This is a genomic window from Streptomyces collinus Tu 365 (assembly GCF_000444875.1).
Lineage (GTDB): Bacteria > Actinomycetota > Actinomycetes > Streptomycetales > Streptomycetaceae > Streptomyces > Streptomyces collinus_A.
Genome location: NC_021985.1, coordinates 1,264,226 through 1,719,054 on the forward strand (window position 1 = coordinate 1,264,226; position 454,829 = coordinate 1,719,054).

Here is a 454,829-nt window from a genome sequence, read left to right on the forward strand (position 1 = left end):
TGGCGAACCGAAGGGACACCATTCATGACGCGTATCGCCATCAACGGATTCGGCCGCATCGGACGCAATGTGCTGCGCGCCCTGCTCGAACGCGACAGCGACCTCGAGGTCGTGGCCGTGAACGACCTCACGGAGCCCGCCACCCTCGCGCGGCTCCTCGCCTACGACACGACGGCCGGCCGGCTCGGCCGCCCGGTGACCGTCGACGGGGACACCCTCGTCGTGGACGGCCGTCGCATCAAGGTGCTCGCCGAGCGTGAGCCGGGCAAGCTGCCCTGGGCCGAACTCGGCGTGGACATCGCGCTGGAGGCGACCGGCCGCTTCACCTCGGCCGAGGCCGCCCGCGCCCACCTCGACGCGGGCGCGAAGAAGGTGCTCGTCAGCGCGCCGTCCGACGGCGCCGACGTCACCCTCGCGTTCGGGGTCAACACCGACGCCTACGACGCGGACCTGCACACGGTCGTCTCGAACGCCTCGTGCACCACCAACGCGCTCGCGCCGCTGGCCGCCGTGCTCGACGAACTCGCCGGTATCGAGCACGGGTTCATGACGACGGTGCACGCCTACACCCAGGAGCAGAACCTCCAGGACGGCCCGCACCGCGACGCCCGCCGGGCCCGCGCCGCCGCGGTCAACATCGTGCCCACGAGCACGGGCGCCGCGAAGGCGATCGGCCTGGTGCTGCCGAACCTCGACGGCAAGCTGTCGGGCGACTCGATCCGGGTGCCGGTCCCCGTGGGCTCCATCGTCGAGCTGAACACGACCGTCGCGCGCGACGTGACCCGTGAGGACGTCCTGGCGGCGTACCGCGCGGCGGCCGAGGGGCCGCTCGCCGGGGTCCTGGAGTACTCGGAGGACCCGCTGGTGTCGGCGGACATCGTCGGCAACCCGGCCTCCTCGATCTTCGACTCGGCGCTCACCCGCGTCGAAGGCCGTCACGTCAAGGTGGTCGCCTGGTACGACAACGAGTGGGGCTTCTCCAACCGGGTGATCGACACCCTGCAGCTCCTCGCCGGCCGCTGACCGCCCGGGACGGCCCCCGCACGCCGGGGGCCGTCCCGCCGCGTCGCGGTCCCCTGGCCCCGCGCGCTCAGCTGCCGGTCGCGCCCCCGGCCAGGTGGTCGCCGCCGCCGTCCAGCGGCAGCGCGCGGGCGACGAGGAGGGCGACGTCGTCGTGCCCGGCGGGGTCGCGGAGCTGGCGCAGGAGCCGGTCGCAGGTCTCCTCCACGGAGGAGTACGGCGGCGCCAGCAGGCGCAGCAGGTCGGCCAGCCGTTCGTCGATGGGGTCGTGGCGGGTCTCGACCAGGCCGTCGGTGTACAGGACGAGGTGGTCGCCCGGCTGCAGGTCCAGCGTGGTCGTCTCGAAGGGCACGCCGCCGACGCCGAGCGGGGTGCCGGTGGGCAGGTCGAGCAGTTCGGGCGGCTTGCCCGCGCGCACCAGCACCGGGGGCAGGTGCCCGGCGGAGGCCACCTGGATGCGGCGGTGGTCCGGGTCGTACACGACGTAGACGCAGGTCGCGATGTAGGGATCGAGACCGTGCGTGATCTTGTCGAGGTGGGTGAGGATCCGGGCCGGGTCCAGGTCCAGGTCGGCGAGGGTGGAGGTGGCGGTGCGCAGCCGGCCCATGGTGGTCGCGGCCGGGATGCCGCTGCCCATGACGTCGCCCACCGTCAGAACGGTCCGGCCGCCGTCGAGCGGGATGACGTCGTACCAGTCGCCGCCGACCTCGCTGAAGGCCTGGGCGGGCAGATAGCGGGCGGCGACCTCCAGGCCGGGGTGGTGGGGCGTGAGCTGCGGCAGCAGGCTGCGCTGGAGGGTCTCGGCGGCGCTGCGGATGTGCTGGTGCAGGACCGCGTTGTCGATGCTCAGCGCGGCGGACGAGGCGAGCTCGCAGGCGAGGGTCAGGTCGTCCTCGTCGAACGGCAGCGGGTTGCGGGCGCGGGCCAGGCCCATGACGCCGATGACCTGGCCGCGGGCGATGAGCGGGACCGCCATGTCGGTGTGCACCCCGGCCTTGGCGAGCAGACGGGCGGCGTCGGGATCGGTGGCGATCCGGGGGATGTCGCGCCGCTCCAGATGGGTGATCAGCTGGGGGCGGCCGGTGCGGATGCAGTGGGCCGCCGGGTGGTCGGCGTGGTAGGTGGTGAGGCTGCCGGGCGGAACGATCGCCTCGGTGGCGTCGGTGGGGTAGGCGGTCTTCACGGCCAGGGCGCGGAACAGCGCCGGGCCCTCGCCGACGTCCCCGCGGCCCGTCTGCAGGACGGAGTCCAGGAGGTCCACGGCGACCATGTCGGCCAGGTCGGGCACCACGACGTCGGCGAGCTCCCGGGCGGTGCGCTCCACCTCCAGGGTGGTGCCGATCCGCGCCGAGCCCTTCGCGATCAGGCGCAGGCGCTGCTGGGCCTGGTCGGCCTTCACGGCCGCCCGGTAGCGGTCGGTGACGTCGACCACCACGGTGGCGAGGCCCAGGACGCTGCCGTGGTGGTCCTCCAGCCGGTAGAACGACGCCGCCCACGCGTGGTCGTGGTCGGGGTCGGCGGCGGTGCGCCCCACCACCTGCTGGTCGACCACCGGCAGGCCCGAGATCAGGACCTGCCGCATCACGGTCTCCGCGCCGAGGAACGGGGTGCCGGGCAGGATGTCGCGGAAGCCACGGCCGAGGTGCTCGTCCTCGGGGACGCCGTGCATGGCCGCGAGCGCCGGGTTGATGGCCAGGTACCTCAGGTCGGCGTCGAGGACCGCCAGCCCGATCGGTGCCTGGGTGACCAGCCGGGTGGACAGGGCCAGGTTGCGCTCCACCTGGCGCAGGGTGGTCCGGTCGGTGGCCAGGCCCAGGGCGTAGTGGTCGCCCTGGTTGTCCGTGAGCCGCATGTTGCGGAATTCGACCATCCGGGTGCTGCCGTCCTTGTGCCGGACGGGGAAAGCCCCCGCCCAGCCGCGCCCCGTCGCCATCACCTCGGCGAACAGCGTGATCGCCGCGTCCTGGTGTTCGGGGTGCAGGAGCAGCGGCGCCGCGTACTGCCCGACCGCCTCGCCGCGGGTGTAGCCGAACAGTTCCTCGGCCTGCGGGCTCCACATGTCGATCCGGCCGTCGGCCTCCAGCAGCACCGCGGCGACGCCCAGCAGGTCCAGCAGCCCGCTCGGCTCCACCGGGCCGGCCTGCGGAAAATCCGCCGGCTCCGGGCGCTGCTCCGTTCGCCTCATCGCACTCGCTCCTTCCACCTGCCGGCCCCCGCCGGTGTACCCACTCACCGCGCGGATCAGGTGAAACGCTTTTCCCGCAGGTCAGCACCCCCCATCCACCATGCGGCACGGGGGCGTCGGCGGCCACGGGAGACGCCGGCCCGGCACGCGCACGGCTGCGGCCTGCGGGGACGGGCGAGGGGTGCGGCGGGCGGTCAGGCGGGATGCGCGGCGTGCGAGGGCGTGGGCGGGGTGAGCGAGGTCGCGGGCGGGTGCGCGGCGGGCGCGCGGCGGGCGGTCAGGGACGGACACGCAGCGGCCCGCGGGCGCGCGCGACAGCCGGCCCAGACAGGGACACACGGCAGCCCCCGAGAGCGCGCGACAGCCCCTCAGACAGTGACACACGGCAGCCCGCCAAGGCCCGCGACAGCCGATCGGGCAGGGACACGCGCGGCGGCCCGCGAGGGGGCGCGACAGCCGATCGGGCAGGGGACACGCGCAGCAGCCCGCGAGGGGCGAGGACGCCCAGCAGCCCGCGAGGGCGGGCGACAGCCGATCGGGCAAGGGACGCGCGCAGCAGCCCGCGAGGGGCGCAGGCCCGCAGCAGCCCGCGAGGACGCGCGGCGGCCGATCGGGCAACGGACACGCGCGGCGGCCCGCGAGGGGCGAGGACGCGCAGCAGCCCGCGAGGGCGGGCGACAGCCGGTCGGGCAGCGGACTCGGGCGGCGCCGTCAGGCGGGGACGCGTACCGTCTCCACCCAGTCCGGCGGCTGTGGCGCGCCGGGGCCGATCAGGGCGGCGATGACGCGGCAGGGCGGGCGCTCGTCGGGCCAGGGGGTGAGTCCGTCGGTGAGGACGACGACGACACCCGGGCGCTCCCGGGCCGCGAGCGCCGCCGCGATGCCGACGCGCATGTCCGTGCCGCCACCGCCGCCCAGGGTGATCTGCTCGGCCGACGTCACCCGGGACACCGCCTGCACGTCGGCGTCACAGGCGAGCACGGTCACCCGGTTGCCCCGGATGCCCACCTCCCGCAGGACGCCGGTGACCTCGCCGAGCGCGGCGGCGAGTTCCGCGTCGCCCATGGAGCCGGAGGTGTCGACGACGACGGCGACCCGGGGCAGCGGGCGGCGCAGGCTCGGCAGGACGACGCCGCGCAGCGCCGGGGTGCGGCGCGAGGGGCGGCGGTAGGTGTAGTCGACGGCTCCGCCGGCCCAGGCGGCGGCTTCCCGGACCGCGCCGGTCAGTGCCCGCCGCCAGTCGACGGTGGGTTCCAGGACCTCGTCGGCCCAGCGCCGCCAGCCCGCGGGCAGCGAGCCGCGGGCGCGCCGGTGGGCGCGCATCGCCTCGGCGGTCTGCCGGCGCAGGGCCTGCGCCTCCGCGCCGCCCAGCCGTGCGGGCCCCGCGGACCCGGTCAGTTCCCAGGGCGCGGGGGTGCCATGGGCGCCCGATCCGCAGTCCGGCGTGCGGACGTGCGGCGGCAGCAGGTCGACGTACGCCTCGAACAGGCCGCCCTCGGGGAGGCCGAAGAGGCGGGGCTCCATCCGCCCCTCGGGCAGGCGCAGGCCGTCGGCGAGGAGGTCGTCGTTGATCTCGCAGTCCTGGGCGACGTTGACGCGGTGCGGGTCGCGCTGGGCGGCGGCCGGGAGCCGGTCGGCCCGGCCGTGGTGGTCGCGCAGCAGGTGTGCCGCCTCGTGCGTCCACACGCCCGCAAGCTCGGGCACCGGGGTCGCGTCGACGAAGGCGGGCGACACGTAGCAGCGCCAGTGCCGGTCCACGCCCATCGTCGGGACCTCCGCGCTCGCGACGACGGTCAGCGCGTACAGCGCCGAGGCCAGGTACGGCCGGTCGGTCGCGGCCCGGTAGCGGGCGGCGAGCAGTTTGGCCGTGTCCAGGGCGCGGCGGGCGTCCTCCGTCATCCCCGGCACCTCACCGGCCGGCGCCGGGCAGCGCCCCGGACATCTGGAGCAGGTCCAGGAACCCGTCGATGCCGGGCGGTACCGGCCAGTCGAGCCGGCGCATCGCCGCGAGGTCGGTGGCGGCCCGGGCGGCCACGTCCGGAACGCCCGCGTCCACGGCCTTGGCCAGGACCGCCCAGCCGGCCTCCCAGCGGGGCCGGGTGAGGTCGCTCTGGACGGCCGCGACCACCGCGATGAGGAACGCGAGCTGCCGGTCGCCGCGTTCGGGCAGCGCGAAGGCGTCCGGGTCGGCGAGGACCCGGTCGGGGTCGGGCAGGTCGAGGTGTTCGAGGTAGGACAGCAGCTCGATGCCCGCGCCGTCGCCGACGGCGCCGGTGAGCGCTGCGGCCAGCGCCTCGCGGCCCGCCCCGGCCGCGTACCCGGCCGCGAGCAGCGTGAGCGCCATCTCCCAGGTGCGCGGCGACGGCCAGGACCGGCCCCGGCTCTCGGCGTCGCCGGGGATGTGGTGGACCAGGCCGGGCCGGGCGGTGAGGAAGCCGGAGACCGCGCCCCGGGCGCGGGCGACCGCGCCGGGCACCTTGCCCGGGTCGACGACGGGCACGGCCGCCTCGGGCCAGGTGCCGGCCATGCCGCGGGCGACCGTCCGGGGGTCGTGGGTCCATTCGAGGTGCACGAACCGGTTGGCGAGCGGCGGGCTGAGGTGCCAGCCGTCCGCCGCGCTGGACGGCGGGTTGGCGGCGGCGACGATGCGCACCGGCTCCGGCAGCACCAGGCTGCCGACCCGGCGTTCGAGCACCACCCGCAGCAGCGCCGCCTGCACGGCCGGCGGCGCGGAGGAGAGTTCGTCGAAGAAGAGCAGACCCGTGCCGGCCCGGGCGAGGCGGACCGCCCAGTCCGGTGGGGCCATGGGTACGCCGGTGACGGCCGGGTCGTCGCCCACCACGGGCAGTCCGGCGAAGTCGGACGGTTCGTGCACGCTGGCGATGACGGTCTCCAGCGGCAGTCCGAGCCCGGCGGCGAGCTGTTCCAGGGCCGCCGACTTGCCGATGCCGGGCTCGCCCCAGAGCAGGACCGGCTGATTGGCCGTCACCGCGAGTGCCAGCGCCTCCAGTCGGGGGTTGGCGGCCGGTTCGGTGCGCCGGGTGCGCAGCCTGCGGTTGAGTTCGTCCGCGGCCGCCAGCGGCCCGGGGACGACGGTCGGGGCGGTGCGGTCGGTGCTCAGAACGGCAGCTCCTCCTCGTCGTCGCGGCCGTCGGCCGCGGCGTCCCTCCGGTACTCCTCCTGCTCCTCCATCCATTCGTCCCACCAGTCGGCGCCGACGTCCGGGTGCTCGCGCTGGACGCGTTCGCGGAGGAAGGCCAGGTCGGGCCGCTTGTAGCGGCGGACGAGCTGGGCGAGCGACAGTTCGGAGGCGTCGGCGACGTCGAGTCGCGCGCCGGCGGCGACGAGCGCCTTCACCAGCGCCGTCGAACCGAGGTCGTTGACCGCGACGAACAGCGGGGTGCGCTCCCGCTGGTCGCGGGCCTCCAGGTCGAGCCCCGCGGCCAGCAGCCGGGGCAGCAGCGCCTCGTGGTCGAGCTGGTTCAGCACGTGCAGCAGGGTGCGCCCGGCGGCGTCCCGCACGCGGGGGTCGACGCCGACGTCCAGGAGTTCCAGCACGCCGGGGGTGTCACCGTGCTGCGCGCGCAGGAACAGCTCCTGGCGCTGGGCCCGCAGCGCCCTCGGCAGGCGACCCGCTCCGGAGGTCCACGTCTGCTCCACGGCGAAGCATCCGGCGACGGCGCCGCCGAAGGCGCGCAGGGCGCGCTCGCGTCGCTGCTCCTCGTCGGTGTGCGGCATGCGCAGCAGGCCGCCGGGGCGGAAGGCCACCTCGTGCCATTCGCCACGGCACCGGACCCGTACGGGGGCCGGAGCCGTCGGCGCGGGCGGTCCGCTCGGGCCTTCCGGTGTCGGCAGGGCGGGGAACAGGGCCTCGCGGACGAGGGGATGCAGCTCCCCGGCGGTGACGCCGCCGACGCGCATCAGGTCGAGGTCGGGGAGCCTGCGCCACAGGGCCTCGGCGAGGAAGGGCTCGCTCTGGACCTCGTCCCGGTCGATGGCGCGTACCCGCAGGGTGCCGGAGTCCGTGAGCTCCAGCAGGACGTGGGTACGCCAGTGCGGCGTGGCGATCAGGAAGCGCCGGCCCGCGCCCTCGGACGTGAGCCGGCGGACCTCGGACTCCAGCCGGCTGTGGTCGAGCGCCATCCGGGACAGCAGATCGTCCGGCCCCGCCCGGTGCCGGCCCCTCTGCTTCGGAGGCGTCGGGTCCACTTCGACGCCGGCGGCGGCGAACGCGGCCGCCGTGTCCCCGTTCTCGTGCAGCAAGGTGGTCCACTCGGCGCGTGCCGCCGGGTCGCCGTCGCCGGGGTCGGCCGCCGGGAGTTCGTGCGCGGCCCGGGGAGTGGCGTCGGCGTGGAAGAACGGGGGCCGTCCGGCGCCACCGCCGCACCGCTCGGCCAGCTCCCCGGTGTGCCGCGCGTCCCACAGGTGCCGTGCGTGGCGCCAGTCCTCGGTGTTCCGCCCGAAGACGCCCGGGCCGCGCTCGCCCCGGAGGGTGCCGAACCGCAGGACGACGCGCTGCGGTCCCTCGGTCATCGGCGGGGTGGTGCAGTACAGGTAGGGCGTGGTGCCCGGGCGCTCGTCCGGCGCCGTGGGGCGGTAGCGGGCGAGGACGACCGTCGTGTCCGTGGCGAGCGTCGTGCGTCCGCCGAGCAGGCGCGGCAGGTGCCAGCGCAGCAGGTCGGGTGCGAGGTGGCGCAGGTCGTCCGTCAGCGCCTCGGCCACGTCGCCGCCGCAGTGCTCGGCCACCTCGTCGAGGTCGAGGGCGACATGCACGTGCGCCGCCGCGCAGGCGCCCCGCCAGTCACCGGCCAGCCGGAGTGCGGTGGCGCGCTCGATCATCCAGCGGGGCACCGCGTAGCGGCGGATCCGGCGCCGGCACGCCGCCTCCTCCGGGGACAGCGGGGGGAGGTGGGCACGGGTGCTCAACGGTAGACACTCCCTATCGCGCGCAGGTCGGGGTGCGCCCGGCCGACGGGCCGCAGCCGCTCGGTGAAGGACCGCTTCACCCTGCGGGGCAGACCCGGGCCGAGACCGACGTACTCCAGCGGGGAGCCGTCGGGCACCGCCGCCAGCAAGGTCTTGGCGCCCCGGCCGGTCAGGCCGGTGTGGCTCAGCTCGAGGCGGCGCAGGGGGCTGCCCGGCAGGGCGGCGGCCAGCGCGTGGGCTCCTTCGTCGCCGGTGGTGTTGGCGGGGGCGCCGAGGCTGCGCTCGGAGGGCGGCCGGCCCAGGTCGAGGGCCTCGATGCCGGCGAGCGAGCCGGCGAGGGCGTGGGCACCGGCGGGGCCGATGCCGTTGCCGCCGAGGCCGAGGCGGAGCGGGGCGGCGGTGTCGGCGGCCTCGGCCAGGACCGCCGCGCCCTCGTCGCCGAGGTGGTTCGCGGGCAGGTACAGCTCGCGTACTCCCGCGTCCCGGACCAGTGCCGCGAGCAGCGGGGCGGCCTCGGCGGTCAGGCCGTTGCCGCCGAGGAAGAGGCGTTCCACGGGTGCGGGCCGGCCGGCGAGGGCGTCGTACAGGGCGCGCAGACCCGCGGTGGTCAGACCCGTGTTGACGAGGTCGAGGGTGCGCAGGGTGGTGTTGCGGCGGAGCATCCCGGCGAGCGCGCGGGCGCCTTCGTCGCCGACCGGGTTGCGCTTGAGCCACAGCGCGCGGACGGTGCCGTCCGTCGCCAGGGCGTCGGCGAGGGCGGTGGCGCCCTCGGGGCCGATGCGGTTGCAGCCCAGGTAGAGCGTGCGCAGACGGTGGGCGCCGGCGGTGCCGGTGAGTGCGGCGGCGACCGTGCGGGCCCCGTCGTCGCCGATGGCGTTGGTGCCGAGCAGGACGTGCGCGGCGTGCGCCGAGACGGTGGCGACGGGCATCAGCCGGGCGGCGCCGGCCGCTCCGAGGCCCTGCTTGCACAGGTCGATCCGGCCGTCGGCGCGCACCGTGCCGAGCGGGAAGACCTCGTCGGCCTCGACCGGCCGCGCCGAACGCAGCCGGGTGAGCAGCGGTTCGAGCGCGGCGGGGTCGCTGATCGGGATGTCGGGGTGCTCGATCGCGGGGCAGCGTACGGGTGTCGGCTGCGTCATCACCACTCCACCGGTCCATTGCCGGTGCCCGGCCCGCCGAGGGCGGCACCGCCCTCCGCCCGCCCAGGACGAACCGACGCCAATCGACTTTCCTCCACGACAAGGGCGGCAAGACCGGTCGGATTCGAACCGACGTCCTCCAGCTTGATGCGTGGGCGCGACGACCTCTGCGCTACAGCCTTGCCGCGGAGATCATAGCGGCTCCCGGTCTGGTGTTCGGTCACGGATGGTCTCGCTTCAGCCGGGCGGTGCCGACGAGGCCCGCCCGGCCCAGGAGTCCGGCGATCCGGTCCGGTGGCAGCCGACAGGAGGTGGGGGACACGGGGTGGCCGCCGTAGGCGTGGGCCGGGTGGATGCGCTCGCCGTTTCCGGCGTGGCCGGCCACCATGAGCGGTCCGCCGGACGCCAGGGTTCGGTGGAACCCGGCGGCCAGGCGCGCCGTGTCCTTGCCGGGGCCGCAGCCCAGGTCCGCCGGCGGCCCGAGGCCCGCGGCCCGCACCGGCTCGGCGAACGCCGTCAGCAACGCCCGTGACAGGGGGTCGAGTTCCGGCGGGGACGTGACATGTGCGGCGTGGGCGGCGGCGAGGTGGGCGGACTCGGTCGTGCGGTGAATCCAGACGGCGTCACTGACAACGGCGTCACGGACAACGGCTTCGCCTGCGGCAGCGTTGGGGGACCCGGCCCGCTCAGGGCAGGGCTCGGGCGATGAGCAGGGCGACGTCGTCCTCGCCGCCGGGGGGCCTGAGCATCTCCAGGATGCGGTCGCAGGTGTGCTCGGGATCGTGGCCTCGGGTCGTGGTGAGGGCGTCGAGGAGCGTGTGCAGGCGGGCGTCGATCGGTTCGCTCCGGGTCTCGACCAGGCCGTCGGTGTAGAGAACCAGTTGGTCGCCGGGCCGGAAGGCGACGGTGGCCGCCTCGAAGGGGACCCCGCCGACGCCCAGCGGCGCCCCGGTGGGCAGGTCGAGGAGGTGCGCGGCGTGCCCCGCCCGCATCAGCACCGGGGGCAGATGGCCGGCGAGGCAGATCCGGCACTCGCCCCGGTGCGGGTCGTACACGCAGTAGATGCAGGTGGTGATGGACTGCTCGATGCCCTGGGTGAGGTGGTCGAGGTGACGCAGGGCCTCGTCCGGGGCGAGGTCGAGTTCCGCGAACGCCCGCGCGGCGGTGCGCAGTTGTCCCATGGTGGCGGCGGCGTTGATGCCGCTGCCCATGACGTCGCCGACCACCAGGGCGGTCTTGTCCCCGCGGAGCGGGATGGCGTCGAACCAGTCGCCGCCGACCTCGCTGGTGGCGCCCGCGGGCTGGTAGCGGCAGCCGACGCCGAGCCCCGGCAGGCGCGCGGGCGGCTCCGGGAGCAGGCTCCGCTGGAGGGTGAGGGCGGCGTGGCGCTGGGTCTGGTAGCCGCGGGCGTTGTCGATGCACACGGCGGCGCGGGCGGCCAGTTCGGCGGCGAGGAACGCGTCGTCGTCCCCGAAGGGCGCGGGGTTCGAGGTGCGTCTGAGGTCGAGCGCGCCGAGCACCTCGCCGCGGGCCACGAGCGGCACCGCCAGGTAGGAGTGCACACCCGCCGCCGAGAGAAGGGCGGCGGACTCGGCGTGCCCCGCGGCGGCGCCCGGCTCCCGGCGGGCGGTGTGGGGCACGAGCACCGGCCGGCGGGTGCCGACGCAGTGGGCGATCAGGCGGTCGTCGCCCGGGCCGTCGGGTCCTCCGGGCGGCCCGGCCGCGGGGGCCGCTCCGGCGCGCCGGGCCACCCGGACGGCGAGGGCCCGGAACACCGGAGGGCCGGCGAGCCGCACGCCGCGGCCGTGCGGGGCGCTGTCGAGGACGACGACGGCGGCCTCGTCGGCCAGGACCGGCACGACGACGTCGGCCAGTTCGCGTGCCGTGGTCTCCAGGTCGAGGGTGGTCCCGACCCGGGCCGAGGCGGCGGCGATCAGGTCGAGCCGCTGCCGGGCCCGCGCGGCCTCGGTCGCGGCCAGGTAGCGCTCCGTGACGTCGATGACGGAGTAGGCCATGCCCAGGACCCGCCCGCTGGAGTCGTCCAGCCGGTAGTACGAGACGGACCAGGCGTGCTCGTGGTCCGGGTCGGCGGGCGGACGGCAGACGATGTCCCGGTCCACGACCGACTCGCCCGTCTCCAGGACGCGGCGCAGCCGTGCCTCGGGGTCCGTGTCCAGGAAGGTCAGCACCTCGCCCGCGGACCGGCCGATGCGGTCGGCCGCCGACTGCCCGGTGATGCGTTCCAGGGCAGGGTTCATGGCCACGTAGCGCAGTTCGGGGTCGAGGATGGCCAGTCCGACCGGGGACTGGGACACCAGGCGCATGGCCAGCGCGGCGTCCCGTTCGACCCGTTCCACCGTGGCCTGGTCGGCGGCGAGCCCGAGGACGTAGGTGTCGCCCAGGTCGTCCAGCAGCCGCATGTTGCGGAACTCCACCAGCCGCGTGCTGCCGTCCTTGCGCCGCACCGGGAAGGCCCCGGCCCAGTCGGCGCCGGACTCCAGCACCTCGGCGAACAGCCGGACGACCTCGTGCTGGTGCTCCTCGTGGACGGTCAGCCGGGCCGCGTACTGCCCCAGCGCCTCCTGCGCGGTGTAGCCGAACAGCTCCTCGGCCTGGGGGCTCCAGAAGACGACGCGGCCCTCCGCGTCCAGCACCACGGCGGCGACGCTCAGCAGGTCCAGCAGGCCGCTGGGCGGCGCGGCCCCCGCCGCCGCCCGGCCGGTGCCGGCGGCCGCCGTACTGGTGCCCGTGCCTGTATCCGTACCCGTGTCCGTACCCGTCCGGGCGGAGTCCGTCGTGCCCATGCCTCGTCCTCCTCCCGGCCGTCCCCGGCCGTCCCTCCATGGTGGTCCCACGGTGGCGGCGGCGCACGCCTCGGACGCGTGCCGCGCCGGTTCCCTGAGCCGGTCGCACCGGGGCCGGCGCGGGGCACCGGTGCGGGTGATCGGGTGTGCGGTTGTCGTCCGTCGTGCGGCACGGGATGCTGAGGGGGCACGAAGGGAAGCGGTGTCATGGATCGTTTTCCGAATGCGGCCAACGTCGATTTCCACAGTCCCCTGGACCTCTCCAAGGCGGCCGCCGCGGTACTGGACGCGGACGGCCGGATCTCCGGGTGGAGTCCCTCCGCCCAGCGCCTGCTCGGGCACTCCCCCGACGACGTGCTCGGCCGGCCTGCCGAACACCTGGTGGAGGCGTCCTCCCGGCAGCGGCTGTCCGGACTCTGCAGGGCGCGCGGGCCCCGCGGCACCGTCCTCGACCTGTGCCGCCTGGACGGGCGCACCCTGCGCGCGGCCGTGACGTTCAGCCCGCTGGCGCACCGGGGCGCCGCGGCGACGGTGGTGGTCGCCGCCGAACTGGAGGCGCAGCGCTGCTGGGAGGCGCAGCTCGCGATGCTCCAGGGGCTGGCGACCGAGTCCTCGGTCGGCCTGACCATCTTCGACACCGAGGCGCGCGTGGTGTGGGGGAACGTCTCCACCGATCTGGAACTCGGCGGGATCGCCCAGTACGTCGGCCGCCCGGCCGGAGACCTCTTCCCCGAGGGGGAGTTCATCTCCCGCCACCACCCGCCGGACGAGGACCAGATCATCGAGCACGTGATGGCGACGGGCGAGCCGATCACCGGCATGCACTACCGCGGGCGCGCCCCCGCCGACCCGGTGCGCGAGCACGTCTGGTCCTGCTCGTACCACCGGCTGATGGACGCCAGGGGTGAGCCACTGGGCCTCTTCGAGGAGTCCCTGGACGTCACGGAGCGCTACCGGGCCCAGGAACGGCTGTCGTTGCTGGTCCGGGCGGGCAAGCGGATCGGTGCCTCGCTGGACGTGCGGCGCACGGCGGCGGAGCTGGCCGACGTTGCGGTGCCGCAGCTGGCCGACGAGGTGATGGTGGACCTGCCGCCGGCGGTCATCGAGGGGCGGCAGCCGCCGACGGGCTCCGCGCCGGGCAACAGCCTGCTGCGGATGCACGGCCGCACCCCGGAGGAGTTCCGGACCAGCCCGGTCTCCTATCCGCCGGCGTCACCGCAGGCCCAGAGCCTGGCCTCCAGCCGCCCGGTCCTCGACGCCCCGGCCCCCGGGACACCGGACGGGGCGGGGCCGGACACGTCGGGCCACTGCCTGTTCGTCCCGCTGCTCGCCCGGGACGCGATCCTGGGCCTCGCCACGTTCCGGCGCAGCAGCAATCCCGACCCCTTCGGCGCCGAGGAGCAGACGCTCGCCGTGGAACTGGCCGAGCGGGCGGCCGTGGGCATCGACAACGCCCGCCGCTACACCAGCCAGCACGCGGCGGCCCTGGTGCTCCAGCGCAGCCTGCTGCCGCAGCACCTGCCCGAGCTGAGCGCGCTGGACGTGGCGTACCGCTATCTGCCCGCCGACAGCCGGGTGGGGGTGGGGGGCGACTGGTTCGACGTGATCCCGCTGTCCGGGGCCAGGGTGGGCCTGACCGTCGGTGACGTGGTCGGCCACGGCGTCCACGCGGCCGCCACCATGGGCCGGCTGCGCGCCACCGTGCGGACGCTGGCGCTGCTGGACCTGGACCCGGCCGAGCTGCTCACCCGCCTCGACGACCTGGTCGCGCAGGACTCGGAGACCGAGCCGCACGACGGGCTGAGCGACGAGGCGCTCGGGGTGACCTGCCTCTACGCGATCTACGACCCGGTCAGCGGCCGGTGCGTGTGGGCGAGCGCGGGCCATCCGCCGCCCATCGTGGCCGACGCCAACGGCGCGGTGGCGCTGTCGGCGCTCGCGCCGGGGCCGCCGCTGGGGCTGGGCGGCCTGCCGTACGAGAACGTCGAGCTGAGTCTGTCCAGCGGCAGTCTGGTGGCGCTGTTCACCGACGGTGTGGTGGAGGACCGGCGCACCGACATCGACAGCGGGATCGACCGGCTGGCCCAGGTGCTGTCCTGGCAGCGGTGCCCGGTGGAGGAGCTGTGCGACCGGGCGCTGTCGGCGCTGCCGCCGGGGCCGCAGGCGGACGACGCCACGTTGCTGCTGGTACGCACCCGGCGGCTGGGCTCCGGCCGGGTGGCGGACCTGGAGCTGCCGCCGGACCCGGCCATGGTGGCGCGGGCGCGGACACTCACCGAGCGGCAACTGGAGAGCTGGGGGATGTCCGAGCTGGCGTTCACCGCCGAGCTCGTGGTGAGCGAACTGGTCACCAACGGCATCCGGTACGCCACCGGGCCCGTCACGCTGCGGCTGATCAGAGACCGCTGTCTGCTGTGCGAGGTCTCGGACAACGCGCACACCGCACCCCACCTGCGGCGCGCGCGCCGGGACGACGAGGGGGGCCGCGGCCTGTTCCTCGTGGCCCAGGTGTCCCAGCGCTGGGGCACCCGGTACACCGCGTCGGGGAAGACGATCTGGGCCGAGCTGGCCGTCCCCTGAGGGCAGGGCGGTCAGGGCAGGGTCCACCACCGGACGGTGACGAAGTAGAAGACGACGGCCCAGACGACGATCGCGGCGACGACGACGGCGAGGCCGCGGAGGTTCTCCCTGACCGGTTCGTCCGGTGGTGGCCGCAGCCAGCGCCCGAGCAGCGGGTTCACGTAGAACGGCATGGTCAGGAAGCTCATGAGGAAGCTCGACAGCAGGTTGCCCACGAGCAGCCCGATCCAGAGCTTCAGGTGCAGCGGGGACAGCGCCAGCGTCAGCAGGACGACCGTCGGGTACAGGCCGACCCAGACGGCGAGCGACGTCCTGGTCTCGGAGGGCGGCGGCGGGGCCTGCGTGCCGTTGCCCTCGAAGGCGAACCAGCTCCCGAACGAGTTGTCGATCGTGTGGAGCCGGAAGTCGCTGAACCGGGCGCCTTCGGCCAGGATCCGGTGCCGCTGCGGCGAGGTCAGCCAGGCGTCGAGGTGCTCGGCGCTGTCGTAGCGGTAGAGCGTGGTCCACTCCTCCTGGAGCCCCTCGATGGGGCGGAAGAGCTCGGTGCCGCGGAACCCCTCGAACTTGCCCTCCTCCTCGACCATGCGGTGCTGCCAGTCCAGGAAGTCGTCGACCTGGTCGGGGTGGACGCGGTGCGTGACCACCACGGTGACCAGCGGGTCCAGCATCTGGGTCCCGCTGCTGACCACCTGCTGGGTGGCGGGTCCGGCGAAGTACTTGGAGCCGACGTCGAGGTACGTCTGCCGGGTCGCGCTGTTGATCCACGCCTGGAGGTGGGCGACCGAGTCGAACCGGTACACGACGACCCAGTCGGTCTGCAGCGGGGTCGGCGGGGAGACCTCGGCGCCGAGGAAGCCGGGGTAGTAGGCGGCCGCGGCGTTGAGGTCCCGCTGCCACGACTCGAAGTCCCGCTCCGCCCCGGGCAGGACCGCCTGGCCGATGATCGCCGTTGCCGCGGCGGCGATGTTCTTCTGGGTCTTCTCGGCGTTCATGGTGCTCGACCCGCCGGCATCGACTGCTCCGCGGGGAGTCTGCCGTACACGCGTTCAGGAGTCAGCGGCAGCGCGCGGAAGCGGACGCCCGTGGCGTCGTGCACCGCGTTCGCCAGGGCGGGCGCCACCGGGTTGATGCAGCACTCCGCCATCCCCTTGGCCCGCATGGGTCCCACCGAGTCCGCCGAGCCGACCAGCAGGACGTCGGTCCGGGGGATGTCGGCGTAGGTGGGGATGCGGTAGTTCCTCAGGTTGGGGTTGACCATGGCGCCGTGGTCGTCGACGTGGTGGTTCTCGGTCAGCGCGAAGCCGATCCCCTGGGCGACACCGCCCTCGATCTGTCCCCTGACCTGTGCGGGGTTGATGATCACCCCGGCGTCCGCGGCCTGCACGCTGTACAGGACGCGGATCTCGCCCGTCACGCGGTGCACGGCGACGCGGAAGCCCTGGGTGTTGGAGGTGACGCTCCGGGGCGAGCCGTACGCCTTGCGTGCGGCGGTGAAGCGGATCCCGCGCCCGCGGGCCAGCGCGACGAGTTCGGCGAGCGGCACCCGCCGGTCCCCGCAGAGGACGCCGTCGTCGTCCATCGCGCACATCACGACGTGGACGCCCGTGTGCGCCGCGGCGAACTCCAGGATGCGGTCGCGCACGGCGCCGGCCGCCCGCAGCACCGCGTTGCCCGCGACGAAGAGGCCCGCGCTCGCGAAGGCCCCGGTGTCGAACCCGGTGCGGTCGGTGTCGGACTGCACCAGCCGGATCCGCGAGGGCACCGTGCCGAGCTGGGCGGCCGCCATCTGCACATGGGCGGTGGAGGTGCCCTCCCCGAACTCGACCGTTCCGACGGCCAGTTCGTAGATCAGGTCGTCGCCCAGCGTGACCCATGCCTCGGAGAGGTGCTCGGTCGGCGGCGCGGTCTCGTGCAGCGAGCTCGCCACACCGGTGCCGACGAACCACTCGGGTCCGGGAGCCGCCTGGCCTGCGGTACGGGCCAGCGCGTCCCCCACCAGGTCGATGCACTCGGCGAGCCCGTCCTCGGTGAAGACCACGTCGTCGGGACCGTCGTGCAGGGCGACCAGGGGGTCACCGGGCCGGACGATGTTGCGCCGGCGCAGTTCCAGCGGGTCGAGGTGGAGGGCGCGGGCCAGTTCGTCCATCGCCGACTCCACGGCGAACGCCGGCTGCGTCATGCCGTAGCCGCGCAGCGCCCCGCTGGGCACGGTGTTGGTGTAGACGGAGTACGCGTCGTACTTCTTGTTGGGGCAGCGGTAGATCATGACGGCGGCTCCGCCCGCGTACAGCGTCTCGCCGCCGTGATTGCCGTAGGCGCCCGTGTTCGACACGTTGCGCACCTGGAACGCGGTGAGCGTGCCGTCGGCCTTCGCACCGAGCCTGACCGTCAGGCTCATCGGGTGCCTCGGGGAGGCCGTGGTGAACTCCTCCTCGCGGGTGAACTCGAGGCAGGTGGGCCGCCCGGTGTCCAGGGTGGCGAGGGCGACGAGATCCTCCGTGATCACCTCCTGCTTGCCGCCGAATCCGCCGCCGACGCGCTTGCAGAACACCCGCAGCCGGTCGGGGCGCAGCGCGAACAGGTACTCCAGTTTGACCTTGGCGATCGAGGGCGACTGCGAGCTGGTGCGGACGTTCAGCCGGCCGTCCTCCATCCAGGCGATCGAGCCGTGGGTCTCCAGGTGCGCGTGCTGCACCCGCGGGGAGAAGTAGGTGCCCTCGTGGATCACGTCGGCGGCGGCGAACCCCGCGTCGACGTCCCCGATGTGCGTGTGCAGCTCGACGAGGACGTTGTGGACGGGGTCGCGGACGAACGGGTCGTCGGAGCCGTGCAGTTGGGGTGCGCCGTCGGCCATCGCCGCCTCGGGTTCGAACACCGCGGGCAGCACCTCGTACTCCACCGCGAGCCGCCGGCAGCCCTCCTCGGCCGCCCCGACGGTGTCGGCAAGGACCGCGGCGACGCGCTGGCCGGTGAAGCGGACCGTGTCGTCGAGGACGTAGGTGTCGTCCGGGTCGACCAGGTGGTCGGTGTGGATGGCCGTGGTGAAGCGCCGGCGGGGCACGTCCCGCCACGTGTAGACCCGGTGCACGCCGGGCACCGCGAGGGCGGCGCTCTCGTCGACCGAGCGGATCCGGGCGTGCGCGTGGGGCGAGTGGAGCACCTTGAGGTGCAGCATGCCGTCGATGTGCGTGTCCATGGTGAACTCGGCGTGCCCGGTGACCACGTCGCGGGCCGCCGGGGCGCCGACACTCGTGCCGACGGCCCGGCCCGGCGCCGCCGTCTCCACCGCGCCGACGCCCTTCACGGCGTCCTCGATCGCCCGGTAGCCGGTGCAGCGGCAGAGGTTGCCCTTCAGGGCCCGTGGCAGGTCGGCCTTCTGGTCGTCGGTGAAGGTCGCCGACGTCATGATCATCCCGGCGGTGCAGAAGCCGCACTGGAACCCGGGTGCGTCCTCGAACTGCCGCTGCACGGGGTGCGGGGCGCCGGGCCGTCCCAGGCCCTCGATCGTGGTCACCTCGCGGCCGTCCGCGCGGAACGCGGGGGTGATGCAGCTGTGCACCGGCGCGCCGTCGAGCCACACCGTGCAGGCGCCGCAGTCGCCGGCGTCGCAGCCCTTCTTCACGCCGAAGTGGCCGAGTTCGCGCAGGAAGGTGCGCAGGCACTGGCCGGGGGCCGGATCCCGGTCGAACTCCCTGCCGTTGACGAGGTAGCTCATGCCAGGTCCCCAGCCGTGAGTTCACGGCAGATCTCCTCGGCGAAGTGCCGTGTGAGGTGCCGGCGGTGGTCGGGGGTCCCGTTGGGATCGGCGAACCAGACGTCGGCCGGCACGGCGTCGAGGCGCTGCCGCAGGGTGCGGGCGTCGGGCAGGGAGTCGAAGGCGATGCGCAGCGGCCGGGTGGTCCCGGCGGTGATCGTCAGCAACAGGTCGTTGCCGCCCGGCCGTTGGGTGCCGACGAGGAACACCGTCGACCGGCCGAGCCGGGTCAGGGTGAACCGGCGGTGCGCGGTGCGCTTGCGCAGCGCGTGCTCCGGGACGGTGACCCGCCGCAGGATCTCCCCGGGGGCGAGCACGTTGCGGTGATCGCCGGTGACGAAGTCGAGGGCGTCGACGAAGCGCACGGAGCCGTCGGGCGCCCAGAGTTCGTAGCGTGCCTCCAGCGCGACCGTCAGCGTGATCATCGGCCCGGCGGGCAGGGACATGCAGATGTTGCCGCCGACGGTCGCCGCGTTCCAGACCTTGAACGAGGACAGGAACGCCTCGCAGCTCTCCCGGATGAGGATCCCGGCGGTCCAGCGCAGCGGCCATCGGAAGGCGTGGAGATCGTGAATGGTGCAGGTGGCGCCGATCTCCAGGCCGTCGCCGGTCGGGACGAGCGGTTCCCAGGGCAGCGCCGTCAGGTCGATCAGCCGTCGCAGGTCCGGTTGCTCCGTGGAGTAGAGCCACGTCCCCCCGGCGAGCCAGGCGTCGCCCTCGTGCCAGTCCGCGCCCGGCCGGTCGGACGGCCGCCGGACTACCTGGGTGATGGTGTTGAGGTCCATGAGAACCGGCCTGGAGGACGGAATCAGACGCTCTGGTCACTTCCGTCGTATTTTATCCCAGCCGATGGGCGGGGGCCCGGGGAAGCGCGACCGCCTCGGGCGGAGACGGACCGCCGAAAGCAGCCGGGACACCACCGACAGTCACCCCCTGCTGGTGGACCCGGGCGGCGACGGCGGGCTCCTCGTCGCCGCCCGGGTAGCTCTCCCGGTCCCCGCGGGGACCGGGGCGTGGTGGGGGGCCGCCCGGTGGGTCAGGAGACGCTGACCGCGCTCCAGGCGGCGGCCGTGGCGGCGTACTCGGGGCTCGAGGCGCCGTACAGGTCCTTCGCCGCGTTCAGGGTCGCGGTGCGGGCGCCCTTGTAGTCGGTGGTGGAGGTCATGTAGACGGTCAGCGCCCGGTACCAGATGGCGGAGGCCTTCTGGTTGCCGATGCCCGTGACGGTGGAGCCGTTGCAGGTGGGGCTGTTGTAGGCGACGCCGTTGACGGTCTTGGCGCCGCTGCCCTCGCTCGCGAGGTAGAACCAGTGGTTGGCGACGCCGGAGGAGTAGTGCACGTCGAGCCGGCCGACCGACTTCGACCAGCAGTCGGCGGAGCGGCCGTCCAGGGACGGCTTGTCGAAGCGGCGCAGCCACGGCGGGGTGGACTGGTCGCTGAAGAGGTAGTCGGGCCGGTCCACCGGATTGTCGGCGTACCACTCGACCATGGTGCCGAGGATGTCGCTGGTGGCCTCGTTCAGGCCGCCGGACTCACCGCTGTAGCGCAGGTTGGCGGTGGCCGAGGTGACGCCGTGGGTCATCTCGTGGCCCATGGTGTCCAGGTCGACCTGCTCGGGGTCGGTGACGCCGTCGCCGTCGCCGGTCATCATGCAGAAGCAGGAGTCGGACCACTGGGCGTTGTCCCAGTGGGTGCCGACGTGGACGAAGACGGTGGCGCCGCGGCCGTCGTTCTTGATGCCGTTGCGGCCGAAGGTCTTCTTGTAGTAGTCGTACGTCTCCGCGGTGTTGACGTGCGCGTCGACGGCGGCGGTGGCCCGGTCCGCGGAGAACTTCTTCCCGTCGCCCCAGATGTCGTCGGCGTCCGTGAAGAGGGTGCCGGAGGAACTCTTCACGGACGAGGACGAGAGGTTGTGCGCGTCCTTGGTGACGTGGCCGCGCACCGGGTCGATCAGGGCGAAGGAGCCGTCGGCCTGCTGGGTGGTGTCGATGGCGACGTCACCGGTGTACTCGGAGTGGCCGGTGCCGGTCGCCTCGCGCTCGGCGTCGTAGTTCTCGATCGCCTTGCCGGTGGTGGCGTCGGTGACGAAGACCTCGCCGTGCGGCTGGCCCTTGTCCCCCACGCCCTGCACGGTGGTGCGCCAGGCCAGGCGCGGGGTGCCGTCGGCGGCCCACACGATCAGCTCCGGGGTGGACCTGGCGTCGCGCACCAGCCCGTGCGCGCGCTTCAGCGCGCCGGCCGCGGTGTCCTCGGCGCCGACGGCGGGGGTGACGGAGGCGAGCTTCACCGCATGGGCCCTGGCGCGGGTGGATCCTCTGAGCGAGCCGTCGGCCTTCTGGTGGACGACGAAGTCGCCGCCGACGACGGGGAGTCCGTGGTAGGTCCGCTCGAAGCGGACGTGCTGGGTGCCGTCCGCGTCGATGACGACGTCCTTGACGTGCAGTCGCTGACCGGCGCCGAAGCCGAAGGTGCCGGCGTGCCGGGCCACGTTCGCCCTGGCGTGGGATATCGCCGTGTCGCGGACCGGGGCGTGGCGCACCGTGCCGGTCTGCGAGTGCGCCGGAAGGGCCGTCGCTCCCGTGGTGATGACGCCGGCGGCGACCATCGCGGAAAGGGCAAGAAAGGGACGGGACATGAGGGGGAGATTCCTTCGCTCGTCGTGGGGTGACGACGTCCTGGGACGTTGACGCGAAGTGTTCACCCGGTGACATGTTCCTGACGTGACTCCAGCTGGGATATAACCCCGGGGTTATAGGGGGCCCAGGCGTGTGCCGCGGGCGGTCACCGGTCCTCGCCGCGGGCGAACTCCTCGCCCCCGGCCTGCCACCAGGCCAGGTACGGCGGCCGCTGCCGCACCAGCGCCAGATAGGCGGCCAGCAACCGCTCGCCGGCCGCGTCGGCGAGTTCCGCGGAGACCGTCCGGGTGTTCCGGGCCAGCAGCAGCCTCCGGTGCAACGGGACACCGGTGAGGGGCCGTTGCACGGTTCCCGGGGCGGAGACGTCGGCGGTCGGCCACACCCCGCAGACCGCGCGCCGGCCGGCGACCAGCACCTGGGCCACGGACAGGTCCGGCGTCACATGGGCGATGCTCGGCGTGAACCCCGCCGCCCCGCAGGTGAGCCGCAGGTACGCGTGCACACCGCTCTCGTCGGCCTCCGGCATGACCCACTCCTCGTCCGCGAGTTCACGGAGGTCCACCGCGTCCTGACGCGCCAGCGGATGGTCCTCGGCGAGCAGGACGAAGACCGGCTCACGCAGCAGCGTGCGCGTCGCCACCGACTCGCCCACCGCGAGCGGGAATCCGGGGAACTCGCCGTACACCGCGATGTCGCACTTCGACAGGCTCAGCGACTTCACCAGGGCGTGTACGGAGCGGCGGGCGTCTATGGTGAGCCGGCGCTCCGGGACGAGTTCGAAGAGGGCGGAGACCAGCAGGGACACCAGCGGGCCCGCGGTTCCGCCCGCCCGCAGCGGCGCGGCGGCCTGCCGGTCCGCCTCGGCCGCCGCCCGCGCGTACTCCCGCAGCCGGTCGAAGCCGCCGACCAGGTCACGGGCGCAGCGCAGGACGTACTCGCCGTTCTCGTTCGGCGTCACCCCGTCCGCGCCGCGTACGAACAGCGGCCCGCCCAGTTCGTGTTCGATGCGTTTCAGCTGGGCGCTGGTGGCCGGCTGGGACAGCTGCAGCCGTGCGGCCGCCTTCCGGATGCTGCCGGCCTCGGCGACGGTGAGCAGGACACGGAGATGCCGGAACTCCAGGTGCATGACACTCCCCCGCTCCACGCGGAGGGTCCCCGTCGCACCCCCCGTGACCAGCAGAACCCGCTGCCCGAGGGCATGGTGACCAAGAATCCGACGGACCCGCGGGGGCGGCAAGCACGGGACGGTAAAACCTCCGTGCGCACCCGGGACCGCGCGACCGGCCCGCGTGACCGGCCCGCGCGGTCGTGCGGTTCCCCCGTGGTCCGGACGCTTTGCCCGCCCGCGTCTCCCGGCGCACCCTGGAAGGAGCCGGACACCCCCTCGACGCTCCCCCGGAGTCCCCATGTACGGCGCTCCCCACCTCGTCAGCGACGTGATGACCCGGACGGTCGCCACCGTCGGCCGCCGGGCACCCTTCACCGAGATCGTGCACCTGATGCGGGACTGGGAGATCAGCGCCCTGCCCGTGATCGAGGACGAGGGCCAGGTGGTCGGTGTGGTCTCCGAGGCGGACCTGCTGCCGCCCGCGGAGGAGCTCCCGGACGAGCCCGGCGCGGGTCGTCTCGTGCCGCGCGGGCCCGTCGCCGCGGCGAGGGCGGGTGCGCCGCTCGCGGGAGACCTCATGTCCGCCCCCGCCGTCACCGTCCGGGCCGACGCCACCCTCGCCGAGGCCGCGCGCCTCATGGCACGCGAGGGGATCAAGCGGCTGCCCGTGGTGGACGACGCCGATCTGCTGGCCGGTGTGCTCAGCCGGGCCGACCTGCTCAAGGTCTTCCTGCGCGACGACGAGGACATCGCCGAGGAGGTGCGGCGCGAGATCGCCCCGTTCCTCTTCCCGCCGCCGTCGTCGGCCGTGCGGGTGGAGGTGCGCGACGGTGTCGTGACGCTCACCGGCCGGGTCCGCGACACCGCCCTCGTCCCGGTGGCCGCGCGCCTGGTCAGGGCGGTCGAAGGGGTGGTGGACGTCGAGTTCGACCTCGCGCACGAAGGCGTGACGCCCTGACCGGCGGACCGACGGGCGGGCGGACCGGCCCACCGGCCATCGGCCCCCCGGCCTCGTTGTCGGAGGGCGGGGGCCGCCTGGAAACCACCCGGGAACCGCCGGTGCCCGGCGGGCCGTGCATGACGGTCACGGAATCGGCGGCGGCGTCCCGCGGCGCCGCCCCAGGAAGGAGACGAGGGCGATGCCCGCACCCGCACCCGCACCCGCACCCGCACCCGTGAGAAGGAACGACCCGGCCGGACCGGCCACCCGCACCGCGGCGAGGGGAGGCGACCGTGTCCGGGCCCGGTGACCGCGGCCCGATCGTGGTGGGCCTCGATCCCGACCCGGCCCACCGGACCGCGCTGGCCTGGGCCGCCGACGAGGCGGACCGCCGGCACCTGCCGTTGCGCGCCGTCCACGTCGAGGGCGTGCCGACCAGGGGCTGCCGGGGCCGGGAGGTCCCGCCGTCGTGGGAGGAGTGGAACGAGTCGCTGCACAAGACCGGGCGCCGGGTGCTGGAGGAGGCCACGGAGTTCGTCGCGCTCCGGCAGCCGGGGCTCGAGGTCGAGTCCCTGCTCGCGGAGGGCGATCCGGCCTGGGTGCTGCGCGAGCAGAGCCGCGACGCCACCGCCGTCGTGCTGGGGACGCGGCGGCCCGGCCGCAGGCAGGAGGTGTTCGGCTCGGCGTCGGTCGCCCTGCCGGTCATGGCCCACACCGAGTGTCCCCTGGTGGTCGTGCCCGAGCCGGAACACCCGGTCCAAGAGCCGGCGCACTTCGTCGTCGGCGTCGACGGCGGCGAACGTTCCGGGGCCGCGGTCGACGTGGCGTTCGAGGAGGCGGCGCTGCACGACGCCGCCTTGTGGGCGCTGCTCGTGTGGGAGCCCGGGCCGCTGCGCGTCTTCGACGAGCACGAGCCGCAGGAGGAGCACCGGCGGCTGCTCTCCGAGACCGTGGCCGGCCGCCACGCCCGCTACCCGGAGGTGGAACTGCGCCAGGAGGTCCGGGTGGGGCACCCCGTGCAGGTGCTTGCGGAGGCGTCGGCGCAGGCGCTGGGGCTCGTGGTCGGCACCCGCGGCCGCGGCGGCTTCACCGGGATGCTGCTGGGCTCGGTCAGCCAGGGTGTGCTGCACCACGCGGACTGCCCCGTCATCGCGGTCCCGACCCGCGGGTGAACACGGCCGGCGTGACGCCGTCGGCGTGGCCGCGGCCGGCGTCCGGCCAGGCGCGGCGAACCTCGGCGCTGGGCCGCAGCAGACCCCCGGACCGGTGGCCGGCCCGTACGGCCGTACGGGCCGTACGGGCCGTACGGGCCGGCCACCGGTGGTGCGGAGATCCGCCGCCTCCGGGGGCCCTGAGGGGCCTACGGGGCCATCTCGTAGGCGCCGGACAGCGCCTCGACCCGCCGCCAGACGCGCTCCGTGCGCTCCTCGTCGACGACCGGCCGCCGGACCGCGCCGAGCGCCCACGCCTGCTGCCGCTCGGTCGCCGAGTCCTTGCCGTGGAGTTCGACGGCGTACGCGGAGAAGTCGCGTACGAGGACCGCGAAGAGCTCGTCGAGCACGTCCTCGTCGAGTCCGGTCAGCGCGGCCTGCTCCAGGACGAGCTGCCCGTGCACCACGAGGGCGAAGAGCTGGCCGACCGCGAGGAGCAGGTCGAGGTCGCGGCTCTGCTCCGCGTCGGGGGCGGCCGTGGCGACGAACGCGCAGAGCTCGTCGGCCTGTTCGCGGAAGCGGGTCACGTTGGGCAGGTGCGCGTAGGCGTCGTAGGCGGGCCGCCAGTCGTGGAAGCGCACCGAGCCGAGGCCGCGGGCGGGCCCCTGCCGGAACAGGAAGTCGTCGTCGGCCGCGTCCAGCCGGGTCGGCACGGCGGGGTGGTCGGCCGGGTCGAGGAGGTGGCTGCGCAGGAACTTCAGGATCAGCGCCAGGTTGACGTGGACCGTGCCCTCCAGCTTCGGCAGGCCGCGGATCTCCACGGCCGCCTGGCCGAAGTAGTTGTCCCGCTCGAAGCCCTTGGCGGCGATGACGTCCCACATCAGGTCGATGACCTTCTCGCCCTCCGTGGTCACCTTCATCTTCGTCATCGGGTTGAAGAGGAGGTAACGGCGGTCGTCCGGGCCGGCGGAGCGGAAGTAGTCCACGGCACGGTCGCTGAAGTGCTTCATGCCGACGAGCCTGACGTAGGCGTCGGTCAACTCCCGGCGCACGTGCGGGAACGCGGTGACGGGACGGCCGTAGAGGACGCGGTTGTGGGCGTGCGTGACGGCCTCGTACATCGCGTGCTCGCAGATGCCGATCGACGCGGTGCACAGGTTGAACTTGCCGACGTTGACGGTGTTGAGGGCGGCGTCGAAGGCGGCGCGCCCGGTGTGCAGGACGTCCTCGGCGGCGACGGGGTAGTCCTCCAGCCGGAACTCGCTGACGAACTTGGAGGAGTCGACGACGTTCTTGACCAGGTGGTAGGCCGGATGACGGCTGTCGGCGGCGAAGAAGACGTAACCGTCGGGGCCCTCGACGTCGGTACGGCGGCCGAAGACGGAGACGAGCCCCGCGGCGTTGCCGTTGCCGATGTAGTACTTGGAGCCGGTGGCCCGGAAGCCGCCGTCGCCGTCGGGCTCGAGCAGCATGTCGGTGGAGTAGATGTCGGCGCCGTGGGCCTTCTCGGACAGACCGAACGCGAACACCTCACCCTGGTCGAGGAGTTCGGCGGCGCGGGCGCGGGCGGCGGCGTTGTCGCTCTGCCAGACCGGTCCGAGGCCGAGGATCGTCACCTGCCAGGCGTACCAGTAGTCCAGGCCGTAGAAGCCGAGGATCTCGTTGAGCGCGGCGATGCGGGCCGTGTCCCAGCGCTTGTCCGGCTCCCCCTCGCCCGCGGCGGACGACGGCGTCAGGAAGGTGGCGAACAGGTTCTCCTTCGCCGCGAAGGAGAGGAAGTCGGCGAGCCAGGCGCGGTTGCGGTAGTCCTCGAGCAGCCGCCCCTTGCCGCGCTCCTCGAACCAGTCGACGGTGGCACGCAGCAGCCGGCGCGTCTCGTGGTCGAAGTGCGCGGGGTCGTACGTACGCGGGTTGAACAGCAGCTGGTCAGCCATGCTGAGTCGCCTTTCGGCTGGTGGCGGGTGGGAGTCGGGAGGACCGGCGGAGGTGCGGCGGTCAGCGGTCCGGACCGAACCCGGCCAGCGTGGCGAGCACGTCGTCCAGCCAGTCGATCATCATCCGCTCGTACGCGATGCCGCCGCGCAGCACGACGTGCTGGAGCTCGCGCTCCGCGTCGGGGGGTGCCGGGTCCGGCGCCGAGGAGTCCGGTGCCGCGAAGTCCCGTGCCTCTCCGGCGAGATAGCGGGCCAGCCGGTCACGGTGCGCCTGCCGGTGCCGCTCCACCTCGCGGATCAGTGCGACCGGGTCGTCGAAGGCGGCGCCCCGGATCTTCACGGCCAGGTCGTGACGGACGCTCTCGGGCTCGATCGGGTCGTGCAGCCAGGAGGACAGCGCCGCCCGGCCGAGGTCGGCGACGCTGTACTCCTTCTTGTCCGGCCGGCCCTGTTGCGGGACGGTACGGGCGTCGACCCAGCCGTCGTCCTCCATGCGCTTGAGCACGCGGTAGATCTGCTGGTGCGTCGCGGTCCAGAAGTAGCCGATGGACCGCTCGAAGCGCCGGGCCAGCTCATAGCCGGAGCCCGGCTTCTCCAGGAGCGACACCAAGATCGCGTGTTCGAGCGCCACGGCACGGATCCTGCTATGCAACTCGTTGCACAGCAAGTCCCCGCCGCCCCGATGCGACGCGGCTCACCCTCCGCCCGCCCTCCGGCCCCGCCTCTCCCGGAACCTCTCAGACCGCGACCGGGGCGCCCGGGCCGGGGACGTTGCGGAAGCGGAAGGGTTCGGGCTCGCGGCCGGGCTGGATGAACCAGCACTCCCCCGTGCCGTCCCCGGTGAGGATCCGCAGCACGGTGTCGGCCACGGTCTCGGCCGGGATGACCGGCATGCCCTGCTCGGAGAGCATGCCGCGCAGCGGGTCGATGATCCGCGATTCCGCGAACCCAGGGCAGACCGCGTTGAAGCGCACGTTCTCCGGCGCGAGAGCCGGTCCCAGGGAGCGGGCGAGCCCCACGACCGCGTGCTTGTTGGCCGCGTACAGGGGATCGAGCGGTACGGCCGCCAGGCCCGCCAGGGACGCGGTCGCCACGATCGATCCGCCGCCGCGGGCCCGCAGCGCGGGCAGCACGGCGTGGGTGCCGAAGACCACGCCGTCCAGGTTGGCCCCCATCGCCCGGCGGTAGCGCGCGGGGTCGAAGTCCTCCCCGACGCCGCAGCCGGTCGCCACGCCGGCGTTGAGCAGCGCGATGTCGACACCGCCGTACGTCTCCTGGGTGAACTCCACCAAGGCGCGGTTGGCGTCGAGGTCGGAGACGTCGCAGGCGCGGAACCGGCCGCCGACCAGGTCGGCCACTTCCCGGCCGCCCCGCGCGTCGAGATCCGCGACGACCACGTGCGCGCCCGCCCTCGCCAGTCCCAGCGCCGTGGCCCGGCCGAGCCCGCTGGCGGCGCCGGTGACGATCGCCACCTTCCCCCGGAGCACGCCGTCGCCGTGCGGTTCCCGCCGCGGGGCGGCGGCCCCGCCCTCGGCGGCGGTCACACCAGCTCCAGCACGAGCTTGCCGACGTTCTCGCCGCGGAAGAGCATCTGGAAGGTCTCCGGGAAGTCGTCCACGGTGCCCCGCACCACGTGCTCCTTGACCTTGACGCGGCCCTCACCGATCCAGCCGGAGATCTCCCGCGCCGCCTCCGCGTAGCGCTTGGCGTAGTCGAAGACGACGAAGCCCTCCATCCGGGCGCGGCGCACCAGCAGGGAGAGGTAGTTCGAGGGGCCCTGGACCGGTGTCGCGTTGTTGTACTGGCTGATCGCGCCGCAGACCACGACGCGCGCGTGCATCGCGAGGCGGGTCAGCGCGGCGTCGAGGATGTCCCCTCCGACGTTGTCGAAGTAGACGTCGATACCGTCGGGGGCGTGCTCGCGCAGCGCCTTCCTGACGTCGTCGGCCCGGTAGTCGATCGCCGCGTCGAATCCGAGTTCGCCGGTGAGCATGGCGCACTTCTCCGGTCCTCCGGCGATGCCGACGACCCGGCATCCCTTGGCCTTCGCGATCTGCCCCGCGATGGTGCCGACCGCGCCGGCGGCCCCGGACACCACGACGGTCTCGCCGTCCTTCAGCGCCCCGACCTCCAGCAGGCCGAAGTAGGCGGTCATGCCGGGCATGCCCAGCGCTCCGAGGTACGTCGAGGGCGGCGCGAGGGAGGTGTCGACCTTCATCGCGCCCCGGCCGTCGGAGACCACGTACTCCTGGACGCCGAACGTGCCGACCACGTGGTCGCCCGGCTGGAAGTCGGGGTGACCGGAGGCGGTGACCTCGACGACCGAACCGGCGCGCATCACCTCTCCGAGACCCACCGGCGGCAGGTAGGAGGGGCGGTCGTCCAGCCAGCCGCGCATGGCCGGGTCCAGGGAGATGGCGCGGGTCCGGCCCACGAACCGGCCGGGGCCCGGCTCCTCGAGGGGCACTCCGCGGTGCTCCCAGTCCTCGGGCTTCACCTCGCCCACGGGGCGGGCTGCCAGACGGATCTGCCGGTTGGTCGCGGTCATCGCGCCTCCTGTCGTCAGCGGTTTCCCGGTGACCATACCGACCAGTAGGTACGACTGCGGGCGTGATGTTCCCCACATGCCGTCCCCTCGCTCCAGGGGCTACGGTCCCGGAGCCGGGAACGCCGATCGTCGGACGAACACCGCCCGGCAGCGACTGTCGAACCCTCACCTCTTCGACCTCGAAACGTGACACTCGGCGGCCTTACCAGGCATTCCAACCAGTCGGTATCGTGCGCCGTCGCGCTCAGCTGCACCGCCGACCTCCCACGCACCCTCGCCGCACCGGAAGGCCTTGCGATGACACATCCCGACGACGGCCCGTACCCGTACCCGCCTCCGGCACAGCCGGGATGGTCACGGCCGCCCGCCGACTCCCCCGCCCACGCTCCCTGGCGCGCGGCACCCGAGCGGCAGACGCCGTACGGGCACGGCGTCGCGCAGGGTCACCCGTACGGCTACGACGCCCCGTGGCCCGACCCGTACGGGCAGCCGACCCGGCACCGATCGCCCGAGCCCGAGCCCGACCCGTACGGCGGAGAGCTCGACGCCCTGCGCTCGGCCTACCGCGTGCTGCGCCGTGTCTCCACGCTCACCGCGCTCGGCTCCTTCGTGGTCTACGTCCTGCTGTCCTGCTGCGCGCCGGGCCTCATGGGGGCCGAGATCGCCGGTGACCTCAGCCTGGGCATGGCCGTGGGAGTCCTCCAGCTCGTCGTCGCCTTCGCGGCGGTCCTCTGGTACGGCCGCAGCGCGCGGCGCTCCGTGGACCCGCTGGCCCGGGCCGTGCGCGAGCGTTCGGTCACGCGGCCGGGACGGGAAGCCGGGGTGGCGAGATGAACGACTTCGGCACAGGGACGCAGACCGTCGTCCTGGTCCTGTTCACCACGCTGGTGACCCTCACCCTGCTGATGTGCGTGATGGCGGGCCCTGACCGCGACGACCTGACGAACTTCTACACCGGCTACCTCTCGCTCACGCCCCTCAAGAACGGCCTGGCGATCGCGGGCGACTACATCTCGGCGGCCACGGTGCTGAGCACCACCGGCATCATCGCGCTCGCCGGGTACGACGGCTACGTGCTCGCGGTCAGCACCGCCCTCTCCCTGGTGCTGCTGATGTTCCTGCTGGCCGAGCCGTTGCGCAACGCCGGCAGTTTCACCATGGGCGACGTGCTGGCGCGCACCCTGCCGGGGCGTGCGACCCGTATCGCCTCCTGCGCGGTGACGCTCTGTGCGACCCTGCCCTTCCTGGTCGTCCAGCTCTCCGGAGCCGGGTCGCTGCTCACCTTCATCCTGGGCATCCCGCACGTGGCCGGCGCCCGGACGATCTGCATCGTCCTCGTCGGCAGCCTGATGATCATCTATGCGGCACTCGGCGGCATCAAGGGCACCGCGCTCATCCAGATGATCAAGATCGTCCTCCTGCTCGGCACCAGCGCCGCCGTCGCCGTCCTCGTCCTGAACCGCTTCCACTGGAACCCGGACGCGGTGCTGCGGGCCGCCCGGCGCGGCAGCGGAGCGGGTCCCGCCTTCTTTCAGCAGGGCCTTCAGCTGGGCACATCGGCCGTGGACCGGCTGGACTTCGCCGGTCTCCAGATCACCGTGATCCTCGGCGCCGCCTGCCTGCCCCACATCACGATGCGCCTGTACTCCGCGCGGGACGTGCCGGCCGTACGTCGTTCCATGTCCTGGGCGGTCGGCACGGTCACCACGTTCTGCCTGCTCGTGATCGTCATGGGCACGGGCGCGGCGGCGCTGGTGGGCTCGCGGTACATCACCGCGGCCGACCCGCACGGAAGGACGTCCGTCCTCATGCTGTCCCGGGCGCTCGGCGACGGGGCCGGCACCGTGGGCACCACGGTCCTCTACGCGGCCATGGCGGGCACGGTGTTCATCACGCTGCTGTCCTCGGTGGCCGGGATGACGCTGGCCGCGGCCTCGTCGCTCGCCCACGACCTGTTCGCCCACACCGTGCGGCGGGGCCGGGCCGAACCGCGTACCGAGATGACGGTGGCGGCCTGGACGAGCGCGGCCGTGGGTGTCGCCGCCATCGCGCTCTCCGTCCTGGTCCAGGACTGGGACGTCGCCGTACTGACCACGCTGGCGATCTGCATAGGGGCGTCGGCCGTGGCCCCCGCGCTGACGTACTCCCTGTTCTGGCGGGGCTTCACGCGCACGGGCCTGCTCGCGAGCCTGTACGGCGGCACGGCCTGCGCGCTGGTGCTGATGGCCTTCTCCAAGGCCGTCTCGGGCACCCCGGCCGCGGTCTTCCCGCACGCGGACTTCCACTGGTTCCCCATGCAGTCCCCGGGACTGGTCTCCGTCCCGGTCGGCTACCTGGCGGGCTGGCTGGGCAGCCGTCTGGAGCAGCGGCACCGCGCCGCCGACGGCCTGGAGAGCCGGCGCCGGTACGAGGAGGGCGAGGCCCGGCTGCTCGCCGGAGCCGAATGACCCCACCGGCCCGGGCTGCCCGCGCGGGCGGCCCGGTGCCGCCCCCTCGGTCCACCGCCGAGGCCGCCCGCGACCCGCTGCCGGGCCGGGAGCCGGACGCTCAGCGCCACCGGGAGCCGGGCGCCGCCGCGGTCACACGTGGTGCGCGTCTCGTTCCTGCCCTGCTCGAAACGCTCCAGGCGGCCCGCGCCGGCGTTGGTCAGGGCGATCGTCCGGGCCTGGTCGGGACCGCCCTCGCGGCTGACGACGTGCGTGATCCTGTACTCGAAGGTCCCCGCACCCGTGCGGCCACGGCTCCCGCTCCTTTCCCCCGCCTCTCGCTCCGTCACCGCGGAAGGGTGTCGCCGCTCGGTGAGCCACTGCTGGTGGGGGAGGCGCTGACGCCGGCGGACGCGGAGGCGGAGGGACTGGCGGAGGGCCGCGGGGAAGGGACTGCCGTCCGCGGGGGCGGGCCGGGACGGCGGGTGCTGGTGGCGCGTGGGGTCGGCTTCGCCTTCGCCGAGGGAGGCGCACTGGTGGGGGAGGGCGAGCGGGGGGCCGGCGACGTACCGCGAGTCGCCGGCGGCGGCCGCCGGGTCCCGTCGCCGTCACGGTCCTGGACGCCCTTGCGAGCCGGGTGCGTGCTCGCTCGCTCCGGTGACGCCTGCGCGTCGGGAAGGCGGACCTCGGGCCCCTCCAGGGACGGCTGTTCCGGGGTCGACGCTGCCCGTGGGGCCGCCGCATGGGGGAGCACCGACGCGGTGGCCAGGCCCCCGAGGAGCGTGAAGGTGGCTGCGGCAAGAGACCTGACGGCGTACCTCTTCAGCCGCGCCGGACGGCCGTTCCGGTCGGCGGGCGGGTCCTGCGGAACAGCCGGCGGCCCGGGAAGGGACGGCCCTGAGGAGTTCGGCACGCCGTTCGAGTGGAGCCACGGCATCGGGGTCTCGACGGTCGCAGCAGCCTCCTTCCCCTCGCTCGACTGCGCCGCGCCGGGGTCGTACGCCCCGCACTCCGGGCAGGTCACGGCGCCGTTGAGCGTGCGGCTGCACGGGCTGCAGTAGTCCATGAAGCGACCCTTCTCGGTCCTTGAGTCGACGGGAGCGCGGGGGCACCCAGCCCGGAGAGCAGGTGGGCCACCGGTTACTGGGGCCAACGGGGCGCGCAGCGGGGACGCTCACCCACAGGCGGAAAAGTGGGGTATGTAACTTCGTCCGGGCGGACGTTGACGACCGGGGCGGGAGTGTCGGGCGGGGAGTACCCGCGGGCGGACCGCGTGACTGGTCTACACCCTTGACTGGTACAGACCAAAGCGGTTGAGTGTGCCTCCACACCCCCACCACGGCCGCGCCCGCGTCATGGCCGATCCACTCGGCACGTGCGCACCAGGCCCGGCTCCGCGCTGCCCTCGTCCGGGTACGGCCGTGCTCCGCCAAGGAGTTGATCCTGTGTCGAAACGCCGCCTCTCCGCCGTGCTGACCGCACTCGCGCTGGGAAGCACGGTGCCCGTCCTGCTGCCGGCCACGGACGCGTCCGCCGCTTCGTGTTCGAGCTATCCGACCTGGGTCGCCGGACGGTCGTACAAAACCGGCGACATCGTGCGTTACTCCGACGGCAAGGCGTACGTCGCCGAGCACGACAACCCGGGCTACGACCCGGTCGTCAGCACCTGGTACTGGGACCCGTACGCCTGCGACAGCGGCTCCGGGACCCCCGTCGGCACCTTCGTGGTGAGCGAGGCCCAGTTCAACCAGATGTTCCCGAACCGGAATTCCTTCTACACCTACAGCGGTCTCACCGCCGCTCTCAGCGCCTATCCCGCCTTCGCGAACACCGGCAGCGACACCGTCAGGAAGCAGGAGGCCGCCGCCTTCCTCGCCAACGTGAACCACGAGACCGGCGGTCTGGTGTACGTGGTCGAGCAGAACACCGCCAACTACCCGCACTACTGCGACTGGGGCCGGCCCTACGGCTGCCCGGCCGGCCAGGCGGCCTACTACGGGCGCGGCCCCATCCAGCTCAGCTGGAACTTCAACTACAAGGCCGCGGGCGACGCGCTCGGCATCGACCTCCTCGACAACCCGTGGCTGGTGCAGAACGACGCGGCCGTGGCCTGGAAGACGGCACTCTGGTATTGGAACACCCAGACCGGGCCCGGCTCGATGACCCCCCACAACGCCATGGTCAACGGCGCCGGCTTCGGCCAGACGATCCGCAGCATCAACGGCTCCCTCGAGTGCGACGGCAAGAACCCGGCGCAGGTCCAGAGCCGTGTGGACGCCTACCAGCGGTTCACGCAGATCCTCGGGACGTCACCCGGCGGCAACCTCTCCTGCTGATCGCGGGGGTGCGGGGGGCGGCGAGGTCATGGTGGCGGCACGCATAGCGAAGCCCTGAACTATGTAGTCCCGCCACATGTGCCCCTGACCTGCCTCTTTCTACGGTGTGCCGACACGTACCCGTCCCCACCGCACACGAGGAAGTGGCGCACATGGCCTCCGGAACCACCGCTCCCCCACCCCCCGCCAGCCTCCCCCGTATCGTCGCCGCCAGCCTCATCGGCACCACCATCGAGTGGTACGACTTCTTCCTGTACGGCTCCGCCGCCGCGCTGGTCTTCAACAAGCTGTTCTTCCCCGACTCCGACCCGCTCGTCGGGACGCTGCTGTCGTTCCTGACCTACGCCGTCGGGTTCGCGGCCCGCCCGCTGGGTGCGCTGGTGTTCGGGCACTACGGTGACCGGCTGGGGCGCAAGAAGCTGCTGGTGCTCAGCCTGGTGCTGATGGGCGGGGCGACCTTCGCCATCGGACTGCTGCCCACCCACGCGTCGGTGGGAACGGCGGCGCCGGTCCTCTTGACCGTGCTCCGCCTCGTCCAGGGCTTCGCGCTCGGCGGCGAATGGGGCGGCGCCGTGCTGCTGGTCTCCGAGCACGGGGACGCGCGGCGGCGCGGGTTCTGGGCGTCGTGGCCCCAGACCGGCGCCCCCGCCGGGCAGTTGCTCGCGACCGGTGTGCTCTCCCTGCTCACCGCCATCCTCTCGGACGACGCCTTCGGCACCTGGGGCTGGCGCATCCCCTTCCTGCTCTCCGGCCTGCTGGTGATGGTCGGTCTGTGGATTCGTCTCTCCGTCGACGAATCGCCCGTGTTCAAGGAGGCGCTGGAGCGCTCGGAGTCGCGGCGCAGGCAGGGCGAGGCGGAGAAGCTGCCGCTCGTGGCGGTGCTCCGGCACCACTGGCGGGACGTGCTCGTCGCCATGGGCGCCCGCATGGCCGAGAACATCAGCTACTACGTCATCACCGCCTTCATCCTCGTCTACGCCACCACCTCCGCCGGCGTCTCCAAGCAGACCGCTCTCAACGCCGTCCTCATCGCCTCCGCCGTGCACTTCGCCGTGATCCCCGCCTGGGGCGCGCTCTCCGACCGGGTCGGCCGGCGGCCGGTGTACCTGTTCGGCGCGGCCGGGATCGGCCTGTGGATGTTCCCGTTCTTCGCGCTCGTCGACACCGGGAGCTTCGGGTACCTGCTGCTCGCCGTGACCGTCGGGCTGGTCCTGCACGGGGCCATGTACGCGCCCCAGGCGGCCTTCTTCGCCGAGATGTTCGCGACCCGGATGCGGTACTCCGGCGCCTCCATCGGCGCCCAGTTCGCCTCGGTCGCGGCCGGTGCGCCCGCCCCGCTCATCGCGACCGCGCTGCTCGCCGACTACGACAGCTCCACGCCGATCGCCCTGTACGTGATCGCGGCCGCCGTGCTGACGCTCATCGCCGTCGGCGTGGCCCGCGAGACCCGGCACCGGGACCTCGCCGAGGTGACCGCCGAGGACGGCGAGCAGGCGGGGACGAGCCCGGCGGCCGAGGCCCGGACCGTCTGACCGGCCCGCGCGACGGCTCCCTGGCCGGCCGGCCCCCGCGCGGGGGCCGGTCAGTGCCGTTCCGGTGCCGCCAGCCGGTGCAGGCGCAGGGCCAGTTGTATCTCCAGGGCGCGGGACGGGCTCTGCCAGTCCTCGCCCAGGAGGCGGCCCACGCGTTCCAGCCGCTGGGCGACCGTGTTCACGTGCACGTGCAGCGCGTCCTTGGTGCGGGCCGGGCTCATCCCGCAGGCGAAGTAGGCCTCCAGGGTGCGCAGCAGCTCCGTCCCCCGGCGCTCGTCGTACGTCACCACCGGCCCGATGGTGCGGCCGACGAAGGCGCCGACGTCCCGCTCGCCGGCGAGGAGCAGGCCGAGGAAGCCGAAGTCCTCGGCGGCAGCGCCGTCACCGGCACGGCCGAGCAGGTGCAGGGCGTCCAGGCAGCGGCGGCCCTCGGCGTAGGCGGCGGTCACCGTGTCGGGATGGGCGGCGAGGCCGGTGACGGGGGCGGAGGCGCCGACGGTGACGGGCTGGTGGACGGCCGTCCCGAGGTCGCGTGCGGTGCGCCGGGCCAGGTCCGTGGCGGTGTCCGGGGCGGCGAGCGGGAGCAGCAGGACCGTGCCGCCGTCACGGGCGGCGGCCAGGCCCTGCCGGGTGGCGGCCAGGTGGGAGGCGGCGGACCACAGCCTGCGGCGGGCCGCGGCCTCCTCGTCGGCGTCGGAGGCCGGGCCGTCGATCCGGGCGGCCAGGACGACGTGGGTGGCGTCCAGGTCGGCACGCAGGCGGGCCGCGCGCTCGCGCAGCAGGCGGGGATCGCGGTCGCGGGCGTCCAGGAGGTCGTCCAGCAGTTCGCCCCGCACGCGTTGTTCCGCCTCGGCGGCGGAGCGGCGAGCCAGCAGGAGCAGCGAGGTGACCATGGCGGCGCGTTCCAGCGTGCGCTGGTCCACCGGGTCCAGGTCGCGGTGGCCGCGCAGGACCAGCGCGCCGAGCAGTTCACCGCCCGCGGCCACCGCGGCGGTCCAGTCGCTGCCGTGCCGTACGGCGTGCCCCTCGGCACGGGACGCCTCCAGCGCCGCGGCCGGTGCCGTGCCGGCCTCGGTGAACTCGACCGTACCGGCGAGGACTTCGGAGACGGCCGCGGCCACGTCGTGCACCCCGCCGCCGCGCAGTACGAGTTCGGCGAGCCGGTCGTGCACGTCGGAGGCGCGCTCGATGACGGCGCTGCGGTCGCGGATGATCTCGTTGGCCCGTTCGAGGCCGGCCAGCGCCCCGCGGGTCTCGGAGAGGAGGTTCGCGGTGTCGATGGCGGCCGCGGCGAGCGCGGCGAACGAGCCGAGCAGGGCGATCTGCCCGCGCTCGAAGTGACGGGCCCGCCGGTCCGAGGCGAACAGGACACCGATGACGTGCGGGCCGAGCATCAGCGGCACGCCGAGGATGGCGACCAGGCCCTCGTCCCGCACCCCGGCGTCGATGGTGTGGGTGTGCTGGAAGCGGGCGTCCTCGAAGTAGTCGTCGGTGACGTACGGCCGCGTGGTCTGGGCGACCAGTCCGCCGAGCCCCTCGCCCATGCCGAGGCGCAGTTGCTGGAAGTGGGCCGAGACGGACCCTTCCGTCACCCGCATGTAGGTGTCGCCGCGGGCGGGGTCGTTCAGGGTGAGGTAGGCGACGTCCGTGCCCAGCAGCGAGCGGGCCCGCTGCACGATCGCCTGGAGGACGGCGTCCAGGTCCCTGAGTCCGGCCAGGTCGTGCGCGGTCTCGAAGAGCGCCGACAGCTCCGCCTCGCGACGCCGCCGCCCCTCCAGTTCGGAGCGCACCCGCAGCGCGAGCAGCTTGGCCCGCTCCAGCGCGGCGATCCGGTCGTCCGGGCCGCCCTCCGCACGGGCGAGCAGCACCGGCTGCTCGTACGCCTCCACGGGGGCGCCGCGGGCCAGCAGTTCGAGGAACGGGGCCTCCGGGCCGCCGTCGGGCACGCCGGCGGCGCCCCCGGTGCGGGGGCGCTCGGCCGGCTGGACGTGATCGCGGGACATGGTCACAGGATTCCGTATCGGCCGCCCGGCACGTCAGGCCTGTGGAAAACTCCCGGGCCGGGCGTCGCGGCTCCGTTCAGTGGGCCGTCCAGCCGCCGTCGAGCACCAGCGACGTGCCGGTGACGAAGGACGCCTGCGGGCCGCAGAGGTAGGCCACGGCGTCCGCGACCTCCTCGGGTTCGATGAGCCGCTGGACGGCGCTGTCCTTGAGCAGGATCTCGCTCAGGACGCGTTCCTCGGGGATGCCGTGCGCCTGGGCCTGGTCGGCGATCTGCTTCTCCACCAGTGGGGTGCGCACATAGGCGGGGTTCACACAGTTCGAGGTCACACCGTGGGGGGCGCCCTCCAGGGCGGCTGTCTTGCTGAGCCCTTCCAGGCCGTGCTTGGCGGCCACGTAGGCGGCCTTGAAGGCCGAGGCGCGCAGTCCGTGGACGGAGGACACGTTCACGATCCGGCCCCAGCCCTGCGCGTACATGTGCGGGAGGGCGCCGCGGATCAGCCGGAACGGGGCCTCCAGCATGACGGTCAGCACGGTGTGGAAGACGTCCGGCGGGAACTCCTCCAGCGGGCGGACCAGCTGCAGGCCGGCGTTGTTGACCAGCACGTCGGTGCCGGCGGCGGCGCGTTCGGCCGCGTCGAGGTCGGTGAGGTCCAGGACGTGGGGCTCGACCGTGCCCGCGAGCTCGCCGCCCCGTTCGGCGAGCGCCGTCAGCTCGGCCAGGCCCGCCGCGTCCCGGTCGACGGCTCTCACCCGGGCCCCGGCGGCGGCGAGCCGCAGCGCGCAGGCGCGGCCGATGCCGCTGGCGGCGCCGGTGACGAGGGCGGTGCGGCCGCCCAGGTCGAGGGGGGTGGAGGCGGCGGGGTGGGACCCGGGCAGCGGGCTGGGCGCGGTCATGGCTCGACCCTAAGTCGGACCCACTCCTCACCACATGTGGCGGCCACCCATACTTCAGCCAAGACTCATAGGGTCGAACCATGTGGGTGCCTCGGACATGGCCTGCTTGATCCGGAACAGCGCGAACTCGTTCAGGTCGGGCAGCGCGTCGACCGCGAACCAGCCCACCTCCAGCGACTCGTCGTCGTTGACGCGGGCCTCGCCGCCAGTGGCCCGGCAGCGGAAGGTGATGTCCATGTACTGGCAGATGTCCCCGTTCTCGTAGGTGACCGGGGTCAGGGCCTGGACGAGGACCACGCGCTCGGGGACGCAGTGCACGGCCGCCTCCTCGAAGACCTCGCGCACCGCGCAGGCCGCGGGCTGCTCGCCCGGCTCCGGAATCCCGCCGAGCACCGACCACTTGCGCGTGTCGGAGCGCCGGTTCAGGAGCACCCTGCCCTCGTCGTCGAAGACGAGCGCGGTGACCCCGGGGAGCCAGAGCAGCTGATGGCCCGCGGAGGCCCGGAGCGTGCGGATGAAGTCGGGAGTAGCCATGAGCCGACCCTAACGGGTGGGCCCGTGACCACCCGCTTCCTCACCGGGGGCGTGCGGCGGTCGCGCGGCTAGGCGTCGGCGGCGCGCCGCGCGCGCAGGCCCGAGCCGATCGCCCAGCCCAGACCGCCCGCCGCGACCAGCACCAGGGCGATCTCGGGCAGGATGCCCAGCTCGGTGGCGGGCGTCTCGGAGGTGCGCAGCGGCACCTTCTGGACGAGGTAGGCGGGCACGAACATGCCCGTCTTCTGGGTGATCCGCCCGTCGGGCATGATGACGGCGCTGACGCCACTGGTGACCGGCACGGTCACGGTCCGGCTGTGCTCGACGGCGCGGACGCGCGACATGGCGAGCTGCTGGTAGGTCATCTCGCTGCGGTCGAAGGTGGCGTTGTTGCTGGGTACGGAGATCATCTCCGCGCCGTGGGTGACGGTGTCCCGCACGGCCCAGTCGAAGGCGGCCTCGTAGCAGGTGGCGAGGCCGACCTTGGCACCGCGGACGTCGAACACGCCCGGCTCGCTGCCGCGGCTGAAGTCCTGGCGGACCATGCTGGTCCAGTTCTTGTTGATGGCGCCGACCAGCCCGCGCAGCGGGAGGTACTCGCCGAACGGCTGCACCTGACGCTTGTCGTAGGTCTGGGTCGGTCCCTTGACCGGGTCCCACAGGATCTGCTCGTTGAGCAGCCTGCCGTCCTTCTCGACGACGCCGCCGACCGAGATGGGCACCCCGACGGCCCGGGCGGCACCGCTGATGACGGCGGCGGCGTCGGCGTTGGTGAAGGGGTCGATGTCGGAGGAGTTCTCCGGCCACAGCACGTAGTCGGGGCGGGCCACCTTGCCCGCCTTGATGTCGGCGGCCAGCTCGAGGGTCTCGCGGACGTGGTGGTCGAGGACGGCGCGGCGCTGGGCGCTGAACTCGAGCCCGGCGCGGGGCACGTTGCCCTGGATGAGCGCGACGGTCGCTGAGCCGGCCTCCGCCCTGTCGCTCACCAGCGGGCGGGCGGCGACCGCTCCCACCACCGGGACGGCCACGCTCAGCAGGGCGGCGGCCGCGGCTCCGCGCCGCAGGACCCGGGTGCGGCGCCGCTCGGCGAGCAGCCGCCCGGCCTCGTACAGACCGAACCCGCACAGCACCACGGCGAAGCCGAGCACCGGGGTGCCGCCCACCGCGGCGAGCGGCAGGAACACGCCGTCCGCCTGACCGAAGGCGATCTTGCCCCAGGGAAAGCCGCGGAACGGCACGCGCGCGCGTACCGCCTCTCCGGCGATCCACACCGCGGCCGCCCACACCGGCCAGGCCGGCAGCTTGGAGACGGCCGCGACGCCCACGCCGACCAGGGCCACGAAGATCGCCTCGATGGCGACCAGCGCCAGCCAGGGTCCGGGTCCGACCTCCACTCCGGTCCACACCAGCAGGGGCAGCAGGAAGCCGAGCCCGAACAGGTAGCCGAGGCCCAGCGCCGCCTTCCAGGTACGGTCGCGCAGCACCCAGGCGAAGCCGGCGAAGGCCGGCAGGGCCAGCCACCACAGGGTGCGCGGCGGGAAGCTGATGTAGAGGAGCACTCCGCAGAGCACGGAGGCGAGGGCCGGGACCAGACGCAGCAGCCGCCGGCCGCGCGCGGAGAACGCGGAGGACGGCTGGAGCCGGTCGGAGTGGTCCACGGAGGTTGCGGTGACGGTCACCCGGGGAGTGTACGGCGGTTGACGCCGCCGCCGACAGCACGGACCGTCCGGCCCCGGCCCGCACCGGCGGTGTGCGCTCGGTGGGCGGCAGGGCAGTGGGCGGTCGTTCAGTGGGCGGTGCCCGGGGTGATCGCTCGCAGCCGGTCGCGGATCACCCGGACCGCCGACTCGGCGTCGTCCACGGTGATCGTGAAGGTGTGGCCGTCCCACAGGCTCAGCACGACGCCCTCGCCGCGCCGGACGACGACCGCGGTGCCCTTCTCCGGGCGCCAGCGGTAGCCCCAGCCGCCCCACTGCCGGGGCGTGACCACCGGGGTGAAGTCGGCGCCGACCACCTCGGTCAGCGGGATGCGGCGGCGGGGCACGCCGATGTGGCCGCAGCGGACCTCGACGCACTCCTTGTCGAGCTTGAGGTCGACGTGCACGAAGGCGAGGGTGCCGAAGAGGACCAGCAGACCGGCCGCGATGCAGCCCACGACGGACATGGCCAGTGCGGCACTGCCCGAGGTCCATGCCGACTCGACGGCCAGTTCGATACCGAGCGCCAGGCAGGCCGCGCCGACCAGTGCGAGCAGCCACTGGACCCGGTTGGTGGCGCGTCCGGTCCAGACGTCGGGGTGCGAGGCGTCCTGGGCGTGGCGGTGCTCCCTCATGGTGACGAGGTTACTCAGGTTCGGCTGCGCCGGTACCCGCCCGCGGAGGGTGACTCCTCCGGGCGGCCCAGCGCGAAGCCGCCGTGTGCCCCGGTCAGCGACGGTCGGCGAGCGGACCGGCGGCGGGCAGCAGCCGGCCCTCGGCGTAGTGCAGCGCGGCGGCGGGCAGCGCGCCCTCGCGCCCGCTGAGCAGGACGGTCAGCGTGCCCTCGGCCGGGGCCTCGGGCGCGGGCGGCTCCCCCAGCCGGCGCAGCGCCTGGGCGGCGACGGCTCCGGCGGATCCGTGCAGGACGAGCGGGGCGGCGCCGGGCTGCTGGACGGCGGCGCGGATACGTTCCGCCACCAGCTCGTAGTGGGTGCAGCCCAGGACGACGGTGGTCACGTCCCGCGGGGTCAGCGCGGCCGCTGCGGCGACAGCTGCGGCGATGGCCGCCTCGTCCGCGTGCTCGACCGCCTCGGCCAGACCCCAGCAGGGCACCTCGGTGACGTGGACCCCGTCGGCGAAGTCCGCGATGAGACCGCGCTGGTAGGGGCTGCCGGTGGTGGCCGGTGTCGCCCAGATGGCGACGGGGCCGCCGCCCGCCGCGGCCGGCTTGATCGCCGGGACGGTGCCGATCACCGGGATGCCGGGCTCCAGGCGGGCGCGCAGGGCGGGCAGGGCGTGCACGGTGGCGGTGTTGCAGCCGATGATCAGGGCGTCGGGCCGGCGGGCCGCGGCCGCCTCGGCGACGGCGAGCGCGCGCCGGGTGAGGTCCTCGGAGGTCCGCGGCCCCCACGGCATGCCGTCGGGGTCCAGGGAGAGGACGAGATCGGCGTCGGGGCGCAGGCGCCGTACCGCTGCGGTGGCCGCCAGCAGACCGATTCCGGAGTCCATGAGCGCGATCTTCACCCGGCCACGATAGACGATGGGGCCTTGCGGGCCGCCCGGGTGGGGCAGACTGCGCCCGTGAGCGCGCTCGTGTGGATCACCGTCGTGTCCCTCGCCGCCTGGGGCTGGCTGCTGCTGTGCCAGGGCTTCTTCTGGCGCACGGACGTCCGGCTGCCGGGCCGCCGGGACCCGGATCCGTGGCCGTCCGTCTGCGTCGTGGTCCCGGCCCGCGACGAGGCGGCCGTGCTGCCCGCGAGTCTGCCGTCGCTGCTCGCGCAGGACTATCCGGGCCGGGCGGAGATCTTCCTGGTGGACGACGGCAGCACGGACGGCACCGGGGCACTGGCACGCGAGCTGTCCCGGCGGCACGGCGGGCTGCCACTCACGGTGGGCTCCCCCGGTGAGCCGCCCGCCGGCTGGACGGGCAAGTTGTGGGCGGTGCGGCACGGCATCGGTCTCGCGCGCGCGCGTGATCCCGAGTACCTGCTGCTGACGGACGCGGACATCGCGCACGCGCCGGACAGCCTGCGCGAGCTGGTGGCGGCGGCCCGCACGGGCGGCTTCGACGTGGTGTCGCAGATGGCACGGCTGCGGGTGCAGAGCCTGTGGGAACGGCTGGTGGTCCCGGCGTTCGTCTACTTCTTCGCGCAGCTGTATCCGTTCCGGTGGATCGGCCGGCGGGGTTCCCGGACGGCGGCAGCGGCGGGCGGCTGTGTCCTGCTGCGCGCGGAGACGGCCGGCAGGGCGCGGATCCCGGACGCGATCCGGCACGCCGTCATCGACGACGTCGCGCTCGCGCGCGCGGTGAAGGCCGTCGGCGGTCACGTCTGGCTGGGTCTGGCGGACCGGGTGGACAGCGTGCGTCCGTATCCACGGCTGGGCGACCTGTGGCGGATGGTGTCGCGCAGCGCGTACGCCCAGTTGCGGCACAACCCGCTGCTGCTGCTCGGCACGGTGGCCGGGCTGGCCCTGGTGTACCTGGTGCCGCCCGCCGCCGTGGTCGCGGGGGCGGCCTCGGGCAGCGCGGCGGTGGCGGTGACGGGCGCGGCTGCGTGGGCGGTGATGGCGGGGACGTACGCGCCGATGCTCCGCTACTACCGGCAGCCGCCGTGGCTCGCGCCGCTGCTGCCGTTCACCGCCTTCCTCTACCTCCTCATGACGGTCGACTCCGCCGTGCAGCACTACCGGGGCCGGGGGGCGGCCTGGAAGGGCCGTACCTACGCGCGCCCCGAGGCCGTGGCCGACGAGGGCTGAGCCGGCTACTTGCGCCCCGGCGTCCAGTTCATGCCCCATCCGTAGGCGCGGTCTATGGTCCGCTGCGGGCTCACCCCGCGCTCCGGCACCAGGTAGCGCGCCTCGCGCTGCACCACGAGGTCGCCGCCGGTGCGGGTGATCAGGGCGAGCGCGCACACCGTGGAGGGGACCGTGCACTCGTCCAGGGAGAAGTCGATCGGGGCGCCGTGCTGGGGCTGCAGGGTGACGGTGGCGTGCAGGTCGGCGAAGGAGGCGGCGCCCTCGTAGATCGTGACGAAGACCAGGATGCGGCTGAAGTCCTGTTTGTGGTCGAGGTTGACGGTGAGGTTCTCGCCGCTCGCGACGGCGCCCGTGCGGTCGTCTCCGTCGAGGTGGATGTACGGCGGCCGGTGCAGGGAGCCGAACGCGTTGCCGAGCGCCTGTACGACGCCCTTGCTGCCGTCGGCGAGTTCGTACAGGGCGCACAGGTCGAGGTCGACGTCCCCCTGCCCGGCGCCCCACCGGCCGCCCCAGCCGGGGAGTTGCTTGCGCACCTGCCAGTTGAGGTTGACGCGCATGGCGCCCGAGGTGCCGCCCTGCTTGGCGAGCGAGACGGAGGGCGCGGCCTTGGTGAGGGTGACCTTGGACAGGCGTACCGGTGCGGACGGCGGGCCGGCCGGGGGCGGCGGCAGGGGCACGGGAGCGGTGACCGGCGGCGGCATGGTGACCGGGGGCGGGACGGGCGGTGCGGCGGGCGGCCGGGGCGCGGCGACGGGGGGTGCGGCGGGCGGTGCGGCCGGCGTGGGCGCGGCGTGCTGCGGTTCGTCGACGGTGATGCCGAAGTCCGTTGCCAGTCCTTCGAGTCCGCTGCTGTAGCCCTGGCCGACGGCACGGAACTTCCAGCCGCCCTGGCGGCGGTAGAACTCGCCGAGCACGAAGGCGGTCTCCACGGTGGCGCCGGGGCTGTCGAAGCGGGCGACGACGGCGCCGCCGTCGTCTGTCACCTCGATGGAGAGGTCCGGGATCTGCCCGAAGGTCCCGCCGTCGGCGGAGGCCGCGAGCACGATCCGCTCGATCCCGCCCTCGACGCGCGCGAGGTCGACGAGGAGGGTGTCGGTGACCTGGGCGCCGGACGTCCGCTTGCCCTCGTGGCGGACCGCGCCGGAGGCGTGCGCGGGCTGGTTGTAGAAGACGAAGTCCGCGTCGGAGCGGACCTTTCCGGCCGCCAGCAGGAGCGCCGAGGCGTCCGCGTCGGGCACGCCGGGTCCGGAGCGCCGGCCCAATTCGACGCGCAGTGCCGTCGTCGGCACCGGCACATTCGAACCCTTCGACATTGTCATGTCCGCCCCCATCGTGTCGGCGTCCCGGGTGTTCCCGGGCTCCCGGATCATCCCTACCCGCCCAACCTATTCCCGGGCCCGGGGAAGAGCGGCCGTCGGCGCGGGAAGATCGCCGGTCAACCCCCGGTAACCCGGCGGGAGCTCGCCTTTTACACGATTGGAAGGTTGAACGACGTCCATTTTTGCCAAGTTCGCTCTGATTGAGGATGCCTGACCACGGCCGACACGGAAAACAACCCTCTTATCGGTCTCCCCAACCAGCACATCGTGGGCTTAACTTATGGCCATGACCTCCCCCCGCTCCACTTATGGTGGCGGCTACTACTCCGCCTCCTTCCCGGACACCCCGATCTACGACTCCCTCGTGGCCGAGCGGGGCACCCCGCAGATCGCCCCGATCCGGGTCCCCGCCGCGTACGACACGGGGAGCAGCCTGCCCGCGCTGCCCTCGGCGCTGCCCGCCCTCCCGGCGGCACCCTCCCCGCAGGTCCCCTCCTACGGCTCCTACGGCTACCCGCAGGCGCAGCAGCCCGCCCCGCTGCAGCAGGCGCCCACCGCGTACATCCCGCAGCAGGCGAGCGCTCCGCGCGGGTACCCCGGCCCGCAGGCCCCGCAGCCGCAGCGTCCGATGGCCGGCACGGGCTACGAGGCCATGCGCCCCGCCGCGCCGCGTCCGGCGCCGGCTCCCTATCAGGATCCGTACAACAACCAGCAGTACCGCGGCTACTGACCGACGCTCCCGGCGCCCGGTGCCGAGCCCGGTGTCACCTGGCACGATGGCGCCATGGGGAACGCGATTGTGCAGTCGATCCACGTCCATCCGGTCAAGGCGTTCCGGGGCGTCTCGCCCCGGGAGGCCGCGGTGGAGCCCTGGGGTCTGGCCGCGGACCGACGCTGGACGCTGATCGACGACGGGGGAAAGGTCGTCACGCAGCGCGAGCAGCCACGCCTCGCGCTGGCCGCCGCCGAGCCGATGCCCGGCGGCGGCATTCGTCTGTCCGCGCCCGGCCGGGAACCGCTGACGGTCGCGCCGCCGGAGCCCGGGGGGAGCGTTCCGGTGAACATCTTCGGTACGAAGGTGGAGGCGGTCCCGGCCGCCGGCGCCGCGCACGCGTGGTGCTCCGCGTATCTCGGCACCGGTGTCCGGCTGGTGCACATGGACGATCCGGCCGTGCGCCGTCCCGTCGACCCCGAGTACGCGCTGCCCGGCGAGACGGTGAGCTTCGCCGACGGCTATCCCCTGCTGGTGACCACCACCGCTTCGCTGGACGCCCTGAACTCGCTGATCGCCCAGGGCGATCACGCCGCCGAGGGCCCGCTGCCGATGAACCGTTTCCGGCCGAACGTGGTCGTCGCCGGCACCGAGGCGTGGGCCGAGGACCACTGGCGGCGCGTCTCCATCGGCGAGGTGACCTTCCGTGGCGTGAAGCCGTGCGGGCGCTGCGTCGTGACCACGACCGACCAGGACACCGCCGCACGCGGCCGGGAACCCCTGCGCACGCTGGCACGGCACCGCAGGGTCGGCACGGGCCTCCTCTTCGGCCAGTACCTCGTCCCCCTCGCCCCGGGCACGATCCGGACCGGCGACCCGGTGCGGGTGCGGTCCTAGCACCCCGGGCGGCACCGGTCGCGGCGGCCGCCCCGGTGTTCCGGCTCCGGAACCGCGCACGGAGCGGGAACCGGGCGGCGGGTGCCGGTCGTTGGGGAGGACGACATGAGAAATTCGTGGCAGGCCCCGGCCGGGAGTGACACCGGGCTCTCCCGGCCCCGGCCAGGGGACGAGCGGCTCCGCCGGGGGTAGGTCGGAGCGGAAGGGGGGGTGGGGCGTGCGAGCGATCAGTGGCCTGTGGCGCTGGCGGCGCAACCCGCTGCGCCGCGCGACCGACCTGGCCGAGGCATGGCTGGCCCTCGTGGCGCTGGTGCTGGTCGCCGTGGCCGCGCCGGCGATCGGTTCGCTGGCCGGCGCGGCCGCCGCGGACTCCCTGCAGCACACCGTGCGGGAGCAGCGGCACTCCCGTCATCTCGTCACCGCCACGGTGGTCCGCCGCCTGGGCGGCGCCCCGGCGGAGTCGGACCCGGACACCAGCGCGGCGCACGACTCCGGCAGACGGGTCCTCGCCGACTGGACGGCACCGGACGGCACGGCGCGCCACGGAGCGGTCCTGGCCCGGCTGAGGTCACCGCGCCCGGGTGACCACGTCAGTCTCTGGACGGATTCGCACGGCCGCATGACGACGCGGCCGCTGGACTCTCCGACGGCGACGACGCACGCCGTGCTCGCCGGCCTCGGCGCGGCCCTGCTGACCGCGGGCCTGGTGGAGGCCGGACGGCGGCTGGTCGTGTGGCGCATGGTCCGGCGCCGGTACGCGTGCTGGGACCGGGCCTGGGACCGGGCGGGTCCGGACTGGGGCAAGGCGGGCACCGGCAGTTGACGGCCTTGCGGCTCTGGTCAACCCATCAGCCGCGCGCACGCTACGGTGGACCGGCCGACTCGCTTTCGGCAACGACCCGCGTTCGACGAGGTGGGGGCACAGCAACGCCATGGCACAGGGCACGGTCCAGGTGACGCACACCGGTACATCGCGGTGGCGGCGCCGCACGGGTGAGTACGCTTCGCTCGCCGCCGCCCTGGAGGCCGCCGCCGACGGTGACGTCCTCACCGTCGCCCCCGGCACCTACCGGGAGAATCTCGTCCTCCAGCGGGCCGTGACGCTGCGCGGCCCCGAGGGCTCGCCGGGCTCGGTGCGGATCGCCCCGGCCGACGGGGTGCCGCTGACCGTGTGCGCCTCCGCGGTGGTCCAGGACCTGCACGTGGAGGGCCAGGACGCGGCGGCGCCCGCCCTGCTGGTGGAGGAGGGCACGCCCGAGCTGATGGACCTGCGGATCGTCACGCGGTCGGCCGCGGGCATCGAGGTGCGCGGCGGGGCCCGCCCGACCGTCCGGCGCTGCACCGTCGACAACCCGGCCGGCATCGGCATCGCCGTCCTCGACGGCGGTGGCGGGGTGTTCGAGGAGTGCGAGATCGTGGCGGCCGGGCAGGCGGGTGTCGCCGTCCGCGGCGGTGCCCATCCGCGGCTGGACCGCTGCCGGGTGCACCACGCCTCCGGCACCGGACTGACCGTGACCGGGGAGAACTCCGCCCTGGAGGCGTTCGGCTGCGAGGTCTACGAGGTCCGGGGCGCCGGGGTGCAGGTCACCCAGCGGGCCACCGCCCACCTGACCGACTGCGATGTGCACCGCACCACCGCCGACGGTGTCACGCTCGACACGGACGCGGTCCTCACGCTCGCCGACTGTCGGATCCACGACGTCCCCGAGAACGCGGTCGACCTGCGGTCCCGTTCGGTGCTGACGCTGACCCGGACGACGGTCCGTCAGTTCGGGCGCAACGGCCTGTCGGTGTGGGACCCGGGCACCCGGGTGGACGCCAACCAGTGCGAGATCTTCGACAGCACGGGCGACTACCCGGCGGTGTGGGTCAGCGACGGCGCCACGGCGGTCCTCGACTCCTGCCGGGTGCACGACGTGCCGGACGCGCTCTTCGTGCTGGACCGCGGTTCCCGCGCGGACGTCGTGGACAGCGACCTGTCCCAGGTGCGCAACACGGCGGTGTCGGTGAGCGACGGCGCGACCGCGCAGCTCGACGACTGCCGGATCCGGGAGGCGGCCACCGGTGCCTGGTTCCGCGACCACGGCAGCGGCGGCACGCTCGCCAACTGCACGATCGACGGCACCCAGACCGGTGTGATCGTCACCAAGGGCGCCGACCCGGCCATCGAGCGGTGCACCGTCGACTCCCCCGCCGAGGCCGGCTTCTACGTCTCCGCAGGCGGCCGCGGCACCTTCCTGAACTGCCGGGTCAGCGGCAGTGGGGGCTACGGCTTCCATGTCATAGACGGCTGCCGTACGACGCTGCGCAAGTGCCGTACGGAGCGGTGCGCGCGCGGCGGTTACGAGTTCGCCGACCCGGGCCCGGACACGGGGGCCGGGACGGGTCCGGTCGTGGAGGACTGCACCAGCGACGAGAGCGGCGGTCTGCGGCCGCCCGCGGCCCGGGAGACGGCCGTGCAGTCGGCGCCGTCGTCCGCCGGCCTGCTCGGTTCCATCCCCGGGCAGCGCGTCACCGAGCAGGAACCGCTGATCACCCCGGCCGAGCCGGAGCAGCAGGCGCGTACGTCCAAGGACGTGCTCGGCGAACTGGACGCCCTGGTGGGCCTGGAGAGCGTCAAGCGCGAGGTGCGGGCGCTGACCGACATGATCGAGGTGGGCCGGCGCCGGCAGCGGGCCGGGCTGAAGGCCGCCTCCGTCAAGCGGCATCTGGTCTTCACCGGCTCCCCCGGCACCGGCAAGACGACGGTCGCCCGCCTGTACGGCGAGATCCTCGCCTCGCTCGGGGTTCTCGACAAGGGCCACCTGGTCGAGGTGTCCCGGGTCGACCTGGTCGGCGAGCACATCGGCTCCACCGCGATCCGCACCCAGGAAGCGTTCGAGCGGGCGCGCGGCGGTGTGCTGTTCATCGACGAGGCCTACGCCCTGTCTCCCGAGGACGCCGGGCGCGACTTCGGCAAGGAGGCCATCGACACGCTGGTGAAGCTGATGGAGGACCAGCGCGACGCGGTCGTGGTGATCGTCGCCGGCTACACGGCCGAGATGGAGCGCTTCCTCTCGGTCAACCCCGGTGTGGCGTCCCGCTTCTCGCGGACCATCACCTTCGGCGACTACGGACCGGGCGAACTGCTCCGGATCGTCGAGCAGCAGGCCGACGAGCACGAGTACCGGTTGGCTCCGGGAGCCGCCGAGGCGCTGCTGACGTACTTCACGGCGATCCCGAAGGGCCCCGCGTTCGGCAACGGGCGCACGGCACGCCAGACGTTCGAGGCGATGGTGGAGCGGCATGCGAGCCGCGTCGCCCAGTTCGCGGACCCCAGCACCGACGACCTGACCCTGCTCTACGCGGAGGACCTGCCGGAAGTGCCCTGAGGCCGGCGACCGGGCGGCCGTCCGGCGCCGCCCGTCACCCGGCCACCCCCTCGTCCGGGCGCTGTCCCGGCAGGCCGGGCCGCAGACGGGCCGGCAGCGGGGCCCGCTCCCGTGCGAACGCGGGGTCGGCCCGGTGGTCGGAGTGGCCGAGGACGGGCGCGGGGAGCGGATGCTCGGGGTGCGGCCGTAGGCGAGCGGGTCCTTCAGGGGCCGTGGTCCACTTCCGGGCCGCAGTCGCCGGGCAGCCGGACGGCCCGTCGATGGGGTCGGTGCGGCGGTGCGGATGGCGCCGGCAGGCGACGTGGCGGTGGAGCGCGGCCAGGGCGCGCGAGGGCGAAGTACGCGGGGAAGCAGCGGCCGTACAGACGCTCCGGCGGTGAGCCGTAGGTGAGCTGGGCGACGCGTCCGCGGACGGCGGGGGTCGGTTGCCAGGTGGCGGCCGCGGCCAGGACGCTGCCCTGGGGGTGGCCGGACAGCACCAGCCGGCCGCCGGTGGCGAAGGGGTGGGTGGCGCGCGGCCAGGACGTGCCGACGTCCCACAGGACGCCGATGGTGCGGCGGGTGGAGGGGGCCTCGTTGGTGCGCCGGCCCGCCCCAGGTGACGAAGAGCGGGAAGCCGAGTCCGACGGGCCAGGAGCCGAGCGCCTGGCGAGGTCTCGGCCGCCGCGTGGACGGCGGAGTACGCCCGCCGGGCCGCCCCCTGCGGGGTGCGGCCGGTGGCCAGGGCGCCGGTCGGCGCGGCGACCCCCAGCGGCAGGGTGGTGGCGCAGAGCACGGCGAGCAGCAGCGACGCCCGGTCGGTGAGGGGGCCAAGGCCCGGACATGGGCGATGCGGCGGGCGCGCGGGGGTGCTCGGGCTTGCCGGGGCGCCGGAGGAGGCCGTCGACCGGGACCGGCTGCTGACGGGCGTCAGGTGCTCGTGACGTACGCGGTCGCGTGCGGCGCGGGCCGGCCGCGCGGTGCGAGCACGGCGGCGAGGGCGGGCAGGCAGCAGCGGGGGGATCAGGGACGCCTGCCAGGTCAGCAGCACCGGCGGCCCGTCGAGGAGGGCGCGGGTGCCGTCCAGCCGGTGGGCGACCCGCCCGGCGAGTGCGCCGGTCATCACCCCGCCGAGCGCGCAGCCGAGCAGCGCGACCGCCGGGCCGCCGAGGCCGCGCGTGCCGGCGCGCGGGTCCGGGCGGCGGCGCTGGAGGTCGGGGACGACGGCGGCCGCGCACCTCTCCGCGCGGAAAGTCCCCGATCCGTGTGACGCCGGCAGAGGGGCGCAGGGTTGCGGGATGGCATGCGCGCGTCGTGACCGGAGTGGCGCGACCGGTGCCCCGCCGTGAAAGGATGGACGCCCGTGCCCCAGGACCGCTGGACGTCCAGGTCGGGGCAGGTGCGGCGGACGACGGATCACGGCGAGAGGACCGGAGCTTACGTGAGCGAGAATCAGAACCTCCTCGCGGAGCAGCGCCGCGCCCTCATCCTGGACGAGGTCCGGCGCCGGGGCGGCGTCCGGGTGAACGAACTGACCCGCAAGCTCGGTGTGTCGGACATGACCGTGCGCCGTGATCTCGACGCGCTGGCCCGCCAGGGCATGCTGGAGAAGGTGCACGGCGGCGCGGTCCCGGTGGTCGAGGCGAGCACGCACGAGCCGGGCTTCGAGGCCAAGTCGGGTCTGGAGCTCACCGCCAAGGAGGACATCGCGCGGGCCGCGGCCCGGCTGGTCAGCCCGGGGTCGGCGATCGCCCTGTCGGGCGGCACCACGACCTACGCGCTGGCGCAGCACCTGCTGGAGGTGCCGGACCTGACCGTGGTGACGAACTCGGTGCGGGTCGCCGACGTCTTCCACGCGGCGCAGCGCACCTCGGGACAGCGCCAGGGCGGGGCCACGGTGGTGCTGACCGGCGGGGTGCGCACGCCGTCCGACTCGCTGGTGGGCCCGGTCGCCGACCAGGCGATCGCCGCGCTCCACTTCGACCTGCTGTTCCTGGGTGTGCACGGGATATCGGTGGAGGCGGGCCTGTCCACGCCGAACCTGGCGGAGGCCGAGACCAACCGCCGGCTGGTGCAGTCGGCACGCCGGGTCGTGGTGGTCGCCGACCACACCAAGTGGGGCACCGTCGGGCTCAGTTCGTTCGCCGCGCTGGAGCAGGTGGACACGCTGGTCACCGACGCGGGTCTGCCGGGCGAGGCCCGCTCGGAGATCTCCGAGCACCTGCGCCGTCTCGTGGTCGCGGGTGAGCCCGGGGACGACGAGGACCTCTGACGACATCTGACGGCCCGTCGATTAGCCTTGCGGCGCAACGCCCCGGTTCGTCCGAGGACTTCACGAGGGGGTTCGTCGCCATGGCTCACCGTCTGCGGCCGGAGGGACTCGGCTTCGTCGGGACCGCTCCCGTACGGCTCGTCTTCACCCGGGAGATCGCGGCCGCGCCGGAGGCGGTGTTCCGGGCGCTCGCGCAGGACGTGACGGGCTGGCCGGAGTGGTTCTCCGCCGTGTCGTCGGCCCGGCCGACCGAGGGCGGCCGCGAGGTGCGGCTGCGGGGCGGGACCCGTTTCCAGGAGTCGGTGCTGCTGGCCGAGGCTCCCGAGGTGTACGCCTACCGTGTCGACGTGACGAACACCCCCGGGGCCCGGGCGTGGATCGAGGAGTGGCGGCTCGCCCCGGCCGGGACCGGGACGCGGGTGCGGATGACCTTCGCCCTCGACGGTACGGCCGCGTTCCGGCTGGTGTGCCGTCTCGTCCGGCCGGGCGTGGGGCGGGCGTTCCGGGACGCCGTCACGGCGCTGGACCGGCGGCTCGCCGGATAGCGGCGGTGCGGCTCAGTCCGTCCACATGCCGGTGGCCAGCAGGGAGTCGATCGCGGCCGTGTACGGGGCGATGTCCAGTCCCTGCTCCCCCAGCCAGCCGTCGGAGTAGTACTTGTCGAGGTAGCGGTCGCCCGGATCGCACAGCAGGGTGACGACGCTGCCCGTGCGGCCCTCGGCGACCATCTCGGAGACGATCTTCAGCGCGCTCCACAGGCCGGTGCCCGTGGAACCGCCGGCCTTGCGGCCGATGGCCCGCTCCAGCGCGCGTACGGCGGCCACGCTGGCGGCGTCCGGGACCTTCATCATCCGGTCGATGGCGCCGGGCACGAAGCTCGGCTCCATGCGCGGTCTGCCGATGCCCTCGATGCGCGAGCCGCAGTCGCAGGTGACGTCCGGGTCGCCGGCGGTCCAGCCCTCGAAGAAGCAGGAGTTGTCCGGGTCGGCGACACAGATGCGGGTGTCGTACTGCATGTAGTGCACGTAGCGGGCGAGGGTCGCCGACGTGCCGCCGGTGCCGGCCGTGGCGACGATCCAGGCGGGCTCCGGGAACCGCTCGAGTTCCAGCTGGCGGAAGATCGACTCGGCGATGTTGTTGTTGCCGCGCCAGTCGGTGGCCCGCTCGGCGTAGGTGAACTGGTCCATGTAGTGGCCGCCGGTCTCCACCGCGAGGCGGGCGGACTCCTCGTACATCTTGCGGGAGTCGTCGACGAAGTGGCAGCGGCCGCCGTGGAACTCGATGAGACGGCACTTCTCGGCGCTCGTCGTGCGCGGCATGACGGCGATGAAGGGCACGCCGATCAATTTGGCGAAGTACGCCTCGGAGACGGCCGTCGAGCCGCTGGACGCCTCGATCACCGGGCGGTCCGGGCGGATCCAGCCATTGCACAGGCCGTAGAGGAACAGGGACCGGGCCAGGCGGTGCTTGAGGCTGCCCGTCGGGTGCGTCGACTCGTCCTTCAGGTACAGGTCGATGCCCCACCGCTCGGGCAGCGGGAAGCGCAGCAGGTGCGTGTCCGCCGATCGGTTGGCGTCGGCCTGGACCTTGCGCACGGCCTCTTTCAGCCACGTGCGGTAGGCGGCGTCGCTGCGGTCGACGTCGAGGGTGGCGCCGGTCCGGGTCTGTGGGGTGGTGCTCACGGCGGGGCTCCTTACAGTGGGCGCCGACGGCGGCTCACGCGCCCGGCACTTCGAGCATAGGCATCTTTCGCACCGCTTCCCACCTGCATAAACGCATCTTTGAGCCACTCAAAGCGGGGCTGGGGCACACAGGTGAGGCGCGCGCGGGGGCGCATTGGCGCGAGTGCTCCGGACGCCCGTCGCACGCGCCCCGCGCGTACTGGTGCTCCAGGCCGCATCGGGGCAGACTGCACCGCGCGGGACGATCGTCCCGAACGGGATCGCACCCACGCCGGGGCACGACGACCGGTACGACCCCGGGCGGCAGGACCAGACCCGGGCCGGAACCGGACCCACAGGGGCCGGCGGCCGGCCAGCGACGCGCAAGGGGGCGGCAAGGAATGGCGGAGCCGGAGTTCACGGCCACGGGCGTGCAGATAGACAAGCGGCTGCGCTCGCTCACCCGGGCCGGACAGGTCCGGATCAGCGACGGCAGGGTGGAGTTGCTCACCAGCTACGGCAGCGAGATCGACAGCGCGCCGGTGCAGGCCGTGCGGGCCTCCAGGCCGTGGTTCGGCCCGGAGGACCGGGCGACGGCGGACCTCAACGGCAACCGTTACCTGCTGCGGCTCGGCGAGCACGATCCGGCACCGGGCGAGCCGGGGCCGCCGGCGGCGCGGCGGTTCATCGAGGCGGTGCGCCGCGCGGCCGGACGTGGCGGCTGAGCGTGGTTCAGGGCGGGGCGAGTTGCGGGAGCGCATCCGCTACGTCACGCTGGTCTCACGTCACTCTGGGTTTACCGGCGATAACGCTGCGAACCAGCCCGCCGGCCACGACAGCAGGCGGACGTTTGGACGCAAGCACCCTGCTGGATCCGTTGTTCTCCGTGTTCCTCCGGTTCGACCGGACCTCACATCGGGGAGTCGCAGCCGTGATCAGTCACCCAAGCAGGCACTGCACGGTGGAGCTCCAAGCCCTGCCGTCGCGGATCGGCCAGGTCCGCAGAATCGTATCTGCGCAGTTGCGCTACTGGCATCTCGACCCGTTGATAGACCGGGCCGCGCTCGGTGTGACCGAGCTGCTCAGCAACGTCCACCGGCACGCCCGCCCGGACAAGTCGTGCGTCGTCGAGCTGGAACTGCTGGTCGACCGGCTCACGGTCTCGGTGCGCGACCACGATCCACGCCTTCCGGTGGTGGCGGACGCGGCGGAGGACGCCGCGCTGTCCACCTGCGGCCGGGGGCTGGCGATGGTGGCCGCGATGAGCGAGAGCTGGGGCGCGCGTCCGGAGGGCGAGGACGGCAAGGTCGTCTGGTTCACGCTGCCGGCGACCACCAGGGCCCGCCCGCAGCCGGCCCGCTCCCCCCGCCGCACCCCCGAGCAGCAGCCGGCCCCCCGCCGTCACCCCGAGACGCACCCGACCCCCACCCCGGTCACCGCGGCCCCGGTCGTCACCACACCGGTCGTCACCACACCGGTCGTCACCACACCGGTCGTCGCCGCCCCGGCGCCCGCCGTCGCCCACGCGGCGGCCGCCCCACCGACTCCCGCCCGGTCCGCCGTCCCCGGCTGACCGGGCGGTGACCACGCCGACACGACACGCGAGCGGCAAGCCACGACGACCTGCCGCCCGCGCGCCGTGCTGCGGCGCCGGAACCGGCGTATCCGGCGCGCGGCGCAAGCCGGTGCCCTCGCCACGCCCCGCGCCCGCGCTACGGCGCCCCGCCGCACCCGCGCCGGACGTTCCAGCACGCCCTGCCGGTGCGCCTACGCTTCGGCGCGCAGTACGAGCCGGGCCCTCGCCAGGGCGTTCCGCCACCGCCTCCGGACGCGCCGGCCCGCGCCCTCGGCACGACTTCGCGCGCGAGGGGCCACGGCGAACCACCGCCCACGCGCTGCGACGCTGACACCGGCGCGTCCGGCGCGAAGCGCAGACCCCGTGCCCGCGCGACGGCGTCGCCCCGCACGCACGCGGGGCGTCTCGGCTCGAGTCGCTGGATGCGCCCACGCCCCGTGCCCCGTGTCCGGCGCGAGCCCGCCGCCCGCCGAGAGCCCCCGGCCGGCCCCCGGCGTCGGTGCGGCGGCCCTCGCCTCGGTCAGCGTGCCGGCGCTCCCTCGGCGTACGGCGGCTGCCGCCGCGGGCGTGGCGCCGGCGCTCCCTCGGCGTACGGCGGCTGCCGCCGCGGGCGTGGCGCCGGCGCTGCGCCGCGTTGCGCCCGCCGTCGCGTTCACGCGCCGCGCTTGCCCGCGGGGCCGAACTGTTCCTCCAGTACGGAGAGACGGCGCCAGTACTCGTCCTCGTCGATCTCGCCGGAGGCGAAGCGGCGGCCGAGGACCGCGAGTGGTGAGTCGCCCGTCGGGCGGCCGCTCATCGGTCCCCGCCAGGAGGCACCCCGGCCCGTGCGGCGCAGGAAGGTGACGGCGGCCGCCATGACGAGCGCCCAGATCAGCGGGAAGAACAGGATCCACGGGCCGGGTCCGCCGCCGTGCCAGTTCGCGAGCGTCTGCATCTCGGGTCATCTCCGTAGGTCGTCGGGGATTTCGGGTGATGCCACGAGGCTCCCTCCGGCAAGGGGTCCGGGTCGTCGTGCGGCCGGCGGCCTTACGGGTACCTCAGCGGGAGTACGCCGGAAGGGCACGGCTGCTCCCGGCGGACGCGAGCCGCGCAGCACAGGGGACCGCAGCACACGGGGGGCCGGAACGCCGTCGGGGCCCGGCGGGCGTTGTCAGTGCCGCTGACTGGTCTGCGCGTATGACCACGACCGACGACACCGTCACCGCCGACGACCGCCGCTTTCCCGTGGCACCGGCCGCCGCGCTCGCCCTCCCGTTCGGCTACGCCGACGGTGACGCTTCACGGCCGGATGCCGGACGGACGGCGCTGGCGGAGCGGTGCGCCCCCGGGCGCGGCCGGCCGGCCGGGGAACTGGTGCGGCCGGCCCGGGAGGAGTTCGCCGACTTCGACGACGTGATCATGCCCCTCTGCGGATGAGGTGGCGAGACCCCCGACAGCGGGTCGTCACCGGAGCGCGCCCAGCGGGTCGTCCAGGACCGGCTGCCAGGCCAGCTCGGCCGCGCCGACCAGGCTGTTGTGGTCCAGCGTGCAGGCCAGGATGGGGACACCGCCGCTCTGCCCCCACAGGCTGCGGTCGGCGACGACCGCGCGCAACCGGTCCGGATCGGTCTCCAGCAGGGTGCGGTGCAGGCCGCCGAGGATGATCCGGTCGGGGTTGAGGAGGTTGACCAGACCGGCCAGGCCCAGGCCGAGACGGTCGATGAGGGTGTGGGCGGCGGCGCGGACCGCCGGTTCGGCGTAGCGCGTGCGCAGCAGGTCGTCGGCCTGCTGGAGCAGGGACACCTCGGGGCCGGGCGCGCGGCCCGCCTCGACGAGCAGGGCCAGCGGATCGGTCTCGACGTCGAGGCAGCCCCGGCTGCCGCAGTGGCAGGGCCGGCCCCCCGGGTTGACGGGGAGGTGACCGACCTCCAGGGCGAGACCCGAACTGCCCGTGTGCAGGCGGCCGTCGAGGACCAGGGCGCCGCCGACGCCCCGGTGCCCGGAGGCCACGCACAGCAGGTCACGGGCGCCCCGGCCGGCGCCGTGCCGGTGCTCGGCGAGGGCGGCGAGGTTCACGTCGTTGCCCGCGAACGCGGGGCCGGTGATGCCCGCCTCGCGCACGCGTTCGGCGAAGATGCGGCGCACCGGGGCGCCGGCCGGCCAGGCCACGTGGAGAGGATTGAGGGCCAGCCCGTCGGGTTCGGCCACGGCCGAGGGGACGGCGAGTCCGGCGCCCACGCAGCGGCGGCCGGTCGTGCGCAGGAGTTCGGCGCCCGCCTCCACCACGGAGCCGAGCACCTTCGCCGGATCGGCGTCCACGGTCTCGCGGCCCGGCGCGGTCGCCACGATCCGCCCGCCGAGGCCGACCAGCGCGGCCCGGAAGCCGTCGGCGTGCACCTGCGCGGCGAGCGCCACCGGTCCGTCCTCGGCGACCGCGAGCCGGTGCGAGGGGCGCCCCTGGGACCCGGCCGCCGCGCCCGGCCGTGCGTCGACGCGGATCAGTCCGAGCGCCTCCAGCTCGGCGGCGACCGCGCCGGCCGTCGCCCGGGTGACCCCGAGTTCGGCGGTGAGCACGGCCCGGGTCGGCGCCCGTCCGGTGTGCACGAGCTCCAGCGCGGGTCCGAGCGCGCCGCGCCCCCGGTCAAGCCGCGCTCTCGACGTGGTCCCTTCCCCCGCCGGCCGGGGGTCCGCCTTGCCGCTCATGACGGGAGTCTCCCATGATCCGCACCCACCGTGGCCTGCCACCTGATCTTCGGCGCCCGCCGCGGCCCGCCTCCTGATCTCCCGGACCCACCGCGGCCCAGGCCCTGGACCTAGAGCCCGCTCACCCGCAAGGTGATGTTCAGCCGCCCGGTGAGCCCCAGCTCCGGCGGCGCCGTGCCGGGGTGCACGCGCGGCACCCCGTGGTACGCGAACCGGGACGGCCCGCCGAAGACGAAGAGGTCCCCGCTGCGCAGCTCCACGTCGGTGTACGGCTTCGTGCGGGTGCGCGGGTTGCCGAAGCGGAAGACGCAGGTGTCGCCGAGGCTCAGCGACACGACCGGCGCCGGCACCCGCTCGTCGCTGTCGCGGTGCATGCCCATGCGGGCGTCGCCGTCGTAGAAGTTGATCAGCGCGATGTCGTACGGCCGCTCCGGTACCGCCCGCGGGCCGAGCGCGTCGGCCACCGCGTCCCGGCTCAGCTCGCCCAGCCAGTCCGGGAACGGCTTCACCGGGGCGCCGTCTCCGTCGACGACCGTAGGGGCGTAGGCGTACGGGTACCAGTGCCAGCCCAGGCAGACCTGCCGGGCGGACATCGTGCCGCCGCCCGGCGTGCGGACGGTGCGCAGCCCGGCCGGGGGGCGCGCCCACTCCCGGCAGGCGGCGAGCAGCGCACGCTGCCGCTCGGCACCGAGCCAGTGCGGGACGTGCACGGCGCTCGGCGCGACCTCGGCCCGCCCCCGTTCGAACAGTTCCACGTCCATGCGCTCCATCCTGCCCGAGCGCCGGGCGACCGGCCCTGAGCTGCGGCTCGGCTAGCCTGGAGCACGATGAACGACCGTATGACGACTCCGTGGGCCGAGTTCGAGCTGTCCCGCTTCCCCGAGGACCCCCGCGACCGGCTGCGCGCCTGGGACGCCTCCGACGCGTACCTGCTGCGGCACCTGGCCGAGGAGGGCGTGCCGCTCACCGGCACGGTCGTGGTGCTCGGCGACCGCTGGGGCGCACTGGCGACGGCCCTCGCGGAGCACCGGCCGACGCAGATCACCGACTCCTTCCTCAGCCAGGAGGCGACCCGGGCGAACCTGGCGCGGGCCGGTGTCGAACCCGGTGCCGTGCGCCTGCTGACCACCCAGGACCCGCCGCCGGAACGGGTGGACGTGCTGCTCGTGCGCGTGCCCAAGAGCCTGGCGCTGCTGGAGGACCAGTTGCTGCGGCTCGCTCCGGCGGTGCACGCGGACACGGTGGTCGTCGGCACCGGGATGGTCAAGGAGATCCACACCTCGACGCTGCGGCTGTTCGAGCGGATCCTCGGGCCGACCCGCACGTCGCTGGCGCGGCAGAAGGCGCGGCTCGTCTTCTGCGCCCCCGACCCGGAGCTGCGCCGGCCGGCCAACCCGTGGCCGTACAGCTACGCGCTCCCGGACGGGGTCGGCGCGGTCTCGGGGCACACGGTGGTGAACCACGCGGGTGTCTTCTGCGCCGACCGGCTCGACATCGGCACCCGGTTCTTCCTGCGGCACCTGCCGGCCGGCCCCGGCGCGGGGCGTGTGGTGGACCTGGGCTGCGGTAACGGGGTCGTCGGCACGGCGGTGGCGCTGGCCGATCCGGAGGCCGAGGTGCTGTTCGTCGACGAGTCGTTCCAGGCGGTCGCCTCGGCGGAGGCGACCTACAAGGCCAACGGGGTGCCCGGGCACGCCGAGTTCCGGGTCGGGGACGGCCTGGCCGGGGTCGCGCCGGACAGTGTGGACCTCGTCCTGAACAACCCGCCGTTCCACTCCCACCAGGCGACGACGGACGCGACGGCGTGGCGGATGTTCACCGGGGCGAAACGCGCGCTGCGTCCGGGTGGCGAGTTGTGGGTGATCGGCAACCGGCACCTGGGCTACCACGTCACGCTGAAGCGGCTGTTCGGCAACAGCCGGCTGGTGGCGAGCGACCCGAAGTTCGTGGTGCTGAAGGCCGTCAAGCGGGGCTAGCGCGTCTGAAGGGCGTCAAGCGCGGCCGGCACGCCCGCTCCGGGCCCCGCCGAGCACGCCGATGATGCGGGCCACCTCCCGGGCCATGGCGTCCCGGCCCACGCTGAGGTACTTGCGGGAGTCGACGGCCTCCGGATGGGTGGCGAGGAAGTCCCGGACGGCGCCGGTCATCGCCGCGTTGAGGGCGGTGCCGACGTTGACCTTGGCGATGCCGCCCGCGACCGCGGCGACCAGCCCGTCGTCCGGCACGCCGGAGGAGCCGTGCAGGACGAGCGGGACGGTCAGGGCGGCGGACAGCCGCTTGAGCAGCCCGTGGTCGAGGGTGGCGGTACGGGTGGTCATGGCGTGCGCGCTGCCGATGGCCACGGCGAGCGCGTCGACCTCGGTACCGGCGACGAAGTCGTGCGCCTGGTCGGGGTCGGTGCGCGCGCCGGGTGCGTGGGCGTCCAGCGCGGGCAGCCCTGCCTTGCCGCCGATCTGCCCCAACTCCGCCTCGATCCACAGACCTTGGGCATGCGCCCAGTCGGCCGCCGCCCGGGTGGCGGCGAGGTTGTCGGCGTAGGAGAGCCGGGCGGCGTCGTACATCACCGAGCTGAACCCGGCCTCGGGCGCCTGGCGCAGCAGGTCGGCGCTCTGGACGTGGTCGAGGTGCAGGGCGACGGGCACGTCCGCGTGTTCGGCCGCCGCGACGGCGGCGCGGGCGAGCGGCAGCAGCCGTCCGTAGCGGAACTTGACGGCGTTCTCGCTGACCTGGAGGACCACGGGGGCACCGGCGGACTCGGCTCCGGCGATGACGGCCTCGACGTGTTCCAGGGTGATGATGTTGAAGGCGGCGACCGCGGAGCGGGCTCCGGCGGCCCAGCCGACCAGTTCGCCGGTGGTCACGAGGGGCACGGCTTGTCTCCCTTCGGGGTGGGGGTCAAGGAGCGAGGATCACCGAGCGGGTGAGGTGGCGCGGCCGGTCCGGGTCGAGTCCTCGGTGGGCGGCGACGGCGACGGCGAGGCGCTGGACGCGGACGAGTTCGGCCAGCGGGTCGAGGGTGCCCTCGACCCAGTGGCCGCCGGTGGCGCGCACCTGTTCGGCGAGGCCGGCGGGTGCCTCGCCGAGCATCCAGGTCGCGGTGCCCTCGGTGGTGATGCTGATGGGCCCGTGCCGGTACTCCATCGCCGGGTACGCCTCGGTCCAGGACAGGGACGCCTCGCGCATCTTGAGGCCGGCCTCGTTGGCCAGCCCGACGGTCCAGCCCCGGCCGAGGAAGGTGAACTGGGCGCAGTCGACGAGTCCTTCGGGCAGCGGGGCCGTCAGGGCGGTGCGGGCGTCGGTGACGGCCGCGTCGGTGTGCAGGCCGAGGTGGGCGCGCAGGAGGGTGAGCGCGGTGGTGGCGAAGCGGGTCTGGACGACGGAGCGTTCGTCGGCGAAGTCGAGGACGACGAGGTCGTCGGCGGCCGTCGCCACGGGGGTGGCCGGGTCGGCGGTGACGGCCGTGGTCCGCGCGCCGCCGCGCACCTTGCCGAGGAGGTCGAGCACTTCGGTGGTGGTGCCGGAGCGGGTGAGGGCGACGATCCGGTCGTAGGACCGGCCGCGCGGGAACTCGGAGGCGGCGAAGGCGTCCGTCTCGCCCTGCCCGGTGGCCTCCCGCAGCGCGGCCACCGCCTGTGCCATGAAGTACGACGTCCCGCACCCGACGACGGCGACCCGCTCCCCGGCGTCGGGCAGGGCGTCGGCGTACCGCCCGGCCTCGTGGGCCGCGCGCGTCCAGCAGTCCGGCTGGCTGTTCAGCTCGTCCTCGACATGGCTCATGCCACACCCCTCCCTTGCTGATTGTTCTTGCAAGATATAGCGCACTTTCGAGCACAATCAAGCAGCCGCGCGCGAAGACGGGTGCGCTAGGGTCGCCGGGAGGACGGAGAACGGAGGCTGCGGATGTCCCGGGACGCCCGCTGGAAGGCGCTGCTCGAACTGCTCGTCGAGCGCGGGCGGCTGGAGGTCGAGGAGGCGGCGGCCGGGCTGGGTGTGTCGGCGGCGACGATCCGCCGCGACTTCGACCAGCTCGCCGAGCAGCAGATGCTGGTGCGCACCCGGGGCGGGGCCGTGGTGCACGGGGTGTCGTACGAGCTGCCCCTGCGCTACAAGACGGCCCGCCGCGCCTCGGAGAAGCAGCGGATCGCCAAGGCGGTGGCGGACCTCGTGACACCCGGCGAGGCGGTCGGGCTGACCGGCGGCACCACCACCACGGAGGTGGCCCGCGCGCTGGCCGTGCGCGGCGACCTCGGCTCCGGCTCGCCCGCGCTGACCGTGGTGACGAACGCGCTCAACATCGCCAACGAGCTGGCGGTGCGGCCCCAGTTCAAGATCGTGGTGACCGGCGGGGTCGCCCGTCCGCAGTCCTACGAGCTGATCGGTCCGCTCGCGGACGGCGTGCTCGGCCAGATCACCCTGGACGTCGCCGTCCTCGGCGTGGTCGCGTTCGACGTCACGCACGGCGCGGCGGCGCACGACGAGGCGGAGGCCGCGATCAACCGGCTGCTGTGCGAGCGCGCCGCGCGGGTGGTCGTGGCCGCCGACTCCAGCAAGCTGAGCCGGCGGGCGTTCGCCCGCATCTGCGCGACGGAAGCGGTGGACACGCTGGTCACCGACGCGGCGGCGGACGAGGACACCGTGCGCGACTTCGAGGAGGCGGGGGTCCGGGTCCTCGCCGTCTAGGGCCTGTCGCGGAAGTGGTCCCCGTGGTCCGCCTTCACGAACCCCGCCCCGCGCTGGTCGTTGCAGCCGGACACCGCCCGGCCGACCGGGTCGGGCCAGGACTGCCGTGCCTGGAGTGCCACGCTGACCAGGGTCAGCAGGAGATCGACGTCGCTCGCGGCGTCGAGGCGGAGGGTCACCCAGGGCGAGCCGGGGACGACCCTGATGGCACCCGAACCCTTGAAGTCCTTGGTGAACCGCCGGACGGCCCGGTCGGTCAGCAGGAGGTCGACGTCACGGTCCGAATGGAAGTGGGCGATCTCGCCCTGGGCCGAGCGCACGGCCTGCCCCAGGCCGCAGCTCGGGACGGACTGTCTCAGGTCCGGCCAGGTCGCCAGTTGCGCAAGTGCGCGCGAGGCCAACGTCATGGGCCCATCATGACCTGCTCACCCCTCCGCAACCAGCGCGTGCGCAAGCATTAACCGACCTGTTTCCGACGGCGGATCGTCCGGATCACGGCATGCCGGCCCCCGAACCGGCCCCTGCGCGAACCCCGTTGACCGACCGCGACCAGGCGCTCACCGCGAAGTGTCCGCTGGTCGGGAGTACTTCGGGGCGCTTCCCGCCTACGGGACTCCGCCCGAGGAACAGCCGTACGCGTGACAGAGGCGAACGATCGCTCACCGGCACCCGCGACCCGGCCGTCGGGGCCCCTCTTGCCGGAGCCCGGCGCCCACACCTAGCCTGATTTTGTGCCGCAAATAAACAAAACCCGAACGCACAGCGTCGTGCCGGGCCCCGACCTCACCGCGCTGCGCGTGGCGATCACCGCCTTCTTCGCCCTGGACGGCTTCGTCTTCGCGGGGTGGGTCGTCCGTATCCCCGACATCAAGCACCAGACCCACGCCTCCGTGGGCTCACTCGGCCTCGCGCTCCTCGGTGTCTCGGCCGGGGCGGTCGTGACGATGACGCTCACCGGACGGCTGTGCCGCCGCTTCGGCAGCCACCTGGTGACAGTCGTCTGCGCGGTGCTGCTCTCGCTCGGCGTCGCCCTGCCCCCGCTCACCCACTCCGCCCTGGCCCTCGGCACCGTCCTCCTGGTGTTCGGCGCGGCCTACGGGGGCATCAACGTGGCCTTCAACAGTGCCGCCGTCGATCTGGTCGCCGCGCTCGGCCGGCCGGTGATGCCCACCTTCCACGCGGCGTTCAGCCTGGGCGGGATGGTCGGCGCGGGCCTCGGCGGACTCCTCGCCGGCACCCTCTCCCCCACCCGCCACCTGCTCGGCCTGACCCTCACCGGCCTGCTGGTCACCCTGGTCGCGGGACGCGCCCTGCTCCGGCACGAGCCGCCGCCCCCACCCGGCCGCGCCCACCCCGAACCGGCCGGCGGCCGGCACCCCGGCGACCGGGTCCGCGGCCCGGTCCTCGTCCTCGGCCTGATCGCCCTGTGCACCGCCTACGGCGAGGGTGCGATGGCCGACTGGGGCGCCCTCCACCTCAAGCAGGACCTGGCGGCGTCGCCCGCGACGGCGGCGGCCGGCTACGCGTGCTTCGCGCTCGCCATGACCGTCGGCCGGCTGAGCGGGACGCGGCTGCTGGAACTCCTCGGGCGGACCCGGACCGTGATAGCCGGCGGCACCACCGCGGCGACCGGCATGCTGCTCGCCTCGCTCGCCCCCGCCCTGTGGGCGGCACTGCTCGGCTTCGCGGTCACCGGTCTGGGACTGGCGAACCTGTTCCCCGTGGCCGTGGAGCGCGCGGGCGCACTGGCCGGCCCGTCCGGCGTCGCCGTCGCCTCCACGCTCGGCTACGGCGGCATGCTCCTCGGACCACCCGCGATCGGCTTCATGGCCGACTGGTCCTCCCTCCCCACGGCCCTGCTCAGCGTCGCCGTACTGGCCGCGATCGCCGCGGCGGTCGGGGGGCTGATGACCCGCCGGGTGATGAGCATGAGCCCCTGAGGCGCCGCACCTCCGGGGTCACACCACCGGAACGCCGCGCCTCCGGGGCCACAGCATCGGGCGGCGCGTGACACCGCGAACAGCGGGGGAAGCGGCGGCGGTTCGACGGAAACCGGTCGGGCGGACCCGCACCGCCGGGCCCCGCCGTCCGGCACACTCACCTCCATGGAGACTGCCGAATTCCTCACGACCCTGGACCGGGAGGGTCGCCTGCTGGCCGCGGCCGCCGCCGAGGCCGGTACCGACGCCAAGGTGCCCACCTGCCCCGAGTGGCAGGTCGCGGACCTGTTGCGGCACACCGGTGCGGTGCACCGGTGGGCCGCCGCGCTGGTCGCCGACGGACACACCGCTCCCCGGCCGCTCGGTGACGGCCCGGACCTGGACGGCGCCGGGCTGGTGGCCTGGTACCGGGACAGTCACCGGCTGCTGGTCGACACCCTGGCCGGCGCGCCGGCCGACCTGGAGTGCTGGACCTTCCATCCGGCGCCCTGCCCCTCGCCGCTGGCGTTCTGGACGCGGCGGCAGGCGCACGAGACGGCCGTCCACCGTTACGACGCGGAGAGCGCCCGGGGCGGCACGGCGTCCCCGATCGACGCCGGCTTCGCGGCCGACGGGATCGACGAACTGCTGCGCGGCTTCCACGCCCGCCCCAGGAGCCGGGTGCGCACCGAGCGGCCGCGGGTGCTCCGGGTGCGGGCGGTGGACGCGGGCGCGGACGCCGTGTGGACCGTACGGCTCTCCACCGAACCGCCGGTGGCCTCGCGGGACGCGGCGGGCGACGCCAAGGCCGAACTCATCGGCCCCGCCGAGCGGTTGTACCTGGCGCTGTGGAACCGGGAGGCCGTGCCGAGCGTGACGGGCGACCGTTCGCTGGCGACGCTGTGGCGGGAGACCTCCGGGATCTGAGACCCGCCGCCCCCATCGGCTCAGCCGTCGGCAGGACCGGCCTCGGCGAGCATCCTGGTCAGCACCGCGCGCTGCACGGGCCGCACCTCACCGTGCAGCGCGCGCCCCTTGGCCGTGAGGGCGACGCGGACCCCGCGCCGGTCCTCGGGGCACATGGCACGCTCCACGAGGCCGTCCTTCTCCAGGCGGCCGATGAGGCGGGAGAGCGCGCTCTGGCTGAGGTGCACCCGTTCCGAGATCTCCTGCACGCGGTAGGCGCAGCCGCCGTCCGCCGCCGCCCCTTCGGAGAGCAGGTCCAGGACCTCGAAGTCGCTGGCGCACAGGCCGTGCCCGTGCAGCGCGCGGTCCAGCTCGCACTGGGTGCGGGCGTGCAGGGACAGGATGTCCCGCCACTGCTCCACGAGCGCCCGCTCGGGCGTGTTCGCCGCCATGCGCGCACCGTAGCAGAGAACAAGTTTCATTGCATCGACATTAAATGCATTTGCATTGAATGCATGCGCATGTAGTCTCTTTGCCATGACCTCTCCGCTCACCATCCCCGCGACCCCGTCCCCGGCGGTCCGCTGGACCCCCCGGCTGTGGGGCACGCTGCTGGTGCTGTGCGCCGCGATGTTCCTGGACGCGCTCGACGTCTCGATGGTCGGCGTCGCGCTGCCGTCCATCGGCACCGACCTCCACCTGTCCACCTCGACGCTGCAATGGATCGTCAGCGGCTACATCCTGGGATACGGCGGACTGCTCCTGCTCGGCGGCCGCACCGCCGACCTGCTGGGCCGGCGCCAGGTGTTCCTGGTGGCGCTCGGCGTCTTCGCGCTCGCCTCGCTGCTCGGCGGGCTCGTGGACTCCGGGCCGCTGCTGATCGCCAGCCGCTTCGTGAAGGGCCTGAGCGCCGCCTTCACCGCGCCCGCCGGCCTGTCCATCATCACCACGACGTTCCCGGAGGGCCCGCTGCGCAACCGCGCCCTCTCCATCTACACCACCTGCGCCGCCACCGGCTTCTCCATGGGCCTGGTCCTGTCCGGGCTGCTCACCGAGGCCAGCTGGCGCCTCACCATGCTGCTGCCCGCACCCATCGCGCTCGGCGCCCTCGCCGCGGGCCTCAGGCTGCTGCCGCGCAGCGCACGGGAGGAGAACCACGCCGGCTACGACGTGCCGGGTGCCGTCCTCGGCACCGCGTCGATGCTGCTGCTGGTCTTCACCGTCGTCCAGGCGCCCGGGGCCGGCTGGGCCTCGGCCCGGACACTGGGGTCGTTCCTCGCCGTCGCCGTCCTGCTCACCGCCTTCGTCCTGGTCGAGCGGCGCTCGCCGAGCCCGCTGATCCGGCTCGGCGTGCTGCGCTCGGGCAGCCAGGTTCGCGCCCAGCTCGGAGCGGTGGCCTTCTTCGGCTCCTACGTCGGCTTCCAGTTCCTGACGACCCTGTACATGCAGTCCCTGCTGGGCTGGTCGGCGCTGCACACGGCACTGGCCTTCCTGCCGGCGGGCGCGCTCGTCGCGGTGTCCTCGACGAAGGTCGGCGCGGTCGTCGACCGGTTCGGCACCCCGCGGCTGATCGCGGCCGGCTTCGCACTGATGGTCGCCGGGTACGCGCTGTTCCTGCGGATCGACCTGGACCCGGTGTACGCGGCCGTGATCCTGCCGTCGATGCTGCTGATCGGCGCGGCCTGCGCCCTGGTCTTCCCCTCGCTCAACATCCAGGCCACCAACGGGGTCGAGGACCACGAGCAGGGCATGGTCTCGGGTCTGCTCAACACCTCGGTGCAGGTGGGCGGGGCGGTCTTCCTGGCCGTCGTGACCGCCGTGGTGACCGCGGCCGCCCCGGCGCACCCCACCGCGCACGCCGTCCTCGACAGCTACCGGCCGGGCTTCATGGTCGTCACGGGCGTCGCGGTGGCCGGTCTGCTGATCACCCTCACCGGCCTGCGGGACCGGCGCCCCCGCCCGTCCGTCGTGGTCGCCCGGTCCACCGTGGAGGCGTCGGCGTCGGCGTCGACCGAGGCGGAGGCGGAGGCGGAGCGCGTGGCCGTTCGCGACTAGCTCCGCCGGCTTCCCGCCACCCCGGCCGGGGTCCTCCCGGCCGGGGTCCTCCGGGTCAGCCCAGCCAGCCCGGCCGCACCAGCCCGGACTCGTAGGCGAGGACGACGAGTTGGGCGCGGTCCCGGGCGCCCAGCTTGACCATGGTGCGGCTCACGTGGGTCTTGGCGGTGAGGGGGCTGACCACCAGGCGGCGGGCGATCTCCTCGTTGGACAGCCCGATGCCGACCAGGGCCATCACCTCGCGCTCGCGCTCGGTGAGCAGCGCGAGCGCGTCGGCGGCGGCCGGTTCCTTGGAACGGGCCGCGAACTCGGCGATGAGACGGCGGGTGACGCCCGGGGACAGCAGCGCGTCGCCCGCGACCACCGCCCGTACGGCACGCAGGAGTTCGTCGGGCTCGGTGTCCTTCACCAGGAACCCCGAGGCGCCCGCGCGGATCGCCTCGAAGACGTACTCGTCGAGTTCGAAGGTGGTCAGCATGACCACCCTCACGTCGCCCAGCCCGGCATCCCCGGTGATGCGCCGGGTCGCGGCCAGGCCGTCGAGGCGCGGCATGCGGATGTCCATCAGGACGACGTCGGGCCGCTGTTCGCGCACCAGGCGCACGGCCTCCTCGCCGTCCGCCGCCTCCCCCGCCACCTCGATGTCCGGCTGCGCGTCGAGCAGCGCCCCGAACCCGGCCCGCACGAGCGACTGGTCGTCGGCGAGCAGTACCCGGATCACTGGTCCTCCCCGGGGTGCGCGGGCAGTACGGCGAGCACCCGGAAGCCGCCGTCGGGGCGCGGGCCCGCCTCGATGGTGCCACCCAGCGCGGCCGCCCGCTCCCGCATGCCGGCCAGCCCGTTGCCGCTGCCGCCCGCGGCGGTGCCGGTCGCGGGTCCGTCGTCGTCGACCCGTAGCCGCAGCAGGGCGCCGTCGTCTGCGAACCGCACGCGCGCGTGCCGTGATCCCGAGTGCCGGACGACGTTGGTCAGGGCCTCCTGCACGATACGGAAGGCCGCCAGGTCGGCACCGGGCGACAGGTGCGGGGGTTCGCCCCGGACGTCGACGATGAGGCCGGCGGCAGCTGCCTGTTCGACCAGTTCCGGCAGCCGGTCGAGGCCGGGGGCGGGGGCGCGCGGCGCGGCACCGGGGGCGCGCAGGGTGTCGAGGACCTGGCGCACCTCGCCGAGCGCCTCCTTGCTGGCGGCCTTGATGGTGGTGAGCGCCGTGCGCGCCTGCTCGGGGTCGCTGTCGAGCAGGGCGAGACCCGCGCCCGCCTGGACGTTGATGACGGAGATGCTGTGCGCGAGTACGTCGTGCAGCTCGCGGGCGATCCGCAGCCGTTCCTCGTCCGCGCGGCGCCGGGCGGCCTCGGCCCGGTCGGCGCGCTCCCGGGCCCACTGCTCGCGGCGCACCCGGGCCAGTTCGCAGACCGCCACGACGGCCAGCACCCAGGTGGTGACCACGATCTCCTGGCCCACGGTCGCGGCCTTGTCGCCCGGCGGTGGCAGCACACGGTAGAGCCGGAGTGCCACGAGCGCGTGCCCCGCCCAGAGCAGGCCGAGCGCCGTCCAGGCGGCCCGCCGGTGGCCCGCGACGACCGCGCGGAAGCAGGCGACCACGACGGGCAGCAGGACCGGACCGTAGGGATAGCCGGCGGCCAGGTAGACCAGCGCGAGCGTCGCCGTGCCGAAGACGACGGCCACCGGGTGACGGTGGCGCCACAGCAGCAGGACCGCGCCGGCGAGCAGCAGCACGCGCGCGTACACGTCGAGCGGCTCGCGGTGCGGCTGCGCGTGCGCGGCGAAGGTGGCGCCGGCGAGCACGAACACGGTGATCAGCGCGGTGGACCGCCAGGGCGTGCGGGCCGTGGCCGGCTCCGGGTCGTCGGGGCGCGGCCACCACGGCGGCCCGTGCCGCCACCGGTCCGTGGTGCCGCGCTGCTCTTCCATGCCCGCCACGCTAGCCGCCGCCGACGCGCGCGGACGTCAGCCGGGCGAGGTGATCACGGGTACTCCCCGGGGAGTACGGCCGCCCGCCCGCGCGGGTCGGCACCTGTCCCCGTCCACACCGTCGGCCCGGGGCGTCCCTGGCGGTCAGCCCCTGCCCTTCAGCCCCTCGGCCTCGGCGGTGAACAGCACCTCGGGGTCGAAGCCCATGCCGGTGAAGTGACCGGCGAGTTCGAGGGAGAGGACGCCGTGCAGGCGGGTCCAGTAGGCCAGGGCGCGGCGCAGGACGTGCGGCGGGGCCGGGTGGTCGCCCGCCCAGTGGCGGTGGTCCGCGAGATGGGCCTCCAGCGCTTCCGCCTGCGCGGGCGCGCCCTCCTTGGTCGTGTCCGCCGCGTCCGTTCCCACGTCACCCGCCGCCCCCACCGGGTCCTCGGCCGCGCACACGTCGAGGAGGGTCGCCATGATCTCGCGGGCGGTCGCGGTGGTGTCGTCGGGGGCCCGGTAGCCGGGGACCGGGGTGCCGTAGACGAGGAAGTAGCGCTGGGGGTCCTCCAGGGCCCAGCGGCGCATGGCCCGGGCGAGGCCGGACAGCCCCGAGCCCGCGTCGGCCGCGGCGGCGAAGGTGTCGGCCAGGCTGCGGTAGGCGTCCCTGACCAGCTCGGTGATCAGGTCGTCCCGTCCGCCGAAGTACCGGTACAGGGCGGGACCGCTCATCCCCAGTTCCTTGGCGATGGCGTTCAGGGACAGCCCCGACGCCCCGGCCGTGGCGATCTGCTCCCAGGCCCGCGCCTTGATCTCGGCCCGCACCTGGCTGCGGTACCGCTCCCGGGGACTTGCCGCGCCTGCCGCCATGGCTCTCACGCTCCTGGTCTTCGGGGTCGCCTGGGGTTTCAACCTATCACTGGCGAGAGAGCCCATAACGAACGCCAGCCTGACACCTTGACACATTCGGAAAGGAGGGTCATTTTAGTTATAGCTTCTAACGCAAGCGACCGGCTCTTACTCACAACTCTCACCCCGACCTGGAGGTCGTGATGGACGGCAAGGAACTGCTGGAGGTCGTACTGCCGGGCACGGTCGAGCCGGAGGGCCTGGAACTGCGCCACCGGGCCGTTCCCACGCCGGGCCCCGGGCAGATCGTGGTCCGCGTCGAGGCCACCGGCGTGTCCTTCGCCGAGCAGCAGATGCGCCGCGGCCGGTACTACGACCAGCCGCCGTTCCCCTTCGTGCCCGGCTACGACCTGGTCGGCACGGTGCTCACGGCGGGCACCGGCGTCGCGCCCGGCCTCGTGGGCCGGCGGATCGCGGCCCTGGTCAAGGTCGGCGGCTGGGCCAGCCACGTGCTGCTCGACGCGGCCGACGCGGTCCCGGTGCCGGACGGCACCGACGCGGCGGAGGCGGAGACGCTGGTCGTCAACGGGATCACCGCCTGGCAGATGCTGCACCGCAAGGCCCGGGTACGCGACGGCGGGACGATCCTCGTCCACGGCGCGAACGGCGGGGTCGGTACGGTGCTGGTGCAGCTCGCCCGCGCGGCCGGCCTGAAGGTGATCGGCACGGCGTCCACGCGCCACCACGAGACGCTGCGCGCCATGGGCGTGCTCCCCGTCGACTACAGGCAGGACGTCCCGGCCCTGGTCCGGGAGCTGGCACCGGGTGGAGTGGACGCGGTCTTCGACCACCTCGGCGGGCGCAGCGTGACCGACTCGTGGCGGCTGCTCGCGCCCGGCGGGACCCTCGTCGCCTACGGCACCGCCCTCACCCGGGACGACACGGGCTCCAAGCAGTGGCCGGTACTGAAGATCCTCGGCCGGGTGTGGTGGTGGAACGCGCTGCCCAACGGCCGCCACGCGTACTTCTTCAACGTGTGGGCGGGGCGCGCGCTGAGCAAGGACCGCTTCCGTTCCCGGCTGCGCGCCGACCTGACCGAGGTGTTCCAGGCGCTGGGGCGCGGCGAGGTGACCGCGCGGATCGCGGCCCGGCTGCCGCTCACCGAGGTGGCGGAGGCGATGCGGCTGGCCGAGTCGGGCACGGTGGCCGGGAAGGTCGTCCTGGTCCCGGAGGCGTAGACGAGGCCGGCCGGCGGGCCCGGACGCCGGGCCTCAGGGCCTGGCCAGGCCCACGCTGCCGGCGAGCCGGACGGCCGCGTGCCGGAAGAAGGTCTCCCGGTCCTCGACCACCCGGTGGAACTGCCCGAACAGCTCGAATCCGACCAGCCCGAACAGCTCGGCCCAGGCCGCCACCAGGGCCACCGCCGCCTCCGGCGGCAGGTCGGGGGCCAGGTCGGCCGCCATGCGCTCACCCTCGGGGCGCAGTTCGGCGGGCAGCGGCAGGGCGGCGAGTCCCGGCCCCTGGTGGGCGTCGCGGACGATGCCGATGAGGAGCAGACCGACCCGGGCGGCGGCCGGCACGGTGGCCTGGGGGGCGGCGTACCCGGGCACCGGGGAGCCGTAGATCAGGGCGTACTCGTGCGGATGGCCGAGCCCCCAGCAGCGCACCGCCTCGCAGACGGCCGTCCAGCGCCGCACGGGGTCGGCCCCCTGCCCCGCCTTCGCGTGGGCCGCCTCCGCCGCCTCGCCGAGGGAGTCGTAGGCGTCGATGATCAGCGCGGTCAGCAGGTCGTCGCGGCTCGGGAAGTAGCGGTAGACCGCCGAGGAGACCATGCCCAGCTCACGGGCGACGGCCCGCAGCGAGAGCTTGGCGGCACCCTCCGCGGCGAGTTGGCGGCGCGCCGCGTCCTTGATGGCCGCCGTGACTTCGGTCCTGGCTCGCGCGCGGGCGCCCTGTGCGGTGCTCATGGCAGCAGTGTGCCACGCACGCAGAGCAGTGCACACAAATCGGAGCGCCGAACCAAAAAGAGAGCAGTGCTCTTGCCCTGGAGTGCCCACCTGCCCCACACTGAGGTCGAGCGAGAGCACCGCTCTCCCGAACTGTGGGGGTCACCATGTCGTCGTCCGCGCCGTTCTACGTCGAGAGCAGCCCGCTGACCGTCCGGATGAACGGCATGGTCGGCTGGCTCGCCCGGCACGGGCTCAGCCTCGCGGGGAACGCCGAGCTGTCCGTGCGCGGCCGCAAGAGCGGCAAGATGCAGCGCGTCCCGGTCAACCCGCACACCTACCAGGACGGTCAGTACCTCGTCTCCGCCCGCGGCTACTCGCAGTGGGTGCGCAACATGCGGGTCGCCCACGGCGGGGAGCTGCGCGTGGGCCGCAAGGTACGCGCCTTCACCGCGGTGGAGCTTCCCGACGAGGAGAAGCTCCCGGTCCTGCGGACCTACCTGGAGAAGTGGGGCTGGCAGGTCAAGCAGTACTTCGCGGGCGTCACGGCCGATTCCACGGACGAGGAGATCCTCGCGGTGGCCGCCGACCACCCGGTGTTCCGGATCACCGTCACGAAGTGACCGGCTCCTCCGCGGGGGCGGCCGGGGTGCGGTCGAAGGCGGTCAGGGCGCGCTGAGCGAGGGGGTGCGACCGGATCAGCTCGCCCAGGGAGGTCGAGCCGCGCGTGATGTCACGGAACGCCCGCCAGGCCGGGCGGAAGCCGGTGAGGGCCGCGTGGAAGAGGCCGGGGCGCCGTTCGAACGCGGCCAGCATGCGCTTGCCGACGCTCATCTCCACGCCGAGTCCCGCCTTGATGGCGAACGCGTAGTTCAGGGCCTGGCGCCGGGCGTCGACCGCGTCGTGCGCCTCGGAGATCCGCACGGCCCACTCCCCGGCCAGCCGGCCCGAGCGCAGCGCGAAGGAGATGCCCTCTCGGGTCCACGGCTCCAGCAGCCCGGCCGCGTCGCCGCAGACCAGCACCCGGCCGCGGGACAGCGGCGAGTCGTCGGCGCGGCAGCGGGTCAGATGCCCCGAGGAGATGCTCGGCTCGAAGCCCGAGAGGCCCAGCCGCGCGACGAAGTCCTCCAAGTACCGCTTGGTCGCGGCGCCTTCGCCACGGGCCGAGATCACGCCGACCGTGAGGGTGTCGCCCTTGGGGAACACCCAGCCGTAACTGCCGGGCATCGGGCCCCAGTCGATGAGCACCCGCCCCTTCCAGTCCTCGGCGACCGTCGCCGGGACCGGGATCTCCGCCTCGAGGCCGAGGTCGACCTGGTCCAGCTTCACGCCGACGTGCGCCCCTATCCGGCTGGCGCTGCCGTCGGCGCCGACGACCGCGCGGGCCAGCACCGTCTCGCCACCCTGGAGCACCACGGCGACCGTGCGCCGGTCCGGCACCGCGGCGCCGTGCTGCTCGACGCGCTGCACGGTGACGCCCGTGCGCAGTTCGGCGCCCGCCTTCTGGGCGTGCTCGACCAGTTGCTGGTCGAACTCGGGCCGGTTGATCAGTCCGAACAGCATCTGCCTGGAGCGCCGGGTGCGCGTGAAGCGCCCGTTGTGGGAGAAGGTGACCGCGTGCACGCGGTCCTGGAAGGGCAGCTCGAACCCGGGGGGCAGCGCGTCGCGCGAGGGGCCGATGATGCCGCCGCCGCACGTTTTGTAGCGGGGCAACTCGGCTTTCTCCAGCAACAGCACGCGTCGCCCCGCGACCGCCGCCGCGTAGGCCGCCGAGGCCCCCGCGGGTCCCGCGCCCACCACGACGACGTCCCACACCCGCTGCACGTCGTCCGCCGAAGAGTTCTCGCCGCTCACGATGGTCTACTGCTCCGATCAAGCCGCTGCCGCACCTGTCCCCCGCATCCTACGGCGACGATCGCCGCAGGCCACTGTGGGAGGATCGGTGTACTCAGCTGTACAACGTCGCACCTACGAGGAGCGTGCCCATGTCGTCGAATCCGGTCGCCGAGACCGTCGCCTCGCTGCTGCCCCGGGCGAAGACGGAGCTGACCGAACTGGTCGCCTTCAAGTCGGTGGCGGATTTCGCGCAGTTCCCGAAGAGCGAGAGCGAGGGCGCGGCGAACTGGATCGCCGGCGCCCTGCGCGCCGAGGGCTTCGTGGACGTGGCCCTCCTCGACACCCCCGACGGCACGCAGTCGGTGTACGGGTACCTGCCGGGCCCGGAGGGCGCCAAAACGGTTCTGCTCTACGCGCACTACGACGTCCAGCCGCCGCTCGACGAGGCCGGCTGGACCACTCCGCCGTTCGAGCTGACCGAGCGGAACGGCCGCTGGTACGGCCGCGGGACCGCCGACTGCAAGGGCGGCCTGATCATGCACCTGCTCGCGCTGCGCGCGCTGAAGGCCGACGGCGGCGTGCCCGTCCATGTGAAGGTGATCGTCGAGGGCTCGGAGGAGCAGGGCACCGGCGGTCTGGAGCGGTACGCCGAGCAGCACCCCGAGCTGCTGACGGCCGACACCATCGTGATCGGCGACGCGGGCAACTTCCGCGTGGGCCTGCCGACGGTGACCACGACCCTGCGCGGCATGACGCTTCTCCGGGTCCAGGTCGACACCCTCGGCGGCAACCTGCACTCGGGCCAGTTCGGCGGTGCCGCCCCGGACGCCCTGGCCGCGCTGGTCCGGATCCTGGACTCGCTGCGCGCCGAGGACGGCTCGACCACGGTCGACGGCCTGGACGCCGGCGCGCGGTGGGAGGGTCTGGAGTACACCGAGGAGCAGTTCCGCAAGGACGCCAAGGTGCTGGAGGGTGTGGGCCTGATCGGCGACGGCTCGGTGGCCGACCGCATCTGGGCCCGGCCGGCCGTCACCGTGCTCGGCATCGACTGCCCGCCGGTCGTGGGTGCCACCCCGTCCGTCCAGGCGGGCGCCCGCGCCCTGATCAGCCTGCGGGTCCCGCCGGGCGTGGACGCGGCCGAGGCCACCAAGCTGCTGCAGGCCCACATCGAGGCGCACACCCCGTGGGGCGCCCGGGTGAGCACCGAGCAGATCGGCCAGGGCCAGGCGTTCCGCGCCGACACCTCGAGCCCCGCCTACCAGGCCATGGCCGACGCGATGGCCGTCGCCTACCCCGGCGAGACCATGCAGTACGCCGGTCAGGGCGGCTCCATCCCGCTGTGCAACACCCTCGCCGGCCTCTACCCGCAGGCGGAGATCCTGCTGATCGGCCTCAGCGAGCCGGAGGCGCAGATCCACGCGGTCAACGAGAGCGTGTCCCCGCAGGAGCTGGAGCGGCTGTCGGTCGCCGAGGCGCTGTTCCTGCGCAACTACGCGGCGGGCTGACCCCTTCTGCCCTCGGCAGAGCGCCCTCGCCCCCGGGCGGGGGCGCCGCCTAGCGTCGGCGTATGGACGTCGTCGAACTGCTCCCCCGCCTCCACCTGCTGCGCTTCGCCGTCGGCCAGGCCTACCTCTGGCACGACGGCGGGGAGTCGACCCTGATCGACGCGGGCGCCGTCGGTGCGGGGCGGGCGATCGCCGACGCGCTCACGGCGCTGGGCCGCGCACCCCGTGACGTACGGCGGATCGTGCTGACCCACTTCCACGAGGACCACGCGGGCGGAGCGGGCGAGTTCGCCGCGCTCAGCGGCGCCGAGGTGCTGGCCCACCGGCTGGACGCGCCGTTCGTGCGGGGTGAACACCCGGGCCCGCCCCCGCGGTTCGAGGACTGGGAACTGCCCCTCCACGCGGCCGCCGCCGCACACCTTCCCGCCGGCGAGCCGGTCCGCCCGCCGGTTGTCACGGCGGTGTCCGACGGTGACCTGCTGGACTTCGGCGGCGGCGCCCGGGTGGTGCACGTCCCCGGGCACACGGACGGCAGCATCGCCCTGTTCCTGCCCGCCGAGGGCGTGCTGTTCACGGGTGACACGGTGGCCGCCTCACCGGTCGACGGGGCGGTGATCCCGGGCGTGTTCAACCTCGACCGGCCCCGGCTGCTGACCGGCTTCCACCGGCTGGCCGCCCTGGACCCGGACGTGGCGTGCTTCGGCCACGGGGAGCCGGTGCTCGGCGGAGCGTCGGCGGCACTGCGCCGGGCGGCGGCCCGCCACCCGGCCGCCGGGTGAGGACGCGGGTTCCGGCGGAACACGGGAGGCGGCGGGCCCGCCGCCCCTGCTCCCGTCCCTCGTCCCCCGCCCGGTCAGGCCGGCCGGCCCGTGACCGGTATGCCGGCCTCCAGGTAGAGCGCCGCGCCGCGCTCGCGGGCTCTGAGGGCCCAGCGCAGGCGTTCGTAGCGGACCGGCGGCAGCATGTCGGCCGCCTCCCGCTCGCTCGCGAACCGCCACTGCCGCAGCTCGGGACCCGGCAGCAGCACCCGGGCGGCCTCCGTCGAGTCCAGCCGGCCGCCGTCGAAGAGCAGGCGCAGTCCGCCGAAGCCGGGGGGCACCGGCCGCTCCCAGTCCACGACGAGCAGCCGGGGCACCTCGCTCAGGCGTATGCCGGTCTCCTCGGCGACCTCGCGCACACCGGCGCGGGCGGGTGCCTCGCCGCGCTCGACCACGCCGCCGGGGAACTCCCAGCCGGGCTTGTAGGTGGGGTCCACGAGCAGGACCCGGTCCTGCTCGTCGAAGAGGAGCACCCCGGCGGCCAGCGTCTCGGCGGTGGGCTCGGGCGTCTGCACGATGTCGCACGGCGGGACGGCGCCGCTGCCCACGGCCTCGGCGACCCTGGCGGCGGTCTCGTACGGGCTGAGCGCGCTGGTGTCGATCAGATGGGCGTCGGCGGTGAGCCAGGAGGCCAGGGCGGCCCGGTAGGGCTCGATCCGGTCGTACGCCCACTGCCGGACCCGCATGTCGCCGTCCGGCATGTCGGGCGGGATCTCCCGCCCGGCTATCCGTGCGCGCAGGATCGTTTCAGCCGGGGCGAGCAGCACATGTCGTACGGGGATGCGGCGGGCGGCGAGACCGCCGAAGATCTCGTCGCGGTACTCCTGGCGGAGCAGGGTCATGGGGACGACGAGGGTTCCGCCCAGCTCGGCGAGCATCGCGGCCGCCGTGTCGATCACCAGCCTGCGCCAGATCGGCAGGTCCTGGAAGTCGCCGGCCTCGGCGAGGCGCTTGGGCGGCAACAGGTGCGAGAGCGCTCCACCGATGACCTCGGGGTCGAAGAGCGTGCTGTTCGGGATCAGTTCGATCAGTTCCCGTGCGGTGGTTGTCTTCCCCGCACCGAACGCGCCGTTGATCCAGACGACGGTCACGGACTCCCCCTCTTCTGTTGGCCCCCTGTGGCTTGCCCGCTCCACCCTGCCACGGAAACCACGTCCAGTTGAGGGCGCCCACACGGCCGTGCCGGTGCCCCCGGGGCGGCGGGGACACCGGCACGGCCGGCCGGGGCTACTCCTGCCCGAGCGCGTTCTCGTCCACGGCGAAGCTGTCCTGGCTGACCAGGTGGTCGACGTTGTCGATGGTGCCGGAGACGTTGAGGTCCTGCAGGGGGCCCCTGTCCGCGGCGTGGGACGGGGTGACGGCCGCCACGACGAATCCGGTGGCGAGGGTGGCGAGGGCGAGCATGCTGCGCTTCTTCATGCCCGGTTCAACTGCGCAACCGCCCCGGAGTCACGCACGGCACCACGATTCGGCCCCACCGGCGCACACGCGAGCCCCCGGCCGGCCCCTCAGACTCCGGCCGTGGTCGCGTCGGCCGTGCGGGCCAGCGCGGCGGCGGCGGCGCCGACCAGCCCCGCGTCCGTGCCCATCTGTGCGGGCACCACCGTCAGCCGCTGCACGAAGGAAAGGGTCGCGTAGTCGGCGAGGGCCTTGCGCAGCGGGGTGAGGAGGATGTCGCCGGCCTTGCCCACCCCGCCGCCGATCACGGCGATGTCGATCTCCACCAGGGTCGCCGTGGCGGCGATCCCGGCGGCCAGGGCCTGTGCGGCCCGCTCGAAGGAGGCCACGGCGACCGGGTCGCCCGTGCGGGCGGCCGCCGCCACCGCCGCCGCGGACGTGTCCCCGTCCGGGCCCGGCCGCCAGCCGCGCTCCAGCGCGCGGCGGGCGATGTTGGGGCCACTGGCGATGCGCTCGACGCAGCCGCGCGCACCGCACGGGCACGGGTCGCCGTCGAGGTCGACGCTGATGTGACCGATGTGCCCGGCGTTGCCGGTCGGGCCGGGGTGCAGCCGGCCGCCGAGGACGAGACCGCCGCCGACACCCGTCGAGACCACCATGCACAGCGCGTTGTCGTGGCCGCGGGCGGCGCCCTGCCAGTGCTCGGCCGCGGTGATGGCGACGCCGTCGCCGATCAGTTCGACCGGCAGGCCGCCGGTGGCCGCGCGGACCCGCTCGACCAGCGGGAAGTCGCGCCAGCCCGGCACGTTGACGGGGCTGACGGTGCCCGCGGAGGCGTCCACCGGGCCCGCGCTGCCGATGCCGACCGAACCGGCGCGTCCCCACAGGGGCGATCCGACGAGGTCGCCGAGCACCCCTTCGACGGCCCGCATGACCGTTTCGCCGTCCTGGCGCGCGGGCGTCGCACGCTGCGCGCGGGCCTCGATCCGTCCGTGCGCGTCCACCAGCGCGCCGGCGATCTTGGTGCCGCCGATGTCCAGGGCCGCCACTAGGTCGGTGTGCATCAGAGTCAGTTCTCCCCGTCGAACCTTGAGAAACAGAAGATGAGCAGGCCGGTCGAGCGGTGGGGGCGCGGGCCGGAGACAGCGGTGGACAGTCTCTCGCGCATCTGACAACGTTGTCCAGGCTCTATGCTCGACGCCACATCCTCATACAACCTGATGGATCGCCGCACCCCCTAGTGGACTAAACGGACGACAGGACAGGACAGCGCATCGTGCCCGAGACCACCCGCCGCGCAGCACAGCTCACCGGGACCCGTTACGGCAACCGCCCGACCATGAAGGACGTGGCGGCCCGGGCGGGGGTGGGCCTGAAGACGGTGTCCCGCGTGGTCAACGGCGAGCCCGGGGTCACCCCGGACACCGAGCGCCGCGTCCAGGAGGCGATCGACGCGCTGGGCTTCCGCCGCAACGACAGCGCGCGGGTGCTGCGCAAGGGCCGTACGGCCAGCATCGGCCTGGTCCTCGAAGATCTGGCGGACCCCTTCTACGGGCCGCTGAGCCGCGCGGTCGAGGAGGTGGCCCGCGCCCACGGCGCCCTGCTGATCAACGGGTCGAGCGCCGAGGACCCGGACCGTGAGCAGGAGCTGGCGCTGGCCCTGTGCGCGCGGCGGGTCGACGGTCTGGTGGTGATCCCGGCCGGGGACGACCACCGTTACCTGGAGCCGGAGATCCGGGCGGGCGTGGCCACCGTGTTCGTGGACCGCCCCGCCGGGAAGATCGACGCCGACGTCGTCCTGTCCGACAACCACGGCGGCGCCCGCGACGGCGTGGCCCACCTGATCGCGCACGGGCACCGCCGGGTCGGTTTCATCGGCGACATGCCGCGCATCCACACCGCCGCCGAGCGGCTGCGCGGCTACCGGGCCGCGATGGAGGACGCCGGGATAGCGGTCGAGGAGCGGTGGATGTCCCTCGGCGCGACGGACCCCGAGCGGGTGCGCCGGGCGGCCGAGGAGATGCTGTCCGGCCCCGCTCCGGTCACGGCGATCTTCACGGGCAACAACCGGGTGACGGTCACCGTGATCCGGGTTCTCGCCGGGCACTCCCGTCCGGTCGCCCTGGTGGGCTTCGACGACATCGAGCTGGCCGATCTGCTCCAGCCGGGCGTGACGGTCGTCGCCCAGGACGCGGCGGCGCTGGGCCGGACCGCTGCCGAGCGGCTCTTCCGCCAGCTGGACGGCAGCCTCGTGGCGCCGGAGCGCATCGAGCTGCCGACCCGCCTGATCACCCGCGGTTCCGGCGAGCTGCCGCCGGCCTGCTGAGCCGTCCATGACCGGCCACACGCTGGAGGAGCTGGGCCTCGCCGAGGCGCCGCTCGAGCATCCGCTGCTCTATCCGGGCGCCTGGCCCGCCGAGTCCGGGCTGCTGCACGGCGACCGCATGCTCCCGCTGGAGCGCCTGGTGTACGACGACCGGGTGCCGGTGCTCACGGTCGGGTCCAACGCCAGTCCCGCCCAGCTCCGGCACAAGATGACGGAGTCCGGGATCGGCGCCCCGGTGCCGATGGTGCGGGCCCGCGTGCGCGGGATCGAGGTGGGCGTCTCGGCCCACGTCAGCCGCGCGGGTTACGTCTCGGCCTCGCCGGTCAAGGACCCCGGCGCGGCCCGCGAGTTGTTCGTCATCTGGCTGGACGCGCCGCAGCTGACGGTGATCGACGCGAGCGAGGGCGTGCCGCTACCCGACGGGAACTTCCGCCGTGCCTGGCTGCCCGCGCCGGACGTGCGCGTCGAGCTGCCGGACGGCCGGGTGCTGCCCGGCGCGCACGTGTACGTCAACCGGCACGGGGTGCTGCGCGACGGCACCCGCGCACGGCGCCGCCACCCCGGCGACCAGCACACGCTCCTCACCGAGCTCCTGGGGACGTCGGCCGCGTTGCGGGAGCTGCTCGGGGGCACACCGGAGGAGTTCAGCGCGCGGGCCCGCGGGGACGCGGCACTGCGCGCCCGGGCCGCCCGCCTGTTCGCCGAGCACCAGTGGGTGACGAGGTCCGGCCTCGAACCGTACGTCACCGGGTCGCCCCCGCAGTAGCCCGGCGTTCCGGTCCCCGCCGCAGGCAGGCAGCCCTGGAGTCCGTCGGACCCCGCCGGCCGTGCCGCCGGGAGGAACGGGCCGGCCGCGCATCCCGCACACCCGGCCCCCGGGCAGCCGGCACCGCGGAGCCGGCAGGGCCGTGGCCGCCACGGCGTTGCCGACAAGGCGCCCGGACAAGCCTCCCGCAGCTCGAGCCCCGACCCCGGCCCGGTAGTCCGTCGCCCGGGGATGACGCGCCTGGCGTGACCGCCCCCAGCCGGCGGCCCGAGGGAGCCTCCGGTCGGCCGCCGAGGACCATGGAAGGGGCGGGTGTCGGCCGCCCGGCGGCCGCACCGGCCCCCGCGCAGCCCGGCCCGCCGGAGCCGGCCCGCCCGGACACCCGGCCCGGGCAGGTGTCGGCGCCTTGAGGGGCAACTAGCCCGAGGACGGCCACCGGGCCATCACCGATCCGGGAGCACCCGGCCGAGCGCGACCTCCCCGTGAAGCCCCCGGGAGGGAGAACGCCCCTACTTGCCCGAGACCGTCAGGTCGCCGCGTCGGGGGGCCGCGTAGCCCTCCAGGTCGGTGCGGGTCAGGCCGGTGAGGCGGGCGACCTCGGCGATGTCGAGGGCGCCGCAGTCCAGGCCGCGCAGCAGGTAGCCGCTGAGGGCCTTGGCGGTGGCGGGCTCGTCCATGACGTCGCCGCCGGTGCGGTTGGCGTAGCGGGCGAGCCGGGCCGCGGCCTGCTCGAAGCCCTCGCGGTAGAAGGCGAAGACGGCGGCGTAGCGGGTGGGGAGGTGGCCGGGGTGCATGTCCCAGCCCTGGTAGTAGGCGCGGGCCAGGGCGCGGCGGGTGAGGCCGTGGTGCAGCCGCCAGGCGTCGTGGACCTTGGCGGTCGGGCCGACCGGCAGGACGTTGGTCGAGCCGTCCGAGACGCGGACGCCGGTGCCCGCCGCGGCGACCTGCATGACGGCCTTGGCGTGGTCCGCGGCAGGGTGGTCGCCTGCCTGGTAGGCGGCGGAGACGCCGAGGCAGGCGCTGTAGTCGAAGGTGCCGTAGTGGAGGCCGGTGGCACGCCCTTCGGCGGCCTGGATCATACGGGCGACGGTGGCGGTGCCGTCGGTGGCCAGGATGGACTGACTGGTCTCGATCTGGATCTCGAAGCCCAGCCGGCCCGGCTCCAGACCGTGGACCTTCTCGAACGCCTCCAGCAGCCGCGCGAACGCCGTGACCTGTTCGGCGTACGTCACCTTCGGCAGGGTCAGTACGAGGCCGTCGGGCAGGCCGCCCGCCTCGATCAGGCCGGTGAGGAAGACGTCGAGGGTGCGGATGCCCCGGTCGCGGACCGCCGCCTCCATGCACTTCATCCGGATGCCCATGTAGGGGGCGGCGGTCCCGACCCGGTACGCCTCGGCGATCAGCCGGGCCGCCCGTGCGGCCGCCTCGTCCTCCTCGGCGTCCGGGCGGGGGCCGTAGCCGTCCTCGAAGTCGACGCGCAGGTCCTCGATCGGCTCGCGCTCCAGCTTGGCGCGGACGCGGGAGTGGACGGGCTCGGCGAGTTCGTCGGAGAGGCCGAGGACGGCCGCGAACGCGGCAGCGTCCGGGGCGTGTTCGTCGAGGGCCGCGAGCGCCCGGTCGCCCCAGGTCCGGATGGTGTCGGCGGCGAAGGCGTCGCCGGGGACGTACACGGTGTGGACGGGCTGGCGGGAGCCGGGGTCTCCGGGGTAGCGGCGCTCCAGTTCCGCGTCGACCGGCGCGAGGGAGGCGCTGATCTCCTCGCTGACGGCGCCCGCGAGGCTCGTCGCCACCTTCTCCTGCTGACCCATTCCACACCCTCCACGTTTTCCGCTGTACGGAATCAACAATCCGTAGAATGAAGTTATCCGGGGTGGTTCCCGCCGGTCAACACCCTCAGGAGCGCCGGGGAGGACCGGCCGGGACGTCTCCAGGATGCACCGAGGCCCCTGTGACCGCGCCGGTCACAGGGGCCTCGTACCGCTCAGGAGGAGGATCAGCCCTTGCGGGACTTGATCTCCTCGGTCAGCTGCGGGACGACGTCGAAGAGGTCGCCGACCACGCCGTAGTCGACCAGGTCGAAGATCGGGGCCTCGGCGTCCTTGTTGACGGCCACGATCGTCTTCGAGGTCTGCATGCCGGCGCGGTGCTGGATCGCGCCGGAGATGCCGTTGGCGATGTACAGCTGCGGCGAGACCGACTTGCCGGTCTGGCCGACCTGGTTGGTGTGCGGGTACCAGCCGGCGTCGACGGCGGCACGCGAGGCGCCGACGGCCGCGCCGAGGGAGTCGGCGAGCGCCTCGATGATCGAGAAGTTCTCGGCACCGTTGACGCCACGGCCACCGGAGACGACGATCGCGGCCTCGGTCAGCTCCGGGCGGCCCGTCGACTCGCGCGGGGTGCGGCCGGTGACCTTGGTGCCGGTCGCCTTGTCCGAGAAGGACACGGACAGGGCCTCGACCGCGCCGGCGGCCGGGGCGGCCTCGACGGCGGCCGAGTTCGGCTTGACCGTGATGACCGGGGTGCCCTTGATGACACGGGACTTGGTGGTGAAGGACGCGGCGAACACCGACTGGGTGGCCACCGGACTCTCGTCACCGGCCTCCAGGTCGACGGCGTCGGTGATGATGCCGGAGCCGATGCGCAGCGCCAGACGGGCGGCGACCTCCTTGCCCTCGGCGGAGGACGGGACCAGCACGGCGGCCGGGGAGACGGCCTCGTAGGCGGCCTGCAGCGCGTCCACCTTCGGCACGACCAGGTAGTCGGCGTACTCGGACGCGTCGTGGGTGAGGACCTTGACCGCGCCGTGCTCGCCGAGCACGGCGGCGGTGTCGGCGGCGCCGTTGCCGAGGGCGACGGCGACGGGCTCGCCGATGCGGCGGGCCAGGGTCAGCAGCTCCAGGGTGGGCTTGCGGACGGCGCCGTCCACGTGGTCGACGTAGACGAGGACTTCAGCCATGGGATTTGCTCTCCTGCGTAACGAAGTTGAGGGGCGGTCAGCGGGAACGGGCCCTTAGATGAACTTCTGGCCCGCGAGGAACTCAGCGAGCTGCTTGCCGCCCTCGCCCTCGTCCTTGACGATGGTGCCGGCCGTGCGGGCCGGACGCTCGTTCGCGGCCTCGACCTTGGTGAACGCACCGTCGAGACCGACCTCCTCGGCCTCGATGTCCAGGTCGGACAGGTCCCAGGACTCCACCGGCTTCTTCTTGGCCGCCATGATGCCCTTGAAGGACGGGTAGCGGGCCTCGCCCGACTGGTCCGTCACGGAGACGAGGGCCGGGAGCTGCGCCTCGAGCTGCTCCGAGGCGGCGTCGCCGTCGCGGCGGCCCTTGACCGTGCCGTCCTCGACGGAGACCTCGGAGAGCAGGGTCACCTGCGGGACGCCCAGACGCTCGGCGACCAGCGCCGGGACGACGCCCATGGTGCCGTCGGTGGAGGCCATGCCGGAGACGACCAGGTCGAAGCCGGCCTTCTCGATGGCCTTGGCCAGCACCAGGGAGGTGCCGATGGCGTCGGTACCGTGCAGGTCGTCGTCCTCGACGTGGATGGCCTTGTGGGCACCCATGGACAGCGCCTTGCGCAGCGCGTCCTTGGCGTCCTCGGGGCCGATGGTCAGCACGGTGACCTCGGCGTCGTCCGCCTCCTCCGCGATCTGCAGCGCCTGCTCGACCGCGTACTCGTCCAGTTCGGAGAGCAGACCGTCCACGTCGTCGCGGTCGACGGTCAGGTCATCGGCGAAGTGCCGGTCGCCAGTGGCGTCGGGCACGTACTTCACAGTGACAACGATCCTCAAGCTCACGCCGGCTCTCCTACTGCATCGTCATTTCCGGGCTGCCTCTTGCAGGCAGCATAGGCGCCTGAAGCGGCCGATCCCGGTCGGGGCGTCCGCGCGCTCCGACCGAAATATTACTCGTCAGTACACCCAGTTCATGCCCGCTAAGCAAGCGCTTTGAACTGTGACCTTCGCAACGCAGCGTAACCGGAATCGGACGACTTCGCAGGTGGGAGGGGGCGTGATCAATCCCGCAGGCCGTTGAACCGGCCCTGGTGGTAGAGGAGGGGCCGCCCGGGGCCCGTGGAGTCGCCGAGCACCACCTGCGCGAGCACGATGCGGTGGTCACCGGCCGGGACGCGGCCGGTGATCCGGCAGACCAGCCAGGCCTGCACGTCGTCCAGGACGGGTACGCCGTTCGGGCCCTCGCGCCAGGCGGTGGGAGCGCCGAAGCGGTCGGCGCCGCTGCGGGCGAAGGTGGCGGCCAGGTCGCTCTGGTGCTCGCCGAGTATGTGGATGCCGACGTGTTCGGTCTCGGCCACGGTGGGCCAGCTGGACGCCCCGGCGCCGATGCCGAACGAGACGATCGGGGGCTCGGCCGACACGGAGGTCAGCGAGGTGGCGGTGAACCCGACCGGGCCCCGGACGCCGGCCGCGGTGATCACGGCGACGCCGGCGGCGTGCCGGCGGAAGGTGGCGCGCAGGAGGTCGGGGGAGGCGAGCTGGTAGGTGCCGAGATCGGGTGTGGCCGTCATGGAGTTGTCCTTCTGCGAGGGGCGGGGCACGGGTCCGTGACTGCTCAACAGCCCGGACAGCGCGCGCTCGCGGTGCGGGCCAGGTCGACGTGGACCCGCCCGAAGAGAAGGAGTTCGGTCGGCATACGGTCAGGCTGACGATAGCGGGCACGTACAGTCAAGTTCGTTCCGGTATCTGGGAGATGCCTCACCGTGCTTCCGTGCGTACTCACAACGCCTCGCCCAGGGCCGCGATGACGTCGGCCCTGCGGGGCTGACCGGTGGCGCGCCGGACCTCCGTGCCGTCCGCGTCCAGGACCAGCACGGTGGGCGTCCTGAGGATGCCCAGCGCGCGCACGAGGTCCAGCCGGGCCTCGGCGTCGATCTCGACGTGGACCACGCCCGGGACCATCGCGGCGACCTCGCCGAGGACACGCCGGGTGGCTCTGCAGGGCGCGCAGAAGGCACTGGAGAACTGCACGAGCGTGGCCCGCTCCCCCGGTTCACCGCCCAGCTCGGCCGCCCCGAGCCGTTTGCCGTCGTCCCGCCCGCGCACCCGCGCGCTCCTTCCGTCGCCCTCGTCCTGATCACAAGCATGCATCGGCGTGCGGGGATTCCCTTCCCCGGTGTCCGGCAGGGGGACGCCCGGCGTACGGCGACGCCGCCTGTGACGTGACGAGAATCTCGCCGCCGCGAGGCACGAGGACTGGCTCCTTGTCCGTTCTTCGGGCACGATCTGCGAGACGCCGTTTACCTACGGCTGCGTAACTTGGCCGCCGGGACCCCCTCTTTCCCGAGCAGAGCAGGAAGGGTCACCCCCACCCATGGCAGAGCTGGTCTACCGTCCCGTCATCGGTCTCGCCAGGACGATGTTCAAGGTCTGGGACCTGAAGATCGACTGCCAGGGCTCGGAGAACATCCCGCGCTCGGGCGGTGCGGTGCTGGTGAGCAATCACATCAGCTACCTGGACTTCATCTTCAGCGGCCTGGCGGCCCTGCCGCAGAAGCGCCTGGTGCGCTTCATGGCGAAGGAGTCCGTCTTCCGGCACAAGGTCTCCGGTCCGCTGATGCGGGGCATGAAGCACATCCCGGTGGACCGCACGCAGGGCGAGGCCGCCTACGCGCACGCCCTGGACTCGCTGCGCTCGGGTGAGATCATCGGTGTGTTCCCCGAGGCCACGATCTCGCAGTCCTTCACCCTCAAGAGCTTCAAGTCGGGCGCGGCCCGGCTCGCCCAGGAGGCGGGCGTGCCGCTCGTCCCGATGGCGGTCTGGGGCACCCAGCGGCTGTGGACCAAGGGCCGGCCCCGCAACTTCCGGCGCAGCCACACCCCCATCACGATCCGGGTCGGCGAGCCGGTCGAGGCCCCGCGCGACCAGTACGCGGGGGCCATCACCCGGCGTCTGCGCGAGCGGGTCCAGGAGATGCTGGAGGCCGCCCAGCGCGCCTACCCCTCCCGCCCGAAGGGGGCGGAGGAGACCTGGTGGCTCCCGGCCCACCTCGGCGGCACGGCCCCCACGGTGGAGCAGCTGCGCGCGGCCGAGGCGCACTGAGGCGACGGCCCACGCGCAGGCCGGCTCCGACGCACCCGGCACGCCCGGAGCCGGGCCCGTACGAGTCCGGCCCCGCACGCCCGATCCCGGACCGGAACCCGGCCGACGCACGCCAAGCCGGCCGCCGGCAGCGTCGCACTGAGGCGCCAGCCCGCACGGAGGCCGCCTTCCCCGCGTCCCGCACTCCGGAGCCAGGCAGGGCGGCGCCCGGTCGGCATGACGACACCCATGTCGGCGTCGCCGCGGCCGGGTCGCGGGACAGCAGCGCGCCCAGGCCGACTCGGCCAGGTCAGCCGGCCGCCCGACGCGCGAGCCGGGGCCCGGCCCCACCACCGAGCCGGACCCAGTCGGCCTGAGCGGCCGGTTCGGCGCCGGGGAAGGCCTCCGATGGGCGCCGCCAGGACTCGGGACGGCTGGCCGCACCCGCACCCGCACCCGCACCTCAGAGGGTGTCAGGGAGCGTCCGCCACAGATGCGGGCGGTCCGGGGCCGCCCGCAGGGCGGTGAGGACCGCGGGGTGCGCGGTTTCGTAGAGGACCGGGTGGTCCGTCTCGTCCGTCGCGGGGTTCGGGATCCAGGCCAGCCGCTCGCCGTCCAACGAGAACCGCGCGTCCACGCCCGGTTTGTTGCCGCGTGGGTCCTGCCGGTGCCATGCCCCGTGGAAGCGCACGGCGACCAGGCCGTGCAGGACGTGACCGCTGCCGTCGTCGTGCGTCAGCCGCTGGTAGCACAGCGCCGTGGGGATGTCCTCGGCCCGCAGCAGGGCGGCGAGGGCGTGCGCCTTGGCGTGACAGATACCGGTGCGCCGCTCCAGGACGTCCGAGGCGCGCCAGGTGACGCGCGGGTCGCCCGAGTCGGCGGAGTGCGGAATGGTGTCCCGCACGAACTCGTACGCGGCTCGCGCATAGGCATACGAGTCCGCGACCCCCTCCGCCAGCCGGGCGGCCGTCTCCCGCACGACGGGGTGATGGTGGTCGATCACGTCGTCGGCGGCCAGATAGGCGGACAGGTCGGCTGTGTTCTGGATCAGCTGCATGTCCGCAGAGCATAGGAACGCGGCCACCCGAGAGTCAATGATTTTTCAGGTGACCGCATACCTATGCATATCCGGGGACTACCGGGCCATCTCCTCCTTGAGCGCGGCCACGAACGTGTCGACGTCCTCCTCCGTGGTGTCGTAGGAGCACATCCAGCGCACCACGCCGGCGGCCTCGTCCCAGAAGTAGAACCGGAACCGCTTCTGCAGACGCTCGCTCACGTCGTGCGGAAGCTTCGCGAAGACCCCGTTGGCCTGCACCGGGTAGAGGACCTCCACCCCGTGCACCGCGCGCACGCCCTCGGACAGCCGCTGGGCCATCTCGTTGGCGTGCCGGGCGTTGCGCAGCCACAGGTCCTTGGCGAGCAGGGCCTCCAACTGCACCGACACGAAACGCATCTTCGAGGCGAGCTGCATCGACATCTTGCGCACGTGCTTCATCCGCCGGACGGCGTCCTGGTTGATGACCACGACGGCCTCGCCGAACAGGGCGCCGTTCTTCGTCCCGCCGAGCGAGAGGATGTCGACGCCGACCGCGTTGGTGAAGGTGCGCATGGGCACGTCCAGGGACGCGGCCGCGTTGGCTATGCGGGAGCCGTCCAGGTGCACCTTCATGCCGTGCGCGTGGGCGTGCTCGCAGATCGCGCGGATCTCCTCCGGCGTGTAGAGGGTACCCAGCTCCGTGCTCTGGGTGATCGAGACGACCTGGGGCATGGCCCGGTGCTCGTCGTCCCAGCCCCAGGCCTGCCGGTCGATCAGCTCGGGCGTGAGCTTGCCGTCGGGCGTGGGCACGGTGAGCAGCTTCAGGCCGGCCATCCGCTCGGGCGCGCCGCCCTCGTCCACGTTGATGTGCGCGCTCTCCGCGCAGATCACCGCGCCCCAGCGGTCGGTGACCGCCTGGAGCGCGACCACGTTCGCCCCCGTGCCGTTGAAGACCGGGAAGGCCTCGGCGGTGGAGCCGAAGTGGCTGCGGATGATCTGCTGCAGGTTGCCCGTGTAGTCGTCCTCGCCGTACGCCACCTGATGGCCGCCGTTCGCCAGGGCGATGGCGGCCAGGATCTCCGGGTGGACCCCGGCGTAGTTGTCACTGGCGAAACCGCGGATCCGCGGGTCGTGGTGACGACGCGCGTCGGTCCTGGCCGGGTTCACGGCTTCTCGGTCAGCCACAGACGGTTCCCGTTCACTTCCGCGGCGGGCTTGCTCCAGACGCCCTCGATGGCCTCGGCCAGGTCCTTGACGTCCGTGAAGCCCGCGAACTTCGCGTTGGGGCGTTCGGCGCGCATGGCGTCGTGCACCAGCGCCTTCACCACCAGGATCGTAGCCGCGGAGGTCAGCTCCTCGGCGCCTCCCGCCTTGCGGAAGAAGTCCGCCATGGCCAGCGTCCACGCCTCGGCGGCCGCCTTGGCCGCGGAGTACGCGGCGTTCCCGGCGGTGGGCCTGGAGGCACCGGACGCGCTGATGAGGACGTAGCGGCCCCGGTCGCTGCGCTGGAGCGCCTCGTGGAAGGCGAGCGAGGTGTGCTGCACGGTCTTCACCAGCAGCATCTCCAGGAAGTCCCAGTCGTCGAGGCTGGTCTTCGTGAAGGTCTCGCTGCCGCGCCAGCCGCCGACGAGGTGCACCAGGCCGTCGACGCGGCCGAAGTCCTTCTCGATGTGCGTGGCCCAGTCGCGGGTGGACTGCAGGTCGAGCAGGTCCACCGTGTCACCGGTGACGGTGGCGCCGCCGGCGGCGTACCGGGCGGCGTCCACCGCCTCCGAGAGCCGCTGCGGGTCGTTGTCCGCCCCGACCACGGTCGCGCCGGCCTCGGCCAGGCGCAGCAGTGCCGCGCGGCCGGCGGGTCCGCCCGCGCCGGCCACCGCGATCACCGCACCACTGAGAGCCCCGTTCGCCCCGTTCCCCATGGTCTTCCCCTCTGCAGCAGTGTTCTGTACGCGGTCGCTCACGCGGCGACCGGCTCGGCGCTGTCCGCCGTGATGCCCTTGGTGGAGGCGATCACGTTCTTGAGCTTCTTGGACAGTGCCTCAAAGAACATGCTCAGCGGAAACTCGTCCGGAAGCACGTCGTCCACGAGCTTGCGCGGCGGCAGCGTCAGGTCCAGCGCGTCGGGGCCCTTGGCCCACTTCGAGCCCGGGTGCGGGGCGAGGTAGGTGGAGACCAGCTCGTAGCCGGCGAACCAGTGCACCAGCTTGGGACGGTCGATGCCGTCGCGGTAGAGCTTCTCGATCTCGGCGCAGAGCTGGTTGGTGACCTGCGGGGCGCGCTCCCAGTCGATGGTGAGCTTGTTGTCGGTCCAGCGGACGACGTCGTGCTTGTGCAGGTAGGCGAAGAGCAGCTGGCCGCCGACGCCGTCGTAGTTGCGGTTGCGGTCGCCGCTGACCGGGAAGCGGAACATGCGGTCGAAGAGCACCGCGTACTGCACGTCGCGGGCCTGCGGGACACCGTCGGCGTCCAGCTTCACGGCCTCCTTGAAGGCCGTGAGGTCGCAGCGCAGCTCCTCCAGGCCGTACATCCAGAACGGCTGGCGCTGCTTGATCATGAACGGGTCGAACGGCAGGTCGCCGTGGCTGTGCGTGCGGTCGTGGACCATGTCCCACAGCACGAAGGCCTCTTCGCAGCGCTTCTGGTCGTGGATCATCGCGGCGATGTCCTCGGGCAGTTCGAGGCCCAGGATGTCCACGGCCGCGTCGGTGACCCGGCGGAAGCGGGCGGCCTCGCGGTCGCAGAAGATGCCGCCCCAGGTGAATCGTTCCGGCGCCTCGCGCACGGCGATGGTCTCCGGGAAGAGGACCGCGGAGTGGGTGTCGTACCCGGCCGTGAAGTCCTCGAACTTGATGCCGCAGAACAGCGGGTTGTCGTACCGGGTGCGCTCCAGCTCGGCCAGCCACTCAGGCCAGACCATGCGCAGCACGACCGCCTCCAGGTTGCGGTCCAGATTGCCGTTCTGCGTGTACATCGGGAACACGACCAGGTGCTGCAGGCCGTCGGCGCGGCCCGACGCGGGCTGGAAGGCCAGCAGGGAGTCGAGGAAGTCCGGCACCTCGAAGCCGCCCTCGGCCCACCGGCGCAGGTCCTTGACCAGGGCCTCGTGGTACACGGCGTCATGCGGCAGGAGCGGGGAGAGCTGCTCGACCGCCTCGGCGACACGGGACACGGCGGCCTCGGCCTCGGCGCGCGCGGGGGCGCCCTCGGCCGCGAAGTCAATCGAGCCGTCCTTGGACTGCCATGGCCGGATCTGCTCCACGGCATCCTTGAGCACAGGCCAGGCCGGGTGCTCAACCACCCTGGTCAGCGAAGGAACCTGTTCCTCCGAACCCACCTGCACAAGAATTTCCGTCATGTCCCATCCTCCACGGGAGAACCTCGCGTATGGACACCGTATGCATACCCGGTTTCTCTCAGCAAGTGTCTGCTCGGGAAATTCTTCTGTCGATCCACATGGTCACCGCTGTTTTTCCTGTGTCAAACCGTGACAGCCGTCACTTTCGTCACGCCCAGGAGCGTCGCCGGGGTGGGCGGCGGGGGGCCGTATCCGGCCGGTCAACTCCGGGGGAACTCGCCCACGTCCGGGTGACGGAGGGGCGGGTACGGGCCAGGTTTCGCGCGCGCCACGCCCCGATGCCTCGCGCAGGTGCGGGTCCATCGCGGGACCAGGCCATTAGGCTGCGAGCCTGCCGCGCGGACGGCGACGTACCGTCGCTTCCGCCGGCGCCGAGCCGCCGTCGACGGAAGCGAGTTGAACCTTGAACTTCCTTACCATCGGTCATCGCGGGGTCATGGGTGTCGAGCCCGAGAACACCCTCCGTTCCTTCGCCGCCGCACAGCAGGCCGGCCTCGACCTGATCGAACTCGATCTCCACCTGAGCAAGGACGGCGCCCTGGTCGTCATGCACGACGCGGACGTGGACCGGACGACCGACGGCACCGGCCCGATCGCCGAGAAGACCCTCGCGGAACTGCGCGCCCTGGACGCGGGCCGCGGCGAGCGGGTGCCCCTCTTCGAGGAGGTCCTGGACGCGGTCAAGTCGCCGCTGCAGGCGGAGATCAAGGACGTGGCGGCGGCCCGTGCGCTGGCCGACGTCATGCACCGGCGGGACCTGGTCTCCCGGGTGGAGGTGTCCTCGTTCCACGACGAGGCGGTCGCGGAGATCGCCCGGCTGGTGCCGGGCGTGCGCACCGCGCTGATCGCGAGCCGCTACGGCACCGACGTGGTGGAGCGCGCCAAGGCGGTGGGCGCCGCCACCGTCTGCCTCAACATCCGGCGGCTGACCCTGGAGGTCGTCGAGCACGCGCGCGCGGCCGATCTGAAGATCATCGGCTGGGTGGTCAACACCCAGGACCACCTGCGGCTGGTGCGCGCGCTCCAGCTCGACGGCGCGACCACCGACTACCCGGAGATCAAACGCACCGGCCGTTTCACGGCCTGAGCCCGCGCGCCCCGGTGCGCGATCTCGCGCGCCGGGGCGCGACCCCCCGCACGCACGTCACACCAGTGACTTGACCAGCAGCTCGAACTGAAGGTCGGCGCGCCGCGGGATGCCGAACCGCTCGTCGCCGTACGGGAAGGGCGTCATCTTTCCCGTACGGCGGTAGCCCCGGCGCTCGTACCAGGCGATCAGGTCCTCGCGCACCGAGATCACCGTCATGTGCATCTCGGTGACGCCCCAGGTCTCGCGAGCCTGCCGTTCCGCCTCCGCCATGACGACCTTGCCGAGGCCGGCGCCCTGCAGGTCGGGGCTGACCGCGAACATGCCGAAGTAGGCGTGCTCACCCCGGTGTTCTATCTGGCAGCAGGCGACGATCCGGCCGTCCTGCTCGACGGTCAGCAGCCTGCTCCCCGGCGACTTGACGACCTCCAGGACGCCTTCCGGGTCGGTCCGCTGCCCCTCCAGGATGTCCGCCTCGGTGGTCCACCCGGTCCGGCTCGCCTCGCCCCGGTATGCCGACTCGACCAGCGCGACCAGCGCGTCCACGTCGGCGTCGGTGGCGTCTCGGAAGGTCGGTCCGGTGGTGGTGTCCATGAGGTGGTTCTCCGATCTCGGGCGCGGCTGAGCCAGGGACGAGGGTAACTGTGCCACTAGGCTCCGGATGCATGGTGCACGTACTCAGCAGCCGGACACTTCTGCGTCCCACCGACCCCGAGCGCTCACGCGCCTTCTACGGAGAGCGGCTCGGCCTTCCCGTGTACCGGGAGTTCGGCACGGGCCCCGAGCGCGGGACCGTCTACTTCCTCGGCGGCGGCTTCCTGGAGGTCTCCGGCCGCTCGGACACCCCGGCGTCCCCCGCGGTCGGCCTGTGGCTCCAGGTGCCGGACATGGCCGCCGCCCACGAGGAACTGCTGGCCCGGGACGTCGACATCGTCAGGCCACCGGTCCGGGAGCCGTGGGGCCTGATCGAGATGTGGATCGCCGACCCGGACGGCACCCGGATCGTCCTGGTCGAGATCCCGTCGGACCATCCCCTGCGGTACCGGCCCGGGATCTAGGCACCCGGGGCGGCGGGCTCCGATGGCCGGTGGCAGCGGGCGGGGCTAGCGTGCCTGGAGGGGGCCGAGGGGCGCCGCCGCGGGGGCGGATGATGCGCCGCGGGCGCCCCGGTCGTGCCGGAAGGGATGCCTCATGAAGCTCGACAAGCCGGTGACCGGCGGACCCTGCTGGACCGAGCTGGGGACGGACGATCTGGAGGGGGCGAAGCGCTTCTACGCGGACCTGTTCGGCTGGCGGCCGGAGACGGACCGGCGGCCGGAGGCGGGTGGCTACACGGTGGCGCACCTGGGGGACGCGGCGGTCGCCGCGCTCAGCCCGCTGTACCAGGAGTCCCAGCCCGTCGCCTGGAACGTGTCGTTCGCCGTGCCGGACGCCGACGACGCGGCACGGCGCGTGACGGAGGCCGGCGGGACGGTCGTCGTCGGCCCGATGGACGTCTTCGACGCCGGCCGGTTCGTGGTCGCCTTCGACCCGACGGGCGCGGCGTTCCAGATGTGGCAGGCACGGGCGTTCCCGGGCGCCGGCCTGTTCAACGCGCCCGGCACGCTCGGCTGGGTGGAGTTGGCCACCCGCGCGACCGAGCGGGCCCGCGACTTCTACACCACGGTCTTCGGCTGGAGCGTCAACGCCTCGCGGTGGTACACGCAGTGGGGCATCGAGGGGTCCGACTTCGGCGGCATGGCCGACATGGGCGACCGGTTCCCGGCGCAGGTGCCGCCGCACTGGCTGCCGTACTTCGCGGCGGACGACGTGGACGCGGCGGCGGAGGTCGCCGCTCGGGCGGGCGGTTCCGTCGTGGTGCCGCCCGCGTCCGTGCCGGACGGCCCGCGCATCGCCGTGCTGGCAGACCCGCGGGGAGCGTCGTTCGGCGTGTACCGGGCCGGCGAGGAGGGCTGAGCGGGGCCGGCCGAGGGGCGGGGGCGGGGGGGTGTGGCCGGGGCGGCGTGCCGGGGCCGGCGGGCTCACCTGGGGGCGAGCGGGATGTGACCGTGGAAGTCGGACCGTGCGTGGCTGGACGGGGTAAGTGGGACCGTGCGTGGCGGGACGGGGTAGGTCGGCCCGTGCGTGGCGGGACGGGGGAAGGCCGGGCCGGGCCTCGTGAGCGGGCCCGCTCCCCCGTCGGCGCGGCCCTGTCCCCCGCGTCCGGCGCGTCACGCGCGCAGTGCGCCCATCCGGCCCTCCAGGCGGCTGAGCAGGTCGGCCAGCAGGGCGGCCAGGTCCCCCTGGCCCTCGGGGGCGAGGACGGACAGCACGGCGGTCTCGTAGGCGAGCTGCTCGGGCAGGATGCCGTCCACGAGTTCGCGGCCGGTGTCGGTGAGGCGGAGGTGCGCCACCCGGCGGTCGCGGGTGTCGCCACGCCGCTCGACCAGTCCGCGCTCGGTGAGCTGCTTGATCCGCTTGGTGACGGCGGCGCCGGAGGAGAACGTCTCCCTGGCCAGCTCCCCCGGCGTCAGCTCGTGCCCGGTCCGGCGCAGCGCGCCGAGCAGGTCGAACTCCGCACGGCTGAGTCCGGCCCGGCGCAGTGGGGCGTCCTCGGCCTGCTGGAGGAGGGCGGCGCAGCGGTTGATCCGGCCGATGACCTCCATGGGCCCGGTGTCCAGCTCGGGGTGCACGGCCCGCCACTGCCGGACCACGGACGCGACTGTGTCGTGCTGCGCCGCGTCGCTCCCGGGCCCGGACCCGGCCCGCTCGTCGCGCGCGGCTCCGCCGGTCCCGGTGTCCCTGGCCGTCGGTCGTGCGTTCGTCGCCGTCATGGCCGTGCGTCCTCCGTCGTCCTGCCCGCGTCCTGATCCCGGGGCGCGAGCCCCTGGCGTCGTACCGTCGCCGCGAGCGTACGGTGTCCGGACTGTTCGGCGAGCACGACCCGCTCCTCGGGCAGCGCTCGCTGCCACCACTCGCCGGACGCGGCGTCCGCCGTGGCGCGCAGGTCCACCAGGGCGGCCGCGAGGGAGCGGCGGGAGGTCTCCAGGGCGCGGGGTTCCGGGTGCGGCTCGGCGAGGAGGCGGGCGGCGCTCTCACGGGTGCTCTCCACCGCGGTCAGCGCGTGCTCGATCCGGTCGCCCGCCCGCCGGTTGGTGACGGCCACGGCCGCGACGAAGCCGACCAGCGCGCCGACGACCGTGTCGACGACCCGCTCGGTGATGAGCTGCCCGGGGTCCTGGCTGCGGGCGAACTCGGTGATGAGCAGGGCCATGGGCGTGACGCACACGGTGCCGAGCCAGTAGTTGCGGCCGATCAGCGCCTCGGCGCCGAAGTTGAAGGCGAGGCAGCTCAGCACCAGGGCCGCCGGGTGGAGGTGGGTGAGGGGCGCGATCGCGGCGAAGACCAGGACGCCCAGCAGGTTGCCGACGACGCGCTGGACGCCCCGCCGCCAGGTGAGGGTGACGTTGGCCTGGTACAGGGAGGCCGCGGTGACCAGGGCCCAGTAGGGGCGCCCGACACCGAGGAGCAGGGAGGCGTAGCCGGCGAGGGCGCAGCCGAGCGCGGTGCGCGCGGCGAGGGGTGCGAGCGGCGCGAGCAGCTGCCGGAGCGGGCGGCGCGGGGTGGCCAGTTCGGTGTCCACGCCGAGCAGTTCGTCGGCCGACTCGCGCGGGGAGCCGGCGCTCGGGACGGTACCGGTGCCGCGCAGGTCGCGCGCCCAGCCGCGCAGCCGGTCGGGGTCGGTGTCGGCGGGGGCGGCCAGGGCGACCTCGGCGCGCACCAGGAGCCGTTCGAGGGCGCGCCGGGTGACGTCGGGGCGGGCGCCGGCGGCCAGCAGGGACTGCCAGGCGGCGTGGATGGCGGCGGCGGTCGCGGCCCGGGCCTGTGCGTGGCCGTCGGCGGTGCCGCGGGTGGCGGCGTAGGCGGCGGCCGCGTTCAGCGCCTGAGCGGTGGCGCGGCGCTCGGGGCCGTGCGGGCGGAGCAGTCCGGGCGCCATGCCGACGAGCCAGGCCCAGGCGCCCGCCGCGAGGACGAGTCCGAGGTGGCCGGGTACCTGGCCGAGGGTCTGCGGGGCGAACAGCGCGGCGGAGCTGATGAAGGTGAGGACGACGTTGCCGGGCGGACCGATGCGGGTGGCGTCGACGGCCGCCTTCTGCGCGGCCGCCATCAGGGCGCCGACGGTGACCAGCACGACGGCGTCGCCGGTGAGCGAGGCCGCGACGAGGGAGACGGCGAGGCCGGCGACCATGCCGAGCACCACCCAGGCGAGCGCCCGGGCCCGTGCGGCGTAAGGCCGGTTGTGGCCGTAGAGCGCGCACAGCGAGCCCGCCATCGTGTACATGGCGAGGTCGAGCCGGCCGAGCGCCAGCAGGGCGAGGTTGGGGGGAGCGACCGCGGCCACCACGCTGCAGGCGGGCTTGAACCAGATGTCGGAGGGCCGGCCGAGGCGGAGCACACCGGAGAGGGGGAGTCGGAGACGGGTCGCACTGCTCATGCTCATCAATTTAACATATGTTTTATTCGTAAAACATCTCGTGGGATCTCACCTGGACGTCCCGCTCACCGCCTGTGCTCCCTCGAATGCTCCCCGTGTACTCCCTTGCGCTTGCGTATGCCCCGCTCGCCCTGGGCATCGCATCCTCGTCCGTCCGTCGGAAGGGGGTGGCACGCGTGCACGGTCCGGCCTGGCCGGCTTGGCTGCTGGTCGCGCTGTGCGCGGCGACCGGGGCCTACTGCCTGCTGCGCATGCGCAGCGGTGTGGAGGAACAGCGCCGCGCCGCGGGCGGCGAGGCGCTCATGGGCTTCGGGATGGCCGCGATGGCCGTGCCCGCCACGGTGTTCAGCCCACCGGGGTGGGCGTGGCCGCTGTACGCCGCCGTGTTCGGCGCGGCCGCGCTGCGCGCCGTATGGGCCGCGCGCGCCAGCCCGCACCATCTGCACCACCTGGTGGGGACGGGGGCCATGGTCTACATGTCCCTGACCATGGCGCTCTCCCCCACCGCCCATCACCACGCCCACGCGGGCACGGGCGTGCCGCTCGTGACCGGCGCTCTCCTGCTCTACTTCACCGGCTACGTGCTGCTCTCCGGCGCCCGCCTGGTACCTGTGGCGGCGGGCGGGACGGGAGCGGCGGCGAGCGGGACGGGTGCGGCGGCGGGTGGCACGGGCACGGCGACAGGTGGCGGAGATGCGACGGCGGTGCGCTGGGGTGACCGTCCGGAACTGGCTCGGGCGTGCCGGCTGTCGATGGGGATCGGCATGGTGGCCATGCTGCTGGCGATGTGAGCCGCCCGGTCCGCCGGGAGGTGGCGGAGCGGCTGCAGGCTGCCGACTGCCGACTGCCGACTGCCGACGGGACGGTGGCCGGCGGTCGGCAGTGGCGTTGCCTGCGTCACTTCGGCGCCGGTGACCGTACCCGTGGGCGGGCCGTCGCTCATAGGGTGCTGACCATGATGGTCCCCGTGGCACTGCTGCTGCTCGGCACCCTGACCGCCGTCGTCGGCCCGAGGCTGCTCGCCCGGGCCGACTGGCCGGACCGGGAACCCGTGGTCGCCCTGTGGGTGTGGCAGTGCGTGGTGGCGGCCGTACTGCTGTGCTGCGCGCTGTCGATGACACTCAGCGCGGCGGCGGCCTGGCAGGCGGTGCGCGGGCACGTCTTCGGGACGGCTCCGCGCCCGGTGGCCGAGGCCTACGCCCTCGGCGCGGCGGGCCCCTGGGCGGCGACGACCGCGGTGGCCCTCGCCTGCGGCGGTCTGTGGAGCCTGGCGATGCTGGTCCGCGAGGTCGTACGGGCCAGGGCGCGACGGCGACGGCGGCGCACCGAACTCCTGGTCCGGGCCCCGCTGCTGCCGGGCGAGGCGTCGGCCGGCCGACGCCTGACGGTGCTGGAGGGCGAGCGTTCCGACGCCTGGTGGCTGCCCGGTACGGCGCCCCGGCTCGTCATCACCACGGCGGCCCTGCGCCGCCTCAAAGGACGTCAGTTGGACGCGCTGCTCGCCCACGAGCAGGGACACGACCGCGCGCGCCACGACTGGCTGCTGCACTGCTCGGCCGCGCTGGCCGGCGGTTTCCCCCAGGTGCCGGTGTTCGCCGCGTTCCGCGACGAGATGCACCGGCTGGTCGAGTTGGCCGCCGACGACACGGCCTCCCGGCGCTTCGGCAGGCTGACCACGGCACTGGCGCTCGTCGAACTCAACGAGGACCGGGGCGTGTTCGGCCCCTGCCCCGCCCCCGAGGCACACGTCCCGCGGCGCGTGCACCGGTTGCTCACCCCTGCGGACCGCCTCCCGCCCCTGCACCGCCTGCGCCTGACCGCCGTGGCCGCGCTGGTGCCGGTGCTCCCGCTCCTGGTGGCCCTCGTACCGGGCCTGCGCGCCATGGGCTGGCTCCACTGACGCCCTGGCCGGCGGACCGCGTCCGGCTCGCGTCGCCCGGCTTGCCTCGCACGGCTCACGTCGTGCGGCTCGCCTCGCCCGGCTTCCACGACGCGTGGCCATGAGCGGATCTCCCGCACTAGAGTCCCCGCATGGCTGCCGTGCTCTTCGACTTCTCCGGAACGCTGTTCCGCATCGAGTCCACCGAGTCCTGGTTGCGCGCCGTGCTGGCGGCGGCCGGACTCGCCCTGCCCGAGGCCGAACTGGCCGAGAAGGCAAAAGCGTTGGAGGTGGCCGGGGCGCTGGCCGGCGGGGCGGAGCCGGTGGAGCTGCCGGAGCACCTCGTCGAGGCGTGGGCGGTGCGGGACGAGAGCGCGGCACTGCACCGGGCCGCCTACACCGCCCTGTCGCGGCGCGTGCCGTTGCCCGACGCGGCCCTGCACGACGCGCTGTACGAGCGGCACATGACCCCCGCGGCCTGGGCCCCGTACCCGGACACCGCCCACGTGCTGCGCACACTGCGCGAGCGCGGAACCCGCGTGGGGGTGGTCAGCAACATCGGCTGGGACCTGCGCCCGGTCTTCCGCGAGCACGGTCTCGACGCCTGTGTCGACGTCTACACACTGTCGTACGAGCACGGCGTGCAGAAGCCGGACCCACGGCTGTTCTCGACGGCCTGCGCCGAACTGGGCGCGGATCCGCGGGACGTGGTGATGGTCGGCGACAGCAGGTCCGCCGACGGCGGCGCCGCCGCGCTCGGCTGCCGCGTGCACTTCGTGGACCATCTCCCGGTGGCACAGCGGCCGGACGCGCTGCTGCCGGTGCTGGGCATGGTGGCCTGACCACCGCGGTGGCTCCCGGACGTGCGGAGGCCACGGCCGAGCGACGTTCCACCTGCCCGAGCTGCTGCTGTTCGGTGTCGCTGTCGATCTGCCCGGCGGAGACCGCCGCCCGGAGCCTGCGCCCGTCCTCGACGATCTCCGTGAACCTGTGCAGGAGCCGCTGGTCCTGTTCCATGTCGCACGCCTCCTCGGCCGGGCGTCCGTGCCCCACTCCAAGGAGGCGGGGACAGGTGTGCGACAGCTGCGGCGCAACCGCTTGCCAAGCCGTCCGTCCGAGACGATCCCCCGCGTCGCCCCAGACGGACGGCAGCTCTGAGCGGGCCCCGCGCAGGGCGGTGCCACCGCGTTGAGTATAGTTGGCTGGCAGCCAGTCAACGCAGGAGTTACAGGATGTCCCCGCGCAGCGCCTCGGTCAATGAAGAGTTGCGCCGACGTTCCCGGGAGCGGCTGCTGCAGGCCGCGGTGGAGCTCGTCGACGAGCACGGCTTCGAGGCCACCACGCTGACCGACATCGCCGACCGCGCGGGTTCCGCGCGCGGCCTGGTGTCGTACTACTTCCCCGGCAAGCGCCAGTTGGTCCAGTCCGCCGTGCACCGGCTGATGCACCGCACGCTGGAGGAGGCGCTGGAGCGGGAACCGCGCACCGACGACGGCCGGGAGCGGCTGGCCCGGGCCGTCGACTCGATCCTGGGCCTCGCCCGCGACCGGCCGGTCCTGATGCGGCAGCACATGGCGGGGCTGCTCCAGGCCGAGGGCTTCGTGCAGTGCCCGGAGCAGCGGCGGCTCTCGGAACTGCTGAGCGACACGGTCGCCCGGTACGGCTCCGCGGACGTGACGGCCGACTACCCCCTGCTGCGTGCCCTGCTCATGGGAGCGGTGTTCTCCGCGCTGGTGCCGGGAGTGCCGATGCCCGTCCCGGTGCTGCGCGCCGAACTCTTCAAGCGCTACGGCCTCGAATGGGAGCTGGGCGCCCCGCCGGGCAGCGACGCGGACGCCGAGGGCTGCCGTGAGCACGACCTCTCCCGCTTCTTCGCCACCGAGGAGCGGGGCGAGTAGCGGAGCCGGGCAAGCAGTCCCGCTCGGCCGCGGCCGGGGGGCGGGCAGCCCTCCGGCCCCGGAACGCGCAAGGGCCCCTGAGCAAGCGCGGAGCACCACTGCGGCCGGCTCGTCGCCCGGTCCCCCGGCCGGCCCCGACGCCCGGAGGCGTGCCCGCTTCACCCCGCCGGCCCCTGCCGCCCGCGTCCCCGCGGTGCCATGCTGGAGCCGTCCGCACACCCTCCTCCTTCGGGCAAGGAGTACCGCCGTGCTGCGTGTCGCCGTCGTCGGATCCGGGCCGAGCGGGTGTTACATCGCCCAGACCCTGGTACAGCTCGACCCCGAGGTGCGGGTGGACGTGCTCGACCGGCTGCCGTGCCCCTACGGTCTGGTGCGCTACGGCGTGGCCCCGGACCACGAGAAGATCAAGTCCCTCCAGGGGAGCCTGCGCACGGTGCTGGAGCACGAGCGCGTGCGCTTCCTCGGCGGGGTCAGGGTGGCCGGGCCCGGCGGGCTGTCCGTGGCGCGCCTGCGGAGCCTTTACCACGCGGTGGTGTACTGCGTGGGTGCCGCCGCGGACCGGCGTCTCGGCATCCCCGGCGAGGAGCTGCCGGGCAGCTGGTCGGCCACCGAGTTCGTGTCCTGGTACAGCGCGCACCCGGACGCCGCCGACGCCGGCTTCGTGCGCGGTGTCCGGTCGGCGGTCGTGATCGGCGTCGGCAACGTGGCGGTGGACGTCACCCGGATGCTGGTGCGCGGAGCCGGGGAGCTGCGCCCGACGGACATGCCGCAGGCGGCGCTGGACGCGCTGGCGGCGAGCGGGGTCGCCGAGGTCCACATGGTCGGCCGGCGTGGTCCTTCGCAGGCGCGTTTCACCACCAAGGAGCTGCGCGAGCTGGGCGGCCTGCCCGGCACCGAGGTGGTCGTGGAACCGGCCGAGCTGGCGCTGGACCCGGCTTGTGCCGACGCCGCCGCGCTGCCCGCCGTGCAGCGCCGGAACGTGGAGGCCATGCGCGGGTGGGCGGCCGCCGGACCGGCGAGTCCGGGGCGCCGGATCCGGCTGCGGTTCTTCCTGCGGCCCGTGGAAGTGCTGGCGGACGGCGGCCGGGTGGGAGGCGTGCGCTTCGAGCGGACGGCGCCGGACGGGCACGGCGGCGTGACGGGCACCGGACGGTACGAGGACGTGCCGGCGCAGTTGGTGCTGCGCTCGGTGGGCTATCGCGGAGTGCCTCTGGAGGGGTTGCCGTTCGACCCGGTGAACGGGACCGTGCCGCACCGTGAGGGCCGGGTGCTGCGCGACGGCGTCACCTCGCCGGGCGAGTACGTGGCCGGATGGATCAAGCGCGGTCCGACGGGTGTCATCGGCACCAACCGGCCGTGCGCCAAGGAGACGGCGACCTCCCTGCTCGCGGACGCGCCCGCGCTCGCGCGAACCGAGGTGCCGGGGGACGCGCTCCCCGCGCTGCGGGCGGCGGGCCTCGAACCGGTGCCATGGGCGGGCTGGCAGGCGATCGAGCGTGCCGAGGCCGAACTGGGTGCCCGGCTGGGCCGTGTCGTGGTCAAACTGGCCGACTGGGACGCGCTCATGGGGGCGGCGCGTACCGCCTGACCGACTCCCGCGCGGACCGGAGACGTGCCGCGCGAGGCGTCGCGCTGTCCGGCGGCAAGGACTACGGGACGAAGCGCCTGTACGGCACCGGCGACCTCGGCACCGACGGGCAGAACGAGAGCCAGGACCGATCCTGGAACCGGCCCCGGCACCGTGCCGAAGAACGTGATCGTCCCCCGGCCGCCATCACCCACGAGTAGGCGGCAGTGGGCCGTCCCTCGCGGGCGGCGGCCCACCGGTGTCCGCGGCCGCTCACGCCTCCCGCCCCCGGGCCCCCAGGGAGGCCGCCAGCTCCCGCTGGTAGCCGGCGTAGGCCGTGCGCAGTTCCTCCCCCGGCCAGTCCGCGGGCAGCAGCCCGGGCGGCAGCACCGGATCGGTGAGCAGGTGACGTACGACCGCGGCGAAGGCGGCGAGGCGGGCGGCCGGCCGGTCGGCGACCTCCGCCTCGGCGAGCAGGGCCCGCGCGGTGACCGCCCACGTGTCCAGCGGCCACAGCCGGGCGACCTGCTCGTGCGCGGACCCGCCGGGACGTGCGGTGTAGGACAGAGCCACGCGCGCGAGGCCGGCCGGTAGCGGCCTGACCAGGTTCGCCGGACGCAGCCAGACGCCCTCGCGCAGTTCGGCCAGGCGCAGGGCCGTCAACCGGGCGCGCAGCTCGGCGCGTTCGGCGGGGCCGCGGCCGGTCGCCGTGATCACCACCATGTCCCAGTCGCCGTCCCACGCGCGCGTGCGGGGCCGCAGCGCCTCGTCCTGGCGGAGCTGCCGGGCCAGCAGCCGGTCGCTGAGCCCGTAGACGGCGTCCGTGCGGCGCAGGTCCCCCGCGGCCGTCATCCGGCTCAGCGCGGCCCTCAGGGCCGAGCCGCCGACGCCGAACGGTTCCACCAGCCGGACCAGGTCCCGCACCGGCAGCTCGGGCGGATGCACCCCCAGCAGGAGGCTGAGCACGACGGACCGCGCGGACAGCGGCCGCAGCCCCGCCCGGTCCGGCTCCACCGGCACGTTCATGCGCATGGGCACCCACTGTACGTGCGCTCCGGAACCGGCCGGCCTCGCACGTTCCACGTGTTGCATCATTGCTACAGCCGCAGAACGAGTGCAACATGACCTCATGGTCTCGACACCCGCGCAGTCGGCGTCCCAGCCGCAGGACGCCACGCACGACTCCACCCACGACGTCACCAACCAGGCCCCGCCCCTGGCCCCGTACGACGCCTCCGACGACCGCGCCCTGCTGGAGGGGCTGCGCCGGGAGGGCGCCGGATGGGCCGAGGACGGCATCCGGCGGCTCGGGCTGCGGGCCGGCAGCGAGGAGGCCCAGGAGTGGGGCGAGCTGGCCAACCGGCACGAGCCGGAGCTGCGCACCCACGACCGGTACGGCCACCGGATCGACGAGGTCGAGTTCCACCCGAGCTGGCACCACCTGATGCGGACCGCGGTCGCCGAGGGGCTGGCCGGCGCCCCCTGGGCGGACGACAGGACCGGCGCCCACGTGGCGCGCACGGCGGGCGGGCTCGTCTGGGGGCACACCGAGGCCGGGCACGGCTGCCCGACGTCCATGACGTACGCCGCCGTCCCCGCGCTGCGTGCCCAGCCGGATCTCGCCAAGATCTACGAACCGCTGCTGACCAGCCGCGTGTACGAACCCGGGCTGCGGGTGCCCACCGAGAAGCCGGGCCTCCTCGCCGGCATGGGCATGACCGAGAAGCAGGGCGGCTCCGACGTCCGGACGAACACCACCACGGCGACGCCGACCGGCGAGCCCGGTGTGTACACGCTGCGCGGGCACAAGTGGTTCACGTCGGCGCCGATGTGCGACGTCTTCCTGGTGCTCGCGCAGGCCCCGGGCGGGCTGTCGTGCTTCCTCGTGCCCCGGATCCTGCCCGACGGCAGCCGCAACACCTTCCGCGTCCAGCGACTGAAGGACAAGCTCGGCAACCGCTCCAACGCCTCCTCCGAGCCCGAGTTCGACCGCACGGTGGCCTGGCTGGTCGGGCCCGAGGGGCGGGGCGTGAAGACCATCATCGAGATGGTCAACTGCACCCGCCTCGACTGCGTGATGTCCTCGGCGACCCTGATGCGCAAGACGCTCGTCGAGGCGGGACACCACGCGCGCCACCGCAGCGCGTTCGGCGCGCGCCTCTTCGACCAGCCGCTGATGCGCAACGTACTGGCCGATCTGGCGCTGGAGTCGGAGGCCGCGACGACGCTCACGCTGCGGCTGGCCGGGGCGGCGGACCGGGCCGTGCGCGGCGACGCCGGTGAGCGGGCATTCCGGCGCATCGCCACCGCCGTGGGCAAGTACTGGATCACCAAGCGGGGCCCGGCGTTCACCGCCGAGGCCCTGGAATGCCTGGGTGGCAACGGGTACGTGGAGGACTCCGGCATGCCCCGCCACTACCGGGAGGCGCCCCTGCTGTCCATCTGGGAGGGCTCGGGCAACGTCAACGCCCTGGACGTACTGCGCGCCCTGGGCCGGGAACCGGACACCGCCGAGGCCCTGTTCGCCGAACTCGCCCTCGCGCGCGGGGCGGACGCCCGCCTGGACACGGCCGTGGCCGGGCTGAGGGACCAGTTGGCCGGAACCGACCAGACCGGCGCCCGCCGGCTGGTCGAGCGGATGGCCCTCGCCCTCCAGGCCTCGCTGCTGGTCCGGTACGCCCCGCACCCGGTCGCGGACGCCTTCTGCGCGAGCCGGCTCGCGGGCGACTGGGGGCACGCGTTCGGCACACTGTCCTCCGGAACCGACCTCGACGCCATCCTGGAGCGGGCCCTCCCCGGCCGAAACTGACCCCTCCGTCCGGTCGCCGGGCCCGGGCGCGCCCGGTGGCCGGTGACAGCCGACGGATCGCACACAGTCAGCGCGCGGTTCCGTTTCGCTGTCAGTGCCGTGGTGCACACTCGCGATCAGGTGACACTCGTCTGGGGAGGACAACGTGTTCACGGGGATCGACGAGGTCGACTGGGCCTCGCTGCGGCACGCGCACGGCAGCGCCGAGGACGTGCCCGCATGGCTGCGGCAGCTCGCCTCCTGCGACGCCGCCGAGCGGCACAGCGCGCTGGACGGCATGTACGGCGCGGTGCACCACCAGGGGAACGTGTACGACTCGACGCTCGCCTGCGTTCCCTTCCTGTGCTCGATCGCGGTCCGCGAGACCGTGCCGGACCGCGGCTGCATCGTCGAACTGCTGGTCAGACTGGGGTCGGAGAGCGGGGACGCCCGCGCGCGGGAGGCCGTGGGCGCCCACGCCGAGGTCTTCGTGTCCCTGCTCGCGGACCCGGACCCGGGGGTGCGCCGGGCGGCGGCCGGGGCGGTCGTCCGGTTCGTCCACGGCCCGGCCCGGGTCCTGCAGCTGCTGCGCCGGCGGATCCCGGTCGAGCGGGACGAGCGGGTCCGGCTCGCGCTGACCGAGGCGCTCGGCCTCTTCGCCCGCAGACACCCGGCGCACACGGCCGCGGTGGACCTGCTGACCGCGCACAGCGCCCCGCCGCACGACCCGGGGCAGCGGCTGGCTGCTCTCGGGCAGCTCGCGCTCGTGGCCCCCGAGCGACTCCCGGCCGACCTGGTGCCCACGGCCGTACGGCTGCTGCGGGACCGGTCGGCCCGCCTGGATCGGGTCCCGCACCGGACGCGTCCCGACAGCCTGGTGGGCCGGATACGGCGGCTGCGCCCCTCGGACGAGGAGGGCGCCCGGCTGCTGCGCACCCTGCACAACGCGCTCGGCGACCGGACCGCCGACCGGACCGCCCTGCTCGACGGGCAGTTGCGCAGCCCGGACCCGGTGGACCGGTGCAACGCCGTGTGCATGGCGGCCGGGCTGTTCCGCGGCTGGCGGGGCGACCACGCGCGTCCCGTGGCCCTGATCGGCGCCCAACTGGGCACCGACCAGGACCGATTACGCGACGTGGCAGTGTCGGCCCTGGCGGAGCTGTTCGCCCTGGCCGCGCCCGCCGCGGACGACCTCCACGCACTGGTGAGCGCCCGGCCCGACCTGTGGACCCACCGCTGGGAACGCGGTTCGGCCACCCTCGGCGCCCCGTTGAAGGCCCTCTGCAGGACTGGCGACCCACGAGCCCTGCCGGTCCTGACCCACCTGCTCGCCGGCCCGCTGCCGCCGGCCGGCCTGGGGTACGAGATCGCGCACCTGGGACCGGCCGCGGCACCGCTCGCCCCCGCGCTGCGCCACCGGCTCGGCCGGATCCCCCTCGACTCCCCCGACACCGGCACCCGCGCCGCCCCGCTGCTGTCGGCCCTCAGGGCCATCGGCGACCCGGACGCCGCGCCCGAGGTGCTGCGCCTGCTGTCCGGGGCCCCGGCCGGCCCGGGGCCCCGGAGCACCGTCGCCGGAGCGGCCATCGAGACCCTGGACGCCCTCGGGACCACCGCACAGGCGGTACCGGCGCTACGGGCGCTGCTGGGCTCCCGGCACGCGGCCGCCGCCGCGGGCGCGCTGTGGTCGGCGGACGGCGACGCCTCCGCCGTCCTGCCCGTGTTGCTGCGGGAGCTGACGGAGGGGGAACCGGCCGGCCGCGCCGAGGCCGCCCGGCACCTGGGCAGACTCGGCCCGGCCGCCCGCTCCGCGCTGCCGGAGCTGGGCCGGGCGGCCCGCTCCGGGCCGGTGCGACTCAGGCTGGCAGCCGCGTGCGCGCTGTGGCACATCGGCCGGGACCCCGAACCCGTGCTGCCGGTGCTCCGGGCCGCCTGGTCACGACACCCCCGCGGGCGGACCGCCGTCGCCCGGTGCCTCGCCGTCATGGGCCCGGCGGCCGGGCCCCTGCGCGATCTCGTGGCGGCGGAACTGGCCGACCCCCGGCGCCTCGTGGCGCGCGAAGGCGGCTACGGCGGCCATGCCATCCCGGAGGACGAGGCGCTGCTCAGAGCCTGCCGGGAAGCCCTGCAGGAGCCGTAGCGGCCCCTGAACCTCCGGCCGGCTCACCCGGCCGTCCGGCCCCACTGCGGCCCGAGCCGGGCCCACTCGGCGTCCCAGCGGGCCATGCGGCGGCGCTCCAGGCGCCCGCGCAGGACGAGCCCGCCGGCGAAGGGCACTGCGGCGGCGCTCAGCCCGACCAGGCCGCCCGTCAGGGTGGCCCGGAGGGTGGCCTCGGAGGCGGTGGTGGGCCGGGTGACCAGGTGACCGCGCTGGTCCGTCCAGACGGTGACCGGGGTCGCGGCCTTGCTGCCCGGCGCCACCCGGGCCTGGCCGGAGTGCGCCGCGCCGTCCGCGCCGGCCCAGCGCACCTCGGCCCAGACCCGCTCGGCGTCGGCGCTCCCGGCGGTGGCCCTGCCGGGTGCCTTCGCGACGACGTGGGCGACGGTGGGGTGCCAGGCGGCACGCTCCCGGGCCAGTCCGTGCTCCACCGAGCGGGCCGCCACCAGGCCCGCCAGCACACCGGCCACCACGGTCAGCAGCCAGGCGGCGAGCACCACCCATGCCTCGACCACGTCGGCCCTGCGCCTGAGCGGATTGCGCCGCCAGCGCCACAGCCACACCTTGGGACCACGGAACGCCATCAAAGGCATCCTCCTCACGAGCGCACCGACAGGCCGGACCGACCTCCCATACGGGCGGGGCCGGTCCCTTGCTCACGACGAGCCGTCCCACCGACGGTCGCACGGGACACCCCTTTCGCGCAGGCACATGCCGCAACGGACCTTGCAGGTCCCTGTATCGGGCCGACCGCACCGCGCCGACCTGCGGCGACGCGTGTCCTCGGGCCGACTGTCAGTGGCGGGGTGCACACTGGCCGATATCTGACGACGACCCGGACGAAGACGTCCCGGAGGTGATCGGCATGACCGAGGTCCTGCTCGCCGTGGGCACCCGAAAAGGCCTGTTCATCGGGCGGCGCCGGGGCGGCGCCTGGGAGTTCGACGAGCGCCCCTGCTTCAACGCCCAGGCGATCTACTCGGTCGCCGTCGACACCCGCGGCGGCACGCCCAGACTGCTCGTGGGCGGTGACAGCGCGCACTGGGGCCCGTCGGTGTTCCACTCCGACGACCTGGGCCGCACCTGGACCGAGCCCGCCCGGCCGGCGGTCAAGTTCCCCAAGGACACCGGGGCTTCCCTGGAGCGGGTCTGGCAGCTGCACCCGGCCGCCGCCGAGCCGGACGTGGTGTACGCGGGCACGGAACCGGCCGCGCTGTACCGCTCGGAGGACCGCGGCGAGAGCTTCGAGCTGGTGCGCCCCCTGTGGGAGCACCCGACCCGCTCCCGCTGGGTGCCGGGCGGCGGCGGTGAGGGCCTGCACACCGTGCTCACCGACGCGCGCGACCCGCGCTCGGTGACGGTGGCCGTCTCCACCGCCGGGGTGTTCCGCACCCAGGACGGCGGGGCGAGCTGGTCGCCGTCCAACTCCGGGGTCTCCGCGGTGTTCCTGCCCGACCCCAGCCCGGAGTTCGGCCAGTGCGTGCACAAGGTCGCCCGGGACGCGGCCGACCCGGACCGGCTGTACCTGCAGAACCACTGGGGCGTGTACCGCAGCGACGACGCGGGCGCGCAGTGGACCGACATCGGCGCGGGCCTGCCGTCGACCTTCGGTTTCGCGGTGGCCGCCCATCCGCACCGCGGGGACACGGCGTACGTCTTCCCGATCAACGCCGACGCCGACCGGGTGCCCGCCGACCACCGCTGCCGGGTCTTCCGCACCCAGGACGCGGGCAAGAGCTGGGAGCCGCTGGCGGCGGGGCTGCCGCAGGAGGACCACTACGGCACGGTGCTGCGGGACGCCCTGTGCACCGACGACGCCGACCCGGCGGGTGTGTACTTCGGCAACCGCAACGGCGAGGTCTTCGCGTCGGCCGACGACGGCGACAGCTGGCGACAGCTCGCCTCGCACCTGCCGGACGTGCTGTGCGTGCGGGCCGCGGTGGTCGGATGAGCCCGACGGGGGGACCTGACGGCGTTGGCCACCGGTTGATCTCCGCTGCCCGTACGGCAGTAGGGTGACGCCCGTGGCACCACGACCCTTGCATGAGATCGTCGAACCGGGCTGGGCGAAGGCCCTGGAACCCGTCGCCGGACGGATCGCCGAGATGGGCGACTTCCTGCGCGCGGAGATCGCCGCGGGACGCACCTACCTGCCCGCCGGAGCGCATGTGCTGCGCGCCTTCCAGCAGCCGTTCGACGAGGTGCGGGTCCTGATCGTCGGTCAGGACCCCTATCCCACCCCGGGGCACGCGGTGGGTCTGTCCTTCTCGGTCGCGCCCGAGGTGCGCCCGCTGCCGCCGAGCCTGATCAACATCTTCCGGGAGCTGCACGCCGACCTGGCGCTGCCGCAGCCGTCCACCGGGGACCTCACCCCGTGGACCCGACAGGGCGTGCTGCTGCTCAACAGGGCGCTGACCACGGCCCCGCGCAGTCCCGCCGCCCACCGAGGCAAGGGCTGGGAGGAGGTCACCGAGCAGGCGATCCGGGCGCTGGCCGCGCGCGGCAAGCCGCTGGTGTCCATCCTGTGGGGCCGTGACGCCCGTAATCTGCGCCCGCTGCTGGGCCGGCTGCCCGCCGTGGAGTCCGCGCACCCCTCGCCCATGTCGGCCGACCGCGGCTTCTTCGGGTCGCGGCCGTTCAGCCGGGCCAACGACCTGCTGATCGAGCAGGGCGGACAGCCGGTGGACTGGCGTCTGCCGTGACCGTCCCCGGCTATCTGGCCGTGGACTCCGGCGGCTCCGGTCTGCGGGTCGCGGTCGGGGTTCCCGGCCGCCCGCCGACGGCCTCCGGGGAGACGCGGGAGCCGGTCCGCACCGGCGCCCGGGGCCTCGACCCCGGCCATCTGATGGCACAACTGGTACCCCTGGCCAAAGCGTTGACCGAGCGGGCCGGGGTGGCCGAACTGGGCACGGCCGTCGTCGGCGCCGCCGGGTTCGCCAGCCTGGGCGACGCCCTGCGCGCCGAACTGCCCGACGAGCTCGCCCGGGAGCTGGGTACGCGTGCGGTGGCGCTCGCGGCCGACGCGGTGACGGCCTACGTGGGCGCCCTCGGGCCGCGTCCGGGCGCCGTCGTCGCCGCGGGCACCGGTCTCATCGCCCTCGGCACCGATCTGACCGGCTGGCGGCGTGCGGACGGCTGGGGTCATCTCCTGGGCGACTGCGGTGGCGGTGCCTGGATCGGGCGGGCCGGCCTGGAGGCGGCCCTGCGGGCGCACGACGGCCGGGACGGTGGCTCGACGGCCCTGCTGGCGGCCGCCGAGGAGCAGTTCGGTCCGGTACGGGAGCTGCCAGGACGGCTCTACCCGCGCACCGACCGCCCCGCGATGCTGGCCTCCTTCGCGCCCCGGGTCGCCGAGCGCGCCCCGCACGACCCGGTCGCCGCCTCGATCCTGCGCGCGGCGGCGCGGAACATGGCCGAGTCCGCCGCGGCGGTGTGCCCGGCGTCCGGCACAGCCGAAGTGGCGTTCACCGGCGGACTCCTCAAGCTCGGCGACCCGCTCCTGGCGCCGTTGGGCGAGGAGGTGGCCGAGCGGCTGCCGCACGCCCGTGCGGTGCCCGCCGAGGGCGATCCGCTGCACGGATGTGTGCGGATCGCGACCGAGCTGGCCGCCGGACGGCTCGCTCTGCCGGGTGAGACGACGCTGCTCCACGTGGTCCGCGCAAAAGGGGATTGACCCTCTTCATCGCGCAGGTACCGGGCAAGTGCCCGGAACATGTGACAAGCGGGCGTAACTCATCAGACAAAACCGGACGGATACCGCTCACCTGCACCCTCCCCGAACAGGGGAGCCCAGGAAACAAGTAACATGCGGCGCCATGAGCTCCCCCACTGGGCCCGCGTCCGGCCTGCCAGTACGAATGCCGCGACCTCGCCAGCCCGGACGGCACCGCCGACCGGAACCGCTGGTCGCTCCCGAGGGCGCGCCCGCGCTCGTCCTCGCGGTGCCCGGCGTGCCCAGCGCCGCCACGCGCAGCCTCGCCGAGGAGGTCGTGAGCATCGCCCGCTCCGAGCTGCCCGGCCTGGATGCCCGGATCGGGTTCGTGGACGGGGACGACGCCGAGTTCCCCACTCTGCGGGCCGTGCTGACCCGCGCCGCCGAGGAGCGCACCGCGCGCTTCGAGCAGGCCGTCGCCGCCGGTCTCCAGGTCAAGGAGCCGGACGGCCCGGTCGCGGTCGTCGTCCCGCTGCTGGCGGGCCCGGACAGCGCGCTGCTGCGCCAGATCCGCCAGTCGGTGATGGACAGCCGGGTCGCCGCCGACCTCACCGACGTCCTCGGTCCGCACCCGCTGCTCGCCGAGGCGCTGCACGTGCGCCTGTCCGAGGCGGGCCTGGCCCGCGCCGACCGCGCCCGGCTGTTCACGGTGGCCACCGCCGCCGACGGCATCATCCTGGCCTCTGTGGGCGGCGAGGAGGCCGTGCAGGCGGCCGGGATCACCGGCATGCTGCTCGCCGCGCGCCTGGCCGTGCCGGTGATGGCGGCGGCCCTCGACCAGGAGGGTTCGATCTCCTCGGTCGCCGAGCAGCTGCGCGCCTCGGGCTCGCAGCAGCTGGCCCTCGCCCCGTACCTGGTCGGCCCGGAGATCGACCCGGCGCTGTCGGCGGCGGCCGCCGAGGAGGCGGGCTGCGCCATGGCCGAGCCGCTGGGCGCCTACCCGGCGATCGGCAAGCTGGCCCTCGCCAAGTACACGACCGCTCTCGGCATCGCCCCGCAGCCGCAGGGGACCCCGGTCCGCTGACGCCGACGGCACCCGCACGACGCAGGGCCCGCTCCAGTCACTGGAGCGGGCCCTCGGGCGTTCGTGGCTAAGGCCGGCCCCGGCCCTCCTGGCGGAGCGGGGCTCAGCCCCCGTCGGCGGGGGCCGGACCAGCCGAGGGCTGCGCGCTCGGCACGCTCAGCCGAAGACGACGCAGGAGGCCGCCGCGACCTCGACGGAGCCGTCGTAGCGCGGGATCCCGGTGCGCTCCTCGACGGCGAACCAGGTCACGTCGCCGGAGCGTTCGTTGGCCGCGTAGAGGAAGCCGCCGTGCTCGGCCAGCGCGCGCGGCCAGTGCCCGCCGCACGGCACCGTGCCGGTCAACCGGAGCCCGTCGCCCTCGACCGCGAGGACGGACAGGACGTCCTCGCCGCGGGTCGCGGTCCACACGAAGCGGCCGTCGGGCGAGACCACGATGCCCGAGGGGTAGGCGTCGCCGGCGGGGGCGCCCGGCAGGACCGGGACCTCGGTCAGCGGCTTCAGGGAGCCGACGGCGGCGTCCCAGCGGCAGACCGTGACGGTCGGGGTGAGTTCGTTGACCACGTAGGCGTGCTCGCCGTCCGGGTGGAAGGCCAGGTGGCGGGGGCCCGAGCCGGGGCGCAGCGCGATCTCGCGGTGCAGGACCGGAGCGCCGCCGTCGAGGGTGCACACGCGAAGCGAGTCGGTGCCGAGGTCGACGCTGACCGCCCATCGGCCGGTGGGGTCCGGCTGCACCTGGTGGGCGTGCGGGCCGCGCTGGCGGCGGTCGTGCGGGCCCGAGCCGGTGTGCTGGAGCTGCCCCGAGGGTGCCGGGGCGAGGGTGCCGTCGGGGCGCACCGGGACGGCGCTGACGCTGCCGGAGCCGTAGTTGGCGGTCAGGACGTGCCCGGCGTGCAGGCTGAGGTGGGTGGGCCCGCTGCCGTCGACCGGGACGGGCGGCCCGGCGGGCTCCGGCTTGTCGCCGCCCACGCGGAAGGCGGCGACCGCGCCCTCGGCGGTCTCGCTGACCGCGTAGAGCATGCTCCCGTCGGGAGAGAGAGCCAGGTAGGAGGGGTCGGGCACACTCCCGAGGCCCCCGGTGAGAGTCAGCGCGCCGTCCGCCGGGCGGACGTCCGCGATCACGAGGCCGGGGCCGCCGGCCGCCGTGAACGAGCCGATGAACGCTCTGTGCCGCCTGCCGCCTTCTGCCACCGCTGTCCCCTCTCGGTCGGACCCAGTGCCGACGGTAGCAGTCGATCACGTTCGGTCTAGACCAGCAAAGGCGGTGTTCCTCAGCGCTCTCTCGGGCTGCCCCGCGCGCTGTCCCCACGAGCCGCTTGCGCGGTCCGTCCGCTCAGGCGCCGACCAGCGGCGACCCGGACGGTGCCCGCAGCGGCTCGGCCAGCTCGGCGAGCGCGCGCTCCAGACCGTGCAAGTGGGCGAGGGCTGGCTCGGCCGGGGCCTCCACGGGCCGGTGGACGTGGTCGCAACCGCCCTCCGTGAGCGCCTCGACCGCGGCCTCCACCCGCCAGCAGGCGGCGGCGAGCCGGGCGTCGTGGGACGCCTCGGGGTCGGCGGCGACGGCGACCAGGCCCCGGACCTCGCGGGCGCAGTCGTCGAGGAGCGCGAGGACCCGGCGGGCGCGCCGCTTGCGGCCCAGCATGGGGTTCAGCGGGTGGACCAGCGGGGCGACCGAGAGCCGTACCCGGCCGAGCAGCTGCTCGAGTTCGGCCACGCGGGGTGCCGGGTCGGCCGTGGCCGAGCCCGCGAGCCGGGCGGCGGCCTCGCCGGTGCAGGCGTGCACGCAGCGCAGGGCGCGCTGGATCCAGGCGTCCGTGGTGGCGTGGGTGGTGACCGGCAGGACGAACAGCACGGCGAGCATCGCGCCGAGGGCGCCGACCGCGGTCTCGGTCAGCCGCAGGGCGAGCAGGCCCGGGCCGAGGACGCCGAGCAGACCGTAGAGGAGCTCGGCGAGCAGGGTCACCCAGAGCATCATCCAGGTGTAGGAGACGGCGGCCGTGTAGAAGATGCCGAAGACGGCGACGGCCACGAGGACCGCGGTGGGGACGGGCGCGCCGTGCACCGGCAGCGCGACGAGCAGGCCGAGGCCGATGCCGATGACGGTGCCGAGGACCCTGCGGAAGCCGCGCACCAGGGTCTCGCCGCGCGAGGCGGTGTTGACGAAGACCCACCAGGTGGCGCCGACGGCCCAGTACCAGCGCTGGCCGGACACGAGCTGCCCGGCGACGAGCGCGAACCCGGCGCCCGCGACCGCCTGGACCGCCTGCCGGGTGGTCACGCGGGCCAGTCCGTACCCGGCGGGCGGCGCGGGCACGACCGGGGCGGGCAGCCGTCGCTCGTAGCACCACAGGCCGAAGCGCACCGCGGCCGCGCTGAGCACGGACAGCAGGACGGCGGCGTACAGCTCGGGCAGCTGTCCCGGGGTGGCGTGCAGGAACTGCGCCACGAAGAAGGTCATGAACGCGAACACGCCGAGGCTGTGGCCCCGCGGCCCCCAGCGGCGGGCGTACACGCCGGCGCCGACCACGACCAGGAAGGCCAGGTCCCGCGCCACCGGCAGACCGTGCAGTTCGGCGGCGGCGGCGAGCACGGGCAGGCCGACGGCGGGCAGCAGCGCGGTGGTGACCGCCTGGCCCCGCACGGTGGGGTCGGCGACGGTGAACAGGGCGAGCAGCGCGGCGAGCCCGCCGGTGACCGCTCCCGGCAGCGAGTGCCCGACGGCCCCGCACACCACGACCGCCAGGCCGATGCCGAGCACCGCCCGCGCGGCGAAACGCAGTCGCGTCCGCCCCGGGTCCGGCGCCACGAACACCCTCTTCAGCACTGCTGTCCGCCCCCTTGTGGCCGTACCGCACGAAAAAGGCGCCGCGGGATCCGCAGCGCCATCGACGTGTACATGAGAGCATCCCGGAGGTCACTGGCTCAAGTGACCCCGGATTCACTGTGCCATTGGTGCAGTCAGCGAGGGCGTCAGCGAGCCGCTGGAATGCCAACGGACCAGGTGGGGCGGTACGCGGGGCCCGGGCCGGTGTGGGCCATTGGTACAGTCGGGACTCATGAGCGTGGACGAACTCGACACCCGCATCCTGCGGCTGCTGCTGGAGCAGCCGCGTACCAGCGTGCGCGAGTACGCCCGGGTCCTCGGCGTCGCGCGGGGCACGCTGCAGGCCCGCCTCGACCGCATGGAGCGGGACGGCGTGATCACGGGCACCGGGCCCTCGCTCTCCCCGCCGGCGCTCGGCCACCCGGTCCTGGCGTTCGTGCACATCGAGGTCACCCAGGGCCATCTGGACGACGTGGGGGACGCGCTGGCCGCCGTCCCCGAGATCGTCGAGGCGTTCTCCATCACGGGCGGCGGGGACCTGCTGGCCCGCGTGGTCGGACGGGACAACGCCCATCTTGAGGACGTGATCCAGAAGCTGATCAGCATGCCCGGGGTGGTGCGCACGCGCACGGAGGTGGCGCTGCGCGAGCGCGTGCCGTACCGGCTGCTGCCGCTCGTGGAGTCGATCGGGCGGGCGGCCCGGGCCTGACGGTCGCGAGCCGTGCCTCGACCCCGGCTTCGACGTGCGCGGACGCGCTTCTCGCGTGGCGGTCGGCCGGGGGGCTGCTTAGCGTGATCACATGACCACAGTCCAGGCCCGGCCCACCCCCGACGACCGGAGGTGGAAGGCGCTCGCGGTCTGTCTCACGGCGGGCTTCATCTCGCTGCTCGACACCTCGATCGTGAACGTGGCGCTCCCCTCGATGGAGCGCGGCCTCGGCGCCTCCGAAGCCGCCCAGTCCTGGGTCGTCTCCGGGTACGCGCTGACCTTCGGGCTCGCGCTCGTCCCGGCGGGCCGGCTGGGCGACATGCACGGAAGGCGCCGGGCCTTCCTGTTCGGGCTCGCCGTGTTCACGCTGGCCTCGGCGGCGTGCGGTCTCGCGCCCGGCCCGTCCTGGCTGGTGGTGTTCCGGCTGATCCAGGGCACGGCGGCGGGCATGGTCGCGCCGCAGACCTCGGGACTGATCCAGCAGATGTTCCAGGGCGCCGAGCGGGCCAAGGCCTTCGGCCTGCTGGGCAGTGTCATCGGGGTCTCCACGGCCGTGGGCCCGCTGGCGGGCGGTCTGCTGATCGACGCCGTCGGGACCGACGACGGCTGGCGCTGGGTGTTCTTCGTCAACCTGCCCATCGGCGTGGCCGCCTTCGCCGCGGGGCTGCGTCTGCTGCCGCGCTTGCCGGTGCTGTCGGCGAAGCGGGAGACGTTCGACCTCTTCGGGGTGCTGCTGCTCGGCTCCGGGGTGCTCGCGCTGATGCTCCCGCTGGTGCAGGAGCAACAGTGGACCGGACGGGAGAAGTGGGCGCTGTTCCCGGTGGCCGGGCTGCTGCTGGCCGCGTTCTGGGGCTGGGAGCGGCGGCAGGGACGGCTCGGCCGGGCCCCGCTGGTCGACCTGGGCCTGTTCTCCCTGCGGTCGTTCACGCTCGGCGCCCTGGTCAGCCTGACCTACTTCGCGGGCTTCACCACGGTCTTCTTCGTCTACTCCCTGTTCCTGCAGAACACGGTCGGCTACAGCGCGCTGGCGGCGGGCCTCAGCGTCCTGCCGTTCGCCGCCGCCTCGGCGGTCGGGGCCGCGGCCGGGGGCCGCCTGGTGGTGCGCTACGGCCGCAAACTCGTCGTCATCGGGCTGAGCGGGGTGGCGTTGGGGCTGCTCGGGGTGATCGTGGCGGTGGAACTGGTGCCCGGGCGTGGCGTGGGCTGGGCGACGGCGCTGCCCATGCTCGTCGGGGGCATCGGCTCCGGTCTGACGGTCTCCCCGAACACGACGCTCACCCTCACCCGGGTGCCCGTCCGCCGCGCCGGAGCGGCCGGCGGGGTCCTCCAGACGGGCCAGCGCGTGGGCTCGGCGGCCGGGATCGCGGTGGTGGGCGCGGTGTACTTCGCGCACCTCGCCCATGCGGGCCGCTCCACCACGGCCATTCAGCTCGGCCTGCTCACCGCCGTGGGGCTCATCATGATCGCGCTGGTGCTGGCCGTAGCGGACCTGCGCGAACGGCACGTGCACCCGGAGCCGGAGCGGTCCGGGGACCGGGGGCGGACGGGCGCGGAGGAGGACGGCGCCGGGGAGACGGTCCGGTCCGGCTCCTGACGGTCACGGCCCGCGCTGCTCGTGCCCCCGGTGAGGCCGGCCTGCGCTGACCGGCCCCCGGGTTGGCACGCCACCGCCCCGGTGCCCCGCCGCGCCGCCGCGGGCCCGGTCACCGTGGGCCGGCTCGGCTCACGGCTTCTTGCGCGGCTTCCCCCGTTTGGCCGGACGGCCGGAGTTCGAGGTGGTGCGGCCCCGGGCGGTGCGCCCCGTGGACTTGCCGCCCGTGGACCTGCCGCCCGCCCCCTTCGCGCCGGCTGCCGGCTTCTGCCGGGCCCTGCCCTGCTCCGCCTGCCCGCGCTTCTCCTCGGTGTCCGGCTTGGCCGCCGTACGGCCCCGGGTGCTGTTGACCGTGCGGCCGCGCACGATGCCGATGAAGTCCTCGACCAGCTCGGTGGTGGCCTCCTCCGGCCACGAGAGGGCGACGCTCGACTGGGGCGCGTCGACGACCGTCCGGTAGGTGAGGTCCTTGCGGTGGTGCAGACGGGCCAGCGACTGCGGAACGATCAGGAGGCCGACGTTCGCCGCCACCAGCTCCACGGCGTCCGCCGTCGTCGCCGGACGTTCGAAGGCGGGCTCGCCGGGCGGGCGGTCCCAGTCGAAGACGTCGTCGAGGGGGTGGAAGACCACCTCGTCGGCCAGGTCCGCCAGGGTCACCTCCTCGGCGGCCGTGATCAGGTGGTCCTTGGGGACGACGACGACCGTGGCCTCGGTGTAGAGCGGGATCGCGCTGAAGAAGGTGCGGTCGACGGGCAGCCGTACGAGCCCGGCGTCGGCGTCGCCCGCCCGCAGCACGTCCGACGCCTCGGTGGAGGGGACCTGGACGAGGGTGAGCGGGACGCCGGGCAAGCGCTCGTTCCAGATCCGCACCCATTTGGCGGGCGTCGCTCCGGGGACGTACGCGAGCCGGAACGACGGAGTTTCCTGCGAGCCTGTCACCAGGCCAGGCTACCGGCCGTGGTCGGCCGCGCGGCACGCGGCCGATACCCTTGACCTCATGAGTTCGCAGCAGAGCACCCAGACGATGAAGCCCGCGACCGCGGCGAAGAAGCTGGGTGTGTACCTCCCCGCCACCCCCGCCGAGTTCCAGGAGGGTGTGGTCACGCGCGCCGAGCTGAACGAGCTGCAGGCCAATCCGCCCGAGTGGCTGCGCGAACTGCGGCTCAGGGGCCCGCACCCGCGTCCGGTGGTCGCCGCGAAGCTGGGTGTCTCCATCTCCGGCCTCTCGCGCGGCGGGGTCACCGAGGCGCTCACCACCGACCAGATCGAGGCGCTCAAGGAGGAGCGGCCGGAGTGGCTGGAGAAGGAGCGCGCCACCCAGGCCGAGGTCCGCAAGGAGTCCGTGCGGATCAAGAACATGAAGAAGGAGAAGGAGAACGACGCCTGAGTCGTCGTCCGCCTCACCTCTGGTCGCACACCTCACCACCGTGCCCGCGTGGTCGACGAGCCCGGCACGCGCCCTGCCGCGACCGGTCGCGACCGGATCCCACCCTCCCCCACGTCGCTCTCCCCACGGCCGGGCGGCGTTGTCAGTGGGCTGCCCTACAGTTCCCGTCACTTGATCATTGCGGTGCGGGGAGGCACGTATGGGGTGGGTGTCGGCCGGTGACTACGAGGTCGCCCTCGACAGCGGGAAGGTGGTGTGCCGCAACGCGGCCGGACGACGGCTGAAGTCCGTGCCCGCCAAGCTCACCGACGACCCGGCGGTCGTGGGCCTGCGGCAGCTCGCCGAGTGGCTGGAGCGGCACGAGCGGCAGTGCCTGGCCGACGTGGAGCGGTGGATGGTCCGCTCGCTGCCGGTGCCGCTCGCCGTCGTCGCCCGCGTCTGGCCGGACCCGGCCTGGCAGGCGGCCCTGCGCGACCTGGTCGTCACCGGCGAGGACGGCCGGGTGGCCGGCTTCCTGCGCGACGCCGACCCCGAGCGCGGCCTCGGCCTCGTCGACCTGGACGGCGACACCGTCCGCATCGCCCCCGGCCTGGTCCGCGTCCCCCACCCGGTCCTCCTCGACGACCTGGAGGAACTGCGGGAGTTCGCCGTGGAGCTGGGCGTCGAACAGCGCGCCGGGCAGCTCTTCCGCGAGGTCTGGCGGCGCCCCGCCCAACTGGACCCCGAGGGCACCCAGGTGGAGGAGTACGCGGGCGGCTCGTACAAGGAACTGCGTTTCCTCCACGGCAGGGCCGCTCAGCTCGGCTACCGCGTGCGCGGCGGCCACGCCGTCTGCTCCGTCCTGGAGGACGGCCGCGGCACCGAGGCCCGCGTCTGGGTCGGCGACTACGACGGCTACGAGGAGACCGAGACCGGCCCGCTGGTGTGGACCGACCCCGCCGGACGCGCGCTGAGGCTCGGTCAGGTCGGCCCGGTCGCCTGGTCGGAGGGCATGCGCATGGCCGCGGCACTGTACGCCGGGCGGGACATCGAGGACGAGGAGCGTGCGGCATGACGGTCATCGCCGGGTACGACGGGACCACCGCGGCCGCGCTGCTGGACGCCGGCGCGATACTGCCCCCGGGCAGCACCGCGCGCGAGGACGCCGACGGCCTCACCGTGCGCACCTACACCCACCCCGCCCTGGACGACCGCCCGGTGGTGCGCCTGGTCCCGGGCACCCTCGGTGAGGCCGAGGACCTGGCGCTCGAGTTCCTGGGCCTCGCCCGCGAGCCGGAGGTGCCCGAGGTCGGACAGGTGCGCAAGGAGACGCTGGGCTTCCCGGCGTGGGCGCTGGTGAACGATCCGGCGAACGGGCACCACGCGCTCGCCCTGGTCAAGGACGTCGAGCGGCTCGCCCGGCAGGCCAGGTCACGCCCCGGCCACGCCAAGGACGGCTTCGAGGCGCTCGCCGAGCGGCTCGGCCGGGCCGTGCCGCACTTCCTGCCCACCTTCTACGAGCAGGCCGCGCGGGTCTTCCTCCAGCACGAGAACACCACCTACGCAGCGGCCTTCTTCGGCAAGGCCCGCGAGGCCGAGCGGGTGCACGCGCTCACCGTGGACGAAGAGCGGCAGCGGGCGGTGTTCCTGGAGTTCGCCTTCGCCGGGGCACTGACGGTCAAGGCCCTCAAGGAACACGTGAAGGACCTCGCCCGGCGCCTGGACCCGGTCGCCGCGTGGGCGCAGTTCCGGCAGCTCACGGTGGAGCGCTGCGCGGCCGGCATGCCGCCGTACGCCTCGCTGCCGCAGGACGCGCGCGGGCTGCTCAAGGCGGCGGGCCTGGACCGGGACACCGAGGAGTGCGCCCTGGTCGCCGACCTGATCGCCTCTCCCGCCGCCGTCCGGGCGCCCGCGTCCTTCTGGAACTCCTACCGGCCGGTCCTGCCGGTGCTGGCCCAGCGGCGGCCGGCCGTCCGCGCCCGGCTGCTGGAGATCATGCCCGCCGGTCTCGGCCGTGGCGTCGAGGACGACGAGTTCTGGCTGACCGTGCTCGCCGAGTGCGGCGCCGAGCGGCTGCTGACCGACGCGGACGCGGCCGGGGAGCACGGCGTCGACCCCGCCGACTGGCTGAGCAGATGGGCGTCGTTCCGCAAGCACGGCGGGTCCCACTCGCGCCGCTCGCCCGCCACCCTGGCGCTCGTCGGGCGAATGGCCCCGCACCTCAGGGCGGCCGGCCGGCCCGTGGACCTGTTCACCGGCCGCTGGCACGCCGGGGCCGACCTCGACCTGCTCGACCTGTGCGCGGCCGAGGGCGTCCCGCTGACGCTGCCGGGCCCGGGCGTCCACGTGCACCTGCCGCTCGCCGACTGGCTGAAGGACACCCGGACCGGCGCCCGTGACCTGGCTGCCGTCGCGGCCGAACCGCGCCTGCGGCGGCTGCTGCACCGGGCCGTGGACACGGAGTCCCAGGGCCGGCTCAGCGCCGACCTGCTGAAGGTCATGGCCGGCCACCCCGTTCTCTCCGGGGTGCTGCGCGAGTGGCTCGACGGGGCCGCCGACGGTTACACCCGTGCGGCCGCGCTGCCCGGCGCCGGTGCCGCCCTGGGCCGGCTGCGTCCCTTCCTGAAGGTCGCCCTCGACGTCAACCCGGAGGCGGTCGCCCGCATCGCCGGGCACCAGATCCCCCCGCTCCTCGGCCGCACCCTGCGCGCGGGCATCATGGACGAGCTGGGCTGGCCCGCCCTCGACGACGCGCTCGCCCTCCTCGACGGCGAGACCAGGAAGGGCGAGGACAACACCCTGACGATCCACGAGGCCTGGCCCGCACTGGTCCTGGTGCGCCGGCACAAGGCCGTCGTCGTGGGTCCGGAGAAGGTGCTGCTGGAGCACGACCTGCGGCTGCCGCACGAGCCGGACCGCTGGCAGCGCCCGCGGTTCCGGTACGTCGACGGCGAGCTGCTGGTGGTGTGGCGGCAGGGCAGCAAGCAGTTCGGCTACTGGTCGGCTCGCCCCGCCGAGGTGTTCGAGCTCGGCGGCGAGCAGCTTCCCGGCTGGTGGTCCAGCCACGAGGCCGAGACCGCCTCGATCCCGCTGCCCGGCGGCGGCCGTGCCACCGGCGGCCGCGCCCTGCACCCCGGTGACACCGTCCTGCCGCAGAGCCGCGCCGTCCTCGGCGACGGCACCACCTGCTGGCGCCAGGGCAGGCAGGGCCTGGAGACGGTGTGGCTGGAGTACGACCCGGCCACCGGTACCCACGGCCGTGCCTCGCTGCCCGCGCTGCTGCGCTCCGGCATCCGCGAGGACGCCTCCCTGCTGACCGGCAGCTGCGAGGTGCTGCCGCTGCAACCCGGCCTGGAGCACAGCCCGTTCGGCACCGACGGCCACGTCCTGGGCCGCTGGGTGCGCGGCGAGGGCGAGGGCGAGGGCGCCCGCAGGGTCGCCGGGACGCCCGACGGACGCACCGTCTCCATGCCGGCCTCGCACGACGGCCGGGCGGGCGCGGTACCGCTCGGGGCGCTGCGGCTGCCCGGTGCCGAGCCGGTCGCCGCGCAGATCATGCGCCAGGTCGGGCTGTTCGCCGCCGACGACACCTCCGCGGGCGGCGAGCTGGGCCGCGTCACGCCGGCCGAGCGCGGCGGCGAGTACGCCGCCGGCACCCGGCTGGTGCCCCCGCTGGCCTTCTGGCACGCGCTGCGCCCCCGGGACGAGCGGGGCTCGGCGACGCTGCGCGCGGTGAGCGACGAGCAGGCCGCCGAGCTGCTGCTGCTCACGGCGCGGGCCCTGGCCGAACGGCAGGAGGCGCTCGACCGCGCCGGTGACGACGAGGCCGCCAAGGCCGCCGTGCCGCCGGCCGACGAGGTCGCGCTCGCCGCCGTCACCCGGGCCCTGCCCGGCTGCGCCGACGGCCGGCTGCTCGCCGGCGTCACCTCCCTGGTCCGCGTGGCCCTGCGGGTCGTCCAGTCGGCGGCGGCCTTCGCGAAGCCGGCCGCCGAGGGCTCCCGCGGGCCGGGCGCCGAGGCGCGCGAGATGTTCGCCGACTACAGCCCGCGCCACGGCGACGACCGCACCCTGCACCAGGCGCTGTCCGGGATCGTCGGCCTGCACGGCTGGTGGTACGGCGAGCGCTGGAGCGTCCTGCGCCAGATACGGGCGGCGAACCACGTACTGTCCGGCAGGCCCGCCGAGGGCAAGCCGCTGCCCGACCGGCCGAAGCTCGCCGCCCTGGGCGACGGGTGGGTCAGCGACGAACACACCATCCCCGCCAAGGGCGTGGTCTGGCCGCCCGTCCTGGGCGTCCTGCGGGCCGTCGCCCTGCGCGCCACCTCGCCCGCCCTGCCCGACGACCGGCGCGAACCGCTGCTCCTGCTCTGCGAGGCGATCGCGGAAGGGCCGCTCACCGCGGCGGACGGGACCCTGCGCGAGATCGTGCTGAGCGAGCCGCACGACGAACAGCCGCGCACCGGCCAGGTGCTGCGCCGGGGCGGCCGTACGGTGATCGTCCTCGGCTCCGAGAGCGTCGACGGGCAGCACAACCGGGTGAACTGGCTGGCCCTCGACCACGATCCGACGGGCACGTTCGGCGCGGTCGCCCACTTCACGACGCAGAGCGAACGCCGGTACGTGCCGGGGATCTCCGCCGAGGATCTCGCCGGCCTCGCCCGGCTGGTCCGGGACAAGGGCGCCGCGCCCTGGCGGGCCGAGGCGCCCGAGGCCCTGGTGGCCGCCACGGGCGGCGGTCTCGGCCCGCAGCAGGCCACCGTGCTGCTGGCCGGGCTGCCGCAGTCGCCCGACGCCGAGGCCCTGGCGCTGCTCGGACTCAAGGCCCGGCAGGCCGAGTCGGCCCGGGCGCGGGTGACCGCCCTGGAGACCGGAGACCTCACGGCCCTGATGGGCGCCCTGCTGCCGGCCGACCCCGCCGCCTTGTGGACCACCGGACCGGACACCGCGGCCGCGGGCCGGGAATGGGCGCGGCGGCTCGGCTCGCTGGTCCGGGTGCCCGAGGAGGTCGGCGCCGATCTCGCGGCCATGGGCGCCAGGTACTCCGAGGACGTGCTGAACCCGGTGCTCACCCCGTGGCTGGCCCGGACCACTGTGCTGCGCCCCGGCCACGACGGCGGCCTCGTCTGGGCGGACCCGGAGGCGGTCCCCGGGCGGCACGACCTCACGAGCGCCGTGACCTCCCTGGCCGCACTCGCCTACGTGCTGCCCTACGGCCACCCGCTGCGCGCCCGGCTGCCCGAGGCGCTCGCCGCGCTGCGCCGCCGGACCGGCGACCCGGAGCTGCTGCTCGACCTGGACGTCGAGTGGACGGAGAAGGGCGGCTCGACGGCCGTCGAACTGCGCAAGGCCTACGGCCTCCCGGAGACCGGCGGCGGCGACGCGCACGGCTTCACCCGGCTGGGCGACGCGATCGTCCTGCGGCCCTGGTACCGCGACACCGAGACGGTCCTGATCCGCCCGGCCGCGCTCACCGGCCCGGACGACGCCGTCCTCGGGCTGCTCGAAGGGCTGCTCGGCCCGGGGCGCGGCCAGGGCCTGAGCATGCTGCGCACGGTCCTGGGCGACGAACTCGCCCGCACCGTGCGGGCCGGCGCCGACACCGACGCCCCGTCCGGGTACGCGCAGGACCCCACGGTGAGCGTGCCGGGCCTCGTCACCGAGGTCGCGTCGGCGCACCGCCTGGGCGAGGACGCGGCCGCGCTGTACCTGCAGCTGCTGGCGCTGCCCGATCCGACGGACCGCAACCGGGCGCGCTGGACCGGCTGGAAACCCGCACGGGCGAAGAGGGCGCGGACGGAGCTGGCCGCGTCCGGCCTGGTCGTGGAGGCCAAGCGGCCGCGCGCGGGGCGGAGCCTCTTCCTGCCGTGCGGCTGGCGGGACCTGAAGGCGCCCGCGCTGCCGGTGGAGACGTGGAAGGAGGGGCTGTACCCGGTGGCCGACCACCGGACCACCCTGCCCCTGCTGCCGGTCCCGGAGCTGTTCGCGCGCGCCTGGGACCGCGTCCGCGCCGGTGACGCCCCGGCCTACGAGGAACTGACCACGCGGGCGCCACGCCGGGGGCGGCGCCGATGAGCCCCGCTTCCCCGACCACCGTCCGCACCCGCTCGAAGGGCATCCGCCGATGACCGCCGTCCTCGTTCCCGACGCGACCCGCCAGATCGTCCCGCCCGAGGAGCGGTACGCGACCGAACTCGCCTTCCTCGCCGCGTACGACAGCGGCCCGCGGCCGCCCGCCTGGCGGCTCACGCCACGCGCCGTCGTCACCTTCGTCATGGGCAGCGGCGGACGGGCGCTGCGGCTGCCCGACGACGCCGAGGTGCCGGACGGGGTGCCGCGGCGGCTCGAGGTGGCGGGCAAGTTCGTCGGCGACCGGGCCCTGGTGGAGCGGTGTGTCGTCACGCTCGCCGGTGAGCGCGGCCTGCTGCTCGTCGGGGAGCCCGGCACCGCCAAGTCCATGCTCTCGGAGCTGCTGTCGGCCGCGGTGTGCGGGACCAGCGCACTGGTGGTGCAGGGCACGGCCGGTACGACGGAGGACCAGCTCAAGTACGGCTGGAACTACGCCCTGCTGCTCGCGCAGGGACCCAGCAGGCAGGCGCTGGTGCCGTCGCCGGTGCTCACCGCGATGTCCCGGGGCGCCGTCGCCCGCGTCGAGGAGGTCACCCGCTGCCTGCCCGAGGTGCAGGACTCCCTGGTGTCCCTGCTGTCGGAGCGGCGCATCGCCGTCCCCGAACTGGCGGGCACCGAGGACGGGCTGGCGCACGCGGCGCCCGGTTTCACCCTCATCGCCACCGCCAACCTGCGGGACCGTGGCGTCTCGGAGATGTCCGCCGCGCTCAAGCGGCGCTTCAACTTCGAGACCGTCGGCCCCATCGGGGACCTCGACGCCGAGACCGCGCTGGTGCGCGGGCAGGCCCGGGCGTCGGTGGAGCGGGCCGGGGCGCCCTTCCGGGTCGACGACACCGTGCTGGAGGCCCTGGTCACCGCGTTCCGGGACCTGCGCGAGGGCCGGTCGGCGGAGGGCTGGGAGGTGGAGCGGCCGTCCACGGTGATGAGCACCGCGGAGGCCGTGTCCGTCGCGGGCGCGCTGGGCCTGGCCGCCGCGTACTTCCCGGGCGACCGCGACGTCCTGGAGCTGCTTCCGGGGCATCTCCTCGGTGTCGTGCGCAAGGACGACCCGGCCGACGCGGCCCGGCTGCGCGGCTACTGGGACGGTCCCGTCCGGCGCCGCGCCGAGCAGGGCTCCGCCACCTGGCGGACCCTGTGGGACCTGCGCACGGTCCTGGAGGGCTGACGGCCGTGGCCCACGCTTCCCCCGAGGCCGCCGTCGCGGCCCTCACCGACCCGGCGGCGCCGTACCTCATCGGCGTACGGCACCACGCGCCGTCCCTGGCCGCGGCCGTCCCGGCACTGCTGGACGCGGCGAAGCCCGACGTCGTGCTCGTCGAACTGCCCGCGGAGCTGCAGGACTGGCTGCCGTGGCTCGCGCACGAGGAGACCCGGGCGCCGGTCGCCCTCGCCGCCGCGCCGACCGACGGGGTCGGCGGCCCCGCGTTCTACCCGTTCGCGGACTTCTCCCCGGAGCTGGCCGCGGTCCGCTGGGCGGCCCGCCACGACGTGCCGGTCGTCGCCTGCGATCTGCCGCTGGCGGACCGGGCGTGGGGCGGGGAGGCGGGCGGGGCCGGGGAAGCAGGGGGCCACGGGGACGCCCAGGGTCAGGGGGATCCGCACCACGCGGACCGCCCCGCGCCCACCGGGCACGCGGCCCCCGCGCCGGCGGATCGCGCCGGCGGGCTGACCTCCGCGCTGCGCGCGCGGCTGAGCGGCCGTCCCGGTGACGACCTGTGGGACCGGCTGGTCGAGGCGACCGCGCCGGGGTCTCCGCCGGAGGCGCTGCGCCGTGCCGCGCTGCTCACCGGATGGGCGCTGCGCCGGGACGCGGCGGACTCGGGCGGGGTCCCGGAGCTTGATCTGCGGCGGGAGTCGTGGATGCGGTCGTGCCTGGCGGCGACCACCGCGAACGGACAGCGGGCCGCCGTGGTGGTCGGTGCCTTCCACGCGCCGGCGCTGCTGGCTCCGGCCGACGGCGGGGCACCGGCCCACGGCGGGACACCGGCCGACGGCAGGACACCGGCCCACGACGGGACACCGGCCCATGGCGGCACAGCGGCCCACGGCGGGACACGAACCGGCGGCACGGTGTCCGACCGGAACGCCCCGGCCTGGACGACCTCGCTCATCCCCTACACCTACGCCCTGCTCGACGAGCGCTCCGGTTACCCGGCGGGCATCCGCGACCCCGAGTGGCAGCACCGGGTGCTGGAGGCCGCCGGTGACCCGGCCGCGCTGGAGGACGCGCTGACCGACGCTGCCGTAAGGGTGTGTGCGGAACTGCGCGGCCTCGGCCACCCCTCCGGGCCCGCGGACGCGCGGGAGATCGCCCGGCTCGCCGGTGATCTGGCCCGGCTGCGCGGGCTGCCCGCGGCAGGCCGGGGTGAACTGGTCGAGGCCGTGCAGACGGTGCTCGCGCAGGGTGAGCCGTACGGGCGGGGACGGGCCGTCGCGCGGGCGATGGAGCGGGTGCTCGTCGGCACCCGGGCCGGCCGTCCTGCGCCGTCGGCGCCGCGCAGCGGGCTCGCTCCCGCGGTCGAGGCCGAGCTGGCCGAGCTGGGCCTGCCCGGCCCGGCGGACTCGGGCGCCAAGGCCGCGCGCGACCTGCGCCTCGACCCGCTCCGCTCCGACCTGGACCGCCGCCGCGAACTCCTGCTGCGCCGCCTGACGGTGTGCGCGGTGCCGTACGCGGAGCCCAAGGATGTCGTCGGCGCGGGCGGCGCCGAGGCGCTGACGTCCCGCTGGGAGGTGCGCTGGACGCCCGCCACGGCGGCGATGCTCACGGCGGCGGGCGTAAGGGGTGTCACCTCCGCGCAGGCCGCCGAGGGCCGGCTGCGGGAGCGGCGGCGCGCCGAGCGGGACGAGGGCGGCCCCACGGCGGCGCAGGTGCTGCGCGGTCTGGAACAGGCAGCGGAGTGCGGACTGCCGGTGCTGACGGACGAGCGGCTGGCGGAGGCGGCGGACCTGCTGCCGGGCTCCGGCACCCTGCCCGAACTGCTCGCCGGACTCGCCCTGTCGGACCGCTTGCGGGCCGGTCATGTGCCGGGTCTGTCGGCCGACGCGGGCCATGACGCACGGGCGGCGGCCGTGGCCGAGCTGCTGACCACCGCCGCGGTGCGCCAGGTCGACGGCCTCACAGGATCCGAGGACCCCGTCGACGCCCACGCCCTGCTCGAACTCGCCCACCGGGCCGACGCGCTGGGCGGCATCCGGCTCGCCGACGCGCTGGCCCGGCTGGCCGACGGCGGTTCCCCGCTGATGCGCGGCGCGGCCGGAGCCGTACGCGTGCTGCTCGGGCACGAGGATGCGCGCGGTTTCGGTGACCGGGTGGCGTCCTGGGTGGACGGCGCCGGCGACGCCGCCTCCCGGTCGGCGCTCACCGCCCGGCTCACGGGAGTGCTGACCGCAGCCGGGCAGTTGCTGGAGTCGGCGGCGCCCGCGCTCGAACCGCTGCTCGCCCGGGTGTCCGGCCTGTCCGACCGGGACTTCCTGGACCGGCTGCCCGCTCTGCGGGGCGGTTTCGACACCCTGAGCCCGGCCGCCCGCGACCGGCTCCTGTCCACCGTCGAGGAGCGCCTGGACGCGCGCCGGTCGGTCGACACCGGCGACGTCGACCCCGTCGCACTGGCCACCTGGACCCGAGCCGACCTCGCGGCCCGGGACGCCCTCGCCTCCTGGGGGCTGCTGCCGGCGCCGGGGCGGCCGGGTGCCGCGCCACCCGACGCGGCCGGCCCGGCGGACGACCCCGGCCACCGGCTCGGACCCGCCGACCGCTGGCGCCTCGTGCTCGGCCGCCGCACCGAGCAACTTCCCTCCTCCGCAAGGCCGTTGGCGACGGCCCTGGACGAGCTGTACGGCGCCGGGCGCGGCGAGGGCAGCCGGGGCGACCTCACCGGCGGGGGCCGCGGCGGTGGCGGCCGGGAGGCGCCGTATCCCGGGGTGCGCGAATGGTCGGAGGAACTGGCGGCCCTGTTCGGACCTGACGTTCGCGAGGAGGTGCTGGCGGCGGCCGCCGCCACGGGCCGGCCGGACGTCTTCGCGGAGCTGGACCCGGACTCCGTACGGCCTTCCGTCGACCTGCTCCGCTCGGTGCTGCGGCACGCGGGCGGGCTGCCGGAGGCCCGGCTGGCCACGCTGCGCCCGCTCGTCCGGCGCGTGGTCGACGCGCTGACCCGAGAGCTGGCCACCCGGCTGCGTCCGGCACTGCACGGCACCGCCCTGGCGCGCCCGAGCCGCCGGCCGGGCGGCGGCCTCGACCTGCCCCGCACCCTGCGGGCGAACCTGGCGACCGCCCGCCGCGCCCCGGACGGCACGGTCCAGGTCATTCCCGAGCGCCCCGTCTTCCGCGCGCGGGCCCGCAAGGCGGCCGACTGGCGGCTGATCCTGGTCACCGACGTCTCCGGATCCATGGAGGCGTCCACGATCTGGTCGGCGATCACGGCCGCGGTGCTGGCCGGTGTGCCCACGCTGTCGACGCACTTCCTGGCGTTCTCCACCGAGGTCGTCGACCTGACCGACCACGTGGAGGACCCGCTGTCGCTGCTGCTGGAGGTCAGCGTCGGCGGTGGCACCCACATCGCCGCCGGTCTGCGGCACGCACGGGAACTGGTCACGGTGCCCTCGCGGACGCTCGTCGTGGTCGTCAGCGACTTCGAGGAGGGCTATCCCGTCGGCGGTCTGCTCGCCGAGGTCCGCGCCTTGGCCGGCGCCGGCTGCCGGCTCCTCGGGTGCGCGAGCCTGGACGACTCCGGACGCCCCAGGTACTCCACCGGGGTGGCGGCGCAACTGGTCGCGGCGGGCATGCCGGTGGCGGCCCTCAGCCCACTCGAACTCGCCCGCTGGGTAGGGGAGAAGATCGCATGAGCAGCCCGAGCCAGGACCCGCCGAGCGGGGTTCTTCCCCCGGTCGACCCGTCCGTGACCGCCGAACTGGTCGCGGCCCTCTCGCCCCGGCTGCGCAAGCGGCTCGACGCGGGCGTCGCCAAGCTGGCGGACCGCCCGGCCGTCCGCGACGGCGACACGGTGCGGATCGCCGTCGACGACACCATCGACGTCGAACTGCACGCGCCCGGCGGCAGGGTGAGCAGCGCGGACGCGGTCCGCTGCGGCTGCCTGCTGGCCCCGGACTGCCTGCACCGCGCCGCGGCCGCTTCGGCGGCCCCGATCGCGGACCTGGACCGTGAAACGGACCCGGCTCCGGGAACGGACCGGCACTCCGACGCCGACACGGCTCCGGGCGCGGACCGCGACTGCGAGACCCACGCGGCGCCGGGCGCGGGCTCGGCGACGGGCGCGGAGTCTGCTCCGAACCCGAACCCGAACCCGGACTCGGCCACGGAAGCGAAGGCCGCATCAAACGGACCGGCGGTCACCGTGGCGGCGGCCGGGACGGCGGAGCCCGAGCGGGCGACCGACGAGCGGGCGACCGCCGAGCAGTGTGCCGCCGCCCGCGCCGTGCACGACGCCGCGGCCGCCGTCCTGGAAGCCGGTACCGACGGTTCCGGCGCCGTGCTCCAGGCGGAGCTGCTGCGCGCCGCGCACACCGCCCGGCTCGCGGGACTCCCCAGATCCGCGGCCACGGCCGTCTCGGTGGTCACCGCACTCCGCGCGGCCCGTTCCGCCGACCCGGCGTACCGCCTCGCCGATCTCGTCGCCGCGCTGTGCGAGGTCCTGTCGGCGGCCCACCGCGTCCCGCACGCCGTGGGCGCCGAGCTGGCCGAACTGCGCGGCAGCGTAAGGCAGTCGTACCGCCCGGACGGCTCTCTTCGGCTGTACGGCCTCTTCTCCGAGCCGGTGCTGACGGCGAGCGGATACGCGGGCGCGGTCACCTGGACCGCCGACGCCAAGGGCCGTCTGTTCCAGGTGCCGGACGTGGCACCCGGCGGCGCGGGACGTGCGGTGGGCGCGGCCGACCGGGCCGTGCGCGTGGGCGACACGTCGCTGACGCACCGTGAACTGTCGCGTGCGGGACTGGCGGTGTCGGGGGCGACGGTGTCCCCGACGGGCCGGCTCGGCGCGGGTGCCGGGGTACGGGCGGTCCGCGCGTCCGGTGCGGATTGGCGCGCCGACCCCTTGGACCAGCTCTGGGCAGCGCCGCCCGCCGGGCAGGTGGCCCGCGCCCTGAGCGGCGGCCACGACCTGCTCTTCCTCGAGGTGACCCTCGGGGGCACGGTCCGGGAGGCGGCGGGCGACTGTCTGCTGGCCGACTGCGAGGGCGTGCCGTTGCGACTGGTCGCCGCCCACGACCATCCGGCGCTTCCCCACCGCGACAACCTCCGTCTGCTGGCCGCCGCCGGGGGCAGCAGGCTCCGGATCGTGGCCCGTCTGGTCCCGGCCCCGTACCCCCGGGCGCTGCTGCTGGCGGCCGAGCACCCCAGCGTTCCCGGCACCCGTGTCGACCTCGGGCTCGACCGGCTGCAGCACGCCGACCTGCCCGCCGCGCCCGTCACGTCGGCCGCTCCGGTCACCGTGCCCACAGCCGGGGAGGCTCCGGTGCACCTGCTGCGCCGGCGGGTGCATCAGGCGGTGTCGGGCGGCCGGCTGGTGCTGTCCTTCCCCGGAAACGCGGGGGCCGACGCCCGTCGGCTGGGTCGGCACGGTCTGGCGACGGCGGGTGACCTCCTGGGCGAACTCCACGCGGCCGCGGCAGAACGGGACCGCGACGTGTTCGGCCGGCTGCTGCCGGCCGACCCCGGCCGGTTCGCGCGGGCCTGGCTCGCCGCGGCCCGCTACACCGGCGAGTTGGACCGCGCGCTGTGCGCCGCGGCCTGGGGTTCGGGCACGGCGAGCGGCTGAGGGCAGGCGTACCAGGCTTCCGGAGACGCCACCACTCGCTCCATACGTAGTGGAGCCCGAGCCGCGCGGGCCGTGGAGCCGGCCCGCCTCAGCCCAGGAAGCTCAGCCGCACCTTGCGGTCGGGGTTGTCCCGGTTGGTGTCGACGAGGCACACGGACTGCCAGGTGCCCAGTTCCAGGTGGCCGCCGACGACCGGGAGGGTCGCGTGCGGCGGGACGATGGCGGGGAGGACGTGGTCACGGCCGTGGCCCTGGCTGCCGTGCCGGTGCTGCCAGCGGTCGTCCGCCGGGAGCAGGGTGTGCAGGGCGGCCAGGAGGTCGTCGTCGCTGCCGGCGCCCGTCTCGATGACGGCGATACCGGCGGTCGCGTGGGGCACGAAGATGTTCAGCAGGCCGTCGCGGCCCGCCGCCGCCTCGCGCAGGAAGTCCTCGCACTCCGAGGTCAGGTCGACGACCCGCTCCCGGGAACCGGTGGCGACGTTCAGCATCCGAGTGGTGAAGGCATCTGACATGCCCCCATCCTGACCCATGCGCCGGTCCTCACACCTGACGGCGCGGCCATGAACGCCGACTTGCAGGCCACCGATCGGAGTGTTTCGCTCCGTGGGACGAGGCCGGCACGTCGTCGCCTGAAGCGCCACCACCCGTGGCCACCCGTCCCACTCACCGGGCACCTCCTCGTCGACGACAACACCGTCCACGTGGAGACGTTGAGACACCGTTACGGTCCGCTTGGGGGCAAGCGGGTCATCGCGATTATGTAACGGGTATGTGTGCACTGCAGGGAAAATTTGTAAAGTGTTCAACTGATCGGGCCATGAGGCGTCCGAAGTTGCGCAGTGGGGGGTCACCACGTGAGTCAGAACCAGCCCGGTCCGCCGTGGTCCGTCCGCCCGCCGGAGCCCGTACCCATGCCTGACATCCGCCCGTTGCACAAGCGCAAGCGTGTGTGGGCCGGCGGGTTCACGCTGTTCGTCATCGGTGCCACGATCGCGAGTACGGGATCCAGCCAGGCCAGTTCCAGCGCCACCCCGCGCCCCGAAGTCACGGTCACGGCGACCACGACCGCGACCGCGACGCAGACGGCCGCGCCGGCTCCCACGGTGACCGTAACCAAAGCGGCCAAGCCGCACCCCACGGTGACCGTAACCAGAACGGTCAAGCCCGCGGCAACGGCGACACACCATGCGAGTTCGGGTTCCTCCGGCAGCGGTGGCAGCAACTCCTCGGCGAGCGGCTCCTCCGGCTCGGGGGGCGGAACGTCCCACCCGGCCGGGGCCACCGCCCTGTGCAACGACGGCACGTACAGCTATGCCGCCCATCACCAGGGCGCCTGCTCGCACCACGGCGGTGTTGCCGTCTTCTTCAGCTAGGAGACGCACGCGTGGCACGGCCGACCGAGTCGTGAGCGCAGCCGGCCGCGCCGTCACAGCAGGCGGGTACGGCTGCCCCGTCAGGCCCCGGATCACAGCAGCCCCCGGCCCCCTGCCCTTTCCTGAAAGTGACCCGCCCGATGCAGCCGTTCGAGGATGACGACACCCGTAAGGTGCAGACCGCCGTGGTCGGTCATCCCGGATCGGACGAACCCGTCTTCCTGCCCTTCGACCACGGCGAGTTCCCGGATTTCGTCTCCCGGTACCCGGACCGGGAGTTCTACTGCGGCTCATTGCTCGGCGGCTGCGGCAAGAGGCTGTCGGCCAAGCGCTGCACCAGTAAGAAGTGCCACTTCGCACACCACCCTCCCGTGCGGTGCCGACGTACCGCGAACAACGAGTCCAGCGCGGACCACCTCTACATCGGGCAGGCTTTCAAGCGGTGGCTTCAGCAGCAAGGACAGCTTGACGTCACCGTCACCTACGACCTGTTCGACGCCGGCTCCGGCGGCTGCATCACCATCTCCTTCGACCGGGACCGCCGTGTCGTGCGCGTCCAGTTGGACCGCATGGAGTGGAAATCCTGGCTCGCCGCCCGGAAGAACCCGAACCGGCGAACCCGTGGCAAGGCTGACTGGGTCTACGGTCCCGACAGCATGCTCGCCCACAACGAGGTCGACGCCGCGGGCTACGCGCTCCGGGTGCAGTGCCGTACGTCCGGAAGCACCCGCGAGGTGCAGATCGGAACGCAGGTCCCCGGGCACACCATCGAGTGGACGACGCTGGACCACTGCCGTCTTGCCGACGGGAAGATCGTCACCCCGTCCCTGGAGGAGACGGACGACGGCATCCAGGTGCGCAGCCCACGTCCCGCACCGGCCCCGACGTCGCCGGCTGCAGCCCCTCCAGCCACTACGCCCCCTGTGCCGCCTGAGCACGTTCGACCGGTCGCGTTCCAACTGGTGCCGGGGACGGTGGCGTTCACTGGCGCTGTCCCTGTCAATCAGGCCCACGACGAGCGGTGCCTCTACGACGCGGTCGTCCAGTCCACCGGGTTCGCGACGGCGCCGGCACGCATATCACTGCCCGCAGGAGCGGCCGTTCCGGACCACGACCAACTGTGGGTGCTGCTCGGCCCCGCGACGCTCCTGCCGCCCGTGCCCGGCCACAGCGACGAGCAGGCCGGCACGTGCGTCATCACGGCCCAGGGTATCGCCCGACTGGAAGGCACCGCGCAGGAGTTGTGGCCTGGCCTTCGTCCTCCCGGCTCAGCGACGGCCAAGGTGGCGGCCGCCCTTCCGTCTCCCAGGACCTCACGAGCCGTCGCCGACCGGGCTGCTCCGTCACCTGCGGCATCACCTGTCCCGGACTCCCCGCCTGCCCCCGCCTCCCCGTCCGGTCCGGCGGCTTCGTCGACGCCCGAGCCTGCGACACGGACACCGGCACCCCAGAAGACGCCGACAGCACATCAGAAGCAGCGGCCGTCGGTGAAGTTGTCCGGGGCCGAGAAGGAGGCCAGGGCGGCCCTGGACGCTCTACTGGACCAAAGCCGCGATGCGCGGGAGGCGGGCAACTGGGACGCGGTTCGGCAGACGGCGCGCTATCTCACCATGCTCCGGGACAACCCCACCGTCGGAGCAGCGATCAGAGGTGAAGCAGCGGCCGAGTACGACGTGTTGTCGAGGTGGACCAAGGAACGCACCGTCTCGGGCCATCATCTGGGTCTCCTGCTGCAAAGCCTCAGGGATGAAGGCGAGACGTTGCCACTTGCCGCACTGCGTCACCTGGTCGACGACGCCGAAGCGGAAGCGGACAGGCTGGACCGCTACCTCACCTCCGACGAGATCACCGAACTGGGCCGTTGGCGAGACGAATTGGCCAGGCGCTCGGGACGCCTCACCTTGGACGCCCTCGAGCGCCTCGGAGACCGGATGCGCCTTGTTCTCGAGTCATACGCCCGAGCCGGATCCACCGTTGCGTGGGCGGCGCTGTGCACCGAGGTGGGTGAGAGTCTGCGCGACCTCCACCCCGAGGACCAAGTGGAAGCTCTCGTCCAGGCGGAACGCGCCACGGCGGAGGACGAGCCCCCGCTCTCCGCCCTGGTCACCGACGACGACTCTCGCATGCACCCGTTCTATCCGCAGATCCTGGACTATCTGGACCGGCCCGTGCACGTGGAGGCCGGCCTGCCGGCGCAGTGGTCCGCCGACGTGCAGGAGCTGCACCGGATGTGGAGCCCACACTGAAAGTCGTGCAGGGAAGCTGGCTGCTGCTGTACAACGATCGCTATGAGCTGGGTGGCGAACGTGATGATTTCGGTCGACGCGGCCGACAGTGCAACCGTGGAGACGCTCAGCGAGTGGCTGCGGACGGATGCCCCCCGTCGTGCTCGGCCCGACGTCCACGGGGTCGGCTTCTTGAAGCTGCTCACCAGTCCTGAGAGCAACCAATGGGGCGGCTGGAAGCACCCCGAGTGCGAGGTGTGGGCGGGTGCTTTGAACCATGCCGACCTCGACGCCCTCAAGCAGCGTGTGTTCGAGATGCCGTGGCGTGAGCCGAACCAGGTGCAGCTCCTGGTCATGGATCAGGAGGAGGGGTTCTTCCGCATGTGGATGATCCGGGGCGGGGAACTGCGGCAGTTCGCACCGCTGCAGCCAAACGAGGAGGACGAGGGCTTCTACCTGGGCTGATCCCCCACATCTCTGCCCGATGGGTGCCGTAACAGTGCGTCGTGCGCCAGGACGGATCGTCCCGCGAGGGCCACGCCTACCGGGTGGCGGGAATCACCGGCCCCCGGGCGATCAGGACGTCGGCTTCGTGACGCCAGCCGAGGGGGGTGTAAAGGCGCTGGCCTTCCTCACTGGCGATGAGAAGACCGGTACGGGCGCCCTGGGCCACCGCGGCCTCCGCCAGAGCGCTCATCACGGCGCGGCCCAGGCCGCGTCGCCGGTGCGCCGCGTCGGTCTCGATGCGATCGGCGATCGCGTCGGCGCCGACCACGGCGATGGTGCCGCGCGCGGCCACTTCTCCGGAGGGGTCATGGAGGGAGACGACCGTGACGGGACCCTCGGTGCGGACCTCCCGCGCGTAGGGTGCGGCGGGCTCGTGCTGCGGGTGCTCGGTCAGATCGGTCGTCATGAGCCACTCGGACCGGTGGAGTACCTCCAGTCCGGCGGCGCCGACGACGGCTTCGACGGTGCCGGGGCGCAGCGTGGGAACCGTGAGCCAGGTGGTCTTCCCTGCGAGGGCGACGGCCGCCGCCAGCCGTGCCAAGGACTCGGGATCCTCGTCCGCACGCAGCGCGAACACCTCGACCTCGCGGCCGGGTTGGTTGCACGTGGACCGCAGGCCGTCCCCGGCGGACTCGACCGGCTCGGCCGCGGGCAGGGAGCGTGCCACGGTCCAGCCGTTCAGCCAACGTCGTATCAGCTCTGAGTCGATCTTCGTCATCCGGCGATTAGAGCATGGGGTAGCGGCTGAGAGCAGGGCTACACGTGAAGTGTCATGTCCATGAAGTGGGCCTGACCGCCGCCAGGCTCCCCCGGCCTGAGGATTAACCCCCATGAACTTCTCGCCGACTGTCACGTCACGCACCGTGCGTTCGGTCGTGCAGGCCGCGTTCCGCCTGGTGACCGGCTTCCTGTTCGCCTGCCACGGCGCGGCGTCCATGCCGAGACCTGTCCGAGTGCCCACCGGTCCACGGCTCTGATCGACGTCTGCCGACGCTAGGGCATGCTCGTACCGCGCCGTCCCCACGACCCGTGTCTACGCCGGCTGCGCTGATCGACTCGGTCACAGGGGCCGAAAAGCCCCGACCCCGGTCCGTACGGCCCGTTGGTGCGGGTGCCCGGGGGCGCGCACGCTTGGATCGGCAGCCCGTGAAGGGAGCAGGTGCGATGACTTCCGCCACCACTGTCACCACGGCTCTTGAGCCCGTACATCGCGAGCGGCTGATGCGCCTCGCCCGTGAGATCTCCTTCGACGCCGGCGCCCGCTTGTTCGAGGAGGGTCACCGGGCCGATCGCTTCTGGATCGTGCGCACCGGCACCGTCGCCCTCGACCAGCACGTGCCCGGCCGCCGCCCCGCCGTCTGCGCCGCCGACGCCGGGTTCGGCCGGGCGACAGCGGTGTGGGTGGGCCGTGTGGTCGCTCAGCGGCTGCACGCCTCGCGCGTGCGACTGCTCGACCTCTACGCCCCGTACGGCAGCGGCAGCCTGACGTGACCGCCCGGACACTCCGGCCGACCGGTGAAGAGGAGAAGACCATGGAAAGCAGCCCGCACCGGGTGGACGACGTCATGACGCGGGCCACCGTGGCGGTGGGCCGCAACGCCCTGTTCAAGGACATCGTCGAGCGCATGGAGCGGTGGAAGGTCAGTGCTCTTCCCGTGCTGGAGGGTGACGGCCGGGTGATCGGGGTGGTCTCCGAAGCCGATCTGCTCCCCAAGGAGGAGTTCCGGGACAGCGATCCTGACAGGCTCACCCACATGCGCCGGCTGCCCGACCTCGCCAAGGCCGGGGCGGTCCGTGCCGAGGAGCTGATGAGTACGCCGGCCGTCACCGTCCACGCGGACGCGACGCTCGCCGAGGCGGCGCGCATCATGGCGCTGCGGCACGTCAAACGGCTGCCCGTGGTGAGCTCCGAGGGAGTCCTCGAAGGTGTGGTCAGCCGTGGCGACCTGCTGAAGGTCTTCCTTCGCCCGGACAACGACCTCGCCGACGAGATCCGCCGCGACATCGTCGACGTCCTCTTCCCGGCTCCCGTCGAGCCCATACACATCAGGGTCACCGACGGAATCGTGACCCTCACCGGACGCGTCGGGGACCCGGCCCGGATCCCGTTGGCTGCGCGATCGGTCCGAGGCGTGGAGGGTGTCGTGGGCGTGGACTGCCGACTCACCGCGGCCGACGTGGCATGACGGCTCTGCTCCCCCCTCCCCGTCCCCTCGGGCCGTCAGGCTGGGGCCGGCCTCTGTCCGCCGGACCGGTGGGGGTCGGAGTCCGGACGCAGAGGCGGCCGCGACAGCTCACAGCGCACGTCCACTACACCGGGCACAGCCCGCGCGAGGCGGACGGCGAGCGGGAACCCGGTGCGGTCGACGACCGGCGGTCGCTTGACCCTGTCGCGCGCCTTGATGCGCGCAGCGCGGGCGAGGCTGACGTCGGGCGCCACCGTCATGGCCGGAGTGGTCATCAGGTCTCCCGCGGTGACCGCGTCCGCCCTGTGGGCGTCGGCGAAGCTCCCCTCCCGCCCGTGCAGGACCCGGCCGTCCTCGCCGAACGCTTCCTTGGGCGGCAGGTCGGCCTCGGAGACCAGGCCGAGGACACGTCCGTCGTCGTCGACGTGGACGAGCCCGGCCAGAGGCAGGTCGGCAAGGACGGCGGCGATGGCGGCGAGTCGTCGCGGGCCCGCTTCGAGGGAGTGGGCGCCCAAGCGCGGCCTGGGCGCAACCGGCACGTCTGCGGAGCGGAGGTCAGCTGTGCGCCACGATCGCGACGGGAGCGGCGATGTGGTGCAGGGCGGAGTGGGCGACATGACCGATTCGGGCACCGAACGTCCTGGTGCGGATGCGCCGGCCGACGACCACCAGGGAGGCGTCACGGGAGTCGTTGACGAGAACCTGCGCGGCACTGCCGCACCGGCTCGCCTCCATGACCTCGACGTCCGGGAACTTCTGCCGCCAGGGACGCAGCACCTTGCCCAGGAGCGCGGCCTGCCCACGTCCGAGCGAGTCGTAGAGATCGGCGTCGCCGGCGAAACGGTAGAAGGAGGTCGGCGGCTCGGGCCAGGCGTGCACGACCCGCAGGGAGGCTTCGCGCCGCGCGGCGGCGTCGAAGGCGAACTCCAGCAAGGTGTCGTCCGCCTGGTCGATGTCGAGCCCCAGGACCACGGGCCGGAAGGGTGCCGCGGCGGACGGGATACCCGCCGGATCGTTCTTGTGTTCGTCGGCGGCCTGCTCCCCCGCCCGTACCAGAACCACCGGCCGCTCGGCGCGGGCGACCACGCCCAGACTCACCGAGCCCACCATGAATCCCTCCAGCCGCCCGAGCGCCCGCGACCCCAGTACCAGCAGATCGGCGAAGCCCGCCGCCTCGCACAGCAGGTCGGCGGGCGTCCCGGTCAGTTGCTCGGTGGACACCTCGATGCCCGGGTGACGAAGCCGGATGCCGTCCGCGCACTCGCTCGTCACCTGCTCCGCCCACTGCCGGTAGGTGCCGGGATCCAGCAGGGGTGTCCGCGCCACGAACCTGGGAGTCGGCTCCGAGACGTACACGATCTTGAGGGGCAAACTGCGCAGGAGCGCCTCTCGCGCCGCCCACTCGGCTGCGGCCCGGCTCTCGGGCGAGTCGTCGACACCTACGGTGACGGTGCGGGACATGACCTCCACCTCCCACGGCAAGGGTTCCGACACCAGCGTGGCGTCGTGGTGCGGCGGGGATCAGGGGCCACACGGCCCCATCGGGGGTCCGACCGACCCTGTGCGGCCGGATAGCCGCTCGGGGCGCCGGAGGACCGGACGGCCCTGGCACCGCTGCTTCCCCCCGGCGCACTCTGGAAGAGGCCGGACACCTCATCGAAGCCTTTGCGGAGTCACCATGTGCGCGACCCCCTACATCGTCAGCGACGTGATGACCCAGACGGTCGCAGCGGTCGGCTGCCGTGCTCCGTTCAAAGAAATCGTGCAGCTGATGCAGGACTGGCAGGTCAGTGCCCTGCCCGTGATCGAGGGTGAGGGCAGGGTGGTCGGCGTGGTGTCGGAGGCCGACCTGCTGCCCAAGGAGGAGCTGCGCGACGACCCCGACGCGGGCCACCTCCAGCTGCGACAGCCCGTCGACGTGGCGAAGGCCGCCGCTCTCACGGCCGGCGACCTCATGTCGTCCCCCGCCGTCACGGTCCGGGGCGGCGCCGCCCTCGCCGAGGCCGCGCGCATCATGGCGCACGAGGGAGTCAAGAGGCTGCCCGTGGTGGACGACGCGGGGCTGCTGGCCGGTCTCGTCAGCCGGGCCGATCTCCTCAAGGTCTTCCTGCGCGACGACGAGGACATCGCCGAGGAGGTGCGGCGCGAGATCGCCTCGCACCTCTTCCCACCGCCGTCGTCGGCCGTCCACGTGGACGTACAGGACGGGGTCGTGACACTCACCGGCCGACTCGCCGACACCGCCCTCGTCCCCGTCGCGGCCCGCCTGATCAGAGCCGTCGAAGGGGTGGTCGACGTGCAGTTCGACCTCGCTCACCGCACCGCTGCGCGGTGACCGGCGGCGATGTCCAACCGCACGGGGATCGGGGGCCGGTCGGCCCTGGTGCGCCCGACGGCGACCGGCGACAATCGGCCCCTGGAGCAGTGGGCAGTCCGCCCTCGTCCACGAAGCGTGGAGCCACCATGGCCGGGATGCGCACCTACAGCGAGCAGGAGCCGATCCGGGTCTTCCTGCTCGACGATCACGAGGTCGTACGACGTGGTCTCGCCGAGCTCCTCGACACCGAACCCGACATCACCGTGGTCGGCGACGCGGACACCGCGGCGCACGCGCTGGTCCGGGGCCCCGCCCTGCGCCCCCACGTGGCCGTCCTCGACGTCCGGCTGCCCGACGGCGACGGCATCTCGGTCTGCCGGGAGCTGCGCGACCGCATGCCGGAGCTGGCGTGCCTGATGCTCACCTCGTTCGACGACGAGGAAGCCCTCCTCGACGCCATCATGGCCGGCGCGTCCGGATACGTGCTGAAGCAGATCAAGGGCTCGGACCTGGTGTCCGCCGTGCGCACCGTGGCCTCGGGGCAGTCCATGCTGGACCCGGCGACGACCGCCCGGCTCATGCGTTCCCTGCGCGCGGAACCGGCCCGGGCCCCTTCCGTGCCGACCGAACTGGCGGATCTGTCTCCCCGGGAACGGGACATCCTGACGCTGATCGGCGACGGCCTGACCAACCGCGAGATCGGCAAGCGACTCTACCTGTCGGAAAAGACCGTGAAGAATCACATCTCCCGGCTGCTGACGAAGCTCGGGGTGCAGCGCCGGGTCCAGGCGGCCGTCCTCGCCTCCCACCTCGACGAGCAGAATCCCGGCGACCAGCGGGACGTCGGCCTGCGCGATTCGCCCCGCGCCGGGAACCACCTCGCCCGGTGATCCGGTGACGGCGGCGGCATTCAGCTGCGCGCTCCGCGTCCTGCACGGTCACGGCCCCACCGTGCAGGTCGGCCAGTGGACGGACTCACCCCGGGGACCCACCCGTGCCGCACAACTCATCGGGGCCGCAGTGGAGTGTCACTCGTCCGCGCCGCCGAAGGTGACGGCGAGCAGCCGTCCGCTGAGGCTGGGACCTGACAGAAGCGCCACACACGCGCCGCTGACGAAGAGCGAGGGCACCTCCGTATGTCACACCACGCCACGACAGCGCCGGAGGCTGCCTGGTCGGCCAGGTGGGCGGGCGCCCTGCTGTGCCTGGCGGTGGCCGCCATCCACGTCGTGGACCAAGGCGGCGTCGTGACGACGAGGGACCCCCACTACATCGGAGTCGCCTACCACGTCCTGGAGATCGCGGGCGTCGTCGCTGCCGTTCTGCTCCTCATCGGCCTCGTCCGACCGGGATGGGCCCTGGCAGCCGCGGTCGCCGTCGGCCCGCTGCTGGGCTACATCCTTTCCAGGGGGCCGGGGCTGCCCCACTACAGCGACGACATCGGCAACTGGACGGAACCGCTCGGGCTGACCAGCCTGGCCGTCGAAGGAATCCTGCTCCTGCTGTCGGTGCCGCTCTTCCTGCGGAGCCTGCGCCGCAGGCCCTGCTGACACCCGGCTCGTACCCGCCGGAACGCTGGTCGAACACGGCGCGCTCCGTGTCTCCGGGCACTGATCCGGCCCCTGCCGGCGAAGGGCCGGCAGGCCCTCCGCGGGGACCATTGGCCCCTGGCAGGGCATCGCTCACGATGTGCGGCACAGTGAGGGGCATGTCTCGGTCCTCGGAAGGGGGGCACCCTCGATCAGCGTGCCGGCTTCCGAGGATGGAGGAAGATCCCGCTGCGCCTCACTGTTCGTAGAAGCGTGAACGAATTGCGCGAGGTCGAGGTGGTCGTCATCGGGGCCGGCCAGGCCGGTCTGTCCAGCGCCTACCATCTGCGGCGCACCGGTTTCGGACCGGACCGCGACTTCGTGGTCCTGGACCACTCCCCCGGGCCCGGCGGTGCCTGGCAGTTCCGCTGGCCCTCGCTGACGTACGGCAAGGTGCACGGGATGCACGCGCTGCCCGGTATGGAGTTGACGGACGCGGCCGCGGACCGGCCCTCGGCGGAGGTCATCGGCGCGTACTTCGACCGCTACGAGCGCGCCTTCGACCTGCGCGTGCGGCGGCCCGTCGACGTACGTGCCGTACGGGAGGGTGACGACGGGCGGCTGCTGGTGCGGACGTCGGACGGCGACTGGTCCACCCGCGCGCTGATCAACGCGACCGGGACCTGGGACCGCCCCTTCTGGCCGCGCTATCCCGGTCAGCGCTCCTTCCGCGGGCGGCAGTTGCACACGGCGCAGTACGCCGGGCCCGAGGAGTTCGCCGGGCAGCGGGTCGTGGTCGTCGGTGGCGGGGCGTCCGGCACCCAGCACCTGCTCGAGATCGCCCCGTACGCGGCCGCCACCACCTGGGTCACCCGGCGGCCCCCGGTCTTCCGCGAGGGCCCGTTCGACCAGGAGACCGGCCGGGCGGCGGTCGCTCTGGTGGAGGAACGGGTACGCCTCGGCCTGCCTCCGAGGAGTGTGGTCTCCGTCACCGGGCTGCCGCTCAACGACGCGGTCAGGCGGGGGCTGGCCGACGGGGTCCTGGACCGGCAGCCGATGTTCGACCGGATCGCCCCGGACGGCGTGGAGTGGGGCGACGGCCCGGACACCCGGCGCGTCGGCGCCGACGTCATCCTGTGGGCCACCGGTTTCCGGGCCGCCCTGGATCACCTCAGGCCGCTCAGGCTGCGTGAACCGGGCGGCGGGATCCGGGTGGAGGGAACCCGCGCGGTCGCCGACCCGCGCGTCCACCTCGTCGGGTACGGGCCGTCGGCCAGCACGATCGGCGCGAACCGGGCCGGGCGCGCCGCGGTACGGGACATCCGGCGGCTGCTGGCCGAGGAACCCGCCGAGCCGGCCGTCGCTTGACGTCCGGCCGGTTCAGCGGGGCGGCTGGGTGACCGGGGGCCGGGTGGTCTGGGGCTGGGTGGCCTGGGGCTGGGTGGCCGGTGACTGGGTGGCCGAGGGCTGCGCGCCGCCGCCGGTCTGCTGCGGCCGGGGCTGAGCGGTCGATGCCTGGTGGCGGGCGTTGAACTCCGCCACGTTGCGCAGGTGCTCGGAGTAGTCGGCGGTGAAGCGGGTGTCGCCGGGCCCGACGGTGACGAAGTACAGCCAGTCACCGGCCGGCGGGTTGAGCGCGGCCCGCATCGCCTGCTCGCCGGGGTTGTCGATGGGTGTGGGCGGCAGCCCCATGCGCTGGTAGGAGTTGTACGGGCTCTCCATGCGGGTGTCGGCCTCGGTGGTGTGCACGGTGTTGCGGTTGAGCGCGTAGTTGATGGTGGAGTCCATCTGGAGCGGCATGCCCTGCTGCAGCCGGTTGAGGACGACCCGGGCGACCTTCCCCATGTCGGTGCTGTTGCCGGCCTCCGCCTGGACGATGCTGGCGATGGTGACGGCCTGGTACACGTCGGTCGTCCCGCGCTGTGCTCCGGCGGCGGCCGGCGCGCTGTTGTAGCGCTGGTTGGCGGTGTCGACCATGGTCCGCAGCAGCGACTCGGGGGTCGAGCCCTTCGGCACGGTGTAGGTCGCCGGGAAGAGGTACCCCTCGGGGTTGCCGCCGGCTTCGATCGGCAGCTTCAGGGCGGCTTTGCCGAGGGACTTGCGGGTGCTGCCGGGTGCCAGTCCGAGGGCCTTGTCGACGGCGTCGTACACCTGGCTCGCGCGCCAGCCCTCGGGAATGAGCAGGGTGCGCGGCTTCGCCTCCACGTGGTGCCCGCCACGCAGGGTCAGCAGTGGCACCGCCACGGCGGTGCCGGCCAGGGCGGCGCCGGTCACGAGGAGAAGGAGCCTGCCCCGGCGCGTCAGTCGCATCGTGCTCCGTCGCGGAGTGTTCATCTGCATGCGGGCACGGTAATACGCGTATGGTCACAATCCCGACATATCGTCAGCTTGTCGGCCGGGGTCGCCCGTCAGCCGGCCGGCTCCAGCTGGGCGTCCCGGCGCACCAGGGCGGCGTAGCGCCCGTCGGCCTCGAGCAGTTCCTCGTGCGTGCCCCGTTCGGCGACCCGGCCGGAGTCCAGGACCACGATCTGGTCGGCGCCGCGGACGGTGGACAGGCGATGGGCGATGGTGAGGGTCGTCCGGTCGGCGGACAGGTGGTCGATGGCCCGCTGGACCGCGGCCTCGGTGCGGTTGTCCAGGGCGCTGGTCGCCTCGTCCAGGATGAGGACCGGCGGGTCCCTCAGGATGGTGCGGGCTATGGCCAGGCGCTGCTTCTCGCCGCCGGAGAAGCGGTGGCCGCGTTCGCCGACCACGGTGTCGTAGCCGTCGGGCAGCGCGGCTATGTGGTCGTGGATCTGGGCGGCGCGGGCCGCCGCGTGCAGTTCCTCGTCGGTGGCGTCCGGCTTGGCGAAGCGGAGGTTGTCGGCGACCGACGCGTGGAAGAGGTACGTCTCCTGGGAGACGACGCCGACCGCGCGGGCGAGCGTGTCGAAGTCGAGGTCGCGCACATCGACGCCGTCGACGGTGACGCGGCCGCCGGTGACGTCGTAGAGCCGGGGCACCAGGTAGCCGAGCGTGGACTTGCCCGCGCCGGTGGGGCCGACCACGGCCAGGCTGCCGCCGGCCGGGACCGTGACGTCGATGCCGTCGAGGACGGGCGCGCCCTTGCCGTCGTAGCGGAACTGGACGTCCTCGAAGCGGACCTCACCCTTGATCTGGTCGAGGTGGACGGGCCGGGCGCGCTCGGTGATGTCGATGGGCAGGTCCAGGTACTCGAAGATGCGCTGGAAGAGCGCGAGGGAGGTCTGGATCTGGACGCCGGTGGCCAGCAGGCTCACGGCGGGGCGGAACAGGCCCTGCTGGAGCGAGACGAAGGCGACGATGGTGCCGAGCGAGGCTTCCGGGCCGCCGACCTGGAGGGCGAGACCCGCGGTCCAGTAGATGACGGCGGGCATGGCGGCCATGACGATCGTGATCACCGCCATGCGCCAGCGGCCCGCCATGTTCGACCGCACCTCCAGGTCGACCAGGCGCTCGGACTCCTCGGCGAAGGACGCCGTCAGCGAGTCGGAGCGGCCCATGGTGCGGCCGAGCAGGATGCCGCTGACCGACAGGGACTCGGTGACCGTGGCGGCCATGGCGGCCATCTGCTTCTGCCGCTTCGTGGTGATCTTCTTGCGTTCGTTGCCGACGCGGCGGCTGATCCACACGAAGACCGGGAGCAGGAGCAGCGACACGACCGTCAGGCGCCAGTCGAGGGCGATCATCGCGACGATCGTGGCGACCACGCTGGTGGCGTTGGAGACCAGGGAGGTGGCGGTGGAGGTGACGGTGGCCTGCATGCCGCCGATGTCGTTGGCTATGCGGGACTGCACCTCGCCGGTGCGCGTGCGGGTGAAGAAGGCGAGCGACATGCGCTGCAGCCGGCCGTAGACGGCGGTGCGCAGGTCGTGCATGACGCGCTGGCCGACGGTGGTGGAGATCAGCGTCTGCAGCACGCCGAAGACGCTGGAGAGGACGGCGCTGAGGATCATGCCGAGCGCGAGAAGGCTCAGCAGGCCCGTACGGCCGTCGGGGATCGCGACGTCGAGGGTCTCCTTGAGGAGGAACGGTGTGGCCACCGACACCAGCGAGGAGGCGCCGACCAGGACGCCGACGATCGCGAGCCGCCCGCGGTAGGGGCGGAAGAGTTTCAGGATGCGGCGCACCTGCCGGGGCTGTTCGCCCGCGTCGGCAGGTGGGGTCCAGGAGGGTTCGCGGTCGGGATGCATGGGCTCCTACGGAGGTGAGTGGGCGCCGGCCCGGACGGACCGGCGGCGACTTACGGATCTTAGCTCATTGTTACCTATACTCACAATGAACCGCATCCTGATATTGTTCCCGTATGACCAGCCCCGATCCCGACGGCCTGCTCGCCGAGCAGTTGCTGCGGCTCACCCGCCGGGTGCACCGCATCCAGAAGCGTCACCTGGAGCGGCGCGACGTGGGCGTCACCCCGGCCCAGTCCCGGCTGCTGCGCACCCTCGCGCACTACGGCTCTCCCCCGCGCATGGCCGACCTCGCCGAGCGCCTCGAGGTGGTGCCGCGCGCGGTGACGACGCTGGTCGACGGGCTGGAGGCGAGCGGCAAGGTGCGACGGGTCGCGGACCCGGCCAACCGGCGGGTGACCCGTATCGAGCTGACGGACGACGGCCGGGCGACCCTGCGCGAGCTGCGCGGGGCACGCCGGTCCGCGGCCGAGGAGATCCTCGCTCCGCTGACGGAGAAGGAGCGCGAGGTGCTGGGCGTCCTGCTTGACACCCTGATCGACGGCGAGACGGCCCACCGCTGCTGAGGCCGCCGCCTTCACGGCGAGCGGCCCCCGCTCCCTTCCCGGAGCGGGGGCCGTGGCCGTCTCAGCAGCGGCTGCGGTCCTCGGTCAGCGCGCCTTGCGCCGTGGCGAGCTCCCGGTCGTGGCAACCGGCGGAACCATGCACGCGGTAGCGCTCGCGGGAGGTCCCGACCGCGTGCCGCTGGTCGCGCGGGACGTTCACCGTGTACGAGGCATCGCCGGTGTAGGTGTCGTCCAGCCGCGACCAGGCGGTGCGCCGCCCGTCCCGCCGCTCCACGACGGCCGCCCGGTCGCCGAGGGTCAGCACGGTGCGCAGCCGGTCGTCCGTGCCGAGGGTCGTGGCGCCGTTCATCGTGTACGTCCGGCGGGTGTGCGTCGACCGCTCGGGCCCGTGTCCCCGCACCCCGACGGTCTCGTCGTCCGTCCAGGTCGCGTCCAGGCCGTCCGTGTTCTCGCCCTCGGTCCAGCGGTGCGCCGAGGTGTTCGCGAGGGTGCGGGTGACGGTGGTGGTCACCCGGCCGTGCGAGGTGTCCAGGTAGCCGGAGACGGTGAGCCGGTGCCCGGCCCGCGTGTCCACCCGGTTCTCCGGACCGGGTGTGTAGGTGGAGGTGTCGGCGATGTCGGTCGCCGTGTCCTCGGTGAGGCCGCCGGTGACCCGGGCGCGGTGCGCGTCCTGCCAGACCAGGACGTTGACCGGCACGCTCCAGCCTGACTGCCCCGCGGGCACGCCCACGACGGAGACCTCCACGCGGTGCGGGCGGCCGTCGTTCAGCAGCCCGGCGAAGGGCGTGAGGTCGTACTGGAGGGGCCGGACGTCGAAGGCGCCCGGCGCCGGCACGACGTACCAGAGGAAGGGGTTGGACCATCCCCCGGTCCACACGTTCGGGAACGGGGCGGCGATCCCGGCGAGGCGGCCGTCGACCTTGATCTGCACCTCGCGGTACGGCCCGTGGTCGGCCTTGCAGGAGTACGACGCGGGGTCGGCCACCGTCAGGTACCAGAACTCCTCGCAGCCGCCGCCCGATCCGGTGGCGTACACCTCGGCGACGACGCGCTCGCTGTTGCGCGGGGTGGTGAGCGTGGTGCCGTCCGGCGTGTCGGTGAGCGTGAGGACACGGTCGGGGGCGGCGGTCTCGGGACGGCCCTTGTAGAAGGTGAGGGTCGCCTTCACGTCGATGACGCCGGTGTAGGTGTCGTCCACGACGTTCCCGATGAGCATCTCGACGTCGTGCGGGGAGCGGAAGGTGTCGCTGTACCGGGTGACGTCCTTCTCCACGTGCCACTCGATACCGTCCGGCGACGGCTCGGGCGTCGAGGTGCGCAGGATCTCGACGCCGCCGACGTGCAGGTAGCCCAGGCGGTCGTACTGCCGGCCCTTCACCTTGCCGTCGAGACGCAGCACGACCTTGCTCCAGCGGTCGCCGCAGTCGCGGGGCGGTGTGTACGCGCCCCGGTAGGGGGTGAAGTCCCGGAACTGCGTCTCGGCCAGGGTGACCTGGCAGGACTTGGTGTGCGGCCGGTCGACGGGCGGGGCGGCCGTCACCGGGTCGTGCCAGTCGGTGCCGAACTCGGCCGGGACGTCCGCGGCTTGGGCGGCGGCCGGGGCGCCGGGGCGCGCCGTCGCGGTCCCGGTGCCGAGGATCGTGCTCGCCAGAAGGGTCGCCCCGGCGAGCATGGACATGACCATCCGTCTTCTCATGGCCGGTGTTCTACGGGGAGTCGGGCCCGCCCCGCAATGAGGCGTCCCGCCATACCGCTACCCCGCCAGGTCCGCCTTGTCCCCCATCACCACCACGGGACGCCGCTCCGGATCGAGCGTGCGCAGCAGGTACTCCATGGCCTGCTTGGACATGCTGACGCAGGCCGACGTGCCGCTGCCGTGGTCCATGTGCAGCCAGATGCTGCCGCCCTTCGCCTGGCCCTGCGGGCGGGTCGGGTTGTTCGGCGGGGTGCCCTTGACGCGGTTGTAGTCGATGGCGATCACGTAGTCGAAGTCGTGCCAGTGCGACCTGGCCCACCAGTGGGGCGCCGCGATGGACGCGTCCTGCGTGTACGGCAGCGCGGCGCCGGGATCCTTGAGCACGCCGCCCGCGTCGGTGAGGGTGAACACACCGACAGGGCTGCGCCGGTCACCCTCGTGGTGGTCGAGGGTCCACCCCTTCTTGCCGTTGTGCGCCGGCCAACTGCGGACCCGTTGCCAGGTTGCGCCCTGCTTGGCGTACAGCACGACCGTGGAGTCCGCCGAGTTCCTGCCTTCGCCGTAGACGGCCACGACCTGCCGGGAGTTCGCCGGAATGCGCTTGAGCAGCCGGGGACCGACCCCCGGCACGACGTGCGCGTCGCGGCCGCCCGCGCCGGACCGCGTCGCCTGGGCGCCCGGTTGTGGGTCGCTGTGGCCACGCCCCCCCGCGCCACACGCGGTCAGGCCCGCCACGAAGGTTCCGAAAGCCGCCACCGCTACTGTCACTCGCCGCACACTGTCGATCTGCACGCGCCCATGGTGACATCCCGTCGGCCGATCATGCGATCTTCCGGACATTCACCCCATCGGGCGGCCGTTCCCACGGACGGACCCGCCGGCCCGTCCAGGCTCCTGGCCGGAACTCTCCGGATTCCATGGACCGTCCGGGAAAATCGATTGAAATCCACCGCTCTGCGACGCGACCCTGTCACGGCTTGCCGCCACCGCCCTCCCCGTCACGAGCCACTGGGACGTCATGCAGATCCAAGACCTTCCGTACCCCAACCCTGGCGTACCGGACGCGCGTTCCGGTCCACGCCTGCTGTGGTGGCTCTGGCGCAACCAGGCGGGCGGCCAGCTCAAGGCGCTGGCGTGGGGGCTGCTGCACTTCGTCTCGGTCTCCGCCATGCCCTTCTGCGTCGGACTCGCCGTGCAGGCCGTCATCGACCGTTCCGGCACCCGGCTCGCCCTGGCGGGCGGCCTGTTGGCGCTGTGCGGCACGGGAACCGCCGTCGGCGACACCTTCCTGCACCGGGCCGCCGTCACCAACTGGATCACCGCCGCCGCCCGGGTCCAGCAACTGCTCGCGCGCAAGGCGGCCCTGTTGGGGTCCGCGCTGACCCGGCGGGTCGCGGCCGGCGAGGTGGTGGCCGTCTCCACCGGTGACGTGGAGCGGATCGGCTGGTTCGTCGAGGGTGTCTCCCGGTTCACCGCGGCCGCTCTGACGGTCGTCGTGGTCTGCGTGGGCCTGGCCGTCTACCAGCCCGCCCTCGGACTCGTCGTCGTCGTCGGCCTGCCGGTCGTGGCGCTCGCCGTACTCCCCCTGCTGCCCCGGGCCACGCGCCGGGCCGACGTCCAGCGCACGAAGGCGGGCCGTGCGACCGAGCTCGCCTCGGACACCGTCGCGGGCCTGCGCGTGCTGCGCGGGATCGGTGGCGAGGAACTGTTCCTCGACCGCTACCGCCGCGCCTCGCAGGAAGTGCGCCACGCGGCCGTGCGCAGCGCCCGTATGTGGTCGCTGATCTCCGCCGTCCAGGTGCTGCTGCCCGGACTGCTGCTGGTCGCCGTCGTCTGGCACGGCGTCGGCCTGGCCCGGCAGGGACGGATCACGGTCGGCGAACTCGTCACCGTCTACAGCGCGGTGATGATCCTCAACTACCCGCTGCGGCACTTCGAGGAGATCGCCATGGCGTACTCCTTCTCCCGGCCCGCGGCGAAACGGGCCGCGCGGGTGCTGTCCCTGGAGCGGTCCACCTCGGCCGACGGCTCCCGCGCCGCCCGGGTGCCGGGCGGCGACCTGTACGACCCGGCCACCGGTCTGCTCGCCGACTCGGGCCGGCTCACCGCGGTGGTGTGCGGCGACCCGGACGCTGCGGGGCGTCTCGCCGAACGCCTGGGCGGCCACCCCACCGAGCCGGGTCGCTCGGTCCTGCTCGGCGGCGTCCCCCTGGACGAACTCCCGCTGGATAGCGCCCGCACCGCCGTCCTGGTCCAGGACAAGGACCCGGTGCTGCTGTCCGGGTCGCTGCGCGACCTGCTGGACGTACCCGCTTCCGGAGCCGTGCGGGCCGCGGACGCGCTGGCGGCCGCGCAGTGCGAGGACGTGCTGGACGCCCTGGTGCAGGGGTCGCTGGACATCGCCGACCCGATGGACGCCCGGATCACCGAACGCGGCCGCTCCCTGTCGGGCGGCCAGCGCCAGCGGCTCGCGCTCGCCCGCTCCCTCGTCACCGACCCCGAGGTGCTGGTCCTGGACGAACCGACCTCCGCGGTCGACTCGCACACCGAGGCCCGCATCGCGGACGGACTGCGACGGCTGCGCACGGGGCGGACGACGGTCGTGTTCACCTCCTCACCGCTGCTGCTGGACCGTGCGGACCGGGTGGCCCTCGTCCACGAGGGCTCGGTCGTCGCGGTGGGCGTGCACCGCGAACTGCTGGACACCGAACCGCGGTACCGGGCCGTGGTGACACGCGAGACCGACGACGAGGCGGCCCTGGCCGGCGCCGGAGACGGCCTGGCCGGGGACAGCGCCCTGCTGGACGCCCTGGAGAACCTGGAAGAGATCGAGGAGAGCGCATGATCGGCGTTTCGCCACCGGCGTACGACCCGGCGGCCCCGACGACCGCCACCACCCTGCCCGTCGGCGCCGCGTCGACCGTGCGCGCCTACGCGACCGAGCTGTTCCGCCGGCACCGCCGGGCCTTCCTGCTGCTGATGGCCGTCAACACCGTCGCCGTGGTCGCCTCCATGGTGGGCCCCTATCTGCTCGGCGGGCTCGTCGAGCGGGTGTCGGACGGAGCCCGGGAGCCGCATCTGGGCCTGACCGCCTGTCTGTTCCTGCTCGCCCTCGTCGTCCAGGCCGGCTTCGTACGGCAGGTGCGGCTGCGGGGCGCGGTGCTCGGCGAGCGGATGCTGGCCGATCTGCGGGAGGACTTCCTGGTCCGCTCCGTGGGACTGCCGCCGGGCGTCCTGGAGCGGGCGGGCACCGGCGACCTCCTCTCCCGCATCACCACCGACATCGACCGCCTCGGCAACGCCATGCGCGAGGCCGTGCCGCAGCTGGCGATCGGGTTCGTGTGGGCCCTGCCGCTGCTCGGCGGTCTCGTCGTCACGGCCCCGCCGCTCGCGGCCGCCGTGCTCCTCGCGGTGCCCGTCCTGGTCGTGGGCTGCCGCTGGTACTTCAAGCGGGCGCCCTCCGGCTACCGTTCCGAGGCCGCCGGCTACGCCGCCGTCGCCGCAGCGCTCGCCGAGACGGTGGACGCGGGCCACACCGTCGAGTCGCACCGCCTCGGGGCCCGCCGTATCGCCCTGTCGGAGCGGCGCATCAAGGAGTGGACCGCCTGGGAGCGCTACACCCTCTGGCTGCGGTCCGTGCTCTTCCCGGTGATCAACGCCGTGCACGTCCTCGTGCTCGGCTCGGTCCTCATGGTCGGCGGCGCGTTCGTGCTCCAGGGCTGGATCGGGGTCGGGCAGCTGACGACGGGTGCGCTGATCGCCCAGATGCTCGTCGACCCGGTGAACCTCATCCTGCGCTGGTACGACGAGGTGCAGGTCGCCCAGGTGTCGTTGGCCCGTCTAGTGGGGGTCCGGGACATCGAGCCGGACGCCGGGGACGCCTCGGTGGCGCCCGGCGGACGGGACGTGCACGCCGACCGGGTGCGCTTCGGCTACCGGGAGGGCGTCGACGTCCTGCGCGAGGTCTCCCTCCAGGTCGCCCCGGGCACCCGGCTGGCCCTGGTCGGCCCGTCGGGCGCGGGCAAGTCCACGCTGGGCAGGCTGCTCGCCGGCATCTACGCGCCCCGCGACGGCCGCGTCACCCTCGGCGGCGCCGAGCTGTCCCGGATGCCGGCCGAGCGGGTCCGCTCGCACGTGGCCCTCGTCAACCAGGAGCACCACGTCTTCGTCGGCTCCCTGCGCGACAACCTGCTGCTGGCCCGCACCGGCGCCACCGACGCCGAGCTGTGGGCGGCACTGGGCGCGGTCGACGCGGACGCCTGGGCGCGGGCGCTGGACGACGGCCTCGACACCGAGGTGGGCTCCGGCGGGCTGTCGCTGACCCCGGCACAGGCCCAGCAGATCGCCCTGGCCAGGCTGGTACTGGCCGATCCGCACACCCTGGTGCTGGACGAGGCGACCTCCCTGCTCGACCCGCGCGCTGCCCGTCACCTGGAGCGGTCCCTGGCCCGCGTCCTCGACGGCCGCACGGTGGTCGCCATCGCCCACCGCCTGCACACCGCGCACGACGCGGACGTGATCGCTGTCGTGGAGAACGGCCGCATCACCGAGCTGGGCGGCCACGAGGAGCTGGTCGCGGCGGAGGGGGCGTACGCGGCGCTGTGGCGCTCGTGGCACGGGTGAGACCTCGCCGGGCCGGCACGGGCACCGGGTCCGAGGGCCCGCCCGACCGTCCCGGTGTCCTGTCCGGTGCGCGGTGACCTGTCGGCTCCCCCTTGCGGATCCGGCCTGGCGCCAGATCCGTGCCCGGCCCGGGCGAAGGTGCTCGGGTGGGGTCGCGTGACGGCAGCGGGACCCGGGCACATGGGCGCCCGTGGGCAGGTCCGGGCGGCGACGTGCGCGCGGGTCCGGGCTGTCGGGGCGGCCCCGCGCGGGCGGGGCCGGCCGGCGGTGCGGGACGACGGTACGTGGCCCGTGCCGTTGCGGAGAGCCGAACAGGGGTGGAAGGCTGGAAAGCGGCACAGGCTCGGGGAAGGGCAGGGAGCCCTCCGGTTCCCGCCGCGCGCGCCCCGTGCCGAGCGTGCCGGCGGCATGTCGCCCCTCACGGGTCGACGAGGCCGTACTCACCACCAGGAGGTACCCGTGGACAGCGCCGACGGATGGGGGGACGACGTCTACCAGCCCGATCCCTCGGAGATCCGGGAGGACTCGGGCGTGCTCGACGTCGAGGACACACTGGACTTCGACGGCGTCGAGGACCCCCTGGACCGCGGCTGGTCCCCTCCCGAGCGGCCGTGGGCGGTGGAGCACACCGGAGTGACGGCACGCGAACGGCTGACCGGCGAGACGCTGGACCAGCGGCTCGCGGAGGAGCTGCCCGATGCCGAGGCGCCGGACGGCGACGACATCGGTGACTGCGACGGCGGCGACGGGGAACTCCTGGACAACGAGGTCGGCCACATGCGTTCCGGCCGCCTGGTCGCCCCGGACGAGGGCGCGCACGAGGACGAGGAGAGCGCCCTCGTCGCCACCGACGTCGGGATCGACGGGGCGGCGGCCTCCGCCGAGGAGGCCGCGGTGCACATCGTCGACGAGGACTCCCTGTCCGGCTGACACGGAGGACACCGGCGCCCCCTGCCCGACCGCCCCGCCCGAGGAGCCGCCATGCAGCAGGACAAGCACCCCGAGTACCGGCCCGTGGTCTTCCGGGACCGCGCCGCCGGTTACGCCTTCCTCACCCGCTCGACCGCGAACAGCGAGCAGACCATCGAGTGGGACGACGGCGAGACCTACCCGGTGATCGACGTGGAGATCTCCTCCGAGAGCCACCCCTTCTACACGGGCAAGGCCCGCACGGTGGACACCGAGGGCCGCGTCGCCCGCTTCGAGCGCCGGTACGGCGGTGCCGGCTCCGACGGGCCGGCCTGAGGGAACCCGAAGCCTCAGATCATGTTGAGGGCCGCCGCGCAGCCCACTCCCCCGAGCACCATGAACACGGGCATGAGCACCCTGAGCTCCACCCAGCTGCCCGCCCGGAACCGCATCGGCTTCGGCGGGCCCAGCGGGTACCAGCGCTTGCGGCCCACCGGGATCGGCCACAGGATCGGGCAGCCGGACACCGTCAGCGCGTCCCCGATGTCGTGCACCAGGGCGCCCAGCACGATCGGCAGGCCCAGCCACAGGTACTGCTGGCCCGGCTCGGTGAACAGCCAGTCGGAGCCGTTGCCCGGCTTGTCCAGGATCCCGGCGAGGATCCAGGCGCTCGTCGCCGCGAGCAGCCAGACCAGGACGTCGCTGCTGGAGCCCCGGGCCGCCCGCCACAGCAGGCCCTCGATGGCCAGCACCATGTGCACGAACAGGATGGCCAGCACCGCCCAGCGCCCGCCGGCGATGGCCGTCGCCGAGCTGCCCGCGCCGATGAGGACCGCCCACAGCCAGGTGTGCGTCAGCGTGCGGTGGCCGCCCGAGCGGCGCGCGTCGCCCTTCTTCCGGGTCGCCTTGTAGACGGCGTACGACAGTTTGTCCACGATCTCGCAGACCCACCGCGAGATCGGCCCGAAGGCCCGCGAGATGGTGGCCGCCTTGTGGTCCAGGTCCGGGGCGAGCGCGGCGCCCGCGCAGATCAGCGCGCCGACCAGCAGCACCGGCCAGGGCATCGGGTGCCCGGCGGCGGCGGCCGCCGCTCCGACGCCGAGCCAGGCCGCGGCCCCCGACAGTGAGTGTGCTGGTCCCATCATGGCCGCTTCCCGCCCCGTTCCTCGTGTGCCGCTGTCCAGTTGACCTGGTGCGCTGCCCCTCCGTGAGCGACACAGCGTATCGGCCATGATCGTCACTTCCGTAGCCGATTCCCCCCTGACGGAGAAGGGCAGGCAAGATGGGGGCGTGACCCTCATCGATCAGTTGCCGCCGACCGCCGACCCCGACGCCCTGTACGAAGCCTTCGAGTCGTGGGCGCAGGAGCGCGGTATCACCCTCTACCCCCACCAGGAGGAGGCTCTGATCGAGGCGGTCTCGGGGGCGAACGTGATCGTCTCGACCCCGACGGGCTCCGGCAAGAGCATGATCGCCGCGGGCGCTCACTTCGCCGCGCTGGCCCGCGACGAGGTCACCTTCTACACGGCCCCGATCAAGGCGCTGGTGTCGGAGAAGTTCTTCGAGCTGTGCAAGCTCTTCGGCACCGAGAACGTCGGCATGCTCACCGGCGACGCCTCCGTGAACGCCGACGCGCCCGTGATCTGCTGCACCGCCGAGGTGCTGGCGTCGATCGCGCTGCGCGACGGCAAGGACGCGGACGTCGGCCAGGTGGTCATGGACGAGTTCCACTTCTACGCGGAGGGTGACCGCGGCTGGGCCTGGCAGATCCCGCTGCTGGAACTCCCACAGGCCCAGTTCATCCTGATGTCGGCCACTTTGGGCGACGTGTCCTTCTTCGAGAAGGACCTCGCCCGGCGGACCGGCCGCCCCACCTCGGTGGTGCGCTCGGCCACCCGCCCGGTGCCGCTGTCCTACGAGTACCAGCTCACCCCGCTCACCGAGACCCTGACCGACCTGCTGCAGAGCAAGCAGGCGCCGGTGTACATCGTCCACTTCACCCAGGCGCAGGCCGTGGAGCGCGCGCAGGCGCTGATGAGCATCAACATGTGCTCGCGCGAGGAGAAGGACCAGATCGCCGAGCTGATCGGCAACTTCCGCTTCACCACCAAGTTCGGCCGCAACCTCTCGCGTTACGTCCGCCACGGCATCGGCGTCCACCACGCCGGCATGCTGCCCAAGTACCGGCGCCTGGTGGAGAAGCTCGCCCAGGCGGGACTGCTGAAGGTCATCTGCGGCACGGACACCCTCGGCGTGGGCGTCAACGTGCCCATCCGGACCGTGCTGTTCACCGCGCTGACCAAGTACGACGGCAGCCGGGTGCGCACGCTGCGGGCCCGGGAGTTCCACCAGATCGCGGGGCGGGCCGGCCGCGCCGGCTTCGACACCGCGGGGCTGGTCGTGGCGCAGGCGCCCGAGCACGTCATCGAGAACGAGAAGGCCCTCGCCAAGGCGGGCGACGATCCGAAGAAGCGCCGCAAGGTGGTGCGCAAGAAGGCACCTGAGGGCTTCGTCGGCTGGACGGAGAACACCTTCGAGAAGCTGATCACGTCCGAGCCCGAGCCGCTGACCTCGCGCTTCAGGGTGACGCACACGATGCTGCTGTCGGTGATCGCCCGTCCCGGCAACGCCTTCGACGCGATGCGCCGCCTCCTCGAGGACAACCACGAGCCGCGCAAGCAGCAGCTCCGGCACATCCGCCGGGCCATCGCCATCTACCGCTCGCTGCTGGACGGCGGCATCGTCGAGAAGCTCGACAAGCCGGACGCCGAGGGCCGTATCGTCCGGCTCACGGTCGACCTGCAGCAGGACTTCGCCCTCAACCAGCCGCTGTCCACGTTCGCGCTCGCCTCGTTCGAACTGCTCGACCCGGACTCCCCGTCCTACGCCCTCGACATGGTGTCCGTGGTCGAGTCCACCCTGGACGACCCGCGGCAGATCCTCGTCGCCCAGCAGAACAAGGCGCGCGGTGAGGCCGTGGCCGCGATGAAGGCCGACGGCGTCGAGTACGAGGAGCGCATGGAGCGCCTCCAGGACGTCACGTACCCGAAGCCGCTGGAGGAGCTGCTCTTCCACGCGTACAACACCTACCGCAAGAGCCACCCCTGGGTCGGCGACCACCCGCTGTCGCCGAAGTCGGTGATCCGGGACATGTACGAACGGGCGATGTCCTTCACGGAGCTGGTGTCCTTCTACGAGCTGGCCCGCACCGAGGGCATCGTGCTGCGCTACCTGGCCAGCGCCTACAAGACCCTCGACCACACCATCCCGGACGACCTGAAGTCCGAGGACCTGCAGGACCTCATCGAGTGGCTGGGCGAGATGGTCCGCCAGGTCGACTCCAGCCTGCTGGACGAGTGGGAGCAGCTGGCCAACCCGGAGGAGATGACCGCCGAGGAGGCCCAGGAGAAGGCCGACGAGGTCAAGCCGGTCACCGCCAACGCGCGCGCCTTCCGGGTCCTGGTCCGCAACGCCATGTTCCGCCGGGTGGAGCTGGCCGCCCTGGACCAGGTCGGCGAACTGGGCGAGCTGGACGGCGACGCCGGCTGGGACGCCGAGGCGTGGGGCGAGGCGATGGACAAGTACTGGGACGAGTACGACGACCTCGGCACCGGCCCCGACGCCCGCGGCCCCAAGCTGCTGGTCATCAAGGAGGAGCCGGAGAACGGCCTCTGGCGGGTCCGCCAGATCTTCGACGACCCCGCCGACGACCACGACTGGGGCATCAGCGCGGAGATCGACCTCACGGCCTCGGACGCCGAGGGCCGCGCGGTCGTGCGTGTCACCGATGTCGGTCAGCTGTGAGCACTGGAGACTCCCACCGATGACGAACCCGGCCGAAAGACTGGTCGACCTGCTCGACCTGGAGAAGATCGAGGTCAACATCTTCCGTGGCCGAAGCCCGCAGGAGTCACTGCAGCGGGTCTTCGGCGGCCAGGTGGCGGGCCAGGCCCTGGTCGCCGCCGGGCGCACCACGGACGGCGACCGCCCGGTGCACTCGCTGCACGCGTACTTCCTGCGCCCAGGCAGGCCGGGCGTGCCGATCGTGTACCAGGTGGAGCGGGTCCGGGACGGACGCTCGTTCACGACGCGCCGGGTCACGGCCGTGCAGCAGGGACGCACGATCTTCAATCTGACCGCCTCCTTTCACAAGCCTGAGGAAGGACCGTTCGAGCACCAGCTGCCGCCGGCCCGCGAGGTGCCGGACCCGGAGTCGCTGCCGACGGTGACCGAGGAGATCCGCAAGCACCTGGGCGCGCTGCCCGAGCAACTGGAGCGCATGGCGCGCCGCCAGCCCTTCGACATCCGTTACGTCGACCGGCTGCGCTGGAACGCCGGGGAGATCGAGGGAGCCGAGCCGCGCAGTGCCGTGTGGATGCGCGCGGTGGGACCGCTCGGTGACGACCCCCTCGTGCACACCTGCGCCCTCACCTACGCGAGCGACATGACGCTTCTGGACGCGGTCCGGATCCCGGTCGAACCCCTGTGGGGGACGCGGAACTTCGACATGGCGTCCCTGGACCACGCCATGTGGTTCCACCGTCCCTTCCGCGCGGACGAGTGGTTCCTCTACGACCAGGAGTCCCCGATCGCGACCGGCGGGCGTGGCCTCGCCCGTGGGCGTATCTACGACGTGCGGGGACGGCTGTTGGTGTCGGTCGTCCAGGAAGGGCTGTTCCGGGCCCTGTAGCCCTGTGTTTCAGACCCTCGCGGGCCTGGGGGTTCTGCGCCGCAGCCAGACCCGCAGGCCGCGGGCGGCTCGCGTCGCCGTCGGCCCGCGCCCGTCGCCCGGGACCGTGGGTGGCGCGGTGGGCACGGCGTGCGGTGCCGCCGGGCCGCGAAGGGCCCCGGGGCTCCCGGCGCTCGCGGTGCTCCCGACGCTCCGGGTGTTCTCGCCGTGCTCGGTCGCGGGGCGCACGGTCCGGTGGTGGCGCGGGGCCGGTCGCGCGGCGGGCTCGGTCTGCCGTGGGGCCGGGCGTGGTGCGACTGTGTGGGCGCGTGCCTCCTCCGCCGCTCGGCGCAGTTCGCTGCGCAGCCAGCCGATCTCGTCCGCGTCCTGTGCCGTCATGAGTTCCTCGGCGAGGAGCGCGGAGGGGGAGCTCGGGGTTCCGTGGTCCGGCGGGGCCGGGCGGAAGCGGTTCAGGTGGGCACGTTCGTAAGGGTCCTTGACGACGTCGTGGACGTCGACTTGAGGAAGCAGCGCGGCCAGGGCGCCGGCTCGCGCCCACGGGTCGTCGTCGGCCCCGCGCAGCAGGAATCCGAGGTGCCGCCCACGCCAGTTGCGGGCCCGCAGATCCACTCCTGTCGCGAGCTGTCCTCGCAGGGTCTCGGGCGTGCGGCCCTTGAGCAGGCGCGAGTTCACGCCCTGGGCGGCGAAGTCCCGCAGTTCCTCGGCCAGGTAGAGCCAGACGACGGCTCGGTAGCGGTTGACGTAGAAGCGCACCGGTACCAGCAGTCCCAGGCGCGCGAGGCGGGTGAAACGGCCCGCCGGGATGCCCATGAGCGCGGCTCCTTCGGCGGTGCCCACGACGTGCACGCGTTCGAGGAGCGGGCCGGGAAAGCCTGGCTCGGCGCGGAGACGGTCGATCTCCGCCCGCTCGACGCGGCGGCCGCCGCCCCCGCTGTCGTCGGGCACGGTGCGGATGCGTCCGAGGTGTACGGCGAGTTCGAAGTCGGCTCGCTTCAGGCCCAGTTCACGGGCCGCGCGGCCCGGCGGGCAGGTGACGGGGCGGGAGGGGACGAAGGTGCTGTCCGGCATGGTGGTACTCCCCCGTGGTGCGGTCGGCTCACGCCCTGCGCGTATGCCGTGCACCCACCGTAGCCGTTCGCGCACGATCCGTTCTCGACCTGTGGATAACCCTGCCCGTAACGAAGAAGACGCAGGTCAGAGGTCTGTCGTCGGTGGTCGCTCGGGGTGCCGGGCGTCCACGCCGAGGTGTTCGCCGACGCGGTTGACGAGCAGGGTCATCTCGTAGGCGATCTGACCGATGTCGGCCTCCGCGCCGCTGAGGACGCACAGGCAGCTTCCGGTGCCGGCGGCGGTCACGAACAGCACGGCGTCGTCGTACTCGATCATCGTCTGACGTACCGTGCCCGCCCCGAAGTGGCGTCCCGAGCCCTTGGCCAGGCTGTGCAGTCCGGAGGCGACGGCGGCCAGATGCTCGGCGTCCTCGCGGCGAAGGCCCGTGCTCGCTCCGGTGACCAGCCCGTCGTTGGAGAGGACCAGTGCGTGCCGTACGTGGTCCACCCGTTGGGTCAGGTCGTCCAGGAGCCAGCCGAGTCCCTGGTTGTGCGCCATGTTCGGTCTCCCCGTGTGACGTCTCCCCCTGGCTGGAGGATCTGTGCGCCAGCCTTCCCCACGACCGGCGTCCGGGCAAGCAGGATGGGCGTATGGCACAGAAGATGACCGATGAGGAATGGCGGGCGTTCGTCTCGAACGGCACGCGAACCGGCAAGCTGTCCACCGTCAGTGCCGATGGGAGCCCGCATGTGGCCCCGATCTGGTTCCTGCTGGACGGGGACGAACTGGTCTTCAACACCGGGAAGGAGACGGTGAAAGGGCGCAATCTCGCCCGTGACGGGCGTGTCGCCCTGTGTGTGGACGACGACCGGCCGCCCTTCCACTTCGTGATCCTGACCGGACGGGCCCGGCTGTCCGAGGAACTGGACGAGGTGCGCCAGTGGGCCACCCGGATCGCCGCCCGGTACATGGGCGAGGAGCGTGCGGAGGAGTACGGCGCCCGCAACGGCGTGCCGGGCGAGCTGCTGGTGCGGGTCGCCGTGGACAAGGTGGTGGCGGTCAAGGACCTGGCCGCCTGAGGCTCACCCCACGGAGTCGAGGAGCCGGGCGGTGTGCATCCGCCCGGCGTACTCGACGAGGCTGATCAGCACCTCCTTGCCCGAGTCACGGTCGCGGGCGTCGCAGAGGACCACCGGGGTGCCTTGGTCGAGGTCGAGGGCCCGGGAGACGTCGCGGGCGCCGTATCCGCGCGCTCCGGGGAAGCAGTTGACGGCCACCACGAAGGGGATGCGCCGGTGCTCGAAGTAGTCGACGGCCGGGAAGCAGTCCTCCAGCCGGCGGGTGTCCGCGAGGACGACGGCGCCGAGGGCGCCCTGGGAGAGTTCGTCCCACAGGAACCAGAAGCGGTCCTGCCCCGGTGTGCCGAAGAGGTACAGGGAGAGGCCGGAGCGGATGGTGATGCGCCCGAAGTCCATGGCGACGGTCGTGGTGACCTTCTGGTCCACGCCGTCGGTGTCGTCCACCAACTGACCAGCCTCGCTGAGCAGTTCCTCCGTGCGCAGCGGGCGGATCTCGCTGACGGCCCCGACGAGGGTCGTCTTGCCGACTCCGAATCCGCCGGCGACCAGTATCTTCAGGGCCAGGGCGGAGATGTCGCCGGCGGTGTCGGGATGCTCGGAGACCATGATCACTTCTCTCGGGTGGCAGCTTCGGTGGTGTCGAGGTGCTCGGAACGAGAAGTCAGCATCATGGCAACTCCGGCGCCTCTCCGGGGAAGTGGAGCGAAATACGCCTGATGTGACCGGCTCGCGCACGGTTGGTTACGGAACGCGCACGGAACGGAGTACGTCGGGACGCACATCGGGCGAGCAGACGTTCGTCCACGACGCCCGTCTACAGCGCTCGCAGTCCTTCGATCACCTCGCGCAGGATGCGTTCGTCCGGCAGGTGGGCCGGGGGCACCGGACGGCTGATCGTGACGCGGCCCAGTTCCAGGAGGTCGCCGAGGAGCACCCTGACCACGCCCACCGGGAGGTCGGCGTCGGCCGCGAGTTCGGCGACCGACTGGGTCTCGGTGCGGCACAGTTCGATCAGGGCCAGGTGCTCGGGGCCGAGCGCCGTGTCGTCGTCGGCCGCGGGTGCCGCGGGGTCGAGGGTGACGAGGGCGATCAGGTCGAAGCGCACGCCGGTGGGGCCGGGCTGGGTGCGGCCGCCGGTCATCGCGTAGGGACGGACCAGGGGCCCGGCCTCGCCGTCGTACCACCGGCTGCCCTGCTCGTGCGGGCCGTCGGTCGGGTTCTCGGTCATGGACGCCGCCCTTCCGGCTCATCCGGCGGTGTGCGGTCGGGCGGAGAGGCGCGGCGCGGTGCGCAGATGCTCGCCCACCCGCTTGACCAGGCGTGCCATCTCATAGGCGACCAGGCCGATGTCCGCGGTGACGGCGGTGAGCACGGCGAGGCAGGAGCCCTCGCCGGCCGCGGCGACGAACAGGAAGGCGTCGTCCATCTCGACCATCGTCTGGCGCACGCCGCCGGCTCCGAAGTGCCGTCCGGCGCCTTTGGCGAGGCTGTTGAAGCCGGAGGCCACGGCAGCCAGGTGTTCCGCGTCCTCCCGGGTGAGGCCGGTGGAGGCGCCGACGGCCAGGCCGTCGTTGGAGAGCACGACGGCGTGCCGTACCTCGCCCACCCGCATCACCAGGTCGTCCAGCAGCCAGTCGAGTTCGCCGGACCGCTGGGCGGCTCTTGTGTTCGGGTCCTGGATCATGCCGGGTCTCCTTCGGTGGTGTCACGGCCGGTTCGGGGTGCACGGGGGGCACCGCGGCCGGGTTGCCTGCCACCACCGCGGGTCCAGCCGGCGCGGTAGGCCGTCATGCGGTCCCGCACGAGTTCGGGGGTGCGCGCGTCGTCGCCGTGTGGCTCGGGCTCGGGTTCCGAAGTCTCGGAACGCCGGTGGCGGAGCTGGGGCGCGAGGCTCGCCTGCCGTACGCGGCGCGGAAGGTTTTCGGACGATTCGGAGTCGTCGGACACGCGGTGCAGCCTCAAGGTGGCGACTCCGGGGGGTGGTTCGGGCGCGGGGGCCGGTGGCCCGGGTGCGGTCGGCGGGGGCCGGTGCGGGGACGGCCCGGGTGCGTGCGCGGACCGGTGGGGCTCGTGTGCGTGCGGCGGAGGGGCCGGGGCGGTGGCGGAGAGGGCTGGTCGGCCGTCCTGGGCGGTGACGGCGGTGACCGGCGGGGCGTCGGGCACGCGCGCGTGGGCGTGCGGCTGCTCGACCCCGGCCGGAGTCTCCTCGTGGCGGGGACGGCCCTCCTGAGCGGCGCGCTCCACGGAGCGTGCGTGCAGCAGGGGCGTGGGGAGCAGCACGACGGCGGTGGTGCCGCCGTAGGGCGAGGTGCGCAGCAGCACCTTGATGTCGTGCCGGGAGGCGAGGCGGCTGACCACGAACAGTCCGAGGCGGTCGCTGTCGAACAGGTCCAGCGCCTCGGACTGCTCGATGCGCCGGTTGGCGTCAGCGAGGGTGTCGGCGCCCATGCCGAGGCCCCGGTCCTCGACCTCGAGGACGTAGCCGTTGCCGACAGGCTCGCCGGTGACGCGCACCCGTGTATGGGGCGGGGAGAACTGGGCGGCGTTCTCGATGAGTTCGGCGAGCAGATGGGTGAGGTCGGCCACCGCGGTGCCGTTGACGAACGCCTCGGGGAGCTGGCGGACCTCCACGCGCGCGTAGTCCTCGATCTCGGAGACGGCCGCGCGGACCACGTTCGTCAACGACACGGGCATCCGCCAGGCCCGGCCCGGTGCGGCTCCCGAGAGGATGATCAGGCTCTCGGCGTGACGCCGCATCCGGGTGGTGAGGTGGTCGAGACGGAACAGGTCGCTCAGCTCGTCCGGGTCGTCGGAGCGTCGCTCCATGCTGTCCAGGAGGCTGAGCTGGCGGTGGACCAGCACCTGGCTGCGCCGGGCCAGGTTGACGAAGACCCCGGAGATGCCGCTGGCGAGTTCGGCGCGCTCCACGGCCGCGAGCAGCGCGGCGCGGTGCACGGTGGTCAGGGCCTCGGCGACCTGGCCGGCCTCGTCCTCGGCGGGCGGTCCCTCGGGGGTCTCCGCGCGGATGTCGATCTCCTCGCCCGCGCGCAGTCTCCGCATGGCCTCGGGGAGCTTGCGGCGCGCGATCTCCAGGGCGTCGTTGCGCAGGCTCACCAGCTCGACCACGAGGGCTCGGCCGATGCGGACGGAGATGACGAGGGAGGCGGCGACGGCGGCCAGGCCGAACAGCACGGCGGCGCCCGCCGGGCTGAGCAGGCCGCGTGCGAAGGGGTCGGCACGGCCGGCGACGGCGCGGCCGGTGTCCGTGGCGATGCCGCGCATGCCGTTCTGCACGCGCGCGTGGGCGCTGTTCCAGGCGCTCTCAGGTGCCGTGTCGACGCCCTTCGCCCCGGGACCGGCGGCAAGGATCCTGTCCTCGGTGGCGGCGAGCGACGTGTAGGCGTGGCCGCCGGTCAACTCGCGCCAGGCGGTGCGCTGGGTGCGGGGCAGGTCGGCGACCGCCGCGTCGGTGAGGGTGCGGCGGGTGGCGACGGCCGCGCCGAACAGCCGCACCCGTTCGCCCTGCAGGGCGGCGGCCGGACGGGCGCTGCCGAGGACGGCGTCCTCCTGGGCGAGCGCTTCGGCGGCCCGTGAGAACTCGAGCAGCACGCGCGCGTCCGCGCCCACCTCGGCCTGCTGGACGCCGGTGAGGGCGCCGTCCACCGTGAAGGCCGTGGCGATGGCCGTCGTGTACCGGGCGTACACCTCGTTCCAGCGCGCGGTGTGGTCGTGCACGGCGGTGCGCACCGCGCGCAGGCCCTCGGCGCCGCTGACGAACGCCTCCAGGCGGGTGGCGACCCCGGCGGGCAGTTCCCGGCTGTCGGCGACGGTGCTGTCGTCGCCGAGTCGCAGCCTGGCCACGGCGCGGTCGGTGCGGGCGGCGAGGCCTTCGAGGTCGTCGCCCCCGTTTCCGCCGGCGCCGGGGTCGGCCGCGTGGCGCACGGCGGCGGCCCGTTCGGCCTGCAGGGCGGTGACGGCGGCGGCCACCGGTGCCCTCAGCTCGTCCTCCACCTGCTGGGACTGGCGCAGGCGGGCGACGTTCTGGGCGGTGCTGACGGTGGCGTACGCCCACAGGGCGAGCAGCGAGACGACGGGCACCATCAGCAGGCAGACGACCTTGGCCCGCACCGTGCGGGGGCGCATGTGCCGGCGGCCCGCGCGGGGGGAAGGGACGGCGGGGGGTGCCTCGCCGGTGGGGCCGGTGGTCTCGTCGGCCGGTGGTCCGGCGTGCGCACGACGGCCGCGAGGGGCGGGTGGTGGCTGCGCCGAGGCGCCGGTTTCGGGGGTGCTACGGGGTGGGCGCATGGCCTCCTCGCTCGGTCGTGGGTCGGGGGTGCGGGGCCGGGACCCGTCAGCCGGCGGTGCCCTGGACGGGCCGCTGCGCGGAGGCGGAGGCCTCGCGTTCGCCGGCGGTGGGCGAGAGGGCGACGAAGGCGCAGGTGAGGAAGAGGAAGGACCCGAGGCCGACGGCGAGGGGGAAGATGAACTGCATCGCCGTGGCCCCCGGCAGCACCTCCCCGGAGGGGGTGACACGCACCTTCACCGCGAACATCCCGGTGTAGTGCATGCTGCTGACGGCCGCGCCCATGACCAGCGAGGCGAGGGTGACCGCCAGGGGGGACTTGATGTTGAGGCCCGCCCACAGGGCCGCGGTGGCCGCCACTACGGCGATCAGCACCGAGAGCCCGACGAGCACGGGGTCGTAGGTCACGCCGCCGTGGAGCCGTACGGCGGCCATGCCCAGGTAGTGCATGCTGGCGACGCCGAGCCCGGTGGTGAGGCCGCCGAGCAGCAGGGCCCGGTTGCGGTCCTTGCTGTGCCCCACGACGGAGACGCCGACGGAGACGACGACCATGGCGACGACGAGGCTGAGGATGGTCAGCGGCACGTCGTAGCGGATGTCGGTGCCGCTGACGCGGAAGCCGAGCATGGCCACGAAGTGCATGGTCCAGATGCCCGTCCCGATCGCGGAGGCGGCGGTGAGGAGCCAGTTGCGGCGCGAGCGGCCCGTGGTGGCGAGGGCCCGCACGGTGCAGCGCAGCCCCAGGGCGGCGCCTATGCAGGCCATGACGTAAGACAGCACGGGGGTCAGCCAGCCGAAGGCTGCGTGGTCCAGGTGTCCCATGGCCCCGGGACGCTATCCGGGGCAGGGGCGCACGAAGGGGGCGCATTTCGAAAGGTGTTGCAATCTGACCCGGTGAGGCGAGGGAACGATCGCCTCGCGCCCGAACATGGGCGCAGGAGCGTCCCTCATGTCGGTGAGGAATCATGCCGAGCATGAGCGACGACCACACACACGTCCAGGAGTTCTTCTCCGCCCGCGCGACCGACTGGGACGACAGGTTTCCCGACGACGGCCCGGCCTACGCCGCCGCCGTCGCGGACCTGCAGCTGCGTCCGGGCGACCGGGTGCTCGACGCGGGGTGCGGCACCGGCCGCGCCCTGCCCCCGCTGCGCGCCGCCGTGGGCCCCTCCGGAGTGGTGGCCGGGGCCGATCTGACTCCGGCGATGCTCGAGGCGGCCACGCGGGCGGGCAGGCACCGGGAAGGAGCGCTGCTGCTCGCCGACGTCGCGGCACTGCCGCTGCGGTCGGGGTCCCTGGACGCCGTGTTCGCGGCAGGCCTGATCGCGCATCTGCCGCGGCCCGCCGAGAACCTGCGGGAGCTGGCGCGTGTGGTGCGGCCGGGCGGCGTGCTCGCCCTCTTCCATCCCATCGGCCGGGCGGCCCTGGCGGCGCGTCAGGGCCGGCGGATCACCCCCGACGACCTGCGCGCCGAGGGCAATCTCGGCCCGCTCCTGGCCCGCTCAGGGTGGCGCATGACCTCGTACGTCGACGAGGACGCCCGCTTCCTCGCCCTGGCCGTGCGCGAGGACCGAGCGTCTTGAGGGTCAGTCCCGTCCCGCGACGGCCGCAGCGAAGACGCCGGGGTTGTCGAACATGATGTTGTGACCCGCGCACGGAACCGTCACCACGCGGACTCCGGCGGCCTCCAGCGCCGGCCTGCCCGGGAGTTCGCCGCTGCGCTCGCCCTGAAGGTAGACGCGGTCGATCGACAGGTTCTCCAGGATCGACCGCATCACCGGCTCGGAGCCGCGCCGCAGCCCGACGGCGCTGCGGTGCAGCGCGCGGGGGTCGGCCAGCCGCATGGTGGCCGCCCACAGCGGGCCGACGGCCTCCAGCACGCGCGCGTGATGCTCGTCCACGAACGCGTCCTCTTCGTAGGCGGCGATTCCGCTGCTGCCTGCGGTCGGGGGCGGGAAGGCGTCCAGGTTGGCCTCGGCGAGGACCAGCCGGGAGACGAGTTCGGGCCGCCGATGGGCGAGCACAAGGGCGACGGCGCCTCCCATGCTGTGCGCGATCAGTTCGGCGCCGACGACGCCGGCCCGGTCCAGGGCGGCGGCCACGGCGTCGGCGTTCTCCTCCAGCGAGTAGCCGAAGTCGGTGGGCCGGTCGCTGATGCCGTGACCGGGCAGGTCCACGAACAGGCTTCTCCTGCCCGCGAGTTCGGGCCGTGCCGCGATGTGCGCGTGATAGACGGAGGAGACCGAACCGAGTCCGTGCAGGTACACACGCGCCAGCTCGTCCCCGGGCACCTCCGTCCAGCGGATCGCGCTCCCCTTGCTGTCGAATGCGGCCTGCTGCACCGTGCCCCTCCCTGATGACTGCGCGTCTGCGTCGGTGAGCACAATACATCGGTGACGATGTATAGCGACGTCGTAATACTGCCCCACCGTTGTACAGCGGTCATGCGGCCGTACGAGAGAATGCGCTCATGCTGGAACTCGCCATCCTCGGTTTCCTCCACGACGCTCCGCTGCACGGCTACGTCCTGCGCCGGCACATCGCCGCGCTCACCGGCCACGTCCGTCCCGTCGCCGAGAGCACGCTGTACCCGGCGATCAAGCGGCTGGAGAAGGCGGGACTGCTGGTCCGGGCCACCGAACCCGGCGCCGTGGCCGCGCCCCGGCACGTCCTGAGCCTGACCGAGCAGGGCAGGCAGGACCTGCGGCGCCGGCTCGCGGATCCCGGGCAGCGCGAGATCACCGACGAGAACCAGTGGTTCACGCTGCTCGCGTTCCTGCGGCACCTGGAGGATCCCGAGGCCCAGGCGGCCGTACTGCGCCGCCGGCTGGCCTTCCTCCAGGAGCCGGCGAGCTTCTTCTACGACGGTGACCGGCCGCTGGCCGCCGAGGACCTGGACGACCCGTTCCGGCGCGGGGTGCTCACCATCGCGCGTGCCACGAGCCGGGCCGAACTCGCCTGGCTCCGCGACACCCTGGCCTCACTCGAGAGCGTCGGCGGCTGAGGTGTCCAGGTGGCGTACGGGGCAGCCGCCCATACCGGGGACAGGACGGGTGCCCAGGTCGGCCAGGCGGTAGCCGCTCGGGTACCCCTTGACCTCACGGTTCTGGCGGGCGAAGTGCGGGGTGCGGCGCGGTGGCAGCAGCCGGACCAGGCGACCCCGCGCGCGGACCGCGCGGCGCACCAGCGCGGAGGTGACCGGGCCGGGCGGCTCGTACCGGAAGGCGCGCAGCAGCGGCTCGTCGAGCAGGGCGAGCGTGCCCGTGCGCAGCAGGGGCGCCAAGGGGCTCGGGTACCAGGAAGCCATCAGGTCGAGCGTGGCGTCGGAGACCCGCCGGGACTGCTCGTCCCAGGCGAAGTTCGCCTGCTCGTAGCTGTCGAGGAGTTCCGCGAACTCCTCGTAGGTCGCGGGAATGCCAGGGATGCCCATGTGCCGGCCGAGGGTGCGGTAGTACTCGGTGGCGGCGACGATCTCGTGCCGGGACAGCCGCCGCCAGCCGTAGGCGTCGATCCAGCGCCTGGGCATCACGACGAAGGTGGAGAGCACGTACCGCATGTCGTCGTCGCCGATGTCGTAGCTGCGGTGCATCCGGTTGATGCGGCGGATCGCGGTGCGGCCCTCCTCGGCGGCGAAGCCGTGCTCGACCACGGCGTCGAGGAGCAGCACGGTGTCGTCGTACCGCTTCTGCGTGCGCTCGGTCAGCTCGGCCGTCCGCGCGAGCAGCCGGCCGATGGAGGGGACGGCGTAGGTGCGGTACAGGGCCAGTTCGAGGGCGCGCGCGTAGTCCCAGGGGAATTCGAGCGCCACGCTGAGGCGGTAGATCTCCACGGCGTCCGCCACCGGGTCCAGCCGGCGGATCAGCTCCAGCCGCTCGAAACGCTTCACCGTGCCGTCCCCCTTCTGCCACCGGATTCGCAACCATACGTTGAAGGGCATCAGACGGACGATGGCCGGCGACCCCGTACAGGGGAGAGGTGGGGCACGTGTTCGACGCGATACGCAAGTACACCGCCAGATTCCGTTCTTCCTCACCCACCGAGGCTCCGGGGACCCGGGGCCGGCGTGCGCACAACTTGTTCGAAGCCGCTGCCGTCTACGTGGCGGCCCGCGTGGAGGACGACCAGGACGGCAGCGACGAGGCGACGACCTGGGTGTCGCCCGAGGCACTCTCCTTCGGAGTGAGCGAACTGGCGTGCCGTGCGGTCGTCACGCTCGCCCGGGAGCGGGGTCAGTCGCCCCGGACGGTGGCCCGGGATCTCCTGGGGCTGCCGCCGGCCTGAGACAGCTCTCGGTCTCCGAGGGGCATTTCGCCCCCGTCCAGGTGGAAACCTGCAGGTCCGCGTGGTGTGCGTAGTCGTGACAAGCGCCTTTCGCTCGCACTAGGGTGCGCCGACGGACGAAACACTGGGAGGCAGGGATGGCCGGAACGGACGAAGAGGCCGTCACCGCCACCGACGAGGCGCTGTATGTGCTCACGGCGGTGCTGTTGACACCGGCGCAGTTCCCGAGCGTGCTGGGCGACGACTACCCGGAGGCCTGTGCCGCGCTGGGTCTCGCGCCGCGCGCCGACGGGTACGGTCTGGTGCTCGGCCAGGACGGTGACGGCGCCCGCTGGACGGTCGTCATCGACGACGTCTCGCTGGTCGCCGTCGCGATCGCGTCGTGGGACTGCGGCATGGAGTACGAGCTGTCACCGGACGAGCGCAGCGTCGTGGTCGCCCTGCCGGGCTGGCCGCTGGCCGTGGCGGTCGCGGCTCCCGGGATACCCGCGCCGCACGACCCCGCCCCCGACGTCGCGGACGGCCCCGCCCTGGCTCCCCCGGACACCGGTACCTGGGGACCGGCGCAGCGTCGCCTGGGCGCCGACGAGATCGCCCTGCAGTGGGCCGTCTGGCGGGAGCAGATCGGCGCTGACTACCTCCCCTCGGCCGAGCAGCCGGCGACGACCGCCACGGCCGCGCCCGACGACGAGGAGGCCGCGCCGAAGTCCGGTCACCAGGGCGTCCGGCGCGTACTGGCGGAGGCACGCGCCTACGTGGACTCACCGCCGCCGCTCGGCCGCGTGCGCTCGTCGTTCGCCCCGGGCGACGCCCGTACGCTGCGCGCCGACGGGCCGGGCTGGTCGATGGTGGCCCGCACCGACGACATCGCCTTCGTCCTGCTCGACGAGGAGCCCGGAGAGGTGCTGCCGGTGGGCCGGGGCCCCGAACTTCCCGGTCTCCTGGAAGCGCTCGACAAGATGGCCGTACGGCCGAGCTGACGCCGCGGCGACCGCGCCGTGCGCGTCGCCGCGGCAGCCAGTGGTCCGGCGCCGCCCGCGGGTCCGGACCACTGGTCCGGCGCCGCCCGCGGGTCCGGACCACTGGTCCGGCGCCGCCCGCAGGTCAGGAGAACGGGCGGCCTCGCCGGCCGGCCCTCAGCGGCCGAGTTCCTTGCGCGTGACCCTGCGGAGCCTGCGCCGCTGGGAGGGGTCCAGCGTCAGGTACGCGGCGGCGGGCACGCCGACCACGATGAGGAACGCCACCCACCAGGGCAGCCATATCAGCAGGAGAAGACCGACCGCCACGCCTCCTGCGGCGATCTTCGCGTTCTTCGACATCAGCGTCGCCTCCTTCGCGGCCATTGCCGCTTCCTGATCTGAGAACGGCCCCGCGCTCCCGGCGGTTCCGGGCCCCGACCCTGAGCCGTCCCTGAGACGCACCCCTTAGTGGTCCAGGTCACAGCGTAGGCCGTCCCGGCGAGCCAGGGGCGGGCCTGCCCATGGCCCTGGCCGCGGCCCTGCCGGCCGCAGGAACGGCCACGGCCGCGCCGCCCGGAGACGCCCGTGTCGTGCGCACAGCGCCGCTCGGGAGGATCCCGCTCGGCGCGTTCGGCAACGCGTTCCTGCCCGGCAGCGTTGCCGACGACCACGGAGTGGATCTCCGCGGCATCGGCAGCGACAGAGGGTGAGCGGTGTGCTGGGAAGATCGAAGGCGTGGCGCGCGTGGACCACGGCACGCTCGCCCTGATCAACGACAACGACTTCGGCATGACGGACGGCGCGGGCGCGTTCGACGCACAGGGCCGGCTGGTCGACAGCGGGATAGAGACGACCGTGGCCTACGTCCGGCTGCCCAGGGGCTTGTAGGCGCAAGAGGCCGTGGTTGCGGGCGGGTTCAGGGAAGTTCTCCCGACAACGAGGGCACCAGGCTCCGCAGGTCGCTCGGGAGGCTGCTCGGGAGGTCCGAGGGCAGCTCGCTCGGGAACCCCGACGGAAGCCCGCTCGGCAGCCGGGACGGCAGCTCGGTGGGGAGGCTGAAGGACGGCCGGGCGGAGCTGCTGCCGTCCGTGCCGCTCCCGCCCGGCCCCTTCCGGTCCTGCGAGCCATGGCTCCCGGAGGTCATCAGCACGACCGCGAGAACAGCGGCGGCCGCCACCGGCACGGCCAGTACGGCGAGCAGCCGGCCACGCCCGGGCCGCCCGGGCCCGGGCGGCGTCGACCGGCGCGGTTCGCCCCAGAGGGGCGGCCCGTATCCGTCATGGGGCGGGCCGAAGCCGTCATGGGGCGGGCCGAAGCCGTCATGGGGCGGGCCGAAGCCGTCAGGGGGCGGGCCGAAGCCGCCGGGCGGAGGTGGAGCGCCACCGTGCGGCGGTCCGGGCGGCACGGGAGGTACGGGCGGCTGGGACATAGCGTCCAGAGTCGCCGCCTCCCGGTCACGCGGCTACCCGCGCGCGGAAGCTGATACCGGCTCACACCGCGGACCGCACGGTTCCGCGGTTCCCGGGCCCGCACGACGGCGGCCCGCACGACGGTTCCCGGACGGGTGCCCGCCCGGCCGCGGCCACGCGCGCGGGTGACTCATGAAGGAGCCCCCGCGCGCGTGCACGTTCAGCCGCGGGCGCCCAGCAGGTGGTCCATCGCCAGCTGGTCGAGGTGTTCGAAGGCCATGCCGCGCGCGGCGGCGGCCTCCACGTCGAAGTCCTCGAAGGCGGAGCGGTCGCCGAGCAGGGCCTGCAGGCCGTCCGCCGCCGTCGGCTGCGCCAGCTCGTCCAGACGTGAGGCGCGCAGCGCGTCCTGAACCTCCGGGTCGGCGCGGAAGGCGGCCGCACGCTCCTTCAGGATCAGGTAGTTGCGCATGCAGCCGGCCGCCGACGCCCACACGCCGTCCAGGTCCTCGGTCCGCGGCGGCTTGAAGTCGAAGTGGCGGGGCCCGTCGTAACCGGCGCTCTCCAGGAGGTCGACGAGCCAGAAGGCCGCCCGCAGGTCGCCCGCGCCGAACCGCAGGTCCTGGTCGTACTTGATGCCGGACTGCCCGTTGAGGTCGATGTGGAAGAGCTTGCCCGCCCACAGGGCCTGTGCGATGCCGTGTGGGAAGTTCAGCCCGGCCATCTGCTCGTGGCCGACCTCCGGGTTGACGCCGTAGAGCTCCGGGCGCTCCAGGCGCTCGATGAAGGCCAGGGCGTGGCCGACGGTGGGCAGCAGGATGTCGCCGCGCGGCTCGTTCGGCTTGGGCTCGATGGCGAAACGGATGTCGTAGCCCTGCGAGGTGACGTACTCGCCGAGGAGGTCGAAGGCCTCCTTCATCCGGTCGAGGGCGGCGCGCACGTCCTTGGCGGCACCGGACTCGGCGCCCTCACGGCCGCCCCAGGCGACGTAGGTGCGCGCACCCAGTTCGGCGGCCAGATCGATGTTGCGGATGGTCTTGCGCAGCGCGTAGCGGCGCACGTCCCGGTCGTTGGCCGTGAACGCGCCGTCCTTGAAGACCGGGTGCGTGAAGAGGTTGGTGGTGGCCATCGGGACGCGCATGCCGGTCGCGTCCAGGGCCTGGCGGAACCGCTTGACGTGCGATTCGCGCTCGGTGTCCGAAGAGCCGAAGGGGATCAGGTCGTCGTCGTGGAAGGTGACGCCGTGGGCGCCGAGCTCGGCCAGTCGCTGCACCGACTCGACCGGGTCGAGGGCGCGGCGGGTGGCGTCGCCGAACGGGTCCCTTCCCTGCCAGCCGACGGTCCACAGGCCGAAGGTGAACCTGTCGTCGGGGGTGGGCTGGTAGCTCATGCCGCGGCTCCTTGCTGGGTGGGACTATTCGTCATGGCCGTTTACAAATTAGTATGCGGACGCTCCTCTGGGAAGAGACAGGGTGTCCTCGACACCGTGGTTTCGCCGACAATCGTCGGCAGAGGGCGCAGGAAGATGTCCTGGCCGGCTCAGCTCACGCCCCGCTGGGCCGCGGAAGAGGGAGAGCCCGATGTCAGCAGCCGAGGGACCGCTCGTCGTCGGCGTGGACACGTCCACCCAGTCCACCAAGGCACTGGTCGTCGACGCGGCCACCGGGGAGATCGTGGCGAGCGGCCAGGCACCGCACACCGTCTCCTCCGGGGCCGGCCGCGAGAGCGATCCCCGCCAGTGGTGGGACGCCCTGTGCGAGGCGCTGCACCAGTGCGGCGAGGCCGCGCACGAGGCCGCAGCGGTGTCGATCGGCGGACAGCAGCACGGCCTGGTCACCCTGGACAAGCGCGGTGAACCCGTCCGTCCCGCGATGCTGTGGAACGACGTCCGCTCGGCGCCGCAGGCCCGCCGGCTGGTCGAGGAGCTGGGCGGCCCGAAGGCCTGGGCGGAGCGGACCGGCAGCGTGCCCGGGGCCTCGTTCACCGTCACGAAGTGGGCCTGGCTGGCCGAGCACGAGCCGGACACGGTGAGCGCCACGAAGGCGGTGCGGCTCCCGCACGACTACCTCACCGAGCGCCTGACCGGGTACGGCACCACCGACCGCGGCGACGCCTCGGGCACCGGCTGGTGGGCGTCCGGAACGGAGGCGTACGACACGGAGACGCTGGCCCACGTGGGCCTCGACCCCGCGCTGCTCCCCCGCGTGGTGCGGCCGGGCGAGGTGGCCGGAACCGTGCGCGACAACCACGACCTGCCGTTCTCCAAGGGCACCCTGGTCGCCCCCGGAACCGGCGACAACGCGGCCGCCGCGCTGGGCCTCGGCCTGCGGCCCGGCACCCCCGTGCTGAGCCTCGGCACGTCGGGCACCGTGTACGCCGTCTCCCGGCACCGCCCCGCCGACCCCACGGGCACGGTGGCCGGGTTCGCCGACGCCCACGGCGACTGGCTGCCGCTGGCCTGCACCCTGAACTGCACGCTGGCCGTCGACCGCGTCGCGGCCCTGCTGGGCCTGGACCGAGAGGCCGTCGAGCCGGGCACCACCGTGACGCTGCTGCCCTACCTGGACGGCGAGCGGACCCCGAACCTGCCGAACGCCTCCGGCCTGCTGCACGGGCTGCGGCACGACACGACCCCGGGCCAGCTGCTGCAGGCGGCCTACGACGGGGCGGTGCACGCGCTGCTCGGCGCACTCGACCTGGTGCTCGACGAGGACGCGGACCGCACCACCCCGCTCCTGCTGATCGGCGGCGGAGCCCGGGGCGCCGCCTGGCAGCAGACGGTACGGCGGCTGTCGGGGCGGCCCGTCCAGGTCCCCGAGGCCGGGGAGCTCGTCGCCCTCGGGGCCGCGGCACAGGCCGCGGGCCTGCTGACCGGCGAGGACCCGGCCGCGGTCGCCCGTCGCTGGAACACCGCCGCCGGCCCGGTGCTGGAGGCCGTGGAGCGGGACGAGGCGACGCTGGCCCGGATCAGCGGGGTACTCTCCGACGCGGCCCCGCTGCTGGAGCGGGGGACGCGAGCGCGCTGAGCCGGCCCCGCCAGCCGCTGAGCCGGGCCACGGGACGAGGAACGACGGAGGCATGACCGCACCGCTGCACGAGGGCCGCCCGCCCGCCACCGGACGCGCCCTGTCCGACACCCAGCAGGGCATGCGCCGCCGCAACCTGGCCCGGGTCATGCACGCCGTCAGCGCCCGGGGCCCGCTGTCCCGGGCGGCGGTCTCCTCGCACATCGGCCTGACCCGCGCCGCGGTGTCCACCCTCGTGGACGAGCTGATCCGCTGGGGACTGCTGGAGGAACTGGGTCCCGAGCGGCCGGGCCGGGTGGGCCGTCCCGGATCCGCGCTCGCGGTGAGCGCGCGGGGCCCGGCCGGCGTAGGGGCCGAGATCGGCGTCGACCACCTGGCGGTGTGCGCGGTCGATCTGCGCGGCACGGTCCGCGCCCGGGCGGTGCGGCAGGGGGCGAACCGGGGCCGCGCCCCGCAGCCGGTGATCGAGGAGCTGACGGCGCTGGTCCGCCGGGTGCTGGCCGACGCGGACCGTGAGGGGCTGTGGCCGGCCGGTCTCGCGGTCGCGGTGCCGGGACTGGTCGCCCGGGACGGCCGCACGGTGGTGCGCGCCCCGAACCTCGACTGGAACGACACCGACCTCGGTCCCCTGCTCCCCGGCGGACTCCCCGTGACCGTGGACAACGAGGCCAACTACGGCGCGCTGGCCGAACTGTGGCTCGGCGCCGACACCCCGCGTGACTTCCTGCACGTCTCGGCCGAGATCGGCATCGGCGCCGCGGTCGTCGTGGACGGGCAGGTACTGCGCGGCACGCGGGGCTTCGCCGGCGAGCTGGGCCACGTGCCCGTCCACCCGGACGGACCCGCCTGCCCGTGCGGGGGGCGCGGGTGCCTGGAGCAGTACGCCGGTGAGGAGGCGGTGCTGCGCGCGGCCGGACTCGAGCCGCACGAGGACCTGGTCGGACTGCTCGCGGCGCGGGCCGAGGAGGGCGACGAGGCGGTGCGGCGGGCTCTGCGGGACGCCGGAGCCGCGCTCGGCATAGCCCTGACCGGAGCGGTCAATCTGCTGGACCCCGAGACCGTCGTCCTCGGCGGGGCCCTCGCCGGGCTCTCCCCCTGGCTGCTGCCGTCGCTGAGCGACGAGCTGACGGGCCGTACGGCGGGACCCGCCTGCCCGGTCTCGGTGTCCGGGCTGGGCCCCGAGGGCCCGCTCCTGGGCGCGGCGCACTCGGTCGTCCGCGCCGTGCTGGACGACCCGGCGGTGGTCGGGGAACGACCCTGACGGCTCAGACGGCTCAGCCTCACCCGATCGGGTGGCCGAGTTGTCCACAGTCGCCGAGTCGTCCACGGAACCACCGCGCACCCTTCTGCCCAACTCGCCCGAGCCGTACCGTGAATCACACGAGGCGCGGCAGCCGGGACGTCACGGCGCAGCGCTCACCGGGCGAGGAGACACACGCGAGTCGGAGTCGGCTGACACCTGTCGGGGGGACACATGAGCGCGGAGACCAGCGGAACACTGCGGCGGGACGCCATCGGACTGCGTGAGGTGCTGTTCCAGAGCATCACGGCCATGGCACCGGCCGCCGCGGTGGCGGCCTCGATCCCTTCGGGCGCGGCCTTCGCGGGCGGCAGTCTGCCGCTGGCCGTGCTGATCGCGCTGGTGGCGTGCCTGTTCACGGCCTCCTGTGTGGCGGAACTGGCACGCGAGTTACCCGCCGCGGGCTCCGTGGCCACCTACGCGGCCCGCGGTCTGCACCCGGCGGTCGGCTTCCTCGTCGGCTGGGGCTACGTCTTCGTGGAGATGCTGGTCCCGCCGCTGCTCCTCCTCCAGCTCGGCTTCACCACGGCGGACACGTTGCACGAGGAGTGGTCCTCGTTCCCGTCGAGCCTGTGGTGGCCCTGGGCACTGGCGGGCGCCGCGGTGATCGCCGCCGCCGGTCTGCTCGGCGTGCGCGCCTCGGCCCGCTTCGGCACCGTTCTCGGAATCTTCGAGATCCTCGTCCTGGTGGTGTTCGCCGGCCTGCTCGTCGCGAAGGCGGGCGACGCCAACACCCTGTCCGTCTTCACCACCTCGCACACCGCGGACGGGTACTCCGGGGCCGGCGGTGTCCTCGCCGGGTCCGTGTACACGGTCCTGGCGTTCGCCGGGTTCGAGGCCGCGGCGCCGCTCGCGGAGGAGACACGCGACCCCCGCCGGACGATGCACCGGGCGGTCCTCGGGGCGGCTCTGGGGATCGGTCTGTTCTACGTGGTCACGACGTACGCCATGACCGTGTACGTCGGCCCGGAGCGGTTCGGCGGCTTCGGCGCGTCGGGCGCCTCGTCGTGGGAGGGCGTGGCCCGGGCCTCGTTCGGCCTCTTCTGGGTGCTGGTGTTCCTGGCGGTGGTCAACTCGACGATCGCCAACGCCAACGCCTGCGCCAACGTCGCGACCCGCACGGCCTTCGCCCTGGCCCGGATCCGGGTGTTGCCCCGCCTGCTCGCCACCCTGCACCCCCGGCACCGCTCCCCCGTCGCCGGCATCGCGGTCCAGACCGTCGTCGCCGTCGGCGCGGTCCTCGGGCTCGGCTTCGCCTACGACCCGGTGACCGCGTTCCTGCTCCTGGCCACGGTGATCGTCACGGTCGTGGTGGGCGTCTACATCGTCGTGAACGTGGCCTGCGCCGGTCACTTCCTGCGGGGCGGCCGGCAGTCGTTCAAGCCGGTACGGCACCTGGTGTTCCCCGTGCTGGGGATCACCGCGTTCGTCCCCGCGCTGCTGACCGCCGCCGGGATCCCGGCGTTCGACTTCGTGACGGAGCTGTCGGCGCCGGTGTCGTACGCCGGACCGGTGGTCGGTTGCTGGATGGCGGCCGGTGTGGTGGTCCTCGTGGTACTGATACGGCGTCATCCCGAGCGGATAGCCGAGACCGCGCGGGTGCACCTCGACGAACCCGACGCGGTCGACAGCACGCCGGACGGGGCAGTGCCCCGCTGACGGCCGCCGCCCGGACGGCCGGGCGGCGAAGCCCAGGCGAGGCCGGACGCGGGCGATACGCCCCGGCTGCCCCCACAACCGTTCGGGCACCACTGAGCAGTTCCGCAGCGGCTTCCCGAAGGCTCCTTGCTCATGGCTCCGCTCGTTCCGCCCCCCGCAGAAGGGACCGATGCCACGATGACCGATCCGCGGATCCTGAAGGTGCGCCCGGGACCGGAGGACTACGCCTGGACGTTCGGCGGTGCACCCCCGGTGGCCCGTATCACTCCCGGAACGGTTCTCGACCTCTACACGGAGGACTGCTTCGCCGGCCGGGTGCGGTCCGAGAAGGACCTCGTCTCCGAGGTCTGCGAGTTCCCCTTCCTCAACCCCCAGACCGGCCCCTTCCACGTGGAGGGTGCCGAGCCCGGGGACACGGTGGCCGTGCACTTCGTGTCCGTCGAACCGGCCAGAGACTGGGCCGCGTCGACCACCGTGCCCCTGTTCGGCGCGCTCACCTCCACCCATGCCACGGCGACGCTGCAGTCCCCGCTGCCGGAGCGGGTCTGGATCTGGCAGCTCGACCGCACCCGGCGCACCGCCCTCTTCCGGGCACGGGACAGCGACCTGGAGCTGGAACTGCCGCTCGACCCGATGCACGGCACGGTGGGCGTGGCGCCCGCCAACCTGGAGGTGCGCTCGGCCCTGGTGCCGGACGCGCACGGCGGGAACATGGACACTCCCGAGATGCGGGCGGGGGTGACCTGCTATCTGGGGGTCAATGTCGAGGGCGCGCTGCTGAGCCTCGGCGACGGCCACGCGCGGCAGGGAGAGGGCGAGACCTGCGGGGTGGCCGTGGAGTGCGCCATGAACACCGTGGTGATCGTCGACCTGCTCAAGGACGTCGCCACGCCCTGGCCCCGACTGGAATCGGACACGCATCTGATCTCGACCGGATCGGCGCGCCCACTGGAGGACGCGTTCCGGATATCGCAGCTTGACCTGGTGCGATGGCTGGTACGCGACTACGGGTTCAGCGAACTGGACGCATACCAGTTCGCGACCCAGGCGGTCGAATCGCCGGTGGCCAACGTGTGCGACACCAACTACACGTGCGTGGCCAAGCTCCGCAAGGAGTGGCTGCCCGGGCGAGAGCCCTACCGCGGTCTGCACGCCCAACTGCGTGAGACCGCCCGGAAACTCCGCCTCTGACGTCGCATCAGCCGCTCCGCGCGAGTCCTCAGCCCCGCACGACGAAAAAGCGCCACATAGCCCCACACCCCCCACACCCCCCACAGCTTCCGAAAGGCAGCCGCCGATGGACAGCAACCGGCCCCGACCGCAGCTCAGCAGACGACGGATCCTGAGGGGCGCGGTCGTCGCCGCCGTACCCGCCGTCCTGCTCCCCGACGCCCGGGCGGGCGCGCGGACGGCCGTCGACTACCCGACGGCGGAGTGGCAGCCGGCCACCACCGCCAACTACACCTCGTCCGACCGGCCCGCGACCTACGCCGTCGACCGGGTGGTCATCCACATCACCCAGGAGACCTACCCGGACACCCTCGCCATCTTCCGGAACGCGCAGAAGGCCGTGTCGGCGCACTACCTGGTCCGCTCTGCGGACGGGCACGTCGCCCAGTGCGTGCGGGAGGCCGACGTCGCCTGGCACGCGGGCAACTGGGGCTACAACACCCGCAGCATCGGTATCGAGCACGAGGGGTGGGTGGACCAGCCCGCCTATCTCACCAACGCCCTCTACGAGCAGTCCGCGAAGCTGACCGCCTCGATCTGCGCGCGGTACGGCATCCCCAGGGACCGGGAGCACATCATCGGCCACTACCAGGTGCCGGGCACCGACCACACCGACCCGGGGCCCTACTGGGACTGGGTCCGCTACCTCAGACTGGTCAATTTCGCATAGCGGGCCGTCGAACCGGTTGTCCGCACGAACACGGCGAGTGACGATGGTGTCAGTCGTTTCACCGTCCGGGGAGGCCGTGTTGACCGATCCGTGGGTGGCCCTGGAACCGGGGGCCGATCCCGCCGAGCGAGTCCGGGTGCTGCGCCGCGCGCACGAGACGTTCACCACGGCGGGCGAGGTGGCCCGCCCGGTGCGTTCGGTGGTGGCCGAGTCGTGGCAGCGCAGCGCTCGGGCCGGGGTGGGGCCGGACGGCGGCGCGAGCGTGGAGCTGAGCGACGGCGACCTCGGCACCCACCGGGCGGAGCATCCGCTGGCCCGGGTGATGCCGCTGTTCCGGGAGCTGTTGGGCACGTTCGCGGCGGACGGGGAACACCTGCTGGCGGTCTGCGACGCGCACGGCAGGCTGCTGTGGGTCGAGGGGCATCCGGCGACGCGGCGCCGTGCGGACGGCATGAACTTCGTGCCGGGGGCGCGCTGGTCGGAGACCGCGGTCGGCACCAACGCTCCCGGCACCGCGGTCGCCCTGGACCGGCCGGTGCAGGTGTTCGCGGCCGAGCACTTCATACGGCGGGTCCAGCCGTGGACGTGCGCGGCCGCTCCGGTGCACGATCCGCACACCGGACGGGTGCTCGGCGCCGTCGACATCACCGGTGGCGACGGCCTGGCGCATCCGCACAGCCTGGGCTTCGTGCAGGCGGTGGCGCGGGCGGCCGAGTCGCAGCTCGCGCTGCTGGCACCACCGCGGCTCGGTGACGGCGGGGCTCTGCTCAGCGCGCTCGGCCGGGACGAGGCCGAGCTCCGCCTGGACGGGCGCCGGATCAGGCTCAGCCGCCGGCACAGCGAGATCCTCGTGCTGCTCGCCCGCCATCCCGAGGGGCTGTCCGGCGACGAGCTGCTGTGCGCGCTGTACGCCGACGAGTCGGTGACGCCGGTGACGCTGCGCGCCGAGCTGGCCCGGCTCAGGCGGCTGGTGGGGCCGGGGCTGCTGGCCTCCCGGCCGTACCGGCTGACGGCGGCCGTCGAGTCCGACGCCACCGTGGTGGAGCGGCGCCTCGAGGCAGGCGCGCTGATGTCGGCGGCGGAAGCGTACGCCGGTCCGCTGCTGCCGGGCTCCCAGGCCCCGGCGGTCGTACGGCTGCGGCGCCGGCTCGCCGACGGTCTGCGCACGGCGCTGATCGCCCACCGCGACCCGGACCTGCTGGCCGACTGGGCGCACGCGCCATGGGGCGAGGACGACCTGGAGGTGTGGCGGGCCCTGGCGGCGGTGCGGCCGGTGCCCGCGGTGCGGGCCCGGCTGGCTGCGCTGGAGACGGAGCTGGCCGCACCGGGCCGCCCGGTATCCTGGCCGCTCGGCGGCGCAACGTACTTGCAACGTCCGCCCGCCTAGCCTCGCGCCGAGAGCTGCCCAACGGCGGGCAGCGCTTCACCGGGAGGCAGACCAGCATGACCCGTTACGCGGCGCCCGGCTCCGAGGGCGCGATCGTCTCCTACCAGGCGCGCTACGACCACTTCATCGGCGGTGAGTACGTGCCGCCGGCGCGGGGGCAGTACTTCGAGAACCCGTCGCCGGTGAACGGGCAGCCGTTCACCGAGGTCGCGCGCGGTACCGCGGAGGACGTCGAGCGGGCGCTGGACGCGGCGCACGCGGCCGCGCCCGGATGGGGCCGTACGTCGGTCACGGAGCGGTCCGACATCCTGCGCAGGATCGCCGACCGCATGGAGGCGAACCTCGAATCGCTCGCCGTGGCGGAGAGCTGGGAGAACGGCAAGCCGGTGCGCGAGACGCTGGCGGCCGACATCCCGCTCGCCATCGACCACTTCCGCTACTTCGCGGGAGCGATCCGGGCGCAGGAGGGCTCGCTGGGCGAGATCGACGACGACACGGTGGCGTACCACTTCCACGAGCCGCTCGGCGTGGTCGCGCAGATCATCCCGTGGAACTTCCCGATCCTGATGGCCACCTGGAAGCTCGCCCCGGCGCTCGCCGCGGGCAACGCGGTGGTCCTCAAGCCGGCGGAGCAGACCCCGGCGTCCATCCACTACTGGATGAGCCTGATCGCGGACCTGCTGCCGCCGGGCGTGGTGAACATCGTCAACGGCTTCGGCGTGGAGGCGGGCAAGCCGCTGGCGTCCAGCCCGCGGGTGGCGAAGGTCGCGTTCACCGGGGAGACCACGACCGGGCGGCTGATCATGCAGTACGCCTCGGAGAACATCAAGCCGGTCACGCTGGAGCTCGGCGGCAAGTCGCCGAACATCTTCTTCGACGACGTCTGGGCGCAGGACGACGACTTCCGGGACAAGGCGCTCGAGGGCTTCACCATGTTCGCGCTGAACCAGGGCGAGGTGTGCACCTGTCCCTCGCGGGCGCTGGTCCAGCGCGGGAACTACGCGGAGTTCCTGGAGGCGGCCGTGGCCCGCACCCGGCAGATCAAGCCGGGGCACCCCCTCGACACGGACACGATGATCGGCGCGCAGGCCTCCAACGACCAGCTGGAGAAGATCCTCTCCTACCTGGACATCGGCCGGCAGGAGGGCGCCAAGGTCCTCACCGGTGGCGAGCGCGTCGAGTACGACGGCGAGCTGAAGGGCGGCTACTACGTCCAGCCGACCATCTTCGAGGGCGACAACCGGATGCGGGTCTTCCAGGAGGAGATCTTCGGTCCGGTGGTGTCGGTGGCGTCCTTCGACGACTTCGACGACGCCATCAAGATCGCGAACGACACGCTCTACGGGCTGGGCGCGGGCGTGTGGACCCGTGACATGAACACCGCCTACCGGGCAGGGCGTGCGATCCAGGCGGGCCGTGTCTGGACCAACTGCTACCACGCCTACCCGGCGCACGCGGCGTTCGGCGGCTACAAGCAGTCCGGCATCGGCCGCGAGACGCACAAGATGATGCTCGAGCACTACCAGCAGACGAAGAACCTGCTGGTGAGCTACTCGCCGAAGAAGCTGGGCTTCTTCTAGACGCCTGCGAAAAGGCGCCTGACGGGGTTTTCACCCGTCAGGCGCCTTTCGCGCAACCCGCTGCACCGGCTGCGTGCCTCCCCGGCGGAGCATGCGGACCGCCGCCTGATGGCCCGCCGAGCCCTGCGGGGCCGCCACGACCGCGGGGGCCGGACGCCTGGCGGGCAGCCTGGCTCCGGTGCGACGGTCGTGAGCCGGTCCCGGTGCCCGGGTCAGGGCGGCCGGGTCTGGGGACCGGGGCTCTTCTTTCCTCGCGCGCATGCCGAAGCCTCCGTATCGCTGGATATCGCTCGATATCGCCCGATCAGGACCGCTGGAAGAACTCCACCTCCGCCAGAGCCAGGTGGCGGCCCGGTGCCAGGCCGGTGGCCGAGCGCAGGACCAGGCGTACCGTCTTCACGTCGCTGATTCCGGTGGGGAACGGCTGCGAGCCCGGCTTGTCGCTGAGGGCCAGCCGCTTGTCGTACCGCTCTCCGTCCTGCGTCGTCACCTCAAGGTCGATCTGCAGTGCGCGTCCCTCGCGGGCGTACTCCTCCGGTGCCTTGGACGCGCCGTTGGTGATGAGCAGGTCGACCATCCGGAACGGCTTGGCGAAGACGTACGTCACCGAGGCGCCCGGCGCGGGCGCGCCCCAGTAGCGGTTGGCCAGCCCGTCCGTGGTGTTCTTCGCCGGGTGCCCGGGGACCTCGGCGCTCGCCCTGGTGCGTGCCGGGGTCACGGGCCTGGGGTCGGACAGCTTGTCCCGGGTGTCCTCGAACAGGGCGCGTCCGGCCGGCAGCAGCAGGACGGCGCCCGCGCACAGAGCCAGCACCACGGCGAGGATCACCAGGAGCCGCACCCCCCGGCCCGAACTCGCCCGCACCCGGCGGCGGAACGGCCACACGGTCCGCCACCACGGCAGCGGGTCGGCCTTCGCGGTGGGCTTCAGCGGGGCCGCACAGCGCCGGCAGAACCGGCGGTCCGGCTGGTTGGGCGTGCCGCAGGAGGGACAGGGTCTCCCCTCCACTTCCTCCGTCACCGCTGCGGGCCGTACTACGGGGCGTGGAGCCTGCGGTTTCGCGGGCTGTACCGCCACGATGGGCTGCGGCGCCGGTGCCTCGGGGGCGGCCGGGGGCCGGGGGCCTGTCGCTTCCCGGCTGCTCGGAGGGGGTGCGGTGGGGCGGTGCGGGGGTGTGGCCCGGGCCTGCAGGGGTCGTGGTGGTGCAACGGATACGCCGGGAGCGGGCTCATCTCCCGTAGGGGGTACGGCGCTTGCGGACCCGTCGGCCGTTCCTGAGCGGGCGGACACGGGTGCCACCGTGGGCGCGGGCGTCGTCGGCGCGGGTGGCGTGGTGGGGCGAGCTGCTCGGGCTTCGTCGGTGCGGGGGGTCTCGGCGGTCCCGGGGGTCTCCTCGTCGCCGCTCGCCGGGCGGTGTTCGGGGATGGAGGGCTCGGTGCGGGCGTCGGCGGGTCCGGACTGGGGCGGAGGGCTCGTCGTGTCGTCCTGGCCGGGCCGGGCGCCCGGACGCTCGTCGGCCCCGGAAGGTGAGGCAGGGCCCTGCGTCGTGCTCGGCCCGCCGGCCTCGCTCCGGGTCCGGCCGGTCAGCCGGCTGCGCAACGACGAGGTGCAGGGAGGTGCGGCGGACGGGGACGCGTCCGCCGTAGGCGATGCGGGGGCCGGGGCGGGATCCAGGGCGGCCGGGGGCTGCGAGGATGCGCTCGGTCGCGGTTCCGACCGCTGCGGTTCCGGCGACGTGGCCGTTGGCGTGCTCGCGGCCGGCGGATCGTCCGACCAGCCCAGGTACGCGCCGCAGTTGCCGCAGAAGTCGTCCCCGGGGCCGTTGGACGCCCCGCAGGCGGGACATGCGCGCATGGCGTCACCTCCCTTCGTCGGCGGGTGGGCCGGGCAGGACCTCCACCCGGCAGACGGTGTGCACCGGGCACATGGCCCGGACGATCTCGCGGACGCGGTGCACGTCCACCTGCGCCTCGCGGTCCGGCCACACCCGGACCAGGGGTTCGCCGGGGGGCTCGGGCGGCAGGTCGGCTCCGGCGGTGTGCGACCACCACGCGCCGCCGTCGTCGGTCACCTCGGCGTGCACGCCGAGCGCGAGGTGCAGGGCTTCGACCAGGCCGCGCCTGGTGCCGCGCCACCGGTGCAGCTCCACCGCGCGGACGACCGCCTCGCGGCGCAGTTCCACGGGCCACCGCGGGTCGTCGTCGGCGCCCACCCAGGACGCCAGCCAGGCCAGGAAGTCCGTCGGGGTGACCCGGGGATCGAGGTAGGCGGGCAGGTTGTCGAGGGTCGCGAACACGGGGGCGAGGACGGTGTCGAGGCCGGCGGTGAAGCGTTGCGCGAAGTCGTCGTCGGCGTACAGGGCGGGCAGTTGCCCGCCGATCGGGTGACGGCTCGGCAGGCCGGGTACGGCGGCCCGGCTCATCTCCCCGCCTCCGGCTCGAAGGCCGTGACGACCACCTGGTGCTGGTAGGAGAAGACCAGCGCACCCGCGGCCACGTCGACGCGGTCCACCGGAGCGCCGCGCCGCCCGGTGATCGGGTCGGCGGGGAACAGCCGGATCTCCTCGATCAGCGCGTTGCCGGTGGCGCGTTGCAGCACGCCGAACACCTCCCCGTACTGCACCGGCCGCCCGAACGGCCATCCGGTGCCGTCCGGTCCGCCGTGCAGCGGGTTGAGGTGGCGGAACAGTGCGGCGAGCGCCGCGTCGCGCACTCCGGCGGTGTCGCCCGGTGCCGCCGCGAGCCGGGCCACGACGGTGACGCCCTGGTAGACCGGCGGCTCGACGACGAGGCGGGTGCCGATCAGGCGTCGCTCGTCGAGGCTCGCGGTGATCGCCCGGAGCACCTGGTCGGAGGGGATCAGCTGCTCGAAACGGAGCCGGTCGTCGCCCTCGTCGGCGACCGCGTCCGGCACCACAAGGACCCGTACCGCACCCGCGCCGCCCTCCGCGGCGGGCAGACAGCGGACCCGGCGCACCGAGGGCGCCGCCTGGCGGCTGATGACCTCGTAGTCCTCGGCGGTCACCGCGCGCTCCTGCATCCGCAGGGCGTCCGGAGCCCGCAGCTTGGCGTTGGCGAGGGTCTCGCCGGCTACGCCGCCGCGCGCCGCCTCCCGGTTGGTGACCCGGGCGATGTACGGAACGGAGCTGAGCAGCACGGAGATCGCGCCGCGCGCGACGTTGCCCGCCGGCCCGCCACCGGTGCGGTAGCGGGCCACCCGGATCCGGGCGCCCTTGGGCGGTACGGCGCCGCACTGCCGCAGCGTGCCGTCGGGCTCGCGCAGCACCGGCGGGAAGCCGAACTCGCCGTTGGTGGCGTCCACGCGGACGTGCCGGTCGTCGGGCCCGGAGCGGCCGAAGTGCTCGACGACCTCCCAGCGTTGCCAGCCCTCGGCCGAGGACACCTCCACCACGGGGGGCTCTCCGTCGAGGAGGACCGGCGGGCGGCCGAGCCGGAACGTCTGCCCTGCGACCCCCTCCGAGGTGCCGAGCGGCACGTCGGTCACGGTCTCGGCGTGTTCGACGGACATGGTGCCGCCCACGGTGAACACCGCCGCCTCGCGCACCGTCGGGGACTCCGAGTAGAACGGCTGGCCCGGTTCCGCCTCGGTGACGCGGCAGCGCAGCCAGCCGGCCCGGGTGCCGCCGATCACCGACGCCGTGTGTCCGGCCGGTACGTGGACGATGACCTCGCCGGGCCGGTTCAGGCCGCCGGTGGTGTCCTCGCCGGTCTCGCACACCCGCCAGCCGCCGCCGTCCCACGCCTCCCACACCAGCGGGGGCTGGCGCGGGTCCACGCCGACGCCCTCGACGCGGCTGTCCAGGTGCACCGCGACGACGCAGCGCGGCACCGCCGTCGGCAGGCCGAACAGCAGCGCGTCGCCCGGCTCCGGTGCCGCCTGGAAGCAGGGCACGTCGCTGCCCTCGTTGATCTCCCTGGTCCGGTCGGTCTGCTCGCCGGTCCGGGACGCGGTCACCAGACGCGTCAACTCGCTCGGCAGGATGTGCAGTTCGTCCTTGGTCGCGAACACCACGGGCTCGTCGCTCTCGCCGCGCACGGTCGTCACCTCGGTGCCCGCGGGCAGCACCACTGTGTCGGGCTGCGGCGCCGACAGCCAGAAGTCGACGTCGGCGGCGGCCGCGGCCGGCGGGAACAGCCGGATGTCCAGCAGGTCGAGGAACGCGGTGTAGTTCTTGTCCGGGACCCGGTTCAGCCGGTACAGCAGCTGGTCCACGAGATAGGCGAACGTCTCGATCAGGGTGACGCCCGGGTCGGAGACGTTGTGGTCGGTCCACTCCGGGGCGCGCTGCTGCACGTACCGCTTCGCCTCGTCGACGAGTTGCTGGAACCGGCGGTCGTCCAGGTTGGGGGAGGGCAGGGCCATCAGTCGGCGACCAATTCCTCGGCCCCCTCCTCGGAGGGGATCGTGTAGAAGGGAAAGACCAGGTTGCGCCGGTCGTTGGTGGAACGCAGGGTGTAGTGCACGTCGATGTAGAGGGTGCCGTCCTCGATCGCGTCGAAGGCGACCACCACGTCGTCCACCGCGATGCGCGGCTCCCACCGCTCCAGGGCCTCGCGCACCTGCTGCGCGATACGTCCGGCGGTGGCGCCGTCGCCGGGGGCGAAGACGTAGTCGTGGATGCCGCAGCCGAACTCGGGGCGCATCGGGCGTTCGCCGGGTGCCGTGCCGAGCACGAGGCGGATCGCCTCCTCGATCTCCTGTTCCCGCTCGACCATGCCGATGCCGCCGGTCGGCCCGACCCGCAGCGGGAAGCCCCAGCCCCGTCCGATGAACCGCTCGCTCATCACACGCCCCCGATCAGGACGTTCATGGCGCCGGTCACGATCTGCGCGCCGCACGACGTCTGGTCGCGTGCGCGTGCGGCCGGCAGCCCGCCGATGAGGACCGTGCCCGCGGTGACAGCGGCCGGGTTGGGCATGATCACGTTGCCCGGCCCCAGGGCCAGGTGCGGGGGCATGGCGCAGGTGTGCACGCTGCCCACGACCGCGGCGGGGCGGCCTCCGATCAGCACGGTCGCCACCTTCAGGGCCGCGCCGGGCGGCGGGGTGGCGATCACACCGCCGTGGTTGGTGGGGTCACCGGTACGGGCTGCGGCTGGCATGCGGTGCTCCTTGCGGCAGGTAGGGGACTGGGGTCAGTTGATCCGGATGAGCTTGGCCTTGAGGACGCCGAGCAGACCGCCGTCGACGGTGACGCCCGTGCGGCCCTTGATGTTCACGTACTGGCTGCCGTCGATGTCCACGGTGCGGCCGCCGATCTTCACTCCGACCCTGCCGTCGATGTCCACGTTCCGGCCCGACACGCTCACGTCGCCCTGTCGTGCATCCAGGGTGATGCCGTTTTTGTCGAGCACGACGGAGGAGAGGGGTTTTGTACCGCCCTTCGCGGCGTACACCGTCAGCTCGATCCGGTCGCGCCGGTTGTCGAGGAACACTTCGAGGCGCTCGTCGGCGGACCTGAGCCGGACGCCCGACCTGCCCGGAGCCCTCGCGTCCAGCAACTCGACCCGGTGCCCCGAACGCGACACGATGGAGCGGCGGTTGACCTTCCCGGTGGTCTTGTCGATCAGCGGGATGTCGTGCGGCGACGGCTTGTCCACGCCGTTGTAGAGGCCGCCGATGACGTACGGGCTGTCCAGCAGTCCCTGTTCGAAGCCCACCAGGACCTCGTCGTTGACCTCGGGGCTCACCACTCCCCCGCCGCCCTTGCCGCCCCACTGCACGGTGCGCACCCAGTCGGTGACGTAAGTGTCGTCCAGCCAGGGGAACTTCAGCCGCACCCCGCCGTTCTGAGCGCCGCCCTGCTCGCGTACGTCCGTCACCACGCCGATCGCCAGACCCGGCATGCGCGGGCCGCGGCCCGGCGCGTTGGCACCGGTCACCAGGCCCGTCAGGGAGCGGTCCGGGCTGGCGCTGACCCACACCGTCGTCCGGTATCCGCCGTGCGGCTCCAGGACGTGCTGCACCGCCGTCGCCGTGTACTTGCCGGAGAACGCCTGCCCGACGTTGCCGAGCGCCACGGGCTTGCCCGCCCGCAGCCGGGGGTTGCCCTCGGCCAGCACCTCCAACTCGCCGAACCCCGCGCTGACCTGATCGGCCACGGCGTCGGCGACCGCGGTCGTCTCGGCCTGGGTGCGGTACGGGGTGTCCGTGACGGTCAGCTTGGACGACGTGCCGAACCGGGCGGCGAGGGCCGGGCTCAGCCCCGGCACCACCGTGTCGCTGTTCACCGACGGCTTGCGGGCCACCAGTGGCTTCTTGGTGGTGACGTCCCAGCCGCGCACCTCCACCTGCGAGGCCCCGTCCGCGGCCGACAGGGAGGCCCGCAGCGCCAGCAGGTTCCGCCCGTACTCCAGCACCATCGGGTTCCGCGTGGCCGGGGTCGAGGGCGCGGGCGCGCCGGACGCCTTCTCGGGCTTGGTGAACTGCAGCACGCCCTTGTCGTCGACGCGCACCTGCGCGCCGCTCTCGCCCGCCAGGAACTGCAGGAAGTCCCAGTCGGACACGTTCGCCTGCGAGAGCTGCTTGTAGGTGACCGGCGCGGCCTCCACGGTCCCGCAGGTCAGCCCGGCCCCGGCGGCGACCTTGCGGACGATCGCCGACGCCGTCATGTTCCGGTACGCCACCACCTTGCGGCCCCGCTGCAGGCGGTGCGCCTTGGAGTAGGCGCGCACCACGGTGAACGAGCCGGTGCTGTCCCGGTCGACCTCCATGCCGGTCACCTCGCCGTTGAACAGCCGCTCGCGCGCCTGCCCGGACACGGTGACCACCGACACCTTGAGCGGGGTGCCGAGGGTGATGCCGGTCGACTGCAGGAACTCGTGGTCGGGGTCGCGGAAGGTGAGCACCGCCGCGTCGGGCAGGCCCACGTTCTCGTCGACCACGCAGCTCACCAGCTGGGCGGCCCAGATCGGCGGAAGTTCGCCGGGTGTCTCCACGACGGGGTCCGCCGCGAACGACCGGCCGCCCCGTGCCTCGGGTGTGGTCACCGCTCCTCCTCAGCGCCCGCGTCGCTGAGCCCCGGCACCACCAGTTCGGTGCCGGGTTCGAGCGCCATGGGGTCGTCGATGTCGTTCGCCTCCGCGATGGCCCGCCAGGCCGTCGCGTCGCCGTACTCCCGCCAGGCCAGCAGGGCCAGGCTGTCGCCCGCCACGACGATGTGCGTGCTGCGGGCGGTGCGCGCGCCGGACGTCGGGTTCTGGCCCGGCGGATCGACACTCGCCTCCTCGATGGACAGCGAGCAGGTGGCCCGCAGCGGCTTTCCGTCCACGTCGAACAGCGTGTACGACACCGACAGGCTGGAGAGCACCCCGTCGAAGGAGGTCGTCCGGGCGGTCCCCCATTCGAACCGCACCCAGGGGCTGGCCGGTTTCTTGCGGCCCAGGCTGGCCTTGGTCGGCACGCACCCCTTCATCAGCTTCTCCACCGCCTTCTCCACGGAGTTGTCGTGGGTGGCGGTGGCGTCCAGGAACACCTCAAGGCTCAGCGTGCGCGGGCCGCTGCCGACGAACTCGGGCAGCGCGGACTCCCCCGCCATCCGGGACGGGGTGCGTCGCCACTCGGTGGTCTTGCTCAACTGCAGCGTGGAGGGGTTGAACTGGAGGTTGAGCTGCGTGATCGTCCCACCGGGCTTCGCGCCGACGGAGGTCGGTGGCTCCTTCAGGGTCAGCTGGGCCCTGGTCCGACTGGAGCGGAGCGCTGCACACATGTCGGGACCTCCTGTCCGGGGGCGTAGGGGTAAGTCTCAGGGGCGGGGGCGGGTGGGAGCGGTGCGTGCCGGCGGGTCAGGACGGGCGCAGCCCCTGGTGGGCGATCTCCAGGGTCTCCACCGCCGCCTCGGAGTTGGCGGGGTCGAAGGAGGGGCCCTGCCAGCGCACCGGGACGATCCCGGACACCTGCCAGCTGATGATCCGGGTCAGGTCCGGCTTCAGCGCCACGATCTCGCCGTCCTTGGGCGTCACCCGCTTCAGCGTCTCGTCGAGCCAGCGGGCGATCTTCGCCGTATCGGCCGTGACCGGCCGGCTCAGCGTGATGTTCGACCAGGTCACGCGGCCGGGCAGGTGCCAGGTGAACCCGTTGTTGCCGCCCTCCGCGTAGCTCTCCATCTCGACCTCGGCGCCCATGCCGGAGCAGGTGTGGAAGGCGCCCAGGTCGTTGCCGCCGATGGCGAGCTTGAAGAACACGCTCGTGGCGAAGATGTTGTCGGTCATGCGTCGGTCATCCGTTCCGTGCGCTCACGTTCCACGCCCTCAGCGGCGTCCGTCGTAGGGGCGGCCCGTGCGTTCCCGGCCGCGCCGCAGCTCGGTGCGGAGCAGCCGGGCCATCGGGTCGAGCAGGCGCCGCGCGAGGTCGTCCAGGTCGAGACCGGGGTCCTTCGGTGCCTCGGCGCGCTGCTCCGCGTTCTTGCCGGAGGCGGACGAGGTGGAGGACGAGCGCGAACGGCCGTGCGCCGGGGCTTTTTTCGCCGTGTCGCCCATGAGCAGGCCGGCGGCGGACGGCGTGGCGGCCGGTCGCGAACCTCCGCGGGCCCGGTCCCGCTCCGCCTTCGTCGTCGCGCCCATGAGCAGGCCTGCGCCGGTGGTGTCGGTGATGTCGCGCTGGACGGGGGTCGCCGTCCCGCCGCTCCCGCCGGTCACCGGAAGGACCACGGGGACGGGCTGAGCCGATGCCGGGGCGTTCGCCGGGCGGTCAGCGAGCTGCGGCGCCTGCGGGGCGGTGACCGGCAGGGATCGGGCCGGGACGGCGGGGGCCGGGCCGACCGGCCCCGGACCCGGCGGTGCGGGCCGGACGACCGGGACACGCTGGACGGGGCTGGGGGAACCTGCCGGACCTGCCGAGTCGGCGCCTCGTACGCCCGGGTTCTCCCGTCCGGCGGGCGGCGCGGCCACGGCCCGCCGGACCTGAGGGGTCGCCGGGGCGACCGGGGACGGCCCTGGCGTCGGACGCCCGGGGTCGGCCTGCGGGGCAGCCGGTACGCCCGGCCAGCGCGCCGCCACCACGGGACGGCCGCCGGAGCGGGCGGCGACGGGCGGTGCCGCGCCTTCAGTGGCCCGGGTGCTCAGGGTGAGCGGCCGGTCGGGGAGCAGTTGGAGCGTGCGGGGTGCCGCCGGGCCGGAGGGCGCTCCGGGGCGGGTGACGGTGAGCGGGGGCGCACTGTGCGGCTGAGCGCCTCCGGTCGCCCCGGCTACGGCTCGGGCGACGACGACCGGGCTCGGCGAACCAGGGCCCCGGGGCCGCTGCCCGCCGGACGAGGCCGGACCGCCGGACCTCGTACCGGGCAGTCGTACGTCTCCTGCCGGGCTTTCCGGGGTTACGGCAGCCGCGGGTGCCGCTGCGGACGGCATCACCAACGGCGTTGCGTGCCCGCTCCCGTGGCCCGCGCCCCCCGGCGACGCGGCGCCCCCGGCAGAGGAGTCGTCCGCGGAACGGCGCTGGACCACGTCGCCCGCCCCCAGCAGCGGCGCCTCCGCTCCGGCGGTGGCGGGCGTTCGGTCGCCAACAGTCGCAGACGGCAACGGAGTTGTGTGGGATTTGCCGCCCTGTGCCGGAGCACGCTGGACGGCGGGAGCGCGGGACGCGGTGGCGCCGGGCACATCAGCGCTGGGCGGCAGCGCGGACAGCGGAGCGCCCAGGCCGCCGCGCACCCGGGCGCCGTTGGGGGCGCGGTGGGCCGTTCCCTGGGCGCCGCCGCCGTATTCGTGCGGGCGCGAGGTGCCGGCCGTGTCGTCCGCCTGGCGCTGGACGACAGGCATCGCCGCGCCGGGGACGGTGCTTGAAGTGGGGGCGGTGGCGCCGGGCAGCTCGGCGCTGGGCGGCAGGGCGGACAGCGGAGCGCCCAGGCCGCCACGCACGCGGGCGCCGTCCGGGGCATTCTGCGCGCCGCTGTCGTGCAGGCGCGGCGTGTCGGCCATCTCGTCCGCCTGGCGCTGGACGACAGGCAGCGTCGGACCGGGCGAGGTGCCCGAACCGGGGGCGGTGGCGCCGGGCAGCTCGGCACTCGGCGGCAGCGCGGACAGCGGAGCGCCCAGGCCGCCACGCACGCGGGCGCCGTCCGGGGCATTCTGCGCGCCGCTGTCGTGCAGGCGCGGCGTGTCGGCCATCTCGTCCGCCTGGCGCTGGACGACAGGCAGCGTCGGACCGGGCGAGGTGCCTGAACCGGGGGCGGTGGCGCCGGGCAGCTCGGCACTCGGCGGCAGCGCGGACAGCGGAGCGCCCAGACCACCGCGCACCCGGGTGCCGCCGGAGGCAGCCGGCTCCGCCCCTTGCGCACCGGCCACGTCCGGGCCCTCCGCCTGACGCTGGACGACAGGCAACGCCGGGCCGGACGCGGTGTGCGGCGCCGGAGCGTCCTCCGTCAACGGCGCAACGGAGTCGGGCAGTTCGCGCGACGGGGCGCCGAGAGGCGCGCGGCTCGGCTCGCTCGTGGCGGCGCGCTGTACGGCGGCGGTGGTGGCGTTGCCGGGTGCCGGAGTGGCGGCGGGCCGCAGCGCGGTGACGCGGCGTACCGGTCCGGACATGCGCCGGGCGACAGTCAGGGAAGGTGCCACCGGGACGGCCCGGACGGCCGGGCCGGAAGGCGTACGGCCCCCGGAACCGGACGGCGCCCGCGACACGGGCCGGGACGCTCCACCGTCCGCGGCCGTGCCCGGGAGCACCGACACACGCCGTACCAGAGGAATCGCCGGAGCGGCCGTCGTCCGGTGGTCCGGGTCGGCGGGGGGCACGACCGGATCGGCACCCGGCAGCGCGGCACGCTGGACCGGCGGCGAGGACGGGGAGAGCGCGGCGGGGGATTCGGCGGACGCAAGGCCGCGGGTCTGGGGGGAGTCGCCCGAACTTCTCTTCGTCGCAGAGCTGTCGCCCCCAGAGCGCGCCACCGCGGGCTTTCGCCCGGGTCGACCGTCCGCCGCTCCCGTACCGCTCCGAGGAGAGCGTACGGCGACGGATGCCGGACTCCCGGCATCCGACGCACCGTCCGCCTCGTCACCCGCCCCCTCCGGGCGCAGCGCCCGGAGCAGCAGTGGGCCCCCGCCGGCCCGGGTGGCCTGCGGGGTGGCAGGACGGGCGACGCCGCGCACCAGACCGGTCGGGGCGGCGGACAGCACCGCGTGGCCGAGACCCGAGTCGAACGACGGGTTCTGCCAGGAGGCGAGGCCCGCACGGAAGGCGAGCCCGTCGCTCACCCCGAGCGGGGAGCGGGCCACGGTGAGCTGCGGCGGCGCGGTGCGACGCCAGCCGCCGTCCCAGTCGCCGGGCACGGAGGAACCCCGGCCGCCGGGCTCGCCGCGGTCAGTACCGTCGCCGGCTGTGCCCCGGTCCGGGCCGTCGCCGGCCGGACCGCTCCCCGCGGCGCCGGAGCGGTCCGCACCCGGACGGCGTGCGGTGTCCGGCGCGGCGGCCCGGCGGCGCAGTCTGTCCCGCCATGCCATGCGTTCAACCGCCTTCGTTCACGCGGGTGTTGATGCGGGCGATCTCGGCGACCCACTGCCGGCGCTCGTCGTGGGTCAGGTCGAGGATCTCCTCGCGCTGCCAGTGGAAGTGGTAGGCGATGTACGCGATCTCCTCCCGGAGCCGGGGAAGGGCGTACGTCACGATTCCCCCAGGCGCCCACCCGAGAGGTCGACCTCGAAGCCGCCCTCGCAGTGCGGGCAGGTCACCGCGGCGCGGGTGTGGCCCTCGCTGTTGACCCGGCGGTAGAAGTCCTGGAGGAACGCGACGTCGGTGGCGTACATCCGCTCCACGACCCCGGCGTGCACGTCCGTGATCGAGCCGATCCGGGTGATCACCTGGCTCAGCAGCACCACGCTCAGGTACGCCGGGTTCTCCTTGACCCGCAGGTCGATCTGGGGCCGCAGTTCGTCCCGGGCGGTGGCCAGGCGCATCGAGCCGTGCCGGTGCACCGTGCCGTCGTCGTCCACGTACCCGCGCGGCAGCTCGAACTCGAACTCCGTGCGCAGCCCGTGGTCCTCCCGGCGCGGCGGGGCGGCGGCCGGGGTGGCCGCCGCCTGCTGCTCCGATGTCTGGGCGGGCGCCGTCGCCTGGAGGATCTCCTCCAGGTTGCCCGCCGTGACCGTACGGCGCCTCATTCGACGACGATCTCCTCGAACGTGATCGTGACGGACTCGGTGGCCGGGGCGGACTCGCCCGCCTTCAGCGACGGGCCCTCCCACTTGGAGGCCCAGCCCTGCATCAGCTGGATGCGGCGGACCGTGTTGCCCTCGGTGTCCTTGATCTCGATGGTGAGGTTCTGCCGCGCGGTGTTGACGGCCCCGTTGTTCAGGGTCTCCTTGATCCACTTGGTGAACTCGCTGCTCTGGTCGAGTCCCCGGGTGATCGTGATCTCGCCGGCCTGCCGCGCTCCGGGCTGCTTGCGGATGATCTGCTTGCCCTCGGCGCTGACCTGCTTGACCTCGACGACCTCCTCCTCGACGGTCAGCCCGCTGATCTCCTGGATCGACTCGACCAGGTAGCCACCGAGCTGCACGCCGAAGACGTGGGTGGAAAGAGCATCGCCCGTTGCCATGACTGTCTGTCACCTTTCCTTGCTGACCCGCAGGTCACTCGTCGATGAGGCTGGTGCTGTCGGAGAACTGGGCCAGCCGGAACACCACGAACTCGGCGGGCTTGACCGGCGAGACGCCGATCTCACACACGACGCGGCCCTGGTCGATGGATTCCTGCGGGTTGTTGTCGCGGTCGCACTTCACGTAGAACGCCTCTTCGGCGGTACGGCCGAACAGGGCTCCCCGGCGCCACTCCTCGGTGAGGAACGCGGTGACATTGCGCCGGATGCTGGACCACAGCCGGTCGTCGTTCGGCTCGAAGACCACCCACTGGGTGCCCAGGAGGATGGATTCCTCCAGGTAGTTGAACAGGCGGCGCACGTTCAGGTAGCGCCAGGCCGGGTCGGAGGAGAGGGTGCGGGCACCCCAGATCCGGATGCCCCGGCCGGGGAAGGCCCGTACGCAGTTCACGCCGATCGGGTTCAGCAGGTCCTGCTCGCCCTTGCTGAGCCGGACCTCCAGGTCCACCGCGCCGCGGATCACCTCGTTGGCGGGCGCCTTGTGCACGCCGCGTTCGGCGTCGCTGCGGGCCCAGACACCGGCGATGTGACCGCTCGGCGGGACGGTGGTGTTGTGCCCGGCGACCGGGTCGAAGACCCGCACCCACGGGTAGTAGAGGCTGGCGTAGCGGGAGTCGTAGCCCGCCTCGTCGTTGCGCCAGGTGCGCACCTGCTGGGCGGAGAGCCCGGGCGGGGTGTCCAGGACGGCCACCCGGTCGCCCATCTGCTCGCAGTGCGAGATGACGGCGAGCTGCACGGTGCGTACGCCCTCGGCGTCGATGTCGCCGCGCTGGTGGGCGCTCATCAGGTCCGGCACGGCGACCATGGTGATCTCGTCGATGGTCTCCAGGCCGGCGAACCCGGTGCGGGCCGCGGCGTCGCCGACGTACTCGGCGGGGTCGAGGCGGACCACCTCGCCGGAGCCGTTCGCGGCGACCCCGTCCGGGGCGTCGGGGAGGGCCACGGTCTGGGCGGCGGGCTTGCTCTGGGCGGTGCCCCGCTGCTCGGTGACCTCGATCAGCTTGGAGGCGCGGGCCTGGTTGACCAGGTACCCCCTGACGTTCTTGCGGGTGGAGGCCTCGTAGGTCTCCGCCACTTGGTCGCCCTGGCGGACCAGCACCTTGAAGCGGTCCTCCGGCGGGTTCTCACCGTCCGCGTCGGCGATCTCCACCGACACACCGGAGACGCCCGGCTTGGCCGCGACCAGGAAGCCGCCGAGCTCCACCGACTCCACGGCCTTGATGCCCTGACGCCGTTGGCCGCTGGCCGCGGACGGGGCGGAGGCGTCCTCGGCGGAGCCGCCGATGCGCACCACGTACGCGGCGCCGCCGCCGTTGGCGAAGTAGCCGTAGACCGCGTGGGCGAGGTAGGTGCCCTCGGTGAAACCACCGAACGTCTGGGAGTACTGGTCCCAGCTGGTGACCAGCGTCGGCGCGTGGAAGGGGCCGCGCTCGGCGAACCCGACGAACGCGGCGACGGCGGTGCCGACCCCTTCGATCGGTCGGGCACCGGACTGCACCTCCTCCACGTACACACCCGGGGTGAGGTACGTCGGCATGCTTGCTCCTTCACGTCCTTGCGGGCACCTGTGTCCAGGCCGAGTCTGCGGGGCGGGTGCGGCGGGCGGCAGGGACCCGGGGACCTGGTCGGGGGCAGGCCCGCTGCCTTTCCGTACCTCCCGCACGGACCGTCCGGACATCACCCGCCTTTGCCCTCGCACTGCCCGTGCGGACCTGGACGCCCGGTCGGCTCGTGCTGTCGACTGGGGGCTGCAGCAGAAGCGCGCCGACGAGGAGGCAGCAGATGCAGAGGTCCGGACGGCGTACCGGGGAGACCGAGGCCGAGCAGCCGGTGCGCGGCGTAGCCGCCGCCCGACGGGAGACGTCCTCGGCCGGCGCCGCCGTCCCGCCCCCGCTCACCGCCGACGTGCTGCGGGCGGCGCAGGGCGGCGCGGGCAACGCCGCGGTGACCGGCATGATCGCCCGCCGCGCCCGACGCGCGCCCGCCCAGGAGCACGCCGGGGTGCACGAGGACGCTCACTCGGCGCATCAGCACGGCGCGGGACACCTCCGGGAAGCCGCGGCGCAGCCAGGCGCCGCCGACGCGGTGAACTCCGTGGTGCGGTCCGCCGGCAGCCGACTGCCCGCCTCGCTGCAGCGGGAGATGGAAGCCCGCTTCTCGGGCGAGGACTTCTCCGACGTCGCGGTCCACACCGGCGCCGCTGCCCGGCGTTCCGCCGAGGCGGTCGGCGCCGAGGCGTACACCACCGGCACCCGTCACATCGTGTTGCGCGGCGCGATCGACAAGAAGACCCTCGCGCACGAACTGGAGCACGTCCGCCAGCAGCGTGCAGGAGCCGTGGCCGGTACCGACGACGGCAGCGGCCTGAGCATCAGCGACCCCTCCGACCGGTTCGAAAGGTCGGCCGAACGCAAGGCCGAGCAGGTGATGCGGGGCGGAGCGGACGTCCAGCGCTCCGAGGACCACACCACCGACGCCGTGCACCGGACGACCGAGGCGTCGGCCGAGGTGCAGCGCATGCCCCCCAAGAAGAAGCAGTCGAAAAAGCCGGCGGGGGACAACCCACCCGCCGCAGCGGCCACTTCCTCGAAGACCGTGTTCGAGGAAATAATGGAGTACTTCGAGGGACGCAGCGAAGAATTCAAGGCAAAGAAGCAGAACGAGAAGGAGTACATCCTCGAACAGATCGGAATCGAACCCGGAGGGGATCTTTTCACGCTCGACGAAGTAAAGAATGACGAGTCGATGCTGGACGCTCTTCTCGCGGAGATCGAAACCGCGAAACACGCGTCCGGCTTCGCGGGTACGGGCGGCGGCAGCAGTGACTGGGCGGCGAGCGCGGTCACTTCGGCACATGCGGACATGCGGGCGGACCATCCGATCTGGGGCGACAGGACGACCCTCCATCACAAGATCTCCCGTAGCGAGTTGGACGCTGTACTCGCCTCGGCCGAGAGGGACAGGGCGAACGCGAAACCGCTGTTCGAGTTCCTGGACGAGGTACGGGCGGTACTCGGCTCGACCGCGGGGAACAAAAAAGCCCTGCACAACATGCCGGCCAACCTGGAAATGGGACCGGCGAGTGACACGAGGACAGGCGACCCGGGGTCCGGAAGCGACTTCAACTACACGCCTGAGGGCGCGATGACGCCACGGTCGAGCGAGTTGAAGGACGCACTGAGCTTGGCGAACGCGCCCGCCGTCGACTGGGGGGCCGTTGCGGACAAGCTGAGGGAGGCGCAGCGCCTTCACGAAAAGGAGTACGGAGGCGCGATACTCTCCCCGCCCGCCCTCGAACGGTGGGAGAAAGTGGGCGCCAAGTGGAAGAAGGCCTCCGACTGAGGTCTTCCGTGTCGAGACCGGGGGGAGACGGTTCCGCCTTCTTCGGGCCCCGCCGCCCGCGTCTCAGGCGTCGAGGGCGTCCGCCAGGTAAGGCCCGAACTCGCCCTCCAGGACCAGCCGTCCCAGCTTGCGGTACTCCTGCGCGACGGCCCTCACCAGCTGCCGCATTCTGAGCGGGCTGCCGGACTCCGCAGCGAGGTAGGCCGCGGTCACCGCGCAGGCCCGGATGGAGCCGCCGGCCAGTTCGAAGCGGTCCGCGCAGAAGGCGAGGTCCAGGTCCTCGGCCCGGGGCAGCCGGTCGCCCAGGCACCGTTCCCACAGGGCGAGGCGCTGGCCGGCGTCGGGCACCGGGAAGTCCGCCACCACGTCCAGGCGGCGGGTGAAGGCCTCGTCCAGGTTGGCTCGCAGGTTGGTGGTCAGCACCGCGATCCCGTCGAACGACTCCATGCGCTGCAGCAGGTACGCCGACTCGATGTTGGCGTGCCGGTCGTGCGCGCCCTTCACCTCGGAGCGCTTGCCGAAGATCGCGTCGGCCTCGTCGAAGAGCAGCACCGCGTTGACCGCGGACGCCTCGGTGAAGATCCGCTCCAGGTTCTTCTCGGTCTCCCCCACGTACTTGTCGACGACCGTGGACAGGTCCACCACGTACAGGTCCATGCCCAGGTCCGCCGCGACGACCTCGGCGGACATGGTCTTGCCGGTGCCCGACTCGCCGGCGAACAGCGCGATCACGCCGCGCCCGCGGCCGCCGCCGGGCCGCATCCCCCACTGCCCGAGCACCTGCTCGCGATGGCGGGCGCGCAGCGCGAGTTCGCGCAGCCGCCGGTGAGTGGTCGGGGGCAGCACGAGGTCGTCCCAGCCGACTCCCGGCTCCACGCGGCGGGCGAGCCGGTCGAGCCCGGCGCCGTTCTGGGCCCGTACGGCGGTGCGCAGGTCGTCGGGGAGGACCGGGCGGCCCGCGAGGGTGGCCGTGCGGACCGCCACGTCGGCGGCGCGGCGCAACTGCCCGGAATCCAGACGGTGCGCGGCGACCGCGCGGGCGAGCTCATCGGCGTCGCCGGGCCCGGAGCCGTTGCCGAAGCCATGGCCAGGGCTGTCACCGGCGGCCCGGTCGAGGGCGTGCCGCCAACGCGCGGCCTGCCGCTCGGGAGTGGGCGCCGGCACGGTCAGGACCACGGGGGTGTCGGCAGCCCACAGCGGGTCCCAGCCGAGGGTGCCGTGCGTGAGCAGGGGAATCCCGCGCAGCGGCGAACACAACGCCCCCAGCGTGCGGGCCCGTTCGGCGGGTTCCCCGGGCAGTGCTTCCAGGGGGCCGAGGACGACCCCGGCACCCGTCAGGCGGGCTTCGAGCGCGGCCACGCGGGCGAGCGCCGGTACGTCGCCGGGGCGCCGGGCGAGTGCCGCTGCGTCCAGGACGAGCGGGCGCAGCCCGGCCGCGTGCAGGGCTGCTACGGCCAGCCCCTCGGCGTCGCCGCCCCGGCTGCGCAGTTGGACGAGGCCGGTGCCGGCCGCGGCCGCGGCCCGGTGGACGTCCGCCGCCTCGGCGGTCGGGTCCTCGCGGACCTCGCCGAGCACCCCGGCGAGCCGGGCATCGGGCTGCGCGCTCCCCAGGAGGTGTCCGGTGACCCGGTCGGGAACCACCAACACTCGGGACAGCGGAGGCCGTTCGGGCTCGGTGACCTCCACCAGACCACTCGCGACCAGCGCCGCTCCGGGAGCCAGCCGGAAGCGCGCGGACGCCGCCCCCGCGAGCCCGCACAGCTCCAGGGCGAGCCCGACCGTGGGCCGACGACGCGTCAGGTCGTCGTTGAGGTAGCCGTAGAGCCGTTCGAACCGTGCGTCCAGGTCGGGCGCCACCGCGACGAGCAGCAGGTCCAGATCCAGCGAGGACAGGCCGAACCGCACGGCGAGACCGCCGAGGACGGAGCCGGCCGGGGGATGCGGGGGTTCGTGAGCGGGTACGTCGAGGCCGCCCGGTTCGTCCAGGACGCGGGCGACTGCCTCGGGAGTGAGGTACTGGCCACGGTAGGGGTCGTCGGGATCGGGATCGGCGGCGCGCCGGACGGCCACCGCGTGCCGCACCCGTTCCTCGACCATGCGGAGCCGCACCCACAGGTGCTCCACTTCAGTGACCGCCTCGGCAGTGTGCGTCACGGCTGGCGGTCCCCCCTGCGGCGGCGACGGGCGGGCGCGGGCGGGCGTTCACGCGGGCCCGTGTAGCCGCCGTCCGGACCGGGGTCACTTGTTTCCGTGTAGCGCAGCCTGCGCCCCGGCCCCGCGTCCTCGCCGCGGGAGGTGGCGCGCACGACGAGGCCTTCGGTGACCGGCGGTGCGGCGGCCTTGGTGATGCCGGCGAGCGGCGCCCGCACCCGCAGCGAGAGGGAGGCCTTCAGCTCGCCGCCCATGGCCGACCACACGTCGGAGGCGGCCGGTGCGTCGGACCCGGTTCCGGCGGTGTCCAGGCCCACGGTCAGGCCGAGTTCGGCGAGCGTGCCGGTGAGCAGCCGAGCGGGCAGCGTGTCGGTGCTCACCAGCGTCGCGAGCACCTGCGACAGCAGCCGGTGTTCGTCCTGCGGGCGGGTCGCCCACGCCGTGACCAGGTACGTCAGCTCGAACCAGCGCGGCGGGGAACGCCGCGCCACGAGGTGGCCGTCCTCGTCGTACACCTCTCCGGAGCCGCTGCCGCGCCGGACGGCGTCCTCCCGGATGTCGTACAGGAAGACGCAGACCGTCGGGGCGCTGCGGCGTGCGGCCCAGTCCCGGGTGGGGGCGTCGAAGACGACGTCGACGCCCGACGCCTCCAGGCCGGACTCGCCGAGCAGCCGGCGCAGCCCCTCGTCGACCTCGTGGATCACCGGCGGGTCACCTCGTCCGGCGGCTGCACGCTGCCGGTGACCACCAGGAAGTCGGTCGTCACCGGGGAGAACCCGGGGCCCTTGGCGGTGATGATCCGGGGCCCGGTCTCGTCCTTGGCGAGGATGAGCAGCTGGCCGGTGAAGGTGCCGTTCGGCAGCGGAGTGGTGGGCGCCGCCGCCGCGGTGATCCCCGGCTTCCAGGTGAACCGCACCGGCACGCCCGGCGGGAAGTCCTTGCCGCGCACCGAGGTGACGAAGCCGGGCCTGCCGATCGCCGGCACCGCGATGATGCGCGGCTGGAGGATGCGCAGCCGCTCCCGGGAGCTGTTGTCGCCCTTGTCGGCGTCCGTCCCGGTGGTGGTCAGCGTGCCGGTGACGTGGGTGGTCAGCGCCTTCCTGGGGCTGAGGACGACCCGCACGACGGTGCTCGCGCCCTGGTCCAGGTCCGGCAGCGCGCACACCCAGTTCTTGTCGCAGCCCTCCGGCGGCCCGCTGTTCGGGATGCTCTTGGGCAGGCCGATGTGCAGCCGCAGTCCGGTCGCCAGCGCGTTGCGGCCGTTGCGCACGGTGTACGTGACCACGACCCGCCCGCCGACGTATCCGGGGTTCGGCTGGGCGGTGAGGCGGAGACCGGGCCCGGCGTCGGGCTCACCCGGAGCCGGGGGCACGGTGGGCGGAGAGGTGGGTGTCGGCGTCGGCGTCGGTGTCGGGGTGGGTGTCGGCGTGGGTGTCGGGGGCGTGGCCTGGACGACCGGCACCACGGTGCGGCCCGTGTTGTCGCTGGGCTGCGGATCGAGGACGGTGCCGGTGACCGACCAGTCGATCGGCGCGTTGCCGGGGGTGACCCCGGTGACGGTGACGGTCACGGGCACGGTGGTGCCGGGCGGCACGACACCGACGGTGCACTGGAGGGAGGCGGCGTGGCAGGTGCCGCCGGGATAGGTCAGCCTGGTGATCTGCACGCCGGTCGGCGGGGCGACGGTCAGCTCGGTGCCGGGGGAGGCAGCGGGGCCGTTGTTGACGACGTCGACACGAATGGTGGTGGTCCTGCCGACGGTGACCGCCGGGACGGTGCCGGGCGCGTTCACCGCGAGGTCCACGGACTGCTGGACGCTGGGTTCCTTCTGCCGGCCCCCGAGCTCCGCGGTGAGCGGGGTGAGGTCGCCGGACGCGACGTCCAACAAGCGCAGTTTCTCGGCGCTGTTGGCGGCGACCTCGGCACGGGAGCTGATCACCAGGCCCTTGCCGTCGGCCGTCCAGGCGGCGTCCCGGGGCTGGAACGGACCGGTGGCCGAGGTGTCCGGCAGATCCGTCCGGCAGGCGCCGGGGACGTTGCGCGCGGCGGTGGGCAGCAGAACCTTGCAGTCGTCGCCCGACAGGGACGTCAGGAGGATGCCGTCGCGTTCGTCGACCGCGCCGCCGCCGCTCTTGCGGTTGAAGGCGATGGTGAGGCCGTCCGGGGAGAACGCCGGACTGTCGTCGATGACCTGGCAGTTGCCCGGGCAGATCGTGGCGCTCAGGTCGCGCTGCCGGTCCAGGTGGTTCACCGGCGCGGTCCAGATGTGCTTGTTGCCGCCGCTCCCGCCGATCACCTCGTTGCGGGTGAAGGCCAGGGTGGTGCCGTCGGAGGACCAGGTGGGCTGGGCGTCCTCGCCCTGCTGCTGCCCGGCCGGCGGGGTGATCCGGCCGGTGATCGCGCCGGTCGCCGCGTCGGCGATCAGGATGCGGCTGGGGCCCGCGGCGTCCCCGACGCCGCCCGGCGACGTCCGGGTGAAGGCGAGGTACTTGCCGTCCGGGGAGAACGTCGGGTCGGTGTCCCAGTCCGTCGCGCCGCGTCCCGCGAGGGGCATGGCCTGCGCGTTGGTGCCGTCGGCGTCCGCGAGCCAGATCCGTTCGATCCGCTGGTTGTCGGCGTCTGTCTCGAAGCGGGTGACGACGATCCGGCGGCCGTCGGGCGTGTAGTTCTGCCGCTCGGTCCACGGGTCGAAGCCGGCGGCGGGCCGGAACAGCGGGTCCTTGGTGGGATCGGTGTTGGTGTCGGCAGCCGGGTCCTCGTTGAGGAGCGTCAGGTTCAGGTCGCGTGGGTCGGACCCGTCGATGCGGGCGTCCTGCAGCGTCACCACGTGCGGATCGGCCGCCGAGTCGCGCTCCACCACCACGCCGCCGCCGTTGACCGGTCCCAGCCAGGTGGGTGAGAGGACCTCCCGGTTCTCGTTGAGCACCAGCCCGGGCTCCGTGTCCGCGTGTGCGGTCGACTTGAACACGTGGTCGTAGTCGCCCTCGCACGTGCAGGTGGTCTCGGGGCTGAGGAACACCAACTGGTCCCCGTCGGGCAACCACGATGCCCCGTGGGCACGCCACCCCGCGTAATCGCCCGCGAAGAGCGCCTCGTCACTGGTCCCGTCGGTGATCCGCAGCCGGGGCACGGACTGCCCGTTCTCGGTGGTGGTGGAGGTGTACGCGATCCAGTCCCGGTTCACGTCGTCGTTCACCGGGTTCCACGCCGGCTCGGAGGCCGTGCCCTGCGCCGGGGAGGTGATCCGGGTGGCGGTGCCGCCGTTCAGGGGTCGTACGTAGATCTGCTCGCCGACCAGCGGATCGCTGTCGCCGCTGTACGCGATGCGCTGCCCGTCGGGGGAGACCGTCGGGCACTCCTCGTTGGCGGGGGTGTCGGTGAGCCGCGTCAGGCCGGTGCCGTCGGTGCGCACCAGCCACAGGTCGCGCTGCGTCCCGCCGCCGGTGCCGCCGGGTTCGGCCGAGTCGAACACCACGGACTGCCCGTCCGGCGTCAGCCGGGGGTGCGCCGCGTCCCGGCCGGTGGTCAGACGCCGTACCGAACCGTCCGCGGCCCGCAGGTAGACCTGCGGCTTCTTCTCGTCGCGGCGGCTCGCGAAGACCACTTGGTCACCGAGCGCGGACGGCTGCACATCGTTGTGGACGGGGCCGTCGCCGAACAGCGGTGTGCTGGAGGTGGTCGAGGCCACCGTGCCGAGGCTGCGGTGCCGGGTGCCCGCGTACGCGACGCGGGTGTCCGTGGCGTCGTCCGCGCGCGGGGCGGAGGCGGCGCTGCCCTGTCCGGAGGCCGCCGTCACCCCGAGCAGCGGGATCAGCAGCAGCAACGACGTTCCGAGTCTCCCCAGGCGGTACCGGCCGCCGGGGTCAGCCGTTCCCATCACGGTCCCCTTCGCAGTCTGGTGCGGCATCCCGATGTGCCCATCCGGATCGCCTCCGCCACCCTGTACCGGACGTGCGCGCCCCGGCAGGGCGGCGGGGCCGTACCCGAGGGAAACGCGCGGTGCGCTTTCGGGCAGTGCGGGTTTCCCGTAGGTCGCTCCCGGCTTGTTGCCCCTACGGCGTCAACGCCGTTGTCAGATGAGTCCGTTGCGCAGTGCGTAGCCCACCGCGTGGGATCGGTTGCGCAGTTGGAGACGCGTGATTATCTCGTGCAGGACGTTCTTGACGGTCCGTTCCGAGTACGAGGTCTTGCGGGCGATCTCCGCGGTGTCCAAGCCCTCCGACACCAGGCGCAGCATGTCCGCCTCGCGCGTGGTCAGCGTGGACAGCGACAGGCCCCGCGGGTCGAGCGCCGAGCGCTGGAGGCTGCTCACATGGCTGAGCAGCTTGCCGAGCAGGTCGCCGGGGAGCACACCCTCCCCGTTGGCTATCGCCTGGACCAGCTGCAGAAGTTGGTCCTGGTGCGCGTCGGAGCGCCGCAGCACCGCCGCGACGCCGCACTCTATGACGCGTTGCAGCGCGCCGGATCCGAGGGTGCCGACCACGAGGCCGGTGCGGGTGGCGGTGTTGAGCCGCAGCCGGTCCAGCAGGGACGCCACGTCATCGTCCACGGTGTCCACGACCACCAGTGACGCCTGGGCCCGCTCCGCGTCGGCGTCGTCGAGCAGGTCGACCTCGGGGCGCTGGCGCAGCTGGTGGACGACGCCGACACGCAGGACCGGATCGGCGGCGTACACGGCCACCGTCACCCTGCTCCGGTGTCCGGGCAGGCTCTTGTCTTGTGCACAGGACATGGGAGTTCTACCTGTTTCATGAATTCGTGGGGGGCTGGGCGCTGAGACGATGCGAGCACCGGAGGGCGGCGCGCGGGCTGCGACGGGAAGCATCAACGCCCCCTGGATACATAAGAGTTGCCGGTGACTGTCGGGGCATCGCGACTGCCCGCACCTTGCCCTCGCGTTCCTCGCCGCACGCCCGGACGTGTTTCTACGGTGGTAGGCGTGACGCCTTCCGCAGCCTCTTCCGGCCCTGGTGCGCCCGGCCTCGACATCCCGGCCGTGACCGTGACACCGGGTGACACCGCCACGACGACTCTGACCGTCCGCAACGACAGCGACATCGTGGAGGCGTACAGCCTGGAGGTCGTCGGGGACTGCGCCTCCTGGACCACCGTCGAACCCGCCCGGGTCTCGCTCTACCCCGGCACCTCCGAAACGGTGACGCTCCGTCTGGAACCGCCGCGCTCCCCGGAGATCCGGGCCGGCGAGATGCCGCTGGGTGTGCGGGTCCTGCCGGCCGAGCACCCCGATGCGGTGCAGGTCCTCGAAACCACCGTGCACATCGAGGAGTTCCGCGAGCTGCGCACCGAGCTGGCCCCGCGCCGCCGGCGCGGCTGGCTGCGCGGCCGCTACCGGCTGGCGGTCCGGAACCAGGGCAACACCCCGGCGCAGGTGGGCTTCACCCCCGGGCAGGCCGGCGAGGAGCTGGCGTTCGCCTTCAACCCGGCGAAGCCGAAGCTGGAGCCCGGCGAGTCGGTGGAGGTCGGACTGCGCGTCCGCACCGGCAAACCCGTGTGGTTCGGCTCCCCGGTGGTGTGGCCGTTCACCGTCGACACCTCCGAGGACCGGGACCAGGACGAACAACCCGGCTCGGACGACACCGTTGTCCGGACGCCACTGGACGCCGAGTTCGTCCAGATCCCGGTCTTCCCCAAGTGGCTGCTCGCACTGCTCGCCGCACTGCTCGCACTGCTGATCGCCTGGTTCGCGCTGGTCCGTCCGGCGGTGCGCAGCGCAGCCAAGGACGCGGCCGACGAGGCGGTCCAGGCACGGCCCACGCCCGCCGGACAGCAGACTCCCGGCGGCGGCGCCGGTTCGGCCGGTCCCCGGCACCCAGGGGTCGGGCGCGTCGGCCGGAGCGGGCGGCGGCTCGGGCGCCGGCGGCTCGGCCGGCGGTGGCGGCACCTCGACCGGCAACGGCAGCGGCAGCGGCAGCGGCCAGCAGAGCTCGCAGACCATCGACGTGCAGACGGCGAGCGGGGAGACCAAGACCGGCACCTACACGGTGCCCAAGGGCAGCGTCTTCGGGGTCACGGACATCGTCGTCGCCAACTTCCAGGGCGACGAGGGGGTGTTGACGATCTCCTTCGGCGACCGCAAGATCACCACTATCGCGATGGAGACCTTCCGCAACCAGGACTACCACTGGGTCACCCCCATCAAGATCCCCGAGGGCGATGCCGTGTCCATCGAGGTGACCTGCAATAAGCCGGGCACCCCGGCCACCGGCCTTCGGGCAAAGGGCTGTCACGAGGTCCTGAACGTGAGCGGCCTGCTCGGCAGCACCAAGCAATGACTCGAACCTCTCCACTTGCAACCCATTGTCGATCGATGAAGACGCGATCTGCCAAGCGCTGGGTCTTCTTTCGCTCGGATCGGTCCTGAAATCGACAGACCAGGTCTGAAAACCAGCAACCGGCAACCCCAGGTCAGGGGCCTGGGGTTGCTTTGTTGCACGGGTCGACTGCCGATCCCGCGCTGTCCTGGCATGGTCGACCGGCCGAGGGGCGACGCAGATCCCCACCACCCCGTCCCCTGAGCGAGGGGGACGTCGGGCGTCCCGAGCCCTCAGCAGGGGCCGCCCGTCGAACGCCGGTCCGGCCACTCCTGGGGCGACCGGATACAGTGCGCGGGACGGCAGCCCGGTCAGGAGGGGAAGCGTGACCGACACCAGCAACACCCGGCCCGCCGCAGGTGCGGCCCGGGCGCCGCGGCCGAGCCGGCTGCACCGCCTGATGCGCTACATCCCCATGATCGCCCCCGTCCTGCTGTGGGCCGTGCCGTGCTGGGTACTGCTGTACGGCGGCCAGCAGTGGCCGCCGGGCGTCACGACCGCCGGCACCGTTCTGTTCGTCCTCGGCCTCTTCGGCATGCCGCTCGCGATGATGCGCGGCCACGGCCGGCGCCAGCAGGACCGGGCGGCGATCATCGGCGACACCCTGCTGGGCACCAGCTGGGTCCTGTTCACCTGGTCCGTACTGCTCGGCGTCTTCCTGCGGCTCGCGCTGACCCTGGCCGGCGTCGGCGGGAGCCAGGACCGGGCCCGCATCGTCACCTGGGCCGTTCTCGGCGTGGCCGCCGTCCTGCTCGTCTGGGGGTACGCCGAGGCCCGCCGCGTGCCCCGCGTGCGCCGGCTCGACGTGCGGCTGCCACGGCTGGGGGCCGGACTGGACGGCCTGCGCGTCGCCCTCATCACCGACACCCACTACGGCCCGCTCGACCGCGCCCGCTGGTCGGAGCGGGTGTGCGAGACGGTGAACACGCTCGAGGCCGACCTGGTCTGCCACACCGGCGACATCGCGGACGGCACGGCCGAGCGCCGCCGCGCCCAGGCCGTTCCCCTCGGCACCGTGCGGGCCACCCACGCCCGGGTGTACGTCACCGGCAACCACGAGTACTACAGCGAGGCCCAGGGCTGGGTCGACCTGATGGACGAGCTGGGCTGGGAACCGCTGCGCAACCGCCACCTGCTGCTCGAACGCGGCGGCGACACCCTCGTGGTCGCCGGGGTGGACGACGTCACCGCCGAGTCCTCCGGCCTCGAAGGCCACCGCGCCCACCTCACCGGCGCCCTGCACGGCGCCGACCCCGACCTGCCCGTCCTGCTCCTCGCCCACCAGCCCAAGTTCGTCGACCGGGCGGCAGCCGCGGGCATCGACCTCCAGCTCTCCGGCCACACCCACGGCGGCCAGATCTGGCCCTTCCACCACCTGGTCCGCATCGACCAGCCCGTCCTCGCCGGCCTCAGCCGCCACGGGGCGCGCACCCTCCTCTACACCAGCCGCGGCACCGGCTTCTGGGGGCCGCCGTTCCGCGTCTTCGCCCCCAGCGAGATCACCCTGCTCGTGCTCCGCTCCCCGCAGTCGCCCACCTCGCCGTAGCGCTCGGCGGGCCGGCGCACCCCGGGCGCACGCCCGCGCACGCGGGTCGGCGCAGCGTTCAGGTCCCCGCCGAGAAGCGGGCCAGTTCCTCCGCGGCGCCGCGGGGCAGGTCGGCCAGCGCGGCCTCCGGCAGCCGGGTGATCACGGCGCGCAGCCGCGCGGCGGGTTCCGGCAGCAGGGTCCAGGCGGCGGGCGGGGCACTGACGGCGGCGAGCAGCAGGTCGCCCTCGTAGAAGTAGGCGTCGAGCAACGGTTCCTCCAGCAGCAGGCGCACGGCGAGCGGGAGGACGAACGGGAGCGCCACCCGCTGCGCCACGAGCATGCGCAGGTCCGCCGCACCGAGTGCGCCCAGGGGCACGCGCCGCAGCTCGTGCACGGTGCGCACCAGCCGGGTCGCGTCGGCGGGCGGCGGGGGCCATCGCGGCGGGTCCAGTTCGTCGAGCGTGCGGTCGAGGTGCAGCAGGTGGTCCACGGGGTCCATTCTCGCCGGAACGGGCACGGATGCGGGGCGTCGTCACGGCCGGTCGAGCGCCGTCGTCGGCCGCGCTCCGCCCATCGCCCATCGCCGACCGCCGGTCGCCAGTCGCCAGTCATCAGTGGCCACTGGCCAACCATCAGGCGCCAGCGCTCAGCCCTCAGCCCTCAGCCGTCTAGGCTCACGGGATGCGGCGCAGCGATGTCAGGCGGGAAGACGGAGCGTGGGTGGGGCTGTCCCTGGACGTGCGGGACCGCAGCCGGCCGGGTCTGTGCGTGTTCAGTGCGGGGCGGCGACTGCTGCTCGCCCAAGGGTCGCGGCCCGTCCTGCTCGCCGATGTCGACGTGCACCACGAGGGCGTGGACTTCTGGCGCACAGACGCGTGGTGACGGAGGGCAGGCTCAGCGCCGTCATCGACTTCGGCACCTCGGGCGTCGGCGACCCCGCCTGCGACCTGGTGATCGCCTGGACGATGTTCTCGGGCGGGAGCCGGGAGGCGTTCCGTGAGGCGGTCGGCCAGGACGACGGGACCTGGGCCAGGGCCCGCGGCTGGGCCCTGTGGAAGGCGCTGCTGGTGCTGTCCGGGTGCGTCGGCACGGACGAGGGCCTGGCCGCCGTCCACCGCCGGGTGGTCGACGAGGTCCTCGCCGACCACGCGCGTCACGCGTAGTCCGCGCCCGACGGGCACGCCGTCCCCCGGCCCGCACACCCTCCCCCGGCCCGGACACCTCGGGCAACCGCACGCCGTCCCGCGGCCCGGGAGCCGGGCGCGCGGGACGGTGGGGTGCCGGCGGTGGGTGCGGCAGGTCAGAGGGTCGTGCCGGGGTTGCCGGGGCGGATGCGGCCGCGCCAGGCACCGCTCTCGCCGTGCTGCTCGATGTAGTCCTTGAAGCGGTGCAGGTCGCCCTTGACCCGCCGGTCGATCACACCGAGCATGTCGCCGCTCTTCTCGGCGATGCCGCTGGGCTCGATCTCCATGGTGAGTTCCACCCGGGTGTGACCGTCGTCCAGGCGCTCGAACCGTACCGACCCGCGCTGCTGGGTGTCGCCGTCGACGGCCCGCCAGGTGATCCGGTCGTCGGGCAGCTGGTCGACGATCTCGGTGTCGAACTCGCGCCGCACTCCGCCGATCTTGGTGGTCCAGTGGTTGTGCCGGTCGTCGAGCTGCCGGACCTCCTCGACGCCCTCCATGAAGTTCGGGAAGTCCTCGAACTGGGTCCACTGGTTGTAGGCGGTGTGGACGGGGACGTCGACGTCGACGGATTTCCTGACCGTGCTCATGTCTGCCTCCTTGCCGCGGTCCAGGGCACCGGGCCGACCGCTGCGGCCCGGTGCGCGTGTGCGGCACCGGGTACCCGGATGAGCCACGGAAAGACCTCCGCACGCACGGTGACCGGCCCGACGCGCTGTGACAGGGCCGGAGCCCCGAGGTGCCGCGACAGGACCGGGGCCCGCCGCGCCGGAGTCGAGGGCACGCTGTGACAGGGCCGAGGGCCCGCTGTGCCCCCGCTGCGGCCCCCATTCGGGTGATCCGTCCTGGGGCCCGCCGCCCCCGGGGGCCCGGGAACACGGGCCCGTCCGGCGTTCCCCGGCCGAACGGGCGGCCGGTGCGAAGTGGCAGGGCGCCAGGAGCCGACCGAGACTGAACGCGGCGGTTCGTGATCAGCAAGGAACACGCGCCTCGAGCCCGACGGCTCGGTGGTCCTGCCTTCTGTGTCCGAGGTCCCCGGAACCCGCCACCGGTGGCTCTCGGCGACCCAGACGTCCTCCCAGGAGTTCGCATGGTGGAGCAGTCCTCCGAGGTCCACATAGCCGGGCCGGGTGACATGACCGGGCCGGGCGAACGCGCCGTCACCGCACGGAGCGACGCCGCCCCGGCGGGGACCGGCATCGAGAGAGCGCTCGCGGAGACCCTGGCCGATGTGATCAAGACGGAGCGGGTCGCGGTCGACGGTCACTTCTTCGACGACCTCGGTGCCAACTCCCTGGTCATGGCCCAGTTCTGCGCACGGGTCAGGAAGCGGGCCGACCTGCCGTCGCCGTCCATGAAGGACATCTACCGGCACCCCACGATCCGGAGCCTGGCGGCCGCCCTCGCGCAGTCCGCCCCGGTCGCCCCGCCGGTCTCCGCACCGGCCGCCGAACCGTCGGCGCCGGCGCACCAGCCGCCCCCGGGGACGTCGACGGACACGCACCGGCCGCACCATCTGCTCTGCGGCACGGCCCAGTTGCTCTTCTTCCTGGCCTACTCCGTGGTCGCCGGGTACGTCACCGCGAGCGGCTACGAGTGGATCGCCACCGGTTCCGGTCCGGCCGACGTCTATCTGCGTTCCCTCGTCTTCGGCGACCTCGGGTTCGTCGCGCTGTGCGCGTTCCCGGTCCTCGCCAAATGGGTGCTCGTCGGGCGCTGGAAGCCGGGCGACTTCCCCGTCTGGAGCCTGCCGTACCTGCGCTTCTGGCTCGTGAAGGTGCTGCTGCACGCGAATCCCGTGCTGCTCTTCATCGGGAATCCGCTGTACGTGCTGTACCTGCGGGCGCTGGGCGCGCGGATCGGCAAGGGCGTCACGATCCTGTCCCACTCCGTGCCGGTCTGCACCGACCTGCTGACGATCGGCTCGGGCACGGTGATCCGCAAGGACTCCTTCTTCCTCGGCTACCGGGCGCACGCGGGACGCATCCAGACGGGCCGTGTCACCTTCGGCCGCGACGCGTTCGTCGGCGAGAAGACCGTGGTGGACATCGACGCCTCCATCGGCGACGGCGCCCAGCTCGGCCACTCGTCCGCCCTGCACCGCGGCCAGGCGGTCCCGGACGGCGCGCGCTGGCACGGATCGCCGGCCCAGCCCGCCGACACCGACTACCTGCGGGTCCCCGCGGCCCCCTGCGGCTCCGCCCGCCGGACCTGGTTCGGCCTGGTCACGCTGGTGCAACTGTTCCTGCTGTACATCCCGCTGGCCGTGGGCGGGGTGTACATCCTGTTCACCGCCGTACCGGCCATCGGCAAGCGGCTGGACCCCCAGACGGCCGCGCTGTCCCGGCCGGAGCTGGTCACCGACGCGCTGACCCTGTCGCTGGCCCTGTTCAGCGGCTTCGTGATCCTCGGCCTCGTCGCCCTGTACACCGTGCCGCGCCTGCTGGCCCTGTTCGTCCGCCCCGACCGGGTGTACCCGCTCTACGGCTTCCACTACGCGGCACACCGGGCGACGGCCCGCATGACGAACATCAGGTTCTTCGCCTGGCTGTGCGGCGACAGTTCGTACATCGTGCACTACCTCCGCGGGCTCGGTTACGACCTGTCGCGGGTCGAGCAGACCGGGTCGAACTTCGGCACCGAGGTGCAGCACGAGACCCCCCTGCTGGTCTCGGTCGGCAGCGGGACGATGATCGCCGACGGCCTCTCCGTGGTGAACGCGGACTACTCCAGCACCTCGTTCCGGCTGTCCCGGGCGTCGATCGGCGCGCACAACTTCCTGGGCAACAACATCGCCTACCCCTCCGGTGGCCGGACGGGCGACGACTGCCTGCTCGCGACGAAGGTGATGGTGCCGATCGACGGCGAGGTCCGCACGGGCGTGGGGCTGCTCGGCTCGCCGTGCTTCGAGATCCCCCGCTCGGTGGACCGGGACACCCGGTTCGACCACCTGCGCACCGGCCGCACCCATGTCCGCCGGCTCGCCGCGAAGAACCGCTACAACCTGCGCTCGATGGCCCTGATGCTCTTCGTACGGTGGCTGCACACCTTCGCGCTCACGCTGTTCGCGCTCGTCTCCGTGGACCTGTACGGCGTGCTCGGGCACGTGGTGATCGCCGGCTACCTGGCGATCACGCTCGTGTTCTCCACCGCCTACTACATCCTGCTGGAGCGCTGCATCACCTCGTTCCGGGCCCTGCGTCCCCGGCTGTGCTCCATCTACGAGCCGTACTTCTGGTGGCACGAACGGCTGTGGAAGGTACCGGACCGGCACCTCAACATCTTCAACGGGACGCCCTTCAAGACCCTGGTCTGGCGGCTGCTCGGGGTGCGCATCGGGCGCGCGGTCTTCGACGACGGCTGCTACATGACCGAGCGGACGCTGACCACCATCGGTGACGGCTGCACCCTGAACGTCGGCAGCAAGGTCCAGTGCCACTCGCAGGAGGACGGCACCTTCAAGTCCGACGTCACCACGCTCGGGGCCGGCTGCACGCTGGGCGTCGGCTCCCACGTGCACTACGGCGTGACGATCGGCGACGGCGCGGTGCTGGCGCCCGACTCCTTCCTGATGAAGGGCGAGGAGATGCCCGCGTACGCCCGGTGGGGCGGCAACCCCGCCGTCGACATGCCGGACCCGGCGGAGCAGCACTCCGGCGTCGGCCGGGGCACGGCCCCGGCCGGCACCCTCACGGCCGGCAGCGACGCCCGCGCGCCGAGCAAGAGCTGACGACCCGTGACCGACGACCGAGAGCCGACTACCGAGCCGACGACCGAGAGCTGAGGAAGGCCATTCGATGGGAACGCACGTGGAAGCGGACCGCGAGTTCTGGCGCGGGGTGCTGACGGCCGGCGGCGCCACCGCGGTGCCGCGGTGGGTGCGGCGGCCCGTCCCGGGCACGGCCGAGCACGAGGTCGTGGTCCCGGACGGCGTGACGGACGCGGCGCGGGCGCTGGAGCGGCGCCTCGGCGTGCCGGTCAGCGCGCTGCTGCTGGCCGCCCACGCCAAGGTGCTGGCCGTGCTGTCCGGCGAGCCCGAGGTGGTGACCGGGTACGCCGCCGGGGTGCGCGGGGAGCCGCTGCCGTGCCGCCTGGTGGTGCCCGCCGGGTCGTGGAGCGCGCTGGTCTCGGCCGCGCGGCACGCCGAGGCCGAGGTGCTGGCCCACCGGGAGTACCCGGTGGAGGAGCTGCGCCGTGAACTGGGCGCGGCGGAGCCGCCGTACGAGGTGGTCTGCGGTCCGATGGAGGCCGCGGACACCCCGGCCGGCCGCGGCGCCCTGCATGTGCGGTGGTCCGACCGGGACGGCCGGCTCAGGCTGCGCCTGCGCTACCGCACCGACCTGCTGGACGCCGGGGCGGCCGCCCGGATCGGCGGCTACCACCTGACGGCGCTGCGGCTGATGACCGCCGACGTGGACGCCGAGCACGCGCGGCAGAGCCTGTTGTCCGCCGACGAGGTGCGCGAGCAGCTGGACGGGCTGGCCGGGCCGCACCGGCCGCTGCCGGACGCCCGCGCCCATGAGCTGTTCGAGGCGCGGGTGCGCGAGCGTCCCGGCGCGGTGGCGGCCGTGCACGGTGAGCGGGAGTGGACGTACGCGGAACTCAACGCGCGCGCCAACCGGCTGGCCCGGGCGCTGCTGGAGCGGGGGCTGGGCCGCGAGGACGTGGTCGCGGTGGTGACCGAGCGCAATCTGGACTGGCTGGCGGCCACGCTGGCGGTGTTCAAGGCGGGCGGTGTGTACCTGCCGGTCGAGCCGCACTTCCCGGCCGAACGCGTGGCCGCGACGCTGTCCCGGGCGGGCTGCCGGCTGGTGCTGACCGAGGCGGGCAGCACCGGCACCCTCGACGAGGCGCTGGCCACCCTGCCCGGGACGCGCCGGCTGCTGATCCACGACGCGTACGCCGAACCGCACGCCGACGGCGATCTCGGTGTCCGGGTCGACGCCGGCCAGCTCGCGTACATCTACTTCACGTCCGGCTCCACGGGCGAGCCCAAGGGGGCGATGTGCGAGCACGCGGGCATGCTCAACCACCTCCACGCCAAGATCGACGACCTGGGGATCGGCGAGGGCTGCGTGGTGGCGCAGACCGCGCCGCAGTGCTTCGACATCTCGCTGTGGCAGCTGGTGTCCGCGCTGCTGGTGGGCGGGCGGACGCTGCTGGTCGGCCAGGACGTGGTCGTGGACGTGGAGCGGTTCGTGGACACGCTGGTGCGCGGCCGGGTCGCCGTGGCCCAGCTCGTGCCCTCCTACCTGGAGGTCGTCGCCTCGTACCTGGAACGGCACCCGCGCCCGCTGCCCGACCTGCGGTACGTGTCGGTGACCGGCGAGGCGCTCAAACGGGAGCTGGCCCAGCGCTGGTTCGCGCTCCAGCCGGGGATCGCCCTGGTCAACGCCTACGGGCTGACCGAGACGTCGGACGACACCAACCACGAGGTGATGACCGAGGTGCCCGAGCGGGTGCTGCTGGGCCGGGCGGTCAACAACGTGCGCGTGTACGTGGTGGACGAGCACCTGGCCCTGGTGCCGCTCGGCGCCCCGGGTCTGATCGCGTTCGCCGGTGTCTGCGTGGGCCGCGGGTACGTCAACGATCCCGAGCGGACCCGCGAGGCGTACCGGGAGGACCCGTTCCGGCCGGGCGAGCGGCTGTACCTCGGCGGTGACTGGGGGCGCTGGCAGCCCGGCGGCAAGCTGGAGTTCCTCGGCCGGCGGGACAACCAGGTCAAGATCCGCGGCTTCCGCATCGAGATCGGCGAGATCGAGAACGCCCTGCTGCGGGTGGCCGGGGTGCGGGACGGCTCGGTGGTCTGCGCCGAGCGGGCCGACGGCGGCAAACACCTGATCGCCTTCTACACGGGCGAGGCGCGGGAGCCGGAGACACTGCGCGCGGCTCTCGGCCGGGTGCTGCCCGCCTACATGGTCCCCTCGGCCTTCCACCGGCGGGACGGCCTGCCGCTGACCGCCAACGGCAAGACCGACCGCAAGGCGCTGACCGCGCTGGCCGAACGCACCGCGCCGGACGACGGGGCCGGCGCGCCGGCGGAGCCGGACCGCGCCCCGCGTACACCGACCGAGCGGAAGCTGGCCGCGGCCTGGGCCGACGTGCTGGGCGTGCCCGAGCACCGGATCGGCCGGCAGGACCACTTCTTCGAGTCCGGCGGCACCTCCCTGTCGGCCGTACGGCTCACCATCGCGCTCGACCGCGCGGTGTCCTTGAAGGACATCACCCGGCACCCGGTCCTCGCCGACCTGGCCGTCCTGTTCGACGGCACGGCACGGCAGCGTCCTGAGCTGCTGCAACCTCTGTCGCGGCCGGGCGGCGCGCCGGAGTGCACGCTGGTGTGCTTCCCCTACGCGGGCGGCAACGCGGTGAACTACCAGCCGATGGCGAGCGCGCTGGCGGACAGCGGCATCGCGGTCCTCGCGGTGGACCTGCCCGGGCACGACCTGGCGGACCGGCACGAGCCTTTCGCGTCGATCGCGAAGGTCGCGGAGCGGGTCGCCGACGAGATCACCGCGCGCGGCCCGGGCCGGGTGATGCTGTGGGGCCACTCGTCGGGCGCGGCCGCGGCGCTGGAGACGGCGCGGCGGCTGCGGGAGCGCGGGGTGGAGGTGACCCGGGTGTTCATCGGCGCGCAGCTGCTCGGCACCGCCGCCGAGCGGCGTGCCGCCATCGGTGAACTGACCGGCGGCAGCGACGCCGAGATCGCCGCGCGGCTGACCGCCGACAGCGGCTACACCGAGCTGGCCGAGCTGAACGCCGGGCACGCCGAGCACATCGGGGCCGCCTACCGGCACGACTGCGTGTCCGCGCACCGCTGGTTCTGCGAGGCGCTGGAGGGCGTGCCGCCGGACCGGCTGGGCGTGCCGGTCTCGGTGGTCGTCGCCGCCGACGACCCGCACACCGCGGGGCACGCCGCGCACCACCGGGACTGGCTGCTGCTGGCCGAGCAGGTGGACCTGCACGAACTCGCCGACGGTGGCCACTACTTCCCCCGCACCCGGCCGGCCGAGGCGGCACAGGCCGTCCTGGGCGTCGTGGCCCCGCTGGCCCCGTCCTGAGCCCGGAGTCCCGAGCCATGAGCCCCGAGTCCTGAGCCGAGAGTCCTGAGCCGAGAGTCCTGAGCCGCGACGGAAGACACAACGGAAAGGGAGACCGACATGTCGTCCTCACCCCTGGCAGCACCCCTCGACGTGGAGCTGCGGCCGGACAGACCCGCGGTCCTGCACGTCGATCCCCCACCGGACCTGCCGGGCTGGGCGGCCGCGCACCGCGAGTCGCTGCGCGCGCTGATCACCGAGCACGGAGCGCTGGTCGTGCGCGGCCTCGGGCTGCGCGAGGCGCCGCAGACCGGTGCCGTGTTCACGGGCCTCGCCGGTGAACTGATGGCGGAGCGGGAGGCGTTCGCGCCGCGCGACGCCTACGGGCAGGGGGTGTACTCCTCCACGGCCTGGCCGGCCAACCAGCCGATGTGCATGCACCACGAACTGAGCTACACGCTGGAGGTCCCCGGCCTCCTGCTGTTCGCGTGCCTGACGGCGCCCGAGCAGGGCGGGGCGACCGCGGTGGCCGACGCCGAGGCGGTGCTGGGTGCCCTGCCCGCCGCGCTGGTGGAGCGGTTCGAGCGGGAGGGCTGGCTGCTGACCCGCACCTACAACGACGAGATCGGCGCCTCCCTCGCGGAGTCGTTCGGCACGGACGACCGCGCCGCGATCGAGCGCTACTGCCGCGAGCGGGCCATCGACTTCACCTGGCGGGCCGACGGCTCGCTGCGCACCGAGCAGCGCCGCAGCGCCGTCGTACGCCACCCGCTCACGGGCCGGCGGTGCTGGTTCAACCAGATCGCCTTCCTCAACGAGTGGACGCTGGACCCGGAAGTGCGCGAGTACATGACGGACGTCTACGGCGAGGACGGGCTGCCCTTCAACACCCGTTACGGGGACGGCAGCCCGATCGGCGAGGAGGTCGTCCAGCTGCTCAACGCCACCTACGAGGCGCACACCCGCCGCGAGCCCTGGCAGGCCGGTGACCTGATGCTCGTCGACAACATCCGCACCGCGCACAGCCGGGAGCCCTTCACCGGCGAGCGCAGGGTGCTGGTCGGCATGGCCGGGCCACGCCGCCTGGACGACGGCCTCCCGACCCCGGAGGCGAGCCGGCGATGACCCGACCGTCGTCAGCGGCCGACCGCTCGGCCGCGCACCAGTCCGCCCAGGTGCCCTCGTTCGCGGTGATCTCCGGGAACCAGGTGCAGCGGGTCCTCAGCGGGCGCGAGAAGGAGATCGTGGAGCTGGTCGAGGCCACCTACCGGCTGCACGGCGCCGGGGACTCGGTCAACCCGCCGTCGTACTTCCTGCGCTTCCCCGACCGCCCGAACGCCCGGATCATCGCGCTGCCCGCCTCCGTCGGCGGCTCGGTGCACGTGGACGGCCTCAAGTGGATCTCCAGCTTCCCGGACAACGTGCGCGCCGGGCTGCCCCGCGCCTCCGCGGTGCTGATCCTCAACGACCCCGTGACGGGCTATCCGTTCGCGTGTCTGGAGAGCTCCATCATCAGCGCCACCCGGACCGCGGCCTCGGCCGCGCTGGCCGCGGACTGGCTCAGCCGCTCCCGGCCCCGGCCGAGCCGGGTCGGGTTCTTCGGGACGGGCCTGATCGCCCGCTACATCCACACCTTCCTGGCCGGCACGGGCTGGACGTTCGACACGATCGGCGTGCACGACCTGTCCACCGAGAGCGCCGAGGGCTTCCGCGGCTACCTGCGCCAGGCCGACCCGGCGGCGCAGGTCACCGTCCACGAGCACGCCGAGGACCTGATCCGCTCCAGCGACCTCGTGGTCTTCGCCACGGTGGCGGGCGAGCCGCACGTCGACGACCCGTCGTGGTTCGGCCACAACCCCCTGGTGCTGCACATCTCGCTGCGTGACCTGGCGCCGGAGATCCTGCTGGGCTCGGCGAACTTCGTCGACGACGTCGAGCACTGCCTGAAGGCGGACACCTCCCCGCACCTGGCCGAACAGCGCACCGGGGACCGCGACTTCCTCAACGGCACCCTCAACGACGTGATGCTGGGACGGGCCGCCCCGCCCGCCGACCGGCCGGTGATCTTCTCGCCGTTCGGACTCGGCGTCCTCGACCTCGCCGTCGGCAAGTACGTCTACGACGAAGCAGCAGAGGCGGGCGACCTCCGCCTCATCGACGACTTCTTCCACGACCTGCGCCGGTACGGCTGAGGCAGGCTGTCGACCTCGGCCCTGGTACCAGGAGGCCCACCGTGCCCGTAATTTCCGCTCCCCATGACTTCAACGAAGGCCGTCTCTTCGTCGACCTCGAGTCGATCTTCGGATGCCCCCTCTACCTGAAGTGCGAGGGCTTCAACTTCGCCGGCTCCATCAAGTTGAAGGCCGCGAACGAGATGGTGGAGAGCGCCGAGCGGGACGGAGTCCTGACGCCCGACTCCATCCTCGTGGAGTCCTCCTCGGGGAACCTGGGCGTCGCGCTCAGCATGATCGCCGCGAGCAAGGGCTACCGGTTCCTGTGCGTCACCGACTCCCGCTGCAACCTGTCCACCAGGCTGCTGATGGAGGCACTCGGCAGCGAGGTGCACATCGTGGCCGACCTGGACGCGAACGGCGGGTTCCTCGGCACCCGGATCGAGTACGTCCAGCAGTTGTGCGCGTCCGACAAGCGCTACGTGTGGCTCAGCCAGTACACCAACGCGGGCAACTGGCGGGCGCACTACCGCACCACGGGCCCGGAGATCGCCGAGCACTTCCCGGAGCTGGACGTGCTGTTCGTCGGCGCGGGCACCGCGGGGACCCTGATGGGCTGCGCCCGCTACTTCCGGCAGTGGGACCGGCCGGTGCGGATCGTCGCCGTCGACAGCGTGGGCTCGGTGGCGTTCGGCGGCGAGCCGGGCCGCCGGATGATCCCCGGGCTGGGCATGAGCATGGTGCCGCCGCTGCTCGACGAGTCCTACGTCGACGAGGTGATCCACGTGGAGGAGGCGGACACCATCCGCACCTGTCACCGCATGGCCCGCCGGGGATTCCTGTTCGGCGGCTCCACGGGCACCGTGGTCAGTGGCGCCACGGAGTGGCTGTCCCGGCACGACGCCCGCGGCCTCACGGCGGTGGCCGTCGCGCCGGACCTCGGCGAGCGCTACCTCGACACCATCTACCAGACCAACTGGCTGCAGGATCTCTACGGCGCCCACATCCTCGACTCCGAACGGGTGACCGCCGCGCCCCCGGAGGACGGGTCCGCCTCCCGGGAGCCGAGCCGCCGGCCCAGACCCTAGCGGCGCCTCCCGTTCGCGGCGCGCGGCCCAACCGGGGCCGCGCGCCGCGAACCGGGAGTCACCGCGCGCTCGGCGCCGTCCGTCCGGCGGTGTCCGTGGGCGCGGTGCGGGCGGGCGCGGGCACCGGTGCCGCGCCGGGCCGCCGGTACACGTACGGCGGAGCCTCGGTCCGGCCGCCGTCGGCCAGTTCGCGCACCAGGGCGTGGTCGGGCGAGAGCGCGCAGGCCGGGTCTGTGCGGGCCGCGTCGCCGGTGAGCGCGAAGGCCTGGCAGCGGCAGCCGCCGAAGTCCTCCTCGCGACGCGGGCAGCTCCCGCAGGGGCCGGTCATCCAGTCGGTGCCCCGGTAGCGGCCGAACGCCGGTGACCGTTCCCAGATCCAGGCGAGTGAGTGGTCGCGCACGTTGGGCGGGTCGAGGTCGGGCAGCGAGGCGGCGGCCGGGCAGGGCAGCGCGGTCCCGTCGGGTGCCACGGTCAGCGAGACCGCGCCCCAGCCGCCCATGCAGGGCTTGGCCACCCCGTCGAAGTAGTCGGGGACGACCCACACCAGGTCGACGTCACCGGCGAGTTCGGCCCGTCGCCGGGCCACCGTCTCGCGGGCCCGGTCGAGTTGCTCGCGGGTGGGCAGCAGCGCGGCCCGGTTGAGCAGCCCCCAGCCGTAGAACTGGGTGTTGGCCAGCTCGATGCGGTCCACGCCCCAGGCCACGCCCAGGTCGATGAGGGCGTCGACGGCGTCGAGGTTGTCACGGTGCAGCACGACGTTGAGACCGAGCGGGAGCCCGGCGGCGCGGACGAGGGCGGCGGCCCGTTCCTTCGCCGCGAAGGAGGTGGGCCGTCCGGCGATGCGGTCGTTGGCGCGGGACTCGGCGTGCTGGACGGACAGCTGGACGCTGCGCAGCCCGGCGCCGGTCAGCGCGGCCAGCCGGGCCTCGTCGAGACCGGTGCCGCTGGTGACCAGCTGGGTGTACAGACCGGCGGTCCCGGCGGCGGCGACGATGTGTTCGAGGTCGTCGCGCAGCAGCGGCTCCCCGCCGGAGAGGTGCGTGTGCACGATGCCGAACTCACCGGCCTGGCGCAGCACGTCCGCCCACTGTTCGGCAGTCAACTCGCTTGACCTGCGAGCCAGTTCGAGGGGATTGGAGCAGTAGGGGCAGTGCAGCGGGCAGGCGTGGGTGAGTTCGGCGAGCAGGGCCCAGGGGCGGGCGGGTGAAGCGACGGGGCTGACGGGTTCGGTCACTTGAGCCAGCCCTCCTGCCGCAGCCGGTCGAGGAAGGCGGGGACCTCGCCGGCCACCGGTGCGCCGGGGAAGCGCTCGGCCAGTTCGCCGACGATCCCGGGCACGGTACGGGTGCCGTCGCACAGGCCGACTACCGCGCCGGCGTGCCCCTGGAGGACGACCACGCGTTCCGGCATGACGAGCAGGTCCGTGCCGCGCACGCTGTCGTGCCGCAGGGTCAGCGCCGGGGCGAGGGACGGGCACCACTGGCTGTCGGACTCCGCCATCACACGCGCTCCCGTCGCTCGTCGCGGTCGGCCCGGCTGCCGCGGTCCGCCGGCGTGTCCTGTCCGTCGGCCCCGGGCCGTCCGGCGCAGTCCACGGCGTCGAGCAGGGCCCACAGCACGTCGCACTTGAAGGACAGCGCGGCCACGGCCCGTTCCTGGTCGCGGCGGGTGCGGGCCCACCGCAGGACGAGTTCCAGCGCCTCGGCGCTGTCGCGCCGGCCCTGGTCGACGCGGGTGCGGAAGTAGGCGAGGCCGTCCGCCGCGATCCAGGGGTAGTGGCGCTCGAACGCCTCGATGCGCACGCGCATGAGGCCGGGGGCGCTCAGTTCGGTGAGCGAGGCGGCGACCGCCTCCAGGGGCGAGCGCAGGCGGCAGAAGTTGACGTAGCCCTCCACGGCCAGCCGTACGCCGGGCAGTACGGCCTCCCCCGACAGCAGGGTGCCGCGGTCCAGGCCGGCCGCCTCGCCGAGCCGCAGCCAGCGCTCGATGCCGCCCTCGCCCTCGGCGCGTCCGTCGTGGTCCTCGATCCGCCGCAGCCACATGCGCCGCAGCCGCGACGAGTCCAGCTTGGCGACGATCAGCGCGTCCTTGACCGGGATGTGGATCTGGTAGTGGAAGCGGTTGGTGATCCAGCGGCGCAGCTCGGCCTGGCTCAGGTCGCCCTCGTGCATCCGGACGTTGAAGGGATGGCGGTCGTGGTAGCGCCCCTGGCCCACCGCGCGCAGGCGGGCCTCGAACTCGGCGGGGCTCCAGGGCTCCGTCAGCGGGGCGAGTGTCGTGGTCACAGCTCGATCACCATTCCGTCGTCGGCCACCTCGACGCCCAGCCGGGCGAGCCGCTTGTGCTGCGGCGCCGCCGGATCGACGAGGGGATTCGTGTTGTTGAGGTGGGTGTAGAGGCAGCGGGCGGACAGCGTGGCGAGCACGGCGGCGGTGCCGCGCGGTCCGTCGACGGGCAGGTGTCCCATGCCCGTGGCGGTGCGGGTGGAGATGCCGGTGCGGCGGGGTTCCTCGTCGTCCCAGAAGGTGCCGTCGACGATGACGCAGTCGGCCTCGGCCGCGGCCCGGTGCAGTTCCTCCGACCACTCGGCGACGGCCGGGGCGTAGAGGGCGCAGGTGCCGGCGGCCGGGTCGTACAGGCGCAGTGCCACGACCCAGGCCTCGTGCGCGGGCGCGCCGGCGGCGTACCGGGGGCGCTTGCCGGAGACGGGCACGGCGCTGATCCGCAGGCCGGAGGCGGGGCCGGCGGGGTCCAGCGGACGGGCGCCCCGGCACTCCAGTTCCCGCCAGGTCAGGTCGGTGTACGGGGTGAGCGCCTCGCTCAGGCGCAGGCGCTCGTCGAGGGCCCGGCGCACCGGTGGCGTGGCGAGGATCTCCAGTCCCCGGGCCTCGCGCAGCCGCCAGATGCCCAGGGTGTGGTCGAGTTCGGCGTCGGTGAGGACGACGCCGGCGACCGGTGTCCGCCGGGGGCCGGGGCCGGGGTGCAGGACCGGGTGGGCCTCGATCTGGTCGCCGATGTCGGGGGTGGCGTTGACGAGGTACCAGCGGCCCTCGTCGGTGCGGACGGCCAGGGACGCGTGTCTGCGGCGCCGAGAGCAGTGGGCGCGTGCCCCGGAGCACCCGGGGCACGCGCAGTTCCACTGGGGGATGCCGCCGCCGGCCGCGGTGCCGAGCACCTGCAGCAGCACGGCGGCGGTTAGCGGACGGAGAGGGAGTAGGCGGTGACCTCGAGCGCGGTGTCGACCACCGAGTACCCGGGCGTCTGCCAGGCAGTCTGCTCTGTCTCCTCGGCGCGGGTCTGCCCGGCCTGCTCGACGGCTTCGGTCATGGTGCGTACCTTCCTTTCGACAGGGGTGAGTCGACCCTCCCGGGGCGGGAGGGGGGTCTTCACTTGATGGTCACCTGGAGCAGGAGGTCCTTCTCGGCGCCGCGGTCGCTCGTGCCCAGCCAGAGCCGGTCGGCCCCGGGGACCTTCGCCAGTGCCCGCAGCCGGCCCCAGGCACCCTGGTAGTAGGCCGTGGCCGGTCCGACGGCCTCGCCGCCGGCGCCGATGGGGACCCGCCACAGCCGGTGGCCGCTCAGGGTCGCCGCGTAGATGACGTTCCTGACGATCGCGATCTGGGCGGGCACGCCGCCGTCGGAGGGCTTCCAGACCATCTTGGGGTTCGTCATGCCCGCGGTGGAGCAGCCTCCCTCGCAGACGGGCCAGCCGTAGTTGCGGCCCATCTTGACGAGGTTGAGCTCGTCCCAGGTGTCCTGGCCGATCTCGGTCTCCCACAGCCGGCCGGTGCTGTCCCAGGCCAGGCCCTGGGGGTTGCGGTGGCCGTAGCTGTAGACGCGGTTGCCGAACGGGTTCCCGGGCGCGGCGGCGCCGGTCCTGGTGATCCGCAGGATCTTGCCGTTCAGCGAGTTCTTGTCCTGCGCCAGCTTCGACTGCTGGGCGTCGCCCGTGGTGACGTAGAGGTAGCCGTCGGGGCCGAAGGCGATCTTCCCGCCGTTGTGCTGGGTGTCCCTGACGATTCCGGTCAGCACCGGGGTGTAGCCGCTCAGCGCCTTGCCGTCGAAGCTCATCCGGACCACGCGGTTGTCGGTCGCGGTGGTCTCCATGAAGAAGACGTCCTTGTCCGTCTTCCCGTTCCACGCCGGTGACGCGGCGACGCCCAGCAGACCGCCCTTGTCCTGGGTCTGCAGGCTCCACACCGAGTGGGGCACCGTGCCGACCCGCTGCTTGGTCCCGTCCAGGGCGACCTTCCAGACCACGCCGGTGTCGCGTTCGGTGACCAGCGCCGCGTTCCGGCCCGGCAGGAAGGCGATCCCCCACGGGGTCGTCAGCTTGTCCGAGAGCGTGGCCACAGCGGCCGGCGCACCGTCCTTGAGGGGGGCGCCGGCACCGGTGTCCTGTGCGCGCGGGACGGGCGGCCGGGCCGCGGCCGTCGCGGCCGGCTGGGACCCGCCGACGGCCAGCACGGCGGCGACGGCGGTGACGGCGGCCATGCCCGGACGGACCGGGTGCAGTGCCGAACGCGCCAAGCGTGACATCCTGGAGCCTTTCCTTCGGTGGGGGCGAGAGCGCGTGGCTTCCGTCGGGAAGGCGCGGCCCCCTGCGCTTTTCGGGGCTGGTGCTCATTGCTGAGCCGCTTCGTGGTGAACCGGCGGGAAGCGCCGCGGCCGGGGCGGGACGACGACTCCCTTCGGAATGTCCGGCGCCCGCCGTACGACGGCCGCCGGGGTCCCTCCATCCTGCTGACGGCCCTCTCAGCGATGGTCGGCACCGGCGCGTCGATCTCCGGCTCACCGGCGCCGACAAGTCCCTCCGACGGGTGACGCGCCGTCATGCCAGGTGGCCTCATCGGCCCTCGGCCACTCGGTCACTCACCGGCCGGGCAGCCGGTGCCGTCGGCCGGCCGCGCCCGGGTGCCCGGGGCCGAGGGGGCCGTCGTGCGGTTCGGCGCGGGAGCGGGAGCCGGGTCCGGCGGCCGGCCCGGGCTCGGGGACCGGGCGGGACCGCCGGACGCGGCCGTGGACGGGGCCGGGGCCGTCGGGGCCGGGCCCGACGGCCCTGCGGGCGACGGGGCCGGCGACCCTTCCGGCGACCGGCTCGGCGCCTGGCCGGGGCCGAGGCAGGGGGGCGGCGTGGTCGTGGGGGACGCCGGCTGGGAGGGGGCGGTCGTGTCCCGCTTGCCGATGCAGTCGACGAAGCGGACGAAGCCGGGCGGCCCGGTGGTGCCCTCGACCACCGCGAAGTCCCGGGTCTCATGGCTGCGGAGCAGGCACATGTCGTAGCGGACGACGGCCGCGGGGACGCTCCCGGTGGCGGCCGTGCGGTACTGGTGGCGGCCCACGAGCTGGCAGGAGTCGTAGCGGATCAGCGGTCCGCGCGGGCCCACCGTGTAGCGGTGCGGGCGCACGTCGGTGGAGAAGTCCTTGAAGGCGAAGGCGGTGTCGTCGCAGTCGCTGAAGTGGACGGTCCCGCCGCTCCACGCGCAGTCGATGACCACCGCGTCCGGGTCGCGGACCTCGAAGCGGATGTCCTGGGCGTGGAACCGCTGCACCGAGTCGTGGTGCACGCCGACGGGGAAGCGGAAGAAGGTGCTCGTCGTGCCGTACGGCTCGGTGCTCTGGGGGCGTTTGCCGGTGATGATGTACGAGCCTCCCCGGCATGCGATCGATCCGCCGTAGGGGAACTCCAGGAAGTTCCCCCACTCGTACTCGACCTTCATGTCGGTGAACCAGTAGTTGAGGAACTGGTCCTGGTCGTTCGGGACCTGCCCGCGCCCGGTGCGGCCCGAGTAGAGGAACGCCCGGCGGTAGCTCCCGCCGACCCGGCACGCCTCCCACCGCATCTCCGAGTTGGTGTCCGTGCCGTCCAGGGCCAGTCCGTACTCCCACTCCCCCGACCACTCGCACTCCGAGAAGCGGTAGTCCTGCGCCTGCCCGGTCGAGTACGAGGAGAAGAAGGAGGCGCCCGGGGTGGCCGAGCGGAACTCCATGCGTTCGAAGGAGAGGTTCGACCAGACGTCCTCGTTGCGGCACAGGTAGGAGCCCGGGCCGTCCTGCGGGCGGAAGACGAGGGTCGTCATGCGCTTGCCCGCCCCGGAGAACCGCAGTCCGCTGGCGGGCCGGGGCGGAGCGGTGCCGTTGAGCAGGGCGTTGGGGCGGGTGATCAGGAACTCCCCGGCCGGGATCTGGACGACCACGCGGCCGACCCCGTCGGTGACGCGGGCGGCCGCCATGGAGTAGGCGATCTCGAACGCGCCGGTGTCGTCGGTGCGCCCGTCGCCCACGGCCCCGAGGTCGGCGACGTCGACCACGGTGACCGTCTTGCGCGAGGAGCGCCGGAACCCGGGCGCGGCGCCCGCGGCGGCGGACGCGCCGGCCGCGGTCAGGGAGGTCGCGGCCAGCACCGACGCCCCGCCGCGCAGCAGGCGCCGGCGGCTGACACGGGACCGGTCGCCGTCGCTTTCGGTCATGATGTCCCTTCCTTCGGCGCTGACGCTGTCCTACTCCTGCGGGGCGAGGGCGTCGTCCCGCGGAACGGGTTCGTCCGGGACCACCAGCTCAAGGGCGCCGCGCAGCAGCGTGCTGGAGGTGTGCATGGTGTACGGGAAGTAGACGACCTCGACGCCGACCTCGCCGAAGCGTCGTTCCAGCTCCTGCCACTTGGCCGTTCCCCGCCAGTCGTCGCCCTTGAAGACGACGTGGAAGCCGGTCTCCCGCCACCGCGCGTACTTGTCGTCCTCCTCCTCGACGACGGCGTCGTCGACGTGGCGCACGCTGCGGACGATCTCCAGGCGCTCGGAGAGCGGGATGACCGGGGGCCGGCCCTTCAGGCGCCGGGTCAGGTCGTCGGAGGTGACGCCCACGACGAGGCGGTCGCAGTGCCGGCGCGCCTCGCGCAGGATGTTGAGGTGGCCGATGTGGAACAGGTCCCAGACTCCCGGCGCGTACCCGACGCGAGTGAGGCTCACGGGGTACCCGCCGCCCCGGTGGGGGGCTTCGGGGGCACGGCGACGTCCAGGGCGCGCGAGCGGGGCGAGGTGTTCGTCCCGTCCGTCACCTCGATCCGGTACTGGTGACGCGTGCCGGCGGGCACGGAGTCGGTGTAGGTCAGCCACGGGCGGTTCCAGAAGGTGGAGGACGCCCGCTGCCGCGCGACGACGCGCCCGTCCCGGTAGAGCCGGTAGCTCAGCGACGCGGTGTCCCGGTCCCAGGAGGTCTGCCAGCGCAGGGTGACCTGGCCGGGGTTCGTGCTCACCACGTCGAGGACGGGCACCTCGGGCGCCCCGGTGTCGGGACCGGCGCCGAAGCGGGTGAGGCTCTGCTGCGGGTGGTCGTTGACCTCGGTGAACTCGCCGCTGACCCACAGGATGTCGCCCGCCAGTGTCAGGGCGCGGGGGCCGACCGGCTCTCCCATCCCGTCGTTCGTGTCGGGGAACCAGTGCAGGATCTCCCCGGTCCCCGGCTGCTGGGCCAGCAGATGCTGACGGTCGTGCCGCTCCGGGAATCCGCCGGGCGTCCAGGAGCAGTTGTGCGCGTGCGAGCCGCTGTAGAGGACGCCGCGGTGGATGAGCACGGCCTGCGTGGCGCCCTGGCAGTGGTCCTTCCACACCAGCGCGCCGTCGTCGAGCCGGCCCGACATGCGTCCGTCGTAGGAGCCCCGGCCGTGCCCGTCGCCGCCCAGGTAGAAGCGGGTGTCGTCGTGGGCGATCGTCCGCACCGAGGAGTTGTCCGGGATCCAGCCCGGATAGCTGCGCACCGTGGCGCCGGTGGCGGAGTCCAGGGTCGCCAGCGCGTGCGCCCGGCGGCCGTTGACCCAGTCGAAGTCGCCGCCGACGAAGAGCTGGTGGCGCGCGGAGACGAGTGACAGGGCGCGCACCGGGCGGTCGAGGTCGGCGGTGAAGGGCAGCAGCGCGCCGGCCGGGGTGAGGGCGGCGACCCGGTGCCTGCTCCGGCCGCTGATCAGGTCGAAGTCGCCGCCGAGGTACACCGTGTCGGCGGTGGCCTCGATGGCGCGTACGGTCGCGGAGACCGCGGGCCGGAAGTCCCGGCGCAGGGTGCAGCCGGCCGTGTCCAGGGCGACCGCGCTCGCCACGCCGGTGTCGCCGACACGGCTGAAGGAGCCGCCCACGTACAGCACCCGTCCGTCCGGCGAGGCCCTGAGGGCGCGTACGGTCCCCTCGCCGCCGGTGAACCGCGGCGCGCAGGGCAGCAGGGCGCCGGTCCTGGCGTCGAAGGCGGCGAAGTTGTGGCGCGCGACCTCCCGCCGGCCGGGTGCGGCGCCGGGCGGCCGTACCGAGTCGAAGGTGCCCCCCGCGTAGACGACACCGTGCGCGTAGGCCAGGGACCAGACGATGCCGTTCGTCTGCCAGGTGCTCAGCGGGTCGGCGGTGAACGAGATGGCGGGTGCCGCGTCGGTGGCGGCGGCGTCGGTCAGGGCGGCGGAGCAGAGCAGAGCGGCGGCCGCAGCGCTCGCGGCCGCCTTCGTCGCGGACTTTCTCAGACGCAATGGGACATCCCGGATCGCAGTGGTGTGGACGGCGGAGGTGAGTGGCGTGGGGCCCGGCGAGCCCGGTGCATCTCGCTGGGGCTCATGCGGCGCGTCGGCGCAGCACTCCGACCAGCTCGCTCACTCCCAGCACTTTCCGATACCACCACAAAGTAGTACCGAAGGTGCACATCCCACCTGCAATTGCCGCGGCGAGTCCTGACGCGGTGTCACCGGCCAGGGAGCGGGCGGCCGCCAGCGCCACCGAGACCACGAGCCCCACGCCGAGCGCGGTGGTGTAGCCGCGGTCCACGGTGGTGAAGCCGAGGCGCCGGCGGATCAGGACCGCGGCGGAGAGGTTCTCCACGATGATCGCGGCGCCCCAGGACACCGCGGCACCGAGGGCGCCCCAGACCGGTACCGCGAGCAGCCCCACGGTCACCTGGACCGTGAACGCGACGGCGGTGATGACCAGGTGCCAGGAGCTCTTGCCCGCCATGAGCAGCACCGTCTGCGCGTTGCCGACGGCCACGTTGATCATCGAGGCCACGCACAGCACGACCAGCGCGGGCGCCCCGTGCGTGAACTCGGGCCCGAACAGCGACAGCACGGTCCGCGGGAAGCCGGCGACGAGGACGAACAGCGGCCAGGAGAAGAGCACGACCCAGCAGGTGGAGACGTGGTGCAGATGGCGGGCCTCGCCGGTCTCGTCGACGGCGAGCAGCCTGCTGATCTCGGGGGCCACGGCGAGCCGGATGGCGAGCTGCAGCAGGGTGCCCGCGGTGACGACGCGGCCGACGGCGGTGTAGACGCCCGCCTCGGAGCTGGTGGACAGCGCCGACAGCAGGATGACGCCGACCCAGACCGCGCTGATGTCGAAGACCGAGGACACCGCGCGTGGTGTCGAGAACCGCCAGAAGGCCCGCCAGGGGGTGGTTCCGGGGCGCCCCGTGGGCGTCGCGGTGCCGTGCGCGGCGCGGCAGCGGCGCAGGGCCGCCCAGGCGGCGACGGTGCCGGCCAGGGCGGGCAGCAGCCAGGCCGCCGACAGGGACACCATGCCGGGCGCGTAGTAGGCCACGGGTAGGACGATCAGCACCCGCAGCACGGGTTTGCCGATCTGCTCGACACCGACGAACGGGAGCACCGTGCCGTGGCCCTGGGTGGCGCCGAGCAGGACGAGACCGACGGTGGCGACCGGCAGGAAGAGAGCGAAGAGCCGGACCAGGGTGACCGCGTCGGCGGGCGGCAGGTGGGGCAGGAGCGTGGTGGCCACCGCCGGGAAGCAGAGCAGGGGCAGGGCGGCGGCGACACCGGCGACGGCCGCCGGCACGAGGGCGGTGCGCAGCAGTGCGCCCACCGAGCGGCCGCCGCCGACGGCGAGGTCGCGGGAGACGAAGCGGACGAGCCCGGTGTCGGCGCCGAGCTTGCAGGTGTTGCTGAGGATCGTGAACAGGGCCACGCCCGTGAAGACCGCTCCGGCGCCGCGCGCTCCGACGGCCCTGGTGATCAGGCCGACGAAAAGGAAGGCGAAGACGGCGTTGGTCGCCGAACCCGCCACTCCGTACCACCCGCCCCGCGCGGCGGCGGCCACCCCGCGCGGGGCGGCGGCCCCGGCGGGGACGGGTGCCGTCTCTCCGGTGGCGGTCACCCGCGGGAGGCCGTGAGCGTGTCGTCCTTCACGGGGAGCTCCACGAGCTGCGTGACGGGCGCCTGCGTGGACCGGCGCGCGCGGCGGCGCAGCAGGGAGCGCGGACCCGGGCGCCGGCGTCCGGAGTCGAGGACGGCGCCGAGCAGGGTGCCGCCCGAGCAGCCGATCAGCTCGTGCACCCGGTCGAGGTCGTCGCGCCGGGTGACGCCGAGGCCGGTGACCAGGAGCACGCCGTCGACGCGCTGGGCGACTGCCAGCGCGTCGGCGTGCTCCAGGAGCGGGCGGGTGACGACGACCGCGGTGCGGGCGCCGGCGGCCGGCAGCATCCGGTGGACCGCGGCGGACACTCCCGCCCGGGCGTGCGCGCCGGTGCCGCCGCTGGAGCAGCAGGCGAACCGCCCGGCGCTGCCCGCGTCGACGAGGAGGCTGCCCTCGGGCAGCGACTGCTCGGCTGCCGTGCGCTCCCCGTCGGGCGCCCGCGGCAGGTCCGCCACGAGGCCGGGGGTGTCGGGGTCGGCGTCCACCAGGAGCACCTCGTCCCCGCACTCGGTCAGGGCGGCGGCCAGGTTCACGGCCACCTCGCCGGCGGCGGCGGAGCGGCGGGGTGACGCCACGAGGATCCGGCCGGGGCCGGACGGGAGTCCGGTCCCGCGCAGGCGGTAGGCGAGGGCGCGGTAGGCCTCGGTGCGGTCGCCGCCGGTCCGGCCGACGCGGGGCAGGGTGCCGTCGTGCTCCCCGTCGTCGGGCAGCATGCCGAGCACGGGGGCGCGCAGCGCGGCCCGGACGTCCTCGACGGACCGGACCCGGGAGTCGAGCGCGGCGCGCAGCCACGCCAGCAGCAGGCCGAGGGCGAGTCCGCTCGCCAGGCCGAGGACGAGCAGGACCGGCCGGCCGGGACCCGAGGGCCGGGTGGGTGCCTCGCCCCGGCGGACGATGTCGCCGCCGTCGGTGTCCCGGGAGTTGATGTCGGAGACGCGCTTGTGCAGGGTGGCCAGCTCGCTCTGGGCGGCGCTGGCCGCGTCCTCGTCGTCCGCCTTCTTCCTGGCCTGCTGGGTGACCGCGGCGATCTGCTGCTCCACGCCGTGGGTGGCCCGCTTCACGGCGGCGTCGTTGCGGTCCCTGCGGTCGGCCAGGTAGGCCTCGGCGAAGGCGTTGGCCCCGCGCGCCGCGCGCTCGGGGGTCCGGGCGGTGAACTCGAAGCGGAGCACCTGGGACTTGGCGGGGTTGGTGATGCGCAGGTCGTCCTCGAGCGCGGCCGCGCGGCTGTCGGGCTGCCCGAGGGCGTGGGCCGCGCGGATGGCGACCGCCGCGCTGGCGGCGATCTGCTGCTCGGTGCCCATGCTGACCTGGTTGTCGGCGGCGACGGCGACCGTGCCGAAGGGGTCGGCGGTGGAGCGTACGAGGACTTCGCTGGTGGAGGTGTAGGTGTGGGCGCGGGCCATCGCCAGGGCCCCGCCGCCGAGCAGGCCCAGGACGATGCCCAGCGTGATCATGAGGCGGTGGCGCAGCAGTCGGCGCAGTTGGTGGCGCAGCTGGACCGGCTCGTCGTACCGGTCGTCGAAGGGGGTGGGGCCGGTCACGAGTGCCCTCCTGTTCCGGGGATCGATGCGTGCGGGGTGGGTGCGGCCGGCAGCGCCGACGGCAGCCGGGACGTCCGGGCGGTGCGGGCGGTGACCAGCAGCGGGACGGTCATCAGGAGCGTCAGCGGGCCCACGATGCCGAGCAGGCTGCCGCGCAGGAAGATCATCTGGTAGAAGCCGAAGGCCGGGACCAGGAGCGGCGCGAGGGCGCCGCGCCGGTCGCGCAGCCGGTGCCGTACGTCGTCCATCCGCCGGCCGACGGCGCCGAGCAGGAAGAACACCAGGGCCACCGCGGGCGGTCCGGCCCACAGGTAGCTCTCGGTCCACAGCGGCGCGGAGAGGTTGAGGAAGTCGTAGCCGGCCCACTCGGCGAGCGCGATGCCGGTGTCCTTCGGCTTGTCCGGCCACACCGAGCGCGGGACCAGGAACAGGGGGGCGCCCAGCGCGTCCGTCGGCGAGAAGCCCTTGTCCCGCGCGTAGTCGATGCCGGTCTGCACCTGCTGGAAGGCGTCGTAGTCGCCGTTGGTGGTGAACTGCTCGGCGAGGGAGACCACGGCGACCTGTTCGCGGTCGCTGTAGCGGAAGTAGTCGCTGTAGGGGAAGACGAGGAGCACGGCCGCCATGACGGTGGCCGCGACGGCCCGGAAGGCGCGCGGACGGCACAGCCGGGGAACGGCGAACAGCAGGGTGAGCAGCACCGTGCCGGCCCAGAACCTCGGCTTGCTGACGGGGTTGTTGACGACGACGTTCAGGGCCAGGAGCACGGGCAGCAGCAGCCGGCGGAGCCCGCGCAGCAGCCGGTCGCCGCGGGGCCGGGTCGGCAGCCGCAGCAGGCCGAGCAGCGCCCAGAACGCGGGCACGGACAGCGACCAGTTGCGCAGGGCCTGGAGGAAGGCGTCCTGCGAGGCGTCCATGGCGCCTGCCTCGCGCAGTGCCTGACGGCTCGTGAAGTACGCCTCGATGCCGCCCTGCTGGGCGGGGACGACGACGACGGCGAGGGCGAGCGCGAGCCCGCAGAGCGCCACGACGCGCCAGGGCGCGAGACGGCGGGAGAGCAGCCGCTCCACGGGCCCGGGCGGGGTGCCGAGCGGCCGGGCGGTCCGCGCGAGCTCCCGGCGGGCGGCGACGGCCGTTCCCGCGCTGTGGGCGAGGAGACCGAGTTCGACGACCGCCACGGCCGTGAGGGAGGTCCCCTCGTCGGCCCGGTAGGCCCACGGGTAGGAGTCGGTGGCGAGCATGGCCAGCGGTGCGAGGCCGAACCAGATGTAGGCGAAGACCCAGAAGCCGAGGGCGACGAGCCGTACCCGGGTCCCGGTCAGCACCCGGGTCAGGGCCACGCCGGTGTGCACCACGACGACGCCCTGCAGGGCGAGCGGCGCCGACACGTGCCCGCCGCCCGACTGGAGTACCAGGACCGGCAGCAGGACGATCAGCGCCAGGGACCACAGGGACACCGCGGTCACGCCGCGGACCTCGGCCGCCCGCGTCGTCCCGGTTTCCCCACTACTCCGGCATTTCGTCTGATACATCATCAACAGCTTTATAACGCCCATTCTTCACTATTCACCCCAGGCGCGCGCGAATCCCGGCCCTCCGCGAAGGCGCACGGGAAACGCCGTCATCAGGGGGGACGCGACCCGGCGAACGGCGTGCCATTTACGGCAAATCACCACAAATATGTATTGCTGATCACAACAGGACGGATCACGTACCGATCGGACCGAGGAGCTGCCCATGAACAAGCAGGTCGACGTCGTCGTTGCCGGAGGCGGGGGATTCATCGGCGGTCACCTGGTGGGTGACCTGCTGGCCGGGGGTCTGACCGTCCGCTCCATCGACGTCAAGCCGCGGCACGAGTGGTACCAGGTCCACGACGCCGCCGAGAACGTCGTCGCCGACCTGTCGCTGCTGGAGCACGCGCGGGCGGGCGTCCGGGGCGCCCGGCAGGTGTACATGCTGGCCGCCGACATGGGCGGCATGGGCTTCATCGAGAACAACAAGGCCGCCTGCATGATGTCGGTGCTGACCAGCACCCACATGCTGCAGGCCGCGCACGAGGCCGGCGTGGAACGGTACTTCTACTCCTCGTCCGCCTGCGTCTACGCCGCCGGCAAGCAGACCGACCCGGACGTGACCGCGCTGCGCGAGGAGGACGCCTACCCGGCGCAGCCCGAGGACGGCTACGGCTGGGAGAAGCTCTTCACCGAGCGCATGTGCCGCCACTACACGGAGGACTACGGGTTCGCCACCCGCGTCGCCCGCTACCACAACGTCTACGGCCCGAACGGCACTTGGGACGGCGGCCGGGAGAAGGCGCCCGCCGCGGTGTGCCGGAAGGTGGCGGAGGCGGTCCTCTCCGGGGACCACCGGATCGAGATCTGGGGCGACGGCCTGCAGACCCGCTCCTTCATGTACATCGACGACTGTCTGCACGGCAGCCGCATGATCATGGACGGGGACAGCGGTGTCCCGGTCAACCTCGGCTCCTCGGAACTGGTGACCATCAACCAGCTCGTCGACATCGTCGAGGAGATCGCGGGCATCCGCTGCGAGCGCAGCCACCGGCTCGACGCGCCGCAGGGCGTGCGTGGCCGCAACTCCGACAACACCCTGATCCGCGAGATCTACGGCTGGGAGCCCTCGGTCTCCCTGACCGACGGCCTGGAGAAGACCTACGCCTGGGTCTACGACCAGGTCAAGCGCTCCCAGCAGTGATGCCGGGCCGAGCAGAGGGGAACGCGGAGCCGATGCGGATCCTCGTCCACGACTACAGCGGCCACCCGTTCCAGGCCCAGCTGAGCCGGGAACTGGCCCGCCGCGGGCACGACGTCGCCCACTCGACGTGCACCGCGTACGTCTCCGGCAAGGGCAACCTCGCCCCGTCCGCCGACGGGTTGCGCTTCCTCACCATCGGCGACGGCACGCGGCTGCGGAAGCAGGCGTACTTCCACCGGCTGCACCAGGAGACCCGGCTGGGCCTGGAACTGGCCCGCCAGGTGCGCCGGGAGAACCCCGACGTGGCGCTGCTGTCCAACCTGCCGGTGCCGGCGCTGGTGGTGACCGCCGCCGCGCTGCACCGGTTGCGGGTGCCGTGGGTGCTGTGGCACCAGGACGTGACGGCGGTCGCGCTGCGCAGCTTTGCGGCCGCCGGTGTCGCGAGGTCCATGGGCCTGGCCGCCAAGGTCATCGGCGCGGGCGAGAAGTGGGCGGCCCGGCGCGCCTCGGCCATCGTGGTGATCGCCGACTCCTTCGTCCGGGTCCACGAGGGCTGGGGCACCGCCGACAAGGTCTCGGTCATCCCCAACTGGGCGCCGCTGGACGAGATCGTGCCGGTGCCGCGGGCCAACGCGTGGTCCGGCGAGCACGGTCTCGACGGCGTGCGGACGGTGCTGTACTCGGGCACCCTGGGGCTCAAGCACAACCCGGCCCTGCTGGTGCGGCTGGCGGAGCGGCTGCGCGACCAGGGCGCTCCGGTACGGCTCGTCGTCGTCAACGACGGTCCGGCCGTACCGGTGCTCAGGGAGACGGCCGCCGCCCGCGGTGTCGACCTCACCCTGCTGCCCTTCCAGCCCTACGAGCGGCTGCCCGAGGTGCTGGGCACGGGTGACGTCCTCGTCGTCCTGCTGGGCCCGGACGCGGGGCAGTTCTCGGTCCCGTCCAAGACGCTGTCCTACCTGTGCGCCGGGCGTCCGGTGCTCGGCCTGATGCCCGGCGACAACCTCGCGGCACGGCTGCTGCGCGAGGCCGGGTCGGCGGTGTTCGCGCCCGAGGAGTCCGCGCTCGACGACGCGGCCGCCTGGGTGCGGCAGGTCCTAGCGGACCCGGCGCGCGCCGAGGAGCTGGGCAAGGAGAGCCGTGCGCTCGCCGAGCGGGAGTTCGCGCTGGAGGGCTGCGTTACCCGCTTCGAGGACATCCTCTGGAGCGTGAGCCGCGGATCGGCACACTGAGCCGGCGGCGGCACCCGCCGCCGGCTCCGCGGTCGGCCCCGCCGTCGGCGTGAGGCCCCGAGCGCCCATCCGGCGGCGGGCTCCGAAGCGGCCGGCTCCGAAGCGGCCGGCGCATCGCCGTGGCCGCGCGCAGCGCCTGCCCGCGCGGGCAGAGCGGGCCGAACGGGCCAATGTCGCCGTGCGGGCCGTGCGGGCCGTACAGGCCGAACGGGCCGAACGGGCCGTACAGGCCGTACAGGCCGCACGGGCCGCACGGGCCGCACGGGCCGCACGGGCCGAACGGGCCGAACGGGCCGAACGGGCCGCACGGGCCGCACGGGCCGCACGGGCCGAGCAGGCCGGCCAGGCCGGGCCGGCCACTCTCGCCCTGCGGGCCGAGCTGACCGCGCCGACCGTCCTGGCTGCTCTGGCCTTCCGACCCTCCCGACCGTCCGTCCTGGCCCTACCGACTCTCCTGGCCGACCTGGTCGTCCCGGCCGTCCTGGCCGACTTGGTCGTCCCGGCCGTCTTGGGCGTCCCGACTGTCCCGGCCGGCGTGGCCGCCGTAGCCGTCCTGGGCGTCCTGACTGTCCCGGCCGGCGTGGCCGCCGTAGCCGTCCTGGGTGTGCCGACTGTGCCGGCCGGCCTGGCCGTCGTAGCCGTTCCGGCCGTCGCCGTCAGGGTGGTCCGTGCGGGCCGTGTCCCTCCCCCGGTAGACGTCCTCCAGCCGGTCCGCCACCGCGTGGATGGAGAAGACCTCCTCGACCACGCGCCGGCCCGCCTCCGCCATCCGGTCGCACAGCTCCGGGTCGCCGAGCAGCGCGCGCACCGCGTCCGCCATCGCCCGCGGACTGCCGTCGGTGACGACCGCGGCGCCCCGGCGCTCCAGTTCACCGGCGATGCCGCAGGTGTCGGTGCACACGACGGGCGTGCCGACGGCCAGCGCCTCGATGACCGTCATCCCGAACGGCTCGTTCACACTGGCCAGCACGTGCACGGCGGCGCTCCGGTACGCCTCGCGCGCCTCGGCGGGGTCGAGCGCCCCGCCGTAGCGGACCACGCCGTCGAGCCCGCCGGCGATGAGCCGTCGCACGGCGGGCAGCGATCCGTCGTCCGGGCCGTACAGCGTGAACCGGGCCTCCGGCATCTCCCGGTGGACCAGCGCCGCCATCTCGACGAACGCCTCGGGGCGCTTGCGCGGGTGCAGCCGGGCCAGGAACAGCACATGGGGGTCGCGCGGCTGCCGCCGCCCCGGCTCCGGCGGCGCCGGGCGGATGCCGTTGGGCAGGACACGCAGCGGCGGGCCGCCGGGCCCGAGCACCCGGTCCACCATCCGCCGCTCGTGCTCGGTGAGGACGAGACAGGTGCGTGTCCGGCGCAGCAGCGGCAGGTAGACCAGGTCGAACAGCCGGACGGCGGCCGAGGTGCGCGGCTCGACCATGCCGTGGGTCTGGGCGACGCAGGGGACGCGGCGCAGGGCGGCGACCGCGAGGGCGGCGAGCGAGACCAGATCGCGGCCCGCGTGGACGTGCACGGCGTCGGCGTCGCGCATGGCCCGCCACAGGTCGCGCACCAGCAGGGGGTGGAGCAGGGCGAGGAACCCGCGGCCCGGCAGCAGCGCCCGCGCGGGCCGGGTGCGCAGCCGTACGGAGCCGATCCGGCGCGGTCCCCGGCCCCGGCCCCGCCACAGGGACATCAGCGTCACGTCGTGGCCGCGTGCGGCCAGTTCCTCCAGCTGGGCGACCGCCACGCTCGTCGGGCCGCCGAACGCGCCGTCGTCGCTGACGAGCGTCACCACGTGCAGCAGTCTCATGCCGCGTCTCCCCTCGTCGTCAGGACCGCGCCGGGCGCCAGGTCCCGGTGGGCGACCGCACCCGCGCCGACGACACCGCCCCGGCCGACGGTGACGCCGCGCAGCACGACGGCACGGGCCGCGACCCAGCTGCCCGGCTCCAGGCGGATGGGTCCGTTGTCGAACTCGAACGTGGCGGAGCGGCGGCGGTGGCTGCCGGTGCACAGCAGTGCGCTCTGGGAGACACAGCAGTCGCTGCCGATGGTCACCGGTTCGAGGTTGAGGATCCAGGCGCCCTCGCCGATCCACACGTCGTCGCCGATCTCCAGCTTCCAGGGCCAGTGCACCCGTACGCCGTGCCGGATCAGCACCCGGCGTCCGACGCGGGCGCCGAAGGCGCGCAGCAGCGCCGGGCGCCAGCGGGCCGGGAACCACCACTTGACGAAGAGGAGGTGGAGGGCGGCGAACCAGGCGGCCTGGGCGAGCAGTGGGCGCCCCTTGTCGTATCCCCTGCCGGTGAAACCGCGCAGGGAGCGCGAGGTCACGGGCCGGTCCGGGGTGACCGGTGCGGAGTCAGCGGGGGGCGGGGCGGCGGTCTGCGCCATCACAGTGTCCCTTTCGGAGGGCCGGGGCATCCACGTGCGTGATCCTTCACGGCGCGCGAGTGCGCCGACCCGTGTGCGAGGCGTGTTGGCGGCAGGGCTGCCCGGATGGCGGAGCGCCCCGGCGCCCCCGCCGGGACACCGGGGCGCCGGGAGGCGTGCCCCGGGCCAGTAGGCGCCCTGGGCCAGTAGGCGCCCTGGGCCAGTAGGCGCCCTGGGCCAGTAGGCGCCCTGGGCTAGTAGGCGCCCTGGCCGTCGAGCACCGCGCGCACGGTGCGGACGATGACGTTCATGTCCACGGCCGGGGACCAGTTGTCGACGTAGCGCAGGTCGAGCGCGACCGTCTCGTGCCAGGACAGGTCCGAGCGCCCGCTGACCTGCCACAGACCGGTCAGGCCCGGTTTGACGCTGAGCCGGCGCAGCTCGACCCGGTCGTACTTGGCGACCTCCTCGGGCACCGGGGGGCGGGGGCCGACCAGGGACATGTGACCGAGCAGGACGTTGAACAGCTGGGGCAGCTCGTCCAGCGAGTAGCGGCGCAGGACGCGCCCGAGCGGGGTGACCCGGGGGTCGCGGCGCATCTTGAACATGTGGCCGTCGTTCTCGTTCGCGTCCTCGAGCTCGGTCCTGAGCCGGTCCGCGTCGACGACCATGGTGCGGAACTTCCACATGGAGAAGGGCACGTTGTGCAGGCCCGCCCGTGTCTGCCGGTACAGGGCGGGGCCGGGCGAGCCGAGCCGGACGGCGAGCGCCAGTACGAGCAGCAGCGGCGCGAGCAGCACGATCAGCACGGCGGCACCCACCCGGTCCACGACGGCCTTCAGCAGCGCCGGCGCGCCCCGGCGCAGCGGCGGCACGACGTGCAGCAGGGTGAGGCCGGCGGCCGAGGTGAGCCGGACCCGCCGGCGTGCGACGTCGACGATGCCGGGCAGCACGACGAGCGGGTAGTCCCGGTCGTGCAGGTTCCAGGACAGATGGCGCAGCCGCTCCCCCGACAGGTGGGGTCCCGGCACCACGAAGACCAGGTCGGCCGAGAAGGTGTCGGCGGCCGCGAGCACCACGGCGGCGTCCTCGTCCGGGCTGCCGGGCGTCTCGCAGGGCAGCCGCGTGTCCACCGGCACGCCGGAGAGCACCTCCCGCTCCCCGACCGGGCAGCAGCCGACGATCACGTAGGCGTGGTCGGTGCGCTGGGCGAGCTGGGCGACCACCGCGTCGACGGTCGGGCCCTCGCCGACCACCAGCACGTGCCGCAGGGCGCGGCCGGCCCGGCGGGCGGCCCGCAGGTGACGGTGGATCAGTTTCTGGCAGACGGCCGTGAGGACCAGCGCGGGGATGAGCGCCGTGAACGCCTCGGCGGGCACGCTGTTCAGGCCGCACAGCACCCGCAGCGTCGCGAGGGCGCCGACCAGCACCAGCCAGTCCCGGGTGACGGCCCGCAGGACTCCCCCGTCACCCCAGGCGGCGGGCGTGTACCGCTTGCCGGCCACCCTGATCAGCGGCCACAGCAGGGCCGCGGCCACCGCGAGGCGCACGGGATGCGGTTCGCGGACCTCCACGATGGCCGCGGCGACCGGCAGCGCCGCGCCGGCCAGGTCCACGCCGATCGACAGGGGCCCGTACCAGCGCGCCCTGGCGCCGTCGGGATGGGCGGGCCTGCGTACCACGGGTACCGGTGCCTGCCGGGATGCCGCGACTCTGAACGGCCTCATGCCACTCCTTGGGAGCTTCCATCGCAGACAAGGGGGGCGCGGCCTCGCACAGGTCGCCCAGGGGACGGCCACGCGTTTATGCGATCTTTATATCAAGGTATAGGGCGGCATGTCCGATTTAGATATCCGTCGTTCTTAGGATGATGCATGACATACATCCCGTAACACTCCTTCCGAGGGAGCGGCCATGGACCTCACGCGTGCCGACGGTCGACCGGCTCTGCCGACCCACCCCGCCGACCGGCCCGTCCGGTGAGGGGACCGTCCGTCCGGCACGGCTCCCGCGCCCGCCGCGCGGCGCTCGTCCTCGCCGGCGCCGCGGGGGTCACCGCCGCCGTCCTCACCGTCGTCCTTCCGGCCGGGGAGCGCACGGCCCCGCCCCGCGCCGGCCGGCCGGCCCCCGGCGGCTCCCCCCGCCCCGCGGGTGAGGTCCCGTCACCCGGGGCCCCGGGCATCGGAGATCCGCTCGTGCCGCTCGACGGCAACGGCGGATACACGGTGCGGCGCTACACCCTCGACTTCGACTGGCGCGCGCCCGGCACGCCGTTCCCCGCGACCGCCGCGCTGCGCGCCACCGCCACCCAGGCGCTGTCCCGCTTCGACCTGGACTTCGCGGGCAACACGCTGCACACGGTGAGCGTGGACGGCGCCCCGGCCCGGTTCACCCGCGACGGCGACGAACTGGTCGTCACCCCGGCGCGGCCCATCCCCCGCGGCGGCACGTTCACCGTCCGGGTCGCCTACACCGCCGACCCCACGCTGCGCCGCCACCGCGACGACGCCATCCAGGACTACGGCTGGGTCCCCACGGCCGACGGCACCCTGCTGGCCCCGCAGCCCGACGGCGCCCGGATGGTCTTCCCGGCCGACGACCACCCCAGCCTGCGCGCGCCGTTCACCTTCCACGTCACCACCCCGCCGGGCCTGACCGCCGTCGCCAACGGACGGCTCGTGGAGCGTGTACGGCAGCCGGACGGGCGGACCCGGTGGACGTACGACTCCGAGCACCCGCTCGCGCCCCAGCTGGTCCAGCTGGCCATCGGCAGGTTCGCCCTCGTGGACGGCACGGGGCCGCACGGACTGCCCGTGCGCGACGTGGTCGCCGAGGACCTGGTCGGCGCCACCCGCGCGTACCGCTCGCTCACCCCGGACCATCTGGCCTGGCTGGAACAGCGGCTCGGCCCCTACCCCTTCCGGCGCTACGGCGTGCTGGTCGGGGACACGGAGCTGCCGGTGGCCCTGGAGACCCAGTCGCTGTCCGTGGTGCCCAGCGCCGACCTGCTCGGCGACCGGGTCGACGCCGAACGCAACCTGGTGCACGAACTCGCCCACCACTGGACCGGCGACAGCGTGGCGATCCGCCGCTGGTCCGACCTGTGGCTGAGCGAGGGACACGCCCGCTACTACGAACGCCTCTACACCGACGGTCACGGCGGCCCGGACCTCGACGAGGCGATGCGGGCCGCCTACGAGCAGCACGACCAGTGGCGGCACGACGACGGCGCGCCCGCCGAACCCACCGCGGGGACCCTGTTCCGCCAGATGCGCTACGACGGCTCCGCGCTGGTCCTCTACGCGCTGCGCCAGAAGGTGGGCGAGGCCGCCTTCGACCGGATCGAACGGTCCTGGGTGACGACCTATCGGGGCCGGGTGGCCGGCACCCGAGACTTCGTCAGACTGGCCTCCCGCGTGGCCGGTCAGGACCTGACGCCCTTTCTGACGGCGTGGCTGTACGGGCCGCACACCCCGCCCATGCCCGGCCGTCCCGACTGGCGCGTGGACCCCGTCGAGGAGGACTGAGGACCGCCCCGCCCGGCCCGGCGCGACTGCCGCCGACCGGGTGGCCTGTACCCGGTGGCTGGTCCACGCCGGTGACGCTCGGCGCGACGCGGCGCGCGAGGCACGGAAACGTACGAGGGGTGACGCACAGGGCAACCCCCCATCGCCCTGCCCGCGTTTGTCCTGGCCTCACCGACCTCGTTGGAGGCAGCCCGCATGAAGAAACGCGTCGCCCCACGCGTCCTAGGAGCCGTACGCGGACACCGGCGGATCATCTGCGTGACCGCCTCTGCTGCACTGCTGGTGCCCTTGCTGATCGACCGTTCGGCCGACACGGGCTCGCCGCCCGACCAGCGACTGCAGGACGACTACACCGCCGCGGCGGACGAGTACCACGTGCCCCGCAACGTCCTGATGGGCGTGTCCTACCTCCAGTCCCGGTGGGACTCCCACCCCGGCACCCCGAGCGTCGTCGGCGGCTTCGGGCCGATGCACCTGGTGGACACCCACGTGGCGCCGGCGCCGGAAGCCCCGCACGACCCCGCACGGCCGAGCGCCGCGGCGGCCGGGCCGCCCGCCAGGCCTGACGCCGGCACCCCGGACAAGCCCGCCGCGCAGTCGGCGGACCTGCAGCGGGCCGCGATCCTGACGGGGCTGCCGGCCGCGCAGCTGCGCACGGAGGACGCCGCCAACGTGCGGGGGGGCGCCGCCCTCCTCGCGGCGACCCAGCGGCAGCTCGGCAAGCCGCTCAGCGCCAACCCGGCGGACTGGTGGGAGGCCGTGGCCAAGTTCCCCGGCACCACCGACAAGGTGTCCGCCGAGATCTACGCGAACGACGTCTTCGACGTGATCCGCCGGGGCGCGCAGCGCACCACCGACGCGGGACAGCACGTCACCCTCACCGCGAGCCCCGGGGTGCGCCCGCACGCGCCCGCCGCCCAGGGCGGCCCCCGGCCGAAGAACGTCGAGTGCCCGCCCGAGCTGTCCTGCTCCTGGCTCGGCGCGCCCTACGTCCGGATCGACGACGACGCGTACGGCAACCACGACCTGGCCGACCGGCCCAAGGACCAGCGGATCGACTACATCGTCATCCACGACACCGAGGCGCCCCTGGCGTCGATGCTCCTGACCATCCAGGACCCCGAGGAGGCGTCCTGGCACTACTCCGTCCGCTCCAGCGACGGTCACGTCACCCAGCACATCAGGACCAAGGACGCGGCCTGGCACTCCGGGAGCCAGTTCGTCAACGCCCGCTCGATCGGCGTGGAGCACGAGGGCTTCCTGCGGCACCCCGACGCCTGGTACACGGAGCAGATGTACCGGTCGTCGGCCCGCCTGGTGCGCTACCTGGCGAAGAAGTACCAGGTCCCGATGGACCGGCAGCACATCTTCGGGCACGACAACGTGCCGGCCCCGACCGAGGACAGCATCCCGGACATGCACGACGACCCGGGCCCGTTCTGGGACTGGCGGCACTACTTCGACCTGCTCGGCGCGCCGCTGCGGGCCACCGCCGGGCCCGACAGCGACGTCGTGATGATCCTGCCGGACTACGGCAAGCACAAGCCGCGCTTCACGGGGTGCGCCAAGCCCGGGGTGCGCTGCGCGCCGCACGGCTCCAGCGCCGTGCGGCTGCGCAGCGAGCCGTCCGACGACGCGCCCCTCATCCAGGACCCGGGCCGGCGCCCGGACGGCGAGGACTCCACGGAGGACGTCAACGACCTCGGCTCGCGGGTCTCGGCGGGCCAGACCTTCGCGGTCGCGGGGCGCAGCGGCGACTGGACGGCCATCTGGTTCCAGGGCCACAAGGCGTGGTTCAGGAACCCGAAGGCGCAGCCGACCGCGGTCGGCGCGCGCGGCCGGGTGGTGACCCCGAAGGAGGGCGTGAAGGAGATCTCCGTGTTCGGCCGCGCCCTGCCCGAGAAGGACGCCTACCCGGAGGGCGTGGACGAGCAGCCGGAGGCGCCGCTCCCCTACTCCCTGCGGGCCGGGCAGCGGTACGTGACGCAGTCCCGCGTCCTCGGCTCCTACATCGACCGGTCGTCCTTCGGCGACTCCCCGGCCCCGGTGGTGAAGGGTCAGGAGGCGTACTACGAGATCCAGTTCGACCACCGGCTCGCCTACGTCCGGGCGAGCGACGTGGACGTGGTGGACCCGCCGGCCGCCGCGGGGCCCGGGCACCCGGCCACGACCGCGGGCCACTGACCCGGCCGCGGCTCGGCGCCACCGGCCCGGCCGGGCCCGGCCCTCAGAGGCCGGCTGCCCGGTGGGTCGGGCGGCCCGCCACCACGGTGAGCACGACCGGCAGCCCGGCCAGCTCGTCGTCGGGGACCTCCAGCGGGTTCCCGGCCAGGACGGTCAGGTCGGCGCGGTGGCCGGCGGCGAGCCGGCCGGCCAGGTGCTCCTCGCCCGCGACCCAGGCCGCGTTCAGGGTGATGCCCTGGAGCGCCTGCAGCGGGGTGAGGGCCTGGCCGGGCCCGTGCGGGGGCAGGGAGAGGTCGGCGGGGCGGCGGTGCCGGGCGCCGGCCATGACCTGGAGCGGCGGGTACGGCGCGATGGGCCAGTCGGAGCCGAGCACCACCCGCGCCCCGGCCGCCCACAGGTCGCGGCAGCGGAAGGCGCGCCCGGCCCGCTCCTCGCCGAGCCGGCGCGACCAGTTGTCGGTGTGGTCGGCCCGGGTGAACTCGCAGCAGTGGGTGGGTTGCATGGACGCGGCCACGCCGAGCCGCGCGAACCTGCGCACGGTGTCGTCGGGCACCGTCTCGATGTGCTCGACCCGGTGCCGAACCGGGGCCGGGTCCCCGGCGAGGGCCTTCTCGACCGAGTCGAGGACGTGCCGTACCGCCGCGTCCCCGATCGCGTGCGTGGCGGTGGGCACCCCGGCCCGGTGCAGGGCGGCGACGACCTGGGTGTAGCGCTGCGGGTCGGGCCAGAACGCGTGGTCCGACTCGCCGTGGCAGTCGGGGGTCTCCAGCCAGGCGGTGCCGTTGTCGATGGTGCCGTCCATGAACAGCTTCACGCCGTCGACCCGCCACAGCGTGCCCCCGGTCCCCTGCGCCCGGACGAGGCCGGCGACGGCGTCGTCGTCCGCCTCGGGCCGGCACCAGGGGGCGACCCTCAGCCGCAGCGGCAGGGCGTCCTCGGCCTCCAGCGCGGCGTAGACCGACAGGCTCGGCCCGTTGGCGTCCATGGCGTGACCGCCGGTCAGGCCGGACGCGGCCATGCCGCGCAGCACCTCGGCGGTGCGGGCCCGCACCTCGGCGTCGGTGGGCCGGGGCGCGACGGCCTCGACCAGTTCGCAGGCCGCGTCCTCCAGCAGCAGGCCGGTGGGGCGCCCGTCGGCGTCGCAGACGATCTCGGAGCCCTGGGCGAACTCCCGCGGTCCGTCGACCCCCGCCAGTTCCAGGGCCCGGGCACTGGCGAGCAGGGAATGCCCGTCGAAGAGGTCCACGAGGGCGGGGACGCCGTCGAGGACGGGGCCGAGCGCGGCGGCGCCGACCGGCTCACCGCCGAAGGCGTTGGGGTCCAGGCCCCAGCCGCGCAGCCAGGCGCCCGGCCGCAGGCCGGTGACGGCGGCGGCGAGCGCGGCGCGCACGGCGGTCAGGTCCCGGCAGCCGGACAGGTCGACGCCCATGGTGCGCTCGGCGCCGGACACGGGGTGCAGGTGCCCGTCGGTGAAGCCCGGGGTGACGACCGCGCCGCGCAGGTCGACGACGGTGCTGCCGGGGCCCGCCAGGGCCCGGGCCGTGCGGTCGTCGCCGAGGTGGGTGATCACTCCGTTCCCGGCGGCGAGCGCGGTGTGCGGCAGGAGCCCGCCCGTGCCCGGGTCGAGCAGCCGGGCGGAGAGCAGGACGAGATCGGCGGGCACGGAGGGCTCCTCGGGGGTGCGGGGGCGTACCTGGATGTGCGGGGGGGCTGTGACCGGGGGCGGACTCAGTCGGTGACGGGGTCCAGCGCCCCTTCCTTCAGGCCGAGTTCGCGCTCGGCGACGGTGACGGCCATACGGGCGACGGCGCGGGGCCGTTCGGGGGTCGCGGTGTTGGCGTGCACACCGAGCCCGTCGAGGACGACGAGGATCTGGACGGCCGTCACGGACGGGTCGCCGGTGCGGAACTCGCCGTCGGCGACGCCCGCCCGGATCAGGTCCTCGAGGCGCCCGCGCCAGGCGGCCTCCTGCTCGGCGACCCGGTCCCGCAGGACGGGGCGGTAGCGGCTGAGGTGGCGCGCGTTGATCCACAGCCGGCTGACCGCGTCGTACGCCTCGCCCGAGGTGCGGGCCAGGAACCGGGCGAGCCCCCGGGCGGCACCGTCCTCGGGCCGTCCGGCCGGCAGCAGGCCGTCGAGTTCGCCCGTCGCGGCGCTGCCGAAGGCCTCGGCGACGAGGTCCTCGGCCGAGGGGAAGTAGTGGCTGATCAGCCCGGGCCGGACGGCGAGTTCCTCGCCGATCCGGCGCAGGGTGACGCACTCCAGGCCCTCGGCGAGGGCGACGGCGGCGGCCGCTTCGACGATCTCGGCCCGCCGGGCCGCCGGGTCCTTGCGGGTCCGCTTGCGCTGAACGCTTGACGACATGACGGCGATGCTATTGAGTGTGCGACCAATAAGCAATTGGTCATGCGACCAACAAGCGACCAGGCCGATCCCACCGCCCCGGAGGGCCTCATGGCGTCCACGCTCCCCGACCCCAGTCCCGACGCGCGCCGCACGGCCGCCGAGGCGGCCCCGGCCACGTCCCCCCGCCCGGGCCTGACGGGCGGCGGCGTCGAGTCCCACGGCATCGACCACATCCCGGACTCCGAACGCCGGGGCCGCCCACGGGAGCTGTTCTCCGTGTGGGCCGCCGCCAACGTGAACTACCTCAGCCTGGTCGTCGGTGGCGCGCTGGTGCTGATGGGGCTGAGCCTGTGGCAGGCGGTGGCCGTGATCGTGGTCGGCAACGCCTTCTGGGCGCTCACCGGGCTGCTCGCGGTCTCCGGACCGGCGGCGGGCGCGCCCAGCGAGGTCGTGACGCGGGCCGTCTACGGCGTCCGCGGCAACCGGGTGAACAACGCGGTGACGGGCTGGATGATCTCCGTCTGCTACTTCGCCCTGAACCTGGCGGCGGCGGCCACCGCCGCCTTCACCCTGGTCGGGCGGACCGGCCTGCCGGTCGACGCCGTCGTGAAGACGGCCGTCGTGGTCCTCATCGCCGCGCTCACCCTCGCCATCAGCGTCTACGGCCACGCCGCGATCGTCCGGCTCTACGTGCCGATCACGCTGGCGCTCACCGCCGTCTTCGCGGTCGTCGCCGTCTTCGTGGTGCGGCACACCGACTTCGGCCACGTCCCGGACCGGCCGCTGACCGGCGGCGCGCTGTGGGCGACCCTGCTGGCCGGTGTCGGGCTCATCGCCTCAGGACCCCTGTCGTACACGACCAGCGCCGACTTCTCCCGCTACCTGCCCCGCACCGTGTCGGCCACGGCGGTGGCCGGCTGGACCGCGCTCGGCGGGTTCCTGCCCGGCACGGTGGTCTGCTGCCTCGGGGCGTTCGCGGCGACCGCGGTCGACATGAGCGACCCGCAACGCGCCCTGGCGGAGCTGCTGCCCGGCTGGTTCGAGCCGGTGTTCCTGTTCGCGCTCGTCCTCGGCACGGTGGCCCTCAACGCCCTGACGGCCTACAGCGCGGGACTCGCCCTGCAGGCCGTCGGCATCCGCATCCGGCGCTCGCTCAGCGTCCTCGTCGACGGAGCGGTCTCCGTCTCGCTGACCCTGTACGCGCTGCTGGTGTCCGACTTCCTGGACACGGTCGGGAACGTGCTCCAGCTGACCGTGGTGCTGCTCGGCCCCTGTACGGCCGTCTACGCCACCGACATCGTGCTGCGCCGCAACCGCTACGACGGCGCCGCCCTCACCGACGAGACCCCCGGCAGCCCCTTCTGGTACTCCGCAGGCGTGAACCTCCGGGGCGCGTCGGCCCTCGTGGCAGGCGTGACCGCCTCAGCCCTGTGTGTCGACACCGTCTACGCGGGCCCCCTGGCCCGCGCCCTGGGCGACCTCGATCTCGCCCTCCCGGTGGGCCTGGTGGTGGCGTCGGGGGTGTACGCGGTGTCGATGCGGGGGTTGCGCGGGGCCCGCGGCGACGGGTGAGCGCGGGCTTGAGCGGCCTGCCGGCCCCGGAGCCGCAGGGGTCCGAGCGGTCCGAACGCCGGCCCCCGACGCCTCGCGCCCCGCTCCGGATACGCTGCCCGCACCGTCCCCTCACCGCCCGGCCGTCACACCGTCACACCGTCACACCGACCAACGGAGCCGTGGAATGTACGTCCGCCGTGTCGTGCCCAACATCCGGTCGAACGCCCCCGCGGAGAGCACCGACTTCTACGGGGTGCTGGGATTCGAGGAGGTGATGGACCTCGGCTGGATCAGGACGCTGGCCTCGGCCCGCAACCCGGCCGTCCAGCTCAGCCTCATGAGCGAGGACCGCACCGCGCCCGTCGTCCCCGACCTGAGCGTCGAGGTGGAGGACGTCGACGCCGTGTACGCGGCGATGCGGGCGCGGGGCGCGGAGATCGTGCACCCGCTCACCGACGAGGAGTGGGGCGTACGGCGGTTCTTCGTACGCGACCCGAACGGCAAGGTCGTCAACGTCCTCAGCCACCGCTGACGCCGGACACGGCGACGGACGCCCGCTGGACGCCGTCCTGACGAGCCGTGAGACTGGATCGCGCCCGACGCCCCGCTCCCAGGACGGTGACCATGGAAGAGGTACTCCCCCGCGTCGAACTGACCCCGCAGGCCGCCGAGCTGGTGCGCCGGCTGCGCGCGGAGCACGGCCCGCTGATGTTCCACCAGTCCGGCGGCTGCTGCGACGGCAGCGCGCCGATGTGCTACCCCGACGGCGAGTTCCGCACCGGCGGCTCGGACGTGCTGCTCGCCGAGCTGGCCGTGGACGGGGTCGAGGAGCCCGTGACCTTCTGGATGTCGCGCAGTCAGTACGAGGTCTGGAGCCACACCCGGCTGATCGTGGACGTGGTACCCGGACGGGGGAGCGGTTTCTCGCTGGAAGCACCCGAGGGGGTGCGTTTTCTCACCCGTTCTCGCGTAGTCGACGGCTAGCCGGCCTGAGCGCCGCCACCGTCTGGTGCACTTCCCCTGAGTCCTGGGACAGTTGACGAGACATCAGGGGGCGCAGTGGCGCGCGATCGGCGGCAGACGGCGGCAGGCAGATCGGTTCTCTCCACTCTCACGGCGTTCGGTGTGCTGGCCGGTGCGTCCCTCGCGGGGGCCGCACCGGCGGACGCCGCCCCACTGGGCAGACGGATCGCACCGGGGGTCACCTACCGGCAGTTCGACCTCCGCGCGGCGGCCGGCAGGACCCACGCCCATCTGCTGACCGTCGACCTGACGAACCGGCACGTCCACCTCGACCTGCTGTACCCGGGGACGGTGGCCGCCCGGGAGACCGTCTCCACCATGGCGGACGCGGCCGGCGCGGTCGGCGGGGTCAACGGCGACTTCTTCAACATCAGTGAGACCCAGCACCCGGGCGTCGAGGCGACGGGGGCGAGCGTGGGTCCGGCCGTCGCGTCGGGCAGGGTGCTCAAGGCGGCGGTCCCGGCGGGCCAGCGGTTCGGGCCGGCGCTGCCGCCCGGCACCGGCACCCGGGACGTCCTCGGGGTCGGCACCGACCGGCGGGCCCGTCTGGACCGGCTCACCCTCACCGGCACCGTGACCACACCGAAGGGACGGTTCCCGCTCAAGGGCCTCAACCAGTACGCGCTGCCGCAGAACTCCGTCGGCGCCTTCACCTCCCGCTGGGGCAGCGCCTCCCGGGTGCGCGCCACCTGCGGCACGGACACGAACCGGGCCGCGGGGTGCAGCAAGGACACCTACGAGGTGAAGGTGCGCGGCGGCCGGGTGACCTCCACCGCCGCCACGCCGGGCGGCGGGCCGATCGCCGCGGGCACCACGGTCCTGGTGGGCCGCGAGGAGGGCGCGCGCCGGCTGCGCGCACTGTCGCCCGGCGACCGGGTGACCGTCACCCACACCCTGGTGGCGGCCACCGCCAAGGTCCCCTACACGTTCGCGATCGGCGGCTACCCGGTGCTGCGCGGCGGCAGGCCGCTGTCCGGGCTGGACGACAGCACCTCGGCGGTGCGCACCGTCGTCGGCTTCGCGAACGGCGGCCGGCGGATGCTGCTGCTCGCGCTGGACGGGGCCGCCGCCTACCGGAGGGGCATGACCGTCGCCGAGGAGGCGGCCGCCATGGACGACCTGGGCGCCACCGACGCGTTCAACCTCGACGGCGGCGGCTCGTCCGAGATGGTCACCCGCGCGGCGGGAGCGCGCGCGGTCAAGGTCCGCAACCACCCGAGCGGCGGCGCCGAGCGCCCCGTGGCGAACGGCATCGGCGTCTTCTCGTCCTGACCCCGGCGGACGGTCAGGGCCGCAGGCTGCTGACGAGGTCGGCGGTCGCGGTCAGCCCGCTGTGGATGGTGGGCGCCATGCTGGTGCTGGCCAGGTAGAAGCCGAGCAGCATGCAGACCAGGGCGTGCGAGATCTTCAGCGCGCCGTTGCGGATGAACACCACCGCAAGGATCAGGAGCAGCAGCACCACAGAGATGGAAATGGCCATTGGAACCTCCTCCGCCACGCCCCATGAGCGGCGTTCGGCCGCAAGTGTGGCGTAGCGGGGGGTTCGTCCGGGCGGCTGACATGTCCTCCGATCGTGTGGTCTTGGGCGAACCGGTGGGCGTCGAGGAACGTTTCGAGGCCCGCCGGGTCAGGGCGCCTGGAGGTCGACCAGTGCGGCCAGGGCCGTGCGGTGCGCTCCCGCGGTGCCGTAGGCGAGGGAGTCCGCCTTGGCCCGCTTGAGGTACAGGTGGATCGGGTGCTCCCAGGTCATGCCGATCCCGGCGTGCAACTGCAGCGCCTCCTCGGCCGCGTGGACGGCGACGGGCGCCGCGTACGCCTGCGCGACGGCGACCGAGACGTCGGTGTCCCGGCCCGAGGCCAGCGCGTCGGCGGCGGCGCGGGCGGCGGCCCGCAGGTTGACCACCTCCAGCCAGAGCTGGGCGAGCCGGTGCTTGAGCGCCTGGAAGCCGCCGACCTGCCGGTTGAACTGCCTGCGCTCCTTCAGGTAGCGGACCGTCTCGGTCAGCGCCCAGTCGGCGACGCCGAGTTGCTCGGAGGCGAGCAGTCCGGCGGCGGACCGCAGGGCCTGGCGCACGGCGGGTTCCGCGGCCCCGATCCGGCGGCAGGCCGCGCCGTCGAGGGCGACGGTGGCGAGCGGCCGGGTCAGGTCCAGGGAGGTCTGCGGGGTGACGGTCGCGGCGTCGGCGGACACGGCGTACAGACCGCCGTCGTCGGCGGGGACGAGCAGCACGTCGGCGGCGGCCGCGTCGGCGATGCCGGTCAGCTCCCCGTGCAGGGCGCCGCCCTCCAGTCGTACGGCCGGGAAGTCGGCGCCCGGGGCACGGTGCAGGCCGACGGCGAGGACGCCGATGGTCCGCCCGGAGGCCAGCCGGCCGAGCAACTCCTCGTCCCCGCACGCCAGCAGGGCCTCGGTGGCAACGACCGCGCTGGTCAGGTAGGGCACGGGGGCGACGGCCCGGCCCAGCTCCTCCAGGACGACGGCCGCCTCCCGGTGCGTGGCGCCCTGGCCGCCGTGGGTCTCGGGCACCAGCAGCCCGGCGAGGCCCATGCTCTCGGCGAGCGACTTCCACAGGGCGAGGTCGTGCGGCGCGTCCGACTCCGTGCGGGTGATCACGTCGGCCGGGGCGCAGTGGTCCGTGAGCAGGTCACGGACGGCCGCGCGCAGCGCCTCTTCCTCCTCGGAGTAGAGGAGATCCCGCTGTTCGCTCATCGGGCGAGGTCCTTCCATGCGACGTCCTTGTCGGTGCGCGGCTCGGCGGGCAGGCCGAGGACCCGCTCGGCGACGATGTTCAGCAGGACCTCGCTGGTCCCGCCCTCGATGCTGTTGCCCTTGGAGCGCAGGTAGCGGTAGCCGGCGTCGCGGCCGGTGAAGTCGACCAGTTCGGGGCGGCGCATGGTCCAGTCGTCGTACGACAGCCCCTCCTCGCCGCGGAGTTCGACCTCCAGGCCGCTGATCGCCTGGTTGAGCCGGGCGAAGGCGAGCTTCATGCCGGCACCCTCGGGTCCCGGCTGGCCGGCGACGAGCTGCTGGCGCAGGCGTTCGCCGGTGAGCCGGGCGACCTCGGCCTCGACCCAGAGGGTCAGCAGCCGCTGGTGCAGGTCGTGGGTGCGCAGGTCCGGGCGTTCCCGCCAGGTCGCGGAGACCGGGCCGATCATGCCGCCCTCGCGGGGCAGCCGCATGCCGCCGATGGCGACGCGCTCGTTGTTGAGGGTAGTCTGGGCGACCCGCCAGCCGTCGCCGACCTCGCCGAGGCGGCGGGTGTCGGGGATGCGGACGCCGGTGAGGAAGACCTCGTTGAACTCGGCCTCGCCGGTGATCTGGCGCAGCGGCCGCACCTCGACCCCGGGGTCGGTCATGTCGCACAGGAAGTAGGTGATGCCCGCGTGCTTGGGCACGCCCGGGTCGGTGCGCGCGATCAGGATGGCCCAGCGGGCGAGGTGGGCGCTGGAGGTCCACACCTTCTGCCCGTCGACCACCCAGTCGTCACCCTCCCGTACGGCCCGGGTGCCGAGCGCGGCCAGGTCGGAGCCGGCGCCGGGCTCGCTGAAGAGCTGGCACCAGACCTCCTCGCCGGTCCACAGGGGCCGCAGGAAGCGCCGCTTCTGCTCCTCGGTGCCGTAGCGCAGGATGGTCGGCGCGGCCATGCCGAGGCCGATGCCGATGCGCCGGGGGTCGTTGTCCGGGGCGCCGGCGGCCTCCAGCTCGGCGTCGACCACGGCCTGCAGGGAGCGCGGGGCGCCGAGGCCGCCGAGGCCCTCGGGGTAGTGCACCCAGGCCAGTCCGGCGTCGAAGCGGGCCCGGAGGAACTCCAGGCGGTCGGTGGCGGCCGGCGGGTGGGCGGCCAGCAGTTCGGCGGTGCGGCGCCTGAGGTCGTCGGCGTCGGTCATACGGCGGCTCCCTTGTCCATGACCACGGCCACCCGGCCGGTGGTCGCACCGTCGGCGACGCGCTGCACGGCCGCGGCGGCCGAGTCGAGCGGCACCCGCTCGCTCACCAGCGGCTTGATCGCGCCGCTCGCGGCCAGTGCGGTCAGCTCCTCGTGGCAGCGCAGGATGAGCTTCGGGTTCTTGGTGGCGTACAGGCCCCAGTGCAGGCCGAGGATCGCGTAGTTCTTCACCAGGGCGTGGTTGAGGGCGGGGCTGGGGATGGTGCCACTGGCGAAGCCGACGACGACGATCCGGCCCTCGAAGGCGACGAGCTTGGCGGACTGGGTGTAGGCCTCGCCGCCCACCGGGTCGTAGATCACGTCGGCGCCCCGGCCGCCGGTGGCCTCCTTGACGGCCGCGATCACGTCCTCGGCGTGACGGTCGACCACAACGTCGCAGCCCAGTTCGCGGGCCACGGCGGCCTTCCGCGCGCCGCCGACCACGCCGATCACGGTGGCCCCGGCCGCCTTGCCGAGCTGCACGGCCGCACTGCCGACACCGCCGGCGGCGGCGTGCACGAGCAGGGTCTCCCCGGCTTCGAGGCGGGCCCTGCGGTGCAGGCCGAACCAGCCCGTCTGGTAGCCGATGTGCAGCGCGGCGGCCTCGGCGTCGTCCAGCGAGTCGGGCGCGGGCAGCAGGGCGCGGGCGTCGGCGAGGGCGTACTCGGCGAAGCCGCCATGGGGCAGGGCCGGGTTGGCGAGCACGCGGCGGCCGTCCTCGGTCTCGCCGCAGATCTCCACGCCGGGCGTGAAGGGCAGCGGGGGCCGTACCTGGTACTGGCCGCGGCAGAGCAGGGCGTCCGGGAAGTTGATGTTGGCGGCCCGCACGCGCAGCAGGACCTGGCCCTCGCCGGGCGTGGGCCGCTCCACCTCCGCCAGGCGCATCACCTCGCCCGGCTCGCCGTTCTCGTGCACTTGCCATGCCTGCATGGGGGGCCTCCACGGGACTGCCTCGTCTGACCGGGTCCTCCGCATACTAAGCGGTCGCTTGCCGATCGGGGAACAGTCGATCGCGTCACTCGCGCCGACGCGCCCGTACCCGCATCCTCTCGCCCCGCGCTCGGTCCCGCGGGGCGGACGGGCCGGGGAACCGGGCGGGGACCGGACGGACCGGCCGGGGGCCTCGCCCCGCCACGCCCCCGTCGGCGGGTGTAGAGCGCGGGCCGCCGGGTCACATTGACTGCATGCTGCTCACCCGGCTCGCGGAGGTTTCCCGGGAGGTGGCCGCCACGGCGGCCAGATCCCGCAAGACCGCCCTGCTCGCGGAGCTCTTCCGGGACGCGGAGGCGGACGACGTGCCCATCGTCATCCCCTACCTGGCCGGACGGCTCCCGCAGGGCCGCCTCGGCGTCGGCTGGAAGGTCCTGGCCCGCCCGGTGCCGCCCGCCGCCGAACCCTCGCTCACCGTGCGGGAGGTCGACGCCCGGCTCGGCGAGCTGGGCAAGGTGTCCGGGCCCGGCTCCCAGGCGGAGCGCGCCCGGCTCGTCGGCGAGCTGATGGGCGCGGCCACCGAGGGCGAGCAGCGCTTCCTGCTCGGCCTGCTGACCGGCGAGGTCCGGCAGGGCGCGCTGGACGCGGTCGCCGTGGAGGGCCTGGCCCGGGCGACCGGCGCGGACGCGGCGGACGTACGGCGCGCGGTGATGCTCGCCGGGTCGCTGCAGACGGTGGCGCAGGCGCTGCTGGCCGACGGGCCCGGGGCCCTTGACCGGTTCCGGCTCACCGTCGGCCGTCCGGTGCTGCCGATGCTGGCCCACAGCGCCTCCTCGGTCGCCGAGGCGGTGGAGAAGCTCGGCGCGTGCGCGGTGGAGGAGAAGCTGGACGGCATCCGCGTGCAGGTGCACCGGGAGGGCAGCGCGGTACGGGTCCACACCCGCACCCTGGACGACATCACCGACCGGCTGCCCGAGGTGACCCGAGCGGCTCTGGCGCTGGCGAGCGAGCGTTTCATCCTGGACGGCGAGGTGCTCTCCTTCGACGCGGACGGCCGGCCGCGCTCCTTCCAGGAGACCGCGGGCCGGGTGGGCTCCCGGGTGGACGTGGCGCGGGCGGCCGAGGAGGTGCCGGTCTCCCCCGTCTTCTTCGACCTGCTGTCGGTGGACGGCGTGGACCTGCTCGACCTGCCCTTCGCCGAGCGGCACGCGATGCTCAGCGATCTGGTGCCCGCCCCGATGCGGGTCCGCCGCATGGTCGCCTCCGGCCCCGAGCACATCCCCGAGGCGGAGCGCTTCCTCGCCGACACGCTGGCGCGCGGCCACGAGGGCGTGGTCGCCAAGGCGCTGGACGCCCCCTACAGCGCGGGCCGGCGCGGCGCGTCGTGGCTGAAGGTCAAGCCCGTGCACACGCTGGACCTGGTGGTGCTGGCCGCCGAGTGGGGGCACGGCCGCCGCACCGGCCGGCTCTCCAACCTGCACCTCGGCGCCCGCACCCCGGACGGCGGATTCGCGATGCTCGGCAAGACCTTCAAGGGCATGACCGACGCGATGCTCGTCTGGCAGACCGGAAGGCTCCGCGAACTGGCCGTCGAGGAGCACGGCTGGGGGGTCACGGTACGCCCCGAACTCGTCGTGGAGATCGCCTACGACGGTCTGCAGCGCTCCTCCCGCTACCCGGCCGGCGTCACCCTGCGCTTCGCGCGCGTGGTCCGCTACCGCGAGGACAAGCGGCCCGAGGAGGCCGATACGGTGGAGGTCCTGCTGGCGGCTCACCCGGAGGTCAGGCCGTGACGGTGCGTGCGACCAGACGCAGTGCGGGACTGCTGTTGTTCCGGCACACCGACGACCGCCTCGAGGTGCTGCTCGGCCACATGGGCGGACCGTTCTTCGCGAAGAAGGACGCGGGAGCGTGGACCGTGCCCAAGGGCGAGTACGAACCGGACGAGCCCGCCTGGGAGGCGGCCAGGCGGGAGTTCCGTGAGGAACTGGGCCTCGCGCCGCCGGACGGGAGGGCTCTGGCGCTGGGCGAGGTCACGCAGGCCAACGGCAAGATCGTCACGGCGTGGGCGATCGAGGCCGACCTGGACCCGGCGGCGATCGAGCCGGGTACCTTCACCATGGAGTGGCCGCCGAGGTCGGGGCGGACGGCGGAGTTCCCGGAGCTGGACCGGGTGGCCTGGTTCGGTCTCGACGGGGCGCGTGCCGTCATCATCCCGGCCCAGGCCGCGTTTCTGGACCGGCTGGCGGAGCACTCGGCCTGAACAGGGGCCCACGCGTTGCGACCGGCGCAGTCGCGCGCGAAGGTCGAAGCAAGCCCGCTCCCAGGGAGGCCAGCCATGCCCATCGCCACGGTGAACCCGGCCAACGGCGAGACGCTCAAGACGTACGAGCCCATGGGCGAGGAGGAGCTGGAACGCCGGCTCCAGCTCGCCGAGGCGACGTTCCGCACGTATCGGACGACCTCCTTCGCCGAACGCGCACGCATGCTGAAAAAGGCCGCCGACCTGCTGGACGAGGACCAGCGGGAGATCGGCCGGGTGATGACCACCGAGATGGGCAAGCCGGTCACGCAGGCCCGCGCGGAGGCCGCGAAGTGCGCCAAGGCGATGCGCTGGTACGCGGAGCGCGCCGAGGGGCTGCTGGCCGACGAGGAGCCGCCGGCGGTGGACGTCAGCGACTCGGGCGCCTCCCGGGTGCGGGTGACCTACCGGCCGCTGGGCCCGGTCCTCGCCGTGATGCCGTGGAACTTCCCGCTCTGGCAGGTGATCCGGTTCGCCGCGCCCGCGCTGATGGCGGGCAACGTGGGCCTGCTCAAGCACGCCTCGAACGTGCCCCAGACGGCCCTTTACCTGGAGGATCTCTTCCACCGGGCGGGCTTCCCCGAGGGCTGCTTCCAGAGCCTGCTGATCGGCTCGGGCGCGGTGGACGACGTCCTGCGCGACGAGCGGGTGAAGGCGGCGACGCTCACGGGCAGTGAGCCGGCCGGCCGCGCGGTGGCCTCCACCGCCGGCGAGATGATCAAGAAGACGGTGCTGGAGCTGGGCGGCAGCGATCCGTACGTCGTCATGCCCTCGGCCGACCTCGACCGGGCGGCTCAGGTCGCCGTGACCGCGCGGGTGCAGAACAACGGGCAGTCCTGCATCGCGGCCAAGCGGTTCATCGTGCACACGGACGTCTACGACGCCTTCGCCGAGAAGTTCGTCGCGGGCATGGAGGCGCTCAAGGTCGGCGACCCCCTGGAGGAGGACACCGAGGTCGGGCCGCTCTCCAGCGAACAGGGACGGTCCGACCTGGAGGAACTGGTCGACGACGCGAAGCGCGGCGGGGCCCGGGTGCTGTGCGGCGGGGAGCGGCCGGACGGGCCGGGGTGGTACTACCCGCCGACCGTGCTGGCCGGCATCACCCGGGAGATGCGCATCCACCGCGAGGAGGCGTTCGGGCCGGTCGCCACGCTGTACCGGGCCGCCGACCTGGACGAGGCGCTCCTGATCGCGAACGACTCCCCGTTCGGACTGAGTTCGAACGTGTGGACCCGGGACGAGAACGAGGTGGAGCGGTTCGCCCGGGACCTGGAGGCGGGCGCGGTGTACGTCAACGGGATGACCGCCTCGCACCCGGCTTTCCCGTTCGGTGGCGTGAAGCGGTCCGGGTACGGGCGTGAGCTGTCCGGGCACGGAATCCGGGAGTTCTGCAACATCACCACGGTTTGGCAGGGTGCGTGAGCGCCGCGCGGCTACCATCCCGATTGTGAACCGCGAAGTGACTCTGCCTCTGATCGTCGACGACCGCGGTACCTTGCAGGTGGCGGCGGCCGACGTGAGTAAGTTGTTGCGGACCGTGGGCGGGCGGTGGCTGCATCTCGTCGAGGCCGGGGAGCAGCTCGACGAGGACACCGTGGCCGCTCTGACCATCGAGCTGGCGAAGCTGGCGGACCGCATCGACGTGGCCTGCATCGCGCACAGCAGCGGGGCGCCGTAACGGCTCGCGCGGCGCGGGCGCGCCTCGGGCACAACATGCCCTGCGGAACGAGAAGTCGAGGGTCGCGGCAGCCGCCGCGGCCCTCCTTCCGCGTTCTCCCCCGAGCCGTCACGGGGCCGGGGCCGGTCACAGTCCGTTGTCCCCGATTCGGAGTAATCCGACGAGAGATCGTCAGCCCCCCGGGTGAACCTGGGTGGACCACCTCCGGGTGGACCACCTTCTGACCGGCGGGCGCAGGTCTGCCGGACGGCGAAAGCAGGGACGGCTCATGGCTACTTTGTGCAGACCCTCGGTGTCCGTACCCGAACACGTGATCACGATGGAGGAGACGCTGGACCTGGCGCGTGAGCACCACGCGGACCACCCCCAGCTCCCCCTGGCCCTCCGGCTGATCGAGAACACGGGAGTCCGCACCCGGCACATCGTGCAGCCCATCGAGGAGACCCTGAAGCACCCCGGGTTCGAGGACCGCAACAAGCTCTACGAGGCCGAGGCCAAGGCCCGCGTCCCCGCGGTGATCCAGCAGGCGCTCGACGAGGCGGAACTCCTGACCACGGACATCGACGTGATCATCTACGTGTCGTGCACGGGCTTCATGATGCCCTCGCTGACCGCGTGGCTGATCAACGAGATGGACTTCTCGAGCACCACCCGTCAGCTCCCCATCGCCCAGCTGGGCTGCGCGGCCGGCGGCGCGGCCATCAACCGGGCGCACGACTTCTGTTCGGCCTACCCGGAGGGCAACGCGCTCATCGTGGCCTGCGAGTTCTGCTCGCTGTGCTACCAGCCCACCGACCTCGGCGTCGGCTCGCTGCTGTCCAACGGCCTGTTCGGCGACGGCATCGCGGCCGCCGTGGTGCGCGGCCGGGGCGGAACGGGCGTCCAGCTGGAGCGCAACGGGTCGTACCTGATCCCCAAGACCGAGGACTGGATCGCCTACGACGTCCGGGCCACCGGCTTCCACTTCCTGCTGGACAAGCGGGTGCCGACCACGATGGAGCCGCTCGCCCCGGCGCTCCAGGAACTCGCGGGCAACCACGGCTGGGACGCCTCCGACCTGGACTTCTACATCATCCACGCGGGCGGTCCCCGAATACTCGACGACCTGAGCAAGTTCCTCCAGGTCGACCCCCACGCGTTCCGGTTCAGCCGGTCCACGCTCACCGAGTACGGAAACATCGCGAGCGCCGTCGTGCTGGACGCGCTGCGCCGCCTGTTCGACGAGGGCGGTGCCGAGCACCGGGCGCGCGGGCTGCTCGCCGGGTTCGGCCCCGGCATCACGGCGGAGATGACCGTGGGCCGCTGGGTCCGGGACGGTGAGATGACGCGATGAGCGCAGAGACCCTGACGGAGCCGGTCGGCGAGGCGCTGCCTCCGGTGCGGCACTGGCCGGCCGTCGACCTGGCCGGCACGGACTTCGACCCGGTGCTCACCGAGCTGATGAGCGAGGGCCCCCTCACCCGCGTCCAGCTGCCCAACGGCGAGGGCTGGGCCTGGCTGGTCACCCGCTACGACGACGTGCGCATGGTGGCCAACGACCCCCGCTTCAGCCGCGAGGCGGTGATGGGCCGTCAGGTCACCCGGCTCGCGCCGCACTTCATACCGGACCGGGGCGCGATCGGCTTCCTGGACCCGCCCGACCACACCAGGCTGCGCCGCGCGGTCGCCGCCGCCTTCACCTCCAAGGGTGTGGAGCGGATCCGCGGCAAGGCGCGTGTGATGCTGGACGAGCTGGTCGACGAACTGCTCCAGGACGGCCCGCCCGCCGACCTGACGGCGGCGGTGCTCAGCCCCTTCCCCATCGCGGTGATCTGCGAGCTGATGGGGGTACCGGCCGCCGACCGGCACGCCATGCACACCTGGACCCAGCTGATCCTGTCCTCCTCGCACGGCAAGGACGTGAGCGAGAAGGCCAAGCGCGAGATGAGCGCGTACTTCTCCGACCTCGTCGGGCTGCGCGAGGGCAGCACGGGCGAGGACGTCGCCTCGCTGCTGGGCGCCGCCGTCGGCCGGGCCGAGATCACTCTGGAGGAGGCCGTCGGTCTCGCGGTGCTGCTGCAGATCGGCGGCGAGGCGGTCACCAACAACAGCGGCCAGATGTTCCACCTGCTGCTGAGCCGCCCCGCGCTGGTGGAGTGGCTGCGCTCCGACCCCGGGATCCGCCCGCGGGCGATCGACGAGCTGCTGCGCTGGATCCCGCACCGCAACGCCGTCGGCCTGTCCCGGATCGCCCTGGAGGACGTGGACGTCCACGGCGTACGGATCCGGGCCGGCGACGCGGTGTACGTGTCCTACCTGGCCGCCAACCGCGACCCGGAGGTCTTCCCGAACCCGGAGGTCATCGACTTCTCCCGCAGTCCCAACCCGCATGTGGCGTTCGGCTTCGGCCCGCACTACTGCCCCGGCGGGATGCTGGCCCGGCTGGAGTCGGAGCTGCTGGTGGACGCCCTGCTGGACCGGGTGCCCGGCTTGAAGCTGGCCGTGCCACCGGAGCAGGTGCCCTTCAGGAAGGGCGCGTTGATCCGTGGTCCCGAGGCCCTGCCCGTGACGTGGTGAGCGGCCGATGACGACGACCGAGGGGCTGGCGGTACCGGAAGGGCCCGCGGCCCGGGGAGTGGCACCGGCGCAGGCGGAGGCGCCGGTGCAGGAGACGGCGCGGCCCGAGGGGCTGCTGGTGCCGCCGGGTCACGGCCGCGTGGTGGAGACGCCGGCCCAGCGTGTGACGTTCAAGGTCACCGGCACGCACTCGCGGATGGCCTCCACCTTCGAGGTGGAGGTCCCGCCGGGCTTCGACGTCGGCGCCCATGTGCACACCCGCAGCGAGGAGTTGTTCTACGTCCTGGAGGGCGAACTGGACGTGCTCGCCTTCGAGCCGCGCGTCCGCACCCCCGACCACTGGCAGCGCTGGGAGTCGGTCTCGGGCACCCGGGTGGTCCGGGCGACTCCGGGCACGGTGATCGTCGTGCCCCCCGGGTGTCCGCACGCGTTCGCCAACCCGAAGGACACGCCCGCGAAGATGTTCTTCCAGGCGTCTCCCCCACCGGACCACGAGCGCTACTTCGAGGAGCTGCTGGAGATCCTGCGCAACGGCGGCCCTCCCGACCAGGCCGCCATCGAGGAGCTGCGGGCGAAGTACGACATCCAGCAGCTCACCCCGCTCAGACACCGGTGAGCACACCGGCCGCCGGGTACGACAAGCGCGACGGGCCGCAAGGGGCGCGGGGAACGCGCGACGGGCCACGCCCGACGGCCGGCCGTGCTCCCGCACCCCTTCGGTGCCCTGGACAGCGACCGCGCTAGCGGATCGGCATGCCCGACAGGGTCCGCGCGATGACCAGCCGCTGGATCTCGCTGGTCCCCTCGAAGATCGTGTAGATCGCGCTGTCCCGGTGCATCCGCTCCACCGGGTACTCCCGGGTGTAGCCGTTGCCGCCCAGGATCTGGATGGCCTGCGCGCTCACCTTCTTCGCTGTCTCGCTCGCGAAGAGCTTCGACATCGACCCCTCGGCCGCGGTGAACGGCTTGCCGTTGACGGCCATCCAGGAGGCGCGCCACACCAGCAGGCGGGCCGCGTCGATCTGGGTGCGCATGTCGGCGAGCTGGAAGGCGACGCCCTGGTTGTCGATGATCGGGCGCCCGAACTGCTCGCGGGTCTTCGCGTAGTCGAGGGCGACCTCGTAGGCGGCCCGGGCGGTGCCGACCGCCATCGCGCCCACGGCCGGCCGGGATGCCTCGAACGTGGCCATGGCCGCGTTCTTCACCCGCTCGCCGCCCGCCCTGGCCCTCTCCCGGGCCCGGGCGAGGCGCTCGTCCAGCTTCTCCTTGCCGCCGAGCAGGCAGGAGCCGGGAACGCGGACGCCGTCCAGGACGACCTCGGCGGTGTGCGAGGCCCGGATGCCGTGCTTCTTGAACTTCTGGCCCTGGGTGAGGCCCGGCGTGCCCGGCGGGACGATGAAGGAGGCGTGGCCCTTGGAGCCCAGCTCCGGGTCGACGCTCGCGACGACGACGTGGACGTTGGCGATGCCGCCGTTGGTCGCCCAGGTCTTCGTGCCGTTGAGCACCCACTCGTCCTTGGCCTCGTCGTACACGGCACGCGTGCGCAGGGAGGCGACGTCGGACCCGGCGTCGGGCTCGGAGGAGCAGAACGCGGCCACCTTGACGTCGTTCGCGTCGCCGTACATCTGGGGGATCCAGGTGCCGATCTGCTCCTCGGTCCCGTTGGCGAGAACGCCCACGGCGGCCAGACCCGTGCCCACAATGGAGAGGGCGATGCCCGCGTCACCCCAGAAGAGCTCCTCCATGGCCATCGGGATGCCGAGGCCGGTGGGGTCGAAGTACTGCTGCGCGTAGAAGTCGAGGGAGTAGATGCCGACCTTCGCGGCCTCCTGGATGACCGGCCAGGGAGTCTCCTCACGCTCGTCCCATTCGGCGGCCGCGGGGCGGATCACGTCGGCGGCGAAGCCGTGCAGCCAGTCCCGGACCTCCTTCTGTTCGTCGTTGAGCTCCATGGTGAACTCGGCCATGTCCCCTCCAACGGTGGTGCGTGCACTGTTGCCAGTGATGTTACTAGCGGTAACGCGAGTGTGTTACCGACCGGTAGTGAAAGTCAACCGCCGATCACGCCTCGGCATCCCGTTCGATGTCAGGCACGCCGAGAGTGTTAGTTTGCGCAGGCGTCACCGAATCAGCACGGGTGGGGAGAGCACATGGACACCACACAGCGGACCGATCAGCAGCGATCAGCCGACCGACGACGGCGCGAACTGCTGGAGGCCGCCGACCGGGTGGTGCTGCGCGACGGCCCGCAGGCCTCGATGAACGCGATCGCCGCCGAGGCGGGCATCACCAAGCCGATCCTCTACCGCCACTTCGGCGACAAGGGCGGACTGTACGCCGCGCTCGCCACGCGGCACACCGACGCGCTCCTCGCCTCGCTGCGCGCGGCCCTCGACGCCCCCGCCGACCGGCGCGAGCGGGTCGAGGCCACCCTCGACACCTACCTCGCGGCCATCGAGGCCAGGCCCCAGGTGTACCGGTTCCTGATGCACCCCGCAGAGGGCAGCACCGGCGGCGACCAGGGCTTCGACGTGGGCAAGCACTCGGCCCCGCTGCTGCGGCGGATGGGCGAGGAGCTGGCCCAGGTCATCGAGGAGCGGCTCGACCTCGGCCCCGGCAGCCAGCAGCTCGCCCGGGTGTGGGGACACGGGATCGTCGGGATGATGCACGCGGCCGGCGACTGGTGGCTGGGCGAGCGGCCCTGCTCCCGCGCCGAACTCGTGCGCTCCCTCGCCGACCTGCTGTGGGGACGCCTCGCGGCGGCGGGCGACAAGGTCGGCGGCCCCGGCTTCTGACGGCCGCGGGCCGGGACCCCGCCGCCCGGCATCCCGCCCGGCGGTGCCCCGTTCGACGGCATCCCGTGCAGCGGCGCCTTGTTCAGCGGTGCCAGGAGGCGCGGCCGACCTGCCGCAGCAGTCTGCCGCGGCGCCAGCCCGTCAGGCGGTCGGCGTACACCGTGCCCTCCAGGTGGTCGTACTCGTGCTGGAGGCACCTGGCGAAGAACCCCGTGCCGTGCACGGTGACCGGCTCCCCCGTCACCGTGCGGCCCTCGACCACCGCGTGGTCGTACCGCTCCGTGCCCGCCTCCAGACCCGGCAGCGACAGGCATCCCTCCGGCCCCCGGACCACCACGCCGTCCTTCTCCACGAGCCGCGGGTTCACCACATGTCCGAGATGTCGCACATCGTCGTCGTCCGGGCAGTCGTAGACGAACACCCGCAGCGGGACACCGATCTGGTTGGCGGCCAGGCCCACCCCCCGGGCCGCGTACATGGTCGCGAACAAGTCCTCCACGAGAGCCGCCAGTTCGGGGCCGAACTCGGTGACGTCCGCACAGGACCCACGCAGAACGGGGTCCGGGAGCAGGGAAAGCGGCCGGACGCGCCCGTGGGCGCCCGGGATCGAGCCGTGTCGCATGGCGGCAAGGGTACGGTTCGTTCAGCTCATGCAGGCCGCACGGTACGGGCCGGGATTCGGGTGTGCGAATGGATCTCGATAGGCTGAGGTCCACACCACGCTGCCGGATGCCCCCTGGCGCGGCGCGTACGCAAGGAGGATCGAGAACTGATGGCAGGCAACTCGGACCCGCTCTCGCCGCGGGCCAAGCTGGCCGTGACCGCGGGCAAGGCGGTCGCTGCGGCATCGCGCGCCGCGGGACGCGGCAGCGGTTCGGTGATCGGCGGCCGGGTCGCGCTGAAACTCGACCCCGACCTCCTCGGACGGCTCGCGCAGAACCTGGACGTCGTCCTGGTCTCCGCCACCAACGGCAAGACCACGACCACCCGGCTCATCGCCGAGGCGCTGCGCGCCGCGGGTCCGGTCGTGTCGAACGCGCTCGGCGCCAACATGCCGGCCGGCATCACCTCGGCGCTGGCGGGCGGCTCGGAGTCGAAGTTCGGTGTCATCGAGGTCGACGAGAAGTACCTGGCCGGGGTGGCCCGGGACACCAGCCCGAAGTGCATCGCCCTGCTGAACCTGTCCCGCGACCAGCTCGACCGGGCCGCCGAGACGCGCATGCTCGCCGAGAACTGGCGTGAGGGCCTGGCCGGCTCCAAGGCCGTGGTCGTCGCCAACTGCGACGACCCGCTGGTGGTCTGGGCCGCCTCCTCCTCACCGAACGTGGTCTGGGTCGCGGCCGGTCAGATGTGGAAGGACGACGCCTGGTCCTGCCCGTCGTGCGGTGGCGTGATGCAGCGCCCCGGCGACGACTGGTTCTGCGGCGAGTGCGGCTTCCGCCGGCCCACGCCGACCTGGGCGCTCTCCGGCGACCACGTGCTGGACCCGCACGGGTCCGCCTGGCCGATCCACCTCCAGCTCCCGGGCCGCGCCAACAAGGCCAACGCGGCCAGCTCCGCGGCCGTCGCCGCCGTCTTCGGCGTACCGCCGCAGGTCGCGCTGGAGCGGATGTACCAGGTGCAGGCGGTGGCCGGCCGCTACGACGTGGTCCAGTTCCAGAACCGCGACCTGCGGCTGCTGCTGGCCAAGAACCCGGCCGGCTGGCTGGAGACGTTCTCCCTGATCGACCCGCCGCCGACCCCGGTGATCCTCTCGGTGAACGCGCGCGGCGCCGACGGCACGGACACCTCCTGGCTGTGGGACGTCGACTACACCCGGCTGACCGGTCACCCGATCTTCGTCATCGGTGACCGCAAGCTGGACCTCGCCGTCCGCCTGGAGGTAGCCAACCAGCACTTCCAGGTCTGCGAGAACCTCGACCAGGCCGTGCAGCAGGCCCCGCCGGGACGCATCGAGGTCATCGCGAACTACACCGCGTTCCAGGACCTGCGCCGCCGCGTCGGCAACTGATCGGGAAAGGGCCATCACCTCATGAGCGACAACCAACTCCGGCTGGTGTGGATCTACCCGGACCTGCTGAGCACCTACGGCGACCAGGGCAACGCCCTCGTCGTGGAGCGCCGCGCCCGGCAGCGCGGTCTGGACGTGGCACGGCTCGACGTGCGCAGCGACCAGCCGATCCCGACCTCCGGCGACATCTACCTGATCGGCGGCGGCGAGGACCGGCCGCAGCGGCTCGCGGCCGAGCGGCTGCGCCGCGACGGCCATCTGCAGCGGGCGGTGCAGAACGGCGCCATCGTGTTCTCGGTCTGCGCCGGCTACCAGATCCTCGGCCACGAGTTCATCAACGACCTCGGCCAGCGCGAGCCGGGCCTCGGCCTGCTCGACGTGGTGTCGGTGCGCGGCGAGGGCGAGCGGTGCGTCGGCGACGTGCTCGGGGACATCGACCCGCAGCTCGGCCTGCCCCAGCTGACCGGCTTCGAGAACCACCAGGGCGTGACCCATCTCGGCGCCTCGGCCCGCCCGTTCGCCCGCGTGCAGATCGGCAAGGGCAACGGCACCGGGGACGGCACCGAGGGCGCGTACAACGGCACGGTCTTCGGCACGTACATGCACGGGCCGGTGCTCGCCCGCAACCCGCAGATCGCCGACCTGCTGCTGAAGCTGGCGCTGGACGTCAACGCGCTGCCCCCGATCGACGACCGGTGGTACGAGGCGCTCCGCGACGAGCGCATCGCGGCTGCGCAGCAGCCTGCGTAGGTACTGCTGCGCAGCAGCCTGCGTAGGTACTGCTAGTCCGCGTAGAAACCTTTGGGCAGCAGCCTGGGCGGGTGCCGTCTCAGGCTGCTGTCAGCGTCTTCCGGCATGCTCGTGGGAGCCCGCCTGACCGGCCGTCCGCTCACATGTGCGGGCGCGTCCAGCAGGCGGACGCCCGCTACGGAGCCACCCCCTCACGCCGGTAGGGTGGCCGGGAATCCGCCGGACGACGTGGTCCGGTTTCCCGGCCCACGTTGAGAAGGTAAATCGGGCTATGCGCATTGGTGTCCTCACGTCCGGCGGCGACTGCCCCGGCCTGAACGCCGTCATCCGGTCCGTCGTGCACCGTGCCGTCGCCGACCACGGCGACGAGGTCATCGGTTTCCGGGACGGCTGGAAGGGCCTCCTGGAGTGCGACTACACGAAGCTCGACCTCGATGCCGTGGGCGGCATCCTGGCGCGCGGCGGCACGATCCTCGGCTCCTCCCGGGTCCGTCCCGAGCACCTGCGGGACGGGGTCGAGCGGGCGCGGGGCCACGTCGCGGAACTCGGCCTCGACGCGATCATCCCGATCGGCGGTGAGGGCACGCTGAAGGCGGCCCGGCTGCTGTCGGACAACGGGCTGCCCATCGTGGGCGTGCCCAAGACCATCGACAACGACATCGCTGTCACGGACGTCACCTTCGGCTTCGACACGGCCGTCGGGGTCGCCACCGAGGCCCTCGACCGGCTGAAGACCACCGCCGAGTCCCACCAGCGCGTGCTCATCGTCGAGGTCATGGGCCGGCACACCGGCTGGATCGCGCTGCACTCCGGGATGGCGGCCGGCGCGCACGCCATCGTCGTACCGGAACGCCCCTTCGACATCGACGAACTGACGAAGCGGGTCGGCGCCCGGTTCGAGGCGGGCAAGCGGTTCGCCATCGTGGTGGCCGCCGAGGGCGCCAAGCCGCGGCGCGGTTCCATGGAGTTCGACGAGGGCGGCAAGGACATCTACGGCCACGAGCGCTTCGCGGGCATCGCGCGCCAGCTCTCCGTCGAGCTGGAGCACCGGCTCGGCAAGGAGGCACGGCCGGTGATCCTGGGCCATGTGCAGCGCGGTGGCACGCCGACGGCCTACGACCGGGTGCTGGCCACGCGGTTCGGCTGGCACGCGGTGGAGGCGGTGCACCGGGGCGAGTTCGGGAGGATGACCGCCCTGCGGGGCACCGACATCGTGATGGTGTCGCTCGCCGAGGCCGTCGAGACGCTGAAGACGGTGCCCGTCGAGCGGTACGACGAGGCGGAGTGCGTGCTGTAGTTCACCCCGGTACAACCCGCCCCCGGTCACGTCCGTGACCGGGGGCGGTTCTACTCTTGGGGGCGGACAGAATCGCACAACCCCCACGAATCAGGAGCCGCCGGATGGATCACAGCGGGCACGGCATGAACATGGATCTGCCGCCGTTCACGCTGGGGCGGGGGCTCGAGTGGTCCGCAGACCCGTTCTTCCTCGTCGCCTGCCTGCTCGGGCTCGGCCTGTACGGCTGGGGCGTGCTGCGGCTGCGGCGGCGGGGGGACGCGTGGCCCGTGGCCCGTACGGTGTCGTACCTCGTCGGTGTGGTGACCATCGGGCTGATGATGTGCACCCGGTTGAACGACTACGGCATGGTCATGTTCAGCGTGCACATGGTCCAGCACATGGTGATCAGCATGCTGTCGCCGATCCTGATCCTGCTCGGCGCGCCGGTCACGCTGGCGCTGCGCGCGCTGCCGGTGGCCGGCAAGGGCCGCACCGGTCCCCGCGAACTGCTGCTGGCGCTGCTGCACAGCCGCTACATGCGGATCGTCACCCACCCGGCGTTCACCATCCCGCTGTTCATCGCGAGCCTGTACGCGCTGTACTTCACCCCGATCTTCGACTTCCTGATGGGCTCGCGGGCCGGGCACATCGCGATGATGGTGCACTTCCTCGCCGTGGGTGTGGCGTTCTTCTGGCCGATCATCGGCGTGGACCCGGGTCCGCACCGGCCGGGCCATCTGATGCGGATGCTCGAACTGTTCGCGGGCATGCCGTTCCACGCGTTCTTCGGCATCGCGCTGATGATGGGCTCCACGCCCATGGTCGCGACGTTCCGGAACCCGCCGGCCTCGCTCGGCATCGACGCGCTGTCCGACCAGAACGCGGCCGGCGGCATCGCCTGGGCGTTCAGCGAGATCCCGTCCGTGCTGGTGCTGATCGCGCTCCTGTTCCAGTGGTACGGCTCGGAGCAGCGGCAGGCCAAGCGCAAGGACCGGGCTGCCGACCGGGACGGCGACAAGGAGCTGGAGGCGTACAACGCCTATCTGGCCTCCCTCAGCACGCGCGAGGGCTGAGGGCCCGCGTGCGGAACCGGCACGCGCGGTATCCCGTCCGGGCCCGGATCGGGGCACCATGGGGGGCAACGGTTCATGAGGAGGGTGTCGCCATGCCCGGTTCCCTGCCCGGTTCCCCGTCCGGTTCCACCAGCGGCGCCACCAAGGCGATGGGGGCGATGACCGTCGGCGGGCTGGTCCTCGTCACGGCCTACACCGTCGCCCTCGGCAGCAACGGCTGGCTGTGGTTCGGCTGGGTGGTGCTGGGGCTGCTGACACTCGCCATGATCGTCACCCAGCCGTAGCGGCGTGTTCCCGGGCGCGGCTGATTACAGTGCCCGCATGAACAGCAGGACCGCGCCCTTCGACGATCTCGACCGCAGAATCGTCACCGCCCTGATGGCGAACGCCAGGAGCAGCTTCGCCGAGATCGGCGCGACGATCGGGCTGTCGTCCACCGCGGTCAAACGTCGCGTGGACCGGCTGCGGGAGACCGGTGTCATCACCGGGTTCACGGCGACCGTGCGGCCCTCCGCGCTCGGCTGGCGCACGGAGGCGTACGTCGAGGTGTACTGCGAGGGCGCGGCCCCGCCCCGGCGGCTGGCCGAGGTGGTGCGCAACCACCCGGAGATCACGGCGGCCATGACGGTCACCGGGGGCGCGGACGCGCTGCTGCACGTGCGGGCGCGGGACGTGGAGCACTTCGAGGAGGTGCTGGAGCGGATCCGCGTCGAGCCCTTCATCCGGAAGACGATCAGCGTGATGGTGCTGTCCCACCTTCTCCCGGAAAGCCCGGAAGCCGGCGCCACCCATGCGGCACCGGAGTAGCCCGCGTCCAAACGCAGAAGTCGTGCGTCGTGCGGAAGAAGTACGCAATGATGCTGCGTATCCGCGCAGCTTTCCTTTCTTGTCCCGCGTGTCCCTCCGTTTCTACCGTGGTGTCACGCCTCAGTGACACTCAGGAAAGCGGAGGGAACACTCTGTGGCCGAAAGCCGTGTGCCGCGCAGTCGGCGCTTCCTCGTCTGCGAACCCAGACACTTCGCCGTGCAGTACGCGATCAATCCCTGGATGCACCCCGACCGGCCGGTCGACGTCGACCTCGCCCGTGAGCAGTGGCAGGACCTGATCCGCACCTACCGGGCCCACGGCCACACCGTGGACTCGGTGGAGCCGGTGCCGGGCCTGCCCGACATGGTCTTCTCCGCCAACGCGGCCTTCGTGGTCGGCGGCCGGGTCTTCGGCTCCCTGTTCCACGCCCCGGAGCGGCGCCCCGAGTCGCTGCACTACGACACCTGGTTCAAGGCGGCCGGGTACGCCGTCCACCGCCCCGAGTCGGTCACCGAGGGCGAGGGCGACCTGGTGTGGACCGGTCGGTACGTGCTGGCCGGCACCGGGTTCCGCACCACCCGGGAGGCGCACCGGGAGGCGCAGGAGTTCCTGGGGCACCCGGTGATCGGCCTGACCCTGGTGGACCCGTACTTCTACCACCTGGACACGGCCCTGTTCGTCCTCGACGAGGACAACATCGTCTACTACCCGGAGGCGTTCTCGCCGGGCAGCCGGGAGGTGCTGCGGCGCCTGTTCCCGGACGCGGTGCTCGCCACCCGCGACGACGCGATGGCGTTCGGCCTGAACTCCGTGTCCGACGGCCGGCACGTGTTCATCGCGCCCCAGGCCGAGGCGCTGTCCGGGCGCCTGGCCGACCATGGTTACGTCCCCGTCCCCGTCGACCTGTCGGAGTTCCACAAGGCCGGCGGTGGCATCAAGTGCTGCACCCAGGAGATCCGCTGATGACCGCACCCGCGCGCACGCGTACGTCCGACGACCTCATCCGGGCGGAGGAGCCGGTCCTCGCGCACAACTACCACCCGCTGCCCGTGGTCGTCGCCCGGGCCGAGGGGTCCTGGGTCGAGGACGTCGAGGGCCGCCGCTACCTGGACATGCTGGCGGGCTACTCGGCGCTGAACTTCGGTCACCGGCACCCCGCGCTGATCGAGGCCGCGCACCGCCAGCTGGACCTGCTGACGCTGACCTCGCGGGCCTTCCACAACGACCGGCTCGCCGGGTTCGCCGAGCGGCTCGCCGCGCTCACCGGCCTCGACATGGTGTTGCCGATGAACACCGGCGCCGAGGCGGTGGAGAGCGGCGTCAAGGTGGCCCGCAAGTGGGCGTACGACGTGAAGGGCGTCCCCGCCGACCGGGCCACGATCGTGGTGGCGGCGGGGAACTTCCACGGCCGTACGACGACCATCGTCAGCTTCTCCACCGACGAGCAGGCCCGGGCGGGCTTCGGCCCCTTCACACCGGGGTTCCGGGTCGTGCCGTACAACGACCTGGCCGCGCTGGAGGCGGCGGTCGACGAGACGACCGCCGCGGTGCTGCTGGAGCCCATCCAGGGCGAGGCCGGGGTGATCATCCCGGACGAGGGCTATCTGGCGGGGGTGCGCGAGCTGACCCGCCGCAAGGGCTGTCTGTTCGTCGCGGACGAGATCCAGTCCGGTCTCGGCCGCACCGGCCGCACGCTCGCCGTCGAGCACGAGGACGTCGTCCCGGACGTGCTGCTGCTCGGCAAGGCGCTCGGCGGCGGCATCGTGCCGGTGTCGGCGGTGGTGGCCCGGCGCGAGGTGCTCGGTGTGCTGCACCCGGGCGAGCACGGCTCCACCTTCGGCGGCAACCCGCTCGCCGCGGCGGTCGGCACGGCGGTGGTCGAGCTGCTGGAGACCGGGGAGTTCCAGCGCCGGGCGGCCGAGCTCGGACTCGTGCTGCGCGGCGGCCTGACCGAGCTGGTCGGCAAGGGTGTGACCGGCTTCCGCTCGCGTGGCCTGTGGGCGGGTGTCGACGTCGACCCGGCGCTCGGCACGGGCCGGGAGATCAGCGAGCGCCTGATGCGGGAGGGCGTGCTGGTCAAGGACACGCACGGCTCCACGATCCGGCTGGCGCCCCCGCTGACCATCTCGGCCGACGAGCTGCGCTCCGCGCTCGGCGCGCTGGAGAAGGTGCTCACCGAGGGCAGCTGAGACGGGGACAAGACGGGATGAGACAGGGGTGAGACGGGGGCGGGGCCCGGCCGGTGACCGGCCGGGCCCCGCCCGTTGTGTCGCCGCTCAGCCCGTCGTCGCTCAGCCCGCGCTCTCGCCGAGCAGCCTCTTCATCTCCGCGATCTCGGCGCTCTGAGCGGTCGCGATGGCGGCCGCCGCGCGCTTGGCGGGGCCGTACGCGCCCTTGCCGCGCTCGGTGGCCGCCATCGCGACGGCGCCCTGGTGGTGTTCGACCATCAGGGACAGGAACCGGGTGTCGAAGTCCCTGCCGGTGGCCTTCCTCAGGGCGGCCATGTCGTCGTCGCCCATCATGCCGGGCATGCGGGCCGCACCGGGCGTGCCGGTCGCGCCGCCGTGGTTCGCGTGGTCCATGCCGGGCATGCCGGCCATGCCGTCCCGGCCCGTGTGGCCGGCGTGGTCGGTGCCGGCCGCGGGGACCTGCTCGTGCCAGCCCTTCAGCCAGCCGGTCATGGTGCGGATCTCCGGGGCCTGTGCCTTCTCGATGCGCGCGGCCAGGTCCTTCACCTCGGGCGAGGAGGCCCGGCCGGCGGCGAGGCGTGCCATCTCCAGGGCCTGCCGGTGGTGCGGGATCATGCCCTGCGCGAAGGCCACGTCCTGGGCGTTGTGGGTCGCGGCGCCGGGCGCGCCGGTGGCGGCGGACCCGCCGTGGGCCGCGTGGGCTCCCGCGTCGCCGCCGTCGGCGCCGCAGGCGGCGAGGACGAGGGACGCGGCGCCGGCCACCACGGCGAGGGCGGTGCGGCGTGTCAGGGTACGGACGGTCATGCTGAACTCCTGCTGAAGGTAGGGATCTTCGGGCACGCGTGGGAGCACGGCCGCACGCCGTGCGGCCGTCGGGCCTCTAGATCCGCAGGAGTTGGAGTTCCGCCAGGGAGGGTGGCGCGCGGGCGCCGTCGGGTGCGCCCGCCGTGCAGGTTCGCGGTGCACCGGCCGGCACCGGGTCGGCCAGCGGGTCGGGGACGAGCACGGGCGGCTGGGGTGCGCCGGTGACCGCGCCGGACGCGCAGGTGGGATCGGCGTGGTGGGGACGGTGGTCCCCGCAGTGGCCGTCGCCTCCGGGGCAGTCGTCCTGGGCGGTGAGCACGGTCCCCTGGTGCGGGGAGCCGGCGTGCGCGGCGTGGGCGGTGCCGCCGCCGGGGGCCAGCGCGTGCATGCCGAACAGGCCGGCCAGTACCGCGAGGACGAGCAGCGCACGCCACGGCCGCCGGGGCGGTCGCGGGGGCTGCTGTCCGGTGCTGCGCATCGGGGACATCCTACGAGGCGGCGGCGGCCGGGCTCACGGGGACCCGCCGCGACGCTGTCGTCCAGGCGGCGTGGAGCGCCTTCGCCCGGCTCCGGTCGCTCCACCCGGGCACCGCGGATCCTCCCCGTGGCGGGCGCCGGGGCGGCCGGATCAGCCGCGGGCATCAGCCACGCGGAGGGTGTGCGGAGGTCCGGGAGCGCCCGTACCAGTCGTGCACCACGGTGCTGTCCACCACGAGGTCCTGGACGGACGCCCGGCGCCGGCTGACCGGGATCCACAGCAGGCCCAGCGGGAAGACCAGATACAGCAGCGCCCGCAGCACGGCGGCGACCGGTCCGAGCCGCGCCCCGGACCTGCGGGTGACCCGCAGGCCCATCAGATGGTCGCCGGCGGTGCGCCCGGCGGTGCCCCAGCTGCCCGCCAGGTAGACGAGCGCGACGGCGGAGCCGAGGATCGCGCCGCCTCCGAAACCCAGGTCGGGGTACCCGCCGGGCGGGCCGAGGAGCAGATGGCCGAGCGCCGCCCAGCCGAGTTCGACGGCCGCGACGACGGCGAGGACCACGAGGACGTCGACCGCCGCCGCGATCACCCGCGAGACGATCCCGGCCGGTCGTCCCTGGACGACCGCCGGGTGGTGCGCGGGCGCCATCGAGGTCACGGGGCCTCCGCTCCGCCGCCCGGGTCACCGGGCCGCCCGCCGGGCGGTGGCCGGGACTCGGGTCCCGCCCCGTCCCCGTCCGGGCCGCCGCGGTGCAGCAGCCGCTCGGCGATCCGGTCCACGAACCGGTCGGCACGGGCGTTCTGTTCACGGAACGTGTCCAGCGTCTCCGCCGTGATGCTGCCCCCGGTGTCCCGGACGATCCGCCCGACGTCCAGGTCCTCCAGGACCCGCTCGGTGTACGTCAGCAGGTCCACCCGGGCGAGGACCGCGTCGATGTCGAGCCGCCGGGCGACCCGGTCGACGTCCAGCCGGTCGGCCACGGCGTCGAGGTCGACACGGTCGACGACGGCGTCCACGTCGACGCGGTCGATCACGCCGTCGACGTCGACGTGGCCGATCACGGCGTCGAGATCGACCCGGGCCAGGAGGGCGTCGAGGTCGACCCGGGCCAGGGCCGCGTCCAGGTCGATCCGGGCGAGCACCGCGTCCAGGTCGAGGCGGGACAGCAGGGCGTCCGGGTCGATCCGCCCGGCGACGCGGTCCACGTCCAGCCGGCCGGCCACCGCGTCCAGGTCCACGCGGGACAGGAGGGTGTCGACGTCGACCCGGGCGAGGAGGGCGTCGACGTCGACCCGGGCGAGCACCGCGTCCAGGTCGAGGCGGGACAGGACGGCGTCGAGGTCGATGCGGCGGGCGATCCGGTCGACGTCCAGCCGGTCGGTCACCGCGTCCAGGTCGATCTCGTCGACGACCGCCGCCGTCAGGGCTCTGACCACGGCACGCGCGAGCGGTCGCGCCTCGTTCCGGGCCCGCTCCCGTTCCGCGGCCCCCCGCGCGCTCCAGTGGGCGACCCTGCGGTCCACCGCGTGCAGCACGGTCGGGGGCACGAGCAGCCGCGTCGTGGCGCGCGCCCAGTTCCCGGCCCGGTCGGCCGTGTCCGCGACCGCGGACACCGAGCGGCGCTGCACTTCGAGGGCGAGGCCGAGCACGGCGTCGCCGAGCGGCCCCGGCCGGCCCGGACGCCGATAGCGGGGGCGCGCGGCGGCCACCGTCTGCGCGGCGATGTCGGCGAGGCCCACGACCAGCCGGGTGACACCGGTGACCAGGGGCCGGGCCAGGGCGTCGCCGCCCGTTCCACCGGCCGGGGACGAGAGGGGCGGGTCGCCCGCGGTGCTGCTCACACCGGCATCGGACCACACCGGGCCCCCGGCTGCCCTCACCCGCCGTGGGTGATCTCCCCACCCGTCCTCACCCACCCGTGGCCACCTTCTGGAATACCCCCCAGGGGTATACTGTTGGCGTCTGGTGAACCACACCGACACGGGGAGGCCGACGATGGATCACAGTGAGCACAGGCACCACGAGAGGCACGAAAACCACGAGAGCCACGAGAGCCACGAGAGCCACGAGGAGCTTGGACCCCGCGGGCACGGGCGCCGCGAACAGGACGCGCAGCACGAGCACCCGCACGTACACCACCAGCACTCCGCCGGCACCTCCTGGCGCACGGCCGCCCAGGCGACGCTGCACTGCCTGACCGGTTGCGCCATCGGCGAGGTGCTGGGCATGGTCGTCGGCACGGCGGCCGGGCTGGGCAACGCGGGCACCGTCGTCGTCTCGATCGCCCTGGCCTTCGTCTTCGGCTACGCGCTCACGATGCGGGGCGTCCTGCGCGCCGGACTCCCCGTGCGGCAGGCGCTGAAGGTCGCGCTGGCCGCGGACACGATGTCGATCGCGGTGATGGAGCTGATCGACAACACGGTGATGGTGGGCGTCCCCGGCGCCATGGACGCGGGCCTGTCGCAGGCGCTGTTCTGGATCTCGCTCGCGGTGTCCCTGGTCCTGGCCTTCGCGCTGACGACGCCGGTGAACCGGTGGATGATCGGCCGCGGCATGGGGCACGCGGTGGTGCACGCGTACCACTGACGTACGGTCCGTGCGGTCACCTCACGTACGCCATGCGGTCCACCCACTGGGACAGCGTGAGCGAGCCGGCCAGGGTCTTGCGGGCCGAGCCGTCGCGGCGGCATCGGCGCTCCGGGCGATGGCGCGGCCGCCGCTCGGAGCCGTCGTCGGTCAGGGCCTCGCGCAGGGTGGCCAGGTGGCCGGCCACGGCGGCGAGGCAGTCGTACTCGTCGCGGCACGCGGCGCAGACCGCCAGGTGCGGGACCACGGCCGCGGCCTCCAGGGGCGTCAGCAGCTTCAGGGCGTGACCGGCCAGCAGGTCGCGGTACGCGCGGCAGTCCTCGACGGAAGCGGACATGGGGCGACTCCTCTCCGTGGTACGACGCGAGGCGTGCTGTGACACGCCGGAAGGGGTTTCGGGGGGGTCCGGCGATACCGGCCCGGACCAGTCCCCTGCGTCGTGCCTCCAGACTCGCCCAGGAGCACCCCTCGGCGCGTCGTCCCGGCGCAGTCAGTCCTGGGTACTGCGGGCGCAGTAGCCGGCGGGCTCCGTCGTCGTGCTGACCAGTCCGCACTGGTACGCGATGACGACGAGCTGGGCCCGGTCGCGGGCGGCCAGCTTGGTCATGGCCCGGTTGACGTGCGTCTTCGCGGTCAGCGGGCTGACGAACAGGCGTTCGGCGATCTCTTCGTTCGACTGCCCGAGGGCGACCAGCCGGGTCACGTCCCGCTCGCGGGGGGTCAGGCACTCCAGCCGCTCGTGCACCACGGTCGTGCAGGGCTCCGGCTGGGCCAGGAAGCGTGTGATCAGCGCCCGGGTGGCCCCGGGCGACAGCAACGCCTCGCCGGCCGCGACCGTGCGGACGGCGTCGAGCAGCTCCTCGGGCCGCGCGCCCTTGCCGAGGAACCCGCTCGCGCCCGCGCGCAGCGCCTGGGCGACGTACTCGTCGTTCTCGAAGGTGGTCAGGATGAGCACCTTCACCGCCGCGAGATCGTCGGTCTCGCTGATCAGACGCGTGGCGTCCAGACCGTCGAGCTCCGGCATCCGGATGTCCATGAGGACCACGTCGGGCCGCTCGGCCGCGGCCAGCTCCACGGCCTCCCTGCCGTTCGACGCCTCCCCCACCGTCTCCATGTCGTCGGCGGAGTCGAACAGCATCCTGAAGGTGCCGCGCAGCAGTGCCTGGTCGTCGGCCAGCAGTACCCGGATCGTCACGCCCGTCTCTCCTCCAGCAGTCCGTCCGGCACCGGCTCGCCGGTCGCCGAGCCCGGTCGCAGCGGCAGTTCCGCGGTCACGGTGAAGCCGCCCTCGGGCCGCGCCCGCGCGGTGAGCCGGCCGCCCACGCTGGCCGCACGCTCACGCATGCCGATGAGCCCGTGGCCGGTCCCCGCGCGAGGCTCGTGCGGCCCGGCCCGCCCGTCGTCCTCGACCGTGATGGTCAGCCACTGCGGGCGGTAGTGCAGGAACAGGCGGGCGTGGTCGGCCGCCGCGTGCTTGCGCACGTTGGTCAGGGCCTCCTGCACGATGCGGTAGGCGGCCAGGTCCACCGCCGGTGCCAGGGGCTCCACGACGCCGTCGCGGGTCTGCCGTACGGCGAGCCCCGCCCGCTCGAAGGAGGCCAGCAGGGCCGGCACCTCGGCCAGGCCGGGGATCGGGTCGCGCGGTGCCTCGGGATCGTCGGACTGCCGCAACAGACCCACGGTGACGCGCAGTTCGTCGAGGGCGGAGCGGCTGGTCTCCTGGATGTCCGTCAGCGCGGCGAGTATCTGGCCGGGGCGCCGCTCCCCCAGGTGGACGGCGACACCGGCCTGCGCGTTGATCAGCGCGATGTGGTGGGCGACGACGTCGTGCAGTTCGCGCGCGATGCGCACCCGTTCGGCCGCCACCCGCTGCCGGGCCTCCTGCTCCCGGGTCCGCTCGGCGTGCTCGGCCCGTTCCTCCACGGCCGCCACGTAGGCGCGGCGCGAGCGCACCCCGTCCCCCACCGCCGCCGGCAGGGCGGTCCAGGCCAGCAGGGCGGCGTTGTCCGGCTCGAGCCAGGAGTCCGGCGCGTGCAGGACGTCCGCCCCGACCAGCAGGGCGGCCGAGGCCGCGGCCATGGTCCAGGCGGTCCGCCGGTCGGTGCGGGCCGCGACCGTGTAGACGGACACGATGATGGGGCTGGTCACCAGCGGGCTCTCGCGGAATCCGAGGAGCTGGAACCCGACCCCGCAGGCGACCGCCACCGCCGCCACGGTGAAGGGGTGCCTGCGGCGCCAGAGCAGGGCGAAGCAGCCGAGCGCGGCGAGCAGCAGGGCGGGCCAGCGCAGCGAGAAGCGGTGCTCGTGCGGGACTATGGACGCGGCCACGACCGACAGCACGAACAGTCCGGTCGCCCCCAGCGCGTTGCGCATCCCGCTCGTCAGCCACCGTCCGTTCCCGCCACCGCCGATCGCCGCCATGGCACCACCGTAAGGACGCGGGCCGCCCCCTGCCGCGCGGCCGCCGCCTCCCTGGGCCCTTCGGGTGACGGGCCGTCGTCCCCGCTTCCACGGCCAGCGGCCACAGGGCCGCGACCGCCTCACCCCCGGGCGGGTCCGCCACGACCGCGTCACGGCCGACGGTGACGCGTCGGGGGTCACCGCCTCCCTGGCCGAGTTCGAGCGGACGGCCTGTCAGGACGGGTAGCCGGAGGACGCCGGACGCGTTCCCCGCGCCCGCCCCTGCCCTTACACTGACACCCCTGCAGCAGCCGGTTGACGTGCGAGAACGCGGCGGTCGAGGCGACCCGCCAGAGTGAGGAGCGACTCCTTGTTCTACTACCTGCTCAAGTACGTCCTGCTGGGCCCCCTGCTGAGACTGGTCTTCCGCCCCCGGATCGAGGGGCTGGACAACGTGCCGGCGTCGGGGGCCGCGATCGTCGCCGGGAACCACCTGTCCTTCTCCGACCACTTCCTGATGCCGGCGATCCTCAAGCGGCGCATCACCTTCCTCGCCAAGGCGGAGTACTTCACCGGGCCGGGCGTCAAAGGGCGCCTCACCGCGTTCTTCTTCCGCAGTGCGGGGCAGATCCCGGTGGACCGGTCCGGCAAGGAGGCGGGGCAGGCCGCGATCCGCGAGGGGCTCGGCGTGCTCGCCAAGGACGAACTGCTGGGCATCTACCCGGAGGGGACCCGGTCCCACGACGGGCGGCTGTACAAGGGCAAGGTCGGGGTCGCCGTGATGGCGCTGAAGGCCCGGGTGCCGGTGGTGCCCTGCGCAATGATCGGCACCTTCGAGGCGCAGCCGCCCGGCAAGGTCATCCCGCACATCCACCCCGTCGCCATCCGCTTCGGCACGCCGCTGGACTTCTCCCGCTACGACGGCATGGAGAACGAGAAGGCCGTCCTGCGGGCCGTCACGGACGAGATCATGTACGCCATCCTCTCGCTGTCCGAGCAGGAGTACGTCGACCAGTACGCGGCCGTCGCCAAGGCCGAGCAGGCGGCGGAGAAGAAGGCGGAGAGGAGGAGGGAACGCGGGTTCCGCGGGCGCCGCTGAGCTGAGCCCGGCCCGGACTCTGCCGTCGGCAGAAGATCTCCGGCTCGGGCGCCGGGCCTGCCTAGGGTCGCCTCATGAGACGTGCTGTGGTGATCGGGGCGAGCGGGCAGATCGGCCGTCCGGTGGTGGACGCGCTGGTACGGGACGGCTGGGAGGTGACGGCCGCGTCGCGGGGCGGCGGCCGGGACGCGTCGTGGGACGCGGGGGTGCGCGCGGTCCGACTGGACCGCTCGGACGACGCGGCGCTCGCGGCCGTGGTGGGCGACGGCTGCGACCTGGTGGTCGACGTGGTCGCGTACGACGCCGGCCACGCCCGCCAGCTCACCGCCCTGACGGGCCGGATCGGCTCGGCGGTGGTGCTCTCCAGCGTGAGCGTCTACGAGGACGGCGAGGGGCGGGGCTTCGACACCCAGGACGAGCCGGACGGCTTTCCCGTCTACCCGGTCCCGGTGACGGAGAGTCAGCCGACCGTGGCGCTGGGCGAGGCGACCTACAGCGCCCGCAAGGCCGCCCTGGAGCGCGAACTCCTCGCGGCGGGTGACGCGTTGCCGGCGACCCTGCTGCGGGCGGGGGCCGTGCACGGGCCGTACAGCCCGCTGCCGCGCGAACTGTACTTCGTGAAGCGGAACCTCGACGGGCGGGACGAGCGGGTGCTCGCCCATCGCGGGGAGAGCCGGTTCCATCCGTCGAGCGCGCTGAACATCGCCGAACTGGTCCGGCTGGCCGCGGCCCGGCCCGGGTCCCGGGTGCTCAACGCCGTCGACCCGGAGGCGCCGTCGGCGGCCGGCATCGGTGCGGCCGTCGACGCCGTCATGGGCGCGCGGACGCGGACCACGCTCGTGGACGGGCCGCCGCCGGGCGGGACCGTGGGCGCGAGCCCGTGGTCGGTGCCACATCCGCTCGTCTGCGACATGTCCGCCGCCGAGCGGGAGCTGGGCTACCGGCCCGTGGTGACGTACGAGGAGAGCCTGCCGGCGACCGTCGAGTGGCTGACCGGCGTGGTGCGCGGCCGGGACTGGCGGGAGTGCTTCCCGCTGATGGCCCGGGCCTATCCGGACGCCTTCGACTACGCGGCCGAGGACGCCTGGCGGGCGGGCGCGTGACGAAGGGGCGGCCGGAGAGCCCGGCCGCCCCTCGTCGCCGTACCCGAACGGTTACGGCTTGGGCGTGGCGTGCGGCGCGCAGGTCACGTCGGAGGTGTCCAGCTTGCCGCCGACCAGGTAGGCGTCCACCCGGTCGTTGATGCACGGGTTGACCAGACCGGTCACACCGTGGGAGCCCGCGTCCTTCTCGGTGATCAGGCGGGAGCCCTTGAAGCGCTGGTGCAGTTCGACGGCGCCCTGGTACGGGGTGGCCGCGTCACGCGTGGACTGCACGATCAGCACCGGCGGAAGGCCGTGGTGCGTCTTGACGTCCAGCGGGTTCTGCTGCTTCGCCGGCCAGGTGGCACAAGGCAGGTTCATCCAGGCGTTGGCCCAGGTCATGAACGGGTAGTCCTTGTTGAGCCGGGTGTTGTCCCGGTCCCACTTCTGCCAGCTGGTGGGCCACTTGGCGTCGGCGCACTCGACCGCGGTGTAGACGGCGTTGCTGTTCTCCGACGCGGCGTTGCCCGCGGTGTCCGACGGGTCCGGGGCGGCGGCGTCGACGAGCGCCTGGGTGTCTCCGGCGACGTACTTGCTGAAGACACTGGCGACCGGCACCCACGAGGAGTCGTAGTACGGCGCGCTCTGGAAGAACGAGATCAGCTCGGCCGGGCCGACGACCCCGCCGAGGGGGCTCTTCTTGGCGGTGGCGCGCAGCTCCAGCCACTTGGCCTGGACCGCGGCGCGGGTGGTGCCGAGGTGGAACGCGGCGTCGTTCGCGGCGACCCAGTCCTCCCAGTCCTTCCAGCGGCCCTCGAACGCGATGTCCTGGCCCAGGTTGGCCTGGTACCAGATGTTCTCGCGCGCGGGGTTGACCACGCTGTCCACGACCATGCGGCGCAGGTGGCCCGGGAAGAGCGTGCCGTACACGGCGCCGAGGTAGGTGCCGTAGGAGACGCCGAGGTAGTTGAGCTTCTTCTCCCCCAGCGCGGCCCGGATGACGTCGAGGTCGCGGGCGGTGTTGGGCGTCGTCATGTGCGGCAGCATCGCGCCGCTGCGCTCGCCGCAGCCCTCGGCGTACTCGCGGGCCAGCTTGCGCTGCGCCTTCTTGTCCGCCTCGCTGTCCGGCACCGGGTCGGCCTTGGGTGCCTTGACGAACTCCTGCGGATCGATGCAGGAGATGGGCGCCGAGTGGCCGACACCGCGCGGGTCGAAGCCCACGAAGTCGTAGGCCTTCGCCACGTTCGCCCAGACGGGGTTCTTGGTGGTGACCCGGCGCGGGAAGCGCATACCGGAGCCGCCGGGGCCGCCCGGGTTGTAGACGAGGGCGCCCTGGCGCTCCTTCGCCGTCCCGGTGTTGCCGATGTGGTCCACGGCGAGCTTGATCTGCTTGCCGTACGGGTGTGCGTAGTCGATCGGGACGCTCACCCAGCCGCACTGGATGGGCTTCTCGAACCCCCAGTCGGCGGGGCAGTCCTGCCAGTCGATCCCGGCCTTGGCGGCGCGGGCGGCGGCGATCTCGGCACCCCGGGCCTCGCGGTCACGGCCGTGGCGGCTGTCCGCGCTGGCCGCGGGAGCCGACACCGCACCGGCGATCAGGGTCGCGGTGACGAGCGCTCCGGCAGAACCGAGCGCCAGCAGACGGCTCTTGGGTCTGTTGTCCCTCAAGTGGGCCCCTCCCCCTACTACTTCGCTTCTGATGTCCGCCGGGGATCCTTCCGGCTGTGAGGTGCCTGAGAACAGGGGTCGTCGACCATCTTTACCAATCCGATAAACGGATGATCACGTCCGATGGGGCTCATTACCCCGATCGAGGGAGGTCAGCGCCCGTTCGAGCAGCCGGCGCAGTGTCAGCGCGTCGGGGGCGAGGGCGCTGACGAGCACGGCCGGCCCGGGCAGCGGCACCAGGGCGGCGCACTCCCCCAGCATCCTCGCGGCGACCGGCCGGCCGGCGAACTCCGGCCGTACGACGACGAGCTGCCCCACCGAGCGGTGGCCGGCGAGCACCGCGGGACCGTCCCAGCCGCCCGGTGCGCCGGGCCCGCAGGCCAGCTCCTGGTCCAGCACGGTCCGGCCCGCCACCCGCAGCGTGAGCCGGCTGGTGAGCCGTCCCGGTTGCTCCCCGGCCCGGCCCAGCACCTGCTCCTCGCGCAGCACCAGCCGTCCCCCGGAGCCGACCTCGGCCCGGGTGGTGACGCGCAGGTCGCTGTTCCCGGCCGAGATCAACTGCTCAGGCGTCCACCGCAGTTCCGCGCCGTCGGCGACGTCCAGCCGTACGTCGTAACGTGCCTCTGCCTTGGCCTGGCCGGGCAGCGCGAGAGTGGCGGCGGCCGATCCGACGCACAGCCGCGCGCCCTGCTCCACCCGGGCCTCCAGCGTGAACCGGTCACCGCCGAGCGGGCCGCTCATCGCCCCGACGACCATCACCCGGGCCTCGTCGCCGGTGCCCCGGGTGCGGCGCAGGGCCAGCGGGCCGTCGCCGTCCAGCACGGGCAGCGCCGTACCGCCGCGTCCGTCGGCGCGGGCGACGATCCGCGCGTGTGCCGTGACCCCGGCCGTCATGCGGTCCACGCGGCCAGCCGCCCCCGGACCCACGCGGCCACGTCCGCGACCCCGGTACCGCCGCGCAACGACTGCAGGATCACCGGGAGCTGGGCGCGCTGCGCCTCGGCGTCGGCGGCCATCCGGGCGAGGTCGGACCCGACGTACGGTGCGAGGTCGGTCTTGTTGACGACCAGCAGGTCGGCGGTGGTGACGCCGGGGCCGCCCTTGCGCGGGATGTCGTCGCCGCCGGCGACGTCGATCACGAAGATCTGCGCGTCCACGAGTCCCCTGGAGAAGGTGGCGGTGAGGTTGTCGCCGCCGGACTCGACGAGGATCAGGTCCAGCGGCCCGACCTCGTCCTCCAGGTCCTCCACGGCCTCCAGGTTGGCGGAGATGTCGTCGCGGATCGCGGTGTGCGGGCAGGCGCCGGTCTCCACGGCAGTGATCCGCTCGGGGGGCAGCACGGCCTCCCGGAGCAGGAACTCGGCGTCCTCGCGGGTGTAGATGTCGTTGGTGACGACGGCCAGGGACAACTCGTCGCGCAGCGCCCGGCACAGCGCGGCGACGGTGGCGGTCTTGCCGGACCCGACGGGCCCGCCTAGCCCGATCCGCAGCGCACGACGGGATCCGTCCGGACGACGGGCATCGGCACTGACGGCGGAGGGGCCGTGGTGGGCGTGGTCGAGATGCATGGGGGCTCCGATCGTGGGTGGGGGCGGGCAGAGGGGGCGTGGGGGCGCCGGGTGGAGTCGGGGCGGAGGCAACGGGACGGTTCACCGCAGGTGCCCGGCTGCCGGACCGGCCGTCGACCTGCTGCCGGAGGGCGGACGGGACCCTGCTGCCGTACCGCCCCGCCCCACCCGGCGTCCGGCTAGGAGGCGAACAGGCGCACGGGCCAGGACGCGTGCCATTCGGCGCCGATCTCCGTCAGGGGTCCGGAGGCGGCCGGCAGCGCGTCGGTGCCCTCGTCGAGGGTCCGGCGGGCCGCCTCGACCGCCGCGTCCACGACCTGGTCCAGCTCGGGTGCCAGCCGGGCCAGCACCCCGGTCGCGTCGAACGGGTCGAGGCTCAGCAACCGGACCGTGGCCGTCGCGGGCCCGCTCACGCTCTCGTACGCCGCGCAGTACGCCGCGTCGTCCGGCCCGAGCCCGGCCGCCCGGGCGGTGAGCCCGAGCACCACCGGCTGGTGCGCCCCCTTCGGGAACCGCGCCGCCAGGGCATCGAGTTCCGCGGACGGCCAGCAGGAGCGCGCGGCCCGCGTCAGCTGCCGCCCGAGCCTGCGCGCGGCGGACCGCAGCGCGGGCGAGGGGGTGCGGGCGTCCGCCGCCGCGTCCAGGTCGGCCGGGTCGGCGCCGAGGACGGCGGCGGCCGCCAGCGCGGCCGCGACGAGTCCCGCGGTGTGCAGCCGGCCCCGGCAGTAGTCCTCCAGGTCCGCGGCGCGGGTGATCCGGCCGGCCCGTACGGCGGCCTCCGCCCCGCCGGAGTGCGCGTGCCCTCCGGCGGGGAAGCGGCCGTCGGCCAGGACGAGCAGTGCTGCCCTGCTCATCAGAAGAGGAAGTAGCGCTGGGCCATGGGCAGTTCGGTGGCCGGCTCCGCCTCGACCAGTTCGCCGTCGATGTGCACGGCGAAGCTGTCGGGGTCGATCCGCACCTGCGGGAGCGCGTCGTTCTCCCGCATGTCCGCCTTGGTCACGGCGCGGGTCGACTCGATCGCGGCGAACCGCTTGCCCAGCCGCAGCCGCTCCGGCAGCCCGTCCTCGATGGCGAGGGGGGCCACGAAGTTGACCGAGTTGGCGGCCGGGGCCCGGCCGATCGCGCCGTACATCGGCCGGGGCAGGACGGGCTGCGGGGTGGGGATGGAGGCGTTGGCGTCGCCCATCTGCGCGTACGCGATCTGGCCGCCCTTGATCACCAGGAGCGGTTTGACCCCGAAGAACGCGGGCTCCCACAGCACCAGGTCGGCGAGCTTGCCGGTCTCGACGGAGCCGATCTCGTGGGCGAGGCCCTGGGCGAGCGCCGGGTTGATCGTGTACTTGGCGACGTAGCGCCGCACCCGGTGGTTGTCCGCGCGCCCGTCACCGGGCAGCGCGCCCCGGCGCCGCTTCATGACGTGCGCGGTCTGCCAGGTGCGCAGGACGACCTCGCCGACGCGGCCCATGGCCTGGGAGTCGGACGAGATGATGGAGATGGCGCCCAGGTCGTGCAGGATGTCCTCGGCGCCGATCGTGGACGGCCTGATCCGCGACTCGGCGAACGCCAGGTCCTCGGGGACGGCGGGGTTGAGGTGGTGGCACACCATCAGCATGTCGAGGTGTTCCTCGGCGGTGTTGACGGTGAACGGCCGGGTCGGGTTGGTGGAGCTGGGCAGCACGTTGGGCCGGGAGACCACGGTCATGATGTCCGGCGCGTGCCCGCCGCCCGCGCCCTCGGTGTGGTACGAGTGGATGCCCCGCCCGGCGATGGCGGCGAGCGTGTCGCCGACGAAGCCCGCCTCGTTGAGCGTGTCCGTGTGGATGGCGACCTGGATGCCGGTCCGGTCGGCCACCGTGAGCGCGGCGTCGATGACGGCCGGCGTGGACCCCCAGTCCTCGTGCAGCTTCAGCCCGAGGGCGCCGCCGCGGATCTGGGAGAGCATCGCCTCGTGCGAGACGGTGTTGCCCTTGCCGAGGAAGCCGACGTTGACGGGGTAAGCCTCCATCGCCTCCAGCATCCGTGCCAGGTGCCAGGGGCCGGGTGTCACGGTGGTCGCCTTGGAGCCCTCGGCGGGCCCGGTGCCGCCGCCGACCAGGGTGGTGATGCCGGAGGCCAGCGCCTCGTCGGCGACCTGGGGGCAGATGAAGTGGACGTGCGCGTCGATGGCACCGGCGGTGAGGATGCGTCCGTTGCCCGCGATGATCTCGGTCTCGGGGCCGATGACCAGGTCGGGGTGGACGCCGTCCATGGTGTCGGGGTTGCCGGCCTTGCCGATGCCGGTGATCCGGCCGTCGCGGATGCCCACGTCGGCCTTGACGACGCCCCAGTGGTCGACGACGACCACTCCGGTGACGACGGTGTCGGGGGTGCCCTCGGCGCGGGTGGCGCGGGACTGGCCCATGGACTCGCGGACGACCTTGCCGCCGCCGAAGACCGCCTCGTCGCCGGCGCGTCCGGGACCGCCGGCGAGGTCCTCCTCGATCTCGATCAGCAGGTCGGTGTCGGCGAGCCGGATGCGGTCGCCCGTGGTGGGGCCGAACAGGTCGGCGTAGGCCGCGCGGGAGATCTCATGCATCGAGGGCACCTCCGACCCGGCCGCGCAGTCCGGGCACGATCCGGGCACCGGCGAGGGGGACCAGTTCCACCTCGACGGGGATGCCGGGCTCGAAGCGCACGGCGGTGCCGGCGGCCACGTTCAGCCGCTTGCCGTGCGCGGCGTCCCGGTCGAACTCCAGGCCGGGGTTGGCCTCGGCGAAGTGGTAGTGGGAACCGACCTGGACGGGCCGGTCGGCGGCGTTGAGCACGGTCAGGCGGGTGACCTCGCGGCCCGCGTTGCAGACGACGGGGCCGTCGGCGAAGAGGACTTCTCCGGGAATCATCGCGGCCCCCTCAGACGATCGGCTCGTGCACGGTGACGAGCTTCGTGCCGTCCGGGAAGGTGGCCTCGACCTGGACGTCGTGGATCATCTCCGGGATGCCGTCCATGACGTCGTCCCTGGTGAGCAGCTTGCGGCCGGAGGACATCAGCTCCGCGACGGTGCGGCCGTCGCGCGCGCCCTCCAGGATGTGCGACGTGATGAGGGCGACCGCTTCGGGGTGGTTGAGCCGCAGACCGCGGGCCCTGCGCTTCTCGGCCACGTCGGCCGCCACGTGGATCAGCAGCCGCTCTTGCTCGTGCGGGGTCAGTTGCACGTCCCACCTCACCGTTCTTGCTCCGGACCGTGCGGGGTCCGGTTGCCGCAGCCATCGCGACGGGGACAGGTGTAACACACAGACATACGTGCCTGATCGGAATCAAACACGGGCAGAAAAACCCCTGATGGCGTGGAGCGGCAGGCTAGTTCGCCGGAGTTTCAGCGACGTTAACCAGACCTTGATCAACACATGACCGCACGATGGCCGCCCCCATACCCCGCTCCGACGGGCGTTCCCGCTAGGAGACGCCGGGCCCCCGGTGCTCGGCCGCGATCCCGAAGCGCTGCCGCTCCCGGGCCGCGGGCGCGACCTCACGGACCCCGGACACCGAACTGGCCACCTGCTCCCCCGCCGGCTCGTCGAGCGCGTCGAGCCGCTCCAGGTCGGCCGCGGACACCAGCGCGACCAGCGGCTTGCCGTGCCGGGTCACGACGACGCGCTCACCGCCGTACACCACCCGATTGATCAGCTCGGCGAGCTCAGCCCTGGCTTGCGTCACCGGAATCTCGTAGGCCATACCCCTAGCTTACGGGCCACCCGCACGTTCCGTGAGAGCCCACCGAAGAAGAGAAAACGCAGGTCAGAGCCCTCCCTGGAGCGGGTACCGGATCCCGAGCCACTGTTCGGCGTCCCACGCCTCGAAGCGTTCCAGTTCGGTGAATCCCAGTTTCGCCGCCAGGCGCATCGACGCGGTGTTGGCGGTCTGGGTGGCCAGGACCACCGGTTCGCCGGGCAGGACGCCGGCGAGCCAGTCGAGGGCCGCCGCGCAGGCCTCGGCGGCGTACCCGCGTCCCCACACCCCCGGCAGGAACAGGTAGCCGAGGTCCGCCTTGCCCGCGGCGGCCGGGCGGCGGTGCCCGGCCGCTCTCCTCAGCAGGACGTGCCCGATCATCGCCCCGTCCAGGTCGACGACGAAGCTCCCGGGCCACCGTTCGGGCACCTCCGGTGTCACGCGCTCGAGTTCGTCACGCGGTCGGGGGCCGCCGAGGTAGGTGTGCACCTCCGGCGAGGCGAGCAGCTCGATGAACACCGCACGGTCCCGGGCCTCGGGCGCACGGAGCACGAGCCTCTCCGTCCTGATCGGCTCCGGCGGCCAGGTCACGGTTCCCAGATCTTCCATCGGCGCACGCTAACAGGCCACAGAACGTCAAGTCCGATGAGCGGACGGGGTGATGGACGGTCCAGGCACCCTGCTCGATTGGGAGGACTCCTCTTCTCCTCTTCTGTACGTCCTGTACATTTTTTACAGATGCGAGGCCGTCCGAGGCCCTGTCGCGAGGAGGGGTATGCCCATGACCCGACCGTCCGCCCGCCATGTGCTCCCGGAGTTCACCGAACGCACGAGCACGGGCCCGCGCACCCTGGACCCGTACGGCAAGTTGTTCGAGAGCCGGGTCGTCTTCCTGGGGACGCCGCTCGACGACACGGCGGCGAGCGACGTCATCGCCCAGTTCATGCAGCTCGAACACGCGGCCCCGGAACAGGACATCACCCTCTACCTCAACTGCCCCGGCGGCTCGTTCGGCGCGCTGACGGCGGTCTACGACACGCTGCGGTACGTCACCTGCGACGTGCAGACCTACTGCCTGGGGCAGGCCGCGTCGGTCGCCGCCGTGCTGCTCGCGGCCGGGACACCCGGCAAACGGTTCGCCCTCCCCGGCGCACGGGTCGTCCTGCGGCAGCCGGCCCTGCGCGCACCGGCCCAGGGACAGACCGGCGACCTGCTGATCCAGGCCCGGGAACTGGTCCGGGCACGCGAACTGACGGAGGAGATGCTCGTCCGGCACACCGGGCGCGCCGCAGGGCAGGTGCACCGGGACCTGGAGCGGGATCTGGTGCTCGACGCGCCGGGCGCACTGGCGTACGGCTTGGTCGACGGCGTGGTACCGGTCCGCAGGGACACCCCCGGCACCGGGCACCTGGGGTGAGCCGCCGATGCTGCCACCGGAACTTCCGCCGCTGCCCGCGCTGACCAGGGCCGAGGGCGAGCTGATCGACCGTTACCTGGAGGCCGTGGACCTGCTGGGCCGGATCAACCCGGCCCAGGACGGGGACACCTACCGCGGACTGCGCGCGGCGCAGGCCCTGGTGCGCAAGGCGGTCGAGCTGCGCGACGCACTGACCCTGATGCACCGACGGGGCGAGACGGAGCTGCACGGGGACACGCTGGCACGCGCCCTGCGGGTGCTCGACGGCGAGCGCCGCACTGCGCGCGTCACGCTCCCGCCCGACTGCGTCGGCTGATCCGGACACATCTCCGGTCCGTGCGGGCCCCGTTGTCGACGGCTCGCGCGGGCGCGGCTTGAAACGGCCCGAACGACGTACCCACGGCCGGCGTATCTCCGAAGGTTTTTTCGGGCCCTCCGACTTGCGCGACAGGAGGGTTCCGGACCCGCTCGCGAGTACTCCGCCCCAGGTCCGGGGCTACGCGCGGGTTCTGACGGTGGCTCGAACACACCCCTGTCCACCCGAACGGGTGAGTGGTGAGTAACGCCACAAATTGCCGTTTGCGTTGGGATTTTCCGACTCCTGTGAGTGAAGATCCGTGTCTGACGACAAGCCCCCGCCACCGCGGCGGGGCGGTCCGGGCGGACGCCGAGTCCTGCCGCCGCCCGGATGACCGGTCGACAGGAGTGGATCGGCAGGAGTGGAGGACCCGAGCAAGACGGGTCGCCGGGACGGACGTTCGTCGCAGACGGACGGTCGTGCCGAGCAACCCTTGGGGTGAAGCCGCGACAAGCGGCCGGGCAACTTCGCCAGCCCGAATCCGACAGGTCATCCTTCACAGGCGGCTGACGAAGGGTTGCGCATGACTGCGCTCAATCGTGTCCCGTCGCTCATGGCCAGGGCCGGTACGGCCTCGGCCCTCACGCTTGCCGCCGTGGGCGGCTCGATCGCGGTGCCGGGCCTCTCCACCGACGCCTCCGCCGCGACGCTTGCGACGAAGGCGCTGCAGATCGCCGCGTCCAAGAAGGGCGCCCCGTATGCCTGGGGTGCCACCGGACCGCGGCGGTTCGACTGCTCGGGGCTGACGCTCTACTCGTTCAAGAAGGCCGGCAAGAAGCTGCCCCGTACGGCCGCCCAGCAGTACAACAAGACGCACCACATCTCGGCCGGGAACCGCAAGGCCGGCGACCTGGTGTTCTTCCACTCGGGGTCCAGCGTCTACCACGTGGGCATCTACGCAGGTAAGAACAAGATCTGGCACGCGCCGAGGACCGGGGCGGTGGTCCGGCTGGAGAAGATCTGGACCAGGAGCGTCTGGTACGGCCGGGTCAGCTGACCCGGGCTCAGGGCGGGAGCGGCTCCGGTAGGCGAGCCGCTCCGAGCACCGTCAGCGCCGTCCCGGCGCCTCCCCGCAGCCAGCGGGCGGCCCAGGGCGGCGCGTGGACGTTCAGCGCCCCGGAGGTCTCCAGACGGCCCTCGGCGGCCTCGAGGCCCCTTCGACGGCCCGCCGACGGCCTCTCAGAGGCCCCCTGAAACTGCGCCGGTGCGTCCGTCGGGTTCCGCTGCCCGGCACCATCACCTGAACGGGCGAGCACCTTCGCCGCGGAGCGAGGTACCCCTCCCTCAGGGCTCCCGGGCCCTCCCTGAGGGCTCCCGGGGCTACGGCTCCTGCTGGCCCGCCGTGGTGACCGGTTCGGCCGGGACGCTCCAGGGGAGTTGGATGGACACCGTCTTGCCGCCCTCGCGCGTGGGGCGGATGCGGAGTCTGCCGCCGCACTCCGCGGTCAGCCAGCGGATGATGACCATGCCGCGCCCGTTGTCCTGCTGGACGGCCGCGGGCAGTCTCTTCGGGAAGCGTGGATGGCTGTCCGTGACTCCGATCCGCAGGTGCTCGTCACGGTCCAGCGCGATGTCGACCGTGAAGGTGGGTGACTGGCCGAAGGTGTGCTGTACGGCGTTGGTGGCGAGTTCGGAGACGATGAGCCGCACGGTGTCGGCCATGTCGGTGTCCGACGGCAGGCCCCACTCCGCAAGCGTGTCCACCACGTAGGAACGCGCCGCGGAGACCGAGGCGGGATCGCTCGGCAGAGTGACGGATGCTTCCAGATGGTCTGCCATGGCGAGGTCGTCCCTTTCCCACGGGACCGCAGTCCGACGAGGAGCGGATGGTTCGAGTACGGTCCCGGACTGGTGCTGTTTCGCCAGACTGCCATCACCGGGCCGGTCGGGGGAGCGATCCACCAAGATATGCATATATCTGTCGCTCAAAGCGGTGAACTCTGCGACGCGAGACCGTATAGGGGCGGCCCGGAAGGAGTAAGGAGTTGCCCATGCAGAACGGTCCCGCGGTACGGCGCCGCAAACTGGGCGCCGAACTGCGCACGCTGCGCACCGGGACGGGGCTCACCAGTGGCGAGGCGGCCCGTCTCGTGGGCTGGCACCAGTCGAAGGTGAGCCGTATCGAGACCGGCGCCAGCGGGGTGAAACCGGCCGATGTGCGGTTACTGCTCGACGCGTACGGGGTGCGGGAGGGGCAGCGGCGCGAGTTGCTGCTGATGCTGGCGGGGGCCGAGGAGGCCGGTGGCCGCAGCCGGTGGTGGCACGCCTACCGCGGGATCCTGCCCCCCACCTACCGCGACTTCATCAGCCTGGAGTCACAGGCGAGCGGGATGCGCACCCTGGAGACGACGGTGGTTCCCGGCCTGCTGCAGACGCCCGAATACGCGCGCGCCGTGACCCGCGCGGCCGTCGGCGGGGTGGACGACGAGCGGCTCGACGCGCTGGTCGAGGTGCGGCTGGCCAGGCAGGACGTGCTGCACGCCGATCCGCCGCTGGAGCTGAGCGCCGTACTGGACGAGGCGGTGCTCAGGCGTGAGGTCGGCGGCCCCGAGGTGATGGCGCGGCAGCTGGACCGGCTGCTCGAGACCGCCCGACTGCCCCAAGTCCGGCTCCAGGTGCTGCCGTTCGACGCGGGTGCGCATGTCGGCCTCACCGGGCCTTTCGTTATCTTCTCATTTCCGAGCACTTCTGATCTGGACGTGGTTGTTCTCGACCAGTTGACGAGTAGCCTCTACCTGGAACGGAAAGAAGACCTCAAGGCCTACGCGGAGGCCTTCGACGCCCTTCGGATCCACGCCCTTTCACCCCACGACTCGTTGGATTACATCGCCGGGATAGGTGACGGCGCGTAAGGAGGCGACCATGACCGCACTGCCTCGGAACGTCCCTGCCAGTACCGACCTGCACGACGTGCGCTGGCTGCGCAGCAGCTACAGCACGGGAGCGAACAACTGTGTGGAGACGGCCCGGCCGCGCTCCGGCCCCTGGGCCGGACTGCTCGCCGTGCGCGACTCCAAGAACCCCGCGGGGCCCGCGCTGCTCTTCTCCGCGGGGAGCTGGGCCGGCTTCACGGCCACGCTCCACTGAGCCCGACCTCTGTCAGTCGACCGACCCTTACCGATCTCCGTCGATCCTGACCGATACTTACCGATACTTATCGGTCAATTCCGATCACACTCGCGCGATGCCCGGCCGTGTCACGCCGACTCATGGTCGTGTTTCGCCGATCACTCGTACAGCGCGTTCGATCTCGGCCCCGGACAGGTCCGCGCGGGCGGTCAGCCTCAGCCGTGAGATGCCGTCGGGCACGGAAGGAGGACGGAAGCAGCCCACGGCCAGGCCCGCCGTACGGCAGTCGGCCGCCCAGCGCACCGCCTGCTCCGGGGACGGAGCCCGCACGGAGACCACCGCGGCGTCCGGACGGACCGCCTCGTGACCCGCGGCGGTCAGCCGTGCGTGCAGTTCCGCGGCGACCGCGCGGGCCCTTTCCGCCCGCGCCGGTTCGCGCCGCAGCAGCCGCAGCGCCGCCAGCGCCGCCCCCGCGGCGGCCGGGGCGAGGCCCGTGTCGAAGATGAACGTCCGGGCCGCGTTGACCAGATGGTCGATCACCCGGGCAGGCCCGAGCACCGCACCGCCCTGGCTGCCCAGCGACTTCGACAGCGTCACCGTGACCACCACGTCCGGCGCGCCCGCCAGGCCGGCCGCGTACGGGGCGCCCCGCCCGCCGTCGCCCAGCACCCCGAGGCCGTGGGCGTCGTCCACCACGAGACCGGCGCCGTGCTCCCGGCACACCTCGGCCAGCGCGGCCAGCGGAGCCGCGTCCCCGTCCACGGAGAAGACGGTGTCGGAGACGACGATCGCCTCGCCCTCGTGCGTACCCAGCGCCTTGGCCACCGCCCGCGGGTCGGCGTGCCCGACCACCTGCGTGGCGCCCCGGGCCAGCCGGCAGCCGTCGATGAGGGAGGCGTGGTTGCCCGCGTCGGACACGACGAGCGAGCCGTGCGGGCCCAGCGCGGTGACCGCGGCCAGGTTGGCTGCGTAGCCGGAGGAGAAGACCAGGGCCGCCTCGAAGCCGCAGAAGTCCGCCAGCTCGCGCTCCAGCTCCGTGTGCAGCTCCGTGGTGCCGGTGACCAGACGGGAACCGGTGGAACCTCCGCCCCAGGTCCGGGCCGCGGCGGCCGCGCCCTCGGTGACCTCGGGGTGGTGCGCCAGGCCCAGGTAGTCGTTGCTCGCCAGGTCCAGCAGCGGCGAGTCGGCCGGACGCGGGCGCAGGGTCCGTACGAGTCCCGCGCGGCGGCGCGCCTCGGCCTGCTCGTCGATCCAGCCGAACGCCATGGGTCCTCCGGGGCTTTTGTAGGTAGCGGACAGACACTAGCGGCACGCCCGGCCACCCACGGTGTGGCGATACCCACACGTCGAACTGCCACTGTTGTGCAAACTCTCCTTGGCCCGGAGCGGCCCCGTAGGACAGGATCGGCTCTCATGGACCTGCTGAACACGCTGGTGGACAAGGGGCTTCGGCGCGAGCTGCCGACCCGCGAGGAAGCTCTGGCCGTGCTGGCCACCTCCGACGACGACCTGCTCGACGTGGTGGCCGCGGCCGGCAAGGTGCGCCGGCAGTGGTTCGGCCGGCGGGTGAAACTCAACTACCTGGTCAACCTGAAGTCCGGCCTGTGTCCGGAGGACTGCTCCTACTGCTCGCAGCGGCTCGGCTCCACCGCCGGCATCCTCAAGTACACCTGGCTCAAGCCCGACGAGGCCTCCGAGGCGGCGGCCGCGGGCCTGGCCGGCGGTGCCAAGCGGGTCTGCCTGGTGGCCAGCGGGCGGGGCCCGACGGACCGCGACGTGGACCGGGTCTCCGAGACGATCAGGACCATCAAGGACCAGAACGAGGGCGTCGAGGTGTGCGCCTGCCTCGGGCTGCTCTCCGACGGCCAGGCCGAGCGGCTGCGCGAGGCCGGCGCGGACGCCTACAACCACAACCTGAACACCTCCGAGGCCACCTACGAGGAGATCACCACCACCCACACGTACGCCGACCGGGTGGACACGGTGCAGAAGGCGCACGCCGCCGGTCTGTCCGCCTGCTCGGGTCTGATCGCCGGCATGGGCGAGAGCGACGAGGACCTGGTCGACGTCGTCTTCTCGCTGCGCGAACTCGACCCGGACTCGGTGCCGGTGAACTTCCTCATCCCGTTCGAGGGGACCCCGCTCGCCAAGGAGTGGAACCTCACCCCGCAGCGCTGCCTGCGCATCCTCGCGATGGTCCGCTTCGTCTGCCCGGACGTGGAGGTGCGCATCGCGGGCGGCCGCGAGGTCCATCTGCGCACGATGCAGCCGCTCGCGCTGCACCTGGCCAACTCCATCTTCCTCGGCGACTACCTGACCAGCGAGGGCCAGGCGGGCAAGGCCGACCTGGAGATGATCGCGGACGCCGGGTTCGAGGTGGAGGGCGCCGGCGAGGTCACCCTGCCGGAACACCGCGCGGCGGCCGGCCGGGGCGGCTGCGGGTCGCACGAGAGCGCCGGGTGCGGATCGCACGAGGACGAGGGCTGCGGCTCGCACGAGAGCGCCGGCTGCGGGTCCGTCTGCGGCTCGCACGACGGAGCGGACGCCCGCGCTGCGGCCGCGGTGCCCGCCGCGGCCGCCGAGCCGCGCACCGACCTCGTCGCCGTACGCCGCCGCGGCGCCGGAACGGACCTCGCGCCCAATGCCTGATCTGTCCGGCCCGGACGTGTCCGAGCTGCTGGAGCTGGACCGCCGGCACGTGTGGCACCCGTACGGTCCGATGCCCGGACGTGCCGAACCGCTCGTCGTGGAGTCGGCGAGCGGGGTCCGGCTGCGGCTCGCCGACGGTACGGGCGAGCTGGTCGACGGCATGTCCTCGTGGTGGTCGGCGATCCACGGCTACAACCACCCCGTGCTCAACGAGGCCGCGCACGAGCAGCTCGGGCGGATGAGCCACGTGATGTTCGGCGGGCTCACCCACGAGCCCGCCGTACGCCTCGCGAAGCTCCTTGTCGACATGTCGCCCGAAGGTCTCGAGCACGTGTTCCTGGCCGACTCCGGGTCGGTGTCGGTCGAGGTCGCCGTGAAGATGTGCCTCCAGTACTGGCGATCGCTCGGCCGGCCCGGCAAGCAGCGCCTGCTGACCTGGCGGGGCGGCTACCACGGCGACACCTGGCAGCCGATGTCGGTGTGCGACCCCGACGGCGGGATGCACGACCTGTGGACCGGTGTGCTCCCGCGCCAGGTCTTCGTGGGCGCGCCCCCGGCCGAGTACGAGGAGTCGTACGCCGAGCAGCTGCGCTCGGCGATCGAGCGGCACGCGGACGAGCTGGCCGCGGTGGTCGTGGAGCCGGTGGTGCAGGGCGCGGGCGGGATGCGGTTCCACTCCCCCGCGTATCTGCGGGTGCTGCGCGAGGCGTGCGACGCGCACGACGTGCTGCTGGTCTTCGACGAGATCGCCACCGGATTCGGTCGCACGGGTGAGCTGTTCGCCGCTGGGCACGTGGCCGTCACGCCCGACGTGATGTGCGTGGGCAAGGCGCTGACCGGCGGTTATCTGACGATGGCGGCCACGCTGTGCACCGCGCGGGTCGCGGACGGCATCTCGCGCGGCGAGGTGCCGGTGCTCGCCCACGGGCCCACGTTCATGGGCAATCCGCTGGCGGCCGCCGTGGCCTGCGCCTCGATCGGGCTGCTGCTCGGCCGGGACTGGCGCGCGGAGGTCGCGCGGGTCGGGGCGGGTCTGCGCGAGGGGCTCGCCCCGGCCGCGGACCTGCCGGGTGTGAAGGACGTCCGGGTGCTGGGCGCCATCGGGGTGGTCCAGCTCGACCACGACGTGGACATGGCCGCGGCCACCCGGGCCGCCGTCCGGGAGGGCGTGTGGCTGCGCCCGTTCCGCGATCTGGTCTACACGATGCCGCCCTACGTCACCGATGACGCGGACGTGGCACGGATCGCGCGCGCGGTGTGCGCCGCGGCGCGGGAGGGTTGAGATGCCGGTACTGGTGATCACGGGGACGGGTACGGAGGTCGGCAAGACCGTCACCACCGCGGCCGTCGCCGCCGCGGCGCTCGCGGCCGGGCGGTCGGTGGCCGTGCTGAAGGCCGCGCAGACCGGGGTACGGCCGGACGAGCGCGGGGACGCCGACGAGGTCGCGCGGCTCGCGGGTCCGGTGACGGCCACCGAGCTGGCCCGTTTCCCGGAGCCGCTGGCGCCGGGTACGGCGGCCCGGCGGGCCGGGATGGCCCCGGTGCATCCGCGGGAGGTGGCCGAGGCCGCGGCCAAACTGGCGACCGAGCACGACCTGGTCCTGGTCGAGGGCGCGGGCGGGCTGCTCGTACGGTTCGACGCGGCGGGCGGGACGCTGGCGGACGCGGCCCGGCTGATGGACGCGCCGGTGCTGGTGGTCGCCTCGGCGGGTCTCGGCACGCTGAACACCACGGAGCTGACGGCCCGTGAACTGCGGGCCCGTGGGCTCGAACCGGCCGGTGTGGTGATCGGCAGCTGGCCGGACGCACCCGATCTCGCCTGCCGCTGCAACGTCGCCGACCTGCCGGAGGCCGCCGGCGTCCCTCTGCTCGGCGCACTCCCCGCCGGCGCCGGCGCCCTGCCTCCCGCCGAGTTCCGCGTGCGAGCGCCGGAATGGCTGGCCCCCCGCCTCGACGGCACGTGGAACGCGGAGGCGTTCCGCGTCCGCGAGGCGGCCTGAGGGGGTTACCGGCGGGGCGGTGAGCGGCGGCCGTGGTCGGAGGGCTGGGCTCGAACGGGCCCGGCCCGCCCCCGGTGCGTGCCCCCCTCGGCGCCTCCGAGAGGCCCACGCCCGCGGCGCGAGTGGCGGGCGGGGCGCGTCGGTCGTCCGTGGGCCGTACGGACCCCTCGGCAAGGGTGGAACGGGGCTTCGCGGGGGACACTGCCGATAGGACCGACCCGTCCGGGAGGTTGCCATGCGCTTGTCGTCGGCCGGTTCCGGTGCCGCGGCACGAAGCCCCGTCCACCATCCGATCTTCGCCCGCTACTACGCCCGGTTCAGCGTCGACGCCGAGACCCGCCTCGGCATGGCGGGGATGCGCGAGCGGCTGCTCGCCGGGCTGTCCGGGCGGGTGATCGAGATCGGCGCCGGCAACGGCCTGAACTTCGCCCACTATCCGGGGGCCGTCGCGGAGGTCGTCGCCATCGAACCGGAGCCGCTGCTCCGGGGCTTGGCGCTCAGGGCCGCGCTGCGCGCCCAGGTGCCGGTCGACGTCGTCCCGGGCGCCGCGGAGGCCCTGCCCGTGAAGAGCGAGGCGTTCGACGCGGCCGTGCTGTCGCTGGTGATGTGTAGTGTGCGCGACGTGCGGCGGGCGCTGGGCGAGGTGCGGCGGGTGCTCAGACCGGGCGGCGAGGTGCGCTGGTTCGAGCACGGGCGGGGCGGCGGCCGGGTGATGACGCTGACCCAGCGCACCCTGGACCGCACGGTGTGGCCGGCCCTGACCGGCGGCTGCCATCTGTCCCGCGACCTGGTGGCCGCGCTGCGCGAGGCCGGGTTCGAACTCGGCCCGCACCGGCGGGTGCTGATGCCGGAGAAGGGCCCGCGGCTGCCCACCTCCTACTGCTCGCTCGGCGTGGCGTGGCGGCCCCCGGAACCGGCCGAGCGGTGATCACAGACTCCAGCGGCGCAGCTCACGGGCGATGTCGTCGACCCCCGCCTCGCCGCTCTTCACCAGCCGGGCGAGGTCGCGGACCTGCTCGGGCGTGGTGACCATCTTCTGGCCGCTGGCCACCAGGTAGGCGTAGGCCACGGCCGAGGCGAACAGCGCGTTGGAGCGCTCCAGCGCGGGCACGTGCAGCAGGAGCTGGAGCAGTGCGGCGGCGCGGGCGTGCGGGCTGTCGTAGACGGGCACGCCGAATATCTCGGCCCGGTGGCGGGCGACCGCGGCGACCAGCGCACCCCAGTCGGTGACCTGCGGGTCCCCGGGCGTGCGCTGCTCGGCGAGCATGAGCAGCCAGGCGAGGTCGATGCTGAGATCGCTCAAGGGATCAGCCGCGGCCCTCGCCCGCGCCGGTGCCGCGTGCCTCGGTGAACTCCTCGGCGAACACGGACTCGTACTGCCTCATGAAGTCGGCGGCGGCGTCCACGAAGGCGCGGCCGGCCTCCCCGGCGTCCTGTCTGACCAGCTCCTCGATGTAGCGGTTGACGCTCATGCCACGGGCCGTCGCGCGCTCGCGGGCCGCGCGGGCGGTGTCCTCGTCCACGCGCACGTTCAGCTGGGTCTTCGCCATGCCTCGAAGCTAGCGCCGAAGTGCTAGCAACGGCAAGCGCCGGCGCCCGGCCGGGCCCCGTTACGCCCCCGGCCCCGTTACACCCCCGGCCCCCCGTCGCCGGTCACGGGCCCTCGGCTACCGGCCCCCGGAAGGTGTCCCTTACACGCGCCCGCGTCTCGGCCCCACGAGGGATACCGGCTGTGGGGCCGGCCACACTACTCTCGGCCGGGACGAGGGAGTCGACGACCCGGGAGGCGGTCTTGTCCACAGCAGCTGCGGAGCACGCGCCGGGGCGTGCACCGGACGGCGGGATCGCGGCCCGCGCGCGCGGGCTGACCAAGGCGTACGGCTCGGGCGAGACGGCGGTGCTCGCCCTGGACTCGGTGGACGTGGACATCGCGCGCGGCCGGTTCACCGCCGTGATGGGCCCCTCGGGTTCGGGCAAGTCCACGCTGATGCACTGTCTGGCGGGCCTCGACGACGTGTCGGCCGGTCAGGTGTGGCTCGGCGACACGGAGATCACCGGTCTGAAGGAGCGGGAGCTGACCCGGCTCAGGCGGGACCGGATCGGGTTCATGTTCCAGTCGTTCAACCTCATCCCGACGCTGAACGCGGCGGAGAACATCACCCTGCCGATGAACATCGCGGGCCGCAGGCCCGACGAGAAGTGGCTGGACCAGGTCATAGACACCCTCGGGCTGCGCGCGCGGCTGACCCACCGCCCGGCCCAGCTCTCCGGCGGACAGCAGCAACGCGTCGCGTGCGCACGGGCGCTGGCCTCGCGTCCCGAGCTCATCTTCGCCGACGAGCCGACCGGAAACCTGGACTCGCGGGCGGGTCTGGAGGTCCTGGGCTTCCTGCGCGACGCCGTGGACGACCTCGGGCAGACCGTCGTGATGGTCACCCACGACCCGGGCGCCGCCGCCCACTCCGACCTGGTGCTGTTCCTCGCCGACGGGCGGATCGTGGACGAGATGGAGCGCCCGACGGCGGACGCCGTGCTCGAACGCATGAAGGCCTTCGACGCGGTGCGCGGACGGCGCGGCGGCGACGCCGGCGCCCGGGAGGACTGACCCGGTGCTGAAGGCCACCCTGCGGAGTTTCCTGGCGCACAAGGGCCGGCTCGCGCTGTCCGCGCTGGCCGTCGTCCTGTCCGTGGCGTTCGTCGCGGGCAGCCTGATCTTCTCCGACACCGTCGCCCGCACCTTCGACCGGCTGTTCGCCTCGACCTCCGCCGATGTGACCATCGTGCCGAAGGAGGACCTGAAGTCCCGGGCGCCGAGCGGCGCGGTGCGCACCGTCCCCGCGGCCCTGCGGGACCGGGTGGCGAAGGTCGACGGCGTCGCGGCGGCCCACGCGGACGTCTCGGTGCCGTACGTGGTGGTGGTCGACCGCCACGACCGGTCCGTCGGCCCGACCAGCGGCGCCCCCACGATCGCCACCTCCTGGTACGTCACCCGGCGCAGCCCGGTGAAGCTGACCTCGGGGCACGCGCCGCGCGGTGCGGGCGAGGCGCTCCTCGACGCGGACACCGCCGCCAGGAGGCACGTACGGATCGGCGACACGCTGCGGGTGCAGGCCCGGCCCGGCACGTTCCCGGTGCGGGTGGTCGGCATCGCCACGTTCACCACGACCAACCCCGGTTCCGCGCTGGTGTTCCTCGACCCCGCCGTGGCGGGCCGCGAACTGCTCGGCTCCGCCGACCGGGCCACCGGCATCTCGGTGGACGCCGCGCCCGGCGTGACCGACCGGGAGCTCAAGCGGCGCGTCGGCGAGGCGATCGGCCCCGGCCCGTACGACCTGAAGACCGCCGACGAGCGGGCCGAGTCGGCCGCGGCCGACCTCGGCGGCTTCCTCGACGTCGTCAAGTGGGTGATGCTCGGCTTCGCCGGCATCGCGGTGCTGGTCGGTGTCTTCCTGATCGTCAACACCTTCTCCATGCTGATCGCCCAGCGCACGCGGGAGCTCGGCCTGCTGCGGGCGCTCGGCGCCGACCGGCGGCAGGTGCGGCGGTCGGTGCTCACGGAGGCGGTGCTGCTCGGTGTCACCGGTTCCACCCTGGGCCTGGCGGCCGGGATCGGACTGGCGTTCGGGCTGATCCGGCTGATGGGCACGTTCGGGATGAACCTGAAGGCCACCGAGATGGTGATCGGCTGGGGCACGCCCGTGGCGGCGTACGCCGTCGGCGTCGGCGTCACGTTCGTCGCCGCCTACCTGCCCGCGCGGCGCGCGGCGGGCGTCTCGCCGATGGCCGCCCTCGCGGACGCCGAAGTCGCCGGCGTGGGCAAGCCGTTGAAGGCGCGGGCGATCACCGGAACCCTGGTGGGGGCGGTGGGCGCGGCAGCGCTCGCAGGGTGCGCGGCGGCCTCCCGGACCGGTTCGGCGGCCTCCCTGCTGGGCCTCGGCGTCGTGCTGACGCTGGTCGCGACAGTGATCGCGGGGCCGCTGCTGGTGCGGCCGGTGATCCGGGTCCTGGGCGGCGCCTTCCCGGCGCTGTTCGGACCGGTCGGCCGGATGAGCCAGCGCAACGCCCTGCGCAACCCGCGCCGCACCGGCGCCACCGCGGCCGCGCTGATGGTGGGTCTGGCGCTGGTCGGCGGCATGTCGGTGGCCAGTGCCTCCATGTCCGCGTCCTTCGACCGGCAGATCGACAAGACGCTGGGCGCCGACTTCACCGTCCAGAACGCCAACTTCATGCCGTTCACCGGGGAGATCACCGACAGGGTGCGCGGCACCGAGGGCGTATGGCTCGTGGTGCGCCAGCGGTTCGCTCCGGTGGCGGTCCGGCTGCCCGACGGCAGGCGGGTGACGACGACCGCCGCCGGCTACGACGACCGGCTCGACCAGGTCGCCCACGTCACCTACGCGGCCGGGAACACCGCCGCCGCGCTGGCCGACGGCGGCCTCGGCATGGACGCCGCCTTCGCGCGGGACCACGGGGTGCGCCTGGGCAGCGCGGTCACCGTCGGGTTCCCCGGCGGCCGTACGGCCCGGATGACGGTGGGCGCCCTCACCGACCAGGACGGCAGCGGCGGCTTCGGCTCGCAGGGCGGGCTGTTCCTCGGCATCGCAGCCGTGGAGAAGTACGTGCCCGGCGGCCAGGACGCCGCTCTGTACGTCGACAAGGCACCCGGCACCGGCGCCGACGCGCTGCGCGCGCGTCTGGAGCGGACGCTGAAGCCCTATCCGCAGGTGCAGGTCCGCGACCAGGCCGACTACAAGAAGCTGGTGCACGACCAGATCGCGGTCCTGCTCTACCTCGTCTACGCGCTGCTGGGCCTGGCGATCGTCATCGCGGTGCTCGGGGTGGTCAACACACTGGCGCTGTCGGTGGTGGAGCGCACCCGGGAGATCGGGTTGTTGCGCGCGATCGGGCTCGGCCGGCGGCAGTTGCGGCGGATGATCCGGCTGGAGTCGGTGGTGATCGCGGTGTTCGGCGCGGTCCTGGGCCTGGGGCTGGGGCTGGTGTGGGGGGTGTGCGTCCAGCAGGTGCTGGCCCTGCAGGGCATGACGGCGCTCGCGATCCCCTGGGGCACGATCGTGGCGGTCGTGGTCGGCTCGGCGGTCGTGGGCATCGTGGCGGCCCTGCTGCCGGCGCTGCGGGCGTCCCGGATGAACGTACTCGCGGCCATCGCGCACGAGTGAGGAAGCGCCGCGCGGGGCCGCCGGGGCGCGGGACCGCAAGGGCGCTTGGCCGCGAGGCCGCACGGCCGCGTTCCGGAGCGGTGCGGGCGGGGTGCTGCCGGGCACCGGGCGAGAGTCCGACAGCAGTCCGGCGGGCGTCCGCATGGTGGAATTCGCGGGCGCGAGCGGTGCCCCGTGATGGGGTGGGCGGCATGACGGAACTGCGCGTACGTGCCGCCCTGCCCGCCGACCTCGACGACGTCCTCGCCTTCTGGCGGACGGCCGCGGAGGGGACCAGCATCAGCGACGACCGCGCGGGCCTGGAGCGACTGGTCGAGCGTGATCCCGAGGCCCTGATCCTGGCCGAGCGGGAGGGGGGACTGGCCGGCACGGTGATCGCCGGTTTCGACGGCTGGCGCTGCCACCTGTACCGGCTCGCCGTCCGTCCGGAGCTGCGCAGGCAGGGGATCGGCTCGGCGCTGCTGGCGGCGGCCGAGGAGCGGTTCGTACGGCTCGGGGGGCGGCGCGGGGACGCGATGGTGCTGGTGCGCAACGAGCGGGCGCAGCACGCGTGGCGGGCGGCCGGATACGCGCCGGAGGAGCGGTGGCGGCGCTGGGTGAAGCCCCTCGCCGGCTGAGCCGCGGCGGCCCGGGGACCGGCACCCGAGGACTCTTTGCCCATCCTTTACCATTGAGGGAGCACTCGGCTCTCCATGAAAGGTTGTGAGCGTCCGCCCATGGGCGATCCTCCCGGTCCCCGACACCGCGCGATCCATCCCACCCTGTCCGACCATGGGACGGGGGTGACCCGATGACCGAAGTGCTCCTCCTCCTGGTGGCCATCCTGCTGTCGCTCGCCTGCGGCGCCTTCGTCGCGGCCGAGTTCTCGCTGACCACGGTCGAGCGCGGCGAGCTGGAGCGGGCCGCCGAGCGCGGTGAGCGCGGGGCCGCCGGCGCCCTGAAGGCCGTACGGAACCTGACGTTCCAGCTCTCCGGCGCCCAGCTCGGCATCACCGTCACCAACCTGGTGGTCGGCATGCTGGCGGAGCCGTCGATCGCGAAGCTGCTCGCCGGGCCGTTCGAGGCGATGGGCCTCACGCCCACCACGGCGAGTTCCGTCGCGCTGGTGCTGGGCACCGCCCTGTCGACCGTGTTCCTGATGGTCGTCGGCGAGCTGGTGCCCAAGAACTGGGCGATCTCCTCGCCGCTGGCCGTCGCCAAGCGGGTGGGCAGCGCCCAGCGCTGGTTCAGCGCCGCCTTCCGCCCCTTCATCACCCACCTGAACAACACCGCCAACCGGTGTGTGCGCCGCATCGGCCTGGAGCCCGCCGAGGAGCTGGCCTCCGCGCGCGGGCCCCAGGAGCTCGCGGCCCTCGCCCGGCACTCCGCCAAGGAGGGCGCCCTGGAGGCGGACACCGCCGAGCTGTTCGTCCGGACGCTGAACCTGGCCGACCTGACGGCGGAGAACGTGATGACCCCGCGCGTGCAGGTCGTCGCCCTCGACGCCCAGGCCACCTGCGAGGACGTGGCGAACGCGACCCGGGCGACCGGCCTGTCCCGGTTCCCGGTCTACCACGGCAGCCTCGACTCGGTCGTGGGCGTCGCCCACATCAAGGACGTGCTGGCGATGCCCGCGGACGAGCGGCGCCACCGCTCCGTCACCCACGTGATGCGCGAGCTGCTGCTGGTGCCCGAGTCCCTGACCGTCGACCGGCTGCTGGACCGGCTGTCCGGCAAGCGCACCATGGCCGTCGTCATCGACGAGTACGGCGGCACCGCGGGCGTGGCCACCCTGGAGGACATCGTCGAGGAGGTCGTCGGTGAGGTCCGGGACGAGCACGACCCGCACGAGACGCCCGACCTGGCGCCCGCCGGCGCCGACCAGGAGGGCCGCGCCCTGTACTCGGCGGACGGCGCGGCACGCACGGACCAGCTCGCGCGCGTGGGCCTGCGGGTCCCCGAGGGGCCGTACGAGACCCTGGCCGGTCTCGTGGCCACCGAGCTGGGCCGCATACCGGCGGTCGGTGACGTCGTCGAGGTGGCCGGCTGGCGCCTCGACGTGGTGGACGCCTCGGGGCGCCGGGCGGCCCGGGTGCTGCTGCACGCACCTCTGGACGACGAGCGGGACGACGAGCGGCACGAGAGGCGGGCCGCCGGGCGCGGCGCCGCGCGGAGCGACGGGACGAGGGAGGGGGCGCGATGACCGCCGTACAGCTGCTCATCGGACTGGCGACGCTGGTCGTGAACGCCTTCTTCGTGGGCGCGGAGTTCGCGCTGATCTCCGTGCGCCGCTCGCAGATCGAGCCGCTGGCCCAGGAGGGCGACCGGCGGGCGCGCAGCGTGCTGTGGGGCCTGGAGCACGTCTCCGCCCTGCTGGCCGCCGCCCAGCTCGGCATCACGCTGTGCACGCTGGTCCTGGGCGTGGTCGCCGAGCCGGCGATCGCGCACCTGCTGGAGCCGGTGTTCCACGCGCTCGGCGTGTCCGAGGGCGCGGGGCACGCCGTGTCCTTCGTGATCGCGCTGAGTCTGGCGACGTACCTGCACATGCTGCTGGGCGAGATGGTGCCGAAGAACATCGCGCTCGCCGAGCCGGTGCGCAGCGCGCTGCTGCTCGGCCCGCCCCTGGTCGCGCTGTCCCGGGCGCTGCGTCCGGTGATCTTCACCGTCAACGCCTTCGCGAACGGGCTGCTGAAGCTGCTCAGGGTCGAGGCGAAGAGCGAGGTCGCGGCGACCTTCACGGACGCCCAGCTCGCCGAGATCGTCAAGGACGCCAGCGAGGCCGGCCTGATCGACGACCGGGCGCAGGAGCGGCTGCACGATGCGCTGGAGCTGGGCAGCCGCCCGGTGCGGGACGTCGTGGTGCCGCTGGAACGGGTGGTCTACGCGCGCGTGGGCGTCACCCCGGAGCAGCTGGAGCGACTGTCGGCCACGTCGGGCTTCTCCCGTTTCCCGGTGGTCGACGAGGGCCGCAGGATCGTGGGCTACCTGCACGTCAAGGACGCCCTGGACGCCTCGCCCCGGGACATGCCGTTCCGGCTGCGGGACATGCGGTCCATCGCGCGTGTGCGGGAGACCACCCCGCTGGACGACGTGCTCACCGCGATGCGCGGCAGCCGTACGCACGTGGCGGCCGTCCTCGGCGAGGACGGGCGGCTGGCCGGCCTGGTGACCATGGAGGACGTGCTGCGGCAGCTGTTCGGCCAGCCCGCGTGAGGGCGGCGGCCGGGGGCGGCCCTGGGTGCGTTCGAGGGCGACCGACCGACGGGTATGCCGCCGGGATACCATCTCTGTCGCCATGCACACGAATCCCACACCTCCCCCGTACTCCAGCCTGGTCGCGGTCGGCGACTCCTTCACCGAGGGCATGTCGGACCTGCTCCCCGACGGCTCCTACCGGGGCTGGGCCGATCTCCTCGCCGCGCGGATGGCCGTTCGCACCCCCGGGTTCCGGTACGCCAACCTCGCCGTGCGCGGGAAGCTGATCGGGCAGATCGTCGACGAGCAGGTGCCCGTGGCGGCGGCGATGAACGCCGATGTGATCACCCTCGTCGGCGGGCTCAACGACACCCTGCGTCCCAAGTGCGACATGGGCCGGGTGCGCGGTCTGCTGACCGAGGCGGTGGAACGCCTCGCCCCGTCGTGCCGGCAGCTCGTGCTGATGCGCAGCCCGGGCCGCCAGGGACCGGTGCTGGAGCGGTTCAGGCCGCGCATGGAGGAGCTGTTCGGCGTCGTCGACGAGCTGGCGGCCAAGCACGGCGCCCTGGTGGTCGACCTGTACGGGGCGCCGTCCCTGGCCGACCCGCGGCTGTGGGACGTGGACCGGCTGCACCTGACCGCCGAGGGCCACCGCCGGGTCGCCGAGGCCGTATGGCAGACGCTCGGCCACGAGGCCGAGGACAGCGAGTGGCACACCCCGATGCCCGCCACACCGCCGCCCGGCTGGGCGACGCGCCGGGTGGCGGACGTGCGGTTCGCCCGGCAGCATCTGCTGCCCTGGATAGGACGGCGCCTGACCGGGCGTTCCTCCGGCGACGGCCGCCCGGCGAAGCGGCCCGAGCTGCTGCCGTACGAGACGCGGTCGTAGCCCCGCCGTCCGTCCGGGAGGACGTGGCGCGCGTCTCGTAGCTTCCGCCGAACAACCCCATGGCGCTGGCCTGCACGAATCGCCAGTAGAATCCGTCTACGTGACTTCAGCGCCCGCCAAGCCCCGCATCCCGAACGTCCTCGCCGGACGCTACGCCTCCGCCGAGCTCGCCACGCTCTGGTCGCCCGAGCAGAAGGTGAAGCTGGAGCGGCAGCTCTGGCTCGCCGTCCTGCGGGCCCAGAAGGACCTCGGCATCGAGGTGCCGGACGCGGCGCTCGCCGACTACGAGCGTGTCCTCGACACCGTCGACCTGACCTCGATCGCCGAGCGCGAGAAGGTCACCCGGCACGACGTCAAGGCACGGATCGAGGAGTTCAACGACCTCGCCGGGCACGAGCACGTGCACAAGGGCATGACCTCCCGCGACCTCACCGAGAACGTCGAGCAGCTGCAGATCCGGCTGTCGCTGGAGCTGATGCGCGACCGTACGGTGGCCGTCCTGGCGCGTCTGGGCAAGCTGGCGGGCGAGTACGCCGAGCTGGTGATGGCCGGCCGCTCGCACAACGTCGCCGCGCAGGCCACCACGCTCGGCAAGCGGTTCGCGACCGCCGCCGACGAGCTGCTCGTGGCGTACAGCCGGGTCGAGGAGCTGCTCGGCCGCTACCCGCTGCGCGGCATCAAGGGCCCGGTCGGCACGGCGCAGGACATGCTGGACCTGCTCGGCGGCGACGCGTCGAAGCTCGCCGAGCTGGAGGACCGCATCGCGGGTCACCTGGGCTTCTCCCAGGCGTTCACCTCGGTCGGCCAGGTCTACCCGCGCTCGCTGGACTACGAGGTCGTCACCGCCCTGGTGCAGCTCGCCGCGGCGCCGTCGTCGCTGGCCAAGACGGTCCGCCTGATGGCGGGCCACGAGCTGGTCACCGAGGGCTTCAAGCCCGGCCAGGTCGGCTCCTCGGCGATGCCGCACAAGATGAACACCCGCTCCTGCGAGCGCGTCAACGGCCTGATGGTGATCCTGCGCGGCTACGCGTCGATGACCGGCGAGCTGGCGGGCGACCAGTGGAACGAGGGCGACGTGTCCTGCTCGGTGGTGCGCCGGGTCGCGCTGCCGGACGCGTTCTTCGCCCTCGACGGCCTGCTGGAGACGTTCCTGACCGTGCTCGACGAGTTCGGCGCCTTCCCGGCCGTCGTCGCCCGTGAGCTGGACCGCTACCTGCCGTTCCTCGCCACCACGAAGGTGCTCATGGGCGCCGTGCGGGCCGGCGTCGGGCGTGAGGTCGCGCACGAGGCGATCAAGGAGAACGCCGTGGCCACCGCGCTCGCCATGCGCGAGCAGGGCGCCGAGCGCAACGACCTGCTGGACAAGCTCGCCGCCGACGAGCGGCTGCCGCTCGACCGCGAGCAGCTCGCGGCCCTGATGGCGGACAAGCTGTCCTTCACCGGCGCCGCCGCCGCCCAGGTCGGTGTCGTCGTCGGCCGGATCGACGAGATCGTCAAGCAGCACCCGGAGGCCGCCGGCTACACCCCCGGAGCGATCCTCTGACCCGGTTCACCCGGGCGGACCTGGAGGCCGCCCGCGACCGCCTCGTCCCGGACGTGGTCGCGGACGGCCTGCGTGTGCTCTTCTGCGGCATCAACCCCGGCTTGATGACGGCGGCCACGGGCCATCACTTCGCCCGTCCCGGCAACCGTTTCTGGCCGGTGCTGCATCTGTCCGGCTTCACGCCGAGGCTGCTGAAGCCCGCCGAGCAGCGGGAGCTGCTGACCTACGGGCTGGGGATCACGAACGTGGTGGCGCGGGCGACCGCGCGGGCCGACGAGCTGAGCGCCGAGGAGTACGTCGAGGGCGGCCGGCTGCTGACGGCCAAGGTGTCGCGGTGGCGGCCGGGGTGGCTGGCCGTGGTCGGTGTGACCGCCTACCGGGCCGCGTTCGGGGACCGCGGGGCCCAGGTCGGTCCGCAGGAGCGGATGATCGGGGACGCCCGGGTGTGGGTGCTGCCCAATCCCAGCGGGCTGAACGCGCACTGGACGGCGGCGACGATGGCGCGGGAGTTCGCGCGGCTGCGGGAAGCGGCGGGCGCGGCGGATCAGGGCGGATCGGTGTCCGTCACGACGCCCAGGAGCTGAAGGGGCAGCTCCCGGCCGCCCTGGGACACGCCGAGGGCGACCCACCGGCCCGAGTCCGCCGCCTCCCAAAGGTGCAGGTCGGGCACGTGCGCGCTGAGGCCGGCCCACGGTTCGCCGACCTCGTCGCCCTCCATCGCCCGGACGAGGGCCCCGCGCAGGCTGAAGCGGTGGGCGGGACCCCAACGCTCCGTCAGCCGCTCGGCCAGTCCGTCCCGGTCGGCCTCGTACTGGGCCGCCGTCTCCTCCCACTCCGTGCCGTCGTCGTCCCAGAAGCCGTCGCTGGTCCGTAAGGCGGCTATGTGGAACCCGGGGCCGCTCTCGCCGTGCTCCGACCTGCCGTGCGCGGCCGGGAACTCCCGGGCGCACAGCACGTCTATGAGGGTCAGGCACTTCGCGATGTCCATGTGATCCAGTAAACCGGCCGCCACTGACAATTGGCGTGCCGTCAGGCGTCCCTGCGGCGCAGGCTCCCCAGCCCGGCGAACAGCGCGGCCGCCGCCCACAACGCGGTCACCCCGAGCCCGGTCCAGGGTCCGAGGGCACCGTCCCAGGCGCTGTGCAGGACCACTTGGCCGGCCCGGTCGGGCAGCAGGTCGGCGACGCCCGAGGACATGTCGCCGATGACGAAGGACACGATCAGCAGGAACGGGATCAGCACGGAGAGGGTCGCGACGCCACTGCGCAGCACGGCCGCGATGCCGGCGCCGAACAGGGCCATCAGCGTGAGGTGCAGGCCGCAGCCGACGGCGCCGCGCAGGCCCTCGGCCCAGCCCGGGCCCGAGGCGCCGAGCACGGCCTTGCCGACCAGCAGCGTGATCAGGCCGGTGAACCATCCGACGGCGAGCACGGGCAGCGCGATCGCCGTCGCCTTGGCGGCGAACCAGCGCCGGCGGTCGGGCACGGCCGCCAGGGACAGCCGCAGCGCGCCGCCCCGGAACTCGGCGGACAGGGCCGTCGTACCGAAGGCGATCGCGGCGATCTGGCCGAAGCTGACGCCGAAGAACGCCGAGAACAGCGGGTCCGTGCCGTCGGCGTCGGCGGCGGCCAGCGCCGAGAACGCGGTGGTGACGACCGGGATCGCGGCGAGGCCGCCGACGAGCGAGGGCAGCGTCCGGACCTTGATCCACTCGGCGTGCAGAGCGGGGGCGAACGACATGGTCAGGCCTCCTGGGGCTGGGCGGTGAACTCGGCTTCCGTGGCGGTCAGGTCGAAGTAGGCCTGTTCCAGGGTGGCTTCCTGGGCGGCCAGTTCCAGGACGGGAACCCCGGCCTGGGCCATGAGGCGGCCGATGTCGTCCACGCGCGCGTCGCACACGGTCCAGGTCCCGTCGGCGGCCCGCGTGGCGTCGTGCCCGTGCCGGGCGAGCAGTTCGCCGAGCGCGGCCGCGTCGGTGCCGCGCACGCGCACCGCGGGCCGTACGCGCGCGTGGATGAACTCCTGGACCGGGGTGTCCGCGAGGAGCCGTCCGCGGCCGAGGATCACCAGGTGGTCGGCGAAGGCGGCGGTCTCGTTCATCAGGTGGCTGGAGACCAGGACGGTACGGCCCTCCCCCGCGAGCCGGCGCACCAGGGAGCGGATCCAGACGATGCCCTCGGGGTCGAGGCCGTTGGCGGGTTCGTCGAGCAGGACCACCTCGGGGTCGCCGAGGAGTGCCGCCGCGATGCCGAGCCGCTGCCGCATGCCGAGGGAGTACGTCCTCACCCTGCGCCCGGCCACCTGGGCGAGCCCGGTCTCCTCCAGCACGGTGTCGACCCGGCCCGCCGGGATGCGCCCGGCGGCCGCCAGGGCGCGCAGGTGGGCGTGCGCGGTTCGGGAGCCGTGCGCCGCCCGGGCGTCCAGCAGGGCTCCCACGCGGCGCAGCGGGTCGCTGAGTTCGGCGTAGGCACGGCCGCCGACGGTGGCCGTGCCCGAGGTCGGCCGGTCGAGGCCGAGGACGAGCCGCATGGTGGTGGACTTCCCCGCGCCGTTGGGGCCGAGGAAGCCGGTCACGCGGCCGGGGCGGACGCTGAAGGTGAGCTGGTCCACGGCCCGCCGGCTGCCGTACTCCTTGGTGAGGTCTCGTACGTCGATGCTGGTCATGGCTCCAGCCTGGCCGGGCGCGCCGCCGGGCTCCTCCCCCGCCGGTGGGGAGCGTCTCCCTCCCGCGGGGGAGGCCGGCTGTCACCGCCGCCTGCGACGATGTCCGCATGGCCCGCTTCCTGCGCCCGCTGCTGCGCGGGACGACGTACACGCGCCTGCTGCACCTGTGGGTGCCCATGCTGATGGAGAGCGTGTGGCTGTTCATCGACCCGTCGAAGCCCTGGGTGCCCGCGCTCGTCCTCGTTCCGGTCGGGCTCCTGCCCGCCGTGCGGGTGGGCGAGGGCGTCCAGGCCCGGCTGCTGCTGACGCCCGACACCGACGGGACGGGCATCTCGGTCACGCCGTCCGCGAGTTGGCGGGACCGGGGGCGCACGGTGCTGTGGCTGGAGCTGCGGATGCTGCTCGCGGTTCCGGCGACCTTCGCCTCGGTGTGGCTGCCGGTCCTCACCTACGCACTCATCCGGCTCGCCTGCGGGTACTCCGCCGCCGTCCCGGTGCTGGACCGGGCACGGCCGCACTGGGCGTACGGGCTGCTCGCCCCGCTTCCCCTGCTCGTCCTGTACGGGCTGGTGGTGGGCTTCGGTGCGCTGGCCACCGCTCTTGCCCGCCGGCTGCTCGGGCCGTCCGCCGCCGAGCGGCTGGCCGCCCTGGAGGAGCGTACCGAGCAGCTGCTGGAACGCACCCGCATCGCGCGCGAGTTGCACGACTCCATCGGGCACGCCCTGACGGTGGCGGTGGTGCAGGCGGGTGCGGCCCGGGCGGCGGGCGATCCCGAGTTCACCGGCCGGGCTCTGGTGGCCATCGAGGAGACCGGCCGGGCCGCTCTGGAGGACCTGGAGCGGGTGCTCGGGGTGCTGCGCGAGTCCGAGCGGCCGGCGAGTTCCCGGCCCACGCTGGCCGACGCGGACCGCCTGCTGGACTCGGCACGTGCTTCGGGCGCCGAGATCGACGCGGAGGTGAGCGGGCCCGTCGCCGCGGTGCCGGGGCCGGTCTCGCGGGAGGGGTACCGCATCCTCCAGGAGGCGCTCACCAATGTGCTGCGGCACGCGGGAGCGGTCCCCGCGCGGGTGCGGGTGGCCGTCGCCGACGGCACGCTCGTCCTGGAGGTCCGCAATCCGCTGGACGCGGAGGTACCCGCGCCGGGGCGGGGCAGCGGGCTGCGCGGCATACGCGAGCGCGCCGCCCTGCTCGGGGGCGACGCGCTGACCGGGCCGTACGAAGGGGACTGGCGGGTGCGCGCGGAACTGCCGCTGGGCTGACCTCTAGGCTGGCCGGATGCCGGTCACCGTACTGCTCGTGGACGACGAACCCCTGGTGCGCGCGGGTCTGCGCGCCGTGCTGGAGGCACAGCCCGACATCGAGGTCGTGGGCGAGGCGGCCGACGGGGCGGCGGTCATCCCGCTGGTGCGCAGCCTGCGCCCGGACGTGGTCGCGATGGACGTCCGCATGCCGCTGATGGACGGCATCGAGGCCACGCGCGCGGTGCTGCGCACCGTCGACGCCCCGCCCCGCATCCTCGTGGTGACGACCTTCGAGGAGGACGAGTACGTGTACGAGGCGCTGCGCGCGGGAGCCGACGGGTTCCTGCTGAAGCGGGCCCGGCCCGCGGAGATCGTGCACGCGGTGCGGCTGGTGGCGGAGGGCGAGTCGCTGCTGTTCCCCGCCTCCGTACGGCGGCTCGCGGCCCGGTACGGCGACAACCACCCGCCCCGCGGCCGGCTTTCGGAGGCCGGCCTGACGGAGCGTGAGGCGGACGTGCTGCGGCTGATGGCACGTGGGCTGTCGAACGCGGAGATGGCCGCCCGGCTCGTCGTCGGCACGGAGACGGTGAAGTCGCACGTGAGTGCCGTCCTGGCCAAACTCGGCGCGCGCGACCGCACCCAGGCGGTGATCGCCGCCTACGAGTCGGGGTTCGTCACGCCGGGCTGACGCGGGGCCGGTCCGAGGGCCGGTGCCAGGGTCGGAGCGTGGGTCGCCCGCGCGGCTCGGGCGGCCCGGCACTCGCCGGGGTGCGCCGGGCCGAGTACGATCCGCCCAACACGCGCGCGAGCTGGAAGGACGGACGGTGGGGCAGCTGACCGGCGGCGATCCCTCGCTGCTGCGAAGGATCAATTCCGCGGTGGTGCTGCACGCGCTGCGCGCGACGGACTGCGCGACCCTCACCGAGGTCACCCGGGTCACCGGACTGTCCCGGCCGACCGTCGAGGGGGTCGTGGAGGGGCTGATCGAGGCCGGGCTCGTGGTCGAGAAGGCGGCCGAGGAGGGCACCGCGCGCCGTCAGGGGCGGCCGGCCCGCCGGTACCGGTTCCGGGCCGAGGCCGGGCACCTGCTGGGCCTGGAGATCGGCCCCCACCGGGTCGCCGCGCTGCTGTCGGACCTGGACGGGCGGGTGCTCGGCGCGCAGGCCAAGGAGGTCGACGAGACCGCCGCCGCGGACGAGCGGCTCGACCGGCTGCGCGGCGCGGTGGCCGAGCTGCTGCGCCGGGCCGGGGTGCCGCGCGGCTCGCTGCGGGCGGTGGGCGTGGGCACGCCGGGCATCGTGGAGGCGGACGGGACGGTACGGCTGAGCACGGCGCTGCCGCAGTGGACCGGCCTGCCGCTCGGCGAACGGCTCAGCCGCTCCTTCAAGTGCCCGGTGCTGGTCGAGAACGACGCCAACGCGGCGGCCGTCGCCGAGCACTGGAAGGGCGCGGCGAGGGAGACGGACGACGTGGTGATGGTCCTCGCCGGGCTCAGCCCGGGCGCGGGTTCGCTGATCGGCGGACGGCTGCACCGGGGGTACGGCGGCGCGGCCGGGGAGATCGGCGCGCTGCACCTGCTGGGCCGGGAGGCGACCCCGGAGACACTGCTGTCCACCACCGACGAGCCGCTGCACCCCCTGGACGAGCAGGCGGTGGCCGAGGTGTTCGCGCTGGCCCGCAAGGGCGACCGGCGGGCGACGGCGGCCGTGGAGCGGTTCATCCAGCGGCTCGTCCACGACGTGGCCGCGCTGGTGCTGGCCCTGGATCCGGAGCTGGTCGTGATCGGCGGCTGGGCGGCCGGCCTGGACGGCGTACTCGACCCGCTGCGCCGCGAACTGGCCCGCTACTGCCTGCGACCGCCCCGCGTGGCACTGTCCGTGCTCGGCGAGGCAGCCGTGGCGACGGGGGCGCTGCGTCTGGCCTTGGACCACGTGGAGGAACAACTGTTCGCCGTGGAGGGGACTGTGACGGCGCGTCGGTGAGACGGTCGGGGTCTGCGGGGGCGGATCGGCGCGGCCGCTGCCGGACGGAGCCGGGCTCGGGGCTGCGGGGGCGCGAGGTGAGCGCCGTGCCCGGGAGGCGGCAGGGCACGCGGCGGAGTCACGTCGGGGGCTGGGGACGCAAGGTGAGCCGTGCCCGGGGGCCGAGGGGGCACCATGTGCAGCCGTGTCCTCATGCGGCCCGCAGCCCGGCCGCGTGGGGCGTGAGGTGTGCGGCTGCCTGCGGTGGGCGGCGGGGCGCTGCCGGCCTCCGCGTCGTGCGCGCCGGGCGGCGGGGCGCCGGGAGCACGGGGTGCGTGCGGCCGGCGCGGAGGCGAGCCACGCCTGCGGGCGCGGGGTGCGTGGAGACAAGCGCCGCGCAGAGGCGAGCGCCCCAGGGAGGCCGGCGGCGCTCGGCGATCCGCGGCTCCCGGCGGCTGCGGAGGGGTGCCCGAGATGGACGGCGTGCGGAGGCCGACGAAGGCAGGCGGCACTCCGAGCCCGGCGAAGCCCCGAACGCCTCGCGCCCCGGTGGGGTACCGGGGCGCGGGTGGGTGGTGCGACGGTTCAGGAGGCCTGCTGCTCGGGGTCGTGGTGTATCTCGACTCCGGGCGAGTCGCCGAAGGTGAGCCGGCAGGTGTCGGCCCGGTAGGTGGCCACGGAGAGCGCGGCGGTGCGTCCCTCGGCGAAGAACCGGGTGGTGACCATCAGGACCGGCGCGCCGGGCAGCCGGTCGAGGTCCCTGGCGTCGTCGGCGCGGGCGGAGCCCAGCTCGACGGCGCGGTCCTGGCCCTCCAGCTCCAGGTGCTGCAGTTCCCGCAGCACCGCACGCGCGCGTGCGGGCCCGGACGGCGCGTCGATCGCGGTGAGGTCGGGCACCGAGGCGGCCGGGATGTGCAGCAGCTCGGTGGCGACGAGCTGGCCGTGGGACATCCGCGAGCGGCGCACGATGTGCACGGCCTCGCCGGAGGGGATCTCCAGGGCCGCGGCGACGCCGGCGGGCGGCGCGGCCTGCACGCAGTCGACGGGCTGCCAGGCGTCGTCTCCCGAGCCCGGCCAGTCGTGCTGCTCGGTGCCGACGGCCACGCCGACACGCGGGGGCGCGACGGTCGTGCCGACACCGCGGCGGCGCTGCAGCCGGCCCTCCAGCTCCAGCTGTTCGAGCGCCTGGCGGAGCGTCGCCCGGGCCACGCCGAAGCGGGCCGCCAGGTCGCGCTCGTTGGGCAGGATCTCACCGACCGAGAACTCGGAGTCCAGTGCCTCACTGAGCACGGTCTTGAGATGCCAGTACTTCGGTTCCGGCACCGATTCCAGCTGCGTGGTCCCCACCCTGTCCTCCGCAAGAGCCGTGGTCCGGCGGTTTTTAGCGCCCTTGTTTATTAAAGGTTGTTGCACTTATCTGCGACCATAAGGCGGCCGAAACCCTTGGTCAAGACCAATCCTCGATCCCCGGGGCGGCGCACGGGCGCGGCGCAGCGAAGCGTTCATGAGGCGTTCGCACGCCGCCGCACGGATGACATGACGGCGAAGCCCCCGTCTGACGACGGGGGCCCGCGGTGGCGCGAGTCCGGTGCGCGCCTCAGTGACCTGCCAGGGAGCCCATCCGGTCGGGGTTGCGCAGGACGTACACGGTGGCGATGACGCCGTCGACGACGTCCAGCTGGAAGACGGTGTCGGGCTTGCCCTCGACCAGGGTGAGCACCGCGGGACCGCCGTTGACCTCCACGAGCCGGACGGACAGGTCGGCGGCGTTCTTGGCGGCCACGGCTGCCAGGAAGCGGCCCACCTTGTCGGCGGAGTGCAGCACGCGTACCGGGGCCTTGGCCTTGCCGCCGCTGTCGGCGACCAGCCGGGCCTCGGGCGCGAGCAGGGCCATGAGCCCCTGCAGATCGCCCCCGGCGGCGGCCGCGAGGAACCGTTCGGTCAGGTCGCGCCGCTGGACCGGGTCGACGTCGTAGCGCGGCCGCCGCTCCTCGACGTGCCGGCGGGCCCGCCCGGCGAGCTGCCGCACCGCGGCCTCACCGCGGTCGAGCATGGCGGCGATCTCGGCGTACGGGTAGCCGAACGCCTCCCGGAGGACGAAGACGGCGCGTTCCAGCGGGGACAGGGATTCCAGGACGACCAGCACGGCGAGGGAGACGGAGTCGGCGAGCAGGGCGCGTTCCGCGGTGTCCGCGACGGAGTCGCCGAACTCGGTGACGTACGGCTCGGGCAGCCACGGGCCGACGTACGCCTCGCTGCGCGCCTTCACCTGGCGCAGCCGGTCGATGGCCAGCCTGGTGGTGACGCGCACGAGGTAGCCGCGCGGTTCGCGGATGTCCGCGCGGTCGGCGCCTGACCAGCGCAGCCAGGCGTCCTGGACCACGTCCTCGGCGTCGGCGACCCGCCCGAGCATGCGGTAGGCGACTCCCATCAGGATGGGCCGGTGTTCCTCGAAGACGTCGGTGGAGGTGTCTGCGCTCACGGGCCCATCCCAGCCGACACACCCGCGGGTGTCCAGGGAGAATCGGCCCGGTGGGAACCGGCCGGCCCCACAATGTCCGCGGACCGCCGGTGGCCGGCGGCCGGGGTCCGGGAGGTGACCGATGCGTTACGCGGTGCTGGGCACGGGCGAGGTGGGCCGCACACTGGCCGGACGGCTGGTGGAGCTGGGGTACGAGGTGACCCTCGGGTCGCGGTCGAAGGACAACCCGGTCGCGGTGGAGTGGGCGACGGCCGCGGGCGGCCGGGCGCACGCGGGCACGTTCGCGGACGCGGCCGGGGGCGCCGACGTGGTCGTGAACGCGGTGGGCGGCCAGGTGGCGCTCGACGCCCTGCGGGCGGCCGGGGCGGAACACCTGGACGGCAAGGTCGTGATCGACGTGTCCAACCCGCTGGACTTCGAGGAGGGCCGGCCGCGGCTGGACCCGGTGGAGTCGGACAGTGTGGGCGAGCGGATCCAGCGGGCCTTCCCGCTGGCGCGGGTCGTGAAGGCGCTGAACACCGTCAACTGCCGGGTGATGGTGGACCCGGGGCGGGTGCCGGGCGACCACGTGCTGTTCGTGTGCGGTGCGGACCCCGACGCCAAGCGGCAGGTGGTGGAGCTGCTCGGGGAGTTCGGGTGGCCGGCCGACCGGGTGCTGGACCTCGGCGGCATCGGGTCGGCACGGGCCATGGAGATGCTGCTGCCGCTGTGGCTCGGCCTCCTCCAGAAGTTCGGGCACGCGGACTTCAACTTCGAGGTGCGCCGGAGGGACTGAGCGGGGTTCCGGGCCGTCCGGGCAGTCCGGGCCGTCCGGGCGGCGACAAAGGGCTACCCGTCGGTAGTAATTGCTGACAAGCTGTCTACGGCGTCCGTCAGCAGCCCAGACGAGGAGCACCCCCATGTCCGCCACCGTCTCCTTCAAGGTCCCCACCACGCACGGCCCGAAGGACGTGACCGTCTCCTATGCGCGCGTGGGACGCGGTGCCCCGCTGGTCCTGCTGCACGGCATCGGCCACCACCGGCAGGCCTGGGACCCGGTGGTGGACATCCTGGCGACCGAGCGCGAGGTGATCGCCGTGGACCTGCCGGGCTTCGGCGCCTCCCCGGGCCTGCCCGGCGGCCTGTCCTACGACCTCCCGACGACCAACTCCGTACTCGGCGCGCTGTTCGAGGCCCTGGACCTGGACCGCCCGCACGTGGCCGGGAACTCGCTGGGCGGCCTGCTGGCCCTGGAACTGGGACGCGAGAAACTCGTACGGTCCGTCACGGCCCTGTCCCCGGCCGGCTTCTGGACGGAGGCCGAACGGCGGTACGCGTTCACGATGCTGCTCACCATGCGCGGCATCGCCCAGCGCCTGCCGCTGCCGCTGGTGGAGCGGCTGTCGCGTACCGCGGCCGGACGCACCGCGCTGACCAGCACCATCTACGGCCGCCCCGGCCGCCGTTCACCCGAGGCCGTGGTCGCCGAGACGCTCGCGCTCGCGGGGGCCACCGGCTTCGACGCGACCCTGCGCGCCGGCACCACCGTCCAGTTCACCGACGAACTGCCGGGCCTGCCGGTCACCGTCGCCTGGGGCACCCGTGACCGGCTCCTGGTCCGCCGCCAGGGCGTCCGCGCCAAGACGATCATCCCGCACGCCCGGCTGGTCCGGCTGCCCGGCTGCGGCCACTGCCCGATGAACGACGACCCGGCCCTGGTCGCCCGGGTCATCCTCGACGGCAGCCGCTGAACGGCGGGGAGCCCGCGTTGTCAGAACTCCCGGCGGGCTCAGGGAGTTCCGGCCTTGCGGTGTCAGGCGCCTCGTCCTGGCGCCCGGGAGGCCGTGGGGGGCACGTGCGGCTGCTCACTGCGTGCCGGCGTGCGCCTGGGGTCCTCAGCGCGCCCGAGCCGAGGGCGACACCGGTGCCGACCAGGGCGCTGCCCACGGCCTGCGCGGGACCGTAGGAGCCGGTGCCGACGAGCGGGGCGGTGCAGGCGGCCGCCACCGGGATGAGCCCGGAGAAGAGCGTGGCGCGCTCGGCGCCGAGCCGCTGCATCCCCCGGTACCAGCACACGAAGCCGACGACGGTGACGACCACCGCCTGCCACAGCAGCGCGGCACCTTCCGCCCGGTCGGGAAGCCGCAGCCAGGCCCCGCCGTCCGCGACCGCGCCGACCAGCGCGGACTCCGCCGCGGCTACGGCGCACACCGTCGCGGACAGGGTCAGCGGTCCGAGCGGCCGCAGCACCGGCACGGCGAGCACCGCGAACCCCACCTCGCCGCCGAGCGCGCACAGCGAGAAGGCGATCCCGGCGGCGTCCGTACGGCCCCAGCCCTGCACGGTGAAGGCTCCGACGGCCACGAGCGCGGCACCCTGGAGCACCGCCGGCCGGGGGCGGCGCCCGTCGAGCAGCGGGACCAGGACCGCCACCACGACCGGGGCGCAGCCGACGAAGACCCCGGGGACCGCGGGTTCGGCGCTTCGTTCGGCGGCGAGGACGGCCAGGTTGAAGCCGACCATGCCGACGGCCGCGAGCAGCGCCAGGCGCCCCCAGCGGGAGGCGCCGAGCGCGCGGACCCGCCGGACCCCGTCCCGCCCGGCGACCGGCGCGAGCAGCGCGAAGGCCAGGCCGTAGCGGAGGAACTGGCCCCCGGCGTACGGGTAGCCGGCCAGGACGCTGTTGGCGGTGAAGGACCCGCCGACCAGCACACAGGCGAGCGCGGCGAGGAGCGCTCCCCGGGCCGTGTCGTTCTTCATGGTGGTTCTCGCGGTGCCCTTCCCCGGTGCGGCCGTCGGCCTCGTGCGTGTCGTGGGGGCTCTCATGACGGCGACGCTAGGCAGCGGGGCGGTCCGGTTTAAGGTCCACTTCCATGACGTCATCGGGGACCAATCCGGCCGGGCCGGCGGGTTCCGCCGCGTGGGAACTGCTGCTGCCGGCCGTCTCGGCGCCGGCACGCGCGCGTGGCCGAGCCCTCCAGGCGGCCCTGCGTGAGGCGATCAGGGCGGGCCGGCTGGTGTCCGGCACCCGCCTGCCCTCCAGCCGCGACCTGGCCGCCGACCTCGGCGTGTCACGGGGCCTGGTCACGGAGGCGTACGAGCAACTCGTCGCCGAGGGGTACCTGCGCAGCGGCCGTGGGGCCGGCACGTGGGTGGGCGACGCGGTCCGGGCGGCTCCGGCACGCGCGCGTGACGGCTCCGAGCACTCCCCGGGCGCCGAAGTCGACTTCGTGCCGGGCACACCGGACCTGTCGCTGTTCCCGCGGGGCGCCTGGGCCGCGGCGCAGCGCGCCGTGCTGGCCGGGCTGCCGCACCACGACCTCGGCTATCCCGACCCGCGCGGACTGCCCCGGCTGCGCACCGCGCTGGCCGAGCTGCTGACCCGCCGCCGGGGCGTGGTGGCCGACCCCGAGCGGATCGTGGTGGTCTCCGGCGTCGCCCAGGCGGCCAGCCTGCTCGGCGGCGTCCTGCACGCGCGCGGGCAGCGCACGATCGGCGTCGAGGACCCGGGCAGCCCGCAGCACGGCGCCCTCTACGGGGCGAGCGGCCTGCGCGCCGTACCGCTGCCGCTGGACGAGGAGGGCCTCGCGCTGGAGCCGCTGTTCGCGTCCGGCACCCGGGCGGTGGCGACGACGCCGGCCCACCAGTACCCGACCGGCATCGCCTGTACGGCGGCCCGGCGCGCCGGGCTGCTCGACTGGGCCCGGTCGGTGGACGGCCTGGTGCTGGAGGACGACTACGACGGGGACTTCCGCTACGACCGGGCGCCCGTGGGCGCGCTCCAGGGACTCGATCCCGATCGCGTCGCCTACCTCGGTTCGGTCAGCAAGTCCCTCGCCCCCGGGCTGCGGCTGGGCTGGCTGCTGGTGCCCGGGGGGCTGGCGGAGGAGGTCGTGGAGCGCAAGCGGACCACGGACCTCGGCCATCCCTCGCTCGACCAGGCGGTGTTCGCGCGGTTCCTGGAACGCGGCGACTACGACCGGCAGTTGCGCCGCTGCCAGCGGGCCTACCGGGAGCGGCGCGATGCCCTGGTGGCCGCGCTGCGCGAGCACTTCCCCGAGGCCCGGGTCTCCGGGATCGCCGCGGGTCTGCACGCCGTCGTGGAGCTGCCGGAACGGTACGGTCCGGAAGACGGCTTCCTGGAGCGGGTCCGCGCCGCCGGGGTCGCCGTGCGCCCGCTGAGCGCCTGCACGCACGCGCGTACCGGCGCCCCCGGAGTGCGCCTGGTGCTCGGGTACGCGCATCTGCCGCCCGCCCGGATCCGTGTGGGGGTCGAGCTGATGGCGACGGCGCCGGCCGTCCGGTCCGGTCCGTAGGGCCTGTTGTTCACCTGTGGTTCGCGTGCCCGCCTCGGCGCGCCAGTAGGTGTGACTGTGCACACCGGCCGGAACATGTCCCTGGAGGCGCCGCCATGTCAGACCGTCAGTTCCCCGGCCGCCGCAGCGTGCTGCGCGGCTCGCTCGCCGCGTCGGCGGCCCTGACCCTGCCGGCGGGCCTCGGCGCCGCACCGGCGTTCGCCCGTTCCGGCCGGCCCGAGGCGGGCTGGGGCGTGCAGACGGGCGACGTGACCACCGACGGGGGCCTGGTGTGGGTCCGCGCGGACCGCCCGGCCCGGATGATCGTGGAGACGTCGGCCACCGAGTCGTTCCGCGCCCCGCGCCGCTGGCAGGGCCCGCTGCTGGGCGCAGGCACGGACTTCACCGGCACCACCCGGCTGCACGGCCTGCCCTCCGGGGAGCAGATCCACTACCGCGTCCTGCTCGCGGACCCGGACGACCCGCGCCGTACCGGCGAGCCCGTGACCGGCACCTTCCGCACCGTCTCCCGGCGCCGCCGGGACGGCGTGCGCTTCCTGTGGTCGGGCGACCTGGCCGGCCAGGGCTGGGGCATCAACCCCGACCGGGGCGGCTACCGCATCTACGACGCGATGGCCAGGCTCGATCCCGACTTCTTCCTGTGCAGCGGCGACAACATCTACGCGGACGGCCCGATCGCCGCGACACAGGCCCTGCCGGACGGCGGCACCTGGCGGAACGTCACCACCGAGGAGAAGGCGAAGGTCGCCGAGACGCTCGCGGAGTTCCGGGGCAACTTCCGCTACAACCTGCTCGACGCGAACCTGCGCCGGTTCAACGCCCAGGTGCCCTCCGTCGTCCAGTGGGACGACCACGAGGTCCGCAACAACTGGTACCCGGGCGAGGTGATCGCCACCACGGACACCCGGTACACGGAGAAGAGCGTCGACGTGCTCGCCGCCCGCGCCCGGCGGGCGTTCGGCGAGTACTTCCCGATCTCCACGCTGCGGCAGGGCGCGAAGGAGGGCCGCGTCCACCGCGTGCTGCGCCAGGGCCCGCTGCTGGACGTGTTCGTGCTGGACATGCGGACCTACCGCGACGCCAACTCCCCCGACGACCAGACCGTCGACCCGCAGGGCATCATGGGCCGGGAGCAGTTGGAGTGGCTCAAGCGTGAGCTGTCCCGTTCGCGCGCGGTGTGGAAGGTGATCGCCGCGGACATGCCGATCGGGCTCGTCGTGCCCGACACGACGGAGGGCCGGCCGAACTTCGAGGCGGTGGCGCAGGGCGACCCGGGCGTCCCGCTCGGCCGTGAGCTGCAGATCGCGGAGCTGCTGCGGTTCGTCAAGCACCGGCGGATCACCGGCACCGTGTGGCTGACGGCGGACGTGCACCACACCTCCGCGCAGCACTACCAGCCGTCGCGGGCCGCGTTCACCGACTTCGAGCCGTTCTGGGAGTTCGTCTCCGGGCCGCTGAACGCCGGTGCGTTCCCGGCCGGCGCGCTGGACGGCACGTTCGGTCCCGAGCGGGTGTTCGTGAAGGCGCCGACCGCGTCGAACGTCTCGCCCGCCGGCGGGTTCCAGTTCTTCGGCGAGGTCGACATCGACGGCGACAGCGGCGAGCTGACGGTCCGGCTGCGCGAGCAGGACGGCACCGTGCTGTTCACGCGGACGCTGCGGCCCGGCCTGGTCGGGCAGTAGGGCACCGGAGGGGCGGCGGGTCCCGTACGCTCGGAGCCGTGCCGCGCGCCGGCGTCATCCCCCGGTGCGCGGCCCCCGTCGGCACGGGCGGCCCAGCGCTCAACTCTCCCGCCTGACCGCCGTCTTCGCAGGTCAGGCCGATTGTCAGTGGTCGCCTCTACGGTTTTTCCATGACGCGATCACTGCAGGCCGTGGCCTATCGGCGACCCTCCGCACTCGAGTCCGCGGCGGACGGGCGCCTCCTCGGGCTGGAGACGTCCCGGGGCGCTACGCCCACGGGTCTCCAGGACCATCCGCGGTTCTTCTCCGGCTTCGTGACCTCGCCTCAGATCGCCGCGGCGGCGCTGCTGGCGGTGGCCGACGTGGCGGCCGCGCGCTACTACCAGCCGCAGCTGCGCGCCTCGCTCGACCCGGTGGTGACGGGCAACGGCGACCGGCTGCGCTTCGAGTCCTTCTCCGGCTGCGGCGGGGTGTACGCCCGTCTCGACGTCCTCACCCCTGGCCTCGACGGCGGCGAGGTGGGGCACGGCACGACGAACGTGGACGTCAACGACCCGCTGCGCGAGGCGCTGTCCCGGATCGGCTCGGACGACCCGCTGCATCTGCGCGTCGGTCCGGACGAGCTGGCGGTGACCACGCTGGACGGGCCGGTGGTGGAGAAGAAGGTCCCGCTGCCCGACCGGTGGCTGCGCGGCTTCGCCGAGGCCCAGGTCGTAGCGGCCGGGTTCGACCTGCGGGCGGAGCTGCCGGCGGACGAGGCGGTGCGGTTCCTGCGCGGGCTGCCCAAGGCGGGCGGGGCGCGGCGGGGCGCCGCGGGGCCCCGCTGGGTGGTGCCGGTGGGCCGCTCGCTGCGGCCGACGACGCGGCCGGTGCCGGGCGCGGTGTGCCTGCCGGGTCCCGAGCGGCTGGCGGCGCTGCAGCGGGTGCTGCGGCACGCCACGGCCCTGCGGGTGTACGGCCCGGCGGTCGGCGCCGCCGCTGCCGAGGCCGCCGCCTGGGAGGTGGTCCTGCCCGGCATGCGGCTGACGCTCACCCTGTCCCCGGACGCCTCGCGCGGCTTCTCCGGCGAGGGCGGCGTCCTGGACGCCCTCGCCACCGAGGAGACCGCCGAGGACGCGGAGCTGATCTCGGTACTGCTGGCGTGGGAGCCCCGTGTCGACGTGGCCGACCTCGCCGCCGCGGCGGGGCTGACGCCCGAGCGGGTGCGGGCCGCCCTGGTCCGCCTGGGTACCTCGGGCCGCGTCGGCTACGACACGGCGGAGGCGGCCTACTTCCACCGGGAGCTGCCCTACGACGCCGAGCGCGTCGAGAAGCACAACCCCCGGCTGCGCTCGGCCCGGGCCCTGGTGGCGGCGGGCGCGGTGAGCCTGGACGGTCCGCTCGCCACGGTGACCGCCGAGGACGGGCACGCGCACCGGGTGCGGGACGAGGCCGGGGTGCTCACGTGCAGTTGTCTGTGGTGGGCGAAGTACCGGGGCGGACGCGGGCCGTGCAAACACGCGCTCGCGGTACGGATGGTGCGGCGGGGCGCCGCGGCGGAGCTTCAGCCGGCGGTCGTCGGCGGGGGTGCGCGATGAACGAGCTGATGGAAGCCGTACGGGCCGGGCGGACGGCGGAGACGCTGCGGCTGACGGCACGACTGACGGACGCCGAACGGCGAGCCCGCCTGGCCGAGTTGAAGGAGCTGCGCAAGGAGCTGCGGAAGACCCCGGCGTGGGAGAACCGGTCGATGAAGGTGCTGCCGGCGCTGCACCTCGCCGGGGCGGCCTGCCACACCGGAGCGGCCGCTGCCGCCGCCTGGATCGCGGCGAGCGACCTGCGCTGGAACCAGGCGCCCACCGACGCGCTGCTGCGCGCGCTGGAGGGCCGGGACACCGGCTGGCTCGCCGACGTGGCGCACCGGCTGGCGCAGCGGCCCGAGTCCGCGGGCGTGCCGTACGACCTGATGGCGGCGCTGGTGGCCCGGTCGGGGTGCGAGGTGCCGGTGACCGACCCCTACGTGATCGGATGGGTCCGGCACGTCGGCGCCGGCCGGTGCCTGAACCTGGTCGACCGGCTGCGCCGCGAGCCGCACCTGGCACCGCTGGTCGGCGGGCTGTTCACGCTCAAGGATCTCGGCGAGATCCGCTGGCTGTTCGGTGACGGACCCGGCTCGTGGCAGAGCGCCCTGGCCGCCCTGGCCCGGGAGGGCCTGCTGGACCGCGCGAGCCTGGTCGACTCCTGTGTCGCCCGGCTGCTGCGCGGCGGCGGCGGCCCCACCGACCACCGCGTCTTCCTGCCGCTGCTGACCGAGCTGGCGCTGACCCGCGAGGAGCAGCGGGCCCGGATCCCCGACTGGACCGGGCTGGCCCGGGACGCGGTCTCCCCCGTCGCCTCCCACGCCCAGGCGGTGCTCGCCGGCCTCGCGCTGGACGGCGAGCTGTCCTCGCGCCGGCTCGCCGAGGCGTCCGAGGGTCTGCTGTTCCGTGCCGAGAAGAAGCTCGTACGGGCCCAGCTCGTGCTGCTGGGCAAGGTGCTGTCCCGGGACGGCGGCGCCACGGCGGAGCTGCTGCCGGTCGTGGCCCAGGCGTTCGGGCACGAGGACAGCGAGGTGCAGGAGCGTGCGCTCAAGCTCGTCGAGCGCCATGCGAAGCGGCTCGACGACTCCGAGGCGCGCGATGGACTGGCCTGCCTGGTCCCCCAGCTCGTCCCGGCGCTGCGCACGCGGGCGGCCGCCGTGCTGGGCGTCGCCGCCGACACGGTGGAGGAGGTGTACGAGGAGGTGCTGCCGCCCGCCCCGGAGCCGGTGCGGACGGCACCCGCGCCCCGGACGGCCGAGGAAGTGGCCGAAGAGGTGGGCGCGCTGCTGGCCACGGACGGGGACGTGGCCGCCTTCGAGCGGGCGCTGGACGGCTTGGTGCGGCGCACCCACCAGGATCCGGAGGGACTGCGCGCGGCGCTCGGCCCGGTGCTCGCGACCCGCTGGTGGACCCGGACCGAGCAGCGGCACCGCTACGGCCGGGAGGACCTGTTCGGCAACACGCGTTACGGCCTGCTCACCGCCCAGGAGGGTTTGGAGCTCCTGCTCGCGACCCTGCACGGCGTGGTGAGCACGCACACCCTGCACGAGGGGATGCGGCGCCGGACGAGTGAGTACGAGTGCGTGCACAGCGGCCTCTCCCGGGTCTTCGACGCCCGGCTGCGGGAGGTGGCCTACCGGCTGCGCACGGACCCGATGCCGCTGCTGCTGGCCATGCCGTCCTGGAGCACGGGGCTGCTGGAGCCGGAGGAGCTGGTGGACCGGCTCGCCGAGTACCGGCGACTGGACGCCCGGGTGGGCGCGGCCGACTTCGCCCAGGCGCTGCTGCGGGTGCGCCGGGACGACCGTGCGGCGGCCGAGCAGGCGGCACGGCGGGCGAGAGCGCTCGGCACCCCGGAGGGGACGCGGCTGGCGCGCTGGCTGGCCGGGGTGAACACCCTTCCGTCTTCCGCGCGGCGCACCAGAGGCGTCCGGATCCTGCTGGAGTCGACCGAACTCCCGGAGCTGCAGGACGGTTTCCCGCCGGAGTTCCAGCGGCTCGGCCGGCCGACGTCGGTGTTCGCCGACCGCTGGCACTGCGCCCACTGGGACCGGTCGATACGCGGGCACTGGCTCGCCGTGCTGCCGGAGCGCCGCGAGATGGTCGCGGCGCGACTGCTGGGCGATCTCGCGGGCACGGCGGTGGACGACGAGCGGGGCGCCGCCGTCCTTCCGCTGCTCGCCGAGTCCGGGGGCGAGGCGGGCGAGGCGGTGCACCTGTGCGTGGCGTACGGGCTCGGTGCGCGGCACGCCGAGGACCGGCTGGCCGCCGTGGACGCCCTGCTGGTGCTCGCCGCCCGCGGGGAGCTGGACGCGGCCCGGCTGGGAGCGGATCTGGGCGAGCTGGTGGGGCGGGGTGCGGTGAAGCCGCAGCGGCTGGCGGACTCGGCGCGGACGGCGGCGGCGACCGGGGCCAACGCGACGATGTGGGAGATGCTCCGGCACGTCCTGCCCGTGCCGCTGGCCGGCCTCGCGGGCGCCCGCCCGGAGGCCGCCGCCGTGGCGGCCAGGGGGCTCGGTGACCTGCTGGCGGTGGCGGCGGAGTGCGCCGAGCGGTCCGGGGCGAAGGGCGACGTGGCTCACCTGGCGGCGACCGCCGCCCGGCGCGGTTCCTCCCGCCTGGTCACCCAGGCGCGGCGGCTGCGGGACGCGCTGGCCGAGGAGGTGGCGGCCTGATTCACCTCGATGACGGCCCGGGTACGGGCTACGGCTGCACCCCCAACTGTAGAAATTGCAACAAAAAGGGCGGAAGCATGCTTTACCCATCGGTCACAGAACGTTCGTGATCACGCAACACCGTTCCTTCACAGTGGCTGCATGACTCCAGACATGTCTCAGTCGAACCGGGCCCGGCACGGACGGCCCGCGCACCACTGGCGGCGCGATCTCGTCGAGCTCGCCGCCCTGTTCACGGCGGTCGCGGTGGCGGACGCGGTGGCGAACCTGATCGGGCACGGGCCCGACGGTCCGGCGCTGCTGGTGATCTCGGCCCTGGCGCTGGCCGCGACGGCGGGCTTCCACACCTGGTGGGCCCGCCGCCACGGCCACGCACCGCCGCCCGCCGGCGATACCGGCGCCCGGCCGGCCGCCGAGGGGCGGCCGGCCGGGCACTCGCCGGAGGCCGGCCGCTCGGAGCGGGACGGGGACGCGGCGAGCACGTTGTGGCGGATGCGGACGACGGTGAAGGACGAGCCGGGCTCGCTGGCCTCGCTGTGCGCGGCCCTGGCCGGGCGGCGGGTCGACATCCTGAGCCTGCAGACGCACCCGCTCGCCGACGGCACGGTCGACGAGTTCCTGCTGCGCGCACCGGGGTCGCTGACGGCGGACGAGATCACCCGGGCGGTCTCGCTGGCCGGGGGCGTGTCCACATGGATCGAGCGGGCCGACGCCCACGACCTGGTGGACGCACCGACCCGGGTACTGGGTCTCGCCACGCGCACCGCACTGGACCCGGCGGAACTGCCCCTTGCCCTGCGGCAGTTGCTCGGCCGGTGCACGATCCGTTCGCTGCCCGCGAAGCCGGCCGGGGGTGGTCGCGGGCCGGAGCCGGTGCCGGTGGAGGGCGCCCTGGAGGACACCGTCATGCGGCTGCGGGCACCGGAGGGCGGTGTGATCACCGTCGAGCGGGCGTACCTGCCGTTCACCCCGACCGAGTTCGCGCGGGCCAGGGCCCTGGTGGAGCTGGACAGCCGGCTCGGACCGCGCATCCCGGACGGCCAGCACGTGCTGACGCTGCCCGAGGGGAACGACATCATGGTGCGCCGGGTGGACACCGGTGACCTGGCGGCGGCCCGGGCGATGCACGAGCGGTGCTCCAGGCGCACCCTCGACATGCGGTACCACGGGCCCGTGGGCGATGCCGACCGCTACCTGAACCACCTGCTCAGCCCCCGCTTCGGGCGGACCCTGGCCGCGCAGACGCCCTCGGGGCGCGTCGTCGGCCTCGGCCATCTGCTGTGGGACGGCGACGAGACGGAGGTCGCCCTGCTCGTCGAGGACGCCTGGCAGCGGCGCGGGGTCGGCGCCGAACTGCTGGGCCGGCTGGTGGCGATGGCGGTGGAGGCGGGCTGCGAGAGCGTGTACGCGGTGACGCAGGCGTCCAACACCGGCATGGTGGCCGCGATGCGCGGCCTCGGGCTCCCCCTGGACTACCAGATCGAGGAGGGCACCCTGGTGGTCACCGCCCGCCTCGGCGCCGCAGCGACACCCGCGCTGCCGCCGCACGACGCGACCGCGCAGCACCTCGGCGGCCGGGGTCACCGCGACTGACCCCGCCCCACCGGGGGCTCGGCCGGCCGGGGCCGGGCGAACGGCTCGGCCTACGGCTCGCCGGGCTCCGACGAACGGGGGCCGGGCGGCTTGGCGGACAGCTCATCGAACGGCTGCCGGGAAGCCCGGCGAACTGTGCGCGGCGCGGCCCGGCGGATGACTGGCCGAACGACTGCCGATGGCCGGGCAGACGGTTCGGCGGCCGGCCCGACACACGGCACACCGCCGAACGACTGCCGGACGGCCGAGCAGACGGTTCGGCGGCCGGTCCGACACACGGCACACCGGACGGGCCAGCGGACGGTGTGCCGACGGCTCACCGCTTGCTCGACGAGCGGCTGCCGAACGGCCCGGCGCCGGCGGCGTGGCGAATCAGCGCCACCGGTCCGCTCCCCAGCAGCTCGCCGCACGACCCGGCGGCCGGCCCCGACGACAGCTCGCCAAACGTCCGCCGGACGGCCCGGCAGACGGCCTGCGGCCGACCCGGCGGACGACTCACCCAACGACTCCCCGGACAGCCCGGCGCCCGAACGGGCGGACAGCGCGCCGCACCAACGGGCGGACACCCCACCGAGCGATCGGGCGGGCACCCCACCGAACGCATGGGCGGGCACGCGCATGGGCAGGCGCCCCACCGAGCGCATGGGCGGACGGCCCACCGAGCGCATGGGCGGACGGCCCACCGAGCGCATGGGTGGACGGCCCGGCGGGCGTCCGCCGGGCCGTCTTCGTGCGCAACCCCGTCAGCGCACGGCTTCCCGCAGCGGTGCCGCGGTGCGGCTCCGCTCCCCCAGGGCGTGATCGAGGTCGGCCCACAGGTCGTCGACGTCCTCCAGGCCCACGGACATCCGCAGCAGCCTGTCGCTCACCCCGGCGCCGCGCCGGTCGTCGGCGTCGACGATGCGGTGGCTGATGGAAGCGGGGTGCTGGATGAGGGTGTCGACGCTGCCCAGGCTCACCGCCGGGGTGATCAGCCCGACCCGGGAGATCACCTCGTGCGGGTCGCCGTGCACCTCGAAGGCGACCATCGCGCCGCCGAGGCGCGGGTAGTGGACGCGGGCCACGCGCGGGTCGGCGGCGAGCCGGCCGGCGATCTCGGCGGCGCTCGCCGAGGCGGCCCGGACCCGGACCGGCAGCGTGGACAGGCCCCTGAGCAGCAGGTAGCCGGCCAGCGGGTGCAGGACACCACCCGTGGCGAAACGTATCTTCCGGAGCTGTCCGGCGAACTCCTCGTCGCAGGCGACGACGCCGGCCAGCACGTCGCCGTGGCCGCCGATGTACTTGGTGGCGCTGTGCAGCACCAGACGCGCGCCGTGTTCGGCGGGACGCTGCAGGACGGGGGTGGCGAAGGTGTTGTCGGCCAGCAGCGGCACCTGCCCGCAGGAGTGGGCGACGGCCCGCAGGTCGACCTCGGCGAGCGTGGGGTTGGCCGGGGACTCGACCATCACCAGACCGGTGTCGGGGCGCAGCGCGTCCGCGATCCCGGCCGGGTCGGTCCAGGTCACCTCGGAGCCGAGGAGCCCGGCGGTCAGCAGGTGGTCGCTGCATCCGTACAGGGGGCGTACCGCGACGACGTGGCGCAGGCCGAGGGCGGAGCGGGCGAGGAGGACCGCGCTGAGCGCCGCCATGCCGCTGGCGAAGGCGACGGCGGACTCGGTGCCCTCCAGCCTGGCCAGGGCGGTCTCGAAGCGGGCGACGGTCGGGTTGCCGAGGCGGCCGTAGATCGGCGGTCCGTCCGGGTCGGCGCCGTCGGTGGCGAAGGCGTCGATGCGCGCGGCCTCCCCGCGGCTGTCGAAGGAGGGGTAGGTGGTGGACAGATCGATGGGCGGGGCGTGCAGGCCCTGGCGGGCGAGGTCGTCGCGGCCGGCGTGGACGGCCTCGGTGGCCAGTGCTCTCGATGCGGTGCGTACGTCGTCGTAGGCACCCGTGCTCGCTGTGTCCATGGGCGGAAGAGTGAACAGTGAACGGTTCAGCGGAATCGAACGCCGTGCTACGTTCGGCCAATGGCCGAATCTGTCGTACTGGATCCGGTGGACCTCCATCTGCTGCGCCTCCTGCAGAACGACGCCCGGACCACCTACCGCGATCTCGCCGCCCAGGTGGGCGTCGCGCCGTCCACCTGCCTGGACCGGGTGACCCGGCTGCGCCGCTCCGGTGTGATCCTCGGCCACCAGTTGCGGCTGGACCCGGCGAAGCTCGGACGCGGTCTGGAGGCACTGCTGTCGGTGCAGGTCAGACCGCACCGGCGGGAGCTGGTGGGACCGTTCGTGGAACGCATCCGCGCGCTGCCGGAGTCACGGACCGTGTTCCATCTGACCGGACCGGACGACTACCTGGTGCACGTGGCCGTGGCGGACATGACCGATCTGCAGCGGCTGGTTCTGGACGAGTTCACGGCGCACCGGGAAGTGGCCCGGGTGGAGACCCGGTTGATCTTCCAGCAGTGGGACTGCGGGCCGCTGCTGCCCCCGGCCACGCCCTGAGCGGAATCCCGCGATACGCGGGTGACGCGGCCGCGGTCGCCGTACGAGGATGGGCGGCATGGCTGAGATCCGGATCTTGCTGCCCCGTCAGGTCGCCGACGCGTACGTGGACGACCTCATCGCCGTCGACCCCGTCACCGGTACCTACCTGGGCGTGAAGGAGAGTGCGACCAGGCTGCCCGACTACTCCCCGCAGGGCCAGGAGGCCCTGGCCGAGCTGGCGCGGGCGACCCTCGCGCGGCTCGACGAGGCGGAGCGGCAGCCCGGCGCGGACAGCGACGTCGAGCGCCGCTGCGCCCGGCTGCTGCGCGAGCGGCTGACCGCCGAACTCGCCGTGCACGAGGCCGACGAGCACCTGCGCGCGGTCGGCAACATGCACACGCCGGGACACTCGGTGCGGGACGTGTTCACCGTGATGCCGGCGCAGACCGAGGAGGACTGGAGCGCGATCGCCGCGCGGCTGCGCGCGGTGCCGGCCGCCCTCGCGGGCTACCGGCAGTCCCTCCAGCTGGGCCTGGAGCGCAAGCTGTACGCGGCGCCGCGGCCGACCGCGACCTTCGTCGAGCAGCTCACCGAGTGGTCGGACACCGACGGTCACGGCCGCGGCTGGTTCGAGGACTTCGCCGCCGCGGGCCCGGACGCGCTGCGCGCCGAGCTGGACGAGGCGGCGCGCACGGCGACCGCGGCCGTCGCGGAGCTGCGCGACTGGATGCGGGACGTGTACGCGCCGGCGGTCGAGGACGCCCCGAACACCGTGGGCCGCGAGCGGTACGCGCGCTGGTCCCGCTACTTCAACGGCACCGACCTGGACCTGGACGAGGCGTACGCATACGGCTGGTCGGAGTTCCACCGCATCCTCGGCGAGATGCGGCAGGAGGCCGAGAAGATCCTGCCCGGCGCCGAGACGCCGTGGGTGGCACTCGCGCACCTGGACGAGCACGGCCGGCACATCGAGGGTGTCGAGGAGGTCCGGGAGTGGCTGCAGGGCCTGATGGACCAGGCCATCGCGGACCTGGACGGCACCCACTTCGAACTCGCCGAGCGGGTGCGGAAGGTGGAGTCCCGCATCGCCCCGCCCGGCGGTGCCGCCGCCCCGTACTACACGCCGCCCTCGGAGGACTTCTCGCGGCCCGGCCGGACCTGGCTGCCGACCATGGGCCTGACCCGGTTCCCGGTGTACGACCTGGTGTCGACCTGGTACCACGAGGGCGTGCCCGGCCACCATCTCCAGCTCGCGCAGTGGGCGCACGTGGCGGAGGACCTCTCCCGCTACCAGGCCGGCGTCGGCGGCGTCAGCGCCAACGCCGAGGGCTGGGCGCTGTACGCGGAGCGCCTGATGGACGAGCTGGGCTACCTGACCGACGCCGAGGTGCGCCTGGGCTACCTGGACGCGCAGATGATGCGGGCGGCCAGGGTCATCGTGGACATCGGCATGCACCTGGAGCTGGAGATCCCGGCGGACTCGCCGTTCCACCCCGGGGAGCGCTGGACGCCGGAGCTGGCGCAGGAGTTCTTCGGCGCGCACAGCAGCCGGCCGGCGGACTTCGTGGAGAGCGAGCTGACCCGGTACCTGACCATCCCCGGCCAGGCGATCGGCTACAAGCTCGGTGAGCGGGCCTGGCTGCTGGGCCGTGCGAACGCCCGTGAGCGGCACGGCGACGCCTTCGACCTGAAGGCGTGGCACATGGCGGCCCTGTCGCAGGGCTCGCTCGGCCTGGACGACCTGGTGGACGAGCTGTCCCGGCTCTGATCCCGCCGGGCCGGCGACGGGAACCCCTCGCGGAGTTGGCGACCTCGCCAGTGCCCCGGGCCGCCTGAGTCCGTGGCCGGCCACGCGATGAGCCGGGCCGGGTCGTCGGGCTGTCCCCGGCGTCCGGCGGGGCACCGGGCGGCCACGGCAGCCTGGGCGTCTCCGGTGGCCCCGCGCCGAGGCCGGAGCCCGAGCGAACACCGGGGGCCTGGCCGGCGCCCGCGTGGGCGTCCGTGCCGGGGCCGGTTCCGGCGCGGTCGCCGGGGCCCGTGCCGTTGGGGCGCCCCACCCCGTGCCGGTCGGCCGTACGGCCGTCCTCCGGTGGCGCGGCCGCCGGGGAGGCGGCTTGCTGGTGTCCGGAGCCGACGTGAGGAGGCGGGCCGGGTATGCGGGCAATGGGGCCGGGGCGGCAGCCGCTGCAGACCCCGCGGGCCGCCGGGCTGGCCGGAGTGGTGTTCGCGCTGCTGCTGGCGGCGGCGATCGTGCTGGTCCGGCTGGGGATCCCGGAGGGCGCGGACGGGGTCACCCCGCAGGGGTTCACGGACTCCACGCGGCGCGACGCGGTGCGCGCGGCCCTGGATCTGGTGCCGTTCGCCGGCATCTTCTTCCTGTGGTTCGTGGGCGCCGTACGGGCTCATGTGGGGCAGGTCGAGGACCGGTTCCTCGCCACCGTCTTCCTGGGCAGCGGACTGGTCTTCACCGCCACCCTGTTCGGCGGTGCGGCGGCGGCAGCGGCGGTCCTGGCCCTGGCCGACCCCTCTGCTGCCCCGCCCCCGCTGCCCGCCTGGGACTTCGGCCGCCATTTCGCGTACACGCTGCTGACCGGGTACGCCATGCGGATGGCGGGGGTCTTCGTCTGCTCGCTGTCGGTGATGGGGCACCGCCTCGGCGTCCTGCCGCGCCCGCTGTCGATCGTGGGGTTCCTGACCGCCGCGGTGCTGCTGTTCGTCTCCTCGAACGTGCCGTGGTCGGAACTGGTCTTCCCCGCCTGGGCGCTGGCGGTCAGCGTGCACATCCTCGTGGCGGGCGGCCGGAACCGCTCCCGGGACGAGCCCACCGCGTCCTCCGCGCCGCCCGCGCCCTCCGCGCCACCCGTGTGACCCCGCGGCACCCCCGCGGTCCCGCCGTCCTCACCCGGACGGCCCGGCCCGGCGGGCGGCGCCCCGGACCGGCTCCCATGCTGGCCAACGGGACATGACCGCCGTCCGGGAATGGCCGCGCGCGACGCGGCGGTGCGCACCGGACCAGGCCACGGAAGGGGCGGAGCGTCGATGAGGCTCGTCGTCGATCTCAACAAGTGTCAGGGGTACGCGCAGTGCGCGTTCCTCGCGCCCGACGTCTTCGCCATGCACGGCGAGGAGTCGCTGATCTACAACCCCCGGGCGGACGAGGAACAGCGCGAGCGGCTGGCACGCGCCGTCGCCGCCTGCCCGGTGCAGGCCATCACGGCCGACGGTCTGGACGGCATGGGCGGGAGCACCGCCTCCGCCCCGGAGGCGTCCGATGCCCGCTGATCACGTGGAATGGATCCGGCGCGAGGGCCGCATCGTGATCGTGGGCGCCTCGCTGGCCGGGCTGCGCGCCGCCGAGACCCTGCGCGCCGAGGGGTTCACCGGTGAGCTGACCCTGATCGGCGACGAGCCGTACGAGCCGTACGACCGGCCGCCGCTGTCCAAGGCGGCGCTGCTGGGCATGGCCTCGCCACGCCACACCGAGCTGCCCCACCGCCGGGAGATCGACGCGAAGTGGCGGCTCGGCGTCCCGGCCTCCGGCCTCGACCTGAGCGCCAAGCGGGTACGGCTGGCCGACGGGGACGAGGTCGAGTACGACCGGCTGCTCATCGCCACCGGCGTACGGGCCCGGCCCTGGCCGAAGGAGGCGGAGGCGCGGCTGGACGGCGTCTTCCTGCTGCGCACCCGGGACGACGCGACCAGGCTGCTGCAGAAGCTGAAGGCCGGGCCTCGCCGGGTGTTCATCATCGGCGCCGGGTTCGCCGGGTGCGAGGTGGCCTCGGCCTGCCGGGAGATGGGGCTCCAGGTCACCATGGCGGAGCGCGCCGGTGCCCCGCTGGTGGGTGCGCTCGGCGGGGTGATCGGCGCGGTCGCGGCCGACCTGCAGACCGAGAACGGCGTGGACCTGCGCACCCGGGTCACGGTGACCGCGCTGGAGGGCGACACGTCCGGCAGGGTGCGGGCCGTCCACCTGTCCGACGAGAGCGTCGTCGAGGCCGACGTCGTGGTCGTCTCGCTCGGTTCGCTGCGCAACACCGAGTGGCTGACCGGGTCGGGGCTCGGCGCCGGGCCGCGCGGCATCGCCTGTGACGCGGGCTGCCGGGCCTTCGACTTCCGGGGCATCGTCACCGACGACGTGTTCGTCGCCGGTGACGTGGCGCGGTCGCCGCACGCGCTGTTCGGCTACCAGTTCCTCTCGCTGGAGCACTGGGGCAACGCCGTCGCCCAGGCGGAGACGGCCGCGCACAACATGATCTGCCGGGGCGCCGACCGCCGCCCGCACCTGTGGACGCCGGCGTTCTGGTCCTCGCAGTTCCGGGTGAACATCAAGTCGGTCGGGGTGCCGCCCATGGGCGACCAGATCATGATCACGCAGGGCTCGCTGGCCGAGCGCAGGTTCGTCGGCGTCTACGGGTACCAGGGCCGGGTGATCGCCGCGGTCAGCTTCGACAACAACCGCTGGCTGGAGTTCTACCGGCGGCAGATCGAGCGCGGCGCCCCGTTCCCGGTGGAGTTCCCCACGATGGACCGGCGGCCCGAGGGCCGGCAGCCCGTCCCGGCCGACTTCCCCGACCCGTCCCTGCCGACCCACGGCCCCACCGTGACCCTGAGCGGCTACTCACCGGCCGACCAGCAGCTGGTATTCACCCCGGCCCGCCACTGACCGCCGCGGCCTCGACGCCCCTAGGACTTGTCATGACGCAAGCCCCGCTGTTCCGCCAGATCACCGACTTCGCCAACCGCGCCGACCCGTATCCGCTGTACACGGAACTCCGCAGGACACCGGTGCTGCACGAGGAGGAGGGCGGCCCCTACGTCGTCAGCTCCTACTACGACATCGAGGCGCTGCTCCACGACCCCCGGGTCAGCTCCGACGCCGCCAACCTGGCCGCGTCCGAGGACGACGGGCTGGGCATGGGCGACGAGACGGGCGGACTGCCGCCGTCGTTCCTCCGTCTCGATCCGCCCGAGCACGACCGGCTGCGGCGCATCGCCAACAGCGCGTTCGGGCCGCCGCACCAGCCGCGCCGCATCGAGAACATGCGCGGCGAGCTCGACGGCATCGTCACCGGCCTGATCGACGGCTTCGGGGACGCCCGGGAGGTGGACCTGGTCGACCAGTTCGCCTACCCGTTCCCGGTGACGGTGATCTGCCGGCTGCTGGGCGTGCCCCGTGAGGACGAGCCCCGGTTCCGCTCCTGGGTCGATCCGTTGGTCGCCACCCTCGACCCGGACACCCGGCGGAGCGCCGACCCGGAGTTCGTGAAGACGGCGCAGGAGTCGCGGATGCAGCTCGGCATGTACCTGGCCGGGCTGGTGGAGCAGCGCACCAAGGAGCCGCAGGACGACGTGCTGTCCGACCTGGCGAACAGCCGGGGCCCGGACGGCGCGATGACCATGATGGAGGTGCTGAGCACCGCGGTGCTGCTGCTGATCGCCGGGCACGAGACGACGGTCAACCTGATCACCAACGGCATGCTCACGCTGCTGCGCCACCCGGAGGTGCTGGGGCGGCTGCGGGAGGACCCGGGGCTGTCGGTGAGGATCGTGGAGGAGCTGCTGCGCTACGAGCCGCCGGTGCAGATCGTGCCGCAGCGCACCTGCATCACCGACATCGAGCTGCGCGGGACGACCATTCCCAAGGGTTCGCGCATCTGGCTCATGATCGCGGCGGGCAACCGGGACCCGGAGCGGTTCAAGGAGCCCGACCGGTTCGACCCGGACCGCGAGGACATCCAGCACCTCGGATTCGGCAGCGGCATCCACAGCTGCTTCGGCGCTCCCCTGGCCCGGCTGGAGACCCAGATCGCGCTGTCCGAGCTGGCCAGGCGGCTGGAGAACCCGCGGCTGGTCGAGGACCCGCCGCCGTACCGGCCGAACGCGGTGCTGCGCGGCCCGCGCCATCTGAACGTCGCCTTCGACGGCCTGCGTTGACCGTTCCCACGGTCCGGTCCGGTCCGGGGCCGGGGTGAGGGTGTGGCTCAGGGGGCCGGCCGACTGAACCGCACCAGGCCCGTCCAGGTCTCCGGGCCCGGCCGCAGGTGGGCGGCGTGGACCGGGTACGGGCCCGGTCCCAGGGGCACCCGCAGGTGCGTCCCGGTCCGGGCCGCCGCGCCCGGCCTGGCCGAGTCGAAACCACCACCCGGCCGGGACGTTCCAGCGCGGTCCGCCCTCCCCCACCGCGGCGTCGAGCGCGGCCGCGACGTGCCGACCTCGCAGACGCGGTGGTGGTCCGTGTCGAGCTCCTCGCTGTCGGCACCGGTCCGGAACGGCGGCACCGTCTGCGGTACGGCCACCAGCGGACCGCCGCCCGGCTCCACCCACCGCAGCGCGCCCGGATCCCCGTGTCGCGCCAGGGGCAGAACCCACACGGGCGGTTGTCAGCAGCCGCACTCGCCTGCCAGGGGCGCCGTCAGCGGGTCGGCGTCCCGGCGCGCGGGTCCCTGCCAGGTCTCGTAGGCGAAGCCCTCGCGCGCCCAGTACTCGAAGCCGCCGAGCATCTCCTTGACCTGGTAGCCGAGTTCGGCCAGGGCGAGGGCGGCGCGGGTGGCGCCATTGCAGCCGGGGCCCCAGCAGTAGGTCACCACCGGGACGGACCTGTCGAGGAGTTGTCCGGCCTGCTCGGGGATGAGCGCGGTCGGCAGGTGGACGGCGCCCGGGAGGTGCCCCTGGTCCCAGGACTCGGTGGAGCGGGAGTCGACCACGACGAAGCCGGGGTCACCGCCGGCCGCGAGCGCGGCGGCGACGTCGGAGACGTCGGCGTGGAAGGCGAGGCTCGCCCGGAAGTAGGCGGCGGCCTCGGCGGGGGCGGCGGGCGCGGTGCGCAGGACGGGGTTCACGGAGGTCTCGGTGCTCATGCCGGAAAACCTACGGCCGCGCGCCGTCCCGCTGAAGTGACGATCCACGGCCTGACGCTTGCCCGGCCGGGGATTGCCCTGCTATTCATCCGGGATGACCGCGTATTCCCCGGACGCCACCGACTGGCGCATTCTCGACGTCCTCCAGCGGGACGGGCGGGCCAGCTACGCCGAGCTGGCCCGCGAGGTCTCCATGTCCCCGAGCGCCGTCACCGAACGGGTCCGGCGCCTGGAGGAGGCCGGCGTGATCCAGGGCTACGCGGCCGTGGTGGACCCCGAGCGGCTGGGCCTCGCCATCATGGCGTTCGTACGCCTGCGGTACCCGAACGGCAACTACAAGCCGTTCCACGACCTGGTCGCCGCGACGCCCGAGATCCTGGAGGCCCACCACGTGACGGGCGACGACTGCTTCGTCATCAAGGTCGCCGCCCGCTCCATGTCCCACCTGGAGGAGGTCTCGGGCCGCATAGGCGCCCTCGGCTCGGTGACGACGAGTGTCGTCTACTCCTCGCCCCTCCCCCGCCGCCCGCTGGGCCGCTGACCGCTCCCCGCGGGCCGGCCGGGCGGCCGGGTCAGACCCCCCGCTGCCGCAGCGAGGACCCGGAGCGGTCCTTGACGACCTCCAGCTGGGCGTGGACGCGGCGGCGGAGGTCGGGGACGTGGCTGACGATGCCGACGCTGCGGTCCCGCTCGCGCAGGGAGTCCAGGACGTCCAGGACCTCGTCCAGGGTCTGGTCGTCGAGGCTGCCGAAGCCCTCGTCGATGAAGAGGGTGTCGAGGCGCACGCCGCCGGCCTCGTCGGTGACGACGTCGGCGAGGCCGAGGGCGAGGGCGAGGGAGGCGAAGAAGGTCTCGCCGCCCGAGAGACTGGCCGTGTCGCGTTCGCGGCCGGTCCAGGCGTCCACGACGTGCAGCCCGAGCCCGCTGCGCCCGCGCCCGGTGCGGTCGTCCGAGTGGACGAGGGTGTAGCGGCCCGACGACATCCGCTGCAGCCGTACGGTGGCCGCGGCCGCGACCTGCTCCAGGCGGGCCGCCAGCACGTACGACTCCAGGCGCATCCTGCGTTCGTTGTCGGCGGAGGTGCCCGCGGTGAGGGCGGCCAGGCGGGCCACCCGGTCGTACTCCTCGCGCAGCGGGGCGAGCCGGCGGGCGCCCTCGGTGGCGCGGGCCGAGAGCCGGTCCAGCTCGGTGCGGCAGCGGTCCGCCGCGTCGCATGCGGAGGCGGCGTCGCGCAGCCGCCGTTCGGATGCGGCCGCCGCGTGCTGGGCCGCGGCGAGGTCGGCGGGCGGCCGCTGCGCGGCGGCAGCGGCGTCGGCCTCGGCGAGCATGGCGCGCACGGCCGCCTCCTCGGACTGCCAGGCGTCCAGGCGGTGTTGCAGCTCGCGGTGGGCCGCGTCGTCCAGCAGCGCGGCGGCCGCGGCCTGCGGGGTCTCGAAGCCCGCGCGGTAGGCGGCGTCCGCGAGGCGGGCGTCGGCGTCCTTCAGCCGCTGGGCGGTGTCCTCGGCGGTGCGCGCGGCGTCCGCGGCGTCGGTGAGCTGCCCGGCCAGCCGCTCCAGTTGCGAGGCACGGAGGGCGACGCTGGCCGCGCTCCCCCGGGCCTGTGTCAACTCCTCCTGGAGTGCTGCCTGTTCACGCTCCAGTGTCTCGCGCCGGGTGAGCCGGGACGCGGTCCGTACGGCGGCCTGCTGACGGTCGGCCTGGCGCCGCTCGCGCTCCTGCTCGGCACGCCGCAGCTCCTCGTGGGCGGTGTGCAGGCCGGTGGCGGCGCGGCGGGCGCGCTCGTACTCCCGCTCCAGTTCGTCGGCTTCGGCGGCGAGCCGCTCGGTGGGGGTGTCGCCGGCCTCGGCGGTGGCCGCGGCCAGGGCCTCGCGCACCACGCCGAGGCGCCGCTCGTCCTCCGCCTGCCGCTCGCCGGCCCGCTGGTGGGCGGCGAGCGCGCGCTCCTCGGCCTCGCGGTCGACGTGTCCGGCGACCTTGCGGGCGGGCGCGGGGTGTTCGGTGGCTCCGCAGACGGCGCAGGGCTCGCCGTCGGTGAGGTGGGCGGCCAGTTCGGCGGCGATGCCGGTCAGGCGCTGTTCCTTGAGGTCCAGCCAGTGCGCGCGGGTGTCGAGGGTGTGCTGGGCGGCGGCGTGGGCGCGGCGCCGCGCCTGCTCCAGGTCGGCGGCCAGTTCGTCGCGGGTGCGGGCCGCGAGGAGGCGGCGGTGTGCGGGGTCGCGCCGGACGGCGAGCTGTTCGGCGCGGGTGGCCGCCTCCTGGGCGGTGTCGATGCGGGTCTGGAGGGCGGCGCGGGTGGTGTCCCACTCGGCGAGCCATGCGTCGGCCTCGCGCAGCACCTCCTCGTCGGCCCGTTCCTGCCGGTCGAGGCCGGTCCGTTCCCCGGCCAGCTCGGTGAGCCGCTGTTCGGCGCGCCGGGCGGACTCCAGGCCGCCCAGCTCCTCGGCGGCGCGGCGGGCGGCGGCCGCGAGGCCCGCGGGACCGGCGCCGGCGTGCTCCTCGGGGAGCGCGAGACGCAGGCGTGCCTCGGTCGCGGCGGCGGCGCGGTGCTCGGCCTCGGCGGACTCCCGGAGGTCGAGCGCGGGTGCCACGTTCTCCGCCTTGCGGGCGCGCCGCATGCGCTCCTGTGCCTCGTCGTGGGCGCCGGCCCGTTCCCTGAGCAGTTCGGCCCGCCGCCGCGCCTCGGTGAACCGGCTCTGCAGCCGGGCGAGTTCGCGCGCGTCGTCCAGGGTGCGCAGGGCCGCGGCGTGGCCGGACTCGGCGGCGGTGAGGCGGCACCGGGCGACGGTGAGGCGTTCGCGTGCGGTGCTGCGGGCCACGGCGGCGGCGCCGAGAACGGCATCGGCGAGGCCGGGGTCGCCGGGGCTCAGCTCGGGCAGCTCCATGGCGTCGCCCGCCGCCTGCTGCATGCGGTGCGCGTCGGCGAGCAGGCCGGCGTCGCCCTCGCGCACCCGGGCCTCGGTGGCGCGGCGGCGTTCGGCGAGCCGCTTCTCCACGTCGGCGAAGCGCTGGGTGTCGAAGAGGCGGCCCAGCAGGCGGCCGCGGGCCTCTGCGTCGGCGCGCAGGAAGCGCGCGAAGTCGCCCTGGGGCAGCAGCACGACCTGGCAGAACTGCTCGCGGCTCATGCCGAGGAGCTGGGTGATCTCCTCGCCGATCTCCTGGTGGGAGCGGCTGAGGTCCTTCCAGGCGCGGGCCGGGGCGTCGTACTCGCGCAGCCAGGTCTGGGCCTTGTCGACGGTCAGGCCCTTGCCGCGCAGCTTGGGCCGTTCCCACGGCGGCTGCCGGGTGATCTCCAGGCGGCGCCCGGCGACGGTGAGTTCGAGGCGGATCTCGGTGCGGGTGCGGGCCTCGGCGTGGTCGCTGCGCAGGTTCATGCCCTGGCCGCTCTGCCGGGCGCCGGGCACGGAGCCGTAGAGCGCGTAGCAGACGGCGTCCAGGACGGAGGTCTTGCCCGCACCGGTGGGGCCGTGCAGCAGGAACAGCCCGGCGGCGGACAGCGCGTCGAAGTCGACGCTGCGAGCGCCGCCGAAGGGGCCGAAGGCGGTGATGTCGAGCCGGTGCAGCCTCATCGGGCCACCTCCCGCAGGGCGTCGTCGGCGCGCACGGCGTCGAAGGCCTCGCGCAGTACGGCGCTCTCCCGTTCGTCGGGTCCGGCACCGCGCACGTGGGCGACGAAGTCGTGGGCGATCTGCTGGTCGCTGCGGCCCGCGAGCCGCCGGGCGTAGGAGACCGCGGGGTCGTCCGCTGCCCGTTCCGGGGCGAAGACGAGGCTGAGGGTGTGCGGGAAGCGCTCGGCGAGCCGGGCCATCGGGTCGGCCGGGCGGACCGGGTCGGTGAGCGTGGCCTCCACCCAGGCGTCCTCGTGGCGGGCGAGTTCCGGGTCGGCGAGCAGGTCCTCCAGGGTGCCGCGGATGCGGGCGAGGGGACGCGGCACGGGGCAGTCGAGGCGCTCGGCGGTGACCGAGCCGTCGGCGGCCAGGTCGACGAGCCACATGCTCTTGCGGTGGCCGGCCTCGGAGAAGGAGTACGCGAGCGGGGAGCCCGAGTAGCGGACGCGCTCGGTGAGGGTCTGGCAGCCGTGCAGATGGCCGAGGGCCACGTAGTCGACGCCGTCGAAGACTCCGGCCGGTACGGCGGCGACCCCGCCGACGGTGATGTCCCGCTCGCTGTCGCTGGGTTCGCCGCCAGTGACGAAGGCGTGGGCGAGGACGACGGAGCGGGTGCCCGTGGCGCGGGTGGCGAGGTCGGCGCGGACGCGGTCCATGGCGGCGGCGAGCACGGTCTCGTGGCCGGCCCGCTCCACTTCGAACTCGTCCTTGACCAGGGCGGGTTCGAGGTACGGCAGTCCGTAGAAGGCGACGTCCCCGTGGGCGTCGGACAGCACGACGGGAGTACCGGCGGCGGCCGGTTCGGTGCGCAGGTGGATGCCCGCGCGGTCGATGAGTCCGGCGGCAACGCCGAGCCGGCGCGCCGAGTCGTGGTTGCCGGAGATCATCACGGTGGGCACGCCGAGGTCGGCCAGGCGGTGCAGGGCGTCGTCGAACAGCTCGACCGCCGCGAGCGGGGGCACCGCGCGGTCGTACACGTCCCCGGACACGACCACCGCGTCGACCGCGTGCTCGCGCACGGTGGTGACGAGGTGACCGATGAACCCGGCCTGGGCCCCGAGCATGTTCACCCGGTGGAAGGCCCGGCCGAGGTGCCAGTCGGACGTGTGCAGGACTCTCATGATCCCCGAGACTAACGGCCGGGTCCGACATCACGGGCGGTTACTCCCGTATCAGGCCGTCACACCCCGGCCCCCACTCGGGTGTTATGTCTGATTGGCCGCTTAAGTCACCTATGTGCGTGACGCGAACCTCACGCGTCCCCGTAGGCCTCCCCGCCGAGCTCGAAGCCGGCCGTCCCCGCCGTCACGTCGGCGAGCCAGCCGCGGAACGCGTCCACCTCGGAGTCGGGCAGCCCGATCTCGATCGTGACGGCCTCGCCGTAGCGGACGTCCCGGACCTCGCGCCCGGTGGACCGCAGGTCGTTCTCGACCTTGCCCGCGCGCTGGTGGTCGACGGTCACGGTGGCCAGCCGGAAGCGGCGCCGGGTCAGGGTGCCCAGGACGTCCAGGGCCTCGCCGACCGCGCCGCCGTAGGCGCGGATGAGACCGCCGGCGCCGAGCTTGACGCCGCCGTAGTAGCGGGTGACGACGGCGACGACGTACCGCATCTCGCGGCGCAGCAGCATCTGCAGCATGGGCACGCCCGCGGTGCCGCCCGGCTCGCCGTCGTCGCTGGCCTTCTGCACGGAGGCGTCGGCGCCGATGACGTACGCCCAGCAGTTGTGCGTGGCGTCGGCGTGCTCCTTGCGGACGGCGGCGACGAACTCCTGGGCCTCGCGCTCGGTGGCCGCGGGGGCGAGGGCGCACAGGAAACGGGAGCGGTTGATCTCGATCTCGTGCACGCCCGCGCGGGCGACTGTGCGGTACTCGTCCTGCATTGCGCCAGCCTATGCGAGGGCAGGCCCGCCTCATGATCGCGGTGCCGGCGGCCCTCCGGACCGCTACTCGCCACCCTTGCCGTGTTTGCCGCTCTTGTCTTTCTTGTCACCCTTGTCGCTGTCGGCGTGCTTCCCTCGGGGCACGGCGAACGACGTCAGCAGGGCCGCGCCCGGGGCGAGGGCGGGCCAGCCGGTGCCGCGCCAGGCCAGCACGGCGATCGCGCAGGTCGGGAACTTCACGCCGACCCGCTCGACCGTGTCGTCCAGACCGCCGCCGGCCAGTCGCAGGACCAGCTCCTGGAGGCCCGGGTTGTGCCCGACGAGCAGCAGTGTCTCCACCTCGCGGGGCACCTCGTGCACGACGTCGAGCAGGTCCGGCACGTCGGCCGCGTACAGCCGCCGGTCGTAGCGCACCGGCGGTGGCGTGCCCCACTGCGCGGCGGCCAGCTCCCAGGTACGGCGGGCGCGCACGGCGGTGGAGCACAGGGCGAGGTCGGGCAGGGCGTCGCTCTCGGCGAGGAACCGTCCGGCGGCCGGAGCGTCGCGCAGGCCGCGCGGCGCGAGCGGACGCCGGTGGTCGACGACCCCCTCGGGCCACGCGGACTTGGCGTGCCGCAGGACGACCAGCCGGCGCAGCGGGCCCGCGCCCGCCCGCTCGATCACGGGAGGCTCCCCAGGTCGCGGGCGAGGTCGAGGGCGAGCAGCCGGTCCGCGTACACGTACGTCTCGAACCGGGCCCCGTCGGGCAGCCCCGGCGCGTCCGCCACGTCCCGCAGCACGGCCAGCACCCCGGGCAGGTCGAGATCGTCCTCCCAGGCCGCCCGCAGCCGCACCCGTACCTCCTCGGGCACCGGCCGGGACGGCTGCCGGGACCACCCGGCGACCGCGCGCCGCCACCCGGCCAGCGTCCGCGCGGCCTCCGCGAGACGGGCAGCGTCCAGCCGCACCGGCGTCCCGCGCGGCACGGACAGGAGACTCAGGCGCAGGGCGGTGGGGTCGGCGAGGAGCGCCGCGAGGTCGCCGGGCGTCATGTCGCCCGGATCGGCGGCGGACGCGGTCGGGCCACCGCCGGACGGTGCGGCGTCCCGGGTGGCGAGCCCTGCGGGCCCGGCCGAGCCATCCCCAGGCGGCGCGGCATCCGAGGCGGCTGGACCGGCGGACGCGGCCGACTCGCCCCCAGGCGGCACCACATCCGGCGCAGGAAGACCCGCGGGCCCAGCCGAGCCACCCCCAGGCGGCACGACATCCGGCGCAGGAAGACCGGCGGACGCGGCCGAGCCGCCATCCCCAGGCGGCACGACATCCGGAGCGGAGAGACCGCCGGACCCGGCCGAGCCGCCATCCCCAGGCGGCACGACATCCGGAGCGGAGAGACCGGCGGGCCCAGCCGGGCCGTCGCCAGGCGGCGCGTCGTCCGAGGCGGCCGGGCCGGCGGGCGGGACCGGGCCTCCGGCGGATCTTCGTCCGTCCGCCTCCCCCGGGTCGCCGTCGGCCGCGTCACTCCCACCGCCGACCGGGCGCGCCTCACCGCCCGCCGCCCGCGTGTCGGCACCGCCCGCCGGCGCCTTCCCGCCGCCCGCCGCCCGCGCGCCGGCACCGCCCGCCGGCGCCTTCCCGCCGCCCGCCGCCCGCGCGCCGGCGTCGACCGCCGGCGCCTTCCCGCTGGCCGGCCCCGCCTCGCCGTCGGCCACGGGCGGCCCACCGGCGACCGTGTCCGCCTCCCTCCGAGCCGCCGCCCCGGCCCAGATCACCGGTGCCACGGCGAGGAGGGGACCCGCGCCCGGCGGGTCCGGGGCGTCCTGGGCCACCACGTGGATCACCTGCGCCTCGCCGAGGCCCGACGCGACGTCGCGGCCGTCCTCGAAGGGGCGGATGGCCAGGGTGGTGGCGGCCGCGCGCAGCTCGGCCGGCCGGTGCGGGGCGGTGAGTATCGCCCACACGGGGGTGCCGCCGAGTTCCAGGGCCCGGACCAGGAGGTCGGTGGTGAGGAGCACGCGCAACGCCGTCGGGTCGAGGCCGGAGGCGTACGCCTCGATGCGGGTCAGGCCGCGGCGGGCGGGCGCGGCGGGGGCGGGCTCACCGGTTCGGGCGTCGAGGATGCGCAGCACGGCCCGAGCGTAGGCGTGCGGGCGGCCGTACGCGGGCACCTTGCGCCGATTCCGGTCACCGTGGCGGGGTACCGGGGGGAATCCGCACCTGTCGGGCGCTGTTGGGACGACGACAGATTCCCGCGCGTTCCCGCGCAACCGGAGGAGGCAGCCGTGTACGGCGACGAAGCGACGATCCGCAGGATCCTGACCGAGCTGGGTGACACCTGGGCGGTGGTCGGCCTGTCGTCGAACCGGAACCGGGCCGCGTACGGGGTGGCGCAGGTGCTCCAGCGGTTCGGCAAGCGGGTCGTGCCCGTGCACCCCAAGGCGGAGACCGTGCACGGCGAGCAGGGGTACGCGTCGCTCGCGGACATCCCCTTCGCGGTGGACGTGGTGGACGTCTTCGTCAACAGCGAGCTCGCGGGCGCGGTGGCCGAGGAGGCCGTAGGGAAGGGCGCGAAGGGGGTCTGGTTCCAGCTCGGCGTGGTCGACGAGGCGGCCTGGGAGCGCACCCGGGCGGCAGGGCTGGACATGGTAATGGACCGGTGCCCGGCCATCGAAATTCCACGCCTCGGCTAGCGTGTCTCACTGTCTTCATCACAATTCACCGCTGAATATTGACATTCCGCTCTAGTGTCTGACCTGTGAAGAGACCGTTCCCAAGACAGGCAAGATCCTGGGTCAAATTTTCGGAAACAGTCTTCTGTAAGCACGGAAAGCTTTCCTAGCCTGTGGCGTCCTTGCTCGTTAATCCTGCGTTTACGATCTGAGAGGCCACTTGACATGGCGAAAGTCGACCATGCCGCGCCCATAGCCGCGAAGGACCAGAGCGGCGGCCCAGGCGGCGGCCTGCGCCGCGACGTCGGCCTGATCGGTCTGATGTGGGCCTCCGTGGGTTCCATCATCGGTTCCGGCTGGCTGTTCGGCGCCGAGAAGGCGGTCGTGGTGGCGGGCCCCGCGGCGATCATCTCGTGGGTGATCGGCGCGGTGGCCATCGTGCTGCTGGCGCTCGTGCACGCCGAACTCGGCGGCATGTTCCCGGTGGCCGGCGGCACGGCCCGCTACCCGCACTACGCCTTCGGCGGCCTGGCCGGCATGTCCTTCGGCTGGTTCTCCTGGCTCCAGGCCGCGACGGTCGCGCCGATCGAGGTCGAGGCCATGATCGGCTACGCCAAGCACTGGCAGTGGGCCGAAGGGCTGCAGCGCGCCAACGGCACACTCACGACCAGCGGCATCGTCGTCGCCGTCGTCCTGATGGCCGTCTTCGTCGCGGTCAACTTCCTCGGCGTCCGGGTCCTCGCCCACACCAACAGCGCCGCCACCTGGTGGAAGATCGCCGTCCCCCTCGCGGCGATCTTCATCATCGCCATCGGCAACTTCCACATGGGCAACTTCACCTCGGAGGGCTTCGCGCCCTTCGGCGCCAAGGGCGTCCTCGCCGCCATCAGCTCCAGCGGCATCATCTTCGCCCTGCTCGGCTTCGAGCAGGCGATCCAGCTCGCCGGCGAGAGCCGCAACCCCAAGCGCGACCTGCCCCGCGCGACCCTCGGTTCGGTCGCCATCGGCTCGGTGATCTACATCCTGCTCCAGGTCGTCTTCATCGTCGCCCTGCCGCACAGCTCCTTCGCGCACGGCTGGGGCAAGCTCGACTTCCCGGGCATCAGCGGCCCCTGGGCCGGTCTGGCCACCGTGGTGGGCCTCGGCTGGCTGGGCTTCGTCCTGTACGCCGACGCGATCATCTCCCCCGGCGGCACCGGCCTGATCTACACCACCGCCACCTCCCGCATCTCCTACGGCCTGGCCAAGAACGGCTACGCCCCGAAGGTGTTCGCCAAGACGGACTCGCGCGGCGTGCCGTGGTTCGGTCTCGTCATCTCGTTCGTGACCGGCGTGATCTGCTTCCTGCCGTTCCCGAGCTGGCAGGAGCTGGTCAGCTTCATCACCTCCGCGAGCGTCCTGATGTACGCGGGCGCGCCCCTGGCGTACGGCGTCTTCGCCGACCGCCTGCCGCACCACGAGCGCCCGTACCGCCTGCCCTTCGGCAAGGTCATCTCGCCGCTGTCCTTCGTGGTCGCCAACCTGATCATCTTCTGGTCGGGCTGGGACACCCTGTGGCGCCTTGGCTTCGCCATCCTGATCGGCTACGTGCTGCTCGGCTCCTACGCCTGGTACGCCATCCGCAAGAACCTGCCCGACGCGCCCCGGCTGGACTTCAAGGCCGCGCAGTGGCTGCCGCCCTACCTGGCCGGCCTCGGCGTGATCTCCTACCTGAGCACCTTCGGCGGCGACGGCACCATCCCGCTGTGGTGGGACATCCTGGTCGTCGCGGTGTTCTCGCTCGGCATCTACTACTGGGCCAAGGCCACCGCGTCGAAGCCCGAGGCGATCGAGCGCAGCATCGACGAGGTCGTGGTCACGGACGCTCCGGCGCACTGACCGCTCACGACCGCTGACGGTGTCCCGTCGGCCCCGGCACTGCGCCGCGGCCGGCGGGACACCGTCGTCATGAGGGGCTGTTCCCGCCGCTCAGACGCTCAGGAGGTCTCCGTCGCGCCGCCCCGCTCGGCCAGGCGGTGGTCGGCCACCTTCAGGGCCTCGACGACCAGGCGCCGCAGATGGCCGTCGCGCAGCGCGTAGACCACGCGGCGGCCCTCCTTGCGGGTGGTCACCAGACCCGCGAGGCGCAGCCGGGCCAGGTGCTGGCTGACGGCGGGGCGGGCGGCGGCGCACGCCTCGGTGAGGGTGGTCACGTCCGCCTCGCCGGCCGTCAGGGCGTGCAGCAGGGTGAGCCGGGTGCGGTCGCCGAGCAGGGCGAGGAGTTCGGCGGCGACGGCGAACTGGGTGTCGCCCGGGGTGCGCGGCTGCGCATGATGCGCAGGTGATAGGTGCATGCGTGCGCTCATACGCACATAATGGCTTCGTGGGCGCCCACGCGTCCACCTCCCGGCACCACCGGAAGGGGATCCACGTGAGCGAGCGGCACACGCACCACCCGAGTGGCGGGCACCGGCATCACCACGGGCGCACGCCCCACGGCCACGGCGACAACCACGGCCACGGCCACACCTCCCCCCGTTCACCCGGTGTCCGGCACCGGCTGGCCCATCTCCTCACCCCCCACTCGCACGCGAGCGCCGACAAGGTGGACGCCGCACTGGAGTCCTCGGCGCGCGGGATGCGCGCGCTGTGGGTGTCGCTGGCCGTGCTGGGCGCGACCGCGCTGGTCCAGGCGGTGGTGGTCGTCGTCTCGGGTTCGGTGGCGCTGCTCGGGGACACCGTGCACAACGCGGTGGACGCGCTGACCGCCGTGCCGCTGGGCATCGCGTTCGTGCTGGGCCGGCGGGCGGCCACCCGGCGGTTCACCTACGGCTACGGGCGGGCCGAGGACCTCGCGGGTCTGGTGATCGTGCTGACCGTCGCCGCCTCCGCCGCGTTCGCCGCCTGGGCGGCCGCCGGGCGGCTGCTCGACCCGCGTCCGGTCGCGCACGTGCCCGCGGTCGCGGCGGCCGCGCTCGCGGGGTTCGCGGGCAACGAGTGGGTGGCCCGGTACCGGATGAGGGTGGGCCGGGAGATCGGCTCGGCCGCGCTGGTCGCCGACGGTCTGCACGCCCGTACGGACGGGTTCGCCTCGCTCGCCGTGCTGCTCGGCGCGGGCGGATCGGCCCTGGGGTGGCGCTACGCCGACCCGGTCGTGGGCCTGGCGATCACCGCGGCGATCGTGCTGGTGCTGCGGGACGCCGCGCGGGAGGTGGTCCGGCGGGTGCTGGACGCCGTCGACCCGGCCTTGGTGGACCGGGCCGAGGCGGCGGTGCGGACGGTGCCGGGCGTGCGCGAGGTGGGCGAGCTGCGGCTGCGGTGGATCGGGCACCGGCTGCGGGCCGAGCTCGCGGTCGTGGTCGACGGCGAGGCCACGGTGCGGCGGGCGCACGGGATCGCGGTCGAGGCCGAGCACGCCCTGCTGCACGCCGTGCCGGGACTGACGGCCGCCCTGGTGCACGCGGACCCGGCCCCGGCGCCGGGCGAACGGGACCCGCATCTGGCGCTGGCCCACCATCTGACGGCCTGAGCGCAGACGCCCCCGGGCCCGGCCAGGGCTCAGGCGGCCCCGAGCCCTTCGATCACCTCGGCGCCCGGGAGTTCCGCGAGCGCCTTGCCCGGGATCAGCAGCTTGCCGCGCCTGCGCCCGCTGCCCACGAGGACGTAGGGCAGATCGGCGACGGCCGCGTCCACCAGCAGCGGCCAGCCGTCGGGCAGCCCCACCGGCGTGATGCCGCCGTACTCCATGCCGGTCTCGCCGGTCGCCGTGTCCATGGGTGCGAAGGATGCCTTGCGGGCGCCGAGCCGGCGGCGCACCGCGCCGTTGACGTCGACGCGGGTGGTGGACAGCACCAGGCACGCCGCGAAGCTGGTCTCGCCGCCCCGCTTGCCCGCGACCACCACGCAGTTGGCGGACGTGCCCAGCAGGTCGCGGCCGTAGTGCTCGACGAAGACGGCCGTGTCGGCCCAGCGCGGGTCGGTGTCGACGTAGACGATCCGGTCGGCGGGAACGCTGCCGCGCCAGTGGCGTACGGCGTCGGCGACGGGGGCGACCAGCTCGTCCAGGCACTCGGGGGCGGGGACGGCGGTGTCGAATTCTCCGATGGGTGCGCGCATGGCCGCACGCTAACAAGGCCGCGCCGCCCGCCGTAGCCGTGTCTCAGCTCACGGGCGGCACCGAGACCGCCATCACCATCTCCATCGGGACGTCCCCGGCGTTGGCGTACACGTGCGGGATGTTGGCCTCGAACGAGGCGCTCGCGCCGGCCGGTACGCGGTACTCCTCGCCGTCCACGGTGAGGGCCAGCTCGCCGGCGGTGACGTGGACCAGTTCGACCGTGCCTCCGGGGTGCGGTTCGGAGGTGCTGCGCTCGCCCGGCATCAGCCGCCAGTCCCACATCTCCAGCGGGCCCGGGGCCTCGGTGCCGGCGAGCAGCCGGTTGTAGCTGCCGGCCTCGGTGTGCCACAGCCGTACCGCGCGCTCGGCGGGGACGACGCGGACCTTCGGGCCGCGCTCGTAGTCGAGCAGGGTGGTGACGCTGACGCCGAGCGCGTCGCCGATCTTGACGACGGTGCCGATGCTCGGGTTGGTGCGGGCCTGCTCGATCTGGATGAGCATGCCGCGGCTGACACCGGCCCGGGCGGCGAGCACGTCCAGGGTGAAGCCGCGCACCGCGCGCCAGTGCTTCACGTTGCGCGCCAGGGACTGGGTCAGGAGTTCGAGGTCCGACACGTTCCGTCCGGTTCCGTCCAGTAGCGGGAGTGGGGCTGACGAGAGAACAGGGAAGTGAGCTGTGGGTGAATTATTTTGCTCGACGTAGTTCACTGGAACGAACTACGGTGGGATGCACCCGCTCGTTCACCGAACTGTACTGCGAGGCAGCCGTGACCGCGTTCTTCGCCCTGACCACGAGCCTGCTGTGGGGTCTGGCCGACTTCGGCGGCGGGCTGCTGACGCGACGCGCGCCCGCACTGACGGTGGTGGTCGCCTCCCAGGCGATCGCCGCCGCCGTACTCGGTGTCCTCGTGGTCGCCACCGGGGGCTGGAGCGAGGCGGGCCCGCGCCTGTGGTTCGCGGTCGCCGCCGGCCTGGCCGGTCCGGTCGCCCTGCTCTCCTTCTACAAGGCCCTGGCGCTGGGCCCGATGGGGGTGGTGTCTCCGCTGGCGACCCTGAGCGTCGCCGTCCCGGTGGGGGTGGGCCTGGTGCTGGGCGAGCGCCCGGGGACCGTGCAGGTCGCCGGCATCGCGGTCGCCGTCACGGGCGTCGTCCTCGCGGGCGGGCCGCAGCTGCGCGGCGCACCGGTGCAGCGGCGCACGATCCTGCTCACCTTGGTCGCGGCGCTGGGCTTCGGCACGGTGTTCGCGCTGATCGCGGAGGCCTCGACGACGGTCACCGGCCTGTTCCTGTCGCTGTTCGTACAGCGGGTGACGAGCGTCGCGGCGGGCGGCGCGGCCCTGTACGCCTCGGTGCGGCGCGGCACCCCTGCCCTGCCCGAGGGCGGTCGGGTGCGGTCCTCGCTGCCGGCGCTGGGCTTCGTGGGGCTCGCGGACGTGGCGGCCAACGGCACGTACGCGGTCGCCGCCCAGCACGGCCCGGTCACCGTGGCGGCGGTGCTGGCCTCGCTCTATCCGGTGGTCACCGCGCTGGCCGCACGCGGTTTCCTCAGCGAGCGGCTGCGCGCGGTCCAGGCCGCGGGGGCCGGACTCGCGCTGGTCGGGACGCTGCTGCTGGCGACCGGCTGACGCGGCCGTCGGCCGCCAGATGGTGGCTCAGCCGTCGGGCACCAGGCTCTCTGCTCAGCCGTCGCCCACCAAGCCGGCGGCTCTGCCGTCGGCAACCCAGCCGGCGGCTCAATCGTCCGCCACCGAGCCGGCGGCTGAATCGTCCGCCACCGAGCCGGCGGCTCAGCCGTCGGCCTCCAGGCGGGCCAGTTGCTCGGCGCCCTCCTCGTCCAGCTCGGCCAGCGCCCTCAGCTGCTCCGGGGTGATCCCGTCCGGCAGCGGCACCGGCGCCGGGGTCCGCAGCGGTGGCTGCCAGCCGTCGTCGGGGGTCCAGCGCCGTACGACCCGGGCGGGCGCGCCCGCCACCACGGCGTGGTCGGGCACGGTCCCGCGCACCACGGCACCCGCCGCCACGACCACGTTCCGGCCGATCCGGGCGCCGGGCAGGATCACCGCGCCGGTGCCGATCCAGCAGCCCGGGCCGATCTCCACCGGCTCCATGCGCGGCCACTGCCGGCCGATGGGCTCGTGCGGGTCGTCGTAGGAGTGGTTGGTGGAGGTGACGTAGACGTACGGGCCGAAGTAGCAGTCGCTGCCGATCGTGACCGTGGTGTCGGCGATGACGTGGCTGCCCCGGCCGAGCACGACGCCGTCGCCGATGCGCAGGATCGGGTCGGGGCCGAGGTCCAGGTCCGGCATCAGCCCGGCGGTCAGGGTGACCTGCTCGGCGATGATGCAGTGGGAGCCGAGGTGGATCCAGGGTTCGCCGAAGACCGTGCCGAGCGGGAAGGCCAGCCGGGTGGCCTCGCCGATCGAGCCGAAGCGGAGGCCGCCGGGGTTCTCGGCGGACACCGAACCGGTGCGCTGCACCCACGCCCAGGCCGCGTGGACGGCGCGCTGCGCTACGCGGCCCCGCCACGATGAGAACGTGTTCTTGCTCTTCGGCACGGGCTCAAGTTACTCGGCGGGAGCCTCCGGCATGAGGGCGGGCTGCTGTGATCTTTGCCCTACCGGTGTCGTACGGTGCGGGAGACGTGTGGTGCGCAGCACGTGAGGTGCGGGGCACCGGTGACGCGAGGAGAGCTGATGACGCACAAGGCGATGATCGTGGGCTTCGGCGGCAAGGACCCCCGGCTCGACGGTGAGGTGTTCGTGGCGCCCACGGCATCGGTGATCGGGGACGTGACGCTCCGCACGGGCGTCAGCGTCTGGTACGGCGCGGTGCTGCGCGGTGACGTCGAGAGCATCGAGGTCGGCGCCAGCAGCAACGTGCAGGACAACTGCACCCTGCACGCCGATCCCGGGTTCCCGGTGCGGGTCGGGGAGCGGGTGTCCATCGGTCACAACGCCGTGGTGCACGGGGCGACCGTGGAGGACGACTGCCTCGTCGGGATGGGCGCGACCGTGCTCAACGGCGCCGTGATCGGGGCCGGTTCGCTGGTGGCCGCGCAGGCGCTGGTGCCGCAGGGAATGGTCGTTCCGCCGGGGTCGCTGGTGGCGGGGGTGCCCGCGAAGGTGAAGCGGGCGCTGTCGGAGGAGGAGCGGCAGGGGGTCACCCTCAACGGCACCATGTACGCCGAGCTGGGCAAGGCGCACCGCGGGGTGCACGAGTAACGGGGTGCACGGGCAGCGGGGTGCACGGGTAGCGGGGCCCGCGGCCTTACTCCCCGGCACCCACCGGCTCTGCCTCGGGCTGGTCCTGCCGCTCGAGCTGGGCCTTCTTGGCACGGCGCTTGATGACCAGCGCGGACGCCAGGCCGATCAGGACCGCGGCCGCCAGACCCACGTACGAGAAGCGCTTGAGCCAGTCCTCGGCGACGACGCCGACGTAGTAGATGACCGCCGTGGTGCCGCCGGCCCAGCAGATGCCGCCGAGGACGTTGGCGATCAGGAACTTCCAGTACGGCATCTGCAGCACGCCCGCGAGGGGGCCGGCGAAGATGCGCAGCAGGGCGACGAAACGGCCGAAGAAGACCGCCCACATGCCCCACTTCTCGAAGGAGCGCTCGGCGGTGGCGACATGGCCCTCGCTGAAGTGCTTCGGGAACTTCGCGCCCAGCCAGGCCAGCATCGGGCGGCCGCCCTTGCGGCCGATCGCGTAGCCGATGGAGTCGCCGATCACGGCTCCGGCGGTCGCGCACACGCCGAGCACGACGGGGTTGACGCCGGTGTGCTGGGAGGACATGAGGGCCGCCGAGACCAGGACGATCTCACCCGGCAGCGGGATGCCCAGACTCTCCAGGCCGATCACCACGCCGACCACGGCGTAGACCGCGGCCGCGGGCACCGTGTCGAGCCATTCCTGCACGTGCACCGCGGGTACCTCCCCTGTCACCGTTCCTGACCACCCGGGCGTGGCTTGCGCAGCGCGCCCCCTGGGAAGGCTACCTGGTCGGCTGTGCACGGCGGTTTCCGCGCACGCGCCCCGCGGCACCGCCCCGCCCTCGCTCCGTCGGTTCCCGGCCACCCCGGTGTCACGCGGGAGGGGAAGGCTCCCGGAGGTTTCGCCGCTCCGCCTCCCCCCGGCCCCTGTCCAGGGTCCCGCCGCGGAAGGACGACTTCCCCGTGTCCTCACTGTCTCCGCTCACTCCGCCCTCTCCACCCGCGCTGCCCCCGGGGGCGACTCCGTCATCGGTGGCGGCACGGCCACCGGGGGCCTCGGTGCCTCGGTCGACGGCGGCGTCGCCCCCGCCGGACCCGCGGCACCGGCCGGTGACGGCGGACCCTCCGGCGGCCCCGGACCACCCGGTGGCGGGCGGCCCCGCACCGGATTCCTCGCCGCGCTCGCCCGGTCCCCTGCCCGAGGCGCGGGTGCGCCGGGGCTCGCTCATGGCGGCCCGGCCGGTCCGGCTCGCCCTGTGTCTGGCGCCCCTGCTGCTCGCCGGGGGCTGGGCCCTGGCCAACCGGCCCGTGGCGTACGAGGGCGTCGTACGCCTGACCGCCGCGGACCCCTGGTGGCTGCTGGCGGGGGCCGCGGTCACCTGCCTGACCTGGGTGGCCGCCGCGTGCTGCCGGCAGGGCGCGCTGCCGGACCGGCTGCCTCCGGGGCTGCTGCTGGCCTCGCAGTTCGCGGCGGGCGCGGCGAACCACGCCCTGCCGGGCGGCCTGGGCGCGCACGCCGTCACCCTGCGCTTCCTGCGCACCCGCGGGGTGCCGCTGTCCCGGGCGACCGCCTCGATCGGCCTCTACTCCCTGGCCAGATGTCTCGCCAGGAGTTTGGTTCTGCTGCTGTTCCTGGCGTGCACGCCCGCCCGGCAGCGGCTGGGCGATGTGCTGCCGGACGGCCGCCTGGTGCCTACGGCCGCCGCGGCGGGCGGTGTGCTGGCCGTGACGGGGCTGGTCGTGATGACCGTACGACCGCTGCGGCGCCCGGTGACGCGGATCATCGGGGGTGCCCTCGCCGACGCACGGGAGGTGCACGGGCGGCCCTCCCGGGTGCTGGCGCTTTGGGGCGGGGCGGTCGCGATGCCTCTGGTGCAGGCGGGGGTGCTGGTGTGCGTGGGGGCTTCGCTGGACCTGGGGCTGCCGTGGCACCACGTGGTCCTCGCCCACCTGGCGGCCGGCACCGCGGTCGGCGCGGTCCCGTCGCCCGGCGGTCTCGCGGTGGACGCGGCCCTGGTGTGGACGCTGGTCGCCTTCGGCGGCTCGCCCGCCCTGGCCACCGCGACCGTGATCGGCTACCGCCTCCTGACCGACTGGCTCCCCCTGCTGCCGGGCGCCCTGGTCCTGTCGGCACTGATCCGCGCGGAGGTGCTGTGAGGGGGCGCTCGCGGCGGGGCGCCCGGGAGGTGGGGCGTCACTCCCCCGAGCGATGCGTTCGTCCCCCGAGCGGTCGGGAAGCGGCGTCGCGATCCGGACGGGCCGGCGTCCGGCCCGCCGCGACCGGCCGACGCGCACGGTCGCTCTCGCTCGGCGCCCACGGGGTGGAGCCACTAGGCGGTGCGCATCGCGCAAGCCACGACAGCGGGCCGGTCGCTGAACCCTGAACCGGCCCGGCAGTGCCGCTGGTCGAAGGGGCCGAGGCAACCCCGCCCCCCCGAAGCCGCGCGCAGCGCTCCTCACTCTCGCCGGGCCACCAGGCGGTACGCGTTGCTCAGGCCGAGGGGTTCGGCGAGGGGGCGGATCGCCAAGCGGTCCAGGAGGGTTGCCGTGAGGAGGGCGGGGATGCCGGCCAGCAGGAGGGCGGTGCGGGCGGCGCGGCGCAGGGCCCCTGGGGGTTCGGGCAGCCAGGGTGCGTCCTCGCGCGGGGCGGCGTGGTCGAGGGCCAGCCATACGGCGGCGAGCAGGTCGACGGGGTCGTGCGGCTCGGCGTGCTGTTCGGCGACGACGGTGAAGCCGAGCGCGGTCAGCCGCTGCCGCAGGTTGGCGACGGGGACGAAGTGCAGGTGCTGCGGCTGGAGCCAGGGCAGCCACCAGCGGCCGAGCAGGCGGGCGTAACGGCTCTCCGGGTCCGGGACCTCGATGAGCAGGTGGCCGCCGGGGCGTACGACCTCGTGGGCGGCCCGGAGTTCCCGCTCCGGGTCGGTGCTGTGCTCCAGGTAGTGGAACATGCTCACCACGTCGTACCGGGCGGCCAGTTCGGGCGCGAGGTCGGGGAAGGCGCCGCGGTAGGCGTGTGCCACCCTGCCCTCGCGGGCGGCGAGTTCGACGCCGTCGGTGAAGTCGAGGCCGTCGAACGTGGTGCCGGGCAGGACGGCTCGGGCGGCCTCGCAGAAGTGGCCATGGCCGGTGCCGACGTCGAGCCAGTTCTTCGGGGTGGGGTCGTGGGGCGCCATCGCCTCGGCCCGGCCCCGGTACATCGCGGTGCGGCCGCCGAACGTCCCGCTCATGCGCTGTTCGCCGAGGCCGTCGTAGAAGTCGCGGTAGTAGAAGTCCAGTCCCTCCGGCGTCAGTCGGGGGTTCTGGAAGACGTGGCCGCAGTCCGCGCAGCGGTCGAGGGTGAAGTGGCCCGGCTTGTGCTGGAGCAGGTCGGTGGTGCGCAGCCGGACCGCCAGCCGGGCGGAGCCGCACCAGGGACAGGCGGTGCTCCGGGTGCCGAAGAAGCGGTCGGTGCCGCCGGCCAGGTCGGCGCGGTAGGCGGGCCGCAGGGCGGCGATCCGCTCGGCGTTCTTGCCGGGTTCGCTCATCGGCCCTCCTCGGTCCGTCGTGCGCCGCTGTCGGCCGCCAGTCGTTCGAGGTGGGCGGCGGCCGCCCGGGCCCCGCCCGCCGCGCGGAACGCGGTGCGCACCCGGGCGGCGGCGGCCCGGTGGACGCGGTCGTACAGGACGTGGTCGAGGGCCTCGCCCAGCCGATGCGCGGTGACTCTGCCGAACCTGACCCGGACCCCGGCACCGGCGTCCACGACCTGCGCGGCCACCACGGGCTGGTCGTCGCGGATGGGCGCCACGACGAGCGGGACACCGTGCCAGAGCGCCTCGCACACCGTGTTGTGCCCGGCGTGGCAGACGACCGCGTCCATCCGCTCCAGCAGCGGGAGTTGAGGTACGGACGGCAGGATCAGCACATCCTTGTCCGCCTCGCCCGGGTCGCCGTCGGGCAGCGTGCCGCCCGGGTCGACGAGCACCGCCTGCACCCGGTCGGCGCGCTCGCGCAGGGCGGCGCGGCACTCCGCGAGGAAGCGGTCGCCCGCGTCGGCGTTGGCCGTGCCCAGGGTGACGAGGACCTTCACCCGGCCGGGGTCGAGCCACTCCCAGGGGAAGCAGGGCCCGGCCGGGCGGTCGGCGAGGGACGGTCCGACGTAGTGGATGCGTGACCCCAACGGAGCCTGCGGACCGATGAGTTCGGGCGTGCTGAAGATCAGGAGCAGATGGGGCGAGTAACGCGGGTCGGCGGTCCCGGCCGGGTCACCGATCCGGGCGCGCAGCTCGGCCAGGCGCTCGCCCAGCCATTCGGCGACCCTGGGCAGCCCGTCATAGGCACCGGCGAACTCGGCCGAGGTGGTGGCGGAGGTCGCCCAGGGCAGGCCCAGGCGTTCGGCCACCAGGGCACCGGCGAACGCCTGCTGGTCCACGACCAGGACGTCGGGGCGGAAGTCCGTGACGGCGGCGTGGACGCCGGGGGCCATCGCGTCGGCGAGCGGCACCAGGTACCGCTCCCACAGGAACCTCAGCGCCTCCGCGCCGCGCAGCTCGGGCGGCCGTACGGCGCCGTCGACGCCCGGCACCGGACCCGCGCAGGCGTGGACGTGGGCGTCCCGGCCGGCGAGCCGGCGCACCAGCGACGCGTCGGCGCACGCCCAGGCCACCCGGTGTCCCCGCGCGGCGAGCCGTGCGGCGACTCCGACGGCCGGATTGACGTGCCCGACCAGCGGCGGGACGACGAACAGGAACCGGCTCACCGCGCCCCCGCCCCGGCCTCCGCCGCGGAGCCGGGCCCGGCCCCCGCCCCTGCCCCGGCGCCCTCGACGGAGCGGATCAGGTCCAGGACGTGGCCGCCGACCGTGCCGGGTGCCTCCACCAGCACCGAGTGCTCGTGGCCCGGGAGCACGACCGGCCGGAAGTCCGTGAGCAGCCGCCGCTTCAGCGGTACCAGGTCCACCAGGTCCGAGTCGCCGCCGTACACGCCGAGGACCGGACAGCGTACGGCCGTGATCCGCGCCTCGGTCAGCACTCGGCTGGCGGGGATGTCGCGGCCCAGGGTGGTCTCGCGGGCGAGCCGGGCGGCGCTCTTGGCCAGCCGGGCGGTGTTGTGGCCGCGGTGGGTGACGATCCAGGCGAGGGCGTCGGGCTCGTTGTGCGCGAGCTGGGTGACCACGCGGCGCAGGATGCCGCCCATCTTCGCCGCCCAGGCGGCGGTCGCCGGTTCGGACTCGATCAGGGTGAGGCTGGCGGTGCGCTCGGGCCTGCGGGCGGCGAGGCCGAAGGCGATGGTGCCGCCGTAGGAGTTGCCGACGAGGTGCACGGGCCCGCTGATCCCCAGCCGGTCCAGGAGCGTCTCCAGGTCGTCGATGTTGTGGTCGAGGGTGTAGCCGCGCGGCGGGCGTTCACTGCGGCCGTGCCCGCGCAGGTCGTACATGACGACGTCGAGGCCGGCCGCCGCGAAGGCGGGGGCGACGGTGAAGTAGTAGCTGGCCAGGCTGTCGGTGAGCAGCCCGTGCACGAGGACGACGGTGGCGTGCGGCGTGCGCCCGTCCCCCGGGCCCATGCGCTGGACGTGCAGCCGGATCCCGCCGGCGTCGATCATCGCCATGGGTCAGCCCGCCTCTGTGCGCCGCAGGCTCAGCACGACGTGTTCGACGAGCCGGCCCACGGTCAGCTCGATGATCTCGTCGAACTCCATGCCGGCCAGGAACTCGGCGAGGTTGACCCGCCGTCCGTACCGCTCCTCCAGCAGCGCGGCCAGGGTGACCAGGTCGATGCTCTCCAGTTCCAGGTCGCGGTTGAAGGTGGTGGACGGGCCGATCTCGACGTCGTCCTCGCCGTACTCCGCGAGGAGGGTGCGGAGCATGCCGGTGACGTCGGCGAGCACGGCGTCGGTGGCGGGCTGCGCGGGCAGCGGCTGGGTGGGGTTCATCGGGCGTACTCCTCGGCTGCGTCGTCGTGTTGTCCGTCGTGGGCCGCCGGTCCGGTCGTCCAGGCCACGACGTAGGAGCGCGCCGGGAGGGCGGGCGGGTTGCCCGTCCGCGCGCAGTGCACGGTGTAGGCCCGCTCCAGGCGGCCGGCGACCACCAGCCGGCTGCCGTCCGGTGCGGTCTCCAGCACCGTGAAGTCCCTGGGGCGGCCGCCGAACCCGGCCCCCTCGGCCTTGGCCACGGCCTCCTTGGCGGCCCAGAAGCGGGTGAACCACAGCGCCTCGGCCTCGGGGTCGTCGGCGGACCGCCCGTGCAGCAACCGGAGTTCGTCCCGGCCGAGGGCGGTGGCGAGGGTCGCTCGGTCCCGCGCGGTGACCTCCTCGATGTCGATGCCGGGGCCGGGGCGGGGGCTGTGCGGCCGTACGATCGCCACACCCGCCTCGGCCCGGTGGGCGAGGGAGACGTCCAGCGGGGGCAGGGCGCGGCCGTGCGCTCCGGTGACGTACGGGCGGCCGAGTTCGTCGTTGCCGACCTGGATCTCCGCCGGGAAGACGGGGCCTTCGCCGTGCCGCCACAGCCACTGCCGTACGGCGTCCTTGACCGCGATCCGGCCCAGCAGCCACTGTCTGCGGCCGCGCGGCGGGCGTTCGGCGTACCGGGCGCGCTCGGGGCCGCCGAGGGAGTTGCGCATGATCAGCTCGCGGGAGGCCAGGTCGGGCCACCGCTCGTGCACCAGGGCCCAGCCCCCGGGGCGGGCCTCGGAGAGGGTGTGGCGCTCGGGGAAGCGCTCGACGGGCCGGGTGCGCGGGTCGTTGTCGAAGCGGCGGTCCTGCCAGCCGGTGATCCGGGCCCACACCCGGCCGTCGGCGCCGAGTTCCGCGTCCGCCTCCAGGACTGTGTCGGTGAGCGAGGTGACGCGCAGCCGGCAGGTGACCCGGGTGCCGGGTGCCGGGTGGGGTCCGTGGAAGCGCAGGTGCCGTATCTGCACCGGGAAGACGACGGTCCGCTCGGTGCGGGTCGCCATGATCCAGTAGCCGAGGAGCTGGCCCACGTTGTCCAGCAGCGCGCCGGGCGCGGCCGGTGCGGTGATCACTCCGCGGACGTGCCGGGCGCCGATCGCGGTGAGTTCGACGACGCCCTGGAAGGCGGGGCCGTGGAACATCCAGCGGTCGCGGTAGAGCTGGGCGGCGGTGTGCTCGGGGACGCTTTCGGGGGCGTCGGGGCGGGGGCCGGGCGCGGGCGGTGCCGGGTGGCGCGGGGCGAGTTCGACGACGGCACGGGCCGTGGGCCCGAAGGTGACGGCGACCCGGTCCGCGTGCCCCGGGTCGGGGGTGACCGTGACGGGCACGTCGACGGGGGGTGTCGCGGTGAGCCACCGGTCGAACCGCGCCCCGTGCACGGCGACCGCGCGCAGCCCGGGGGCGGCCGCCTCGGCCGCGTCCATCATGTGCCGGACGATCGTGGTGGCCGGGACGACCGGCCAGCGGTCCGCCTCGTCGGGCCAGCCGGGACGCTGCGGGAAGAAGCAGTGGTCCAGCAGGTACGGCATGGCACTCGTGGAGACGCGGACGGTGGTGGTGACGGGGGCAGGGACGAGCGGGGTGACCGGAGCCGGGACGGCGGGGGTGGCGGAGGCCGGGACGGCCGGGCTGGCGGGAGCCGGGGCGACGGGGGCGGGGACGGCCGGGCTGGCGGATGTCGAGGCGGCCGGGGTGACGGGAGCCGGGACGGCCTGGGTGACGGGAATCGGGGCGACCGAGGTCGGGACGGCCGGGGCGACGGGAGCCGGGACGGCCGGGGCCACGGAGGTCGGGGCGACCGAGGCCGAGGCGACGGGAGCCGGGACGGCCGGGGCCACGGAGGTCGGGGCGACCGAGGCCGAGGCGACGGGAGCCGGGACGGCCGGGGTGACGGAGGTCGGGGCGGCGGGGAGGGGGAGGTCGGAGGCGGGGCCGGGCGGCGCCGCCGGGCCCCCGGATCGGCGGTCGGCCGCGGTGATGAGCTCCGCCGCCGTGTCCGCGGTGTCCCGCAGCAGGGCGGTCAGCTCGGCCGCGGCCGGGAACCGGGTGGCGAGGTCGTCGAGGGGGGACGTGCCCTGGCGGGCCGGTGCCGAGGGGCGCGACGCGGTTCGGTCCGGCCGCAGTTCCGCTTGCAGGGCCTCCAGGCCCGGTCCGGCCAGGGACACCAGGGCTCCGTCGAGGTCGAGGCGGACGGGCGGGCGTCCCGGCGTACGCGCGGCGGCGTCCGGGCGGGGCACCTCAGCGTGGCCGACGGCGGCGCCCGGGCGGCCCGTCTCACCGTGGCCGACGGCGGCGCCCGGGCGGCCCGTCTCACCGTGGCCGACGGCGGCGTCCGGGCGGGGTACCGCCGGTGCGACGTGGGCCCCCGCCGTCCACAGGGCGGTGGCGACCCGGCGGAGCTGGGCCATGCCCGTGCGGTGGGGCGAGTTGGCGGCGACGGCGAGGTGGTCGCGGTCGCCGAGGGTGTCGTCGACGAGGGAGGCGAGCTGTCCGGGGCCGGCCTGGACGAAAGCGCGGTGTCCCGCCGCGTACAGCGCCTCGGTCAGCTCGCGGAAGCGCACCGGTTCCAGCAGGTGCCGTACGAACAGCTCGCGCACCGCCGTCTCGTCCCTCGGGAAGGGCGCCGCGGTCGTGCCGGACCACACCGGCACCCTCGGCGGGTGCAGCCGGAAGCGGCCGGCCGCCTCCTCGATGGGGGCGAGGTAGGGCTGGAGCATCGGGGTGTGGAAGCCGGAACGGAACGGCAGCACCTGGCAGAGCACGCCCTGGGCGCGGAAGGACCGGGCGAACCGCTGGACCGCCTCGTCCGGCCCGCACACCATCGACTGGTGGGGCGCGTTGTCGTGGGACAGCACGATCCCGGTGCCGGTCCAGGCGTCGGCCAGGGCGGCCAGGACCCGGTCGGCACCGGCGCCCACGGCGGCGAAGGCGAGGCCCGGCACGGACACCGCGTCCGGGTCGAACCCGGCCATGAACGCGTCGACCTCGGCGTCCGCGTACAGTCCCGCCGCCGCCATGGCGGTCCACTCGCCGACGCTGTGCCCGGCGACCGCGTCCGGCACGACCCCCATGCGGCGCAGCGCGGCGTCGAGCAGCCGTCCGACACCGACCACGCCGAAGCCGTGCCGTCCGACGTCGCCGACCCGTACGTCCGTGTCGGCGCGGGTGAGCGGCGGCAGGCCGAAGTGCTCCGCGACGTCGTCGGCGCGAGGCGTGAAGTCGCTCTCCAGACCGGGGAAGACGAAGGCGAGCCCGCCCCGGCCGGGCCCGAGCAGCGGGGCGGGGCGGAACCAGACGTCGTTGCGGCCCTGCCAGGCACGGCCTCTGCCGACCGCGCGGCGGGCCAGGGCGAGCCGCTTGGCGGTGGGGTCCACGACGCCCAGGCGCACCGGGCCGGCGTCGGGGTGCGGCCGCTCGGGGGCGAGGCCGCCGGCGAGCACCGTGGGGTCGTCGTGGTCGAGGAGGGCGGCGAGGCCGTCCTGGCCGTCGGCGGCGAGCAACAGGACCCGCTCGGGCTCGGCGGTCCGGGTACGGGCCCGGCGTCGTGCCGGTCGCGGGCCCGGCGCCTCCTCCAGCACCACGTGGGCGTTGATCCCGCCGAACCCGAAGGCGTTGACGGCCGCCCGGCGGACCGGTCGGGCCGGGCAGGTCTCCCAGGGCCGCGCCCGGGTCAGGGTGCGGAAGCGGGTGGCCGCGAGGGCGGGGTGGGGGTCGTCGCAGTGCAGGGTGGGCAGGAGGGTGGCGTGGTGGAGGGCGAGGGCGGCCTTGACCAGGCCCGCGACACCCGCGGCCGGCATGGTGTGGCCGATCATCGATTTCACCGAGCCGAGCACGGGCCGCTCCCCGTCCTCGGCCGTGGCCGGTCCGAACACGTCGGCGAGGGTGGTGAGTTCGGCGGTGTCACCGGCCGGTGTCGCGGTGCCGTGCGCCTCCAGCAGCCCGAGCGAGCCGGGTTCCGCCGGGTCGAGTCCGGCGGCCCGCCATGCCTGGCGCACGGCCCGTGCCTGGCCGCCGGGGTCGGGGGTGACCAGGCCGGCGGTACGGCCGTCGCCGGCCACGCCGGTCCCGCGGATCACCGCGTACACCCGGTCGCCGTCGCGTTCGGCGTCCGCGAGCCGCTTGAGGACGACGATCCCGGTGCCCTCGCCGATGAGGAGGCCGTCGGCGTCACGGTGGAAGGGCCGGCTGCGCTGGGACGGGGACAGGGCGCGCAGCTGCGAGAAGACGCTCCACAGGGTGATGTCGTGGCAGTGGTGGACGCCCCCGGCCAGCATCATGTCGCAGCGGCCGGTGGTGAGTTCGGTGACGGCCTGGTCGACGGCGACCAGCGAGGAGGCGCAGGCGGCGTCCACGGTGTAGGCGGGGCCGCGCAGGTCGAGCCGGTTGGCGATACGGGAGGCGGCGAGGTTGGGGACCAGGCCGATCGCGGCCTCGGGGCTGTCGGGGCCGAGCCGTTCGGTGAACGCGGCCCGCACCCGGTCCAGTTGGGCGGACGACAGCTCCGGCATCAACTCGCCGAGTGTGCGTACGAGTTGCCCGGCGGTACGCACCCGCTGGTCGAGCCTGACCAGGCCGGGGGTGAGGTAGCCGCCGCGGCCCAGGGTCACTCCGATCCGGTGCCGCTCGGGCAGCCGGTCGGCGCCGCCGGCGTCGGCGAGCGCGGCGGCGGCCACGTCGAGGGCGATGAGCTGGTCGGGTTCGGTGCCCGGCACGGAGGCGGGCATGATGCCGTACCGGGTCACCTCCACCTCGGCCAGCGCGTCCACGAATCCGCCGCGCCGGCAGTAGATCCGGTCGGCGACGGCGGGCTCGGCGGCGCTGCCGGGGTGGTAGTAGCCGGCGTCCCAGCGGCCGTCGGGGACGTCGCCGATCGCGTCCACGCCGTCGCGCAGGTTGCGCCAGTAGGCGTCGAGGCCCGCGGCGCCGGGCAGCAGTACCGCCATCCCCACCACGGCGACCGGGGTGTGTACCTGTGTCATCTCACCAGCCCGAGGCGGTGTAGACGACGGCGCGTGCCGAGCGGTCACCCCAGGCGAGTTCGCGGAGCAGGGCGGCGGTGCCCTCGTCCGGGTCGATCAGCCGTACGCCGCGGCGCGCGTACTCGCGGCCCAGTTCCTCGCCGACCATGCCGCCGTGCCGTCCGGCCGGTGCCCAGGGCCCCCAGTGCACGGTGAGCGCCCGGTGGCCGGTCCGCTCGGCCCAGTCGGTGCCCAGGCGTTCCAGGGCGTCGTTGGCGGCGGCGTAGTCGGCCTGCCCGCGGTTGCCGAGGACGGCGGCGACACTGCCGAACAGGACCGTGAACCCGGGTCCGTGGGGCAGGTCGGTCAGCGCGGTGAGCAGGGCGGCGGCCCCGGCGGTCTTCGTGCCGTAGACCCGCTGGAAGGAGTCGGTGCTCTTGTCGGCGATCAGCCGGTCCTCGATCACTCCGGCGGCGAAGACGACGCCGTCGAGGCGGCCGTGTTCGGCGTGGATCTCCTTGACCGCCTGGAGGGCGGCGTCCCGCTCGCGGAAGTCCACCGAGCGGTAGCGTGCCTCGCTGCCCAGGGCGGTGAGTTCGGCGAGGGTGGCGGTGATCTCCCGCTGGGCGAGGATCAGTTCGGCGGAGCGGCTGACCTCCGCCGGGCTCGACGAGCCGTCCCGGGCGAGCGCGGCACGCAGTTCGACGAGGGTGCGGGCGGCGGCGGTCCCGGGTGGTTCGGGTGCGGTGGCCGCGGGGGTGCGGCCGAGCAGTTCGATCCGGCAGCGGCTCGCCGCGGCGAGGGCGGTGGCGAACCGTGCGGTGATGCCACGGGCGCCGCCGACCAGCAGCACCACGGAGTCCCGGTCGAGGCCGAGCGCGGCGGCCTCGGCGGCACCCTCACCGGCGGGTCCGGCGCCGGTGCTGCCCAGCGGTCCCAGGGGCGCCGGGACCAGTTCGAGCCCGTGCCGCCCGCCGGTGGCCGTGCGCAGCACGACCGGGGCGGCCGGTTCGGGGGCGAGCAGTTCGGCGAGCAGGGCGTCGGCGACGGCGCCCGGGGTGGTGTCGGGGACGGTGACCAGCCGGGCCAGGGTGCCGGGGTACTCGCGGGCGACGGTGCGGAACAGGCCGTGCAGGCCCGCCGACCGGGACGCCTGCGCGCGGTCGGCGGGCTGCACGGCCAGCAGGGTGCGCGGGCCACGGGCGAGGGCCGCCTTGAGCACGGGGAACGCCTCGGGAAGCACCGGGAGCTCCGGACCGGGGAGCGCGCCCAGGTACAGCACGCCGTCGGCCCCGCCGTCCGCCTCGCCGAGGAGGTGGGTCCGGTCGGCCGCGACGGCGTCGGCACCGTGCGCGCGCAGCCGTGCGGCCAGCTCGGCCGCCGCTCCCCCGCCGTCCCCGAGGAGGACGAACCGTTTGCCGCGCAGGACGGTTTCGGGGGCGGCTGAAGGCGGCGGAAGGGGTACGGGGCGCAGCTCGCAGCGTTGCGGCGCCTCTCCGGCGGGTGTGATGACGGGTACGTCGGCGGTCTCCGGGCGGGTCGGAACGGTGCTGGGCCCCGCCCCCGTCACGGCCCCGGTGTCCCCGGCGGCCCCGGCGATCCGCGCGGTCAGCCACGCCGTCACAGCGGCCGCCGTCCGCGCCTTGGCCAGTTCCTCCAGCTCCGCGTCGTCCAGGACCTCCGAGCCGTCCGCGATGCCGAGGCGCCGGGCGAGTTCGCCCGCTATCTCGGCCCGCTTGATGGAGTCGATGCTCAGGTCGGCCTCCAGGTCGAGGTCCGGCTCGATCATGTCGACGGGGTAGCCGGTGCGCTCGCCGATGATCTCCAGGACGACCTGCTCGACGCTCGGTCGCGGTTCGGCGGCTCCGGCTCGCGGAGGCTCGGCCGCCTCGGTTGCGTGGGCGGCCGTCCCGGCTGCCCCGGTCGTCTCGGCCGTCTCTGGCCCCTCTGGCCCCTCTGGCCCCTCGGGCGGAGACGACGGCCGCGCCGCCGTCGGTCCTTCGAGCGCGGCCAGGGGCAGTCGCGCGGGCGCGGCCGGCGCCACGGGTGCCGCCGGGACCGTGCCCGGCGCGGCGCCGAAGTAGGTGAGCAGCACGTCCCGCTGGGCCGCGATCATCTCCCGGCTGGTGCGCAGGAACTCGGAGATCAGCGCGTCCCGGTCGGCCGGGGCGCCGTTTGGCGGGTTCGTCGTCACGGTCGTCTCCACGACTCGTCGGGCCGGTGCGAGGGCACCGGGGAGGGGTGCTCCGTCGGCGGTGCGCACGAGGTGCCCGTCGACCGTCCAGCCGGGCCGCCGTGGCGCCGGTGTCCGCAGCGCGTCGACGGCGTCGCGGCCCTGGAGGAGCCAGGCGGCGCGCACCGGGAGCCCGGCGGCGGCCAGCCTGGCCAGGGCGTCCAGCCAGCCCGGCAGGCCGCTGTCGGCGCGGGGCTCGCAGGCGACGGTGCGATGCGGGCGGTCGCCCAGGATCTGTCCGACGAGCCGGGTGAGGACCGTCCCGGGGCCCGCCTCCACGAAGATCCGCGCCCCCGCCTCGTACATGCCCTCGATCTGGGCGGCGAAGGAGACCGGCGAGCCGATCTGAGCGGCGAGTTCGGCGCGTACGGCGTCGGGGTCCGCGGGGTAGGGGGCGGCCGTGCGGTTGGCCCACACGGGGAACTCGGGGGCCCGTACCTTCTTGTCCTCGAGGACCTTGGCGAACCGCTCCCCCGCGGCGGCCACCACCGGGCTGTGGAAGGCACAGGCGACCGGGATACGGCGGGCCGTGAGCCCTGCTTCGCGCAACAGGCGTACGGCGGTCTCGACTTCGCTCGTGGGACCCGATATCACCGACTGCTCGGGCGAGTTGTGGTTGGCCACGACGACCGACCCGGGCGCCCCGGCGTCACGCAGTGCGCGGGCGACCCGCGCGGCACCGGCTCCGACGGCGGCCATGGTGCCGGGTTCCTCGCCCGCGGCCGCCAGGATGGCGCTCGCCCGCTCACCGCTCAGCTCCAGGAGCGTCTCGGCGTCGAGCGCGCCGGCCGCGCCGAGGGCGGCCAGTTCGCCGTAGCTGTGTCCGGCCGCGAGGTCCGGGGTGACGCCCGCCGCGGTGAGGAAGGCGTGCGCGGCGAGGCCCGTGATGCCGAGCGCGGGCTGCGCGGCCCGGGTGTCGGTGAGGGCGGCGCCGTGGCGCGCGCGGGCCTCCTCGCCGAACGCGGCGGGCGGGTACAGGGTGTCGGCGTGCGCGCGGCCGAGGTGCAGGTAGTACCGCAGCTCGGGCAGGGCGACCAGCAGGTCCGCGAGCATGCCGGGCCGCTGGCTGCCCTGGCCCGGGAAGAGGAAGGCGACCTTGGCGTCGCCGGGGGCGTCACGGTCGGCGTCACCTGCTGCGGCACCGGCCGCGGGATCGGCGGGGTGGGGGTCGGACCGCGGATCGTGCTCGCCGGGCCGGCCGCCAGCCGCCGGATCGTCCGCGCCGGAGCGGATACCCGCCGCCGGATCGTCCGCGCCGGAGCGGACGCCCCCCGCCGCGCCGGTCTCGCCCGAGCGCAACCCCGCAGCCGAACCGTCCTCGCCGGAGCGGATGCCCTCCGCCGCTTCGGTCTCGCCCGAGCACGTGCTCGCGGCCGAACCGTCCTCGCCGGAGCGGACGCCCCCCGCCGCGCCGGTCTCGCCCGAGCACGTGCCCGCGGCCGAACCGTCCTCGCCGGAGCGGACGCCCCCCGCCGCGCCGGTCTCGCCCGAGCACGTGCCCGCGGCCGAACCGTCCTCGTCAGAGGGTACGGCCGCGGACGAACCGTAGCCGCCGGAGCTGATGGCCGCCGCCGACGACTCGTCCTCGCCGAGATGGATGCCGGCCGCCGGGTCCTGCTCGCCCGCGAGGACGCGCCGTAGCTGGCCGATGAGATGGTCCACGTCCCGGGCCACGAGTGCCGCCCGCACCGGTTCGTCGGAGGTGTCCGCGCGGCGGGCCGCGGCGAGCGCCAGGTCGCGCAGGCGCCAGGGGCGGCCGTCGGTCTCGGCGGCCCGCAGCACCTCGGCGACGTCGCGGTGGGCCGCCGCCGTGTCCCGGCCCCGGAAGAGGAACAGCTCGGCGGGCCAGGCGTCCAGGGTCTGTCTCGGCGCCACGCCGTCCGTGTGGGCGCCGAGCACGGCGTGGAAGTTGGTCCCGCCGAACCCGAACGCGCTGACTCCGGCCAGGCGTTCCGCGGCGGGAGCCGTCCAGGGCCGGGCGTGGGTGTGGAAGGCGAACGGGCTGTTCGCCTCCGACCAGGCCGGGTTGGGGCGTTCCAGGTGCAGGGTGGGCGGTTTGACGCCGGTGTACAGGGCCAGGGTGGTCTTGATCAGGCCCGCGAGTCCGGCGGCACACTTGGTGTGCCCGATCTGCGACTTGACCGAGCCGAGCGCGCAGCCGCCCGCCGCGGCCCCGGCCTCGGTGAACACCGCGTCGAGCACACCGAGTTCGGTACGGTCCCCGACGACGGTGCCGGTGCCGTGCGCCTCCACCAGCCCGACCTCGGCGGGCGAGACGCCGGCGTCGCGGTAGGCGCGCAGCAGGGCGGCGCGCTGGCCTTCGGGACGGGGCGCGGTCAGGCCGAGGGAGCGGCCGTCGCTGGCCGAGCCGATCCCCTTGATCACGCCGTAGACGCGGTCGCCGTCGCGCTCGGCGTCGGCGAGCCGTTTGAGGACCACGCAGGCCACGCCCTCGCCCAGGGCGATGCCGTCGGCGGAGTCGTCGAAGGCGCGGGACCGGCCGGTGGGCGAGAGGGCGTGCACGGAGGAGAACAGGACGAAGTCGTTGATGCCGTTGTGCAGGTCGGCCCCGCCGCACAGCACCACGTCGCTGCCGCCGGAGACGAGTTCCTTGCAGGCCACGTCGAGCGCGGCGAGGGAGGAGGCGCAGGCGGCGTCGACGGTGTAGTTGGCGCCGCCGAGGTCCAGGCGGTTGGCGATGCGGCCGGAGATGACGTTGGCGAGCATGCCGGGGAAGGAGTCCTCGGTCAGCCGGGGCAGCTGGGCCCCGATGCCCTCGGGGACCTCGCCGTAGTACGACGGCAGGACGGCGCGCAGGGTGACGGCGTTGGACAGGTCGCTGCCCGCCTCGGCGCCGAAGACGACCGAGGTGCGCGACCGGTCGAAGGCGCGGCCCCGTTCGCCATACCCGGCGTCGTCCAGGGCTCTGCGGGCGGCCTCCAGGGACAGCAGCTGCACCGGCTCGATGCTGCCGAGGGAGGCGGGCGGGATGCCGTAGCTCAGCGGGTCGAAGGGGATGCGCGGCAGGAAGCCGCCCCACTTGGACGCCGTCGCGCCGGCCGTGTGGTGCACGGCCGGGTCCCAGCGGTCGGCCGGGACCTCGGTGACGGCGTCGTGTCCGGCGACCACGTTGGCCCAGAAGCCGGCGAGGTCGGGGGCTCCGGGGAACATGCAGGCCATGCCGACCACGGCGACGTCGAGGGGTTCGGCGGGCGGCGGTTCGGGGGCCCGCGGGGCGGCCGGCCGCGCGCAGCGGGCGGTGAGCAGGTCGGCGGCGCCGTCGGTGACCGCGTGGTGCAGCCGGGCGACGGTGGTCGTCGCCGAGCGCAGCGCGACGACGTCGCCGGCCATGAACATCCCGTCGCTGAGCTGCCGTCGCTCGTCCACCGCGGTCAGCTCGCCCCGGGCCGAGCGCTCGACGCCCTTGCTGGCGAGGCGCAGCCGCCCCACGTTGAGCCGCTCCAGCGCCTCCCACAGCTCACGGTCGGGGGTTCCGGACGCGCGCAGCCGTGCCTCGTGGTCCCGGTACCCGGTGGTGAAAGGGCTGGGGACGCAGCGGGTGGCGTGACCGGGTGCCGTCTCCAGCAGGGCGGTGGAGGTGGCGGCCAGGACCTGCCGCTGGAAGAGCGGCTGGATCGCACCGCGGGCCACGGCCTCCTCGGTGAACAGGTAGGCGGTGCCCATGAGGACGCCGACGGCGGCACCCCGTGCGGTGAGGGGGGCGGCCAGGGCCGCGGCCATCGCGGCGGACCGCTCGTCGTGGATGCCGCCCGCGAGGAACACCTCCAGCTCCTCCGCGGTGCCGTCGGCTGTGCCGGGCTCGGCCAGGAACTCCTCCAGTACGGCGAGTTGGGCCTCCCAGAGCGGAAAGGAGTGGCGCGGGCCCACGTGGCCGCCGCACTCGGAGCCCTCGAAGACGAAGCGGCGCGCCCCGGCCCGCAGGAACTGCCGCAGCAGGCCCGGCGAGGGCACGTGCAGGAACGTGCGGATCCCGGCGCGCTCCAGCGTCTGCGCCTGCCCGGGGCGTCCGCCCGCGATGACCGCGTGCGTGGGGCGCAGCTCCCGTACGGCCTCCAGCTGGGCGTTCCTGATCTCCTCGGGCGCGAACCCGAGCACGCCCACGCCCCAGGGCCGTCCGTCGAGCACGGCACGCGCCCCGGTCAGCATCTCCCGGGTCCGCCCGCCGTCGGCGAGGGCCAGCGCCAGGAAGGGCAGCGCACCGTCCCCGGCGACGGCGGCGGCGAAGGCCGCCTGGTCGCTGACCCGCGTCATGGGCCCCTGCGCGACCGGCAACCGGGTACCGAGCGCCCGGCTCATGCCCGACCCCGGCCGCAGGGCCGCGACCGCGGCGGAGGCGTTCGTCGGGAGGTCGGCAGGGGGGCTGGTCAGCACCCCGGGCTCGCCGCCCGGTGTCGTTGCCGGCCCGCCGTCCAGCGGCACTCCAGGCCCCGCGTTCCACGACACTCCCGGCCCGCCACGCCCCGGTAGCGCCACGGCGTCCTCGACGCCGACGACCTCCTCGATCGCCGCCCGCAGCCCGCGCACCGTCCCCCGCACGTCACCCCACCGGTCGGCGAAGCGGGCGGCGAGGAAGCCGTCCTGGCCCACCGGGAGCAGGCGGCGGCGCGGGTCCCGCGCACCGATCAGGGCCGCGACCGCGCCGGGATCGTCGGGCGGGGGCGGGACGTCGGGGCCGCGCCTGCGCAGCACCCGGTGCCCGGCCACGACCACCGTCTCGGAGCCGTCAAGGGAGCGCAGTGCGGCCCGTACCGCCTCCGGCAGCCGTGACTCGGTCAGCAGGGCGAGTTGGCTGTCGAGGACGACGCCCGCCGCCCCGCCGGCCACGGCGGCCGCGGCGGTGTGCGGCCCGATGCCACCGCAGGCCCAGACCGGTACGTCCACCCCCTCTTCGCCCAGCAGGAGTTGAAGCAGCACGAAGGTGCTGGTGCCGCCGACCCGGCCGCCGCTCTCGGCACCTCGGGCGATCAGCCCGTGAGCCCCCGCGCGGGCCGCATAACGCGCCTGCGCCAGATCGGTGACCTCGACCAACACCCTGTACCTGGGGGCGACTTCGGTGACACTCCACGGCGCGTCGACGGCCAGGACCACGGTGTCCGGGCCGCCGTCGAGGTCGGCGGGTCCGAGGGTGCAGCGGCCCGTCACCCGTACGCCGTAGGGCCCCGGCGCCGTTCTTCTCAGTCTGGTCAGTTCCTCGCGAGATCTTCGGTCGCCGTCGCCGAGGTCGAGGATGCCGAGCGCACCGGCGGCACAGGCGGCCGCGGCGAGCCCGGCGTCGGGTTCTCCGAGGGGGGTGAGGCACAGGATCAGGTCATGGGCGCGCACGGGCGAGGTCATGATGCTCCGAAGAATCGGCAAGACAGCACGGTGGGGGGTGTGCGGCAGGACTCTCTGGTGCGAGGCACCGGAACCTAGCGAGGCACTTACTGACGGGTCAATAAGGCATCGGTCTTTTCGCGGGCGGTGGCATGGATCCAGCCAGTCCGCTGAACCCTCAACAACCGCTGGAAAGGCGCTAATTGACGGTTCATCACCCTTGCGGTGCGCGCACCGCGACGCCGGTGTCACGGCGCTCCTCCGCCGGCACGCCCGACCACCGGACCTGTTCACCGGCCCCTCACCGGCCGGCAACACCGCGCGCCCGGAGCCCGCCTCACGTGAATTCACGATGACGCGCACCCGGTGACTCGATCCGGGCACGCGTCACGCCCCACCGGGCTCACACGGACATCGCCACCCGCCCGTACCCGGGCCGGCCTCTCGCGTGCTCAGTCGAGCGGCAGGGGCGGGCCCGACTCCGCGGGCACGGGGGCGAAGGCACCGGAAAGCGTCGGCACGGCTCCGCCCGCCCGGCTCCGTCCCGGTCGGGGGCCCGCCCGCCGGACCCGCGCATGGCCATCAGCGCACAGGACGCCGTGTGCGCACGCCGATCCGAACCACCGACGCCCGCGCTCGGACGGCTCGAACCGCTCGGACCGCTCGGACCTCACGGACACGGACCGCTCGGACCTCACGGACCTCACGGACCTCACGGACCTCACGGATCTCACAGGCCCCACGGACCACTCGGACCACTCGGACCGGATGCCTCTGGCCGATGGCCGCACGCCCTTCACGGCCGGCTCGACGCGGACGCCCCTGACCGGTTCTCCGGCCGGCTTGCCCTGATCCCGTCGGCCGCCGCCGGCCTCAGGCGAAGGCGCGGACGGCCGCCCGCGCTCCCGCGTCCCGCCCGGCCGCGGTGCGGCGAGCCGTACCCCCGCCACCGGCCCGGACTCCAGGACCCGCCCCTGCCGGCCGGAGCCGGCGCGGGCCGCGAGCACCACGCGCACCACTCCGGCGCCGCCCACCGGGACGAGCGCGAGACCGCCGCTCAGGCGCGGCGGGACTTCACCGCGGACCGTCGGGCCGGACGCCACCTCTCCGGGGCGCAGGACGCAGGCGGACACCACGACGGCACGCGTGCCGGTGCCGGCGGCCAGGCAGAGTCCGGGGTCGGTGGCGCTGTGCAGCAGCCCGTCGCCCCGGTACGGCCACCGTTGCGACCGGGCGGACGAGCACCGCGCCGGACGGACACCGGTACCGGGCTCGACCCTGCCGCCGCGGACGTCGAGGCAGCGGCCTGAGCCGAGGCCGCGCAGCCGGCCGTGGGCGACCGCGACCGGTCCGCCCGCGGAGGCGGCGGACGGCCCGGCGGCGGATGACCTCCCGCCCGTGACCTCGGGGGCGCCAGGTGCATCCGTGGCACCCGGGGTGGCGGCGCGGGCACGGCCCGCCGGGGCGGCCCAGGTGACGCCGGGCGACGGGACACCGTTGTCGTCGGACCAGCTTCTGGCCACCAGCACGGTCGTGAGCAGCGCGAGCGCGGTGAGGCCGACGCCGAGCGCCAGGGCGGTGCGCCGGCCGCCCTCGGGTGCCGTGCGGTGCCGGCCGCCGGCCGCCCGCCGTTCCGCTCGCGGTGGCGGCGCGGGCTCCTGGGGGGCGCCCCCGGTGGGGCGGGAGTCGAGGTAGCGGCGGGCGCCCCAGCCGAGCACGGCCTCGGCGAGCAGGACACCCAACGGGCCTTCGAAGTGCCCTAGTTGTTCGGCTGCCTGTCGGCAGTACCGGCACCCCGTCAGATGCCGTTCCAGATCGGGGTGCACCGGGCCGCCGCGGTGAATGGACACGTCCAGAAGACGGTTGTGGAAACGGCATTCGGCGGACGGCGCGAGTTCCCGGTGGGCGCGTACACAACCGGCCCGGAATTGCTCGCGCGCCTGCTCGCGGGCGACCGTGGCGGTGCCGGTGTCCAGCCCCGACAGACCAGCGGGAATGTTTATGTGTTCCGCCTCGACCTCGGTATGCCACAGAAGGCATTGGGCCGCGTCGGGCAGTGCGCGGAAAGCGCGTTCGGCGAGCCGGCGCCTTTCGGAAGTGCCGGGTGCCGTCGCGCGCAGGCCGCGGCCGCCGGTGGGCTTGCGCAATTCCGGTACGACCACGCAGGCACCCTCGTCGGCGGCCCACGCGCGGACGGTGTCGCGGACGGCCGCGAGCAGCCGCGGGCGCAGGGGGCCGTCGGCGGGCTCGCCCGCCGGCCGGCCGAGCACCCGGTGGAACGCGGCGGCGGCCACCAGGTGGGCGTTGGGCCCGGCCGCGGCCAGGCAGACGACCGCGTAGTCGCAGGTGGCGCGCCAGTGGCGGGCCAGCAGGAGGGCGACGGCGTGGTGCCGTCCGGCGGCCGGGCCGGTCAGCCGGGCGACCAGGTCCCGGTCGGACTCACCCCGCGGTGGTCCGGGGCGGGGCGGGAACGAGGGGTGTGGGGGGTGGGGGGACTGCACGGAGCACCATGTCCTTTCCATCCGCGGAACGGCTTCCGAAATGCCGTCCGGCGGGAATGCAGCGCCTGATTGGTGCGTACCAGAGGGGCCTTGACCTCGCCGTTCGGTGTCGCACGGTCCCGGCCTTCGCCTCCTCACGGGAGGGCTCACCCTGGCACAGGCTACTCACGGGAAACAAGGCGACCGAATGACCCGGCCTCAAATCCCGGAGAACCGGCAATGGTTACCAGCGGTATGCACACGCGAAGTGATGCGACGGTCGCAGAACGGTCGACAGTCGTGCACGGAAAGGCCGTTCGGTGCACGCAATCCGCCTCTGCCGCTCGGCCCCCTGCGTTCTGCCCGCTCGGCTCCCCGGCGTTGCTCCACAGCCGGTTCCCACGTTTCTCCCGGCGGGCTCTCATGGACGTGCCGCAGCATGACCGCATGATCGTCCCCCACGCCCCGGCGGCCCTCGCCACCACTCCCGCCCCTCGCCCCGCCCCTGCCTCCGCCTCCGTTCCCGCTCCAGCCCCCGCCGCCGCCCGTCCGGTGCGCAAGGCGGTCGTCCCGGCCGCCGGGCTCGGCACCCGGTTCCTGCCCGCGACCAAGGCGACTCCGAAGGAGATGCTGCCCGTCGTCGACAAGCCGGCCATCCAGTACGTCGTGGAGGAGGCCGCCGCGGCCGGGCTCGTCGACATCCTGATGGTCACCGGCCGGCACAAACGGGCCATCGAGGACCACTTCGACCACGCCTTCGAGCTGGAGCAGGCGCTGGCGGCCAAGGGCGACACCGTGCGTCTGGACGCCGTGCGCGATCCCGCGCGGCTCGCCGACATCCACCACATCCGCCAGGGGGACCCGCTCGGGCTCGGGCACGCCGTACTGTGCGCCCGCCACCACGTCGGGGACCAGCCCTTCGCCGTGCTGCTCGGGGACGATCTGATCGATCCGCGCGAGACCCTGCTCAGCCGCATGCTGGACGTCCGCGACCGGTACGCGGGCAGCGTGGTGGCGCTGATGGAGGTGGAGCCGGAGCTGATCGGCCTCTACGGCTGCGCGGCGGTCGAACCCGCCGAAGACGGGGAGGAGGGGGTCGTACGGGTCACGGGCCTGGTCGAGAAGCCGGCCCCCGGGCAGGCGCCGAGCCGCTACGCGGTGATCGGGCGCTACGTCCTCGACCCCGCCGTCTTCGGCGTCCTGGAGCGCACTGCGCCCGGGCGCGGCGGCGAGATCCAGCTCACCGACGCCCTCCAGGAGCTCGCCGCCGCCGGCACGGTGCACGGAGTCGTGTTCGACGGACTGCGCTACGACACCGGCGACAAGGCCGACTACCTGCGGACGGTGGTGCGGCTGGCCTGCGCCCGCCCGGACCTCGGCCCCGCGTTCGCTCGGTGGCTCCGGGACTTCGTGGCGGACCTCGACGGCGAAAGCGACGGTGACCGCGACGGCGACCGCGACGGCGACCGCGAGACCGCCGTCGAAGGGATCACCGCGCGGGAAGGCCGCCGGGCCGCCTGAACCGGCGGCGGAGCACAGCGGAATGGGGCCCGGCCGGACCCCTTCGCCCTCCCCCGTACGGCCCGGCCCCGGACCGCGGCCGTCCGCTCAGCCGTTGGGACGCAGGGTCCACACGACGGTCATCTCGCCGGTCACGGCTCCGTCCGCGCGCCGGATCTCGATCGCCACGGGGAACTCGGGCCGCTGCCCCGCGTCCAGTTCGGCCACGACGTCGGCGGCCGGGCGGCCCAGCGTCGCGGTCGCCGTGACGGCGCCCATGGCGAGCTTCTTGTAGGCGATCTCGGCGCGCACGGCGAGCGGCACGGCGCGCGCGAGCTGGTCACCGAACGCGGCCAGCACGATGGCGCCGCTGGCCGACTCGCCGAGCGTGAACATCGCGCCGGCGTGCGGGCCTCCCACGTGGTTGTGGTAGGCGTCCTGGTCCGGCAGGGACACCACGGCCCGGTCCGGGGAGGTCTCGAGGAACTCCAGGTTCAGCGTCCGGGCCATGGGCACGGTGGCGGCGAGCATGTCGCCGATCGACATCTGGTCTGCGCTCATGCCGTCATGTTACTCACGAGTAGCCGGGCCTGGCCAGAGCGGGGCCCGGTCCGCTGCAGCCCTGACGAGGCCCGGTGACCGAATCGTTTCCGCGGCGCCGCTAGTGTGGGCGCCCATGTGGCCAGGACAGCAGCCGCCCGGGGGCGAGCAGAACCCGCAGCACAACCCGCAGCAGAACCCGTACCAGCAGCCGGGGTACCAGCAGCCGAATCCGTATCAGCAGCCCGGCTATCAGCAGCCCGGACCCCAGCAGCCCGGTTACCAGCAGCCGGGCCCGTACGCCCAGCAGCAGCCGCAGTGGGGCGCGCCGACGCCCGCGGGCGCCCCGCAGCCCTCGCCGGCCGGCGGTGGTGGCGGTGGCGGGAACCGCACGAAGGTCGTCGCGATCGTGGCGGCCGCGGCCGTGGTGGTGGCCGCGGGCGTGACCGGGTTCCTGGTCCTGGGCGGCAAGGACAAGAAGGACGAGGCGGACAAGCCGAGCAGCCCGGCCTCGTCGTCGTCCAGCCCGAGCGCGTCCGCTTCCGACGACGACCCGCGCGGCGGGGACACGGACAAGCCGACGATCGCCGGCTGGAAGGTCGTGGTGAACCCCAAGTGGGGAGTCGCCTTCGACGTGCCGCCGGAGTGGGAGGTGCAGGCCACCGGTCTCGCGGTCAACTTCGACTTCCCGAAGTCCGAGAAGGACAAGGGGATCACGATGTCGGGCCTGGCCGAGTACAAGTCCAAGTGGTGTACGTCCGACGACGACAAGGACGGCCGTACCGAGGACACTCCGCTGGCGGTCGTGGGCACCAAGGGCGCGAGCGGCGCCAAGAACACGGACGAGATCGCGGTCAACACCGCGCCCTGGTGGGTGTACGGCGCGTACACCATGCCGGACAAGAAGAGCATCACGTGGGACAAGAAGGCCACGTCCTTCACGACCACGTCGGGGATCGAGGGCAGCTACGCCTGGGCCCGGTCGACCGACACCCCGCACAAGGGCAAGTGCGCCTCCGACGGGCAGTCGCTGACGTTCGGCTTCCAGAACTCGCTGCACAACTACGTGTCGTTCGACTTCTACGGGGCCACCGGCGTCAAGGGCGAGGTCTCCAAGGCGACCGTCCTGAAGGTGCTCGGCACGATCCGGCTGCACGGCACCCCGACGAACGACTGAGCCGCCCGGTGTTCCGGCCCCCGTGACGACGGCGGGCCGGAACACCTCGGACGTCGGGCCCGGCCGAGCCGGCCCTCCCTGTCCTCTCCCCAGTCGCGCATGTGTCGTGCGCATCGGGTGGGGAGAACAGCGGTGGACACCAGCGCCATGCCGTCCGCCATCTACGACATCCGCGCCGAGCCCGTTCCGAACGCCATGGGTTCCGCCCGCCGCCGGCTCGCCTACCTCTACGACACCGAGGGCCGGCGCCTCCTCCTGCCGCACTTCGACGACTGGCAGCTGGACAACCCGCCGGCCGAGGTCGCCGGTCTGCTGGCCGTCGGTGCCCCGTACCGCGGCATGGCGTGGGCGCGCCGACCGGAGGTGGAGGCGCTGATCCGGCGACGGGCGGCGCACCGCAGGGCCTGGCTGTGGGCGGTCTACGGGGCGCTCATCGTCTTCGGGTGCATGGGTCCCGTCCGGCGGACCATGTGGATGGGGCATGAGACACCGATGAGCGCCGTGGTTCAGGATGGGTCCATGGCAACCGTCCTGGCATTCCACGCGCATCCGGACGATGAGGTATTGCTGACGGGTGGCACCCTCGCTCGGGTCGCGGCCCATGGGCACCGCGTGGTGATCGTGGTGGCCACGGATGGCCTGATGGACGCTGCCCCGCAGGGTGAGGCGCCGCGCCTGGGCGAACTCCGTGCGAGTGCGGCCGTGCTGGGCGTGGCACGCGTGGTGCACCTGGGATACGCAAACAGCGGACACGGCGCGATCCTCTATCCGGATCCACCGGACCGCGCTCGCTTTGTCCGGGCGGACACCGAGGAAGCGGCCGAGCGGCTGGCCGCCGTCCTCCGCGAGGAGTGCGCAGAGCTGCTCCTCAGCTACGACGCCAACGGTGGATACGGCCACCGCGATCACGTCAAGGTGCACGAGGTCGGCAAGCGTGCCGCCGAGTTGGCCAGGGTTCCTCGCGTGTTGGAGGCGACTATGCCGCGCGATGTCGTGGACCGTCTGACGAAACTGGTCCGCCTGCTGAGGATCCCGTTCCGGTTCGACGCGGACGCGCTGCGCACCGCCTACAGCCCGCGCGCGGCCATCACTCACACGATCGATGTCCGTGGGTTCGCCGGGCAGAAACAGGCGGCACTTGCCGCGCATCGCTCAGAGGTATCGGGGACTGGCCGGCTTGCTCCCCTGATGAGGATGCTGGTTCGTCTTCCGGCCCCCGTCTTCGGGTGGCTGCTCGGCACGGAATGGTTCGTCGAGGCCGGGGCAACGACCACAGGAAAGACCGTCGGCGACATCTTCCAGCAGACGTCGTAGCGCCTGGCGCTGTGGGCGCTGGCCTGCGCGAACATTCATGGTGAGGCCTTGCCGGGCCAGACCGCTTTCCCCGTGGTTTCCCGTGGTTCCCCGCTCGATCCGGTGCGCCTGTGGTGCGAACCGCGTGGCGTCAGGGGCTCTGCTCGCGAGGCGCGTTGATGTCTGTGCCCACCACGCGGGCGGCCGTCACCCCGCTCTCGTCAGCCGATGCCGAAAGCGCCGTCGGGGGGCTCGGGTGAGGGTACGGCCTCGGCGTCCGCGACCGGCCGGGCCGCACCGATGAACTCCCTGAGTGCCGGGCCGTGTTCGATGCGGGCGGGGAAGACGTCGGCGGCCGTGCGCCGGGCCACGGCGGCCGTGTCGAGCGGCCGGTGCGAGGCCACGAGCACGGCGTTGCCGAACCGCCGGCCGCGCAGCACGCCCGGCTCGGCGATCAGCGCGAGGTGGTCGAACAGCGCGGCGAAGGCGGCCAGTTGGGAGCGCAGGAAGGCGAACGGCGCGGCGTCGGCGAGGTTGGCCAGATAGACCCCGTCGGGGCGCAGGACGCGTTCGGCCTCCCGCGCGTAGCCGAGCGAGGTGAGGTGGGCCGGGACCCGTGAGCCGCCGAACACGTCGGCGATCAGCACGTCCGTCGAGTCGTCCGGCGCGGCCTCCAGCCAGGCCCGCGCGTCGGCGGCGTGCAGGACGACTCCCGAGCCCTCCGGCAGCGGCAGGTGCTCCGTGACCAGTTCCAGCAACCCCCGGTCGGCCTCGACCACGTCCTGCCGCGACCCCGGCCGGGTGGCGGCGAGGTAGCGCGGCAGGGTCAGCGCTCCCCCGCCGAGGTGCACCACGTCCAGCGGCCGCCCGTCCGCGGCGACGGTGTCGAGCACGTACCCGAGCCGCCGCGTGTACTCGAACTCCAGGTGCGCGGGCTCGTCGAGATCGACGTACGACTGCGGCGCCCCGTCCACGGTGAGCAGCCAGGCCCGCTCCCGGTCGACGTCCGGCATCAGCTTGGCAGTCCCGTGATCGACGCCCCGGGTCACAGGCATGGCTTCACTCACCCCCTCATTGTCCCCGGCACCCCGGGCCGGGGACCGCGCGGGGTTGCCGCCGGGCGGCGGGGGCGGACGCGGGGCGGCTCCGGACTCCTACGGCAGCACGAGACGCCGGGGGCCCGGCCCCGGGCTCAGGACCGAACCCGGGCCCGGCCCCGCACGGCGGCACAGGACACGGGTACCGGCCCGGGACGCCTGGACACGACACGCGGCCTTCCCCACCCCTCAACAGCAGGGGGCAGACGCACGAACGCCTCCGCACGGCTGCAGGCGGGACGCCACAGACGCACCCCCGGCCCGGGGGTGACCCGCAGGCCCGGACCCCGGCGGCGGCCCGGGCGCGGGCGCCTCCCAGAGGGCAAGAGGCGACACACGGCCCGCGGCCCGCAGTCCGCTGCTGTCCACCGCTCGACGAGAGCCCGGGGCCGCAGGACGGCACGGGAACCGGGCCCAGCTCCGGACGCCGGGAGACGGCATCCGGCACCCGGCACCCCGCACCCCGCACCGCATAACCCGCGCCCCGCGCTCCCGGCCCCTACTCCCCCACCGTCAGCACCGTCCCCGCCCCCACCGTCCTGCCGCCCTCGCGGATGGCGAAGCCGAGGCCCGGCTCCAGGGGGACCTCGCGCCCCAGTTCGACGGTCATCTCGACCGTCTGGCCGGGGCGGGCGACCGGCGCCGTGGTGAGTTCGATGTCGCCCACGACGTCAGCGGTGCGGATGTAGAACTGCGGCCGGTAGCCGGAGGCGACGGGGGTCGTGCGGCCGCCCTCCTTCCCGGACAGCAGGTAGACCCGGGCCGAGAACCGCCGGCTGGGGACCACGCTGCCCGGCGCCGCGACGACGTGCCCGCGCCGGACCGCGCCCCGGGGCACACCGCGCAGCAGCAGCGCCACGTTGTCCCCGGCCTGCGCCTCCGTCATCGGCTTGCCGAAGGTCTCCAGACCGGTGACCACGCTCTCCACGTCGGCGCCGAGCACGGCGACCCGGTCCCCCAGGCGGAGCGTCCCTCGCTCGACGGCGCCCGTGACGACCGTGCCGCGGCCGGTGATCGTGAGCACGTTCTCCACCGGCAGCAGGAAGGGCGCGTCCAGGTACCGCTCGGGCATGGGCACGTAGGTGTCCACCGCGTCGAGCAGCGCCTCGATCGACGCCGTCCAGCGCGGGTCGCCCTCCAGGGCCCGCAGCCCGGAGACCCGTACGACGGGCACGGCGTCCCCGGGATAGCCCTGCGCGGTCAGCAGGTCGCGGACCTCAAGCTCGACCAGGTCGGCCAGGACGGCGTCCTCGCCGTCGTCGACGGCGTCGGCCTTGTTGAGGGCGACGACGATGTGGTCGACACCCACCTGCCGGGCGAGCAGCACGTGCTCGGCGGTCTGCGGCATGATCCCGTCGAGCGCGGAGACGACGAGGATCGCCCCGTCGAGCTGCGCGGCCCCGGTGACCATGTTCTTGACGTAGTCGGCGTGCCCGGGCATGTCGACGTGCGCGTAGTGCCGGGTGTCGGTCTCGTACTCGAGGTGCGCGATGTTGATGGTGATGCCGCGGGCGGCCTCCTCCGGCGCCCGGTCGATGCGGTCGAACGGCACGAAGGTGCCGGTGCCGCGCCCGGCCAGGACCTTGGTGATGGCGGCGGTCAGGGTGGTCTTGCCGTGGTCGACGTGACCCATGGTGCCGATGTTCAGGTGCGGCTTGGTGCGTACGTAGGCCGTTTTGGACATGGCTGTACCTCGGAGCCTCTCCGGTCGTACGGGAACGCGGGACCCCGGGAACCGGCCGACCCTCCCCCTGCGGGGTCCGCCGGACGTTCCGGAGAGGGTCAGCTTCGGGCGCCGTCGACAGCGGCCGCGAGGATCGGGACGGCAGCCTTCGGCGCATCCGCGACGGCGGATGCTGCGAGGAGGAAGGCGTACCGGAACATGGCGACGATCATCGCCGAAGGGCCGCCCGGCGTCGAATGGTTTTCCGGGGAGCCCTGCCGCCCGTCAGCGGGCCGTGCCGCCCGTCAGGGGCCGATGTTCTTCAGCGCCTCGCGGACGGTCAGCGGGGCGAACCTGCCCCGTTCCTGGGCCAGGAACCGGCGTACGGCCCCGGCGTCGGTCTTGGCGTACTCGCGCAGAGCCCAGCCGATGGCCTTGCGGACGAAGAAGTCCTGGTGCCCTGACTGCAGCAGGCAGTAGGCGAACAGCCGCTCGGTGTCGGTGCGTTCCTTGTGGCGGAGCTGGTGCAGCAGGGCCGTGCGGACGGCCCAGAGGCCGTCGTCGGTGATCCAGACGTCCATCCGGGCCGCGAGCGCGGGATCGGCCGCGACCAGGGCGCCGACGACGTGCGCGGCGAGCAGGTCGACGGTGTCCCACCAGGGGACGGTGGTGACCAGGTGCCGGGCGACGGGCAGGAAGGCGGAGGAGCAGCGGGCCGCGTGCCGGCGCAGGTAGTCGACGGCGAAGTACTGGTACTCACGCTCGGGCAGCCGCCAGCAGCGCAGGGCGATCGCGGCGCAGTCGGCCTCGCCGGGCCGCGGCGTGCCGGCCAGGACGGCACGGGACAGGGCCCGGCGGTCCGGGGTGGGGATGCCGAGGAACGGTGCCACGTCCTTCATGTACGCCCGCATCGCACCGGCGCGCTCCGGATCGGCCGCCGCGGAGTAGGTGGCGGTGAGCCGGTCCAGCACGGCGTCGGCGAGGACGCTGCGCGGGACGTGCGGCGGGGCCGCGCCGGTGACGGTCATGACACGAACCATACGTTCGGCAGTGGACCGGCGGGCCACGAAGAATCGAACTGGCATTTGATGCGGCAGGGCGCCGATGCCTGTCCAAAAGGTCCGCGCGGGCCTCGGGGACGCGGGTTGCGACCCCTCCCGTACGGGCGTTACCTGGAAGTACGGCGGTGAAGCGAGCGCATGGGGCCACGGCACGGTCCGAGGGCCCGCGCCCTCCCGTGCGCCCTCCAGCGGCCCCCTCGCCGCCGTCGTCAAGCGCTCGACGCGGAGGTGACAGAAGGTGAAAGCCGTCGTCTACGAAGAGCCCTTCAGTGTGACGGTGAAGGATGTGTCGGATCCCCAGATCCAGCATCCCAACGATGTGCTCGTACGGGTCACGTCGACCGCGATATGCGGCTCGGACCTGCACATGTACGAAGGCCGCACGGCGGCCGAGTCGGGCATCGTCTTCGGACACGAGAACCTCGGCATCATCGAGGAGATCGGCAGCGGTGTGGCCTCCCTGTCCGTGGGCGACCGCGTCGTGATGCCCTTCAACGTCGCGTGCGGATTCTGCAAGAACTGTCTCGCCGGCAAGACCGGCTTCTGCCTGACGGTGAACCCCGGCTTCGCCGGCGGCGCCTACGGCTATGTGGCGATGGGGCCGTACAAGGGCGGCCAGGCGGAGCTGCTGCGGGTGCCGTTCGCCGACTTCAACTGCCTGAAGCTGCCGCCGGGCGACGAGTTCGAGACCGACTTCGTGCTGCTCGCCGACATCTTCCCGACCGGCTACCACGGCTGCGAACTCGCCCAGGTGTCCCCCGGCGAGAGCGTGGCCGTCTACGGCGCCGGGCCGGTGGGGCTGATGGCCGCCTACTCCGCGCTGCTGCGTGGCGCGGCGAAGGTCTTCTCCGTCGACCGGGTGCCCGAGCGGCTCGCGAAGGCCGAGGAGATCGGGGCCATCCCGATCGACTTCACGCAGGGCGACCCGGCGGAGCAGATCAAGGAACAGACGGGAGGCGAGGGGACCGACAAGGGCGTGGACGCGGTCGGCTACCAGGCCCAGGCGCACGACGCCAGCCACGAGGAACCCGCCGTCGTCCTGAACGCGCTGGTCATGACCGTGCGTCCCACGGGCATGCTGGGCGTGCCGGGGCTGTACGTGCCCTCCGACCCGGGCGGTCCCGACGAGCACGCCAAGCACGGTCAGCTGCTGGTCTCCATCGGCAAGATGTTCGAGAAGGGCCAGCAGATGGGCACCGGTCAGTGCAACGTCAAGCGGTACAACCGCCAGTTGCGCGACCTGATCATCGCCGGGCGGGCCAAGCCCAGCTTCGTGGTCTCGCACGAACTGCCGCTCGACCAGGCGCCCCAGGCGTACGAGAAGTTCGACAAGCGGATCGAGGGCTACACCAAGGTCGTCCTGCACCCGGGTCACGCGCTCGCCGCGTGAGAGCCGGCCGTCCCGCCACCGCCGTGGCGGGACGGTCGTGCGTCACACCTCACGGCGATCACACGCCGGAGTCGGTTACTGTCACCGGATGCTCGCCGCCAACCGCTCCGGCACCGCCACGGCCTCTCCCCCGGCCGCCGCCACGGAGCCGACCGCCCGGACGACCGGGTCCGTCCCGTCCGTGCGCCGCACGGGGTTCGCCGCCCGCTGCACGCGCGCGGCCCTGTCGCCGTACGCCCGGCTGTCGCTGCTGCTCGCCCTGCTCGGGGCCGCGGCCGGCTGTGTGCTGGCGTTCGAGCCCCAGCGGCTGCTGACGCACGGCTGGCCGCCGCAGCTCGGCGGGGCCGCGGCCGCGCTGGTGTTCGCCGCGGCGTACGGGCTGTGCACGGTGGCGTTCGTGCCACGCCCGCTGCTCAACCTCGCGGCCGGCGCGCTGTTCGGGTCGCAGTGGGGTCTCGGCACGGCGCTGGCCGGCACGGTGCTCGGGGCCGGGGTGGCCTTCGGGCTCGGCCGGGTGCTGGGGCAGGACGCGCTGCGCCCGCTGCTGCGGGGCCGCTGGCTGAAGGCGGCCGACGGGCAGCTGAGCCGGCACGGCTTCCGTTCGATGCTGCTGGCGCGGCTGTTCCCGGGCGTGCCGTTCTGGGCGGCCAACTACTGCGCCGCCGTCTCCAGGATGGGCTGGCTGCCGTTCCTGCTGGCCACGGCGCTCGGTTCGATCCCCAACACGGCCGCCTACGCGGTGGCCGGCGCCCGTGCCTCGGCGCCGACCTCGCCCGCCTTCCTGATCGCGATGGCCGCCATCGCCGTACCCGCGCTGGTGGGATCGGTGGTGGCCTGGCGCAAGCGCCACCACCTGCGGGCTCACTGAACCGTCAGACGCCTTCCAGGATCATCGCGTTGGCGAGGCCGCCCGCCTCGCACATGGTCTGCAGGGCGTAGCGGGCGCCGCGCTCGCGCATGGCGTGGACCAGGGTGGTGGTCAGCCGGGTGCCGCTGGCGCCGAGCGGGTGGCCGAGGGCGATGGCGCCGCCGTGCACGTTGACCCGGGCGAGGTCGGCGCCGGTCTCCTGCTGCCAGGCGAGGACCACGCTCGCGAACGCCTCGTTGACCTCGAAGAGGTCGATGTCGCCCAGGGACAGGCCGGCCCGGCGCAGCACCTTCTCGGTGGCGGGGACGACACCGGTGAGCATGAGCAGCGGGTCGGAGCCGGTGACCGCGAAGCTGTGCAGCCGGGCGAGCGGGCGCAGGCCGAGCCGGGCCGCCGTCTCGCTCGAGGTGATCAGCACGGCGGAGGCGCCGTCGTTCACCGGGCTCGCGTTGCCGGCGGTGACGTTCCACTCGATCTGCGGGAAGCGCTCGGCGAAGGCGGGGTCGTGGTACGCGGGCCGGAGTCCGGCCAGGATCTCCGGGGTGGTGCCGGGCCGTACGCATTCGTCCCGGGCGACGCCGTCCAGCGGCGCGACCTCGGCGTCGAACAGCCCGGACTCCCACGCGGCCGCGGCCTTGTGGTGCGAGGAGACCGCGAACTCGTCCATCCGCGCGCGCGTGAGCGACCACTTCGCGGCGATCAGTTCGGCGCTGATGCCCTGCGGGACCAGGCCCTCCGGGTAGCGCTCGGCGACGCCCGGGCCGAACGGGTCCTTGCCCTCGGGCACGTTGGACCACATCGGCACCCGGCTCATCGACTCCACGCCGCACGCGACGACCAGGTCGTACGCGCCCGAGACGACGCCCTGCGCGGCGAAGTGCACGGCCTGCTGGGAGGAGCCGCACTGGCGGTCGACGGTGGTCGCCGGGACCGTCTCGGGGAAACCGGCCGCGAGGAGGGCGTAGCGGGTGGTGTTCATGGCCTGCTCGCCGACCTGGTCGACGGTTCCGCCGATGACGTCGTCGACCAGCGCCGGGTCGACGCCGGAGCGCTCGACCAGGGCGCGCAGCGTGTGGGCGAGGAGCTGCACGGGGTGGACGTGGGCGAGGGAGCCGTTCGGCCTGCCCTTGCCGATGGGGGTGCGTACGGCTTCGACGATGACTGCGTCGCGCATGGTGCGGGCCTCCTTGGCCGCCGGCGGGACCGGTCCGGTCGGCACGATTACCAGTGAGTAGGAAATCTGGACTCACCATAGCCCCGTTAGTTGGAAAATCAAACCCTCCCCTAGAATGGGCCGCATGGCCGCTCCGAAGGACCCGCGCCCCTGCTCCATCGCCGACGCCCTCGCCCTGGTCGGCGAGAAGTACTCCCTGCTCGTCCTGCGGGAGGTCTGCCTCGGCAACGGCCGCTTCGACCAGCTGGTGCGCAACATCGGCGCCCCGCGCGACGTCCTGGCCGCCCGGCTGCGCCGGCTCGTCGAGGCGGGCATCCTCACCAAGCGCGTCTACAGCGAACGCCCGCAGCGCTTCGAGTACCGGCCCACCCAGGCCGGCCTCGAACTGGAGCCGGTCCTGATGACGCTCAAGGAGTGGGGCGACCGCCACCTGCGCCAGGGCACCGACCTGCCCATGGTCGTCGAGCACGTCTGCGGCCACGAACTGGTCCCGCGGGTCACCTGCTCCGCCTGCGGCGCCACGGTGCGCCACGAGGACCTGACGGCCCATCCGCAGGCGCCGGGCTGGACGGTGTCGGGCCCTACGGCGGTCTGAGGCCCACCCGAGTCCCACGCCGGTGCGGCGCGTCCGGCGGACCGGCGGGAGGCGTCCGGGTCCGCCCCACCCCTGTGTGCGCGCCACTCGCGGAGCCCGCTACGCTGCACTGGTCATTTGGTCATTCCTTTACCTCTCCGCACTTGGACGCCATCCCCCCATGTCTTGGTTCGAATCCCTCGTCCTCGGGCTCGTCCAGGGGCTGACCGAGTTCCTGCCCGTCTCCTCCAGCGCGCACCTGCGGCTCACGGCGGCGTTCTCGGGGTGGGAGGACCCCGGCGCGGCCTTCACCGCGATCACGCAGATAGGCACCGAGGCCGCCGTCCTCATCTACTTCCGCACGGACATCGGACGGATCCTCTCGGCCTGGTTCCGGTCACTGTTCGACAAGGCGATGCGGCGGGACCACGACGCGCAGATGGGCTGGCTGGTGATCGTCGGCTCGATCCCGATCGGCGTGCTGGGCGTGACGCTCAAGGACCAGATCGAGGGGCCGTTCCGCGACCTGCGGGTCACGGCGACGATGCTCGTGGTCGTCGGCGTGGTCATCGGCGTCGCGGACCGACTGGCCGCGCGCGACGAGAACGGCGGCCGGCACCGGGCGCCCAAGCAGCGCAAGACGCTGGAGAACCTGGGCGTCAGGGACGGCCTGGTCTTCGGCCTCTGCCAGGCGTGCGCCCTCGTCCCCGGCGTCTCCCGCTCCGGCGCGACGATCAGCGGCGGCCTCTTCATGGGCTACCGGCGTGAAGCGGCGGCCCGTTACTCCTTCCTGCTCGCCGTCCCGGCCGTCCTCGCGTCCGGCGTCTTCGAGGTGAAGGACTCCGTGGGCGGCGGGGACGTGGCGTGGGGCCCGACCCTGTTCGCCACGGGCATCGCCTTCGCGTCGGGATACGCGGTGATCGCATGGTTCATGAAGTGGATCTCCCACAAGAGCTTCATGCCGTTCGTCTGGTACCGCGTCGTCCTCGGCATCGTCATCATCGCGCTGGTGACGGCGGGCGTCCTCAGCCCGCACGCGGCCGAGTCGGCGAGCTGACGCGGGCCGGCCGCCCGTACTCCGCTCCCGCACCCCCGTTTCGGCCATCCACGGACCAGCAATCCTGGCAGGCATATGCCCGCTGGGCTGGCACGACTCCCGTCGGACCCTCGTCACGGCGGTGACCAACCCCATACGTTCTGCGTAGCCACGCGGTAGCGCTGTGTCAGTGCTTGCCCCTAGGCTTGTCCGCATGTCCCCCGATTCCCTCCTCCCTGGTTCCGTGCGGTCGGCCGCCGAGGTGAACGAGCAGATCCGGGCGCTGTGGCTGCGTGCGGGCGGCACCCTGTCGGCCCAGGAACGCTCGGAGTACGAGCTGTTGGTGGTCGAGTGGGCCGAGGCGATCCGCGCGGCGGTCATCGAGGCGGCCTGACTCCACGGACCCACCGGCGCCCGGCCCCTGTCCACCGGGGCCCGGCCCCGTCCGGTCACGGCCGGGCGGCCCGCGACCGCGGACACGCGGGCACATCCCCGTCGTGATCTCCCGCCGGGCGATTCATGACATGGCCATCACTGGCTAGAGTTGTCGGGTCGAAACTGGTTGTGGGGACAACCAGCGCGCGCCTCGGGGAGGGCATCCACGCATGAGTCGTCGTTCTGGTGGCATGGTCGGCGTCTGGGCTGAGATGCAGAGGCAGCAGCAGCGCCAGGTGGAGGCCGACGCCAGGCGACGCAGACAAGAGGCGCAGCAGGCCCGTGCCTACGAACGGCGGGCCGCCCAGAGCCACCGCGAGTACATGCAGGCGGAGGCGCTGCGCCGCACGGAGGAACTGGACGCGCAGGTCGCGTCGTTGCAGGGGCTCCTCGCCGCGGGCTGCCGTGCACCCGCCTTCCGGGCGTCCTCCCTCACGCGCCCCGAAGAGGTGCAGCCGTTCGCCCCGGGACCGCTGGCGCAGCCCGTGCCGATGCCGAACGCCGAGCACTACCAGGCGCAGAGCGGCTGGACCGCCGGCCGCCGGGGCCAGGCGCAGGCCGAGGCCCGGGCGCGCTTCGAGCACGACTGGTACGCCGCCCAGGCCGCGGAGACGCGGCGGCAGCAGCAACTGGCCGCCTACCAGCGCGAGTACCAGCAGTGGGCCGACGCCCAGCTGGCCGAGGTGCGCCGGCACAACGCCTCCGTCGGTGAGCTGACCGAGGGCGTGCGGCGCCGCGACCCGGACGCCGTGGTCGAGTACTTCTCCGCCGCCCTCTACGCCTCGACCGCGTGGCCGGAGGACTTCCCCCGCCAGGTGGCGGCGGCCTACGACGCGGCGGCCGGAGGGCTGGTGCTGGACTGGGAGCTGCCCGCCTTCGACGTCGTCCCCGAGGCCAAGTCCGTGCGCTACGTGTACGGGGTGGACCAGCACAAGGAGACGGCCCGGCCGGTGACCCAGCGCAGGGCCCTGTACCGGGAGGTCCTCGCCCAGTGCCTGCTGCTCGTGCTGCACGAGCTCTTCGCCGCGGACGAACCGGGCGCGCTGGAGTCGGTGACGGTGAACGGGTTCGTGGACGGGCACGACCCGACGACGGGCCGCCCCGACCACATCGTCCTGGCGACCGTGATGGCCCCGCGCGCCACGTTCCGCGGCCTGCACCTGGCCCAGGTGGACGCCTGCAGCTGCCTGGCCGACGCGCTGCACGGGCAGCTCTCGGCCCGTCCCGACCAGCTCACGCCGGTCCGGCCGAACCGCCGTCCGCAGCAGGTCGGAAACCGCGTCGTCGCGCACGGCGGCGACGAGGAACCCGACCTGTACGAGATGGACCCGATCGCCTTCGAGAACCTCGTCGCCGAGCTCTTCCGGGCCATGGGCATGCAGGCCGTCACCACCCAGCGCTCGAACGACGGCGGGGTGGACGTCGACGCTCTCGATCCCGCGCCGATCCGGGGCGGCAAGATCGTCGTCCAGGTGAAGCGCTACCGCAACACCGTGCCGCCCACCGCCGTGCGCGACCTGTACGGGACCGTGCAGGACGCCGGCGCCAACAAGGGCGTCCTCGTGACGACGTCCCGGTTCGGCCCCGGCTCGCACACCTTCGCCAACGGCAAGCCGCTGGAACTGATCTCGGGTCCGGAACTCGTCGACCTGCTGCACCGCCACGGGCTCCGTGGCTGCCTCGGCGAGGGCGCCCGCCGCTCCGGGGCGCGGACCCCGGCGCCGACCGCCACGGTGCCGGACCTCCGGCTGCCCGACGACTACAACGTCCTCGGCATGTCGTGGACGGGAAGCGTCGCCCTGGACGTGTGCGCCCTCGTCTGCCGCGGGAACCGGGTCCTCAGCGACGAGCACTTCGTCTTCTACAACAACCCGCGGACCCCGGACGGCAGCGTGCGCGCCGTGCCCGCCCGCGGCCCCGACAAGGCGGCGATCTGCGTCTCCTTCGACGCGCTGCCGGACGAGGCCGACCGCTTCGTCCTCGTGGCGGCCATCGACCCCGAGGCCGATCCGCACGCCGACCTCGCCGGCTTCACGGACGCGTGCATCCGGCTCCTCGATCCCGGGCTGAACGAACTCGGCACACTCGCGGTCTCCGACGGCCGGCCCCAGGAGACCGCCCTGGTGCTCGGCTCCTTCCGCCGCCGGTCGAACGGCGACTGGGACTTCGTCCTCGGCGGCAAGGGCTATCCGGGCGGCCTGGAGGAACTCGTCAACGACTACGGAATCGAGGTCGAGTAACCCCTCGCCGCGGCGCGCCGGCGCACCCGAAGTCCGTCGGCCCTCTTGGCACCTGGGCCCCGGTGGCCAACACTGTGCCGATGACGCAGCGCATGGAGCTCGCCACCGTGATGGACCGGCTGGCCGTGGACGAGGTGGTCACCGAGTACGCGGTGGCCGTGGACGACGGTGACTGGGCGGCCTACCGAGAGCTGTTCACGGCGGACGGGCGGGCCGACTACCGGTCCGCCGGCGGCATCGAGGGGGAGGCCGGCCAGGTGGCCGGATGGCTCGCGGGGAGCCTGGAGCCGTTCGCGATGCGGCAGCACCTGATCGTCAACCGGCAGGTGCGGTTCGGGATTCTGGAGCACGACACCGGGGACACGGCCCAGGTGCGTGCCGACTACCTCAACCCGATGCGGTTCGCCGGCGACGGCGGCTCCGGCGCGCCCGATCTGGTGTGCGGCGGCCGGTACGCGTTCGGGCTGCTGCGCACCGCTGAGGGCTGGCGGCTGCGGCGGGTCGCGGTGGAGGAGAGGTGGCGCCGGATGCCGGAGCGCGGCCCGGCGGCCGTGCCCGGGTGAGCCCCGCCAGCTCCCGGCGCCCTCTGTCGGAGATCGCTCCCGGCGCGCACACTGTAGAGAGCGCTGGGTAGGGAGACCTCCATGAGGACGATCGACCGCTGGCTCACCTCCCCGTGGCGGCGCTCGTGCGCCGTCGCCGTCGCGGGCGCGCTGCCCGTGCTCGCCTTCCCCGCGCCGTCGCTGTGGTGGTTCGCGTACGTGGCGCTGGTGCCCTGGATCCTGCTGGCGCGCTCGGCGCCGACCGGGCGGCGTGCGGCGTACGACGGCTGGTGCGGCGGCTTCGGCTACATGATCGCCATGCACCACTGGCTGCTGCCCAGCCTGCACGTGTTCATCTTCCTGATCGCCGGGCTGCTGAGTGCGCTGTGGATGCCCTGGGGCTGGCTGACCCGCCGGTATCTCGGCGGGACGCCGTCGCCGGGGCGGGCCGCGGCCGCGCTGCTGGTGCTGCCGTCGGCGTGGCTGGCGGTGGAACTGGTCCGCTCCTGGCAGGGCCTCGGCGGGCCCTGGGGCATGCTCGGCTCCAGCCAGTGGCAGGTCGGCCCGGCGCTGCGGCTGGCGTCGGTGGGCGGGGTGTGGCTGCTCAGCTTCCTGGTGGTGGCGGTGAACGTCACGGTCGCGGTGCTGGTGTCGGTGCGGGAGGCCCGGGTGCCCGCGGTGGCCTCCCTGGTGGCCACGGCGGCGGCGACCTCGGCCGCCTGGGTGTGGGCGCCGCGCCCGGACGTCGACGGCGGGGTGCGGATCGCCGTGGTGCAGCCGGGCGTGGTGGACGGGCACGCCAGCGCCGAGAAGCGGTTCGACCGGGAGGAGCGGCTGACCCGGCGGCTGGCCGGGCAGGACGTCGACCTGGTGGTCTGGGGCGAGTCCAGCGTCGGCTTCGACCTGGGGCAGCGGCCCGACCTGGCCCGGCGGATCGCCGCGCTGTCCCGGGAGACGGGCGCCGACGTGCTGGTGAACGTGGACGCCCGGCGGGCCGACCGGCCCGGCATCTACAAGAGTTCGGTGCTCGTCGGCCCCGACGGCCCGACCGGCCAGCGCTACGACAAGATGCGGCTGATCCCGTTCGGCGAGTACATACCCGCCCGCTCCGTGCTCGGCTGGGCCACCTCGGTCGGCAAGGCGGCCGGCGAGGACCGGCGGCGCGGCACCGAGCAGGTCGTGATGCACGTCGGGCACGGACTGCGGGTCGGCCCGCTGGTGTGCTTCGAGACCGCGTTCCCCGACATGAGCCGCCATCTCGCCGAGGACGGCGCGGACGTGCTCCTCGGCCAGTCCTCCACCTCGACCTTCCAGCACAGCTGGGCCCCCGAGCAGCACGCGTCGCTGGCCGCGCTGCGCGCCGCCGAGACCGGCCGTCCGATGGTGCATTCGACCCTGACCGGCGTGTCCGCCGTCTACGGCCCGGACGGCCGGCGCCTCGGCCCGTGGCTCGGCATCGGCGCGAGCACCGCCCGCGTGTACGACGTCCCGCTCGCACACGGCGTCACGCCGTACGTCCGCTACGGCGACTGGCCCGTGCACGGAGCGCTGCTGGTGCTGGCCGGGCTGGGCGCGACCGAGGGGATCCGGGCGCTCAGGCAGCGCCGGAGCGGTGCGGAACCGCTCGTACCACCCGCTCGCACAGCTCATGGGTCGCCAGCGCGTCCCGGGCGCTGAGCACCTTGCCCGCGCGGACGGCGTCGAGGAAGGCGAGGACCGCCTGCTCGATGCCGCGCTGCCGGGCCACGGGCACCCAGTCGCCGCGCCGGCGCAGCGTCGGCTGCCCCTTGTGGTCGACGACCTCGGCGAGGTTGAGCACCTGGCGCTTGGTGTCCTGCCCGGAGACCTCCAGGATCTCCTCGGCGGAACCGCTGAGCCGGTTCATGACCCCGAGCGCGGTGAAGCCGTCCCCGGCGAGCTGGAGCACGACGTGGTGCAGCAGGCCGCCCTCGGTGCGGGCGCGCACGGTGACGTCGTCGACGGGGCCGGGCACCAGGAACCGCAGGGTGTCGACGACGTGGATGAAGTCGTCGAGGATCATCGAGCGGGGCTCCTCGGGCAGCCCGACCCGGTTCTTCTGCATGAGGATCAGCTCGCGCGGGTGCTCCAGGCACTGCGTGTAGCCGGGGGCGTGGCGGCGGTTGAAGCCGACGAACAGCGTCACCCCGCGCTCCTCGGCCAGGGTCACCAGACGCTCGGAGTCGGCGAGTTCGTAGGCGAGCGGCTTGTCGACGTACGTGGGTACGCCCGCCTGAAGCAGCCGCGTGACGATCTCCGGGTGGACGGCGGTGGGCGCGTGCACGAAGGCGGCGTCGAGACCGGCGTCCAGCAGCGCGTCCAGGCTCGTGTGCCGCTGCCCCGCGGGCAGGTGCAGCGTGTCCGCGACCCGCTCCAGCGTGGCGGGCGTCCGGGTCTGGAGGTGCAGGTCGATCCCCGGCTGGGTGGCCAGCACCGGCAGATAGGCCTTCTGCGCGATGTCCCCGAGTCCGATGCAGCCGACCTTCACGTGCTCTCCCCTGCCGCTCGCGTGCGCGTACTCCCCCGGCAGCATACGGGGACCGCCGTCCGGACAAGCCGCCGAAGCCCGGCGCCATCGGCACCCGGAACGTCACCTTCCGGGCGGCAGGGCCCTTCGTTAGGGGCAGGAGATCACCCGTGCGGGGGCATCCGCGTACGGTGCGCGGTGCCAAGGGGGGCGCCGAACCAGCACAGTTGCCGGGTGCATCGAACGACGACGACCGCAGCGCTCCTGGTCACCGTGGCCGTCTCGGCCCTGTCCGGCTGTGTGACGGTACAGCGCCCGGCGACCCCCGGACCACTGCCGGACACGGCGCCTTCGCGGCTCACGGCGGCCCAGCCCGACGGCAGCGCGCAGCCGCGGGTGGTGCAGGCACCGGCCCGCGAGGCCCTGGAGATGGCCGGCCCGTCCGGACACCCGCACCGCACCGCACCGGCCGCCCCGCACCGGGCGGAGCCCGCGCCACCGGCCGCGCACCGCCCGCCGGCGCCACCCGCCCTCCCGCGGCCACACCCGGAACCCGCACACCGGCGCCCGGCCGACCCCCCGGCCCTGCCCCGCCCGGCACGCGGCGCCGAGGAACTCTGCGCCCTCGGCCGCAAGTACGGCGGCTGGCGCGGCGACAGCCCGGAGTCGGTGATCTGCGAACGGACGTACGGCCGTTGACCGCGCCTGCGGGGACACGACCACGAACCCCCGCCGCCTGCGAGCGGTGCAGGACCCTCGCCTGATGGGCCGAGGAGCGCGGGGCATCAGCCGAGGCCGCAGGCGCGGCGGCTCCGGCTGAGGGGCGCGGCGGCTTCACCCGCCGGTCGCGGGTGCAGCCGTGGCAAGCGGTGAAGCCGCACCGCGCCCCGGTTCAGGTGGTGGGGCGTTGGCGGGGTGGGCTCCAGTGGTCGCCGCCCGGGGAGTCGTCCTCGCCCAGGCGGGATTCGAGGCGGCTGATCGCCGCCCAGACTCCGTCGCCGTAGCCGTCGTCGGAGAGGGAACCGGCGGCGTGGCGGGCCCGGCGCAGATGGCTGTGGGCGGCTTCGGCGCGGCCCAGTTTGGCGTAGTCGGCGGCCAGGTTGAGGTGCAGGGAGGGCAGGAAGGCGCGGACGCTCGGCGGGTCACCGGCCGAGCGGTCGCCCGCCAGCTCCTCCGCCGCCGACAACGCCCGCAGGTCCCAGGCCAGTTCGTCGGACGGGTCGTCCTGGGTGTCGGCCAGGTAGTGGGCCAGGGTGCAGCGGTGCAGCGCGGCCCCGTGCTCGCCGATCTCCGCCCACAGCTGGAGGAAGCGGTGCCGGGCCTCCTCACGGTCGCCGCCGTGATGCAGCATCACGACCTGCCCGATCCGCGTCAGCACGGCGTCCGGTGCCGCCTGCTCCTGTCGCTCCGCCACCACGTCCTCCGGGCCGTCGTCGGCCGTCTGCTCAGCCGTCTGCCCCGACGCTAACCGGCGGCGCGGAGAATCCCCGGCAGGCGGCCCCGTGGGCGCGGGTCAGCCCAGGTCGGGGATGCGCCAGTCGATGGCCTCGTGCCCCTGCAGGGCCACCGCCTCGTTGATCCGGGTGAACGGCCGGGAGCCGAAGAACTTCTTCGCGGACAGCGGCGAGGGGTGCGCGCCCTTGACCACGACGTGCCGGCTCTCGTCGATCAGCGGGAGCTTCTTCTGCGCGTAGTTGCCCCACAGCACGAAGACCGCCGGGTCGGGCCGCGAGGCCACCGCGCGGATGACGGCGTCGGTGAACTTCTCCCAGCCCTTGCCCTTGTGCGAGTTGGCCTCGCCCTCCCGGACGGTGAGGACCGCGTTGAGCAGCAGCACGCCCTGCCGGGCCCACGGCATCAGATAGCCGTTGTCCGGGACGGGCAGGCCCAGCTCCTCCTTCATCTCCTTGTAGATGTTCCGCAGCGAGGGCGGCGTCCGCACGCCCGGGCGGACGGAGAAGCACAGGCCGTGGCCCTGGCCCGCGCCGTGGTACGGGTCCTGGCCCAGCACGAGGACCTTGACCTGCTCGTACGGCGTCGCGTCCAGCGCGGCGAAGACCTCCTCGCGCGGCGGGTAGACGGGGCCCTTCGCCCGCTCCTCCTCGACGAACTCGGTCAGCTCCTTGAAGTAGGGCTGCTGCAGTTCGTCACCCAGAACCCCGCGCCAGGACTCGGGCAGCATGGCGATGTCGGTCACGTCAACGTCCTCACGATGTGGATCAACTACGGCGTGCGGTCACTTCCAGTTCTCCGAACCTACAGGCGACCACTGACAACCGTTGCCGCGAGGCCGGATCACCAGCTCGTCTTGCGGTGCAGCGCCCACATCATCATGATCGTCGACGGGTCGAGGGCCTGCTCACCACCGGAGATGTCGTCGCTGGCCGCCACGTACTGCCGGCCCTGCCACAGCGGGATCAGCCGGGCGTCGTTCACCATGAGCTGCTGGGCCGCCTCCAGGTCCTTCACCACCTTGGCGCGGTTGCTCTGGGCGCGCGAACGGGGCAGCAGCACCGAGGTGATCTGCTTGGACGGGTAGGGCGTGCCGAGGGCGTTGTGGTCGCCGACGAACGGGGCGATGAAGTTGTCGGCGTCGGGGAAGTCCGGGAACCAGCCGCGGCCGAACACCGGGTACTCGCCCTTCTGGTAGCCGACCACGTAGGTCTTCCAGGGGCGGCTCTTGAGGGTGATGCTGAACAGGCCGGAGGCCTCCAGCTGCCGCTTCAGCTCCTGGAACATCACGCCCGTCTCGGAGCCGTAGCGGTCGGTGGTGTACCAGAACGTGAGCGGCACGCGCTGGGTGATGCCCGCGTCGGACAGGATCCGGCGGGCCTTGGCGACGCTCGGGTCGCCGAAGTCGTCGAAGAACGACGTGGTGTGCGCGGTCAGACCCTTGGGGACCATGGAGTAGAGCGGGTCCACGGTGTCCTTGTAGACCTTGTGCGCGATCGCTCCGCGGTCGACGACCTGGGCGACGGCCTTGCGGACGGCGGGCTGCTTGGCCCAGGAGTCCTTCGGGTTGAACACCAGGTAGCTGATGTCGGTGCCCGCGCCGTCGAAGAGCTGGAGGTCCGAATTGCCCTGTCGCTGGAGATCGATGATGTCGTCGGCGGCCAGACCTCGGTAGGTGACGTCGATCTGCTTGTCGCGCAGCGCCTTGACCATGCTGGACGAGTCGTGGAAGTAGCGGATCGTCACCGCGTCGTTCTGCCGGTCGGCGAAGCCGCGGTACCGGTCGTTGCGGACCAGGACGGCCTGCTTCTCCTCCTCGTAGGACTCCAGCTTGTAGGGCCCGGAACCGAAGACCGTGCCGTCCTTGCGCAGGGAGTCGGAGGGGTAGTCGTCGGGGTCGACGATCGACATGGCCGGAGTGGCCAGCACGAACGGGAAGGTGGCGTCGGACTGGTTGAGGTGGAAGACCACCTCGAGGTCGCCGACCGCCTCGACCTTGTCCAGGCTGCCGAGGAGTCCCGCGGGGCCGCCGGGCGCGTTGATGGTGCGGATGCGGTCGATGGAGTGCTGGACGGCCTGGGCGTTCAGCGCGTCGCCGTCGGCGAACTTCATGCCCGCGCGCAGCTTGCAGCGGTAGGTGCGGCTGGCGTTGTCGGTGAACGAGCAGCTCTCGGCCGCGTCCGGCTGCGGGGTGGTGGCACCGTTCGGGTAGGCGAGGAGCGTCTGGAAGATGTTCCGGTACAGCTCCCAGGACCCGTCCCAGGCCCCGGCCGGGTCCAGCGTGCTCGGCGCGCTGGTGGTTCCCACGACGATCGGGCCTTTGCTGTTGGGATCGCCGTTGGACAGCAGACTGCAGCCGGCCACCAGGGATATGGACGCGATCGCCGCGACTCTCCGCAGGAATCGGTTCCGGTTGAACACGCGCACGCTCCTCGATCTGCCATACCAAGGGTCGGCAGACCATACCGCAGCGTCTGGCTCCCCGAACCTCCTCCGGAACAGGACTTCTTGATCGATTGAACTATGACTACGTTGTCATTCCACCGAGCGCTCCCTGAGGCGCGTTTCGGGCGCCGTTCCGCTGGGAAACGGCGCCCGAACGAGACGTACGGACAGGGCGGTCAGCCCACGCCGGCGTTGAGGAAGAGACCGCCGTCCACGACGAGCGTCTGCCCCGTGACCCAGTCGGACTGGGTGGAGGTGAGGAACGCGGCCGCGCCGCCGATGTCGGCGGGCACGCCGAGCCGGCCCAGCGGGTAGGAGGCGGCGGCCTCCGTCTCGCGGCCCTCGTACAGCGCCTGGGCGAACTTGGTCTTCACCACGGCCGGGGCGATGGCGTTGACCCGCACCTTCGGCGCGAACTCGTGCGCCAGCTGCTGGGTCAGGTTGATCATCGCGGCCTTGCTGACGCCGTAGGCGCCGATGAACGGCGAGGGCGCGAGACCCGCGATCGAGGCGATGTTGACGATCGCGCCGCCGTTGTCCTTCTGCCAGGCGTGCCAGGTCTTCTGGGCGAGGCCGAGCGCCGAGACGACGTTGGTCTCGAAGACCTTGCGGGCGACGTCCAGGTCGAGGTCGGCGATGGGCCCGAAGACCGGGTTGGTCCCCGCGTTGTTGACGAGGAAGTCGAGCCGGCCGAAGGCATCCATGGTGCACCCGACGGCCTCGCTCTGGTGGGCGAGGTCGTGGGCCTTGCCGGCGACGCCGATGACGCGGTCCGCGCCGAGGCGTTCGACGGCCTCCTTCAGCGCGTCCTCGTTGCGGCCGGTGATGCACACGCGGTCGCCGCGGGCGACCAGCGCCTCGGCGACGCCGTAGCCGATGCCGCGGCTGGCGCCCGTGACGAGGGCGACCTTGCCGGACGGCTCCGGAAGTTCAGTCATGTCCGTGTTCTCCGCGTTCTCCGTGTTCTCCGCGTTCTCGGGGTTCCCGAGGACCTAGTTCAGCGGTCCGCCGGCGACGTACAGCACCTGGCCGGAGACGAAGCCGGCCGCCTCACCGGTGAAGAACGCGATGGCGTTGGCGATGTCCTCGGGCTCGCCGACGCGCTGCACCGGGATCTGGGTGGCGGCGGCCGCCTTGAAGTCGTCGAAGCCCATGCCGACGCGGTCGGCGGTGGCCTTGGTCATCTCGGTGGCGATGAAGCCCGGGGCGACCGCGTTGGCGGTGATGCCGAACTTGCCCAGCTCGATCGCGAGGGTCTTGGTGAAGCCCTGCAGACCGGCCTTGGCGGCGGAGTAGTTGGCCTGGCCGCGGTTGCCGAGCGCCGAGGAGGAGGAGAGGTTGACGACCCGGCCGAAGCCCGCGTCGACCATGTGCTTCTGCACGGCCTTGGTCATCAGGAAGGAGCCGCGCAGGTGCACGTTCAGGACGGTGTCCCAGTCGGAGACGCTCATCTTGAACAGCAGGTTGTCGCGGAGCACGCCCGCGTTGTTGACCAGGATCGTCGGGGCGCCCAGCTCCGCCACGATCCGGGCCACGGCCGCCTCGACCTGCGCCTCGTCGGAGACGTCCGCGCCGACCGCGATCGCCTTGCCGCCGGCCGCCGTGATCTGCTCCACGGTGTCCTTGCAGGCGGCCTCGTCCAGGTCGATCACGGCGACCGCGCGGCCCTCGGCGGCCAGCCGTACGGCAGTGGCGGCGCCGATGCCGCGCGCCCCACCGGTGACTACCGCGACCCGCTGTTCAGTGGTGGACATGTGCTGCTTCTCCTCGCCCTTGAGAGAACCTGTCTGGCCCTCTTCGTGCGGACCCGTGCGGTCCTTCGAGAGAACCCGTCATGCGGTGAGCGACCGCTTAGTACCTTCCGCACCCGTGACGCTAGAGACCCTGGCACCCGGTGTCAACGGGACACCGGGGCGGTGTGATCCATTACCTCACCAGGAGGTCCAGCAGACGCTCGGTCTCGGCCACCGGATCGGCGGTCAGACCCGTGTGCACCGGACCGGGCTGCACGATCGTGGAGCGCGGCGCGATCAGCCAGCGGAACCGGCGCCCCGCGTCGTCGTGGGCCGCCTGGCCGGCACCCTCCCCGCCCGCGCAGACGCGCTCCACGGCACCGAGCGCGGCCCGTACCCCGGCCACGTCGGCGCCCGGGTCGAGGGCCAGCAGCCGGGCCTCGTCCAGATGGGTGCGGGCGCCGACGTACGCCCGGGCGCGGCAGTACAGGAGCACGCCCGCGTTGACGCACTCGCCGCGCTCGATCCGGGGGACGACCCGCAGCAGCGCGTACTCGAACACGTCCCGGTCGCCGCCCTGGCCCGGCCGGGTGATGTGGCGCTCGGTCACATGACCGGCCATGTGGATGTGGCGCTCGCTCACTTTCCCTCCTCGATACCGGTGATGCGCTCGGCGATGACGGCCGCGCGGGCCAGCAGGGGCCGGGCGTAGGCCCGGCGCAGGTCGTCCGGGGTGTCGAAGCCGGGCTCCCCGGCGAGCCAGACGTCGGGGATCTCGGCGGTGACCTCGGCCAGCAGGTCCTCGGTGACCAGCGGCGCCAGTTCGGCCGCCGCGGCGGCGATGTCCGGGCCGAACCGGGCGAGGGCGTGGTCGGAGGCGTCGTAGGGGCGGTCCGCCGAGGCTTGTGCGGAGGGCCAGTTGTGCTGCCAGATCATCGTGGCGCCGTGGTCGATGAGCCACAGCTCACCGCGGTGCACCAGGAGGTTGGGGTTGCGCCAGGAGCGGTCCACGTTGTTGATCATCGCGTCGAACCAGACGATCCTGCCGGCCTCCGCCGGGCTCACCGGGAAGGCGAGCGGGTCGTAGCCGAGGGCGCCGGAGAGGAAGTCCATGCCGAGGTTGGTGCCGTCGCTGGACCTCAACAGATCCTGCACCTGCTGCTCGGGCTCGCCGAGGCCGAGCACGGAGTGCAGGTGAAGGGTGACCAGGCGGGGCATCCGGAAGCCCAGCCTGCGGGCGAGTTCGCCGCACACGACCTCGGCGACCAGCGTCTTGCGGCCCTGTCCCGCGCCGGTGAACTTCATGACGTACGTCCCGAAGTCGTCGGCCTCGACGAGCCCCGGCATCGAGCCGCCCTCACGCAGGGGTGTGATGTAACGGGTCGCAGTGACTTCCTTGAGCATCGCCCCAGGTTACTTCGGCCGTCCGTGCGGGGACGGCAAGGATCTGGTCGCCCTCTGAACGGGTGCCGCCCGGGGGCCGTACCCCTGGACGGATCGGGAACAGCTCCGCGGAAGGGAACGCCCACATGACCAGCGCCTCGCACACGCCCGAATCAGGACCGGCCCGCCGTACCGTCGTGGCGGCGGCCGGAGCGGCCGGGCTCGCCGCCGCGCTGACCGCCTGCGGTGCGGGTGACGACTCGTCGGACTCGGGGAACACCGGGAACACGGGTGGCTCCGGGAACACAGGTGGCTCCAGGAGCACGGGGAGCGCCGGAGCCGGCTCCGGCTCGGCCGCCGGCACCGCCCTGGCCAAGACCTCGGACATCCCCGAAGGGGGCGGCAAGGTCTTCGAGGCCAAGGGCGTGGTCGTCACCCAGCCGGCGGCGGGCACCTACAAGGCGTTCTCATCGAAGTGCACCCACCGCGGCTGCACGGTGGGCAGCGTCGCGGACGGCGTCATCGTCTGCCCGTGTCACAACAGCCACTTCTCCGCCGAGGACGGCAGCGTGAAGAAGGGACCGGCCACGCAGCCGCTGGCCGCCGCGAAGATCACCGTCTCCGGCGACGAGATCAAGCTGGCCTGACCCGGGTCACGGTGCGGGCCGCCTCACGCCCGGCGGCCCGGCCGGCCGAGGCAGCCGAGCACCCGGTCGGTGGTCGTGATCGTGGCGACCAGGGCGAGGGTGTTGCGGATCATCGCGGGCGTGTAGTCGGCGGGCACGCCGGCGACCGCGTCGGCCGGGACGACGGCGGTGTAGCCGCGGTTGACCGCGTCGAACACCGCGTTGGGTATGGCCACGTTGGCCGAGACACCGGTGACGACCAGGGTGCGGCAGCCGAGGTTGCGCAGCAGGGCGTCGACCTCGGTGCCCTGGATCGGGGACAGCCCGTGCAGCCGCCGTACGACGAGGTCCTCCTCGGCGACCTCGATCGGCGGCGCCACGCGCACCGCGGTGGTCCCGGTCAGCTGCTGGACGGGGAGCCGTTCGGCGGCCCGGAACAGGCGGGCGTTGCGGCTGGCGCCGCGGCCGTCGGGGCGGCGCTCGGCCAGGGCGTGGATCACCTGCACCCCGCCGGCGTGCGCGGCCGCGACCAGCCGGGCCACGTTGCGCAGGGCTCCGGAGGAGCGGGCCTCGCGGGCGAGTTCGGGCAGCGCGCCGTCCGGGCCGACCACGCCGCGCTGGCACTCCACGGTCAGCAGCACGGTCCCCGTGGGGTCGAGCAGCGCGCGCAGCTCTTCGTCCGACGGCATGGCGCCTCCCGTCGCGGGGGTGCGGGGGTGCGGGGGCGGTGAGACTATCCGGATCGAGGCGCGAGGGGAAGCCGACCCATTCCTTTTTCTGACGTGATGTCAGAGGATCACCGCAGGACGGACGTTCTCTGGCACGACGTGGGAGAAAGAGGGGGCCGTATGACTGTCACGGAGCAGCGCCGGGGCCGGAAGATCATGATGACGCCCGGCGAGCTGGACGAATTCCTGACGACCCAGCGCACCTGCCGGGTCGCGACCGTCTCGGCGGACGGCGCGCCGCACGTGAGCGCGCTGTGGTTCGCCTGGGACGGCAGCTCGCTGTGGCTGTACTCGGTGGTGCGCAGCAGGCGCTGGGCCCAGCTCACCCGTGATCGCCGGGTGGCGGTCGTGGTGGACTCGGGCGAGGAGTACGACCAGCTGCGCGGGGTCGAGCTGTCCGGGCGGGTGGAGTTCGTGGGCGAGGTGCCGCGGACCGGTGAGCTGTGCGCCGAACTGGACACGGCGGAGACGCTGTTCGCCCGCAAGAACTTCGGCCTGGACGAGATGCCGCACGACGGCCGGCACGCCTGGGCCCGGCTGACCCCGGAGAAGATCGTCTCCTGGGACTTCCGCAAGCTGGGCGCGTCCTAGGGCACACCTCCCGGGGGCGCCGTGCAGACGCACCTCGCCGGGCCGCCGTCGAGGGCACGCCTCCCGGGGCACGCTTCCCGGCGCTCCGGGCCCTAGCCCAGTCGCCGGGCCGCCGTACGCTGGGCCGCCGTGCGCAGGGCCTCGACCGCCGCGCGGATCGAGGGGCGGCGGTCGGCGTCGGCCCGCCAGACGACGTAGACGTGCCGGCGTACGCGCTGGGCGAGCGGGACCAGCACGATGCCGTCCGGCACCGGGTGCCGGCCGAGCAGGGGTGCGATGCACACGCCGAGCCCGGCGGCGACGAGGCCGAGCTGGGTGTGGGTCTCGCCCGCGCGGTGGCCGACGAGGGGTTCGATGCCCTTCGAGCGCAGGGTGAACATCAGCCACTCGTGGCAGAACTCGCCCTCACCCCAGGTGATCCACTCGTCCTCGGCGAACTCGGCGAGGTCCACCTCCTCCCGGTCCGCGAGCCGGTGCCCTGCGGGTATGGCGACGTCGGCCGGGTCGTCCAGCAGGGGAGCCTTGACCAGGCCGTCGGGCACGGGCATCGGCTTGTTGTACCAGTCGAGGACGACCGCGAGGTCGAGGTCGCCGCGCACGACGCCGGCGACCCCCTGCTCGGGCTCCAGTTCGCTGGAGCGCACCCGTAGCCCGGGGTGCCGCCCGCGCAGTTCGGCGAGCGCGGCCGGGAACAGGCCCCGGGCGGCCGTCGGGAACGCCGAGAGGCGCAGTTCGCCGACGACCTGGCCGCGGTGCGCCTCCAGGTCGGACTGGGCGAGCTCCACCTGCGACAGGATGCGGGCCGCGTGCTCGGACAGCAGCCGTCCCGCGTCGGTGAGCCGTACGCCCCGCCCGTTCTTGGCGAGGAGCCGCTGGCCGACCTCGCGCTCCAGCTTGCCGAGCTGCTGGGAGACCGCGGACGTCGTGACGTGCAGGGCGTCGGCGGCGGCGCTGACCGAGCCGTGCCGGGCGAGGGCGTCGAGGGTGCGCAGGCGCTCCAGGTTCAACATGTAAGTGATTCTAAGAGGTATCCGGTGCAAGATTTCGATTGTGCTAAGAGGTTGCCTCCAGCATCGTAAAGAGCATGAGCACGGTCCCCGCACCCACGGCCCCCACCCCGGGCCAGTCCCCCGTCCCTTCCTCCGCCGCCGGCTCGGCCGCCGCCTGCGCCGCCCCGGCGGCAGTGGCAGCCCCGACTCCCCCTGCCGCGGCCGGGCCGCGCGCCCGCCTGGACTGGCGTCTGCGTTTCGGCGCCCTGTCGCTCATCTGGGGCTTCAGCTTCCTGCTGATCAAGGTGGGCACGCACGGCTACGCGCCCTTCCAGGTCACCCTGGGCCGGCTCGTGTTCGGCACGGCGGTACTGGCGGCCGCCATGGCCGTGAAGCGGGAGCGGCTGCCGCGCGGGGCACGGACCTGGACGCACCTGACGGTCGCCGCGTTCTTCCTGAACGCGCTGCCGTTCTCCCTGTTCGCCTACTCGGAGCTGACGATCCCGTCCACGCTGGCCGGGATCTGCAACGCCACCTCACCGCTGTGGGGCATGGCCCTGTCCATGGTGGCGCTCTCCGAGGACCGGCCGACCCGGATCAGGTTCGCCGGCCTCGGCCTGGGCTTCCTCGGCGTCCTCACGGTGCTGGGTGCCTGGCAGGGCTTCCACGGGCTGGACGCCACCGGCACGGCCATGGCGCTGCTGGCGTCGCTGAGCTATCCGGTCGGGTGGATCTACGTCCGGCGCACGCTGGCCGGGACGGGGAACTCGCATCTGTCGATGACCGGCGCGCAACTGCTCGTGGCCACGGTCCAGCTGGCCGTGGTGACCCCGCTGTTCACCGGCTTCCCGGCACACTTCTCCTTCGGCCCGCTGCTGGCGATCGCCGCGCTGGGGGCCCTCGGGACCGGGCTGGCCGTACTCATCCAGTACGGACTGGTCGCCGAGGTCGGGCCCACCACCGCGCAGATGGTCACGTACTTCATCCCCGTCATCGCGACGGCCGCCGGTGTGGCGATCCTGGGCGAGTCGCTGCACTGGACCACACCGGTGGGCGCGGTGATCGTCCTCGCGGGCGCGGCACTCACCCAGGTCAAGCCCAGGCGCGGCACGGCCTGAGGACGGCGCCGGGCCGGCGGCGGGGCCGTGCCACGGCCCGGCACGGCGGCTCCCCGGCCCCGGCCGGACGTACCTTCGTGCCGCACCGCACACCGGAAGCCCGGCCGGAGGCACCTGCGTGCCGCACCGCACACCGGAAGCCCGGCCGGAGGCACCTGCGTGCCGCACTACACGTACGTCCGCGCCGGGGTCGGGCGGATCGCCGCCGCCACCGCCTCGGCCAGTGGGGCGGCGTCCTGGACGGCCAGCGCCGAGATCGTGACCCGGATGCCGGGCGGCGAACCGATGCGGAAGCGGGCGCCCGGGGTGACCGCCCAGCCGCCGTGCAGGAGCCGGGCCACCGCGCCCGTCTCGTCGGGGACGGGCACCCACACGTTCATCCCGCTGCGACCGTGCGCCACCACTCCGCGCTCGGCCAGCGCCTCGATCAGGGCGTCACGGCGGGCGCCGTACGACGCCGCCACCGCGCGCGTGTCCACCGCGCCGTCGGCCCACAGGCGCACCACGGCCCGCTGGAGGATCCGGCTCACCCAGCCGGGTCCGAGGCGCTGCCGCCCGCGCACCCGGTCCAGGGTGACGGCGTCCCCGGTGAACACGGCGAGGCGCAGATCGGGCCCCCACGCCTTGGCCACGGAGCGCACGAAGGCCCAGTGGCGGGTGACCCCGGCGAGCGGGTGCAGCGGAAGGTCGACGATCCCGTGCCCGTGGTCGTCCTCGATCAGCAGTGTCTCCGGATGTTCCGCGAGCACGGATCGCAGCGCACGCGCGCGAGGTGCGGTCAGCGCCGCGCCGGTCGGGTTCTGCGCCCGGTCGGTGACGACCAGGGCGCGCGCCCCGGACCGCAGCGCCGCGCGGACGTCGTCCGGGCGCGGCCCCTCGTCGTCCACGCCCACCGGGACCGTGCGGAAGCCGAGCGCGGACACCAGGTCGAGCAGACTGCCCCAGCCGGGGTCCTCGACGGCCACCGGGTCGCCCGGTCGGAGGTGCGCGGCGAGCACCCGCTCGACCGCGTCCAGGGAGCCGGAGGCCACCGAGACGGTGCCGTCCGGCACCCCGTCGGCGTCCAGCGCGGTGCGGGCCATACGGGTCAGCTCGGGTTCCACGGGGGCGTGCCCGTACAGCACCGGCTCCCGGTCGCCCTGGGCCGCGGCCGCGGCGAACGCGTCCGCGAGGCCCGGCAGCAGGGCGGGGTCCGGATTGCCGTCGGCCACGTTCCGTACGCCCTCGGGCACGTCCACCCGGATCTGCTCACGGCCGGTCGTGGCCGGCTTGGGCCGGATCCGGCTGCCCCGGCGACCGGCGGTCTCGATCACCCCGCGTTCGCGCAGGGTGCGGTAGGCGGCGGCCACGGTGTTCGGGTTCACCCCGAGCAGGGTCGCCAACTCCCGCATGGGGGGCAGCGGTTGGCCGGGTTCCAGCTCCCCGGCACCGACCGCGCGCTCGACGCTGGCCGCGATCTCGGCTGCGCCCTGTCCCTGGATCGGATACTCTCCTAGCACAAAAATAATTATGCACTAGTGCAATGGAGATCGCCATGCAGGGCACTCAGGAAACTCCGCCGCCGTCCGCCGCCTACACCCCGACCGACCGCACGGTGCCCACGCGTTCCGCGGAGAAGGCGTCGTACGACCGGGACGTGGTGCACGCGATACTCGACGAGGGCTACGTCTGCCACCTCGGGTTCGTGCGCGACGGGGCGCCCGTGGTGCTGCCCACCCTGTACGGCCGGGTCGGCGAACGGCTCTACGTGCACGGGTCGACCGGTTCGCGCCCGCTGCGGATGACCGGCGTGGCCGACCCGGGCCTGGAGGTGTGCCTGACGGTCACCCACGTCGACGGGCTGGTGCTGGCGCGCTCGGCCTTCCACCACTCGATCAACTACCGCTCCGTGATGGTGCACGGCATCGCGCACGAGGTCTCCGACCCCGAGGAGCGCAGGCTGGCCCTGGACGCCCTGGTGGACCACGTGGTGCCGGGCAGGTCGGCCGACTCCCGGCCGGCGAACAAGAAGGAGCTCGCGGCCACCGCGGTGATCCGCCTCGACCTCGACGAGGTCTCCGCGAAGATCCGCACGGGCGGCGCGAACGACGAGCCCGAGGACCTCGCCCTGCCGCACTGGGCCGGCGTCGTCCCGCTCCGCAAGGGCTACGACACCCCGATCGACAACGCCGACCTGGGCGCGGGCATCGAGACGCCGGGCTATCTGTCGGCCCTCTGACCGGCCGCGATGCCCAGGCGGTGTCCGACGGCGGCCTCCACCGGCCGCCCCCGCCTCCGGGTCCGGGGGTGAGGTCCGTCGGCCGGAACTCGGGTCACGCCGCGGTGCCCCGGGCGGACAGTTCGCGTTCCGCGCCGCCCGTGGCGACCGGCCCGGAGGAGCCCTTGGCGGGGGTGGAGGACTGGGCGATGAACGCGCCGGCGAGGACGACGGCGCCGCCCAGCACCTGGGGGGCCGACAGGTGCTCGCCGAGCAGGACCCAGGCGAGCACGGTCGCGATGACCGCCTCCAGGCAGGCGACGACGCCCGCGACCTGCGGGGACAGCCGCCGCACCGAGAGCACGCCGGTGATGTACGCGACGACCGTGGCGACCAAAACGATCCAGGCCAGCAGGGCGAGGGCGGGGACGGCGGTGCCATTCAGCTGCGCGGGGCCGGCCAGGACCGACCAGTCCATGGTCCAGGGGCGGGCCACCACGGTCAGCACGACGGCGCCGGCGAGCAGGCCGTAGGCGATGACGCCGAGCGGGTCCGGCGCCTCCTCGCCCGCCTCGCTGCCCTGGTCGGCGAGGACGAAGTAGCCGACCTGGCAGCAGGCGGCGCCGAGCGCGAGCAGCAGCCCGAGCGGGTCGAAGCTCAGCCCGGACCACACCTCGACCACGCAGGCCAGCCCTCCGGCGGCGAGGACCACGCCGAGGGCGGCCGCGCGCGAGACGGGCCGCCGCTGCACGAAGCGCACCCAGCCGAGCACGAGCGCGGGGGCCAGGTACTCGACGAGCAGCGCCACCCCGACCGGGATCCGGGAGAGGGCGGCGAAGTAGCAGGCCTGGACACCGGCGACGGCGAGCAGTCCGAAGCCGGCGAGCAGCGCGGGGCGGCGGCGCAGCAGGGCGCGGTGCCTGACCGCCAGCGGCAGCATCACCACGGCGGCGCCCGCGACCCTGAGCCACACCACGTGCAGCGGGTCGAGGCCCGCTTCGATCAGCGGCTTGGCCGCCACTCCCGACCCACCGAAGGCCAGCGCCGAGGCGAGCGCGAGTCCGAGCCCGGCACCCCTGCCGTGACTGCCCTGACTGCTTCCAGACGTATGCACCGGCACATGATGACAGGGGACGACAGGAGCGTCATCCCCGTTGACACCTGTCTCAGGAGATGGACAGGCCGGAGGGCCGCCCGGCCGGGTCCGGCACGCGGCCGGGCGGGGTCAGCCGACGGCTCCCCGGTCCCCCGCGTACTCCTCCTCGGACCCTTCGGTCCCGGCCCCACCGATCCCGGACCCTTCGATCCCGGCCCCGCCGATCCCAGGCCCTTCGATCCCGGCCCCTTCGATCCGGGCCCGCAGCTCACGGGCGGGGATACCGGCGCGCTCCAGGACCTCGACGGCCCGGGACCCCGGGTCCGTGACGAGCGCGGCGAGCAGGTCGGGGCCGCCGGCCCGCGCCCCGGTGCGCCGCCGGGCGCGGCGCCGGGCGTCCTCCATGGCGACGGCCGCGGCGGGCGACCAGGCCCCCGCCTCCCGCGAATCGCCGCCGTACAGGGCCGGGTCCGGTACGACGGGGAGGGCGCCGGAATCCTCCACGGTGCCCTGCCAGCGCAGTCCGTAGCCGATGCTGCGCTGCACGAGGTAGCCGAGCAGGCGGGCGAGCTGCGGGGCGTCGCCGACGACGGAGCGGACCTCGGGGTCGGACTCCAGGAGCGAGTGGAGCAGGTGGGCGGTGTCGATCTGCCGGTCCCCGTCCCGCACCGCACGACGGCGGGCACCGGCGACCACCGCGACCAGCTCGGCACTGAGTCCGGCGTCGTCGTCGGGGCGCGGTCCGCCCTGCTCACCGGCGGGCTGACGGGTTACACGGTGTTGCACGCCCTCCACCTCACCAGCCCCGGCGGCCCCGGTCATCCACGAGGGGAACCATTTCCGCGTCCCGCACAGAGTGGACGCCGCCGCGCGGAATCTCATCCTTGGGGAGGAGATCAGGCCGGGAAGGGCCATTCCTGACGGCTCATCAGTATTGAATGTTCGAGGCCCTGCGGCTACGTTCCGCGACACCGTAGCCCGAGACGAAGGGGTGGTCGCATGGCCGAAGTCAGCGCCGAGGCACGCATCCAGGCACCCGCCGAGCAGGTGTGGACCCGGCTCACCGACTGGTCGTCGTACGGCGAGTGGAACGCGACCCACACCAGCTTCCCCAAGGGCGGACCCGAGGATCTCGCGGTGGGCGGGACCTTCCAGGAGAACATGAAGCTCATGGGCTTCCCGGCGGAGGTCGACTGGACCATCGAGGAGCTGGAACCGGCCAGGGTGCTCGCCATCCGCGGCAAGGGCCCGATGGCGGTGACCGTCGCCACCCGCTACACACTCACCCCGGACGGCGACACGACGACGCTCCGCATAGACGGCGAATTCACCGGTGCCGCGGTCTCCCTGATGGCCGGCAAGCTCAAGGACTCGGCGACGGCCGCGCTGAACGAGTCGCTGCGCAAGCTGGACGGTCTCGTGACCTGAGCCTGCGACCGGAGCCGGACCAACACCTGTCACCCGGGCCCGGACACGCGAAGGCGCCCCGCGGAGTCTCCGCGGGGCGCCTTCGCCGGGGCGCCTTCACCCGGTCCGTACGGCCTCAGTGCATGTCAGTGCTCGTCGGCCAGGATGAGGTACAGCTTCTTGCGGGCCTCGTTGACGACGGCCAGCGCCTTCTCGCGCTGCTCCTTCGTGCCGGTGTTCCACACCTGCCCGAACGCCTGCATCAGACCGAAGCCGGCCTGCCGGACCTCACCGAGCGCCTCCCAGTCGACCCCGCGCGAGGCCTCCTCCCAGGGCGCCTCCGGGCCTTCCTCGGCCGCGGCGCGCCCGGCCTCCGTGAGGGCGAACAGCTTCTTGCCGCCCTCGCTCTCACTGGCGATCAGACCCTCGTCCTCCAGCAGCTGGAGGGTCGGGTAGACCGAGCCGGGGCTCGGCTTCCACGCGCCGCCGCTGCGCTCGGCGATCTCCTGGATCATCTCGTAGCCGTGCATCGGCCGGTCCCTGAGCAGGGCGAGGATCGAGGCGCGCACATCGCCGCGCCGCGCCCTCCCCCGCGGTCCGCCGCGTCCACGTGGCCCCCAGGGCCCCGGGCCGAAGCCGGGCCCGAATCCGGGACCACCGGGACCGCCGGGACCGAAGCCCGGCCCTCCGGGGCCGAAGGGTCCGAAGGCGGCCCGGCGGCCCTCGAAGCCGCCGAAGCCACCGAATCCGCCCCGGCCGCGCGGGCCCGGGCCGTCGTGACGATGTCCACGCTCGTATCCGTGGGAACGCATCGCGATCACTCCATTCCATCGTTGATCAGTCACGTACCGGTCGCGTCTCTTACGCGATGTCTCGACGATATATCGGTACTGTTCGGATGACAAGGCCCTTTGCCGAAGCTGGGCACCCGCGGAGCGCAGGAGCGGCGAAATCGGTCCAGGGGTGGCCGATTGGCCTTGGTCAGCGGCCCGCCGCCGCTCTAGCGTCTGCGCCATGCGCATTCGAATCGTCGACGCCTTCACCGACCGCCCCTTCGCCGGCAACCCCGCCGGGGTCATGCTGCTGGACGACGTCTTCCCGGACGACGACTGGCTCCAGAACGTGGCCATGGAGGTCAACCACGCCGAGACGGCGTTCGCACACCGGCTGCCCGAGGGCGGCGACGCGGACTGGGCGCTGCGCTGGTTCACCCCCGTCACCGAGGTCGCGATGTGCGGTCACGCGACCCTCGCCACCGCCCACGTCCTGCACACCACCGGCGCCCACGAGGGACCGGTGCGGTTCGCGACCCGCAGCGGGGTCCTCGTCGCCACGCCCGGCGCGGACGGCTGGATCACCATGGACTTCCCCACCGCGCCGCTCACCGCCGTGGAGCTTCCCGAAGGGCTCGCCGAGGCGCTGGGCGCCGAGCCCGTCGTCGCCTACGACACCGGGCCGAACGTCGGCGACCTGCTGGTGGAACTGGCCGACGAGCGGACGGTCCTCGAGCTCGCCCCCGACCACAAGGCACTGACGGCGCACTCCTCGCGCGGGGTCATCGCCACGGCCCGCGCCGACGACCCCTCGCTCGGCCACGACTTCGTGTCCCGGTGCTTCTTCCCGAACGTCGGCATCGACGAGGACCCGGTCACCGGAAGCGCCCACACCGCGCTCGCCCCGCACTGGTCCGCGCGGCTGGGCCGGGACGACCTCGTGGGTCTGCAGGCGTCACCGCGCAGCGGCCTGGTCCGCACCGGGCTGCGCGGCGACCGCACCCTGCTGACCGGCCGCGCGGTCACGGTCATCGAGGGCGACCTGCTCGCCTGAGCGACGGCGGGGCACGCCGCCGGGCCGGGTGGCGGACGGGCGCTCAGGCCGTGGGCAGCCAGCCCACCTTGCCCGCGAGCAGGGCGTAGCCGACGAAGGCGCCGATGTCGAGCAGCGAGTGCGCGACGACCAGCGGTCCGACCCGGCGCCAGCGGCGGTAGAGCAGGACGAACACCACGCCCATGACCATGTTGCCGAGGAAACCGCCGATGCCCTGGTAGAGGTGGTACGAGCCGCGCAGGACCGCACTGGCCACCAGCGCGGTCCCCGGCGTCCAGCCCAACTGCCCCAGCCTGCGCAGCAGATAGCCGACGACGATGACCTCCTCGAGGATCGCGTTCTGCAGCGCGGAGAGGATCAGCACCGGGAACTTCCACCAGACGTCGGGCAGCGCCTCGGGGACCACGGTGAGGTTGAAGCCGAGGCCGCGCGCCACCAGGTAGAAGGCGATCCCGGTGCTCCCGATCACGGCGGCCACGGCGGCGCCCCGGCCGAGGTCGGGCCACGGGCGGGTGCGGTCGAAGCCGAGGGTGCGCAGGCTCTGGCCCTCGCGCAGCAGCAGGTGGGCCACCAGGAACACGGGGACCAGGGCGCTGGCGATGCCGAACAGCTGCCAGGCGAGGTCGAGCCAGGGACGGCCGGGCGCGGCCGAGGCGTTCAGGGTGGCCGCCTGGTCCTTGAGCCCGCCCGGTTTGGTGACCGAGCCGATGAAGCTGATCAGCGCGGACACCCCGCTCGCACCGAGCGAGAGCGCCAGCACGAGCAGCGTCTCGTCGCGGAGGACGCGCCGCGGGAACGGCTCCCGCGGGTGAGCGACGGCCAGCGGGTCAGCCTCCACGTGCACTCCTGCCTTCGGTCCGGACCTGCGAGGACACAGCATGCCGGATCGAGCCGGGAGCCGCTTGCCCGGGCCCGGCCTCCACGCCGCGGCCACCACGGCAACGGGCCGAGGGGGCCCGGGTCGATGTCGACCCGGGCCCCCTCGAACCTCTCCAGGACCTCCTCGGACCTCCTCGGACCTCCTCGGGCCTCCTCCGCGGAACGGGCCCGCCGGGCGCTCAGCCCAGCGGCACCGGTTCGGGCAGGCCCACCGGCCAGGTGTGGACCGGCTCCCCCACGTGCATCAGCTCGGCGTAGCGGCGGGTGGTCGCGGCCAGCGCGGCCTGCCGGCTCAGGCCCTGCTCCAGGGCCCGGTGGAAGGTGGCCGCCTGCCAGGACGCGCCGTTCACCCGGCGTCGGCAGCGCTCCTCGATGACGCCGAGGTAGAGGTCGCGGTCGGCGGCCTCCACGCCCCAGGCGTCCAGGCCCGCCGCGGCCAGCGGCAGCAGTTCGTCGCGGACCAGGGTGACCGCGTCCACCTCGCCGGTGCCGCCGTAGCGTCCGCGGCGCGGCCAGACGAACCGCGCGTCGATGCCGTGCCGGCACGCCGCGTCGAAGTTGGCCTCGGCGGCCTCGAAGGGCAGCCGGGTCCACACCGGCCGGGACTCCTCGGCCAGCGCGCGCACCAAACCGTAGTAGAAGGCCGCGTTGGCGATCACGTCGATGATGGTCGGCCCGGCCGGCAGCACCCGGTTCTCCACGCGCAGGTGCGGAACGCCGTCCGCGACGTCGTAGACGGGCCGGTTCCAGCGGTAGACCGTGCCGTTGTGCAGGACCAGCTCGGCGAGCCGGGGAATGCCGCCGGCGTCGAGGACCTCCAGCGGCTCCTCGTCGGAGCAGATCGGCAGCAGCGCCGGGAAGAAGCGCAGGTTCTCCTCGAACAGCTCCTGCGCGGAGGAGATCCACCGCTCGCCGAACCAGGTGCGCGGCCGGACGCCCTGGGCCTGGAGCTCCGGCGGGCGGGTGTCGGTGGCCTGCAGGAACAGCGGGGGCCGCGACTCCCGCCACAGTTCGTGCCCGAACAGGAACGGCGAGTTGGCGCCGACGGCGATCTGCGCCGCGCAGGCCGCCTGGGCCGCATTCCACACGTCGGCGAAGCGCGACGGGGTGACCTGGAGGTGCAGCTGCACGGAGGTGCAGGCGGCCTCCGGGACGATGGATTTCGAGGTGCAGGTCAGGTGCTCGACACCGTCGATGTCGAGGCGGAAGTCCTCACCGCGCGCGGCCACGATCTGGTCGTTGAGCAGGGTGTAGCGGTCCACCTCGGAAAGGTTGGAGGAGACCAGGTCGTCGCGGTCGAGCGTGGGCAGGATGCCGATCATCACGATTCCGGCGTCCACTTCACCGGCCTTGCGGTCGGCGTACGCCAGGGAGGTGCGCAGTTCCTCCGCGAGCCGGTCGAAAACCCTGCCGCCCAGCCGGTGCGGGGCGATGTTCACTTCCAGATTGAACATGGCGAGCTCGGTTTGGAAATCGCGGCTCGCGATGCGCTCCAGAACCTGCCCGTTCAACATTCTCGGCATGCCGTCGGGGCCGGCGAGATTCAATTCGATCTCGACGCCCATGAGGTTCTTGGCTCGGTCGAACCGCTTCTCGACCAGCAGCCGCTCGAGCCCCGCCAGGCACGTGTGGAGCTTTTCGCGGTAGCGCTGGCGATCGGACAGGTCGAACTGCCCTGCCACGACCTTCTCCCCCATCTAAGTGTCCCTCCTTGGATGGGCGGGCCGCAGATCCGGCCGCCGGGGTCCCGGGTCCGGTTGGGATGATGCCCAGCGGAAGCGATCGATAACGTCCCGCGGGGGCCCGGCGCCCGCTAAGCTGTCTGAATGTTCCCCGCGGCACATTCACGGGGCATGACGCAAGTCGCAACTTCGGGTGCCCCGATCGCCTCGTGAAAAACGCCGACGACATTCGGCCGACCGCGGTGGCCTCGTATTACGAGGTCAGCGGCGCCCGCCCCGGCGGGAAATCGGGATGTTATACGCGAATCCGCGGCTGAATAGAGCCTTGCCCGGTCGACCGCAATGCGATAGACGAAACATCGTGTGAACACGTGTCGTATAAACTTCGCGGACAAGGCCTAAGGTTGGCGCCCGTGGTCCCCGGTTTCTGTCGTGTTCCTGCCGTCAAGGTGACGGGCGGCAGGCTTCAGCCGCACCCACGTCCAGCGGTCCGGGTCCCCACCTCTCAGGCCACCCCGTGAGCAGACAGCGCCGTCCGCCCCACCTCCCTCGCGCCGCCGCGCCTGTCGAACGAGAGGCGACCCACCATGCCGCTGCACGTGCCCCCTGCCCCCGCGCCCGCACTGCGCTCCGTCCTCACGGCCCTCGGTTCCCCCACCGCGGTCCGTGAAGCCCGAACCCCCTCCCTGCGCGCGGCGCAGGGGCCGGCGACACCCGAACTCCCGCTTCCCGTATACGTGTTGGACCGGATCACCGCACAGGGCCTGTCGGCGACGCGGCTGGCCGGCTGGCGCTTCCTGATCCGCTGCGGCGACCGGGCGGTGGCCGCGGCCGACACCATGCTGACACCCGACGGCTGGGCCTTCTCGCACTTCTTCGAGGGCCCTTACATCGCCTCGACCGAACGCGCCGTGCAGCAGGCCGAGGCGCTGCAACAGCCCTACCAGCCGAGGCTGCTGTCGGTCCCGGGGCTGTACATGCTCACGCTGTGGCTGCACGGCGACGTGACCGCCGAGGCGACCGAGGGCCACCCGGCCGCCACCGACCTGCTCGTGCCGCTGGCCCCGGCGCCGCCCGGCATCTCGTCCCACCGCCCGCACCGGGTGGCCGAATTGCTTCCGGTGCTGACCCATCGGGCTTCTCCCGTCAAACTGCTCGGTTCACCTGCCTGACCGGCGGCTCGCGTACCCCGCTTCTCGTCCGGGAAGCGGGGTACTGCCGTTTTTCCGGCACCGGCCGCCGAGATTGCGCTCGTACGAGCAATCATCCGCTCCGACGAGGCCGAAAAAGAATCTTCCTCGACCGGACTAGCCCTATCCGGCCACTACGAACCACCCAAAGGGACAGTGCTGTTGAGATGAACCGTCCGGCAGGGTGACGCGTCATGAACCTGTGAGAAGCGGTGCCGCGAAATCCCTGCGGAACGACGCCCAGAGGGCAACACTGGGTTCCGACCGACTATCACCACGGGGGACGGAATGACCACGACCGAGCGAGAGATCCCACCCATGTGCCAGCACCAGCCACCGTGTCCCTCAGCCGAGTCCGCCGACCGGGAGTCCGCCCGCCTCGCGGCGCACCACCCGGAGCAGGGGTGGAGCCTGCTGTGCAACGGCGTCCTGCTCTTCGAGGACACCGGTGAGCTGCTCCCCGACGGCCGTGTCATCGCCCCGCACCGCCCGCTGGGCGCGGACCGGGTGATGACCGCCGCCTGAGCGGTGACCCGGGCGGTCCGCCGTACCGCCCGTGACCCACAGGGGCCGGCCGCACGATCTCGGTGCGCACCGGCCCCGACGCGTGTCCGGGGTCCGCTACGGTCCGTGTCCGCACGTTCAGCCCTTGGTGGCGCCGGCGGTGAGGCCGCCGACGAGCTGGCGCTCGGCGACCGCGTAGAAAGCCAGGGCGGGGACCATGGCGAGCACGAGGTAGGCGAAGACCCGCGCGTACTCCGCCGAGTACTGGCCCTGGAACTGCTGGACGCCGATGGGCAGGGTCCACCAGCCGCTGTCGGTGAAGACCAGCAGCGGCAGGAAGAAGTTGTTCCAGCTCGTGACGACGGCCAGCACCGAGACGGTGCCCAGCGCGGGCCTGGCCATGGGCAGCAGCACCCGCCAGAAGAAACCGAAGGCGCCGCACCCGTCGAGCGTGGCGGCCTCCTCCAGCTCACCGGGGATCTGCCGGAAGAAGCCCCGCAGGATGATGATCGTCATCGGCAGCCCGAAGGCGGCCTGCGGGAGGATCACACCGAGCGGGTTGTCCAGCAGGCCCAGGGAGCGCAGGAGCAGGAAGAGGGGCAGGGCCGCCACCGCGAAGGGGAACATCAGCCCCATCGTGAAGAAGGTGAACAGCACCTCGCGCCCACGGAAGGCGAACCGGGCGAAGGAGAAGGCGGCGAGGGCGGACACGGCCACCACCAGGACGGTCGTGGCCACGGCGATCAGTGTGCTGTTGCCGAGGAGCCGCCAGAAGTCGCCCGAGCCGAGGATGCCGGTGTAGTTGCCGGTCCGCCACCGGCCGGGCAGCCCGAACGGGTTGCGGGACAGCTCGTCGGTGGACTTGAAGCCGGACAGGACGGCGTACAGCAGGGGTAGGGCCATCAGCGCACCGACCGCGACGAGGACCGCGTGCAGCGGCAGGGTGCGCGCCGTTCGCCGGGAGCCCGCCGTCCGGCGGCCCGGCGCCGTTCGCCGGGTCATGTGCCGTCTCCCCTCATGGTCGTGGTGGCCCCTTCGAGGTCGCGGCGGAGCGCGAACCGCTGGTAGGCGAGGGCGAAGACGAGGCAGACGGCGAACATGACCACGCTGACCGCGCCGGCGTAGCCGGCCTGGTAGCGCTTGAAGCCGTACTGGAACATGGTCACGGCCATCGTCTCGGAGTGGTGGTCGGGGCCGCCCTGCGTGACCACCCACACCAGGTCGAAGAGCTGGATCGACCCGATGACGGACAGGAAGACGCTGATCCGCAGGGTGGGCGCGAGCAGCGGCAGGGTGACGTTGCGAAAGCGCTGCCAGGGGCCCGCCCCGTCGATGAGCGCCGCCTCCGTCAACTCGGCCGGGACGGACTGGAGTCCGGCCAGGTAGAGCATCATGTGGAAGCCGAAGTACTTCCACGTCATGACGAGGAACAGGGTCGCCATGACCCAGGAGGGGTCGGCGAACCACTCGCCGCCCAGGCCGTCGAGCCCGACGGCGCCCAGGACGTGGTCGGCGAGCCCGTCGCCGGGGGCGAAGACCATGCCGAACAGGACGCCGGTGATGGCCTCGGACAGGACGTAGGGCGCGAAGAACAGCATCCGGTAGACCGCGCGGCCGCGCAGCCGCTGGTTGAGCAGGACCGCCATGGCGAGCGCGAACGGCAGCTGGAGCGCGAGCGAGAGCACCACCAGGAGCAGGCAGCGCCACAGGTCGCCGAGGAAGACCGGGTCCTGGAAGAGCCGGGTGAAGTTGTCCGCGCCCGTGTAGTCGGAGGGCATGCCGAAGCCGCCCCAGCGGAAGAACGCGGCGTACAGGGCGAACAGCATGGGCAGCAGCACGAGCCCGGTGAAGAGCACCAGCGCGGGCAGTTGGAAGGCGACCGCGGTGAGCCGGTGCAGCGTGCGCCGCCGCGCCCGCTCCCTGGCCGCGTCGGCGGCCGGGGGCGGCCGGTCGAGGGCGGGTCCGCCGCGCTCGCCGGTGAGGAAGGTGGTGGTCATCGCGGCTACTGCTCTTCCTTGGCGGTCCTGGTGATGGACTGGGTGACCTGCGCGGGCGACTTGGAGCCGGCGATCAGCGCGGCCACGCTGTCGTTGACCTCCTGGCCGACGGCGGGTGCGTAGGCCTGGTCGAGGTAGAGCTGGAAGCCGGTGGCGGCCTTCAACTGCGCTTGCACCGCCTTGAGGTTGGGGTCGGTGAGGACGTCCTCGGCGGCCGGGACGACCGGCAGCACCCCGGTCTTCCTGACGAGTTCGCGGTCGGTGGTCTCGCTGGCGAAGAACTTCAGGAAGTCGACGGCGGCCTGTGGTGCGCCCTTGCGCAGGGCGTGGCCGCCGCCTCCGCCGAACACCTCGGTGATCTTCCCCTTGCCTCCCTCGACCTCGGGGAAGGGGAAGAAGCCGAGGTCGGCACCGAGCCCCTTGCCCGCGTCGGCCTCCACCACCGGGGCCCACTGGCCCATCAGCTCCATCGCCGCCTTGCCGTTGCCGACGGTTGCGGCCTGGCCGGTGGGCGTGGAGTAGGCGGCGCCGAGGAAGCCCTTCTGGAAGGGGCCGAGGGCTGCCAGTTCCTTGAGGTGCTGTCCGGCCGCGACGAACCCGGGTCGGGTGAAGTCCTTGCTGTCGCCTGCCTCGCGGAGCGCGTCGACGCCTGCGGTGCGCATCGCGAGGTAGGCCCAGTAGTACATGCCGGGCCACTTCTCCTTGCCCGCGAGGGCGAGCGGGGTGATCCCGGCGGACTTCAGCTTCCGCACGGCGTCGAGGAAGCCGCTCCAGGTGGTCGGGGGCGTGGTGATGCCGGCCTTCCGGAAGAGCGACTTGTTGTACCAGAAGCCGATCATGCCGATGTCGAACGGGATGCCGTACACCTTGCCGTCCAGCAGGTACGGCTGTCCGGCGACCGGCAGCAGGGTGTCGGCCCAGGGCTTGGTGCCGCTCGTGAGGTCCTCGACGAGCCCCGCGGCGACCTGCTGCTTCAGCACGCCGCCGCCCCAGGTGTGGAAGACGTCCGGCAGCTTCCCCGAGGCGGTCAGCGCGGTCATCTTGGACTTGTAGGCGTCGTTCTCGAGCTGGACGATCTTCAGCTTGACCTTGGGGTTGCGCGCCTCGAACTTCTTGGCGAGAGCGGCCCAGACGGTCTTGGTCGGCTGCGTGGTCGAGATGTTCCACCACTCGATCGTGGTCGTCCCCGAGGACGACCCCCCGTCCGAGTCGCCGCCGCAGCCGCTGAGCGCGGTCGCGCCGAGGCCGGCGGCGACGGATGCGGCCAGGAAGCCGCGTCGGGACAGTACAGGGTCGCCCATCATGCGCTCCTTCGAAACGTTCGGAGTTGCTTCGGAGATGCTTCGGAGAGGGTCTCGGCGAGAAGAGGAAGAAGGAAATCAGGGCCCACCGTCGACCACCGGACCGGTCGGCACGCTGAAATGGATCGAAACATTCGCTCTGAATCCCGAACGTTCCGAACGGCGACTCTAGGAAGGCGCGTGGGGAGCGTCAAGGTCTCGCGCACCGGCTCGCGGCTCGCAGTCGAACCAGTCGAAGGCCCCGCGGCCCTCCGCCTGCTACGTCCGCATTCACGCCCGTACGCCTGTACACCTCACAGGTCGTCGAAAGTTTCGAACCTGCCCCTCGAATCTCATGCACTTCGGGAGCACGGCTCCTTCGGATTCGTCTTCTCCGGCTGGTCGAATCCCGCGTTCGGGAGTGGGATGGAAGACGGGCCCCCGCGCGGCCTGACCCGGTCCGCGCGAGGGGACCACGGGCACCCGTGAGGAACGGTGGAGCCATGTCCCGTTACGACGCCTGGGCGACCCCCCGCGTGGTGGTCGGCGTGAGCGGCTCCCTGGGCAGCGTCACGGCCCTGCGCCGGGCCACCGCGCTGGCCCGGCGACTGGGGGCCGAGCTGTGGCCGGTGCTGGCCTGGGAGCCGCCTGGCGGCGATCCCGCCGCACACCACGGTCCGGCCGCCGACCTGCTGCTCGACGAGTGGCAGCGGCTGGCCAAGCAGCGGCTCGCCTCGGTGCTCGACGAGATCTTCGGCGAGGACGGACCGGGGGTCGCCATGCACGCGGCGATCGTGCGCGGCACACCCGGCAGGGCCCTGGTGGCGACCGCGGACCGGGAGGACGACGTGCTGGTGGTCGGCGCGGGCCGGCGGGGGCTGCAGCGGGCCTTCTCCGGCCGGGTCACCCGGCACTGCCTCACGCACGCGGTCTGCCCGGTCCTCGCGGTGCCGCCGTCGCCGCTGGAGTCGGACCTGGTCTCCGTCCACCGGCGCAACACCTGGCACCTGCGCATGGACACCCGGGACCTGTGAGGCCCGCCCGGCGCGCCCTTCCGCCGCCGCCCGGCCCCGCGTCCGGGGACCGTTCCCGCCCGCTGCGGCTGCGGCCCGGCCTCCGGCGGGGCAGCATGGAGGTGTCGTACGAGATGACGCTCGGTGTCCGCTCCACGAGGCCGCGGCCGCGCCTTCCCGATGCCACCGGGCGCGCCCACCGGCCGCCGGGCCTCCGCTTCTTGAGGTGTGCGCCGCTCCGGGCGGCCCTTTCTTAACGCAAGATTGACGCCCACGGGACCCGGATCCGTGGGCCCAGGCGTCACTCTCCGCTTACGCTGAAGCCGCCGTCCCTGTGATGGCCGAACCGCTGAGCCGCACACAGGAGCACGCCGATGGTCACGACCGAGCACCCTCCCAGCCGCCTGCGCGCCTGGATGCTGGAGGGCCTGTCCGACATGGGCAAGCACGGCGGCGTCACCGGACCCCACGCGGAGCCCGAGCCCCCGCACGAGGGCCAGCGCTGGTGGCGCGTGATGTGCCTGACCGGCGTCGATTACTTCTCCACGCTCGGTTACCAGCCCGGCATCGCGGCCCTCGCGGCCGGCCTGCTGTCACCGATCGCCACCATCGTGCTGGTCGTCGTCACCCTGGCGGGCGCCCTCCCGGTCTACCGCCGGGTGGCCGAGGAGAGCCCGCACGGCGAGGGTTCCATCGCCATGCTGGAGCGGCTGCTGTCGTTCTGGAAGGGCAAGCTGTTCGTCCTCACCCTGCTGGGCTTCGCGGCCACGGACTTCCTGATCACGATCACCCTCTCCGCCGCCGACGCCTCCACCCACCTCGTGGAGAACCCGCACCTCACGAGCGCGCTGCACGGCTACCAGATGCTGATCACCCTGTTCCTGGTCGCCCTGCTGGGCGCGGTGTTCCTCAAGGGCTTCCTGGAGGCCATCGGCGTCGCGGTCGCCCTGGTCGGCATCTACCTCGCGCTCAACGTCGTGGTCGTGGCCGTCGGCATCTGGCACGTCGTCACCGCCGAGTACGTGGTCACCGACTGGGCCGACGCGCTGACCGCGGAGCACGGCAACGTCTTCGTCATGATCGGCGTCGCCCTGATCGTCTTCCCGAAACTCGCCCTCGGCCTGTCCGGGTTCGAGACCGGCGTCGCCGTCATGCCGCACGTCCGGGGCGACGCGAGCGACACCGAGGCCCGCCCCACGGGCCGGATCCGGGACGCCAAGAAGCTGCTGACGACCGCGGCCGTCATCATGAGCTGCTTCCTGATCGCCACCAGCTTCATCACCACCCTGCTGATCCCGGCGAACGAGTTCAAGCCGGGCGGCCAGGCCAACGGCCGCGCGCTCGCCTACCTGGCGCACCAGTACCTGGGCGGGGCCTTCGGCACGGTGTACGACGTCTCCACGATCGCCATCCTGTGGTTCGCCGGCGCCTCCGCGATGGCGGGCCTGCTCAACCTCATGCCCCGCTACCTCCCGCGCTACGGCATGGCCCCCCACTGGGCCCGCGCCGTGCGCCCGATGGTCATCGTCTTCACCCTGATCGCCTTCCTGGTGACCTGGATCTTCGACGCCAGCGTGGACAAGCAGGGCGGCGCCTACGCCACCGGTGTGCTGGTGCTGATCAGCTCGGCGGCCATCGCGGTGACCATCGCCGCCCGCAAGGCGCGGCAGCGGCGCTGGACCGTCCTGTTCGCGGTCATCGCGGTGGTGTTCCTGTACACGACCGTCGTCAACGTCCTGGAGCGCCCGGACGGTGTGAAGATCGGCGCCTGCTTCATCGCGGGCATCATCCTGGTCTCGCTGCTGTCCCGGCTCGCCCGCGCCTTCGAGCTGCGGGTGACCAGCGTGACGATGGACCCGATGGCGGAACGTTTCGTCCGGGACATGGCCAGCCGCAAGATGCGGTTCATCGCCAACGAGCCCGACCAGCGCGACAAGGCCGAGTACCGCGACAAGATCGAGCAGATCCGCACCGACAACGACATGCCCGAGCAGGACGACTTCGTCTTCCTCGAGGTGACGGTGACCGACCCCTCCGAGTTCGAGGCGGGCCTGAGCGTACGCGGCGAGGTCATGCACGGCCGCTACCGCGTGCTCAGCGTGGAGTCCGCCTCCGTACCCAACGCCCTGGCCGCCCTGCTCCTGCACGTCCGCGACCTGACCGGCTGCACGCCGCACATCTACTTCGAGTGGACCGAGGGCAACCCGTTCGCCAACTTCCTGCGCTTCTTCCTCTTCGGCCAGGGCGAGGTCGCCCCGGTCACCCGTGAGGTGCTGCGCGAGGCGGAGCCCGACCGCGACCGCCGGCCGCGCGTGCACACGGGCTGACAGCCGCCCCGGCGGCCCCACCACGCCTTTGCGCCACCGGTGGCCCTATCGTGACCCGCATGCAGTCCTACACGATCGGCCAGGCGGCGCGGCTGCTCGGCGTGAGCCCGGACACCGCCCGCCGCTGGGCCGACGCCGGCCGGGTGACCACCCATCGCGACGAGGCCGGACGGCGCCTCATCGACGGCAGGGACCTCGCCGCGTTCTCGGTCGAGCTGGCCAAGGCGGGCAGCGGTGAGGAGGAGGTCTCCTCCACCTCGGTGCGCAACGCCTTCCCGGGCATCGTGACCGCCATCAAGCTCGGCGACGTCGCCGCACAGGTGGAGATCCAGGCGGGCCCGCACCGGCTGGTCTCGCTGCTCACCCGGGAGGCCGTGGAGGAGCTCGGCCTGGAGGTCGGCATGGAGGCCACCGCTCGCGTGAAGTCGACGAACGTGCACATCGACCGCGTCTGAACCGGCTCTCACCGGCACAGCGGCGCGGCCCACAGGTCCAGGCGGCCCGGGAACCGTCGCAGGCGAGGAACGTCTCCAGGGTGCTCAGCAGTACGGCGGTGGCCGCGCGGTCGGTGTCCGGCAGCGGACCGGGGACCGCGTGGCCGTACGCCTCGCGCACCTCGCGCGGCACTCCGGTGAGCAGGTCGTCCAGGCCGGTGAGCGCGGTCGCGCCGGTCAGCTTCGGGGCGTCCGGCGCGGTGGTCAGCGCCGAGGTGAGCGCGTAGCGGGCCTGGGCAGGTGCCCCGGCCAGGCCGCCGGGTTCCGGGACGGCGACCCCCGTCCGGGCGTGCAGGGGCACGTCCGGCGCGCAGCCGGCGACAGGGGCCACGCGTCTTCCTGCCGGCCGTCCCCGGCGTCCGGCAGGACGGCGAAGGCGTGCCCGTCCGGCAGCCGTCCCGCCGCGGCCCCGGCCGCGAGGTGCCCGGCCGGTTCCGCCGACGCTCCCTGCGCCACTTCCGCACCGCCCGTCCCGGCCCCGGCGACGACGACCCGGTAGGGCCCGCTCGCCGGCGGCGCGGCCCGCCGCAGCGCGCTCTCCACCGCCGCGCCGGAAGCGTCGGGAGCGGCGAGCAGGGCGCCGAGTCGATGAGCGCGAGCCCCTTCGACCCGGTCGCCCCCGCGCTCGCGACCGCCGTGCGGGACGCGACCGGCCTGCGGTTCACGGAGCTGCCGCTGACGCGCGACCGGGTGTGGCGGGCACTGGAGCGCCGAAGCCGTACCCGCCGTCGACCCGGATCGCCGTGATGCCGCTGATGTGCCGGCCCCCGCAGCGGTCCTGCGGGAGCACCAGCTGCGGGCCGGCCGCGTCCAGCGGGGTGCCGTCCACGGTGACGGCGAGCAGTACCGGGGCGTCGGCGAAGTCCGGGTCGATCTCGGCCCAGGACAGCAGGGCGCGGTGACCGTCGGTGCCGGTGACGGCGATGAGGAAGCGCAGCCGGTCCTTGCGCCGCGCGGGGTCGAACACGGGCCCCGCGCCGGCCAGTACGTCGTACAGGAGCGGGCCCGTGAACCGGTGGTGCCGGGTGCCGCTGGTGGCGCACTCGAAGCTGACCCGCGCCGCGTGCTGCGGGCGGCGCAGCAGGTCCGGGACGGTCAGCCGGGCGGGTCGTACCAGATCTCCGGTCAGGGCGAGTTCCGCGAGCTCCACCTGCGACCACCTCCCGGAAAACGGTACCCGCCGACGAGCACCGTACAAACGCACATGCAAGCTACAAGCCATGAGTGCGCAGCTCATGCGATGTGACAGGAGACTTACAGCTCGCAGATGCGGCAGTATCATCGCCGCACGGCCGAAGTGCGGCCGTCGCAGGGCGCGACCGCTGTTCCACGATCCTGAGGAGTACATCCTGATGACCCGTTCCGTGCGCCGGACCCGGCGGACGCTGCAGCTGGCCGGTGCGGGAGCCGCCGCCCTGATGGCACTCAGCGCCTGCTCCTCTTCCTCCTCCGACGACTCGTCCGCCAAGCCGGACAAGTCCGGCTCCGTCTCCCCGAAGCTGTCCGGCACGGTCACCGTCTTCGCTGCGGCCTCCCTGAAGGAGAGCTTCACGACTCTGGGCAAGCGGTTCGAACAGCAGCACCCGGGCACCAAGGTCACCTTCAACTTCGGCGGCAGCGACTCCCTCGCCGCCGGCATCACCGGCGGCGCGCCCGCGGACGTGTTCGCCGCCGCCAGCCCCAAGACCATGGCACTCGTGACGGACAAGAAGGACGCCGCCGGCACCCCGGCCACCTTCGTCCGCAACCAGCTCGAGATCGCCACCCTGCCGGGCAACCCCGACAAGGTGGCCTCCCTGAAGGACCTCACCAAGTCCTCTCTGAAGGTCGTCCTGTGCGACAGGACCGTGCCGTGCGGCGCCGCCGCCCAGAAGGCCCTGGACGCCGGCGACCTGAAGCTCACCCCTGTCTCCTACGAGCAGGACGTCAAGAGCGCCCTGACGAAGGTGGAGCTGAAGGAGGCCGACGCCGCGGTGGTCTACAGGACCGATGTGAAGGCCGCGGGTGACAAGGTGGAGGGCGTGGAGTTCCCCGAGTCGGCCAAGGCCGTCAACGACTACCCGATCGCCCTGCTGAAGAACGCCCGGAACGCCGAGGCGGCGAAGGCGTTCATCACGCTGGTGCGGTCCGCCGAGGGCCGGCGGGTCCTGAGCGAGGCCGGGTTCCTCAAGCCGTGACCTCGCTCGGCAAGCCCGGCGCCGCGGCCGCGGGGTGCCGCTGCCCCTGCTGGTGCCCGGCCTCGTCGCCCTGGCGTTCCTGCTGCTGCCGCTCGTCGCGCTGCTGGTGCGCGCCCCCTGGCGCAGCCTGCCGGAGCAGTTGGCCGGCGCCGAGGTGTGGCAGGCCCTGCGGCTCTCGCTGGTCAGCGCGACCGCGGCGACCGCGCTGTGCCTCGTGCTGGGGGTGCCGCTGGCCTGGCTGCTGGCCCGCACCGACTTCCCCGGCCGCCGCCTGGTGCGGGCCCTGGTGACCCTGCCGCTCGTCCTGCCGCCGGTGGTCGGCGGTGTGGCGCTGCTGCTCGCCCTGGGCCGCAACGGCGTCGTCGGCGCCTGGCTCGACTCCTGGTTCGGCATCACCCTGCCGTTCACCACGGCGGGCGTGGTGGTCGCCGAGGCCTTCGTCGCCATGCCCTTCCTGGTCATCAGCGTCGAGGGCACCCTGCGGGCCGCCGACCCGCGCTTCGAGGAGGCGGCCACCACGCTCGGCGCCTCCCGCTTCACCGCGTTCCGCCGGGTCACACTGCCGCTGATCGCCCCCGGCATCGCCGCGGGCGCGGTCCTGGCCTGGGCCCGCGCCCTCGGCGAGTTCGGCGCGACGATCACCTTCGCGGGCAACTTCCCCGGCCGCACCCAGACCATGCCCCTCGCGGTCTACCTCGCCCTGCAGAACGACCCCGAGGCCGCCATCGCGCTCAGCCTCGTCCTGCTCGCCGTGTCCATCGCGGTGCTCGCCGGACTGCGCGACCGGTGGCTGACGGGATCCTGACGCTGCCCTCAGGATGGAAGACGACGACCCCGCACCAGTGCCGACGGACGGATCCATGACCGACACCGACTCCCGCAAGCCCGGCCTCGCGGTACGGGGCGAGCAGGGACTCGACGCCCGGCTCGTCGTGGACCGGGGCTCCTTCCGGCTCGACGTGGCCCTGAGCGCCGCCCCCGGTGACGTCGTCGCGGTGCTCGGGCCCAACGGCGCCGGCAAGACGACCGCGCTGCGCGCCCTCGCCGGCCTCGCCCCGCTCACCGACGGCCACCTGCGGCTGGACGGCACGTCCCTGGCGGACACACCGCCCGAGTCGCGCCCGGTCGGCGTCGTCTTCCAGGACTACCTGCTCTTCCCGCACCTGTCCGCTCTGGACAACGTGGCCTTCGGGCCGCGCTGCCAGGGCACCGGCAAGGCCGAGGCACGCGCCCAGGCCGCCGCCTGGCTGGACCGCATGGGCCTGGCCGACCACGCCACCGCCAAGCCGCGCCGGCTCTCCGGCGGCCAGGCCCAGCGCGTCGCCCTCGCCCGCGCCCTGGCCACCAGGCCCCGGCTGCTGCTCCTGGACGAGCCGCTCGCGGCCCTGGACGCCCGCACACGGCTGGAGGTGCGCGCCCAGCTGCGCCGGCACCTCGCCGAGTTCGAGGCGGTCGCCGTCCTGGTCACCCACGACCCGCTGGACGCCATGGTGCTGGCGGACCGGCTGGTCGTCGTCGAGCACGGCCGGGTCGTGCAGGAGGGCACCCCGTCGGACATCGCCCGCCGGCCGCGCACGGACTACATCGCCCAGCTCGTCGGCCTCAACCTCTACCGGGGGCAGGCCGAGGGCCACACGGTACGGCTCGGTTCCGGAGCCGTGATCACCGTGACGGAGACGCTGTCCGGGCCCGTCTTCGTCGCCTTCCCGCCGGGCGCCGTCACCCTGTTCCGGGACCGGCCCGCGGGGGCCAGCGCCCGCAACCTGTGGCGCTGCGAGGTGGCCGGTCTGGAGACCCACGGCGACCAGATCCGCGCCGACCTCACCGGTGGACTGCCGCTCGCCGCCGATCTCACCACCGTCGCCGCCGCGGAGCTCGGCCTGCACCCCGGCGCCGCTGTCTGGGCGACGGTCAAGGCGACCCAGACGCACGCGTACCCGGCCTGAACGCCCGCGCGCCCTACGGTGGGTGCCCATGACACTGAGCATTCGCAACCAGCTCCCCGGCACCGTCACCGAGGTCCGACCGGGAGGGGTCATGGCCACCGTCAAGGTCCGCCTCGACGGCGGGCAGGACCTCACCTCGGCCATCACCCTGGACGCCGTCGAGCAGCTCGGCCTCGCCCCCGGCACGGCCGTCCGCGCGCTGGTGAAGTCGACGGAGGTCTCCATCGCCACGAGCCGGGACGAGGGACTGTCGATCCGCAACCAGTTCCCCGGCGCCGTCACCCATCTCGAGCTGGGCACCGTCATGGCGACGGTGAAGGTCACGATGGCCGGCGGTGAGCTGACCGCGGCGATCACCAAGGACGCGGCCGCCGATCTCGGGCTGTTCGTGGGCTCCGACGTGATCGCCCTGATCAAGGCGACCGAGGTGGCGCTCGCCACCGTCTGACCGGACGCGGAACGCGGGAGGGCCCCCGTCCGGCACGGACGGGGGCCCTCCTCCACTCGCTCGCTCAGTCCTCGTAGGCGTCCAGCGGCGGGCAGGAGCACACCAGGTTGCGGTCGCCGAAGGCCTGGTCGATGCGACGCACCGGCGGCCAGTACTTGTCGGCGGCCACGACACCGGCCGGGAAGACGGCCTCCTCGCGGCTGTAGGCGTGGTCCCAGTCGCCGCCCAGCGCCCGCGAGGTGTGCGGGGCGTTGCGCAGCGGGTTGTCCTCCGCCGGCCACTGGCCGGAGCCGACCTTCTCGATCTCCGCGCGGATGGCGATCATCGCGTCGCAGAAGCGGTCCAGCTCGGCCAGGTCCTCGGACTCGGTCGGCTCGATCATCAGCGTGCCGGCCACCGGGAAGGACATGGTAGGCGCGTGGAAGCCGTAGTCGATCAGACGCTTGGCCACGTCGTCCACGCTCACGCCGGTCGCCTTGGTCAGCGGGCGCAGGTCGATGATGCACTCGTGCGCGACCAGACCGCCGGGGCCGGTGTAGAGCACGGGGAAGTGCGGCTCGAGGCGCTTGGCGATGTAGTTGGCGGAGAGCACGGCCACCTGGGTGGCGCGCTTGAGGCCCTCGCCGCCCATCAGCCGGACGTACGCCCAGGAGATCGGCAGGATGCCCGCGCTGCCCCAGGGCGCCGCCGAGATCGGGCCGACGCCCGTCTCCGGGCCGGCCGCCGGCTGCATCGGGTGGTTGGGCAGGTACGGCGCCAGGTGCGAGCGGACGCCGACCGGGCCGACGCCGGGGCCGCCGCCGCCGTGCGGGATGCAGAAGGTCTTGTGCAGGTTCAGGTGCGAGACGTCACCGCCGAAGTGGCCCGGCTTGGCGAGGCCGACCAGGGCGTTGAGGTTGGCGCCGTCGACGTACACCTGACCGCCGGCCTCGTGGACCTGGGCGCAGATGTCGGCGACGTGCTCCTCGAAGACGCCGTGCGTCGACGGGTAGGTGATCATCAGCACCGACAGTTCGTCGCGGTACTGCTCGATCTTGGCCCGCAGGTCCGCGACGTCGATCTCGCCGTCCTCGGCGGTCTTGACGACGACGACCTTCATACCGGCCATCACGGCGCTGGCGGCGTTGGTGCCGTGCGCCGACGACGGGATGAGGCAGACGGTGCGCTGCTCGTCGCCGTTGGCGCGGTGGTAGCCGCGCACGGCCAGCAGACCGGCCAGCTCGCCCTGCGAACCGGCGTTCGGCTGGAGCGAGACCTTGTCGTAGCCGGTGACCTCGGCGAGCCGGTCCTCCAGCTCGCGGATGAGCGTCAGGTAGCCCTCGGCCTGCTCGGCGGGCGCGAACGGGTGCAGCTGGCCGAACTCGGGCCAGGTCACCGGCTCCATCTCGGTGGTCGCGTTGAGCTTCATGGTGCAGGAGCCCAGCGGGATCATGCCGCGGTCGAGCGCGTAGTCGCGGTCGGCGAGCCGGCGCAGGTAGCGCAGCATCGCCGTCTCCGAGCGGTGCTCGTGGAAGACCGGGTGGGCCAGGTAGTCGTCGGTGCGCAGCAGCGCCTCGGGCAGCGCCTCGCCGGCGGCCGCGTCCAGGGCCTCGATGTCGCCGTCGACGCCGAAGGCGGCGAAGACGGCCGCGAGATGGGCCCGGTTGGTCGTCTCGTCGCAGGCCAGGGAGACCTGGTCGGCGTCGACCGCGCGCAGGTTGACGCCGCCCGCGCGGGCGGCGGCCACGACCTCTTCGGCCCGGCCCGGAACACGCGCGGTGAGGGTGTCGAAGTAGGCGCCGTGGACGAGCTCGACACCGCCCGCCTTCAGGCCCTCGGCGAGGATCGTGGCGTAGCGGTGGGTGCGGCGGGCGATGGTCCGCAGGCCCTCGGGGCCGTGGTAGACGGCGTACATGCCGGCCATGACGGCGAGCAGCACCTGCGCGGTACAGATGTTGCTGGTGGCCTTCTCACGGCGGATGTGCTGCTCACGGGTCTGCAGGGCGAGGCGGTAGGCCTTGTGGCCGTCGGCGTCGACGGACACGCCCACGAGACGGCCGGGCAGGCTGCGGGCGAACTTCTCGTGCACCGCCATGTAGCCCGCGTGCGGTCCGCCGAAGCCCATCGGGACGCCGAAGCGCTGGGTCGTGCCGATCGCGATGTCGGCGCCCAGCTCGCCCGGGGAGGTCAGCAGGGTGAGGGCCAGCAGGTCGGCGGCGACGGTGACGAGCGCGCCCAGCTCGTGCGCCTGCTCGATGACCGGCTTGATGTCGCGAACGGCACCGGAGGCGCCCGGGTACTGGATCAGCACGCCGTTGATCTCGCGCGCGGCGATGTCGGCCGGGATGCCGTCGGTGAGGTCGGCGACGACCACGTCCACGCCGGTCGGCTCGGCGCGCGTCTCGATGACGGCGATGGTCTGCGGCAGGGCGTCCGCGTCGACCAGGAACAGGCCCTTCTTGTTCTTGCCCATGCGCCGGGACAGCGACATCGCCTCGGCGGCGGCGGTGCCCTCGTCCAGCAGGGAGGCGCCGGAGGTCGGCAGGCCGGTCAGCTCGGCGACCATCGTCTGGAAGTTCAGCAGGGCCTCCAGCCGGCCCTGCGAGATCTCCGGCTGGTACGGGGTGTAGGCCGTGTACCAGGCCGGGTTCTCCATGACGTTGCGCAGCACGACCGGCGGGGTGAAGGTCCCGTAGTACCCGAGCCCGATCATGGAACCGAGGACCTGGTTGCGGTCGGCGAGCGAGCGCAGCTCGGCGAGGACCTCGGCCTCGGTGCGGGCGCCCGGCAGGTCCAGGGCGTCGGCGTTCTTGATCACATCCGGAACGGCGGCGGCGGTCAGCTCGTCGAGGGAGCCGTAGCCGACCTGCGCGAGCATCTTGGCCCGCGCCTCCTGGTCGGGCCCGATGTGGCGCTGCTCGAAGGGGATGCCCGCTTCGAGCTCGGAGAGCGGAATGCGATGGGCGGTCATTGCGGAGGCCTCCTGGTCTGACGCGACCTTCGAGGGACACCACGGCGCGGGTGTCCCGACGGCCTCCCCCTCTGTCATCTGCACCTGAGAGCTTCACCGGGCGCCCGAGGGTCCCGGCTTTCACCGTCGGTGAGAGCGGACGCCGTCGACACCCGCTCTGCTTTCCAGAGTGACCTCGTCCGTGCGGTACGTGGGCCTGAGAGATTCCGGGGAGGATTTGCTCCTTCGGCGCCTCCGAGGTGGTCGGAGGACTCTCCCGCACGGGGTCAGCAGCCGCTGTCAGCCTACCAGCGAGGTCAACGCCCGAGCCCTCGAGTGGCCGCCTCCCCGAATGTGCTCTTTTGTTGTGCTTACGGATGTGTTGCGACCAGCTGGAGGGAGAGGGACCGTGCAGACCGACATCGATCCGCGCAACCTGATCGGCCGCAAGGCGTTCGACCGCAATGGCACCAAGATCGGCACGATCGACGAGGTGTACCTCGACGACGCGACGGGCGTGCCGGAGTGGGCGGCCATACGCACCGGCCTGTTCTCCCGGGACGCCTTCGTGCCCCTCGAGCCCAGCGAACTGGTGGAAGGCGCCCTCCAGGTCCCCTTCGACCGCTCGCTCATCAAGGACGCTCCCGACTTCGGCGTCGGCCGCCACCTCTCCCCCGAACAGGAACTGCAGCTCTACCACCACTACGGTCTCGACGTCACTCCGCCCCGCGCGTTCCCCGACCACGACTTCGGCAAGCTGGCGGGCACCGAGGAGACCTGAGCGGCCCCTCACGGCGGACCCTGCGGCAACGGGTCCGCCTCAGCCACCAGCGGCAGCGGATCCGCCGGTTCCAGCGCGGGTTCCTCCACCCGGAACGTCCGCACCCTCCCGGGCTCCGACAGCGGCGTCTCGAAACGCACGGTCACCCGGCCCAGACCGCTGCCCTGCACCCAGCCGTGCCCCCAGTCGGCGTGCCGCACGTCCTGGCCGGCCCGCCAGTGCCGCTCCGCGGGCTCCCGCCGGTCCGTGCCGGCCCCGTCCTCCGCTCCCTGTGCCCCCGGTGCTCCCCGCGTCCCTGCCGCCTCGTCCGAGTCCGTCTCCGCCGCCCGCGAGGGCTGTGCCGCCTGGGCGAACAGGTCCTCCTGGGTGTAGTCGGCCAGCCCGGACACCCCCACGCCGAGCAGCCGCACCCCGCCCGTGGTGTCCACCGCCTCCAGCAGGCGCGCGGCCGCCTCCCGGATCACCGCCGGGTCGTCGGTCGGCCCGCGGAGCGTCTCGGAACGGGTCAGCGTGGAGAAGTCGTAGCGCCGCACCTTGAGCACGATGGTCCGGCCCGACAGCCCGGCACCGCGCAGCCGCCCCACGCACCGGTCAACCAGCCGCTGCACCTCCAGTCCGACCCGGGTCCGGTCGTGGATGTCCACGTCGTAGGTGTCCTCGACCGACACCGACTTCGTCTCGCGCTCGGCCACCACGGGCCGCTCGTCGTGTGCCAGCGCCATGGCGTACAAGGCGTGCCCGTGCGCCTTGCCCAGCAGGCGGACCAGTTCGTCCTCCCCCGCCTCGGCGAGCTCCCCCACCGTGCTGATCCCCGCCCGCCGCAAGTGGTCCCCGGTGGCCGGACCGACCCCGGGCAGGGTCCGCACCGACATGGGGCCCAGCAGCGCCCGCTCGGTCCCGGGCTCGATGAGCACCAGCCCGTCGGGCTTGGCCTGCTCCGAGGCGATCTTCGCGAGCATCTTGGAGGCCGCCAGACCCACCGACCCGGTCAGACCCGTGGCCGCCCGTATGTCCGCGCGCAGCCTCACCCCGGCCAGCCGCGCCGAATCCTCGTCCCAGGCCGCTCCGGCGGCCTCCAGGTCGACGAACGCCTCGTCCAGGCTCAGCGGCTCCACCAGGGGCGACAGCTCGCGCAGCAGCGCCATCACCCGCTCGCTGATCGACCGGTAGAGGGTGAAGCGGGGCACGAGGTACGCCGCGTGGGGCGCCAGCCGGCGCGCCTGGGCCATCGGCATGGCCGAGTGCACCCCGAAGACACGCGCCTCGTACGACGCGGTGGCCACCACACCGCGCGGCCCGAGCCCGCCCACGACGACGGCCTTCCCGCGCAGGCTCGGCTTGGACGCCTGCTCCACCGAGGCGAAGAAGGCATCCATGTCGAGATGCAGGATCGTGGGCGCGTTTCTCACAACTCCGATGCTGCACCACACCACTGACAATGCCCCGGCGGGGAGCGCCGGGGCATCGCGGGTCCGGTCGGCGGGCCTTGCCGGACGGCCCGGGGGGCCGGCTCCGTCAGACGGCCCGGTTGCGCCGCCGTGCCAGCTCGTCCGCCGGGTTGTGCCCGACCAGCGTCTCCCCGGTGTCCACCCGCTCGCCGTGCAGCTGTGAGAGCGCGCTTTCCACGTCCCGCCAGACCACGCCGACGGCGATGCCGAAGATGCCCTGACCGCCCTGGAGCAGCGCGTGGACCTCGTCGGGCGAGGTGCACTCGTACACCGTCGCGCCGTCACTCATGAGCGTCATGCGCTCCAGGTCGCGGAAACCGCGTTCCCTGAGGTGCTGGACGGCCGTCCGGATGTTCTGCAGCGAGACACCGGTGTCCAGGAACCGCTTGACGATCTTGAGGACGACGACGTCCCGGAAGCTGTAGAGGCGCTGGGTGCCCGACCCCAAGGCGGGCCGCACGCTCGGCTCGACGAGCCCGGTGCGGGCCCAGTAGTCCAGTTGCCGGTAGGTGATGCCGGCGGCCGCGCAGGCGGTGGGCCCGCGGTACCCGATCTCCTCGGTCCCCATGGACGCCGCCCCTCCGCCGTTCGGCACCGCCGTAGGTCGCTGCGGGGCGGGGTCGCTCGCGCTGCCGGGATGGGCGTACCCCCCGCGCGAGCGCGGCTGAGAACTCGGGGGAGGGTACGGACCGCTCTCCCCGAACCCTCGTCCGGGGGCGCCCCCAGCCGTACCGTCGCCGCTCGTTCTCACGCCGACCTCCGTCCTTGACCTGCCTTCTCGACGGTAGGCAGTCACCAGGGGTGCGTCAACGATCGCCACACTCGGCACGCCGAGTGATAATCACCCTAGGAGTGGTTTCCCGCACCCCACCGCGGGGAAAGGCTAGCCGAATGCTCTCGCGCAGGGCCGGAGGACGCTCTCAATGGACGGTGGCAATTGCCGTGCCCGCGGCCGCCACGAGGCGCCGTCCCGCCCTGTCGGCGGACCTGCGGACCGCACGGCCGACCCGGCCTCACTGGCTGCTGGTGCCGAAGTCCTCGGGCGAGATCTGGTCGAGGAACTCGCGGAACTTCTCCACCTCGTCCTCCTGCTCGTCCGGGATCGCGATGCCGGCGTCGTCCAGCACCGAGTCGCTGCCGTAGATCGGCGTCCCGGTGCGCAGGGCGAGCGCTATGGCGTCGGAAGGACGGGCGCTCACCTCGACCCCGCTGGCGAAGACCAGCTCCGCGTAGAAGACGCCCTCACGCAGATCCGTGATGCGTACTTCGGTCAGCTCCTGGCCGACGGCCTCCAGCACGTCCTTGAACAGGTCGTGGGTCAGCGGTCGCGCGGGGGCCATGCCCTGCTGGGCGAAGGCGATCGCCGTCGCCTCCCCAGGCCCGATCCAGATGGGGAGGTAGCGGTCGCCCCCCACTTCGCGCAGGAGCACGATCGGTTGGTTGGAGGGCATTTCCACCCGGACACCTACGACATCGAGCTCGTTCACACAGCAACCCTAGGCCGTGCCCGGGACGTTTGGGTAGTCGGGCCGGGAACAGGTGGCCGATCCGGCCGCCGGCGCACCCCGTCGCTCAGGGCAACCGGACGCCCAGCGCCGTCTGCACCAGCGAGGCGTGCAGCCGCATCGTGAGCGCGGCCAGCTCCTTCGCACGGGCCTCGGCGTGCGCGCGGGTCTGCGGATTGCGGTGGCGCCGCAACGGGGCCACCACCTGGTCCACCAGGCCCGCCTCGCGGTCGGCCGCCGCCTTCATCAGCCGCAGATGGCGCGGCTCGATCCCGAACCGGCCCAGTTCGGACACCAGCGAGGCCACCGTCACGGCCTCGGCGTCGTACACCCCGTCCTCCAGGGGAGTGATGAGCCCGTACGACTCCCACTCCGCCAGGTCCCCCTCGGCGATGTCCGCGGCGGCCAGCAGCTCGGCCCGCCCGATCCGCGCCACCGTCGCCCGCCCCGGGGGCTCGGGCACGTCCTCCCCGGTGCGCTGGCGCCCCACCACGGGCAGCGCGACGGCCTCGCCCCGCTCCATGGCGTCCAGGTGCTCGCGGATCACCTTCAGCGGCAGATAGTGGTCCCGCTGCATCCGCAGGACGTGAGCGAGGCGCTCCACGTCCCCGGCGCTGAACTTGCGGTACCCCGAAGGGGTCCGCTGCGGCTCGATGAGACCCTCCGACTCCAGGAAACGGATCTTGGAGATCGTGACTTCGGGGAACTCCTCGCGCAGCCGGTTCAGCACCGCGCCGATGCTCATCAGCCCTCTGTCCGTGGCGGCGGTACCGCTTCGGGCACCGCCGCTCGGTGTGTGAAGCATGGACCTTCCCTGGGGGTCGTCCCCCCGGACGGAGTCCGGAGGGTCAGATGCCCTGCCGGCTCGCGTAGAAGACCAGCCGGTACTTGCCGATCTGCACCTCGTCACCGTTCGACAGAGCCACCTGGTCGATCCGCTCCCGGTTGACGTACGTGCCGTTCAGGCTGCCCACGTCGGCCACCGTGAACGAACCGTCCCCGGCCCGCCGGAACTCCACGTGCCGGCGGGAGACCGTCACGTCGTCCAGGAAGATGTCGCTCTGCGGGTGCCGGCCGGCCGTGGTCAGGTCGCTGTCCAGCAGGAAGCGGCTGCCCGAGTTCGGGCCCCGCCGCACCACCAGCAGCGCCGAACCCAGCGGCAGCGCGTCGACCGCGGCCTGCGCCTCGGGCGAGAGCATCGGCATCTGCGTCTGACCGGTCACCTCGGCGTCGTAGGCCTCGATACCGGAGATGGAAATCGTGGAGGTGGTCTCGGACGCGCGCTCCGGCGTCACACCGGGACGCAGCGGCGCGCCGCAGTTCGAGCAGAAGCGCGCGTTCTCCGCGTTGCGGTTACCGCACCTCGTACACACCAGGGCCGACATGGACGGATCCTCCTGCCGCGGCTGCCCCGCGGGGGCGTTGGAAGCATACGGGCCTGGAGCGAACCCTCCACCCGCACTCGAGGTCGACGGTTGCCCGAAACCTATGCCGCCGGACTGGGCAGGGTCAACAGACGCCGCGCCCTGACCTCCGGAAATGTCACCGCCCGGACCAGCCACCTGGTCCCGGAACAGCGGACGCTGGCCCTCGGCGTCAGGCTCTGCGCGATGACGAGCGGTCGCGTTGTCGCTGCCCTCTCGTGCGCTCTTGCCGAACAACTTCGCAAACAACTTCACGGGCGATTCCCCTTGACCGAAACAGACCCGCCCGTGGGGCAGGACGAACCCTGATTGCCTACACCGGCCGACCCGGACATCCTGACAACGTCCGTAGCCACCAGACAGTTTCCACCACGCACCGCCCCATCGGTGCGTCGACCCCCCGCAACCTCATGCCCGTGCCGGACGTCCCCCATGCACCGACGGTTCACTGGGAGGACGACCGAGCGTAGTCAGGCTGCTTCACCTGCCGCAAGGCATCCACGACGATCTTGCCGGACCGCTCGACGGTCACCGTGGCCTGCTCCTTCTCCAGTGTCTGCACCACACCTCCGGGGATGTTGAGCGCCGGCTCCAGATCCTGCGACTTGCCGATGACCTTGAAACGATAGGGGGCGTTGATCTTGTTCCCGTCGACGCTCACGCTCTTGCCGGCGTCGCTGAAATACGTGCCCGCGACGACACGCACCCCGTTGACCTGAATCGCCTCCGCACCGGCCGCGCGCAACTCCTGGATCGCGTCGAGCAGCATGTCCGCCTTGACCGTTCCCTTCGTGTCCTCGATCGTCATCGTGATGCCGGGACCCTGCGCCGCCACACTCCCCGTCAGGATGCCGAGTTGCCGTTCCTTCTCGGCGGTCTGCCGGCGGGCCTCCGCCGCCTGGTCGGAGCTGCTCTGAAGTTCCTGGCGCTGCTTGTCGAGTCCCTGCTTCTCGTCCTGAAGACGCTGCGTACGGGAATCCAGTTCATCGAGAATACGAACAAGATCTTCCTGACGTGCCCCGCGCAGCGCGCCGTCGCTGTCGCTGTTCGACGCCACCTGCACGGCCAGCCCGAAACCGAGACCGAAGAGCAGCAGCGCCACGATGAGTTGGGCACGCGTGATCCGCAGCGGCCACAGCCCCTTGACCAGCCGCTGACGCCCGGTGAGCGACGCCTCGGCGTCCTCGGTGGCCGGCCGCTCGGGCTCGGGAGCCGCGGGCGGCACCTCGTCGGGCAGTTCCCTGCGCAGCCTGTTCTCCGGCTGCTCGTCCTGGTTGCTCATCGGTATCACGCCCGGAAGACGTGCCGCCGGATCGCCGCGGCGTTGGAGAAGATCCGGATACCGAGCACGACCACGACACCCGTGGACAGCTGCGCGCCCACGCCCAACTTGTCGCCCAGGAACACGATCAGCGCGGCCACCACCACGTTCGACAGGAACGACACCACGAAGACCTTGTCGTCGAAGATGCCGTCCAGCATGGCCCGCAGACCACCGAACACGGCGTCCAGCGCCGCCACGACGGCGATCGGCAGATAAGGCTCGACCACCGCCGGAACCTCAGGCCGGACCAACAAGCCGGCCACGACTCCCACGACGAGGCCCAGTACGGCGATCACGATGTGCCCTTCTCAGTCTTCTCGGCGTTCCCGGACGCTGGCTCTGCTGTTCGTACGATCACACTCGGCGCGGAGGGCAACCGGACGTCGCTCTCCGTGGAGATGGTGGCGCGGATGGCGAAGTTCTGCTCCAGAGCATGCAGATAGAGCCCGTCCGCACTGTTCTGGAACCTGTTGCCCAGCCGCTCGCCGTCCCCCACCGCCAGCACCGTGTACGGCGGCACCAGCGGCTTGTTGTCGACCAGTATCGCGTCACCGGCCGCCCTGATCGCGGACAGGGCCGTCAGCCGCTGCCCGTTGATCGACACCGCCTCGGCACCCGAGGACCACAGCCCGTTGACCACACGCTGCATGTCACGGTCGCGCACCCGCCCGGTGTCGGAGAAACCGGAGGTCTCGCGCGGGTTCGTACCGTCTCCCCCGCTGCTCGCCGCCTTGGCGTCGTCCACCACGAGCTTCACCCCGGGACCGTGCACCGCGGTGGCCCCGGACAGGACGCCCACCAGGTCCGCGTCGGCGCTGCCGCCGCTCTGCCTCAGCGCCGTCCGCTGGCGCGCGCCGACGTCGTCGCGCAACCGGTCGACGTCCTTCTGCAGCTGGTCCGCGGCCGCCGTCTCCCGGTCGATCCGGTCGATCAGCTCCTGCCGCTCCTTGGCCACCGTGGGCGCCGCGACACGCGCCTGCGCCGCGCCCACGGTCACGACCAGTGCGGCCAGGACCAGCCCGGCCGCCAGGACCAGCTTCGCCCTGAGGGTCCTGGGCAGTCCCCCTTCGCCCCGGGACTGCCTGCGGGCGGCGGCCTCGGCGTACCCGTCGTCGAGGCTGTGGTCCATGACGTTGGTGATCAACGACATGGAGGCATCGGGACGCCGCGGCGGCGAGGGGCTGCTCCGAACGGGGGGTGGCTGCGGCATGCCGCACATCGTCGCACGTCGCGAGCAGTACCTCCGAATGGCCCCTCCGGCGTGCCGGACAGGCCCCCTTGGGGACACTTGTCCGGCACGCGCGCGTGCGGTGCCTTTTGCCGCCCGGAGCTGCTGGTTCCGCCTAGCGGCCGGCGCTGTCCACCACGGCCGACCACTCGTCCAGCAGCGCCTGCGCGGAGGCGTCGTCCGGGCCCTCGGCCCACAGATGGGTGACGGCCTCGGCCGGGTCGGGCAGCACCATGACCCAGCGCCCGTCGCTCTCCACGACCCGCACACCGTCCGTCGTGTCGACGGAGCGGTCTCCCGCCGCCTCGACGACCCGCCGCATCACCAGGCCCTTGACGGCCCACGGGGTCGCCAGGTCCCGCTTCAGGACGTGCGCCCGCGGAATCCGCGCGTCGATCTGGCTCAGGGTGAGCTGGGTGCGCGCCACCAGACCGATCAGCCGCACGAACGCCGCCGTGCCGTCGTAGACACCGCTGAACTCGGGGACGATGAACCCGCCCATGCCGTCGCCACCGAAGATCGTGCCCTCTTCGCGGCCCACCCGGGTGAGGTCGTCCGGAGACGTGGTCGTCCACTCGACCTGCGTACCGTGATACGCCGCCACCTGCTCGGCGATCCGGGTCGTGGTGACCGGAAGGGCCACCCGCCCGCTGCGCCGCTCGGCGGCCACCAGGTCCAGCATGACCAGCAGAGCCCGGTCGTCCTCGATGATCCGCCCCTTCTCGTCCACGAGCGACAGCCGCTCGCCGACGGGGTCGAACCGGACGCCGAACGCGGCCCTGGACGACGCCACGATCTCCCCGAGCCGCACCAGCCCGCTGCGCCGCATCTCGGTGGTCTCCGTGGGCCGGGACTCGTCGAGACCGGGGTTGATCGTCAGCGAGTCCACGCCGAGCTTGCCCAGCAGGCTCGGCAGGACGAGGCCGGCGCTGCCGTTGGAGGCGTCCACGACGACCTTGAGGCCGGACTCCGCTATGCCCGTCGTGTCGACGTTGCGCAGCAGCGAGCCCGTGTACGAGTCGAAGACGCTCGCCGGGAAGTACAGGTCACCGATCTCGCCGGGGAACGCCCGGCGGTACTCCTGCCGCGCGAAGATGCGGTCCAGCTTGCGCTGACCGCCCTGGGACAGGTCCGCGCCCTGCCCGTCGAAGAACATGATGTCGACGGAGTCCGGCACGCCCGGCGACGTACGGATCATGATGCCGCCGGCGCTGCCGCGCGCGGTCTGCTGCCGCGCCACGGGCAGCGGCACGTTCTCCAGGTCGCGTACGTCGATGGCACTGGCCTGGAGCGCCGAGATCACCGCACGCTTGAGCGCTCGCGCGCCTCGGGAATGGTCTCGGGCGGTGGTGACCGTCGACCCCTTCTTCAGCGTGGTCGCGTAGGCTCCGGCCAGCCGTACGGCCAGCTCGGGCGTGATCTCCACGTTGAGGATGCCGCTGACACCGCGGGCGCCGAAGAGGTTCGCCTGTCCTCTGGACTCCCAGATGACCGAGGTGTTGACGAAGGCGCCGGCCTCGATGGTCTTGAACGGGTAGACCCGCACATTGCCCTGAACGATCGATTCTTCACCGATCAGGCACTCGTCACCGATGACCGCGCCGTCCTCGATGCGGGCCGCCCGCATGATGTCGGTGTTCTTCCCGACGACGCAGCCGCGCAGGTTGCTGTGCTGGCCGACGTACACGTTGTCGTGCACGACCGCCTTGTGCAGGAAGGCACCGCTCTTGACGACGACGTTGGAGCCGACGACGGTGTGTTCGCGGATCTCGGCGCCGGCCTCCACCTTGGCGTAGTCGCCGATGTAGAGCGGTCCGCGGAGTACCGCGTCGGGGTGCACCTCGGCACCCTCGGCGACCCAGACGCCCGGGGAGATCTCGAATCCGTCGATGTCGACGTCGACCTTGCCCTCGAGCACGTCGGCCTGGGCCTTGACGTAGCTCTCGTGCGTGCCGACGTCCTCCCAGTAGCCCTCGGCGACGTACCCGTAGATGGGCTTGCCTTCCTTCATGAGCTGCGGGAAGACATCTCCGGACCAGTCGACGGACACGTCCGCCTCGACGTAGTCGAAGACCTCGGGCTCCATCACGTAGATGCCCGTGTTCACCGTGTCGGAGAAGACCTGCCCCCAGGTCGGCTTCTCGAGGAAACGCTCGACCTTGCCTTCCTCGTCGACGATGGTGATACCGAACTCCAGCGGATTGGGCACCCTGGTCAGGCAGACCGTGACCAGCGCGCCCTTCTCCTTGTGGAAATTGATCAGGTCCGTGAGGTCGAAGTCGGTCAGGGCATCGCCGGAGATGACGAGGAACGCGTCGTCCTTCAACGCCTCCTCGGCGTTCTTGACGCTGCCGGCGGTACCGAGTGGCTTCTCCTCGTTGGCATACGTGAGCTCCATTCCGAGCTCGTCGCCGTCGCCGAAGTAGTTCTTGACGAGCGATGCCAGGAACTGCACGGTGACCACGGTCTCGTTGAGCCCATGCCTTTTGAGCAGCCGCAGCACATGCTCCATGATCGGCCGGTTGGCCACCGGAAGGAGCGGCTTGGGCATGCTGGAGGTCATAGGGCGAAGGCGAGTGCCTTCGCCACCGGCCATCACGACGGCCTTCATGTCGGGAGCGTCCTCCTAAAGAGACGACGGTCTAGCCGACTTCACCCATCGAGATTGTCCCGCAGTTTTGGGCAGCGGGCCATCGGGCCACTATGTCCGGACAATCGATGAGCTCAATCGGTCACGGCGTCCGCGCGAACCAGGCGACGGACTTGTACCACGTAGAGCACTCCTGCCCACCAATAGAGGGTTGTACCCCACCCTGCGAACGCCCATCCGAAAACAGCGGCGAGTGACGCGATCCACCCCTTTCCGTCACTGAGCAGCAGCAACGGGAAGGCGTACATCAGGTTGAACGTGGCGGCCTTCCCGAGGAAGTTCACCTGCGGCGGCGGATAGCCGTGGCGCCTGAGGATCCCCACCATCACCAGCAGCATCAGCTCCCGCGCCAGCAGAAGGGCGGTGAGCCAGACCGGGAGGATCTCCCGCCAGGTGAGGCCCAGCAGCGTCGTGAGGACGTACAGCCGGTCGGCCGCGGGGTCGAGGAGCCGGCCCAGGCTGCTGATCTGGTTCCAGCGCCGGGCGAGCTTGCCGTCGAGATAGTCGCTGACCCCACTGAACGCGAGCACCAGGAGGGCCCAGCCGTCACTCTGGGGGCCACCGAACTCGGGCCTGAGGATCAGCCACAGGAAGACCGGTACGCCGACGAGCCGGGCCATGCTGAGGATGTTGGGGATGGTGAGCACCCGGTCCGTCTGGACGCGGGTCTCCTGGACCTCCACCCGGGGGCCTCCTGTGCGAAACGAGCCAACGATGCCCCCTGACCCTACCTCAACGCAAAAAAGCTCCGGCCCCTGGGCATTGCCCAAGAGCCGGAGCTTCAAAAGGAGTTCGGCGGTGTCCTACTCTCCCACAGGGTCCCCCCTGCAGTACCATCGGCGCTGTGAGGCTTAGCTTCCGGGTTCGGAATGTAACCGGGCGTTTCCCTCACGCTATGACCACCGAAACACTATGAAACTGTCGAACAATGCCGCACCACGCTCTGTGAAACGTGGGGCTGTTCGTGGTTTCAGAACCAACACAGTGGACGCGAGCAACTGAGGACAAGCCCTCGGCCTATTAGTACCGGTCACCTCCACCCATTACTGGGCTTCCAGATCCGGCCTATCAACCCAGTCGTCTACTGGGAGCCTTACCCTCTCAAGGAGGTGGGAATACTCATCTCGAAGCAGGCTTCCCGCTTAGATGCTTTCAGCGGTTATCCCTCCCGAACGTAGCCAACCAGCCATGCCCTTGGCAGAACAACTGGCACACCAGAGGTTCGTCCGTCCCGGTCCTCTCGTACTAGGGACAGCCCTTCTCAATATTCCTACGCGCACAGCGGATAGGGACCGAACTGTCTCACGACGTTCTAAACCCAGCTCGCGTACCGCTTTAATGGGCGAACAGCCCAACCCTTGGGACCGACTCCAGCCCCAGGATGCGACGAGCCGACATCGAGGTGCCAAACCATCCCGTCGATATGGACTCTTGGGGAAGATCAGCCTGTTATCCCCGGGGTACCTTTTATCCGTTGAGCGACGGCGCTTCCACAAGCCACCGCCGGATCACTAGTCCCGACTTTCGTCCCTGCTCGACCCGTCGGTCTCACAGTCAAGCTCCCTTGTGCACTTACACTCAACACCTGATTGCCAACCAGGCTGAGGGAACCTTTGGGCGCCTCCGTTACTCTTTAGGAGGCAACCGCCCCAGTTAAACTACCCATCAGACACTGTCCCTGATCCGGATCACGGACCCAGGTTAGACATCCAGCACGACCAGACTGGTATTTCAACGACGACTCCACCCATACTGGCGTATGAGCTTCAAAGTCTCCCAGCTATCCTACACAAGCCGAACCGAACACCAATATCAAACTGTAGTAAAGGTCCCGGGGTCTTTCCGTCCTGCTGCGCGAAACGAGCATCTTTACTCGTAGTGCAATTTCACCGGGCCTATGGTTGAGACAGTCGAGAAGTCGTTACGCCATTCGTGCAGGTCGGAACTTACCCGACAAGGAATTTCGCTACCTTAGGATGGTTATAGTTACCACCGCCGTTTACTGGCGCTTAAGTTCTCAGCTTCGCCTGGACGAATCCAAGCTAACCGGTCCCCTTAACGTTCCAGCACCGGGCAGGCGTCAGTCCGTATACATCGCCTTACGGCTTCGCACGGACCTGTGTTTTTAGTAAACAGTCGCTTCTCGCTGGTCTCTGCGGCCACCCCCAGCTCACGGAGTAAATCCGATCACCGAGTGTGGCCCCCCTTCTCCCGAAGTTACGGGGGCATTTTGCCGAGTTCCTTAACCATAGTTCACCCGAACGCCTCGGTATTCTCTACCTGACCACCTGAGTCGGTTTAGGGTACGGGCCGCCATGAAACTCGCTAGAGGCTTTTCTCGACAGCATAGGATCATCCACTTCACCACAATCGGCTCGGCATCAGGTCTCAGACTATGTGCAAGGCGGATTTGCCTACCTCGCGTCCTACACCCTTACCCCGGGACAACCACCGCCCGGGATGGACTACCTTCCTGCGTCACCCCATCACTCACCTACTAACCGCTTGGTTCGGCGGCTCCACCACTCCCCTCAACTCCGAAGAGATCAGGGCGGCTTCACGGCCTTAGCATCACGATGCTCGATGTTTGACGCTTCACAGCGGGTACCGGAATATCAACCGGTTATCCATCGACTACGCCTGTCGGCCTCGCCTTAGGTCCCGACTTACCCTGGGCAGATCAGCTTGACCCAGGAACCCTTAGTCAATCGGCGCAAACGTTTCTCACGTTTGTATCGCTACTCATGCCTGCATTCTCACTCGTCAACCGTCCACAACTACCTTCCGGTGCTGCTTCACCCGGCAGACGACGCTCCCCTACCCATCCATACACCCGTTGGGGCTGTTGCATGAATGACACGACTTCGGCGGTACGCTTGAGCCCCGCTACATTGTCGGCGCGGAATCACTAGACCAGTGAGCTATTACGCACTCTTTCAAGGGTGGCTGCTTCTAAGCCAACCTCCTGGTTGTCTGTGCGACTCCACATCCTTTCCCACTTAGCGTACGCTTAGGGGCCTTAGTCGATGCTCTGGGCTGTTTCCCTCTCGACCATGGAGCTTATCCCCCACAGTCTCACTGCCGTGCTCTCACTTACCGGCATTCGGAGTTTGGCTAAGGTCAGTAACCCGGTAGGGCCCATCGCCTATCCAGTGCTCTACCTCCGGCAAGAAACACACGACGCTGCACCTAAATGCATTTCGGGGAGAACCAGCTATCACGGAGTTTGATTGGCCTTTCACCCCTAACCACAGGTCATCCCCCAGGTTTTCAACCCTGGTGGGTTCGGTCCTCCACGAAGTCTTACCTCCGCTTCAACCTGCCCATGGCTAGATCACTCCGCTTCGGGTCTTGAGCGTGCTACTGAAACGCCCTGTTCGGACTCGCTTTCGCTACGGCTTCCCCACACGGGTTAACCTCGCAACACACCGCAAACTCGCAGGCTCATTCTTCAAAAGGCACGCAGTCACGAGATACAGCAAGCTGTATCCGACGCTCCCACGGCTTGTAGGCACACGGTTTCAGGTACTATTTCACTCCGCTCCCGCGGTACTTTTCACCATTCCCTCACGGTACTATCCGCTATCGGTCACCAGGGAATATTTAGGCTTAGCGGGTGGTCCCGCCAGATTCACACGGGATTTCTCGGGCCCCGTGCTACTTGGGTGTCTCTCAAACGAGCCGCTGACGTTTCGACTACGGGGGTCTTACCCTCTACGCCGGACCTTTCGCATGTCCTTCGTCTACATCAACGGTTTCTGACTCGTCTCACAGCCGGCAGACTGTGAAAGAGAGATCCCACAACCCCGCATGCGCAACCCCTGCCGGGTCTCACACGCATACGGTTTGGCCTCATCCGGTTTCGCTCGCCACTACTCCCGGAATCACGGTTGTTTTCTCTTCCTGAGGGTACTGAGATGTTTCACTTCCCCTCGTTCCCTCCACACTGCCTATGTGTTCAGCAGCGGGTGACAGCCCATGACGACTGCCGGGTTTCCCCATTCGGAAACCCCCGGATCAAAGTCTGGTTGACGACTCCCCGGGGACTATCGTGGCCTCCCACGTCCTTCATCGGTTCCTGGTGCCAAGGCATCCACCGTGCGCCCTTAAAAACTTGGCCACAGATGCTCGCGTCCACTGTGCAGTTCTCAAACAACGACCAGCCACCCATCACCCCCGGTCAACAACCGGAGTTCACTGGGGCCGGCGACTGAGGAAATTCATTCCCTCAGACACCCAACAGCGTGCCCGACACGATCAGCTGACCAGATCAGCGTTCCACGCTCCGAAGAGCAGTACTTGCGCCTGGTCCATCCTGGACCGTGCCGAATAATCAACGTTCCACCCATGAGCAACCAGCATCAGGCGTTCGCTGATGTTCTGGCCTCTGACCGAGCAGGCTCGGTAAGAAGTGCTCCTTAGAAAGGAGGTGATCCAGCCGCACCTTCCGGTACGGCTACCTTGTTACGACTTCGTCCCAATCGCTAGTCCCACCTTCGACAGCTCCCTCCCACAAGGGGTTGGGCCACCGGCTTCGGGTGTTACCAACTTTCGTGACGTGACGGGCGGTGTGTACAAGGCCCGGGAACGTATTCACCGCAGCAATGCTGATCTGCGATTACTAGCGACTCCGACTTCATGGGGTCGAGTTGCAGACCCCAATCCGAACTGAGACCGGCTTTTTGAGATTCGCTCCACCTCACGGTATCGCAGCTCATTGTACCGGCCATTGTAGCACGTGTGCAGCCCAAGACATAAGGGGCATGATGACTTGACGTCGTCCCCACCTTCCTCCGAGTTGACCCCGGCGGTCTCCTGTGAGTCCCCATCACCCCGAAGGGCATGCTGGCAACACAGAACAAGGGTTGCGCTCGTTGCGGGACTTAACCCAACATCTCACGACACGAGCTGACGACAGCCATGCACCACCTGTACACCGACCACAAGGGGGCGCCTGTCTCCAGACGTTTCCGGTGTATGTCAAGCCTTGGTAAGGTTCTTCGCGTTGCGTCGAATTAAGCCACATGCTCCGCCGCTTGTGCGGGCCCCCGTCAATTCCTTTGAGTTTTAGCCTTGCGGCCGTACTCCCCAGGCGGGGAACTTAATGCGTTAGCTGCGGCACCGACGACGTGGAATGTCGCCAACACCTAGTTCCCACCGTTTACGGCGTGGACTACCAGGGTATCTAATCCTGTTCGCTCCCCACGCTTTCGCTCCTCAGCGTCAGTAATGGCCCAGAGATCCGCCTTCGCCACCGGTGTTCCTCCTGATATCTGCGCATTTCACCGCTACACCAGGAATTCCGATCTCCCCTACCACACTCTAGCTAGCCCGTATCGACTGCAGACCCGAGGTTAAGCCTCGGGCTTTCACAATCGACGTGACAAGCCGCCTACGAGCTCTTTACGCCCAATAATTCCGGACAACGCTTGCGCCCTACGTATTACCGCGGCTGCTGGCACGTAGTTAGCCGGCGCTTCTTCTGCAGGTACCGTCACTTTCGCTTCTTCCCTGCTGAAAGAGGTTTACAACCCGAAGGCCGTCATCCCTCACGCGGCGTCGCTGCATCAGGCTTTCGCCCATTGTGCAATATTCCCCACTGCTGCCTCCCGTAGGAGTCTGGGCCGTGTCTCAGTCCCAGTGTGGCCGGTCGCCCTCTCAGGCCGGCTACCCGTCGTCGCCTTGGTGAGCCATTACCTCACCAACAAGCTGATAGGCCGCGGGCTCATCCTTCACCGCCGGAGCTTTACAGCCTCCACCATGCGGTGGAAGCTCATATCCGGTATTAGACCCCGTTTCCAGGGCTTGTCCCAGAGTGAAGGGCAGATTGCCCACGTGTTACTCACCCGTTCGCCACTAATCCCCACCGAAGTGGTTCATCGTTCGACTTGCATGTGTTAAGCACGCCGCCAGCGTTCGTCCTGAGCCAGGATCAAACTCTCCGTGAATGTTTACCGGTAATCCGGATCAACACACACGAGAGCGGTGCGAGAGGAGGAATAGTCCCCTCGCACACAGCGTCCTCGCTGTGTTTTTCAAAGGAACCTCGCCCCAGCCGTGACGGCCGGAGACGGGGTATCAACATATCTGGCGTTGATTTTTGGCACGCTGTTGAGTTCTCAAGGAACGGTCGCTTCCTTTGTACTCACCCTCTCGGGCTTTCCTCCGGGCGCTTCCCTTCGGTCTTGCGTTTCAAACTCTACCAGGGTTTTTCCGTCTCCCTGACCGCTCTCCCGCAGACATGCGGAAGGGATCCTGGATAGGATCTGACAAGTTTGGTTGCCGCTCGACGGCCGCGCTTTCGCGTCGCTCCGTCCTGAGCAGGGTTACGACTGTACAGGGGCCGTCGGAGGCCATGCAAATCGATGCGGTTGGTGGTCTAGACCACTTGCTGGTAGGTTCCAGACGGAACCGTCACTTCCTTTGACTTACGCTGCTGCTCAGTGCTCCGTCAGGGACACGCTGTGACGGCCGTACCTGCAGCTCCACTCCTGGGAGGCTTCCCATGACCACCGTGACGTCCCCGCTCGCCGGCCGTGCCATCGGACTGGCCGCCGTGCCGGATCCGGTCTTCTCCGGGGCCATGGTCGGCCCGGGCACCGCGATCGACCCGGTGCGTGAGCCCTCCGAGGCCGTCGCGCCCGTGGACGGGGTCATCGTCTCCCTCCACCCGCACGCGTTCGTCGTGGTCGACGAGCACGGGCACGGCGTGCTCACCCATCTCGGCATCGATACCGTTCAGCTCAACGGCGAGGGCTTCGAGCTGCTCGTCAACAAGGGCGACACCGTCACGCGCGGTCAGAGCGTCGTGCGCTGGGACCCCGCCGCGGTCGAGGCCGCCGGCAAGTCGCCGGTGTGCCCGGTCGTGGCGCTGGAGGCCACCGCCGAGTCCCTTGCCGCCCTCCGTGACAGCGGTGACGTGAAGGCCGGCGACAGCCTCTTCTCCTGGAACTGATGACACCGCCGCCGCTGGGCGGCGTACCGGACAACCAACGCGGCGGCGGGACCCGCCGCACTGACGGAGACGGGTGAGATGGAGACAACGCTGCGAGGCGTCGGCGTGAGCCACGGTGTGGCGATCGGCGAGGTTCGGCACATGGGGACGGCGGTGCTCGAACCGCCGGCCAAGCAGATCCCGGCGGAAGAGGCGGCGCGCGAACAGGGCCGGGCGCGCCAGGCCGTGGACGCGGTCGCGGCCGACCTCATGGCGCGCGGCAATCTGGCGGGCGGTGAGGCCCAGGCCGTGCTCGAGGCGCAGGCCATGATGGCCCAGGATCCCGAGCTGATGGCGGACGTCGAGCGGCGGATCGCCGTGGGCAGCACGGCGGAGCGGGCGGTGTACGACGCCTTCGCGGCCTACCGCGAGCTGCTGGCCGGTGCCGGCGAGTACCTCGCCGGCCGCGTGGCCGACCTGGACGACGTGCGCAACCGCATCGTCGCCCGGCTGCTGGGCGTGCCGATGCCGGGTGTCCCGGACAGCGACCAGCCCTACGTGCTGGTGGCCCGTGACCTCGCCCCGGCCGACACGGCGCTGCTCGACCCCACCCTGGTGCTCGGTTTCGTCACCGAGGAGGGCGGGCCGACCAGTCACAGCGCGATCCTGGCGCGTGCGCTGGGCGTACCGGCCGTGGTGGCGCTGCCGCACGCCGGTGAGCTGGCCGAGGGCACGGTGATCGCCGTGGACGGCAGCACGGGCGAGATCTTCGTGAACCCGGCCGAGGAGAAGAAGGCGGAGCTGCGGGCGGCCGCCGCCGAGCGCAAGGCCGCGCTGGCCGCTTCGTCGGGTCCGGGTGCCACGGCCGACGGGCACAAGGTGCCGTTGCTGGCCAATGTCGGTGGTCCGGCGGACGTGCCGGCGGCGGTGGAGGCCGGGGCCGAGGGCGTCGGTCTGTTCCGCACCGAGTTCCTCTTCCTGGACGACAGCAAGAGCGCGCCGTCCGTGGAGAAGCAGGTGCAGGCCTACCGGCAGGTGCTGGAGGCGTTCCCCGAGGGCCGGGTGGTCGTGCGGGTGCTGGACGCGGGCGCGGACAAGCCGCTGGACTTCCTGACGCCGGCGGACGAGCCCAACCCGGCGCTGGGCGTGCGGGGGCTGCGGACCTTGCTCGACCACCCGGAGGTGCTGCGCGCGCAGCTGACCGCGCTGGCGCGGGCCGCCGAGGGTCTGCCGGTCTACCTGGAGGTCATGGCGCCTATGGTGGCGGACCGTGCGGACGCCAAGGCGTTCGCCGACGCCTGCCGGGAGGCGGGGCTGCGGGCCAAGTTCGGCGCGATGGTGGAGATCCCGTCGGCGGCGCTGCGGGCGCGGTCCATCCTGCAGGAGGTCGAGTTCCTGTCGCTGGGCACGAACGACCTCGCGCAGTACACGTTCGCGGCCGACCGGCAGGTGGGTGCGGTGTCGCGGCTCCAGGACCCGTGGCAGCCCGCGCTGCTCGACCTGGTGGCGCTGGCCGCCGAGGCGGCCAAGGCCGAGGGCAAGAGCTGTGGTGTGTGCGGTGAGGCCGCGTCCGACCCGCTGCTGGCCTGTGTGCTGACGGGTCTGGGTGTCACCTCCCTGTCGATGGGTGCCGCGTCGATCCCCTACGTCCGGGCGACGCTGGCGAAGTACACGATGGCGCAGTGCGAGCGGGCCGCCGCCGCCGCGCGTGCGTCGGACAGCGCCGAGGAGGCGCGCGGCGCGGCGCAGGCGGTGCTCTCCGGCGAGTAGGCGCGGCGAGTGGTCGTACCGGCGCGTGGTGTGCCGGGTTCAGGGGCGTCCCGCCTTCGGGTGGGGCGCCCCTGGCGTCGTCAGTGGTGGTGTCCCGGTGCCGCGTTTCCGTCCTCCTCACCCAGGTCCGTCCCCAGGTCGGGTGGGGAGCAGTAGTCGACGCCCGGTTCCGGGAAGATGATCTCGCCGGTCTCCGCGTCGGTGCAGTAGGCGTCGAAGACCTCGGAGGCGGTGAGCGGTTCCAGGGTGCCGCCGCGCAGGCGCCAGCCGTGGACGCGGTCGGTCGTGCCGGGGGCGCTGATCCGCATGACGAGTCCGCCGGGGCCGCGCGTGGCGAGGCCCAGGGCCAGCACGCTGGTGAATTCGAGGGCTTCGGCCTCGTCGAGTTCCGGTGGGCCTTCGGTGCGGGCGTCGGCGTGCAGGACGGAGACGAGGGTGTCCGGTGGTCCGGAGACACTGCAGACGAGGTGGCGGTCGCCGGGCGGGGCGGTGTCGAGGATGCGTACGAGGAGGTCGGCGGCGCGGGTGAAGGCCGCGCGGCCGATGTCCTCGCCGCAGGTGGCGCAGGGGCCGAGGCGGCTCAGGAGGGCGGTGGCGTACTCCCAGGTGGCCTGGCGTACGGCTTCGTCGACGAGGGCGGGCACGAGTGTGGCGAGGGGCCGGCCGTCGTAGGGGATGGTGGGGCCGGTCGCCGCGAGGTGCGCGGTGAAGCGGCTGCGGCTGGCCGGTGCTTCCGGGTCGAGGCCGGTGTCCGCGCAGAAGGCGGCGTAGTCCTCGGGGTCGAAGAGGGCGAGGGTGGTGTGGCTGCCCTGGGCCGCTCGGCTCTTGAGGAGGGCTTCCACCTGCTGGAGGTAGGTGGTGTGGTCGTCGAAGGCGAAGCTGCGGTAGCGCCGCATGGCGCGGAAGTCGTGGTCGTCGGTGAGCAGGCCGATGGTTCCGGCGATCTCGCGGCGCAGGACGCGTCGCAGGGTCGGGTGGTCGGTGTGCGCCATGTTTCCCCCAGTGCGCGGTTGATCAATGCTCACTCACAGTAATCGTGGGCACTGACAACGGGTGCCGTGGGAGGGGCGTCCGCTCCGGCCCCGGACCTCGCCGCCGTGGTGCGGGCGGGTCCGGGGGCGGTCTGTGGGTGACGACGGCCGGGGGTCAGGCGCGCTTGCGGGCGAGTTGCTCGTAGAAGCCCAGCAGGGCGAGGTCGTCGATGGATCCGGGGTTGACCGCCTTCTCCAGGGGTGTGCCCTGGAGGAGTCGCTTGACCGGGACCTCGATGCGCTTGCCGGTGAGGGTGTGCGGGACGCCCGGGACCTCGATGATCTCGTCGGGCACGTGGCGCGGTGAGAGCTGTTCGCGGATGGCCTGCTTGACGCGGTTCAGGAGTGCTTCGTCGAGGACGGCTCCGGGCGCGAGGTGGACGAAGAGGGGCATCCAGTAGCCGCCGTCGGGCTGTTCGATGCCGATGACGAGGGATTCCCTGATCTCGGGCAGCCGCTCGACCACTTCGTAGATGTCGGCGGAGCCCATGCGGACGCCCTGCCGGTTGAGGGTGGAGTCGGAGCGGCCGTGGATGATCACCGAGCCGCGGGAGGTGACGGTGATCCAGTCGCCGTGGCGCCAGACGCCCGGGTAGGCGTCGAAGTAGCTGTCGTGGTAGCGGCTGCCGTCGGGGTCGTTCCAGAAACGGATCGGCATCGAGGGCATGGGGTTGGTGACGATCAGCTCGCCGACCTCGTCGACGAGGGACTCGCCGGCCGGGTCCCAGGACTGCAGGTCGGTGCCGAGCCCGGGGGCCTGGAGTTCGCCGGTGTACACGGGCAGCGTCGGCACGGCCCCGGCGAAGCAGGAGCAGACGTCGGTGCCGCCGCTGACGGAGGCGATCCACAGGTCCTCGCGGACCTCGTCGTGCAGCCAGCGGAAGCCGTCGGGGGGCAGCGGGGAGCCGGTGGTGGCGACGCAGCGCACCCGGGTGAGGTCGAAGTCGCGGGAGGGGTGCACGCCGGCCTTGCGGCACGCCATGACGTAGGCGGCGGAGGTGCCGTAGAGGGTGGCGCCGGTGCGTTCGGCGATCCGCCACTGGGCGCCGGTGTCGGGGTAGCCGGGGCTGCCGTCGTACAGGACGATCGTGGTGCCGGTGAGCAGGCCGGAGACGAGGAAGTTCCACATCATCCAGCCGGTCGAGGTGTACCAGAAGAAGCGGTCGCCGGGGCCGAGGTCGCAGTGCAGGCCGAGCTGCTTGAGGTGCTCGACGAGGATGCCGCCCTGGGACTGGACGATGGCCTTGGGCAGGCCGGTGGTGCCGGAGGAGTAGAGCACCCACAGGGGGTGGTCGAACGGCACCTGCTCGAAGACGGGCTCGGTGTCGGCCGCGGTGAGTGCCGACCACTCCAGGGTGCCCTGGGGTGCCTCGGTGCCGAGGAGCGGGATGTGGACCACGGCGCGCAGGGTGGGCAGCTCGTGGCGGAGTTCGGCGACGATCTCCCTGCGGTCGTGCTCCTTGCCGCCGTAGCGGTAGCCGTCGACGGTGAACAGGACGACGGGTTCGACCTGCTGGAAGCGGTCGAGGACGCTGCGGGCGCCGAAGTCGGGGGCGCAGGAGGTCCACACGGCGCCGACGGCGGCGGTCGCGAGGAGGGCGACGACGGCCTCGGGGATGTTGGGGAGGTAGCCGCTGACACGGTCGCCGGGGCGGACGCCGAGGGCGCGGAGTTCGGCGGCGAGGGAGCCGACCTGGCGGCGCAGTTCGGCCCAGGTGACCGGGGTGGGTTCGTGGGTCTCGTCGACGTGCAGGAGGGCGGGCTCGTCGGGCCGGTCGGCGGCGGCGCGCAGGGCGTGCTCGGCGTAGTTGAGGGTGGCTCCGGGGAACCACTGGGCGCCGGGCATCGAGCGGTCGCCGAGTACGCGCGCGTAGGGGGTGGAGAAGCGTACGTCGAACCACTCGGTGACGGCTTCCCAGAAGGTGTCCAGGTGTTCGACGGACCAGCGGTGCAGCGCGGGGTAGCCTCCGTCGGCCGGGGCGCCGTGGTGCTCGGCGGCCCATGCCTGGAACGCGGTGATGCGTGCCTGGGCGATCCGCTCGGGGGCGGGCTGCCAGAGCGGCTGCGGGTTCGCTGTGGACATGGGGCGGCTCCCGGACTGTGCGCGTCGTGTGCGTCGGTCCGCGCACGGGCTGGGGTGTGCGCGTGACGCGGCTGACAGGGACGATGCCATGTGATCGACTTCCGCACCAGGGTGGGCCCCACATAGTCCGTGTCGTGAAGATGTGGTCCCGGCACGGGTGAACGGCAGTTGAACGGCACACGCGCGTGGGGCGGTCAGTGGCAGGGTGAACAACATGGACGGTCGTGACCTGGTGCGTTCGGTGAGTGTGGTCGGTTCGGGGCGGGCTGCTCAGGGGTTGCGCACCGTACGGTCCGCCTGGCGCAGGAGGCGTATCGACGCCGCCGGGCTGCCGCCCCGGGGAGCGGAGCGGGCCCGTGTGCCGGGGCAGGTCCGGGAGGCCGAGCCGGGGCCGGGCGGGGGTGTGATCCGGTTCGGCCGTTCGGAGCTGCGGGTCACCGTCGCGGTCAACGGGGCGGTCTTCTGGGGCTGGGACGGGGCGGAGCCGGAGCCGTCGTACGCGCTGGCGGTGGGCTGCCCGGAACCCGACCCGCGGGCGGTGCTGGAGCCGGACAAGGACGGCGGCTGGCGGGTGGTGGCCGAGCGGGTGACGGTCGTCGTCTCCCGGCACGGCGGGCTGGACGTGTGCACGCCGGGTGGTGTGGTGCTGCGGCGGGATCTGCCGCCTCGCTGGTGGGAGCCGGTCGGCGGGGGCGCTGCGCGCTGGATGCAGCGGTCCGAGGTGGCGGCGGACGCCCGGTTCTTCGGCCTGGGCGGGCGCGCGGGCGGGCCGCGGTTGCGGGACGGCTCGTACCGGCTGTGGAACTCCGATCCGGGGCGTGCGTTCGGTCCGGGTGACGATCCGCTGTACCTGACCATGCCCATGCAGCTGGTCGTGGCCGACGCCGGGGCCCACCTGGTGTTCCACGACAACACCTGGGACGGCACGGTGACGCTGCGGGAGGGCGAGGAGGGCGCGGGGTCCGGGCACGACCGTCCGGGGCGCTGCGAAGTGCGGATGGAGGGCGGCCCGGTGCGCGGCTGGGTGATCGTGGGGACCCCCGCGCGTGTGCTGCACACCTGGGCGTCGCTGACCGGTGCGCCCGCGCTGCCGCCGGCCTGGGCGCTGGGGCACCATCACGCGCGGTGGGGTTTCGGCAGTGAGCACGAGGTGCGCCGGATCGTCGCGGGCTACCAGGAGCGCGGTCTGCCGCTGGACTCCGTCCACCTGGACATCGACCACTACGAGGACCACCAGGTCTTCACCGTCGACCAGCGCCGCTTCCCGAAGCTGCCGGGGCTCGCGGACGAGCTCCGCCGGGACGGGATACGCCTGGTGTCGATCATCGATCCGGCGGTGCGGGCGGCGCCGGGCAACGCGGTGTACGACAGCGGGTCGGTGCTGGACGCGTTCGTCCGGGACGCATCGGGGCGGACGGTGCGGGGCGAGGTGTGGGCCGGCGAGTCGGTGTTCCCTGACTTCACGCACGCGCGCGTGCGCAAGTGGTGGGGCGACCTGTACGAGGAGCGGCTGGACCAGGGTTTCGCCGGCTTCTGGCACGACATGAACGAGCCGACGTCGTTCAGCGCGTTCGGGGAGCCCACGCTTCCGCGTTCGGCCCGGCACGCGCTGGAGGGGCGGGGCGGGGACCATCGGGAGGCGCACAACGTGTACGCGCTGTGCATGGCCCGGGCGGGTTACGAGGGGCTGCGCGAGCTGTCGCCCCATGAGCGGCCGTTCCTGTTCTCCCGGTCCGGCTGGGCGGGCGCGCACCGCTACGGCGGGACGTGGTCGGGGGACGTGGCGACGGGCTGGCCGGGGCTGCGGGCGTCACTGTCCCTGGTGCTGGGGCTGGGGCTGTGCGGGGTGCCGTACTCGGGTCCGGATGTCGGCGGCCACGACGGCGTCCCGTCGCCCGAGCTGTATCTGCGGTGGTTCCAGCTCGGTGCGTACCTGCCGCTGTTCCGCACGCACGCAGGTCCGCGGGCGGGGCGCAGGGAGCCGTGGGAGTTCGGTCCGCAGGTACTGGAGCACGCGCGCGAGGCGCTGCTCGAACGCCGGCGGCTCATGCCGTACTTCGTGACGCTGGCGCAGCTCGCCCGGCGCACCGGGGCGCCCTATGTGCGGCCGCTGTGGTGGGCGGCGCCGGAGGACCGGGCGCTGCGTGACTGCGAGGACGCGTTCCTGCTGGGTGACTGCCTGCTGGTGGCGCCGGTGCTGGATCCGGGTGTGGAGCGGCGGGCGGTGCGGCTGCCGCGGGGCCGCTGGTACGACACGCTGACGGGGACGCCGTACGAGGGGCCGGCGCAGGTGCTCGTGGACGCTCCGCTCTCGCGGACTCCGGTGTTCGCGCACGCGGGTGCGGTGCTGCCCGTGCGCGGGGAGGACGGCGGGACCGAGCTGGAGGTGTGGGCGCCCGCGCCGGGACGGACCGGGGGCGGCCTGGTGGTGCCGGACGCGGGCGACGGCTGGGAGGTGGCGGAGATCGAGCGCTATGTCGCGCGCAGGCTGGGCCGGCGGGTGGTCGTGACCCGGGAGCGGGAGGACGGCCCGGAGGAGCCGTCCTACCCGGTGCGCGTCCGGGGGCTCGGCTGAGGCGCCGGCCCGGGCGTGATCAGATGTAACGGCCCTCGAACCAGGCCCGGACGGCAAGGGTGTGCAGGGGGAAGGCCAGTTCCTCGGCTCGGCGCAGGAGGTGCCAGCCCTCGGTCTCGTCGGTGGGGCCGGAGGCCGGCAGGGTCTCGGCGGGGCGTTCCGGGAGCAGTCCGAACAGCAGCAGGTGCCCGTCGGGCGAGCTCATGGCGTCCACGAGGCGCACGTCGCGCGCGGCGGCGTCGATGCCCGTCTCCTCCTTGAGCTCCCGGACGACGGCGTGTTTCCAGTCCTCGCGGTCGTCGATGTAACCGCCGGGCAGTGCGGTGCCGCCGCGCGCGGGGCCGATGGTGCGGGTGATGACGACCAGGGCCGTGCCCTTGGTGTCGTACACGGGCTGGAGCGCGACCGCGACCGGCAGCGGGTTGCGGTAGGCGGCCCTCCCGCAGGCCGGGCAGGTGCGCGGCCAGCCGGAGACGCCCTCCCCATAGGGCGCTCCGCAGCTCGAACAGTGCGAGTCCGGTACGGAGTTGTCGGTTGAGTGCTGAGTTACGGACACGCGCGGACTGTATCCGATCGCAGGAAGCGCGTCTTCCGCCCACGGCGTTCAGCAGGGACGCCGTGCGGGACGGGCGGGCGGGGAGGGAAGCGGAACGAGAAGCGGAACGAGAAGCGGAGGGGCGTCCGGGACCACCCCCGTCGGCCCCGGCAGCCCCTCCAGGTACCACGACGCAGTCGGGGACCCTACGGTTCGCCGGGACGCCTGCCTATTTCCGGCGGGCCGTGGCACACTTCTGACGCTCCATCAGATCTCGTCGTCTGGAGGAACGTTGACGCGAACCCGCACCCCCGTGGTCACCGGCTGGTTCACCGGCGAGGGGGACGACTTCCGGCTCCTCGGCACACGGTGCGCGTCCTGTCGCACGGTCTTCTTCCCGCGCGAGGACACCCACTGCCGCAACCCGCACTGTGCCGGTGACGACCTAGAAGAGGTCCCGCTGTCACGAACCGGCCGGATCTGGTCGTACACGGACAGCCACTACCGCCCTCCGTCACCCTATGTGAGCGATCCGGAACTTCCGTGGGAGCCGTACGCGTTGATCGCGGTGGAGCTGGAGGCCGAGCGGATCGTGGTGCTGGGGCAGGCGGCTCCCGGGGTCACCGTCGCCGCTCTGACGGTGGGCATGGAGGTCGAGGTCGTCCCGGGCGTGCTCCACGAGGACGCGCGGACGGCCTGGACCACCTGGCACTGGCGGCCGAGGGGGGCGGCGGTATGACGGCGGACGTGGCGGTGCTCGGCGTGGGCATGCACCCCTGGGGCAAGTGGGGGCGCGGCTTCGTCGAGTACGGCACGGCGGCGGCCCGCGCGGCCCTCGCGGACGCGGGGCTCGGCTGGCCGGACGTCGGCTCGGTGGTGGGCGCGGGCACCGTGCGCGGCGGATATCCGGGGTACGTGGCGGGGGCGACGTTCGCCAAGGCGCTCGGCTGGCAGGGGGCGCGGGTCGCCAGCGTGTACGCGGCGTGCGCCTCGGGGGCCCAGGCGATCGCGACCGCGCGGGCGCAGATCCTCGCCGGGCTGGCGGACGTCGTGCTCGTGGTGGGGGCGGACGCCGCGCCCAAGGGGTTCTTCCGGCCCGCCGGCGGGGACCGCCCCGACGATCCGGACTGGCTGCGCTTCCGGCTGCTGGGCGCGACGAACCCGGCCTACTTCGGGCTGTACGCGCGCCGGCGGATGGCGGTGCACGGGGACACGCCGGAGGACTTCGCGCTGGTCAAGGTGAAGAACGCCGCGTCGGGCGCGCTCAACCCCTACGCGCGCTACCGCCGCCGGGTCACCGCCGAGGAGGTCGCCGCCTCCGCGGTGGTGTCCGACCCGCTGCGGCTGCTCGACATCTGCGCCACCTCCGACGGCGGTGCCGCGCTGGTGCTGAGCAGCCTGGACTTCGCGCGGCGGCACGGTGCGGCGCGGCCGGCGCGGATCCGTGCGGTGTCGACGGTGACCCCGCGGTTCCCGAACACGGTGCTGGACCTGCCGGACATCGCCACCGACTCCGCGGTGGCGGTGGCGCCCCCGGACGAGACCTTCCGGGCGTCCATCGCACGTGCCGCCTACGAGGAGGCGGGTATCGGCCCGGAGGACCTGTCGCTGGCCGAGGTGTACGACCTGTCCACCGCGCTGGAGCTGCAGTGGTACGAGGATCTCGGGCTGTGCGGGGCGGGCGGGGGCGCGAAGCTGCTGCGGGAGGGCGCGACCGCTCCGGGCGGTCGTATACCCGTCAACTCCAGTGGGGGCCTCGCCTCTTTCGGTGAAGCGGTTCCGGCACAGGCGATCGCCCAGGTCTGCGAGCTGGCGTGGCAGCTCAGGGGGACCGCGGGTGACCGGCAGGTGGCCGGCGCGCGCGTGGGGATCACCGCCAACCAGGGACTGTTCGGGCACGGGTCGTCCGTGGTCGTGGTGCGTTGAGTCCGGCCGGGGCGGGAACGGGTGCGGCTGAAGGGGCCGCAGAGGCTTTTCACGGCGTGTGATCGCCCCGAAAGCCTGCGTGAACGTCTCATGAACTGCGCCTGGGCGTACGCGGGCAGCGCCATCATGCTCCCGTGCACTCCTGGACGGATAATCTGCGCTTCGCCTTCCAGCCGGTGGTCAACCTGAGGACCGGCGCGGTCACCGCACTGGAGATACTCGCCCGCCCCGAGACCGGCGACGTCCTGGCCGAGGCCCGCCGCGACCCGGAACTCGACGGCAGGCTGGCCGTGCTGGCGCTGAGGGCGGCGGCGCGCAAGGAGACGCTGCTGCCGCTGCACCTGAACGTGTTCGCGGCGACCCTCGCCGACCTCGGGGGGCTCACCCCGCTGCACGACGCCGTGCGCGCGGCGGGACGGATGCCCTGGGAGGTGACGCTGGACGTGGTGCCGCCGTGCATCCACGTCCCGCACCGGGCCCTGCTGGAGGCGGTCGCCACGCTGCGCGAACAGGGGTTCAGGATCAGCGCGGACGGCATCGGCGACGGTGACGTGCCCCTGCGGCTGCTCGCCGACCTCGCCCCGGACCTGGTCAAGCTCGACGCCTCGCTGCTGGCCCGGCCGGCCGTGGTGCGGGCGATGCGGACGTTCTGCGAGCAACTGGGCGCGCTGGTGGCCGTCGAGGGCGTGGAGACCGAGCTGCAGTGCGCGGCCGCGCTGGCGGCCGGTGCGCAGCTCGCCCAG

The 454,829-nt window shown here is 73.4% G+C and carries 394 protein-coding genes, 3 rRNA genes, 7 pseudogenes and 2 riboswitches (1 of these 406 cut by a window edge); of the genes and pseudogenes, 196 read left to right on the plus strand and 208 right to left on the minus strand.

All coding sequences use genetic code 11. The annotated features are described in order from the left end of the window. Positions 1-24: 24 nt before the first annotated feature. Entirely contained in the window at positions 25-1,023 is a 999-nt protein-coding gene (gene gap / locus B446_RS05120; protein WP_020938352.1) for a type I glyceraldehyde-3-phosphate dehydrogenase, read from the plus strand. 67 nt (positions 1,024-1,090) lie between these two features. Here gap and B446_RS05125 read toward each other — a convergent pair whose 3' ends face one another. The 8 genes and pseudogenes from B446_RS05125 to B446_RS05160 form a co-directional block, all read right to left on the minus strand. Further along, on the minus strand, positions 1,091-3,205 hold the full coding sequence (locus tag B446_RS05125) for a SpoIIE family protein phosphatase (protein WP_020938353.1): 2,115 nt from the start codon (positions 3,203-3,205) through the stop codon (positions 1,091-1,093). A 711-nt stretch (positions 3,206-3,916) separates the two neighbouring features. Further along, positions 3,917-5,104, minus strand: a complete 1,188-nt coding sequence (locus B446_RS05130) for a DUF2201 family putative metallopeptidase (protein ID WP_020938354.1) — start codon at positions 5,102-5,104, stop codon at positions 3,917-3,919. A gap of 10 nt (positions 5,105-5,114) precedes the next feature. Continuing rightward, on the minus strand, positions 5,115-6,401 hold the full coding sequence (locus B446_RS05135) for an AAA family ATPase (RefSeq protein ID WP_078614640.1): 1,287 nt from the start codon (positions 6,399-6,401) through the stop codon (positions 5,115-5,117). After that, the gene (locus tag B446_RS05140; RefSeq protein WP_020938356.1) at positions 6,323-8,131 is read right to left on the minus strand and encodes an ankyrin repeat domain-containing protein; all 1,809 of its coding nucleotides are present in this window, start codon (positions 8,129-8,131) and stop codon (positions 6,323-6,325) included. The genes B446_RS05135 and B446_RS05140 overlap by 79 nt, the downstream gene beginning before the upstream one ends. Beyond that, on the minus strand, positions 8,128-9,270 hold the full coding sequence (locus B446_RS05145; RefSeq protein WP_020938357.1) for a hypothetical protein: 1,143 nt from the start codon (positions 9,268-9,270) through the stop codon (positions 8,128-8,130). The genes B446_RS05140 and B446_RS05145 overlap by 4 nt, the downstream gene beginning before the upstream one ends. Positions 9,271-9,379: 109 nt before the next feature. Further along, a pseudogene (locus tag B446_RS05150) lies at positions 9,380-9,452 on the minus strand. Positions 9,453-9,490: 38 nt separating this feature from the next. Continuing rightward, positions 9,491-9,793 carry a hypothetical protein gene (locus tag B446_RS05155; protein ID WP_020938358.1) on the minus strand — a complete coding sequence of 101 codons (303 nt, stop codon included), beginning with the start codon at positions 9,791-9,793 and terminating at the stop codon, positions 9,491-9,493. Positions 9,794-9,956: 163 nt separating this feature from the next. Continuing rightward, positions 9,957-12,074, minus strand: coding sequence for a SpoIIE family protein phosphatase (locus tag B446_RS05160; RefSeq protein WP_020938359.1), 2,118 nt, complete (start codon positions 12,072-12,074; stop codon positions 9,957-9,959). Positions 12,075-12,281: 207 nt separating this feature from the next. Between B446_RS05160 and B446_RS05165 the strand changes: the two genes are divergently transcribed. Next, a complete protein-coding gene (locus tag B446_RS05165; RefSeq protein ID WP_020938360.1) occupies positions 12,282-14,654 on the plus strand; it encodes a SpoIIE family protein phosphatase in 2,373 nt (790 codons plus the stop codon). 11 nt (positions 14,655-14,665) lie between these two features. Here the strand turns inward: B446_RS05165 and B446_RS05170 are convergent, their stop codons facing one another. From B446_RS05170 to B446_RS05190, 5 genes are all read right to left on the minus strand, one after another. Beyond that, complete coding sequence (locus B446_RS05170) at positions 14,666-15,646, minus strand: antibiotic biosynthesis monooxygenase (RefSeq protein WP_020938361.1); 981 nt, start codon at positions 15,644-15,646, stop codon at positions 14,666-14,668. After that, entirely contained in the window at positions 15,643-18,369 is a 2,727-nt protein-coding gene (locus tag B446_RS05175) for a molybdopterin-dependent oxidoreductase (RefSeq protein ID WP_020938362.1), read from the minus strand. The genes B446_RS05170 and B446_RS05175 overlap by 4 nt, the downstream gene beginning before the upstream one ends. Further along, on the minus strand, positions 18,366-19,193 hold the full coding sequence (locus B446_RS05180) for an FAD binding domain-containing protein (protein ID WP_020938363.1): 828 nt from the start codon (positions 19,191-19,193) through the stop codon (positions 18,366-18,368). Before B446_RS05180 ends, B446_RS05175 begins: the two co-directional genes overlap by 4 nt. Before the next feature lie 251 nt (positions 19,194-19,444). Then, on the minus strand, positions 19,445-21,043 hold the full coding sequence (locus B446_RS40715) for a M4 family metallopeptidase (protein WP_020938364.1): 1,599 nt from the start codon (positions 21,041-21,043) through the stop codon (positions 19,445-19,447). A gap of 146 nt (positions 21,044-21,189) precedes the next feature. Next, positions 21,190-22,170, minus strand: coding sequence for a LysR family transcriptional regulator (locus B446_RS05190; protein WP_020938365.1), 981 nt, complete (start codon positions 22,168-22,170; stop codon positions 21,190-21,192). Between the two features lie 280 nt (positions 22,171-22,450). Between B446_RS05190 and B446_RS05195 the strand changes: the two genes are divergently transcribed. Next, positions 22,451-23,110, plus strand: a complete 660-nt coding sequence (locus B446_RS05195; RefSeq protein WP_020938366.1) for a CBS domain-containing protein — start codon at positions 22,451-22,453, stop codon at positions 23,108-23,110. A gap of 275 nt (positions 23,111-23,385) precedes the next feature. Then, positions 23,386-24,264 carry a universal stress protein gene (locus B446_RS36845; protein ID WP_020938367.1) on the plus strand — a complete coding sequence of 293 codons (879 nt, stop codon included), beginning with the start codon at positions 23,386-23,388 and terminating at the stop codon, positions 24,262-24,264. Positions 24,265-24,452: 188 nt separating this feature from the next. Here the strand turns inward: B446_RS36845 and B446_RS05205 are convergent, their stop codons facing one another. From B446_RS05205 to B446_RS05220, 4 genes are all read right to left on the minus strand, one after another. After that, on the minus strand, positions 24,453-26,177 hold the full coding sequence (locus B446_RS05205; RefSeq protein ID WP_020938368.1) for an acyl-CoA dehydrogenase family protein: 1,725 nt from the start codon (positions 26,175-26,177) through the stop codon (positions 24,453-24,455). 61 nt (positions 26,178-26,238) lie between these two features. Then, positions 26,239-26,808 (minus strand): PadR family transcriptional regulator, encoded by a 570-nt coding sequence (locus tag B446_RS05210; RefSeq protein WP_020938369.1) that lies wholly within the window; start codon positions 26,806-26,808, stop codon positions 26,239-26,241. Between the two features lie 106 nt (positions 26,809-26,914). After that, the gene (locus tag B446_RS05215; protein WP_020938370.1) at positions 26,915-27,721 is read right to left on the minus strand and encodes an SDR family NAD(P)-dependent oxidoreductase; all 807 of its coding nucleotides are present in this window, start codon (positions 27,719-27,721) and stop codon (positions 26,915-26,917) included. Beyond that, positions 27,718-28,725 (minus strand): NADP-dependent oxidoreductase, encoded by a 1,008-nt coding sequence (locus B446_RS05220; protein WP_020938371.1) that lies wholly within the window; start codon positions 28,723-28,725, stop codon positions 27,718-27,720. Before B446_RS05220 ends, B446_RS05215 begins: the two co-directional genes overlap by 4 nt. A gap of 297 nt (positions 28,726-29,022) precedes the next feature. Here B446_RS05220 and B446_RS05225 point away from each other — a divergent pair, with 297 nt between their 5' ends. The 5 genes from B446_RS05225 to B446_RS05245 all read left to right on the plus strand — a co-directional run bounded on the left by B446_RS05225 (position 29,023) and on the right by B446_RS05245 (position 35,019). Continuing rightward, a complete protein-coding gene (locus B446_RS05225) occupies positions 29,023-29,559 on the plus strand; it encodes a DUF485 domain-containing protein (protein WP_020938372.1) in 537 nt (178 codons plus the stop codon). After that, positions 29,556-31,172 (plus strand): cation acetate symporter, encoded by a 1,617-nt coding sequence (locus tag B446_RS05230; protein ID WP_020938373.1) that lies wholly within the window; start codon positions 29,556-29,558, stop codon positions 31,170-31,172. The genes B446_RS05225 and B446_RS05230 overlap by 4 nt, the downstream gene beginning before the upstream one ends. A 767-nt stretch (positions 31,173-31,939) precedes the next feature. After that, positions 31,940-32,212 carry a hypothetical protein gene (locus tag B446_RS38945; RefSeq protein WP_148305724.1) on the plus strand — a complete coding sequence of 91 codons (273 nt, stop codon included), beginning with the start codon at positions 31,940-31,942 and terminating at the stop codon, positions 32,210-32,212. Between the two features lie 384 nt (positions 32,213-32,596). After that, complete coding sequence (locus tag B446_RS05240; RefSeq protein WP_020938375.1) at positions 32,597-33,487, plus strand: glycoside hydrolase family 19 protein; 891 nt, start codon at positions 32,597-32,599, stop codon at positions 33,485-33,487. A 152-nt stretch (positions 33,488-33,639) separates the two neighbouring features. After that, positions 33,640-35,019 carry an MFS transporter gene (locus B446_RS05245; RefSeq protein WP_020938376.1) on the plus strand — a complete coding sequence of 460 codons (1,380 nt, stop codon included), beginning with the start codon at positions 33,640-33,642 and terminating at the stop codon, positions 35,017-35,019. Between the two features lie 50 nt (positions 35,020-35,069). On the opposite strand, the gene B446_RS05250 is transcribed toward B446_RS05245, so the two are convergent. The 6 genes from B446_RS05250 to B446_RS05275 all read right to left on the minus strand — a co-directional run bounded on the left by B446_RS05250 (position 35,070) and on the right by B446_RS05275 (position 41,657). Further along, positions 35,070-37,022: a helix-turn-helix domain-containing protein gene (locus tag B446_RS05250; protein WP_020938377.1), complete on the minus strand. Its 1,953-nt coding sequence runs from the start codon at positions 37,020-37,022 to the stop codon at positions 35,070-35,072. Between the two features lie 76 nt (positions 37,023-37,098). After that, positions 37,099-37,917, minus strand: a complete 819-nt coding sequence (locus B446_RS05255) for a 3-hydroxybutyrate dehydrogenase (RefSeq protein WP_020938378.1) — start codon at positions 37,915-37,917, stop codon at positions 37,099-37,101. A gap of 54 nt (positions 37,918-37,971) precedes the next feature. After that, positions 37,972-38,451: an NUDIX hydrolase gene (locus tag B446_RS05260; RefSeq protein ID WP_020938379.1), complete on the minus strand. Its 480-nt coding sequence runs from the start codon at positions 38,449-38,451 to the stop codon at positions 37,972-37,974. Positions 38,452-38,519: 68 nt separating this feature from the next. Then, entirely contained in the window at positions 38,520-40,130 is a 1,611-nt protein-coding gene (gene lnt / locus B446_RS05265; protein WP_020938380.1) for an apolipoprotein N-acyltransferase, read from the minus strand. A gap of 107 nt (positions 40,131-40,237) precedes the next feature. Continuing rightward, complete coding sequence (locus tag B446_RS05270; protein WP_020938381.1) at positions 40,238-40,783, minus strand: hypothetical protein; 546 nt, start codon at positions 40,781-40,783, stop codon at positions 40,238-40,240. A gap of 94 nt (positions 40,784-40,877) precedes the next feature. Further along, positions 40,878-41,657, minus strand: coding sequence for a glutamate racemase (locus B446_RS05275; RefSeq protein WP_043477691.1), 780 nt, complete (start codon positions 41,655-41,657; stop codon positions 40,878-40,880). 54 nt (positions 41,658-41,711) lie between these two features. Here B446_RS05275 and B446_RS05280 point away from each other — a divergent pair, with 54 nt between their 5' ends. Continuing rightward, entirely contained in the window at positions 41,712-42,905 is a 1,194-nt protein-coding gene (locus tag B446_RS05280; protein ID WP_419184169.1) for a glycosyltransferase, read from the plus strand. A 5-nt stretch (positions 42,906-42,910) separates the two neighbouring features. On the opposite strand, the gene B446_RS05285 is transcribed toward B446_RS05280, so the two are convergent. Next, positions 42,911-44,218, minus strand: coding sequence for a TerD family protein (locus tag B446_RS05285; protein WP_106960661.1), 1,308 nt, complete (start codon positions 44,216-44,218; stop codon positions 42,911-42,913). A gap of 292 nt (positions 44,219-44,510) precedes the next feature. Between B446_RS05285 and B446_RS05290 the strand changes: the two genes are divergently transcribed. The 7 genes from B446_RS05290 (at position 44,511) to B446_RS05325 (ending at position 52,000) form a co-directional block, all read left to right on the plus strand. After that, positions 44,511-44,954: a DUF6643 family protein gene (locus B446_RS05290; RefSeq protein WP_043477695.1), complete on the plus strand. Its 444-nt coding sequence runs from the start codon at positions 44,511-44,513 to the stop codon at positions 44,952-44,954. 54 nt (positions 44,955-45,008) lie between these two features. Next, the gene (locus tag B446_RS05295) at positions 45,009-45,833 is read left to right on the plus strand and encodes an MOSC domain-containing protein (RefSeq protein ID WP_020938386.1); all 825 of its coding nucleotides are present in this window, start codon (positions 45,009-45,011) and stop codon (positions 45,831-45,833) included. Between the two features lie 217 nt (positions 45,834-46,050). Beyond that, complete coding sequence (locus B446_RS05300) at positions 46,051-46,656, plus strand: hypothetical protein (RefSeq protein ID WP_020938387.1); 606 nt, start codon at positions 46,051-46,053, stop codon at positions 46,654-46,656. A 109-nt stretch (positions 46,657-46,765) separates the two neighbouring features. Continuing rightward, the gene (locus B446_RS05305) at positions 46,766-49,204 is read left to right on the plus strand and encodes a right-handed parallel beta-helix repeat-containing protein (RefSeq protein WP_020938388.1); all 2,439 of its coding nucleotides are present in this window, start codon (positions 46,766-46,768) and stop codon (positions 49,202-49,204) included. 919 nt (positions 49,205-50,123) lie between these two features. Then, a complete protein-coding gene (locus tag B446_RS41085) occupies positions 50,124-50,453 on the plus strand; it encodes a hypothetical protein (RefSeq protein ID WP_158506747.1) in 330 nt (109 codons plus the stop codon). Between the two features lie 171 nt (positions 50,454-50,624). Continuing rightward, the gene (locus B446_RS05320) at positions 50,625-51,455 is read left to right on the plus strand and encodes a DeoR/GlpR family DNA-binding transcription regulator (protein WP_020938389.1); all 831 of its coding nucleotides are present in this window, start codon (positions 50,625-50,627) and stop codon (positions 51,453-51,455) included. A gap of 80 nt (positions 51,456-51,535) precedes the next feature. Next, positions 51,536-52,000: an SRPBCC family protein gene (locus B446_RS05325; protein WP_020938390.1), complete on the plus strand. Its 465-nt coding sequence runs from the start codon at positions 51,536-51,538 to the stop codon at positions 51,998-52,000. Positions 52,001-52,012: 12 nt separating this feature from the next. Here the strand turns inward: B446_RS05325 and B446_RS05330 are convergent, their stop codons facing one another. After that, entirely contained in the window at positions 52,013-53,137 is a 1,125-nt protein-coding gene (locus tag B446_RS05330) for a PLP-dependent cysteine synthase family protein (protein WP_020938391.1), read from the minus strand. 380 nt (positions 53,138-53,517) lie between these two features. Between B446_RS05330 and B446_RS05335 the strand changes: the two genes are divergently transcribed. Both B446_RS05335 and B446_RS05340 read left to right on the plus strand, forming a co-directional pair. Then, positions 53,518-53,841 carry a hypothetical protein gene (locus tag B446_RS05335; RefSeq protein ID WP_020938392.1) on the plus strand — a complete coding sequence of 108 codons (324 nt, stop codon included), beginning with the start codon at positions 53,518-53,520 and terminating at the stop codon, positions 53,839-53,841. 206 nt (positions 53,842-54,047) lie between these two features. Continuing rightward, on the plus strand, positions 54,048-54,689 hold the full coding sequence (locus B446_RS05340; protein WP_078614642.1) for an ATP-binding protein: 642 nt from the start codon (positions 54,048-54,050) through the stop codon (positions 54,687-54,689). A 655-nt stretch (positions 54,690-55,344) separates the two neighbouring features. Here the strand turns inward: B446_RS05340 and B446_RS05345 are convergent. Continuing rightward, positions 55,345-55,626, minus strand: a complete 282-nt coding sequence (locus B446_RS05345; protein ID WP_020938394.1) for an SHOCT domain-containing protein — start codon at positions 55,624-55,626, stop codon at positions 55,345-55,347. Positions 55,627-55,868: 242 nt separating this feature from the next. On the opposite strand from B446_RS05345, the gene B446_RS05350 reads away from it, so the two are divergent. Then, positions 55,869-56,108: a hypothetical protein gene (locus B446_RS05350; RefSeq protein WP_020938395.1), complete on the plus strand. Its 240-nt coding sequence runs from the start codon at positions 55,869-55,871 to the stop codon at positions 56,106-56,108. Between the two features lie 27 nt (positions 56,109-56,135). Here B446_RS05350 and B446_RS05355 read toward each other — a convergent pair whose 3' ends face one another. Both B446_RS05355 and B446_RS05360 read right to left on the minus strand, forming a co-directional pair. Next, complete coding sequence (locus B446_RS05355) at positions 56,136-57,374, minus strand: ROK family protein (RefSeq protein WP_043474799.1); 1,239 nt, start codon at positions 57,372-57,374, stop codon at positions 56,136-56,138. A 110-nt stretch (positions 57,375-57,484) separates the two neighbouring features. Beyond that, positions 57,485-58,135: an alpha-ketoglutarate-dependent dioxygenase AlkB family protein gene (locus tag B446_RS05360; protein ID WP_020938397.1), complete on the minus strand. Its 651-nt coding sequence runs from the start codon at positions 58,133-58,135 to the stop codon at positions 57,485-57,487. A gap of 78 nt (positions 58,136-58,213) precedes the next feature. Between B446_RS05360 and B446_RS05365 the strand changes: the two genes are divergently transcribed. After that, entirely contained in the window at positions 58,214-59,350 is a 1,137-nt protein-coding gene (locus B446_RS05365) for a methyltransferase (RefSeq protein WP_020938398.1), read from the plus strand. Between the two features lie 15 nt (positions 59,351-59,365). Here the strand turns inward: B446_RS05365 and B446_RS05370 are convergent, their stop codons facing one another. After that, positions 59,366-60,244 (minus strand): class II fructose-bisphosphate aldolase, encoded by an 879-nt coding sequence (locus B446_RS05370; protein ID WP_020938399.1) that lies wholly within the window; start codon positions 60,242-60,244, stop codon positions 59,366-59,368. Between the two features lie 25 nt (positions 60,245-60,269). Further along, positions 60,270-61,151, minus strand: a complete 882-nt coding sequence (locus B446_RS05375; RefSeq protein ID WP_020938400.1) for an SIS domain-containing protein — start codon at positions 61,149-61,151, stop codon at positions 60,270-60,272. 123 nt (positions 61,152-61,274) lie between these two features. On the opposite strand from B446_RS05375, the gene B446_RS05380 reads away from it, so the two are divergent. Then, complete coding sequence (locus B446_RS05380; RefSeq protein WP_020938401.1) at positions 61,275-62,054, plus strand: DeoR/GlpR family DNA-binding transcription regulator; 780 nt, start codon at positions 61,275-61,277, stop codon at positions 62,052-62,054. Here the strand turns inward: B446_RS05380 and B446_RS05385 are convergent. Then, complete coding sequence (locus B446_RS05385) at positions 62,051-62,461, minus strand: luciferase family protein (RefSeq protein WP_020938402.1); 411 nt, start codon at positions 62,459-62,461, stop codon at positions 62,051-62,053. The genes B446_RS05380 and B446_RS05385 overlap by 4 nt on opposite strands. A gap of 360 nt (positions 62,462-62,821) precedes the next feature. Between B446_RS05385 and B446_RS05390 the strand changes: the two genes are divergently transcribed. Beyond that, positions 62,822-63,994, plus strand: coding sequence for an MFS transporter (locus B446_RS05390; RefSeq protein WP_020938403.1), 1,173 nt, complete (start codon positions 62,822-62,824; stop codon positions 63,992-63,994). Between the two features lie 165 nt (positions 63,995-64,159). Continuing rightward, positions 64,160-64,900, plus strand: a complete 741-nt coding sequence (locus tag B446_RS05395; protein WP_020938404.1) for a maleylpyruvate isomerase family mycothiol-dependent enzyme — start codon at positions 64,160-64,162, stop codon at positions 64,898-64,900. 20 nt (positions 64,901-64,920) lie between these two features. On the opposite strand, the gene B446_RS05400 is transcribed toward B446_RS05395, so the two are convergent. Further along, entirely contained in the window at positions 64,921-65,331 is a 411-nt protein-coding gene (locus B446_RS05400; RefSeq protein WP_020938405.1) for a MarR family winged helix-turn-helix transcriptional regulator, read from the minus strand. Between the two features lie 85 nt (positions 65,332-65,416). On the opposite strand from B446_RS05400, the gene B446_RS05405 reads away from it, so the two are divergent. Continuing rightward, the gene (locus B446_RS05405; protein ID WP_020938406.1) at positions 65,417-66,934 is read left to right on the plus strand and encodes an MFS transporter; all 1,518 of its coding nucleotides are present in this window, start codon (positions 65,417-65,419) and stop codon (positions 66,932-66,934) included. 55 nt (positions 66,935-66,989) lie between these two features. Here the strand turns inward: B446_RS05405 and B446_RS05410 are convergent, their stop codons facing one another. The 3 genes from B446_RS05410 to B446_RS05420 form a co-directional block, all read right to left on the minus strand. Beyond that, the gene (locus B446_RS05410; RefSeq protein ID WP_020938407.1) at positions 66,990-67,655 is read right to left on the minus strand and encodes a response regulator transcription factor; all 666 of its coding nucleotides are present in this window, start codon (positions 67,653-67,655) and stop codon (positions 66,990-66,992) included. Beyond that, positions 67,652-68,866, minus strand: coding sequence for a sensor histidine kinase (locus B446_RS05415; protein WP_020938408.1), 1,215 nt, complete (start codon positions 68,864-68,866; stop codon positions 67,652-67,654). Before B446_RS05415 ends, B446_RS05410 begins: the two co-directional genes overlap by 4 nt. A 144-nt stretch (positions 68,867-69,010) precedes the next feature. Then, on the minus strand, positions 69,011-69,715 hold the full coding sequence (locus B446_RS05420; RefSeq protein WP_020938409.1) for a TetR/AcrR family transcriptional regulator: 705 nt from the start codon (positions 69,713-69,715) through the stop codon (positions 69,011-69,013). Between the two features lie 182 nt (positions 69,716-69,897). Between B446_RS05420 and B446_RS05425 the strand changes: the two genes are divergently transcribed. Beyond that, positions 69,898-70,932 carry a medium chain dehydrogenase/reductase family protein gene (locus tag B446_RS05425; protein WP_020938410.1) on the plus strand — a complete coding sequence of 345 codons (1,035 nt, stop codon included), beginning with the start codon at positions 69,898-69,900 and terminating at the stop codon, positions 70,930-70,932. 33 nt (positions 70,933-70,965) lie between these two features. Here the strand turns inward: B446_RS05425 and B446_RS05430 are convergent, their stop codons facing one another. Further along, the gene (locus tag B446_RS05430) at positions 70,966-71,661 is read right to left on the minus strand and encodes a TetR/AcrR family transcriptional regulator (RefSeq protein ID WP_020938411.1); all 696 of its coding nucleotides are present in this window, start codon (positions 71,659-71,661) and stop codon (positions 70,966-70,968) included. A gap of 146 nt (positions 71,662-71,807) precedes the next feature. Here B446_RS05430 and B446_RS05435 point away from each other — a divergent pair, with 146 nt between their 5' ends. Then, a complete protein-coding gene (locus tag B446_RS05435; RefSeq protein ID WP_043477699.1) occupies positions 71,808-72,263 on the plus strand; it encodes a nitroreductase/quinone reductase family protein in 456 nt (151 codons plus the stop codon). Here the strand turns inward: B446_RS05435 and B446_RS05440 are convergent. Beyond that, positions 72,253-73,494, minus strand: coding sequence for a geranylgeranyl reductase family protein (locus B446_RS05440; RefSeq protein WP_020938413.1), 1,242 nt, complete (start codon positions 73,492-73,494; stop codon positions 72,253-72,255). The two genes, B446_RS05435 and B446_RS05440, sit on opposite strands and share 11 nt — an antisense overlap. A 131-nt stretch (positions 73,495-73,625) precedes the next feature. Here B446_RS05440 and B446_RS05445 point away from each other — a divergent pair, with 131 nt between their 5' ends. Both B446_RS05445 and B446_RS05450 read left to right on the plus strand, forming a co-directional pair. Then, positions 73,626-74,981 (plus strand): dipeptidase, encoded by a 1,356-nt coding sequence (locus tag B446_RS05445; protein WP_020938414.1) that lies wholly within the window; start codon positions 73,626-73,628, stop codon positions 74,979-74,981. 62 nt (positions 74,982-75,043) lie between these two features. After that, positions 75,044-75,760: an MBL fold metallo-hydrolase gene (locus tag B446_RS05450; RefSeq protein ID WP_020938415.1), complete on the plus strand. Its 717-nt coding sequence runs from the start codon at positions 75,044-75,046 to the stop codon at positions 75,758-75,760. A 74-nt stretch (positions 75,761-75,834) separates the two neighbouring features. On the opposite strand, the gene B446_RS05455 is transcribed toward B446_RS05450, so the two are convergent. The 3 genes from B446_RS05455 to B446_RS05465 all read right to left on the minus strand — a co-directional run bounded on the left by B446_RS05455 (position 75,835) and on the right by B446_RS05465 (position 78,261). Continuing rightward, complete coding sequence (locus B446_RS05455) at positions 75,835-76,890, minus strand: NUDIX hydrolase (RefSeq protein WP_020938416.1); 1,056 nt, start codon at positions 76,888-76,890, stop codon at positions 75,835-75,837. 136 nt (positions 76,891-77,026) lie between these two features. After that, positions 77,027-77,218 carry a hypothetical protein gene (locus tag B446_RS05460; RefSeq protein ID WP_020938417.1) on the minus strand — a complete coding sequence of 64 codons (192 nt, stop codon included), beginning with the start codon at positions 77,216-77,218 and terminating at the stop codon, positions 77,027-77,029. A gap of 89 nt (positions 77,219-77,307) precedes the next feature. Next, positions 77,308-78,261 carry an ROK family protein gene (locus B446_RS05465; protein ID WP_020938418.1) on the minus strand — a complete coding sequence of 318 codons (954 nt, stop codon included), beginning with the start codon at positions 78,259-78,261 and terminating at the stop codon, positions 77,308-77,310. A 212-nt stretch (positions 78,262-78,473) separates the two neighbouring features. On the opposite strand from B446_RS05465, the gene B446_RS05470 reads away from it, so the two are divergent. Together B446_RS05470 and B446_RS05475 are read left to right on the plus strand one after the other, a co-directional pair. Beyond that, positions 78,474-79,523 carry a LacI family DNA-binding transcriptional regulator gene (locus tag B446_RS05470; protein WP_020938419.1) on the plus strand — a complete coding sequence of 350 codons (1,050 nt, stop codon included), beginning with the start codon at positions 78,474-78,476 and terminating at the stop codon, positions 79,521-79,523. A gap of 7 nt (positions 79,524-79,530) precedes the next feature. Beyond that, on the plus strand, positions 79,531-80,289 hold the full coding sequence (locus B446_RS05475) for a hypothetical protein (RefSeq protein ID WP_020938420.1): 759 nt from the start codon (positions 79,531-79,533) through the stop codon (positions 80,287-80,289). Between the two features lie 509 nt (positions 80,290-80,798). Here the strand turns inward: B446_RS05475 and B446_RS05480 are convergent. The 5 genes from B446_RS05480 to B446_RS05500 form a co-directional block, all read right to left on the minus strand. Then, positions 80,799-82,097 (minus strand): DUF6986 family protein, encoded by a 1,299-nt coding sequence (locus B446_RS05480; RefSeq protein WP_020938421.1) that lies wholly within the window; start codon positions 82,095-82,097, stop codon positions 80,799-80,801. Between the two features lie 185 nt (positions 82,098-82,282). Then, positions 82,283-83,245, minus strand: a complete 963-nt coding sequence (locus tag B446_RS05485) for an electron transfer flavoprotein subunit alpha/FixB family protein (protein WP_020938422.1) — start codon at positions 83,243-83,245, stop codon at positions 82,283-82,285. A 54-nt stretch (positions 83,246-83,299) separates the two neighbouring features. Further along, complete coding sequence (locus B446_RS05490; RefSeq protein ID WP_020938423.1) at positions 83,300-84,085, minus strand: electron transfer flavoprotein subunit beta/FixA family protein; 786 nt, start codon at positions 84,083-84,085, stop codon at positions 83,300-83,302. 218 nt (positions 84,086-84,303) lie between these two features. Further along, on the minus strand, positions 84,304-84,813 hold the full coding sequence (locus B446_RS05495) for a flavin reductase family protein (protein ID WP_020938424.1): 510 nt from the start codon (positions 84,811-84,813) through the stop codon (positions 84,304-84,306). A 208-nt stretch (positions 84,814-85,021) separates the two neighbouring features. After that, positions 85,022-85,393, minus strand: coding sequence for a TlpA family protein disulfide reductase (locus tag B446_RS05500; protein ID WP_193384430.1), 372 nt, complete (start codon positions 85,391-85,393; stop codon positions 85,022-85,024). Positions 85,394-85,616: 223 nt separating this feature from the next. Here B446_RS05500 and B446_RS05505 point away from each other — a divergent pair, with 223 nt between their 5' ends. Continuing rightward, positions 85,617-86,345, plus strand: a complete 729-nt coding sequence (locus B446_RS05505) for a lysophospholipid acyltransferase family protein (RefSeq protein WP_020938426.1) — start codon at positions 85,617-85,619, stop codon at positions 86,343-86,345. Positions 86,346-86,787: 442 nt separating this feature from the next. On the opposite strand, the gene B446_RS05510 is transcribed toward B446_RS05505, so the two are convergent. From B446_RS05510 to B446_RS05525, 4 genes are all read right to left on the minus strand, one after another. Beyond that, on the minus strand, positions 86,788-87,381 hold the full coding sequence (locus tag B446_RS05510) for a transglutaminase domain-containing protein (RefSeq protein ID WP_020938427.1): 594 nt from the start codon (positions 87,379-87,381) through the stop codon (positions 86,788-86,790). Positions 87,382-87,459: 78 nt separating this feature from the next. Further along, complete coding sequence (locus B446_RS05515; protein ID WP_020938428.1) at positions 87,460-88,530, minus strand: threonine aldolase family protein; 1,071 nt, start codon at positions 88,528-88,530, stop codon at positions 87,460-87,462. Continuing rightward, on the minus strand, positions 88,527-89,282 hold the full coding sequence (locus B446_RS05520) for an SDR family NAD(P)-dependent oxidoreductase (RefSeq protein WP_043474807.1): 756 nt from the start codon (positions 89,280-89,282) through the stop codon (positions 88,527-88,529). Before B446_RS05520 ends, B446_RS05515 begins: the two co-directional genes overlap by 4 nt. A 38-nt stretch (positions 89,283-89,320) precedes the next feature. Then, complete coding sequence (locus B446_RS05525) at positions 89,321-90,718, minus strand: DUF6421 family protein (protein ID WP_043474810.1); 1,398 nt, start codon at positions 90,716-90,718, stop codon at positions 89,321-89,323. A gap of 403 nt (positions 90,719-91,121) precedes the next feature. On the opposite strand from B446_RS05525, the gene B446_RS05530 reads away from it, so the two are divergent. Continuing rightward, on the plus strand, positions 91,122-91,805 hold the full coding sequence (locus tag B446_RS05530) for a glycerophosphodiester phosphodiesterase (protein WP_020938430.1): 684 nt from the start codon (positions 91,122-91,124) through the stop codon (positions 91,803-91,805). 57 nt (positions 91,806-91,862) lie between these two features. Here the strand turns inward: B446_RS05530 and B446_RS05535 are convergent, their stop codons facing one another. Further along, positions 91,863-92,399, minus strand: coding sequence for a GNAT family N-acetyltransferase (locus B446_RS05535; RefSeq protein ID WP_020938431.1), 537 nt, complete (start codon positions 92,397-92,399; stop codon positions 91,863-91,865). Positions 92,400-92,470: 71 nt separating this feature from the next. Between B446_RS05535 and B446_RS05540 the strand changes: the two genes are divergently transcribed. Then, positions 92,471-92,863: a VOC family protein gene (locus tag B446_RS05540; protein ID WP_020938432.1), complete on the plus strand. Its 393-nt coding sequence runs from the start codon at positions 92,471-92,473 to the stop codon at positions 92,861-92,863. Between the two features lie 133 nt (positions 92,864-92,996). Continuing rightward, positions 92,997-93,761: a VOC family protein gene (locus tag B446_RS05545; protein ID WP_020938433.1), complete on the plus strand. Its 765-nt coding sequence runs from the start codon at positions 92,997-92,999 to the stop codon at positions 93,759-93,761. 254 nt (positions 93,762-94,015) lie between these two features. Here the strand turns inward: B446_RS05545 and B446_RS05550 are convergent, their stop codons facing one another. Continuing rightward, positions 94,016-94,618: a MarR family winged helix-turn-helix transcriptional regulator gene (locus B446_RS05550; RefSeq protein WP_020938434.1), complete on the minus strand. Its 603-nt coding sequence runs from the start codon at positions 94,616-94,618 to the stop codon at positions 94,016-94,018. Next, positions 94,615-96,279, minus strand: a complete 1,665-nt coding sequence (locus tag B446_RS05555; protein ID WP_020938435.1) for an FUSC family protein — start codon at positions 96,277-96,279, stop codon at positions 94,615-94,617. The genes B446_RS05550 and B446_RS05555 overlap by 4 nt, the downstream gene beginning before the upstream one ends. A 176-nt stretch (positions 96,280-96,455) precedes the next feature. Here B446_RS05555 and B446_RS05560 point away from each other — a divergent pair, with 176 nt between their 5' ends. The 5 genes from B446_RS05560 (at position 96,456) to B446_RS05580 (ending at position 101,644) form a co-directional block, all read left to right on the plus strand. After that, positions 96,456-97,070, plus strand: a complete 615-nt coding sequence (locus B446_RS05560; protein WP_043477701.1) for a DUF5134 domain-containing protein — start codon at positions 96,456-96,458, stop codon at positions 97,068-97,070. Positions 97,071-97,234: 164 nt separating this feature from the next. After that, positions 97,235-98,179, plus strand: a complete 945-nt coding sequence (locus tag B446_RS05565) for a M56 family metallopeptidase (protein WP_043477703.1) — start codon at positions 97,235-97,237, stop codon at positions 98,177-98,179. Positions 98,180-98,310: 131 nt separating this feature from the next. Continuing rightward, on the plus strand, positions 98,311-99,000 hold the full coding sequence (locus tag B446_RS05570; RefSeq protein WP_020938438.1) for an HAD family hydrolase: 690 nt from the start codon (positions 98,311-98,313) through the stop codon (positions 98,998-99,000). 390 nt (positions 99,001-99,390) lie between these two features. Then, on the plus strand, positions 99,391-100,056 hold the full coding sequence (locus B446_RS05575; protein WP_020938439.1) for a TetR/AcrR family transcriptional regulator: 666 nt from the start codon (positions 99,391-99,393) through the stop codon (positions 100,054-100,056). A 247-nt stretch (positions 100,057-100,303) separates the two neighbouring features. Continuing rightward, on the plus strand, positions 100,304-101,644 hold the full coding sequence (locus tag B446_RS05580; protein WP_020938440.1) for an FAD-dependent oxidoreductase: 1,341 nt from the start codon (positions 100,304-100,306) through the stop codon (positions 101,642-101,644). 252 nt (positions 101,645-101,896) lie between these two features. On the opposite strand, the gene B446_RS05585 is transcribed toward B446_RS05580, so the two are convergent. After that, positions 101,897-102,655 carry a PaaX family transcriptional regulator C-terminal domain-containing protein gene (locus B446_RS05585; protein WP_020938441.1) on the minus strand — a complete coding sequence of 253 codons (759 nt, stop codon included), beginning with the start codon at positions 102,653-102,655 and terminating at the stop codon, positions 101,897-101,899. Positions 102,656-102,752: 97 nt separating this feature from the next. Between B446_RS05585 and B446_RS05590 the strand changes: the two genes are divergently transcribed. Together B446_RS05590 and B446_RS05595 are read left to right on the plus strand one after the other, a co-directional pair. Continuing rightward, entirely contained in the window at positions 102,753-104,432 is a 1,680-nt protein-coding gene (locus tag B446_RS05590; protein WP_020938442.1) for an acyl-CoA dehydrogenase family protein, read from the plus strand. 145 nt (positions 104,433-104,577) lie between these two features. Continuing rightward, complete coding sequence (locus B446_RS05595; RefSeq protein ID WP_020938443.1) at positions 104,578-106,551, plus strand: HEAT repeat domain-containing protein; 1,974 nt, start codon at positions 104,578-104,580, stop codon at positions 106,549-106,551. Between the two features lie 23 nt (positions 106,552-106,574). Here B446_RS05595 and B446_RS05600 read toward each other — a convergent pair whose 3' ends face one another. Further along, positions 106,575-107,153, minus strand: coding sequence for a hypothetical protein (locus B446_RS05600; RefSeq protein ID WP_020938444.1), 579 nt, complete (start codon positions 107,151-107,153; stop codon positions 106,575-106,577). A 281-nt stretch (positions 107,154-107,434) separates the two neighbouring features. On the opposite strand from B446_RS05600, the gene B446_RS05605 reads away from it, so the two are divergent. From B446_RS05605 to B446_RS05620, 4 genes are all read left to right on the plus strand, one after another. Next, the gene (locus B446_RS05605) at positions 107,435-108,520 is read left to right on the plus strand and encodes a WD40/YVTN/BNR-like repeat-containing protein (RefSeq protein ID WP_052352248.1); all 1,086 of its coding nucleotides are present in this window, start codon (positions 107,435-107,437) and stop codon (positions 108,518-108,520) included. Between the two features lie 73 nt (positions 108,521-108,593). Then, positions 108,594-109,271 carry a uracil-DNA glycosylase gene (locus tag B446_RS05610; protein WP_020938446.1) on the plus strand — a complete coding sequence of 226 codons (678 nt, stop codon included), beginning with the start codon at positions 108,594-108,596 and terminating at the stop codon, positions 109,269-109,271. Next, a complete protein-coding gene (locus B446_RS05615; RefSeq protein ID WP_020938447.1) occupies positions 109,268-110,242 on the plus strand; it encodes an N-acetylglucosamine kinase in 975 nt (324 codons plus the stop codon). The genes B446_RS05610 and B446_RS05615 overlap by 4 nt, the downstream gene beginning before the upstream one ends. A gap of 142 nt (positions 110,243-110,384) precedes the next feature. Then, the gene (locus tag B446_RS05620) at positions 110,385-111,305 is read left to right on the plus strand and encodes a sirohydrochlorin chelatase (protein ID WP_020938448.1); all 921 of its coding nucleotides are present in this window, start codon (positions 110,385-110,387) and stop codon (positions 111,303-111,305) included. Positions 111,306-111,461: 156 nt separating this feature from the next. Here the strand turns inward: B446_RS05620 and B446_RS05625 are convergent, their stop codons facing one another. Continuing rightward, positions 111,462-112,493 carry a lactonase family protein gene (locus tag B446_RS05625; protein WP_020938449.1) on the minus strand — a complete coding sequence of 344 codons (1,032 nt, stop codon included), beginning with the start codon at positions 112,491-112,493 and terminating at the stop codon, positions 111,462-111,464. A 142-nt stretch (positions 112,494-112,635) separates the two neighbouring features. Further along, a complete protein-coding gene (locus B446_RS05630) occupies positions 112,636-114,126 on the minus strand; it encodes an FUSC family protein (protein WP_020938450.1) in 1,491 nt (496 codons plus the stop codon). A gap of 232 nt (positions 114,127-114,358) precedes the next feature. Here B446_RS05630 and B446_RS05635 point away from each other — a divergent pair, with 232 nt between their 5' ends. After that, a complete protein-coding gene (locus tag B446_RS05635) occupies positions 114,359-114,835 on the plus strand; it encodes an Lrp/AsnC family transcriptional regulator (RefSeq protein ID WP_043474822.1) in 477 nt (158 codons plus the stop codon). 91 nt (positions 114,836-114,926) lie between these two features. After that, positions 114,927-116,429 carry an MFS transporter gene (locus tag B446_RS05640; RefSeq protein ID WP_020938452.1) on the plus strand — a complete coding sequence of 501 codons (1,503 nt, stop codon included), beginning with the start codon at positions 114,927-114,929 and terminating at the stop codon, positions 116,427-116,429. 129 nt (positions 116,430-116,558) lie between these two features. Here B446_RS05640 and B446_RS05645 read toward each other — a convergent pair whose 3' ends face one another. Beyond that, positions 116,559-117,365, minus strand: coding sequence for a LysR family substrate-binding domain-containing protein (locus B446_RS05645; protein ID WP_043474826.1), 807 nt, complete (start codon positions 117,363-117,365; stop codon positions 116,559-116,561). A 58-nt stretch (positions 117,366-117,423) separates the two neighbouring features. On the opposite strand from B446_RS05645, the gene B446_RS05650 reads away from it, so the two are divergent. From B446_RS05650 to B446_RS05675, 6 genes are all read left to right on the plus strand, one after another. Beyond that, positions 117,424-117,813 carry a DUF5997 family protein gene (locus tag B446_RS05650; protein ID WP_043474829.1) on the plus strand — a complete coding sequence of 130 codons (390 nt, stop codon included), beginning with the start codon at positions 117,424-117,426 and terminating at the stop codon, positions 117,811-117,813. Between the two features lie 199 nt (positions 117,814-118,012). Continuing rightward, positions 118,013-118,867 (plus strand): DUF4132 domain-containing protein, encoded by an 855-nt coding sequence (locus tag B446_RS05655; protein WP_020938455.1) that lies wholly within the window; start codon positions 118,013-118,015, stop codon positions 118,865-118,867. A 5-nt stretch (positions 118,868-118,872) separates the two neighbouring features. Then, positions 118,873-123,864, plus strand: coding sequence for a hypothetical protein (locus tag B446_RS05660; protein WP_106960662.1), 4,992 nt, complete (start codon positions 118,873-118,875; stop codon positions 123,862-123,864). A 49-nt stretch (positions 123,865-123,913) separates the two neighbouring features. After that, entirely contained in the window at positions 123,914-125,083 is a 1,170-nt protein-coding gene (locus B446_RS05665; protein ID WP_020938456.1) for an ATP-binding protein, read from the plus strand. A 5-nt stretch (positions 125,084-125,088) separates the two neighbouring features. Beyond that, on the plus strand, positions 125,089-128,763 hold the full coding sequence (locus B446_RS05670; protein WP_020938457.1) for a vWA domain-containing protein: 3,675 nt from the start codon (positions 125,089-125,091) through the stop codon (positions 128,761-128,763). Continuing rightward, positions 128,760-130,694, plus strand: coding sequence for a hypothetical protein (locus tag B446_RS05675; protein ID WP_020938458.1), 1,935 nt, complete (start codon positions 128,760-128,762; stop codon positions 130,692-130,694). Before B446_RS05670 ends, B446_RS05675 begins: the two co-directional genes overlap by 4 nt. A gap of 88 nt (positions 130,695-130,782) precedes the next feature. Here B446_RS05675 and B446_RS05680 read toward each other — a convergent pair whose 3' ends face one another. Then, positions 130,783-131,205 carry a secondary thiamine-phosphate synthase enzyme YjbQ gene (locus B446_RS05680; RefSeq protein ID WP_020938459.1) on the minus strand — a complete coding sequence of 141 codons (423 nt, stop codon included), beginning with the start codon at positions 131,203-131,205 and terminating at the stop codon, positions 130,783-130,785. 399 nt (positions 131,206-131,604) lie between these two features. Between B446_RS05680 and B446_RS36855 the strand changes: the two genes are divergently transcribed. The 3 genes from B446_RS36855 to B446_RS05695 all read left to right on the plus strand — a co-directional run bounded on the left by B446_RS36855 (position 131,605) and on the right by B446_RS05695 (position 134,756). Continuing rightward, positions 131,605-132,066, plus strand: coding sequence for a DUF3761 domain-containing protein (locus B446_RS36855; protein WP_078614643.1), 462 nt, complete (start codon positions 131,605-131,607; stop codon positions 132,064-132,066). Positions 132,067-132,206: 140 nt separating this feature from the next. After that, positions 132,207-134,312, plus strand: a complete 2,106-nt coding sequence (locus B446_RS05690; protein ID WP_020938461.1) for a competence protein CoiA family protein — start codon at positions 132,207-132,209, stop codon at positions 134,310-134,312. A gap of 42 nt (positions 134,313-134,354) precedes the next feature. Then, positions 134,355-134,756, plus strand: coding sequence for a hypothetical protein (locus tag B446_RS05695; RefSeq protein ID WP_020938462.1), 402 nt, complete (start codon positions 134,355-134,357; stop codon positions 134,754-134,756). 76 nt (positions 134,757-134,832) lie between these two features. Here B446_RS05695 and B446_RS05700 read toward each other — a convergent pair whose 3' ends face one another. After that, entirely contained in the window at positions 134,833-135,516 is a 684-nt protein-coding gene (locus B446_RS05700) for a GNAT family N-acetyltransferase (protein ID WP_020938463.1), read from the minus strand. 446 nt (positions 135,517-135,962) lie between these two features. Between B446_RS05700 and B446_RS05705 the strand changes: the two genes are divergently transcribed. Next, entirely contained in the window at positions 135,963-136,289 is a 327-nt protein-coding gene (locus B446_RS05705) for a hypothetical protein (protein WP_043474838.1), read from the plus strand. Positions 136,290-136,330: 41 nt separating this feature from the next. Beyond that, positions 136,331-136,984 (plus strand): CBS domain-containing protein, encoded by a 654-nt coding sequence (locus B446_RS05710; protein WP_020938465.1) that lies wholly within the window; start codon positions 136,331-136,333, stop codon positions 136,982-136,984. A gap of 35 nt (positions 136,985-137,019) precedes the next feature. Here the strand turns inward: B446_RS05710 and B446_RS36030 are convergent, their stop codons facing one another. Both B446_RS36030 and B446_RS05720 read right to left on the minus strand, forming a co-directional pair. Beyond that, positions 137,020-137,499 (minus strand): CBS domain-containing protein, encoded by a 480-nt coding sequence (locus B446_RS36030; protein WP_020938466.1) that lies wholly within the window; start codon positions 137,497-137,499, stop codon positions 137,020-137,022. A gap of 40 nt (positions 137,500-137,539) precedes the next feature. Further along, positions 137,540-138,445 carry a universal stress protein gene (locus B446_RS05720; RefSeq protein WP_020938467.1) on the minus strand — a complete coding sequence of 302 codons (906 nt, stop codon included), beginning with the start codon at positions 138,443-138,445 and terminating at the stop codon, positions 137,540-137,542. A gap of 217 nt (positions 138,446-138,662) precedes the next feature. Here B446_RS05720 and B446_RS05725 point away from each other — a divergent pair, with 217 nt between their 5' ends. The 4 genes from B446_RS05725 (at position 138,663) to B446_RS05740 (ending at position 142,198) form a co-directional block, all read left to right on the plus strand. Continuing rightward, positions 138,663-139,319, plus strand: a complete 657-nt coding sequence (locus B446_RS05725; RefSeq protein ID WP_020938468.1) for a CBS domain-containing protein — start codon at positions 138,663-138,665, stop codon at positions 139,317-139,319. Between the two features lie 128 nt (positions 139,320-139,447). Beyond that, positions 139,448-140,191: a response regulator gene (locus tag B446_RS05730; RefSeq protein ID WP_020938469.1), complete on the plus strand. Its 744-nt coding sequence runs from the start codon at positions 139,448-139,450 to the stop codon at positions 140,189-140,191. 246 nt (positions 140,192-140,437) lie between these two features. After that, entirely contained in the window at positions 140,438-140,851 is a 414-nt protein-coding gene (locus B446_RS05735; RefSeq protein WP_020938470.1) for a hypothetical protein, read from the plus strand. Between the two features lie 252 nt (positions 140,852-141,103). Continuing rightward, complete coding sequence (locus B446_RS05740) at positions 141,104-142,198, plus strand: NAD(P)-binding domain-containing protein (RefSeq protein ID WP_043474844.1); 1,095 nt, start codon at positions 141,104-141,106, stop codon at positions 142,196-142,198. A gap of 12 nt (positions 142,199-142,210) precedes the next feature. On the opposite strand, the gene mltG is transcribed toward B446_RS05740, so the two are convergent. Both mltG and B446_RS05750 read right to left on the minus strand, forming a co-directional pair. After that, a complete protein-coding gene (mltG, locus tag B446_RS05745; protein WP_078614644.1) occupies positions 142,211-143,170 on the minus strand; it encodes an endolytic transglycosylase MltG in 960 nt (319 codons plus the stop codon). 68 nt (positions 143,171-143,238) lie between these two features. Further along, positions 143,239-145,041 carry an ABC transporter ATP-binding protein gene (locus B446_RS05750; protein WP_020938473.1) on the minus strand — a complete coding sequence of 601 codons (1,803 nt, stop codon included), beginning with the start codon at positions 145,039-145,041 and terminating at the stop codon, positions 143,239-143,241. 113 nt (positions 145,042-145,154) lie between these two features. Between B446_RS05750 and B446_RS05755 the strand changes: the two genes are divergently transcribed. Further along, complete coding sequence (locus tag B446_RS05755; RefSeq protein WP_020938474.1) at positions 145,155-145,604, plus strand: MarR family winged helix-turn-helix transcriptional regulator; 450 nt, start codon at positions 145,155-145,157, stop codon at positions 145,602-145,604. Between the two features lie 61 nt (positions 145,605-145,665). On the opposite strand, the gene B446_RS05760 is transcribed toward B446_RS05755, so the two are convergent. Both B446_RS05760 and B446_RS05765 read right to left on the minus strand, forming a co-directional pair. Further along, the gene (locus tag B446_RS05760) at positions 145,666-147,300 is read right to left on the minus strand and encodes a peptide-N4-asparagine amidase (protein WP_234967457.1); all 1,635 of its coding nucleotides are present in this window, start codon (positions 147,298-147,300) and stop codon (positions 145,666-145,668) included. Positions 147,301-147,357: 57 nt separating this feature from the next. Beyond that, the gene (locus tag B446_RS05765; RefSeq protein ID WP_237751123.1) at positions 147,358-148,092 is read right to left on the minus strand and encodes a L,D-transpeptidase family protein; all 735 of its coding nucleotides are present in this window, start codon (positions 148,090-148,092) and stop codon (positions 147,358-147,360) included. Positions 148,093-148,318: 226 nt separating this feature from the next. Between B446_RS05765 and B446_RS05770 the strand changes: the two genes are divergently transcribed. The 4 genes from B446_RS05770 to B446_RS05785 all read left to right on the plus strand — a co-directional run bounded on the left by B446_RS05770 (position 148,319) and on the right by B446_RS05785 (position 153,168). Next, positions 148,319-150,145, plus strand: coding sequence for an ABC transporter transmembrane domain-containing protein (locus B446_RS05770; RefSeq protein ID WP_020938477.1), 1,827 nt, complete (start codon positions 148,319-148,321; stop codon positions 150,143-150,145). Beyond that, complete coding sequence (locus B446_RS05775; protein ID WP_020938478.1) at positions 150,142-151,923, plus strand: ABC transporter ATP-binding protein; 1,782 nt, start codon at positions 150,142-150,144, stop codon at positions 151,921-151,923. Before B446_RS05770 ends, B446_RS05775 begins: the two co-directional genes overlap by 4 nt. A 459-nt stretch (positions 151,924-152,382) precedes the next feature. Further along, complete coding sequence (locus B446_RS05780) at positions 152,383-152,853, plus strand: DUF5709 domain-containing protein (RefSeq protein WP_020938479.1); 471 nt, start codon at positions 152,383-152,385, stop codon at positions 152,851-152,853. Positions 152,854-152,904: 51 nt separating this feature from the next. Further along, positions 152,905-153,168 carry a type B 50S ribosomal protein L31 gene (locus B446_RS05785; protein ID WP_020938480.1) on the plus strand — a complete coding sequence of 88 codons (264 nt, stop codon included), beginning with the start codon at positions 152,905-152,907 and terminating at the stop codon, positions 153,166-153,168. 14 nt (positions 153,169-153,182) lie between these two features. On the opposite strand, the gene B446_RS05790 is transcribed toward B446_RS05785, so the two are convergent. Continuing rightward, complete coding sequence (locus tag B446_RS05790; protein ID WP_020938481.1) at positions 153,183-153,977, minus strand: metal-dependent hydrolase; 795 nt, start codon at positions 153,975-153,977, stop codon at positions 153,183-153,185. Between the two features lie 145 nt (positions 153,978-154,122). On the opposite strand from B446_RS05790, the gene B446_RS05795 reads away from it, so the two are divergent. After that, on the plus strand, positions 154,123-156,636 hold the full coding sequence (locus B446_RS05795) for a DEAD/DEAH box helicase (RefSeq protein WP_020938482.1): 2,514 nt from the start codon (positions 154,123-154,125) through the stop codon (positions 156,634-156,636). A 19-nt stretch (positions 156,637-156,655) separates the two neighbouring features. After that, positions 156,656-157,522, plus strand: coding sequence for an acyl-CoA thioesterase (locus B446_RS05800; RefSeq protein ID WP_020938483.1), 867 nt, complete (start codon positions 156,656-156,658; stop codon positions 157,520-157,522). A gap of 9 nt (positions 157,523-157,531) precedes the next feature. Here the strand turns inward: B446_RS05800 and B446_RS40155 are convergent, their stop codons facing one another. Further along, positions 157,532-158,590: a DUF6397 family protein gene (locus tag B446_RS40155; RefSeq protein WP_020938484.1), complete on the minus strand. Its 1,059-nt coding sequence runs from the start codon at positions 158,588-158,590 to the stop codon at positions 157,532-157,534. Positions 158,591-158,716: 126 nt separating this feature from the next. After that, a complete protein-coding gene (locus tag B446_RS05810) occupies positions 158,717-159,130 on the minus strand; it encodes a roadblock/LC7 domain-containing protein (protein ID WP_020938485.1) in 414 nt (137 codons plus the stop codon). Between the two features lie 92 nt (positions 159,131-159,222). Here B446_RS05810 and B446_RS05815 point away from each other — a divergent pair, with 92 nt between their 5' ends. Then, on the plus strand, positions 159,223-159,651 hold the full coding sequence (locus B446_RS05815) for a PPOX class F420-dependent oxidoreductase (RefSeq protein WP_020938486.1): 429 nt from the start codon (positions 159,223-159,225) through the stop codon (positions 159,649-159,651). A 3-nt stretch (positions 159,652-159,654) separates the two neighbouring features. Here the strand turns inward: B446_RS05815 and B446_RS05820 are convergent, their stop codons facing one another. From B446_RS05820 to B446_RS05840, 5 genes are all read right to left on the minus strand, one after another. Next, on the minus strand, positions 159,655-160,257 hold the full coding sequence (locus B446_RS05820) for a GTP-binding protein (RefSeq protein WP_020938487.1): 603 nt from the start codon (positions 160,255-160,257) through the stop codon (positions 159,655-159,657). 208 nt (positions 160,258-160,465) lie between these two features. Next, a complete protein-coding gene (locus B446_RS05825) occupies positions 160,466-160,879 on the minus strand; it encodes a DUF742 domain-containing protein (protein WP_020938488.1) in 414 nt (137 codons plus the stop codon). 18 nt (positions 160,880-160,897) lie between these two features. After that, positions 160,898-161,335, minus strand: coding sequence for a roadblock/LC7 domain-containing protein (locus tag B446_RS05830; RefSeq protein ID WP_020938489.1), 438 nt, complete (start codon positions 161,333-161,335; stop codon positions 160,898-160,900). Continuing rightward, entirely contained in the window at positions 161,332-163,956 is a 2,625-nt protein-coding gene (locus tag B446_RS05835; RefSeq protein ID WP_078614646.1) for a nitrate- and nitrite sensing domain-containing protein, read from the minus strand. Before B446_RS05835 ends, B446_RS05830 begins: the two co-directional genes overlap by 4 nt. 46 nt (positions 163,957-164,002) lie before the next feature. Next, on the minus strand, positions 164,003-164,776 hold the full coding sequence (locus B446_RS05840; protein ID WP_020938491.1) for an MHYT domain-containing protein: 774 nt from the start codon (positions 164,774-164,776) through the stop codon (positions 164,003-164,005). 152 nt (positions 164,777-164,928) lie between these two features. Between B446_RS05840 and B446_RS05845 the strand changes: the two genes are divergently transcribed. Beyond that, entirely contained in the window at positions 164,929-165,537 is a 609-nt protein-coding gene (locus tag B446_RS05845; RefSeq protein ID WP_020938492.1) for a class I SAM-dependent methyltransferase, read from the plus strand. A 3-nt stretch (positions 165,538-165,540) separates the two neighbouring features. Here B446_RS05845 and B446_RS05850 read toward each other — a convergent pair whose 3' ends face one another. Continuing rightward, the gene (locus B446_RS05850; protein WP_020938493.1) at positions 165,541-166,296 is read right to left on the minus strand and encodes an alpha/beta fold hydrolase; all 756 of its coding nucleotides are present in this window, start codon (positions 166,294-166,296) and stop codon (positions 165,541-165,543) included. A gap of 128 nt (positions 166,297-166,424) precedes the next feature. Between B446_RS05850 and B446_RS05855 the strand changes: the two genes are divergently transcribed. Then, positions 166,425-166,958, plus strand: coding sequence for a PadR family transcriptional regulator (locus B446_RS05855; protein WP_020938494.1), 534 nt, complete (start codon positions 166,425-166,427; stop codon positions 166,956-166,958). On the opposite strand, the gene B446_RS05860 is transcribed toward B446_RS05855, so the two are convergent. Beyond that, complete coding sequence (locus B446_RS05860; protein ID WP_020938495.1) at positions 166,935-167,840, minus strand: oxygenase MpaB family protein; 906 nt, start codon at positions 167,838-167,840, stop codon at positions 166,935-166,937. The genes B446_RS05855 and B446_RS05860 overlap by 24 nt on opposite strands. A gap of 98 nt (positions 167,841-167,938) precedes the next feature. On the opposite strand from B446_RS05860, the gene B446_RS05865 reads away from it, so the two are divergent. Together B446_RS05865 and B446_RS05870 are read left to right on the plus strand one after the other, a co-directional pair. Next, the gene (locus B446_RS05865; protein WP_020938496.1) at positions 167,939-168,235 is read left to right on the plus strand and encodes a hypothetical protein; all 297 of its coding nucleotides are present in this window, start codon (positions 167,939-167,941) and stop codon (positions 168,233-168,235) included. Between the two features lie 137 nt (positions 168,236-168,372). Then, positions 168,373-169,215 (plus strand): hypothetical protein, encoded by an 843-nt coding sequence (locus B446_RS05870; protein WP_020938497.1) that lies wholly within the window; start codon positions 168,373-168,375, stop codon positions 169,213-169,215. A 156-nt stretch (positions 169,216-169,371) separates the two neighbouring features. Here B446_RS05870 and B446_RS05875 read toward each other — a convergent pair whose 3' ends face one another. Beyond that, the gene (locus B446_RS05875) at positions 169,372-169,554 is read right to left on the minus strand and encodes a hypothetical protein (RefSeq protein ID WP_043477738.1); all 183 of its coding nucleotides are present in this window, start codon (positions 169,552-169,554) and stop codon (positions 169,372-169,374) included. A 360-nt stretch (positions 169,555-169,914) separates the two neighbouring features. On the opposite strand from B446_RS05875, the pseudogene B446_RS36860 reads away from it, so the two are divergent. After that, positions 169,915-170,082 (plus strand): annotated as a pseudogene (locus B446_RS36860) (esterase-like activity of phytase family protein); the annotation flags it as partial. Between the two features lie 741 nt (positions 170,083-170,823). Here the strand turns inward: B446_RS36860 and xylA are convergent. Further along, a complete protein-coding gene (xylA, locus tag B446_RS05890; protein ID WP_020938500.1) occupies positions 170,824-171,990 on the minus strand; it encodes a xylose isomerase in 1,167 nt (388 codons plus the stop codon). Positions 171,991-172,180: 190 nt separating this feature from the next. Between xylA and xylB the strand changes: the two genes are divergently transcribed. The 7 genes from xylB to B446_RS05925 all read left to right on the plus strand — a co-directional run bounded on the left by xylB (position 172,181) and on the right by B446_RS05925 (position 181,452). Then, complete coding sequence (gene xylB, locus B446_RS05895) at positions 172,181-173,626, plus strand: xylulokinase (protein WP_020938501.1); 1,446 nt, start codon at positions 172,181-172,183, stop codon at positions 173,624-173,626. A gap of 52 nt (positions 173,627-173,678) precedes the next feature. After that, a complete protein-coding gene (locus B446_RS05900) occupies positions 173,679-174,887 on the plus strand; it encodes an ROK family transcriptional regulator (RefSeq protein WP_020938502.1) in 1,209 nt (402 codons plus the stop codon). A 213-nt stretch (positions 174,888-175,100) separates the two neighbouring features. Next, on the plus strand, positions 175,101-176,585 hold the full coding sequence (locus B446_RS05905) for an APC family permease (protein WP_020938503.1): 1,485 nt from the start codon (positions 175,101-175,103) through the stop codon (positions 176,583-176,585). Between the two features lie 177 nt (positions 176,586-176,762). After that, complete coding sequence (locus tag B446_RS05910) at positions 176,763-177,776, plus strand: acetamidase/formamidase family protein (RefSeq protein ID WP_020938504.1); 1,014 nt, start codon at positions 176,763-176,765, stop codon at positions 177,774-177,776. Between the two features lie 106 nt (positions 177,777-177,882). Continuing rightward, positions 177,883-178,485 carry an N-acetylmuramoyl-L-alanine amidase gene (locus B446_RS05915; RefSeq protein WP_020938505.1) on the plus strand — a complete coding sequence of 201 codons (603 nt, stop codon included), beginning with the start codon at positions 177,883-177,885 and terminating at the stop codon, positions 178,483-178,485. A gap of 79 nt (positions 178,486-178,564) precedes the next feature. Beyond that, positions 178,565-179,872, plus strand: coding sequence for a GAF domain-containing protein (locus tag B446_RS05920; RefSeq protein ID WP_020938506.1), 1,308 nt, complete (start codon positions 178,565-178,567; stop codon positions 179,870-179,872). A gap of 56 nt (positions 179,873-179,928) precedes the next feature. Next, positions 179,929-181,452 (plus strand): aldehyde dehydrogenase family protein, encoded by a 1,524-nt coding sequence (locus B446_RS05925; RefSeq protein ID WP_020938507.1) that lies wholly within the window; start codon positions 179,929-179,931, stop codon positions 181,450-181,452. A gap of 304 nt (positions 181,453-181,756) precedes the next feature. Here the strand turns inward: B446_RS05925 and B446_RS05930 are convergent, their stop codons facing one another. From B446_RS05930 to B446_RS05985, 13 genes are all read right to left on the minus strand, one after another. Then, positions 181,757-182,470 (minus strand): zinc ribbon domain-containing protein, encoded by a 714-nt coding sequence (locus B446_RS05930; RefSeq protein WP_078614649.1) that lies wholly within the window; start codon positions 182,468-182,470, stop codon positions 181,757-181,759. A gap of 838 nt (positions 182,471-183,308) precedes the next feature. Then, positions 183,309-183,872: a phage tail protein gene (locus tag B446_RS05935; RefSeq protein WP_020938509.1), complete on the minus strand. Its 564-nt coding sequence runs from the start codon at positions 183,870-183,872 to the stop codon at positions 183,309-183,311. Further along, entirely contained in the window at positions 183,869-185,833 is a 1,965-nt protein-coding gene (locus tag B446_RS05940; RefSeq protein ID WP_020938510.1) for a putative baseplate assembly protein, read from the minus strand. Before B446_RS05940 ends, B446_RS05935 begins: the two co-directional genes overlap by 4 nt. After that, positions 185,833-186,255 carry a GPW/gp25 family protein gene (locus B446_RS05945; protein WP_020938511.1) on the minus strand — a complete coding sequence of 141 codons (423 nt, stop codon included), beginning with the start codon at positions 186,253-186,255 and terminating at the stop codon, positions 185,833-185,835. Before B446_RS05945 ends, B446_RS05940 begins: the two co-directional genes overlap by 1 nt. Beyond that, positions 186,255-186,572 (minus strand): PAAR domain-containing protein, encoded by a 318-nt coding sequence (locus B446_RS05950; RefSeq protein WP_020938512.1) that lies wholly within the window; start codon positions 186,570-186,572, stop codon positions 186,255-186,257. Before B446_RS05950 ends, B446_RS05945 begins: the two co-directional genes overlap by 1 nt. A gap of 33 nt (positions 186,573-186,605) precedes the next feature. After that, positions 186,606-188,459: a VgrG-related protein gene (locus B446_RS05955; protein ID WP_020938513.1), complete on the minus strand. Its 1,854-nt coding sequence runs from the start codon at positions 188,457-188,459 to the stop codon at positions 186,606-186,608. Continuing rightward, positions 188,456-189,178 carry a LysM peptidoglycan-binding domain-containing protein gene (locus B446_RS05960; RefSeq protein WP_020938514.1) on the minus strand — a complete coding sequence of 241 codons (723 nt, stop codon included), beginning with the start codon at positions 189,176-189,178 and terminating at the stop codon, positions 188,456-188,458. Before B446_RS05960 ends, B446_RS05955 begins: the two co-directional genes overlap by 4 nt. A gap of 76 nt (positions 189,179-189,254) precedes the next feature. Continuing rightward, complete coding sequence (locus B446_RS05965; protein WP_020938515.1) at positions 189,255-189,680, minus strand: phage tail protein; 426 nt, start codon at positions 189,678-189,680, stop codon at positions 189,255-189,257. 39 nt (positions 189,681-189,719) lie between these two features. Further along, positions 189,720-191,987 (minus strand): hypothetical protein, encoded by a 2,268-nt coding sequence (locus B446_RS05970; protein ID WP_148305726.1) that lies wholly within the window; start codon positions 191,985-191,987, stop codon positions 189,720-189,722. Positions 191,988-192,903: 916 nt separating this feature from the next. Then, positions 192,904-193,062, minus strand: a complete 159-nt coding sequence (locus tag B446_RS39585) for a DUF6760 family protein (protein WP_020938517.1) — start codon at positions 193,060-193,062, stop codon at positions 192,904-192,906. After that, positions 193,059-193,556, minus strand: a complete 498-nt coding sequence (locus B446_RS05975) for a zinc-ribbon domain-containing protein (protein WP_020938518.1) — start codon at positions 193,554-193,556, stop codon at positions 193,059-193,061. Before B446_RS05975 ends, B446_RS39585 begins: the two co-directional genes overlap by 4 nt. Continuing rightward, positions 193,553-193,993, minus strand: a complete 441-nt coding sequence (locus B446_RS05980; protein ID WP_020938519.1) for a phage tail protein — start codon at positions 193,991-193,993, stop codon at positions 193,553-193,555. Before B446_RS05980 ends, B446_RS05975 begins: the two co-directional genes overlap by 4 nt. Positions 193,994-194,027: 34 nt before the next feature. Further along, positions 194,028-195,590 (minus strand): phage tail sheath family protein, encoded by a 1,563-nt coding sequence (locus tag B446_RS05985; protein ID WP_020938520.1) that lies wholly within the window; start codon positions 195,588-195,590, stop codon positions 194,028-194,030. Between the two features lie 293 nt (positions 195,591-195,883). Here B446_RS05985 and B446_RS36035 point away from each other — a divergent pair, with 293 nt between their 5' ends. Continuing rightward, entirely contained in the window at positions 195,884-197,395 is a 1,512-nt protein-coding gene (locus B446_RS36035) for a DUF4157 domain-containing protein (protein ID WP_234967460.1), read from the plus strand. A gap of 63 nt (positions 197,396-197,458) precedes the next feature. On the opposite strand, the gene B446_RS05995 is transcribed toward B446_RS36035, so the two are convergent. From B446_RS05995 to B446_RS06010, 4 genes are all read right to left on the minus strand, one after another. Continuing rightward, on the minus strand, positions 197,459-199,492 hold the full coding sequence (locus B446_RS05995; protein WP_078614880.1) for an ATP-binding protein: 2,034 nt from the start codon (positions 199,490-199,492) through the stop codon (positions 197,459-197,461). Between the two features lie 53 nt (positions 199,493-199,545). After that, positions 199,546-200,250, minus strand: coding sequence for a DUF4255 domain-containing protein (locus B446_RS06000; protein WP_020938523.1), 705 nt, complete (start codon positions 200,248-200,250; stop codon positions 199,546-199,548). Further along, positions 200,247-203,423: a DUF11 domain-containing protein gene (locus B446_RS06005; protein ID WP_043474862.1), complete on the minus strand. Its 3,177-nt coding sequence runs from the start codon at positions 203,421-203,423 to the stop codon at positions 200,247-200,249. Before B446_RS06005 ends, B446_RS06000 begins: the two co-directional genes overlap by 4 nt. Before the next feature lie 195 nt (positions 203,424-203,618). Continuing rightward, complete coding sequence (locus tag B446_RS06010) at positions 203,619-204,278, minus strand: helix-turn-helix transcriptional regulator (RefSeq protein ID WP_052352131.1); 660 nt, start codon at positions 204,276-204,278, stop codon at positions 203,619-203,621. Between the two features lie 255 nt (positions 204,279-204,533). Between B446_RS06010 and B446_RS06015 the strand changes: the two are divergent. Together B446_RS06015 and B446_RS06020 are read left to right on the plus strand one after the other, a co-directional pair. Next, positions 204,534-205,839 (plus strand): annotated as a pseudogene (locus B446_RS06015) (hydrolytic protein). Positions 205,840-206,203: 364 nt separating this feature from the next. Further along, a complete protein-coding gene (locus B446_RS06020; protein WP_020938527.1) occupies positions 206,204-207,424 on the plus strand; it encodes a metallophosphoesterase in 1,221 nt (406 codons plus the stop codon). 58 nt (positions 207,425-207,482) lie between these two features. Here the strand turns inward: B446_RS06020 and B446_RS06025 are convergent, their stop codons facing one another. Continuing rightward, on the minus strand, positions 207,483-207,905 hold the full coding sequence (locus B446_RS06025) for a contact-dependent growth inhibition system immunity protein (protein WP_043474866.1): 423 nt from the start codon (positions 207,903-207,905) through the stop codon (positions 207,483-207,485). A gap of 182 nt (positions 207,906-208,087) precedes the next feature. On the opposite strand from B446_RS06025, the gene B446_RS38950 reads away from it, so the two are divergent. Continuing rightward, positions 208,088-208,288, plus strand: a complete 201-nt coding sequence (locus B446_RS38950; RefSeq protein ID WP_148305727.1) for a hypothetical protein — start codon at positions 208,088-208,090, stop codon at positions 208,286-208,288. Further along, the gene (locus B446_RS38065) at positions 208,285-208,569 is read left to right on the plus strand and encodes a phosphotransferase (RefSeq protein ID WP_419184148.1); all 285 of its coding nucleotides are present in this window, start codon (positions 208,285-208,287) and stop codon (positions 208,567-208,569) included. The genes B446_RS38950 and B446_RS38065 overlap by 4 nt, the downstream gene beginning before the upstream one ends. Positions 208,570-208,706: 137 nt before the next feature. Here the strand turns inward: B446_RS38065 and B446_RS06035 are convergent, their stop codons facing one another. Then, complete coding sequence (locus B446_RS06035; RefSeq protein WP_020938531.1) at positions 208,707-209,180, minus strand: SRPBCC family protein; 474 nt, start codon at positions 209,178-209,180, stop codon at positions 208,707-208,709. 500 nt (positions 209,181-209,680) lie between these two features. Between B446_RS06035 and B446_RS06040 the strand changes: the two genes are divergently transcribed. The 5 genes from B446_RS06040 (at position 209,681) to sbnA (ending at position 218,889) form a co-directional block, all read left to right on the plus strand. Beyond that, positions 209,681-212,320, plus strand: coding sequence for a Pls/PosA family non-ribosomal peptide synthetase (locus B446_RS06040; protein ID WP_020938532.1), 2,640 nt, complete (start codon positions 209,681-209,683; stop codon positions 212,318-212,320). A 67-nt stretch (positions 212,321-212,387) separates the two neighbouring features. Further along, positions 212,388-215,651 carry a non-ribosomal peptide synthetase gene (locus B446_RS06045; protein WP_020938533.1) on the plus strand — a complete coding sequence of 1,088 codons (3,264 nt, stop codon included), beginning with the start codon at positions 212,388-212,390 and terminating at the stop codon, positions 215,649-215,651. Between the two features lie 99 nt (positions 215,652-215,750). Continuing rightward, a complete protein-coding gene (locus B446_RS06050) occupies positions 215,751-216,755 on the plus strand; it encodes a TauD/TfdA family dioxygenase (protein ID WP_043474873.1) in 1,005 nt (334 codons plus the stop codon). After that, complete coding sequence (gene sbnB, locus B446_RS06055) at positions 216,752-217,822, plus strand: 2,3-diaminopropionate biosynthesis protein SbnB (protein WP_020938535.1); 1,071 nt, start codon at positions 216,752-216,754, stop codon at positions 217,820-217,822. Before B446_RS06050 ends, sbnB begins: the two co-directional genes overlap by 4 nt. Before the next feature lie 41 nt (positions 217,823-217,863). Beyond that, positions 217,864-218,889, plus strand: a complete 1,026-nt coding sequence (gene sbnA / locus B446_RS06060) for a 2,3-diaminopropionate biosynthesis protein SbnA (protein WP_020938536.1) — start codon at positions 217,864-217,866, stop codon at positions 218,887-218,889. 58 nt (positions 218,890-218,947) lie between these two features. Here the strand turns inward: sbnA and pqqE are convergent, their stop codons facing one another. The 12 genes from pqqE to B446_RS06120 all read right to left on the minus strand — a co-directional run bounded on the left by pqqE (position 218,948) and on the right by B446_RS06120 (position 232,064). Continuing rightward, positions 218,948-220,123: a pyrroloquinoline quinone biosynthesis protein PqqE gene (gene pqqE / locus B446_RS06065; protein WP_020938537.1), complete on the minus strand. Its 1,176-nt coding sequence runs from the start codon at positions 220,121-220,123 to the stop codon at positions 218,948-218,950. Beyond that, positions 220,120-220,389 (minus strand): pyrroloquinoline quinone biosynthesis peptide chaperone PqqD, encoded by a 270-nt coding sequence (gene pqqD / locus B446_RS06070; RefSeq protein ID WP_020938538.1) that lies wholly within the window; start codon positions 220,387-220,389, stop codon positions 220,120-220,122. The genes pqqE and pqqD overlap by 4 nt, the downstream gene beginning before the upstream one ends. Beyond that, complete coding sequence (gene pqqC, locus B446_RS06075) at positions 220,389-221,174, minus strand: pyrroloquinoline-quinone synthase PqqC (protein WP_020938539.1); 786 nt, start codon at positions 221,172-221,174, stop codon at positions 220,389-220,391. The genes pqqD and pqqC overlap by 1 nt, the downstream gene beginning before the upstream one ends. Further along, positions 221,171-222,076: a pyrroloquinoline quinone biosynthesis protein PqqB gene (pqqB, locus tag B446_RS06080; RefSeq protein WP_020938540.1), complete on the minus strand. Its 906-nt coding sequence runs from the start codon at positions 222,074-222,076 to the stop codon at positions 221,171-221,173. The genes pqqC and pqqB overlap by 4 nt, the downstream gene beginning before the upstream one ends. An 8-nt stretch (positions 222,077-222,084) precedes the next feature. Beyond that, entirely contained in the window at positions 222,085-222,216 is a 132-nt protein-coding gene (pqqA, locus tag B446_RS06085; RefSeq protein WP_020938541.1) for a pyrroloquinoline quinone precursor peptide PqqA, read from the minus strand. Positions 222,217-222,275: 59 nt separating this feature from the next. Beyond that, on the minus strand, positions 222,276-223,427 hold the full coding sequence (locus B446_RS06090) for a PQQ-dependent sugar dehydrogenase (protein ID WP_234967461.1): 1,152 nt from the start codon (positions 223,425-223,427) through the stop codon (positions 222,276-222,278). 329 nt (positions 223,428-223,756) lie between these two features. Continuing rightward, positions 223,757-225,358 carry a glycosyl hydrolase family 28-related protein gene (locus B446_RS06095; RefSeq protein WP_020938543.1) on the minus strand — a complete coding sequence of 534 codons (1,602 nt, stop codon included), beginning with the start codon at positions 225,356-225,358 and terminating at the stop codon, positions 223,757-223,759. A 30-nt stretch (positions 225,359-225,388) separates the two neighbouring features. Further along, the gene (locus tag B446_RS06100) at positions 225,389-225,856 is read right to left on the minus strand and encodes an adenylyltransferase/cytidyltransferase family protein (RefSeq protein WP_020938544.1); all 468 of its coding nucleotides are present in this window, start codon (positions 225,854-225,856) and stop codon (positions 225,389-225,391) included. Continuing rightward, entirely contained in the window at positions 225,853-227,394 is a 1,542-nt protein-coding gene (locus B446_RS06105) for a hypothetical protein (RefSeq protein WP_020938545.1), read from the minus strand. Before B446_RS06105 ends, B446_RS06100 begins: the two co-directional genes overlap by 4 nt. Before the next feature lie 82 nt (positions 227,395-227,476). Next, positions 227,477-229,021, minus strand: a complete 1,545-nt coding sequence (locus B446_RS06110; RefSeq protein WP_020938546.1) for an oligosaccharide flippase family protein — start codon at positions 229,019-229,021, stop codon at positions 227,477-227,479. Further along, entirely contained in the window at positions 229,018-230,601 is a 1,584-nt protein-coding gene (locus tag B446_RS06115) for a hypothetical protein (RefSeq protein WP_020938547.1), read from the minus strand. Before B446_RS06115 ends, B446_RS06110 begins: the two co-directional genes overlap by 4 nt. Further along, entirely contained in the window at positions 230,598-232,064 is a 1,467-nt protein-coding gene (locus tag B446_RS06120) for a hypothetical protein (RefSeq protein WP_020938548.1), read from the minus strand. Before B446_RS06120 ends, B446_RS06115 begins: the two co-directional genes overlap by 4 nt. Before the next feature lie 271 nt (positions 232,065-232,335). On the opposite strand from B446_RS06120, the gene B446_RS06125 reads away from it, so the two are divergent. Together B446_RS06125 and B446_RS06130 are read left to right on the plus strand one after the other, a co-directional pair. Next, positions 232,336-233,316 carry an NAD-dependent epimerase/dehydratase family protein gene (locus tag B446_RS06125; RefSeq protein WP_020938549.1) on the plus strand — a complete coding sequence of 327 codons (981 nt, stop codon included), beginning with the start codon at positions 232,336-232,338 and terminating at the stop codon, positions 233,314-233,316. A 32-nt stretch (positions 233,317-233,348) separates the two neighbouring features. Next, positions 233,349-234,548, plus strand: a complete 1,200-nt coding sequence (locus B446_RS06130) for a glycosyltransferase family 4 protein (RefSeq protein ID WP_020938550.1) — start codon at positions 233,349-233,351, stop codon at positions 234,546-234,548. A 442-nt stretch (positions 234,549-234,990) separates the two neighbouring features. Here B446_RS06130 and B446_RS06135 read toward each other — a convergent pair whose 3' ends face one another. From B446_RS06135 to B446_RS06145, 3 genes are all read right to left on the minus strand, one after another. Next, entirely contained in the window at positions 234,991-236,340 is a 1,350-nt protein-coding gene (locus tag B446_RS06135) for a glycosyltransferase (protein ID WP_020938551.1), read from the minus strand. After that, positions 236,337-236,924 carry an acetyltransferase gene (locus B446_RS06140; RefSeq protein WP_020938552.1) on the minus strand — a complete coding sequence of 196 codons (588 nt, stop codon included), beginning with the start codon at positions 236,922-236,924 and terminating at the stop codon, positions 236,337-236,339. Before B446_RS06140 ends, B446_RS06135 begins: the two co-directional genes overlap by 4 nt. Before the next feature lie 233 nt (positions 236,925-237,157). Continuing rightward, positions 237,158-238,630 (minus strand): exopolysaccharide biosynthesis polyprenyl glycosylphosphotransferase, encoded by a 1,473-nt coding sequence (locus B446_RS06145; RefSeq protein ID WP_020938553.1) that lies wholly within the window; start codon positions 238,628-238,630, stop codon positions 237,158-237,160. Positions 238,631-238,882: 252 nt separating this feature from the next. Here B446_RS06145 and B446_RS06150 point away from each other — a divergent pair, with 252 nt between their 5' ends. Both B446_RS06150 and B446_RS06155 read left to right on the plus strand, forming a co-directional pair. Next, the gene (locus tag B446_RS06150) at positions 238,883-240,430 is read left to right on the plus strand and encodes a M1 family metallopeptidase (RefSeq protein WP_020938554.1); all 1,548 of its coding nucleotides are present in this window, start codon (positions 238,883-238,885) and stop codon (positions 240,428-240,430) included. A gap of 258 nt (positions 240,431-240,688) precedes the next feature. Then, positions 240,689-242,614, plus strand: coding sequence for an N-acetylmuramoyl-L-alanine amidase (locus B446_RS06155; protein ID WP_043474880.1), 1,926 nt, complete (start codon positions 240,689-240,691; stop codon positions 242,612-242,614). A gap of 43 nt (positions 242,615-242,657) precedes the next feature. On the opposite strand, the gene B446_RS06160 is transcribed toward B446_RS06155, so the two are convergent. After that, entirely contained in the window at positions 242,658-244,277 is a 1,620-nt protein-coding gene (locus B446_RS06160; RefSeq protein WP_020938556.1) for an amidohydrolase, read from the minus strand. A gap of 65 nt (positions 244,278-244,342) precedes the next feature. Continuing rightward, complete coding sequence (locus B446_RS06165; protein ID WP_020938557.1) at positions 244,343-244,978, minus strand: TetR/AcrR family transcriptional regulator; 636 nt, start codon at positions 244,976-244,978, stop codon at positions 244,343-244,345. Positions 244,979-245,068: 90 nt separating this feature from the next. On the opposite strand from B446_RS06165, the gene B446_RS06170 reads away from it, so the two are divergent. The 4 genes from B446_RS06170 to B446_RS06185 all read left to right on the plus strand — a co-directional run bounded on the left by B446_RS06170 (position 245,069) and on the right by B446_RS06185 (position 248,809). After that, the gene (locus tag B446_RS06170; protein WP_020938558.1) at positions 245,069-246,532 is read left to right on the plus strand and encodes a purine-cytosine permease family protein; all 1,464 of its coding nucleotides are present in this window, start codon (positions 245,069-245,071) and stop codon (positions 246,530-246,532) included. A 166-nt stretch (positions 246,533-246,698) separates the two neighbouring features. Continuing rightward, entirely contained in the window at positions 246,699-247,046 is a 348-nt protein-coding gene (locus tag B446_RS06175) for a VOC family protein (RefSeq protein ID WP_020938559.1), read from the plus strand. A gap of 92 nt (positions 247,047-247,138) precedes the next feature. Further along, the gene (locus tag B446_RS06180) at positions 247,139-247,498 is read left to right on the plus strand and encodes a DUF779 domain-containing protein (protein WP_020938560.1); all 360 of its coding nucleotides are present in this window, start codon (positions 247,139-247,141) and stop codon (positions 247,496-247,498) included. A gap of 141 nt (positions 247,499-247,639) precedes the next feature. Continuing rightward, positions 247,640-248,809: a phosphodiester glycosidase family protein gene (locus B446_RS06185; protein WP_020938561.1), complete on the plus strand. Its 1,170-nt coding sequence runs from the start codon at positions 247,640-247,642 to the stop codon at positions 248,807-248,809. Positions 248,810-248,822: 13 nt separating this feature from the next. Here B446_RS06185 and B446_RS06190 read toward each other — a convergent pair whose 3' ends face one another. The 4 genes from B446_RS06190 to B446_RS06205 all read right to left on the minus strand — a co-directional run bounded on the left by B446_RS06190 (position 248,823) and on the right by B446_RS06205 (position 252,393). After that, positions 248,823-249,017 (minus strand): hypothetical protein, encoded by a 195-nt coding sequence (locus B446_RS06190; RefSeq protein WP_020938562.1) that lies wholly within the window; start codon positions 249,015-249,017, stop codon positions 248,823-248,825. A gap of 147 nt (positions 249,018-249,164) precedes the next feature. After that, positions 249,165-250,247, minus strand: coding sequence for an acyl-CoA dehydrogenase family protein (locus tag B446_RS06195; RefSeq protein WP_020938563.1), 1,083 nt, complete (start codon positions 250,245-250,247; stop codon positions 249,165-249,167). Beyond that, positions 250,244-251,425: an acyl-CoA dehydrogenase family protein gene (locus tag B446_RS06200; RefSeq protein WP_020938564.1), complete on the minus strand. Its 1,182-nt coding sequence runs from the start codon at positions 251,423-251,425 to the stop codon at positions 250,244-250,246. Before B446_RS06200 ends, B446_RS06195 begins: the two co-directional genes overlap by 4 nt. Beyond that, complete coding sequence (locus B446_RS06205) at positions 251,422-252,393, minus strand: NADPH:quinone oxidoreductase family protein (protein ID WP_020938565.1); 972 nt, start codon at positions 252,391-252,393, stop codon at positions 251,422-251,424. The genes B446_RS06200 and B446_RS06205 overlap by 4 nt, the downstream gene beginning before the upstream one ends. Before the next feature lie 254 nt (positions 252,394-252,647). Between B446_RS06205 and B446_RS06210 the strand changes: the two genes are divergently transcribed. The 7 genes from B446_RS06210 (at position 252,648) to B446_RS06240 (ending at position 259,545) form a co-directional block, all read left to right on the plus strand. Beyond that, a complete protein-coding gene (locus B446_RS06210; RefSeq protein WP_020938566.1) occupies positions 252,648-254,186 on the plus strand; it encodes an ATP-dependent DNA ligase in 1,539 nt (512 codons plus the stop codon). Beyond that, positions 254,183-254,656, plus strand: a complete 474-nt coding sequence (locus B446_RS06215; RefSeq protein ID WP_020938567.1) for an NUDIX domain-containing protein — start codon at positions 254,183-254,185, stop codon at positions 254,654-254,656. The genes B446_RS06210 and B446_RS06215 overlap by 4 nt, the downstream gene beginning before the upstream one ends. Before the next feature lie 75 nt (positions 254,657-254,731). Next, positions 254,732-256,117 carry an NADP-dependent succinic semialdehyde dehydrogenase gene (locus B446_RS06220; RefSeq protein WP_020938568.1) on the plus strand — a complete coding sequence of 462 codons (1,386 nt, stop codon included), beginning with the start codon at positions 254,732-254,734 and terminating at the stop codon, positions 256,115-256,117. A gap of 25 nt (positions 256,118-256,142) precedes the next feature. Continuing rightward, a complete protein-coding gene (locus B446_RS06225) occupies positions 256,143-256,373 on the plus strand; it encodes a DUF6213 family protein (protein ID WP_043477773.1) in 231 nt (76 codons plus the stop codon). A 268-nt stretch (positions 256,374-256,641) separates the two neighbouring features. Then, the gene (locus B446_RS06230) at positions 256,642-257,706 is read left to right on the plus strand and encodes a type III polyketide synthase (RefSeq protein WP_043474887.1); all 1,065 of its coding nucleotides are present in this window, start codon (positions 256,642-256,644) and stop codon (positions 257,704-257,706) included. Then, positions 257,703-258,929 carry a cytochrome P450 gene (locus tag B446_RS06235; RefSeq protein WP_020938571.1) on the plus strand — a complete coding sequence of 409 codons (1,227 nt, stop codon included), beginning with the start codon at positions 257,703-257,705 and terminating at the stop codon, positions 258,927-258,929. The genes B446_RS06230 and B446_RS06235 overlap by 4 nt, the downstream gene beginning before the upstream one ends. 118 nt (positions 258,930-259,047) lie before the next feature. Next, positions 259,048-259,545: a cupin domain-containing protein gene (locus B446_RS06240; RefSeq protein ID WP_234967616.1), complete on the plus strand. Its 498-nt coding sequence runs from the start codon at positions 259,048-259,050 to the stop codon at positions 259,543-259,545. Between the two features lie 124 nt (positions 259,546-259,669). Here B446_RS06240 and B446_RS06245 read toward each other — a convergent pair whose 3' ends face one another. Next, positions 259,670-260,896, minus strand: coding sequence for an acyl-CoA dehydrogenase family protein (locus tag B446_RS06245; protein WP_020938573.1), 1,227 nt, complete (start codon positions 260,894-260,896; stop codon positions 259,670-259,672). Between the two features lie 183 nt (positions 260,897-261,079). Here B446_RS06245 and B446_RS06250 point away from each other — a divergent pair, with 183 nt between their 5' ends. Then, positions 261,080-261,724 (plus strand): TetR family transcriptional regulator, encoded by a 645-nt coding sequence (locus B446_RS06250; protein ID WP_020938574.1) that lies wholly within the window; start codon positions 261,080-261,082, stop codon positions 261,722-261,724. Between the two features lie 82 nt (positions 261,725-261,806). On the opposite strand, the gene def is transcribed toward B446_RS06250, so the two are convergent. Next, positions 261,807-262,346 carry a peptide deformylase gene (gene def / locus B446_RS06255; protein WP_020938575.1) on the minus strand — a complete coding sequence of 180 codons (540 nt, stop codon included), beginning with the start codon at positions 262,344-262,346 and terminating at the stop codon, positions 261,807-261,809. A gap of 150 nt (positions 262,347-262,496) precedes the next feature. Between def and B446_RS06260 the strand changes: the two genes are divergently transcribed. From B446_RS06260 to rocD, 8 genes are all read left to right on the plus strand, one after another. Then, positions 262,497-263,735, plus strand: coding sequence for a MurT ligase domain-containing protein (locus tag B446_RS06260; protein ID WP_020938576.1), 1,239 nt, complete (start codon positions 262,497-262,499; stop codon positions 263,733-263,735). A gap of 21 nt (positions 263,736-263,756) precedes the next feature. Next, positions 263,757-264,485, plus strand: a complete 729-nt coding sequence (locus tag B446_RS06265) for a type 1 glutamine amidotransferase (protein ID WP_020938577.1) — start codon at positions 263,757-263,759, stop codon at positions 264,483-264,485. 271 nt (positions 264,486-264,756) lie between these two features. Continuing rightward, positions 264,757-265,782, plus strand: coding sequence for a 6-phosphofructokinase (locus B446_RS06270; protein WP_020938578.1), 1,026 nt, complete (start codon positions 264,757-264,759; stop codon positions 265,780-265,782). A gap of 104 nt (positions 265,783-265,886) precedes the next feature. Next, entirely contained in the window at positions 265,887-266,837 is a 951-nt protein-coding gene (locus B446_RS06275) for a cytochrome c oxidase assembly protein (protein WP_020938579.1), read from the plus strand. A gap of 92 nt (positions 266,838-266,929) precedes the next feature. Next, positions 266,930-267,121, plus strand: coding sequence for a hypothetical protein (locus tag B446_RS06280; protein WP_020938580.1), 192 nt, complete (start codon positions 266,930-266,932; stop codon positions 267,119-267,121). A gap of 37 nt (positions 267,122-267,158) precedes the next feature. After that, complete coding sequence (locus tag B446_RS06285; RefSeq protein WP_020938581.1) at positions 267,159-267,644, plus strand: Lrp/AsnC family transcriptional regulator; 486 nt, start codon at positions 267,159-267,161, stop codon at positions 267,642-267,644. Positions 267,645-267,798: 154 nt separating this feature from the next. Further along, positions 267,799-268,608, plus strand: coding sequence for a dimethylargininase (gene ddaH / locus B446_RS06290; protein ID WP_020938582.1), 810 nt, complete (start codon positions 267,799-267,801; stop codon positions 268,606-268,608). Beyond that, on the plus strand, positions 268,608-269,834 hold the full coding sequence (gene rocD / locus B446_RS06295; RefSeq protein WP_020938583.1) for an ornithine--oxo-acid transaminase: 1,227 nt from the start codon (positions 268,608-268,610) through the stop codon (positions 269,832-269,834). The genes ddaH and rocD overlap by 1 nt, the downstream gene beginning before the upstream one ends. 102 nt (positions 269,835-269,936) lie before the next feature. On the opposite strand, the gene B446_RS06300 is transcribed toward rocD, so the two are convergent. The 4 genes from B446_RS06300 to B446_RS36040 all read right to left on the minus strand — a co-directional run bounded on the left by B446_RS06300 (position 269,937) and on the right by B446_RS36040 (position 272,958). Next, positions 269,937-270,638, minus strand: coding sequence for a DUF305 domain-containing protein (locus B446_RS06300; RefSeq protein ID WP_020938584.1), 702 nt, complete (start codon positions 270,636-270,638; stop codon positions 269,937-269,939). A gap of 76 nt (positions 270,639-270,714) precedes the next feature. Then, entirely contained in the window at positions 270,715-271,116 is a 402-nt protein-coding gene (locus B446_RS06305; protein WP_020938585.1) for a DUF6153 family protein, read from the minus strand. A gap of 163 nt (positions 271,117-271,279) precedes the next feature. Further along, on the minus strand, positions 271,280-271,765 hold the full coding sequence (locus tag B446_RS06310; RefSeq protein ID WP_052352251.1) for an RDD family protein: 486 nt from the start codon (positions 271,763-271,765) through the stop codon (positions 271,280-271,282). A 5-nt stretch (positions 271,766-271,770) separates the two neighbouring features. Beyond that, positions 271,771-272,958, minus strand: coding sequence for a hypothetical protein (locus B446_RS36040; RefSeq protein ID WP_020938587.1), 1,188 nt, complete (start codon positions 272,956-272,958; stop codon positions 271,771-271,773). Between the two features lie 154 nt (positions 272,959-273,112). On the opposite strand from B446_RS36040, the gene B446_RS06320 reads away from it, so the two are divergent. Then, the gene (locus tag B446_RS06320; protein ID WP_020938588.1) at positions 273,113-273,703 is read left to right on the plus strand and encodes a DUF4396 domain-containing protein; all 591 of its coding nucleotides are present in this window, start codon (positions 273,113-273,115) and stop codon (positions 273,701-273,703) included. A 16-nt stretch (positions 273,704-273,719) separates the two neighbouring features. Here B446_RS06320 and B446_RS06325 read toward each other — a convergent pair whose 3' ends face one another. The 3 genes from B446_RS06325 to B446_RS06335 form a co-directional block, all read right to left on the minus strand. Beyond that, complete coding sequence (locus B446_RS06325) at positions 273,720-274,040, minus strand: zf-HC2 domain-containing protein (RefSeq protein WP_020938589.1); 321 nt, start codon at positions 274,038-274,040, stop codon at positions 273,720-273,722. Positions 274,041-274,193: 153 nt separating this feature from the next. Beyond that, entirely contained in the window at positions 274,194-274,898 is a 705-nt protein-coding gene (locus B446_RS06330; protein ID WP_020938590.1) for a response regulator transcription factor, read from the minus strand. Continuing rightward, complete coding sequence (locus tag B446_RS06335; RefSeq protein WP_078614650.1) at positions 274,895-276,124, minus strand: sensor histidine kinase; 1,230 nt, start codon at positions 276,122-276,124, stop codon at positions 274,895-274,897. The genes B446_RS06330 and B446_RS06335 overlap by 4 nt, the downstream gene beginning before the upstream one ends. Before the next feature lie 349 nt (positions 276,125-276,473). Here B446_RS06335 and B446_RS06340 point away from each other — a divergent pair, with 349 nt between their 5' ends. Beyond that, positions 276,474-277,202: a lysophospholipid acyltransferase family protein gene (locus B446_RS06340; protein ID WP_020938592.1), complete on the plus strand. Its 729-nt coding sequence runs from the start codon at positions 276,474-276,476 to the stop codon at positions 277,200-277,202. A 74-nt stretch (positions 277,203-277,276) separates the two neighbouring features. Beyond that, positions 277,277-278,305, plus strand: coding sequence for an NAD-dependent epimerase/dehydratase family protein (locus tag B446_RS06345; protein WP_234967462.1), 1,029 nt, complete (start codon positions 277,277-277,279; stop codon positions 278,303-278,305). 51 nt (positions 278,306-278,356) lie between these two features. Here the strand turns inward: B446_RS06345 and B446_RS06350 are convergent, their stop codons facing one another. The 9 genes from B446_RS06350 to B446_RS06390 form a co-directional block, all read right to left on the minus strand. Then, positions 278,357-279,952, minus strand: coding sequence for an alpha/beta hydrolase (locus tag B446_RS06350; protein WP_020938594.1), 1,596 nt, complete (start codon positions 279,950-279,952; stop codon positions 278,357-278,359). Between the two features lie 114 nt (positions 279,953-280,066). Beyond that, positions 280,067-280,846, minus strand: coding sequence for an urease accessory protein UreD (locus B446_RS06355; protein ID WP_043477788.1), 780 nt, complete (start codon positions 280,844-280,846; stop codon positions 280,067-280,069). Next, positions 280,843-281,520, minus strand: coding sequence for an urease accessory protein UreG (gene ureG, locus B446_RS06360; RefSeq protein ID WP_020938596.1), 678 nt, complete (start codon positions 281,518-281,520; stop codon positions 280,843-280,845). The genes B446_RS06355 and ureG overlap by 4 nt, the downstream gene beginning before the upstream one ends. 179 nt (positions 281,521-281,699) lie before the next feature. After that, a complete protein-coding gene (locus tag B446_RS06365; protein WP_020938597.1) occupies positions 281,700-282,374 on the minus strand; it encodes an urease accessory protein UreF in 675 nt (224 codons plus the stop codon). Beyond that, positions 282,374-284,095, minus strand: coding sequence for an urease subunit alpha (locus B446_RS06370; protein ID WP_020938598.1), 1,722 nt, complete (start codon positions 284,093-284,095; stop codon positions 282,374-282,376). The genes B446_RS06365 and B446_RS06370 overlap by 1 nt, the downstream gene beginning before the upstream one ends. Beyond that, on the minus strand, positions 284,088-284,399 hold the full coding sequence (locus B446_RS06375) for an urease subunit beta (protein ID WP_020938599.1): 312 nt from the start codon (positions 284,397-284,399) through the stop codon (positions 284,088-284,090). The genes B446_RS06370 and B446_RS06375 overlap by 8 nt, the downstream gene beginning before the upstream one ends. A 10-nt stretch (positions 284,400-284,409) precedes the next feature. Further along, on the minus strand, positions 284,410-284,712 hold the full coding sequence (locus tag B446_RS06380; RefSeq protein WP_020938600.1) for an urease subunit gamma: 303 nt from the start codon (positions 284,710-284,712) through the stop codon (positions 284,410-284,412). A 241-nt stretch (positions 284,713-284,953) separates the two neighbouring features. Then, entirely contained in the window at positions 284,954-285,232 is a 279-nt protein-coding gene (locus B446_RS06385; protein WP_020938601.1) for a type II toxin-antitoxin system Phd/YefM family antitoxin, read from the minus strand. Positions 285,233-285,295: 63 nt separating this feature from the next. Continuing rightward, on the minus strand, positions 285,296-285,835 hold the full coding sequence (locus tag B446_RS06390; protein WP_043474895.1) for a GNAT family N-acetyltransferase: 540 nt from the start codon (positions 285,833-285,835) through the stop codon (positions 285,296-285,298). Positions 285,836-286,007: 172 nt separating this feature from the next. On the opposite strand from B446_RS06390, the gene B446_RS06395 reads away from it, so the two are divergent. The 3 genes from B446_RS06395 (at position 286,008) to B446_RS06405 (ending at position 287,998) form a co-directional block, all read left to right on the plus strand. Next, positions 286,008-286,643, plus strand: coding sequence for an ATP-dependent Clp protease proteolytic subunit (locus B446_RS06395; RefSeq protein ID WP_020938603.1), 636 nt, complete (start codon positions 286,008-286,010; stop codon positions 286,641-286,643). 7 nt (positions 286,644-286,650) lie between these two features. Beyond that, positions 286,651-286,959, plus strand: coding sequence for a hypothetical protein (locus B446_RS06400; protein ID WP_020938604.1), 309 nt, complete (start codon positions 286,651-286,653; stop codon positions 286,957-286,959). 433 nt (positions 286,960-287,392) lie between these two features. Further along, positions 287,393-287,522: riboswitch (cyclic di-AMP (ydaO/yuaA leader) on the plus strand. 2 nt (positions 287,523-287,524) lie between these two features. Next, positions 287,525-287,998: a C40 family peptidase gene (locus tag B446_RS06405; protein WP_020938605.1), complete on the plus strand. Its 474-nt coding sequence runs from the start codon at positions 287,525-287,527 to the stop codon at positions 287,996-287,998. A 323-nt stretch (positions 287,999-288,321) separates the two neighbouring features. Here the strand turns inward: B446_RS06405 and B446_RS06410 are convergent, their stop codons facing one another. Next, positions 288,322-288,780: an ATP-binding protein gene (locus B446_RS06410; protein WP_020938606.1), complete on the minus strand. Its 459-nt coding sequence runs from the start codon at positions 288,778-288,780 to the stop codon at positions 288,322-288,324. 212 nt (positions 288,781-288,992) lie between these two features. On the opposite strand from B446_RS06410, the gene B446_RS06415 reads away from it, so the two are divergent. Together B446_RS06415 and B446_RS06420 are read left to right on the plus strand one after the other, a co-directional pair. Next, positions 288,993-289,853, plus strand: coding sequence for a helix-turn-helix domain-containing protein (locus tag B446_RS06415; protein ID WP_020938607.1), 861 nt, complete (start codon positions 288,993-288,995; stop codon positions 289,851-289,853). A gap of 10 nt (positions 289,854-289,863) precedes the next feature. Then, on the plus strand, positions 289,864-290,088 hold the full coding sequence (locus tag B446_RS06420) for a DUF397 domain-containing protein (RefSeq protein WP_020938608.1): 225 nt from the start codon (positions 289,864-289,866) through the stop codon (positions 290,086-290,088). Positions 290,089-290,208: 120 nt separating this feature from the next. Here the strand turns inward: B446_RS06420 and B446_RS06425 are convergent, their stop codons facing one another. After that, positions 290,209-291,336 carry an 8-amino-7-oxononanoate synthase gene (locus tag B446_RS06425; protein ID WP_020938609.1) on the minus strand — a complete coding sequence of 376 codons (1,128 nt, stop codon included), beginning with the start codon at positions 291,334-291,336 and terminating at the stop codon, positions 290,209-290,211. Positions 291,337-291,483: 147 nt separating this feature from the next. Here B446_RS06425 and bioB point away from each other — a divergent pair, with 147 nt between their 5' ends. The 4 genes from bioB (at position 291,484) to B446_RS06445 (ending at position 295,647) form a co-directional block, all read left to right on the plus strand. Further along, positions 291,484-292,719 carry a biotin synthase BioB gene (bioB, locus tag B446_RS06430; protein ID WP_020938610.1) on the plus strand — a complete coding sequence of 412 codons (1,236 nt, stop codon included), beginning with the start codon at positions 291,484-291,486 and terminating at the stop codon, positions 292,717-292,719. After that, positions 292,712-294,001 carry an adenosylmethionine--8-amino-7-oxononanoate transaminase gene (locus B446_RS06435; protein WP_020938611.1) on the plus strand — a complete coding sequence of 430 codons (1,290 nt, stop codon included), beginning with the start codon at positions 292,712-292,714 and terminating at the stop codon, positions 293,999-294,001. Before bioB ends, B446_RS06435 begins: the two co-directional genes overlap by 8 nt. 1 nt (position 294,002) lies before the next feature. Then, complete coding sequence (gene bioD / locus B446_RS06440) at positions 294,003-294,719, plus strand: dethiobiotin synthase (RefSeq protein WP_020938612.1); 717 nt, start codon at positions 294,003-294,005, stop codon at positions 294,717-294,719. Between the two features lie 235 nt (positions 294,720-294,954). After that, entirely contained in the window at positions 294,955-295,647 is a 693-nt protein-coding gene (locus B446_RS06445; protein ID WP_020938613.1) for a class I SAM-dependent methyltransferase, read from the plus strand. Here the strand turns inward: B446_RS06445 and B446_RS06450 are convergent, their stop codons facing one another. Continuing rightward, on the minus strand, positions 295,648-296,022 hold the full coding sequence (locus B446_RS06450) for a hypothetical protein (RefSeq protein ID WP_020938614.1): 375 nt from the start codon (positions 296,020-296,022) through the stop codon (positions 295,648-295,650). It abuts the gene before it with no gap. A gap of 4 nt (positions 296,023-296,026) precedes the next feature. After that, the gene (locus B446_RS06455) at positions 296,027-296,269 is read right to left on the minus strand and encodes a toxin-antitoxin system HicB family antitoxin (RefSeq protein ID WP_020938615.1); all 243 of its coding nucleotides are present in this window, start codon (positions 296,267-296,269) and stop codon (positions 296,027-296,029) included. A gap of 242 nt (positions 296,270-296,511) precedes the next feature. Here B446_RS06455 and B446_RS06460 point away from each other — a divergent pair, with 242 nt between their 5' ends. The 8 genes from B446_RS06460 to mug all read left to right on the plus strand — a co-directional run bounded on the left by B446_RS06460 (position 296,512) and on the right by mug (position 306,086). Beyond that, a complete protein-coding gene (locus tag B446_RS06460) occupies positions 296,512-297,324 on the plus strand; it encodes an ABC transporter ATP-binding protein (protein ID WP_020938616.1) in 813 nt (270 codons plus the stop codon). Between the two features lie 4 nt (positions 297,325-297,328). After that, on the plus strand, positions 297,329-299,896 hold the full coding sequence (locus tag B446_RS06465) for an ABC transporter permease (protein ID WP_020938617.1): 2,568 nt from the start codon (positions 297,329-297,331) through the stop codon (positions 299,894-299,896). 191 nt (positions 299,897-300,087) lie between these two features. Next, on the plus strand, positions 300,088-300,513 hold the full coding sequence (locus B446_RS06470; protein WP_020938618.1) for a GNAT family N-acetyltransferase: 426 nt from the start codon (positions 300,088-300,090) through the stop codon (positions 300,511-300,513). Positions 300,514-300,686: 173 nt separating this feature from the next. Beyond that, complete coding sequence (locus B446_RS06475) at positions 300,687-302,078, plus strand: hemolysin family protein (RefSeq protein WP_020938619.1); 1,392 nt, start codon at positions 300,687-300,689, stop codon at positions 302,076-302,078. Next, positions 302,075-303,088: a hemolysin family protein gene (locus B446_RS06480; RefSeq protein ID WP_020938620.1), complete on the plus strand. Its 1,014-nt coding sequence runs from the start codon at positions 302,075-302,077 to the stop codon at positions 303,086-303,088. The genes B446_RS06475 and B446_RS06480 overlap by 4 nt, the downstream gene beginning before the upstream one ends. A gap of 82 nt (positions 303,089-303,170) precedes the next feature. Continuing rightward, on the plus strand, positions 303,171-303,959 hold the full coding sequence (locus tag B446_RS06485) for an SGNH/GDSL hydrolase family protein (RefSeq protein ID WP_020938621.1): 789 nt from the start codon (positions 303,171-303,173) through the stop codon (positions 303,957-303,959). Positions 303,960-304,059: 100 nt separating this feature from the next. Then, positions 304,060-305,502 (plus strand): adenylosuccinate lyase, encoded by a 1,443-nt coding sequence (purB, locus tag B446_RS06490; protein WP_020938622.1) that lies wholly within the window; start codon positions 304,060-304,062, stop codon positions 305,500-305,502. Continuing rightward, the gene (mug, locus tag B446_RS06495; protein ID WP_193384527.1) at positions 305,499-306,086 is read left to right on the plus strand and encodes a G/U mismatch-specific DNA glycosylase; all 588 of its coding nucleotides are present in this window, start codon (positions 305,499-305,501) and stop codon (positions 306,084-306,086) included. Before purB ends, mug begins: the two co-directional genes overlap by 4 nt. Here the strand turns inward: mug and B446_RS06500 are convergent. From B446_RS06500 to B446_RS06510, 3 genes are read right to left on the minus strand one after another with little or no spacing between them, the layout of a single operon-like run. Beyond that, the gene (locus B446_RS06500; protein WP_020938624.1) at positions 306,047-306,490 is read right to left on the minus strand and encodes a hypothetical protein; all 444 of its coding nucleotides are present in this window, start codon (positions 306,488-306,490) and stop codon (positions 306,047-306,049) included. The two genes, mug and B446_RS06500, sit on opposite strands and share 40 nt — an antisense overlap. 41 nt (positions 306,491-306,531) lie before the next feature. Beyond that, positions 306,532-307,242, minus strand: a complete 711-nt coding sequence (locus B446_RS06505) for an ABC transporter permease subunit (RefSeq protein WP_020938625.1) — start codon at positions 307,240-307,242, stop codon at positions 306,532-306,534. 2 nt (positions 307,243-307,244) lie between these two features. Beyond that, the gene (locus B446_RS06510; RefSeq protein ID WP_020938626.1) at positions 307,245-308,165 is read right to left on the minus strand and encodes an ATP-binding cassette domain-containing protein; all 921 of its coding nucleotides are present in this window, start codon (positions 308,163-308,165) and stop codon (positions 307,245-307,247) included. Positions 308,166-308,272: 107 nt separating this feature from the next. Between B446_RS06510 and B446_RS06515 the strand changes: the two genes are divergently transcribed. From B446_RS06515 to B446_RS06525, 3 genes are all read left to right on the plus strand, one after another. Then, entirely contained in the window at positions 308,273-309,424 is a 1,152-nt protein-coding gene (locus tag B446_RS06515) for a sensor histidine kinase (protein WP_020938627.1), read from the plus strand. A 16-nt stretch (positions 309,425-309,440) separates the two neighbouring features. Next, positions 309,441-310,094 carry a response regulator gene (locus tag B446_RS06520; RefSeq protein ID WP_020938628.1) on the plus strand — a complete coding sequence of 218 codons (654 nt, stop codon included), beginning with the start codon at positions 309,441-309,443 and terminating at the stop codon, positions 310,092-310,094. A gap of 136 nt (positions 310,095-310,230) precedes the next feature. Further along, the gene (locus B446_RS06525) at positions 310,231-311,388 is read left to right on the plus strand and encodes an ROK family transcriptional regulator (RefSeq protein ID WP_020938629.1); all 1,158 of its coding nucleotides are present in this window, start codon (positions 310,231-310,233) and stop codon (positions 311,386-311,388) included. Between the two features lie 564 nt (positions 311,389-311,952). On the opposite strand, the gene B446_RS06530 is transcribed toward B446_RS06525, so the two are convergent. Together B446_RS06530 and B446_RS06535 are read right to left on the minus strand one after the other, a co-directional pair. Beyond that, a complete protein-coding gene (locus tag B446_RS06530; RefSeq protein ID WP_020938630.1) occupies positions 311,953-312,714 on the minus strand; it encodes a GntR family transcriptional regulator in 762 nt (253 codons plus the stop codon). A gap of 250 nt (positions 312,715-312,964) precedes the next feature. Beyond that, on the minus strand, positions 312,965-313,849 hold the full coding sequence (locus B446_RS06535) for an RNA polymerase sigma-70 factor (RefSeq protein ID WP_020938631.1): 885 nt from the start codon (positions 313,847-313,849) through the stop codon (positions 312,965-312,967). A gap of 121 nt (positions 313,850-313,970) precedes the next feature. Between B446_RS06535 and B446_RS06540 the strand changes: the two genes are divergently transcribed. After that, positions 313,971-314,624 (plus strand): NADPH-dependent F420 reductase, encoded by a 654-nt coding sequence (locus B446_RS06540; protein WP_020938632.1) that lies wholly within the window; start codon positions 313,971-313,973, stop codon positions 314,622-314,624. A gap of 124 nt (positions 314,625-314,748) precedes the next feature. Then, positions 314,749-315,579, plus strand: a complete 831-nt coding sequence (locus B446_RS06545; protein ID WP_020938633.1) for an alpha/beta fold hydrolase — start codon at positions 314,749-314,751, stop codon at positions 315,577-315,579. Here the strand turns inward: B446_RS06545 and B446_RS06550 are convergent. Beyond that, a complete protein-coding gene (locus B446_RS06550) occupies positions 315,557-316,588 on the minus strand; it encodes a DMT family transporter (protein WP_020938634.1) in 1,032 nt (343 codons plus the stop codon). The genes B446_RS06545 and B446_RS06550 overlap by 23 nt on opposite strands. Positions 316,589-316,701: 113 nt before the next feature. Here B446_RS06550 and B446_RS06555 point away from each other — a divergent pair, with 113 nt between their 5' ends. The 5 genes from B446_RS06555 (at position 316,702) to B446_RS06575 (ending at position 325,653) form a co-directional block, all read left to right on the plus strand. After that, positions 316,702-318,144 (plus strand): PLP-dependent aminotransferase family protein, encoded by a 1,443-nt coding sequence (locus B446_RS06555; protein WP_020938635.1) that lies wholly within the window; start codon positions 316,702-316,704, stop codon positions 318,142-318,144. A gap of 95 nt (positions 318,145-318,239) precedes the next feature. Further along, the gene (locus B446_RS06560; RefSeq protein ID WP_020938636.1) at positions 318,240-319,826 is read left to right on the plus strand and encodes an alkaline phosphatase D family protein; all 1,587 of its coding nucleotides are present in this window, start codon (positions 318,240-318,242) and stop codon (positions 319,824-319,826) included. Positions 319,827-319,996: 170 nt separating this feature from the next. After that, positions 319,997-321,403, plus strand: coding sequence for an SWIM zinc finger family protein (locus B446_RS06565; RefSeq protein ID WP_078614651.1), 1,407 nt, complete (start codon positions 319,997-319,999; stop codon positions 321,401-321,403). Beyond that, a complete protein-coding gene (locus B446_RS06570) occupies positions 321,400-324,060 on the plus strand; it encodes a DUF6493 family protein (RefSeq protein ID WP_043474906.1) in 2,661 nt (886 codons plus the stop codon). Before B446_RS06565 ends, B446_RS06570 begins: the two co-directional genes overlap by 4 nt. A gap of 153 nt (positions 324,061-324,213) precedes the next feature. Then, on the plus strand, positions 324,214-325,653 hold the full coding sequence (locus B446_RS06575) for a GNAT family N-acetyltransferase (protein ID WP_020938639.1): 1,440 nt from the start codon (positions 324,214-324,216) through the stop codon (positions 325,651-325,653). A gap of 743 nt (positions 325,654-326,396) precedes the next feature. Here the strand turns inward: B446_RS06575 and B446_RS06580 are convergent. Further along, positions 326,397-327,596, minus strand: coding sequence for a trans-sulfuration enzyme family protein (locus tag B446_RS06580; protein ID WP_020938640.1), 1,200 nt, complete (start codon positions 327,594-327,596; stop codon positions 326,397-326,399). Between the two features lie 60 nt (positions 327,597-327,656). Here B446_RS06580 and B446_RS06585 point away from each other — a divergent pair, with 60 nt between their 5' ends. The 6 genes from B446_RS06585 to B446_RS06610 all read left to right on the plus strand — a co-directional run bounded on the left by B446_RS06585 (position 327,657) and on the right by B446_RS06610 (position 334,052). Continuing rightward, on the plus strand, positions 327,657-328,136 hold the full coding sequence (locus tag B446_RS06585; protein ID WP_020938641.1) for an Lrp/AsnC family transcriptional regulator: 480 nt from the start codon (positions 327,657-327,659) through the stop codon (positions 328,134-328,136). 58 nt (positions 328,137-328,194) lie between these two features. Continuing rightward, on the plus strand, positions 328,195-329,886 hold the full coding sequence (locus B446_RS06590; RefSeq protein WP_020938642.1) for a DUF885 domain-containing protein: 1,692 nt from the start codon (positions 328,195-328,197) through the stop codon (positions 329,884-329,886). Positions 329,887-330,272: 386 nt separating this feature from the next. After that, positions 330,273-330,986, plus strand: coding sequence for a hypothetical protein (locus B446_RS06595; protein WP_043474911.1), 714 nt, complete (start codon positions 330,273-330,275; stop codon positions 330,984-330,986). A 171-nt stretch (positions 330,987-331,157) separates the two neighbouring features. Beyond that, the gene (locus tag B446_RS06600; RefSeq protein WP_020938644.1) at positions 331,158-331,400 is read left to right on the plus strand and encodes a ferredoxin; all 243 of its coding nucleotides are present in this window, start codon (positions 331,158-331,160) and stop codon (positions 331,398-331,400) included. Beyond that, complete coding sequence (locus B446_RS06605) at positions 331,390-332,781, plus strand: NAD(P)/FAD-dependent oxidoreductase (RefSeq protein ID WP_043474915.1); 1,392 nt, start codon at positions 331,390-331,392, stop codon at positions 332,779-332,781. Before B446_RS06600 ends, B446_RS06605 begins: the two co-directional genes overlap by 11 nt. Before the next feature lie 32 nt (positions 332,782-332,813). Further along, positions 332,814-334,052 carry a cytochrome P450 gene (locus B446_RS06610; protein WP_020938646.1) on the plus strand — a complete coding sequence of 413 codons (1,239 nt, stop codon included), beginning with the start codon at positions 332,814-332,816 and terminating at the stop codon, positions 334,050-334,052. Positions 334,053-334,099: 47 nt separating this feature from the next. On the opposite strand, the gene B446_RS06615 is transcribed toward B446_RS06610, so the two are convergent. Then, a complete protein-coding gene (locus B446_RS06615; RefSeq protein ID WP_328285322.1) occupies positions 334,100-334,489 on the minus strand; it encodes an Imm21 family immunity protein in 390 nt (129 codons plus the stop codon). 9 nt (positions 334,490-334,498) lie between these two features. Beyond that, positions 334,499-334,975, minus strand: a complete 477-nt coding sequence (locus B446_RS06620) for a rhodanese-like domain-containing protein (RefSeq protein WP_020938648.1) — start codon at positions 334,973-334,975, stop codon at positions 334,499-334,501. 94 nt (positions 334,976-335,069) lie between these two features. Here B446_RS06620 and B446_RS06625 point away from each other — a divergent pair, with 94 nt between their 5' ends. Further along, entirely contained in the window at positions 335,070-335,516 is a 447-nt protein-coding gene (locus B446_RS06625) for an Lrp/AsnC family transcriptional regulator (protein WP_020938649.1), read from the plus strand. A gap of 31 nt (positions 335,517-335,547) precedes the next feature. Here B446_RS06625 and B446_RS06630 read toward each other — a convergent pair whose 3' ends face one another. The 6 genes and pseudogenes from B446_RS06630 to B446_RS06655 all read right to left on the minus strand — a co-directional run. Further along, the gene (locus B446_RS06630) at positions 335,548-338,538 is read right to left on the minus strand and encodes an AAA family ATPase (RefSeq protein WP_020938650.1); all 2,991 of its coding nucleotides are present in this window, start codon (positions 338,536-338,538) and stop codon (positions 335,548-335,550) included. Next, positions 338,535-339,698 carry an exonuclease SbcCD subunit D gene (locus B446_RS06635; RefSeq protein WP_020938651.1) on the minus strand — a complete coding sequence of 388 codons (1,164 nt, stop codon included), beginning with the start codon at positions 339,696-339,698 and terminating at the stop codon, positions 338,535-338,537. The genes B446_RS06630 and B446_RS06635 overlap by 4 nt, the downstream gene beginning before the upstream one ends. Before the next feature lie 131 nt (positions 339,699-339,829). Next, positions 339,830-340,456: a YigZ family protein gene (locus B446_RS06640; RefSeq protein ID WP_020938652.1), complete on the minus strand. Its 627-nt coding sequence runs from the start codon at positions 340,454-340,456 to the stop codon at positions 339,830-339,832. A gap of 63 nt (positions 340,457-340,519) precedes the next feature. Beyond that, the gene (locus B446_RS06645) at positions 340,520-341,119 is read right to left on the minus strand and encodes a SixA phosphatase family protein (protein WP_020938653.1); all 600 of its coding nucleotides are present in this window, start codon (positions 341,117-341,119) and stop codon (positions 340,520-340,522) included. After that, positions 341,116-341,457, minus strand: a pseudogene (locus B446_RS06650) (hypothetical protein); the annotation flags it as partial. The gene B446_RS06645 and the pseudogene B446_RS06650, both read right to left, overlap by 4 nt. 732 nt (positions 341,458-342,189) lie before the next feature. Beyond that, positions 342,190-342,564 (minus strand): annotated as a pseudogene (locus B446_RS06655) (hypothetical protein); the annotation flags it as partial. A 153-nt stretch (positions 342,565-342,717) separates the two neighbouring features. Between B446_RS06655 and B446_RS06660 the strand changes: the two are divergent. Both B446_RS06660 and B446_RS06665 read left to right on the plus strand, forming a co-directional pair. Beyond that, a complete protein-coding gene (locus B446_RS06660; protein ID WP_020938655.1) occupies positions 342,718-343,125 on the plus strand; it encodes a CoA-binding protein in 408 nt (135 codons plus the stop codon). Between the two features lie 204 nt (positions 343,126-343,329). Next, positions 343,330-344,982, plus strand: coding sequence for an APC family permease (locus B446_RS06665; RefSeq protein ID WP_020938656.1), 1,653 nt, complete (start codon positions 343,330-343,332; stop codon positions 344,980-344,982). Between the two features lie 98 nt (positions 344,983-345,080). On the opposite strand, the gene B446_RS06670 is transcribed toward B446_RS06665, so the two are convergent. Continuing rightward, complete coding sequence (locus B446_RS06670) at positions 345,081-345,449, minus strand: ArsR/SmtB family transcription factor (RefSeq protein WP_020938657.1); 369 nt, start codon at positions 345,447-345,449, stop codon at positions 345,081-345,083. Positions 345,450-345,514: 65 nt separating this feature from the next. Between B446_RS06670 and B446_RS06675 the strand changes: the two genes are divergently transcribed. Next, on the plus strand, positions 345,515-346,612 hold the full coding sequence (locus B446_RS06675) for a cation diffusion facilitator family transporter (protein WP_043477810.1): 1,098 nt from the start codon (positions 345,515-345,517) through the stop codon (positions 346,610-346,612). Positions 346,613-346,641: 29 nt separating this feature from the next. Here B446_RS06675 and B446_RS06680 read toward each other — a convergent pair whose 3' ends face one another. Both B446_RS06680 and B446_RS06685 read right to left on the minus strand, forming a co-directional pair. After that, positions 346,642-347,199: a YbaK/EbsC family protein gene (locus B446_RS06680; RefSeq protein WP_020938659.1), complete on the minus strand. Its 558-nt coding sequence runs from the start codon at positions 347,197-347,199 to the stop codon at positions 346,642-346,644. Between the two features lie 43 nt (positions 347,200-347,242). Continuing rightward, positions 347,243-347,815 (minus strand): helix-turn-helix domain-containing protein, encoded by a 573-nt coding sequence (locus B446_RS06685; RefSeq protein ID WP_020938660.1) that lies wholly within the window; start codon positions 347,813-347,815, stop codon positions 347,243-347,245. A 152-nt stretch (positions 347,816-347,967) separates the two neighbouring features. On the opposite strand from B446_RS06685, the gene B446_RS06690 reads away from it, so the two are divergent. Next, positions 347,968-348,825, plus strand: coding sequence for a DMT family transporter (locus B446_RS06690; protein ID WP_043477813.1), 858 nt, complete (start codon positions 347,968-347,970; stop codon positions 348,823-348,825). A 162-nt stretch (positions 348,826-348,987) separates the two neighbouring features. Here the strand turns inward: B446_RS06690 and B446_RS06695 are convergent, their stop codons facing one another. Then, entirely contained in the window at positions 348,988-349,752 is a 765-nt protein-coding gene (locus tag B446_RS06695) for an acyltransferase (RefSeq protein WP_020938662.1), read from the minus strand. 138 nt (positions 349,753-349,890) lie between these two features. Here B446_RS06695 and B446_RS06700 point away from each other — a divergent pair, with 138 nt between their 5' ends. Next, positions 349,891-350,418, plus strand: coding sequence for a gamma carbonic anhydrase family protein (locus tag B446_RS06700; RefSeq protein ID WP_020938663.1), 528 nt, complete (start codon positions 349,891-349,893; stop codon positions 350,416-350,418). 46 nt (positions 350,419-350,464) lie between these two features. Here the strand turns inward: B446_RS06700 and B446_RS06705 are convergent, their stop codons facing one another. After that, entirely contained in the window at positions 350,465-351,118 is a 654-nt protein-coding gene (locus B446_RS06705) for a DedA family protein (protein ID WP_020938664.1), read from the minus strand. A gap of 398 nt (positions 351,119-351,516) precedes the next feature. On the opposite strand from B446_RS06705, the gene B446_RS06710 reads away from it, so the two are divergent. Then, complete coding sequence (locus B446_RS06710; RefSeq protein WP_419184149.1) at positions 351,517-352,563, plus strand: lysylphosphatidylglycerol synthase transmembrane domain-containing protein; 1,047 nt, start codon at positions 351,517-351,519, stop codon at positions 352,561-352,563. Between the two features lie 299 nt (positions 352,564-352,862). Here the strand turns inward: B446_RS06710 and B446_RS06715 are convergent, their stop codons facing one another. From B446_RS06715 to B446_RS06745, 7 genes are all read right to left on the minus strand, one after another. After that, a complete protein-coding gene (locus B446_RS06715; protein ID WP_020938666.1) occupies positions 352,863-353,930 on the minus strand; it encodes a class I SAM-dependent methyltransferase in 1,068 nt (355 codons plus the stop codon). Then, positions 353,927-355,141: a glycosyltransferase gene (locus B446_RS06720; protein ID WP_020938667.1), complete on the minus strand. Its 1,215-nt coding sequence runs from the start codon at positions 355,139-355,141 to the stop codon at positions 353,927-353,929. Before B446_RS06720 ends, B446_RS06715 begins: the two co-directional genes overlap by 4 nt. Beyond that, positions 355,138-355,992 carry an alpha/beta fold hydrolase gene (locus B446_RS06725; protein ID WP_020938668.1) on the minus strand — a complete coding sequence of 285 codons (855 nt, stop codon included), beginning with the start codon at positions 355,990-355,992 and terminating at the stop codon, positions 355,138-355,140. The genes B446_RS06720 and B446_RS06725 overlap by 4 nt, the downstream gene beginning before the upstream one ends. A 3-nt stretch (positions 355,993-355,995) precedes the next feature. Then, the gene (locus B446_RS06730) at positions 355,996-356,316 is read right to left on the minus strand and encodes an acyl carrier protein (protein ID WP_020938669.1); all 321 of its coding nucleotides are present in this window, start codon (positions 356,314-356,316) and stop codon (positions 355,996-355,998) included. Further along, complete coding sequence (locus tag B446_RS36875; protein ID WP_020938670.1) at positions 356,313-361,313, minus strand: type I polyketide synthase; 5,001 nt, start codon at positions 361,311-361,313, stop codon at positions 356,313-356,315. The genes B446_RS06730 and B446_RS36875 overlap by 4 nt, the downstream gene beginning before the upstream one ends. A gap of 1 nt (position 361,314) precedes the next feature. Next, complete coding sequence (locus B446_RS40165; protein WP_020938671.1) at positions 361,315-368,880, minus strand: type I polyketide synthase; 7,566 nt, start codon at positions 368,878-368,880, stop codon at positions 361,315-361,317. Between the two features lie 431 nt (positions 368,881-369,311). Beyond that, complete coding sequence (locus B446_RS06745) at positions 369,312-371,360, minus strand: ricin-type beta-trefoil lectin domain protein (protein WP_020938672.1); 2,049 nt, start codon at positions 371,358-371,360, stop codon at positions 369,312-369,314. A gap of 426 nt (positions 371,361-371,786) precedes the next feature. On the opposite strand from B446_RS06745, the gene galU reads away from it, so the two are divergent. Then, positions 371,787-372,860, plus strand: coding sequence for a UTP--glucose-1-phosphate uridylyltransferase GalU (galU, locus tag B446_RS06750; protein ID WP_052352132.1), 1,074 nt, complete (start codon positions 371,787-371,789; stop codon positions 372,858-372,860). An 87-nt stretch (positions 372,861-372,947) separates the two neighbouring features. Here galU and B446_RS06755 read toward each other — a convergent pair whose 3' ends face one another. After that, complete coding sequence (locus B446_RS06755) at positions 372,948-373,400, minus strand: DUF4442 domain-containing protein (RefSeq protein ID WP_193384432.1); 453 nt, start codon at positions 373,398-373,400, stop codon at positions 372,948-372,950. A gap of 115 nt (positions 373,401-373,515) precedes the next feature. On the opposite strand from B446_RS06755, the gene B446_RS06760 reads away from it, so the two are divergent. Next, a complete protein-coding gene (locus B446_RS06760; protein ID WP_020938675.1) occupies positions 373,516-374,556 on the plus strand; it encodes a lipase chaperone in 1,041 nt (346 codons plus the stop codon). Positions 374,557-374,688: 132 nt separating this feature from the next. Next, the gene (locus B446_RS06765) at positions 374,689-375,870 is read left to right on the plus strand and encodes a PIG-L deacetylase family protein (protein WP_020938676.1); all 1,182 of its coding nucleotides are present in this window, start codon (positions 374,689-374,691) and stop codon (positions 375,868-375,870) included. Between the two features lie 200 nt (positions 375,871-376,070). Here B446_RS06765 and B446_RS06770 read toward each other — a convergent pair whose 3' ends face one another. The 3 genes from B446_RS06770 to B446_RS06780 form a co-directional block, all read right to left on the minus strand. Continuing rightward, complete coding sequence (locus tag B446_RS06770) at positions 376,071-376,916, minus strand: spermidine synthase (RefSeq protein WP_020938677.1); 846 nt, start codon at positions 376,914-376,916, stop codon at positions 376,071-376,073. Positions 376,917-377,445: 529 nt separating this feature from the next. Then, on the minus strand, positions 377,446-378,630 hold the full coding sequence (tuf, locus tag B446_RS06775; protein WP_020938678.1) for an elongation factor Tu: 1,185 nt from the start codon (positions 378,628-378,630) through the stop codon (positions 377,446-377,448). Positions 378,631-378,914: 284 nt separating this feature from the next. Next, a complete protein-coding gene (locus B446_RS06780) occupies positions 378,915-379,637 on the minus strand; it encodes a DNA alkylation repair protein (protein ID WP_020938680.1) in 723 nt (240 codons plus the stop codon). A 271-nt stretch (positions 379,638-379,908) separates the two neighbouring features. Between B446_RS06780 and B446_RS06785 the strand changes: the two genes are divergently transcribed. After that, the gene (locus B446_RS06785; RefSeq protein WP_020938681.1) at positions 379,909-381,060 is read left to right on the plus strand and encodes a glutathione-independent formaldehyde dehydrogenase; all 1,152 of its coding nucleotides are present in this window, start codon (positions 379,909-379,911) and stop codon (positions 381,058-381,060) included. A gap of 88 nt (positions 381,061-381,148) precedes the next feature. Next, positions 381,149-381,928 carry a TVP38/TMEM64 family protein gene (locus B446_RS06790; protein ID WP_020938682.1) on the plus strand — a complete coding sequence of 260 codons (780 nt, stop codon included), beginning with the start codon at positions 381,149-381,151 and terminating at the stop codon, positions 381,926-381,928. 4 nt (positions 381,929-381,932) lie between these two features. On the opposite strand, the gene B446_RS06795 is transcribed toward B446_RS06790, so the two are convergent. Further along, the gene (locus B446_RS06795) at positions 381,933-383,102 is read right to left on the minus strand and encodes a thiolase family protein (RefSeq protein WP_020938683.1); all 1,170 of its coding nucleotides are present in this window, start codon (positions 383,100-383,102) and stop codon (positions 381,933-381,935) included. A gap of 124 nt (positions 383,103-383,226) precedes the next feature. Here B446_RS06795 and B446_RS06800 point away from each other — a divergent pair, with 124 nt between their 5' ends. The 6 genes from B446_RS06800 (at position 383,227) to lnt (B446_RS06825) (ending at position 389,606) form a co-directional block, all read left to right on the plus strand. Further along, a complete protein-coding gene (locus B446_RS06800) occupies positions 383,227-383,697 on the plus strand; it encodes a winged helix-turn-helix transcriptional regulator (RefSeq protein WP_020938684.1) in 471 nt (156 codons plus the stop codon). 160 nt (positions 383,698-383,857) lie between these two features. Continuing rightward, complete coding sequence (locus B446_RS06805; protein WP_020938685.1) at positions 383,858-384,733, plus strand: undecaprenyl-diphosphate phosphatase; 876 nt, start codon at positions 383,858-383,860, stop codon at positions 384,731-384,733. A 193-nt stretch (positions 384,734-384,926) separates the two neighbouring features. Beyond that, entirely contained in the window at positions 384,927-385,106 is a 180-nt protein-coding gene (locus B446_RS06810) for a hypothetical protein (RefSeq protein WP_043474925.1), read from the plus strand. A 211-nt stretch (positions 385,107-385,317) separates the two neighbouring features. Further along, positions 385,318-387,387: a restriction endonuclease gene (locus tag B446_RS06815; protein WP_193384433.1), complete on the plus strand. Its 2,070-nt coding sequence runs from the start codon at positions 385,318-385,320 to the stop codon at positions 387,385-387,387. 80 nt (positions 387,388-387,467) lie between these two features. Further along, positions 387,468-387,950, plus strand: coding sequence for a nuclear transport factor 2 family protein (locus tag B446_RS06820; RefSeq protein WP_043474929.1), 483 nt, complete (start codon positions 387,468-387,470; stop codon positions 387,948-387,950). Positions 387,951-388,031: 81 nt separating this feature from the next. Continuing rightward, positions 388,032-389,606, plus strand: a complete 1,575-nt coding sequence (lnt, locus tag B446_RS06825; RefSeq protein WP_020938689.1) for an apolipoprotein N-acyltransferase — start codon at positions 388,032-388,034, stop codon at positions 389,604-389,606. Here the strand turns inward: lnt (B446_RS06825) and B446_RS06830 are convergent. Next, positions 389,524-390,435, minus strand: a complete 912-nt coding sequence (locus tag B446_RS06830) for a Gfo/Idh/MocA family protein (RefSeq protein ID WP_043477834.1) — start codon at positions 390,433-390,435, stop codon at positions 389,524-389,526. The genes lnt (B446_RS06825) and B446_RS06830 overlap by 83 nt on opposite strands. A gap of 213 nt (positions 390,436-390,648) precedes the next feature. Between B446_RS06830 and B446_RS06835 the strand changes: the two genes are divergently transcribed. Then, positions 390,649-391,113 (plus strand): hypothetical protein, encoded by a 465-nt coding sequence (locus B446_RS06835; RefSeq protein ID WP_043474932.1) that lies wholly within the window; start codon positions 390,649-390,651, stop codon positions 391,111-391,113. A 193-nt stretch (positions 391,114-391,306) separates the two neighbouring features. On the opposite strand, the gene B446_RS06840 is transcribed toward B446_RS06835, so the two are convergent. The 7 genes from B446_RS06840 to B446_RS06870 form a co-directional block, all read right to left on the minus strand. Beyond that, positions 391,307-391,828, minus strand: coding sequence for a hypothetical protein (locus B446_RS06840; RefSeq protein ID WP_020938692.1), 522 nt, complete (start codon positions 391,826-391,828; stop codon positions 391,307-391,309). 99 nt (positions 391,829-391,927) lie between these two features. Further along, positions 391,928-392,611, minus strand: coding sequence for a uracil-DNA glycosylase (locus B446_RS06845; protein ID WP_020938693.1), 684 nt, complete (start codon positions 392,609-392,611; stop codon positions 391,928-391,930). A gap of 98 nt (positions 392,612-392,709) precedes the next feature. Beyond that, positions 392,710-394,287 carry an ABC transporter substrate-binding protein gene (locus tag B446_RS06850; protein ID WP_020938694.1) on the minus strand — a complete coding sequence of 526 codons (1,578 nt, stop codon included), beginning with the start codon at positions 394,285-394,287 and terminating at the stop codon, positions 392,710-392,712. Positions 394,288-394,487: 200 nt separating this feature from the next. After that, positions 394,488-395,249 (minus strand): SDR family oxidoreductase, encoded by a 762-nt coding sequence (locus B446_RS06855; protein WP_020938695.1) that lies wholly within the window; start codon positions 395,247-395,249, stop codon positions 394,488-394,490. Positions 395,250-395,303: 54 nt separating this feature from the next. Continuing rightward, positions 395,304-396,065, minus strand: coding sequence for a 3-oxoacyl-ACP reductase FabG (gene fabG, locus B446_RS06860; protein WP_020938696.1), 762 nt, complete (start codon positions 396,063-396,065; stop codon positions 395,304-395,306). 172 nt (positions 396,066-396,237) lie between these two features. Then, positions 396,238-396,687, minus strand: a complete 450-nt coding sequence (locus B446_RS06865; RefSeq protein ID WP_020938697.1) for a DUF3037 domain-containing protein — start codon at positions 396,685-396,687, stop codon at positions 396,238-396,240. After that, positions 396,684-397,448: a HipA family kinase gene (locus B446_RS06870; protein WP_020938698.1), complete on the minus strand. Its 765-nt coding sequence runs from the start codon at positions 397,446-397,448 to the stop codon at positions 396,684-396,686. Before B446_RS06870 ends, B446_RS06865 begins: the two co-directional genes overlap by 4 nt. 125 nt (positions 397,449-397,573) lie before the next feature. Between B446_RS06870 and B446_RS06875 the strand changes: the two genes are divergently transcribed. Further along, on the plus strand, positions 397,574-398,074 hold the full coding sequence (locus tag B446_RS06875) for a Rieske (2Fe-2S) protein (RefSeq protein ID WP_043474936.1): 501 nt from the start codon (positions 397,574-397,576) through the stop codon (positions 398,072-398,074). Between the two features lie 23 nt (positions 398,075-398,097). On the opposite strand, the gene B446_RS06880 is transcribed toward B446_RS06875, so the two are convergent. Further along, complete coding sequence (locus B446_RS06880) at positions 398,098-398,742, minus strand: cysteine hydrolase (protein ID WP_020938700.1); 645 nt, start codon at positions 398,740-398,742, stop codon at positions 398,098-398,100. A gap of 159 nt (positions 398,743-398,901) precedes the next feature. Here B446_RS06880 and B446_RS06885 point away from each other — a divergent pair, with 159 nt between their 5' ends. Continuing rightward, positions 398,902-399,372: a pyridoxamine 5'-phosphate oxidase family protein gene (locus B446_RS06885; RefSeq protein ID WP_020938701.1), complete on the plus strand. Its 471-nt coding sequence runs from the start codon at positions 398,902-398,904 to the stop codon at positions 399,370-399,372. A 92-nt stretch (positions 399,373-399,464) separates the two neighbouring features. Here the strand turns inward: B446_RS06885 and B446_RS06890 are convergent, their stop codons facing one another. Then, positions 399,465-400,382 carry a LysR family transcriptional regulator gene (locus B446_RS06890; protein WP_020938702.1) on the minus strand — a complete coding sequence of 306 codons (918 nt, stop codon included), beginning with the start codon at positions 400,380-400,382 and terminating at the stop codon, positions 399,465-399,467. Positions 400,383-400,456: 74 nt separating this feature from the next. On the opposite strand from B446_RS06890, the gene B446_RS06895 reads away from it, so the two are divergent. Next, positions 400,457-401,479 carry a DMT family transporter gene (locus tag B446_RS06895; protein WP_020938703.1) on the plus strand — a complete coding sequence of 341 codons (1,023 nt, stop codon included), beginning with the start codon at positions 400,457-400,459 and terminating at the stop codon, positions 401,477-401,479. Between the two features lie 167 nt (positions 401,480-401,646). Here the strand turns inward: B446_RS06895 and B446_RS06900 are convergent, their stop codons facing one another. Continuing rightward, on the minus strand, positions 401,647-402,978 hold the full coding sequence (locus B446_RS06900) for an aminotransferase class I/II-fold pyridoxal phosphate-dependent enzyme (protein WP_043474940.1): 1,332 nt from the start codon (positions 402,976-402,978) through the stop codon (positions 401,647-401,649). 35 nt (positions 402,979-403,013) lie between these two features. Here B446_RS06900 and B446_RS06905 point away from each other — a divergent pair, with 35 nt between their 5' ends. Further along, on the plus strand, positions 403,014-403,697 hold the full coding sequence (locus B446_RS06905; RefSeq protein ID WP_043474943.1) for a pyridoxamine 5'-phosphate oxidase family protein: 684 nt from the start codon (positions 403,014-403,016) through the stop codon (positions 403,695-403,697). Between the two features lie 94 nt (positions 403,698-403,791). Here the strand turns inward: B446_RS06905 and B446_RS06910 are convergent, their stop codons facing one another. Both B446_RS06910 and B446_RS06915 read right to left on the minus strand, forming a co-directional pair. Beyond that, complete coding sequence (locus B446_RS06910) at positions 403,792-404,796, minus strand: EamA family transporter (protein WP_043474947.1); 1,005 nt, start codon at positions 404,794-404,796, stop codon at positions 403,792-403,794. A 105-nt stretch (positions 404,797-404,901) separates the two neighbouring features. Further along, entirely contained in the window at positions 404,902-405,558 is a 657-nt protein-coding gene (locus B446_RS06915; RefSeq protein ID WP_043477837.1) for a Clp protease N-terminal domain-containing protein, read from the minus strand. Between the two features lie 213 nt (positions 405,559-405,771). On the opposite strand from B446_RS06915, the gene B446_RS06920 reads away from it, so the two are divergent. After that, complete coding sequence (locus B446_RS06920; RefSeq protein ID WP_020938708.1) at positions 405,772-406,200, plus strand: SRPBCC family protein; 429 nt, start codon at positions 405,772-405,774, stop codon at positions 406,198-406,200. A 125-nt stretch (positions 406,201-406,325) separates the two neighbouring features. Here the strand turns inward: B446_RS06920 and B446_RS36890 are convergent, their stop codons facing one another. Next, positions 406,326-406,991: a PadR family transcriptional regulator gene (locus B446_RS36890; protein ID WP_078614884.1), complete on the minus strand. Its 666-nt coding sequence runs from the start codon at positions 406,989-406,991 to the stop codon at positions 406,326-406,328. 202 nt (positions 406,992-407,193) lie between these two features. On the opposite strand from B446_RS36890, the gene B446_RS06930 reads away from it, so the two are divergent. Continuing rightward, a complete protein-coding gene (locus B446_RS06930; RefSeq protein WP_020938710.1) occupies positions 407,194-408,006 on the plus strand; it encodes a PhzF family phenazine biosynthesis protein in 813 nt (270 codons plus the stop codon). A 43-nt stretch (positions 408,007-408,049) separates the two neighbouring features. Here the strand turns inward: B446_RS06930 and B446_RS06935 are convergent, their stop codons facing one another. After that, positions 408,050-408,850, minus strand: a complete 801-nt coding sequence (locus B446_RS06935; RefSeq protein WP_043474950.1) for a type II CAAX endopeptidase family protein — start codon at positions 408,848-408,850, stop codon at positions 408,050-408,052. 214 nt (positions 408,851-409,064) lie between these two features. Further along, positions 409,065-410,582, minus strand: coding sequence for a hypothetical protein (locus tag B446_RS06940; protein WP_020938712.1), 1,518 nt, complete (start codon positions 410,580-410,582; stop codon positions 409,065-409,067). Between the two features lie 572 nt (positions 410,583-411,154). Between B446_RS06940 and B446_RS06945 the strand changes: the two genes are divergently transcribed. Both B446_RS06945 and B446_RS06950 read left to right on the plus strand, forming a co-directional pair. Then, complete coding sequence (locus tag B446_RS06945; RefSeq protein WP_020938713.1) at positions 411,155-411,739, plus strand: hypothetical protein; 585 nt, start codon at positions 411,155-411,157, stop codon at positions 411,737-411,739. Positions 411,740-412,075: 336 nt separating this feature from the next. Beyond that, positions 412,076-412,282: a DUF5999 family protein gene (locus B446_RS06950; RefSeq protein WP_020938714.1), complete on the plus strand. Its 207-nt coding sequence runs from the start codon at positions 412,076-412,078 to the stop codon at positions 412,280-412,282. 117 nt (positions 412,283-412,399) lie between these two features. Here B446_RS06950 and B446_RS06955 read toward each other — a convergent pair whose 3' ends face one another. The 3 genes from B446_RS06955 to B446_RS06965 are packed head-to-tail and all read right to left on the minus strand — an operon-like array spanning position 412,400 to position 415,559. Continuing rightward, complete coding sequence (locus tag B446_RS06955; protein WP_020938715.1) at positions 412,400-413,263, minus strand: carbohydrate ABC transporter permease; 864 nt, start codon at positions 413,261-413,263, stop codon at positions 412,400-412,402. Then, complete coding sequence (locus B446_RS06960) at positions 413,260-414,258, minus strand: carbohydrate ABC transporter permease (RefSeq protein WP_020938716.1); 999 nt, start codon at positions 414,256-414,258, stop codon at positions 413,260-413,262. Before B446_RS06960 ends, B446_RS06955 begins: the two co-directional genes overlap by 4 nt. 5 nt (positions 414,259-414,263) lie before the next feature. Continuing rightward, the gene (locus tag B446_RS06965; protein WP_020938717.1) at positions 414,264-415,559 is read right to left on the minus strand and encodes an extracellular solute-binding protein; all 1,296 of its coding nucleotides are present in this window, start codon (positions 415,557-415,559) and stop codon (positions 414,264-414,266) included. Between the two features lie 482 nt (positions 415,560-416,041). On the opposite strand from B446_RS06965, the gene B446_RS06970 reads away from it, so the two are divergent. From B446_RS06970 to B446_RS41090, 5 genes and pseudogenes are all read left to right on the plus strand, one after another. After that, positions 416,042-416,572: a universal stress protein gene (locus B446_RS06970; RefSeq protein ID WP_020938718.1), complete on the plus strand. Its 531-nt coding sequence runs from the start codon at positions 416,042-416,044 to the stop codon at positions 416,570-416,572. 353 nt (positions 416,573-416,925) lie between these two features. Continuing rightward, a complete protein-coding gene (locus B446_RS06975) occupies positions 416,926-418,878 on the plus strand; it encodes an APC family permease (protein WP_020938719.1) in 1,953 nt (650 codons plus the stop codon). A 59-nt stretch (positions 418,879-418,937) separates the two neighbouring features. Further along, positions 418,938-419,333, plus strand: coding sequence for a TOBE domain-containing protein (locus B446_RS06980; protein ID WP_020938720.1), 396 nt, complete (start codon positions 418,938-418,940; stop codon positions 419,331-419,333). An 80-nt stretch (positions 419,334-419,413) separates the two neighbouring features. Continuing rightward, entirely contained in the window at positions 419,414-419,599 is a 186-nt protein-coding gene (locus B446_RS38955; RefSeq protein ID WP_020938721.1) for a hypothetical protein, read from the plus strand. A 340-nt stretch (positions 419,600-419,939) separates the two neighbouring features. Next, positions 419,940-420,119 (plus strand): annotated as a pseudogene (locus B446_RS41090) (hypothetical protein); the annotation flags it as partial. Here the strand turns inward: B446_RS41090 and B446_RS06985 are convergent. Beyond that, a complete protein-coding gene (locus tag B446_RS06985) occupies positions 420,034-420,522 on the minus strand; it encodes a molybdopterin-dependent oxidoreductase (RefSeq protein ID WP_020938723.1) in 489 nt (162 codons plus the stop codon). The pseudogene B446_RS41090 and the gene B446_RS06985 overlap by 86 nt on opposite strands. A 202-nt stretch (positions 420,523-420,724) precedes the next feature. Between B446_RS06985 and modA the strand changes: the two genes are divergently transcribed. From modA to B446_RS07005, 4 genes are read left to right on the plus strand one after another with little or no spacing between them, the layout of a single operon-like run. After that, positions 420,725-421,549 (plus strand): molybdate ABC transporter substrate-binding protein, encoded by an 825-nt coding sequence (gene modA, locus B446_RS06990; protein ID WP_020938724.1) that lies wholly within the window; start codon positions 420,725-420,727, stop codon positions 421,547-421,549. A 34-nt stretch (positions 421,550-421,583) separates the two neighbouring features. After that, complete coding sequence (locus tag B446_RS06995) at positions 421,584-422,354, plus strand: ABC transporter permease (RefSeq protein WP_020938725.1); 771 nt, start codon at positions 421,584-421,586, stop codon at positions 422,352-422,354. A 55-nt stretch (positions 422,355-422,409) separates the two neighbouring features. Further along, positions 422,410-423,495, plus strand: coding sequence for an ABC transporter ATP-binding protein (locus B446_RS07000; RefSeq protein WP_043474955.1), 1,086 nt, complete (start codon positions 422,410-422,412; stop codon positions 423,493-423,495). Positions 423,496-423,523: 28 nt separating this feature from the next. Beyond that, the gene (locus B446_RS07005; RefSeq protein ID WP_020938727.1) at positions 423,524-423,943 is read left to right on the plus strand and encodes a TOBE domain-containing protein; all 420 of its coding nucleotides are present in this window, start codon (positions 423,524-423,526) and stop codon (positions 423,941-423,943) included. Positions 423,944-424,007: 64 nt separating this feature from the next. Here B446_RS07005 and gcvP read toward each other — a convergent pair whose 3' ends face one another. Beyond that, entirely contained in the window at positions 424,008-426,893 is a 2,886-nt protein-coding gene (gene gcvP / locus B446_RS07010; protein WP_020938728.1) for an aminomethyl-transferring glycine dehydrogenase, read from the minus strand. Between the two features lie 174 nt (positions 426,894-427,067). Next, positions 427,068-427,162: riboswitch (glycine riboswitch) on the minus strand. A gap of 119 nt (positions 427,163-427,281) precedes the next feature. Here gcvP and B446_RS07015 point away from each other — a divergent pair. Beyond that, entirely contained in the window at positions 427,282-427,653 is a 372-nt protein-coding gene (locus B446_RS07015) for a PRC-barrel domain-containing protein (RefSeq protein WP_020938729.1), read from the plus strand. On the opposite strand, the pseudogene B446_RS07020 reads toward B446_RS07015, so the two are convergent. The 13 genes and pseudogenes from B446_RS07020 to B446_RS07080 form a co-directional block, all read right to left on the minus strand. Then, positions 427,575-429,062: pseudogene (locus B446_RS07020) on the minus strand (DNA polymerase IV). The gene B446_RS07015 and the pseudogene B446_RS07020 overlap by 79 nt on opposite strands. Before the next feature lie 106 nt (positions 429,063-429,168). Beyond that, positions 429,169-429,852: a MerR family transcriptional regulator gene (locus B446_RS07025; RefSeq protein ID WP_078614655.1), complete on the minus strand. Its 684-nt coding sequence runs from the start codon at positions 429,850-429,852 to the stop codon at positions 429,169-429,171. Between the two features lie 262 nt (positions 429,853-430,114). Then, positions 430,115-430,588 (minus strand): bifunctional nuclease family protein, encoded by a 474-nt coding sequence (locus tag B446_RS07030; RefSeq protein ID WP_020938732.1) that lies wholly within the window; start codon positions 430,586-430,588, stop codon positions 430,115-430,117. An 85-nt stretch (positions 430,589-430,673) separates the two neighbouring features. Beyond that, the gene (locus B446_RS07035) at positions 430,674-431,411 is read right to left on the minus strand and encodes a MerR family transcriptional regulator (RefSeq protein ID WP_020938733.1); all 738 of its coding nucleotides are present in this window, start codon (positions 431,409-431,411) and stop codon (positions 430,674-430,676) included. 43 nt (positions 431,412-431,454) lie between these two features. Then, positions 431,455-432,285, minus strand: coding sequence for an FHA domain-containing protein (locus B446_RS36900; protein ID WP_193384434.1), 831 nt, complete (start codon positions 432,283-432,285; stop codon positions 431,455-431,457). Between the two features lie 190 nt (positions 432,286-432,475). Continuing rightward, complete coding sequence (locus B446_RS07045; protein WP_020938735.1) at positions 432,476-433,312, minus strand: DUF881 domain-containing protein; 837 nt, start codon at positions 433,310-433,312, stop codon at positions 432,476-432,478. Positions 433,313-433,317: 5 nt separating this feature from the next. Beyond that, entirely contained in the window at positions 433,318-433,650 is a 333-nt protein-coding gene (locus B446_RS07050) for a small basic family protein (protein ID WP_003988855.1), read from the minus strand. Then, a complete protein-coding gene (locus tag B446_RS07055; protein ID WP_106960547.1) occupies positions 433,647-434,573 on the minus strand; it encodes a DUF881 domain-containing protein in 927 nt (308 codons plus the stop codon). Before B446_RS07055 ends, B446_RS07050 begins: the two co-directional genes overlap by 4 nt. Before the next feature lie 124 nt (positions 434,574-434,697). Next, entirely contained in the window at positions 434,698-437,193 is a 2,496-nt protein-coding gene (locus tag B446_RS07060) for a mannose-1-phosphate guanyltransferase (protein ID WP_020938737.1), read from the minus strand. Between the two features lie 113 nt (positions 437,194-437,306). Then, a complete protein-coding gene (locus B446_RS07065) occupies positions 437,307-437,915 on the minus strand; it encodes a CDP-alcohol phosphatidyltransferase family protein (protein ID WP_020938738.1) in 609 nt (202 codons plus the stop codon). A 107-nt stretch (positions 437,916-438,022) separates the two neighbouring features. Further along, a 5S ribosomal RNA gene (rrf, locus tag B446_RS07070) occupies positions 438,023-438,139 on the minus strand. Between the two features lie 93 nt (positions 438,140-438,232). Further along, positions 438,233-441,352 (minus strand): 23S ribosomal RNA (locus B446_RS07075). Between the two features lie 302 nt (positions 441,353-441,654). Beyond that, positions 441,655-443,180: ribosomal RNA gene (locus B446_RS07080) — 16S ribosomal RNA — on the minus strand. Together the 16S, 23S and 5S rRNA genes form the textbook arrangement of a ribosomal RNA operon. Before the next feature lie 557 nt (positions 443,181-443,737). On the opposite strand from B446_RS07080, the gene B446_RS07085 reads away from it, so the two are divergent. Further along, positions 443,738-444,187 (plus strand): PTS sugar transporter subunit IIA, encoded by a 450-nt coding sequence (locus tag B446_RS07085; RefSeq protein WP_020938739.1) that lies wholly within the window; start codon positions 443,738-443,740, stop codon positions 444,185-444,187. Between the two features lie 78 nt (positions 444,188-444,265). Beyond that, the gene (gene ptsP, locus B446_RS07090) at positions 444,266-445,936 is read left to right on the plus strand and encodes a phosphoenolpyruvate--protein phosphotransferase (RefSeq protein ID WP_020938740.1); all 1,671 of its coding nucleotides are present in this window, start codon (positions 444,266-444,268) and stop codon (positions 445,934-445,936) included. An 80-nt stretch (positions 445,937-446,016) separates the two neighbouring features. Here ptsP and B446_RS07095 read toward each other — a convergent pair whose 3' ends face one another. Further along, entirely contained in the window at positions 446,017-446,928 is a 912-nt protein-coding gene (locus B446_RS07095) for a hypothetical protein (protein ID WP_020938741.1), read from the minus strand. A gap of 154 nt (positions 446,929-447,082) precedes the next feature. Then, positions 447,083-449,050: an acetoacetate--CoA ligase gene (locus B446_RS07100; RefSeq protein ID WP_020938742.1), complete on the minus strand. Its 1,968-nt coding sequence runs from the start codon at positions 449,048-449,050 to the stop codon at positions 447,083-447,085. 214 nt (positions 449,051-449,264) lie between these two features. Here B446_RS07100 and B446_RS07105 point away from each other — a divergent pair, with 214 nt between their 5' ends. Beyond that, positions 449,265-451,625, plus strand: coding sequence for a glycoside hydrolase family 31 protein (locus B446_RS07105; protein WP_078614885.1), 2,361 nt, complete (start codon positions 449,265-449,267; stop codon positions 451,623-451,625). A 19-nt stretch (positions 451,626-451,644) separates the two neighbouring features. Here B446_RS07105 and B446_RS07110 read toward each other — a convergent pair whose 3' ends face one another. Next, complete coding sequence (locus B446_RS07110; RefSeq protein ID WP_043474960.1) at positions 451,645-452,181, minus strand: NUDIX domain-containing protein; 537 nt, start codon at positions 452,179-452,181, stop codon at positions 451,645-451,647. Positions 452,182-452,473: 292 nt separating this feature from the next. On the opposite strand from B446_RS07110, the gene B446_RS07115 reads away from it, so the two are divergent. The 3 genes from B446_RS07115 to B446_RS07125 form a co-directional block, all read left to right on the plus strand. After that, entirely contained in the window at positions 452,474-452,899 is a 426-nt protein-coding gene (locus tag B446_RS07115) for a Zn-ribbon domain-containing OB-fold protein (protein ID WP_020938745.1), read from the plus strand. Beyond that, positions 452,896-454,086: a lipid-transfer protein gene (locus tag B446_RS07120; RefSeq protein ID WP_020938746.1), complete on the plus strand. Its 1,191-nt coding sequence runs from the start codon at positions 452,896-452,898 to the stop codon at positions 454,084-454,086. The genes B446_RS07115 and B446_RS07120 overlap by 4 nt, the downstream gene beginning before the upstream one ends. A gap of 134 nt (positions 454,087-454,220) precedes the next feature. Further along, on the plus strand, positions 454,221-454,829 hold the beginning of the coding sequence (locus B446_RS07125; protein WP_020938747.1) for a GGDEF domain-containing protein. Its footprint extends 1,041 nt past the window's final position; the window shows 609 of its 1,650 coding nt (coding positions 1-609); it begins with the start codon at positions 454,221-454,223; its stop codon lies beyond the right edge, outside the window.

What these genes read in the sequence shown, in the direction of transcription:
- B446_RS05775 (WP_020938478.1), top strand. Translation starts at nt 150,142, where the DNA reads ATGATCGGCGTTTCGCCACCGGCGTACGACCCGGCGGCCCCGACGACC.
- B446_RS06895 (WP_020938703.1), top strand. Translation starts at nt 400,457, where the DNA reads ATGAGCACGGTCCCCGCACCCACGGCCCCCACCCCGGGCCAGTCCCCC.
- B446_RS06800 (WP_020938684.1), top strand. Translation starts at nt 383,227, where the DNA reads ATGGCCGCTCCGAAGGACCCGCGCCCCTGCTCCATCGCCGACGCCCTC.
- B446_RS06210 (WP_020938566.1), top strand. Translation starts at nt 252,648, where the DNA reads ATGCTGCTCACCCGGCTCGCGGAGGTTTCCCGGGAGGTGGCCGCCACG.
- B446_RS06970 (WP_020938718.1), top strand. Translation starts at nt 416,042, where the DNA reads ATGTCCCGTTACGACGCCTGGGCGACCCCCCGCGTGGTGGTCGGCGTG.
- B446_RS06175 (WP_020938559.1), top strand. Translation starts at nt 246,699, where the DNA reads ATGTACGTCCGCCGTGTCGTGCCCAACATCCGGTCGAACGCCCCCGCG.
- B446_RS06605 (WP_043474915.1), top strand. Translation starts at nt 331,390, where the DNA reads ATGCCCGCTGATCACGTGGAATGGATCCGGCGCGAGGGCCGCATCGTG.
- rocD (WP_020938583.1), top strand. Translation starts at nt 268,608, where the DNA reads ATGACCGCACCCGCGCGCACGCGTACGTCCGACGACCTCATCCGGGCG.
- B446_RS05450 (WP_020938415.1), top strand. Translation starts at nt 75,044, where the DNA reads ATGGACGTCGTCGAACTGCTCCCCCGCCTCCACCTGCTGCGCTTCGCC.
- B446_RS05355 (WP_043474799.1), bottom strand. Translation starts at nt 57,374, where the DNA reads ATGAGCGGCAAGGCGGACCCCCGGCCGGCGGGGGAAGGGACCACGTCG.
- B446_RS05790 (WP_020938481.1), bottom strand. Translation starts at nt 153,977, where the DNA reads ATGATGGGACCAGCACACTCACTGTCGGGGGCCGCGGCCTGGCTCGGC.
- B446_RS06855 (WP_020938695.1), bottom strand. Translation starts at nt 395,249, where the DNA reads ATGACTGAACTTCCGGAGCCGTCCGGCAAGGTCGCCCTCGTCACGGGC.
- B446_RS06505 (WP_020938625.1), bottom strand. Translation starts at nt 307,242, where the DNA reads ATGTCGTTCGCCCCCGCTCTGCACGCCGAGTGGATCAAGGTCCGGACG.
- B446_RS05815 (WP_020938486.1), top strand. Translation starts at nt 159,223, where the DNA reads ATGGCACAGAAGATGACCGATGAGGAATGGCGGGCGTTCGTCTCGAAC.
- B446_RS05705 (WP_043474838.1), top strand. Translation starts at nt 135,963, where the DNA reads ATGACTTCCGCCACCACTGTCACCACGGCTCTTGAGCCCGTACATCGC.
- B446_RS06355 (WP_043477788.1), bottom strand. Translation starts at nt 280,846, where the DNA reads ATGACGGCCGGGGTCACGGCACACGCGCGGATCGTCGCCCGCGCCGAC.
- B446_RS05500 (WP_193384430.1), bottom strand. Translation starts at nt 85,393, where the DNA reads ATGCATGCTTGTGATCAGGACGAGGGCGACGGAAGGAGCGCGCGGGTG.
- B446_RS06275 (WP_020938579.1), top strand. Translation starts at nt 265,887, where the DNA reads ATGGATCACAGCGGGCACGGCATGAACATGGATCTGCCGCCGTTCACG.
- B446_RS06435 (WP_020938611.1), top strand. Translation starts at nt 292,712, where the DNA reads ATGCCTGATCTGTCCGGCCCGGACGTGTCCGAGCTGCTGGAGCTGGAC.
- B446_RS05620 (WP_020938448.1), top strand. Translation starts at nt 110,385, where the DNA reads ATGAGCTCCCCCACTGGGCCCGCGTCCGGCCTGCCAGTACGAATGCCG.
- tuf (WP_020938678.1), bottom strand. Translation starts at nt 378,630, where the DNA reads ATGTCCAAAACGGCCTACGTACGCACCAAGCCGCACCTGAACATCGGC.
- B446_RS06930 (WP_020938710.1), top strand. Translation starts at nt 407,194, where the DNA reads ATGCGCATTCGAATCGTCGACGCCTTCACCGACCGCCCCTTCGCCGGC.
- B446_RS36855 (WP_078614643.1), top strand. Translation starts at nt 131,605, where the DNA reads ATGCCTGACATCCGCCCGTTGCACAAGCGCAAGCGTGTGTGGGCCGGC.
- B446_RS06890 (WP_020938702.1), bottom strand. Translation starts at nt 400,382, where the DNA reads ATGTTGAACCTGGAGCGCCTGCGCACCCTCGACGCCCTCGCCCGGCAC.
- B446_RS06045 (WP_020938533.1), top strand. Translation starts at nt 212,388, where the DNA reads ATGGGAACGCACGTGGAAGCGGACCGCGAGTTCTGGCGCGGGGTGCTG.
- B446_RS05360 (WP_020938397.1), bottom strand. Translation starts at nt 58,135, where the DNA reads ATGGACGTGGAACTGTTCGAACGGGGGCGGGCCGAGGTCGCGCCGAGC.
- B446_RS06630 (WP_020938650.1), bottom strand. Translation starts at nt 338,538, where the DNA reads ATGAGGCTGCACCGGCTCGACATCACCGCCTTCGGCCCCTTCGGCGGC.
- B446_RS06280 (WP_020938580.1), top strand. Translation starts at nt 266,930, where the DNA reads ATGCCCGGTTCCCTGCCCGGTTCCCCGTCCGGTTCCACCAGCGGCGCC.
- B446_RS06170 (WP_020938558.1), top strand. Translation starts at nt 245,069, where the DNA reads ATGGCGTCCACGCTCCCCGACCCCAGTCCCGACGCGCGCCGCACGGCC.
- B446_RS05575 (WP_020938439.1), top strand. Translation starts at nt 99,391, where the DNA reads ATGTCCCCGCGCAGCGCCTCGGTCAATGAAGAGTTGCGCCGACGTTCC.
- lnt (WP_020938689.1), top strand. Translation starts at nt 388,032, where the DNA reads ATGAGGACGATCGACCGCTGGCTCACCTCCCCGTGGCGGCGCTCGTGC.
- B446_RS05380 (WP_020938401.1), top strand. Translation starts at nt 61,275, where the DNA reads ATGTCCCGGGACGCCCGCTGGAAGGCGCTGCTCGAACTGCTCGTCGAG.
- B446_RS06270 (WP_020938578.1), top strand. Translation starts at nt 264,757, where the DNA reads ATGCGCATTGGTGTCCTCACGTCCGGCGGCGACTGCCCCGGCCTGAAC.
- B446_RS06455 (WP_020938615.1), bottom strand. Translation starts at nt 296,269, where the DNA reads ATGGCGAAGACCCAGCTGAACGTGCGCGTGGACGAGGACACCGCCCGC.
- B446_RS06555 (WP_020938635.1), top strand. Translation starts at nt 316,702, where the DNA reads ATGACGTCATCGGGGACCAATCCGGCCGGGCCGGCGGGTTCCGCCGCG.
- B446_RS05825 (WP_020938488.1), bottom strand. Translation starts at nt 160,879, where the DNA reads ATGACCGAGAACCCGACCGACGGCCCGCACGAGCAGGGCAGCCGGTGG.
- B446_RS05540 (WP_020938432.1), top strand. Translation starts at nt 92,471, where the DNA reads ATGGTGCACGTACTCAGCAGCCGGACACTTCTGCGTCCCACCGACCCC.
- B446_RS05165 (WP_020938360.1), top strand. Translation starts at nt 12,282, where the DNA reads ATGGATCGTTTTCCGAATGCGGCCAACGTCGATTTCCACAGTCCCCTG.
- bioB (WP_020938610.1), top strand. Translation starts at nt 291,484, where the DNA reads ATGGACCTGCTGAACACGCTGGTGGACAAGGGGCTTCGGCGCGAGCTG.
- B446_RS05935 (WP_020938509.1), bottom strand. Translation starts at nt 183,872, where the DNA reads ATGAGCCGGGCCGCCGTACCCGGCCTGCCGAGCCGTCACCCGATCGGC.
- B446_RS06485 (WP_020938621.1), top strand. Translation starts at nt 303,171, where the DNA reads ATGCACACGAATCCCACACCTCCCCCGTACTCCAGCCTGGTCGCGGTC.
- B446_RS06425 (WP_020938609.1), bottom strand. Translation starts at nt 291,336, where the DNA reads ATGGCGTTCGGCTGGATCGACGAGCAGGCCGAGGCGCGCCGCCGCGCG.
- B446_RS06820 (WP_043474929.1), top strand. Translation starts at nt 387,468, where the DNA reads ATGACGCAGCGCATGGAGCTCGCCACCGTGATGGACCGGCTGGCCGTG.
- ureG (WP_020938596.1), bottom strand. Translation starts at nt 281,520, where the DNA reads ATGCATCTCGACCACGCCCACCACGGCCCCTCCGCCGTCAGTGCCGAT.
- B446_RS06620 (WP_020938648.1), bottom strand. Translation starts at nt 334,975, where the DNA reads ATGAGCACCGAGACCTCCGTGAACCCCGTCCTGCGCACCGCGCCCGCC.
- pqqD (WP_020938538.1), bottom strand. Translation starts at nt 220,389, where the DNA reads ATGGCGGAGTCCGACAGCCAGTGGTGCCCGTCCCTCGCCCCGGCGCTG.
- B446_RS05145 (WP_020938357.1), bottom strand. Translation starts at nt 9,270, where the DNA reads ATGACGCAGCCGACACCCGTACGCTGCCCCGCGATCGAGCACCCCGAC.
- B446_RS05415 (WP_020938408.1), bottom strand. Translation starts at nt 68,866, where the DNA reads ATGGAAGAGCAGCGCGGCACCACGGACCGGTGGCGGCACGGGCCGCCG.
- B446_RS06145 (WP_020938553.1), bottom strand. Translation starts at nt 238,630, where the DNA reads ATGAGGCCGTTCAGAGTCGCGGCATCCCGGCAGGCACCGGTACCCGTG.
- B446_RS06205 (WP_020938565.1), bottom strand. Translation starts at nt 252,393, where the DNA reads ATGCAGGCATGGCAAGTGCACGAGAACGGCGAGCCGGGCGAGGTGATG.
- B446_RS05875 (WP_043477738.1), bottom strand. Translation starts at nt 169,554, where the DNA reads ATGTCGAAGAACGCGAAGATCGCCGCAGGAGGCGTGGCGGTCGGTCTT.
- B446_RS06475 (WP_020938619.1), top strand. Translation starts at nt 300,687, where the DNA reads ATGACCGAAGTGCTCCTCCTCCTGGTGGCCATCCTGCTGTCGCTCGCC.
- B446_RS07000 (WP_043474955.1), top strand. Translation starts at nt 422,410, where the DNA reads ATGACCGACACCGACTCCCGCAAGCCCGGCCTCGCGGTACGGGGCGAG.
- B446_RS05840 (WP_020938491.1), bottom strand. Translation starts at nt 164,776, where the DNA reads ATGGGACACCTGGACCACGCAGCCTTCGGCTGGCTGACCCCCGTGCTG.
- B446_RS05170 (WP_020938361.1), bottom strand. Translation starts at nt 15,646, where the DNA reads ATGAACGCCGAGAAGACCCAGAAGAACATCGCCGCCGCGGCAACGGCG.
- B446_RS05835 (WP_078614646.1), bottom strand. Translation starts at nt 163,956, where the DNA reads ATGCGCCCACCCCGTAGCACCCCCGAAACCGGCGCCTCGGCGCAGCCA.
- B446_RS05980 (WP_020938519.1), bottom strand. Translation starts at nt 193,993, where the DNA reads ATGGCAACGGGCGATGCTCTTTCCACCCACGTCTTCGGCGTGCAGCTC.
- B446_RS06980 (WP_020938720.1), top strand. Translation starts at nt 418,938, where the DNA reads ATGCAGTCCTACACGATCGGCCAGGCGGCGCGGCTGCTCGGCGTGAGC.
- B446_RS06560 (WP_020938636.1), top strand. Translation starts at nt 318,240, where the DNA reads ATGTCAGACCGTCAGTTCCCCGGCCGCCGCAGCGTGCTGCGCGGCTCG.
- B446_RS06095 (WP_020938543.1), bottom strand. Translation starts at nt 225,358, where the DNA reads ATGACCGAAAGCGACGGCGACCGGTCCCGTGTCAGCCGCCGGCGCCTG.
- B446_RS05845 (WP_020938492.1), top strand. Translation starts at nt 164,929, where the DNA reads ATGAGCGACGACCACACACACGTCCAGGAGTTCTTCTCCGCCCGCGCG.
- B446_RS06940 (WP_020938712.1), bottom strand. Translation starts at nt 410,582, where the DNA reads ATGGGGGAGAAGGTCGTGGCAGGGCAGTTCGACCTGTCCGATCGCCAG.
- B446_RS06780 (WP_020938680.1), bottom strand. Translation starts at nt 379,637, where the DNA reads ATGACCGTCACCGGCGCGGCCCCGCCGCACGTCCCGCGCAGCGTCCTC.
- B446_RS05750 (WP_020938473.1), bottom strand. Translation starts at nt 145,041, where the DNA reads ATGCATCCCGACCGCGAACCCTCCTGGACCCCACCTGCCGACGCGGGC.
- B446_RS06235 (WP_020938571.1), top strand. Translation starts at nt 257,703, where the DNA reads ATGAGCGCAGAGACCCTGACGGAGCCGGTCGGCGAGGCGCTGCCTCCG.
- B446_RS05650 (WP_043474829.1), top strand. Translation starts at nt 117,424, where the DNA reads ATGAGTTCGCAGCAGAGCACCCAGACGATGAAGCCCGCGACCGCGGCG.
- B446_RS06400 (WP_020938604.1), top strand. Translation starts at nt 286,651, where the DNA reads ATGCTGCCACCGGAACTTCCGCCGCTGCCCGCGCTGACCAGGGCCGAG.
- B446_RS06470 (WP_020938618.1), top strand. Translation starts at nt 300,088, where the DNA reads ATGACGGAACTGCGCGTACGTGCCGCCCTGCCCGCCGACCTCGACGAC.
- B446_RS06140 (WP_020938552.1), bottom strand. Translation starts at nt 236,924, where the DNA reads ATGGCGCAGACCGCCGCCCCGCCCCCCGCTGACTCCGCACCGGTCACC.
- B446_RS06880 (WP_020938700.1), bottom strand. Translation starts at nt 398,742, where the DNA reads ATGCCGTCGGACGAAGAGCTGCGCGCGCTGCTCGACCCCACGGGGACC.
- B446_RS06640 (WP_020938652.1), bottom strand. Translation starts at nt 340,456, where the DNA reads ATGCAGGACGAGTACCGCACAGTCGCCCGCGCGGGCGTGCACGAGATC.
- B446_RS06395 (WP_020938603.1), top strand. Translation starts at nt 286,008, where the DNA reads ATGACCCGACCGTCCGCCCGCCATGTGCTCCCGGAGTTCACCGAACGC.
- B446_RS06050 (WP_043474873.1), top strand. Translation starts at nt 215,751, where the DNA reads ATGTCGTCCTCACCCCTGGCAGCACCCCTCGACGTGGAGCTGCGGCCG.
- B446_RS06715 (WP_020938666.1), bottom strand. Translation starts at nt 353,930, where the DNA reads ATGAGCGAACCCGGCAAGAACGCCGAGCGGATCGCCGCCCTGCGGCCC.
- B446_RS06955 (WP_020938715.1), bottom strand. Translation starts at nt 413,263, where the DNA reads ATGACCCGGCGAACGGCGCCGGGCCGCCGGACGGCGGGCTCCCGGCGA.
- B446_RS05135 (WP_078614640.1), bottom strand. Translation starts at nt 6,401, where the DNA reads ATGGATGGAGGAGCAGGAGGAGTACCGGAGGGACGCCGCGGCCGACGG.
- B446_RS07005 (WP_020938727.1), top strand. Translation starts at nt 423,524, where the DNA reads ATGACACTGAGCATTCGCAACCAGCTCCCCGGCACCGTCACCGAGGTC.
- B446_RS06585 (WP_020938641.1), top strand. Translation starts at nt 327,657, where the DNA reads ATGGCCGAATCTGTCGTACTGGATCCGGTGGACCTCCATCTGCTGCGC.
- B446_RS06325 (WP_020938589.1), bottom strand. Translation starts at nt 274,040, where the DNA reads ATGTCCGCTTCCGTCGAGGACTGCCGCGCGTACCGCGACCTGCTGGCC.
- B446_RS06230 (WP_043474887.1), top strand. Translation starts at nt 256,642, where the DNA reads ATGGCTACTTTGTGCAGACCCTCGGTGTCCGTACCCGAACACGTGATC.
- B446_RS06180 (WP_020938560.1), top strand. Translation starts at nt 247,139, where the DNA reads ATGGAAGAGGTACTCCCCCGCGTCGAACTGACCCCGCAGGCCGCCGAG.
- B446_RS06345 (WP_234967462.1), top strand. Translation starts at nt 277,277, where the DNA reads ATGAGACGTGCTGTGGTGATCGGGGCGAGCGGGCAGATCGGCCGTCCG.
- B446_RS05510 (WP_020938427.1), bottom strand. Translation starts at nt 87,381, where the DNA reads ATGCAGCTGATCCAGAACACAGCCGACCTGTCCGCCTATCTGGCCGCC.
- B446_RS06580 (WP_020938640.1), bottom strand. Translation starts at nt 327,596, where the DNA reads ATGGACACAGCGAGCACGGGTGCCTACGACGACGTACGCACCGCATCG.
- B446_RS06975 (WP_020938719.1), top strand. Translation starts at nt 416,926, where the DNA reads ATGGTCACGACCGAGCACCCTCCCAGCCGCCTGCGCGCCTGGATGCTG.
- B446_RS05325 (WP_020938390.1), top strand. Translation starts at nt 51,536, where the DNA reads ATGGCTCACCGTCTGCGGCCGGAGGGACTCGGCTTCGTCGGGACCGCT.
- B446_RS06305 (WP_020938585.1), bottom strand. Translation starts at nt 271,116, where the DNA reads ATGCGCAGCACCGGACAGCAGCCCCCGCGACCGCCCCGGCGGCCGTGG.
- B446_RS05925 (WP_020938507.1), top strand. Translation starts at nt 179,929, where the DNA reads ATGACCCGTTACGCGGCGCCCGGCTCCGAGGGCGCGATCGTCTCCTAC.
- B446_RS06700 (WP_020938663.1), top strand. Translation starts at nt 349,891, where the DNA reads ATGACGCACAAGGCGATGATCGTGGGCTTCGGCGGCAAGGACCCCCGG.
- B446_RS06410 (WP_020938606.1), bottom strand. Translation starts at nt 288,780, where the DNA reads ATGGCAGACCATCTGGAAGCATCCGTCACTCTGCCGAGCGATCCCGCC.
- B446_RS05950 (WP_020938512.1), bottom strand. Translation starts at nt 186,572, where the DNA reads ATGCCAGCCGCAGCCCGTACCGGTGACCCCACCAACCACGGCGGTGTG.
- B446_RS05915 (WP_020938505.1), top strand. Translation starts at nt 177,883, where the DNA reads ATGGACAGCAACCGGCCCCGACCGCAGCTCAGCAGACGACGGATCCTG.
- B446_RS05435 (WP_043477699.1), top strand. Translation starts at nt 71,808, where the DNA reads ATGTCGTCGTCCGCGCCGTTCTACGTCGAGAGCAGCCCGCTGACCGTC.
- B446_RS05985 (WP_020938520.1), bottom strand. Translation starts at nt 195,590, where the DNA reads ATGCCGACGTACCTCACCCCGGGTGTGTACGTGGAGGAGGTGCAGTCC.
- B446_RS40155 (WP_020938484.1), bottom strand. Translation starts at nt 158,590, where the DNA reads ATGCCGGACAGCACCTTCGTCCCCTCCCGCCCCGTCACCTGCCCGCCG.
- B446_RS06815 (WP_193384433.1), top strand. Translation starts at nt 385,318, where the DNA reads ATGAGTCGTCGTTCTGGTGGCATGGTCGGCGTCTGGGCTGAGATGCAG.
- B446_RS05755 (WP_020938474.1), top strand. Translation starts at nt 145,155, where the DNA reads ATGACCAGCCCCGATCCCGACGGCCTGCTCGCCGAGCAGTTGCTGCGG.
- B446_RS05445 (WP_020938414.1), top strand. Translation starts at nt 73,626, where the DNA reads ATGTCGTCGAATCCGGTCGCCGAGACCGTCGCCTCGCTGCTGCCCCGG.
- gap (WP_020938352.1), top strand. Translation starts at nt 25, where the DNA reads ATGACGCGTATCGCCATCAACGGATTCGGCCGCATCGGACGCAATGTG.
- B446_RS05770 (WP_020938477.1), top strand. Translation starts at nt 148,319, where the DNA reads ATGCAGATCCAAGACCTTCCGTACCCCAACCCTGGCGTACCGGACGCG.
- B446_RS06310 (WP_052352251.1), bottom strand. Translation starts at nt 271,765, where the DNA reads ATGGCGCCCGCGCACCACCCGGCGGTCGTCCAGGGACGACCGGCCGGG.
- B446_RS06500 (WP_020938624.1), bottom strand. Translation starts at nt 306,490, where the DNA reads ATGGACATCGCGAAGTGCCTGACCCTCATAGACGTGCTGTGCGCCCGG.
- xylB (WP_020938501.1), top strand. Translation starts at nt 172,181, where the DNA reads ATGTCAGCAGCCGAGGGACCGCTCGTCGTCGGCGTGGACACGTCCACC.
- B446_RS06520 (WP_020938628.1), top strand. Translation starts at nt 309,441, where the DNA reads ATGCCGGTCACCGTACTGCTCGTGGACGACGAACCCCTGGTGCGCGCG.
- B446_RS06190 (WP_020938562.1), bottom strand. Translation starts at nt 249,017, where the DNA reads ATGGCCATTTCCATCTCTGTGGTGCTGCTGCTCCTGATCCTTGCGGTG.
- B446_RS06945 (WP_020938713.1), top strand. Translation starts at nt 411,155, where the DNA reads ATGCCGCTGCACGTGCCCCCTGCCCCCGCGCCCGCACTGCGCTCCGTC.
- B446_RS05175 (WP_020938362.1), bottom strand. Translation starts at nt 18,369, where the DNA reads ATGAGCTACCTCGTCAACGGCAGGGAGTTCGACCGGGATCCGGCCCCC.
- B446_RS05180 (WP_020938363.1), bottom strand. Translation starts at nt 19,193, where the DNA reads ATGGACCTCAACACCATCACCCAGGTAGTCCGGCGGCCGTCCGACCGG.
- B446_RS06220 (WP_020938568.1), top strand. Translation starts at nt 254,732, where the DNA reads ATGCCCATCGCCACGGTGAACCCGGCCAACGGCGAGACGCTCAAGACG.
- B446_RS05725 (WP_020938468.1), top strand. Translation starts at nt 138,663, where the DNA reads ATGTGCGCGACCCCCTACATCGTCAGCGACGTGATGACCCAGACGGTC.
- B446_RS06805 (WP_020938685.1), top strand. Translation starts at nt 383,858, where the DNA reads ATGTCTTGGTTCGAATCCCTCGTCCTCGGGCTCGTCCAGGGGCTGACC.
- B446_RS06245 (WP_020938573.1), bottom strand. Translation starts at nt 260,896, where the DNA reads ATGGCCGAGTTCACCATGGAGCTCAACGACGAACAGAAGGAGGTCCGG.
- B446_RS06375 (WP_020938599.1), bottom strand. Translation starts at nt 284,399, where the DNA reads ATGATTCCCGGAGAAGTCCTCTTCGCCGACGGCCCCGTCGTCTGCAAC.
- B446_RS07045 (WP_020938735.1), bottom strand. Translation starts at nt 433,312, where the DNA reads ATGAGCAACCAGGACGAGCAGCCGGAGAACAGGCTGCGCAGGGAACTG.
- B446_RS05640 (WP_020938452.1), top strand. Translation starts at nt 114,927, where the DNA reads ATGACCACAGTCCAGGCCCGGCCCACCCCCGACGACCGGAGGTGGAAG.
- B446_RS06760 (WP_020938675.1), top strand. Translation starts at nt 373,516, where the DNA reads ATGTGGCCAGGACAGCAGCCGCCCGGGGGCGAGCAGAACCCGCAGCAC.
- B446_RS07035 (WP_020938733.1), bottom strand. Translation starts at nt 431,411, where the DNA reads ATGCTTCACACACCGAGCGGCGGTGCCCGAAGCGGTACCGCCGCCACG.
- B446_RS05635 (WP_043474822.1), top strand. Translation starts at nt 114,359, where the DNA reads ATGAGCGTGGACGAACTCGACACCCGCATCCTGCGGCTGCTGCTGGAG.
- B446_RS06510 (WP_020938626.1), bottom strand. Translation starts at nt 308,165, where the DNA reads ATGACCAGCATCGACGTACGAGACCTCACCAAGGAGTACGGCAGCCGG.
- B446_RS06250 (WP_020938574.1), top strand. Translation starts at nt 261,080, where the DNA reads ATGGACACCACACAGCGGACCGATCAGCAGCGATCAGCCGACCGACGA.
- B446_RS05430 (WP_020938411.1), bottom strand. Translation starts at nt 71,661, where the DNA reads ATGAGCACCGCACAGGGCGCCCGCGCGCGAGCCAGGACCGAAGTCACG.
- B446_RS07095 (WP_020938741.1), bottom strand. Translation starts at nt 446,928, where the DNA reads ATGGCGCACACCGACCACCCGACCCTGCGACGCGTCCTGCGCCGCGAG.
- B446_RS36875 (WP_020938670.1), bottom strand. Translation starts at nt 361,313, where the DNA reads ATGACACAGGTACACACCCCGGTCGCCGTGGTGGGGATGGCGGTACTG.
- B446_RS07120 (WP_020938746.1), top strand. Translation starts at nt 452,896, where the DNA reads ATGACGGCGGACGTGGCGGTGCTCGGCGTGGGCATGCACCCCTGGGGC.
- B446_RS06040 (WP_020938532.1), top strand. Translation starts at nt 209,681, where the DNA reads ATGGTGGAGCAGTCCTCCGAGGTCCACATAGCCGGGCCGGGTGACATG.
- B446_RS06810 (WP_043474925.1), top strand. Translation starts at nt 384,927, where the DNA reads ATGTCCCCCGATTCCCTCCTCCCTGGTTCCGTGCGGTCGGCCGCCGAG.
- B446_RS06545 (WP_020938633.1), top strand. Translation starts at nt 314,749, where the DNA reads ATGTCCGCCACCGTCTCCTTCAAGGTCCCCACCACGCACGGCCCGAAG.
- B446_RS06285 (WP_020938581.1), top strand. Translation starts at nt 267,159, where the DNA reads ATGAACAGCAGGACCGCGCCCTTCGACGATCTCGACCGCAGAATCGTC.
- B446_RS06165 (WP_020938557.1), bottom strand. Translation starts at nt 244,978, where the DNA reads ATGTCGTCAAGCGTTCAGCGCAAGCGGACCCGCAAGGACCCGGCGGCC.
- B446_RS06670 (WP_020938657.1), bottom strand. Translation starts at nt 345,449, where the DNA reads ATGAGCGCACGCATGCACCTATCACCTGCGCATCATGCGCAGCCGCGC.
- B446_RS07060 (WP_020938737.1), bottom strand. Translation starts at nt 437,193, where the DNA reads ATGAAGGCCGTCGTGATGGCCGGTGGCGAAGGCACTCGCCTTCGCCCT.
- B446_RS06405 (WP_020938605.1), top strand. Translation starts at nt 287,525, where the DNA reads ATGACTGCGCTCAATCGTGTCCCGTCGCTCATGGCCAGGGCCGGTACG.
- B446_RS06550 (WP_020938634.1), bottom strand. Translation starts at nt 316,588, where the DNA reads ATGAAGAACGACACGGCCCGGGGAGCGCTCCTCGCCGCGCTCGCCTGT.
- B446_RS05275 (WP_043477691.1), bottom strand. Translation starts at nt 41,657, where the DNA reads ATGGACTCCGGAATCGGTCTGCTGGCGGCCACCGCAGCGGTACGGCGC.
- B446_RS05665 (WP_020938456.1), top strand. Translation starts at nt 123,914, where the DNA reads ATGACCGCCGTCCTCGTTCCCGACGCGACCCGCCAGATCGTCCCGCCC.
- B446_RS05365 (WP_020938398.1), top strand. Translation starts at nt 58,214, where the DNA reads ATGACGACTCCGTGGGCCGAGTTCGAGCTGTCCCGCTTCCCCGAGGAC.
- B446_RS06755 (WP_193384432.1), bottom strand. Translation starts at nt 373,400, where the DNA reads ATGAGCGCAGACCAGATGTCGATCGGCGACATGCTCGCCGCCACCGTG.
- B446_RS06125 (WP_020938549.1), top strand. Translation starts at nt 232,336, where the DNA reads ATGAACAAGCAGGTCGACGTCGTCGTTGCCGGAGGCGGGGGATTCATC.
- B446_RS05205 (WP_020938368.1), bottom strand. Translation starts at nt 26,177, where the DNA reads ATGGCTGACCAGCTGCTGTTCAACCCGCGTACGTACGACCCCGCGCAC.
- B446_RS05485 (WP_020938422.1), bottom strand. Translation starts at nt 83,245, where the DNA reads ATGGCTGAAGTCCTCGTCTACGTCGACCACGTGGACGGCGCCGTCCGC.
- bioD (WP_020938612.1), top strand. Translation starts at nt 294,003, where the DNA reads ATGCCGGTACTGGTGATCACGGGGACGGGTACGGAGGTCGGCAAGACC.
- B446_RS05460 (WP_020938417.1), bottom strand. Translation starts at nt 77,218, where the DNA reads ATGAAGAAGCGCAGCATGCTCGCCCTCGCCACCCTCGCCACCGGATTC.
- B446_RS06725 (WP_020938668.1), bottom strand. Translation starts at nt 355,992, where the DNA reads ATGGCGATGATCGACGCCGGCGGGATCCGGCTGCACGTCCAGCGCATG.
- mltG (WP_078614644.1), bottom strand. Translation starts at nt 143,170, where the DNA reads ATGCAGATGAACACTCCGCGACGGAGCACGATGCGACTGACGCGCCGG.
- B446_RS05735 (WP_020938470.1), top strand. Translation starts at nt 140,438, where the DNA reads ATGTCACACCACGCCACGACAGCGCCGGAGGCTGCCTGGTCGGCCAGG.
- B446_RS05400 (WP_020938405.1), bottom strand. Translation starts at nt 65,331, where the DNA reads ATGGCGGCGAACACGCCCGAGCGGGCGCTCGTGGAGCAGTGGCGGGAC.
- B446_RS05260 (WP_020938379.1), bottom strand. Translation starts at nt 38,451, where the DNA reads ATGGCTACTCCCGACTTCATCCGCACGCTCCGGGCCTCCGCGGGCCAT.
- B446_RS05590 (WP_020938442.1), top strand. Translation starts at nt 102,753, where the DNA reads ATGGTCTCGACACCCGCGCAGTCGGCGTCCCAGCCGCAGGACGCCACG.
- B446_RS06200 (WP_020938564.1), bottom strand. Translation starts at nt 251,425, where the DNA reads ATGACCGACGCCGACGACCTCAGGCGCCGCACCGCCGAACTGCTGGCC.
- B446_RS05965 (WP_020938515.1), bottom strand. Translation starts at nt 189,680, where the DNA reads ATGACCGACAACATCTTCGCCACGAGCGTGTTCTTCAAGCTCGCCATC.
- B446_RS06365 (WP_020938597.1), bottom strand. Translation starts at nt 282,374, where the DNA reads ATGAGCAGGGCAGCACTGCTCGTCCTGGCCGACGGCCGCTTCCCCGCC.
- B446_RS05970 (WP_148305726.1), bottom strand. Translation starts at nt 191,987, where the DNA reads ATGTCCGGACCGGTACGCCGCGTCACCGCGCTGCGGCCCGCCGCCACT.
- B446_RS06665 (WP_020938656.1), top strand. Translation starts at nt 343,330, where the DNA reads ATGGCGAAAGTCGACCATGCCGCGCCCATAGCCGCGAAGGACCAGAGC.
- B446_RS05350 (WP_020938395.1), top strand. Translation starts at nt 55,869, where the DNA reads ATGACCACGACCGACGACACCGTCACCGCCGACGACCGCCGCTTTCCC.
- B446_RS05130 (WP_020938354.1), bottom strand. Translation starts at nt 5,104, where the DNA reads ATGACGGAGGACGCCCGCCGCGCCCTGGACACGGCCAAACTGCTCGCC.
- pqqA (WP_020938541.1), bottom strand. Translation starts at nt 222,216, where the DNA reads ATGACCGAAGCCGTCGAGCAGGCCGGGCAGACCCGCGCCGAGGAGACA.
- B446_RS06635 (WP_020938651.1), bottom strand. Translation starts at nt 339,698, where the DNA reads ATGAGAGTCCTGCACACGTCCGACTGGCACCTCGGCCGGGCCTTCCAC.
- fabG (WP_020938696.1), bottom strand. Translation starts at nt 396,065, where the DNA reads ATGTCCACCACTGAACAGCGGGTCGCGGTAGTCACCGGTGGGGCGCGC.
- modA (WP_020938724.1), top strand. Translation starts at nt 420,725, where the DNA reads ATGACCCGTTCCGTGCGCCGGACCCGGCGGACGCTGCAGCTGGCCGGT.
- B446_RS05285 (WP_106960661.1), bottom strand. Translation starts at nt 44,218, where the DNA reads ATGTCGAAGGGTTCGAATGTGCCGGTGCCGACGACGGCACTGCGCGTC.
- B446_RS06960 (WP_020938716.1), bottom strand. Translation starts at nt 414,258, where the DNA reads ATGACCACCACCTTCCTCACCGGCGAGCGCGGCGGACCCGCCCTCGAC.
- B446_RS05345 (WP_020938394.1), bottom strand. Translation starts at nt 55,626, where the DNA reads ATGCAGACGCTCGCGAACTGGCACGGCGGCGGACCCGGCCCGTGGATC.
- ptsP (WP_020938740.1), top strand. Translation starts at nt 444,266, where the DNA reads ATGGAGACAACGCTGCGAGGCGTCGGCGTGAGCCACGGTGTGGCGATC.
- B446_RS05335 (WP_020938392.1), top strand. Translation starts at nt 53,518, where the DNA reads ATGGCGGAGCCGGAGTTCACGGCCACGGGCGTGCAGATAGACAAGCGG.
- B446_RS05975 (WP_020938518.1), bottom strand. Translation starts at nt 193,556, where the DNA reads ATGAGGCGCCGTACGGTCACGGCGGGCAACCTGGAGGAGATCCTCCAG.
- B446_RS05700 (WP_020938463.1), bottom strand. Translation starts at nt 135,516, where the DNA reads ATGACGAAGATCGACTCAGAGCTGATACGACGTTGGCTGAACGGCTGG.
- B446_RS05375 (WP_020938400.1), bottom strand. Translation starts at nt 61,151, where the DNA reads ATGAGCCATGTCGAGGACGAGCTGAACAGCCAGCCGGACTGCTGGACG.
- B446_RS06570 (WP_043474906.1), top strand. Translation starts at nt 321,400, where the DNA reads ATGAACGAGCTGATGGAAGCCGTACGGGCCGGGCGGACGGCGGAGACG.
- B446_RS05220 (WP_020938371.1), bottom strand. Translation starts at nt 28,725, where the DNA reads ATGACCGCGACCAACCGGCAGATCCGTCTGGCAGCCCGCCCCGTGGGC.
- B446_RS05810 (WP_020938485.1), bottom strand. Translation starts at nt 159,130, where the DNA reads ATGGCGCACAACCAGGGACTCGGCTGGCTCCTGGACGACCTGACCCAA.
- B446_RS06130 (WP_020938550.1), top strand. Translation starts at nt 233,349, where the DNA reads ATGCGGATCCTCGTCCACGACTACAGCGGCCACCCGTTCCAGGCCCAG.
- B446_RS07085 (WP_020938739.1), top strand. Translation starts at nt 443,738, where the DNA reads ATGACCACCGTGACGTCCCCGCTCGCCGGCCGTGCCATCGGACTGGCC.
- B446_RS06390 (WP_043474895.1), bottom strand. Translation starts at nt 285,835, where the DNA reads ATGGAAGATCTGGGAACCGTGACCTGGCCGCCGGAGCCGATCAGGACG.
- B446_RS05495 (WP_020938424.1), bottom strand. Translation starts at nt 84,813, where the DNA reads ATGACGGCCACACCCGATCTCGGCACCTACCAGCTCGCCTCCCCCGAC.
- B446_RS06415 (WP_020938607.1), top strand. Translation starts at nt 288,993, where the DNA reads ATGCAGAACGGTCCCGCGGTACGGCGCCGCAAACTGGGCGCCGAACTG.
- B446_RS07100 (WP_020938742.1), bottom strand. Translation starts at nt 449,050, where the DNA reads ATGTCCACAGCGAACCCGCAGCCGCTCTGGCAGCCCGCCCCCGAGCGG.
- B446_RS05480 (WP_020938421.1), bottom strand. Translation starts at nt 82,097, where the DNA reads ATGGGTCAGCAGGAGAAGGTGGCGACGAGCCTCGCGGGCGCCGTCAGC.
- B446_RS05405 (WP_020938406.1), top strand. Translation starts at nt 65,417, where the DNA reads ATGACCTCTCCGCTCACCATCCCCGCGACCCCGTCCCCGGCGGTCCGC.
- B446_RS07105 (WP_078614885.1), top strand. Translation starts at nt 449,265, where the DNA reads ATGGACGGTCGTGACCTGGTGCGTTCGGTGAGTGTGGTCGGTTCGGGG.
- B446_RS40165 (WP_020938671.1), bottom strand. Translation starts at nt 368,880, where the DNA reads ATGACCTCGCCCGTGCGCGCCCATGACCTGATCCTGTGCCTCACCCCC.
- B446_RS06575 (WP_020938639.1), top strand. Translation starts at nt 324,214, where the DNA reads ATGTCTCAGTCGAACCGGGCCCGGCACGGACGGCCCGCGCACCACTGG.
- B446_RS05905 (WP_020938503.1), top strand. Translation starts at nt 175,101, where the DNA reads ATGAGCGCGGAGACCAGCGGAACACTGCGGCGGGACGCCATCGGACTG.
- B446_RS05195 (WP_020938366.1), top strand. Translation starts at nt 22,451, where the DNA reads ATGTACGGCGCTCCCCACCTCGTCAGCGACGTGATGACCCGGACGGTC.
- xylA (WP_020938500.1), bottom strand. Translation starts at nt 171,990, where the DNA reads ATGAGCTACCAGCCCACCCCCGACGACAGGTTCACCTTCGGCCTGTGG.
- B446_RS05305 (WP_020938388.1), top strand. Translation starts at nt 46,766, where the DNA reads ATGGCACAGGGCACGGTCCAGGTGACGCACACCGGTACATCGCGGTGG.
- B446_RS06920 (WP_020938708.1), top strand. Translation starts at nt 405,772, where the DNA reads ATGGCCGAAGTCAGCGCCGAGGCACGCATCCAGGCACCCGCCGAGCAG.
- B446_RS06595 (WP_043474911.1), top strand. Translation starts at nt 330,273, where the DNA reads ATGCGGGCAATGGGGCCGGGGCGGCAGCCGCTGCAGACCCCGCGGGCC.
- B446_RS05250 (WP_020938377.1), bottom strand. Translation starts at nt 37,022, where the DNA reads ATGTCCCGCGATCACGTCCAGCCGGCCGAGCGCCCCCGCACCGGGGGC.
- B446_RS06445 (WP_020938613.1), top strand. Translation starts at nt 294,955, where the DNA reads ATGCGCTTGTCGTCGGCCGGTTCCGGTGCCGCGGCACGAAGCCCCGTC.
- B446_RS05425 (WP_020938410.1), top strand. Translation starts at nt 69,898, where the DNA reads ATGGACGGCAAGGAACTGCTGGAGGTCGTACTGCCGGGCACGGTCGAG.
- def (WP_020938575.1), bottom strand. Translation starts at nt 262,346, where the DNA reads ATGCGACACGGCTCGATCCCGGGCGCCCACGGGCGCGTCCGGCCGCTT.
- B446_RS05525 (WP_043474810.1), bottom strand. Translation starts at nt 90,718, where the DNA reads ATGACGGAAATTCTTGTGCAGGTGGGTTCGGAGGAACAGGTTCCTTCG.
- B446_RS05245 (WP_020938376.1), top strand. Translation starts at nt 33,640, where the DNA reads ATGGCCTCCGGAACCACCGCTCCCCCACCCCCCGCCAGCCTCCCCCGT.
- B446_RS05475 (WP_020938420.1), top strand. Translation starts at nt 79,531, where the DNA reads ATGACCGGCCACACGCTGGAGGAGCTGGGCCTCGCCGAGGCGCCGCTC.
- B446_RS05290 (WP_043477695.1), top strand. Translation starts at nt 44,511, where the DNA reads ATGACCTCCCCCCGCTCCACTTATGGTGGCGGCTACTACTCCGCCTCC.
- B446_RS06135 (WP_020938551.1), bottom strand. Translation starts at nt 236,340, where the DNA reads ATGAGACTGCTGCACGTGGTGACGCTCGTCAGCGACGACGGCGCGTTC.
- B446_RS05230 (WP_020938373.1), top strand. Translation starts at nt 29,556, where the DNA reads ATGAACGACTTCGGCACAGGGACGCAGACCGTCGTCCTGGTCCTGTTC.
- B446_RS06730 (WP_020938669.1), bottom strand. Translation starts at nt 356,316, where the DNA reads ATGAACCCCACCCAGCCGCTGCCCGCGCAGCCCGCCACCGACGCCGTG.
- B446_RS06950 (WP_020938714.1), top strand. Translation starts at nt 412,076, where the DNA reads ATGTGCCAGCACCAGCCACCGTGTCCCTCAGCCGAGTCCGCCGACCGG.
- B446_RS05720 (WP_020938467.1), bottom strand. Translation starts at nt 138,445, where the DNA reads ATGTCCCGCACCGTCACCGTAGGTGTCGACGACTCGCCCGAGAGCCGG.
- B446_RS05960 (WP_020938514.1), bottom strand. Translation starts at nt 189,178, where the DNA reads ATGTGTGCAGCGCTCCGCTCCAGTCGGACCAGGGCCCAGCTGACCCTG.
- B446_RS06195 (WP_020938563.1), bottom strand. Translation starts at nt 250,247, where the DNA reads ATGAGCGAACAGCGGGATCTCCTCTACTCCGAGGAGGAAGAGGCGCTG.
- B446_RS06610 (WP_020938646.1), top strand. Translation starts at nt 332,814, where the DNA reads ATGACGCAAGCCCCGCTGTTCCGCCAGATCACCGACTTCGCCAACCGC.
- B446_RS06035 (WP_020938531.1), bottom strand. Translation starts at nt 209,180, where the DNA reads ATGAGCACGGTCAGGAAATCCGTCGACGTCGACGTCCCCGTCCACACC.
- B446_RS05270 (WP_020938381.1), bottom strand. Translation starts at nt 40,783, where the DNA reads ATGAGGGAGCACCGCCACGCCCAGGACGCCTCGCACCCCGACGTCTGG.
- B446_RS05940 (WP_020938510.1), bottom strand. Translation starts at nt 185,833, where the DNA reads ATGGCCCTGCCCTCCCCCAACCTGGACGACCGCCGGTTCCAGCAACTC.
- B446_RS05545 (WP_020938433.1), top strand. Translation starts at nt 92,997, where the DNA reads ATGAAGCTCGACAAGCCGGTGACCGGCGGACCCTGCTGGACCGAGCTG.
- B446_RS06870 (WP_020938698.1), bottom strand. Translation starts at nt 397,448, where the DNA reads ATGCTCAAGGAAGTCACTGCGACCCGTTACATCACACCCCTGCGTGAG.
- B446_RS06905 (WP_043474943.1), top strand. Translation starts at nt 403,014, where the DNA reads ATGCAGGGCACTCAGGAAACTCCGCCGCCGTCCGCCGCCTACACCCCG.
- gcvP (WP_020938728.1), bottom strand. Translation starts at nt 426,893, where the DNA reads ATGACCGCCCATCGCATTCCGCTCTCCGAGCTCGAAGCGGGCATCCCC.
- B446_RS06565 (WP_078614651.1), top strand. Translation starts at nt 319,997, where the DNA reads ATGACGCGATCACTGCAGGCCGTGGCCTATCGGCGACCCTCCGCACTC.
- B446_RS05160 (WP_020938359.1), bottom strand. Translation starts at nt 12,074, where the DNA reads ATGGGCACGACGGACTCCGCCCGGACGGGTACGGACACGGGTACGGAT.
- B446_RS05690 (WP_020938461.1), top strand. Translation starts at nt 132,207, where the DNA reads ATGCAGCCGTTCGAGGATGACGACACCCGTAAGGTGCAGACCGCCGTG.
- B446_RS05420 (WP_020938409.1), bottom strand. Translation starts at nt 69,715, where the DNA reads ATGGCGGCAGGCGCGGCAAGTCCCCGGGAGCGGTACCGCAGCCAGGTG.
- B446_RS06885 (WP_020938701.1), top strand. Translation starts at nt 398,902, where the DNA reads ATGACTGTCACGGAGCAGCGCCGGGGCCGGAAGATCATGATGACGCCC.
- B446_RS05520 (WP_043474807.1), bottom strand. Translation starts at nt 89,282, where the DNA reads ATGGGGAACGGGGCGAACGGGGCTCTCAGTGGTGCGGTGATCGCGGTG.
- B446_RS05225 (WP_020938372.1), top strand. Translation starts at nt 29,023, where the DNA reads ATGACACATCCCGACGACGGCCCGTACCCGTACCCGCCTCCGGCACAG.
- B446_RS05680 (WP_020938459.1), bottom strand. Translation starts at nt 131,205, where the DNA reads ATGTCAGATGCCTTCACCACTCGGATGCTGAACGTCGCCACCGGTTCC.
- B446_RS05555 (WP_020938435.1), bottom strand. Translation starts at nt 96,279, where the DNA reads ATGAGCAGTGCGACCCGTCTCCGACTCCCCCTCTCCGGTGTGCTCCGC.
- B446_RS05395 (WP_020938404.1), top strand. Translation starts at nt 64,160, where the DNA reads ATGGAGACTGCCGAATTCCTCACGACCCTGGACCGGGAGGGTCGCCTG.
- B446_RS06265 (WP_020938577.1), top strand. Translation starts at nt 263,757, where the DNA reads ATGAGCGACAACCAACTCCGGCTGGTGTGGATCTACCCGGACCTGCTG.
- B446_RS06385 (WP_020938601.1), bottom strand. Translation starts at nt 285,232, where the DNA reads ATGGCCTACGAGATTCCGGTGACGCAAGCCAGGGCTGAGCTCGCCGAG.
- B446_RS05565 (WP_043477703.1), top strand. Translation starts at nt 97,235, where the DNA reads ATGATGGTCCCCGTGGCACTGCTGCTGCTCGGCACCCTGACCGCCGTC.
- B446_RS06965 (WP_020938717.1), bottom strand. Translation starts at nt 415,559, where the DNA reads ATGGGCGACCCTGTACTGTCCCGACGCGGCTTCCTGGCCGCATCCGTC.
- B446_RS05125 (WP_020938353.1), bottom strand. Translation starts at nt 3,205, where the DNA reads ATGAGGCGAACGGAGCAGCGCCCGGAGCCGGCGGATTTTCCGCAGGCC.
- B446_RS05535 (WP_020938431.1), bottom strand. Translation starts at nt 92,399, where the DNA reads ATGGACACCACCACCGGACCGACCTTCCGAGACGCCACCGACGCCGAC.
- B446_RS05910 (WP_020938504.1), top strand. Translation starts at nt 176,763, where the DNA reads ATGACCGATCCGCGGATCCTGAAGGTGCGCCCGGGACCGGAGGACTAC.
- B446_RS05605 (WP_052352248.1), top strand. Translation starts at nt 107,435, where the DNA reads ATGACCGAGGTCCTGCTCGCCGTGGGCACCCGAAAAGGCCTGTTCATC.
- B446_RS05900 (WP_020938502.1), top strand. Translation starts at nt 173,679, where the DNA reads ATGACCGCACCGCTGCACGAGGGCCGCCCGCCCGCCACCGGACGCGCC.
- B446_RS06025 (WP_043474866.1), bottom strand. Translation starts at nt 207,905, where the DNA reads ATGGACCCCGTGGACCACCTGCTGCACCTCGACCGCACGCTCGACGAA.
- B446_RS06300 (WP_020938584.1), bottom strand. Translation starts at nt 270,638, where the DNA reads ATGACCGTCCGTACCCTGACACGCCGCACCGCCCTCGCCGTGGTGGCC.
- B446_RS06600 (WP_020938644.1), top strand. Translation starts at nt 331,158, where the DNA reads ATGAGGCTCGTCGTCGATCTCAACAAGTGTCAGGGGTACGCGCAGTGC.
- B446_RS06590 (WP_020938642.1), top strand. Translation starts at nt 328,195, where the DNA reads ATGGCTGAGATCCGGATCTTGCTGCCCCGTCAGGTCGCCGACGCGTAC.
- B446_RS06260 (WP_020938576.1), top strand. Translation starts at nt 262,497, where the DNA reads ATGGCAGGCAACTCGGACCCGCTCTCGCCGCGGGCCAAGCTGGCCGTG.
- B446_RS05655 (WP_020938455.1), top strand. Translation starts at nt 118,013, where the DNA reads ATGGGGTGGGTGTCGGCCGGTGACTACGAGGTCGCCCTCGACAGCGGG.
- B446_RS38950 (WP_148305727.1), top strand. Translation starts at nt 208,088, where the DNA reads ATGCGGCGCAGCGATGTCAGGCGGGAAGACGGAGCGTGGGTGGGGCTG.
- B446_RS05830 (WP_020938489.1), bottom strand. Translation starts at nt 161,335, where the DNA reads ATGATCCAGGACCCGAACACAAGAGCCGCCCAGCGGTCCGGCGAACTC.
- B446_RS06320 (WP_020938588.1), top strand. Translation starts at nt 273,113, where the DNA reads ATGGATCACAGTGAGCACAGGCACCACGAGAGGCACGAAAACCACGAG.
- B446_RS05800 (WP_020938483.1), top strand. Translation starts at nt 156,656, where the DNA reads ATGACGAACCCGGCCGAAAGACTGGTCGACCTGCTCGACCTGGAGAAG.
- B446_RS05855 (WP_020938494.1), top strand. Translation starts at nt 166,425, where the DNA reads ATGCTGGAACTCGCCATCCTCGGTTTCCTCCACGACGCTCCGCTGCAC.
- B446_RS05570 (WP_020938438.1), top strand. Translation starts at nt 98,311, where the DNA reads ATGGCTGCCGTGCTCTTCGACTTCTCCGGAACGCTGTTCCGCATCGAG.
- B446_RS05465 (WP_020938418.1), bottom strand. Translation starts at nt 78,261, where the DNA reads ATGCACACCGACCTAGTGGCGGCCCTGGACATCGGCGGCACCAAGATC.
- B446_RS05995 (WP_078614880.1), bottom strand. Translation starts at nt 199,492, where the DNA reads ATGGTCGAGGAACGGGTGCGGCACGCGGTGGCCGTCCGGCGCGCCGCC.
- B446_RS06680 (WP_020938659.1), bottom strand. Translation starts at nt 347,199, where the DNA reads ATGCGCGCACCCATCGGAGAATTCGACACCGCCGTCCCCGCCCCCGAG.
- B446_RS05785 (WP_020938480.1), top strand. Translation starts at nt 152,905, where the DNA reads ATGCAGCAGGACAAGCACCCCGAGTACCGGCCCGTGGTCTTCCGGGAC.
- B446_RS06005 (WP_043474862.1), bottom strand. Translation starts at nt 203,423, where the DNA reads ATGGGAACGGCTGACCCCGGCGGCCGGTACCGCCTGGGGAGACTCGGA.
- B446_RS05585 (WP_020938441.1), bottom strand. Translation starts at nt 102,655, where the DNA reads ATGCGCATGAACGTGCCGGTGGAGCCGGACCGGGCGGGGCTGCGGCCG.
- B446_RS06875 (WP_043474936.1), top strand. Translation starts at nt 397,574, where the DNA reads ATGACCAGCGCCTCGCACACGCCCGAATCAGGACCGGCCCGCCGTACC.
- B446_RS07055 (WP_106960547.1), bottom strand. Translation starts at nt 434,573, where the DNA reads ATGTGCGGCATGCCGCAGCCACCCCCCGTTCGGAGCAGCCCCTCGCCG.
- B446_RS06625 (WP_020938649.1), top strand. Translation starts at nt 335,070, where the DNA reads ATGACCGCGTATTCCCCGGACGCCACCGACTGGCGCATTCTCGACGTC.
- B446_RS06790 (WP_020938682.1), top strand. Translation starts at nt 381,149, where the DNA reads ATGCTCGCCGCCAACCGCTCCGGCACCGCCACGGCCTCTCCCCCGGCC.
- B446_RS06010 (WP_052352131.1), bottom strand. Translation starts at nt 204,278, where the DNA reads ATGTCCTGTGCACAAGACAAGAGCCTGCCCGGACACCGGAGCAGGGTG.
- B446_RS05505 (WP_020938426.1), top strand. Translation starts at nt 85,617, where the DNA reads ATGGCAGAGCTGGTCTACCGTCCCGTCATCGGTCTCGCCAGGACGATG.
- B446_RS05675 (WP_020938458.1), top strand. Translation starts at nt 128,760, where the DNA reads ATGAGCAGCCCGAGCCAGGACCCGCCGAGCGGGGTTCTTCCCCCGGTC.
- B446_RS05190 (WP_020938365.1), bottom strand. Translation starts at nt 22,170, where the DNA reads ATGCACCTGGAGTTCCGGCATCTCCGTGTCCTGCTCACCGTCGCCGAG.
- B446_RS06335 (WP_078614650.1), bottom strand. Translation starts at nt 276,124, where the DNA reads ATGGCGGCGATCGGCGGTGGCGGGAACGGACGGTGGCTGACGAGCGGG.
- B446_RS06090 (WP_234967461.1), bottom strand. Translation starts at nt 223,427, where the DNA reads ATGTCACGCTTGGCGCGTTCGGCACTGCACCCGGTCCGTCCGGGCATG.
- B446_RS06540 (WP_020938632.1), top strand. Translation starts at nt 313,971, where the DNA reads ATGCGTTACGCGGTGCTGGGCACGGGCGAGGTGGGCCGCACACTGGCC.
- B446_RS05385 (WP_020938402.1), bottom strand. Translation starts at nt 62,461, where the DNA reads ATGACGTTGGCCTCGCGCGCACTTGCGCAACTGGCGACCTGGCCGGAC.
- B446_RS05600 (WP_020938444.1), bottom strand. Translation starts at nt 107,153, where the DNA reads ATGGCGTTCCGTGGTCCCAAGGTGTGGCTGTGGCGCTGGCGGCGCAAT.
- B446_RS06480 (WP_020938620.1), top strand. Translation starts at nt 302,075, where the DNA reads ATGACCGCCGTACAGCTGCTCATCGGACTGGCGACGCTGGTCGTGAAC.
- B446_RS05710 (WP_020938465.1), top strand. Translation starts at nt 136,331, where the DNA reads ATGGAAAGCAGCCCGCACCGGGTGGACGACGTCATGACGCGGGCCACC.
- B446_RS06515 (WP_020938627.1), top strand. Translation starts at nt 308,273, where the DNA reads ATGGCCCGCTTCCTGCGCCCGCTGCTGCGCGGGACGACGTACACGCGC.
- B446_RS05255 (WP_020938378.1), bottom strand. Translation starts at nt 37,917, where the DNA reads ATGACCGCGCCCAGCCCGCTGCCCGGGTCCCACCCCGCCGCCTCCACC.
- sbnB (WP_020938535.1), top strand. Translation starts at nt 216,752, where the DNA reads ATGACCCGACCGTCGTCAGCGGCCGACCGCTCGGCCGCGCACCAGTCC.
- galU (WP_052352132.1), top strand. Translation starts at nt 371,787, where the DNA reads ATGATCGTCCCCCACGCCCCGGCGGCCCTCGCCACCACTCCCGCCCCT.
- B446_RS05945 (WP_020938511.1), bottom strand. Translation starts at nt 186,255, where the DNA reads ATGAGCGAGCGGTTCATCGGACGGGGCTGGGGCTTCCCGCTGCGGGTC.
- B446_RS05820 (WP_020938487.1), bottom strand. Translation starts at nt 160,257, where the DNA reads ATGGTCTCCGAGCATCCCGACACCGCCGGCGACATCTCCGCCCTGGCC.
- B446_RS05695 (WP_020938462.1), top strand. Translation starts at nt 134,355, where the DNA reads ATGAGCTGGGTGGCGAACGTGATGATTTCGGTCGACGCGGCCGACAGT.
- B446_RS36890 (WP_078614884.1), bottom strand. Translation starts at nt 406,991, where the DNA reads ATGCGTTCCCACGGATACGAGCGTGGACATCGTCACGACGGCCCGGGC.
- B446_RS05870 (WP_020938497.1), top strand. Translation starts at nt 168,373, where the DNA reads ATGGCCGGAACGGACGAAGAGGCCGTCACCGCCACCGACGAGGCGCTG.
- B446_RS06795 (WP_020938683.1), bottom strand. Translation starts at nt 383,102, where the DNA reads ATGCGCGACGCAGTCATCGTCGAAGCCGTACGCACCCCCATCGGCAAG.
- B446_RS05295 (WP_020938386.1), top strand. Translation starts at nt 45,009, where the DNA reads ATGGGGAACGCGATTGTGCAGTCGATCCACGTCCATCCGGTCAAGGCG.
- B446_RS05760 (WP_234967457.1), bottom strand. Translation starts at nt 147,300, where the DNA reads ATGAGAAGACGGATGGTCATGTCCATGCTCGCCGGGGCGACCCTTCTG.
- B446_RS05730 (WP_020938469.1), top strand. Translation starts at nt 139,448, where the DNA reads ATGGCCGGGATGCGCACCTACAGCGAGCAGGAGCCGATCCGGGTCTTC.
- B446_RS05550 (WP_020938434.1), bottom strand. Translation starts at nt 94,618, where the DNA reads ATGACGGCGACGAACGCACGACCGACGGCCAGGGACACCGGGACCGGC.
- B446_RS40715 (WP_020938364.1), bottom strand. Translation starts at nt 21,043, where the DNA reads ATGTCCCGTCCCTTTCTTGCCCTTTCCGCGATGGTCGCCGCCGGCGTC.
- B446_RS06370 (WP_020938598.1), bottom strand. Translation starts at nt 284,095, where the DNA reads ATGCATGAGATCTCCCGCGCGGCCTACGCCGACCTGTTCGGCCCCACC.
- B446_RS06420 (WP_020938608.1), top strand. Translation starts at nt 289,864, where the DNA reads ATGACCGCACTGCCTCGGAACGTCCCTGCCAGTACCGACCTGCACGAC.